Source organism: Streptomyces sp. NPDC042364 (genome assembly GCF_056437585.1).
On record NZ_JBWKAJ010000001.1, the window covers coordinates 57,672 to 519,044 of the forward strand.

At 71.4% G+C, this 461,373-nt stretch carries 388 protein-coding genes, 1 tRNA gene, 6 pseudogenes and 2 riboswitches (1 of these 397 cut by a window edge); of the genes and pseudogenes, 223 read left to right on the forward strand and 172 right to left on the reverse strand.

Features of this window, described 5'->3' with window-relative positions; translation table 11 throughout:
• Nucleotides 1-60 precede the first annotated feature (60 nt).
• Both pglW and pglX read left to right on the forward strand, forming a co-directional pair.
• Nucleotides 61-4,797, forward strand: coding sequence for a BREX system serine/threonine kinase PglW (gene pglW / locus AC067N_RS00245; RefSeq protein ID WP_478676614.1), 4,737 nt, complete (start codon nt 61-63; stop codon nt 4,795-4,797).
• Nucleotides 4,794-8,405 (forward strand): BREX-2 system adenine-specific DNA-methyltransferase PglX, encoded by a 3,612-nt coding sequence (gene pglX / locus AC067N_RS00250; RefSeq protein ID WP_478676615.1) that lies wholly within the window; start codon nt 4,794-4,796, stop codon nt 8,403-8,405. Before pglW ends, pglX begins: the two co-directional genes overlap by 4 nt.
• On the opposite strand, the gene AC067N_RS00255 is transcribed toward pglX, so the two are convergent.
• On the reverse strand, nt 8,332-8,922 hold the full coding sequence (locus AC067N_RS00255) for an ATP-binding protein (protein WP_478676616.1): 591 nt from the start codon (nt 8,920-8,922) through the stop codon (nt 8,332-8,334). The genes pglX and AC067N_RS00255 overlap by 74 nt on opposite strands.
• Nucleotides 8,923-9,083: 161 nt before the next feature.
• On the opposite strand from AC067N_RS00255, the gene AC067N_RS00260 reads away from it, so the two are divergent.
• Both AC067N_RS00260 and AC067N_RS00265 read left to right on the forward strand, forming a co-directional pair.
• Nucleotides 9,084-9,914 carry a helix-turn-helix domain-containing protein gene (locus AC067N_RS00260; RefSeq protein WP_478676617.1) on the forward strand — a complete coding sequence of 277 codons (831 nt, stop codon included), beginning with the start codon at nt 9,084-9,086 and terminating at the stop codon, nt 9,912-9,914.
• Nucleotides 9,911-10,114: a DUF397 domain-containing protein gene (locus AC067N_RS00265; protein WP_466803641.1), complete on the forward strand. Its 204-nt coding sequence runs from the start codon at nt 9,911-9,913 to the stop codon at nt 10,112-10,114. The genes AC067N_RS00260 and AC067N_RS00265 overlap by 4 nt, the downstream gene beginning before the upstream one ends.
• A gap of 196 nt (nt 10,115-10,310) precedes the next feature.
• Here the strand turns inward: AC067N_RS00265 and AC067N_RS00270 are convergent, their stop codons facing one another.
• Together AC067N_RS00270 and AC067N_RS00275 are read right to left on the reverse strand one after the other, a co-directional pair.
• Nucleotides 10,311-11,156, reverse strand: a complete 846-nt coding sequence (locus AC067N_RS00270) for a helix-turn-helix domain-containing protein (protein WP_272168096.1) — start codon at nt 11,154-11,156, stop codon at nt 10,311-10,313.
• A gap of 19 nt (nt 11,157-11,175) precedes the next feature.
• A complete protein-coding gene (locus AC067N_RS00275) occupies nt 11,176-11,931 on the reverse strand; it encodes a DUF6879 family protein (protein WP_478676618.1) in 756 nt (251 codons plus the stop codon).
• A 172-nt stretch (nt 11,932-12,103) separates the two neighbouring features.
• Between AC067N_RS00275 and AC067N_RS00280 the strand changes: the two genes are divergently transcribed.
• The 3 genes from AC067N_RS00280 (at nt 12,104) to AC067N_RS00290 (ending at nt 13,724) form a co-directional block, all read left to right on the forward strand.
• Nucleotides 12,104-12,310 (forward strand): hypothetical protein, encoded by a 207-nt coding sequence (locus AC067N_RS00280; RefSeq protein ID WP_159767023.1) that lies wholly within the window; start codon nt 12,104-12,106, stop codon nt 12,308-12,310.
• 187 nt (nt 12,311-12,497) lie between these two features.
• Complete coding sequence (locus tag AC067N_RS00285) at nt 12,498-12,998, forward strand: hypothetical protein (RefSeq protein WP_478676619.1); 501 nt, start codon at nt 12,498-12,500, stop codon at nt 12,996-12,998.
• 69 nt (nt 12,999-13,067) lie between these two features.
• On the forward strand, nt 13,068-13,724 hold the full coding sequence (locus tag AC067N_RS00290; RefSeq protein WP_478676620.1) for a class I SAM-dependent methyltransferase: 657 nt from the start codon (nt 13,068-13,070) through the stop codon (nt 13,722-13,724).
• 40 nt (nt 13,725-13,764) lie between these two features.
• On the opposite strand, the gene AC067N_RS00295 is transcribed toward AC067N_RS00290, so the two are convergent.
• The 3 genes from AC067N_RS00295 to AC067N_RS00305 form a co-directional block, all read right to left on the reverse strand.
• The gene (locus AC067N_RS00295) at nt 13,765-14,022 is read right to left on the reverse strand and encodes a Txe/YoeB family addiction module toxin (protein ID WP_478676621.1); all 258 of its coding nucleotides are present in this window, start codon (nt 14,020-14,022) and stop codon (nt 13,765-13,767) included.
• Nucleotides 14,019-14,291, reverse strand: a complete 273-nt coding sequence (locus tag AC067N_RS00300) for a type II toxin-antitoxin system Phd/YefM family antitoxin (protein ID WP_467338060.1) — start codon at nt 14,289-14,291, stop codon at nt 14,019-14,021. The genes AC067N_RS00295 and AC067N_RS00300 overlap by 4 nt, the downstream gene beginning before the upstream one ends.
• A 404-nt stretch (nt 14,292-14,695) precedes the next feature.
• Complete coding sequence (locus AC067N_RS00305; protein WP_478676622.1) at nt 14,696-16,048, reverse strand: endonuclease domain-containing protein; 1,353 nt, start codon at nt 16,046-16,048, stop codon at nt 14,696-14,698.
• Between the two features lie 290 nt (nt 16,049-16,338).
• On the opposite strand from AC067N_RS00305, the gene AC067N_RS00310 reads away from it, so the two are divergent.
• From AC067N_RS00310 to AC067N_RS00320, 3 genes are read left to right on the forward strand one after another with little or no spacing between them, the layout of a single operon-like run.
• Nucleotides 16,339-16,914, forward strand: a complete 576-nt coding sequence (locus AC067N_RS00310; protein WP_478676623.1) for an RNA polymerase sigma factor — start codon at nt 16,339-16,341, stop codon at nt 16,912-16,914.
• Entirely contained in the window at nt 16,911-17,999 is a 1,089-nt protein-coding gene (locus AC067N_RS00315) for a hypothetical protein (protein ID WP_478676624.1), read from the forward strand. Before AC067N_RS00310 ends, AC067N_RS00315 begins: the two co-directional genes overlap by 4 nt.
• Before the next feature lie 52 nt (nt 18,000-18,051).
• Nucleotides 18,052-18,408, forward strand: a complete 357-nt coding sequence (locus AC067N_RS00320; RefSeq protein ID WP_478676625.1) for a hypothetical protein — start codon at nt 18,052-18,054, stop codon at nt 18,406-18,408.
• 53 nt (nt 18,409-18,461) lie between these two features.
• Here AC067N_RS00320 and AC067N_RS00325 read toward each other — a convergent pair whose 3' ends face one another.
• Nucleotides 18,462-19,172, reverse strand: a complete 711-nt coding sequence (locus AC067N_RS00325) for a peptidase inhibitor family I36 protein (RefSeq protein ID WP_478676626.1) — start codon at nt 19,170-19,172, stop codon at nt 18,462-18,464.
• Nucleotides 19,173-19,658: 486 nt separating this feature from the next.
• On the opposite strand from AC067N_RS00325, the gene AC067N_RS00330 reads away from it, so the two are divergent.
• The gene (locus AC067N_RS00330) at nt 19,659-19,835 is read left to right on the forward strand and encodes a hypothetical protein (RefSeq protein ID WP_478676627.1); all 177 of its coding nucleotides are present in this window, start codon (nt 19,659-19,661) and stop codon (nt 19,833-19,835) included.
• A 264-nt stretch (nt 19,836-20,099) separates the two neighbouring features.
• On the opposite strand, the gene AC067N_RS00335 is transcribed toward AC067N_RS00330, so the two are convergent.
• The 6 genes from AC067N_RS00335 to AC067N_RS00360 form a co-directional block, all read right to left on the reverse strand.
• Entirely contained in the window at nt 20,100-20,537 is a 438-nt protein-coding gene (locus AC067N_RS00335) for a hypothetical protein (RefSeq protein ID WP_478676628.1), read from the reverse strand.
• Between the two features lie 15 nt (nt 20,538-20,552).
• A complete protein-coding gene (locus tag AC067N_RS00340) occupies nt 20,553-25,295 on the reverse strand; it encodes a putative T7SS-secreted protein (RefSeq protein WP_478676629.1) in 4,743 nt (1,580 codons plus the stop codon).
• The gene (locus AC067N_RS00345) at nt 25,295-25,975 is read right to left on the reverse strand and encodes a hypothetical protein (RefSeq protein WP_478676630.1); all 681 of its coding nucleotides are present in this window, start codon (nt 25,973-25,975) and stop codon (nt 25,295-25,297) included. Before AC067N_RS00345 ends, AC067N_RS00340 begins: the two co-directional genes overlap by 1 nt.
• On the reverse strand, nt 25,972-26,556 hold the full coding sequence (locus AC067N_RS00350) for a hypothetical protein (RefSeq protein ID WP_478676631.1): 585 nt from the start codon (nt 26,554-26,556) through the stop codon (nt 25,972-25,974). The genes AC067N_RS00345 and AC067N_RS00350 overlap by 4 nt, the downstream gene beginning before the upstream one ends.
• A gap of 464 nt (nt 26,557-27,020) precedes the next feature.
• The gene (locus AC067N_RS00355; RefSeq protein ID WP_478676632.1) at nt 27,021-27,419 is read right to left on the reverse strand and encodes a hypothetical protein; all 399 of its coding nucleotides are present in this window, start codon (nt 27,417-27,419) and stop codon (nt 27,021-27,023) included.
• Nucleotides 27,416-27,712 carry a hypothetical protein gene (locus AC067N_RS00360; protein WP_478676633.1) on the reverse strand — a complete coding sequence of 99 codons (297 nt, stop codon included), beginning with the start codon at nt 27,710-27,712 and terminating at the stop codon, nt 27,416-27,418. The genes AC067N_RS00355 and AC067N_RS00360 overlap by 4 nt, the downstream gene beginning before the upstream one ends.
• Before the next feature lie 109 nt (nt 27,713-27,821).
• On the opposite strand from AC067N_RS00360, the gene pglY reads away from it, so the two are divergent.
• The 8 genes from pglY to AC067N_RS00400 all read left to right on the forward strand — a co-directional run bounded on the left by pglY (nt 27,822) and on the right by AC067N_RS00400 (nt 42,227).
• Entirely contained in the window at nt 27,822-31,709 is a 3,888-nt protein-coding gene (gene pglY / locus AC067N_RS00365; RefSeq protein WP_478676634.1) for a BREX-2 system ATPase PglY, read from the forward strand.
• Nucleotides 31,706-34,627 carry a BREX-2 system phosphatase PglZ gene (gene pglZ, locus AC067N_RS00370; protein WP_478676635.1) on the forward strand — a complete coding sequence of 974 codons (2,922 nt, stop codon included), beginning with the start codon at nt 31,706-31,708 and terminating at the stop codon, nt 34,625-34,627. The genes pglY and pglZ overlap by 4 nt, the downstream gene beginning before the upstream one ends.
• 15 nt (nt 34,628-34,642) lie before the next feature.
• On the forward strand, nt 34,643-34,867 hold the full coding sequence (locus tag AC067N_RS00375) for a hypothetical protein (RefSeq protein ID WP_478677192.1): 225 nt from the start codon (nt 34,643-34,645) through the stop codon (nt 34,865-34,867).
• Nucleotides 34,864-36,222, forward strand: coding sequence for a BREX system ATP-binding protein BrxD (brxD, locus tag AC067N_RS00380; RefSeq protein ID WP_478676636.1), 1,359 nt, complete (start codon nt 34,864-34,866; stop codon nt 36,220-36,222). The genes AC067N_RS00375 and brxD overlap by 4 nt, the downstream gene beginning before the upstream one ends.
• Nucleotides 36,223-36,227: 5 nt before the next feature.
• Nucleotides 36,228-38,426, forward strand: a complete 2,199-nt coding sequence (locus AC067N_RS00385; RefSeq protein ID WP_478677162.1) for a DEAD/DEAH box helicase — start codon at nt 36,228-36,230, stop codon at nt 38,424-38,426.
• 184 nt (nt 38,427-38,610) lie between these two features.
• Entirely contained in the window at nt 38,611-39,708 is a 1,098-nt protein-coding gene (locus AC067N_RS00390; protein WP_478676637.1) for a DegT/DnrJ/EryC1/StrS family aminotransferase, read from the forward strand.
• Nucleotides 39,705-40,742: a Gfo/Idh/MocA family oxidoreductase gene (locus AC067N_RS00395; RefSeq protein ID WP_478676638.1), complete on the forward strand. Its 1,038-nt coding sequence runs from the start codon at nt 39,705-39,707 to the stop codon at nt 40,740-40,742. Before AC067N_RS00390 ends, AC067N_RS00395 begins: the two co-directional genes overlap by 4 nt.
• A 177-nt stretch (nt 40,743-40,919) precedes the next feature.
• Nucleotides 40,920-42,227 (forward strand): nucleotide sugar dehydrogenase, encoded by a 1,308-nt coding sequence (locus tag AC067N_RS00400; RefSeq protein WP_478676639.1) that lies wholly within the window; start codon nt 40,920-40,922, stop codon nt 42,225-42,227.
• On the opposite strand, the gene wecB is transcribed toward AC067N_RS00400, so the two are convergent.
• Nucleotides 42,215-43,324 carry a non-hydrolyzing UDP-N-acetylglucosamine 2-epimerase gene (wecB, locus tag AC067N_RS00405; protein ID WP_478676640.1) on the reverse strand — a complete coding sequence of 370 codons (1,110 nt, stop codon included), beginning with the start codon at nt 43,322-43,324 and terminating at the stop codon, nt 42,215-42,217. The two genes, AC067N_RS00400 and wecB, sit on opposite strands and share 13 nt — an antisense overlap.
• Nucleotides 43,321-43,935 (reverse strand): acyltransferase, encoded by a 615-nt coding sequence (locus AC067N_RS00410; RefSeq protein ID WP_478677163.1) that lies wholly within the window; start codon nt 43,933-43,935, stop codon nt 43,321-43,323. Before AC067N_RS00410 ends, wecB begins: the two co-directional genes overlap by 4 nt.
• A 367-nt stretch (nt 43,936-44,302) precedes the next feature.
• Here AC067N_RS00410 and AC067N_RS00415 point away from each other — a divergent pair, with 367 nt between their 5' ends.
• The 4 genes from AC067N_RS00415 to AC067N_RS00430 all read left to right on the forward strand — a co-directional run bounded on the left by AC067N_RS00415 (nt 44,303) and on the right by AC067N_RS00430 (nt 50,155).
• Nucleotides 44,303-46,102, forward strand: coding sequence for a DUF4012 domain-containing protein (locus AC067N_RS00415; protein WP_478676641.1), 1,800 nt, complete (start codon nt 44,303-44,305; stop codon nt 46,100-46,102).
• A 276-nt stretch (nt 46,103-46,378) separates the two neighbouring features.
• Nucleotides 46,379-48,286: an SDR family NAD(P)-dependent oxidoreductase gene (locus AC067N_RS00420; protein WP_478676642.1), complete on the forward strand. Its 1,908-nt coding sequence runs from the start codon at nt 46,379-46,381 to the stop codon at nt 48,284-48,286.
• On the forward strand, nt 48,283-49,002 hold the full coding sequence (locus AC067N_RS00425; protein WP_478676643.1) for a sugar transferase: 720 nt from the start codon (nt 48,283-48,285) through the stop codon (nt 49,000-49,002). The genes AC067N_RS00420 and AC067N_RS00425 overlap by 4 nt, the downstream gene beginning before the upstream one ends.
• Entirely contained in the window at nt 48,995-50,155 is a 1,161-nt protein-coding gene (locus AC067N_RS00430; protein ID WP_478676644.1) for a DegT/DnrJ/EryC1/StrS family aminotransferase, read from the forward strand. The genes AC067N_RS00425 and AC067N_RS00430 overlap by 8 nt, the downstream gene beginning before the upstream one ends.
• Nucleotides 50,156-50,386: 231 nt before the next feature.
• Here AC067N_RS00430 and AC067N_RS00435 read toward each other — a convergent pair whose 3' ends face one another.
• Both AC067N_RS00435 and AC067N_RS00440 read right to left on the reverse strand, forming a co-directional pair.
• Nucleotides 50,387-51,004 (reverse strand): acetyltransferase, encoded by a 618-nt coding sequence (locus tag AC067N_RS00435; protein WP_478676645.1) that lies wholly within the window; start codon nt 51,002-51,004, stop codon nt 50,387-50,389.
• Entirely contained in the window at nt 51,001-52,308 is a 1,308-nt protein-coding gene (locus AC067N_RS00440) for a glycosyltransferase family 4 protein (RefSeq protein WP_478676646.1), read from the reverse strand. The genes AC067N_RS00435 and AC067N_RS00440 overlap by 4 nt, the downstream gene beginning before the upstream one ends.
• A 353-nt stretch (nt 52,309-52,661) precedes the next feature.
• Here AC067N_RS00440 and AC067N_RS00445 point away from each other — a divergent pair, with 353 nt between their 5' ends.
• From AC067N_RS00445 to AC067N_RS00470, 6 genes are all read left to right on the forward strand, one after another.
• On the forward strand, nt 52,662-55,463 hold the full coding sequence (locus AC067N_RS00445) for an O-antigen ligase family protein (protein ID WP_478676647.1): 2,802 nt from the start codon (nt 52,662-52,664) through the stop codon (nt 55,461-55,463).
• Nucleotides 55,460-56,686 carry a glycosyltransferase family 4 protein gene (locus AC067N_RS00450; RefSeq protein ID WP_478676648.1) on the forward strand — a complete coding sequence of 409 codons (1,227 nt, stop codon included), beginning with the start codon at nt 55,460-55,462 and terminating at the stop codon, nt 56,684-56,686. The genes AC067N_RS00445 and AC067N_RS00450 overlap by 4 nt, the downstream gene beginning before the upstream one ends.
• Nucleotides 56,683-57,660 (forward strand): D-glucuronyl C5-epimerase family protein, encoded by a 978-nt coding sequence (locus AC067N_RS00455; RefSeq protein WP_478676649.1) that lies wholly within the window; start codon nt 56,683-56,685, stop codon nt 57,658-57,660. Before AC067N_RS00450 ends, AC067N_RS00455 begins: the two co-directional genes overlap by 4 nt.
• Nucleotides 57,647-58,852: a glycosyltransferase family 4 protein gene (locus AC067N_RS00460; RefSeq protein WP_478676650.1), complete on the forward strand. Its 1,206-nt coding sequence runs from the start codon at nt 57,647-57,649 to the stop codon at nt 58,850-58,852. The genes AC067N_RS00455 and AC067N_RS00460 overlap by 14 nt, the downstream gene beginning before the upstream one ends.
• 179 nt (nt 58,853-59,031) lie before the next feature.
• Nucleotides 59,032-60,504: a tyrosine-protein kinase domain-containing protein gene (locus AC067N_RS00465; protein WP_478676651.1), complete on the forward strand. Its 1,473-nt coding sequence runs from the start codon at nt 59,032-59,034 to the stop codon at nt 60,502-60,504.
• Nucleotides 60,501-61,082 carry an arsenate reductase/protein-tyrosine-phosphatase family protein gene (locus AC067N_RS00470; protein WP_478676652.1) on the forward strand — a complete coding sequence of 194 codons (582 nt, stop codon included), beginning with the start codon at nt 60,501-60,503 and terminating at the stop codon, nt 61,080-61,082. Before AC067N_RS00465 ends, AC067N_RS00470 begins: the two co-directional genes overlap by 4 nt.
• 130 nt (nt 61,083-61,212) lie before the next feature.
• On the opposite strand, the gene AC067N_RS00475 is transcribed toward AC067N_RS00470, so the two are convergent.
• Nucleotides 61,213-62,070, reverse strand: a complete 858-nt coding sequence (locus AC067N_RS00475; protein WP_478676653.1) for an LLM class F420-dependent oxidoreductase — start codon at nt 62,068-62,070, stop codon at nt 61,213-61,215.
• Between the two features lie 302 nt (nt 62,071-62,372).
• Between AC067N_RS00475 and AC067N_RS00480 the strand changes: the two genes are divergently transcribed.
• The gene (locus AC067N_RS00480) at nt 62,373-63,875 is read left to right on the forward strand and encodes a family 43 glycosylhydrolase (protein WP_478676654.1); all 1,503 of its coding nucleotides are present in this window, start codon (nt 62,373-62,375) and stop codon (nt 63,873-63,875) included.
• An 89-nt stretch (nt 63,876-63,964) separates the two neighbouring features.
• Complete coding sequence (locus AC067N_RS00485; RefSeq protein WP_478676655.1) at nt 63,965-65,413, forward strand: family 43 glycosylhydrolase; 1,449 nt, start codon at nt 63,965-63,967, stop codon at nt 65,411-65,413.
• Nucleotides 65,414-65,555: 142 nt separating this feature from the next.
• On the opposite strand, the gene AC067N_RS00490 is transcribed toward AC067N_RS00485, so the two are convergent.
• The 5 genes from AC067N_RS00490 to AC067N_RS00510 form a co-directional block, all read right to left on the reverse strand.
• Nucleotides 65,556-66,233 (reverse strand): response regulator transcription factor, encoded by a 678-nt coding sequence (locus tag AC067N_RS00490; RefSeq protein WP_478676656.1) that lies wholly within the window; start codon nt 66,231-66,233, stop codon nt 65,556-65,558.
• A complete protein-coding gene (locus AC067N_RS00495; protein WP_478676657.1) occupies nt 66,230-67,480 on the reverse strand; it encodes a sensor histidine kinase in 1,251 nt (416 codons plus the stop codon). Before AC067N_RS00495 ends, AC067N_RS00490 begins: the two co-directional genes overlap by 4 nt.
• 116 nt (nt 67,481-67,596) lie before the next feature.
• Nucleotides 67,597-69,804: an MMPL family transporter gene (locus AC067N_RS00500; RefSeq protein WP_478676658.1), complete on the reverse strand. Its 2,208-nt coding sequence runs from the start codon at nt 69,802-69,804 to the stop codon at nt 67,597-67,599.
• Nucleotides 69,805-70,216: 412 nt separating this feature from the next.
• Complete coding sequence (locus tag AC067N_RS00505; RefSeq protein ID WP_478676659.1) at nt 70,217-70,561, reverse strand: MazG-like family protein; 345 nt, start codon at nt 70,559-70,561, stop codon at nt 70,217-70,219.
• A gap of 36 nt (nt 70,562-70,597) precedes the next feature.
• Nucleotides 70,598-71,143, reverse strand: coding sequence for a DoxX family membrane protein (locus tag AC067N_RS00510; RefSeq protein WP_478676660.1), 546 nt, complete (start codon nt 71,141-71,143; stop codon nt 70,598-70,600).
• A gap of 212 nt (nt 71,144-71,355) precedes the next feature.
• Between AC067N_RS00510 and AC067N_RS00515 the strand changes: the two genes are divergently transcribed.
• Both AC067N_RS00515 and AC067N_RS00520 read left to right on the forward strand, forming a co-directional pair.
• Nucleotides 71,356-71,682, forward strand: coding sequence for a nuclear transport factor 2 family protein (locus AC067N_RS00515; protein WP_478676661.1), 327 nt, complete (start codon nt 71,356-71,358; stop codon nt 71,680-71,682).
• An 85-nt stretch (nt 71,683-71,767) separates the two neighbouring features.
• Nucleotides 71,768-72,769 carry an aldo/keto reductase gene (locus tag AC067N_RS00520; protein ID WP_478676662.1) on the forward strand — a complete coding sequence of 334 codons (1,002 nt, stop codon included), beginning with the start codon at nt 71,768-71,770 and terminating at the stop codon, nt 72,767-72,769.
• 332 nt (nt 72,770-73,101) lie between these two features.
• Here AC067N_RS00520 and AC067N_RS00525 read toward each other — a convergent pair.
• A pseudogene (locus AC067N_RS00525) lies at nt 73,102-73,544 on the reverse strand (3-oxoacyl-ACP reductase); the annotation flags it as partial.
• A 160-nt stretch (nt 73,545-73,704) separates the two neighbouring features.
• On the opposite strand from AC067N_RS00525, the gene AC067N_RS00530 reads away from it, so the two are divergent.
• On the forward strand, nt 73,705-75,366 hold the full coding sequence (locus tag AC067N_RS00530; RefSeq protein WP_478676663.1) for an alkaline phosphatase D family protein: 1,662 nt from the start codon (nt 73,705-73,707) through the stop codon (nt 75,364-75,366).
• Here the strand turns inward: AC067N_RS00530 and AC067N_RS00535 are convergent.
• On the reverse strand, nt 75,353-76,390 hold the full coding sequence (locus AC067N_RS00535; RefSeq protein ID WP_478676664.1) for a Gfo/Idh/MocA family protein: 1,038 nt from the start codon (nt 76,388-76,390) through the stop codon (nt 75,353-75,355). The two genes, AC067N_RS00530 and AC067N_RS00535, sit on opposite strands and share 14 nt — an antisense overlap.
• 98 nt (nt 76,391-76,488) lie before the next feature.
• Between AC067N_RS00535 and AC067N_RS00540 the strand changes: the two genes are divergently transcribed.
• The 3 genes from AC067N_RS00540 to AC067N_RS00550 all read left to right on the forward strand — a co-directional run bounded on the left by AC067N_RS00540 (nt 76,489) and on the right by AC067N_RS00550 (nt 80,970).
• On the forward strand, nt 76,489-78,126 hold the full coding sequence (locus tag AC067N_RS00540; RefSeq protein WP_478676665.1) for a multidrug effflux MFS transporter: 1,638 nt from the start codon (nt 76,489-76,491) through the stop codon (nt 78,124-78,126).
• On the forward strand, nt 78,039-79,256 hold the full coding sequence (locus AC067N_RS00545; RefSeq protein WP_478676666.1) for a serine hydrolase domain-containing protein: 1,218 nt from the start codon (nt 78,039-78,041) through the stop codon (nt 79,254-79,256). Before AC067N_RS00540 ends, AC067N_RS00545 begins: the two co-directional genes overlap by 88 nt.
• Nucleotides 79,257-79,878: 622 nt before the next feature.
• Nucleotides 79,879-80,970, forward strand: coding sequence for a small ribosomal subunit Rsm22 family protein (locus AC067N_RS00550; RefSeq protein ID WP_478676667.1), 1,092 nt, complete (start codon nt 79,879-79,881; stop codon nt 80,968-80,970).
• 26 nt (nt 80,971-80,996) lie between these two features.
• Here the strand turns inward: AC067N_RS00550 and AC067N_RS00555 are convergent, their stop codons facing one another.
• Nucleotides 80,997-81,593: a hypothetical protein gene (locus AC067N_RS00555; protein WP_478676668.1), complete on the reverse strand. Its 597-nt coding sequence runs from the start codon at nt 81,591-81,593 to the stop codon at nt 80,997-80,999.
• Nucleotides 81,594-81,934: 341 nt separating this feature from the next.
• Here AC067N_RS00555 and AC067N_RS00560 point away from each other — a divergent pair, with 341 nt between their 5' ends.
• On the forward strand, nt 81,935-82,423 hold the full coding sequence (locus AC067N_RS00560) for a GNAT family N-acetyltransferase (protein ID WP_478676669.1): 489 nt from the start codon (nt 81,935-81,937) through the stop codon (nt 82,421-82,423).
• 235 nt (nt 82,424-82,658) lie between these two features.
• Here the strand turns inward: AC067N_RS00560 and AC067N_RS00565 are convergent, their stop codons facing one another.
• Nucleotides 82,659-82,868 (reverse strand): DUF6243 family protein, encoded by a 210-nt coding sequence (locus AC067N_RS00565; RefSeq protein WP_478676670.1) that lies wholly within the window; start codon nt 82,866-82,868, stop codon nt 82,659-82,661.
• A 122-nt stretch (nt 82,869-82,990) separates the two neighbouring features.
• On the opposite strand from AC067N_RS00565, the gene AC067N_RS00570 reads away from it, so the two are divergent.
• Both AC067N_RS00570 and AC067N_RS00575 read left to right on the forward strand, forming a co-directional pair.
• Nucleotides 82,991-83,626: a TetR/AcrR family transcriptional regulator gene (locus AC067N_RS00570; RefSeq protein WP_478676671.1), complete on the forward strand. Its 636-nt coding sequence runs from the start codon at nt 82,991-82,993 to the stop codon at nt 83,624-83,626.
• Nucleotides 83,627-83,838: 212 nt separating this feature from the next.
• The gene (locus tag AC067N_RS00575; protein ID WP_478676672.1) at nt 83,839-84,582 is read left to right on the forward strand and encodes a bifunctional DNA primase/polymerase; all 744 of its coding nucleotides are present in this window, start codon (nt 83,839-83,841) and stop codon (nt 84,580-84,582) included.
• Between the two features lie 75 nt (nt 84,583-84,657).
• Here AC067N_RS00575 and AC067N_RS00580 read toward each other — a convergent pair whose 3' ends face one another.
• Genes AC067N_RS00580 through efeO form a run of 4 tightly spaced genes read right to left on the reverse strand, consistent with a single transcriptional unit; the run spans nt 84,658 to nt 89,107 of the window.
• A complete protein-coding gene (locus tag AC067N_RS00580) occupies nt 84,658-85,716 on the reverse strand; it encodes an SCO2278 family lipoprotein (RefSeq protein ID WP_478676673.1) in 1,059 nt (352 codons plus the stop codon).
• Nucleotides 85,673-86,548: an iron uptake transporter permease EfeU gene (efeU, locus tag AC067N_RS00585; RefSeq protein WP_478676674.1), complete on the reverse strand. Its 876-nt coding sequence runs from the start codon at nt 86,546-86,548 to the stop codon at nt 85,673-85,675. Before efeU ends, AC067N_RS00580 begins: the two co-directional genes overlap by 44 nt.
• A 4-nt stretch (nt 86,549-86,552) precedes the next feature.
• On the reverse strand, nt 86,553-87,923 hold the full coding sequence (efeB, locus tag AC067N_RS00590; protein ID WP_478676675.1) for an iron uptake transporter deferrochelatase/peroxidase subunit: 1,371 nt from the start codon (nt 87,921-87,923) through the stop codon (nt 86,553-86,555).
• A gap of 23 nt (nt 87,924-87,946) precedes the next feature.
• Complete coding sequence (gene efeO / locus AC067N_RS00595; RefSeq protein ID WP_478676676.1) at nt 87,947-89,107, reverse strand: iron uptake system protein EfeO; 1,161 nt, start codon at nt 89,105-89,107, stop codon at nt 87,947-87,949.
• 506 nt (nt 89,108-89,613) lie between these two features.
• Between efeO and AC067N_RS00600 the strand changes: the two genes are divergently transcribed.
• Nucleotides 89,614-90,297 carry a PhzF family phenazine biosynthesis protein gene (locus AC067N_RS00600; protein ID WP_478676677.1) on the forward strand — a complete coding sequence of 228 codons (684 nt, stop codon included), beginning with the start codon at nt 89,614-89,616 and terminating at the stop codon, nt 90,295-90,297.
• Between the two features lie 13 nt (nt 90,298-90,310).
• On the opposite strand, the gene AC067N_RS00605 is transcribed toward AC067N_RS00600, so the two are convergent.
• Nucleotides 90,311-90,979 (reverse strand): biliverdin-producing heme oxygenase, encoded by a 669-nt coding sequence (locus tag AC067N_RS00605; RefSeq protein WP_478676678.1) that lies wholly within the window; start codon nt 90,977-90,979, stop codon nt 90,311-90,313.
• 226 nt (nt 90,980-91,205) lie between these two features.
• Nucleotides 91,206-92,063: a type I methionyl aminopeptidase gene (gene map, locus AC067N_RS00610; protein ID WP_478676679.1), complete on the reverse strand. Its 858-nt coding sequence runs from the start codon at nt 92,061-92,063 to the stop codon at nt 91,206-91,208.
• Between the two features lie 67 nt (nt 92,064-92,130).
• Here map and AC067N_RS00615 point away from each other — a divergent pair, with 67 nt between their 5' ends.
• Together AC067N_RS00615 and AC067N_RS00620 are read left to right on the forward strand one after the other, a co-directional pair.
• The gene (locus tag AC067N_RS00615; RefSeq protein WP_478676680.1) at nt 92,131-92,361 is read left to right on the forward strand and encodes a hypothetical protein; all 231 of its coding nucleotides are present in this window, start codon (nt 92,131-92,133) and stop codon (nt 92,359-92,361) included.
• A gap of 125 nt (nt 92,362-92,486) precedes the next feature.
• Nucleotides 92,487-92,702, forward strand: a complete 216-nt coding sequence (locus tag AC067N_RS00620) for a hypothetical protein (protein ID WP_478676681.1) — start codon at nt 92,487-92,489, stop codon at nt 92,700-92,702.
• Between the two features lie 49 nt (nt 92,703-92,751).
• On the opposite strand, the pseudogene AC067N_RS00625 reads toward AC067N_RS00620, so the two are convergent.
• A pseudogene (locus AC067N_RS00625) lies at nt 92,752-93,319 on the reverse strand (hypothetical protein).
• A gap of 173 nt (nt 93,320-93,492) precedes the next feature.
• Between AC067N_RS00625 and AC067N_RS00630 the strand changes: the two are divergent.
• The 3 genes from AC067N_RS00630 (at nt 93,493) to AC067N_RS00640 (ending at nt 95,700) form a co-directional block, all read left to right on the forward strand.
• Nucleotides 93,493-94,635 carry a sialidase family protein gene (locus AC067N_RS00630; protein WP_478676682.1) on the forward strand — a complete coding sequence of 381 codons (1,143 nt, stop codon included), beginning with the start codon at nt 93,493-93,495 and terminating at the stop codon, nt 94,633-94,635.
• 51 nt (nt 94,636-94,686) lie between these two features.
• Nucleotides 94,687-95,433, forward strand: a complete 747-nt coding sequence (gene npdG, locus AC067N_RS00635; RefSeq protein ID WP_478676683.1) for an NADPH-dependent F420 reductase — start codon at nt 94,687-94,689, stop codon at nt 95,431-95,433.
• Nucleotides 95,434-95,517: 84 nt separating this feature from the next.
• Nucleotides 95,518-95,700, forward strand: coding sequence for a hypothetical protein (locus tag AC067N_RS00640; protein WP_478676684.1), 183 nt, complete (start codon nt 95,518-95,520; stop codon nt 95,698-95,700).
• An 8-nt stretch (nt 95,701-95,708) separates the two neighbouring features.
• Here AC067N_RS00640 and AC067N_RS00645 read toward each other — a convergent pair whose 3' ends face one another.
• Nucleotides 95,709-96,509: a site-2 protease family protein gene (locus tag AC067N_RS00645; protein ID WP_478676685.1), complete on the reverse strand. Its 801-nt coding sequence runs from the start codon at nt 96,507-96,509 to the stop codon at nt 95,709-95,711.
• A gap of 207 nt (nt 96,510-96,716) precedes the next feature.
• Here AC067N_RS00645 and AC067N_RS00650 point away from each other — a divergent pair, with 207 nt between their 5' ends.
• Nucleotides 96,717-100,418: an AfsR/SARP family transcriptional regulator gene (locus tag AC067N_RS00650; RefSeq protein ID WP_478676686.1), complete on the forward strand. Its 3,702-nt coding sequence runs from the start codon at nt 96,717-96,719 to the stop codon at nt 100,416-100,418.
• Between the two features lie 18 nt (nt 100,419-100,436).
• Here the strand turns inward: AC067N_RS00650 and AC067N_RS00655 are convergent, their stop codons facing one another.
• The 3 genes from AC067N_RS00655 to panB all read right to left on the reverse strand — a co-directional run bounded on the left by AC067N_RS00655 (nt 100,437) and on the right by panB (nt 103,586).
• Nucleotides 100,437-101,309, reverse strand: a complete 873-nt coding sequence (locus AC067N_RS00655; RefSeq protein ID WP_478676687.1) for an ABC transporter permease — start codon at nt 101,307-101,309, stop codon at nt 100,437-100,439.
• Entirely contained in the window at nt 101,306-102,331 is a 1,026-nt protein-coding gene (locus AC067N_RS00660; protein WP_478676688.1) for an ATP-binding cassette domain-containing protein, read from the reverse strand. Before AC067N_RS00660 ends, AC067N_RS00655 begins: the two co-directional genes overlap by 4 nt.
• A gap of 388 nt (nt 102,332-102,719) precedes the next feature.
• Nucleotides 102,720-103,586, reverse strand: a complete 867-nt coding sequence (gene panB, locus AC067N_RS00665; RefSeq protein ID WP_478676689.1) for a 3-methyl-2-oxobutanoate hydroxymethyltransferase — start codon at nt 103,584-103,586, stop codon at nt 102,720-102,722.
• A 190-nt stretch (nt 103,587-103,776) separates the two neighbouring features.
• On the opposite strand from panB, the gene AC067N_RS00670 reads away from it, so the two are divergent.
• The 5 genes from AC067N_RS00670 (at nt 103,777) to AC067N_RS00690 (ending at nt 109,359) form a co-directional block, all read left to right on the forward strand.
• Nucleotides 103,777-105,354 (forward strand): MFS transporter, encoded by a 1,578-nt coding sequence (locus AC067N_RS00670; RefSeq protein ID WP_478676690.1) that lies wholly within the window; start codon nt 103,777-103,779, stop codon nt 105,352-105,354.
• Nucleotides 105,355-105,444: 90 nt separating this feature from the next.
• Nucleotides 105,445-106,080 (forward strand): TetR/AcrR family transcriptional regulator, encoded by a 636-nt coding sequence (locus AC067N_RS00675; protein WP_478676691.1) that lies wholly within the window; start codon nt 105,445-105,447, stop codon nt 106,078-106,080.
• 372 nt (nt 106,081-106,452) lie between these two features.
• Complete coding sequence (locus AC067N_RS00680; protein WP_478677164.1) at nt 106,453-107,370, forward strand: endonuclease/exonuclease/phosphatase family protein; 918 nt, start codon at nt 106,453-106,455, stop codon at nt 107,368-107,370.
• A gap of 118 nt (nt 107,371-107,488) precedes the next feature.
• Nucleotides 107,489-108,724 (forward strand): MFS transporter, encoded by a 1,236-nt coding sequence (locus AC067N_RS00685; protein WP_478676692.1) that lies wholly within the window; start codon nt 107,489-107,491, stop codon nt 108,722-108,724.
• 188 nt (nt 108,725-108,912) lie between these two features.
• Nucleotides 108,913-109,359, forward strand: a complete 447-nt coding sequence (locus AC067N_RS00690) for a VOC family protein (RefSeq protein WP_478676693.1) — start codon at nt 108,913-108,915, stop codon at nt 109,357-109,359.
• Between the two features lie 58 nt (nt 109,360-109,417).
• Here the strand turns inward: AC067N_RS00690 and AC067N_RS00695 are convergent, their stop codons facing one another.
• The 3 genes from AC067N_RS00695 to AC067N_RS00705 all read right to left on the reverse strand — a co-directional run bounded on the left by AC067N_RS00695 (nt 109,418) and on the right by AC067N_RS00705 (nt 111,521).
• Nucleotides 109,418-110,074 carry an HAD family hydrolase gene (locus tag AC067N_RS00695; RefSeq protein ID WP_478676694.1) on the reverse strand — a complete coding sequence of 219 codons (657 nt, stop codon included), beginning with the start codon at nt 110,072-110,074 and terminating at the stop codon, nt 109,418-109,420.
• A 120-nt stretch (nt 110,075-110,194) separates the two neighbouring features.
• Nucleotides 110,195-110,818: a DUF305 domain-containing protein gene (locus tag AC067N_RS00700; RefSeq protein ID WP_478676695.1), complete on the reverse strand. Its 624-nt coding sequence runs from the start codon at nt 110,816-110,818 to the stop codon at nt 110,195-110,197.
• A gap of 34 nt (nt 110,819-110,852) precedes the next feature.
• The gene (locus AC067N_RS00705) at nt 110,853-111,521 is read right to left on the reverse strand and encodes a DUF3105 domain-containing protein (RefSeq protein WP_478676696.1); all 669 of its coding nucleotides are present in this window, start codon (nt 111,519-111,521) and stop codon (nt 110,853-110,855) included.
• Nucleotides 111,522-111,935: 414 nt separating this feature from the next.
• Here AC067N_RS00705 and glnA (AC067N_RS00710) point away from each other — a divergent pair, with 414 nt between their 5' ends.
• From glnA (AC067N_RS00710) to AC067N_RS00740, 7 genes and pseudogenes are all read left to right on the forward strand, one after another.
• On the forward strand, nt 111,936-113,297 hold the full coding sequence (glnA, locus tag AC067N_RS00710; protein WP_478676697.1) for a type I glutamate--ammonia ligase: 1,362 nt from the start codon (nt 111,936-111,938) through the stop codon (nt 113,295-113,297).
• A gap of 526 nt (nt 113,298-113,823) precedes the next feature.
• The gene (locus AC067N_RS00715) at nt 113,824-115,017 is read left to right on the forward strand and encodes a trans-sulfuration enzyme family protein (protein ID WP_478676698.1); all 1,194 of its coding nucleotides are present in this window, start codon (nt 113,824-113,826) and stop codon (nt 115,015-115,017) included.
• A 627-nt stretch (nt 115,018-115,644) separates the two neighbouring features.
• Nucleotides 115,645-116,863: pseudogene (locus tag AC067N_RS00720) on the forward strand (IS110 family RNA-guided transposase).
• A gap of 294 nt (nt 116,864-117,157) precedes the next feature.
• Nucleotides 117,158-118,618: a PIN-like domain-containing protein gene (locus AC067N_RS00725; RefSeq protein WP_478676699.1), complete on the forward strand. Its 1,461-nt coding sequence runs from the start codon at nt 117,158-117,160 to the stop codon at nt 118,616-118,618.
• Nucleotides 118,619-118,913: 295 nt separating this feature from the next.
• A pseudogene (locus AC067N_RS00730) lies at nt 118,914-119,000 on the forward strand (glutamine synthetase); the annotation flags it as partial.
• 139 nt (nt 119,001-119,139) lie between these two features.
• Nucleotides 119,140-119,550 carry a hypothetical protein gene (locus AC067N_RS00735; RefSeq protein WP_478676700.1) on the forward strand — a complete coding sequence of 137 codons (411 nt, stop codon included), beginning with the start codon at nt 119,140-119,142 and terminating at the stop codon, nt 119,548-119,550.
• A 290-nt stretch (nt 119,551-119,840) separates the two neighbouring features.
• On the forward strand, nt 119,841-122,843 hold the full coding sequence (locus AC067N_RS00740; RefSeq protein WP_478676701.1) for a bifunctional [glutamine synthetase] adenylyltransferase/[glutamine synthetase]-adenylyl-L-tyrosine phosphorylase: 3,003 nt from the start codon (nt 119,841-119,843) through the stop codon (nt 122,841-122,843).
• Between the two features lie 100 nt (nt 122,844-122,943).
• Here the strand turns inward: AC067N_RS00740 and AC067N_RS00745 are convergent, their stop codons facing one another.
• Complete coding sequence (locus tag AC067N_RS00745; RefSeq protein WP_478676702.1) at nt 122,944-123,807, reverse strand: phosphatase PAP2 family protein; 864 nt, start codon at nt 123,805-123,807, stop codon at nt 122,944-122,946.
• A 132-nt stretch (nt 123,808-123,939) separates the two neighbouring features.
• Nucleotides 123,940-124,974, reverse strand: a complete 1,035-nt coding sequence (locus tag AC067N_RS00750) for a LacI family DNA-binding transcriptional regulator (protein WP_478676703.1) — start codon at nt 124,972-124,974, stop codon at nt 123,940-123,942.
• 464 nt (nt 124,975-125,438) lie between these two features.
• Between AC067N_RS00750 and AC067N_RS00755 the strand changes: the two genes are divergently transcribed.
• The 4 genes from AC067N_RS00755 (at nt 125,439) to AC067N_RS00770 (ending at nt 130,622) form a co-directional block, all read left to right on the forward strand.
• A complete protein-coding gene (locus tag AC067N_RS00755) occupies nt 125,439-126,710 on the forward strand; it encodes an extracellular solute-binding protein (protein ID WP_478676704.1) in 1,272 nt (423 codons plus the stop codon).
• Nucleotides 126,711-126,867: 157 nt separating this feature from the next.
• Nucleotides 126,868-127,872 carry a carbohydrate ABC transporter permease gene (locus tag AC067N_RS00760; protein WP_478676705.1) on the forward strand — a complete coding sequence of 335 codons (1,005 nt, stop codon included), beginning with the start codon at nt 126,868-126,870 and terminating at the stop codon, nt 127,870-127,872.
• 13 nt (nt 127,873-127,885) lie between these two features.
• Nucleotides 127,886-128,797, forward strand: coding sequence for a sugar ABC transporter permease (locus AC067N_RS00765; RefSeq protein WP_478676706.1), 912 nt, complete (start codon nt 127,886-127,888; stop codon nt 128,795-128,797).
• 142 nt (nt 128,798-128,939) lie between these two features.
• Complete coding sequence (locus AC067N_RS00770; RefSeq protein WP_478676707.1) at nt 128,940-130,622, forward strand: glycoside hydrolase family 13 protein; 1,683 nt, start codon at nt 128,940-128,942, stop codon at nt 130,620-130,622.
• A gap of 70 nt (nt 130,623-130,692) precedes the next feature.
• On the opposite strand, the gene AC067N_RS00775 is transcribed toward AC067N_RS00770, so the two are convergent.
• Entirely contained in the window at nt 130,693-131,097 is a 405-nt protein-coding gene (locus tag AC067N_RS00775) for a hypothetical protein (protein ID WP_478676708.1), read from the reverse strand.
• Between the two features lie 331 nt (nt 131,098-131,428).
• On the opposite strand from AC067N_RS00775, the gene AC067N_RS00780 reads away from it, so the two are divergent.
• From AC067N_RS00780 to AC067N_RS00795, 4 genes are all read left to right on the forward strand, one after another.
• Nucleotides 131,429-132,811 (forward strand): alpha-amylase, encoded by a 1,383-nt coding sequence (locus AC067N_RS00780; RefSeq protein WP_478676709.1) that lies wholly within the window; start codon nt 131,429-131,431, stop codon nt 132,809-132,811.
• A gap of 158 nt (nt 132,812-132,969) precedes the next feature.
• Entirely contained in the window at nt 132,970-138,396 is a 5,427-nt protein-coding gene (gene pulA / locus AC067N_RS00785) for a pullulanase-type alpha-1,6-glucosidase (RefSeq protein WP_478676710.1), read from the forward strand.
• A 76-nt stretch (nt 138,397-138,472) separates the two neighbouring features.
• The gene (locus tag AC067N_RS00790) at nt 138,473-140,080 is read left to right on the forward strand and encodes a SpoIIE family protein phosphatase (protein ID WP_478677165.1); all 1,608 of its coding nucleotides are present in this window, start codon (nt 138,473-138,475) and stop codon (nt 140,078-140,080) included.
• A 45-nt stretch (nt 140,081-140,125) separates the two neighbouring features.
• Nucleotides 140,126-140,482: a 5-carboxymethyl-2-hydroxymuconate Delta-isomerase gene (locus AC067N_RS00795; RefSeq protein WP_478676711.1), complete on the forward strand. Its 357-nt coding sequence runs from the start codon at nt 140,126-140,128 to the stop codon at nt 140,480-140,482.
• A 31-nt stretch (nt 140,483-140,513) separates the two neighbouring features.
• On the opposite strand, the gene AC067N_RS00800 is transcribed toward AC067N_RS00795, so the two are convergent.
• Nucleotides 140,514-141,206, reverse strand: coding sequence for a TetR/AcrR family transcriptional regulator (locus AC067N_RS00800; RefSeq protein ID WP_478676712.1), 693 nt, complete (start codon nt 141,204-141,206; stop codon nt 140,514-140,516).
• A 140-nt stretch (nt 141,207-141,346) separates the two neighbouring features.
• The gene (locus AC067N_RS00805; protein WP_478676713.1) at nt 141,347-144,475 is read right to left on the reverse strand and encodes an alpha-N-acetylglucosaminidase; all 3,129 of its coding nucleotides are present in this window, start codon (nt 144,473-144,475) and stop codon (nt 141,347-141,349) included.
• 119 nt (nt 144,476-144,594) lie between these two features.
• Between AC067N_RS00805 and AC067N_RS00810 the strand changes: the two genes are divergently transcribed.
• Entirely contained in the window at nt 144,595-145,065 is a 471-nt protein-coding gene (locus tag AC067N_RS00810) for a hypothetical protein (RefSeq protein ID WP_478676714.1), read from the forward strand.
• A gap of 112 nt (nt 145,066-145,177) precedes the next feature.
• Here the strand turns inward: AC067N_RS00810 and AC067N_RS00815 are convergent, their stop codons facing one another.
• From AC067N_RS00815 to AC067N_RS00845, 7 genes are all read right to left on the reverse strand, one after another.
• Nucleotides 145,178-146,701 (reverse strand): DUF1996 domain-containing protein, encoded by a 1,524-nt coding sequence (locus AC067N_RS00815; protein WP_478676715.1) that lies wholly within the window; start codon nt 146,699-146,701, stop codon nt 145,178-145,180.
• Nucleotides 146,702-146,938: 237 nt separating this feature from the next.
• The gene (locus tag AC067N_RS00820) at nt 146,939-147,931 is read right to left on the reverse strand and encodes an NAD-dependent epimerase/dehydratase family protein (RefSeq protein ID WP_478677166.1); all 993 of its coding nucleotides are present in this window, start codon (nt 147,929-147,931) and stop codon (nt 146,939-146,941) included.
• 116 nt (nt 147,932-148,047) lie between these two features.
• Nucleotides 148,048-148,671 carry a winged helix-turn-helix domain-containing protein gene (locus tag AC067N_RS00825; RefSeq protein WP_478676716.1) on the reverse strand — a complete coding sequence of 208 codons (624 nt, stop codon included), beginning with the start codon at nt 148,669-148,671 and terminating at the stop codon, nt 148,048-148,050.
• Between the two features lie 333 nt (nt 148,672-149,004).
• Complete coding sequence (locus AC067N_RS00830; protein WP_478676717.1) at nt 149,005-149,964, reverse strand: DUF6891 domain-containing protein; 960 nt, start codon at nt 149,962-149,964, stop codon at nt 149,005-149,007.
• Nucleotides 149,965-150,058: 94 nt separating this feature from the next.
• Nucleotides 150,059-151,090, reverse strand: a complete 1,032-nt coding sequence (gene glnII / locus AC067N_RS00835; RefSeq protein ID WP_478676718.1) for a glutamine synthetase — start codon at nt 151,088-151,090, stop codon at nt 150,059-150,061.
• A 611-nt stretch (nt 151,091-151,701) separates the two neighbouring features.
• Nucleotides 151,702-152,415, reverse strand: coding sequence for an RlpA-like double-psi beta-barrel domain-containing protein (locus AC067N_RS00840; RefSeq protein WP_478676719.1), 714 nt, complete (start codon nt 152,413-152,415; stop codon nt 151,702-151,704).
• A 127-nt stretch (nt 152,416-152,542) separates the two neighbouring features.
• Nucleotides 152,543-152,902 (reverse strand): arsenate reductase family protein, encoded by a 360-nt coding sequence (locus AC067N_RS00845; protein ID WP_478676720.1) that lies wholly within the window; start codon nt 152,900-152,902, stop codon nt 152,543-152,545.
• A gap of 206 nt (nt 152,903-153,108) precedes the next feature.
• On the opposite strand from AC067N_RS00845, the gene AC067N_RS00850 reads away from it, so the two are divergent.
• Both AC067N_RS00850 and AC067N_RS00855 read left to right on the forward strand, forming a co-directional pair.
• Nucleotides 153,109-153,423 (forward strand): hypothetical protein, encoded by a 315-nt coding sequence (locus AC067N_RS00850; protein WP_468095788.1) that lies wholly within the window; start codon nt 153,109-153,111, stop codon nt 153,421-153,423.
• A gap of 252 nt (nt 153,424-153,675) precedes the next feature.
• The gene (locus AC067N_RS00855; protein WP_478676721.1) at nt 153,676-154,323 is read left to right on the forward strand and encodes a DUF4360 domain-containing protein; all 648 of its coding nucleotides are present in this window, start codon (nt 153,676-153,678) and stop codon (nt 154,321-154,323) included.
• A gap of 276 nt (nt 154,324-154,599) precedes the next feature.
• Here AC067N_RS00855 and AC067N_RS00860 read toward each other — a convergent pair whose 3' ends face one another.
• Nucleotides 154,600-155,793, reverse strand: coding sequence for a winged helix DNA-binding domain-containing protein (locus AC067N_RS00860; protein ID WP_478676722.1), 1,194 nt, complete (start codon nt 155,791-155,793; stop codon nt 154,600-154,602).
• A gap of 226 nt (nt 155,794-156,019) precedes the next feature.
• On the opposite strand from AC067N_RS00860, the gene AC067N_RS00865 reads away from it, so the two are divergent.
• Nucleotides 156,020-156,307, forward strand: coding sequence for a hypothetical protein (locus AC067N_RS00865; protein ID WP_478676723.1), 288 nt, complete (start codon nt 156,020-156,022; stop codon nt 156,305-156,307).
• A 49-nt stretch (nt 156,308-156,356) separates the two neighbouring features.
• On the opposite strand, the gene pspAB is transcribed toward AC067N_RS00865, so the two are convergent.
• The 3 genes from pspAB to AC067N_RS00880 form a co-directional block, all read right to left on the reverse strand.
• Complete coding sequence (pspAB, locus tag AC067N_RS00870) at nt 156,357-156,953, reverse strand: PspA-associated protein PspAB (protein ID WP_478676724.1); 597 nt, start codon at nt 156,951-156,953, stop codon at nt 156,357-156,359.
• 6 nt (nt 156,954-156,959) lie between these two features.
• Entirely contained in the window at nt 156,960-157,883 is a 924-nt protein-coding gene (gene htpX / locus AC067N_RS00875) for a zinc metalloprotease HtpX (protein WP_478676725.1), read from the reverse strand.
• A gap of 96 nt (nt 157,884-157,979) precedes the next feature.
• Nucleotides 157,980-158,237 carry an SCO2583/SCO2584 N-terminal domain-containing protein gene (locus AC067N_RS00880; protein ID WP_478676726.1) on the reverse strand — a complete coding sequence of 86 codons (258 nt, stop codon included), beginning with the start codon at nt 158,235-158,237 and terminating at the stop codon, nt 157,980-157,982.
• 156 nt (nt 158,238-158,393) lie between these two features.
• Here AC067N_RS00880 and AC067N_RS00885 point away from each other — a divergent pair, with 156 nt between their 5' ends.
• Complete coding sequence (locus AC067N_RS00885; RefSeq protein WP_478676727.1) at nt 158,394-158,579, forward strand: DUF1737 domain-containing protein; 186 nt, start codon at nt 158,394-158,396, stop codon at nt 158,577-158,579.
• Between the two features lie 141 nt (nt 158,580-158,720).
• On the opposite strand, the gene glnA (AC067N_RS00890) is transcribed toward AC067N_RS00885, so the two are convergent.
• On the reverse strand, nt 158,721-160,130 hold the full coding sequence (glnA, locus tag AC067N_RS00890; protein WP_478676728.1) for a type I glutamate--ammonia ligase: 1,410 nt from the start codon (nt 160,128-160,130) through the stop codon (nt 158,721-158,723).
• 197 nt (nt 160,131-160,327) lie between these two features.
• Between glnA (AC067N_RS00890) and AC067N_RS00895 the strand changes: the two genes are divergently transcribed.
• Nucleotides 160,328-160,795, forward strand: coding sequence for an RDD family protein (locus AC067N_RS00895; protein WP_478676729.1), 468 nt, complete (start codon nt 160,328-160,330; stop codon nt 160,793-160,795).
• A gap of 155 nt (nt 160,796-160,950) precedes the next feature.
• Here AC067N_RS00895 and AC067N_RS00900 read toward each other — a convergent pair whose 3' ends face one another.
• The 4 genes from AC067N_RS00900 to lipB all read right to left on the reverse strand — a co-directional run bounded on the left by AC067N_RS00900 (nt 160,951) and on the right by lipB (nt 164,444).
• A complete protein-coding gene (locus AC067N_RS00900) occupies nt 160,951-161,649 on the reverse strand; it encodes a DUF4191 domain-containing protein (protein ID WP_478676730.1) in 699 nt (232 codons plus the stop codon).
• A 236-nt stretch (nt 161,650-161,885) separates the two neighbouring features.
• A complete protein-coding gene (locus AC067N_RS00905) occupies nt 161,886-162,089 on the reverse strand; it encodes an SCO2195 family GlnR-regulated protein (protein ID WP_478676731.1) in 204 nt (67 codons plus the stop codon).
• A gap of 346 nt (nt 162,090-162,435) precedes the next feature.
• Nucleotides 162,436-163,401, reverse strand: a complete 966-nt coding sequence (gene lipA / locus AC067N_RS00910; RefSeq protein ID WP_478676732.1) for a lipoyl synthase — start codon at nt 163,399-163,401, stop codon at nt 162,436-162,438.
• 251 nt (nt 163,402-163,652) lie between these two features.
• Nucleotides 163,653-164,444: a lipoyl(octanoyl) transferase LipB gene (gene lipB / locus AC067N_RS00915; protein ID WP_478676733.1), complete on the reverse strand. Its 792-nt coding sequence runs from the start codon at nt 164,442-164,444 to the stop codon at nt 163,653-163,655.
• Between the two features lie 332 nt (nt 164,445-164,776).
• Between lipB and AC067N_RS00920 the strand changes: the two genes are divergently transcribed.
• Entirely contained in the window at nt 164,777-166,216 is a 1,440-nt protein-coding gene (locus tag AC067N_RS00920) for a regulator (RefSeq protein ID WP_478676734.1), read from the forward strand.
• Nucleotides 166,217-166,367: 151 nt separating this feature from the next.
• Here AC067N_RS00920 and AC067N_RS00925 read toward each other — a convergent pair whose 3' ends face one another.
• The gene (locus tag AC067N_RS00925; RefSeq protein WP_478676735.1) at nt 166,368-167,741 is read right to left on the reverse strand and encodes an NAD(P)/FAD-dependent oxidoreductase; all 1,374 of its coding nucleotides are present in this window, start codon (nt 167,739-167,741) and stop codon (nt 166,368-166,370) included.
• Nucleotides 167,742-167,963: 222 nt separating this feature from the next.
• Nucleotides 167,964-168,887 (reverse strand): TIGR01777 family oxidoreductase, encoded by a 924-nt coding sequence (locus tag AC067N_RS00930; protein WP_478676736.1) that lies wholly within the window; start codon nt 168,885-168,887, stop codon nt 167,964-167,966.
• A gap of 145 nt (nt 168,888-169,032) precedes the next feature.
• Between AC067N_RS00930 and AC067N_RS00935 the strand changes: the two genes are divergently transcribed.
• Nucleotides 169,033-169,521 (forward strand): N-acetyltransferase family protein, encoded by a 489-nt coding sequence (locus tag AC067N_RS00935; protein WP_478676737.1) that lies wholly within the window; start codon nt 169,033-169,035, stop codon nt 169,519-169,521.
• A 7-nt stretch (nt 169,522-169,528) separates the two neighbouring features.
• On the opposite strand, the gene AC067N_RS00940 is transcribed toward AC067N_RS00935, so the two are convergent.
• Nucleotides 169,529-170,713 (reverse strand): MarP family serine protease, encoded by a 1,185-nt coding sequence (locus AC067N_RS00940; protein WP_478676738.1) that lies wholly within the window; start codon nt 170,711-170,713, stop codon nt 169,529-169,531.
• A 235-nt stretch (nt 170,714-170,948) separates the two neighbouring features.
• On the opposite strand from AC067N_RS00940, the gene AC067N_RS00945 reads away from it, so the two are divergent.
• Together AC067N_RS00945 and AC067N_RS00950 are read left to right on the forward strand one after the other, a co-directional pair.
• On the forward strand, nt 170,949-171,890 hold the full coding sequence (locus tag AC067N_RS00945; RefSeq protein WP_478677167.1) for a peptidoglycan recognition protein family protein: 942 nt from the start codon (nt 170,949-170,951) through the stop codon (nt 171,888-171,890).
• A gap of 118 nt (nt 171,891-172,008) precedes the next feature.
• Nucleotides 172,009-172,314 (forward strand): hypothetical protein, encoded by a 306-nt coding sequence (locus AC067N_RS00950; RefSeq protein ID WP_478676739.1) that lies wholly within the window; start codon nt 172,009-172,011, stop codon nt 172,312-172,314.
• Here AC067N_RS00950 and AC067N_RS00955 read toward each other — a convergent pair.
• The 7 genes from AC067N_RS00955 to AC067N_RS00985 all read right to left on the reverse strand — a co-directional run bounded on the left by AC067N_RS00955 (nt 172,304) and on the right by AC067N_RS00985 (nt 183,395).
• Nucleotides 172,304-172,822: a DUF4240 domain-containing protein gene (locus tag AC067N_RS00955; protein ID WP_478677168.1), complete on the reverse strand. Its 519-nt coding sequence runs from the start codon at nt 172,820-172,822 to the stop codon at nt 172,304-172,306. The genes AC067N_RS00950 and AC067N_RS00955 overlap by 11 nt on opposite strands.
• Nucleotides 172,823-172,964: 142 nt before the next feature.
• Complete coding sequence (locus tag AC067N_RS00960; protein WP_478676740.1) at nt 172,965-174,032, reverse strand: helix-turn-helix transcriptional regulator; 1,068 nt, start codon at nt 174,030-174,032, stop codon at nt 172,965-172,967.
• A 268-nt stretch (nt 174,033-174,300) separates the two neighbouring features.
• Nucleotides 174,301-177,003: a pyruvate dehydrogenase (acetyl-transferring), homodimeric type gene (aceE, locus tag AC067N_RS00965; RefSeq protein ID WP_478676741.1), complete on the reverse strand. Its 2,703-nt coding sequence runs from the start codon at nt 177,001-177,003 to the stop codon at nt 174,301-174,303.
• 420 nt (nt 177,004-177,423) lie between these two features.
• Nucleotides 177,424-178,065 carry a GntR family transcriptional regulator gene (locus AC067N_RS00970; protein ID WP_055717344.1) on the reverse strand — a complete coding sequence of 214 codons (642 nt, stop codon included), beginning with the start codon at nt 178,063-178,065 and terminating at the stop codon, nt 177,424-177,426.
• A 256-nt stretch (nt 178,066-178,321) separates the two neighbouring features.
• Nucleotides 178,322-180,127 carry a 2-oxoglutarate dehydrogenase, E2 component, dihydrolipoamide succinyltransferase gene (gene sucB, locus AC067N_RS00975; protein ID WP_478676742.1) on the reverse strand — a complete coding sequence of 602 codons (1,806 nt, stop codon included), beginning with the start codon at nt 180,125-180,127 and terminating at the stop codon, nt 178,322-178,324.
• A 61-nt stretch (nt 180,128-180,188) separates the two neighbouring features.
• The gene (gene lpdA / locus AC067N_RS00980; RefSeq protein ID WP_478676743.1) at nt 180,189-181,577 is read right to left on the reverse strand and encodes a dihydrolipoyl dehydrogenase; all 1,389 of its coding nucleotides are present in this window, start codon (nt 181,575-181,577) and stop codon (nt 180,189-180,191) included.
• Between the two features lie 279 nt (nt 181,578-181,856).
• The gene (locus AC067N_RS00985; protein ID WP_478676744.1) at nt 181,857-183,395 is read right to left on the reverse strand and encodes a leucyl aminopeptidase; all 1,539 of its coding nucleotides are present in this window, start codon (nt 183,393-183,395) and stop codon (nt 181,857-181,859) included.
• Nucleotides 183,396-183,798: 403 nt separating this feature from the next.
• Here AC067N_RS00985 and AC067N_RS00990 point away from each other — a divergent pair, with 403 nt between their 5' ends.
• Nucleotides 183,799-184,608: an endo alpha-1,4 polygalactosaminidase gene (locus tag AC067N_RS00990; protein WP_478676745.1), complete on the forward strand. Its 810-nt coding sequence runs from the start codon at nt 183,799-183,801 to the stop codon at nt 184,606-184,608.
• A 25-nt stretch (nt 184,609-184,633) separates the two neighbouring features.
• Here AC067N_RS00990 and AC067N_RS00995 read toward each other — a convergent pair whose 3' ends face one another.
• Nucleotides 184,634-185,431 carry an adenosylcobinamide-GDP ribazoletransferase gene (locus tag AC067N_RS00995; RefSeq protein ID WP_478676746.1) on the reverse strand — a complete coding sequence of 266 codons (798 nt, stop codon included), beginning with the start codon at nt 185,429-185,431 and terminating at the stop codon, nt 184,634-184,636.
• A 136-nt stretch (nt 185,432-185,567) separates the two neighbouring features.
• Between AC067N_RS00995 and AC067N_RS01000 the strand changes: the two genes are divergently transcribed.
• Nucleotides 185,568-186,350: a hypothetical protein gene (locus tag AC067N_RS01000; protein WP_478676747.1), complete on the forward strand. Its 783-nt coding sequence runs from the start codon at nt 185,568-185,570 to the stop codon at nt 186,348-186,350.
• On the opposite strand, the gene AC067N_RS01005 is transcribed toward AC067N_RS01000, so the two are convergent.
• From AC067N_RS01005 to cobT, 3 genes are all read right to left on the reverse strand, one after another.
• Entirely contained in the window at nt 186,275-186,991 is a 717-nt protein-coding gene (locus AC067N_RS01005) for a hypothetical protein (RefSeq protein WP_478676748.1), read from the reverse strand. The two genes, AC067N_RS01000 and AC067N_RS01005, sit on opposite strands and share 76 nt — an antisense overlap.
• Before the next feature lie 117 nt (nt 186,992-187,108).
• A complete protein-coding gene (locus AC067N_RS01010; protein ID WP_478676749.1) occupies nt 187,109-188,875 on the reverse strand; it encodes a phosphatidylglycerol lysyltransferase domain-containing protein in 1,767 nt (588 codons plus the stop codon).
• Nucleotides 188,876-189,081: 206 nt separating this feature from the next.
• A complete protein-coding gene (gene cobT, locus AC067N_RS01015) occupies nt 189,082-190,203 on the reverse strand; it encodes a nicotinate-nucleotide--dimethylbenzimidazole phosphoribosyltransferase (RefSeq protein WP_478676750.1) in 1,122 nt (373 codons plus the stop codon).
• A 199-nt stretch (nt 190,204-190,402) separates the two neighbouring features.
• Between cobT and AC067N_RS01020 the strand changes: the two genes are divergently transcribed.
• Nucleotides 190,403-191,296, forward strand: a complete 894-nt coding sequence (locus AC067N_RS01020; RefSeq protein WP_478676751.1) for a class I SAM-dependent methyltransferase — start codon at nt 190,403-190,405, stop codon at nt 191,294-191,296.
• On the opposite strand, the gene AC067N_RS01025 is transcribed toward AC067N_RS01020, so the two are convergent.
• Complete coding sequence (locus AC067N_RS01025; RefSeq protein WP_478676752.1) at nt 191,285-192,490, reverse strand: bifunctional adenosylcobinamide kinase/adenosylcobinamide-phosphate guanylyltransferase; 1,206 nt, start codon at nt 192,488-192,490, stop codon at nt 191,285-191,287. The two genes, AC067N_RS01020 and AC067N_RS01025, sit on opposite strands and share 12 nt — an antisense overlap.
• Nucleotides 192,491-192,614: 124 nt before the next feature.
• Here AC067N_RS01025 and AC067N_RS01030 point away from each other — a divergent pair, with 124 nt between their 5' ends.
• Nucleotides 192,615-192,827: a hypothetical protein gene (locus AC067N_RS01030; protein ID WP_468075402.1), complete on the forward strand. Its 213-nt coding sequence runs from the start codon at nt 192,615-192,617 to the stop codon at nt 192,825-192,827.
• A 330-nt stretch (nt 192,828-193,157) separates the two neighbouring features.
• Here the strand turns inward: AC067N_RS01030 and AC067N_RS01035 are convergent, their stop codons facing one another.
• Both AC067N_RS01035 and AC067N_RS01040 read right to left on the reverse strand, forming a co-directional pair.
• Nucleotides 193,158-193,955, reverse strand: coding sequence for a class I SAM-dependent methyltransferase (locus tag AC067N_RS01035; RefSeq protein WP_478677169.1), 798 nt, complete (start codon nt 193,953-193,955; stop codon nt 193,158-193,160).
• Entirely contained in the window at nt 193,952-194,581 is a 630-nt protein-coding gene (locus tag AC067N_RS01040) for a DUF3043 domain-containing protein (RefSeq protein ID WP_478676753.1), read from the reverse strand. Before AC067N_RS01040 ends, AC067N_RS01035 begins: the two co-directional genes overlap by 4 nt.
• Nucleotides 194,582-194,926: 345 nt before the next feature.
• Here AC067N_RS01040 and AC067N_RS01045 point away from each other — a divergent pair, with 345 nt between their 5' ends.
• From AC067N_RS01045 to AC067N_RS01070, 6 genes are all read left to right on the forward strand, one after another.
• Nucleotides 194,927-195,697 (forward strand): PspA/IM30 family protein, encoded by a 771-nt coding sequence (locus AC067N_RS01045; protein ID WP_478676754.1) that lies wholly within the window; start codon nt 194,927-194,929, stop codon nt 195,695-195,697.
• 36 nt (nt 195,698-195,733) lie between these two features.
• Nucleotides 195,734-196,012: a PspA-associated protein PspAA gene (gene pspAA / locus AC067N_RS01050; protein WP_478676755.1), complete on the forward strand. Its 279-nt coding sequence runs from the start codon at nt 195,734-195,736 to the stop codon at nt 196,010-196,012.
• A 219-nt stretch (nt 196,013-196,231) separates the two neighbouring features.
• The gene (locus tag AC067N_RS01055) at nt 196,232-197,476 is read left to right on the forward strand and encodes a sensor histidine kinase (protein ID WP_478676756.1); all 1,245 of its coding nucleotides are present in this window, start codon (nt 196,232-196,234) and stop codon (nt 197,474-197,476) included.
• 23 nt (nt 197,477-197,499) lie between these two features.
• Nucleotides 197,500-198,189: a response regulator gene (locus tag AC067N_RS01060; RefSeq protein ID WP_478676757.1), complete on the forward strand. Its 690-nt coding sequence runs from the start codon at nt 197,500-197,502 to the stop codon at nt 198,187-198,189.
• A 155-nt stretch (nt 198,190-198,344) separates the two neighbouring features.
• Nucleotides 198,345-201,467: an efflux RND transporter permease subunit gene (locus tag AC067N_RS01065; protein ID WP_478676758.1), complete on the forward strand. Its 3,123-nt coding sequence runs from the start codon at nt 198,345-198,347 to the stop codon at nt 201,465-201,467.
• 151 nt (nt 201,468-201,618) lie between these two features.
• Nucleotides 201,619-203,817, forward strand: coding sequence for a protein kinase domain-containing protein (locus tag AC067N_RS01070; protein WP_478676759.1), 2,199 nt, complete (start codon nt 201,619-201,621; stop codon nt 203,815-203,817).
• Nucleotides 203,818-203,835: 18 nt separating this feature from the next.
• Here the strand turns inward: AC067N_RS01070 and nadA are convergent, their stop codons facing one another.
• Nucleotides 203,836-205,020 carry a quinolinate synthase NadA gene (nadA, locus tag AC067N_RS01075; protein WP_478676760.1) on the reverse strand — a complete coding sequence of 395 codons (1,185 nt, stop codon included), beginning with the start codon at nt 205,018-205,020 and terminating at the stop codon, nt 203,836-203,838.
• 314 nt (nt 205,021-205,334) lie between these two features.
• Here nadA and AC067N_RS01080 point away from each other — a divergent pair, with 314 nt between their 5' ends.
• Nucleotides 205,335-205,691, forward strand: coding sequence for a HesB/IscA family protein (locus tag AC067N_RS01080; RefSeq protein ID WP_055512670.1), 357 nt, complete (start codon nt 205,335-205,337; stop codon nt 205,689-205,691).
• 106 nt (nt 205,692-205,797) lie between these two features.
• On the opposite strand, the gene AC067N_RS01085 is transcribed toward AC067N_RS01080, so the two are convergent.
• Entirely contained in the window at nt 205,798-207,612 is a 1,815-nt protein-coding gene (locus AC067N_RS01085) for a hypothetical protein (RefSeq protein WP_478676761.1), read from the reverse strand.
• Nucleotides 207,613-207,726: 114 nt separating this feature from the next.
• On the reverse strand, nt 207,727-207,936 hold the full coding sequence (locus AC067N_RS01090; protein ID WP_257546333.1) for a hypothetical protein: 210 nt from the start codon (nt 207,934-207,936) through the stop codon (nt 207,727-207,729).
• 135 nt (nt 207,937-208,071) lie between these two features.
• Here AC067N_RS01090 and AC067N_RS01095 point away from each other — a divergent pair, with 135 nt between their 5' ends.
• Nucleotides 208,072-209,046: a carbohydrate kinase family protein gene (locus AC067N_RS01095; protein WP_478676762.1), complete on the forward strand. Its 975-nt coding sequence runs from the start codon at nt 208,072-208,074 to the stop codon at nt 209,044-209,046.
• A 4-nt stretch (nt 209,047-209,050) separates the two neighbouring features.
• Here AC067N_RS01095 and AC067N_RS01100 read toward each other — a convergent pair whose 3' ends face one another.
• A complete protein-coding gene (locus AC067N_RS01100) occupies nt 209,051-210,427 on the reverse strand; it encodes an aminotransferase class V-fold PLP-dependent enzyme (protein ID WP_478676763.1) in 1,377 nt (458 codons plus the stop codon).
• 305 nt (nt 210,428-210,732) lie between these two features.
• Between AC067N_RS01100 and ctaC the strand changes: the two genes are divergently transcribed.
• The 4 genes from ctaC (at nt 210,733) to AC067N_RS01120 (ending at nt 215,207) form a co-directional block, all read left to right on the forward strand.
• Nucleotides 210,733-211,692 (forward strand): aa3-type cytochrome oxidase subunit II, encoded by a 960-nt coding sequence (gene ctaC, locus AC067N_RS01105; protein ID WP_478676764.1) that lies wholly within the window; start codon nt 210,733-210,735, stop codon nt 211,690-211,692.
• Nucleotides 211,689-213,434 (forward strand): aa3-type cytochrome oxidase subunit I, encoded by a 1,746-nt coding sequence (ctaD, locus tag AC067N_RS01110; RefSeq protein ID WP_478676765.1) that lies wholly within the window; start codon nt 211,689-211,691, stop codon nt 213,432-213,434. Before ctaC ends, ctaD begins: the two co-directional genes overlap by 4 nt.
• Entirely contained in the window at nt 213,431-213,829 is a 399-nt protein-coding gene (locus AC067N_RS01115; protein ID WP_478676766.1) for a cytochrome c oxidase subunit 4, read from the forward strand. Before ctaD ends, AC067N_RS01115 begins: the two co-directional genes overlap by 4 nt.
• Before the next feature lie 130 nt (nt 213,830-213,959).
• Nucleotides 213,960-215,207, forward strand: coding sequence for a L,D-transpeptidase (locus AC067N_RS01120; protein WP_478676767.1), 1,248 nt, complete (start codon nt 213,960-213,962; stop codon nt 215,205-215,207).
• A gap of 60 nt (nt 215,208-215,267) precedes the next feature.
• Here AC067N_RS01120 and AC067N_RS01125 read toward each other — a convergent pair whose 3' ends face one another.
• Nucleotides 215,268-215,669, reverse strand: coding sequence for a response regulator (locus tag AC067N_RS01125; RefSeq protein WP_478676768.1), 402 nt, complete (start codon nt 215,667-215,669; stop codon nt 215,268-215,270).
• A gap of 154 nt (nt 215,670-215,823) precedes the next feature.
• Between AC067N_RS01125 and ctaE the strand changes: the two genes are divergently transcribed.
• The 6 genes from ctaE (at nt 215,824) to AC067N_RS01155 (ending at nt 223,181) form a co-directional block, all read left to right on the forward strand.
• A complete protein-coding gene (ctaE, locus tag AC067N_RS01130) occupies nt 215,824-216,444 on the forward strand; it encodes an aa3-type cytochrome oxidase subunit III (protein WP_055715524.1) in 621 nt (206 codons plus the stop codon).
• A gap of 98 nt (nt 216,445-216,542) precedes the next feature.
• The gene (qcrC, locus tag AC067N_RS01135; RefSeq protein ID WP_478676769.1) at nt 216,543-217,352 is read left to right on the forward strand and encodes a cytochrome bc1 complex diheme cytochrome c subunit; all 810 of its coding nucleotides are present in this window, start codon (nt 216,543-216,545) and stop codon (nt 217,350-217,352) included.
• Nucleotides 217,349-218,422, forward strand: a complete 1,074-nt coding sequence (gene qcrA / locus AC067N_RS01140) for a cytochrome bc1 complex Rieske iron-sulfur subunit (protein ID WP_478676770.1) — start codon at nt 217,349-217,351, stop codon at nt 218,420-218,422. Before qcrC ends, qcrA begins: the two co-directional genes overlap by 4 nt.
• On the forward strand, nt 218,419-220,059 hold the full coding sequence (gene qcrB / locus AC067N_RS01145; RefSeq protein WP_478676771.1) for a cytochrome bc1 complex cytochrome b subunit: 1,641 nt from the start codon (nt 218,419-218,421) through the stop codon (nt 220,057-220,059). The genes qcrA and qcrB overlap by 4 nt, the downstream gene beginning before the upstream one ends.
• Nucleotides 220,060-220,212: 153 nt before the next feature.
• The gene (gene trpD, locus AC067N_RS01150; RefSeq protein ID WP_478676772.1) at nt 220,213-221,277 is read left to right on the forward strand and encodes an anthranilate phosphoribosyltransferase; all 1,065 of its coding nucleotides are present in this window, start codon (nt 220,213-220,215) and stop codon (nt 221,275-221,277) included.
• Nucleotides 221,278-221,537: 260 nt separating this feature from the next.
• A riboswitch (SAM riboswitch) is annotated at nt 221,538-221,654 on the forward strand.
• Nucleotides 221,655-221,816: 162 nt separating this feature from the next.
• Nucleotides 221,817-223,181 carry an aminotransferase class V-fold PLP-dependent enzyme gene (locus AC067N_RS01155; RefSeq protein ID WP_478676773.1) on the forward strand — a complete coding sequence of 455 codons (1,365 nt, stop codon included), beginning with the start codon at nt 221,817-221,819 and terminating at the stop codon, nt 223,179-223,181.
• A gap of 129 nt (nt 223,182-223,310) precedes the next feature.
• On the opposite strand, the gene AC067N_RS01160 is transcribed toward AC067N_RS01155, so the two are convergent.
• The 6 genes from AC067N_RS01160 to AC067N_RS01185 all read right to left on the reverse strand — a co-directional run bounded on the left by AC067N_RS01160 (nt 223,311) and on the right by AC067N_RS01185 (nt 230,791).
• Complete coding sequence (locus tag AC067N_RS01160) at nt 223,311-224,669, reverse strand: cytochrome P450 (RefSeq protein ID WP_478676774.1); 1,359 nt, start codon at nt 224,667-224,669, stop codon at nt 223,311-223,313.
• 52 nt (nt 224,670-224,721) lie between these two features.
• Nucleotides 224,722-226,080, reverse strand: a complete 1,359-nt coding sequence (locus tag AC067N_RS01165; RefSeq protein ID WP_478676775.1) for a cytochrome P450 — start codon at nt 226,078-226,080, stop codon at nt 224,722-224,724.
• Between the two features lie 12 nt (nt 226,081-226,092).
• Nucleotides 226,093-227,010: a terpene synthase family protein gene (locus AC067N_RS01170; RefSeq protein WP_478676776.1), complete on the reverse strand. Its 918-nt coding sequence runs from the start codon at nt 227,008-227,010 to the stop codon at nt 226,093-226,095.
• The gene (locus tag AC067N_RS01175) at nt 227,007-228,074 is read right to left on the reverse strand and encodes a polyprenyl synthetase family protein (protein WP_478676777.1); all 1,068 of its coding nucleotides are present in this window, start codon (nt 228,072-228,074) and stop codon (nt 227,007-227,009) included. Before AC067N_RS01175 ends, AC067N_RS01170 begins: the two co-directional genes overlap by 4 nt.
• 1,662 nt (nt 228,075-229,736) lie before the next feature.
• Nucleotides 229,737-230,018, reverse strand: coding sequence for an Lrp/AsnC family transcriptional regulator (locus tag AC067N_RS01180; protein WP_478676778.1), 282 nt, complete (start codon nt 230,016-230,018; stop codon nt 229,737-229,739).
• The gene (locus tag AC067N_RS01185; RefSeq protein WP_478676779.1) at nt 230,015-230,791 is read right to left on the reverse strand and encodes a rhomboid family intramembrane serine protease; all 777 of its coding nucleotides are present in this window, start codon (nt 230,789-230,791) and stop codon (nt 230,015-230,017) included. The genes AC067N_RS01180 and AC067N_RS01185 overlap by 4 nt, the downstream gene beginning before the upstream one ends.
• Nucleotides 230,792-230,982: 191 nt before the next feature.
• Between AC067N_RS01185 and AC067N_RS01190 the strand changes: the two genes are divergently transcribed.
• The 5 genes from AC067N_RS01190 to AC067N_RS01210 all read left to right on the forward strand — a co-directional run bounded on the left by AC067N_RS01190 (nt 230,983) and on the right by AC067N_RS01210 (nt 236,552).
• Nucleotides 230,983-231,222, forward strand: coding sequence for a hypothetical protein (locus AC067N_RS01190; protein WP_055541554.1), 240 nt, complete (start codon nt 230,983-230,985; stop codon nt 231,220-231,222).
• A 32-nt stretch (nt 231,223-231,254) separates the two neighbouring features.
• Nucleotides 231,255-232,598, forward strand: coding sequence for an NYN domain-containing protein (locus AC067N_RS01195; protein ID WP_478676780.1), 1,344 nt, complete (start codon nt 231,255-231,257; stop codon nt 232,596-232,598).
• 260 nt (nt 232,599-232,858) lie between these two features.
• On the forward strand, nt 232,859-233,893 hold the full coding sequence (locus tag AC067N_RS01200; protein ID WP_478676781.1) for a C40 family peptidase: 1,035 nt from the start codon (nt 232,859-232,861) through the stop codon (nt 233,891-233,893).
• Between the two features lie 318 nt (nt 233,894-234,211).
• Nucleotides 234,212-235,246, forward strand: a complete 1,035-nt coding sequence (locus AC067N_RS01205; RefSeq protein ID WP_478676782.1) for a C40 family peptidase — start codon at nt 234,212-234,214, stop codon at nt 235,244-235,246.
• Nucleotides 235,247-235,331: 85 nt separating this feature from the next.
• Entirely contained in the window at nt 235,332-236,552 is a 1,221-nt protein-coding gene (locus AC067N_RS01210) for a hypothetical protein (RefSeq protein ID WP_478676783.1), read from the forward strand.
• 10 nt (nt 236,553-236,562) lie between these two features.
• Here AC067N_RS01210 and AC067N_RS01215 read toward each other — a convergent pair whose 3' ends face one another.
• Entirely contained in the window at nt 236,563-236,934 is a 372-nt protein-coding gene (locus AC067N_RS01215) for a winged helix-turn-helix transcriptional regulator (RefSeq protein WP_478676784.1), read from the reverse strand.
• 84 nt (nt 236,935-237,018) lie between these two features.
• On the opposite strand from AC067N_RS01215, the gene AC067N_RS01220 reads away from it, so the two are divergent.
• The gene (locus tag AC067N_RS01220) at nt 237,019-237,927 is read left to right on the forward strand and encodes an NAD(P)-dependent oxidoreductase (protein WP_478676785.1); all 909 of its coding nucleotides are present in this window, start codon (nt 237,019-237,021) and stop codon (nt 237,925-237,927) included.
• Between the two features lie 20 nt (nt 237,928-237,947).
• On the opposite strand, the gene AC067N_RS01225 is transcribed toward AC067N_RS01220, so the two are convergent.
• Entirely contained in the window at nt 237,948-239,189 is a 1,242-nt protein-coding gene (locus tag AC067N_RS01225; protein ID WP_478676786.1) for a glycosyltransferase 87 family protein, read from the reverse strand.
• A gap of 189 nt (nt 239,190-239,378) precedes the next feature.
• On the opposite strand from AC067N_RS01225, the gene AC067N_RS01230 reads away from it, so the two are divergent.
• Both AC067N_RS01230 and AC067N_RS01235 read left to right on the forward strand, forming a co-directional pair.
• On the forward strand, nt 239,379-240,521 hold the full coding sequence (locus AC067N_RS01230) for a glycosyltransferase family 4 protein (RefSeq protein ID WP_478676787.1): 1,143 nt from the start codon (nt 239,379-239,381) through the stop codon (nt 240,519-240,521).
• Nucleotides 240,522-240,581: 60 nt separating this feature from the next.
• Nucleotides 240,582-242,219 (forward strand): GMC oxidoreductase, encoded by a 1,638-nt coding sequence (locus AC067N_RS01235; protein ID WP_478676788.1) that lies wholly within the window; start codon nt 240,582-240,584, stop codon nt 242,217-242,219.
• Between the two features lie 18 nt (nt 242,220-242,237).
• Here AC067N_RS01235 and AC067N_RS01240 read toward each other — a convergent pair whose 3' ends face one another.
• Nucleotides 242,238-244,034, reverse strand: a complete 1,797-nt coding sequence (locus AC067N_RS01240) for an AMP-dependent synthetase/ligase (protein WP_478676789.1) — start codon at nt 244,032-244,034, stop codon at nt 242,238-242,240.
• A 307-nt stretch (nt 244,035-244,341) separates the two neighbouring features.
• Here AC067N_RS01240 and AC067N_RS01245 point away from each other — a divergent pair, with 307 nt between their 5' ends.
• From AC067N_RS01245 to AC067N_RS01270, 6 genes are all read left to right on the forward strand, one after another.
• Nucleotides 244,342-245,139, forward strand: coding sequence for a metallophosphoesterase family protein (locus AC067N_RS01245; protein ID WP_478676790.1), 798 nt, complete (start codon nt 244,342-244,344; stop codon nt 245,137-245,139).
• 83 nt (nt 245,140-245,222) lie between these two features.
• On the forward strand, nt 245,223-245,663 hold the full coding sequence (locus tag AC067N_RS01250; protein WP_478676791.1) for an SRPBCC family protein: 441 nt from the start codon (nt 245,223-245,225) through the stop codon (nt 245,661-245,663).
• A gap of 167 nt (nt 245,664-245,830) precedes the next feature.
• On the forward strand, nt 245,831-247,000 hold the full coding sequence (locus AC067N_RS01255) for an ArsA family ATPase (RefSeq protein WP_478676792.1): 1,170 nt from the start codon (nt 245,831-245,833) through the stop codon (nt 246,998-247,000).
• 57 nt (nt 247,001-247,057) lie between these two features.
• Nucleotides 247,058-247,564 carry a DUF5304 domain-containing protein gene (locus AC067N_RS01260; protein ID WP_478676793.1) on the forward strand — a complete coding sequence of 169 codons (507 nt, stop codon included), beginning with the start codon at nt 247,058-247,060 and terminating at the stop codon, nt 247,562-247,564.
• 95 nt (nt 247,565-247,659) lie between these two features.
• Entirely contained in the window at nt 247,660-248,613 is a 954-nt protein-coding gene (locus AC067N_RS01265) for an ROK family glucokinase (RefSeq protein WP_478676794.1), read from the forward strand.
• 146 nt (nt 248,614-248,759) lie between these two features.
• The gene (locus AC067N_RS01270; protein WP_478676795.1) at nt 248,760-249,518 is read left to right on the forward strand and encodes an endonuclease/exonuclease/phosphatase family protein; all 759 of its coding nucleotides are present in this window, start codon (nt 248,760-248,762) and stop codon (nt 249,516-249,518) included.
• Nucleotides 249,519-249,704: 186 nt separating this feature from the next.
• Here the strand turns inward: AC067N_RS01270 and AC067N_RS01275 are convergent, their stop codons facing one another.
• Together AC067N_RS01275 and AC067N_RS01280 are read right to left on the reverse strand one after the other, a co-directional pair.
• The gene (locus AC067N_RS01275) at nt 249,705-250,415 is read right to left on the reverse strand and encodes a hypothetical protein (protein WP_478676796.1); all 711 of its coding nucleotides are present in this window, start codon (nt 250,413-250,415) and stop codon (nt 249,705-249,707) included.
• Entirely contained in the window at nt 250,408-251,325 is a 918-nt protein-coding gene (locus AC067N_RS01280; RefSeq protein ID WP_478676797.1) for an alpha/beta hydrolase, read from the reverse strand. The genes AC067N_RS01275 and AC067N_RS01280 overlap by 8 nt, the downstream gene beginning before the upstream one ends.
• Before the next feature lie 196 nt (nt 251,326-251,521).
• On the opposite strand from AC067N_RS01280, the gene AC067N_RS01285 reads away from it, so the two are divergent.
• The 4 genes from AC067N_RS01285 (at nt 251,522) to AC067N_RS01300 (ending at nt 255,567) form a co-directional block, all read left to right on the forward strand.
• Nucleotides 251,522-252,313: a lysophospholipid acyltransferase family protein gene (locus AC067N_RS01285; RefSeq protein ID WP_478676798.1), complete on the forward strand. Its 792-nt coding sequence runs from the start codon at nt 251,522-251,524 to the stop codon at nt 252,311-252,313.
• A gap of 69 nt (nt 252,314-252,382) precedes the next feature.
• Nucleotides 252,383-253,627, forward strand: a complete 1,245-nt coding sequence (macS, locus tag AC067N_RS01290; protein ID WP_478676799.1) for a MacS family sensor histidine kinase — start codon at nt 252,383-252,385, stop codon at nt 253,625-253,627.
• A 77-nt stretch (nt 253,628-253,704) separates the two neighbouring features.
• The gene (locus AC067N_RS01295) at nt 253,705-254,352 is read left to right on the forward strand and encodes a response regulator (RefSeq protein WP_478677170.1); all 648 of its coding nucleotides are present in this window, start codon (nt 253,705-253,707) and stop codon (nt 254,350-254,352) included.
• Nucleotides 254,353-254,538: 186 nt separating this feature from the next.
• Nucleotides 254,539-255,567, forward strand: a complete 1,029-nt coding sequence (locus AC067N_RS01300) for a 6-phosphofructokinase (protein WP_478676800.1) — start codon at nt 254,539-254,541, stop codon at nt 255,565-255,567.
• 131 nt (nt 255,568-255,698) lie between these two features.
• Here the strand turns inward: AC067N_RS01300 and AC067N_RS01305 are convergent, their stop codons facing one another.
• Nucleotides 255,699-257,561, reverse strand: coding sequence for an anthranilate synthase family protein (locus AC067N_RS01305; protein ID WP_478676801.1), 1,863 nt, complete (start codon nt 257,559-257,561; stop codon nt 255,699-255,701).
• A gap of 122 nt (nt 257,562-257,683) precedes the next feature.
• A complete protein-coding gene (locus AC067N_RS01310; RefSeq protein WP_351867684.1) occupies nt 257,684-257,740 on the reverse strand; it encodes a trp operon leader peptide in 57 nt (18 codons plus the stop codon).
• A gap of 134 nt (nt 257,741-257,874) precedes the next feature.
• Here AC067N_RS01310 and AC067N_RS01315 point away from each other — a divergent pair, with 134 nt between their 5' ends.
• Together AC067N_RS01315 and AC067N_RS01320 are read left to right on the forward strand one after the other, a co-directional pair.
• Nucleotides 257,875-259,224: a class II 3-deoxy-7-phosphoheptulonate synthase gene (locus tag AC067N_RS01315; RefSeq protein WP_478676802.1), complete on the forward strand. Its 1,350-nt coding sequence runs from the start codon at nt 257,875-257,877 to the stop codon at nt 259,222-259,224.
• 164 nt (nt 259,225-259,388) lie between these two features.
• Nucleotides 259,389-259,631 carry a (2Fe-2S)-binding protein gene (locus AC067N_RS01320; RefSeq protein WP_478676803.1) on the forward strand — a complete coding sequence of 81 codons (243 nt, stop codon included), beginning with the start codon at nt 259,389-259,391 and terminating at the stop codon, nt 259,629-259,631.
• Between the two features lie 28 nt (nt 259,632-259,659).
• Here the strand turns inward: AC067N_RS01320 and bfr are convergent, their stop codons facing one another.
• Nucleotides 259,660-260,139 (reverse strand): bacterioferritin, encoded by a 480-nt coding sequence (gene bfr, locus AC067N_RS01325; RefSeq protein WP_478676804.1) that lies wholly within the window; start codon nt 260,137-260,139, stop codon nt 259,660-259,662.
• Nucleotides 260,140-260,313: 174 nt separating this feature from the next.
• Here bfr and AC067N_RS01330 point away from each other — a divergent pair, with 174 nt between their 5' ends.
• Nucleotides 260,314-260,961: a sulfite oxidase-like oxidoreductase gene (locus tag AC067N_RS01330; RefSeq protein WP_478676805.1), complete on the forward strand. Its 648-nt coding sequence runs from the start codon at nt 260,314-260,316 to the stop codon at nt 260,959-260,961.
• Nucleotides 260,962-261,027: 66 nt separating this feature from the next.
• Here the strand turns inward: AC067N_RS01330 and AC067N_RS01335 are convergent, their stop codons facing one another.
• From AC067N_RS01335 to thiO, 5 genes are all read right to left on the reverse strand, one after another.
• On the reverse strand, nt 261,028-261,957 hold the full coding sequence (locus AC067N_RS01335; protein ID WP_478676806.1) for a deoxyribonuclease IV: 930 nt from the start codon (nt 261,955-261,957) through the stop codon (nt 261,028-261,030).
• Between the two features lie 182 nt (nt 261,958-262,139).
• Nucleotides 262,140-264,053 (reverse strand): Stk1 family PASTA domain-containing Ser/Thr kinase, encoded by a 1,914-nt coding sequence (gene pknB, locus AC067N_RS01340; RefSeq protein ID WP_478676807.1) that lies wholly within the window; start codon nt 264,051-264,053, stop codon nt 262,140-262,142.
• Nucleotides 264,054-264,131: 78 nt separating this feature from the next.
• Nucleotides 264,132-264,926, reverse strand: a complete 795-nt coding sequence (locus AC067N_RS01345) for a thiazole synthase (RefSeq protein WP_478676808.1) — start codon at nt 264,924-264,926, stop codon at nt 264,132-264,134.
• A gap of 3 nt (nt 264,927-264,929) precedes the next feature.
• Complete coding sequence (gene thiS, locus AC067N_RS01350; protein WP_478677171.1) at nt 264,930-265,130, reverse strand: sulfur carrier protein ThiS; 201 nt, start codon at nt 265,128-265,130, stop codon at nt 264,930-264,932.
• A 23-nt stretch (nt 265,131-265,153) separates the two neighbouring features.
• A complete protein-coding gene (gene thiO / locus AC067N_RS01355; RefSeq protein ID WP_478676809.1) occupies nt 265,154-266,329 on the reverse strand; it encodes a glycine oxidase ThiO in 1,176 nt (391 codons plus the stop codon).
• A riboswitch (TPP riboswitch) is annotated at nt 266,327-266,438 on the reverse strand. (Overlaps the previous gene by 3 nt.)
• Before the next feature lie 52 nt (nt 266,439-266,490).
• On the opposite strand from thiO, the gene AC067N_RS01360 reads away from it, so the two are divergent.
• From AC067N_RS01360 to AC067N_RS01385, 6 genes are all read left to right on the forward strand, one after another.
• On the forward strand, nt 266,491-266,871 hold the full coding sequence (locus tag AC067N_RS01360; protein ID WP_478676810.1) for an avidin-fold protein: 381 nt from the start codon (nt 266,491-266,493) through the stop codon (nt 266,869-266,871).
• Between the two features lie 32 nt (nt 266,872-266,903).
• Nucleotides 266,904-268,133 (forward strand): NAD(P)/FAD-dependent oxidoreductase, encoded by a 1,230-nt coding sequence (locus AC067N_RS01365; protein ID WP_478676811.1) that lies wholly within the window; start codon nt 266,904-266,906, stop codon nt 268,131-268,133.
• A gap of 97 nt (nt 268,134-268,230) precedes the next feature.
• On the forward strand, nt 268,231-268,596 hold the full coding sequence (locus AC067N_RS01370) for an Rv2175c family DNA-binding protein (protein WP_478676812.1): 366 nt from the start codon (nt 268,231-268,233) through the stop codon (nt 268,594-268,596).
• A 146-nt stretch (nt 268,597-268,742) separates the two neighbouring features.
• A complete protein-coding gene (thiE, locus tag AC067N_RS01375; protein WP_478676813.1) occupies nt 268,743-269,405 on the forward strand; it encodes a thiamine phosphate synthase in 663 nt (220 codons plus the stop codon).
• Between the two features lie 117 nt (nt 269,406-269,522).
• Nucleotides 269,523-270,446, forward strand: a complete 924-nt coding sequence (gene metF / locus AC067N_RS01380) for a methylenetetrahydrofolate reductase [NAD(P)H] (RefSeq protein ID WP_478676814.1) — start codon at nt 269,523-269,525, stop codon at nt 270,444-270,446.
• 57 nt (nt 270,447-270,503) lie between these two features.
• Nucleotides 270,504-271,430 carry an SCO2102 family sporulation regulator gene (locus AC067N_RS01385; protein WP_478676815.1) on the forward strand — a complete coding sequence of 309 codons (927 nt, stop codon included), beginning with the start codon at nt 270,504-270,506 and terminating at the stop codon, nt 271,428-271,430.
• Nucleotides 271,431-271,462: 32 nt separating this feature from the next.
• Here AC067N_RS01385 and AC067N_RS01390 read toward each other — a convergent pair whose 3' ends face one another.
• From AC067N_RS01390 to AC067N_RS01405, 4 genes are all read right to left on the reverse strand, one after another.
• Nucleotides 271,463-272,977 carry a phytoene desaturase family protein gene (locus AC067N_RS01390; RefSeq protein WP_478676816.1) on the reverse strand — a complete coding sequence of 505 codons (1,515 nt, stop codon included), beginning with the start codon at nt 272,975-272,977 and terminating at the stop codon, nt 271,463-271,465.
• A 542-nt stretch (nt 272,978-273,519) separates the two neighbouring features.
• The gene (locus AC067N_RS01395) at nt 273,520-274,152 is read right to left on the reverse strand and encodes a TetR/AcrR family transcriptional regulator (RefSeq protein ID WP_478676817.1); all 633 of its coding nucleotides are present in this window, start codon (nt 274,150-274,152) and stop codon (nt 273,520-273,522) included.
• A gap of 35 nt (nt 274,153-274,187) precedes the next feature.
• Nucleotides 274,188-276,272: a YhgE/Pip family protein gene (locus AC067N_RS01400; RefSeq protein ID WP_478676818.1), complete on the reverse strand. Its 2,085-nt coding sequence runs from the start codon at nt 276,270-276,272 to the stop codon at nt 274,188-274,190.
• Nucleotides 276,244-277,131 carry an ATP-binding cassette domain-containing protein gene (locus AC067N_RS01405; protein ID WP_478676819.1) on the reverse strand — a complete coding sequence of 296 codons (888 nt, stop codon included), beginning with the start codon at nt 277,129-277,131 and terminating at the stop codon, nt 276,244-276,246. Before AC067N_RS01405 ends, AC067N_RS01400 begins: the two co-directional genes overlap by 29 nt.
• Before the next feature lie 175 nt (nt 277,132-277,306).
• On the opposite strand from AC067N_RS01405, the gene AC067N_RS01410 reads away from it, so the two are divergent.
• From AC067N_RS01410 to AC067N_RS01420, 3 genes are all read left to right on the forward strand, one after another.
• Nucleotides 277,307-277,873, forward strand: a complete 567-nt coding sequence (locus AC067N_RS01410) for an SAV_6107 family HEPN domain-containing protein (RefSeq protein WP_478676820.1) — start codon at nt 277,307-277,309, stop codon at nt 277,871-277,873.
• A gap of 108 nt (nt 277,874-277,981) precedes the next feature.
• Complete coding sequence (locus AC067N_RS01415) at nt 277,982-278,752, forward strand: methyltransferase (RefSeq protein ID WP_478676821.1); 771 nt, start codon at nt 277,982-277,984, stop codon at nt 278,750-278,752.
• A 277-nt stretch (nt 278,753-279,029) separates the two neighbouring features.
• Complete coding sequence (locus tag AC067N_RS01420) at nt 279,030-279,431, forward strand: DUF3040 domain-containing protein (protein WP_478676822.1); 402 nt, start codon at nt 279,030-279,032, stop codon at nt 279,429-279,431.
• Nucleotides 279,432-279,818: 387 nt separating this feature from the next.
• Here AC067N_RS01420 and AC067N_RS01425 read toward each other — a convergent pair whose 3' ends face one another.
• The 4 genes from AC067N_RS01425 to AC067N_RS01440 form a co-directional block, all read right to left on the reverse strand.
• Nucleotides 279,819-282,239 carry a transglutaminase TgpA family protein gene (locus AC067N_RS01425; protein ID WP_478676823.1) on the reverse strand — a complete coding sequence of 807 codons (2,421 nt, stop codon included), beginning with the start codon at nt 282,237-282,239 and terminating at the stop codon, nt 279,819-279,821.
• Entirely contained in the window at nt 282,236-283,600 is a 1,365-nt protein-coding gene (locus AC067N_RS01430; RefSeq protein WP_478676824.1) for a DUF58 domain-containing protein, read from the reverse strand. Before AC067N_RS01430 ends, AC067N_RS01425 begins: the two co-directional genes overlap by 4 nt.
• Nucleotides 283,597-284,637, reverse strand: coding sequence for an AAA family ATPase (locus AC067N_RS01435; protein ID WP_478676825.1), 1,041 nt, complete (start codon nt 284,635-284,637; stop codon nt 283,597-283,599). The genes AC067N_RS01430 and AC067N_RS01435 overlap by 4 nt, the downstream gene beginning before the upstream one ends.
• A gap of 286 nt (nt 284,638-284,923) precedes the next feature.
• Nucleotides 284,924-285,469: a beta-class carbonic anhydrase gene (locus tag AC067N_RS01440; protein WP_478676826.1), complete on the reverse strand. Its 546-nt coding sequence runs from the start codon at nt 285,467-285,469 to the stop codon at nt 284,924-284,926.
• A gap of 419 nt (nt 285,470-285,888) precedes the next feature.
• Here AC067N_RS01440 and rsmH point away from each other — a divergent pair, with 419 nt between their 5' ends.
• The 16 genes from rsmH to AC067N_RS01520 all read left to right on the forward strand — a co-directional run bounded on the left by rsmH (nt 285,889) and on the right by AC067N_RS01520 (nt 303,858).
• Nucleotides 285,889-286,845, forward strand: coding sequence for a 16S rRNA (cytosine(1402)-N(4))-methyltransferase RsmH (rsmH, locus tag AC067N_RS01445; protein ID WP_478676827.1), 957 nt, complete (start codon nt 285,889-285,891; stop codon nt 286,843-286,845).
• Between the two features lie 111 nt (nt 286,846-286,956).
• On the forward strand, nt 286,957-287,553 hold the full coding sequence (gene ftsL / locus AC067N_RS01450; protein ID WP_478676828.1) for a cell division protein FtsL: 597 nt from the start codon (nt 286,957-286,959) through the stop codon (nt 287,551-287,553).
• A complete protein-coding gene (locus AC067N_RS01455; RefSeq protein ID WP_478676829.1) occupies nt 287,550-289,526 on the forward strand; it encodes a peptidoglycan D,D-transpeptidase FtsI family protein in 1,977 nt (658 codons plus the stop codon). The genes ftsL and AC067N_RS01455 overlap by 4 nt, the downstream gene beginning before the upstream one ends.
• Nucleotides 289,527-289,607: 81 nt before the next feature.
• Nucleotides 289,608-291,293: a UDP-N-acetylmuramoyl-L-alanyl-D-glutamate--2,6-diaminopimelate ligase gene (locus AC067N_RS01460; protein ID WP_478676830.1), complete on the forward strand. Its 1,686-nt coding sequence runs from the start codon at nt 289,608-289,610 to the stop codon at nt 291,291-291,293.
• A gap of 4 nt (nt 291,294-291,297) precedes the next feature.
• Nucleotides 291,298-292,713 carry a UDP-N-acetylmuramoyl-tripeptide--D-alanyl-D-alanine ligase gene (locus tag AC067N_RS01465; RefSeq protein ID WP_478676831.1) on the forward strand — a complete coding sequence of 472 codons (1,416 nt, stop codon included), beginning with the start codon at nt 291,298-291,300 and terminating at the stop codon, nt 292,711-292,713.
• Entirely contained in the window at nt 292,710-293,783 is a 1,074-nt protein-coding gene (gene mraY / locus AC067N_RS01470; protein ID WP_478676832.1) for a phospho-N-acetylmuramoyl-pentapeptide-transferase, read from the forward strand. The genes AC067N_RS01465 and mraY overlap by 4 nt, the downstream gene beginning before the upstream one ends.
• Nucleotides 293,765-295,201, forward strand: a complete 1,437-nt coding sequence (gene murD, locus AC067N_RS01475; protein WP_478676833.1) for a UDP-N-acetylmuramoyl-L-alanine--D-glutamate ligase — start codon at nt 293,765-293,767, stop codon at nt 295,199-295,201. The genes mraY and murD overlap by 19 nt, the downstream gene beginning before the upstream one ends.
• 94 nt (nt 295,202-295,295) lie before the next feature.
• A complete protein-coding gene (gene ftsW / locus AC067N_RS01480) occupies nt 295,296-296,615 on the forward strand; it encodes a putative lipid II flippase FtsW (RefSeq protein WP_478676834.1) in 1,320 nt (439 codons plus the stop codon).
• Between the two features lie 33 nt (nt 296,616-296,648).
• On the forward strand, nt 296,649-297,737 hold the full coding sequence (gene murG / locus AC067N_RS01485; protein WP_468072813.1) for an undecaprenyldiphospho-muramoylpentapeptide beta-N-acetylglucosaminyltransferase: 1,089 nt from the start codon (nt 296,649-296,651) through the stop codon (nt 297,735-297,737).
• A 24-nt stretch (nt 297,738-297,761) separates the two neighbouring features.
• On the forward strand, nt 297,762-298,565 hold the full coding sequence (locus AC067N_RS01490) for a cell division protein FtsQ/DivIB (RefSeq protein ID WP_478676835.1): 804 nt from the start codon (nt 297,762-297,764) through the stop codon (nt 298,563-298,565).
• A gap of 279 nt (nt 298,566-298,844) precedes the next feature.
• Nucleotides 298,845-300,038: a cell division protein FtsZ gene (ftsZ, locus tag AC067N_RS01495; protein ID WP_478676836.1), complete on the forward strand. Its 1,194-nt coding sequence runs from the start codon at nt 298,845-298,847 to the stop codon at nt 300,036-300,038.
• A complete protein-coding gene (pgeF, locus tag AC067N_RS01500; protein ID WP_478676837.1) occupies nt 300,035-300,766 on the forward strand; it encodes a peptidoglycan editing factor PgeF in 732 nt (243 codons plus the stop codon). The genes ftsZ and pgeF overlap by 4 nt, the downstream gene beginning before the upstream one ends.
• 5 nt (nt 300,767-300,771) lie before the next feature.
• A complete protein-coding gene (locus AC067N_RS01505) occupies nt 300,772-301,491 on the forward strand; it encodes a YggS family pyridoxal phosphate-dependent enzyme (protein ID WP_478676838.1) in 720 nt (239 codons plus the stop codon).
• A 128-nt stretch (nt 301,492-301,619) separates the two neighbouring features.
• A complete protein-coding gene (locus tag AC067N_RS01510; protein WP_123544041.1) occupies nt 301,620-302,261 on the forward strand; it encodes a cell division protein SepF in 642 nt (213 codons plus the stop codon).
• A 60-nt stretch (nt 302,262-302,321) separates the two neighbouring features.
• Nucleotides 302,322-302,618: a YggT family protein gene (locus AC067N_RS01515; protein WP_099968917.1), complete on the forward strand. Its 297-nt coding sequence runs from the start codon at nt 302,322-302,324 to the stop codon at nt 302,616-302,618.
• A gap of 46 nt (nt 302,619-302,664) precedes the next feature.
• Nucleotides 302,665-303,858 (forward strand): DivIVA domain-containing protein, encoded by a 1,194-nt coding sequence (locus AC067N_RS01520; RefSeq protein WP_468095942.1) that lies wholly within the window; start codon nt 302,665-302,667, stop codon nt 303,856-303,858.
• 230 nt (nt 303,859-304,088) lie between these two features.
• On the opposite strand, the gene ileS is transcribed toward AC067N_RS01520, so the two are convergent.
• Nucleotides 304,089-307,232, reverse strand: a complete 3,144-nt coding sequence (gene ileS / locus AC067N_RS01525; RefSeq protein ID WP_478676839.1) for an isoleucine--tRNA ligase — start codon at nt 307,230-307,232, stop codon at nt 304,089-304,091.
• A 638-nt stretch (nt 307,233-307,870) separates the two neighbouring features.
• On the opposite strand from ileS, the gene AC067N_RS01530 reads away from it, so the two are divergent.
• From AC067N_RS01530 to AC067N_RS01550, 5 genes are all read left to right on the forward strand, one after another.
• On the forward strand, nt 307,871-309,016 hold the full coding sequence (locus AC067N_RS01530) for a TraR/DksA family transcriptional regulator (protein ID WP_478676840.1): 1,146 nt from the start codon (nt 307,871-307,873) through the stop codon (nt 309,014-309,016).
• Between the two features lie 77 nt (nt 309,017-309,093).
• The gene (gene lspA, locus AC067N_RS01535; protein ID WP_478676841.1) at nt 309,094-309,705 is read left to right on the forward strand and encodes a signal peptidase II; all 612 of its coding nucleotides are present in this window, start codon (nt 309,094-309,096) and stop codon (nt 309,703-309,705) included.
• Between the two features lie 83 nt (nt 309,706-309,788).
• A complete protein-coding gene (locus AC067N_RS01540) occupies nt 309,789-310,733 on the forward strand; it encodes an RluA family pseudouridine synthase (protein ID WP_478676842.1) in 945 nt (314 codons plus the stop codon).
• Complete coding sequence (locus tag AC067N_RS01545; protein ID WP_478676843.1) at nt 310,730-311,221, forward strand: GNAT family N-acetyltransferase; 492 nt, start codon at nt 310,730-310,732, stop codon at nt 311,219-311,221. Before AC067N_RS01540 ends, AC067N_RS01545 begins: the two co-directional genes overlap by 4 nt.
• 80 nt (nt 311,222-311,301) lie before the next feature.
• Entirely contained in the window at nt 311,302-312,888 is a 1,587-nt protein-coding gene (locus tag AC067N_RS01550; protein ID WP_478676844.1) for a Na+/H+ antiporter, read from the forward strand.
• Between the two features lie 345 nt (nt 312,889-313,233).
• Here the strand turns inward: AC067N_RS01550 and AC067N_RS01555 are convergent, their stop codons facing one another.
• Complete coding sequence (locus tag AC067N_RS01555; RefSeq protein ID WP_478676845.1) at nt 313,234-314,349, reverse strand: mechanosensitive ion channel family protein; 1,116 nt, start codon at nt 314,347-314,349, stop codon at nt 313,234-313,236.
• Between the two features lie 127 nt (nt 314,350-314,476).
• Here AC067N_RS01555 and AC067N_RS01560 point away from each other — a divergent pair, with 127 nt between their 5' ends.
• A complete protein-coding gene (locus AC067N_RS01560) occupies nt 314,477-315,046 on the forward strand; it encodes a dienelactone hydrolase family protein (protein ID WP_478676846.1) in 570 nt (189 codons plus the stop codon).
• Nucleotides 315,047-315,080: 34 nt separating this feature from the next.
• Here AC067N_RS01560 and AC067N_RS01565 read toward each other — a convergent pair whose 3' ends face one another.
• A complete protein-coding gene (locus tag AC067N_RS01565) occupies nt 315,081-316,730 on the reverse strand; it encodes an alkaline phosphatase D family protein (protein WP_478676847.1) in 1,650 nt (549 codons plus the stop codon).
• A gap of 206 nt (nt 316,731-316,936) precedes the next feature.
• Nucleotides 316,937-320,185, reverse strand: a complete 3,249-nt coding sequence (locus AC067N_RS01570; protein WP_478676848.1) for a helix-turn-helix transcriptional regulator — start codon at nt 320,183-320,185, stop codon at nt 316,937-316,939.
• A gap of 156 nt (nt 320,186-320,341) precedes the next feature.
• On the opposite strand from AC067N_RS01570, the gene AC067N_RS01575 reads away from it, so the two are divergent.
• The gene (locus AC067N_RS01575) at nt 320,342-321,031 is read left to right on the forward strand and encodes a hypothetical protein (RefSeq protein ID WP_478676849.1); all 690 of its coding nucleotides are present in this window, start codon (nt 320,342-320,344) and stop codon (nt 321,029-321,031) included.
• 142 nt (nt 321,032-321,173) lie between these two features.
• Here AC067N_RS01575 and AC067N_RS01580 read toward each other — a convergent pair whose 3' ends face one another.
• From AC067N_RS01580 to AC067N_RS01590, 3 genes are all read right to left on the reverse strand, one after another.
• The gene (locus AC067N_RS01580) at nt 321,174-321,974 is read right to left on the reverse strand and encodes a DsbA family protein (RefSeq protein ID WP_478676850.1); all 801 of its coding nucleotides are present in this window, start codon (nt 321,972-321,974) and stop codon (nt 321,174-321,176) included.
• A gap of 107 nt (nt 321,975-322,081) precedes the next feature.
• Nucleotides 322,082-322,768 carry a hypothetical protein gene (locus AC067N_RS01585; protein ID WP_478676851.1) on the reverse strand — a complete coding sequence of 229 codons (687 nt, stop codon included), beginning with the start codon at nt 322,766-322,768 and terminating at the stop codon, nt 322,082-322,084.
• 62 nt (nt 322,769-322,830) lie between these two features.
• Nucleotides 322,831-324,177: a DUF2252 domain-containing protein gene (locus tag AC067N_RS01590; RefSeq protein WP_478676852.1), complete on the reverse strand. Its 1,347-nt coding sequence runs from the start codon at nt 324,175-324,177 to the stop codon at nt 322,831-322,833.
• A gap of 227 nt (nt 324,178-324,404) precedes the next feature.
• Here AC067N_RS01590 and dnaE point away from each other — a divergent pair, with 227 nt between their 5' ends.
• Nucleotides 324,405-327,944 (forward strand): DNA polymerase III subunit alpha, encoded by a 3,540-nt coding sequence (gene dnaE, locus AC067N_RS01595; RefSeq protein WP_478676853.1) that lies wholly within the window; start codon nt 324,405-324,407, stop codon nt 327,942-327,944.
• A gap of 106 nt (nt 327,945-328,050) precedes the next feature.
• Here dnaE and AC067N_RS01600 read toward each other — a convergent pair whose 3' ends face one another.
• The gene (locus tag AC067N_RS01600; protein ID WP_478676854.1) at nt 328,051-328,212 is read right to left on the reverse strand and encodes a hypothetical protein; all 162 of its coding nucleotides are present in this window, start codon (nt 328,210-328,212) and stop codon (nt 328,051-328,053) included.
• Nucleotides 328,213-328,523: 311 nt separating this feature from the next.
• Here AC067N_RS01600 and AC067N_RS01605 point away from each other — a divergent pair, with 311 nt between their 5' ends.
• The 4 genes from AC067N_RS01605 to AC067N_RS01620 all read left to right on the forward strand — a co-directional run bounded on the left by AC067N_RS01605 (nt 328,524) and on the right by AC067N_RS01620 (nt 332,520).
• On the forward strand, nt 328,524-329,735 hold the full coding sequence (locus AC067N_RS01605; RefSeq protein ID WP_478676855.1) for an NYN domain-containing protein: 1,212 nt from the start codon (nt 328,524-328,526) through the stop codon (nt 329,733-329,735).
• A 178-nt stretch (nt 329,736-329,913) separates the two neighbouring features.
• Nucleotides 329,914-330,894 (forward strand): ABC transporter ATP-binding protein, encoded by a 981-nt coding sequence (locus tag AC067N_RS01610; protein ID WP_478677172.1) that lies wholly within the window; start codon nt 329,914-329,916, stop codon nt 330,892-330,894.
• Between the two features lie 110 nt (nt 330,895-331,004).
• On the forward strand, nt 331,005-331,829 hold the full coding sequence (locus AC067N_RS01615) for an ABC transporter permease (RefSeq protein WP_478676856.1): 825 nt from the start codon (nt 331,005-331,007) through the stop codon (nt 331,827-331,829).
• A gap of 34 nt (nt 331,830-331,863) precedes the next feature.
• The gene (locus AC067N_RS01620; protein WP_478676857.1) at nt 331,864-332,520 is read left to right on the forward strand and encodes a DUF2567 domain-containing protein; all 657 of its coding nucleotides are present in this window, start codon (nt 331,864-331,866) and stop codon (nt 332,518-332,520) included.
• 84 nt (nt 332,521-332,604) lie between these two features.
• Here the strand turns inward: AC067N_RS01620 and ybaK are convergent, their stop codons facing one another.
• The 4 genes from ybaK to AC067N_RS01640 all read right to left on the reverse strand — a co-directional run bounded on the left by ybaK (nt 332,605) and on the right by AC067N_RS01640 (nt 336,688).
• Nucleotides 332,605-333,105 (reverse strand): Cys-tRNA(Pro) deacylase, encoded by a 501-nt coding sequence (ybaK, locus tag AC067N_RS01625; RefSeq protein ID WP_478676858.1) that lies wholly within the window; start codon nt 333,103-333,105, stop codon nt 332,605-332,607.
• A gap of 38 nt (nt 333,106-333,143) precedes the next feature.
• Nucleotides 333,144-333,884 carry an LON peptidase substrate-binding domain-containing protein gene (locus AC067N_RS01630; RefSeq protein WP_478676859.1) on the reverse strand — a complete coding sequence of 247 codons (741 nt, stop codon included), beginning with the start codon at nt 333,882-333,884 and terminating at the stop codon, nt 333,144-333,146.
• Between the two features lie 11 nt (nt 333,885-333,895).
• Nucleotides 333,896-334,954 (reverse strand): hypothetical protein, encoded by a 1,059-nt coding sequence (locus tag AC067N_RS01635; RefSeq protein WP_478676860.1) that lies wholly within the window; start codon nt 334,952-334,954, stop codon nt 333,896-333,898.
• 150 nt (nt 334,955-335,104) lie between these two features.
• Nucleotides 335,105-336,688: an oxidoreductase gene (locus tag AC067N_RS01640; RefSeq protein ID WP_478676861.1), complete on the reverse strand. Its 1,584-nt coding sequence runs from the start codon at nt 336,686-336,688 to the stop codon at nt 335,105-335,107.
• Nucleotides 336,689-336,872: 184 nt separating this feature from the next.
• Here AC067N_RS01640 and hisD point away from each other — a divergent pair, with 184 nt between their 5' ends.
• Genes hisD through hisF form a run of 8 tightly spaced genes read left to right on the forward strand, consistent with a single transcriptional unit; the run spans nt 336,873 to nt 342,645 of the window.
• A complete protein-coding gene (gene hisD, locus AC067N_RS01645) occupies nt 336,873-338,195 on the forward strand; it encodes a histidinol dehydrogenase (RefSeq protein WP_478676862.1) in 1,323 nt (440 codons plus the stop codon).
• The gene (locus AC067N_RS01650; protein ID WP_478676863.1) at nt 338,192-339,331 is read left to right on the forward strand and encodes a histidinol-phosphate transaminase; all 1,140 of its coding nucleotides are present in this window, start codon (nt 338,192-338,194) and stop codon (nt 339,329-339,331) included. The genes hisD and AC067N_RS01650 overlap by 4 nt, the downstream gene beginning before the upstream one ends.
• The gene (gene hisB / locus AC067N_RS01655; RefSeq protein WP_055512118.1) at nt 339,328-339,921 is read left to right on the forward strand and encodes an imidazoleglycerol-phosphate dehydratase HisB; all 594 of its coding nucleotides are present in this window, start codon (nt 339,328-339,330) and stop codon (nt 339,919-339,921) included. Before AC067N_RS01650 ends, hisB begins: the two co-directional genes overlap by 4 nt.
• A complete protein-coding gene (locus tag AC067N_RS01660; protein WP_055711383.1) occupies nt 339,918-340,082 on the forward strand; it encodes a hypothetical protein in 165 nt (54 codons plus the stop codon). The genes hisB and AC067N_RS01660 overlap by 4 nt, the downstream gene beginning before the upstream one ends.
• A complete protein-coding gene (gene hisH, locus AC067N_RS01665) occupies nt 340,079-340,744 on the forward strand; it encodes an imidazole glycerol phosphate synthase subunit HisH (protein ID WP_478676864.1) in 666 nt (221 codons plus the stop codon). The genes AC067N_RS01660 and hisH overlap by 4 nt, the downstream gene beginning before the upstream one ends.
• 3 nt (nt 340,745-340,747) lie before the next feature.
• On the forward strand, nt 340,748-341,473 hold the full coding sequence (gene priA, locus AC067N_RS01670; RefSeq protein ID WP_478676865.1) for a bifunctional 1-(5-phosphoribosyl)-5-((5-phosphoribosylamino)methylideneamino)imidazole-4-carboxamide isomerase/phosphoribosylanthranilate isomerase PriA: 726 nt from the start codon (nt 340,748-340,750) through the stop codon (nt 341,471-341,473).
• Entirely contained in the window at nt 341,470-341,874 is a 405-nt protein-coding gene (locus AC067N_RS01675) for a RidA family protein (protein ID WP_478676866.1), read from the forward strand. The genes priA and AC067N_RS01675 overlap by 4 nt, the downstream gene beginning before the upstream one ends.
• Nucleotides 341,875-341,889: 15 nt before the next feature.
• On the forward strand, nt 341,890-342,645 hold the full coding sequence (gene hisF / locus AC067N_RS01680) for an imidazole glycerol phosphate synthase subunit HisF (RefSeq protein WP_478676867.1): 756 nt from the start codon (nt 341,890-341,892) through the stop codon (nt 342,643-342,645).
• Nucleotides 342,646-342,744: 99 nt separating this feature from the next.
• Here hisF and AC067N_RS01685 read toward each other — a convergent pair whose 3' ends face one another.
• A complete protein-coding gene (locus AC067N_RS01685) occupies nt 342,745-343,380 on the reverse strand; it encodes a TIGR03085 family metal-binding protein (RefSeq protein ID WP_478676868.1) in 636 nt (211 codons plus the stop codon).
• A gap of 193 nt (nt 343,381-343,573) precedes the next feature.
• Here AC067N_RS01685 and hisI point away from each other — a divergent pair, with 193 nt between their 5' ends.
• The 11 genes from hisI to lgt all read left to right on the forward strand — a co-directional run bounded on the left by hisI (nt 343,574) and on the right by lgt (nt 352,999).
• The gene (gene hisI, locus AC067N_RS01690) at nt 343,574-344,011 is read left to right on the forward strand and encodes a phosphoribosyl-AMP cyclohydrolase (protein WP_478676869.1); all 438 of its coding nucleotides are present in this window, start codon (nt 343,574-343,576) and stop codon (nt 344,009-344,011) included.
• 11 nt (nt 344,012-344,022) lie between these two features.
• A complete protein-coding gene (locus AC067N_RS01695) occupies nt 344,023-345,510 on the forward strand; it encodes an anthranilate synthase component I (RefSeq protein ID WP_478676870.1) in 1,488 nt (495 codons plus the stop codon).
• Nucleotides 345,511-345,562: 52 nt separating this feature from the next.
• A complete protein-coding gene (locus AC067N_RS01700) occupies nt 345,563-346,207 on the forward strand; it encodes a TIGR02234 family membrane protein (RefSeq protein ID WP_478677173.1) in 645 nt (214 codons plus the stop codon).
• Nucleotides 346,208-346,404: 197 nt separating this feature from the next.
• Nucleotides 346,405-346,677: an HGxxPAAW family protein gene (locus AC067N_RS01705; RefSeq protein ID WP_478676871.1), complete on the forward strand. Its 273-nt coding sequence runs from the start codon at nt 346,405-346,407 to the stop codon at nt 346,675-346,677.
• An 81-nt stretch (nt 346,678-346,758) separates the two neighbouring features.
• The gene (locus AC067N_RS01710) at nt 346,759-347,229 is read left to right on the forward strand and encodes a DUF2752 domain-containing protein (RefSeq protein WP_478676872.1); all 471 of its coding nucleotides are present in this window, start codon (nt 346,759-346,761) and stop codon (nt 347,227-347,229) included.
• Between the two features lie 172 nt (nt 347,230-347,401).
• Nucleotides 347,402-348,211: an indole-3-glycerol phosphate synthase TrpC gene (gene trpC / locus AC067N_RS01715; protein WP_478676873.1), complete on the forward strand. Its 810-nt coding sequence runs from the start codon at nt 347,402-347,404 to the stop codon at nt 348,209-348,211.
• A gap of 8 nt (nt 348,212-348,219) precedes the next feature.
• Nucleotides 348,220-348,561 (forward strand): tryptophan biosynthesis modulator TrpM, encoded by a 342-nt coding sequence (trpM, locus tag AC067N_RS01720; RefSeq protein WP_478676874.1) that lies wholly within the window; start codon nt 348,220-348,222, stop codon nt 348,559-348,561.
• Nucleotides 348,562-348,777: 216 nt separating this feature from the next.
• Complete coding sequence (gene trpB, locus AC067N_RS01725) at nt 348,778-350,067, forward strand: tryptophan synthase subunit beta (RefSeq protein WP_478676875.1); 1,290 nt, start codon at nt 348,778-348,780, stop codon at nt 350,065-350,067.
• Nucleotides 350,064-350,882 carry a tryptophan synthase subunit alpha gene (gene trpA, locus AC067N_RS01730; RefSeq protein ID WP_478676876.1) on the forward strand — a complete coding sequence of 273 codons (819 nt, stop codon included), beginning with the start codon at nt 350,064-350,066 and terminating at the stop codon, nt 350,880-350,882. Before trpB ends, trpA begins: the two co-directional genes overlap by 4 nt.
• Nucleotides 350,883-351,034: 152 nt before the next feature.
• Nucleotides 351,035-351,811, forward strand: coding sequence for a thioredoxin domain-containing protein (locus AC067N_RS01735; RefSeq protein ID WP_478676877.1), 777 nt, complete (start codon nt 351,035-351,037; stop codon nt 351,809-351,811).
• Nucleotides 351,812-351,937: 126 nt separating this feature from the next.
• Nucleotides 351,938-352,999, forward strand: a complete 1,062-nt coding sequence (lgt, locus tag AC067N_RS01740) for a prolipoprotein diacylglyceryl transferase (RefSeq protein ID WP_478676878.1) — start codon at nt 351,938-351,940, stop codon at nt 352,997-352,999.
• Nucleotides 353,000-353,120: 121 nt separating this feature from the next.
• Here lgt and AC067N_RS01745 read toward each other — a convergent pair whose 3' ends face one another.
• The 6 genes from AC067N_RS01745 to AC067N_RS01770 are packed head-to-tail and all read right to left on the reverse strand — an operon-like array spanning nt 353,121 to nt 360,350.
• Nucleotides 353,121-353,975 (reverse strand): HpcH/HpaI aldolase/citrate lyase family protein, encoded by an 855-nt coding sequence (locus AC067N_RS01745; protein ID WP_478676879.1) that lies wholly within the window; start codon nt 353,973-353,975, stop codon nt 353,121-353,123.
• A complete protein-coding gene (locus AC067N_RS01750) occupies nt 353,972-355,171 on the reverse strand; it encodes a CaiB/BaiF CoA transferase family protein (RefSeq protein ID WP_478676880.1) in 1,200 nt (399 codons plus the stop codon). The genes AC067N_RS01745 and AC067N_RS01750 overlap by 4 nt, the downstream gene beginning before the upstream one ends.
• Nucleotides 355,168-356,544: an ADP-ribosylglycohydrolase family protein gene (locus AC067N_RS01755; RefSeq protein ID WP_478676881.1), complete on the reverse strand. Its 1,377-nt coding sequence runs from the start codon at nt 356,542-356,544 to the stop codon at nt 355,168-355,170. The genes AC067N_RS01750 and AC067N_RS01755 overlap by 4 nt, the downstream gene beginning before the upstream one ends.
• On the reverse strand, nt 356,541-357,725 hold the full coding sequence (locus AC067N_RS01760) for an ADP-ribosylglycohydrolase family protein (protein WP_478676882.1): 1,185 nt from the start codon (nt 357,723-357,725) through the stop codon (nt 356,541-356,543). Before AC067N_RS01760 ends, AC067N_RS01755 begins: the two co-directional genes overlap by 4 nt.
• A gap of 7 nt (nt 357,726-357,732) precedes the next feature.
• Nucleotides 357,733-359,268: an ADP-ribosylglycohydrolase family protein gene (locus tag AC067N_RS01765; protein WP_478676883.1), complete on the reverse strand. Its 1,536-nt coding sequence runs from the start codon at nt 359,266-359,268 to the stop codon at nt 357,733-357,735.
• Nucleotides 359,265-360,350: an ADP-ribosylglycohydrolase family protein gene (locus tag AC067N_RS01770; protein ID WP_478676884.1), complete on the reverse strand. Its 1,086-nt coding sequence runs from the start codon at nt 360,348-360,350 to the stop codon at nt 359,265-359,267. The genes AC067N_RS01765 and AC067N_RS01770 overlap by 4 nt, the downstream gene beginning before the upstream one ends.
• A 486-nt stretch (nt 360,351-360,836) precedes the next feature.
• On the opposite strand from AC067N_RS01770, the gene AC067N_RS01775 reads away from it, so the two are divergent.
• From AC067N_RS01775 to AC067N_RS01785, 3 genes are all read left to right on the forward strand, one after another.
• Entirely contained in the window at nt 360,837-361,565 is a 729-nt protein-coding gene (locus AC067N_RS01775; RefSeq protein ID WP_478676885.1) for a VIT1/CCC1 transporter family protein, read from the forward strand.
• Nucleotides 361,566-361,969: 404 nt separating this feature from the next.
• On the forward strand, nt 361,970-366,565 hold the full coding sequence (gene gltB, locus AC067N_RS01780; RefSeq protein WP_478677174.1) for a glutamate synthase large subunit: 4,596 nt from the start codon (nt 361,970-361,972) through the stop codon (nt 366,563-366,565).
• On the forward strand, nt 366,558-368,018 hold the full coding sequence (locus AC067N_RS01785; RefSeq protein ID WP_478676886.1) for a glutamate synthase subunit beta: 1,461 nt from the start codon (nt 366,558-366,560) through the stop codon (nt 368,016-368,018). The genes gltB and AC067N_RS01785 overlap by 8 nt, the downstream gene beginning before the upstream one ends.
• Nucleotides 368,019-368,157: 139 nt before the next feature.
• On the opposite strand, the gene AC067N_RS01790 is transcribed toward AC067N_RS01785, so the two are convergent.
• The 3 genes from AC067N_RS01790 to AC067N_RS01800 all read right to left on the reverse strand — a co-directional run bounded on the left by AC067N_RS01790 (nt 368,158) and on the right by AC067N_RS01800 (nt 371,808).
• Complete coding sequence (locus AC067N_RS01790; RefSeq protein WP_478677175.1) at nt 368,158-369,063, reverse strand: rhomboid family intramembrane serine protease; 906 nt, start codon at nt 369,061-369,063, stop codon at nt 368,158-368,160.
• Between the two features lie 320 nt (nt 369,064-369,383).
• Entirely contained in the window at nt 369,384-370,355 is a 972-nt protein-coding gene (locus AC067N_RS01795; protein ID WP_478676887.1) for an acyl-CoA dehydrogenase family protein, read from the reverse strand.
• 310 nt (nt 370,356-370,665) lie between these two features.
• Entirely contained in the window at nt 370,666-371,808 is a 1,143-nt protein-coding gene (locus AC067N_RS01800; RefSeq protein ID WP_478676888.1) for an acyl-CoA dehydrogenase family protein, read from the reverse strand.
• A 68-nt stretch (nt 371,809-371,876) separates the two neighbouring features.
• Between AC067N_RS01800 and AC067N_RS01805 the strand changes: the two genes are divergently transcribed.
• Genes AC067N_RS01805 through AC067N_RS01815 form a run of 3 tightly spaced genes read left to right on the forward strand, consistent with a single transcriptional unit; the run spans nt 371,877 to nt 374,489 of the window.
• Complete coding sequence (locus AC067N_RS01805; protein WP_478676889.1) at nt 371,877-372,665, forward strand: SDR family oxidoreductase; 789 nt, start codon at nt 371,877-371,879, stop codon at nt 372,663-372,665.
• A gap of 14 nt (nt 372,666-372,679) precedes the next feature.
• Nucleotides 372,680-373,297, forward strand: a complete 618-nt coding sequence (locus tag AC067N_RS01810; RefSeq protein ID WP_478676890.1) for a TetR/AcrR family transcriptional regulator — start codon at nt 372,680-372,682, stop codon at nt 373,295-373,297.
• Between the two features lie 34 nt (nt 373,298-373,331).
• Entirely contained in the window at nt 373,332-374,489 is a 1,158-nt protein-coding gene (locus AC067N_RS01815; protein WP_478676891.1) for an acetyl-CoA C-acetyltransferase, read from the forward strand.
• Between the two features lie 42 nt (nt 374,490-374,531).
• Here the strand turns inward: AC067N_RS01815 and AC067N_RS01820 are convergent, their stop codons facing one another.
• Genes AC067N_RS01820 through AC067N_RS01835 form a run of 4 tightly spaced genes read right to left on the reverse strand, consistent with a single transcriptional unit; the run spans nt 374,532 to nt 377,959 of the window.
• Nucleotides 374,532-375,590 carry an NAD(P)H-dependent flavin oxidoreductase gene (locus AC067N_RS01820; RefSeq protein WP_478676892.1) on the reverse strand — a complete coding sequence of 353 codons (1,059 nt, stop codon included), beginning with the start codon at nt 375,588-375,590 and terminating at the stop codon, nt 374,532-374,534.
• Complete coding sequence (locus AC067N_RS01825) at nt 375,590-376,363, reverse strand: CoA-transferase subunit beta (RefSeq protein ID WP_478676893.1); 774 nt, start codon at nt 376,361-376,363, stop codon at nt 375,590-375,592. The genes AC067N_RS01820 and AC067N_RS01825 overlap by 1 nt, the downstream gene beginning before the upstream one ends.
• Nucleotides 376,360-377,208, reverse strand: a complete 849-nt coding sequence (locus tag AC067N_RS01830; protein WP_478676894.1) for a CoA transferase subunit A — start codon at nt 377,206-377,208, stop codon at nt 376,360-376,362. The genes AC067N_RS01825 and AC067N_RS01830 overlap by 4 nt, the downstream gene beginning before the upstream one ends.
• On the reverse strand, nt 377,201-377,959 hold the full coding sequence (locus AC067N_RS01835) for an enoyl-CoA hydratase family protein (RefSeq protein WP_478676895.1): 759 nt from the start codon (nt 377,957-377,959) through the stop codon (nt 377,201-377,203). The genes AC067N_RS01830 and AC067N_RS01835 overlap by 8 nt, the downstream gene beginning before the upstream one ends.
• Nucleotides 377,960-378,012: 53 nt before the next feature.
• Between AC067N_RS01835 and AC067N_RS01840 the strand changes: the two are divergent.
• The 5 genes and pseudogenes from AC067N_RS01840 to AC067N_RS01860 form a co-directional block, all read left to right on the forward strand.
• Nucleotides 378,013-378,750 (forward strand): annotated as a pseudogene (locus tag AC067N_RS01840) (SDR family oxidoreductase); the annotation flags it as partial.
• A 275-nt stretch (nt 378,751-379,025) separates the two neighbouring features.
• Nucleotides 379,026-379,940, forward strand: coding sequence for an SDR family oxidoreductase (locus AC067N_RS01845; protein ID WP_478676896.1), 915 nt, complete (start codon nt 379,026-379,028; stop codon nt 379,938-379,940).
• Between the two features lie 46 nt (nt 379,941-379,986).
• Nucleotides 379,987-380,385, forward strand: a complete 399-nt coding sequence (locus AC067N_RS01850) for a hypothetical protein (RefSeq protein WP_478676897.1) — start codon at nt 379,987-379,989, stop codon at nt 380,383-380,385.
• A 276-nt stretch (nt 380,386-380,661) separates the two neighbouring features.
• A complete protein-coding gene (locus AC067N_RS01855) occupies nt 380,662-382,578 on the forward strand; it encodes a stealth family protein (protein ID WP_478676898.1) in 1,917 nt (638 codons plus the stop codon).
• Entirely contained in the window at nt 382,497-383,486 is a 990-nt protein-coding gene (locus tag AC067N_RS01860) for an FkbM family methyltransferase (protein ID WP_478676899.1), read from the forward strand. The genes AC067N_RS01855 and AC067N_RS01860 overlap by 82 nt, the downstream gene beginning before the upstream one ends.
• Before the next feature lie 19 nt (nt 383,487-383,505).
• Here AC067N_RS01860 and AC067N_RS01865 read toward each other — a convergent pair whose 3' ends face one another.
• Nucleotides 383,506-384,132, reverse strand: a complete 627-nt coding sequence (locus AC067N_RS01865) for a chorismate mutase (RefSeq protein WP_478676900.1) — start codon at nt 384,130-384,132, stop codon at nt 383,506-383,508.
• Between the two features lie 97 nt (nt 384,133-384,229).
• Complete coding sequence (locus AC067N_RS01870) at nt 384,230-385,132, reverse strand: hypothetical protein (protein WP_478676901.1); 903 nt, start codon at nt 385,130-385,132, stop codon at nt 384,230-384,232.
• A 116-nt stretch (nt 385,133-385,248) separates the two neighbouring features.
• Between AC067N_RS01870 and AC067N_RS01875 the strand changes: the two genes are divergently transcribed.
• The 5 genes from AC067N_RS01875 (at nt 385,249) to AC067N_RS01895 (ending at nt 392,000) form a co-directional block, all read left to right on the forward strand.
• Complete coding sequence (locus tag AC067N_RS01875; RefSeq protein WP_478676902.1) at nt 385,249-385,656, forward strand: chorismate mutase; 408 nt, start codon at nt 385,249-385,251, stop codon at nt 385,654-385,656.
• A 140-nt stretch (nt 385,657-385,796) separates the two neighbouring features.
• Entirely contained in the window at nt 385,797-386,333 is a 537-nt protein-coding gene (locus tag AC067N_RS01880) for a response regulator (RefSeq protein WP_478676903.1), read from the forward strand.
• Nucleotides 386,334-386,423: 90 nt separating this feature from the next.
• A complete protein-coding gene (pepN, locus tag AC067N_RS01885; protein WP_478676904.1) occupies nt 386,424-388,961 on the forward strand; it encodes an aminopeptidase N in 2,538 nt (845 codons plus the stop codon).
• A 190-nt stretch (nt 388,962-389,151) separates the two neighbouring features.
• On the forward strand, nt 389,152-390,543 hold the full coding sequence (locus tag AC067N_RS01890) for a pyridoxal phosphate-dependent decarboxylase family protein (protein WP_478676905.1): 1,392 nt from the start codon (nt 389,152-389,154) through the stop codon (nt 390,541-390,543).
• Entirely contained in the window at nt 390,540-392,000 is a 1,461-nt protein-coding gene (locus tag AC067N_RS01895) for a lysine N(6)-hydroxylase/L-ornithine N(5)-oxygenase family protein (protein ID WP_478676906.1), read from the forward strand. Before AC067N_RS01890 ends, AC067N_RS01895 begins: the two co-directional genes overlap by 4 nt.
• Nucleotides 392,001-392,103: 103 nt before the next feature.
• Here the strand turns inward: AC067N_RS01895 and AC067N_RS01900 are convergent, their stop codons facing one another.
• Nucleotides 392,104-393,912, reverse strand: a complete 1,809-nt coding sequence (locus AC067N_RS01900; RefSeq protein ID WP_478676907.1) for a bifunctional metallophosphatase/5'-nucleotidase — start codon at nt 393,910-393,912, stop codon at nt 392,104-392,106.
• Between the two features lie 196 nt (nt 393,913-394,108).
• Here AC067N_RS01900 and AC067N_RS01905 point away from each other — a divergent pair, with 196 nt between their 5' ends.
• Together AC067N_RS01905 and pyk are read left to right on the forward strand one after the other, a co-directional pair.
• Entirely contained in the window at nt 394,109-394,816 is a 708-nt protein-coding gene (locus AC067N_RS01905) for an SIMPL domain-containing protein (protein ID WP_478676908.1), read from the forward strand.
• A gap of 130 nt (nt 394,817-394,946) precedes the next feature.
• Nucleotides 394,947-396,386 carry a pyruvate kinase gene (gene pyk, locus AC067N_RS01910; RefSeq protein ID WP_478676909.1) on the forward strand — a complete coding sequence of 480 codons (1,440 nt, stop codon included), beginning with the start codon at nt 394,947-394,949 and terminating at the stop codon, nt 396,384-396,386.
• A gap of 6 nt (nt 396,387-396,392) precedes the next feature.
• Here the strand turns inward: pyk and AC067N_RS01915 are convergent.
• Together AC067N_RS01915 and AC067N_RS01920 are read right to left on the reverse strand one after the other, a co-directional pair.
• Nucleotides 396,393-396,500, reverse strand: a pseudogene (locus AC067N_RS01915) (helix-turn-helix domain-containing protein); the annotation flags it as partial.
• Between the two features lie 25 nt (nt 396,501-396,525).
• Nucleotides 396,526-396,599, reverse strand: a tRNA-Leu gene (locus AC067N_RS01920).
• Nucleotides 396,600-396,700: 101 nt separating this feature from the next.
• Here AC067N_RS01920 and AC067N_RS01925 point away from each other — a divergent pair.
• The gene (locus AC067N_RS01925; protein WP_478676910.1) at nt 396,701-397,357 is read left to right on the forward strand and encodes an ANTAR domain-containing response regulator; all 657 of its coding nucleotides are present in this window, start codon (nt 396,701-396,703) and stop codon (nt 397,355-397,357) included.
• 79 nt (nt 397,358-397,436) lie between these two features.
• Here AC067N_RS01925 and AC067N_RS01930 read toward each other — a convergent pair whose 3' ends face one another.
• From AC067N_RS01930 to AC067N_RS01970, 9 genes are all read right to left on the reverse strand, one after another.
• Nucleotides 397,437-398,153, reverse strand: coding sequence for an ABC transporter ATP-binding protein (locus AC067N_RS01930; protein ID WP_478676911.1), 717 nt, complete (start codon nt 398,151-398,153; stop codon nt 397,437-397,439).
• A complete protein-coding gene (locus tag AC067N_RS01935) occupies nt 398,150-399,046 on the reverse strand; it encodes an ABC transporter ATP-binding protein (protein ID WP_478676912.1) in 897 nt (298 codons plus the stop codon). Before AC067N_RS01935 ends, AC067N_RS01930 begins: the two co-directional genes overlap by 4 nt.
• A gap of 3 nt (nt 399,047-399,049) precedes the next feature.
• Nucleotides 399,050-400,879 carry a branched-chain amino acid ABC transporter permease gene (locus tag AC067N_RS01940; protein WP_478676913.1) on the reverse strand — a complete coding sequence of 610 codons (1,830 nt, stop codon included), beginning with the start codon at nt 400,877-400,879 and terminating at the stop codon, nt 399,050-399,052.
• Nucleotides 400,880-400,884: 5 nt separating this feature from the next.
• Nucleotides 400,885-401,817 (reverse strand): branched-chain amino acid ABC transporter permease, encoded by a 933-nt coding sequence (locus tag AC067N_RS01945; protein ID WP_478676914.1) that lies wholly within the window; start codon nt 401,815-401,817, stop codon nt 400,885-400,887.
• Between the two features lie 112 nt (nt 401,818-401,929).
• Complete coding sequence (locus AC067N_RS01950) at nt 401,930-403,162, reverse strand: branched-chain amino acid ABC transporter substrate-binding protein (RefSeq protein WP_478676915.1); 1,233 nt, start codon at nt 403,160-403,162, stop codon at nt 401,930-401,932.
• A 208-nt stretch (nt 403,163-403,370) separates the two neighbouring features.
• Nucleotides 403,371-403,997: a Tat pathway signal sequence domain protein gene (locus AC067N_RS01955; RefSeq protein ID WP_478676916.1), complete on the reverse strand. Its 627-nt coding sequence runs from the start codon at nt 403,995-403,997 to the stop codon at nt 403,371-403,373.
• A 56-nt stretch (nt 403,998-404,053) separates the two neighbouring features.
• Complete coding sequence (locus AC067N_RS01960) at nt 404,054-404,458, reverse strand: hypothetical protein (protein ID WP_478676917.1); 405 nt, start codon at nt 404,456-404,458, stop codon at nt 404,054-404,056.
• A 65-nt stretch (nt 404,459-404,523) separates the two neighbouring features.
• Entirely contained in the window at nt 404,524-405,009 is a 486-nt protein-coding gene (locus AC067N_RS01965) for a hotdog fold thioesterase (RefSeq protein ID WP_478676918.1), read from the reverse strand.
• A 74-nt stretch (nt 405,010-405,083) separates the two neighbouring features.
• A complete protein-coding gene (locus AC067N_RS01970) occupies nt 405,084-407,363 on the reverse strand; it encodes an FdhF/YdeP family oxidoreductase (protein ID WP_478676919.1) in 2,280 nt (759 codons plus the stop codon).
• A gap of 196 nt (nt 407,364-407,559) precedes the next feature.
• Here AC067N_RS01970 and polA point away from each other — a divergent pair, with 196 nt between their 5' ends.
• A complete protein-coding gene (polA, locus tag AC067N_RS01975) occupies nt 407,560-410,286 on the forward strand; it encodes a DNA polymerase I (protein WP_478676920.1) in 2,727 nt (908 codons plus the stop codon).
• A gap of 498 nt (nt 410,287-410,784) precedes the next feature.
• On the opposite strand, the gene AC067N_RS01980 is transcribed toward polA, so the two are convergent.
• Complete coding sequence (locus tag AC067N_RS01980; protein WP_478676921.1) at nt 410,785-411,633, reverse strand: DUF4184 family protein; 849 nt, start codon at nt 411,631-411,633, stop codon at nt 410,785-410,787.
• Nucleotides 411,634-412,044: 411 nt separating this feature from the next.
• On the opposite strand from AC067N_RS01980, the gene AC067N_RS01985 reads away from it, so the two are divergent.
• The 3 genes from AC067N_RS01985 to pgfA all read left to right on the forward strand — a co-directional run bounded on the left by AC067N_RS01985 (nt 412,045) and on the right by pgfA (nt 415,160).
• Entirely contained in the window at nt 412,045-413,823 is a 1,779-nt protein-coding gene (locus tag AC067N_RS01985) for a lytic transglycosylase domain-containing protein (protein ID WP_478676922.1), read from the forward strand.
• A 156-nt stretch (nt 413,824-413,979) separates the two neighbouring features.
• The gene (locus AC067N_RS01990) at nt 413,980-414,114 is read left to right on the forward strand and encodes an SPW_0924 family protein (RefSeq protein WP_478676923.1); all 135 of its coding nucleotides are present in this window, start codon (nt 413,980-413,982) and stop codon (nt 414,112-414,114) included.
• A 53-nt stretch (nt 414,115-414,167) separates the two neighbouring features.
• On the forward strand, nt 414,168-415,160 hold the full coding sequence (gene pgfA, locus AC067N_RS01995) for a cell envelope lipid trafficking protein PgfA (RefSeq protein WP_478676924.1): 993 nt from the start codon (nt 414,168-414,170) through the stop codon (nt 415,158-415,160).
• Here pgfA and hrpB read toward each other — a convergent pair.
• Together hrpB and AC067N_RS02005 are read right to left on the reverse strand one after the other, a co-directional pair.
• Nucleotides 415,150-417,699 carry an ATP-dependent helicase HrpB gene (hrpB, locus tag AC067N_RS02000; protein ID WP_478676925.1) on the reverse strand — a complete coding sequence of 850 codons (2,550 nt, stop codon included), beginning with the start codon at nt 417,697-417,699 and terminating at the stop codon, nt 415,150-415,152. The genes pgfA and hrpB overlap by 11 nt on opposite strands.
• A 10-nt stretch (nt 417,700-417,709) precedes the next feature.
• Nucleotides 417,710-418,567, reverse strand: a complete 858-nt coding sequence (locus AC067N_RS02005; RefSeq protein WP_478677176.1) for a class I SAM-dependent methyltransferase — start codon at nt 418,565-418,567, stop codon at nt 417,710-417,712.
• Between the two features lie 377 nt (nt 418,568-418,944).
• Here AC067N_RS02005 and rpsA point away from each other — a divergent pair, with 377 nt between their 5' ends.
• The 4 genes from rpsA to AC067N_RS02025 all read left to right on the forward strand — a co-directional run bounded on the left by rpsA (nt 418,945) and on the right by AC067N_RS02025 (nt 422,742).
• The gene (rpsA, locus tag AC067N_RS02010; protein WP_031166273.1) at nt 418,945-420,441 is read left to right on the forward strand and encodes a 30S ribosomal protein S1; all 1,497 of its coding nucleotides are present in this window, start codon (nt 418,945-418,947) and stop codon (nt 420,439-420,441) included.
• Nucleotides 420,442-420,614: 173 nt separating this feature from the next.
• Nucleotides 420,615-421,553, forward strand: a complete 939-nt coding sequence (locus tag AC067N_RS02015; RefSeq protein WP_478676926.1) for a PAC2 family protein — start codon at nt 420,615-420,617, stop codon at nt 421,551-421,553.
• Between the two features lie 129 nt (nt 421,554-421,682).
• Complete coding sequence (gene coaE, locus AC067N_RS02020) at nt 421,683-422,312, forward strand: dephospho-CoA kinase (RefSeq protein ID WP_478676927.1); 630 nt, start codon at nt 421,683-421,685, stop codon at nt 422,310-422,312.
• Nucleotides 422,313-422,361: 49 nt separating this feature from the next.
• Nucleotides 422,362-422,742 carry a tetratricopeptide repeat protein gene (locus AC067N_RS02025; RefSeq protein WP_478676928.1) on the forward strand — a complete coding sequence of 127 codons (381 nt, stop codon included), beginning with the start codon at nt 422,362-422,364 and terminating at the stop codon, nt 422,740-422,742.
• 39 nt (nt 422,743-422,781) lie between these two features.
• On the opposite strand, the gene AC067N_RS02030 is transcribed toward AC067N_RS02025, so the two are convergent.
• Nucleotides 422,782-423,048 (reverse strand): DUF6343 family protein, encoded by a 267-nt coding sequence (locus tag AC067N_RS02030; RefSeq protein WP_478676929.1) that lies wholly within the window; start codon nt 423,046-423,048, stop codon nt 422,782-422,784.
• Between the two features lie 181 nt (nt 423,049-423,229).
• Here AC067N_RS02030 and AC067N_RS02035 point away from each other — a divergent pair, with 181 nt between their 5' ends.
• The 3 genes from AC067N_RS02035 (at nt 423,230) to AC067N_RS02045 (ending at nt 425,571) form a co-directional block, all read left to right on the forward strand.
• Nucleotides 423,230-424,240: an acyltransferase domain-containing protein gene (locus tag AC067N_RS02035; protein ID WP_478676930.1), complete on the forward strand. Its 1,011-nt coding sequence runs from the start codon at nt 423,230-423,232 to the stop codon at nt 424,238-424,240.
• Between the two features lie 49 nt (nt 424,241-424,289).
• On the forward strand, nt 424,290-424,970 hold the full coding sequence (locus AC067N_RS02040; RefSeq protein WP_478676931.1) for a class I SAM-dependent methyltransferase: 681 nt from the start codon (nt 424,290-424,292) through the stop codon (nt 424,968-424,970).
• Nucleotides 424,971-425,091: 121 nt separating this feature from the next.
• Nucleotides 425,092-425,571 carry a DoxX family protein gene (locus AC067N_RS02045; RefSeq protein ID WP_478676932.1) on the forward strand — a complete coding sequence of 160 codons (480 nt, stop codon included), beginning with the start codon at nt 425,092-425,094 and terminating at the stop codon, nt 425,569-425,571.
• A 92-nt stretch (nt 425,572-425,663) separates the two neighbouring features.
• Here the strand turns inward: AC067N_RS02045 and AC067N_RS02050 are convergent, their stop codons facing one another.
• Nucleotides 425,664-426,179: an RNA-binding S4 domain-containing protein gene (locus AC067N_RS02050; protein ID WP_478676933.1), complete on the reverse strand. Its 516-nt coding sequence runs from the start codon at nt 426,177-426,179 to the stop codon at nt 425,664-425,666.
• A 61-nt stretch (nt 426,180-426,240) separates the two neighbouring features.
• On the opposite strand from AC067N_RS02050, the gene AC067N_RS02055 reads away from it, so the two are divergent.
• On the forward strand, nt 426,241-426,984 hold the full coding sequence (locus AC067N_RS02055; RefSeq protein ID WP_478676934.1) for a uracil-DNA glycosylase: 744 nt from the start codon (nt 426,241-426,243) through the stop codon (nt 426,982-426,984).
• Between the two features lie 64 nt (nt 426,985-427,048).
• Nucleotides 427,049-428,011, forward strand: a complete 963-nt coding sequence (gene pip, locus AC067N_RS02060) for a prolyl aminopeptidase (RefSeq protein ID WP_478676935.1) — start codon at nt 427,049-427,051, stop codon at nt 428,009-428,011.
• Nucleotides 428,012-428,121: 110 nt separating this feature from the next.
• Here pip and AC067N_RS02065 read toward each other — a convergent pair whose 3' ends face one another.
• On the reverse strand, nt 428,122-428,526 hold the full coding sequence (locus AC067N_RS02065) for a RidA family protein (protein ID WP_478676936.1): 405 nt from the start codon (nt 428,524-428,526) through the stop codon (nt 428,122-428,124).
• A 426-nt stretch (nt 428,527-428,952) separates the two neighbouring features.
• On the opposite strand from AC067N_RS02065, the gene AC067N_RS02070 reads away from it, so the two are divergent.
• Both AC067N_RS02070 and AC067N_RS02075 read left to right on the forward strand, forming a co-directional pair.
• On the forward strand, nt 428,953-430,899 hold the full coding sequence (locus AC067N_RS02070; RefSeq protein ID WP_478677177.1) for an FUSC family protein: 1,947 nt from the start codon (nt 428,953-428,955) through the stop codon (nt 430,897-430,899).
• 359 nt (nt 430,900-431,258) lie between these two features.
• Nucleotides 431,259-431,444, forward strand: a complete 186-nt coding sequence (locus tag AC067N_RS02075) for a hypothetical protein (protein ID WP_478676937.1) — start codon at nt 431,259-431,261, stop codon at nt 431,442-431,444.
• Between the two features lie 2 nt (nt 431,445-431,446).
• Here the strand turns inward: AC067N_RS02075 and AC067N_RS02080 are convergent, their stop codons facing one another.
• The 3 genes from AC067N_RS02080 to AC067N_RS02090 form a co-directional block, all read right to left on the reverse strand.
• Nucleotides 431,447-433,324: an ABC transporter ATP-binding protein gene (locus tag AC067N_RS02080; protein WP_478677178.1), complete on the reverse strand. Its 1,878-nt coding sequence runs from the start codon at nt 433,322-433,324 to the stop codon at nt 431,447-431,449.
• Between the two features lie 265 nt (nt 433,325-433,589).
• The gene (locus AC067N_RS02085) at nt 433,590-434,054 is read right to left on the reverse strand and encodes a hypothetical protein (RefSeq protein ID WP_478676938.1); all 465 of its coding nucleotides are present in this window, start codon (nt 434,052-434,054) and stop codon (nt 433,590-433,592) included.
• The gene (locus AC067N_RS02090; RefSeq protein ID WP_478676939.1) at nt 434,045-434,689 is read right to left on the reverse strand and encodes an ATP-binding protein; all 645 of its coding nucleotides are present in this window, start codon (nt 434,687-434,689) and stop codon (nt 434,045-434,047) included. The genes AC067N_RS02085 and AC067N_RS02090 overlap by 10 nt, the downstream gene beginning before the upstream one ends.
• 278 nt (nt 434,690-434,967) lie before the next feature.
• Between AC067N_RS02090 and AC067N_RS02095 the strand changes: the two genes are divergently transcribed.
• The 3 genes from AC067N_RS02095 to AC067N_RS02105 all read left to right on the forward strand — a co-directional run bounded on the left by AC067N_RS02095 (nt 434,968) and on the right by AC067N_RS02105 (nt 437,009).
• A complete protein-coding gene (locus tag AC067N_RS02095; RefSeq protein ID WP_478676940.1) occupies nt 434,968-435,828 on the forward strand; it encodes a helix-turn-helix domain-containing protein in 861 nt (286 codons plus the stop codon).
• 9 nt (nt 435,829-435,837) lie between these two features.
• Complete coding sequence (locus tag AC067N_RS02100; protein ID WP_159766739.1) at nt 435,838-436,116, forward strand: DUF397 domain-containing protein; 279 nt, start codon at nt 435,838-435,840, stop codon at nt 436,114-436,116.
• Nucleotides 436,117-436,193: 77 nt separating this feature from the next.
• Complete coding sequence (locus tag AC067N_RS02105) at nt 436,194-437,009, forward strand: SAM-dependent methyltransferase (RefSeq protein ID WP_478676941.1); 816 nt, start codon at nt 436,194-436,196, stop codon at nt 437,007-437,009.
• 115 nt (nt 437,010-437,124) lie between these two features.
• Here the strand turns inward: AC067N_RS02105 and AC067N_RS02110 are convergent, their stop codons facing one another.
• From AC067N_RS02110 to AC067N_RS02125, 4 genes are all read right to left on the reverse strand, one after another.
• A complete protein-coding gene (locus tag AC067N_RS02110) occupies nt 437,125-437,865 on the reverse strand; it encodes a protein-tyrosine phosphatase family protein (protein WP_478676942.1) in 741 nt (246 codons plus the stop codon).
• 184 nt (nt 437,866-438,049) lie between these two features.
• Nucleotides 438,050-438,940: a hypothetical protein gene (locus tag AC067N_RS02115; protein WP_478676943.1), complete on the reverse strand. Its 891-nt coding sequence runs from the start codon at nt 438,938-438,940 to the stop codon at nt 438,050-438,052.
• Nucleotides 438,937-441,273 carry a PEP/pyruvate-binding domain-containing protein gene (locus AC067N_RS02120; RefSeq protein ID WP_478676944.1) on the reverse strand — a complete coding sequence of 779 codons (2,337 nt, stop codon included), beginning with the start codon at nt 441,271-441,273 and terminating at the stop codon, nt 438,937-438,939. Before AC067N_RS02120 ends, AC067N_RS02115 begins: the two co-directional genes overlap by 4 nt.
• 231 nt (nt 441,274-441,504) lie before the next feature.
• The gene (locus tag AC067N_RS02125; RefSeq protein WP_478676945.1) at nt 441,505-443,010 is read right to left on the reverse strand and encodes an aminotransferase-like domain-containing protein; all 1,506 of its coding nucleotides are present in this window, start codon (nt 443,008-443,010) and stop codon (nt 441,505-441,507) included.
• A gap of 41 nt (nt 443,011-443,051) precedes the next feature.
• Here AC067N_RS02125 and AC067N_RS02130 point away from each other — a divergent pair, with 41 nt between their 5' ends.
• On the forward strand, nt 443,052-443,639 hold the full coding sequence (locus tag AC067N_RS02130; protein WP_478676946.1) for a carboxymuconolactone decarboxylase family protein: 588 nt from the start codon (nt 443,052-443,054) through the stop codon (nt 443,637-443,639).
• 183 nt (nt 443,640-443,822) lie between these two features.
• On the opposite strand, the gene AC067N_RS02135 is transcribed toward AC067N_RS02130, so the two are convergent.
• The 3 genes from AC067N_RS02135 to AC067N_RS02145 form a co-directional block, all read right to left on the reverse strand.
• The gene (locus tag AC067N_RS02135; RefSeq protein ID WP_478676947.1) at nt 443,823-445,310 is read right to left on the reverse strand and encodes a glutamate synthase subunit beta; all 1,488 of its coding nucleotides are present in this window, start codon (nt 445,308-445,310) and stop codon (nt 443,823-443,825) included.
• Nucleotides 445,311-445,575: 265 nt separating this feature from the next.
• Nucleotides 445,576-446,055 (reverse strand): anthrone oxygenase family protein, encoded by a 480-nt coding sequence (locus AC067N_RS02140; protein WP_478676948.1) that lies wholly within the window; start codon nt 446,053-446,055, stop codon nt 445,576-445,578.
• A gap of 145 nt (nt 446,056-446,200) precedes the next feature.
• Nucleotides 446,201-446,884 carry a DUF2293 domain-containing protein gene (locus AC067N_RS02145; RefSeq protein ID WP_478676949.1) on the reverse strand — a complete coding sequence of 228 codons (684 nt, stop codon included), beginning with the start codon at nt 446,882-446,884 and terminating at the stop codon, nt 446,201-446,203.
• 92 nt (nt 446,885-446,976) lie between these two features.
• Here AC067N_RS02145 and AC067N_RS02150 point away from each other — a divergent pair, with 92 nt between their 5' ends.
• Nucleotides 446,977-447,618, forward strand: a complete 642-nt coding sequence (locus AC067N_RS02150; protein ID WP_478676950.1) for a nucleoside/nucleotide kinase family protein — start codon at nt 446,977-446,979, stop codon at nt 447,616-447,618.
• Nucleotides 447,619-447,829: 211 nt separating this feature from the next.
• On the forward strand, nt 447,830-448,258 hold the full coding sequence (locus AC067N_RS02155; protein WP_478676951.1) for a CBS domain-containing protein: 429 nt from the start codon (nt 447,830-447,832) through the stop codon (nt 448,256-448,258).
• Between the two features lie 49 nt (nt 448,259-448,307).
• Here the strand turns inward: AC067N_RS02155 and AC067N_RS02160 are convergent, their stop codons facing one another.
• Nucleotides 448,308-449,435, reverse strand: a complete 1,128-nt coding sequence (locus AC067N_RS02160) for a magnesium and cobalt transport protein CorA (protein ID WP_478676952.1) — start codon at nt 449,433-449,435, stop codon at nt 448,308-448,310.
• Between the two features lie 248 nt (nt 449,436-449,683).
• Here AC067N_RS02160 and AC067N_RS02165 point away from each other — a divergent pair, with 248 nt between their 5' ends.
• Nucleotides 449,684-450,481 (forward strand): methyltransferase domain-containing protein, encoded by a 798-nt coding sequence (locus AC067N_RS02165; protein WP_478676953.1) that lies wholly within the window; start codon nt 449,684-449,686, stop codon nt 450,479-450,481.
• A 172-nt stretch (nt 450,482-450,653) separates the two neighbouring features.
• Here AC067N_RS02165 and AC067N_RS02170 read toward each other — a convergent pair whose 3' ends face one another.
• Together AC067N_RS02170 and AC067N_RS02175 are read right to left on the reverse strand one after the other, a co-directional pair.
• Nucleotides 450,654-451,589, reverse strand: coding sequence for a carbohydrate kinase family protein (locus AC067N_RS02170; protein ID WP_478677179.1), 936 nt, complete (start codon nt 451,587-451,589; stop codon nt 450,654-450,656).
• Between the two features lie 37 nt (nt 451,590-451,626).
• Entirely contained in the window at nt 451,627-452,532 is a 906-nt protein-coding gene (locus AC067N_RS02175) for a pseudouridine-5'-phosphate glycosidase (RefSeq protein ID WP_478676954.1), read from the reverse strand.
• 98 nt (nt 452,533-452,630) lie between these two features.
• On the opposite strand from AC067N_RS02175, the gene AC067N_RS02180 reads away from it, so the two are divergent.
• Nucleotides 452,631-453,059: a VOC family protein gene (locus AC067N_RS02180; RefSeq protein ID WP_478676955.1), complete on the forward strand. Its 429-nt coding sequence runs from the start codon at nt 452,631-452,633 to the stop codon at nt 453,057-453,059.
• 30 nt (nt 453,060-453,089) lie between these two features.
• Here AC067N_RS02180 and AC067N_RS02185 read toward each other — a convergent pair whose 3' ends face one another.
• Together AC067N_RS02185 and AC067N_RS02190 are read right to left on the reverse strand one after the other, a co-directional pair.
• Nucleotides 453,090-453,644 carry a methylated-DNA--[protein]-cysteine S-methyltransferase gene (locus AC067N_RS02185; protein ID WP_478676956.1) on the reverse strand — a complete coding sequence of 185 codons (555 nt, stop codon included), beginning with the start codon at nt 453,642-453,644 and terminating at the stop codon, nt 453,090-453,092.
• 95 nt (nt 453,645-453,739) lie between these two features.
• Complete coding sequence (locus tag AC067N_RS02190) at nt 453,740-454,612, reverse strand: glycerophosphodiester phosphodiesterase (protein WP_478676957.1); 873 nt, start codon at nt 454,610-454,612, stop codon at nt 453,740-453,742.
• Between the two features lie 281 nt (nt 454,613-454,893).
• Between AC067N_RS02190 and AC067N_RS02195 the strand changes: the two genes are divergently transcribed.
• The 5 genes from AC067N_RS02195 to AC067N_RS02215 all read left to right on the forward strand — a co-directional run.
• On the forward strand, nt 454,894-455,784 hold the full coding sequence (locus AC067N_RS02195; protein ID WP_478676958.1) for an MHYT domain-containing protein: 891 nt from the start codon (nt 454,894-454,896) through the stop codon (nt 455,782-455,784).
• Between the two features lie 40 nt (nt 455,785-455,824).
• A complete protein-coding gene (gene uvrB, locus AC067N_RS02200; RefSeq protein ID WP_478676959.1) occupies nt 455,825-457,954 on the forward strand; it encodes an excinuclease ABC subunit UvrB in 2,130 nt (709 codons plus the stop codon).
• Between the two features lie 169 nt (nt 457,955-458,123).
• A complete protein-coding gene (locus AC067N_RS02205; RefSeq protein WP_478676960.1) occupies nt 458,124-458,702 on the forward strand; it encodes a TerD family protein in 579 nt (192 codons plus the stop codon).
• A 46-nt stretch (nt 458,703-458,748) separates the two neighbouring features.
• A complete protein-coding gene (locus AC067N_RS02210; RefSeq protein ID WP_478676961.1) occupies nt 458,749-460,728 on the forward strand; it encodes a TerD family protein in 1,980 nt (659 codons plus the stop codon).
• Nucleotides 460,729-461,020: 292 nt separating this feature from the next.
• On the forward strand, nt 461,021-461,373 hold the start of the coding sequence (locus AC067N_RS02215; protein ID WP_478676962.1) for a TerC family protein. The gene runs 649 nt beyond the window's last position; the window shows 353 of its 1,002 coding nt (coding positions 1-353); it begins with the start codon at nt 461,021-461,023; its stop codon lies off the right edge, out of view.

Genomic DNA, 461,373 nt, shown 5'->3' on the forward strand with positions numbered 1-461,373 from the left:
TCGAGGGTCTGACCACGGGGAACGGTCGCCCTCGCGGGACACGACGAGCGGGGAACAGGCATGCGGGAAGGCCGGTGGGTCACGGTCACCGAGTCCGAGTTCGATCATGAACGCCGCGGCCTGGAGGCGATCCGCGAGAAGCTCCCGGACTCCGACCCCTGGCGTGCCTGGTCGAACTTCACCTTCACCGCGAACACCGGCCACGTCCGCGAGGTCGACCTGCTCGTCGTCGCCCCCGGCGGCGTCTGCATGATCGAGCTGAAGGACTGGCACGGCTCGGTCACCTCCGAGAACGGCACCTGGGTGCAGACCACGCCCGGCGGACGCCGCCGCACGCACGGCAACCCGCTGCACCTGGTCAACCGCAAGGCCAAGGAACTGGCCGGCCTGCTCGCGCTGCCCGGCAACAGGCGGGTCTGGGTCGCCGAGGCCGTCTGCTTCACCGACAACGGCCTGCGCGTACGCCTGCCCGCCCATGACCAGAACGGCGTGTACACCGTCCACCAGCTGGTCGAGATGCTCAAGGCACCCCCGCGTGACGAGCGGCGCCGCGTCACGGCGATCGGCTCGCGCGAGATCGAGGCGGCCCTCAAGAACATCGGCATCCGCAAGAGCGACGCGCAGTACAAGGTCGGCCCGTACGAGCTGCAGCGGAAGTCCTTCGACTCCGGGCCCACCTGGGCGGACTACCTCGCCCGCCACAGCGACCTGCCCGAGGCCGCCCGCGTCCGCATCTACCTCAGCGAGCGCGGCTCCGACGCGTCCCTGCGCCAGTCCGTCGAGAACGCCGCCCGCCGCGAGGCCGCGGTGCTGGGCCGCTTCAAGCATCCGGGCGCCGTCCAGCTCAAGCAGTACTTCCCCTCCGGGCACGCCGCCGGTCCCGCGCTGATCTTCGACTACCACCCGGACACGTTGAAGCTGGACGAGTACCTGGTCCAGTACGGCGAGAAGCTGGACATCCTCGGCCGGATGGCACTGGTCCGCCAGCTCGCCGAGACGATGCGCTCCGCGCACGCCAGCCGCATCCACCACCGGGCGCTCGCCGCACGCTCCGTGCACGTCGTCCCCCGGCCGCGCGGCCGCAAGGGCCGGGCCGTCGGCGAGGAGGCCGCCTGGCTGACTCCGGACCTCCAGATCTCCGACTGGCAGATCGCCACCCAGCGCAGCGGCGACTCCTCCCAGGGCCAGGGCATGACCCGCTTCGCGCCGACCGCCCTGTCCGCGATGCACCTGGCCGACGACGCCGACGCCTATCTCGCCCCCGAGCTGACCGCCCTCAACCCCGACCCGGTCCACCTCGACGTGTACGGGCTCGGCGTCCTCACCTACCTCCTGGTCACCGGCAAGGCCCCGGCCGCCAGCCAGGCCGAGCTGCTCGCCCGCCTGGAAGCGGGCGAGGGCCTGCGCCCCAGCTCCCTCGTGGACGGCCTGTCGGAGGACGTGGACGAGCTGGTCCAGGCCGCCACCGCCTACCGCCCCGGCCAGCGCCTGTCCAGCGTGGACGAGTTCCTGGAGTTGCTGGAGGTCGTCGAGGATTCCCTGACCGCCCCGGCCTCGGCGGCCACCGGCACGGAGGCGCCCGGCGAGGAGGACGAGACCCCCGCCGACAAGGACCCGCTGGAGGCCGTCGCCGGTGACGTGCTGGCCGGCCGGTGGGAGATCCGCCGCCGCCTCGGCACCGGCTCCACCAGCCGCGCCTTCCTCGTCCGCGACCTCCAGGCCGAGGCCCGCAAGACCCGCCCGCTGGCCGTGCTCAAGGTCGCCCTCTCCGACAACCGGGGCGAGATCCTCGCCCGCGAGGCCGAGGCCATGGGCCGCCTGCGCCCCCACTCCGGCATCATCCGCCTCGTCGAACCCGAGCCCCTGCACATCGGCGGCCGTACTGTCCTGGCGCTGGAGTACGTCGGCGACGAACGCGACGACACCGGGCAGGGCGGCGAGGCCGGGTCCCGCCCGCGCCGCCGCGAGGAGACCGTCGCCCGCCAGCTCCGCGAGAACGGCCGCCTCCAGGTCGACCAGCTGGAGGCGTACGGCGACTACCTCTTCGGCGCCGTCGACTTCCTGGAGGGCGAGGGCGTCTGGCACCGCGACATCAAGCCGGACAACATCGCCATCCGCATCCGCCCCAACCGCACCCGCGAACTCGTCCTCATCGACTTCTCGCTCGCCGGCTACCCGGCGAAGAACACCGACGCGGGCACCGACGGCTACCTCGACCCCTTCGTCGACGCCATCACCCGCGGCTCCTACGACTCGCACGCCGAGCGGTACGCCGTCGCCGTCACCCTGCACCAGATGGCCTCCGGCGAGCTGCCCAAGTGGGGCGACGGCAGCGTCCTGCCGCGGATGACCGAGGCGAAGGACTGGCCGTACCCGACGATCGCGGCCGAAGCCTTCGACCCGGCCGTACGGGACGGCCTCGTCGCCTTCTTCCAGAAGGCCCTGCACCGCGATGCCGGCAAGCGGTACCCCGAGCTGAAGCCGATGCGGGACGCCTGGCGCAAGGTCTTCCTCGACGCGTCCCAGACGGTCCCGTCCAGCCACCGGGCCCGCGCGTCGGCCCCGGCGCCCACGACCGCAGGGGAGGGCCTGCCCGCCCAGGGCGCCGCCGCGGGGATCACGGACGCCGAACCCGAGAGCGCCGAGCAGCAGCGCGACCGGCTCGCCGCCGAGGTCACCCGGGACACCCCGCTGACCGTCTCCGGGCTCACGCTCGCCGCCCAGTCGTTCCTGTACGGCCTGGGCCTGACGACGGTCGGCGAACTCCTCGACTACAGCCGCCGCAAGCTCGTCAACGCCCCCGGACTGGGCGCCAAGACCCGCAACGAGGTCCAGCAGCGGCAGCGGGAGTGGGGCGAGCGGCTGCGCGAGATCCCCGTCTCGCCGCTCACACCGAAGGGCCGCGCGGAGGCCAAGGAGGAGCTGGAACAGCTCACGGCCGCCGAGTCGGCCCTGGTCGGCCACCTCGCGACGGGCGAGTCGGCGGGGACGCTGCCCGCCCGCACGCTGCGCTCGGTCAGCCTCGACACCCTCGCCACCGTCTTCGTGCCCGCCGTCAACAACAACGGCTCCAACCGCAACAAGGCCGAGATGGTGCGGCTGCTGCTGCGCCTGCCCGACGAGCACGGGGTCCTGCCCGACATCGGCGTCTGGCCGAAGCAGAAGGACGTCGCGGAGGCTCTCGGGCTGAGCCAGGGCCGTATCCCGCAGATACTCAAGGACGAGCGCAAGCGCTGGAAGGCGGAGCCCGCCGTCCAGGCACTGCGCGAGGAGATCATCGACCTGCTGGTCGGCATGGGGCGGGTCGCCTCGGCCGTGGAGATCGCGGACGCCCTGGCGGTCCGGCGCGGCACGCATCTCGCGGGGCGTGAGCAGCGGCGCGCGATGGCGCTGGCGGCCGTACGGGCCGTGGTCGAGGTGGAGCAACTGGTGCCGCAGGAGGCCGAGTTCCAGCACCAGCCGAACCGCAAGGCGACGGACGAGTCCCTGGGCGCCGGCCTGCTCGCCCTCGACGTACGGGAGGACGACGGCCCGGACACCCCGACGGCACCGGGCCTGCTGGAGTACGCGACCCGTCTCGGCCGTACGGCGGACCGGCTGGCCAAGCTGGACACGCTGCCGACGGCCGCGACGGTCCTTGCCGAGCTGGGCGCGCTGACGGTGCCGCCGGGCGCGGTCAACTGGGACGAGCGGCGCATGGTCGAGCTGGCGGCAGCGGCCTCCGTGAACGCCGCCGCCACGCCGCGCCTGGAGATCTACCCGCGCGACCTGCCGCTGGTCCGGGCCCTGCGGCTCACCCAGGCCGGGCTCGTCCGATGGATCTCGGGGCAGCCAGAGGGCCTGCAGCCTGGCCTGACCGGCGAGGCCGTGCACGAGCGGGTCCGTTCCCGTTTCCCCGAGATCGTCGTCCCGGACGGCCGGGGTGGCACGACCCATGAACTGCCGACCGGCGGCCCCCTCACCAAGGCGCTTCGCGACGCGGGCTTCGAACTGTCGCTGAGCACGCACGAGCGCGACGGAGTGCTCCGCTATCTGCCGCAGCGGGTCGAGGACGCGTCGAGCTACCTGACGACGGGCGCGTGGCGGCAGTCGACGCGTACGGGCGCGGTGACGCGGTACGCCGACGATCCGCAGCTCGCGGGCGCGGTCCGCGCGGAGGAACGGCTGCTCGCGTCGGCCCGCCGGGACGGGTACCGGGTGCTGACCGTACGGCAGCAGTTGGTACGCGACGCGGTGCGGGAGTTGGGCGCGGAGCGGCTGGGCGCGGGCGCGGTGTCGGTGACGGAGTTGTTCCTGGAGGCCCTGCACGCGCAGGTCACGCCGGGTACGAAGCCGACCTGGGAGACCTTGCTGAAGGCGGACGCGGCCGAGCCGGGGTCGAAGGGGGCCGTGAAGTTCGCGGAGTATGTGCGGACGGCGTGGGGTGCGGTGGAGCCCCGGGTGGCGGAGCTGCTGGGCGACGGTGGTGGCGGTGGTGGCGGGGCCGGTCCTGTCCGTCCTGCCGGTCCTGTGCTGCTGACGGAGGCCGGGGTGTTCGCGCGGTACGACGCGATGGGCGTCCTGGACCGGCTGGCGTCGGCGGCCCGGCGGGGCGGGCGGGGGCTGTGGCTCCTGGTCCCGCAGGCCGACCCGTCGCGTGAGCCCCGGCTCGGGCAGGTGGCCGTGCCGTACCAGGCCGGCCTGGGGGAGTGGATTCAGCTTCCGGACACGTGGGTGGGCAACGCCCATCGCGGGTCCGGCGAGGGCGAGGGCGCGGCGAGTGCCGGTGCCAGTGGTGTCGAGGGAGACGTCAAGTGATCGACCGCAAGGCTCTGTTGAACGACCTGAAGCAGCAGGTCAAGGCGGTCGAGACCGACCTCGGGCGCCAGGTGAAGGCGCTGGGGGACGTCGGCGCCCGTCTGAAGGCCGAGTACGACCAGGCACGCAAGCTCGGGCGTACGGCGGCGACGTGGACCTCGTGGCTGGACGAGCGGGTCACGCAGGTCGCGGTGGCGTGGGTGCTGGGGACGGTCTTCGTACGGTTCTGCGAGGACAACCGGCTGATCCCGGAGCCGTACCTGACGGGGCCGGACGGTGACCGGCGCGAGCTGGCGGAGTCTCGGTACGACGCGTACGTGGAGTCGGACGAGAACCCGACGTACCGGGGCTGGCTGGAGAAGGCGTTCGAGGAGCTGGGGCAGGGGCAGGCGGGTCGGCTGCTCTTCGACAAGCGGCACAACCCGCTGTACCAGGTTCCGCTTTCGCATGACGGTGCGCGGGAGCTGGTCGAGTTCTGGCGGGGGAGGGATGAGGCGGGCGTCCTCGTCCACGATTTCACCGACCCGCTGAACGAGGACGGTACGGAGGGGTGGGACACGCGGTTCCTCGGGGACCTGTACCAGGACCTGAGCGAGGCTGCGCGGAAGACGTACGCGCTGCTCCAGACGCCGGAGTTCGTGGAGGAGTTCATCCTCGACCGGACGATGAATCCGGCTGTGCGGGAGTTCGGGTACGAGGAACTGAAGATGATCGACCCCACGTGTGGGTCGGGGCACTTTGTGCTGGGGGCGTTTCGGCGGTTGGTGCGGCTGTGGGGGGAGGGGCAGCCGGGCATGGGTGTGCATGAGCGGGTGCGGGCTGCGCTGGACTCGGTGCACGGGGTGGACATCAACCCGTTCGCGGTGGCTATTGCGCGGTTCCGGTTGCTGGTTGCTGCTATGGCGGCGAGCGGCGTCCGTACGATGGCCGAGGTATCGAAATACGAGTGGCCCATCCATATGGCTGTGGGGGACTCGCTCATCAAGGCACGACAGTTGGGATTGTTCAGCGGCGTTGATGGTGATGACGAGCTGGCGGACTTCACATACTCAACGGAGGATCTGCACGAGCATCCTGGGATTTTGCAGCAGGGGCGTTACCACGTGGTGGTCGGAAACCCTCCCTACATCACTGTGAAAGACAAGAATCTAAGCGCTCTGTACCGAGAACTTTACGATTCGTGTGCCGGTAAGTATGCGCTCTCGGTACCGTTTGCTCAGCGATTCTTCGAGCTTGCAAAGCGGGGTAGTTTCGATGGGTATGGATATGGCCTGGTGGGTCAGATTACCGCGAATTCCTTCATGAAAAGAGAATTCGGCACTAAGTTGATCGAAAAATACTTCGCGCACGAGGTTGAGTTGACTGAGGTGATTGACACTTCAGGTGCCTACATCCCAGGGCACGGTACGCCCACGGTCATACTTATTGGTAAGCGTCGCGCCGGAAGCGTGCGTTCGGCGACGATTCGTACGGTGAGAAGTGTGCAAGGGGAACCTTCAGCGCCAGAGGATCCCGCAGAAGGGCTTGTTTGGAGAGCGATTGCCGATCAGATCGACAAGCCCGGTTCGACAAGTCCGTGGGTTTCTGTCGGAGATTTGGAACGTAGTCGCTACTTTAGCAAGCAGCCGTGGATTCTTGCAGATGGCGGACTTGAAATGGTCGAAAGAATCCATGGCGAGCGAAAACTGCGTGAAATCCTCGCGCTGGATATCGGCTTCGGGGGGATTACGGCGGAAGATGACGCGTTCTTCTACAATGACTTCTCGTCTGCTCGCCGTCGTCGTATTGAAAGAGCCATTCCGGCGGTGACAGGAGATGTCGTTCGAGACTACGGGATTAACCCAGCGGTTATCAGTGCCTGGCCCTATGATTCTAGGCTTGAAGTTGCTGATGAGGTGTCAGTTCCTAGTCTCATTCGTGCGATGTGGCCGAATCGGCGCGTGCTTCAACGCCGCAAGCGATTTGGTAGGTTCATCGAATCTCTACCCGGAATTAAGTGGTACGAGTATGGTGAATTTTATCGAGAGAAGTTGCGAACGCCGCTTTCAATCATCTTCGCATTTGTTGCCACACACAATCATTTCGTCTTGGATCGTGGTGGCAAGGTGTTTAATCGATCGGCGCCAGTAATTAAACTTCGGGAAGGGGTGAGTGAGGAAGATCACCTGGGGTTGCTCGGGCTGCTTAACAGCTCGACGGCCTGCTTCTGGCTTCAGCAGGTGTCCCATAACAAGGGCGAGGGTGGCGGCGCTCGCGTTGACGCCGGATACTCGGCCATGGGTAGCGAGGCATGGAAAAACTCGTTCGAGTTTACAGGTACGAAGCTCCAGGGTTTTCCGCTCCCCGCGAACTATCCTGCGGGGCTCAGTAGCGCCCTTGATTCCATTGCACAGCAGCTCGCTGCCACTTCCCCGTTGATGCTCGTCGAGAAGAAGACTCCTACCGTCTCCGTTCTCCGTGAGGCAAGGGCCCGCTGGTTGTCCCTCCGTGCCCGGATGATCGCTTTGCAGGAGGAGTTGGACTGGCAGGTCTACTCTCTGTACGCCCTGCATGACGAGGACCTCCGCGCCCCCGAGGACTCAGTTCCTGAACTTGCTCTCGGGGAAAGGGCGTTTGAAATCGTACTGGCTCGGGCTATGGAACGTGGCGAGGTAAGGACGGAGTGGTTCGAGCGTCACGGTTCTACCCCGATCACGGAGATCCCAGCTCAATGGGCTGAGTCTTACAAGGTAGCCGTACGCAAGCGAATCAATGCCATGGAGCAGTCCCGGGCGATCCGCACGTTGGAGCGGCCGGAATACAAGCGCCGTTGGAAGACGGACGGGTGGGATGTACTGCAGGAAAAGGCCTTGCGGTCCTGGCTGCTCGACCGTATGGAGGACCGCGACCACTGGTTCGACGAGAACGGTCAGCCCACCCTCCTCACCCTTGCCCGCCTCACCGACGCCCTCTCCCGTGACGAGGACTTCGTCTCCGTCGCCAAGCTCTACGCGCCCCGCAAGGAACTCGCGAAGGTCGTCGCCGAGTTGATCACCGACGAGCACGTGCCGTTCCTCTCCGCCCTGCGCTACAAGCCCTCCGGGCTGAAGAAGCGCGCCGACTGGGAAGAGGTGTGGGACCTCCAGCGCAAGGAGGACGCCGCGCCCGACGAGCCCGCCAAGCGGAAGATCCGGGACTCCATCCCCGTACCGCCGAAGTACACCTCGGCCGACTTCCTCCGCACCTCCTACTGGAGGGCACGCGGCAAGCTCGACGTGCCCAAGGAGCGGTTCATCTCCTACGGGCAGACCAACGCAGCCACCCCCGAGCTGTACGGGTGGGCCGGCTGGGACCACCGGGAGCAGGCGCAGGCCCTCGCCACGTACTTCACCAACACCGCGCTGTCCACCGAGGAGATCACGCCCTTCCTCGCCGGCCTGCTGGAACTCCAGCCGTGGCTGTCCCAGTGGCACAACGAGTTCGACATGAACTACAGCGGCTCCCCGGCGGACTTCTTCGCCGGTTACCGCCAGCAGAAGCAGGGCGAGCACGGACTCACCGACGACGACCTCCGTGCCTGGCGTCCTCCGGCCGCGACCCGAGGTCGTCGCGCAGCAGCGAAGCCGTAGTCAGGAGTAGTTCGACGTCGGTCGGTTTGGGGGCCACCCGGGGCGTGCGCGGGTGGCCCTCTTGCTGCACGCGCAGCTCCGCCCACACGGTTTTGCCCGGGGCGGCATGGCGAGGGGTGACGCCCCAGTCGTCCGAAAGGGCGGCGACGAGGAGCAGGCCCCGGCCCGACTCGGACAGCGAGTCGGACACCGCAGGGCTGGACGGAGGCTGCTTCTCGGCGCGGGTGTCGGTCACCTCGACCCGGACGATGCCCTCGCCCAGGACGAGGTGAAGGTGGAAGTCCCGGCCGGGGACATGCCCGTGGCGTACCGCGTTGGCGGCGAGTTCCGCCGTGATGAGGGTGAGCGTTTCGTTGACGGGGGTGGTGTAGGGGTGGCCCCAGTCGTCCAGGCGGTGCGAGACGAGTCGGCGGGCGAGACGGGCACCGCGCGGCGTTGAGGTGAAGCGCATGGTGAACTCGCGTTCGGGCGCGAGGCGTCGTGGCATATGCCCGTTCGGGGGAGTTGCTGACTTCATGGGGTAAACGGTCGCGGACTCTGCGTAGCTTTGACCAGGAGCGATGCGCTGACGAGTACGGGCTGTACACGCGGGCGGTGCGCTTGTACGTGGTGATGGGCGTGACCGGTTCCCGGGCCCCGAGTTGGCCGACCGGGCGGTTGTACGAGAGGAGCTGCGGCGTGGACGACGAGGTTCAGCAGCCGGAGTACGAGGTCGGGACGGGCATGCTGTGCGTGTTCGGGCGGCAGTTGAAGCTGTTCCGGGAGCGGGCGGGGATGGACCGTGCGGCGCTCGGGTCGCTGACCGGGTACTCGGCCTCGACCATCGCGTCGTTCGAGCAGGCGAGACGTATCCCTCCGCCGAAGTTCATCGACCGAGCGGATGAAGTGCTGGGCGCGGATGGGGTGTTGAGTGCGAGCAAGGAGGAGGTGGCTCGGGCTCAGTATCCGGCGTTCTTCCGGGACGCCGCCAAGTTGGAGGCCGAAGCGGTTGAGCTTCATGTGTACGACACTCAGTTGGTCAATGGTCTCTTGCAGACCGAGGAGTATGCGCGAGCGGTGTTTGCCATGTGGCAGCCACTTCTGGACGAGGCGCTGATCGAGCAGAGGGTGGCCGCGCGACTGGCTCGGCAGGAGATCTTCTCTCGACGTCCGGCGCCGCATCTGAGTTTTGTGATCGAGGAGGCTGTCCTGCTCCGGCCGCTCGGCGGGGAGGCTGTCTGGCGAGGCCAGTTGGAGCACCTCATGCTGACCGCGGAGAAGCGCAATGTGGTGATCCAGGTGATGCCGCTGTCCCGTCAGGAACATGCGGGGCTCGCTGGCCCGTTCACCTTGATGGAGACCAAGGATGGGCGCAGGATGGCGTACACGGAGGTTCAAGGCGACAGCCGTGTCCACACGGAGCGTCTGAAGGTGCGAGAACTTGAGCGCACGTACGGGATCCTTCGCGCGCAGGCCCACACTCCGACGGAATCGTTGGCATTGATCGAGAAGCTGCTGGGAGAGAGATGAGCGGGGACAAGGCCGGGCCGGACGCTGATGGCCTGGAATGGTTCAAGAGCAGCTACAGCGCCGGTGACGGCGGCCAGTGCGTTGAGGTTGCGGCCGGGATGGGTGCCGTCCACGTCCGCGACTCAAAGGACACAACCCGCGCCCCGCTGGCCGTAGACCCCACGACGTGGACCGCGTTCATCGAGTTCGCGGCACTCTGACAGGCACAGGGCCCTCGGCAGGTGTGCACGTGCTGAGGGCCCAGCGCTTCTCTCGACAGAGGCCAGCCCCTCCCGCGTTCGGCATCAGAGCTACGGGTCCTTGTCCGCTCTCGGGATGCGCGGCCCGCCGGGGAGGGGCTGGTGCGCGAGCTGACGAGAGTCGCTTCTCTGAAGCATGGCCTGCCGCCCGGTTCGGTCAGTGCAACGCCCGCCGCGCCGCACTGATGAGACGGTGCGCGTCAACGCCGTACACCGCGGACTCCCGGAGTGTCCTCCATGTACGCAGGTAGGTGTCCACGCTGGCCTCGTCGTCGATCCACAACTCCGCGTGCCAGTTCTCCACGATCACCTGGCGGTCGTCGTAGATCCAGAAGGCGGTGGCCGGGGGGATCTTGAGGGCGGCGGAGAGCGGGATGATCCCCAGTTCGACCGTGGTGAGGCCGATGACTCCCATGAGGCGGTCGAGCTGGGCGGCGAGCACCGACGGAGGGCAGATCTGGGCGTGCAGGGCGGCTTCCCACAGGATGAGGTGGAAACGCTTCGACGAGTCGTAGAGCGCTTCTTGCCGTTTCATCCGGGAGCGCACTGCCTGCTCGGTGTCGCGCGGCGATCTCTGTAGCTCCGCGTATCTCGTGAAGATCGACTGCGCGTAGTCCGGCGTCTGGAGGATCCCGAAAATCATGGACGACTCCCAGCCACGGAACACAGAGGCGTCGGCATGGGCGCGCAGGTGAGTGTCCTGGACCGCCTTGTGCCCAGAGGCCAGCTGTCGCCGCCATGACCGGATGTGCGACTCGAAGCCCCGCAGCCGCCCGAGCAGTTCGTCGTACGCCTCCGGTTGGCCGGTTGCCTCCGCCCACCTGCGCAGGCAGTCGGGCGTTGGTGTTGTCCGGCCGTTCTCCAGCTTGCTGACCTTCGACTTGTGCCATCCGCACCTGTCGGCGAGTTCGGTACCGGTGAGACGGCTACCGGGGGCTGACAGCCGAAGCTCCCGGAGACGTATCCCGAGAGCTTCGCGCGCCTTCTGGTAGTCCGTGCTCACCGGTACACACCTGTTTCTGTTACTCCTTCACGGCCAAGCCGGCCGTGAACTCCTCGAACGGGACGGCGTGGTGCATGGCCGCGTCGCGCACCATGGAGTACCGCACCACTTCGGCGGGCTCCGTGATCAGTTCGACCCCCACCAGGTTGTCGGCATCGTCGAACTTGAGCAACGCGACCATCCGTGAGTCGAAGATCCAGAAGTCTTCGGAGGGGAGGTTCAGCCGGTCGGCGTCGACGCGCCGGAGATTCATGATCCGCTCGCCGACAGCGCTGTTGCGGCGCGCGTTGTCGAGCAGGTACAGCTGTCCTGCCGTGGGCGGGTCGTCGACGATGCGCACCCGTCCGACTCGCTTGCCGAGCGCGGCTTGTGCGCGCCGGTTGGCACACCACTCCGAGTCCTGGTCGTCCCAGTCCACCGGCTCACCTCGGGTGAACTGGGCGTAGGTCTCGGTGATCTCGTCCGACGCGTAGCGACGCCGAGTTTCCAGCCGCCAGGCCGTGTGCTCGAACCGGGTGAAGAGCCGGTCGAACTCGTCGAGGTCGATGACCTTCGCTTTGCGGGTCACGTCCTTGGGCCCCCAATCCACGAGGAGTTCGCGTGGCACCACGACCGGCACCTCGCCCTCGCCCAGGTGCCGGAGTCGGGCGATGTCCTCGGGGTCGGTGAGTGGCGGGCCGTGCACGATGACCTCGCCAGTGTCGAGGTCCTCATGGAGAGACGGACACCCATTGACGCCGCTACCCGTCCCGTTGAAGCGCAGCCGTCGCACCATGAGCAGTTCCTTTCGCGGGGGAACGATGGGTCAAGCCTCCCCAAGGGCGGTGCCTCATGCGTGCTGTTCAGCCGGGCCATGTGAGGAACTTCGAGGAACTCCCCCGCGAAGTCAAGCAACATCGGGGAACTTCTCTGTCTCCCGGGCCCTGTCCTTCCCTAACGTCTCGTTCATGGTCACAGCGCAACAGGCTCAGGACACCGACCCTCTCGCGGCCGCAGAGGCCCTGAAGGCGGCACTTTCTCAGGCAGGCATCGTGCTGCCCTCGCTCGCAGTCGATGCCGGCTCGCCCGCTCTCGGGCTCGTGGAACTGGGCCGCGTACGCGCCGACGTGGCCATGCGACTCGCAGATGCGCTCCGGCAAGGCAGCGAGAAATGAGCAGCCCGGGAAGACCTGGCGGGGATGGCGGCCTGCCACCAACCCGGATGCCGTGGCGGCTCTCCACTCAGCCCTCGCTGGAGCGGGATGTGCAAGACGCCCGTGCCGCGCTTCCAGCCCACGAGGGGCCGACATGCGGAACGGGCCCGCATCAGTCCGGCACGACCTTTCTCCGAAGGAGTAGTCCATGACCGCGACCATCGACCGACCAACCAGCACCCGCACACGGGATCCCAAGGAACTCCTCGACGCCGTCCAGCCCCGCATCAAGCACCTGACGATCAACGTGCTGGACAGCGGCATGACCCTGTGGGACCGCGAGATCGCCCTGCTGCTGCGCGACCACACTATGGTCCGCGACATGGCCGAACGGATCCTCGGCAACGCCGTCATGTACACCATCGGCTGCATGGAGCACCCCGAGGTCCACCTGGGTGTCGGCAAGCTCGTCGACATCGGCGTCCACCAGCTCATCCTCGACACGCCCGTGTGGTGGGCACTTTGCGAGGCGTACAACGCGGGCCGCTACAAGCACCACGCCCCGTTCATCGAGCGCCGTCGTGACGGTCTGTGCCTGCGCACAGCGGACTTCCTGAAGTCCATCGGCTTCGACATCGACGAGGAGCTGTGGGCGATCGACGGCACGGACTGCTCGCCGTGCGACAACAAGGTCCCCGACAGTCACTGAACGGCCCTACCCTGGCCCCTGCCCTCGGTCCCCCGCAGGACAGGGGCCGCCCTGCGAAGAGGAATCGTCTTGCCCGCACAACACGACATTGCCGCCGAGACGGAGCTGTGGGACACCTTCGCCGCTTCCGCCTTCAAGGACGACGCGGAGCCGGGCTTCTGCTGGACCCAGTACGCCGGTCACGGCCCCGGCCCGGAGCTGCTGGGCGACCCGCGTTCCGTTCTGGAGATCGGCTGTGGCACGGGCCGCGCCCTGGCCCACCTCGCTGAGCACGGTATCGCCGCTCGCGGAGTGGACCTGTCTCCCGTCATGGTCGAGAAGACCACCGCGAAGTGGGCGGGTACCGGTGCGGAGTTCGTGTGCTCCGAGGTGCTGGAGTACCTGAGTGATCACGAGGACGCGTACGACGCCGTCTACTCGATCTTCGGAGCCGCCTGGTTCACCGATCCGGGCCGTCTCTTCCCCCTGGTCCGCCGAAGGCTCCGGCCCGGCGGCGTCTTCGCGTTCTCGCAGCCGCCGGCCATTCCGGGTGCGTACGGGCCACAGGGCATGTACAAGGGAGGCTTCGCCGGAAAAGCGATGTTCACCTACCGCTACAGCTACCGCCCGGCTGTCTGGGAGCGCCTGCTCACGCGGGCCGGGTTCGCCACGGCCGACGCGCGGGTCCTTGACGCGCCTCATCCCGGGCACATCGGGACGCTCCTCGTGCGAGCGGTCGCTCCGTGACGGACCCCGGTGGGGTATTCGGCGCGGGGGCGAGCCGGCCTCAGTAGTGGTAGCGGGCCTTGAGGATCTTGACCTCCTTCTCGTCCACCCGGTAGACGAGCCGGTGCTCGTCGTCGATCCGCCGTGACCAGTAGCCGGACAGGTCGCCCTTCAGGGGCTCCGGCTTGCCGATGCCGGTGAAGGGCGTGCGCTGGATCTCGGCGATCAGCCGGGTGATCCTGCGGGCCATGGCACGGTCCGAGCCGAGCCAGAACAGGAAGTCCTCCCATCCGGCCGGGTCGCAGTGGACGCTCCTCACCCGTCACCCGCCAGTTCGTCCAGCTCTGCCATGGTCCTGGTGACCACGGCCTCGCCGGCCCTGTCCCGTGCGACGGCTTCCATGAGGCTGCGCGCGTTGGCGGGGGAGCGCAGCAGGTAGACGGTCTCCTGCCAGGAGTCGTAGTCGTCGGCGGACATCAGCACCGCGTCGCCGCTCTTCGAGCTGATGCGCACGGGGGTGTGGTCGTCGTTGACGCGCTTGATGAGTGGGAAGAGGTCCTTGCGGGCCTCGCTGGCGCTTATCGTCATCTGCGGCACCCCTCTCTTGGTTGTACTGGAAGACGGTACCGCCATGGTACGACTTTCCGGTACGGGGAGCTTCCCTCTTGTAGGTGGACACCGACAGCTTCGGCGATGCGGCGGGCGAAGTCTTCGACGTCCCGTGAGGGTGAGCGTTGCGTTGGCGTGGGTGGTGTAGGGGTGGCCCCAGTCGTCCAGGCGGTGCGAGACGAGTCGGCGGGCGAGACGGGCACCGCGCGGGTTGAGGTGAATGAGCGGGGCGCTGTGGTGCGCTGCGAGCGCGGTGGGCGTGGCTGGTGGCTCGAACGGGCGGAGCCACCCGCGCCGAAGCCTGCGCCCGGGTGTGCTGGGTGGCCGTGTCGGGGGTCGGTGCCTGCGAAGTGGTGTCGGGGGGCAGGTCTCCCCGTGCCCGCTCAGAACAGTGCTGTGCCCTCGGCGTCGGTGTCCACGATGACTGGCCGGGACCTGGCGGGGAGGCCGTCCAGGCGGTCGGGGACGGCCGCGGCTGCCACGGCAGGAGCCGTCTCGGCCAACCAGATGCGAAACCGCTCGACCGCTTCGCGGTAGGGGACCCGGGCCAGGACACGGTGCTCGCCGGAGGGGCAGCAGTCGACGGCGACCGTGAGCAGGCAGGAGCGGGGCGCTTGGGGACTGCCCGTCCAGGAGACACGCAGGACACCGCAGGGCTTGCGCCCGCGAGAGGCGTGGTGGGTCGGGCGCAGTGATCGGCAGGCTATGTGGGCGGTCCATGCGGCGAGGTGCGGCAGGGGCAGCGTGGTGCGTACTCGGCAGCCGGGGCAGCGGTGCCAGTGGCGGAGCCAGTCGTCGGTGTCGGTGTCGAAGAGGCGTGTGTAGCGGTTCGCCACGCGGATGTCGTTGCTGTACAGGTGGTCGGGGCGTTCCAGTGTGTTGCAGGACTGGCAGACGGGGGCGCGGACGTAGCCGTGTTCGTGGCAGTGGTCGAGGACGGCGGCGGACGCGGTGCGGCAGACGGCGCATGCCCACTCGGCCACCCTGCGGGAGGTACCGGGCTTTCTGCTGAGCACCGAGTACAGCTGGCCTTCCAGCTCTCTGCCGTACGGGCGCGGGCGCGGTGAGGCGGTGGGGCCCTCGGGGCTCGTCGTCTGCCGACCGTCGGCGGCTGGGGCCCGCCCGGGGCGGGAGGGCGGCTCGGTCGCGGCCGCGCTTGTCCGGCGGGACCGCGTGGCTTGCGCCCACCGCGTTTCGGCGTGTTCGGCCGCGTCGAGCAGTCTGACCACGGCGCGCGGCAGCCACCACGTCCGCCGCGTCCCGTCGTGGATCCGCTCCACGAGCATCTGCCGCCAGTCGATCCCCGCCAGATGGTACGGCCGGCCGACTTCATGGCGTGCGGCCCGGGCAGGGCCGCCCGACTCCCGCTGCAACTCGGCCGTGATGCGCCGACGCCAACGCAGCGACGTTTCCTCGGTGCGCTCCTGCCCTGGCGCGCCTCGGAACGGGCCGACGCGGACCAGGTCCCGCCGATCCATCCCCGTCGCGTTCAGTTCCGCGGCCGCCCGGCGCACCTCGACCTCCAGAACCCTCCACTGGCCGCCGCTCGCCCTCACCGTCCCCACCGCACGGCCGCCGAGCAGGACGTACCCCACGCGGGCCTGGGCAGGGGAGCGGGTGAATGCCCCGGAAGCCGTCGGCACAGCGCTGTCGGCCGTCAGATCGACCCACAGGGCGTCCGCGGCGCCCAGGGTGATCAGGCCGTCCGTCCGACCGGGCATGGCGCGCTCTGACATACCGACAGGCTAACGGCCCCTCCCTCACGGGGCGTTGGTCTCCGCGTCGGCGAGGATGCGGCCGAGTTCGGCGGAGGCGGCGCGGCGGGCGTCCCTGCTGACCACGACCGACGGCGGTGGGCGGCAGACCGTCACGATCCGCCTCTACGACGCGGACGGCCAGACGGTGAGAGGGCATTTGATCTAGGCGAATTGCCCTCTCAGAACTCCGGTCCGTGAAAGAAATCGGTGCCCCACCATGTAATGCGCGGGCGACGGCGGACACAGACAGGTTGTAGGGACGTTGCCAGGTGAGTGAGCGTGAGCCGGGTGGGGATTTGGACGGGTGGGACGCTTTCGAGAAGGTCTATCGCGAGTCGTACAGACCCGTGCAGCGATTCCTGATGCGCCGGATGCGTCCGGAGGCCGCCGAGGACGCGGCGGCGGAGGTCTTCACCATCGCCTGGCGCCGCTGGAGCGACCGGCGCGGTGAGGCTCTTCCATGGCTGTACGGGATAGCCCGAAAAGTGGCCGCGAACCATAGGCGGGCCGACGCGCGCGCGGAGCAGCTGATTCTGCGGGTCGAAGAGGCCGCCGACCGTTCCGCGCACGCCCGGCACACCTCCGCCGAGGAAGCTGTCCTGGCCCGTGTGGATGCCCTTGCCGCCTTGAAGTCCCTCTCCGACAGCGATCGCGAAGCGTTGCTGCTTGTGTCGTGGGACGGGCTTGACGCGGCGGATGCGGCCCGCGTCATGGGCCGTGGCAGAGCGGCGTTCGCGGTGCAGCTCCACAGGGCCCGAAAGAAGGTGGAGCGTGCACTGTCGTCGAACGAGGTGGCGGTTCCGGTCCGTAAGCAGAGCATGGTCGTCAGGGAGATGATCCGGTGAAGCGAGACATAGCCGCTGTGAGAAGGCTCCTGCCGCGCGAACTGGACCCGGCCCTCGTCCTGGAGGAGACGGACGGGCTGTCGGCGCGCGCGGAACATGAACTCAAGACACTTCGAGCAGCGTCATCGGCTCAGTCGTCGGCTGATCCGTCGCCTCGGCAGGCCCCGCTGTTCGGACGCAGGCGCGTGCTCGGCCTGGCGACCGTGGCGGCTGCCGGTGTCGCGGTGGTCGTGGGGCGCGACCGGCTCGGATGGTGGCAGAACACGGCCCCGGTTGCCGTGGTGACACCGCCGGTTCTGACGCTGACGCCGCTGAAGGCAGATCCGGGCGGTTACCTGCGGAGTTTCGCCGAACGCGTGGCGCGGCTCCCGGAAGAGGCTCCGGTGAAGGCGTTCCAGTACTCGAAACAGTGGGGCTGGTGGCTGCACACCGCGGTCGATGTGCCCGGCGGGGCGGTCAACGCGGCGGTTCCGACGGTCACGGAGTCCTGGGTGGACCGTGACGGTGGAGGGAGGGAGCTGCGGACCACGGGAACGCCGATCTTCCCCAGGCCGGAACAGGAGGATCAGGCTCGTGAGCACGGGCTCGTGGCAGGCAGGAAGATGGAGGACGAGACACACCGGCCGGGCGGCTTCTTCTGGCAGTCCCCGTGGCGGGAGCTGAGGCCGTTCGCACACGAGCCGCACAGGCTGGCCCGGCAGCTCGACAAGGTGAACCTCGAAGGAGGCTTGATCGTCTACGGCATCGCGGATCTGCTGACCTACGAAGCTCTCTCCGGAAGCGTGTCACCGCGGCTGCGGGCTGCGGCGCTGGAGGTCCTGGCCGACACGCCTCGCATCAAGGTGTCGACCTCGCGGACCTGGCAGGGCAAGGACGTCGTCGTGGTGACGCAGGAGAAGCACACCCAGGGGAGCACCAGCCGCAACTCCGTATTCTTCGACCCCGACACAGGTCATGCGCTGGGCACGGAGGAAGCCATACTCGACGATCCCCTCAGCCTCAACGTCCGTGTACCGGCCACCCTCGCCGTGACGGAGCTGATCGAAAGGAGGGACGTTCCGACGACGGCACGCCGGGAAAGGTAGATCAGGGGCCCAGCCCGGCAGAGAACACAGCGATACCAACAGAGAGGCTGCAATGGACAAGGGCGACGCGATCGTTGGGCAATTGGCACAAGCCGCCGAATCGGCAGGGCTTGACTGGCAGTCGCATGAGCAGGGCGGCTACCGGACGGTGGTCGGTGACTTCACCTTCTCGATCCGGCAGGAGGACGCCGACGCCGAGGCCTACACCCTTCGCATCTCGAGCGGGAGCCAGAGCGAGGACATCAGCACACGGCAGAGCACCGGGGATTCAGGACCAGCACTCCTGGACAAGCAGATCAACGATGACCTCAAACTGTTGTACACGTTGGCACAGAAGTCGTACGGCGGCCGGTCCGCATTCCTGGACCGGGCCTCTGGAACTCTGCTTGACCTCCTGACGAAGCAATAGCCGGGAGCGGTCCGGGCCGAAGCCTTTTCCGCACCCGGCGATCGCCGTATGCGTCAGTTGGTCAGGAAGCAGTCGGCCGCGTTGTCCCAGTTGGCCGACGCGGAGCGCTCATGGGGATTCTCGCTCCACAGCGAGGAGTAGCAGGTGGTGTCCTGGCCGGCGTACCGACGCCCGTAGACCTTGATGGTCTTCGCGCCCTTGTTGGACCACGACGATGTTCTGTTCTCGAAGTCGAACTTCGAGAAGTAGACCAAGTCCTTGTGCGTCGCGTTCCACTGGAGCCTGCGCCCTTTGAAAGACTTGTACTGGTAGAAGCAGTACCAGTCGTTTCCGAACACCTCGGTCGGGCATTTGTCCGAGGCGGTGCCCGAGGCATAGGGCTCTCTCTCGGCCGCGCTCACCTCCTCGTCCGCAGGCGGGTCGTCGTCGGCGGACGCCACGACCGGGGCGTCCGACACCGCCGGCTCCCGCGTATCGACAGGGAGGCCTACGTACTGGGCCTGCAGCTTCTGCGCCACGGGGCTGCTCACCGGGGCCTGCTCCTCACCGGGAAGGGGGAAGGCCATGATCGCTTCCCCGCCGTTCCAGGCGATTTCGTAGCTGCTGATCTGAACGCCGCCCTCGGTATTCGCCAACACCTCGTTGATCTGCTGCTGCAGCGGATCGAGCTCCGCGGCACCGACGGGAGCGATACCCGCCATGGTTCCCATGGCGACGGTTGCCACCACGACCGCGATGGAACGCTTGGTTCTGCTGGACGACATTCGGCCTTCCCCCTTGTTTGTCGAGTCCCGGCAAGATCCTCGCAGTTTGACGGGGTCATGTCGCAGGCGTTATTCACATGCGGAACCATCCGCGCCGATGACGGGTGGCGTTTCCGCGTCGTCCGGGGTGGCCTTACGGCTCGCATCCCCGGGGGAGCTCGACGCGAAGAACTCGGTGCAGGCACATGCGGTACGCGCATCCCTGCTCCTGACCGGTGCGTACTCGGCCGCGCAGGCAGGCGACCGGGGCACGGCACTGGACCTGGCCGGGGCGGCCGAGGAGACCGTCGCCCGACTCGGCGCCGACCCCCGCGCCGAGCTGTACACGGTGGACGCCACCCCGGAGCAGGTGGCCCTCTACCGCGTCGGCATCCACAACGCCCTGGGCACACCGGACGAAGGCGTGCCGTACGCCCGCAGCATCTCACCTGGCCTGTTCCCCACACAGCCGAGCGGCAGGCCCGGTACTGGACGGACGTCGCGCGCATGTGGGCACAGACCGGCGACCACCGCCACACCTACGCGGCACTGCGCGCGGTCGACCGGGCCGCGCCCGAGGAGGCTCGCCGACCCTCCGTGCAGGCACTCACCGCCGACCTGCTGTATTCCACCACTAGCCTGCCCGGACTGCGAGAGTTCGCGGCCCGTACCGGCGCGCGGTGAACTCGGGGCCCTCGTTGAAGGGACTCGACCCGCCCGCACACCACGGCATTGCCGCCCGCCGACACGACAGAGAGGCGCTGAATACCCTCCGTCTTGGGCGGTGGGCGGGTCTTCGAATGTGGTGGGGGTTTTGGAGGGGGCGTGCGGGCCTGGACAGTCGACCACTTCGGTCGGCGCCTAGCGGCTCATATCCTCCAGTTCCTTGAGTGGCCCCCTTGGCTATCTCTCAGAAGGTAGGTGAGGTTCCTGTGGCGAATGCGTCATTTATCGCGGCTCAATCAAAGAGTCGGAGAAGGGGTCTCCCTCATGGCCCCACCTGAATTGGTAATCTCCGGACGATGTGTTGAATTCAGCGCCGACGTCGTTGAAGGGAATTTCGAACTCTTCGCGCAGCCAGAGGTTCATTGCCAATGCTGCAACTTCGGAGCGGTAGTCGCTCAACGGCGCTTCGATCGAGATGACTTGGATGGTGATTCCGTGAGGAAATCTCTTGGTCAATTCCGGTGCGTTGAGAGCGACGCCGAAGGACAGCCATGCGAGATCTTTCCAGTGCAGTCCACCGGGTGGCAGAGCCAGGCGTACGTTGCCGTGGATCTGCACGTCCGGGGGGTCTGAGTCGGTGGAAGGTCGTGCATGTGCTGTGAGGTTGGCAGTCAGTCCGCCGATGGGGCTCCGCAGGCGATACTTGACCGTTCTGGTCATGTCCCCTCTTCCGTGTCAGAACTTCAGTTTCGGGAACACATGGCGAGCGAAGTAGTGCTCGTCGCCCATCCCGGTGTGGCCTCGGATGTAATCGTAGTCGTGCGGAAGGCCGTCTCCGTATAGTCGACTGTGCGCGTCGACAAATGCTTCGGCCTGCTCTGGTGTCATGGAGACGATATCTGCCTTCTTCATGCCGGAGAAATCCTCTGCGGAAACCCGGAAGTTGAGAATATCGACCTCGCCGCCTCGGCTCCGGATCCGTTCTGCGTATCGGACCGCCTCTTCCAAGGAGCCCCACGAATAAACGCCTTCCCCATACTGGCCGCGGATGTCTTCGGTCGGCCACGGGTTGCCATCCCCACGGAGACGCTCGGCATTGGCCCGGTCCTGAACCGTGTGGAATTCGTGATACTCAGGTGCCAGGCCCAGCGGGTCGATCCAACTGTGTGGGTTGTGGACGTATGTGGCCGGGTTGGGTGCGGCGGTGAGGGCGAGAGGGTCCGGGGTCAGGTAGCGGGCCGTCTCGGGGTCGTAGTGCCGGAAGTAGTTGTAGTGAAGGCCCGTTTCGGGGTCGAAGTACTGACCGGGGAAGCGGAGAGGGGTGTAGGCGGTGCTGTCGGCCGCCCAGGCTGTTGTGCCCCACAGCGTGCTACGGGTCCGCCACGCGATCTCGCCTTCCTCGTCGACGAGTTCGTTTGGCGTGCCCACCAGGTCGGTGACGATGGCGAAGAAGCGGGAGTCGATCTCCTCCTGGGGAGCGTCTGCCGCCGTTATTCGTTCGGTCTGGGTGAGGGGGCGCAGGCCCTGGTGGTCCCAGGTGAGGGTGACGGGGTTGGGCAAGGTCGGAGACGTGGTGGTCTGTTCGCAGAGGGTGGTGCCGTCCCAGGTGAAGACGACGTGCTCGACCACCGTTTCGCCGTCGTCCGCCAGGCGGAGTTTGGCCGTACGGCGGCCCAGCGGGTCATACGTGTACCGCCAGCGCGTGCCGTCCGGGGTCGTCACGGACGTCAGGCGGTCCTCGGCATCCCACTCGTACCGCCAGGTGTCCGGTCTGCGGGACAGGCGGGTCTTCTGGCGCAGGGTGATGCGGCCCAACGCGTCGTGTTCGTAGCGGACGCCTCCCGCGCGGGTGATGCGGGTGCCCGTGTAGGCGCGGAGGCCGGTGGCCTCCTGACCGGGGTGGTCCGACGGCCAGGACGCCGAGGTCTGGTTGCCCGCCTCGTCGTAGGCGTATGTCTCCGTCCAGTTCGCGGCGTGGACCGCTGTCACGCGGCCTGCCGCGTCGAGGTCGAAGCGGCGGGTGCCGGAGAGTCGGTCGTCGATGCCGGTGAGGTTGCCGTCGGCCCGGTAGGTATACGCGCGGTGTTGGATCGGGCGGCCGGATGGGGCCGTCACCGACTGGGTGGTCAGGCGGCCCACGGGGTCGAATGTGTGCGCCAGGGTGACCGTCTCGCCGATCCGGCGGGTCAGTTCGCGGCCGGCCTCGTCGTAGGTGAAGTCGATGGTGTGGCCCGCGGCTGTCATCCCCGTGCGGCGGCCCGCCGCGTCGTACGTCCAGGTCGTCGTCACGCCGGTCGGCGTCGTGCGGCCTGTTCGGCGGCCCAGAGTGTCATATGTGTGCGTCAGTTCGCGGCCGTCGACCGTCTCCGAGCGCACCCGGCCGAAGCGGTCTCGCAGGATCGTCAGCGTCGTACCGTCCGGGCCCGTCGCCTGGGCGAGTTGGTCCGTCATGTCGTACGCGTACGTCGTGACGTCGCCCGCCGCGTTCTTGCGGAGCAGTTGGCCCAGGGCGTTGCGCTCGAACGACACCACCTGGCCGAGGGTGTTCGTGCGGGACGTCAGACGGCCCGCCGCGTCGTGTGCGTAGGTGAGCGTGCGGTCGTCGAAGTCCGTCTCGGCGATCAGTGAACCTGCCGGGTCGTACTCGTAACTCCAGGTCAGGCCCTGCGGGTTGGTCACCTTCGTCAGCCGCAGCTCCAGGTCGTACGCGAACTCGTGGCGCACCCCGTCCGGGCCCGTGCGGGCTGTGAGCAGGTCGAAGTGGGTGTACTCGAAGCGGGAGACGCCGCCCATCGGGTCGGTGTGGGTGGTGCAGTTGCCCTCGCCGTCGTACGTCCACGACTCCGTGGTGCCGTCGGCGGCCGTGCGGCGGGCGAGGCGGCCTTCCACCGTCCACTCCAGCCGGGTCACCGCTCCCGTCGGGTCCGTGATGGTGACGGGTCTGCCGAAGGGGTCACGTTCGTAGCGGGTGACCGCGCCGAGGGGGTCGGTGATCTCCAAGGGGAGACCGGCGGGGTCGCAGCGGACGGTCGTCGTGTGGCCGAGGGGGTCGGTGACGGCGGTCAGGCGGCCCGCGTCGTCGTAGGTGAAGCGGGTGGTGAGGCCGGTGGGGGCGGTCACCGAGGTGCGGTCGCCGCGTTCGTCGTACGTCTGGCGGATCACCGTGCCGTCCGGGTTCACCACCCGTGTCGGCAGGCCGAGGTCGTTGTACTCGGCTCTCGCCTCGCGGCCGTCCGGGCGTGTGACGACCGTGGGGTTGCCGGCCTCGTCGTAGCGGAACGTGGTCGTGTGGCCCAGGGGGTCCGTCAGGGACAGCAGGCGGTTGTAGCGGTCCCGTTCGTAGCGGGTGACCGCGCCCAAGGGGTCGATGTCGGCGACCACCTGCCACGCCTCGTTGATGAGGAAGCGGCGGGTGTGGCCCTCGCCGGTCGTGGTGGTCGTCACGCGCAGGCCCGTGTCGGGGTCCGTGTCGTCGTACGAGACGCGCAGGGTCATGTGGCCGTCCGTGCCGCCCTCGGCGACACAGCGGTCCTGGTCGTCGTACTCGTACGAGTAGGCGCAGCCGTTGGTGTCCGTCCAGGAGGTGACGCGGCCGGCCTCGTCGTAGGTGAAGCGGAGGGGGAGGCCGGAGGAGTTGACGACCTCGGTGAGGTTGCCGTCCGTGTAGCCGTAGCGCTTCAGTTCCTGACCGGTCGTGGCCAGGTGCAGGGCCGTGACCCGGCCGGCCTCCGTGGTGACGCGTACGTCGTATCCGGCGCTGGAGACGATGCCGAGCGGGGTGCCTTCGGTGTCGTACTCGAAGGTGAGCCAGTTGCCGTTGCGGTCGTCGATCTGGTCTAGGACGGCGAGATCGTCCCGGCGGTCGGTGAAGTGCCAGGTACGGCGCGTGGCGGGGTCGGTGACCGTGTAGCCGCCGTCCTCGCGGGCCAGGGGCCAGCGGGGGCCGTGGCTCGGGAGGGTCGGGGCGCCCGGCGCGGGGTGGGGGTAGGCGAGGAGCAGGCCGTCCTCGGTGATGAAGATGACGCCCTCGGAGTCGATCTCCAGGCGCTGGTCGACGGTGGACGACCAGGACGGGCCGAACCACTTGCCCAGGTGATAGCCCGACTCGACGCGGCGTCTGAACACCAGGGGCAGGGCGCCGGGCAGCGTCACGTCTGTTTGGGGGAGGTACATCCGGCCGGTGGCGAAGTCGATCGGGTCGGAGCCCCGCGACTCCACCGCGTCGGGCTGACGCGAGTCCCGGCCGGGAGCGTCGCTGACCCTCTCTCGCGCCGGCAAGTCCGGTTTCCTGCCCGCCTCGGCCGCGTCCTCAAGGCCGTGTTTGATCGCGCCTTTGATGCCGCCTGTCGCCACCCCGCGCGCTGCCCCCGCCCCCTTGGTTCCGAGGAGGTCGAGGACGACGCGGCCCCCGAATTCGGACGGGTCCTTCTTGGCGGACTGCCAGGCGTCCTTGAGGGCCCGGTCGGGGTGGGCGACCGTCGATGTGAGTCCCGCGAGCGTCATGTTGACGTTCTGGTAGTACTCGGCGGGGTGGGCGATGTTGTACGGGTCGACGGCGTTCATGCTGCGACCGAAGTTGATGATGCCCGCGCCACCCTTGACGACGCCTCCGACGACATGGGTGAGTTCCAGGGCCGATGCCGCACCCTGGTCGGCGAAGTTGGCGGCGAGTTTGAGGGCGGGGGGTAGTTCGGCGGGGGCGTGCTCCAGGGCTGCCCTGACCGAGGTGGTGGCGGTGCGGGCGGCCTCGTTGCGCTGGCGGCGGGCCTCCTTGAGGAGTTCGTGGGCGCGGGCGATGTCCGCCTTGCCGGGGTCGCTGAACTCGGCCGGCTTGGGGCCGGGATCCTCACCGGCCTTCACCTTCGCGTTGTAGGCGTCGACCTTGTCGTTGTACGCCTCCACGGCCGCCTTGGACGCCTTCACGCCCGCCTTGTAGGCGTCGATGGCGTCCTGGGCCTGGCCCTGGGCCCACTTGACCGTGTCCGCGTACGAGTCGAGCGCCTTCGCGGCCTCGTCGCAGGCGTCCGCCGCGTGCAGCCACTTCTTGGGATGCATGGCGAACTTCTCGCGGAAGGTGTCGGCGGCCTGGCCCTTCCAGTGGGAGGAGTCCAGCTTGCGCATCCCGTCGCCGACCTTGTCGAAGGCCGTGTGGAAGTCCTTGAGGTGCTTGGCGCTCTCCTGGATGCGGCCGACATTGCCGTGGATCAGTTCGTTGGCCTGCTCGGTCTCCCCGAGCTGCTGTTCGCCGGGGGTGGCGCCCAGGGCGGAAGCGGCGCTGTCACCCCAGTCCTCCACCTTGTCCGCCGCCTGGTGGAGACCCATCTCGTCCAGGCGCTTGCCGGCGTAGTCGGTGCCCTCGTCGATGGCCCTGCCGACGACCTCCTTGCCGTCGTCGTAGACCTCTTCGGCCTTGCCGACGACGGTGTTGGCGGCACCCTTGAGCTTGTCCTCCACACCGTCCGGGATCCAGCCACCCATCAGCTGCCGCCCCCGCTCTGCTGCTGTCCCTCGGCCTGGGCCGCCTGCTCGCGTTCCTCACGGGAGGGGCCGTACTGCCGGTCCAGCGAAGCCTCGTACTCCTGGTCGGTCATGCCCATCGCCTTCTGCGGGTCGAGGGGCCCGTTCTCGAGGAGGGGCGACGTCATCACATCGCGCTGGGCGTCGTTCCAGGCCCGGTCGGTGTTCTTCTGCGCCTCCTCCCAGGACTCCGCGCTCCAGTCGGAGGTGGCGAACATGTGGTTGTCGCCGATCTCGCCCCAGGACATCCGGGTGACCTGGTCCTCGCTGAGGTGAGGGTTGCCCATGACGGAGTTCGCCGCGATCTTGAAGGCGCCGTCGATGTACTGGTCGGTCTCGTAGAACGTCCCCGCCGCCAGACCCACGGCGTCCGCGAACCTGCTGCCCTCCAGGATCAGCGCGCGCACTCCCCACTCCCAGCGCTCGCAGAAGGTGTCGAGCGCCGACGTCAGTCCCTCGTGCCCCAACTCCAGGCCGGACAGTGCCAGATCGGCGAAACCGCGGCCCACGCCGGCCTCGCCGACCATGCCGAGTTCACGAAGCTCCGACATGGCCAGGTTGATGCCCTCGGTGATCAGGGCAAGGCCCTCCACCTGAAGGTCCCTGCCCTCACCGCCCCCGCCACCTCCGCCGTCGCTCATCGATTCAACTCCTCCCCGTTCGGGGCGATCCCGTTCACGTCGTTCGTGCCTGCGTCCGCGTCCAGCGCCGCCGCGTCCGGCACGATCCCCATGACCGGCGGGAACAGTGCGCCCTGACCCTCGGTGCCGACGTCCAGCGCCACCCCGTACGGCACCGGCATCGCCGGGATCGCCACGTCCAGCAGCCGGGCGCCCAGGACACGGTCGTACGTCCACTCCCGCGCCCCTTCGCCCCTTGCGAGGGCGAATCGGGCCAGGGAGGGCTCGTCCGAGAAGGCGTAGATCCAGCGGATACCGCCGAACTCCCCGGTGAGCGGGTCGCCGTCCGCCGACAGGGGCACCAGGACCGCCGTACGCCGGAACTCACCGAGCAGGGCGGCGGCTTCGCGCCGACGACGGCGGTGGTCGATGGCGGCCTGGTCCGTCACAGGCCGCTCAGGAGCGGCGTCCGGAACCCGTTCAGGCGGGGGCGGGGGAGTGGCTTCGACGGGCTCCGCCGGAGCGGTCGGCTCCAGGTAGTCGTAGATCCTGGACCGGCGCGTTCCCTCCGCCGCTCCACCGCCTCCCCCGTGATCGGACATGCGCGCGATCATCGCATCGGCGCACTACGAGCTGCAACGCCGAAGCCTTTGCCGCAGGGATGCGTCACCGGCAGCCGGTGCGGTCGGCGCCCTGCACGCCATGGTCATGATCAAAGGCGGCGGGATGCCCGACCGTCTGCTCGTCGACGGTGCGGACGCCGTGCGGCGGGAGGCTTCGTCGTCGCTGGTGGCGACGGTGTGCTCGCATGTGTGCAAGCGAGCGGCACGTTCGGGGCCACCGGTGACCTGGCGACCGGCCTCGGCGACGTCTCGGTGCAGCCCTCGCCGAGGCGGGCAGCCCGGTAGATCGGCACCGGCTACTCGCCACCACCAGGGCCATCGGCAGGTGCGCCCCTCACCGGCCACCCGTACGTCCGGATCCTCCCCTACGATCTGGACGAGTAGCTGGCCTCGGATCGGGGCGGCGGGGAAACGAAGCGAGAAGGGGGAAGGGCTTGCCCGGCTCAGAGCTTCACGACGCCCACGCGGTCGGCGCACAGCTTGCGCATGTCGTCCTCGTCCGAGGTGAACACGGTGACCGGGCCGGGCTGCCGCAGGGCGACGGCGGCGAGGGCCGCGTCGATGGCGTACTTGTGGCCGTGCAGACCCGTTTCCTTGAGGAGGCCGGTGGCCTCCTCGGCGATCTCCTCGGTCACCGGCTCGACACGGATCTTGGAGAGAGCCCAGTGCCACTTGGGGCGGGAGCGCGTGGGGTCGTAAGCCTCGATGAGCGTCATCGAGGTGGTGACGACCGGGACGCCGGCATCGTCGGCGTGCCTCAGGTGGGCGCCCATGCGACGCTCCCCGCGCACCCACCGCGAAAGTCCTTCGCTGCCGAGTACGTAGACCCGGTTTCCGGTCATGCGGCATCTCGCTTGTGCTTGTGCGGCTGCTCACGTACCTCGCGGGCACGGGTCCGCTCGGCGTGCAGCCGCTCCAGGTCGCGATGCTCGGCCTCGACCTCGGCCAGTTCCGCCTCGGTGATCTCCCCGTACTCGGACTCCCACCACTGCACGCCCTCGTGCAGCCGCTCCTGCTCCCGCCGTCGCTCTATGGCCTGCGTGACATAGCGGCTGAACCCGCCGGGACCGACCTCGGCCCGGATGGCCTCGGCGAGCTCCTCGGGAAGCGTCACGGTGTACTTCTTGGTTGCCATACCGTCGACCATGCCGAGAGCCTGATCGGGCAGCCAGCCAGCGACAGACATCCCACACGATCGAGAACAAGCGGTGGCGGAGGCCACCAGATGGAGAGCGTGACCGGTAATGGCCCAGCAGCCGCCCCTCCTCCGCGATGTCATCGACATCAAGGAGTCCATCTCCACCTCGGACTTCGTGCTGTCCCTCGCCGAGGCGACGACACCCGAGGGCGCCCGGCACGCGCTCACGGACTACGTCGTCACCGAGCGGCTGCTGGAGAACTTCGACGAGGCGCTGGCCCTCATCAAGTCCGCGCTGGACGGGCACCGCTCCAAGGCGGCCTACCTGCACGGCTCGTTCGGTTCCGGTAAGTCGCACTTCATGGCCGTGCTGTACGCACTGCTCAGCGGCGACCCGGCCGCCCGCTCCCGCACCGAGTTCGACCCGGTGCTGACCAAGCACGAGTGGCTGAGCACGGACGGCAAGAGGTTCCTGCTCGTGCCGTACCACATGCTCGGCGCGAAGGCCCTGGAACAGCGCGTCCTCGGCGGGTACGTGCACCACGTCAAGAAGCTGCACCCGGAGGCCCCGACCCCGCAGGTGTACCGGACCGACTCCCTCTTCGCGGACATCCGCGCCATGCGCGCCAACATGGGCGACGAGGCCGTCATCCGGGGGCTCGGCACCGGCGCGGACGACGATGACGAGGACGAGTGGGGCGAGGGCTTCGCCTGGACCCCGCAGCTCCTGGACACCGCGCTCGCCGCCGAGGAGAACCACGAGGCGGGCACCGCGCTCAACCTCACCAACCCCTCCACCCCGGCCGAGCTGCGGGCCAAGCTGGTCAACGACGCCGGCACCACCCTCCTCCCCGGCTTCACCAGGAACGCCGCCGAGGACGAGCACGGCTTCATCTCCCTGGACGCCGGTCTGTCCGTCATCGCCGAGCACGCCAAGTCGCTCGGCTACGACGGGCTCATCCTGTTCATGGACGAGCTGATCCTCTGGCTCGCCACCCTCATCCACGACCAGAAGTTCGTCGCCCGCGAGGCCAGCAAGATCACGAACTTCGTGGAGGGCGGCGACGCCCGCCGCGCCATCCCCGTGGTGTCGTTCATCGCCCGCCAGCGCGACCTGCGCGAGCTGGTCGGCGAGGAGGTGTCCGGCGCGGCGGAGTCATCCATCCAGGACACCCTGAACCTGGCCTCCGGCCGGTTCGACAAGATCACCCTGGAGGACCGCAACCTCCCGCAGATCGCCCACGCCCGCCTCCTCAAGCCCAAGAACGACGAGGCGGCCCAGCAGGTCGACGCGGCCTTCGAGCAGACCAAGCGGGTCGGACCGCAGGTCTGGGACACCCTGCTCGGCTCGGAGAAGGGCACCACCGGCGCGGACGCGGAGTCGTTCCGGCTGACGTACCCGTTCTCGCCGGCGTTCATGGACACCCTCGTCCACATCTCGTCCGCGCTGCAGCGCTCCCGCACCGGTCTGAAGCTGATGGGCCAGCTCCTCGCCGACCACCGCGACGAGCTCCGCCTCGGACAGCTCGTCCCCGTCGGCGACCTCTACCCGGTGATCGCGGAGGGCGGCGACAAGCCGTTCACCGACAGCCTGAAGGTCGTCTTCGAGGCCGCCGACAAGCTCTACAAGACCAAGCTGCGGCCCTACCTGCTCAGCTCGTACGACATCACCGAGGACGACGTCGAGCAGTACCGCAACCGGCCCGAGTCCATCACCGACCCGAAGCGGCTGGGCGGCTGCCGGATGTTCGTCGGCGACAACCGGCTCGTGTGCACGCTGCTGCTGTCCGCGCTCGCGCCCAGTGTGCCCGCGCTGTCCGAGCTGACCATCCGGCGGCTCGGCGCGCTCAACCACGGGTCGGTCCTCGCACCCATCCCGGGCGCCGAGGTCGGCATCATCAAGAACAAGGTCGCCGAATGGGCGGCCAGGTTCCCCGAGATCAAGGAGACCGGCACCGAGGCCAACCCCGGCGTACGGCTGGAGCTGTCCGGCGTCGACGTGGACTCCGTCATCGCCAACGCCCAGGTCAACGACAACCCCGGCAACCGGGTCGCGCTCGCCCGCCGCCTGCTGTCCGAGGAACTGGGCGTCGAACACGGCCAGTTGAGCGACCAGCTCAGCTTCACCTGGCGCGGCACCGCCCGCACGGCCGAGATCGTCTTCGGGAACGTCGCCGACGAGGACGAGCTGCCCGACCACGACCTGATGCCGCAGGAGGAGGGCCGCTGGCGCATCGCCATAGACCTCCCCTTCGACGAGGGCGAGTGGGGCCCGGTCGAGGACGTCAACCGCATCCGGCGGCTGCGTGAGCGGCAGCAGGGCGAGCGGTCCCGCATCGTCGCCTGGCTGCCCGCCCACCTGTCGGCGCAGCGCTTCGCCGACTTCCGGCGCCTCGTCGTCATCGACAAGGCCCTCGCCGACGAGCACCGCTTCGACACCCAGTACGCCGGCCACCTCAACGCCGACAACCGCAGCCGCGCCAAGGGACTCCTGGAGACCCAGCGCGAGGCACTGCTCAAGCAGGTCAAGGGCGCCTTCAAGCAGGCGTACGGCCTCGCCCAGAAGCAGGCCGCCGACGTCGTCCCCGACTTCGACGACCACCTCGTGGCCCTGCCCGACGTCGATGGCCTCACCCTGTCCTTCGGGCAGAGCCTGCACGACGGCATCCGGCATGTCGCGGGCAGGCTGCTCGCCCACCAGTACCCGGCCCACCCCGACCTCGATCCCGACGCCACCGGCACCGCCGTGAAGCCCGCCGACACCAAGAAGGTGTTCGCCCACGTCCGGGCCGCCGCCGAGGCGCGCGACGGGCGGGTGGAGGTCCCGGCCGCCGACCGCAGGCTCATGCAGCGGATCGCCGGGCCCCTGCGGCTCGGGCAGCAGAAGGAGGCGTACTTCGAGCTGTCCCGCTACTGGGCCGACCACTTCCGGCAGCTCGCCAGTTCCCAGGGCGTCACCGGGGACCTGTCCCTGATCACGCTCACCGACTGGACCGACAAGCCCGACCCGCGCGGCCTGCCCGACTTCCTCGCCCGGCTCGTCGTCGCCGCCTTCGCCGAGATGGACGACCGGGTGTGGGTACGCGTCGGAACCGTCCTCGACCCCGCGCCCGAGCTGTCCGCGATCAAGGACCATGACGCGCTGCGGAGCCAGCCGCTGCCCGCCGAGGCGGACTGGGACACGGCCCGGCAGCACTTCGAGACGATCTTCGGACAGAAGGCTCCCGCCCTGCGGCGCGGCCGGATGGTCAACCAGTTCGCCCGCCAGATCATCGAGGCCGCCCGCGCCCACCGGGACCACACGGCCGACCTGGTGCACCAGCTGGAGGCCCACGCCGCCTTCCTCGGTCTCGACCAGACCGCCGTCACCGGGCGGCTCCCGCTCGCCCGCCGCTCCCTGGAACTCCTGGACGCCCTCACGGCCGAGGCCGGCAAGGGCGCGGCCGGGGCGAAGAAGACCGTGGAGGCCCTCGCCTCCTTCGACCTGGGCGAGACCAGCGCCGACCGGTACGGCACCTCCATCAAGCAGGCCCGCAGCGTCGCGGAGGCCGTCGCCTCGGCGCCCTGGAGCACCCTCGAACTCGCGGCCGGACTCGGACCCGAGGGCGCGGCGCTGCTCGACTCGCTGCGCAACGTCGCCCGAGACGACCAGCGCACCGCGGACCTGCGTGACGCCCTGGCCCGTACGCAGCGCGAGGTCGTCGCCCTGGTGAAGCGCACCCAGGCCGCGGCCCAGCCGCCCGCACCCGTCGTACAGCCCCGGCCCACGGCGGGCGACCTGTCCCTGGACACGCCGACCAGCGACCCGCGCATCCCCTACGCCCCGCCGGAGAACCCCACACCGGCCCCCTCCGGCAGCGGCACCGCGCGCACGTCCGGTGGCCGCCGCACGACCGTGGCCCGGGCCGCCGCCGACCTTCAGGCGGAGCTGTCCGAACTGGTCGCCCGCCATCCCGACGCGACCATCGAGATCACCTGGAAGGTCGTCGAATGACGGACACCGCCACCGTCGCCCCGGGCGCCGTCCGGCTGAACACCGCGACCGTCACCCAGTACCTGTCCTCGCAGTCCTCCCTCACCACCTCCCTGACACGAGACGGCGGGGGCAGGCGCCGGGTCGTGCTGCTGCGGTCCGCGCCCCAGTGGGACGGTCCCGCCGAACCCGCCTGGGCGGAGGGACGGACGGCCGGTGTCGCGGTGGCGCCCTCACCGCTCGCCGTCCATGAACTCGTCCTCGACCACCTCGCGGGCCGTCGGCCCGGCCCCGCCGTGCTGGTCGTCCTCACCGACCGCGAGCAGCACGAACTCGACCCGGCCATCCTCGCCCGCGTCCACAAACTGCGCATCGACACCGTCGACAGCTGGGACGTCGTCCGGGAGGCGTTCGGCGCCCGGCAGATCGACCCGCGCCTCAAGGACGTCAACTGGGCCGCCGAAGCCCTGCTCGACGCCACACCGCCCGGCGGCTGGCCACCCGTACCCGGCGGCTGGCTGTCCCGCCAGTACGCCCTCACCGCGCTCACCCAGCGCCGCCTGCGCCTCGGCCGCTACGACACCGAGGGCGGCACACGACGCCCCGGTGACGACCGGCTCGACGCCCAGACGCTGTTGCACTGGTCGACCCGCCCCGGTGCCCCGGAGCGACTCCTCGGGCTGCGAGGACCGGAACGCGCCGGGCTGGCCGCCTTCCTCGGCGAGGAGGACCAGGCCGGCCTCGCCGGACGCGCCCTGCTCGCCCTCGCGGACGCCGAGCGGGGTGCGGACGCCGCCGCCTTCGGACTCGTCTGCGCGGCACTGTGGCAGCACGCCGAGCCCGCCCCCGAGACGTACCAGGCCCGGGGCCGCGCCGAACGCTACTTCGGCGACCAGCCCCCGGCGGTCGGCGAACAACTCGACGCCCTGGTGACCGTCTTCGGCCGGGCTGCCGAGGAGTACGTCACCACGCTGCTGACAGCCGGACACCGTACCGGTGGCGGCGAGGCGGACCAGGCCCGCGAGGCACGCCGGACGTCCGGCACCGTGCTCGACCGGGCGGCCACGCTGGCGCGCCAGTTCGGGGCGGAACAGGCCGTCGAGGCGAGCCCCGTCCTGCGCGGCGGACTCGAGGCCCGGTTCACGGCCGTCGGACGGGCGCTCGCAGCCGGTGACAGGGCCGTGGTGGCGGACGCCGTCCGGCGCCTGGCGGACCACCGGCTCGCCGCCGAGCCGGAGGAGTCCGCCCGTATCGAACGCGCCCGCATGGGCCAGCGCCTCGCCCGCTGGCTGCTGACCGACACGCCTGCCGAGAGCCCCACGGTGGCCGACGCCATACAGCGGCACGTCGCCGAGACCGGCTGGGCCGACCTCGCTCTGGAGCACATCGAGGCCGGCGGCGACCCGGACCCCGTCCTCAAGGCCGCCTACGACACCCTCGCCGCACGCGTCCGGGACCGGCGGCGGCAGATCGACACGTTCTTCGCACGCTCTCTGGCCGCCTGGACCCAGGCCGGCACCCAGCCCGGCAGCATGCTCACCGTCGAGACCTTCCTCGACCGGGTGGTCGGACCGGTCGTCCGGCGCGGAGAGGAACGGCGGGTGCTGCTGCTCGTGCTCGACGGCATGAGTGCGGCCATAGCGAACGAACTCGGCGAGGAACTGCGCCGCTCCTGGGCCGAGTTCGACCCCCTGCCCGAGGGCGCTCCACAGCGTCGGGCGATGGCCGCCGCACTTCCCACCCTGACGGCCGTGTCCCGCACCTCACTGTTCGCGGGCAGGCTGATGAAGGGCACCCAGGCCGACGAGAAGCGGCTCTTCCCCACGCTGAAGCTGTGGGGCGGCGCCCCGGCCGGCGTCTTCCACAAGGACGACCTGCGCGGCGAGACCGCGGGCGACACCTTCGGCCCGGTGCTCACGGAGGCGCTCGCCGACGGCCGGACGCATGTCGCCGTCGTCCTCAACGCCATCGACGACCGCCTCGCCAAGGAGCAGAAGCTCGGCGACGGCGCCTGGCGGGTCGACGACGTGCCCGGCCTGCGGGACCTGCTGCGGGTGGCCGCGGCCCAGGGCATGGCCGTCATCCTCACCAGCGACCACGGCCACGTCGTCGACCGGCACGGAAAGAAGGTCGACGCCGCCGTCGAGCCCGCGTCCGCCCGGCACCGCCTGCCCGCCGGCGGTCCCCTCGCCGACCGGGAGATCACCCTTACCGGACCGCGCGTGGTGTGGCCCGAGCCCGGCGCGTCCATCGTGGCGCTGTGGGACGCCGACTCCCGCTACACCGCCCTCAAGGCCGGCTACCACGGCGGGGCCTCGCTCGCCGAGTTCACCATCCCCGTGCTCGCCTTCCTGCCGTTCGGGGCGGAACCACCCAAGGAGTGGCGGGAGCTGGGGGACCAGCGGCCCCTGTGGTGGGCTCCGGAGGAGGTGGGGAAGGCGCCGCTGCCGAGTGAGGCCACCACTCAGCCGCTCGTCGGGGCGGCTCCCTCCGCGCCGAAGAAGCCGACGGGGAAGTCCCAGAAGAAGCAGGCGGAACTCGCGCGCACACACGAGGCGCTCTTCGACGTGGAGCTGACCACCGGGGGAGACGACTCCCTTCTCACCCCGACCCTCGTCTCCCGGACCGAGGCGCTGGTGACGGCCCTGCTGGACTCGGAGACGTACCAGGGACAGCTCGGGGGTCTGGCCCGCAAGCCGCAGCAGGAACAGGTCCACAAGGCGCTCGCCGCCCTGCTCGACGCGGGCGGCACCCTGCCCGTGACCGCGCTCGCCCAGCGCGCCGGCATGCCCGTCACCCGGGGCGACGGTTTCGCCGCCGTCCTGCGGCAACTCCTCAACTACGACGGCGTACAGGTACTGGAGACCCTGCCGGACGGCCGTACCCTGCGGCTCCACGAGGCACTGCTGCGCGAGCAGTTCGCCCTCGGAGGCGGCTGAGGACATGGCTCGGGGGTGCCTCGGACCCTGGCCCTGAGGCACACGAACCGGGCATCAGAGGGGCCGGAGGAGAGGAGCGAGCAGTGGTACTGGTGCGGGGTGCTCGGTGAGATGTACGGCGGCTCCACGGAGACGCGCTTCACCAAGGACGTCGAGCTGCGGGCGACGCGGGTGGACCGCTCGGGGGTGACTTCCTCGCGTCCCACGCTGCACGGGGAGATGGAACACTGGTCCTCGTGAGCACCACCGGATCCAAGCGCCCCGCCCAGGTCAGCGCCGCCCGCCGCCGTACCGTCCTTGACGCCCTGCGCCGTGGAGCCGTACCCGAGAGCGGGCTCGACCTGCTCGCAACCGGCCTCGACCGGTTCGAGACGGCCCTGGACGCCGAGCTGGACGCCGTGGCGTCCGGAGGTTCGGTGTTCAAGGCCGTGCGGGGTGAGTACGGGTCCGGCAAGACGTTCTTCACCCGCTGGCTCGGGGAGCGGGCCAAGCGCCGCAACTTCGCCGTGGCAGAGATCCAGATCTCGGAGAACGAGACACCGCTGCACAAGCTGGAGACGGTCTACCGGCGGCTCACCGAAAGGCTCACCACGTCCAGCTTCCCCCCCAGCGCCCTGCGGCCCGTGGTCGACGCCTGGTTCTACGCCCTGGAGGAAGACGCCCTCGCGGCCGGCGCGACCGAGGAGGAACTGCCCGGCGAGGTGGAGAAGCTGCTCGTGGCGCGGCTCGCCGAGGTGTCCCGGCACGCCCCGTCCTTCGCCACCGCGCTGCGCGGCTACCGGGCCGCCCTCGCGGACGGGGACGAGGCGACCGCCTCGGCCGTACTGGCGTGGCTCGGCGGCCAGCCGCATGTGGCGGCCGCCGCCCGCAGGTCCGCCGGGGTGCGCGGCGACCTCGACCACTTCGGTGCCCTCGGATTCCTGCAGGGGCTCCTCACCGTGCTGCGCGACTCCGGACACACCGGGCTGTTCGTCGTGCTCGACGAGGTGGAGACTCTCCAGCGGGTCCGGTCGGACGCCCGGGACAAGGCGCTCAACTCACTGCGGCAGCTCATCGACGAGGTGCACTCCGGCCGCTTCCCCGGCCTGTACCTCGTCATCACCGGCACACCCGCCTTCTACGACGGGCAGCAGGGCGTGCAGCGCCTGGCACCGCTGGCCCAGAGGCTCGCCACGGACTTCACCACCGACCCGCGCTTCGACAACCCCCGGGCCGTGCAGATCAGGCTCCCCGGGTTCAACCAGGAGTCCCTCATCGGCCTCGGCGCCACCATCCGGGACCTGTACGCGGAGGCCGCCGCCTCGCCCGAGCGTGTGCGTACGGTCGTCGACGACACCTACGTCGCGGACCTCGCGCGGGCCGTCGGCGGGGCGCTGGGCGGGAAGGTCGGGGTGGCTCCCCGTCTGTTCCTGAAGAAGCTGGTCGGTGACGTCCTCGACCGCGTGGACCAGTTCGACGACTTCGAGCCCCGGCGGCACTACCGCCTGACGGTCGCGAGCAGCGAACTCACCGACGTGGAGCGAAACCTGGCCGCCACGGTCTCCGGCGGCTCCGGGGGTTCCGCGTCGGCCGACGACATCGACCTGGAGCTGTGATGGCGATGGACGAGGGGAGCCCGGCCGGCACGGGCCCGGGCGGGGACGGAGCCGACGTGCTCGACCGGCTCGACCCCGTCGTCCTGCACCACATCGTCAACACCCTCGGCTGGCCCGATCTGCGCCCCCTGCAGCGGGCGGCGATCACACCACTCATGGACGGGCAGGACGCCGTGCTGCTGGCGCCGACGGCGGGCGGCAAGACCGAGGCGGCCTGCTTTCCGCTGCTGTCGGCGATGACCGAACAGAAGTGGACGGGCACCTCCGTCCTGTACCTGTGCCCGCTCAAGGCGCTCCTCAACAACCTGGTCGGCCGCGTCGACTCCTACGCCCAGTGGCTCGGGCGGCGCGCGGCGCTCTGGCACGGCGACACCAAGGAGTCGCAGCGGCAGCGCATCCGCACCGAGGCGCCGGATGTCCTGCTCACAACGCCCGAGTCCCTCGAAGCGATGCTGATCGGCGTCAAGACCGACCACGCGCGGCTGCTGGGGAGCGTGCGGGCCGTGGTCGTCGACGAGGTGCACGCCTTCGCCGGCGACGACCGGGGATGGCACCTGCTCGCCGTGCTCGAACGGCTGGAGAGGGTCACCGGGCGGCCCATCCAGCGCGTCGGGCTCTCCGCGACCGTCGGGAACCCCGCCCAACTGCTGCACTGGTTGCAGGGCGCCGGCGCCGGAAGCCGTACGGGGCAGGTCGTCGCCCCGGGGGGGCAGCCGCCTCCCGGCAACGGCGAAGTCGGCACGCACGACGAGACCGCCGCCGACCGACTCCCCAAACCCGCGGGCGAGGTGGAAGTCGACTACGTGGGCTCCCTGGAGAATGCCGCCAAACTCATCGCGGCCCTGCACAGGGGAGAAAAGAGGCTTGTCTTCTGCGACTCCCGACGCCAGGTCGAGGAGTTGGGCGCCGCGCTGCGAGCCCGCGAGGTCACCGTCTTCCTGTCTCACGCCTCCCTCTCCGTCGGCGAACGCGCCCGCTCCGAGCAAGCCTTCGCCGAGGCACGCGACTGTGTCATCGTCTCCACCTCGACCCTGGAACTGGGCATCGACGTGGGCGACCTGGACCGCGTCATCCAGATCGATTCGCCGGCCTCCGTCGCCTCGTTCCTGCAGCGCATCGGCCGCACGGGCAGGCGACCCGATACCGTGCGCAACTGCTTGTTCCTCACCACCCGCAAGGACACTCTGCTCCAGGCGGCGGGCCTGCTGCTGCTCTGGTCACGCGGCTGGGTGGAGCCGGTCGTCCCGCCGCCCGAGCCACGCCACCTGGTGGCCCAGCAGCTACTCGCTGTGACTCTGCAACAGCACAAGCTCGGCGACCGGTTGTGGGACCGCCAGTGGAACGGCCTGGCCCCCTTCGACAGATCCGCCGCCCCGATCCTGCGCTTCCTCACCGAGGAGGGCTTTCTCGACAGCGACGGCGGCCTGCTGTTCGTGGGACCCGAGGCGGAACGCCGTTTCGGCAAGCGGCACTTCATCGAACTCACCGCGTCCTTCACCGCGCCGCCGCAGTTCACCGTCCTGTCCGGGCGCACGGAGATCGGCCGTACCGATCCGAGCGTCCTCACCGAGGAGCGGCCCGGCCCGCGGCGGCTGCTGCTCGGGGGACGTAGCTGGCAGGTCACCTACATCGACTGGCTGCGCAGACGCGTCTTCGTCGAGCCCGCCGACGGCGGCGGCATCGCCAAGTGGATGAACGGAGGCGTTGCCGGACTGTCCTACGCCCTCACGCGCGCCATGCGCGAGGTGCTGCTGGGCACCGATCCGCCCGTATCCCTCACCAGGCGTGCGGAGACGTGCCTGGCCGAACAGCGCGAGACCGACGCACCTGGCACTGTCCACCCGGGCGGCACACTGATCACGCGCGTCGGCTCCGACGTCCGTTGGTGGACCTGGGCCGGTTACCGCGCCAACGCCACCCTGGCAGCCACTCTGCCGTCGGTCACCGACCCACTCCAACGACCCACCGACAGCTGGCTGCGCCTGCGTGAGAACCTCACCCCGGCCGACTGGCGTACGGCCAGGGAGGGCGTCGGCGAGAACCTCGTCCTGCCTGACGTGGACGGCCGGGCCGTACGTGGCCTGAAGTTCTCCGCCGCCCTCCCGGAACGCCTCGCCGTGGCCACGGTGGCGGCCCGCTTGGCCGACTTCGAAAGCGCACGTCTGGTGCTCGGCGAGCCGGCGCGCTTTCAGCGCGGCGAATGAAGGGGAGCAGCCGCCCGCGCCACACGCGCTCGCCCGCACCGTGAATGCCTGAAGCGGCGTAAGCGGCCCGCATCACCGCTACTCGTCCATAAGGGTGGATATGCGGCATACGGGAAAACCGGGCGCGACAAGTCGAAGTTGAGCGTAGGCCTACTCGCTTTCGCCCCTCGAACGGAAATGTCCAGTGACGCGCACCCTTCCCCCGATCCCGGCGGCCAGACCAGTGATCGGTGAAGCCGAGATCGCCGCGGTCGTCCGCGTGCTGCGCAGCGGCCGTGTCGTCCAGGGGCCGGAGGTGGCCGGGTTCGAGGAGGAGTTCTCCGAGCTGGTCGCCGGACGCGCCTGCGTGGCGGTCAACTCCGGAACCTCCGCACTGCAGCTGAGCCTCATGGCCCTCGGTATCGGGCCGGGGGACGAGGTGGTGGTGCCGTCCTTCTCGTTCGCGGCGACCGCCAACGCCGTACGCCTCGCAGGCGCCGAACCCGTCTTCGCCGACATCACCCCCGGCACCTACTGCCTCGACCCGCTCGCCGCGGCGGCGGTGATCGGCCCGCGCACCGCGGCCCTCATGCCGGTGCACCTGTACGGGCACCCCGCGCCCATGGACCGGCTGACGGAGCTCGCCGCACGCCATGGGCTCGCCGTGCTGGAGGACGCCTGCCAGGCCCACGGAGCCACCCTGCACGGACGCCCCGTCGGCAGCTTCGGTGCGGCGGGGTGCTTCAGCTTCTACCCGACGAAGAACATGCACGCGCTCGAGGGCGGCATGATCGCGACCGACGACCCGCAGCTGGCCCGCACCCTTCGGCTCCTGCGGAACCAGGGCATGGAGGAGCGGTACGCCAACGAGATCGTCGGCGCGAACATGCGGATGACCGACGTCGCCGCCGCGGTCGGCCGTGAGCAGCTCAAGCGGCTGCCCGCGTGGACGGAGCAGCGGAGGGCCAACGCCAAGGTGCTCGACTCCCTCATCGAAGGGCTGCCCGTTCCCCACGAGTCTGACGGCGCGCGACACGTCTACCACCAGTACACGATCCGCATTCCGGGCGGTCGCCGGGACGCCGTGCGGCAGGAGCTGGCGGGACAGGGCATCGGCAGCGCGGTGTACTACCCGACCCCCATCCACCGGCTCAGGCCCTACCAGGACCCCGGCCGGCCGGCCCTGCCCGAGACCGACCGGGCGGCGGCCGAGGTGCTGTCCCTGCCGGTTCACCCGACTCTCGGGCAGGCCGAACTGGAGCGGGTCGCCCAGGCCGTGAACTGCGCCGGAGCGGGACGGTGAGCCGGCGTACCCTGCGGGCCGGGCTCATCGGGCTCGGAGCCATGGGACGCAACCACGCCCGGGTCCTGGCCTCGCTCGACGGTGTCGAGCTGGTGGGCGTCATGGACCCGGTGGGGGACTCCACGGGGGCCGCCAGGAACGCCCTGGTCGTCGACACCCTGCCGGACCTGATCGCCCTCGGACTCGACTACGCGGTGGTCGCCTGTCCCACGGCCCTGCACGAGGAGACCGGCCTGACCCTGGCCGAGAACGGCGTGCCCGCCCTCATCGAGAAGCCGCTCGCCCACTCCGCGCAGGCCGCACAGCGACTGGTGGACGCCTTCGGCGGAGCCGGACTGCTCGCGGGGGTCGGACACATCGAGCGGTTCAACCCGGCTCTGCAGAGCCTGCGTTCCCGGCTCGAGTCGGGGGAACTGGGGGAGGTGTTCCAGGTGGTCACCCGCCGGCAGGGGCCCTTCCCGCACCGCATCGCCGACGTCGGGGTGGTCAAGGACCTGGCGACCCACGACATCGACCTGACCAGTTGGGTCACCGGCCACGACTACGCCTCGGTCTCGGCGCGCACGGTGTCCAAGAGCGGCCGCCCCCACGAGGACATGGTCAGCGTGGTCGGCGACCTCAGCGACGGCACCCTCGTCAGCCATCTCGTCAACTGGCTCAGCCCGCACAAGGAGCGCTTCACCGCGGTGACCGGCGAGCGCGGCTGTCTCATCGCGGACACCCTCACGGCGGACCTGACCTTCCACGCCAACGGAGCGGTGACCACCGAGTGGGAAGCCCTGCGCGCCTTCCGCGGGGTGGCCGAGGGCGACATGATCCGCTACGCCATCCCCAAGCGCGAGCCGCTCCTCGTCGAGCACGAGCGCTTCCGTGACGCCCTGGAGGGCGAAGCGGCGGACATCGTCACCCTCGACCAGGGGCTGAGGACGGTCGAGGTGGCGGAGGCGGTCCTCGACTCCGCGCGGCAGAAGACCTCCGTTGGCCTGCGAAGCCCGCGCACACCCACCCTGGCGATGGTCGCCCAGCGCTCGTGACGGCCTCCCGGCCGGCTGTCGGGCCGAGGGCGGCCCGAAGCACCGTGCGCCCCCCGGCAGCTTGAACACGCGAAGAAACGCCAAGAGAGGCTGCGCAGAGCGAAAGTGTCCGCGGGGGGCGTCTCGACTCCCTTCGGTCGCCTGGGCGGCTTCTCGACCCGACGGAGGGAAGTAGCCATGCAGATCTGTGTAGTGGCGCTCGGAAAGATCGGCCTGCCGCTTGCCGTCCAGTTCGCGGCGAAGGGCCACCACGTCATCGGCGCCGACGTGGACGAACGCGTCGTACGCCTCGTCACCCAGGGCGTTGAGCCGTTCCCCGGCGAGGCCGGACTCGCCGAGAAGCTGAAGAGCGTCGTCGCGGAGGGGCGGCTGCAGGCCACCGCCGACACGGCGGCGGCGGTCGCACGGGCCGAGGCGGTGGTCCTCGTCGTCCCGTTGTACGTCGACGCCGAAGGCACCCCCGACTTCGGCTGGCTGGACGCGGCGACCCGGGCCGTGGCCCACGGGCTGCGGCCCGGCACACTCGTGTCGTACGAGACCACCCTGCCCGTGGGCACCACGCGGGGGCGCTGGGCGCCGATGCTCGAGCAGGGCAGCGGACTGACCGCGGGCCGCGACTTCGCTCTCGTCTTCAGCCCCGAACGGGTCCTGACCGGCCGCGTCTTCGCCGACCTGCGCCGCTACCCCAAACTCGTCGGCGGCATCGACGCGGCGTCCGCGCGCCGGGGCGTCGAGTTCTACGAGTCCGTCCTCGACTTCGACGTACGAGGCGAGCTGCCCCGCCCCAACGGCGTCTGGAACCTCGGCTCGGCGGAGGCCGCGGAGTTCGCCAAGCTGGCCGAGACCACCTACCGCGATGTGAACATCGGGCTGGCGAACCAGTTCGCACGGTTCGCGGACCGCGTCGGCGTCGACATCGACCTGGTCATCGATGCCTGCAACTCGCAGCCGTACAGCCACATCCACCGGCCCGGCATCGCCGTCGGCGGTCACTGCATCCCCGTCTACCCGCGGATGTACCTGTGGAACGACCCCGAGGCGACGGTCGTACGAGAGGCACGGGCGGCCAATGCCTCGATGCCCGAGTACGCGGTACGCCGGCTCGCGGACGCGTACGGCGACCTGACCGGCGCGGCCGTCCTGGTACTCGGCGCGGCCTACCGGGGCGGCGTCAAGGAGACGGCGTTCTCCGGGGTGTTCCCCGTCGTCGAGGCGCTGCGGGCGCGGGGCGCCGCACCGTATGTGTCGGACCCGCTGTACGGGGCCGAGGAACTGCGCGCACTCGGCCTGCCGCCGTACGCCGGCGAGGAGGTCACGGCCGCCGTCATCCAGGCCGACCACGACGAGTACCGGGAATTCGGCTCCCACCAGTTCCCGCGGGTGCGCGTCGTGGTCGACGGGCGGCGGATCACTGATCCGGCCCGGTGGGCCGGAGCCGAGGTGATCGTGCTCGGTGCGCCGTCGACGACGGTTCAGCGGACGTGAGGTCCCCTCAGATGATCTTCCAGCGCCCGCACCACGCGGGCCGCTGCTCTGCCGTCGCCGTACGGCATGTCACGTGGGGCCTCGGGCACGGGGCGCAGGACGGTGTCGGACCAGGCCTGGGACCGGGACCCCGGATCACCCGGCTCCGGTACGAGGACGTTCCAACCGTCCCGGAGCGTTTCCGGCCACTCCGTCTCGGTACGCAGGGTCGTGCAGACCCGCTCCAGCAGGTACGCCTCCTTCTGGAGCCCTCCCGAGTCGGTGACCACGCCGCGCGAGCCGAGCACCGCGGCGACGAGTTCGGCGTAGGGAAGGGGACGGCTGACATGGAGGGAGCCACGGTCCAGCTTGATGCCGAAGCCCGCGGCGCGTGCGACCAGCCGCGGATGAGCGGCCAGGACGACGGGAACGGGCAGACCGGCCAGGGCGTCCACAAGGGCGGCCAGGCGGTCGGGGTGGTCGGTGTTCTCCGCCCGGTGCAACGTGGCGAAGAGGTAGGGCTCCCGGGCGTCGAGTGAGACCGGGAGCGCGGGGGCGTTGACCTCACCCCTCAGCACCTTGTCCCTGAGGCGCAGGCAGACGTCGACCATGACATCCCCGGTCAGCACCGCACGGTGGGCCAGGCCTTCGGCCGTCAGATGGCGTACCGCCTCCTGGGTGGGTACGAGCAGCAGATCGGCGGCGTGGTCGGTGAGGACGCGGTTGTGCTCCTCGGGCATCCGCCGGTTGAAGGAGCGCAGACCCGCTTCCAGGTGGGCGACGGGAACGTGCTGCTTGGCCGCGGAAAGGGCGGCCGCGAGAGTCGAGTTGGTGTCCCCGTACACCAGCACCCAGTCGGGGCGCGCGGCGGCGATGACGGGATCGAGGGCCGCCAGGACGGTGCCGGTCTGCACACCGTGCGTGCCCGAACCCACGCCCAGGTGCGCCTCGGGCTCAGGGATGGAGAGCCCGTGGAAGAACACGTCCGACAGATCGGCGTCGTAGTGCTGGCCGGTGTGGACGATCGTGTGACGGTGCTCCGTGCCGCCGAACGCGGCGGCGACGGCGGCGAGCTTGACGAACTGCGGGCGTGCCCCGACCACGCTCATCACCTTCATCGGCGCGACGTCCTACGGTGCTGAGCCGGCAGTTCGGTGAGAAGGCCGTCCCGCTCCGCGTAGCGGGCCCCGTCTCTCGGGCACTCCCAGAAGCCGACCCGATCCGGCAGCGCGCGCAGCCGCTCGCCGGCCCGCCCCACCCATCCGATCCGGCGGGCGGGAACACCGGCGACGAGGGCGAAATCCGGCACGTCCCGGGTGACGACGGCCCCCGCGGCGACCATCGCCCAGCGGCCGACGCTGACCGGAGCCACACACACCGAGCGTGCGCCGAGTGACGCGCCCTCAGCGACCTTGACGCCGACCGCCTCCCAGTCGCCGGCGCACTTACGGCGCCCGTCCGCGTCGACGGCGCGAGGATTGCGGTCGTTCGTGAGGACGACCGCGGGCCCGACGAAGACGCCGTCGGCCAGCTCCGCGGGCTCGTACACCAGCGCGTGGTTCTGAATCTTGACCCGGTGGCCGATCCTCACCCCGGGACCCACGTAGACCCCCCGGCCCACGACGCAGTCACAGCCGAGCAGCGCCCTCTCACGAATCTGGGCGAGTTCCCACACCGTGGTACCGGGGTTGAGCACGGCCGAAGCGTCGACCTGCGCACCGGGGGCGATGCGCACCCGGGAAAACGGTGCCTCCGCGCTTTCGTTCATGCGCTGAGCAACGAGCGCGGGCTCCTACGGGCACGGTTCCCGTGCGCCTTTGTCCGGCACCGCCCCGGGCCCAATCCCCGGGCGTTTCCGCGTACATGAGGAATTGGCCCATGGCGTCGGGCCCGGCGAGGATTGCCGTATCGGTATGCGACCGATGTCGGTGAGGTCATGACGTGCGGCCGGGACATTAGGCCGTTCGGACCGAATTTCCCGTCACCTCACGCGGTGCGGTTCGCAACGCGTTCTCATGGCTGCCATTACTGATCTAATCCACATGCTTGCCCCGGGTGCACTTCACGGGCAGGCGATGCAGGCAGGGAAGGACCCGATGCGCAGGCTGAAGGGCGTTGTGGAGAGTATGCGGGCACGCGCTGCTCAGTCGCTACGGAGGCGTCGCCGAACCGTCCTCTGGACCGCCGGAGCCATCGGCCTGCTGTCCGCGGCGTCGGCCGGATTCCTGGTGTGGGAGGTCCGCACGGTCCGGGACAACCTCACCGCGGCGCAGGTGGCGACCGACCGACTGCAGACGGAGATGGCCCACCGTCGCCGGCCCTCGGACGAACTCCTGGCCTCCATCCGGAAACACACGTCGGCCGCCCGGAGCGCGGCCCTCACACCGTTGTGGGGCATGGCCGAGGAACTCCCGCTGATGGGTCCGCCGCTTCGTTCCGCCCGGGGGCTGAGTGCCGCCGCCGACGAGATGGCCACCGGGGTGCTGCCGGAGGCGGTGCGGCTGCACCAGTTGTTCGCCTCGGGCCGGCTCGTGCAGAGCGGTCACGTCGACCTGCAGCGACTCTCGGCCGCCGCCGACCTGCTGGGAAACGTGGAGCGCCGGCTGACCGGAATCGAGACCGGCCTGAACGGGCTGCCCGGCTCGACCGTGGTCGGTCGCCTCGACACGGCACGGCAGGGGATGTCCGAGCGGGTGACCCGCCTGTCCGACGCGGTCTCCCAGGCGGAGGCGACGGCGAGGCTGCTGGTGCCCGTACTGGGTGCCTCGGGGCCGCGCTCCTACTTCCTGGCCTTCCAGAACAACGCCGAGGCCCGGGGCACCGGGGGCCTCGTGGGCACCTTCGGCATCCTGACCGCCGACCGGGGGCGCATCACCCTGCACGGCTTCGCGTCGGACGACAAACTGCCGCGCACGGCCACTCCCGTGGCGGACTTCGGGCCGGCGTTCGCCCGCCTGTACGGAGCAGCCGAGAGCACCCAGGAGCTGGCCAACTCCAATATGTCCGCCCATTTTCCCTATGCGGCGCGGATCTGGTTGGGCCTGTGGCAGCGGCATACGGGGCAGCGGCTCGACGGGGCCATCGCGACCGATCCCGTGGGACTCGCCCGTGTCCTCGAAGCCACGGGGCCGATCCGGCTTCCGGACGGAAAGCAGCTGACCGCGGGCAACACCGTGGAGTTCACCGAGAGCACCCTCTACGCGTCGTACAACAACATCGAACGCAAGCGATTCCTGGTCCAGGTCGCACAGTCGGTCGCTGCCGCCCTGCTGCATCACCACCACGACCCGGTGGCCCTCCTCCACGCGCTGCGGCAGAACGCGGAGGACGGCCGCCTGCGCGTCTGGAGCAAGGACGCCTCCACCGGGCCGGCGCTCAAGAAGAGCGGGCTCTCCGGGGAAGTGCCCAAGGAACCGGGGCCGTTCGCCTATCTCGTGGTCAACAACTCCGCGGGCAACAAGATGGACTACTACCTGCGCCGGTCGCTGACGTACGAACTCGGTCCCTGCAAGGGCGGTATCCGTTCCAGCAGGGTGCGTATCAGGCTGACGAACACGGCACCCGCCGCGGGTCTCCCTCCCCTCGTCACGCTGCGATCCGACGACCCCCACAACCCGCACCCGCCGGGATCCACGACCGTCTGGCTCTCCCTGTACGCCAGTTCGGGAGCACAGTTCACCGGCGGGACCCTGGACGGGCGGCGGCTCCTGGTGTCGCCGGACGAGGAGCGCGGTCACCCGGTACTCGGCACACAGGTGGAACTCCTCCCCGGCCAAACCCGGGAAGTGGATTTCCGTCTGCTGGAACCGGTTTCGAACCGCCGCCCGGTACTGCCCGTCCAGCCACTGGCAAAGCCGCAGACCACCAAGGTGAGAATCGCTCAATGTGCGAAGTGAACGGAGCGCGCGGGTGAATCGAGAAGAGTCCACGGCTGGTCGCTGAATGCCGGGAGGGTCTCATCCGGAAAGGTGAAGAAGTCGTATCCACAGCCATGGGAGTCTGCAAGATCAAGAGAAATATTATGACCACCCGAAAGGACGCGGCGGCGTCCGTGGACAAGTCGTGGGCATAGTGCCGAAATAGATCTTCGGTTACTGACATCCTGCTGATCGGGGTTCACCTTGCGTGGGGAATGCACGGGCAATGGCAAGCTGACAGCGGTTCATTCCGCGGTGCTGCACACCGCTCAGGAAAGCCGCGCCCGGCCGGGTGGCCGGTCCCGCGTTGCCGCCTGGCGTCGCCGGCCGGCGACGCAGGCCGCCATAGACGCCCTCGCCTGGACCTGCGGCCTGCTGATCGCCGGCCTGACCACCGGCAGCGCCGCCGGTCCGCTCGTCGGACCCGGCGATCTGTTCCTCGTCTGCGCCGTCACAGGGACGGCGGCGGTCCTCGCCGGGGCCGTGTGCGGGCTGTATTCCGGGCGCTATCAGGCGGAGAGCGGCGCGGAGCTGAGTGCGGTGCTGGTCTCGGCCGCGCTGACCGGGCTCTTTCTGGAAGCCATCTGCCAGGCGGGGCTTCCCCTGCTGGGTGGCAGACCGGCCGTGGCCGGCCTCGCCGCTCTCATCGGCGTACTGGTCATGATCATCGTGAGGGTCGCGGCCGCGGCCGTCCGGCGCAGGCCCCAGCGACCCGCGCCGACCGCCGTCAAGGTGATCGTCTTCGGTGCGGGCAGCGCCGGAACGCAACTGGTGCAGAGGCTGATCGGGCAGCCCGGCGCGCAGTACCGGCCGGTCGCCCTGCTGGACGACGACCCCGCCAAGCGCCGGCTGCGCATCTGCGGTATCCGCGTGCACGGAGGACGGGACCGGCTCGCGGAGGTCGCCGCGGAGACCGGGGCGACGGTCATGGTGATCGCGATCGCCGGCGGGTGCCGGGACGGCGGGGTGATCAGGGAGCTGATCACACTGGCCGAGGCGAGCGGTCTGGTCACCAAGGTGATTCCGCGCGTCGAGGAACTGGTCGCCGGGCCGGCGCGGATCGACGACGTCCGCGACCCGAGGATCACCCAGTTGCTGGGCCGTGATCCGGTCCGGCTGGACCTGGAGGCCGCTGCCGGTCAGTTCGCCGGACGCCGCATCCTCGTCACCGGCGCCGGCGGCTCGATCGGTTCGGAGCTGTGCCGCCAGCTGCACCGGCTGGGTCCCGCCTCGCTGGTGATGCTCGACCGGGACGAATCGGCTCTGCACGCGATCCAGCTCGCGCTGCACGGCCGTGCGCTGCTCGACTCCGACGAGGTCGTGCTCGCCGACATCACCGATGCCGCGCGTATGCGCGAGGTCTTCGAGCAGACACGCCCCGAGATCGTGTTCCACACGGCGGCGGTGAAGCACCTGCCGCTGCTCGAGCGGTATCCCGCCGAGGCGCTGAAGACGAACGTGACCGGCACGCTGAACGTGCTGCAGGCGGCCGCGGCCTGCGGTGTGCGGTCCTTCGTGAACGTCTCCACCGACAAGGCGGCCGACCCGGTGAGCGTCCTCGGCACCTCCAAGCGGATCACCGAGCGGCTCACCGCGCACATGGCCGGGGAGTTCCCCGGGACATGGGTGTCCGTACGGTTCGGCAACGTCCTCGGCAGCCGGGGCTCGCTGCTCGGTTCGCTGTCCGCGCAGATCGCCGCCGGCGGCCCGGTCACCGTGACCCACCCGGAGGTCGCCCGCTACTTCATGACAGCCACCGAGGCCGTCCAACTGGTGCTGCAGGCCGTGACCGTCGGGGAGAGCGGTGAGGTGCTCGTCCTCGACATGGGGGACCAGGTACGCATCGTCGACCTCGCCCGCCGTATGGCCGCGGGGGCGTCGCAGCGCGTCGAGATCGTCTTCACCGGCCTGCGGCCCGGGGAGAAGCTGACCGAGGACCTGCTGGGCGAGGGCGAGCCGGACCACCGGCCGAGGCATCCCCTGGTCAGACAGGTACCGGTGCCCGCACTCGACGCCGGTGAGATCACCGGTATCGGTCACCTCACCCGGCCCGACGAGGTGCGTGCCGCTCTGGCGCTCCTCGCCGGCGCCCCCGACTCCGAGCAGCAGGCCGACCAGCCCGTGCTGCCCGGCCAGCCCGGAAAGGCAGGGGTCAGCACATGACCGCCCCGCCCCTGCCCGGCCAGCACTCGGCGGACACGGCGATCCCGCAGGCACCCACCTCCGTATCCGGCGGCGCCCGGACCGGCGGCCAGGGGCCCGACCTCAGGTCGTACCGGGGGAAGAGACTGCTGGACCTGACCGTGGTCAGCCTGATCATCGTGCCGGCGGCGCTGCTCTGCCTGATCGCCGCGCTGGCGCACCTGGTGGCGCACGGCAGACCCGTCCTGTACCGGCAGGAGCGTGCCGGCCGGGGTGGCCGCCCCTTCGTGCTGCTGAAGCTGCGCACCATGCGCAACGGCCCGGACAGGCCGGGTGACGCGGACACCGCCCGGGTGACCGCGGTCGGCCGGGTACTGCGCCGTACCTCCCTCGACGAGCTGCCGCAGCTGGTCAATGTGCTGCGCGGGCAGATGAGCCTGGTCGGACCTCGGCCGACACTGCCCTACCAGGTGCACCGGTACACCGATCGCCAGCAGTTGCGCCTGCTGGCGACCCCCGGCCTGACCGGCCTGGCGCAGGTGCACGGGCGACAGCGGCTGAGCTGGCCGGAGCGCATCGAGTGGGATCTGCGGTACGTCCTGCGCCAGAGCTTCCGGCTCGACCTGGTGATCCTGGTCCTCACCGTCTGGACGGTCCTTGCCGGGCGCGGAGCCACCGCCAGCCACGACAAAGATCCGATCGCCCGCAGACCAGAAAGGATGCCCTCAGGTGTCTGACAGCAACATCCGGATCCGGCTCGCCAGTCCCGATCTCGGTGACGAGGAGGGGAAGGCGGTACTCAGGGTCCTGCGCAGCGGCGTTCTCACCAACGGCGCGGAGAACGAGGCGTTCGGGCAGGAGTTCGCCGACCGGCACCAGGCACGCTTCGGTGTGACGTTCTGCACCGGCACGGCCGCGCTGCAGGCGATGCTGCTCGCCGAGGGCATCGGGCCCGGCGACGAGGTGATCGTCCCGTCGATGACCTTCGTCTCCACCGCGACATCGGTGTGCCACGTCGGGGCCACCCCCGTCTTCGGCGACATCGACCCACGGACGTTCAACCTCGACCCGGCATCCGTGGCGGCCCGGATCACCAAGGCCACGCGGGCGGTCATGACGGTTCACTACGCCGGGCAGCCCGGTGACCTCGACGGGCTGGCGCGGGTGTGCGACGCGGCCGGGGTGCCGTTGCTGGAGGACGCCGCGCAGGCGGCCGGCGCCGAGTACCGGGGCAGGCCGGTCGGCACCTTCGGCCGGTCCGCCATGTTCAGCTTCACCCCCGCCAAGAACATCACCACCGGTGAGGGCGGAATCGTCCTGACCAACGACCCGGACATCGCGGAGCGGCTGAAGCTGCTCCGCAACCACGGTCAGACCGGCCTCTACCGGCATGAGAGCCTCGGCTACAACTGGCGGCTGACCGAGATGCAGGCCGCGATCGGCCGGGTCCAGCTGCGCAAGCTGGACGGCATCCTGCGGCGCAAACAGCTGATCGCGGAATCACTGAGCCGGCGGCTGGCCGGTCTGCCGGGCCTGACGACGCCGTATCAGCTACCCGATGCCCGGGGAACCCAGGCGCTGTACACCTGCCTGCTTCCCGGCATCCGCGACCAGGTGCTCGCCGACCTGCTGGACCGGGGCATCGAGGCGCGGATCTACTTCCCGCCGGTACACCGGCAGCCGCTCTTCACCCGGAGCGAGGGCGGCACGGAGGCGGCCGCGGCCCTTCCGGAGACCGAGGCCGTCGCCCGGGCGATGCTCTCGCTGCCGGTGCACCACCGGCTGACCGACGCCGAGGTGGCGGAGATCGCCGACGCGGTGACAGCCGCCGTCGGCCGGGCGACCGCGTCACCGAACGCCGCCCGGCCGACGCCGGTCGGGGCCGGGTGACCACGCGTCAGGTGCAGGCGGGGGGCCCTGGGCCGGAAGCGAGCCCAGGGCCTGACCGCACCGCCCCAGGGTACGCCTGACCGGAGCCCGCGATCCGGACGCACGGGGCGGCACGGCGATGCCCTGCTCGTCCGTGCCGCCGTTCCCGTACGGGTGGCTCGCGCTGGGTGGGGTGGCCTGGTGGGGGAGTGGGGCGGTGTCGGGTGTCAGGGGTGTGATCGGTTCGGCGGGTCAGGTTGTCCGTGTCCTGGCGGGGATGCCGACGACCAACTGGCCGACCGTGACATCGCGGGTCACCAGAGCGGCGGCGCCGACCATGACGGACGGTCCGATCCGCCGGCCCTGCAGCACGGCCGCGTTGGTGCCCACCGTCGACCCGGCGCCGATGGTCACGTTGCCGGCGATGTTGGCTCCCGGCAGGATCGTCACGAAATCCTCGAGCACCGTGTCGTGACCGATGCTGGCCTGATAGTTGACCTGGACGTGTGCGCCGATGACGGTGCCGGTGGAGATGAACGCCTGGCCCAGCACGACGCAGCCACGTCCGATCCCGGCGCCGGGGGAGACGACCGCGCGCGGGTCGATCACCGTGGCGGCTCGCAGGCCGCGATCCTCGAACTCCCGGGCCAGCCTGCGGCGCACGTCGGCGTCGGCGATCGCGACCACGAACTCGTCCCGGTGCCCGCCGGACGGGGCCAGCTGCCCCGGCGTCAGCACCGGGCAGCCGTCCACCGTCGCGGCTGCCGGGTGCTCGTCCACGAAGACCACGTCGGGTGCCGAGGCCGTCGCCCGTACCGCGTCCAGCGTCTCCCTGCCGAAGCCGCCCGCGCCCACGATGTGCAGTGTCACAGCCCCGCCTCCGCCACCGGGCCCTCGCGCCGTGCCGGTTCCGAGACCGCGGCGAGAAAAGCGCCCGCCAGGGCGGTCATGCCGTGGTGCCGGTAGACCCACTCGCGGCCGCGCTCACCCATGCGTGCCCGCTCCGTCTCGCTCATCGCGGCCAGGCCCGCCAGCGCGCCCGCCATGTCGACCGGTGACTCGGCGGGCACGCACACGCCGCCGCCGGACTCGCGGACCGGGCCGCCGGGCGCGTTGCTCGCGAACAGCACCGGCTTGCCGGACGCCAGGTAGTCGAACAGCTTGTTGCTGCTGAGGCCGTACTTGAAGACCGCGACATCGCGCAGGCAGAACAGCGTCACATCCAGTTCGGCCAGCACGGCGGGTACGGCCCGCTTCGGCACCGGCGACCAGAACAGCACGTTGTCGAGGCCTTGCAGGCGAGCGAGCCGTTGGCACGCGGCCTTCTCCTGGCCGTCACCGACCATCACCACGGCGACCCGAGGATGGCCGGCGGCCCGCAGTTCCGCCGCGGCCGCGACGATGGTCGCCACCCCGTTGGCCGGGCCGTGCGAGCCGATGTAGCCGGCGGTGAGGCAGCCGTCCTTGCGGAAGCGCCTGATCCGCTCGATCAGGTCGGCGACCTCGGTCCCGGGGCCTGCGACGTCCGAGCCGGCCGACCGACCCGGCTCGACCGGCCGGGGGAAGTCCGCGATCCCGTTCGGCACGTAATGGATCTTGTCGGTCGGGACGCCGCGACCCTTCAGATAGTCGGCGGCACCCGGCAGCAGGCAGATCACGGCGGACGCGCGCCGGCAGAAGAAGGACTCGGCCAGCCGGAGCAGCCGGGCCGGCAGCCCGTTCGCGCGCAGCGCACCCATGTCGATCAGTGTCTGCGGCCACAGATCCCGCACCTCGACGACGAAGCGGGTACGGCGGCCCACGGCCGCCAGCCAGGCGGCGAACACCGCACCCAGGTGCACCGACGAGCCGACGATCACATCCGGCCGGTCCAGTCCCCGCTGCGTCGAGAGCACCCGGACCGCGTAGTGGGCCATGTTCAGGACCCGGCGGTATCCGTTGCCGCGGTAGGGCGGCGTGCGGACCCAGTGGAAGCGGACGCCGTCGATCGTCCGGGCGGCCACCTTCTCGCCGGGTGCGAGCCGCTCCTCGCGCCGGCTGAAATGGCTGAAGCTGCTGGCGAAGACGGTGACGTCGTGGCCCTCCGCCGCCAGTACCCGGCCCAACTCGTAGTGCCGGGTGCCGGCGGCGCAGTCCGGCGGCGCCGCATAGTGGTTGAAGATCCAGATCCTCATGTCCTCACCTCCGCCGAGACCGCCCCGCCGTACCCGAGGGCGTGCCGAGCGGCGGGTTCGTCATGTGACCGTGGCGCCGGTACTCCGGTGACCCCTACGGGGCTGCAACGTCGCCCAGGGGTATCGGCGGCCGGCCGGCCGCGGGTGGCGCCACGCACCGACGGATCTCGGAGCCCGGGCCCGGCCCACCTACGAGAAACGCTACTACCTTGCGTGCCCAAATGGATACGTTCGGTTACCGGTGCCGCTACATTGTGCCTGCCTGCCGAGACGGTGAGAGGAGTCCGCCGCCCGACGCGGCACCACCGATCCCGTCCCGCGACCTCGGAGGCTGTTCCCGGGTGCAGTCGATCATGAAGAGTCTCCGTCTCCGGTTGCCGGGGGTGAGCCCTGCGGCGATCGGAGGCACCCTGGTCACGCGACTGCTGGCCACGGCCATGAGTTTCGCGGCGGGTGTCATCGTGGCGCGGGACCTCGGCGTCCAGGGCCGGGCCACGTTCGCGGTCATGATCTCGGTCCCCACGGTGCTGAGCATCGTCACGGTCCTGGGCATGGACAACGCCAACGCCCGGTTCGCGGGAACCTCGCACACCGCGTTCCGGCAGATCGTCCGGTGGAGCGTGGCGTTCTCCCTGGGCCCCGGTTCGGTGCTGGCGGGGCTGTGGCTGCTGCTCGGCCATCTCTGGCCGGTCGTACTCCTCGGTGTGCCGTTCAGGCTCGCGCTGATCGCGGCTCTCATGTGCCCGGTGACCCTGCTGACCTCACTGCTCGGCACGGCTGAGATCGGTCGGGGGCGGGTCAGGACGTACAACCTTGCGAGCGCCGTCCCCTCGGCCTTCCATCTCGTCGGGGTCTGCGGCCTGCTGGCCGCGGGATCACTGACTCCCACCAGTTGCTTCCTGTCGGCACTGGCCGGGCAACTGCTCTGCGCCGGACTGCTGTTGATCGCGTCCACCACTCGCGTCCACGACGACGGCGAACGGGTCTGCGTCCGGACCTTCGGAGGCTTCGCCATCAAGGCGTACCTCCCGAACCTGATCCACTACGGGATGCTGCGTCTCGACGTGCCGGTGATCCAGTTGCTCGCCGGTGCGACGGCCGTGGCCATGTACGCCGTCGCGCTGCCCCTGGCGGAGGCGATGTTCCTGCTCCCGACGGCGGTGGCGCTGGTGATGTTTCCCGCGGTGACGTCGGGGGTCGTCGACGCGCGAGCCGCGGCGAGGATCGCGCGGACCGTGCTCGTCGCAGCCGCCGTGACCGCCGCCGTCGCGGCGGCGGTCGTGCCCTTCCTGATCCCGGCGGTCTACGGGCGGCCGTACTCCGGTGCCGTGCACGTGATCTGGGCGATGCTTCCGGGGCTGGTGCTGTTCAGCACGGGCCGCGCACTCCAGGCGTATCTGGCCGCCACCGACCTGCTGCGACCGGTGATCACAGCCACCGCGGTCGGCGCGGTGGTCACCGTCGTGCTGCTCGTGACCCTCACACCCCATTACGGCGCGGTCGGTGCCGGCGCGGCCGATTCCGCCGGATATCTGGTCTTCGCGGCGCTGCTGGGCCGCGGGACGCGGCTGCGGGTCCGCGCCCGCCCGAGCGAGCCGGCCGCGCCCGGCACCGAGGAGGTACCCGTCGTGCCCGCTCGTCCGACGGCCGGACGGCTGTCGCTCAAGACGCTCAGAGACCGCTGGTGCGGTGCTCTCCCGAGGCCGGTGAGGTCCGTTTCGTCCGGAAGGGCACTCGTGGGCGCGGCGGGCCTCGTGACCGCGGCCGGGGTCGGCTACGCCGCCCTGGAGTACAGCCCCGCCATCAGCGCCCTCGGCGTCCTGAGCGTCGCCGGGCTCGGCGTCGTCGCGCTGGCCTGTGCCCTGATCCCGGACGCGCCCCTGTACGTGCTCGCGGCGGTCATCCCCTTCTCCCAGTCGGACGTCGGGATCTCGCTGATCAGCCCGAGACGACTGGTCGCCGTGATGCTCCTCTGCCTGCTGGGCCGCCTCCTCGCCGGCCGGGGGATCGCGTGGCCGAAGCTGGCCGGCGTCCTGGTCACCGCCGGCACGGTCGGGTACCTGGTCTCCGCCAGCGCCGTGATCCGCGACAGCGATCCGCTCAGTGCGGGCCACTGGCAGTACCTGCTGCTGGCGTGCGCGCCGCTCCTGCTGCTGCCCCTGGTCACCGAACCCGGACCGGCGCTCGACCGGGCACTTCTGGTGTTCTGCTGGGGCAGTGTGGTTCTGGCGGTGATCGAGATCGTCCAGGCGGGATCCGTCTTCGCCATGAAGGGCGACCTCACCGCTGCCGACACCGCCGTGCTCGCCATCACCCAGGAGGGCGCGGCCAACCACAACGCCGTGGGTGCCCTGTTCGTCATGGCGGCCGCCGTGATGCTCGTGCGCTACCCGGCCGTACGCAAGGGCCTGCCGCGGCTGGTGACCGCTGTGGGGATCGTCGTGCTCGCTCTGGGGGTCGCGTACTCGCTGAGCCGAGCGGCCTACCTCGCGGGGATCGCGGTGGTCGTGTGCTACGCCGCCCGCAGATCACTGCGCGGCGTCCTGACCCTCGGCGTCGGAGCGGCCTGCCTGGTGCCGCTGTTGCCCGCCGCGATCGGGGCCCGGTTCGACTCCATCCTCGGCAGCGCGCCGGACGCCAACTCCGCGGTACGGCTCGACCTGTGGAGCAGCGCACTGCGGATGTTCGAGGAATACCCGCTGTTCGGCGTCGGATATCTGAACTTCGCGGGCCAGTTGCCCGCCTACTACCAAGCGACCGGTGATTACGAGGTCATGTTCCTACAGCTCCCGCTCCTGGAATTCGCGCACAACACCTACCTGACAGTGCTCTCACAGACCGGCCTGGTGGGCGCGGCCGGGATCGGCGCGATCGTCGTGCTCGGCGCCCGCCGGGCATGGCGGGCGATCCGCTCCGGTGATCCGGCGGGCGAGGCGGCCCTGCTGGCCATGGTCGGGGCCGGCGTCTGCTCGGTGTTCGGCGAGGTGCTCCTGGTTCCTTCCCTGCTGGCCGGTCTGGTGCTGATCATCCTGCAGGCGAAGCCGGTCACGGCCGACGTACCACCACCGTCGCCACCGGCTCCGGCTCCGGCTCCGGCTCCGGCTGCGGCCTCGGGTCCCGTGCCGGCACCGGTACCCGCGGGGGTGGCGCGATGAGCACCGTCAGGGCCGACAAGCGCTCCCGGCCGTTGCGCATCCTGCAGATCACCTCGACCGCGGTCGGCGGAAGCTGGTTCCACGATCAGGTGCGGGGCCTCGCGGAACTGGGCAACGAGGTCTGCGCGGTGCTGCCCCGTGAGGGCCCGCTCGCCGACCGGTTGCGCGGGGTACCGGGCGTCCGGGTGGAGATCATCCCCTTCGGGCTGTCCCGCCGGATCAGGCAGTTGCCGGGACTGATGGCCGCCCAGTGGCGGCTGATGAAGTTCGTCAGGGCGTACAAGCCGGACGTCATCCATTCCCACCTGATCATCGCGATGCTTGCCGCCCGTGTCGCGTCGGCCGCCTGCCGGACGGCACTGGTCGTGTCACAGGTCCCCGGGCTGGTGCATCTACGGATCGCGCCCTTCCGGATCCTGGATCGGCTCACGCTCCGCCGGGACGATCTGGTCCTCGGATCGTGCCGGGCGATCGCGCGCCGCTACCAGGCCATGGGAGCGCGGTCCGTCGCGGTCAGCTACTACGGGTGCGACGTCCACAGGTTCGATCCGGCGGCCTCGCCGGACGCGTTCCGTCGCGAGTTCGGCCTCACCGACGACACCCCGGCCGTCGGCATGGTCGCCTACATGTACCCGAGCAAGCTGCGGGACTTCCGCCAGGTCGGAGTCAAAGGCCATGAGGTCTTCATCGACTCCGTCCCGCTGATCCTGCGTCAGCACCCCGAGGCCGTCTTCTTCGTGGTCGGCGACGAGCTGGTCGGCGACGGGAAGTACCGGCGCTCGCTCGAAGACCGCGCCGCCCGGCTCGGCGTCGCCGACCGGATCCGTTTCACCGGCTTCCGAACCGACATCAGCTCCGTCATGGCCGGGCTGGACGTCCTGGTGAACCCGTCCATGGACGAGTCCGCCTGCTACACCGTGGTGGAAGCGCTGCTCATGCGCAAGGGCGTGGTGGCGACCGACGTCGGCGGCCTGCCGGACACCGTCCGGCACGGCCGCACCGGCCTGTTGATCCCGCCCGCCGACCCCCCGGCGCTGGCCGATGCCGTCAGCGCACTGCTGGCGGATCCCGCGGCACGTCTGCACATGGCCGGCCAAGGACGTGACCTGGCGCTCCGCCAGTTCGACATCGCCGGGACGGTCGGCCAGGTGAACGGGCTGTACCACCAGGCACTGGCCACACGGGGGCGTCGCCGGCCGCTCGACACGGGGAGCCCGGAGTGAAGGACGACGGGACGCGGGCCGGCGGGACGCTCGCCGCTCTGGCGGGCAAAGCCGTACGCGATCTGCGGCGGCCGAGCTTCCCGGTCGAAGTGGCGAGACCGCCGGGGGAGATGACGACCGGCCGGCCGGGCCGGTACCCGCTCGACCTGCGGCCGATGACGGCTCGAAGCGTGCTCGACCACGACCGGGTGGTGGTGACCCGTGCCGCGACCGGCGAGGTCTACCGCAACCCGGTGTCGGTGAGCCTGTACGCGCTCGCGCAGCACACCGGCGCGCTCGCCGTCGGACGGCACCCGGCCACCGGAGGTGAACCGCCTCCGGGTGTCCGGGCGTTGCTGACCCAGGCCGGATGGCTGCGCGCCAGCCAGGACGGCAACGGCGGCTGGCGCTACCCGGTGCCGGTGCCCCGGTACGGGGTGCGCCCGGGCTGGTACTCGGCCATGGCCCAGGGACTGGCGGCGTCCGTGCTGCTGCGCGGATACGCCGCCACCGGTGAGCGGTCCTTCCTCGACGCGACCGAGGGCGCGGTGGAACTGATGCTCCGACCGCTGGACGCGGGCGGTTGCTCGCACTACGACCGGCTCGGGCGCGCCTTCCCCGAGGAGTGCCCGTCGGACCCGGTGAGCCACATCCTCAACGGCGCGGTCTTCGCCCTCTTCGGCCTGTGCGAGCTGAGCCGGCTTCAGGGGGACAGCCGCCACGAACCCGTGGCGGACCGGCTGCTCGACTCGCTGGCCGGGTTCGACCTGGGGTACTGGACCAGGTACGACCTCCGGTACCGGGCGCCCGCCAGTTTCGCCTACCACTGCCTGCACGTCGCGTTGCTGACCGCGGCCGGCAGAGTGCTCGGCGACCCGCGATGGCCGGCGACGGCGCTCAGGTGGGACCGCTACACGCGCAGCCCGGCCAGGCGGCTGCGGGCCGCGGTGGGGAAGGGCGTGTTCGTCCTCGGGGAGCGCCGTGCCCGATCATGACCGGATCCCGCCACGGCTCGCCGGACGCGAATCGCCGGCCCCGCCCCTGCGCATCGTCCTGCTCGCTCCGGCCGCATCGGCGCACACCCGGCGCTGGGCGGCGGATCTGGCCCTGAGAGGCCACGAGGTCACCGTGTGCAGTTGGCACGAGCCGAGCCTTCGTCCCGACGGCTGGCGAGCCGTGTCCGCACCCGCGGGAGGCAGTGTGCCGTTGCGGGTGATGCGCGCGGGGCGGTGGCTGCGCCGCGAGATCCGCCGGGCCCGGCCGGATGTCGTCCACGTCCATTCGCTCGGCGTGCACGGGGCGCTCTCCCTCCTGCTGCCGGCCCGTCCGGCGACCCCGCTCGTGATCACTCCCTGGGGTTCCGAACTGCGTGCGGCGGACGGGCATCCCGGCCGGGCCTCGGTCGCCCGGCTGGCGCTCCGGCGGGCCGCGCGCGTGGTGCCGACCTCCCGGGAGATGGCTGAACTGGTGGTCAGCCGGTACCGGGTGCCGCGCTCACGGATGACGGTCATCTCCTGGGGGGTACCGGACGTGCTGCTGGACGCCGGAGACGACGCCGGCCCCCGAGCGACGCGCGCGACGTACGGCATGCCGGCCGAAGCCACGGTCGTGCTGTCGGTCCGCAGCACCTCGGAGGTCTACCGGACCCATGAGATTCTCGCGGCGTTCACCCGCGCCGCACGGGTTCGGCCCGACCTGTTCCTCGTGCTGGTGGCGGGACACCGGCCGGCCCACGCCGCCGCCGGACGGGCCCAGCGGGAGTATCTCGCCCTCCTGCGCGCCCGGGCGCGGGACCTGGCCGGCCGGGTCGCCGTCATCGAGCAGCCACTCGGTCAGGCCGAGATGTTCGGCCTGATGCGGGCGAGCGATGTGGCGGTCTCCGTTCCCCGTGCCGACCAGCGAAGCTCATCGGTGCTCGAGGCCGCGGCCGCGGGGTGCCGGCTGCTGCTCTCCGACATCGCGCCCTATCGGGAACTGGTGGGCGAGGGCCTGCGCGCGGACCTGCTGCGCGAGCCGCTGGTCGGCTCGCTGGCCGACGCCCTCTCACACGCGCGGCCGCTCGACGACACCGATCGCCTGTCCAACCGGAGGCTGATCGGCCAGACGGAGCGCGGCTCCCTGAAGGTCGCGGAACTCGAAGGCCTGTACAGGGACGTGGCTCGCGCGGGGACTGCTTCGCGCCGGTGACCTGTGTATATGAGATGAAAGGACCATAGCGGCGGTGTGCGTCGCAAGGGTCGTTCGGTGGGCCGACACGGGGGGTGGCTCCCTCGCTCGAAGAGCCCGAGTGCCTATGGTCGACTGCGTCCATAGGGAACAGAAAGCCTCAATTCGGGTGGTTCCCTCAGTCCCGTGAGGGGTGCAGCTTGGATCTCCAAGGATTCCTGAAGGCTCTTGCCAGACGCTGGCCGACGGTCGTGGTCTGTCTGGTACTCGCGGTCGGGGCGGCGATCGCCGTGACAAGCGTGAGCACCCCCGTCTACGAGGCGAGGACCCAGCTCTTCGTCGCCACCCGCACCGGCGAGAACACCGTCGATCTGAACCAGGGACAGACGTTCTCGCAGGCGCGTGTGCAGTCGTACGCGGAGATCGTGACGACCCGTCAGGTCACCGCTCCGGTTGTGAAGCGGCTGGGGCTGCGCACCACCCCGGAGGAGCTGGCGTCCCGGATCACCGCCGTCGTTCCGGTCAAGACGGTGCTCATCGACATCACCGTCCGGGACACCGTGCCCCGGCGCGCGGCGCGCATCGCCAACACCGTGGCACAACGGTTCAGTTATGTCGTCGAGCAGTTGGAGACCCCGAAGCGGTCGGTCTCCGCGACGTCCGAGGAGGGCACAGAGGAGGAGGGCGCCGCCCCGGTCTCCCCGGTCTCCCTCGGCGTCACCCAGGAAGCCATCGCGCCCACCTCTCCCACGTCACCCCGCCCGTGGCTGAACCTGGCCGCGGGGATGGCCGGGGGCCTGCTGCTCGCTGCCGGGCTGGTCGCCCTGCGCGAGACGCTCGACACCACGTTCAAGACGAGTGAGGCCCTGGGCGAGTTCATCGCCCTGCCCGGCCTCGGCACCATCCCGTACGACAGGAGCGCCCCGAAGCAGCCGCTCGTCAGCGCCGACGGGAACTCCAGGCGCGCCGAGGCGTTCCGCAAGCTCCGCACCAACCTGCAGTTCGCGCAGGTCGACGATCCGCCGCGGATCATCGTGGTGACGAGTTCGCTGCCCGGCGAGGGCAAGACGAACACCGCGATCAACCTCGCCCTCTCGCTCGCCGAGGGCGGCGTCTCCACCTGCCTGGTGGACGGCGACCTGCGCCACCCGAACGTGGCGTCGGCCTTCGGCCTCGTCCAGGACGCGGGCCTGACCACGGTACTCATCGGGCAGGCCCGGGTGGCGGACGTGATGCAGCAGGTCGCCGGGGGGCTCTCGGTGCTCGCCAGCGGTGCCGTACCGCCGAACCCCGCGGAACTGCTCGCCTCGGCGCGCATGGAGGAGGTGCTGCGCGAACTCGCGGGGACGTACCAGGTCGTGATCGTCGACACCGCGCCGCTGCTGCCGGTCGCCGACACGCTGGGACTCGCCCCTCTGACCCAGGGGGCGCTGCTGGTCGTACGGGCCGCGAAGACCAACCGGGACCATGTGCGCACCGCCAGGGAATCGCTGGACCGCGTGGGAGTCCGCGTGCTCGGCACCGTCTTCAGCATGGCTCCGGTCCCCAAGGTCGGCCGTTACGGCACATACGGCGCCTACGGGCAGTGCGGCGAACTGCCCGCTCCCCGTACCTCGGCCACGGAGGAGGGGACGGCCGCCGGCGCGGTGACGCGTCCCACGGACGGCACATGACCCGGATCCTGTTCGTCTGCACGGGCAACGTGCACCGCTCGGTGCTCGCCGAGCGCCTGCTGGCGGCGAGGCTGCCACCGGGCTCGCCGCTGCGGCCGGAGAGCGCCGGCACGGGGGCGTGGCACCGGTCCCGCATGGAGGACACCACCCGGGCGGTCCTGGAAGAACTGGGCGGTGACGGTTCCGGATTCGCCTCCCGCCCGCTCACCGCACAGCTCATGGCGGGTGGCCCGCTGGTTCTCGGGCTCGCGCGTGAGCACCGTGAGGCGGCCGTGCGCCTCGCGCCGGCGGCGATGCGGCGCTGCTTCACCCTGAAGGAGTTCCTCCGGCTCGCGTACGGCGCGGGTGCCGGGGCCGGTGCCGTCGGGGGCGGATTCGAGGCCGCGGTGGCGGCGGCGGCCGCCCGTCGCGGTGCCGCGGCCCCGGTCCCGCCGGCCGACGACGACATCCCGGACCCCTGGGGCAGACCCCGTGAGGGGCTCTACGAGTGTGCCCTGGAGATCGACAGGGCGGTGAGGAGCCTGGTCCGGCTGTCCGGGGACAGGTCGTCGGCGCTCCCACAGGGGGGCATTCACTGAGCCGTCTCCTCCCCACGGGCGCACGCGGCGAGCGGTGAGGACGTGCGGCTCCGCGCGGCCGGTGCCGGCGGTCATCGCGCCGGGCGCGCACCGGCCGGACGCGGGGGCCGGGCACGGCCCCCGCACCCGGTCAGCCCAGCAGACCGGCCAGGCGCCGCCAGGCCTCGCGCGGCAGCGCGTCCGCAGCCCCCTCGTCGATCACCTGCAGCGCCACATGGTCCGCCCCCGCCGCGTGGAACTCGTCCACCCGCGCCCGGATCCGGTCGTCGTCGCCCCAGGCGTACACCGCGTCGATCAGGCGGTCGCTGCCGTCGGCCGCCAGGTCCTCCTCGGTGAAGCCGAGGCGGAGGAACATGTTCGTGTAGTTCGGCAGGCCGAGGTAGAAGGAGAGGTGGCCGCGGGCGATCGCGCGGGCGCGGTCCGGGTCGGCCTCCATGATCACCTTCAGCTCGGGGGCGAGGAGCGGTCCGTCCCTCAGGGTCTCGCGGGCCTGCGCGGTGTGTTCGGGCGTGACCAGGTACGGGTGTGAGCCGGCCGCCCGGTCGCGGGAGAGGCGGAGCATCTTCGGGCCGAGGGCGGCGAGCACCCGGCGCTCGGCGGGGACGCCTGCCGTGTCCAGGGCGTCCAGGTAGGCGACCATCGCCGAGTAGGGGCGCTGGTAGCGGTCGGCGAGCTTGGCGTGGCTCACACCGAGGCCGAGCAGGAAGCGGCCGGGCCGGGCGGCCTCCAGGGCGGCGTACTCCGCCGCCGTGTCGCCGGCCTCGTACTGCCAGATGCTCTGGATGCCGGTGGCCACGGTGAGCCGGGACGTCGCCTCGATCAGTGGTACCGCGTGGCGTACGGCGGAGCTGCCGCCCAGCCAGACCGCGCCGAAGCCCAGCTCCTCCAACTCGACTGCGGCTTCGGAGAGTTCACTGCGACGGGCAGGGTCCTCCGTCCGCAGGCCGATGCTCCAGATGCCATGGCGTCCTGTGTTCTGTTTCCCCATGCAGGTCGCCAACCGGCCGCGCCCGGTGATGTATTCCTTCGTGGGGCCGTCGGGCCGTCGAGGGTGATCGCGCAGTTCCCCGCGCCTCTCGATCCCGCCGCGCCCCTCGACCCCGTCCGCGCTGCTCAACCCGCGGTATCCCCTGCCCTCGTCACCCCGTCCCGGACCCCTCCGACACAAAATCGTGTCCGATCCATTGACGCCCCTCCCGCCTCACCCGTACCTTCTGGCCGAAGTTACGCACAGTGTTCGTAATTTCGAACATTCTCCCCCTCTGAGTCGCTCCCGGAAGGGACTTGCCAGTGTTCCGCATACAGGTCCGTCACTGGGTGACATGTGGGGCCGCGCTGCTGGCCCTCTTCGCGTCGCTCCTCGCCGTCCAGCCCGCCGGCACCGCCGTCGCGGCGGACGGCAAGCCGTTCACCAACCCGGTCAAGTCGCAGAAGGGCGCCGACCCCTGGCTGGAGTACTACAACGGCAACTACTACCTGGTGACCACCTCGTTCACCGGTGAGCTGACCATGCGGAAGTCGCCCACACTGGCCGGGCTGAACACCGCGCCCAGTGTGCAGGTGTGGTCGGACAGCACCTCCACCCGCAACTGGAACATGTGGGCCCCGGAGATCCACTTCTTCGACGGCAAGTGGTACCTCTACTACTCCGCCGGGCCGCGCGGCTCAGCCTGCTGCGACGACCAGCGCACCCACGTCCTGGAGAGCGCCGGCTCCGACCCGATGGGGCCGTACACCTACAAGAACCAGCTCGCCGGGTCCAACCTCAACCCGAACGGCTGGCTGATCGACGCCAGCGTGCTCAAGTACGCCAACAAGCTCTACCTGGTCGGCAGCGGCTCGGCCGGCGGCAGCAAGCAGAGCCTCGTCATCGCGCCGCTCAGCAACCCGTACACGCTCGCCGGCACCACCTTCACCGTGATCTCCAGCCCGACCCTGAGCTGGGAGACGCAGAGCGGTGAGGTGAACGAAGGGCCCGAGCCGCTCTACCGCAACGGGCGCACCTTCCTCATCTACTCCGCCAGCGCCTGCTGGGGCCCCGACTACAAGCTCGGGCAGCTGGAGCTGACCGGTTCCGACCCGCTGCTCGCCTCCTCGTGGACCAAGAAGCAGACCCCCGTGTTCCAGCGGAGCGACGCCAACGGCGTCTACGCGCCGGGCCACAACGGGTTCTTCACCTCGCCCGACGGCACCGAGAACTGGATCGTCTACCACGCCAACGACGCGGCGAGCGACGGCTGCGACAACGGCCGGACGACCCGCGCGCAGAAGTTCACCTGGAAAGCGGACGGCACGCCCGACTTCGGCACTCCGGTCGCCCTCGGGACCACCCTCGCAGGCCCCTCCGGTGAGACCGCGACGACCCCGAACGCTTACACCATCGTCAACCGCAACAGCGGCAAGTGCCTCGACGTCAACGGCGGCAACACGGCCGACGGCACCAACATCCTCCAGTGGACCTGCAACGGCGGGGCCAACCAGAAGTGGCGCGTCGAGGACCGCGCCGACGACACCAGCCGCCTCGTGAACGTCGCCACCGGCAAGGTCGCCGACGTCGCCGAGTGCGCGAGCACCGACGGCACCGACATCCGCCAGTGGTCCTGGCTGAACAACAACTGCCAGAAGTTCCGCATGGTCTACCTCGGCGGCGACTACGTCCGGATCGTCAACGCCTCCACCGGCAAGGTCATGGACGTCGCCGACTGCGGCACCGCCAACGGCACCGACGTACGCCAGTGGTCCTGGCTCGACAACAACTGCCAGCAGTGGCGGCTCGTCCCCACGACCGCCTGACCGGCGGACGGTTCCGGCGTCGGTGGACGCCGGAACCGTCCGCAGGTCCGATCCATCCGCGACACCCGAAATACGAAGGGCCGCACTACATGAGACGACTCGTCAGACGGATGGTGGTGGCCGCGGCGGCGGCGCTCGCCGTCCTCACCGGCGTGACCACCCCCGCCCAGGCCGCAGCGCCCGCGTCACCCGCCGTGACCTTCACCAACCCCATCGCGCTCCAGCGCGCCGACCCGCACATCTACAAACACACCGACGGCTACTACTACTTCACGGCCACCGTGCCCGCCTACGACAAGATCGTGATGCGCCGGGCCACCACCCTCCAGGGCCTCTCCACGGCCGCGGAGACGACCATCTGGACCAAGCACGCCAGCGGTGAGATGGGCGCCCACATCTGGGCCCCGGAGATCCACTTCATCGACGGCAAGTGGTACGTGTACTTCGCGGCCGGCGCCTCCAACGACATCTGGAAGATCCGCCCGTACGTCCTGGAGTCCAGCTCCGCCAACCCGCTCACCGGCACCTGGACCGAGAAGGGCCGGATCAGCCTGCCGCTGGACACCTTCTCGCTGGACGCCACGACCTTCACCCACAACGGCACCCGCTACCTCAGCTGGGCGCAGAACGACCCGGCCGTCGGCAGCGGCACCAACCTGTACCTGGCGCGGATGTCCAACCCCTGGACCATCAGCGGCAGCCCGGTGATGATCTCCAAGCCCGAGTACTCCTGGGAGACCGTCGGCCACCGCGTCAACGAGGGCCCGGCCGTCCTGCAGAAGAACGGCAAGGTCTTCATGGCCTACTCGGCCAGCGCCACCGACGCCAACTACTGCCTCGGCCTGCTGACCGCCGACGCCACCGCCGACCTGATGAACCCGGCCTCCTGGGCGAAGACCGCCACGCCGGTCTTCAAGAGCAACGACAGGACCGGCCAGTACGGGCCCGGCCACAACACGTTCACGGTCTCCGAGGACGGCAAGTCCGACATCCTCGTCTACCACGACCGCGACTACAAGAACATCAGCGGCGACCCGCTCAACGACCCCAACCGCCGCACCCGCTACCAGAAGCTGTACTGGAACGCCGACGGCACGCCCAACTTCGGCATCCCCGTCGCCGACGGCGCGACCCCGGTCCGCTTCTCCTCGTACAACTACCCGGACAGGTTCATCCGGCACTGGGAGTACCGCGCCAAGCTGGAGGGCAACGTCACCAACCTCGCCGACTCGCAGTTCCGGGTCGTCACCGGTCTGACGGGCAGCGGCACGGTCTCCCTGGAGTCGGCGAACTTCCCCGGCTACTACCTCCGCCACAAGAACAACGAGCTGTGGGTGGAGAAGGACGACGGCACGGCGCTCTTCGACGCCGACGCCTCGTTCCACCAGCGGGCCGGTCTCGCCGACTCCGCGGCGGGCGTCTCGTACGAGTCGTACAACTTCCCCGGCCGCTACATCCGCCACTACAACAACCTGCTCTACACCCAGCCGGTGAGCACCACCCTCGACCGGCAGGACGCCACCTTCTACAAGGAGTAGCCGCCCTCCCCACGCGCGGACACCGATCAGCGGGCCACCCGCACGTCACCCCACGGCGACGCGCGGGTGGCCCGCCGCCATGGGCGGACCGGCCGCACCCCAGGGCCGCCGCGCTCCGGGCCCGACTCACTCCGGGCCCGACTCACTCCGGCGGTGTCACCTGCACCAGACCCGACTGGTAGGCCATTACCACCAACTGGGCCCGGTCCCGGGCGCCCAGTTTCGTCATGGCGCGGTGGATGTGGGTGCGGACGGTCAGCGGGCTGACGTAGAGCTTCTCGGCGATCTCGTCGTTGGACAGGCCCTCCGCCGCGAGGGACATCACCTCGCGTTCGCGGGTGGTGAGGGTGGCGAGCCGCTCGGGGGCGGTCAGGCGGGTGCCGGGAGCGGGGGCGGTGAGGAAGCGGGTGATCAGGGTGCGGGTGGCGGTGGGGGAGAGCAGGGAGTCCCCGGCGGCGACCGTGCGGATGCCGTCGAGGAGGGCGTCGGCGGTGACGTCCTTGCCGAGGAAGCCGCTCGCGCCGGCGCGCAGCGCCTGGGCCACGTACTCGTCGATCTCGAAGGTGGTGAGGATCAGTACACGGGTGTCGGACAGCTCCTCGTCGGCGCAGATCACGGCCGTGGCGGTGAGTCCGTCGGTGCCGGGCATCCGGATGTCCATGAGGACCACGTCGGGGCGGTGGACGCGGACGAGGTCGACCGCCTCCCGGCCGTCGGTGGCCTCGCCGACGACCTCCAGGTCCGGGCAGGAGTCGATGAGGATGCGGAAGGTTGCCCGCAGGAGTGCCTGGTCGTCGGCGAGCAGGACGCGAATGGTCATGGGGTCTGTTCCACTTCGAGCCGTGGGGTGCGGGGGCGGGGGCGCAGCGGAAGATCGGTGGTCACCTCGAAGCCGCCCTCGGGCCGGTGACCGGCGCTCAGCGCGCCGCCGACCGACTGGGCGCGTTCACGCATGCCGATGAGGCCGAAGCCGCGGCAGTCGTCGAACACGACGGGCGGGGGAGCCGTGCCGCCGCCGTCGTCGGTGACCGTGATCGTCAGATGCGACTCCTCGTAGGCGAGGCGGATCCGCGCCGCGTCCGCCGCCGTGTGCTTGCTGACGTTGGTGAGGGCCTCCTGCACGATCCGGTACGCGGTCAGGTCCACGCCCGGGTCGAGCGGCCCCGGGGGGCCCTCCGTGGTGACGGTGACCGTGAGACCGGCTGACTCGCAGGCGGCGACCAGGTCGGGGAGCCGGTCCAGGCCGGGGGTGGGGGCGACGGGCGCCTCGGGGTCGTCGGGCTGGCGCAGCACGCCGACGGTGGCCTTCAGCTCCCGCAGCGCCGACGACGTGGTGGCGGTCAGGTCGGTGAGGATCCGGTGGGCCTGCGCGGGATCGGTGCGGGTGAGATGCGCGGCGGTGCCCGCCTGGGCGTTGGCGAGGGCCAGATGGTGGGCCACCACGTCGTGCAGGTCGCGGGCGATGCGCATCCGTTCCTCGGCGACCCGCAGGCGGGCCTCCTCCTCGCGGGTGCGCTCGGCGTGCTCGGCGCGGGCCTGCACGGACCTCAGATAGGCGCGCCGCACCTGGGTCGCCTTGCCCGTGGCGAGGGGCAGCAGCAGCCAGAAGACGGGGCCGATCGTCCTGATCAGCGGGGAGAGGTGGTCCATGGAGTCGGCGAACACCGCCGCGAGCGTCGTCGCCGCGATGGTGGTGAGGCCGTAGACGCGGGTGGTCTGCCGGTCGGTCTGGGTGGCCAGCCAGTAAAGGGCCCCCATGACCGGCGCCAGCAGCAGGGGGGTGACCAGATAGCCCAGCGTGACCGCGACGATCGTGCACAACGTGGTGATGACGAGGGCGACGCGCGGGTGAGTGCGGTGCTTCAGCACGGCGAGACAGGAGACGCCCATGAGGGCGACGCCGATGTTGTCCTGGTCCGGCGGGTCGGCGCCGGGCAGGGTGAGCGCGCTGCCGAGTGTCGCGCAGCCCATCAGCGTCGCCGCCAGCACCAGATCGATGAGGAAGCGGTGCCGGTCCGTGAACTCCTCCAGGCGGTCGGCATAGCGCCGGTCCAGGCTGATACTCATCGTGACTCCGGTCGGTGGGGCTGGGGACCATGGTGGTCGAGAGGGGGTGCGGACGCCCCGAGGGCCGTCCGTGGCCTTCGCCACGAACGGCCCCGGTGGGGGGTGGTGCGGTCGGATCAGGTACGGGCCCCCACGGGCTCGGCCCGTTCGGCCGGTCCGGGCTCCGGCTCGGGCCGGCGGCTCAGTGCCTCGCCCTCCACGTCGACGCGGGGCAGCGCGCGGTCCAGCCACTTCGGCAGCCACCAGGCCCTGTCACCGAGCAGCGTGAGCACGGCGGGCACGATCGCCATGCGGACGACGAACGCGTCGAACAGGACCGCCGAGGCCAGCCCGAACCCGATCATCTTGATCATGGAGTCGCTCTCGCCGATGAACCCGGCGAACACCGCGATCATGATCAGGGCGGCGGCCGCCACCACCCGGGCGCTGTGCCGGAAGCCGCTGGTGATCGCCTCGTCGGGCCGGTCGCCGTGGACGTACGCCTCCCGCATCCGGGAGACGAGGAACACCTCGTAGTCCATGGCGAGACCGAAGACGATGCCCACCAGGAAGATCGGCATCAGGCTCATGATCGGGCCGGTCTGCTCCACGCCCAGCAGCTCCGCGCCGTGGCCCTGCTGGAACACCAGGACGACCACGCCGAGCGAGGCGAGCACCGACAGCAGGAAGCCGAGCGCGGCCTTGAGCGGGACGAGCAGCGAGCGGAAGACGACGAGCAGCAGCAGGACGGCGAGGCCGACCACGACCAGCAGATAGGGGACCAGCGCGGACTGCACCTTGTCGGAGATGTCGATGTTCAGCGCGGTGGTCCCGGTGACCTCGTATGTCGCGCCCGTCTCGGACTCGATGCCGGGCCGCTCGTCCCGGATGACCGTCACCAGGTCCTTGGTCTTCTCGTCGGTCGGCGCGGTGGCGGGCACGGCGGAGAAGACGGCGGTGTCGCCGGCCTCGTTGAAGCGCGCGGGGGAGACGGACACGATGCCCTCGGTGGCGCCGATGTCCTTCGCGACCGTCTCGGCGGCCGCCTTGGCGTCGTCGGTGCCCCGGGCGTCGACGACGATCGTCAGCGGCCCGTTGAAGCCGGGCCCGAAGCCCTCGGCGAGCGCGTCGTAGGCCCGGCGCTCGGTGGTGGAGGTGGACTTGGCCTCGTCGCCGGGCATGCCCAGCTGGAGGTCGGTCATGGGTACGGCGAGCGCGCCGAGGCCTATGACACCGAGGAGCAGGACGGGCACGGGCCGGCGCAGCACGAACCGGGCCCAGCGGGTGCCGCCGTTGTCGCCGCTCTCCGCGAGTCGGCCGCTCCTGCGGGCCCTGCGTGCCAGCACGGCGTTCGGCCAGAGCCCGAGGACGGCCGGGACCAGGGTCAGCGCGATCAGTACGGCCACGACGACCGCCCCGGCGGCGGCCAGACCCATCTTCGTCAGCATCGGGATGCCGACCACGGACAGTCCGGCCAGCGCGATGACGACGGTGAGCCCGGCGAACACCACCGCCGATCCGGCGGTGCCGGTGGCGAGGGCGGTCGCCTCCTGGGGCGTACGGCCGTTGGCGCGTTCCTCGCGGTAGCGGGAGACGACGAACAGGGCGTAGTCGATGCCGACCGCGAGGCCCAGCATCATCGCGAGGGTGCCGGTCGTGGTGGACAGGCCGAGCGCGTCGGACAGGGCGAGGATGGCGGCCATGCTGACGCCGACGCCGACCAGCGCGGTCAGCAGCGGCAGTCCGGCCGCGGCGAGCGAGCCGAAGGTGACCAGCAGGACGACGGCGGCGATGGCGACGCCGATCACCTCGGCCGCACCGCCCGCGCCGCCCTGCCCGGCGACCGCGTCGCCGCCCGCCTCCACGGTCAGCCCGGCGTCCCGGGCCTGGTGGAGGGCGCTCTCCAGGTGGGCCCTGCCGGCGTCGGAGAGCTCGTTGGCGCTGACCTTGTAGGTGACGGTCGCATACGCCGTGGAGCCGTCCTCGCTGACGGCCCGCGCCTGGAACGGGTCGACGGCGTTCGCGACCTGCGAGCCGTCGGCCAGGTCGGCCACCGCCTCCTCGATGGCCTTCTTGTTCGCCGAGGCGGTGACCTTCTCACCTCCGGGCGCGACGAACACGACCCGGGCGGTGGCGCCGTCGGCGGTCAGGCCGGGGAAGCGCTCCTCCATCAGGTCGAACGCCTTCTGGGACTCGATGCCCGGCATGGAGAACTCCTCGTCGGAGGCTCCCGGGGCCTTGACGGCGCCGATACCGACGGCACCGAGGACCGCCACCCATATGAGGGTGACGTACCAGCGTTTGCGGAAGGCCAGCCGGCCCAGCCGATAGAGGAAGGTTGCCATGGGGCGCAGGTCTCCACGTCAGATGTCTGGGGTACCCGCACAGACTCCCGTTCCGGGGCCCTCCGGGTCGTCGTGCGGCTGCCGACAATCCCGGCTACTCAGAACGCAGTACGACGCGGCCGCCGGATCACCCCCGGGTATGACCGTACGGGGCCCATGGCACCCCTCACATGGCGTGCAGGGTGTCGCGCGACGACTTGATGAAGTCCGTCAGGGTCTGCCGGAACGGCCGGTAACAGGCGTCGAAGCGGGTGACCGCGTCCGCGTCGCCCTCGATCATCGCCTCGATCGCTTGCGGAACGGGTTCTGCGGCACCGCATGAATGCGTGCGGCCCGTGCCGTCCCGCGGCTCGTCACCCAGCTCGCGACCACGGCGGTGCCGGCGGTGAGTGCGGCGATCCAGAACGCGTTGTCAGCCTCGGGGTGCGCCCAGGGAGCGTTCTCCGACCCGGGCCAGATGGGCGGCGAAGACCTCGCGGGCCTCCGGGGTGAGGGTGCGCAGCACAATCAGCGCTGTGATGATCACATCGCACAGCTCGGCGCCCACGTCGTCCCAGGTGTGGGTGGTGCCCTTGCGCGGGTTGGACCCGGTGACGCCGATGACCGCCTGGGCGACCTCGCCGACCTCCTCCTGGAGCTTCAGCATCCGCAGCAACAACAGCTCGCGGCCGTCGTGCACACGGTTCGACTCCAGCCAGGAGTGGAGCAGTTCCACGGACTGCCAGAGGTCATCGGGGGAGTCGGTCCGCTCGTCCATGGGCGCAGCTTGTCACGCCCGTGCCGAGCAGGTGGGTCACTCCTCGAACAACGGCTCCTGCTCGCCCTCCTTCTCCCGGCGCACCCGCCTGGTCCGCGCGCCGATGACCAGCGCCGTGGTGGCGGCCGTGACGGCGAGCGCCGACGGCACCATCCAGCCCCGGTCGACGACATGGCGGAACGCGTGGTCGAGGGAGAGCCTGCCGGGTCCCGCGATCGCGAGCCCCGCCGCGGCCAGGCCCAGGGTCGCGGCGTACTCGTAGCCGCCGCTCGTGTTGAAGAAGCCGTTGGGAGTGTGCACTGCGGCCGCGCCGGCCATGGCACCGGCCGCGGCTGCCCCGGCGGCGGGGGTCGCGAGACCGAGGGCGAGGAGTGCGCCGCCGCCGGTCTCGGCCAGCCCGGCCGCCCTGGCGCTCGCCTTGCCCGGCGCGTACCCCACCGACTCCATGAAGGCGCCGGTCCCCTCGATGCCGTGCCCGCCGAACCAGCCGAACAGCTTCTGCGTCCCGTGCGCGGCGAGGACACCTCCCGTGCCCAGGCGGAGGAGCAGCAGGCCCAGATCACGTCGGTCGAATGTGGTCACGGTGACTCCCGGAACGGACGGCGATGCTCGGACGGTTCCCCTCCCGCGTATCCACCGTCGCACCGATGACACGCCTGGGGCGGCCCCGCGCGGCCGTTCGAGTGGCGCCGGGCTCGTCGGGGGTGGCCCAGGCGCGGGGTTCGGTGGCCGCCCCTCGCCCCGCCGCGCGCTCCCGGTGGCGGGTGGATTCCGACGGTGTGAGGCTGACCGGCATGACGATCGCACCCGCCAGACTCAGTGACCCGACCGTCCGCGCCTTCGTCAACGCCGTGAACGCGCACGACCGCGACGCCTTCATGGCCCTCCTCGCCGACGGCGCGACCATGTCGGACGACGGCACCGACCGGGACCTCGCGGACTGGACCGACCGGGAGATCTTCTCCTCCCACGGCCACATGGAGGTCAGGCGGGAGTCCGACGGCGGCCGCTCCCTGGTCGCCGACTACCGCAACGACACCTGGGGCGAGATGCGCACCGCCTGGCGTTTCACGGTGTCGGAGGACGGCAGGATCTCCCACTTCGAGACCGGCCAGGCCTGACACCACACCGGACACCCGGCTCCCTGAGCTCTTCCTCCGCAAGGGCTTGCCCTCGTGTGCGCTCCAACTCCTACCGTCCTCGGGCATGGAGACAGAGACGAACACGTACACGAGGCCCCTCGGCCGCAGCGGCATCCGGGTCAGCGCCCTCGGCTTCGGCTGCTGGGCCATCGGGGGCGAGTGGCAGTCCGCCGACGGGCAGCCGCTGGGCTGGGGCAGGGTCGACGACGAGGAGTCCGTACGGGCGGTGCGCCGCGCCCTCGACCTCGGTGTGACCTTCTTCGACACGGCCGACGTGTACGGCGCGGGCCACAGCGAACGCGTGCTCGGCCGCGCCCTCGGCAGGCGCCGAGCGGACGTCGTCGTGGCCACCAAATGGGGCAACCTCTTCGACGAGCGCACCCGCACCGCCGCCGGCCAGGACGACACCCCTGCCCACGCCCGCCGCGCGCTCACCGCCTCCCTCGACCGCCTCGGCACGGACCACGTCGACCTCTACCAGCTCCACATCTCCGACGCCGACCCCGAGCGGGCGGCCGAACTCCGGGACATCTGCGAGGAGTTCGTCCGCGAGGGACTGATACGGGCGTACGCGTGGAGCACCGACGACCCGGACCGGGCCGCCGTGTTCGCGAAGGGGGCGCACTGCGCGGCCGTCCAGCACCGGCTGAACGTCCTCCAGGACGCGCCCGAACTCCTCGCCCTCTGCGAGGAGTCGAACCTGGCGAGCGTCAACCGCAGCCCCCTCGCCATGGGTCTGCTCACCGGCAAGCACACCCCGGGGCGCCCCCTGGCGGCCGGTGACATCCGCAGTACCCCGCCCGCCTGGCTGCCGGGCTTCACCGCGGACACCGGCGCCGACCCCGAGTGGCTCGGCCGGGTCGAGGCGTTGCGGGAGATCCTCACCAGCGAGGGTCGTACCCTCGCGCAGGGCGCCCTCGCCTGGATCTGGGCCCGCAGCTCCCGGACCGTGCCCATACCGGGCTTCCGCTCGGTCGCCCAGGCCGAGGAGAACGCGGGCGCCCTCGCGAAGGGGCCGCTCTCCGCGGACCAGCTGGCCGAGGTCGACCGGGTCCTGGGGCGGTGAGCGGGCCGTCCCGCCGTTGAAGGCCCACTGCAGGGGGAACGGGGTGGGGCAACGCCCGGAGCGGAGCGGTATGGCGGGGCAGCCGTCCCGTACCCCGGTGCACACCTCGCGGTCCCACGCGAGGTCCGCCCCCACCCGGAGCGCGGGACGGCTGCCCCCTCCCCCCCTCGGTGTGGTGACGGAAGCCGTCTCCTCCAACTGTGAAGCCGAGATGTGAAGCTCCGGTGGAGGAGTGATGAGCATATGACTCCCACGTGCTCGGATGGCCCGGAGTGACATCTTCCGTTTGTGTAGGTTGAGTGCTGGACGAATGGCCCGGCAGGCTCAGCCGCGCCCACGTACGGCATCGTCACCGCCGTCACCGCCGCCATCGCCGTCGCGAACTGCACATTCGCCTTCAGTGGCGGCTCCGCCATGCGCCGCACGGTCCGGGCCGCATCGGCGACGTCCATCACGGGCTCGCATGAGCCGCCCGTTCGCCTGCGGGACCCCTTGGCTCATCCGTTCGGTCATGGCCGTCGCCGTGTCGCCGATGTCGGTCTGCCCGACCGCGATGCCGTACGGCCGGCCGTCGAGCGCGAGCGACGTGGTCAGGCCCGTCAGCGCGGCTTGATCGCCGTACCGTATCCCGCCAGGCCGCGTGGTCCGGCTCCTCCACCGGCACGCCGCCCGGCCCGCCACCGCCCCCGGTGCCCGGCAGTTCCAGGGCCACGGCGCGCCCGATACCGGAGCCCGCACCCGTCACGATCGCGATCTTCGTTCCCCCGGTCCTCATGGGCGTGCGGCGCAGGGGAGGGGGCGCGGCGCGCCGAGCCGGAAGAGGCGGGCCATGCGGAACTCATCCGTCCGCCATCTGGCTGTTGTGTACGGGACAGAAGGTCGTCGAACCTGGCCACTCCAATGCCAACGGACAACTACCGTCAGGGGAGGGGCAGATGACTCACACAGCCCAGAGGACGACCCGGCCACACTCGTCGCACTCGCCGGAACTGCGCGCTGCCGCACGTCACTTCGACCGCCGTCGCTTCCTCACCGTCACCGGCGCCGCCGCCGCGCTCGCCCTCGCCACCAACCTCCCGGCGGCGGGCGCCGCGGCCGCCGCCGAACTGGACCCGCGCCACCTCACCGAGAACCCCTTCACCCTCGGCGTGGCCTCCGGCGACCCGCTGCCCACCTCCCTGCTCCTGTGGACCCGGCTCGCCCCCAAGCCGTACGAGCCCGACGGCGGTCTGCCCGCCGAACGCGTCATCGTCCGCTGGGAGGTGGCCCGCGACGAGGACTTCCGACGCATCGTCAGACGGGGCGCCGCCATCGCCCACCCCGAGTTCCACCACACCGTCCACGTCGAGGTCCCCTACCTCGACCCGGGCCGCGAGTACTACTACCGCTTCCGCGTAGGCTCCTGGATCAGCGACAGCGGCCGCACCCGGACCGCCCCCGGACGCGGCCGTCTCGGCGGCTCCTCCGGGCTCTCCTTCGCGGCCGTCTCCTGCCAGCGGTACGACCAGGGCTACTACACCGCCTACCGGCACCTCGCGAACGAGGACATCGATGTCGTCCTCCACCTCGGGGACTACCTCTACGAGTACGCCGTGAACGCCGTGGGCGGCGCCCGCAACTACACCGACCGCGTGCTGCCCGCCCACTTCAACCGCGAGACCGTCACCCTGGAGGACTACCGGCTGCGCTACGCCCTCTACAAGACCGACCCCGACCTCCAGGCCGCCCACCGCGCGCACCCCTTCGTCGTCACCTGGGACGACCACGAGACCGAGAACAACTACGCGGGCGACGACGACGAGCACGACAGCCCGCCCGAGGAGTTCCTGCTGCGCCGCGCCGCCGCCTACCGCGCTTACTGGGAGAACCAGCCGCTGCGCCCGCGGCAGCGGCCCGACGGGCCCGACATGCGGCTCTACCGCCGCTTCACCTGGGGCCGCCTCGCCCAGTTCGACATACTCGACACCCGCCAGTACCGCGACAACCAGGCCCAGGGCGACGGCTGGCAGATCCCCGGCCCGGAGTCCGCCGACCCGGCGCGCTCCATCACGGGCGACGAGCAGGAACAGTGGCTGCTGGACGGCTGGGCCGAGTCCGACGCCATCTGGAACGTCGTCCCCCAGCAGGTCACCTTCTCCCAGCGCCGCAACGCCGTCGGCGAGAACTACAAGGTGTCGATGGACTCCTGGGACGGCTACCGGGCCTCCCGCGAACGCGTCCTCGCCGGCGCGGACGACGCCGGCATCGAGAACCTGATGGTCCTCACCGGCGACGTCCACGTGGGCTACGCCTTCGACATCAAGCGCGACTTCGACGACCGCTCCTCGCGCACGGTCGGCGCGGAACTCGTCGCCACCTCCGTCAGCAGCGGCGGCAACGGCTCCGACAAGCCCGCCAACTGGGACACCTACATGACCGCCAACCCGCACCTGCGGTTCTACAACGGCCGCCGCGGCTATCTGACGGTCTCCCTCGGCAGGACGCAGGCCCGCGCCGACTTCCACGCCCTGCCGTTCGTGACGACGCCGGACGCGGGCCTGACCACGGTCGCGTCGTTCGCGATGGAGGCGGGCAACCCGGGGCTCACGCCGGTGTAGCCACCAGATCGCCGTCCCGCCGGCCGTCCTCGCCGGGGTAGCGGACCCCGACGCGGTCCCTGATCGCGTCGAGCGTCCGCATCACGGCGAGGGTGCCGTCGAGCGGGACCAGCGGGGACTCGGTCTCGCCGGCGCGCAGGGCCCGCATCACCTCGGTGGCCTCGTGCCGGAAGCTGTTGCGGGGGCCGTCGGCCGGGTCCGCGGCGAAGGTCTGCGGCTCACGGCCGTCGCGGTGCAGCACGAAGTGGTCCGGGAAGAAGAAGCCGTTCGGGATGTCGATACGGCCCCGCGAGCCGGTGACCGACGCCGAGGTGGCCGTACCGCCGACGATGGAGCAGTGCACCGAAGCGATGGCACCGCTCTCCCAGGAGAGCAGTGCTCCGGTCTGGAGATCGACGCCCTCGTCCGAGAGCACCGCTCTCCCCGTGACGTCGGAGGGCTCCCCGAGCAGCAACTGCGCGAACGAGATCGGGTAGACCCCGAGGTCGAGCAGCGCGCCCCCGCCCTGTGCCGGGTCCCGCAGCCGGTGGGACGGAGGGAACGGCCCCGCCAGCCCGAAGTCCGCCTGCACGGTCCGCACGTCACCGATCACGCCGTCCCGCACCAGCTCCGCGAGCCGCCGGACCAGCGGATTGCAGTACATCCACATGGCCTCCATCAGGAACGCCCCGCGCCCCCGCGCCAGCGCGACCAGTTCCTCGGCCTCGCGCACGTTCAGCGTGAACGGCTTCTCGCACAGCACCCCCCGGCCGGCCTCCAGGCACATCCCGGCGGCCACCCGGTGCGCCGAGTGCGGCGTGGCGACGTACACCACGTCGACGTCCTCGTCCTCGGCGAGCGCGCGCCACTCGCTGTACGCCCGCGGTATCCCGAACCGTTCGGCGAACGCCTTCGCCGGGCCCTCGCTGCGCGACGCGACCGCCACGACCTCGGCGTCCGGCAGATCGACGAGATCGGCCGTGAAGCTCGCGGCGATCCCCCCGGTCGCCAGAATCCCCCACCGCACCCGTCCGTCGTGCGCCATCGCCACCCCTGTCCTCGGCCCAGGGCGCGGTGGTGACCCCGCCCACGTCGTACGAGCTGAGAGCATAGGTGGCGGAGCGAACGGACAGGGAGGGGCACATGCCCGAGGGGCACATACCCGGCTCGGCGGCGGCCGAGTCGCACACGGTGGCGGCGGCCGGGCACCCGGAGCCGGGCTCGGCGGCGGCGACCGGACCGACACAGGGGCCGCCCGAGGCGGAGGTGTCCGACTCCGGGCACCCGCCCTCGGGCGCCGGCCCGGCGGAGCGGCCGGCGGGGGCCCGGCCCGACCCGGCACCGGCTCAGCCGACCGCCGAACGGCCGCCGTCGGACCCCGCCCCCACGAAGCGGGCCGGCCGGGGCCGCCGGCCGGCGTCCCACCAGCCCGCGAGCCCCGCGAGCCCGGCGAGCCCCGCGAACCCCGTGGAGACGACGTCCGCGCCGCACCCCGGCCCGGCGAAGGCCACCACCGCCGGCCCGCGCCGCACCGGCCTCCTCGTCACCCTCATCCTCGGCGGGCTCACCGCGACGCCGCCCCTGGCGATGGACATGTACCTCCCCGCCCTGCCGGAGGTCACCAACTCCCTGCACGCCCCCGCCGCCACGGTCCAGCTCACCCTCACCGCCTGCCTCGCCGGAATGGCCCTCGGCCAGCTGCTGATCGGCCCGATGAGCGACCGCTGGGGCCGCAGGCGCCCGCTCCTGCTCGGCCTCGTCGTCTACATCCTGGCCACCGCGCTGTGCGCCCTCGCCCCCACCGTCGAGACCCTCATCGCGTTCCGCCTGGTGCAGGGCCTCGCGGGCTCCGCCGGGATCGTGATCGCCCGGGCCGTGGTACGCGACCTGTACGACGGGCACGCCATGGCCCGTTTCTTCTCCACCCTGATGCTGATCTCAGGGGTGGCCCCGATCGTCGCGCCCCTCGTCGGCGGCCAGATCCTCCGCGTCACCGACTGGCGGGGCGTGTTCGTCGTCCTCACCGTCATCGGCGCCGCCCTCCTCGCGGTCGTCTGGGCGAGGCTCCCCGAGACGCTCGCCCCCGCCGAACGCCACGGCGGCGGCGTCGGCGAGACCCTGCACGCCATGCGCGGCCTGCTCACCGACCGCGTCTTCATGGGCTACGTCCTCGCCGGCGGCTTCGCCTTCGCCGCCCTCTTCGCCTACATCAGCGCCTCCCCGTTCGTGATCCAGGAGATCTACGGCGCCTCCCCGCAGACCTTCAGCGTCCTCTTCGGCGTCAACTCGGTCGGCCTCGTCATCGTCGGCCAGGTCAACGGCAAGGTCCTCGTCGGCCGCGTGAGCCTCGACAAGGTGTTCGCGGTCGGCCTCGCCGTCATCACCCTCGCCGCGACCGCCCTGCTGCTGATGTCGCTGGGCGTCTTCGGCGAGGTCGGTCTGGTCCCGGTCGCCGCGGCCCTGTTCGTGCTGATGTCCGCCATGGGCGTCACCCTCCCCAACACCCAGGCCCTCGCCCTCATGCGGGTACGCCACGCGGCGGGTTCGGCGTCGGCGCTGCTGGGTACGTCGTCCTTCCTGATCGGCGCGATAGCGTCCCCCCTGGTCGGCGTCGCGGGCGAGGAAACCGCCGTCCCCATGGCGGTCGTCCAACTCACCGCGACACTGGTGGCCGCGACCTGCTTCGTGGCACTGTGCCGTCCTTGGAACAAGCGTACGAAGGCAGAGGGCGGGGGTGCCCCCGTCCCGAGCGGAGCCGAGAGGAAGGGGGAGGAGAGCTGAGCGCGCCGAGACTGCGCACGGACACCCCGGAACGGGCCGGACTCGACCCCGAGGAACTGCGCCATCTCGTACGCGAGGTGCGCGCGCTGACGGAAGGGGACCGGCCGCTGGCCCCCGCCGCCGTCGTCCTCGCCGGCCGCGGTCCGGTCATCGCCGTCGAGGAGGCGGCGGGTTGGGCGGTCCGCTACGAGGCCTACGACGAACACACCGGCACCGGGGTGGAACTGCCGCCTCGGTCCCGTGTTCCGGCGACCCCCGACACCCCCTTCGACCTGGCCTCCCTCACCAAGCTCTTCACCGCCGTGGCGGCGGTCCAGCAGCTGGAGCGCGGCACCCTCGGCATCGACGCGAAGGTCGCGGCGTACCTCCCCGACTTCACCGGCGCCGCCGCGCACGGCCTGACCGTCCGCCACCTCCTCACCCACACGTCCGGTCTGCGGCCCGAACTCCCGCTGTACGACTGCGGGTCCGCCGAGGCCCGGCGGGCGATGCTGCGGCGCGAGGAGCCGGTGACGGAGCCCGGGACGACGTACCTCTACTCCGACCTCAACCTCCTGCTCCTCCAGCACGTCCTCGAACGCCTCACGGGCCGGGGCCTGGACGACCTGATCCATGCCGGCATCACCCGCCCCCTCGGCATGACGGCCACGGCCTTCGGGCCCTGCCCCGGGGCGGCGGCGACGGAGGACCAGCGCCGGCCCTGGGGCAAGGCCGAGCGGGGCATGCTGCGGGGCGAGGTCCACGACGAGAACGCCTGGGCCCTCGGCGGGGTCGCGGGCCATGCGGGGCTCTTCTCGACGGCCCGCGACCTCGCGGTGTTCTGCCGGACCCTGCTCGCGGGCGGCTCCTACGGCCCCGCCCGCATCCTCGGCCCCGACTTCGTCGAGCTGATGCTGACGCCGCCGGGTCTCGGGTTCGCGCTCGACCAGCCGTGGTTCATGGGCGAGTTGGCGGGCCGTGGAGCCGCCGGCCACACCGGCTTCACCGGCACGTCCCTGGTCCTCGACCAGGCGACGGACACCTTCCTGATCCTCCTGACCAACGCGGTCCACCCCCGCCGCGGAGCCTCCTTGAACGCGGCCCGCGCGGCTGCGGGGACACGGGTGGCTCGGGCGGTGCGGGGGATGTGAGGGGTGGCGCGCCATCAACGTGCGCGACCCGGACGCCACCGACGACGCGGTCGATCACGGCACCATCCACCAGGCGTACCGCGACGGAAGGGAGGACCGGCTCGGCGGCTCGGCCTGGTCCTCAACGCCATCGTGCTCCGGACCCCGACCCCATCGCGGCCTCGACCGCCCGCCGACCCGCGCCGCGGCAAAACCCGCCTGCCTGTCGTCAACCACCGAGCTGGAGCCCCCAGCGCGCCGCACTCGACAAAGGGGCGGTCGTGCGGCGCGGCCAGGGGTACACCCTGCGCGTCACCGCGGTCCCGGCCGTGCACTGCCGGCTCCTCGCTCTCTGTCGACCGCTCGACGACGGCTCTGAGTGTGCTGAGTGTGCTGAGCGTGTGGCGGGCCGCCCCGACCGCCGTCACCGCGTTCCCGGCGGGACGACGGCCCGGACGGACGACGCCGGCAGCGCTCAACACCGCGCCTTGACGCTCGTCAGGGTTGACCGCCGCGCGCACCTGCGTTCCGCGTCACGGGAGGACCGCTCCGCGGGCCGCCGTCCGGATACGACGGGCTGTGGGCCGCCGAGGCTGCTCGGCGGGGCGGGCGGGTGGGACCGGGCGCCCCATAGAATCGGCACGTGAACGCCCCCTCGTCCCCAGCCGATACGCTCCGGACCGCCCTCGCCACCCTGCTCGACGGTCTGCCGCCGAGGGCGGCCGCGCAGGCGGTGGAGCGGCTGATCGTGAACTACCGGGGACGGACGCCCACCGACGCCCCGGTGCTGCGGGACCGGTCGGACGTGGTGGCGTACGCGGCGTACCGGATGCCGGCCACGTTCGAGGCGGTGTGCGCGGCGCTGGAGGCGTTCGCGGGGGCGGTGCCCGGCTGGGAGCCCGGCAGCCATGTGGACGTCGGCGGGGGGACGGGCGCGGCGACGTGGGCCGTGAACGCGACCTGGGCGGGCGGACGCCCGGTGACGGTGCTCGACTGGGCGGAACCGGCGCTCGCACTCGGCCGGGAGATCGCCGCGGCCAACCCTGATCTGAAGGCCGCCGACTGGCAGCGCTCTCGTATCGGATCGGCGCTCACCATCGAGAGCACCGATCTCGTCACCATCTCCTATGTCCTCGGCGAGCTCACCGACGCCGACCGCACCGCCGTCGTCGACGCCGCCGCGGCCGCCGCGCAGGCCGTCGTGGTCATCGAACCCGGCACCCCCGGCGGCTACGCCCGCGTCATCGACGCCCGCGACCGCCTCGTCGCCGCCGGGTTCCATATCGCCGCGCCCTGCCCGCACAGCGCCGCCTGCCCGATCGTCCCCGGCGAGGACTGGTGCCACTTCTCCGCCCGCGTCAGCCGCTCCTCCCTGCACCGGCAGGTCAAGGGCGGCTCCCTGGCGTACGAGGACGAGAAGTTCAGCTACGTCGCCGCGACCCGCTTCGCCCCGGCCCCGGCCGCCTCCCGCGTCGTCCGCAAGCCCCAGATCCGCAAGGGCCAGGTCCTCCTCGACCTCTGCGGAACCGAGTCCCCGACCGCTGCGGAGGCCCCGGCCGCCAGCGACGCCCCGGCCACCACCGCCGTCGCCGGGAGCGGGTCCGGTACCGGCCCCGTCCCCACCCTCGGCCGGACCACGGTCACCAAACGCCACGGCCTCCTCTACAAGGCCGCCCGCGACGCCGACTGGGGCGACGCCTGGCCCCCGCCGACCGGGGACGACGACCGGGCCTGAGCGCTTGGCCACCGCACAGGGGGCTGCTAGTACGACGACGGAGGCTGAGGCCCGCCCGGCGGGTACGGCTGGGCGGCGGGTGGTGTCGGCCAGGGATGTGAGGACTGCGGCAGGCCGGGCACCGCGGGGGCGGAGCCCTTCGCGCCGAAGAGAGTGATCACGGTCGCGGCGACGGCCAGCAGAGCGGCGAGGACCAGCAGATAGAAACCGAGGCCGAAGCTCATGGTCTGGGTGTCCGACTCCCACTGCGTGACGCTGACCGACTCCATCGCGACCGCCAGGGTCGTGCCGAACAGCACCGCCCCGCCCGCGACACCGAGCCCACGGCGCAGCGGTAGCCGTCGCCCGGGGCCCAGCAGCAGGAACACGGCCGCCACCAGGGCGGCGACGATCCCGACGAGCAGCGAGACCCCGTCGAACTGCACGGTGTCGACCACTCCGTCCGCCGCCAGGCCCTCGGCGAACTCGTTGCGGTGGGACCACGCCTTCGACACGCTCTCGACGGCCACCTCGTCCTTCTCCCTGTCGCGGTAGCTCACCGCCGAGTTCAGGGTGGTGAACGAACCGCCGATGGTGAGGGCCGCCCCGACGGCCAGCAGCGCGCCCGACAGCCGGTCGGACACCCCGCCTGTTCCTCCCGGCGGTCGCACCGGTGCGCTCGCGTAGGGATACGGGGCCGTCGGAGGGGGAGGGGCCGGCCAACCCTGTCCGGACGCCGGGGACGCCGGGGACGCCGGGGGTGCCGGGGGAGCAGGCGGCTGGGCAACCGGAGGTGGGGATGCCGGGGGCTGGGGCGGTGTGGCGGGCGGGTCCGTCGGCCGGCCGGATTGCGTCGGTTCCGTCATCTCATGATGATACTGAGGTCAGTTCGTGTACATAAGGTGAACTCGTCCTGTCAAAAGGCGAGTTGCGGCCGCCAAAACCGGTTGCGGCGCCCGTGCCGCCTCGGGCTAAGTCTTGGATCATGTCGACGACAGCGCTGTGCCTGGAAGAGCTGACCCCCGCCAACATCGAGACCGCGCTGGGCATTCGTGTCCGCCCGGACCAGGAGCACCTGGTGGAGCCGGTGGCGCACTCCCTCGCGGAGGCGTACGTCCGTCCCGGCGTCGCCTGGCCCCGCCTCATCAAGGACGGTGACCGGGCCGTCGGCTTCCTCATGGCCTTCCTCGACATCGACTGGAAGGGTGACGGCAGCGGCACGGACATCCGCTCCGGTCTGTGGCGTCTCAACATCGACGCCGGTGAACAGGGCCGCGGTTACGGCCGTTTCGCCGTCGAGGCCGTCGCCGCCGAGATACGCCGCCGTGGCGGCACCCGCCTCTACGTCACCTGGCATCCGGGCCCCGACGGCCCCGAGGCCTTCTATCTGCGCCTCGGCTTCCGCCTCACCGGCGAGACCAGCGGGGGCCAGACAGTGGGGGTGCTGGAACTGTCCGACCGGCCGTCCGGCTGACCCCCACCGCCGTCCGGATGATGCCGGCCCGCCCTCCGATGACACCGGACGGCCATCCGCCCGAGATCTGTGACCGTTGAACTTCCGCCCCGCCGCGGCCCGAGGCCCCGCCGCGGCCCGAGGCCCCGCCGCGGCCCGAGGCCCCGCCGCGGCCCGAGGCCCCGCCGCGGCCCGAGGCCCCGGCGGGGCGGACCCGCGCCTGTTCGTCACGGCTCGCGTCCTTGACGCCCCGCGCTCATGACGTCTCCTCGCTCGCCCCCGCCCTCCCGGCGCCTTCTTCCGCGCGTTTCTCCTGGAGCTTCCGCAGGAGCTCACGCTTCTGGGTCTGCGGGTCGACGCCGCCGCCGACCCGGCCGCCGCGCTCGCCGCCCCGCAGTGCCTTGCGGCCCAGGTTCCGGCGGGCGCCGCCCACTCCCAGCATGTTTCCTGCTCCACCACGGGTCATGTCGGTCTCCTCGTCCTCCGGTCGCCTCTCCGGCCTTAACGTGACGATACGGTTCGTCTCGCAACCGGTTGCTCCACTGTCCGGCGAGACGCACCGTCTTGTCAACCTGATAAATTCGACACATGGCCAACAAGACCGCCCCTGACTCCACTCGCCGCAGCGAGAAATCCCGCCGCGCCATCTACGACGCCGCCCTCGCCCTGGTCGGTGAGGTCGGCTACCAGAAGACGACCATCGAGGGCATCGCCGCCCGCGCCGGCGTCGGCAAGCAGACGATCTACCGCTGGTGGTCGTCCAAGGGGGACGTCCTGCTGGAGGCGTTCCTCGACCTGAGCGCCCAGGCGGCGGAGGCCGCGGCCCGGCCGGAGGTCCTCGGGGAGCGGGCCCAGTACGAGATCCCCGACACCGGCGACCTCGAAGCCGACCTCAAGGCCGTCCTGCGCGCCACCGTGGACGAGCTGCTCGACCCCAAGTTCGAGGTCCCCTCGCGCGCGCTCGCCGCCGAGGGTGTCGTCAACCGGCAACTCGGCACCGAGTTCGTCGCCAAACTTCTCGAACCCCAGCTCCAGCTGTATGTGAAGCGCCTGCGCGCGGCCCAGGAGCAGGGCGCCGTGCGCCCCGACGTCGACCCGCGCATCGCCCTGGAACTCTTCGTCTCGCCGCTCGCCCAGCGCTGGCTCCAGTACACGGGCCCCATCTCGTACGACTACACGGACGCCCTGGTCGAATACGCCCTGTACGGCCTCGCCCCCCGCTGACGCCGTCAACTCTCCGCCCAGGTGTGACCCAACCGACCGGGCGGAGCCTCGGGCCAGGAGGTAAATCCCGCCAAAGCGTGCAATAGCACGCCATCCCTGTCCGCGCTCCGGCTTCACCCCGCCTGCCCCGGACAGGGGCTCCGGCTCCCCACGGCGCACGATGGTGGGACGATGAGGCATGCTGGCGTTACGACAGCGAGGCGAGGGGATAGATGAGCGCGACGTTCGGCGGCCGGACCGGTCGGCGGGGCAGGATCTCCGAGTGGCTGCGGGGCCGACGCGCAGGCCGCCCGCTCGACGAGACCCCCGACGCCGCCGGCCGGGAGGCGATGCTGCTCGCAGCGGCCGCCGCCGGACTCCCGCTCGCGCCCGCCGCGTACCCCTCCGGCTACCGGTGCTCCTGCGACCGCGTCGGCTGTCCGACCCCCGCCCGGCATCCGGTGTCCTTCGCCTGGCAGACCCAGTCCACCACCGACCGCGCCCAGGTGGAGCGGTGGGCCCGGCACCAGCCGGAGGCCAATTTCATCACCGCGACCGGCATGGTCCACGACGTGCTCGACGTACCGCTCGCCGCCGGACGGCAGGCCCTGGAGCGGCTGCTCGCCGCCGGTGTCGAGGTGGGGCCCGTCGCGGAGTCGGAGTCCGAGTCGGACGACGGACGGCTCCTCTTCTTCACCCACACCCGGGGCACCCCCGAGGACGAGGACGAGTGGTGGCCCTGCGAGCTGGACTGCCACCCGGAGACCATGGACGAGCACCCCGGTCTGCGCTGGCACTGCCGGGGCTCCTACGTCCTCGTACCGCCCGCCAGGCTCCCCGGCGACGTCGCCGTCCGCTGGGTACGCGGCCCGGAGCACCCGCTGCCGGACCCGCTGAGCCTGCTGGAGATCCTCACCGACGAATGCGCCCGCCACGTGGGCGGGGACTCGGGCCCGGCCTGGCCCCACCGAGGCTGACCCCGGGGAGCGTCCCCCGCCCTCCGCGACGCCCCCGCCGAGCGCGTCCCCCGCCTCCAGGGCCGCCCCCGTCCGTCACTCGCCCTTCGCCGACGTGAGCCCGCCCACCTGGCCGAGGAATCTCACCTGTTCGTCCGAGGCCGTGCGCGCCGGGTCCAGGACCGCCTGGTTGGAGATGAACTCCAGTGTCAGCGACTGCCTCGGCTCGCCCGTCATCAGCGCCCTGACGGCCGCGTCGTCGACGGGGATGTCCACTCCCTGCGCGGCCGTCTGCTTCTCGTAGTGGCGGGTCGTGAAGAAGACCAGCGCCCCGCCGTCCGTGGTGCGCAGCCCGACCGGCGCGTAGTCGCCGTTCGTCAGGGCCTCGTCGACGTACTGCCGCACGATGCCCGGCCGTTCGGCGTTCTTCTGGCGCTTGGCGCGCTCCTCCGAGGTGTACGGGCCGTCGGCGAAGAGGGCGCTGTCCTCCTTCAGGTACGTCACGTACTTGTCGGGCAGCTCCGACGGGGCCACGGACAGCTGGGGGTCGTCGGCGGAGACGACCTGGGCGTAGCCGTCCTCGTCCTTCTCGAACTGCGGCACGTCCTCGGCCGGCAGGATCGTGAGGAAGGACACCTCCCACAGGTCGTTCAGACCGTCGCGGGTGAACACGAACAGCCAACGGTCGGTGTCCCGGCCCTTGTTGGCGGCCGCGTCGACGAGGAACCAGCGGGGCCAGGCCGCCTTCTCCGGGATCGTGTACTTCACGTCGCTCAGCTTCAGCGGCACATGGTCGGGGTTGCCGCTCGGGTTGATCTTCGCGCCCGAGCGGAGCTTGCCGCCGTCGATGTCGGCGAGGGCCCCGGTCACCCGAGAGGCGTCCCGGGACTGGTCGTACTCCTTGTCCGCCTCGTTGTACGCGGTGGTGAACTCCTCCAGCGCACGGGCGGCCTCGCCCTGCGTCGCCGTGCGGACGATCTCCAGGTCGCCGCGGACCACCACGCACCCGCTCGCCGTCAGCGACAGCACGGCCACCGCTGTGGTCAGCAGCGCTCCACGGCCGTACGACCGAAGCCGGCGCCGCCCCTCGCGCGTACGGACCGGACGAACCTCACGAAGCCTTCGTGTGCTCGGAACCCCGCGAACCCAGCTCATCAGGAACCTTCACCTTCCCCTTCCCGGAGGCGAACCCTACCGGGGCGAGGAACAGCGCGAGCGTCGGGACCAGATACAGGAGCCAGACCGTGACTTGGAGGACCGTCGGGTCGGGCTGGAAGTTGAACACGCCCTTCAGCAGGGTGCCGTACCAGCTGTCCGGCGGGATCGTGCCCGTGATGTCGAACGCCTTGTCCGTCAGACCGGGCAGGAAGTCCGCCTCCTGGAGGTCGTGGAAGCCGTACGCGAGGACACCTGCCGCGACCACGACCAGCATGCCGCCCGTCCACGTGAAGAACTTGGACAGGTTGATGCGCAGGGCACCCCGGTAGAACAGCCAGCCGAGGACGACCGCGCTCGCGAGGCCCAGCAGCACACCGATCAGCGGGCCCTCCGTGCCGTCGCTGGACGCCCGGACCGACGTCCATACGAACAGCGAGGTCTCCAGGCCCTCCCGGCCCACCGCCAGGAACGCGGTCGCCACCAGGGCGCCCGTGCCCAACCGGAGGGCCGCGTCGAGCTTTCCGTGCAGCTCGGACCGCAGGTGCCGGGCCGTGCGGCGCATCCAGAAGACCATCCACGTCACCAGGCCCACCGCGAGGATGGACAGCGAGCCGCCGAGTGCCTCCTTCGCCTCGAACGTCATCTCCTGCGAGCCGAATTCGAGGACGCAGCCGAAGGCCAGGGCGAGACCGACGGCGGCACCGACACCGATCCAGATGGGCTCGAGGGCGTCCCTGCGTTCCGTCCGCACCAGATAGGCGATGAGGATGCAGACGACGAGACTGGCCTCCAGGCCCTCGCGCAGTCCGATCAGATAGTTCGCGAACACGGCGTCAGCCCTCCGTCGTCGAGGAGAACAGCGCCCGTCCCCACCAGTCGTCCTCGTCCCGGACGCCCGGCGGGACGGCGAAGACCGCCGAACCCACGTGCTGGATGTACTCGTTGAGCGCGTCGGTGGCCAGGTTGCGCTGGATCGGGATGAACCCCTTGCGCACGTCCCGCTGGTACGCGAGGAAGAACAGCCCCGCGTCCAGCCGGCCGAGGCCGTCGGTGCCGTCGGTGAAGGAGTAGCCGCGGCGCAGGATCGTCGCCCCGTCGTTGGAGTCGGGGTGCGCGAGCCGTACGTGTGCGTCGGGCTTCATCGCCTTCAGGAACGGCTCGTCCCGCTCCTTCGCCTTGCCGACCGGCGCGCCCTCGCCCTTGTCGCGGCCGAAGATGTCCTCCTGCTCCTGCAGCGAGGTCCGGTCCCAGGGCTCGATGTGCATCCGGATGCGCCGGGCCACCAGGTACGAGCCGCCGGCCATCCAGGCGGGCCCGTCCTTCCCGTCCACCCACACGTGCTTCTTCAGGCGGGCGGTCTCCGTGCCCGCGATGTTGCGGGTGCCGTCCTTGAACCCCATGAGGTTGCGCGGGGTCTGCGCCTCCGGCGTGGTCGACGAGGTCTTGCCGAAGCCGAGCTGGGACCAGCGCACCGACACCTTGCCGAAGCCGATCCGGGCGAGGTTGCGGATGGCGTGCACCGCGACCTGCGGATCGTCCGCGCACGCCTGTACGCACAGGTCGCCGCCGCTGCGGGCCCGGTCCAGGTTGTCGCCGGCGAACCGCGGCAGGTCCACCAGCGCCTCGGGCCGCTGCGTCGCCAGCCCGAACCGCTCGAACAGCGAGGGCCCGAAGCCGATGGTGAGCGTCAGCCGGGACGGCTTCAGCCCCAGCGCCTCCCCGGTGTCGTCCGGCGGCGCCTCGGCGAGACCGCCGTACGCGCCGTCGCCGACCGCCTTCCCCGCGGTCATCCGGCGCGCGGCCTCCGTCCAGTCCTTCAGCATCGCCACGAACGCCTCGCGGTCGTCCGTCTCCACGTCGAACGCGGCGAAGTGCAGCCTGTCCTGCACCGGCGTCGCGATACCGGCCTGGTGGACGCCGTGGAAGGCGATGGGACCGCCGGCCGCGGCCGGGGTCCGCCCGGTGTCCTCGCCGGGCCGGGCCACGGCCACGGCGCCCCCGGCGACGGCGGCGCCCAGCGCGAGGCCGGCGCCGCCCCAGCCGATCAGCGCACGCCGCGACGGCGCACGCGAGCCGTCCCCGGCGGACGCGGCGGCCGCGCTCCCCGAGGCGCCGCCCGTGGTCGTCCCCGAGGCGCCGCCCGTGGTCTTCCCCGAGGTGCCGTCGGTGGTGTTCCCGGCGATGTTCCCGGTGGTGTCCGTCATGACTGCCGATCCTCTTCCGTCGCCTACTTCACGACCGCAGCGGCGAGCTGCGAGAGCGGCTCCGCCAGCGCGTTCACCGCGTCCGACAGCTTGTTGCGCTCGGCCTCGCCGACCTTGTCGTAGGAGACGAAGTCGTAACCCGTCTTGTCCTTGCGGTACTTGTCGAGCAGCGTGTTCAGCGCCGTGAACTGCTTGTCGAGTTCCTTCGCCAGCTCCGGGTCGTTCTCGGCGGCGACGGCCTTCAGCAGCCGGTACGACTCCTCGGCGCCCTCGACGTTCGCCTTGAAGTCGACCAGGTCGGTGTGCGAGTAACGCTCCTCCTCGCCGGTGACCTTGCCGGTGGAGACCTCGTCGAGGAGTTCCTTGGCGCCGTTGGCCATGGAGGTCGGGGTGATCTCCGCCTTGCCGACCCGCTTCTGCCAGTCCACCAGGTCCGTCACCAGCTGGTCGGCGAGCTCGGAGTCACGGTCGGTGAGCTTGCCGTCCTTCCACAGCGAGCGCTCCAGACGGTGCCAGCCGGTCCAGTCCTTCTCTGCGTCTTCATCGGCCCGGCCCTCCTCCAGACCGTCCTCGCGGACGTCGACCTTCGGGTCGATGTCACCGAAGGACTCGGCGACCGGCTCGGTGCGCTCCCAGCCGATGCGGGAGGGCGCGTACGCCTTCTTCGCCGCCTCGACGTCGCCGTCCTTGACGGCCTCGGCGAACACCTTCACCAGCGGGATCGTCTCGTCGGCCTGCGCCTGCGCGTACTTGCGGTACGAGGCCACGGCCTCGTCCAGCCGCGGGTCGCGCTTCGCGACCTTGCCGGTGCCGGTCGCGGTGACGTCCTGCCGTATGCCGTCGCCCTTCATGCCCGGCTTGCACGCGATCCGGTAGTCGCCCGCCTTCACCTCGGCGGTGACCTTCTGCTTGGTGCCGGGGCCGATGTTCTCCCGCTCGGTGACGACCCGGTCGTCCGGGAAGAGGAGGTAGACCTCGGTCACCTTCGAGCCCTTGTTCTCGATGTCCAGCTCGACGTGCCCGGCCGGGAACTCCTTCCTCGACACCTCGCACTCGGTGTCGGTCGCGGTCACCGCGATGACCCCGTCCGCGCCCGCGCTGCTCTTCTCGGTGCAGCCCGTGACGGCGGTCAGGGCCGCGACGGTCGTGGCGGCGGTGACGAAGGACAGTCTGAGGGGGCGCATTTCGGCTCCAAAGGAGGACACAGAGGACACACAGATAAGGTGAGGCTGCCCCAAGTTATCTGAGGCTTACCTCACCCAATGCCGTGCCTCCAGTGAAGCCCGCCCCTCTGGGGCCGTACGAGCACGGCCCGATCACGGTGACCAAAAACAGGAGCCATAGATCGGTCAAGGGCCGGTCAAGTTTCCCATTCCGTGGTCAAGAACCCCGTTTCGGTGTGATCAAGGCATCACCTCTCGGTCGGCGGCCCACCCGGGGGACGGCCGATCCGCGCCCGTCGCCGCCCGGGCGCGGTGGGGGTGCGACACCCCCCGGCCCCGTCGGGTCCGGCCTCACCGCCCTCCGTCGCCTTCTGTGGCCCTCCGTGGCTCAACCTGCTTGTCCGGTAAGGTCACTTGCTCTCCGCAACTCCATGGTTCGGGCCGCCCCCTCACCCTTGCTCGGGCGGTCTTACCCGCGGAGAGCTCCGGGGCGACCTGACGGCCCGCGGGATGCTTCAATTCCGCATGTGACCGACTTCGATGTGCTGCGGGTGTTCTGCGGGCCCGGCGGCGGATACGGCAACGAACTGGGCGTCGTCCGCGAGGGCTCCGTGATGCCCGAACGCGCCGACCGCCAGGCCTTCGCCGCCAAACTCGGCTTCAGCGAGACCGTGTTCGTGGACGACCCCGAGCGCGGTGTCATCGACATCTACACGCCCACGCTGCGCCTGCCGTTCGCCGGTCACCCCTGCGTCGGTACCGCCTGGCTCCTCGACGTGCCCGAGCTGGTCACCCCGGCCGGTCTGGTCGGCGCCCGGCTGGACGGCGAGTTCAGCTGGATCGAGGCCATGCCGGAGTGGGCCCCGCCCCGCACGCTGCGCCAGTACGGCACCGCCGCCGAGGTCGACGGCCTGACGGTCCCGCCGCCCGGCGAGCGAAGCGAGATGGGGGTGCCCCCGGACGGAGTCTGGGGGGGGATCTACGCCTGGGCCTGGGAGGACGAGGCCGCCGGCCGCGTCCGCGCCCGCGCCTTCCCGGGCCGGGACGACGGCATCGACGAGGACGAGGCCACCGGGGCCGCGGCCCTCCAGCTCACCGCGCAACTGGGCCGCGCCCTCAACATCACCCAGGGCGCGGGCTCCCAACTCCTGACCGCCCCGCAGCCGCACGGCTGGGTGGAGGTCGGGGGGAGGGTCTTCCTGGAGCGGTGAGGGCGTGGCTCCCTCACGCCGATAGGGGGAACTCCTCACCGAGCGCCCTGAACACCGCGGTGTTCAGGGCGAACGCCCGCTTGCACTCGCTCACGATCCGCTGCTTCTCCAGATCGTCCGCACGCACCCGGTCCAGCAGTTCGCGGTACCCCCGCTTGAACGCCGCCGGATTGGCGATGTCCTCGAACACGTAGAACCGGACGCCGTCGCCCTTGCGCTCGAAGCCCCAGGTCTTCTCGGCCCGGTCGCGGATGATCTGCCCGCCGGAGAGGTCGCCGAGATACCGCGTGTAGTGGTGGGCCACATAGCCGCCCGGCCAGCCGCGCGCGCACTCGGCGACCCGAGTCGCGTACTCCTCGGTCGCCGGCAGCGCCGAGAGCGTCGAGCGCCAGCGCGGGCCGCGCAGATGCCCCAGGTCCCGCTCCAGCGCGGCGAGCCGCATCAGCTCCGGCTGTATGAACGGCCCGGCTACCGGGTCGTCGGCCAGCGCCCGCGCGCCGCTCTCCAGCGCCTCGTACACGAACCACAGCTGTTCGGTGTAGCGCGTGTACGCCTCGACCCCGAGCCGGCCGCCGAGCATGTCGCCCATGAACGTCGTGGTCTCCGCCTCGGTGTGCTGCTCGTGCGACGCGGTGCGGATGAGCGTGGAGAACGCCGTGTCCGAGGTGACCGACGCGTTCATGAAGGCCTCCGATGCCTGGGGGAAGACGAGAAGCAGCGCTCAGTTTCGGTGGTTAGGCTTACCTAAGTCAACAGGTTCCCGACTCCCTGTCGGTAAAAACGGTACCCCGGATCGTCACGACTCCCACATGGAATGAGCGCGACCATGAAAAACCCGCCTCGCGGCCGGGAGAGGGCCTGGAGGCGGGTCCTTGCGGGGGACAGGGCCGCTACGGGAGGGTGAGGATCTACGGGAGGGTGAGGATCTCCGCCCCCGTCTCCGTCACGACCAGCGTGTGCTCGAACTGGGCGGTGCGCTTGCGGTCCTTGGTCACGACCGTCCAGCCGTCGTCCCACATGTCGTAGTCGTACGACCCGAGGGTGAGCATCGGCTCGATCGTGAACGTCATTCCCGGCTGCATCACGGTCGTCGCGTGCGGGGAGTCGTAGTGCGGGATGATCAGCCCGGAGTGGAACGACGAGTTGATCCCGTGCCCCGTGAAGTCGCGCACGACCCCGTACCCGAACCGCTTGGCGTACGACTCGATGACCCGCCCGATGATGTTGATCTGCCGCCCCGGCCTGACGGCCTTGACGGCGCGGGCGAGGGACTCCCGGGTCCGCTCGACGAGCAGCCTCGACTCCTCGTCGACGTCGCCCACGAGGTACGTGGCGTTGTTGTCGCCGTGGACGCCGCCGATGTACGCCGTCACGTCGAGGTTGACGATGTCACCGTCGCGCAGCACGGTCGAGTCGGGGATGCCGTGGCAGATGACCTCGTTGACGGAGGTGCACAGCGACTTGGGGAAGCCGCGGTAGCCGAGGGTGGAGGGGTAGGCCCCGTGGTCGCACATGTACTCGTGGGCGACGCGGTCCAGCTCGTCGGTGGTGACGCCGGGGGCGATGTGCTTGGCGGCCTCGGCCATCGCCCGGGCCGCGATCCGCCCGGCGATCCGCATCGCCTCGATCGTCTCGGGCGTCTGCACCTCCGGGCCGGTGTACGGGGTGGGGGCGGGCTTGCCCACGTACTCGGGGCGGCGGATGTGCCCCGGGACGGAGCGGACGGGGGACAGCTTCCCCGGTGCGAGCAGCGACTGGCCAGACATGCCAGCGAGTTTAACCAGCGGTGGTGGGGGACCATGTCGGTGACGACTGGTGAAGGGAACTCAGGTCATGCCCCTGTTCAAACGACGCGCGGTCGGCAAGCCCGGCGAGTGGTTCTACTGCCTGGAGCACAAGAAGGTGGAGGAGGGCCCGGACTGCCCCGGCAAGGACCGCATGGGCCCGTACGCCAGCCGCGAGGAGGCGACCCGCGCGATGGAGACGGCCCGCGACCGCAACGCGGAATGGGAGAACGACCCCCGCTGGCACGACGCCCCGGCCGGCGAAGGCCCCGACGCCTGAGCGACGCGCCGGCCGGGCCGCGGTGGGCGGCGCCGCTCCCCGCTGATGCCCCCACGGCTCCGGACGGGGACCTCGCCCGTCCGGGTGGGGGTGCGCTCGGCGCCCGTGTGGGCGAGGCTGACGGTATGGCTTCCGCGATGCCCGTGGTCGTGTACCCGCCCGACGAGGACGGCGGCCGCCGTGTGCGCGTGGACGGCGAGATCCTGGGCCGCGCGTACGGCCTCCAGGACATCGGCGAGTTCCTCCGCCGCGCGGGCATCGAGGACGCCGACGAAACGTATGTGGCCCAGTCCGCCCTGATCGAATGGCGAGGCGGAGGCCCCGACGTCTGGACCCCCTGACGAGGTGCGCCACCGCGCATGAGGCCGGCCGCCGGGTGGGCGGACCTCGTCACCACCGGGCCGGTGGCGGTGACGTCAGCCGGTCCGCCAGCCGCGAGAGACGGTCACGCAACCGGCCCCGCCCCCTCCACCGGGGCACCACGTTCTCCCCGGCCGCCGGGCTCACCAGGTTCTGCACGGTGTCGAGGTCGGCCTCCCGCTCGTCCGGGGCCGCCGGCGACTCGTGAGCCATCGCGTCCAGCTCCCGGTGGCCGGTGGCCGGTGGCCGGTGCGAGGACCGTCGCCCCGGCGCGGCGGGCGCCACCACGAGCAGTGTCTCGCCCCGGCGGGCCGCCGACAGCAGGCCCGTCCCGACCGCCGGATGCGCCGGATCGGAGGGGCGCGCGGCAGGCCGTACGAGCGCGGGGGACAGCTCCGGCGTACCGGACCGGGCGGCCTCGGCCACCAGGTGTGCCGCGAGGCGCCACGGCTTCGTACTCGGTGGTGCCGACGAGCGGCGGCTCACCCCCGTACGACACCACGGGCCGCCGCGGCGCCCCCGCGAACAGCCGTGTGGCCCCCGGCCACCCCGTCCCGGCGAGCACCTCGCGCGGCAACGCGATCCTTGTGCCGTCCATGCCCCGGCGTCCTGCCGCAACCGGCCACTCTTGACCCGGTGTTCACCGCGAATTCGCCCGAGCCGGGCACGCAGGCCGAGTCGGGCCCCGGCCGCCCGTGTCCCGCACCGACGACCGCGTCGGCCCGACGGCACCCCGTACCGCACCCGAGCCGCACACACCGAGGAGCCCCCATGCCCCCCACGGCCGAGACCGGTAACCCCGGGCACATCACCTCCGAGTCCACCACCCCCGAATCCAGCACCCCCTTCCGAGCCGGCCGCGAAGGCTACGCCAGCTTCCGTATCCCGGCGGTCGTGCGGACGGCGTCCGGCGCTCTGCTGGCCTTCTGCGAGGGGCGGGTCGGCGGGCGGGAGGACTTCGGGAACATCGACATCGTGGTGAAGCGGTCGACGGACGGCGGCCGCAGCTGGGGCCCGCTGCGGGTCGCCGCCGAGAACGGGGACGGCCTCGCGGGCAACCCCGCCCCCGTGGTGCTGGACACCGGCCGCATCCTGCTCGTCCACGTCAGGAACGCCGCGTCCGCCACCGAGGACGCCATCCGCCGGGGCACCGTGAGCGCCGCGGACGGGCGGCGGGTCTGGGTGCGGCACAGCGACGACGAGGGGGAGACCTGGTCGAACCCCCGGGAGATCACCGAGGACACCAAGAAGCGGGAGTGGCGCTGGTACGCCACCACCCCCGGGCACGCGATCCAGCTGAGCAGCGGCCGCGTCGTGGTCCCCGCCAACCACTCCCTCCCGCCGACGGGCACCGACAACGGCACGGAGGGCAAGTACAACGGCGGTCACTGCCTGCTCAGCGACGACCGCGGCGAGACCTGGCGGATCGGCTACGTCGACGACAACACCGACGGCTACGTCAACGTCAACGAGACCACCGCCGCCGAACTCCCCGACGGACGCGTCTACTTCAACACCCGCAACGACTCCCCGGCCCCCGGCACCCGCGCCGACGCGTACTCCGCCGACGGCGGCGAGAGCCTGATCAAGCCGTTCCGGCCGCAGGCAGGCCTCGCCGGCCCGGTCGTCGAGGGCAGCCTCCTCCAGCTGAGCGACCCCGACCTCGGCGACCCGGACCTGCTCCTCTACTCCGGCCCCGCCGACCCCGGCTTCCGCGCCCTGATGACCGTCCGGGCCAGCACGGACCACGGCACGACCTGGCGGGTCGCCCACACCGTCGACGGGCTGCCCGCCGCGTACTCGGACCTCGTCCGCGTCGACGAGCACACCGTCGGGCTCCTCTACGAGACGGGCGACTTCAGCGCGTACGAGACGATCACGTTCCGCAGGATCCCCGTCACCGCCCTCCGGTGACCGCCCGTGCCCGGCCCACCCCCGCCACGACCGCGCACGTAAAGTCAGCCCATGACCTCTACTGACAGTGCACAGACGACCCCCGGCACACCCGAGACCCCCGGCGCGGCCCCCGCCAAGGCCCCGGCCAAGGACCCCTGGGACCTCCCCGACGTCTCCGGGCTCGTCGTCGGCGTGCTCGGGGGCACCGGGCCGCAGGGCAAGGGCCTCGCGTACCGCTTCGCCAAGGCCGGCCAGAAGGTGATCATCGGCTCGCGGGCCGCCGACCGCGCGCAGGCCGCCGCCGAGGAACTCGGCCACGGCGTGGAGGGCGCCGACAACGCCGAGACCGCGCGCCGCAGCGACGTCGTGATCGTCGCGGTGCCGTGGGACGGGCACGCCAAGACCCTGGAGTCCCTGCGGGAGGAACTGGCCGGCAAGCTCGTCGTCGACTGCGTCAACCCGCTCGGCTTCGACAAGAAGGGCGCCTACGCGCTGAAGCCGGAGGAGGGCAGCGCCGCCGAGCAGGCCGCCGCCCTGCTGCCGGACTCCCGGGTCACCGCCGCCTTCCACCACCTGTCCGCCGTCCTCCTGGAGGACCCGGAGATCGAGGAGATCGACACCGACGTGATGGTGCTCGGCGAGGTCCGGGCCGACGCCGAGATCGTGCAGGCGCTGGCGAGCCGTATCCCCGGCATGCGCGGTATCTTCGCGGGCCGGCTGCGAGGCGCCCACCAGGTCGAGGCGCTGGTCGCCAACCTGATCTCCGTGAACCGCCGCTACAAGGCACACGCCGGGATCCGCCTGACCGACGTGTGAGGCGCCGCCGGGCATGGGGGACACTGGAGGCGTACGGCCCCGCCGTACCGCCTCGTCCGACCGCCCTGTCAGGAGCCGACCCCCATGCCCCGCCTCGCCCTGTACGCCCTCGTCGTCTGTCTGCTCGCGGTCACCGCGGCCGTGGTGTCCTTCGCCCGGGGCAGCTGGCTGGGTGTGGTGTGGGTGCTGATGGCCGGGCTGTCGTCCAACATGACCTGGTACTACGTGCGCCGCGCGAAGGCGGAGCGGGAGTCCGCCGCGAGCTGAGCCGACCGTCACAGAGCGGTCAGGCACACGTCACTGTCCTCGCGCCAGAAGCGGTACAGCCAGTAGCCGCAGTCGGAGAGCCGGTCCTCGATGCCGAGGCCCCGCATGAACGCGTCGATCACGTCCCAGAACACGCCGTTGACCGCCGGGATCCACAGCACCGCGAAGACGAGCAGCAGCCCGAACGGCGCGAGCGGCTCCACCTGCCGGCGGATCCTGTACGACAGCCAGGGCTCGATCACGCCGTAGCCGTCGAGGCCCGGCACCGGCAGGAAGTTCAGGATCGCCGCCGTGACCTGGAGCATCGCCAGGAAGGCGAGGGCGAACAGGAAGGCCTTCGGCACCCCGTCCGTCACCCCCAGCCAGAACGGCGCCGTGCAGACCGCGGCGAACAGCACGTTCGTCAGGGGGCCGGACGCCGAGATCAGGCTGTGCTTCCAGCGGCCCTGGATACGGTTCCGTTCGATGAAGACGGCGCCGCCGGGCAGACCGATACCGCCCATGATCACGAACACGACCGGCAGCACGATGCTGAGCAGGGCGTGCGTGTACTTCAGCGGGTTGAGCGTGAGATAGCCCTTCGCGCCGATGGAGATGTCGCCGCCGTGCAGGGCGGTGCGGGCGTGGGCGTACTCGTGCAGACACAGCGAGACGATCCACGCCGACGTCACGAACAGGAAGACGGCGAGGCCGGGCTGTTCGGCGAACCCGGTCCAGGTGGCCCAGCCCGTGACCGCCATGACGGCCACGATCCCCACGAAGACGGGGCTGATCCTCCGGTCGCTCCGGCGGGACGCGGCGGTGGTCATGGGGCTCCTAGGGCGCTCGTGACGTGTCGATCACTCGTACGGACTGCCCGACGGTACCGGGCACAAGGCGAAAACGTCTCGCGATCGCCTCCTGGTTCCTAGGAGGGTGGGGGACGTGCAGGCGTGGGGGGACGTACGGTCGACGGTCGAGGCCGCCCCGACCGCCCCCGCGAAGGACCGGCCACCGGCACCGATCCGACGGAGACAATGGACCCCGTGCGCTACCGCATCCTCGGCACCACCCAGGCATCGCACGCCGACGGCACCCCGGTCCCGGTCGGCGGCGCCCGGCTGCGCGCCCTGCTGACCGTGCTCGCGCTGCGCCCGGGCCGTACGGTCACCGCGTCCACGCTGGTCGACGAGGTGTGGGCCGGTGGTCCGCCCGCCGACGCGAGCGGTGCGCTCCAGGCGCTGGTGGGCCGGCTGCGCAGGGCGCTGGGCCCCGACGCGATCGCGTCGGCGCACGGCGGCTACCGCCTCACCGCCGCCCCCGACGACATCGACCTGCACCGTTTCGACCGCCTCGCGGCCGAGGGCGCCCGCGCGCTGGCCGACGGCGACCCCGCCAGGGCGGCCGGGGTCCTCGACGACGCGCTCGCCCTCTGGCAGGACCCGCCGCTCGCCGACCTCCCCGACCGCACCGCCGAGGCCGCCCGCTGGGAGACCCGCCGACTCGACGCGCAGCGCGCCCGCCTCACCGCCGCGCTCGCCCTCGGCCGCGCCGGGACCGCCCTCCCCGAACTCACCGCCCTCTGCGACACCCACCCCCTCGACGAACCCCTCCAGGGCCTGCGTCTGCGCGCCCTCCGTGACACGGGCCGCCCCGCGGAGGCACTCGCCGCCTACGACTCCGTACGCCGCCTCCTGGCCCACCGTCTGGGCACCGACCCGGGTCCCGAACTCCGGGCCCTGCACGAGGAGCTGCTGCACGCCGACGGCACGACGGCCGCACCCCGTCCGGTGCTCGGGCGCGGCTCGGCGCACCGCACGCACGCGGACGGCGGTCCGGCAGCCCCGCCCGCGCAAGCCCCTCCGGCGGGCGAGGGCGGGCCCACGGGGCGGCGGACCCCCCAGCCACCCGCCGCCGGCCGACCGGTGCGCCGACCCGTGGACGGCCGGCCCGTGCCGCCGCCCGCGGACCGCCGAGCCACCCCGCCGGGCCCGCCGGGACCGCGGCACCAGGAGGCGGGGCCGGGTACGGGAGTCCGGGGCGGGAACCCCGGCGGGCCGCCATCCGCCCCACAGCCCCGGCAGCCGCATCCGTCGCAGGCCCACCAACCTCAGCAGCCGCAGCCGCAGCCGCAGCCGCAGCCGCAGCCGCAGCCGTGGCCGCCGCTGACCCAGCCCCAGTCGCAGACCCAGCCGTGGCCGCCGCCGGCCTCCTCGCACCCCGACTCCACCCGCACCCGAGGCAACCTCCGGGCCCGTCTCACCTCCTTCGTGGGCCGGGACACCGACATCGACACCATCCGCACCGACCTGACCACCGCCCGTCTGGTCACCCTTCTCGGCCCCGGCGGTGCCGGGAAGACCCGCCTCTCCCAGGAGGCCGGAGAGGCGGTCGCGGCGTCCGCTCCCGACGGTGTCTGGCTCGCCGAACTCGCCCCCGTCGACGACCCCGCCGACGTCCCGGAGGCCGTCGTCACCGCCCTCGGCGCCCGCGAGACCGTCCTGCGCGGCGCCGGCGCCGAGGAGATGCGCGTGGTGTCCGACCGCCACGACGACCCCCTTAGCCGTCTCACCGAGCACTGCGCCAGACGCCGGATGCTGCTCATCCTCGACAACTGCGAACACGTCGTGGCCGCCGCCGCCCACCTCGTCGAGCACCTCCTCCAACACTGCCCGGGCCTGACCGTCCTCGCCACCAGCCGCGAACCCCTCGGCGTACCGGGGGAGTCGGTGCGCCCGGTGGAACCCCTGGCCCAGCCCCACGCCCTGCGGCTGCTCGCCGACCGGGGCGCCGCCGCCCGGCCCGGCTTCACCGTCGCCGACGACCCGGAGGCCGCCGCCGAGATCTGCCGCCGCCTCGACGGCCTCCCCCTCGCCATCGAACTCGCGGCGGCGCGCCTGCGGATGCTGACGCCGCGCCAGATCGCCGACCGGCTCGACGACCGCTTCCGGCTGCTCACCTCCGGCAGCCGCACCGTCCTGCCCCGTCAGCAGACCCTGCGCGCGGTCGTCGACTGGTCGTGGGAACTCCTCGACGAGGACGAGCGGGACGTCCTGCGGCGGCTGTCCGTCTTCGCCGGCGGCTGCGACCTCGCCGCCGCCGAGGCCGTCTGCGGCCCCGTCGCGCTGGAGGCCCTCGGCTCCCTGGTCGACAAGTCCCTCGTGGTCGCGGCCCCCACGGCGAACGGCGAGATGCGCTACCGGCTCCTGGAGACCGTCGCCGAGTACGCCGGCGCCCGCCCCGCCGAGGCCGGCACCCGCCCCGCCGCCGAACGCGCCCACCGCGCGTACTACCGCGAACTCGCCCGCACCACCGACCCGTTGCTGCGCGGCCCGGGGCAGCGCCGGGCGAACGAACTGCTGGAGCTGGAGTACGAGAACCTCCGCACCGCCCTGCGGCACGCCATCGCCGAACGCGACGAGCAGGAGGCGCTCTGTCTGACGCTGTCGCTGGCCTGGTACTGGCAGATGCGCGACCTGAAGACCGAGGCCCGCCACTGGGCCACCCAGGTCATGGCGCTCGGCCCCAACCCCTTCGCCCCACCGGCGCGCCCCGTCCCCGACATCCGCGAGGGCCTCGTCGACAGCCCGCCGCCGATGCGCCCGGAGGTGCTCGACGAGGCCCGCCGGGCGCTCCACCTCATCCACCTCGCCTGCATGGACATGGACATCTCCGACTGGGAGACCCCCGAAGGGCAGGAGAAGCTCCAGGTCATCCGGGACACCTACCGTCCGGGCCAGCCGCAGACCTGCCGTTTCCCGGGCTTCATGTGGTTCTACGCCGTGCTGCTCTCGGGCGACATGGAGCGTCTGCGGGCGATCCTCGACGCGACCATCGCCACCGCCCGCGACCTCGGCTACACCTGGGAGCTGGCCCAGGCCCTGCACATGCGGGCCAACATCCTCGCCAACCGCAGCGACTGGTCCGGCGACGCCACCCGCGACGCCGACGAGGCGCTGGAGCTGTGCGAACGGCTCGAAGACGCCTGGGGTGCCGCCGAGGCGCTCTCGGCGCGCGCCATGAGCCTGGAGCGCACGGGCCGGTTCGACCTCGCCGCGGCCGACTACCGGCGCGCCATCGCCCACGCCGAACGGATCGGCACGAACGCCCACTCGGGCGTCCTCGGCGTACGGCTCGGCAACGTGCTCTTCGAGTGCGGCCAGGCCGATGCCGAACTCGGCGAGAAGATGCTGCTGGACGTGCTGACACGGCACGACACCCCCAAGGAGGCGCTGCCCGCGGCCCGTCTCTACCTCGCCATCCGGTTCGGCCGCACCGGCCGCCTGGACGAGGCGTGGCAGCACATCACGTGGCTGCGCGAGGAGTTCGAGGCCGTCGACTTCGTGCTCTTCGCCGGCTTCGTCCTCGGTCTGGAGGCCTGGCTGATGACGCTGGCCGGACGCCACGCCGAGGCCAGGGAGCGCGTCCGGAAGGCGTTCGAGCAGGCCATGGACCCGCTGGCCCTGACGATCACACCCCAACTGCCCGCCTCCCACCTCGTCACCGCCGCCTGCGCCGTCTGCGGTGTGGACGGCGGTGTGCGCGCCCGCGACGCGGCCCGGCTCCTGGGCGCCTCCGACGCGCACCTCCCGCCCGGCCACCACCCCAGCCCGCTGGAGGCCGAGGGCCGCGCCCACACCGAGAGCGAGATAAGGGCGAGGCTGGACGACGAGGCGTACGAGACCGCGTACACCGAGGGCACCGGCCTCACCCTGGAGGAGGCCGGCGCCCTCATCTAGGGGTTGTCCCGTAGCGGGTCAGCTCTTGGTGCGGAACTTGTGGATCGCGATCGGCGCCATCACCGCCGTCAGCACCACGGACCAGCCGAGCGTCACCATCACGTCGTCGGCGACCGGCCCGCCCGTCATCAGCCCGCGCGCCGCGTCCGCCAGGGAGGACAGCGGGTTGTAGTCGGTGAAGCTCTGCAGCCAGCCCGGCATCGACTGCGGCGGAGCGAAGATCGACGAGCCGAACTGGAGCGGGAACAGCACCAGGAAGCCCATCGCCTGCACGGACTGCGCGTTCTTCAGGGTCACGCCCAGCACCAGGAAGATCCACATCAGGGACGAGCCGAAGACGACGGACAGGCCTACGGCGGCGAACAGGCCCGGCCAGCTGGTGATGTCGAAGCCGATGAGGACGGCGACGGTCAGCAGGATGGCCGTGGCGAGCAGCATCCGCAGCAGCTCGACCGCGATCTTCGCGAGCAGTACCGAGGAGCGGCCGATCGGCAGCGACCGGAAGCGGTCCATGATGCCTTTCTGGAAGTCCTCGTTGAAGCCCGTCCCGACGCCCATGGCGATGTTCATGCCGAGCATCGCCATCAGTCCCGGGATCACGTACTGCACATAGCGCTCCTGGCCGCCGCCCAGCGCCTGCCCGATGGAGCCGCCGAAGACGTACACGAACAGCAGCGCGAAGACGATCGGCATGAGGACCGCGTCGGCGACCGACTGCGGGTCGTTGCGGATCCACAGCAGATTGCGGCGCACCAGCGCGCCGGTGTGCCGGGCCTGGGCCCGCAGACCGATCCGGCCGTCGGAGTCGTCGGCGCGGGGCGGCAGGGTGCTCGTAGGGGCGGGGCTCGGCGCCCCGTCCAGGGTGGCGGTGGGCGACGGTCGGGAGCTCATACGGCGACCCCTTCGTAGGCGGGGGACAGGGCCGGGTCCTGCGGGGCACTGGCCTTGTGGCCGGTGAGGGACAGGAACACCTCGTCGAGGCTGGGCAGTTCGGTGCTGATCGAGCCGATGGTGACGCCGCGCGCACTGATCGCGCCGACGACGGCGGTGAGCTGCTCGTCGCTGAGGACCGGCACGAGCAGGGTGCCGTGCTCGGTGTCGACGGTGGTCGTGGCGAGCCCGGTGATCCCCAGGTCGTCCAGTTCCGTCGCGAGCGGCCGCAGCTGCGCGGGGTCGGCCGGGCGGACGCGCAGGGTGCGGCCGCCGACCTGTGCCTTCAGCTCCTCGATGCCGCCCCTGGCGATGACCTTGCCGCGGTCGATCACGGTCAGCTCGGAGGCCAGCTGCTCGGCCTCCTCCATGTACTGGGTGGTCAGCAGCACGGTCACCCCGTCGCCGACCATGCGCTTGACCTCGTTCCACACCTCGTTCCGGGTGCGCGGGTCCAGGCCGGTCGTCGGCTCGTCCAGGTAGAGCACGGCCGGGCGGCTCATCATCGACGCGGCGAGGTCGAGCCGCCGCCGCATACCGCCGGAGTACGTGGCCACCGGGCGCCCGGCCGCCTCGGTCAGCGAGAACCGCTCCAGCAGCCCGTTCGCCCGGCCCTTCGCGTCCCTGCGGGGCAGGTCGAGCAGCCGGCCGATCATGTAGAGGTTCTCGAAGCCGGAGAGTTTCTCGTCCACCGAGGCGTACTGGCCGGTGAGGCCGATCACCCGGCGCAGGGCACGCGGTTGGCGTACGACGTCGTAGCCGGCCACGGTCGCCTGCCCCGAGTCGGGCGTGACGAGCGTGGACAGGCACCGTACGAGCGTCGTCTTGCCGGCGCCGTTCGGGCCCAGCACCCCCATCACGGTGCCTTCGCGCACGTCCAGATCGACACCGTCCAGCGCCCTGGTCTCGCCGTAGTGCTTGACCAGCCCCCGTACGGTGACAGCGCGGGTCGCGCCGCTGGGTTCCTTGTCGATTCGTGTCATACGGACGACGGTGTCAGCGGGCGCCGACAAACGACCGACAGGTCACCGACAGGGGGCGGGCGCCTCATGGCTCGGGGGTGCGGGTTCGTCGGCGGGTGCGGGTGCGTCGTGGTTGTTCGCGCAGTTCCCCGCGCCCCTGGAAGGGAGGGCCTGCGGCCCCCCCTTCATCGAAAAGCACGGGGCGCAGCCCCGGCCGCTTTCAGGGGCGCGGGGCGCGGACACCCGCGGCATCCGCCGCGCGGGCGCGAACAACCCCCGCCCACCCGCGGACGCCGTACCCACCCGCAGCCCCGAGCCGCAAGCCCCCGAACGCCACAGCCCGCCGACCGGGGGAAGATCGGCGGGCTGCTCCGTACCGCAGTGGCTGTAGGGCCACCAGGCCGACGGCCTAGTGCACCGAGTGCTCCTCCAGCGGGAACGTCCCGCCGACCACGTCCTCCGCGAACGCCTTCGCCGCGTCGGTCATGACCCCCCGGAGGTCCGCGTACCGCTTCACGAACTTCGGCACCCGACCCCCGGTCAGCCCGAGCATGTCGGTCCACACCAGAACCTGCGCGTCGGTTTCCGCCCCGGCGCCGATCCCCACCGTGGGGATGTGCAGCACCCGTGTGACCTCAGCGGCCAGCTCCGCCGGAACCAGCTCCAGGACCACCGCGAACGCGCCCGCGTCCTGCACGGCCTTCGCGTCGCGCAGCAGCTGCGCCGCCGCCTCCTCGCCCCGGCCCTGTACGCGGTAGCCCATCGCGTTGACGGACTGCGGGGTGAGGCCGATGTGGGCCATCACGGGAATGCCGGACTCCACCAGCAGCCGGATCTGCTCGTGCGACCGCTCGCCGCCCTCCAGCTTCACGGCGCCCACCCCGGCCTCCTTGACCAGCCGGGTCGCCGAGCGCAGCGCCTGCACCGGGCCCTCCTGGTAGGAGCCGAAGGGCAGGTCGCCGACGATCAGGGCACGGCTGGTGCCCCGTACGACGGCCGCCGACAGCATGGCCATCTCGTCGAGGGTGACGGGCACGGTCGTGTCGTACCCCAGGTGACAGTTGCCCGCCGAGTCCCCGACGAGCATGACCGGGATGCCGGCCTCGTCGAAGACGGACGCGGTCATCGCGTCGTACGCGGTGAGCATCGGCCACTTCTCGCCTCGTTCCTTGGCGAGGGCGATGTCGCGGACGGTGATGCGGCGTGTGCCCTTGCCCCCGTACAGCGCCTTGCTGCCGTCGGAGGCCTTCGTCTGGGCAGCCGGAAGCTGCGTCATTGCCACGGCTCCTTCATGTCATCTCGAGGCGCCCTGACGGCGTCCCCGGACCGACTCCATGGTGGCACCTCCTTCCGGCGAGGGCCAGAGCAGGTGGGTGTGACCGTTCAGGCACGCCGCGCGTAAGACGTCGGCAAAAGAATTCCGATACGAGACGGTCCCGTATCGGAATGGGGTTACTCTCGAAGGCATGACTTCCGCAGCCCCTGCCTCCCGGGTGCCGGAGGCGGTGCACCGGCGCCGCTGGGCGATCCTCGGTGTGCTGATGTTGAGCCTGCTGATCGTGGTGCTCGACAACTCGATCCTCAACGTCGCCATCAAGACGATCTCCACCCCCGAACCGACCGGTCTCGGCGCCACGCAGAGCGAGCTGGAGTGGGCGATCAACGCCTACACGCTCGTCTTCGCGGGACTGCTGTTCACCGCGGGCCTGCTCGGCGACCGGCTCGGCCGCAAGAAGGTGCTGCTCGGCGGTCTGGTCGTCTTCGGTGTCGGCTCGGCTCTGGCCGCCGGGTCCGGCTCACCCGTGGAGCTCATCGCGTTCCGTGCGGTGATGGGCCTCGGTGCCGCCTTCGTGATGCCCGCCACCCTCGCCGTCCTGATGAACGTCTTCGAGCGCGAGGAGCAGCCGAAGGCCATCGGTGTCTGGGCGGGTGGCGTGGGCCTCGCCATCGCCATCGGCCCCATCACCGGCGGTGTCCTGCTGGACCACTTCTGGTGGGGTTCGGTCTTCCTGGTCAATGTGCCGATCGTCGTCCTCGCGCTCGGCCTGATGCTCTGGCTGGTCCCCGAATCCCGCGACCCGAACCCGGGCCGTGTGGACCCCGTCGGCGTACTGCTCTCCGTCGTGGGTCTCGTGCTGCTCGTCTACGGCATCATCCGGGGCGGCCAGCTCGCCGACTTCACCGACGTCACGGTCCTCGGCGCCGTCGCGGCCGGTCTCGCCGTCCTCGCCGCGTTCGTCGTGTTCGAGAAGCGCAGCGACCATCCGTCCATCGACATCTCGTTCTTCCGGAACAAGGTCTTCTCCGCCGCCATCGGCGTCATCGGCCTGGTCTTCTTCGCGCTGATGGGCGTGACCTTCTTCTCGGTCTTCTACACCCAGACCGTACGCGGCTACTCCCCGCTCCAGACCGGCCTGCTGTTGCTGCCGCTGGCCGTCGCCCAGCTCGTGTTCGCACCGCGCGCCCGCCTCGTCGTCGACCGCTTCGGCACCAGCGCGGTGTGCACGGCGGGCATGCTGCTGATCGCGGGGACGCTGGCCGCCTTCGCCGTCCTGGACGGGGACACGCCGATCTGGCTCCTGGAGGTCGTCTTCTTCCTCATGGGCGCGGGCATGGCCCACGTCATGACCCCCCTGAGCGTCGTCGTCATGCAGGCCCTGCCCCGTGAGAAGGCCGGCTCCGCGTCCGCGCTCAGCAACACCTTCCGCCAGGTCGGCGGCGCCCTCGGCATCGCCGTCCTCGGCTCGGTGCTGTCCACCGCGTACCGCTCCGGCATCGAGGACGAGCTGCCGGCCGGCGCCCCGCACGCCGCCGCCGAGTCCATCGAGGCCACCCTCGGCCTCGCCGCCCGCCTCGGCGACCGGGGCTCCGCCCTGGTCGGCCCGGCCCACGACGCCTTCCTGCACGCCATGCACGTGACCGCGCTGTGCGGAGCAGCCGTGGCCGTCCTCGGCGCGGTGGCCATGGCCGTCTTCCTGCCGGGCCGGCCGAAGACCGGCCAACCGGACGGGAAGGAGGCCGCGTTGGCGGCCCAGGACCACTGAGGTTCGGCCAACGGGGCGGAGCGGGGCGCCCTTCGGGGCCGTGGCCGGGGGAGAATCACCCCCGGTGCGACGACAGAGACGGAGTGGACCGTGAGCCTCGCCGGAAGCCGGGCCCAGGACGGGCGGGCCAGGGACGTGGGCCCCGTGCGGGGGCGACCCCGCAGCGAGGCCGTGGAACGCTCCATCATCGAGGGCGTGATGAAGCTCCTGGAGGACGGCGTGCCGCTCGCCGAACTGTCCATGGAGCGGGTGGCCCGTACCGCCGGTGTCGGCAAGGCCACCATCTACCGCCGGTGGCGCGGCAAGGAGGAGCTCTTCGTCGACGTCCTGCGCGCCGCCGAGCCGCCCGACCCGGTGCTGCCCGGCACCTCCCTGCGGGACGACCTGGTCGTCCTGCTGGAGGCCGTCCGCAGGCGGGGTCTCGTCAACCGCTCCTCGGCGATCCTGCACAACGTCTTCGCCCAGATGAAGTCCAGCCCCAAGATCTGGGACGCCTACCACGCGAACGTCGTCGCCCCGCGCCGCCGGACCCTCGCCGACGTCCTGCGGCGCGGACGGGACAACGGCGAACTCCGCGCCGACGTCGACCTCGACCTCGTCGGCGACCTCGTTCTCGGCCCCATGCTCGTGCGCACCGTCATGCGCCCCGACTCGCCGCTCCCCGAGGACCTCGCGGAGGTCATGGTCGACACGTTGCTCGAAGGGCTGCGTCCGCCTGCGAGCTGAGTCACAGTGAATGTTCGCATTCCGTTACAGAGCTCACCCGTTGACGGCGGGTTCGGAACTCCGAACAGCGGGTTGTTCGTCCTCGTGCCCGTACGGCCGCCACACGGCGGCAGGACGGACGGCGATCATCCCCTAGGGTCTAGGGGGTGCCTCGAAGTCCCGCACCACACCCCGGTGTCGCGGACTTCCCGGCACCCCCCGGGTGCGGGGGACGGTGTGCACGGCAGGTTGTGAGGCAACGGTATGGCGCAGGCGTACATGACGGAGACGGGCGGCGGCACGGGCGATGGCCGCGAAGGATCCCGGCTCCGGCGCCTGCTCGGCCGATGGTTCGGCAGTTGGAGAGGCGACCGCAGGATCTGGCGGCGCGGCATGGTCGTCGCGGCCCTCGCCCTGCTCGTCGCGCTCGTGATGGTGCTGCACGCCCAGGTCCCCAACAGCGTGGGCAACCTGGGCAGTCTGACCGAGACCTTCCTGCCCTGGCTGGGCGTCGCGATCCCGCTGCTGCTGGTCCTCGCGCTGGTCCGCAGGTCGGCGACCGCGCTGATCGCGGTCCTCGTCCCCTCGGTCGTCTGGCTGAACATCTTCGGCGGACTCGTCACCAGCAAGACCGGCGGCGGAGGCGACTTCACGGTCGTCACCCACAACGTCAACGCGGACAACGCCGATCCGTCCGGCACCGCCCGCGACGTCGCCGCCTCCGGCGCGGACGCCGTCGCCCTCGAGGAGCTGACGGAGAGCGCGGTGCCGGTCTACGAGAAGGCGCTCGCGGCGACGTACAAGTACCACGAGGTCGTCGGCACCGTCGGACTGTGGAGCAAGTACCCGATGAGCGACACCAGGGCCGTCGACATCAAGCTCGGCTGGAAGCGCGCCATGCGCTCCACCGTGACCACCCCCGAGGGCCGGGTGGCCGTGTACGTCGCCCATCTCCCCTCCGTGCGGGTGAAACTGGAGGCGGGGTTCACCGCCCGGCAGCGCGACAAGAGCGCCGACGCGCTGGGCGAGGCCATCGCCGACGAGCCCATCCGGCAGGTCGTCCTCCTCGGCGACCTCAACGGCACCATGAACGACCGCGCCCTGAACGCCGTCACCGCCCAGATGCGCTCCACCCAGGGCGCGGCCGGCAACGGCTTCGGCTTCAGCTGGCCGGCGGCGTTCCCGATGGCCCGGATCGACCAGATCATGGTCAGGGGGCTGGAGCCGATGGCGTCCTGGACCCTCCCGGAGACGGGCAGCGACCACCTGCCGGTGGCGGCACGGGTGACGATCACCACGTCCGACAGCTGAACCCGCAGGTCAGCGGGGTGGGAATGGAGATCCCGGAGAGTTTGTTCCGTCAGTGAACATATAGTGGGGAAGGCATCCCTCCTTCCCCCTGCCCTCCGTCTCCTCGAAAGGCTTTCCCATGCCCTTGGCCCTGCTCGCCCTCGCCGTAGGAGCCTTCGGCATCGGTACGACCGAGTTCGTCATGATGGGCCTGCTGCCCGACGTCGCGGCCGACCTCGGTGTCTCGATCCCCACCGCCGGCCATCTGGTCTCCGCGTACGCGCTCGGCGTCGTCGTGGGCGCCCCGCTGCTCGCGGCGGCCACGGCCCGTATACCCCGCCGCACGGTCCTGATCGGGCTGATGGCCCTGTTCGTGGCCGGCAACGCGCTCTCCGCGCTCGCCCCCGACGAGCACTGGCTCCTCGCCGCCCGGTTCCTCAGCGGTCTGCCGCACGGCGCCTTCTTCGGCGTCGGAGCGGTCGTCGCCACCGGGCTGGTCGCACCGGAGCGCAAGGCCCGCTCGGTCTCGCTGATGTTCCTCGGGCTGACGGTCGCGAACATCGCCGGTGTCCCCGTGGCGACGCTGGCGGGCCAGGAGTTCGGGTGGCGGGTCACCTTCCTCGGCGTCAGCGCGATCGGCCTCGCCGCGATCGGATCGCTGGCCGCGCTGCTCCCGCACGACAAGGAAGCGGCCCCGCGGACCGGTCTGCGCGGCGAGCTGGGCGCCCTGCGCTCCCTGCCCGTCTGGCTGGCCCTCGGCACGACCGTCGCCGGTTTCGCCGCGCTCTTCTCCGCCTACAGCTACATCACCCCGATGCTCACCGACTCCGCCGGGTACGCCGACAGCAGCGTCACCCTGCTGCTGGCCCTGTTCGGGGTGGGCGCCACCATCGGCAACCTGGCCGGCGGCCGTCTCGCCGACCACTCGATGCGGGGCACCCTCTTCGGCGGCCTGGCCTCCCTGGTCCTGGTCCTCGCGCTGTTCCCGGCGCTCATGTCCGACCGGTGGAGCGCGGCCCTGGCGGTCGTCCTCCTCGGCGTCGCCGCGTTCGTCACCGGCTCGCCCCTCCAGCTGATGGTCATGGAGAAGGCTGCCTCCGCACCCTCCCTCGCCTCCTCCGCCAACCAGGCCGCCTTCAACCTCGCGAACGCCGGCGGCGCCTGGATCGGCGGCCTCGCCCTCTCCCTGGGCCTCGGCACCACGTCCCCGGCGGCCGTCGGGGCGGGCCTCGCCGTCCTCGGCCTCGGGGTCGCCGCGGTGGCCTACGCGGTGGACAACCGCCGCGCGACGCCTGCCCGGTCCGCACAGCAGCCCGGGGGCCGCATGGTGGCGTCCCACGTACCGGGCCGGGAGTCGGAGACGGTGCGGGGCTGAGGCATCCTTCCCCCCGATCCCCGCGTCCCGCCGCGATTCGGTGGCGCGCGGCGCGGTTTTCGGCTTCGGTGGGGGAGGACCGTTCGGCCGGACGCGTCGGCGGTTCGAGTGACGCGCGCACGGAGGCGTGCGCCCCGTGACGGGTGACGCCTCCGCGATCCCGCCCCTCGGCGACTTGGAGGACCAGGATGGACTTCTCGCTCGAAGTGATTCCGCTGCCCGTGACCGACATCGACCGCGCCCGGGACTTCTACCGGGACAAGGTCGGCTTCCATGTCGACATCGACCAGGAGGTCATGCCCGGCATGCGCATCGTCCAGCTGACGCCGCCGGGATCCGGTTGTTCGATCGCGCTGGGCGACGCGATCTGGGACATGGCCCGGGGCCCCAAGCCGACCCCCGGCTCCTACCAGGGCCTCCAGCTCTGCGTCGCCGACATCAAGGCCGCCCGCGCCGAACTCGTCGAACGGGGTCTGGACGTCTCCGAGCCCGTTCAGTACGCCCCCGACGACGGCGCCACGTTCATGTACTTCACCGACCCCGACGGCAACGGCTGGGCCGTCCAGGAGTACCGCCGCCGCGCCACGGAGCCCCTGCACCAGGTACTGGCGGACCTGGCCGCGCGGGAGCGGTGAGGGCGCCGCTCGCGCGGCGTGGCCCGACAGGGAGTGACCGCGGTGGTCCGCCTCCCGGTCACTCCTCCTGGGAGGCGAACGCCAGTATCGCCGGCCCCGCCTCTCCCAGCGTCGGGAAATGACGGTGGGCGGCGGTCGTCGGAGCCGGGGCGTTGACCGTCCACACCGTCATGCCGGCCCTCAGGCCCGCCTCGACCCCCGAGGGGGCGTCCTCGATGACGAGGCAGTCCTCGGGGCGGGCGCCGAGGCGTTCGGCGGCGAGCAGGTAGGGCACGGGGGACGGCTTGCCCTCCGTCACCGCGGCGGCGTCCACCAGGACCCGCGGTACCGGCAGGCCCGTACGGGCGAACCGCCCGCGCACCCGGTGCTCGTAGTTCGAGGTCACCAGCGCCCACCCGTCCGGCGGCAGTGCCGCCAGCAGTTCCGCCGCGCCCTCGAAGCAGCCGTAGACGCCCGACCGGACGTCGTCGTCCTCCAGTTCGTGCAGGACGGCCAGGCAGGTCGCCGGGTCCTCGTGCGGGGCCACCTCCGCGAACGTCTCCGACGGCCGCGTCCGCAGCGCGACCCCGTGGACCTCGGCGGCGTCCAGCCCGTACCGCCCCGCCCAGGCCGCCCAGACGCGGCGCTGGTTGTCCACCGCGTCGATCAAGGTGCCGTCCACATCGAAGAGGACGGCCCTGCGGGGGCCGGGCCGAGCTGTCTCGTCGTCGGTCACGCCGTGATCATGCCAGGCCTGGGGCGTTCCGGAACACCGCGTGAGGTCACGCGGGGCGCCCCACCCGCGCAGCACCACCTCACCGGCGACACGGCTCCACGCACGTACTGGGGTGTCGCCCTACGGCCGGGGTGCCGCCCCCCGTGCCTTCAGCAGGTCCGTCATCAGCGCGATCTCGGACTCCTGGGCGTTGACCATGCCCTTGGCCAGCTTCTTCTCCACGCCGACCGTGCACTTGGCGACGCAGCCCTCCGCCATGTGGACGCCGCCCTTGTGGTGGTCGGTCATCAGCTGGAGGAAGAAGATCTCGGCCTGCTTGCCGTTGAGCTTGCCGAGCTTCGCCATCTCGGCGTCGGTCGCCATGCCGGGCATCAGGGAGCCGTCCTCGCCGGAGGCCATGTCGCCCATGCCCATCCAGGCCATCGGCTTCTGCGACGACACCTTCGGCAGGCCCCACAGGTCGAGCCAGCCGATCATCATGCCGCGCTGGTTGGCCTGGGTCTGCGCGATGTCGTAGGCGAGCCGCCGGATCTCCTCGTCGTCCGTGCGGTCGCGGACGATGTACGACATCTCGACGGCCTGCTGGTGGTGGACCGCCATGTCCCGGGCGAATCCCGCGTCCGCCGAGTCGGCGGCGGGTGCCTTCAGCCCGGAGTCGTCGCCGTCGGCGACCGCGTATGTGATCGCCCCGGCCGCGACGAGTACCGCCGCGGCCCCGGAGGCGATCCAGCCGATGTGCTTCATCTGTCCCACTGTGCCAGGTCGCGTTCGGCCGTCGTCAGGAAACGCCGTTGGTGCAGGCGGCACCCGGCTCGGGCGTCTGCTCGCCCTGGACGAACTTCTGGAAGAACTTGTCCACGTTCGGGTCGGTGGCGCCGGTGACCGTGCGCTGGTGGCCCCAGGCGCTCAGCATGATCGGGTCCTTCTGGTCCTCGACCGGGCTCATCAGCGTGTACGGGGTCTTCTTGACCTTCTCCGCGAGCGCCTTGACGTCGGCCTCGGATGCCTTGCCGTTGTACGTCACCCAGACCGCCCCGTGCTCCAGGGAGTGCACGGCGTTCTCGTTCTTGATCGCCTCGTCGTAGACGTCGCCGTTGCAGTTCTGCCAGACCGGGTTGTGGTCACCGCCGACCGGGGGCGTCATCGGGTACGTGACGGACTTGGTGACGTGGTTCTGGGTGAGCTTGGTGCTCCACGTCCTGACGCCGTCCGCGTCCGTCGTGAACTTGCTCCCGCCCTTGGAGTCGCTCGCCACGTTGTTGCTGCCGCCGTCGTCGTTCGACTGGGAGCGGATCAGGACCGTGCCGCCGACGGCGAGTCCGGCGACTATCACCACGCTGGCGCCGATCGCGAGGATCCGGTTCCGGCGCTCACGGGAGCGCTCGGCACGGCGCATCTCCTCGATGCGCGCCTTGCGCGCCGCGCTGCTGGTGTTCTTGGCGGCCATGGGTTGAGTCCTTAGTGGGGGATGAGGCGGATGGGACAGGAGGACCAGCTGATCGTAATTTGATGGGCTCCCTCTCGTAAACGAGGGATCCCGCCTCCATGGTCCCGCGCGGGGCGGGTGGGCCGCGCGGTAATGACCAGGGTGTTACGGACGGGTGCGGCCGAGGTCGTATACCGGACGGCACGGGCGTTACGGATGGGGGCGCGAGCAGGCAAGATGGGCGGCAGAGGGGTTGAGCGGCGCGGCGGGCGGTACATCTGCCGTACGTGCGGCGTTCAGCCCGTGGTCGGTCCGCCGATCAAGGTGCGCAACACGCGTGAAATGGTGTTGTGGTGGGATGCTCAGACGCCCGACCGCATCCCGTCGCTCGGGAGCAGAACGGCCTGACCAGCAAGGAATGGGTGGAAGCGGAAGATGGACAAGCAGCAGGAGTTCGTGCTCCGTACCTTGGAGGAGCGCGACATCCGTTTCGTACGCCTGTGGTTCACGGACGTGCTGGGCTTCCTGAAGTCCGTGGCCGTGGCCCCTGCCGAGCTGGAACAGGCGTTTGACGAGGGCATCGGCTTCGACGGCTCGGCCATCGAGGGCTTCGCCCGGGTGTACGAGTCCGACATGATCGCCAAGCCGGACCCGTCGACGTTCCAGGTCCTGCCGTGGCGCGCGGAGGCCCCGGGCACGGCCCGGATGTTCTGCGACATCCTCATGCCGGACGGCTCCCCGTCCTTCGCCGACCCGCGCTACGTCCTCAAGCGGGCCCTGGCCAAGGCCTCCGACCTGGGCTTCACCTTCTACACCCACCCCGAGATCGAGTTCTTCCTGCTGAAGGACAAGCCGGTCGACGGCTCCCGCCCCACCCCCGCCGACAACTCGGGCTACTTCGACCACACCCCCCAGAACGTCGGCATGGACTTCCGCCGCCAGGCGATCACCATGCTGGAGTCGATGGGCATCTCGGTGGAGTTCTCCCACCACGAGGGCGCGCCCGGCCAGCAGGAGATCGACCTGCGGTACGCCGACGCGCTCTCCACCGCGGACAACATCATGACGTTCCGCCTGGTCATGAAGCAGGTGGCGCTGGAGCAGGGCGTCCAGGCCACGTTCATGCCGAAGCCGTTCTCGGAGCACCCGGGCTCGGGCATGCACACGCACCTCTCCCTCTTCGAGGGCGACCGGAACGCGTTCTACGAGTCCGGCGCGGAGTACCAGCTGTCGAAGGTGGGCCGCTCCTTCATCGCGGGCCTGCTGAAGCACGCGGCCGAGATCTCCGCCGTGACGAACCAGTGGGTGAACTCCTACAAGCGCATCTGGGGCGGCACCGAGCGCACCGCGGGCGCCGGCGGCGAGGCCCCGTCGTACATCTGCTGGGGCCACAACAACCGCTCGGCCCTGGTCCGCGTCCCCATGTACAAGCCCGGCAAGACGGGCTCGGCACGCGTCGAGGTCCGCTCCCTGGACGCGGGCACGAACCCGTACCTGGCGTACGCCGTCCTGCTGGCCGCCGGCCTCAAGGGCATCGAGGAGGGCTACGAGCTCCCGCCGGGCGCCGAGGACGACGTCTGGGCCCTCTCCGACGCGGAGCGCCGCGCGATGGGCATCGAGCCGCTCCCCCAGAACCTCGGCGAGGGCCTGGCCCTCATGGAGCGCAGCGACCTGGTCGCGGAAACCCTCGGCGAGCACGTCTTCGACTTCTTCCTGCGCAACAAGAAGCAGGAGTGGGAGGAGTACCGCTCCGAGGTCACCGCCTTCGAGCTGAGGAAGAACCTGCCGGTGCTGTAGGCGCAGGTCGGAGCGGGTTTCCCGCTGATTCGGCGAGTGGGGCCGACGGTCACGGACCGTCGGCCCCACCGCGTCTCACTACTCATGGGCCGTCTCTGGGCCGTCCGAGCGAAGGGCAACGCGGTAACCATCCTTGGTGCTCGTCCCCTTCGTGGCGTCGCAAGGTGTATCGGTGAGCGGATTAACGGAATAGGCCGGAAGAAGGGTGCTGCTTCAACTTTCTGCTTGTGGACGGCGCCTCTCCGGCGACTGATTCTTGCGTCCGTGGCCATCCGCCGGCGACCAACTGTTGCCATCTCGTAGCTCGCGAGGTTGGGCCTTGTCCGAGTTGCCTCTCCCAACTCGTGGGCGCATCCTGGGAGTACGGAACGGTCGCACGTGAACGGGCCAGGCAGGGGGCAGGGGAGGCCGGCTACGAGTTCCGTAGTTCTAGGCTACGCCCGTGCAGTAGGAGGGCTGGCGGCTGCAAGCTGAAACTCTCGCTGCTGGCGACCAGAATGCAAGGTCTCTGCGGGGAGATGTAGACGTGACTAGCACCAATCCGGAACTTTTCCCTATTCCGACCCTTGCTGTACACGCAGGTCGTGAGGGTCTCGATGAAGAAGGTGTGGGCGTTCCTGCAATCGACTTGTCGACGGCTAATCCTGTGCGTGACGTTGAGCACGGGGGTGAATCGTACGATGTCCTCGCACAGGGTGAGCGAATATTTGAAGGAGGGTCACACGTCTATCGTCGACTCTCCAATCCAACAGTGAACCGCTTTGAGCGGGCTGTTGCCCAAATGGACCGGTGTGACGACTCTGTTGCATTCGCTTCAGGGATGGCTGCTCTTTCTGCTTTCCTGCTTGTATTGCGTGCAAAGGGTACGCCGAACGTTGTGGCTGTGCGTCCGGTTTATGGTGGTACGGATCATCTCCTTACCGAGAGCATCCTTGGCACCGTTGTGAATTGGGTGGCTTCGCGTGAAATTCACCAAGCAGTCACCAGTGACACAGGTGCGGTTCTCGTTGAAACTCCAGCAAACCCGACCGTTCAGCTAATAGACATCGCCGATGTGGTGAATCAGGCTGGAAGAACTCCCGTCATCGTGGATAACACATTCGCGACGTCGGTCATACAACAGCCTTCCCGTCATGGTGCCCAGTTGACCCTCCAGAGTTCCACCAAGTATGTGGGAGGTCATGGTGACCTCATGGGGGGCACGATCTCAACTAATGACGAATGGGCATCTGAGCTTCGCAAGATGCGTGCGATTACGGGAGGGCTCCTTTCTCCCTTCGAGGCGTACATGCTCCATCGTGGCCTCCAAACCCTTCCGGTAAGAGTTCGAGCTCAGGAAAAAGGTGCCCAGGTCATAGCCAACGCGCTGAAGGAGCATCCGAGCGTACGTGAGGTCTTTTATCCTGGCCTGCCAGAGTGTGACCCCACGCATCTAGTGGGGCGACAAATGGATGGGCCTGGCGGTATGCTTGCCTTCGCCGTGAATGGCGGGTCCGGAGTAGCAGCCAAAGTAGCGGAGAAAGTAAGAGTAATCGCGCATGCGGTGTCACTGGGCAGCGTGTGTTCCCTCATTCAGCATCCAGCTTCGATAACGCACCGACTAGTCGAAGCACCAGCTAGGCCCCTCCCGGATGTTCTGCGCCTGTCAGTCGGGGTTGAAGACCCGGAGAGCCTAGTCGCTGATCTCGTCCAAGCTATCGAAGCGGCTGACGGGGAATAGTCACAGCTTTGCTTGCCACATCGGCCTGGGAGCATGAATTCTAGGAGGCTTCGGAGGGGCTCGCATGCTGGTGTCTAGGAGCAGCCGTCGATGAGCGATGGCTGCTCCTAGCCTCGATCTTTCGCGAGGGTCCACCGACTCCGTCGGCGGACCCTCGCGAAAGATCGAGGTTAAGGCCCGCGCACGGGGCGGACGCGCGCCGCCCTCTGCGGCGCGGCCCCCTAATGGTGCCGTAAGCAGGTGGGCATGTGGTGATCCGTAGTCGCTCCTGAGGCCTGACCTCTCAAGACAGAGTCGGCCCCACGTGCCTGCCCGCTCTGTGAAGCAGCGCCGGGGGTGGTGGGGCCGGTCCGCGCTCCTGCCTTCGTCCCGCGCGGACCGGCCCCGCCACCCCCGCTCGCACACAAACAGCGGCATCGTTGGCTCTCGTGGTCCAAGCCGCCGCCAGGGAACACCTCTCACCGCTCGGCGAACACTCCCAGTTCCACTGCTGACCGAGGCCCCTGACGACCGCTGGGATTGCGAACGGCTAATCGGATGACGGGCCCCGAGCCCTGCCATTAGGGAGACGCGCAACCCCGCCACGGCAACGACCCTCACCACCGGCACCCACCCAAGGACACCACCATGACCAGCGTGTTCTGCGGCATCGACTGGGCCACCGACCACCACGACATCGCACTGCTCGACGAAGCCGGCACCCTCCTGGACAAGCTCCGCATCGACGACACCCCACAAGGCCTCAGCCAGCTCCTGGACCTGCTGGCCCAGCACGGCGACAGCCCAGAGAACCCGATCCCGGTCGCCATCGAGACCTCTCACGGACTCCTGGTCGCCTGCTTACGCGCCACCGGCAGACCCATCTACGTGATCAACCCGCTCACCGCCGCCCGCTACCGCGACCGCTACGCACTCAGCCGCAAGAAGTCCGACCACCTCGACGCCAAAGTCCTGGCCCACATCCTGCGCACCGACCCCGCAGAACACCGATTCCTGCCCGCAGACAGCCACCTCGCACAGGCCATCACCGTCCTGGCCCGAGCCCACCAGGACGCCGTCTGGGACCGCGTCCAAACCGGCAACCGCCTCCGCTCCCACCTGCGCGAATACTTCCCCGGCTTCCTCACCGTCTTCCGCCACTTCCGCGAAGGCCTCGCCTCACCCGTCACCCGCACCCTGCTCGCCGCAGCCCCCACCCCCACCCAAGCCGCCCAGCTCACCCGCCCTCAACTACGAGCGATCCTCAAGAAGGCCGGACGCCAACGGGAGATCACCGGAGAAGTCGAACGACTCCACACCCTGCTCCGCGAACCACAGATGCACCAGCCACCCATGATCGAGCAGGCCATGGGCACCAAAACCCTCGCTCTGCTACGGCAGTTCAACGCGGCCTGCACCAGCGCCGACGACCTGGAAGCAGCCACCACCGCCGCCTTCACCACCCACCAGGACGCCGAAATCATCACCAGCTTCCCCGGCCTCGGCGCTCTGACCGGCGCGCGCGTCCTGGCCGAACTCGGCGACGACCACACCCGCTTCACCAGCCCCCGCGCACTCAAGGCCTACGCCGGATCTGCCCCCATCACCCGATCCTCCGGACGCAAGACCACCGTCCTGGCCAGGCACATCAAGAACCAGCGTCTCGCCTCAGCCGGCTACATCTGGGCCTTCGCCGCCCTCACCGCATCCCCCGGAGCACGGGCCCACTATGACCGCCGCCGCGGCCGAGGACCGACATGTCGCAGCCCAGCGCAACCTCTTCAACCGCCTACTGGGCTGCCTGCACCACTGCCTCACCCACCGCATCCCCTACGACGAGCAGACCGCCTTCCCCAACGCCGCTTGACTGATCAACCGCATCGGATGTCTGTCTGCGCCCCGGCTGGCCACGCCCGGCGGCGCGCTGCGTGCATGCTGGCGAGGGCGGGACGCCATCCGCGGGCACAAGATGAGCCGGATCAAAGTCCCGCTGATGTCGGCGTGGCTCTGGCCACCGGAGGCAGCGTGGTAGCCGCAGCTACGAAGACCCATGCAGCCCTCGCTCTTGCTGCTCATCCTTCACCAAACAGCCCACCCTCAGCCTGATTCAGTGAAAGACTGAGCTTCGGAAAGCAAGGGGAGAGCAACAAAGAGGGATCAGATGGACGCATCGCAGCTTCCTGACGCAGGGGCGCAGGAAAGCGCTGAACGGCTTGGAATTTTTGATTGCGAGGAAGCGCATAAAACACCCACAAGCGTCGATTACAAGAACCTGTTCAACTCGGGCATGATAGTTCTCGACACGAATGTATTAATCAATTTGTACCGATCCAACGAGAGGACCCGCAGGGATACCTTTGCGGTGCTCTACCGCCTGCAAGAGCGATTGTGGATTCCCCATCAAGTGCTGTCCGAGTTCTGGCGGAACCGTGACCTACCTTCCGTCAAAGGTCACCATCGAGCGAAAGCCCGGACCGCCTGTGCTGCAGTTGACAAAGCGTTGCGATCATTGAGTGACGCTGCGGACCGCTGGCTGAAAGATGTGCACCTAGACACCGACGATGCGGCCAACCAGAGAATCAAAGGCTATAGGGATCAAATTGAAGGATCCCTTGAGGAGATGAAGAGATATATTGAAAGGCAAGCGGAAAGTGACGCCGTAGAGGGAACGGACTCTACGCATACTGACCCGATTCTAGTGCAACTGGACCCATTGCTGCTCGGCAGGATTGGTTCCCCCCTGCCTCCCGATGAATACGCAGAGGCTGTGGCGGAGGCGAAGCGTCGCGCAGACAGGGAAATACCGCCGGGTTACGCCGACTATGCCTCGAAGCCAGACGACCAGGCTGCCGGAGATTACATAATCTGGAAGCAGGTCATCGATGAAGCGGCGAAGGTCAGGGAAGACGTCTTGCTCATCACAGGGGACGTGAAAGAGGACTGGTGGACGCCACGGGCAGGACAACATCTCGCCCGCCCACGGATGGAACTGCGAAGCGAGATGCGTAGAGGAGCGGGGGTTGAGCTATTCATGATGACCCCGAGTCAGCTTCTAGCAGAGGCCTCCAGCGCCTTCAAGCTCAAGGTGGACGAACGCTCCGTCAGTGACCTAGCAAGTCGCGAAAGAAGTGTCGACTTCGATGCACTTCCAGCGCTTCTCCGAAATGCAATCCTCACGGCGATAGAAGCGGCCCATGCCCGTGCAACGACCGTCCATCAAGTGAGTGGCCTAAAGGCTAGGTCGCCGTATGGCTTTACGATGTCCGAGTTGGTCATGGAAGAACTGGCGGAACGAGTCGCGGACATTGGCGGTGACGCCCTGAATGTAGATGGAATGCAATGCCCGATCTTCGATGGTCTTCTGCTCATTCCCATGAGGACCTCTCCGGGGCGCGAATCTACACGGATGCTGTCTTCCCAGCGATTGAAGAGGATTGGCTCAGCCATCAACGCTTCACGCGATATGCTCAACTTCAACAATGTCCCGCTCGCTAACCTGACACCCATTGTCGTCTATTATGCCTCTAGCCCGGATTCTGGAGTTGAATTCGTTTACGCCGTCATGGGAGATTTTGACGCTAGAGGGAATTTTGATATCGAGCTTCGCTTTAGTTTGCTGTAATGCGTGAGCTGCCGCCTCGTGCTTCGCTACAGCAGCTCTGCATCTATAACTGACATCAACGGCGGCGGACGCGGGTACCACTGCTCGGCCCGGGGCGGTCGGCCTGACCGGGTAGCAGCGCCACTGGGTGGCGCTCGGATCGAACTCAACGGTCTGTCCCACTTCAAAGCCGGGCCGCCTGTGGGCCGTCGAAGGGCGGCCCAGGGCGACCAACAACGACCACCGACGGCCCCTCGGCGGGCAGCCAGCGCTGCACCGAGGCCGCTCGCCCGAGGTGGCTCCCATCCCTCACCACTTCCTGCGCAACAAGAAGCAGGAGTGGGAGGAGTACCGCTCCGAGGTCACCGCGTTCGAGCTGCGCAAGAACCTGCCGGTGCTGTAGGCGCAGGTCGGAGACCTCTGCCGCTGACGCGGCGGGTGGGGGGCGACGGTCATGGACTGTCGTCCCCCACTGCTGCGCCCGCCCCGGGTCAGGCATGATGTGCCCATGACTGCACCGTCCACCCCGCACCGAAAGGCCGATGCCGCGTAACCGGCCGGCCCGGACCAGCCTCGCCGTCCACCGGTTCGAGGCCCTGTCGAACGACTACCACGTCTTCCCCGGCGTCACCGACCGTGCCCTCCGGCGTTACCGGGCGTTTCTGACACCTCCTGGCCGGCGGACCCGCTACCCCTTCCTGGACGACTGCTCGTGCCGCGGCTGCTCCCTCCGCGACATCAGACACACCCGCGATGTCCTCGGCATCGTCCTGCGGAACCTGCCACGCCGGCCCCGCGCCGAGCTGGGCCGCCTGGTCGCCGCCCTCGACGCCGTCTACCTGGAGCGCACCCTCCCCGACCCGTTCGCCGACGTACGCCGGGAATGGCGCCCCCACGTCTGGTGGTACCGCCGTCTGGAAGGCTGCCGGTACGCCGCGACGGGGACCGTGTGACGCGCGGCCCGCGGCCGGCGCCGAGATGTTGGCGCTGAGATGCGTGGCCCGTGCCCTTTGCTGCCGGGGTCCGGCCGCTCTCGTCGCGCGCCGGTCAGGACGGGGCGGGTACGGCCCGGTGCGACGCGGCGTCGCATCGCGCACGGGAGGCAGGGGCCGGCTCCGCTCCTGGTGGCCGATCGACCCGCCCGGCCCGGCCGACCCCGTCCGGCCGACGCTTCCCCCAGGTACTCCGGTTAGGCTCAGCCCGTACGACCTTGATCGGGCTCGATCGACACGGGAGGCCGGAGATGACGGCGCCGGGGCGCAGGAGCAGCACGTTCTCGCGACTGCTGCGGCACGGATTCACGGACCCCTCGGCGGCCGAGCGGCTGCTGGAGAGCACGGAGCTGGCGGCCGTACGGAGTGATCCGGTGCTGCTGGACGCGCTGGGGGCCACCGCCGATCCCGATCTCGCGCTGGCGGGTCTCGTCCGGCTGCTGGAGGCGCAGCCGGACGACACGGACCGGCGCAAGGTGCTGGACACCCTGATAGCGGCGAAGCCGCTGCGGGACCGGCTGCTCGGGGTGCTCGGGGCGTCCGCCGCGCTGGGCGAGCATCTCGCCCGGCACTCGCACGACTGGCAGGCGCTCGTGACGTACGAGCCGCACGACCTGCATCCGGGGGTCGAGGAGTTCGAGCGCGGCCTCGCCGGGGCCACCGACCCCGTCTCCCTCCGGGTCGCCTACCGCCGCTGTCTGCTGTCCATCGCGGCCCGCGACGTGTGCGGCACCACCGACGTCGCCCAGGCGGCCGCCGAACTCGCCGACCTCGCCACCGCCACCCTCCGCGCGGCCCTCGCCATGGCGCGGGACGCCGCGCCCGAGGACGCGGCGCTGTGCCGGCTCGCGGTGATCGCGATGGGCAAGTGCGGGGGCCACGAACTGAACTACGTCTCCGACGTCGACGTCATCTTCGTCGGGGAGACCGCGGACGGGGCCGACGAGCAGAAGGCCGTTCGCGCCGCCACCCGGCTCGCCTCGCACATGATGCGGATCTGTTCCGAGACGACCGTCGAGGGCAGCATCTGGCCCGTCGACGCCAACCTGCGGCCCGAGGGCCGCAACGGCCCGCTCGTACGGACGCTCAGCAGCCATCTCGCGTACTACCAGCGGTGGGCGAAGACCTGGGAGTTCCAGGCACTGCTGAAGGCCCGGCCGGTGGCCGGGGACATGGAGCTGGGGGAGCAGTACATCGCCGCGCTCGAACCCCTGGTGTGGAAGGCCGCCGAGCGGGAGAACTTCGTCGCCGACGTGCAGCGCATGCGCCGCAGGGTCGTCGAGAACATCCCGGCCGCCGAGATCGACCGCCAGCTGAAGCTGGGGCCGGGCGGTCTGCGGGACGTCGAGTTCGCCGTGCAGCTGCTTCAGCTGGTCCACGGGCGCGCCGACACCTCGCTGCGCAGCGGCACCACCCTCGACGCGCTGGGCGCGCTGGCCGCCGGCGGGTACGTGGGACGCACCGACGCCGCCCAGCTCGACGCCGCCTACCGCTTCCTGCGCTTGATGGAACACCGCATCCAGCTCTACCGGCTGCGCCGCACCCATCTCGTCCCCGAGGGCGAGAACGACCTGCGGCGCATCGGCCGCTCGCTGGGGCTGCGCACCGAGCCGGTCGCCGAGCTGAACCGCGAGTGGCGGCGCCACGCGGCCGTCGTACGGCGACTGCACGAGAAGCTCTTCTACCGCCCGCTCCTCGACGCCGTCGCCCAGCTCGCGCCCGGGGAGGCGAGGCTGAGCGCCGACGCGGCCCGCGAACGCCTCGTCGCCCTCGGCTACGCCGACCCGGCCTCCGCCCTGCGCCACCTGGAGGCCCTGGCCTCCGGCGTCACCCGCAAGGCCGCCATCCAGCGCACCCTCCTGCCGGTCCTCCTGGGCTGGTTCGCCGACTCGGCCGACCCGGACGCCGGACTCCTGAACTTCCGCAAGGTCTCCGACGCCCTCGGCAAGACTCCCTGGTATCTGCGGCTGCTGCGCGACGAGGGCGCCGCCGCCGAGAACCTCGCCCGGGTCCTGTCCGCCGGGCGCCTCGCCCCCGACCTCCTCATGCGCGCCCCCGAGGCCGTCGCCCTCCTCGGCGACGGGGACGGCGGCGCCGGGGGCCTCGAACCCCGCGGACGCGCCCACCTGGAACAGGAGATCCTCGCCGCCGTCGGCCGCGCCGACGGCGCCGCCCAGGGCGTCACGGCCGCGCGCGGCGTACGGCGCCGCGAACTGTTCCGTACGGCCGCCGCGGACATCGTCGGCTCCTACGGCACCGAGGCGTTTCCGGCCACCGCCGACCAGGGCGCGCTGGTCGACCTGGTCGGCGGCGCGATCTCCGACATCACCGCGGCGACCCTCGCGGGCACCCTCCGCGCGGTTGTCCGCGAGGGCTGGGGCGACACCCTTCCCACCCGGTTCGCCGTCATCGGCATGGGCCGCTTCGGCGGCCACGAACTGGGCTACGGCTCCGACGCCGACGTCCTGTTCGTCCACGAGCCGTGGGAGGGGGCCGACGAGCAGGAGGCGGCCCGCGCGGCGAACGCGGTCGTGGCGGAGATGCGCCGCCTGCTCCAGCTCCCCAGCGCCGACCCGCCGCTCCTCATCGACGCCGACCTGCGGCCCGAGGGCAAGTCCGGTCCTCTGGTACGGACCCTCAAGTCCTACGAGGCGTACTACCGCCGGTGGTCGCTGGTCTGGGAGTCCCACGCCCTGCTGCGGGCCGAACCGGTCGCAGGCGACCCGGACCTCGGCCGTCGCTTCGTCGAACTCGTCGACCCGCTCCGCTATCCGGCGGACGGCCTCGGGGAGGACGCGGTCCGGGAGATCCGCCGGCTCAAGGCCCGTATGGAGTCGGAGCGGCTTCCGCGGGGCGCCGACCCGACGCTCCACACCAAGCTCGGCCGCGGCGGTCTCTCGGACGTCGAGTGGACCGTCCAGCTCCTCCAGCTCCGCCACGGCCGGCGCGAGCCGGCCCTGCGCACCACCCGCACCCGGGCCGCGCTCGACGCCGCCCGGGAGGCCGGCCTCGTCACGGACGAGGAGGCGGCGACCCTCGACGAGGCCTGGGTCCTCGCGACCCGGGTGCGCAACGCGGTCATGCTCGTCCGCGGCCGGGCCGGCGACACGTTCCCCTCCGACAGCCGTGAGGTGGCCGCGGTCGGTCGTTACCTGGGGTACGGCCCCGGGCACGTGGGCGACATGCTCGACGACTACCGCAGGACCACGCGGCGGGCGCGGGCGGTGGTGGAGGACTTGTTCTACGGCACGTGAGGGCTGGGCCCTTGCGACTCGGGGGCGCGGGTTCGTTCGGCGGGTGCGGTGGGTGGGGGTTGTCCGCGCAGTTCCCCGCGCCCCTGACAAGCGACCGGGACTATGCCTTCACCGGCGCCAACAGCCGGCCCCCGTCGCCCGCGGTCACCTCGCGCGGCAGCGCGTACGGCATCGATCCGTACCAGAGCCGCGCCACCCCGTAGCCGAAGGCCAGGCAGATCAAGCCGCCGACCGCGTCGAGCCAGAAGTGGTTGGCGGTGGCCACGATCACGACCAGCGTCAGCGTCGGGTAGAGGAGACCCAGCACCCGCACCCACGGCACCGAGGCCAGCGCGAAGATCGTCAGACCGCACCACAGGGACCAGCCGATGTGCATGGAGGGCATGGCCGCGTACTGGTTCGACATGTTCTTCAGGTCGCCGGAGGCCATGGAGCCCCAGGTCTGGTGCACCACGACCGTGTCGATGAAGTTCTCGCCGGTCATCAGACGGGGCGGGGCCAGGGGATAGAAGTAGTAGCCGACCAGGGCCACCGCCGTCGTCGCGAACAGCACCAGACGCGTCGCGGCGTAACGGCCGGGGTGGCTACGGTAGAGCCACACGAGGACACCGAGCGTGACGACGAAGTGCAGCGTCGCGTAGTAGTAGTTCATACCGACGATCAGCCATGTGACCGAGTTCACGGCATGGTTGACCGTCTGCTCCACGGCGATCCCGAGGTGGTGCTCCGCCTTCCAGATCCAGTCGGCGTTGGCGAGGGCCTTCTCCTTCTGCTCCGGGACCGCGTTGCGGATCAGTGAGTACGTCCAGTAGCTCACCGCGATCAGCAGGATCTCGAACCAGAGACGTGGGCGACGAGGGGCTCTCAGCCGGTGCAGAAGCCCCTGCTCCGGCGCGTCCGTGACGGACCGCGGAGCGGCCTGCTCCCGGCCTTCCTCCAGTGTCGTCACGGTCGTGTCACCCATGGGCACAGAGTCTGCCAGATAAGCCATCCCCCACCGATCATCCTCTGGTCGGGTTCTCTCCGCACGTTCTTCGGGGTAGCGCGGGGGCACCCCTCATACGCACGTAGGGCACCCGCCCCCGATTTCTCCGACTCAGGTACGACTACGGTCCCCAGGAGCCGAAGCCGTGGACCCCCGCACCACCAGCTCCGGCATGAACACGAACTCACTGTGCGGCGCCGGCGTCCCGCCGATCTCCTCCAGCAACGTGCGCACCGCAGCCTGCCCCATGGCGGGGACCGGCTTGCGGATCGTCGTCAGGGGCGGATCGGTGAAGGCGATCAAGGGGGAGTCGTCGAAGCCGACCACCGAGACGTCCCGGGGGACCTCCAGACCCCGCTGCCGGGCCGCCCGGATCGCGCCCAGCGCCATCATGTCGCTCGCGCACACCACCGCCGTGCAGTCCCGGTCCATGAGCGCCATCGCCGCCGCCTGACCGCCCTCCAGGGTGTAGAGGGAGTGCTGGACCAGCTCGGACTCGATGTCCATGCCATCCAGGCCCAACTGCTCCTGCATCGTGCGGACGAACCCCTCGATCTTGCGCTGTACCGGGACGAACCGCTTGGGCCCCAGGGCCAGACCTATCCGGGTGTGCCCCAGTGACACCAGGTGCGTCACCGCGAGGCTCATCGCCGCACGGTCGTCCGGTGAGATGAAAGGGGCCTGCACCTTGGGGGAGAAGCCGTCGACGAGCACGAAGGGCACGCCCTGCGCGCGCAGCTGCTCGTAGCGCTGCATGTCCGCGGAGGTGTCCGCGTGCAGACCGGAGACGAAGATGATGCCGGCGACACCGCGGTCGACGAGCATCTCGGTCAGCTCGTCCTCGGTCGATCCGCCGGGGGTCTGGGTGGCGAGCACCGGGGTGTAACCCTGCCGCGTCAGCGCCTGGCCGATGACCTGCGCCAACGCCGGGAATATGGGATTCTCCAGCTCCGGGGTGATGAGGCCCACCAGCCCCGCGCTGCGCTGCCGCAGCCGTACCGGCCGCTCGTAGCCCAGTACGTCGAGTGCGGCAAGGACGGACTGGCGAGTGGTCGCGGCGACGCCCGGCTTCCCGTTCAGGACGCGGCTGACAGTCGCCTCGCTGACCCCCGCCTGGGCTGCGATGTCGGCAAGCCGTGTGGTCACAGCACCGGACTGTACCGGCCGGGCATCCGCTTGCACACCGGCCCGTCGCCGGGTGCGGGCAGGGGTGCGGCCCACTGCGGGCTGCTGCGTCATCGCGGTCCCTCGTGATTCTGGTCGGTGTCCGTGGGGGCGCCCCTGCGTGAAAGAGATGGCTTTCGCAAGAGCTGACGGGCTGATGATTCCCGTACTCGCCCAGTTGTGGCAAGAGCTTGCAGAGTCTTTCACGGCCGCGCGAACCCCCCTTGATCGGCTCTGATGCGGGGTTGCGGGCCCATTGAGCGCAGGTCACGGCGGGGTAACCATCACCGCTTCTTGCATTTTTTTGCAGCAAGGTCTTTCGTCCGGCTTACATCGCTGTTACGTTCGGCCACGCCCGGCGGCGGCAACGGCGCGCCGGCACCTCGGCAGGAGCGGCGGACGGGGCCCTCCTCCCAGCACACGGGCTTAACCCTCAAGGAGATCTCATGCGGCGTGGCATAGCGGCCACCGCGCTGGTGGCGTCCCTCGCCCTCGCGGCGACGGCCTGCGGCGGAAGTGACAGCGGCGACTCGGCCGGCGGTCCGGTCACCATCACCTGGTGGGACACGTCCAACGCCACCAATGAGGCACCGACGTACAAGGCCTTGGTCAAGGAGTTCGAGGCCGCCAACAAGGACATCAAGGTCAAGTACGTCAACGTGCCCTTCGACCAGGCGCAGAACAAGTTCGACACCGCCGCCGGCTCCAAGGGCGCCCCGGACATCCTGCGCTCCGAGGTCGGCTGGACGCCCGCGTTCGCGAAGAAGGGCTTCTTCCTGCCGCTGGACGGCACGGAGGCCCTCGCGGACCAGGACAAGTTCCAGCCCAACCTGATCAAGCAGGCCCAGTACGACGGCAAGACCTACGGCGTGCCGTTCGTCACCGACACCCTCGCGCTGGTCTACAACAAGGAGCTCTTCGAGAAGGCCGGCATCAAGGAGGCCCCCAAGACCTGGGCCGACCTGAAGAAGGCCGCCGCCACCGTCAAGAGCAAGACCGGCGTCGACGGCTACTGGGGCTCCACCCAGGCGTACTACGCCCAGTCCTTCCTCTACGGCGAGGGCGCCGACACCGTCGACGTCGCAGCCAAGAAGATCACGGTCAAGTCCCCCGCGGCCGTGAAGGGCTACGAGACCTGGCTGGGCCTGTTCGACGGCAAGGGCCTGCACAAGGCGGACACCACCGCCGACGCCTACGCCCACATCCAGGACGCCTTCGTCAACGGCAAGGTCGCCTCGATCGTCCAGGGCCCGTGGGAGATCACCAACTTCTACAAGGGCTCCGCGTTCAAGGACAAGGCCAACCTCGGCATCGCCACCGTCCCGGCCGGCTCCACCGGCAAGCCGGGCGCCCCGACCGGCGGCCACAACCTCTCGGTCTACGCCGGCTCCGACAAGGCGCACCAGGAGGCCTCGCTGAAGTTCGTGAAGTTCATGACCTCGGCGAAGTCCCAGGAGACCATCGCCCTGAAGAACTCCACGCTGCCCACGCGGGACGACGCCTACACCACCGAGGTCAAGGCCGACCCGGGCATCGCCGGCTACCAGACGGTCCTCGCCGCCGCCCAGCCGCGTCCCGAGCTGCCCGAGTACAGCTCGCTGTGGGGCCCGCTCGACACCGAACTGCTCGCCATCGCCGGGGGCAAGAAGTCCCTGGACAAGGGCCTGAGCAGCGCGGAGACCTCGATCGCCAAGCTGGTCCCGGACTACAGCAAGTGACCCCGAGTGGCCGCCGCGTCCGACCGACCTGTCGAGGGACGGACGCGGCGGCCACCGGCCCGCGTACCAGCCGGCACCGGCCCGCGTACCAGCCGGCACCGGCCCGCGTACCAGCCCAGCCCCGATCTTCCAGTGATCTTCCAGAAGGTGTCGAACGATGACAGTCGCCATCGACCGAGCGACCGGCAAGCGCCGCGGTGAGCCGGGCGGGCGCCCGGGTCCGCTGTCGCGTCTGAAGCACTCCTACCAGCGCCACTGGTACGCCTACGCGATGATCGCCCCGGTCGTCGTCGTGCTCGGCGTCCTCGTGGTGTATCCGCTGGTCCGCGGCTTCTACCTCACGCTCACCAACGCCAACAGCCTCAACTCGGCGCGCACGATCGGCGTCAACCACATCGAGGCGACCTACGAGTTCATCGGCTTCGCCAACTACGCCGACATCCTGTGGGGCCCGACCGCGTACGACCGCTTCTGGTCGCACTTCATCTGGACGATCGTCTGGACGGCGCTCTGCGTCACCCTGCACTACGTCATCGGCCTCGGCCTGGCGCTGCTGCTCAACCAGAAGCTGCGCGGCCGCACCTTCTACCGGCTGATCCTGGTCCTGCCGTGGGCCGTGCCCACCTTCGTCACCGTGTTCGGCTGGCGGTTCATGCTCGCCGACGGCGGCGTCATCAACGCCGGCCTCGAAGCCCTGCACCTGCCGACCCCACTGTGGCTGGAGGACACTTTCTGGCAGCGGTTCGCCGCGATCATGGTGAACACCTGGTGCGGCGTGCCGTTCATGATGGTCTCGCTGCTCGGTGGCCTCCAGTCCATCGACTCCTCCCTCTACGAGGCCGCCGAGATGGACGGAGCGAGCGCCTGGCAGCGCTTCCGGTACGTCACCCTGCCGGGTCTGCGGTCCGTCAGCTCCACCGTCGTCCTGCTCGGGGTGATCTGGACCTTCAACCAGTTCGCCGTCATCTTCCTGCTGTTCGGCGACACCGCCCCCGAGGCACAGATCCTCGTGACCTGGGCGTACTACCTCGGCTTCGGTCAGCAGCCGCGTGACTTCGCGCAGTCGGCGGCCTACGGCATCCTGCTGCTGGCCATCCTGATCGTCTTCACCTCCGTCTACCGCCGCTGGCTGAACCGCGATGAGCAGCAGCTCGCGATCTGAGGCAGGAGCCCCCATGAGCACCACGACCGTCAAGACCCCGGCTCCGGCGGACCCCACGCCCACGCCGACCGCCGCCGCGCGCCGGTCGCGCGGGCGCGGTGAGCGCAGCCTCGCCGGTTCCCTCACCTCGCACGCCGTCCTCATCGTGGCGAGCCTGGTCGCGCTCTTCCCGATCGCCTGGCTGGTCTTCCTCTCCTTCGGCCCGGACAAGGACGACTATCTGCACCCCGGGCGCATCGTCGGCAAGATGACGCTCGACAACTACGCGTTCGTGCTGCAGAAGACGGCGTTCTTCGACTGGCTGGTCAGCACGCTCGTGGTGTCGCTCGGCACGACCGTCATCGGTGTGCTGATCTCCGCCACCACCGGTTACGCGGTCTCCCGCATGCGGTTCCCGGGCTACCGCAAGTTCATGTGGGTGCTCCTGGTCACCCAGATGTTCCCGGTCGCCGTACTGATGGTGCCGATGTACGAGATCCTGTCGGAACTCCAGCTCGTCGACAGCTACCTTGGTCTCATCCTCGTCTACTGCTCGACGGCCGTGCCGTACTGCGCCTGGCTGTTGAAGGGTTACTTCGACACGATCCCGTTCGAGATCGACGAGGCGGGACGCGTCGACGGGCTGACCCCCTTCGGCACGTTCGCGCGGCTGATCCTGCCGCTCGCCAAGCCCGGGCTGGCGGTGGCCGCGTTCTACAGCTTCATCACCGCGTTCGGGGAGGTCGCCTTTGCCTCGACGTTCATGCTGTCGGACACGAAGTACACCTTCGCGGTCGGCCTGCAGAGCTTCGTCAGTGAGCACGACGCCCAGCAGAACCTCATGTTCGCCACGGCGGTCCTGGTCGCGATCCCCGTCTCCGGGTTCTTCTACCTGGTGCAGAAGAACCTGGTGACGGGGCTGACCGCCGGCGGCACCAAGGGCTGAGCCCGCCACCCCGATGACTCCCGTACGCCTTGCCGTACGGGTGGCGGCCGCGGTGTCCATCCGACCCCGCTGTCACCGCGGCCGCCTCGTCAACCGACCCGAGACACCGATGCCCTCACCTCCGTTACGTACCAAGGACGTCATGAGCCAGCACTCCTCCACCGACCCGGCCGACAACTCCGCGCTCGCCACCGTCGCCCCCAGCCGCGACTGGTGGCGGGACGCGGTGATCTACCAGGTCTACCCGCGCAGCTTCGCCGACAGCAACGGCGACGGCATGGGCGACCTGGAGGGCGTACGCTCCCGCCTGCCGTACCTGCGCGACCTGGGCGTGGACGCCGTCTGGCTGTCCCCCTTCTACGCCTCCCCGCAGGCCGACGCCGGCTACGACGTCGCGGACTACCGTGCCGTCGACCCCATGTTCGGCAATCTGCTGGACGCCGACGCCCTCATCCGCGACGCCCATGGGCTGGGTCTGCGTGTCATCGTCGACCTCGTCCCCAACCACTCCTCCGACCAGCACGAATGGTTCAAGCGTGCGGTGGCGGAGGGCCCCGGCTCGCCGCTGCGCGACCGCTACCACTTCCGCCCCGGCAAGGGGAAGAACGGCGAGCTCCCCCCGAACGACTGGGAGTCGATCTTCGGCGGCCCGGCCTGGACCCGGGTGACGGAGCCCGACGGCACGCCGGGGGAGTGGTACCTGCACCTCTTCGCCCCCGAGCAGCCCGACTTCAACTGGGAGCACCCGGCCGTCGGCGACGAGTTCCGCTCCATCCTGCGCTTCTGGCTCGACATGGGCGTGGACGGCTTCCGCATCGACGTGGCGCACGGCCTGGTGAAGGCCGAGGGCCTCCCGGACCTCGGATCCCACGAGCAGCTCAAGCTGCTGGGCAACGATGTCATGCCGTTCTTCGACCAGGACGGTGTGCACGCCATCTACCGCGAGTGGCGGCTGGTGCTCGACGAGTACGCCGGGGAACGCATCTTCGTCGCCGAGGCGTGGACCCCCACCGTCGAGCGCACGGCGAACTACGTCCGCCCGGACGAGCTGCACCAGGCGTTCAACTTCCAGTACCTCGGCACCGACTGGGACGCGGCCGAGCTGAAGGTGGTCATCGACCGCACCCTCGACGCGATGCGCCCGGTGGGCGCCCCCGCCACCTGGGTGCTGTCCAACCACGACGTGACCCGCCACGCCACCCGCTTCGCCAACGAGCCGGGCCTCGGCACGCAGATCCGCCTCGCCGGCGACCGCGAGCTGGGCCTCAGGCGCGCCCGCGCGGCGACGCTGCTGATGCTGGCGCTGCCCGGCTCGGCGTACGTGTACCAGGGCGAGGAACTGGGCCTCCCGGACGTCGTGGACCTCCCCGACGAGGTCCGCCAGGACCCCGCCTACTTCCGGGGTGCGGGGCAGGACGGCTTCCGCGACGGCTGCCGCGTGCCGATCCCGTGGACCCGCACCGGCTCCTCGTACGGCTTCGGCGCGGGCGGCTCCTGGCTGCCGCAGCCCGCCGAGTGGGGCGACCTGAGCGTCGAGGCGCAGACGGGCGCCGAGGGCTCCACCCTGGAGCTGTACCGCACCGCGCTCGCCGTCCGCCGCGAGCAGCCCGCCCTCGGCGCGGGCGACTCCGTCGAGTGGCTGAAGGCGCCCGAGGGCGTCCTCGCCTTCCGCCGCGGCGACTTCGTGTGCGTCGCCAACACCACCGGGGAGTCGGTCACGATCCCCGCGTACGGCCGGGTGCTCGTCGCCAGCGGAGAACCGACCGTCGTCGGGGACGAGGCGAAGCTGCCGGCGGACACGACGGTGTGGTGGACGACCGTCTGACCGGCACGACCACCGAGGCCCGCCGCCCCGAGAGGGGCGGCGGGCCTCCTGCCGTCCGCGGGCCCGGCCGTCACGCCGTGACCCTGCCTCCGTCTCCCTGAGCGGCGGCGATCACCGCGCAGACGGTGGCGGTCGCGGCGAGGCTCCCCAGCATCACCAGGCCCACGCCTATGCCGTGGAGGCCGCTCGCGTCGTCCGACCAGTCGTAGAACGAGGCGACGGTCAGCCCGGCCGTGGTACCGGCCACCGCGCCCACGAAGTAGCGGTGCGACGCCGCCCAGTACACCGCCGCCAGCAGGGTCAGCACCAGCCCGATCACCTGCCACGCCTCGTACGGCCCGGTCGTCGAACCGTCCGGGTGCACATCCCGCCGCTGGTCCCAGCCCAGCCAGGCGGCCCACATCACCGATGACGCCGCGGCCGGCACGAGGACCGTCAACAGCCGGGCGGCGGGGTTGCTCTGTCGTCGAGTCATGCCCTCAGCGTTCCGGCCGCCCGGACCGCCCGGCAGAGCGCACATACTCAGATCCCCCCGAGTATCCGACCCGAGTGCGCGCCGCCCGGCCTTCGGGAACCGAGGGCTCCTTCCCAACCCCCTTGCCCGTGAAGACATTTCGCGTCGGTGAAGAACGTGTGTCAGGAGGGTTGACCGTTTGACGAACTGGCTCGTACCTTCTGGGCGGTTGAAAATTTTCAGCCATCTTGCAGCAAGAATCGGCAACGGATCTTGCGCACCTGCTTTCCGACCCGTTTCCGAACCCCCTTCGGAACTCCCCAGGACCCCCTTCAACGGAGAAGGACCCCACATGGCCAGCAGAACCCTCTCCGGCGCGCTCGCCCTCGCGGCGGGCGCGTCCCTCGCGCTCGCCGTCCCCACGGGCAGCGCGTACGCCTCCCCGCCCGGCACCAAGGACGTCACCGCCGTCCTCTTCGAATGGGACTTCGCCTCGGTCGCCAAGGAGTGCACCAACACCCTCGGCCCCAACGGCTACGGATACGTCCAGGTCTCCCCGCCCGCCGAGCACATACAGGGCTCGCAGTGGTGGACGTCGTACCAGCCGGTGAGCTACCGGATCGCGGGCCGGCTCGGTGACGCCACCGCGTTCAAGAACATGATCGACACGTGTCACGCCGCCGGGGTGAAGGTCGTCGTCGACACGGTGATCAACCACATGTCGGCGGGCAGCGGCACCGGCACCGGCGGCTCGTCGTACAGCAAGTACACCTACCCCGGTCTGTACTCCTCGTTCGACTTCGACAACTGCACCGCGCAGATCACCGACTACCAGGACCGCGGGAACGTCCAGAACTGCGAACTCGTGGGCCTCGCCGACCTCGACACCGGGGAGGACTACGTCCGCTCGGCCATCGCCGGGTACATGAACACCCTGCTCGGCCACGGTGTCGACGGCTTCCGCATCGACGCGGCCAAGCACATCCCGGCCGCCGACCTCGCCAACATCAAGTCGCGGCTGACCAACCCGTCGGTCTACTGGAAGCAGGAGGCCATCCACGGCTCCGGCGAGGCCGTCCAGCCCACCGAGTACACGGGCAACGGGGACGTCCAGGAGTTCCGCTACGCGTTCGACCTCAAGCGGGTCTTCAACAACGAGAACCTCGCCTACCTCAAGAACTACGGCGAGGGCTGGGGCTACATGAACAGCTCCGTCGCCGGTGTCTTCGTCGACAACCACGACACCGAGCGCAACGGCTCCACCCTCAGCTACAAGGACAACGCCACCTACACCCTCGCCAACGTCTTCATGCTGGCGTACCCGTACGGCGCCCCGGACATCAACTCCGGCTACGAGTTCTCCTCCACGGACGCCGGGCCGCCCAACAACGGTACCGTCAACGCCTGTTGGCAGGACGGCTGGAAGTGCCAGCACGCCTGGCCGGAGATCATGCGCATGGTGCCCTTCCGGAACGCCACACGCGGCGAGGCCGTCACCAACTGGTGGGACAACGGGGGCGACGCGATCGCCTTCGGACGCGGCAGCAAGGGCTACGTGGCCATCAACCACGAGTCGGGCAGCCTGACCCGGACGTACCAGACCTCGCTCCCGGCCGGGACGTACTGCAACGTCCAGAACAACACGACGGTGACCGTGAACGGCTCCGGCCAGTTCACCGCCACGCTCGGATCCAACACGGCGCTGGCGATCTATGCCGGTAAGTCCGGCTGTTGACCCACCCGGGCGGAACTGAAAGCACTTACCGGTGCTTTCAAGCCTCTTGCTGAAAACCTTTCGGCGGCGATACGGTCGCGCGGGGTCGGACCCACCCAGAGGGCGTTGTGCGGGACCTTCACAACGCCCCCAGAGCCGTCATCGCTAGGAGTCCCTCTGTGATACCGAGATGGCCGACGCCGTCGAGGCGCCGTACCGCCCGCGCCGAACGGGCCGCCGTGGTCAGTGCGGTCACCGTGACCGCACTGACCGCCGCGCTCGTCCAGCCGCTCGCGGCGGGGGCCGCCACACCGCCCCCGCCTCCGTCCGACGCGAAGCTGGCCGCCGAGCCCGCCCGCCACGACCTGACCCGCGAGCAGTTCTACTTCGTCCTGCCGGATCGTTTCGCCAATGGGGACAGGGCGAACGACAAGGGCGGACTGACCGGCTCCCGGCTCGCCACCGGGTACGACCCCACCGACAAGGGCTTCTACCAGGGCGGTGACCTCAAGGGCCTCACCAAGCGGCTCGACTACATCAAGGGCCTCGGCACCACCGCCATCTGGCTGGCCCCCATCTTCAAGAACCAGCCCGTCCAGGGCACCGGGGAGAACGCCTCCGCCGGCTACCACGGCTACTGGATCACCGACTTCACCAAGGTCGACCCGCACTTCGGCACCAACAAGGACCTGGAGACCCTCATCTCCAAGGCCCACGCCAAGGGCATGAAGGTCTTCTTCGACGTCATCACCAACCACACGGCGGACGTCGTCGACTACAAGGAGAAGTCCTACGACTACCTCTCCAAGGGCGCCTTCCCCTACCTGACCAAGGACGGCAGGCCCTTCGACGACGCCGACTACGCCGACGGCGCCAAGGCGTTCCCGAAGGTCGACCGGGACTCCTTCCCCCGGACGCCCGTCGTCCCGTCCTCGAAGAAGAACCTCAAGGTCCCGGCCTGGCTCAACGACCCCACGATGTACCACAACCGGGGTGACTCCACCTGGGCCGGCGAGTCCGCCACCTACGGCGACTTCGTCGGGCTCGACGACCTGTGGACCGAGCGTCCCGAGGTCGTCGAGGGCATGGAGAAGATCTACGAGAAGTGGGTCAGGGACTTCAGGATCGACGGCTTCCGCATCGACACCGTGAAGCACGTCAACACCGAGTTCTGGACCCGGTGGGCGACCGCGCTCGACGCCTACGCGGCGAAGAAGGGCCGGGACGACTTCTTCATGTTCGGCGAGGTCTACTCCGCCGACACCTCCGTGACCTCCCCGTACGTCACCCAGGGCCGCCTCGACTCCACGCTCGACTTCCCCTTCCAGGACGCGGCACGGTCGTACGCCTCCCAGGGCGGCAGCGCCAAGAAGCTCGCCGCCGTCTTCGGCGACGACTACAGGTACACGACCGACAAGGCCAACGCCTACGAGCAGGTCACCTTCCTCGGCAACCACGACATGGGCCGCATCGGGACGTTCCTCAAGCAGGACAACCCCAAGGCCGGCGACGCCGAACTGCTCGCCAAGGACCGGCTCGCCAACGAGCTGATGTTCCTCAGCCGCGGCAACCCTGTCGTCTACTACGGCGACGAGCAGGGCTTCACCGGCGCGGGCGGCGACAAGGACGCCCGCCAGACCCTGTTCGCCTCCAAGGTCGCCGACTACCTGGACGACGACCAGCTGGGCACCGACCGCACCCACGCCAAGGACGCCTACGACACGAAGGCGCCGCTCTACCGGCAGATCAGCGCGCTCGCGAAGCTCCGCAAGGCCAACCCGGCGCTCGCCGACGGCGTCCAGACCGAGCGCCACGCGGCCGACGGCGCGGGCGTCTACGCCTTCTCCCGCACCGACGCCCGGACCGGCGTCGAGTACGTCGTCGCCTTCAACAACGCGGACGACGCCAAGTCGGCGACGTTCGCGACCGGTTCGGCGGGCATGACCTTCAAGGGCATCTACGGGACGAAGAGCCAGGTCAAGAGCGACTCCGACCGCAAGGTCACCGTCACCGTCCCGGGCGGCTCGTCCATCGTCCTCAAGGCCGCCGGCAAGCTCGGCAAGCCCGCCGCCAAGCCGTCCGTCACCCTCAAGGCCCCGGCGGCCGGCGCCACCGGCACCGTCGAGATCAGTGCCGACGTCGACGGGGGGCAGCTCAACCGGGTCGTCTTCGCCGCGCAGGTCGGCAACGGCAAGTGGAAGACGCTGGGCTCCGCCGACCACGCCCCCTACAAGGTCACACACACCGTCGGCAAGGACGTCCCCGCCGGAACGGCCCTGCGCTACAAGGCCGTCGTGATCGACTCGGCCGGCCGCACCGCGAGCGCCACGGCGTCCTCCACCACGGGCACCCCGCCCGCCCCCGAGATCCCCACGGCCTCCTCCCGCGACTACGCGATCGTCCACTACAAGCGCGCCGACGGCGACTACACCGACTGGCGGCTGTACGCCTGGGGCGACATCGCCGAGGGCGAGGGCACGACCTGGCCGGAGGGGCACGACTTCGTCGGGCGGGACGCCTACGGTGCCTTCGCCTACGTCAAGCTGAAGCCCGGCGCCTCGAACGTCGGCTACCTCGTCATCGACAAGGACGGAAACAAGGACGTCTCCGCCGACCGCTCCATCGACGTCACCAGGACGGGCGAGATCTGGGTCGAGCAGGGCAAGGAGGCCGTCCGCACGGAGAGGCCGGCCGCCGAGTACCCCGAGCAGGACAAGTCCAAGGCGGTCCTGCACTACCACCGCGCCGACGGGAAGTACGACGGCTGGGGCCTGCACGTCTGGGCCGGCGCCGCCAACCCCACCGAGTGGTCCAAGCCCCTGGAGCCGGTGCGGACCGACGCGTACGGCGCCGTCTTCGAGGTGCCGCTCGCCGAGGGCGCCACCAGTCTCAGCTACATCCTCCACAAGGGCGACGAGAAGGACCTCCCCGCCGACCAGGCCCTCGACCTCAAGGCGAACGGGCACGAGGTGTGGCTGCTGAGCGGCCAGGAGAAGTACCTGCTCCCGCAGCCGGCCGGGTCCGCCGCCGCGCTCGACCCGACCACCTCCAAGGCGGTCTGGATCGACCGGAACACCCTCGCCTGGAACGGCAATGAGGCCGCCGCCTCCACCCAGCTGCTGTACTCCCGCACCGGCTCCATCGCGGTGAAGGAGGGCGCGCTCACCAGCACCGACGAGCGCCGGCTCCGCCTCACCAAGTCGTCCCTCACCGACGCCCAGAAGGCGAGGTTCCCGCACCTGAGGTCGTACACCGCCTGGACCGTCGACCCCCGTGACCGCGACCGGGTCCGCGAGGCCCTGCGCGGGCAGCTCGTCGCCTCCCAGCGGGCCGCGAACGGAGCCGTGCTCGCGGCGACCGGCGTCCAGATCGCCGGGGTCCTCGACGACCTCTACGACGGATCGGACGCCGACCTCGGCCCGACCTTCCGCAAGGGCCGCCCCACCCTCGCCGTCTGGGCCCCCACCGCCCAGCGGGTCTCCCTCGACCTGGACGGCAGGAGCGTGGCCATGAAGCGGGACGGCGCCTCCGGCGTCTGGTCCGTCACCGGCCCCACGTCCTGGAAGGGCAAGCCCTACCGGTACACCGTCAAGGTGTGGGCCCCGAGCGTCGGCAAGGTCGTCACCAACAAGGTCACCGACCCCTACTCCGTCGCCCTGACCGCCGATTCCGAGCGGAGCCTGGTCGTCGACCTCGCCGACCGGTCGCTCGCCCCGCGCGGCTGGACCTCGTACGACAAGCCCAGGGCCGTACCGCTGAAGGACGCCCAGATCCAGGAGCTGCACATCCGCGACTTCTCGATCGCCGACAAGACCGTCCCCGCCGAGGACAAGGGCACCTACCTCGCCTTCACCGACAAGGACAGCGCCGGCTCGAAGCACCTGCGGCAGCTGGCGAAGGCCGGCACCTCGTACGTGCACCTGCTGCCCGCCTTCGACATCGCCACCATCCCCGAGAGGAAGGCCGACCAGACGACCCCCGACTGCGACCTCGGCTCCTACGCCGCCGACTCCGACCAGCAGCAGGAGTGCGTGGCGAAGGCCGCCGCCAAGGACGCGTTCAACTGGGGCTACGACCCGTACCACTACACCGTCCCCGAGGGCTCGTACGCGACCGACCCGGACGGGACGCGGCGCACGGTCGAGTTCCGCAAGATGGTCAAGTCGCTCAACGACGACGGGCTGCGGGTCGTGATGGACGTGGTCTACAACCACACCACGGCCAGCGGCCAGGCGAAGACCAGCGTCCTCGACAAGGTCGTCCCCGGCTACTACCAGCGGCTCCTCGCCGACGGCTCCGTCGCGACCAGCACCTGCTGCGCCAACACCGCGCCCGAGAACACCATGATGGGCAAGCTCGTCGTCGACTCGATCGTCACCTGGGCCAAGGAGTACAAGGTCGACGGCTTCCGCTTCGACCTGATGGGCCACCACCCCAAGGCCAACATCCTCGCCGTCCGCAAGGCCCTGGACGGCCTGACCCTCGCCAGGGACGGCGTCGACGGCAAGAAGATCATCCTGTACGGGGAGGGCTGGAACTTCGGCGAGGTCGCCGACGACGCCCGCTTCACCCAGGCCACGCAGAAGAACATGGCCGGCACGGGCATCGCCACCTTCTCCGACCGCGCCCGTGACGCCGTCCGCGGCGGCGGCCCCTTCGACGAGGACCCGGGCGTCCAGGGCTTCGCCTCCGGCCTCTACACCGAGCCCAACTCCTCGGAGGGCAACGGCACCCCGGCCGAGCAGAAGTCCCGGCTGCTGCACTACCAGGACCTCGTCAAGGTCGGCCTGAGCGGCAACCTCGCGAACTACCGGTTCACCGACACCAGCGGCAAGGAGGTCAAGGGCTCCGAGGTCGACTACAACGGCAGCGCCGCCGGCTACGCGGCCGCCCCGGGCGACGCCCTCGCCTACGTCGACGCCCACGACAACGAGTCGCTGTTCGACGCGCTGGCCTTCAAGCTGCCGAAGTCGACGAGCGCCGCCGACCGGGCGCGTATGCAGGTCCTCGCCATGGCGACGGCCGCCCTCTCCCAGGGCCCCGCCCTCTCCCAGGCGGGCACCGACCTGCTGCGCTCCAAGTCCCTCGACCGCAACTCGTACGACAGCGGCGACTGGTTCAACGCGATCCACTGGGACTGCCGCGACGGCAACGGCTTCGGACGCGGTCTGCCCCCGGCAGCCGACAACAAGTCCAAGTGGCCCTACGGCAAGCCCCTGCTGACCTCGGTCGCGGTCGGCTGCGACCAGATCGAGGGCGCCTCGGCCGCGTACCGGGACCTGCTGCGCATCCGTTCGACGGAGGGCGACTTCTCCCTCGACACCACCGGACAGGTCCAGTCGAAGCTCTCCTTCCCGCTCTCGGGCAAGGACGAGACCCCCGGCGTGATCACCATGGAACTGGGCGACCTGGTCGTCGTCTTCAACGCCACCCCCGGAAAGGCGAAGCAGACGGTGACGGACCTGGCCGGAACGGCCTACGCCCTGCACCCGGTGCAGGCGGAGGGCGCGGACTCTACCGTCAAGTCCGCCTCCTACGAGGCGGAATCCGGCACGTTCGCCGTTCCGGGGCGGACCGTGGCCGTATTCGCACGCTCGAACCGGTAGGCCGCTAGCTTGGGTGGTGCAGGTGGAGAGGGCCTGCACCACCCCAGCCTCAGGGACGAGCAGCCGTATGAGTCTCATGGCCGACGAAGGACGCACCACCGTTCTGGTGGTCGACGACGCGGCCGCCGGCCGCTACGCCATGGGCGCGGTGCTGCGCAGAGCCGGACACAGCGTCGTCCCCGTGGCCAGCGCCGCGGAGGCCCTCACCGAACTCGACGCACGGCTCCGCTCGGGCGCACTGCCCGACGTGGCCCTCGTGGACGTGGGTCTCCCCGACATGAGCGGCTTCGAACTCTGCCGCCGGCTCAAGGCACGGCGCCCCACGGCGGCCCTGCCCGTGGTCCACTTCTCCGCCGCGGCCGTCGCCCCCGGCGACCGCTGCCGGGGCCTCGACGCCGGCGGCGAGGCCTATCTGACGGTGCCCGCCGAACCCGAGGAGATCCAGGCGGTCGTCCGCGCCGCCGTACGGGGCGCCCGGATGCGCAACGGCGCCGAGGCCCTCGTCCGCCGGCTCACCCTGCTCTCCGAGACCATCGTCGACGTCCAGGCCGCCCGCACCCTGGGGGAACTGGCCGCGGCCGCCGCCGAGGGCGCCGCCCGGCTCACCCGGTCACCGGCCGCCGTGTTCGTCCTCGGCGAGAACGGCGAACTCTACAGCGGCACCTCCCGAGGCCGGGCCCGCACCACCCTCCCCGACACCAGTGCCCACGACGCCGTGGCCCGGCTCATCCGCCGCGTCACCGCGGCCGACCCCGGTGCGCACGACACGGTGGTCCCCGCCCCGCTGTGGCCCGCCGGATTCTTCCGGCCGGGCGTCTGCGAGGACGCCCGACTGGTGCTGGCCCGCACGGAGGGCGGCGCCCCCGTGTGCGTCGCCGTGCCCCTGGACGGCACCGGCGGCACGTGCCCCGACACCACCGGCCTCGTCTCCCGGCTCGCCCAGGCCACCGCGTTCGCCGCGCAGCCGCTGCTCATGTACCAGGTCGAGCGGCATGTCGCCCTCACCCTCCAGCACAGCTTCCTGCCCAAGCAGGTACCCGAGTTCCCCGGTCTGGAAGTGGTCGTCCGCTATGTGCCGGCGTCCCGCCAGACCGAGATCGGCGGCGACTTCTACGTGGCCGTCTCCACCCGCGGCGGCATCCTCACCGCCGTCGGCGACGTCGTCGGGCACTCCCTGGAGGCCGCCACCGTGATGGTCGAGATCCGGCACGCCCTGCGTGCCTTCGCGGTGGAGGACGCCGACCCCGGTGCGCTGGCCGCCCGGCTCGACCAGATGCTCCAGCACCACCACCCCGACGTCACCGCCACGGTCTGCCTCACCCTGGTCGAACCCCGGAGTGGACGTGTGAGCGTCGCCAACGCCGGCCATATCCCGCCGCTGGTCGTCCACGAGGCCGGCGACGCCGAGTACGTGGACGCCTCCGGGCCGCTCCTCGGGCTCGGCCTCGAACGGCCCGAGCCCACGGAGACGACGCTCTGGCCCACGGACCGGCTCCTGATGGTCACCGACGGGCTCATCGAGACCCGCGGCATCGACCTCGCCGTGTCCATGGAGCACCTGCGGACCGCCGCGGCGGACGCCCCGCTCGGCACCGCCGCCCTCTGCGACACCCTGCTGCACTGCTTCGGGCGGGACCGGGACGACGACATCGCGATGCTGGCGCTCCGCCTCCGGCTAGGGTGAGCTGAGTTTTTCAGCCGCTGGAACACCTTGCCGAGGAGCGCACCCATGCCGCAGATCTCCGTGGACTACTCCGCCGTACTCTCCGGGGATTTCGACCGGCCCGGGTTCGCGAAGGCCCTGCACGAGGAGGTCGTACGGACCGCCGCGGCCAAGCCGGAGGCATGCAAGACGCAGTTCCGGCGGACCGAGGACACGACGGTGGGCCCCGACACCGAGGGGCACGCGGTCGTGCACGTCACGATGGGGCTGCTCGCGGGCCGCACCGACGAGACGAAGGCGACGCTGACGGAGAACGTGCTGGGCCTGCTCCGGGAGTACGTGAAGGTGGCGGACGGGCTGTCCTTCCACGCCTCGGCGGAAGTACGGGACCTCGACCCCTCCTACCGGAAGTTCGAGGCCTAGAGTCTGCCGGCGCGGAAGTCCCGCGCCTTCATCACGGCTGCGCCAGAGTCACCAGGCGACCCACCAGGCCACCGAACGGGCCGTCCTCCGGTTCGCCGGCGATCACCTGGCGCAGTATCGCCGCCATCTCCTCGTCGGACGCCGCGCTCACCGCCATGAGCGCGGCGAAGTCGTGCACGAGCTGGGTCTCCAGCTCCCTGCGGGGGATCTCACGGCCGTCCAGCCAGATGAGGGCGGTGGATTCGGCCAGGGAGATCCAGGAGCGGATCAGGAGTTCGAGGCGTGCGGGCGGGTCCTTGATGTCGAGGTGCGACAGGATCTGGACATACGCGGCCTGGCGAACACCGTCGATGAGGGCGTTCGTACGGGAGGAACCGACGGACGGGCCGCCGCCCATCAGGGCCGAGAAACCGGGTCCGTGCTCGTCGACGAAGTCGAAGAAGCGCCGCATCATCCGGAGGAGCCGGCCCCCGAGCGGGCCCTCGCGAGGCTCGACGAAACGATCCGCCAGATCCTCCGAAGCACGCTGCAACGCGGCCTCGTACAGGCTGAGTTTGCCGGGAAAGTAGTGGTACACGAGCGGCCGGGAGATACCGGCAGCCGTCGCTATCTCGTCGATGGAGACCTCTTCGGGCGAGCGCCGGCCGAAGAGGTCGAGGGCGATGCCGATCAACTGCTGTCGCCGCTCCTCCACACCCATCCTGCGGCGCACCCCGGTACTCATGCGAACACCTTACCGATTGATTCCGGCCTTCGACCGGCTGGATCGTTGGGATCAGGCGGACCGGCGGACCGGGTTTCTCGCGCACGAGCCCCCACCCACCCGCGCGTACGCACCAACGGCCGCCGGGTGCGAAGCAACCCCTACGTGAGTGACCAGCCGCTGAACTCGGCCAACCCCCGTGCCCCCGACCCCCCGTTCGTCGCACTCATGAACATCCCCACGTCCTGACCTCCACCCGAACTCCCGGGCACACTCACCGAGGCAACCCCCCGCCAACCGCCTCCCTCTTCGACCGAGAACTCCCCCGTGTACGCCCCCACCCCCGTGCGCACCACCCGCAACCACACCGGTGCCTTCACCCCCGTCACCCGCCGATACGTGTCGAGCGTCCCGTCCCCCGTGCTGTCGTAGGACAGCACCACCCCGTTGGCCGGAGTGACCGCCAGATTCAGGAACCCCGGGGCCCCTGCCGTACCGAGGGCGTTGCGCACCACGATGCCCGCCCGCGCCCAGTTGCCCGTCACCGCCTGCGCGTCGACGCGGAGGGTGGCGGCGACACCGTCCCCGAGCGCGCCACGCCGGTAGACCGTCCCGAACTCCGAGGTCCCCCGCCAGAGGTCCGCCCCGCCCCCGTCGATCGCGAACCGCTCGCCCCACTGCCCGAACACCGCCGCGTTGTTCGTGTACGTGACCCACCCGGAGTCCAGCGGCCCCGCCTCGAAGAGCGTCCCGTCGAACCGACCGCTCACCCGCTTCTCACCGCGCGGCCCGTACCGCGCCGTGATCGCGTACGGGAGGGGCCGCAGCGGCCGGTCCAGCGGCGTCCCCGGCCCGCTCGCCCGCCAGCGGACCGTCCCCGATCCCGCGGCCGGCACGCTCGCCAGGGACGTCGGCCCCTCCGGCTCGGCCCGGCCCGCGAAGCCGCCGAGTGCGAAGTCGACCCGTCCCGTCGCCCGCAGCCCGTTGACGTTGCGGAACGCCGCCGACAGCCGCGTGCTCCCGCCGGGCCGCAGGACGGGCGGCTCGGCGGTGACGGTCAGCGTCCCCTGGTACGGCGCCCGCGCCAGGACGTCCCGCACCCGCGTCGCGAGCCGGTAGGCGTCGCCCACCGGCCGCAGCGGATAGTCCTTCCGCTCCCGTGTCCACGGCTCCTCGAACGCGAACCAGTCCACGGCCGCCGGAGCGGTCCCGGTGGCGAGCGCGTCCTCCAGTGCGTCCAGCCACTTCTCCCAGCGCGGCAGGTAGAAGTCGGCCATGAGGCCGTTCCACTCCCGGTTGCCGTACTCGTGCAGGTCACCCGTGTCCGAGGTGGCGCGCCCGCCCCACACCGTGATCAGGACCTTCGCGGTCCGTTCGAACTCCGCCCGTTCGGCGTCGTCCGTGGCGAGCAGCCGGGCGTCGTTGATCCACGGGCCCAGCAGGAACGCGCGGTGCGCGCCCGTGACCTCGTCCGACAGCCGCATCAGCCGCAGCCACAGCGTGGACAGGGCGCGGAAGGTCGCGAGGTCCCCCCGCCGGTACGCCGCCCGCAGCTGTGGCAGGTACTGGCGTCCGCGGTGCGCCAGCGCCTGTCGTGCCACGTCCACCACGTCATGGGTGTACGCCGCGCTGCCCCGCCGCCCCTTCGCGACGCCGAGCAGCCCGGCGAGAGCCGCGTCGAAGCGGCCGGGGTCGTAGGTCAGCGTCCTCGGCGCGTACTCGGCGGCGCGGTCGGCGGCCAGGTCGGGGCGGGCGCAGAAGAGGGAGTCATGGGGGTCGCTGCGCTCGGCGGCCCCGTGCTGGTACGCGGTGTCGTGCAGGGCCCGCCACGCCGCTCGGGCGGAGGCGTCGCGACCGCCGTAGCGGAGATCGGCGTACGAGGAGAACCAGGCGGCCCGGTCGATCCGCTCCGGCGTCCACGCCAGTTCGGAGAAGAGCTCGAAGGCGGCCGGGTCGCGGTCGGTGGCCTCCGGCATGAACGCCGTGCCGGCGAGCGCGCTGCCCGTCTTGTCCCGCCAGGCGAAGAACTTCTCGTTCCAGATGTGGGCGCGCGCCCCGATCGTCGTACGGCCGCCGAAGTTGGGGATGGTGCCGAAGCAGTACGGGGTGCCGCCCCAGTCGCGTTCCCGGTCGGTGACGTTCCGGTACCGGTCCGAGACGCCGTCCACGATCAGCATCCTCGACCGGTCGATGGCGTCGAGGAGTTCGGGCAGGGGGTTCTCCTGCCAGCCGAGGATCACCCAGGTGGCGCCGGGGCGGGCCGTGTGGAGTGCGCGCTCGACACCCTGGGCGGCGGCCGGGACGGGGACGTCGCCCGCGGTCCCGCCCTCGTGGAGGAGGTCCATCTTGAAGTGGTCCGCCGCGCCGAACACATCCTCCAGATGGCCGTAGAAGGAGGCGGCGACCCGGGCGAAGGAGTCGGTCCGCGGGTCCAGCCAGTCGGGGCGTTCGAAGCCGTGCCAGACGCCCTGCGGGACGACGTGCGCGTCACCGCCGTTGCGCTCCGTGAACTCCTTGGGCACATGCCCGTAGTAGCCCGGCAGCACGGGCGCCATGCCCAGTTCGCGCAGCCGGTCGGCGATACGGCGGCCCAGCGCGGCCCGGCGGGCGATGAGCCCGGGGGAGAGGGGCCCGCCGTAGCCGGAGAGGTTCTGCAGCAGCCACCAGGGCTGGTGCGAGGGGGCGGGCAGCCAGGCGCGGGACTCCTCGTCCGAGTAGCCGAAGTCCTTCAGCAGCCGGTGGTAGACGGCCTCCATGCCCGCGATGACCAGCACCTCGTTGCAGCCGTGTGCCGCAAGCAGGTCGATCTGGCGCTCCCAGTACGGCCAGTCGGCGTACGGGGCGGTGTAGCCGTCGTTGGTGTCGTTGAGGGCGAAGCGGTGGGGGAGGGCCGTGGAACGCTCCAGCGGCCGGCGGGGCGCGGGCAGGCGTCCCGGCAGGTCCAGCTGGCTGCCGTTCCAGGCCAGGTGAGCTCCGCAGACGTATTTGAGATACCAGTGCACGCCCATGAGCAGGGTGGCCGGTGTGGTGGCCCGCACCTGGATGCGCCCGGTGGTGCCGGTGACCCGGAAGCGGTCGACCGTTCCGTCGCGGTCGAGGAGACTGAGCCGGAACTGCTCGGCGTGTCCGGGCAGCAGCCGATTGAGCGCCGAGCGCGCGGGAGCCGTATCGAAGACGGGGCCCCCGCCGGGGCTCTCCGCGGCGTGGGCCGGGGCCGACCATTCCAGGAAGGTTCCGAGGCCGATGGCACCGGCCGAGCCCAGCACCGTGCGTCGCGACGGACTGTTCATGTCTGTGTGCCCCCTGTGTCGACAGTGGCGGCACGCTAACGGGGCGACCGTCCGTGAACAACGGTGCGCACGGAGCCGGCGCGTTCACGTCGCCGGAACGGACCCGGAGGTACGTACGAATGAGTGTGACGAGGAAGAGGCTTGCGGGAAGCGCGATCGGCGCGGCCCTGGCCCTGCTGGCGCTGACCGGCTGCGGCTCGGCCGACGACGCGGGGGCGGCGGTTCCCAGGACGGCCACCGGGACCCTGGAGCACATCGCGGGTGAGGTGGGCTGCAAGCCGGACATGCAGACGGACGCCGACACCATCCGGCAGGCCCTCTGCACGAACAAGGACGGCGACTTCGACGGCAAGTTCGTCCTCGCGACCTTCGCCACCGACCGCGGCCAGGCGGAATGGCTCGCCGGCGCCAAGGACTACGGCGGCTACTACCTCGTCGGCCGCAAGTGGGTCGCCGTCGGCGAGAAGAAGACGGTCGCCGGGCTCCAGGGCACCCTCGGCGGTGACGTGCAGGAGGGCTCGGAGCACATGAACCCCGGCGGCAGCCACAACGACGGCGGCGAGCACACCGGCGGCGGCCACAGCGGATAGCCGGCGCCCCGCGTGTGTCGTACTCGGATGCGACCGCACGGCCCCCGGGCACACGAGAGCCGGCGGTGGGAGTTCCCACCGCCGGCTTCGGTCGTTCAGAACGGCTTCGGTACTACTTGCAGTTCTGGCCGTTGTTGATGCAGTTGACCATCTTGTTCATCGTGTTCTGGTTGAAGAAGTTGATGAAGTCGTTGTGGTCGGTGATCGGCTTGTGCAGGTTCTCCGGGAAGGAGTCGACCGCGTACGCGTTCTTCACCTGCCCGTTCTGGATCTGCGGGGCCGGGACGTTGTAGACCAGGCGGACCTGGAGCTGGGGGATGGCCTTGAAGCCGTTGGCGCAGCTGCCGTCAGCCTTGACGAAGCTCACGTGGGTGCGGTGGTTGGCGCTGTCGATGTTCTTGCCGTCCCAGCAGCTCTGGAAGAAGGACGTCCGCACCACGGAGCTGCCCTGCGGGCAGATCGGGTACTTGTCCGTCACCACACGGTTCTCGAAGCCCGTGCAGCTCCAGTTGGTGTTGGCGTTGTTCAGGCCGTTCACGAAGGCCTTCGCGTCACCGGTGATGATGCGCAGGGCCTGCGGCATCGCGACGACGGGGCCGCGCTTGTTGCCGACGAACTTCAGCTGGACCTGGTTCGGCTCGACGATCTTGCCGACGTTCTTGTCCTGGCCGCCACCGGGCTTGCCCTGGTCGATGTCCTGCGTGCCGTCCTGGATGCGGATGACCGGCCAGAAGTACGACGACTTGTCGCCCTGGTTCTGGCAGGAGGTCTGCGCGTTGGCCAGCTGCTGGTCGCTCGCGAAGGCGTTGTTGGACTGGTTGCCGACGTAGTCGTGCTGGTGCTGGGCACCGTTGCTGACGCCGGGAGCCACGATCACGTTGTCCGAGTTGCGGAGCTCGTTCTTGTTGTTTCCGCAGTTCGTGGTGAAGGAGCCTCGCGAACCACTGTTGCCGTTGGCGGCGAGACCGTTGCCGTTCACGCCCTTCGGGCCGCCGTTGGGCTGGACCTGGTTGATGTTGATGAAGTCCCCGGCCACCGGGCCGTTGCCACCCTGGCCCTGACCCTGGCCGTTGTTGCCCTGCTGGCCGCCCTGCTGCTGGCCGCCCTGCTGTTGGCCGCCCTGCTGTTGGCCGCCCTGCTGCTGACCGCCACCGGCGTTGGTCTGCGCCTGGTCGGTCTTGCTCTGGCAGGTGGCGAGCTGGGCCATGCCCTGCGGAACCTGACCGCCCACCCGCCGGATGTTGATGCCGATCCGGTCGATGGTGGCCGACCGCTTGGACTTCAGCGGGCCGAGAATGGCGTTGTTGACGAAGTTGGCGTCCCGGGACTGGGCCTGGCGGGTCTCCGCCAGACGCTTGTAGGCCTCGGTGATCTGCCGGTCCAGCAGCGCCAGCTCCTTGGCGACTCCCGCGCGCGCCTGGCGGGGAACGTTCGTCAGCTTCTGGCCGACGTCCGGGCAGGCGATGGTGGCCACCTGGGCAGAGGCCAGCGTGGCGTTCGGCTTGGACTTCGACTCGCCTGCTGAGGCGTAGAAGTTCGCCCAGACCAGACCGCCGCCCGCTACCGCGAGCGCCGCGGATGCGGCAATGGCCCGAACGGCCAGCGGCGAACGTCGTTTCCGTGTGTTGCGTCCCATGGAACTCCTCTGACTTCCTTGCGGGGCATCGAGGCGCCCGACAGGAGTGAAGCGGCTCCCTCAGATACGCGGTGAGTCCCAGGAGTGTTCAGCCGACTCACAAATTGATGAGAGATTCGTGTGGAGAACTGGTTTCAACGCCCCTGGCGCGACTGCGAGTTGCCGAACGCTCACGGCGTGTGGAGCACGGGACGGCCGGAGCGCGGCCCGCAGCCCCGGCCGCGCTCCCCACACCACCTACACCCCCAGCACTTTCGCCTCCACCTCCGGATCGAGACCCACCACGGGCCGGTCGGGCCGCTGCGGCGCGACTCCGCCGAGACTCAGCAACCACTCCCAGGTGTCCCGCACGGTCTCCTCGACGCCCCGGCACCGCAGCCCCTCCCGTACGGCCCGGGAGACGTCCGTCCCGTGCAGCGCCGCGTGGAGTTCGCTCCCCTCCGGCGCCCACACGGGCAACTGCGTCCACGGTTCGATCCCCGCCTCGATCACCGCCTCCGGTTCGGTCCACCGCAGTTCCGCCGGTCCGCCCGTCACCCGCGCACACGCGTCGAGCAGTTCCCCCATCGTGGTCGTGCCCGGCGGCCCGACGACGTTGTACGCCCCGCTCGCCCCCCGCTCCGCTGCGTCGAGGACCCAGCCCGCGAGATCGCGCACGTCGATGTACTGGAGGGAGAGGTCACGCGGCCCGGGCGCCAGCACCGGCCCGCCCCGGGCGACCCGGCCCAGCCACCACGGCAGGCGCCCGATGTTCTCGTACGGCCCGAGGATCAGGCCGGCCCGTACGAGGAGCGACCGGTCCGCGCCGAACCCCTCGACGGCGGCCAGCTCCCCGCCCCGCTTGTCGCGGGCGTACTCGGTCTGCCCCGCGTCCGCCGCCGCGCCCTCCACCAGGGGCGCGCTCTCGTCGGACCCGGCGGCCGGCGGCCACGCGTACACCGAGCAACTCGACACGTACACATACCGTCCGGCCGCGCCGGACAGCAGACGTGCCGTGTCCCGGACGGCTCGCGGCGCCGCCGACCAGGTGTCGACGACGACGTCCCACCCGCCCTCGCCGGCGGCGTCGGCGAGCGCCGCGAGCCCGTCCGGTGCGGTGCGGTCGCCCAGCAACGACCGCACCCCGGCCGGAGGTTCGTGCCGCCCCCGGTGGAAGACGGTCACCTCCCAGCCGCGGGCCGACGCCGACTCCACGACGGCGCGACCCACGAACTCCGTACCACCCAGCATCAGAAGTCTCATGCCGCCGACTCTGCCCGCCGGGCGGCCGGTACGGAACAGCGATCTGCTCTCAGAAGATCCGCCCGCCCGGTGTCACCCCCCGGCGCTCCCGAGCGGGGTCGAGGTCAACGGCCGAGCGGCGGCGCGTACTTGTAGCCCACCCGCCGCACCGTCTGGATCGTCTGACGGAACTCCGCGCCCAGCTTGCGGCGCAACCGGGCGATATGGACGTCGACGGTCCGTCCGTCGCCCACATGCCCGTAGCCCCACACCGTGGTGACCAACTGGTCGCGGGTGTGGACCCGGTGGGGATGCGCGACGAGGTGCGCGAGCAGTTCGAACTCCAGGTAGGTCAGGTCGAGCGGCCGCCCGTTCACCTCGGCGGTGCGCTGCGCGGTGTCGACGCGGACCAGTTCGTCACCGGACTCGGTGACCTCGACGCCCGCGCCGTCGGCCGGCGCGTCGTCCGCGACGGCGAACGGCAGCAGCGGCGGCTGCCGGTCGGCCGGTACCAGGACCAGATAGCCGATCATCGGCGGCCGGCCCGGCAGTGTGGGCAGGGTGTGCTGCGGTGCGGGCAGCCAGGTGGTGCCCGGCGGCAGGAAGCCGGAGATGTCGACCACCTCGTCCCGGCCCACGGCACGCAGTCGATGGCGCGGCGAACCGGTGGCGGAGGGAGCGGCGGCCGGGACGGTTCCCGGGCCGGCGGTCAGGGTGGCGGCGGTCGAGAGAGAACGAGAGTTCGCCATGAGAGGTCAGCTCTTTCGCGCGAGAAGTTCGTCTGGGGAACCTCGGCGACCGAGTTCGTGGTCGGGCTCGCCGAGGGACGTACGTCTTGTCGCGCCGGCCGAAGGCCGGGGTGTACGGCTTTAGAGGGCCGGCGCGTTCATCGCGCGGCAACACACCCGGTCGAAGTCGTGGTGCTGACGGGAAGGCCAGAAGGGCTCGAGGTCATGGCGACCCGTCGCGCGGTTGTCCTGGAAGCTGGCCATGGGTCCCATTGAAGCAGACACAGGCCCCCGAGAGGACCCTCCTCTCACCGCTCGGACGCTCCCCGAACGTCACACGGGTGTGTCACCACCTCATCCCACCAGGCGTTTGCGCCAGTTCAGGGGAGTGATGGTGATGGCCTTGGAGGGGTCGCCGTCCCACCGGGCGGACAGTCCCTCCGCGGCCAGAGCCGCCACGACCTCGTGTCCTATGGACGCCGTCGTGCCGGACGACCCGTCGAACCCGCCGTACAGCAGCATCAGTCCGTGTCCGGCGGCCGCGCCCTCGGTGCACTGCGCGTGGAAGAACACGAAGCCCCGCGCCCCCTCGCCGCTCTCGCCGGCTATCTCACCCACGCCGCAGGTGCGGCAGCAGGTGAAGTGCTCCCGGGCGGTGATGCCGTCGGCCTCAAGTGCCGTGAAGGCGCGGGTGATCCGCTCGGGATCGGTGGTGCCCTCCCAGGTCTCCTGCTCCGTGAGCCGCTCCGTCCACAGCCGGTCGACGAGCAGGCGGGCCTGCGCGCCGGAGACGGGACGGTCGTCGCCGTCGACCAGGTACTCCTCGGCTGCCTCAGTGAGCTGTGCCCGGTCGTCGTACCCGCAGCGCAGCAGCTCCCGCACCCGCTCCTCGACCGGCTCCCGTATCGCGTCCGGGAGTTCCGGCACGTCCTGGGGCGGGTCGTGGTCGAGCGGGGTCCAGTCGATGCCGCTGTCCCAGCCGTCCGTCCGCCGGGCCCAGCCGGTCATCGCCGCGGCGACCCGCTCCCGGTCGGCGAGGACCGTCCCGAAGAACCGGTCCCGCCCCTCCCGGTGCTCCAGCTGGTACTCCCCGCTGCCGCGCTCGTGCCATACCTGGATGAAGACGTCCGGCACGTCCGGGATCCGCTGCACGACCAGGAACCGGTCGTCCTCGCCGCCGATCCGGCCCACCAGCTCCCACAGCGCCTCGGCCGTGATCCGGGCGTGCTGCTGCCGGTTCTCCGTCTTCACCTTGATGGCCAGGCCGTCCGCGGCCCCGGTGCCCGCGGCCGTGCCGCCCCCGTCGATCTCCATGGCCCCACCCTCGCACGCTCCACCGACAACGCCGGAGGGCGCCCACCACGATCGGTGGACGCCCTCCGGGGAGCCTTGCGTGAGGCGGGGTGGATCAGACCTGGCCGGCCTTCTCCAGCGCCGAGCAGCAGGTGTCGACGAGGAGCCGCGTCACGACGTACGGGTCGACGTTGGCGTTGGGGCGGCGGTCCTCGATGTAGCCCTTGCCGTCCTTCTCGACCTGCCACGGGATACGGACCGAGGCGCCGCGGTTGGAGACACCGTAGGAGTACTCGTTCCACGGGGCGGTCTCGTGCAGACCGGTCAGACGGTCGTCGATGCCGGCGCCGTAGTTCTTGACGTGGTCGAGCGGCTTCGAGCCCTCACCGAGCGACTCGCACGCGGTGATGATCGCGTCGTAGCCCTCGCGCATCGCCTTGGTGGAGAAGTTGGTGTGCGCGCCCGCGCCGTTCCAGTCGCCCTTGACCGGCTTGGGGTCGAGGGTGGCGGCGACACCGAAGTCCTCGGCGGTGCGGTAGAGCAGCCAGCGGGCCACCCACAGCTGGTCCGAGACCTCCAGCGGGGCGAGCGGGCCGACCTGGAACTCCCACTGGCCGGGCATGACCTCGGCGTTGATGCCGGAGATGCCGAGACCGGCCTCCAGGCAGTTCTCCAGGTGCGCCTCGACGACCTCGCGGCCGAAGATCTCGTCGGCGCCGACACCGCAGTAGTAGCCGCCCTGGGGGGCCGGGAAGCCGCCCTTGGGGAAGCCGAGCGGGTAGCCGTCCTGGAAGAAGGTGTACTCCTGCTCGATGCCGAAGATCGGCTCCTGCGCGGCGAACTTCTCCGCGACCTCACGCAGCGCGGCACGGGTGTTGGACTCGTGCGGGGTGAAGTCGATGTTCAGGACCTCGCACAGGACGAGGATGTCGTCGCCGCCGCGGATCGGGTCGGGGCAGGTGAAGACCGGCTTGAGCACACGGTCCGAGGAGTGGCCCTCGGCCTGGTTCGTGGAGGACCCGTCGAAGCCCCAGATCGGCAGCGCGTCCAGACCGGCGGGCTCACCCGCGATGATCTTGGTCTTGGAACGGAGCTTGGCCGTCGGCTCGGTGCCGTCGATCCAGATGTACTCAGCCTTGAAGGTCACGGGACACATCCTTCGGGGTGGGTCACTAGGCGCATGTGCGGGTGCTGCGGCGCTGCGGCACTGAAACGCCGCGCTGATGCCGGGCAGCCTGCCAACCTGCGATTTCCCGATCATTGCTCGAATGTGAACCCCGTGTTACCGGGCGCCGCTGTGGTACGGCTCACGCCCCGAGAGGGTCCTCGGTGCTTTCTGAGGTTGTTCGCACCAGCTATGCGCCGACCGGGCTCCGCGCCGTATGCGATGGGGCCGAGGGGCGGCGAACGGCGCAGCCGTTCCCCTCGGCCGCTTCCAGCACCCCGGTCGGGAAGCCGCGTGCCACCGCCGGCTGCCGGCCGTGCGGTCCCCCGGCCGGCCCGCCGCGCCTCCGGCAGGGCGAGGAGGGCGCGTACGTCGGTGGGATGCATCCCGTTCCGGTTCGCGAACCCGACATGGCGCGGACCGAGTTCGACGGGACCGGCGTCCCGGCGCGGTTCGGCCCCGCCAGGCCGTCGAACTGGCGAGGCCGGCCACCCCCTCCGTGCGGTGGCCGACCCCATGACCCGGTTCGACGGGAATCCGGGCGGGCCGCCCCGCTGCCCCGCGGCCGGAACAGCGGGGCACCGGCGCCGGCCCTAGCTCACCTTCTCGATCAGCGCCCGGCGGATCAGGAACTTGCCGGGCTCCCGGACCTGCTCGAACGCGGAGTTGTTGAGCAGGACGCAGCTGCCGGAGACCGAGGTGACCTCCACGGTCGTGGACTTGTTGTTGTCCAGGTTGGTCACCTTCAGCTTCGTACCGGCCGGGAACTGGTTGCTGGACGCGGCCGGGGCGCCGCCCTCGCCGGAGAGCGTCACCGTGGACCCGTTGCAGACCTGCCGGCCGGCCCCGGCGTTCCCGTTGTCGCCCGCGTTCCCTGCGTTCCCGGCGTTCCCCGCGCCGCCCGCGTTCCCGGCGGCCTCGTCGCCCTGGGGGTCCTGAGCCGACCCCCCGGTCTCCGCGGCTCCGGGCTGCGCGGGCTGTGCGGGCTGTGCGGCCTGGGAGTCCTGAGCCGACTCCCCGACGACACAGCCGGACGCCTCCTGCTGCACCTTGATCTGCTTGATGACCGCCTCGCGGTTGGCGATCCGCGCCTCGGACTGCGCGTCCGGGGCGGCCCGTTGGCCGTCGATGAACTTCTGGTTGTTGCCGAGCGCGGTGGCGAGACCCTGACAGACGCTGGAATCCGCGGCTGTCTGCGCCGCGTTCGAGGTGGCCGCCATGGTGAAGGCCCCGCCTCCCGCCACGGCCGCCGCACCGACGAACAGCGCGATCTTCTTCTTCGTACTGAGAGTTCTCCTGCGCGACATTCGCGCCTCCTGAGAGGTAGGGGAGCGTACGTCGCTATGTACGAGATACCGAACGAGGTTACTCAACGGTTACGGCGGCCTTCGAAGTAACCTGCGTCACACATGAGTCGGGGCGAGCGCGGTGCCACTACCGCGACAGGGCGTCGCGTACGGCCTCCTCCGTGCGGGCGACCACCGCCGTTCCGTCGTCCGCCGTGATGATGGGGCGCTGGATCAGCTTGGGGTGCTCGGCGAGGGCCTTGATCCACCGGTCGCGCGCGTCGGCGTCCCGTGCCCACTCCTTGAGGCCGAGCTCCTTCGCGACGGCCTCCTGGGTGCGGGTGATGTCCCAGGGTTCGAGCCCGAGCCGGTCTAGCACCTCGCGGATCTCGTCCTCGCTCGGGACGTCCTCCAGATAGCGGCGGACGGTGTAGTCCGCGCCCTCCGCGTCGAGCAGTCCGACGGCGCTGCGGCACTTGGAACAGGCGGGGTTGATCCAGATCTCCATGGCCCCACCGTAGCCAACCGGTCGTGGCCGGCCGGACGGTCTCCCGTGGCCCCCGAAAACCCGTGTTCCACCCCCGTCACACAACCACTCAAAGCCCTTCTGGCCAGGGGCGATTGTCAGTGGTGGGTAGTAAAATAGAAGCAGTGTTCGAGGGTTGCCGACGGGGGGATTTCCGGCGGCGCCCAGACCGCGACAGGAGGATGTCCGTGCCCGCTGCCGCACTGAAGTCGAAGCCGCTGCCCACCCAGTCAACCGCCAAGCATCCCGTCCTGCTCGACCTGCCGTACGAGCCGGTGGTGAAGCACACGCTGCCGCCGGGCCGCCCGCGTGAGTGGTACATCACGCACAACCGGCGCCTGAAGGCGATGCGTCTCGCCATCGCCCTGCTGGACTCCGGTGTCTACATGCCGAACCAGGCGCGCAACGAGACGATCCGGACCACCGCCGAGGTGATCGGTGTGCACCCGCCGTCGGACACCACGTGCCACATGGTCCGGGCGTTGATGCGGTACTGCCGCTGACACCGGCCCGGTGACCGTGCCTTCCGGTGCCGTCCGCCCCTCGGGGCGGGCGGCGCCGGTGTGTCGGGGGTCGGTGCCGGCGGAAAAGGAACGATCTCCGGCTGTCAGGGTTGGCCGGAGATCGCTCTAGCCGTGCCCGTCCCGGGTCCATACGATGCGGTCGCTCCGTAGTCTTCACAGCTCTTTCACAGGCTGTCGGGGCCGTCGCGCATGTCTATTGACATGTGCATGCCTATGATGGGAGAACCCCCCATGGTTCGTGGTCTCCTCCTGAGCGGCGCCGTGGCCGCCCTCTTCGCCGGCGCGCTTCCCGCGCACGCGTCGGACCCGTTCGACAACCCGCCCCCGGACAAGATCATCATCAAGGTCGCCACGGTGAACGGGTCCGGCTGTCCCCAGGGCACGGCGGCGGTCGCCGTCTCCCCGGACAACACCGCGTTCACCGTGACCTACAGCGAGTACCTCGCCCAGGTCGGCGGCGGCGCGCCCTCCACGGCGTTCCGCAAGAACTGCCAGCTCAACCTGAGAGTTCATGTGCCGGGCGGCTTCACGTACGCCATCGCGAGCGTCGACTACCGAGGCTTCGCCTCACTCCAGCGCGGCGCCAACGCCACGCAGAAGGCCTCGTACTACTTCCAGGGCTCCCCGGACACGGCCGCCCGCACCCACGGCTTCAACGGCCCGTACGAGGACAACTGGCAGGCCACGGACGAGACCGACTGGGCCCAGCTGGTGTGGGCGCCGTGCGGTGTCGAACGCAACTTCAACATCAACACGGAGCTGCGGGTCAACCGGGGTACGTCGCCGGCGGGCAGCACGAGCTTCATGACGATGGACTCGACGGACGGGGACATCAGCACGATCTACCACTTGGCGTGGAAGGAGTGCCCCGCGAAGTGAGCCGGGGTGCCGGGTGCCCTCTTGTTTCCGGGCGCCCGGCACCGCTGTCGGTCACTGGGCGGGTGCCTCGGGTGCGGGTGGGCGGGGGCTGCTCGCGCCCACGCGGCGGAGCCGCATGCTGTCAGCGCCCCGCGCCCCTGAAAAGCGACCGGGGCTGTGCGCCGTGCTTTTCAGAATGAAGGCCGGGCCGCAGGTCCATGCCTTCAGGGGCGCGGGGAACTGCGCGAGAACCCCCCACCACCCGCACCCACCGAAACCACCCGCACCCCCGAGCTCTCAGGCGCCCTTCCCGCCCAACTCCTTCTCCAGCGGCGTCCGAAAGCGCGGCGTGACCCGTGTCCCGCCCACCCATGCCCGCAACCGCTCGGCCTCCTCGGCGATCGCCCCGCGAGCCTCCGTACCGATCCCCTCCGTCGTGAGCAGACGCCACACGATCTCGCCGTCCGCCCGCTGGGCCCAGCCGCCCACCACGCGGCCGTTCCACCACACCGTGGGACCCATGTTGCCGCTGCGGTCGAAAAGCGCGGGGAGCAGCTCGGGCGCCAGATACCAGCCGCGTTCCCGCCAGCCCATCGCGGTCGGATCGAGGGCCGGCAGCAGGGCGGCCCAGGGCTCGTCCGGCCCGGCGACCGGTTCCTCGTCCCCGGCGACCACGTAGCCCGTGCCCTCGTCCAGCGTCACGGTGCGCGCCCCGATCGCCGCCAGCGCCCGGCGGACCTCGGTGACCCGCCAGCCCGTCCACCACTTCAGATCCGCCTCGGTCGCCGGACCGCACGCCGCCAGCCACCGCCCGAGCAGCGACGCCTGGGCCTCCGCCACGTCCAGCTCGGGGTGCGCGGGCGCCACGGCCCAGCGGAACTGGCTCGACGTCCACGAACCGAGCGGCCGCCCACGCACCACCCTGCCCTCCACGCCCAGCACCCTCAACAGCCGTGTGGAGACGGTGTGCACCCCCTCATAGGGCTTCCCGGCCGCGTACACGAACCGCTCCCTCAACCGGGGCTCGTCCTCGGCCAGTTCCGCCGCCGTCGCCTGGCCGCGCCGGGCCACCGCGGCGAGCGCAGACTCCTCGACCTCCTTCAGCCAGGCCGCGTCCGGGGCACCGGCCGCCGCCATGTCCTTGAGCAGCGAGGCCCGTTCCCTCGCGGCGACCGAGATGCCGGTCGAGGCGTGCACCACCGCGGTCAGACCGGCGGGAAACACGAACACGGTGTGCCGCATGCCGTGCATCCGCACCAGGGTCCGGTCCGCGTACAGCGCCCGCTCGGTCTCGGCCACCGTCCGCCTCGGCTCGGCGAGCCGCGCGCCCACCGCCAGGTACACCGTCGCCGGGTCCGTGCCGTGCAGGGCGACCAGCGCGTCGGCGACCTCCTCAGGACCGGCCGCCCGCACGGATCCGGCCAACCGCTGCCGCTCCCCGAGCCGCGCCCGCCGCTCGTCCACCCCGACGTACCGCCCTGCTTCCCCCATGCCGCCGCCTCCACTAGACCGTCAGACGTCTCACTCGGCCATCCTCCCGGAAAGCACTGACAATCACCCCGACGAGTGCGTCCTGACGCCCCACCACCCCCGATATTCGGATGCGGGCCCACACGCCCGCCCAGCATCCTGGACGGGCGCAGTCGAGCGTCCGGCACCGGACCGTGCGGGACGGGCATCGCTGCCATCACCCACGCAGACCCCAAGGAGGCCCGCCATGGGCACCTTGATCCTTTCGGCGACCGCGGTCCTGGTCGTCCTCGGTTTCTCGAACGAACTGCTCTGGCTCGCCGCGGTCGGGCTGCTGTACCTGTACATCCGCCACGGCCGCACCGGCTCGTCGGCCGCGTCCTCGCCGGGTCCCCCGGCGGGCGGCGGCGGACAGCCCTCCTCCTACCGCGCCTACCGCGAGCGCCGTGACCAGCAGGCGAAGTGGGAGCGCCGCTACCGCCGCGAACGGCCCTTCGAGGCCCGTCGGCAGGAGCGGGAGAAGAGCGGCAGGTAATGGGCCGGGGCAGCGGGTCGCCCCGGGACGACCCGCTGCCCCGGGGTGGTCACAGCCCCGGGGCACCCCACAGGGGGAACCACCGGCCCAGCTCCGGCTCGATCCGCAGTTCCTCCGCGAGAACCGCCCTGACCCGCAGCTCCAGCGCGTTGTCCCGCCGTCCCGCGTCGCCCGGCAGCGGCGCGAACGGATAGAACGTGCCGCGCTTGTAGAGATAGACGAGCCCCAGCCGCACCCGGTCCGCGCCCTCGCCGCCCCGGAACCCCACCACCGAGCACAGCAGCTGCGGCCCGAACCCGCCGCCCTCCAGGGCGCTGTTGACCGCGTGCAGATCACCCACCAGCGCGGGCAGGTCCTCCGGCCGCCGCCGGGACACCAGCCACGAGTAGCCGTACTCGTCCCGCACGGCCTCGACGCCGGCCGCCGCGTCCCGCTCCGGGTCCGCGTCGAGCAGCGCCCGCACCTCCCGCCGCACGTCGTCGAAGGCCGCGCCCTCGACCGACGCGAAACACACAGCGCCGGTCCCCGTCGGGGTGAGGGAGGCCGCGGCCTCCAGCGTCACCGCGGCGGACGGCAGGGAGAACAGCCGGTCCAGGTCGGGCGGCACCGGCTTGGAGCGGCCGAGGATCACATCCAGCAACCCCATGGCCGCTCAGCCCGCCTTCCCCGAGCCCGGCGACGACGCGTCACCCAGCTCCACGGAGATCCTGCCCAGTTGTTCGAGCCGCTGCTCCAGGGGAGGGTGGGTGGCGAAGAAGCGGGCCAGATGCGGGCGGTCGCCCCGGGCTGGGGTGAAGTAGAAGGCGTTGAAGGCCTGCGACGTCCTCAGGTCCCGGGTCGGGATCCGCGCCATGTCCCCGGTGACCTTGGTCAGCGCGGAGGCGAGCACCGAGGGCCGCCCGGTGAGCAGCGCGCCCGCCCGGTCGGCGGCCAGCTCCCGGTACCGGGACAGCACACGGATCAGCAGGAAGCTCACCACGTACACGGCGGCCGCGACCCCCATCACCACGCTGAACATGACGGCGGTGTTCTGGTCCCGGCGCCCGCCGAACATGTGCGAGTAGAACGCGAACCGTACGACCAGGCCCGCCAGCACCCCCAGGAACGAGGCGATGGTCATCACGGCGGCATCCCGATGCGCCACATGCGACAGCTCGTGGGCGAGCACGCCCTCCAACTCGTCCGTCTCCAGCCTTCTGAGCAGCCCGGTCGTCACGCAGACCACCGCGTGATCGGCGTTCCGCCCGGTCGCGAACGCGTTCGGCATGTCCATCTCCGCCACGGCGATCCGAGGCTTCGGGACGTCCGCGACCGCGCACAGCCGGTCCACCACCCCGTGCAGCCGCGGATACTCCTCGGCCTCCACGATCCGCCCGCGCATGGCGTACAGGGCGACCCGGTCGGAGTACCGGTACTGCGCCCCCAGGAGCAGGGCCGCCACCACCACGACCAGCACCCAGGACTTCAGCAGCACGATCAACGCGGCCGCGAACACCACGTACAGCAGCCCGAGCAGGAACAACGTGATCGTCATCCGCGCGGTCAGCCGGGCATCGCTCCGGAACCGGCCAGACATCCGTACCACCCCGCACTCAGGCAGGCACCCGTCCCGCCTTCCATTGTGCGCTCGGGCGGCGGCGACGGCCCCCGGGGCCCGCGGCGCGGGGCGGGCTCAGTACGAGGACCGGTAGTTGAGGTAGCCGATCACCAGGATCAGTCCCGCCACACAGCTGAACACCACGAGCGTCGACACCCACGACGACCGGCGCGGTGCGCGCGGGCCGGGATCGGCGCGGAAGGGCTGCGGCGCGGGCGGGTTCTCCTTCCAGCGCGCGGCCAGCATCCGGGCCCGCGCGGAGGGCTCCTTGTGCTCCGCGTCGTCCGCCCATCTGAGGTCGAACTCCCGCTCGCTGTCGTCCTGTTCGGGCATCCCCGTGTCTCCCCGTTGTCCATCGAACAGTCGTACAGAAAACCATACGACGGTGCCCCCGCCCTGGAAAACCGGAACGGGGGACGCCGACCGGACGGTACGCGCTGAGGTATCTCGGTCACTCTGCCCACCGCCGCGCCTGACACCCTTCTCGGCATGAGCACACCACCGGACGGACTGCCCGTCTACCGACTCCTGACCGGCCCGGACGACGCCACGTTCTGCCACCGCGTGAGCGAGATGATCGCCCTCGGCTACGAACCGCACGGAGGTCCTGCCCTCACCCACGACGGCGAGAGAATCATCGCCGCCCAGGCACTGATCTGGCCGGCCCGACCGTAGGGATCGCGCGAGCGGCCGTGGTCGTTCGCGGCGCGCGCCCCGAAACAGGCCGTCGGCCGTGCCCTTCCCCGCGGGAAGCACACGGCCGACGGCCCACACACGGCCCAGGCGAGCGGAAATCCGCTCTGACCTGGGGCGATATCACACGTCGAAGTACAGCTCGAACTCGTGCGGGTGCGGACGCAGCTGGAGCGGCGCGATCTCGTTGGCGCGCTTGTAGTCGATCCACGTCTCGATCAGGTCCGGCGTGAAGACGTCGCCCTGGAGGAGGAACTCGTGGTCGCGCTCGAGGGAGTCGAGGACGGCCGGGAGGGAGGTCGGGACCTGCGGGACGCCCGCGTGCTCCTCGGGGGCCAGCTCGTAGAGGTCCTTGTCGATCGGCTCGGCCGGCTCGATCTTGTTCTTGATGCCGTCGAGGCCCGCGAGCAGCAGGGCCGAGAAGGCCAGGTACGGGTTGCCGGAGGAGTCGGGCGCGCGGAACTCGACACGCTTGGCCTTCGGGTTCGAACCCGTGATCGGGATACGCATGGCCGCGGAGCGGTTGCGCTGCGAGTACACCAGGTTGACCGGGGCCTCGAAGCCCGGCACCAGACGGTGGTACGAGTTCACCGTCGGGTTGGTGAAGGCCAGCAGCGACGGGGCGTGCTTGAGGATGCCGCCGATGTAGTAGCGGGCGGTGTCCGACAGGCCCGCGTAACCGGCCTCGTCGTAGAAGAGCGGCTGGCCGCCGGCCCACAGCGACTGGTGGACGTGCATGCCCGAGCCGTTGTCACCGAAGATCGGCTTCGGCATGAAGGTCGCCGTCTTGCCGTTCTTCCACGCCACGTTCTTCACGATGTACTTGAAGAGCTGGAGGTCGTCGGCGGCGGCGAGCAGCGTGTTGAACTTGTAGTTGATCTCGGCCTGGCCGGCGGTGCCCACCTCGTGGTGCTGGCGCTCGACCTCCAGGCCGGCCTTGGCCAGCTCCAGGGAGATCTCGGCACGCAGGTCGGCGAAGTGGTCGACCGGCGGAACCGGGAAGTAGCCGCCCTTGTAGCGGACCTTGTAACCGCGGTTGTCCTCCAGCGCACCGGTGTTCCAGGCGCCCGCCTCGGAGTCGATGTGGTAGAAGGACTCGTTCTCCGAGGTCTTGAAGCGCACGCTGTCGAAGACGTAGAACTCGGCCTCGGGACCGAAGTACGCGGTGTCGGCGATACCGGTGGACGCCAGGTACGCCTCGGCCTTCTTCGCCACGTTCCGCGGGTCACGGGAGTACTGCTCGCCCGTGATCGGGTCGTGGATGAAGAAGTTGATGTTGACCGTCTTGTCACGGCGGAACGGGTCGACACGCGCGGTGGACAGGTCGGCGCGCAGCGCCATGTCGGACTCGTGGATGGCCTGGAAGCCGCGGATCGAGGAGCCGTCGAAGGCCAGCTCCTCGGCCGGGTCGAAGGCCTCGGCCGGAATCGTGAAGTGCTGCATCACGCCCGGCAGGTCGCAGAAGCGGACGTCGACGAACTTGACGTCCTCGTCCGCGATGAACTTCTTGGCCTCGTCGGCGTTCTGGAACATCCAGCTCCTCCTACTCCCGACCGTCCCGCCGGGGTGGTAGTTCGTTCGTGCGGCCAGTGCGGTGGCACACGCTGCCCTCGACCCTAGGGACGGGTGATTTCTCGTACGTGACCCATTTGTTTCGCACAAGTTAACCGGACATCCCGTACCTGACCCCACCCGTCCGAATGGCAGAACGGTCGCAGTACGGTGGTCGGGTGGACAAGAGGCAAGCAATCGGATCGTGGCTCTCCGGCCCCCGCGCGGCCGCCGAGGACGCGGGTGTCGACTTCGGATACCCGGGCGAGCAGCTCGGTCTGCCGGAGGAAGGGCCGGGTTCCATCGCCCGCCCGGGCCGCCGCCTCGGTGCCCTGGCCGTCGACTGGGGACTGTGCCTCTTGATCGCATACGGCCTGATCACCGAAGGCTACGACCAGGCCACCAGCAACTGGGCCCTGCTCATCTTCCTCCTGCTCCACGTCCTCACCCTGGGCACGGTGGGCTTCACCCCCGGTAAGCGGCTCTTCGGCCTCCGGGTGATCGCCCAGGACACCGGCACGGTGAGTCCCTGGCGCGCCCTCGTCCGCAGCGTCCTCCTCTGCCTCGCCCTCCCCGCCCTGGTGTGGGACCGCGACGGCCGCGGCCTCCACGACCGGCTGGCCCGGACGGTCGAGGTACGGATCTAGGGCCGCAACAGGCCTGACGCATCTCAGGCGCGGGAGAGGCGAACCGAGCGCGAGCAGGCCGCCGCACACACCAGAAGGGGGCGCCCGGAGTTCTCCGGGCGCCCCCTTCGTCGTACGAGGAGAGTGGTGTCACAGGGGTGGGGTCGGCGGTGGGGTCAGCGCATCTTTCCGCCGCGCGGCATCCGCATGCCCTTGGGCATCGGGCCCTTGGGGAGCGGCATGTTGCTCATCAGGTCGCCCATGGCGCGGAGCCGGTCGTTGGTGGCGGTCACCTGGGGGCCGGACAGGACACGGGGCAGCTTCAGCATGGTCGTGCGGAGCTTCTTCAGCTCGACCTGGCCCTCGCCCGTGCCCACGATCAGGTCGTGCACCGGCACGTCCACCACGATCCGGGCCATCTTCTTCTTCTCGGCGGCCAGCAGGCCCTTCACCCGGTTCGGGTTGCCCTCGGCGACCAGGACGATGCCGGCCTTGCCGACGGCCCGGTGGACCACGTCCTGGTTGCGGTTCATCGCGACCGCCGGGGTGGTCGTCCAGCCTCGGCCCACGTTGTCCAGTACCGCCGCGGCGGCACCCGGCTGGCCCTCCATCTGCCCGAACGCGGCCCGCTCGGCCCGCCGTCCGAAGACGATCGCCGTCGCGAGGAAGGCGAGCAGGAGGCCCAGAATGCCGAGATAGATGGGGTGACCGATCAAGAAACCGATCGCGAGGAAGACACCGAAGGTGATGATTCCGACAGCCGCGAGTACAAGGCCGATCTTCTTGTCGGCCCTGCGGGTCATCTTGTACGTCAGAGCGATCTGCTTGAGTCGCCCGGTGTTCGCAGCGTCCGCTGCGGTTTCCTTCCTCGCCATGGCACGAAGTCTACGTGTCCGGGGGAGCGAGGACGACGGCGGTGCCGGTGGGGTCCGGTGACCGGCGACGACGCGGGGGGAGCGGCGCCGGGCGGCGGCGGTGCCTCGGTGGTGCGGGGGTCGTGCCCGAGCGGGCACGCCGGCGTGCCTGGGCGGCCGCGGTGCGGATCGCGGACGAGCTTTCGGGAGGGTCGGCTCGTACCTCGCTCACGGGGCCGTGGCGGCCGGGTGGTGCGTCAGGACGTGCGCGTGGTGACGGCGGCCTCGAGGACGCGCTCGGCCTCGACGCGGTCCTTGGCGCGGCGGCGGTCCTCCAGGACGGAGGTCCAGGCGTTGCGGCGGGCGGTGCGCTGGCCGCTGCTGAGGAGCAGCGACTCGACGGCACGGAGTGCATCGGTGAACGACGGGATCGCTGTGGCGCGAACGGGCGCGGCCTGCATGATGTGGTCCCCCCTAGGGATCGGGTGCGCGGACTGGGTTTGTACCGGGTGTGAAACCAGGGTCACTGATTGGTGTTACCAGGGCGTGACCGACCGGTCAAACGCCCATGAAGCCTCGATTGGCGGCGCTTAAACCCCGAAGCGGCCCTGACAGTGCCCCCATCTGGGAGAACGGTCAGGACCGCGGGCAATCGGCCATTACCGGCTGGTAGTTTCTTGTGCTCGGATTCACACGTTTGCCTGGCACTCCGTGCCACCCGATTGGCCGCACGGCGTGTCGTCGCGCTGCCGTCGGGGGACGGCCCGACCGGGGCCCGGAGCCGTGGCCGCGGGCGGCCGGGAGGGGTCAGACGGCCTGCGAGGCGACGTAGGTGCCGCGCTTCTCGACCGCCATCCGGTACAGCCGTCCGGCGCGGTACGAGGAGCGGACCAGGGGTCCGGACATCACCCCGGAGAAGCCGATCTCCTCGGCCTCCTCCTTCAGCTCCACGAACTCCTGCGGCTTGACCCAGCGCTCCACGGGGTGGTGCCGGACGCTCGGCCGCAGGTACTGGGTGATGGTCACCAGCTCGCAGCCCGCGTCGTGCAGCTGCTTGAGCGCCTCGCTGACCTCCTCGCGGGTCTCGCCCATGCCGAGGATCAGGTTCGACTTGGTGACCAGGCCGTGGTCGCGGGCCTCGGTGATGACCTTCAGGGAGCGCTCGTAGCGGAAGCCGGGGCGGATGCGCTTGAAGATGCGGGGGACGGTCTCGACGTTGTGCGCGAAGACCTCGGGGCGGGAGGCGAAGACCTCCTCCAGCAGCTCCGGTACGGCGTTGAAGTCCGGGGCGAGCAGCTCGACCTTGGTGTGGCCGCCCTCGCGGCCGGCGGTCTGCTGGTGGATCTGGCGGACCGTCTCGGCGTAGAGCCAGGCGCCGCCGTCGGGGAGGTCGTCGCGGGCGACGCCGGTGATGGTGGCGTAGTTCAGGTCCATGGTGACCACGGACTCGCCGACGCGGCGGGGTTCGTCGCGGTCGAGCGCCTCGGGCTTGCCGGTGTCGATCTGGCAGAAGTCGCAGCGGCGGGTGCACTGGTCGCCGCCGATGAGGAAGGTCGCCTCGCGGTCCTCCCAGCACTCGTAGATGTTGGGACAGCCGGCTTCCTGGCAGACCGTGTGCAGCCCCTCGCTCTTCACGAGCTTCTGCATCGCGGTGTACTCGGGACCCATTTTCGCCCGGGTCTTGATCCACTCGGGCTTGCGCTCGATGGGGGTCTGGCTGTTGCGGACCTCCAGGCGCAGCATCTTGCGTCCGTCGGGTGAGACTGCGGACACATCGGCTCCCTGTAGCTTCGATTCTTCGGCGCACCCCAGGGTACGCCCGTTCGGTTCTCGCTTCCCGAGGTGGGCAACCTTCGGCTCTCGGGCCGCATTCCCGGAGGGCTCGTGACTCGGGGTGCGGGTGCGTTCGGCGGGTGCGGGCGGTGTGTGGCCGTTCGCGCGGTTCCCCGCGCCCCCGAAGGGACGGGCCCGCGGCCCGCCCTCCACCGCTGCCCCCGCGCACCCGCGGCCGACCGCGAAGGCCGTCAGGCCGTCGCGCGCTCCACCACCCTCGGCCTGAGGTCGGCGTTCTCCAGCACGTCGCGCAGATGCCTCTCGGCGACGGGGAGGACCTCGGCGATGGTGATGTCGCGGCCCAGCTCGGTCGCGAGGGACGCGACGCCCGCGTCGCGGATCCCGCAGGGGATGATCCGGTCGAACCAGCGGTTGTCGGGGTTCACGTTGAGCGCGAAGCCGTGCATCGTGACGCCCTTGGCCACCCGGATCCCGATCGCCGCGATCTTGCGGTCCTCGCGCCGCTGCCCCGCGTTGGAGGGGGCGTACTCGGGGCCGTTGAGCCGCGGGTCGAACTCGTCGTCGTGCATCCGGGGGTCGAGGTCCAGGGAGAGGCCGCCGAGCCGCTGCTCGACGGGGTCGCCCAGCACCCACACTCCGCTGCGGCCCTCGACCCGCGTCGTCTCCACGCCGAACTCGGCGCACGTGCGGATCAGTGCCTCCTCCAGGCGGCGCACATGGGCGACGACGTCCACCGGGCGGGGCAGCTTCTGGATCGGGTACCCGACCAGCTGACCCGGCCCGTGCCAGGTGATCTTGCCGCCGCGGTCCACGTCGATGACGGGCGTGCCGTCCAGGGGGCGCTCGTCGTCGGCCGTGCGCCGGCCGGCCGTGTAGACCGGCGGGTGCTCCAGGAGCAGCACGGTGTCGGGGATCTCGTCGGCGAAGCGCGCAGCGTGCACGCGGCGCTGCTCGTCCCACGCCTCCTGGTACTCGACGGCCTCCGTGCCGAATCCCATGCGGACGAACCGCAACCCACTCACGGCAAGCGCCTCCCTCGGCGGTACGGCCGTGCGGCGGTACCGCGATAGCTCGGTCAGGCGCGTGACGCGCCCACGCCACTGTACGACCGTACGACCGGGAGATGTCCTACGGCCGTCCCGGCGGCGCGCGAGGGCGGCCGCCGGCGCACGCCGCACCCCCGGCCCGTCAGCCGTGCGGCCAATCCTCACACGATCGGATGAACCGATGCGGAAGTATGCGATCAGGCGCTTACTCTCCGCTACATTCACGCCGTTCACCAGGCCGCAAAGGCTTCTCACCAGGCAATCCGGGCACCGCGCCGACACCCGGAAGGCAGGAGACCGCACCGCAGATGACGGAACGACCCGCGCAGCGCACCCCCAACCGCCAGCTCGCCGCCCTCATCGCAGAAGCGGGGTTCTCCAACGCGGGACTAGCGCGTCGTGTGGACCAGCTCGGTCTCGAACACGGCCTCGATCTCAGATACGACAAGACATCGGTCACCCGCTGGCTGCGAGGCCAGCAGCCGAGGGGCACCACGCCCGCGCTCATCGCCGAGGTGTTCACCCGCCGCCTCGGCCGCAGGCTCACCGCCCAGGACCTCGGTCTCGACGCCTGCGCCCCCGTGTACGCGGGGCTGGAGTTCGCGGCGACCCCCGAGGAGGCCATCGACATCGTCAGCGGTCTGTGGCGCAAGGACTCCGGCAGCCACGCCGAACTGCGGAAGATCGCGTTCACCCCGGCCGGACTCGTCGTCCCCAGCCGGGACTGGCTGATCGGCCGCGCCGACGACCGGGTGGGCCGGGGCGACCCGGGCGCCGGCCGTGTCCCCCCGCAGGGCCGCCCGGCCGTGCCCCGGCAGCGCAGCCAGACCGAGCGCGGCCCCGGCCAGAAGGTCACCGCCGGGGACATCGCCGCCCTCCGCTCGGTCGGCGAGCTCTTCCGCGCCCTCGACAACGCCTACGGCGGCGGCCACGCCCGCCAGGCCCTCGTGCGCTACCTGGAACACGAGGCCGAGCCGATGCTGCGCGGCTCCTACGGCGAACAGACCGGCCGGCGGCTCTTCGCGGCCGCCGCCGACCTCACCCGGCTCGCCGGCTGGACCTCGTACGACATCGGCGCCCACGGGCTCGCCCAGCGGTACTTCGTGCAGGCGCTCCGCCTGGCGCAGGCGGCGGGCGACCGGGCGTACGGGGCTTACGTCCTCGTCACGATGAGCCGTCAGGCGGTCTATCTGGGGCACGGACGGGAGGCCGTGCAGCTCGCGCGCGTCGCCCAGCAGGGCGTCGGGTCCTCCGTGCCGCCGGCCGTGCAGTCGCTGCTGCACGCGGTCGAGGCGCGCGGGCACGCGGTCCTCGGTGAGGTGCGGGCCTCCACGGCCGCGCTGGTCCGCGCCGAGCGGGCCCTGGAGGCCGCCCGCCCCGGCGACGAGGTCCCCCACTGGGCGCGCTTCTTCGACGAGGCCCAGCTCGCCGACGAGTTCGGGCACAGCCACCGGGACCTCCAGCAGTACCGCGCCGCCGCCCAGCACGCCGAGCGGTCGCTGCAGCTGAGGGCGCCCGCCTTCGCCCGCAGCCGTCTCTTCTGCCGGGTCGTGCTCGCCTCCGCCCGCCTCGGGCTGGGCGAGCTGGACCAGGCCTGCCAGTTGGGCGCGGAGGCCGCCGGGCAGGCCGCCGAGATGCGGTCGGTGCGCGCCGTGGAGTACGTACGCGACTTCGAGCGCCGACTGGAGCCGTACCGGGACGCGGCTCCGGTGAGGGGCTACCGGGACAAGGTGGCGGCGCTGGGGTAGCAGACGGGACAGGAGATGGACCAGGAGATGGACCAGGAGACCGGTGACCGGTGACGGTGGTGGGCTCACGGCAGGTCCGGGTCCGCGCTGTCGCCCCACGGCTGGGGGGCGCCCGGTCATCGTCGTCGGGCGCCCCCTCGCCGTTCGCCGCTCACGCGGCCGTTTCGAGTGCCTCCTCCATGGGGGTCGGGTGGGCGTCCAGGTCCGTGAGGACGGCGTGGGCGGCCCGGCGGGCCGAGTGGAGGGCGCCCTGGACGGTGCTGGTGTCGCGGTGGTCGCCGCAGACGTACAGACCGGCCAGGAGCCGCACCGGGCGCCGCGGGTCGTGCGGCGCGGGCATCGCGGGCACGGCCTCCGGCTCGTGATGGACCGCCAGCAGTTCCCAGCGGGCCGTGGACGTGCGGTAGAGGCGGGCGAGTTGGGCGCGGACGGTGGCGTCCAGGTGGGCCGCGTCCGGGGGAGTGCCGAGCACCGTGGAGGTGATGAGCGCGCGGCCCGCCGGTGCCCGGCCGGGGTCGACCTGGCTGGTGACGGCCGTGTGTGAGACGGGCCCGCAGCGGTCCGCGTCGAGGAGCAGCGCCGCCTCGCTCAGTGGCGGCTCGTCGGTGGCGTGGTGCAGGACGGTCACCGGGTGGAAGTCCGGTACGCGCAGTCCGGGCAGCAGCTCGGCCGCGGACCGGGCGTCCGTGGCCACGACCACGGCACGGCACGGGAGTTCACCGTGGTCGGCCGTCGTCACCGAGGTCGTACTGATCGCGGTCGCCCTGACCCCGGTACGGACGGCGCCGGGCGGAAGCGCTGCGGCGAGCAGCTCAGGGAGGGTGTCGGCGCCGCCCTCCGGCAGGCACAGCCGCCCGGTCGCGAAGGCGTGCAGGGCCAGGTCGGCACTGCGGCTGGAGGTCCGCAGCGCCGGGTCGGAGAGCAGGGCGGCCAGCAGGGGGCGGACGAAACCGTCGATCGTGCGGTGCGGGAACCCCCGGGTCGCCAGGGCCTCGGCGATCGGGACCTCCGCGCGTGTGGCGAGCCGTTCCGGCGCGGTCGCGGCGAGCCGGGCCAGGGCCATGGCCAGCCGGGACTGGTCGGCCGGGGCGCCCAGCCGGCCCTGCGCGCGGCCCGCGTTCCGGGGCAGCCTGGGGGCGCTTGCGAGGGCGCGCGCGGCCGTGAGTGCGCCCCTTGCGCTCCGGAGGGTCGGGGTGGCGCCGGCCCGGTGGTGGTGGCCGTCGGCGTACAGCAGGACGCCCGGGGCGAACGGGCGCAGGGGCAGGGTGTCCAGGCCCGGAGTGCGGCGCAGCTCGGGGTAGGACGTGGAGAGCAACTGGGCGGTGCGGTCGAGGCGGAAGCCGTCGATCTTCTCCGTGGACATCCGGCCGCCGACGGCCGGTGCGGCCTCCAGGACGGTGGTCGTCAACCCCGCCCTGGTCAGATGTCCGGCCGCGGCGAGGCCGGCCACGCCGGCTCCGACGACGATGACGTCCACGGTCTCCGCGTCCGCTGGGTACGTCGATTGGTACACCGACTCAAGCACGTGCCCCTCCCGAGGTCGCGCGGCTGCTGGGGACGTCATGCCCTCAACGGCCTTCTGGAATACCTGAGTTCGGCACGAGGGTGCGGCTTTCCGGGTCGGCCGCGGAAGTCGCGCGTGCCCCTCGCACGGGGGCATGCCGAGGAGGTGCGTGCGCCCGGCGTCCAGGCGGTGCCGAGGAGGTGCGTGCGCCCGCGTCCGGGCGGTGCCGAGGCGGGGCCTGTCTCAGCTCGTCTCGGCCGCTCGGATCGCCGCTTCGATGTCCGGGTGGGTGAACGCGAAGCCGGACTCCAGCAGCCGGGTCGGCACCGCGCGCGTGCTGCCGAGGACGTCGGCGGAGACCCCGCCGAGGGCGAGGCGGAGGGCGGCCGCGGGAACGGTGAAGAGCGTGGGCCGGTGCAGGACCCTGCCCATCGCCTCCGTGATCTCCCCGTTGGTCAGCGGGTCGGGCGCCGTCAGGTTGAACGGCCCGGCGAGCGACGGCGTTCGCATGAGGTGGCGCAGTGCGGCGACCTCGTCATGGAGGGAGATGAAGCTCCAGTACTGCCGCCCGTCGCCCATCCGTCCGCCCACCCCGGCCTTGAACAGCGGGAACAACGGCCCCCACGCCCCTCCACCGCGCGCCACCACCAGCCCGGTCCGCGCGAACACCGTCCGCACCCCGGCGTCGCTCGCGGCCTTCGCCGCCCCCTCCCACTCCACGCACACCGACGGCAGGAACCCCGTCCCCGCCGGCGCCGACTCGTCCACCACCCGGTCGCCCGTGTCGCCGTAGAACCCGATCGCGCTGCCGTTGACGAAGACGCTCGGCGGCGTGTCCAGGGCGGCGACGGCCTCGGCGAGCACCGTCGTACCGAGCACCCGGCTGCGCCGGATCGTCTCCTTGTACGCGTCCGTCCAGCGGCGCGAGGCGACTCCCGCACCCGCGAGATTCACGACGGCCGCGCACCCCTCCAGCCCCGCCACGTCGACCTGCCGGGCGTCCGGGTCCCAGCGGACCTCGTCCGCCGCGCGCGGCGCACGCCGCACGAGCCGTCGCACCTCGTACCCGTCGGCCGTGAGGGACCGGGCCAACGCCGAACCGATCAGGCCGGACGCTCCGGCGATCACCACCCGGGAACCGGGCGCCATGGGCGCATCTGTGTCCATGCCTCCATCCTGCCTCTCCGCACGACGAATCAGCGGACCGGGGCCGACGACGCCCGGCGCGCCGCCGTACGACCGTGGGCACGTCGTCGGCCCCGGGGCCGTCACCACCCCGGCTACCGCGGCGTGCCCGCGTACAGTTGCCCGCATGCCGCTTCCGTACATACGGCTCGCGACCCATGACGACGAGGACGCGCTCGGACGACTCGACCGTGCCACCTGGTCGACGCTGCACTCGGTCCAGGAACGCCCCCGGCAGCCGTACAGGCCGTTCTTCGACGAGCGGTACGGCCCCCGGGACCATCTCGTCGCGGAACTCGGCGGTGCGGTCGTCGGCTACCTCCGGCTGGGCCGGCCCACCTCGCTCGCCTGCAACGCGCATGTCCGCCAGATCCAGGGGCTCGCCGTCGCGGACGAGGCACGCGGGGCCGGGGTGGCGCGGGCGTTGGTGCGGGCCGCGCGGGAGGAGGCGCGGCGCCGGGGCGCCCGGCGGCTCACCCTGCGGGTCCTCGGGCACAACACCCCCGCCAGGAAGCTGTACGAGTCCGAAGGGTTCGTGGTCGAGGGAGTGCTCCCCGAGGAGTTCCTGCTGGACGGGGCCTACGTGGACGACGTGCTGATGGGCCGTCGCCTGTGACGTCACGTCACGACGTCACGAGGTCCCCCGTGTCCACCGCCCTCGTCGCGTTCGCCGCGCTGTTCGCCTCGGAGGCGACCTCGTCGACCGTCAGGACGTACCCCGTCTCCGCGTCGGACGTGGAGCGGGCGAAGACGACGCCGTACACCTGGCCCCCGGTGGTGAGGAGTGGGCCGCCGGAGTTGCCCGGGCGGACGGTGGAGCGGATCGAGTAGATCTCGCGGGTGACCGCATCCGTGTTGTAGATGTTGCGGCCCGTCGCGTCGATGCGGCTGGCGACCGTGGCCGCCTGGAGGTCGAGCCCGCCGTCCTCCGGATAGCCGGCGACGACCGCGGCGTCCCCCCGGGAGGCGGTGTCGTCGAAGCGGAGCACCGGCGCCTTCAGACCCGGCACATAGAGCACCGCGACATCCTTCTCGGGGTCGAAGAGCACGACCCGTCCCTCGAACGCCCGGCCCACGCCGCCCACCCGCACGCTCGGGTCGTCGATGCCCGCCACCACATGGGCGTTGGTCATCACGTGCTCGCGCGCGTACACGAAGCCGCTGCCCTCCCTGCCCTGCGTCCCCGCGACGCCCTCGATCTTGACCGTGCTGCGCTTGGCGGCGTTCGTCGCCGCCGCCGTCACGTTGTCCCCGGAGGGCTTGGCGACCTCGGCCGTCGCCTCGTTCTCGAAGGGGTTGAAGACCTGCGGGAAGCCGGCCTCGGTGAGCGCGGAGGTGGCGTCGGAGAACCAGGCCGGAGTGGTGTCCGGCATGGTGTTCTGCACGGCGCCCAGCAGCGCGGAGTCGCGGATCGAGTTGGTCACCACCGGAGACGAGGACGCCCCGAGGACGCTCGCGGCCACCCACGCCACGATGAGCACGGCGACGGAGTTGGCCGCGGCACCGCCTATGCCGTCGGCCACGCGCAGCGGGCTGCGGTCTATCTCGCGGCGCAGCCGCAGCGCCAGCCTGCCCGCCAGCTCATGCCCGATCACACCCGGGACCAGCACGGTCAGCACCGCCGTGACCGTCGCCGCGGGGGTCCCCGGCTCCACCAGCCCCATCATCCACGGCAGCACCCAGACGCCCACCACCGCGCCGCCCACGAAACCGGCGAGGGACACACATCCCGCGACCAGGCCGCGACGGTAACCGGAGGCCGCATAGGCCAGGATCACCAGCATCAGCAGGTTGTCGAGCACGTCCACTCCAGCGCCTTTCCTCGGGGACCCTGTAGTACGCGCGGGGTGGGCGCAGTGATCAGCCGCCCCCGCTCGGCACGCCGGTGGCGTGCGGGAATCGGCCACCGGTACGCCCGTCCGCCTGGAATCGTGAAAACGTCCCGCACCGGGACGATGGTTCCAATACGTTCACCCGGGTGGCGTAGTCCACAGCGCGGTGGGGGCGCACCCGGGTGAGGCTCGGTGCATGCGTGTGTTCCGGATGTCACGGGGGGCGCCAGGCCGTAGGCCGCTCCGTGCGGGGCGGCGCCGAACACGGACTCCGCGCTGCCTCACCGTCGCGCGAATACGGGGTCCGCGCGGCGCCACCGCCGCGCGGACCGCACCCGCACCCGCACCCGCTCCCCGCCCCGCACGCCGTCGGCGCTCCTGGCGCGGCCGCCCGCGTCCGGCGCGCCCCGTCCTCCTCGCGCTGGCCTGCCTGCCCGGCGTCGCCGCCGTCCTCGCGCTGGTGCTGTGCGCGATCGGCGTGGACGGCACGGGCGGCGACCGTTCCTCCGGGCCCGTCGCGGCCCGGCCCTCCCAGCCGCACCAGGCCCCCCGACCGCCCATCGTGCCGAGGAGCCGCTGGCTCGCCGGGGAAGGCCGAAGCCAGCCGCCCGCACGCTACGACGACCGGGTCGCCGCCGTCTTCATCCACCACACGGACTCGCCGAACGGCTACGACTGCGCCGACGCGCCCCGCATCATCCGCCACCTCTACGCGGGCCAGACCGGCACCCGGGACTGGGACGACATCGGCTACAACTTCCTCGTCGACCGCTGCGGCACCATCTACGAGGGCCGCGCGGGCGGCGTCGACCGCCCCGTCACCGGCGCCCACACCCAGGGCTTCAACCACCGCACCGCCGGGATCGCCGCCCTCGGCACCTTCACCGCCGGCGTCGCCGTCCCCCGGGTCATGACCGACGCGATCGCCGCCCTCGTCGCCTGGAAGCTCGGCTTCTCCTTCAGCGACCCCCGCGGCAGTGTGCGCCTCACGTCGAGCAACAGCCGCAGCCGCTACGCCGCCGGGACCACGGTCCTGCTGCCCACCCTGGCGGGCCACACCGACGGCTATATGACCAGCTGCCCCGGCGCGGCCCTGGCCGAACGCCTGCCCGCCATCAGGGAACTGGCCGCCCGTCTCCAGGGCCGGTCGTGACCCGGGGCCGGCCGATCCGGATCCCATGAGGTTCACAGACAGCCCGCCGTGGTCTCACAGACACCTCCAAGATCCCCGCCCTAGCGTCGCGGTGTCACGTCGACCGGAGGTGGGGAAAATGATCGGCAGCCGTACGAGGAGCAACCGTACGAATAGCCCGGCGCGCGCCGCGCGGAGGACCTGGTCCGCCGCCCTGCGGAGCCCCTGGACGGTGGCCTGCGCGACCGCCGTCGTCGTGCTCGGCCCGTCCGCCGTCACCGCGTCCGCGCTGGAGCGCGCCAACTCGGCACCCCTGCACGGCGCGGCCGCCCCCGGACAACCGGCGGGCGGCCAGGAACGGGAGCGCCACGGGTTCCGGACGTACGCCGCCGGGTCACCGCACGCCTTTCTGCCGCGCGCGAACGGCCGAGGGGTCAGGCCCTGAAGCGTTCCCAGAGCTTCGGGTAGCGCTCGGCGAGCGCGGTGTCGTCCTCGAAGTCGACCGGGGTGCCCTCCGGTTCGCCGGGCGCGGGCGGAATGCCGAGGTCCGGCGCGACCAGGCCGGTGAGCTGCTCGTACGCCTCGTCGGCGGCGTATCCCAGCTCCTCGCCGTCCCCGTCGATCTCGTCGTCGAAGTCGTCCAGCAGATCGGCGAGCGCGTCCGGGTCGTGCACCGCGCCCTCGAAGACATCCCTACCCTGGCCGATCAGCCAGCACCGGAAGAAGTCGAACGCGTCGTCACTGGCGCCGTCGAGCAGCACCCAGGCGGCGCCCCACAGGTCCCAGGTGTAGGCGCGGTTGTAGCGGGACTCGAAGTGGCGTGCGAAGTCGAGCACCGCCTCCGGGTCCAGTCGGCCGAGCCGTTCCACGAGCAGGTCGGCCTGGTCCTCCGGGTCGCCCTCGGCGTCCTCCCGGGTCGTGTCCACCAGCTCCCAGAACTCCGTCTCGTCCATCACGGGTCAAGCATCGGGCCTCGGGGGGCGGGATGCACGTGGAGGGACGCGGATCGGCCGGACTCCTCGCGCGGATCGGCCGGACCCGTCGCACGCCGGCCGGACCCGTCAGCGCGCCACACGGCCCGTACGCCGCCGGGCGCTACGGCGTCTCCCGGTACAGCGCGGCGAGCCGTCGGGCCTCCGCCGCGAGACGGCTCCGCAGGCTCTCCGGCGCCAGCACCTCGACCTCGGCTCCGAGCGCCGTGAGCTGGGTGCGGGCCACCTCCTCCGATTCGACGCGGAGCGTGACGGTCGTCCAGCCGTCCGCGTCGCGGGTGGCGTCCGCACCGTCCGCGCCGTCCGCCGGTTCGTCCGTCGCCGTGAGGGCGTCCCGGGCCGACACCGGATCGACGACGTGCGGCAGCCTCCGTACGCCCTCCGGTGACAGCCGTACGACGACCTCGGCGTGCAGGATCGAGCGGGCGAAACGTTCCGCCTGATGGTCCCAGTAGGCCGGCAGGTCGAATTCCTCGTCACGGGTGAAACGGGTGTCGTCGGTCTCGACGGTGCTGAAGCGGTCGATGCGGTACGTGCGGAAGGGAGCGGGGCGGGTGTCGGCCTCGCCGCCGGCGCGGGCGTCGGAACCGCCCGGGGTGTCGCCGTCGGCGACGCGGGCGCACAGGTACCAGACACCGGCCTTGAGGACGAGCCCGTACGGCTCCAGCCGCCGTTCGACCTCGGTGTCGCCCCTGCGGTAGCGCGCGGTGATCCGGCGGTCGTCCCACACGGCGTCCGCGACGGCGGGGAGCAGTTCCGGGGTCTTCGGCTCCTTGAACCAGCTCGGCGCGTCGAGGTGGAACCGCTGGGCCGCCGTGCGCGAGGCGTCGCGGAGGGAGGGGAGGAGGGCCGCCGACACCTTCAGCCGGGCGGCCGAGGCGGCGTCCTCCAGGCCCATCTCGCGGAGGGCTCCCGGTACGCCGCTGAGGAACAGCGCCTCGGCCTCGCCGCGGGCGAGGCCGGTCAGCCGGGTGCGGTAACCGCCGATCAGGCGGTAGCCACCGGCCCGGCCGCGGTCCGCGTAGACCGGGACACCGGCCTCCGAGAGGGCCTGGGCGTCCCGGGTGACCGTGCGCTCGGACACCTCCAGCTCACGGGCCAGCTCGGCGGCGGTCATGGAGGGGCGGGACTGGAGGAGCAGCACCATCTTGATGAGCCGGGCAGCGCGCATGGGTTCATCATGCCGGGCGCGTCAGGGGGAGGGCCGTGGGGGTGCGTGGGCGGGTGCGGGTGGGTGGGTGGGGGGTGTTCGCGCAGTTCCCCGCGCCCCTGAAGGGAACGGGCCTGCGGCCCGCCCTTCACCATGAAAAGCACGGGGCGCAGCCCCGGTGGCTTTTCAGGGGCGCGGGAACTGCGCGAGGAACCACGAACCACGAACCACGAACCACCCGCACCCGCCGACGGACGGGCGCCCCCGAGTCAGAAGGCGCCCGGCACTCTCACAGCCCGTACTTCTCGCGGGCCTCCTTCACCGCCGTCACCTTCGTCTCACCACGCTTCGCCAGCTGCGCGAGCGCGGCCACGACGATCGACTGCGCGTCGACACCGAAGTGACGGCGGGCCGCCTCGCGGGTGTCGGAGAGACCGAAACCGTCGGCGCCGAGCGACGAGTAGTCCTGCTCGACCCACTGGGCGATCTGGTCGGGAACCTGGCGCATGTAGTCGGAGACGGCCAGGACCGGACCCTCGGCGCCCTGGAGCGCCTGGCGCACGTACGGGACGCGCTCCTCACCGCGCAGCAGCGCCGCGTCGGCCTCCAGGGCGTCCCTGCGGAGCTCGCTCCAGGACGTCGCCGACCAGACGTCGGCCGCCACGCCCCACTCCTCGGCGAGGAGTTTCTGCGCCTGAAGGGCCCAGTGGATCGCCGTGCCGGAACCCAGCAGCTGGATGCGCGGGGCGTTCGCCGGGACGGTCACGCCCGCGGACTCCGCTGTGTTGAAGCGGTACAGGCCCTTGACGATGCCCTCGTCGACACCGAGACCGGCCGGCTTCGCGGGCTGCGGGAGCGGCTCGTTGTAGACGGTCAGGTAGTAGAAGACGTTCGGGTCCTCACCGGGCGCGGCCTCGCCGTACATCCGGCGCAGACCGTCCTTCACGATCGTCGCGACCTCGTAGGCGAACGCCGGGTCGTAGGTGAGGGCGGCCGGGTTGGTGGCCGCGATGACCGGCGAGTGACCGTCCGCGTGCTGGAGGCCCTCGCCCGTCAGCGTCGTGCGGCCGGCTGTCGCGCCGACGAGGAAGCCGCGGCCGAGCTGGTCGCCGAGCTGCCACATCTGGTCGGCCGTGCGCTGCCAGCCGAACATCGAGTAGAAGATGTAGAACGGGATCATCGCTTCGCCGTGCGTGGCGTACGCGGTGGACGCGGCGATGAAGTCGGCCATCGAACCGGCCTCGGTGATCCCCTCGTTGAGGATCTGGCCGTTCTTGGCCTCCTTGTAGTACATCAGCTGGTCACGGTCGACCGGCTCGTACGTCTGGCCCTTCGGCGAGTAGATGCCGAGGGACGGGAAGAGGCTCTCCATACCGAAGGTGCGGGCCTCGTCCGGGACGATCGGCACCCAGCGCTTTCCCGTCTCCTTGTCGCGGACCAGGTCCTTGATCAGGCGGACGAAGGCCATGGTGGTGGCCACGTTCTGGGAGCCGGAGCCCTTGTCGAAGGAGGCGAAGGCCTTCTCGGCGGGGGCCGGCAGCGGCGCCACCGGGTGGACACGGCGGGCCGGGGCGGGGCCGCCGAGGGCGGCACGGCGCTCCTGGAGGTAGCGGACCTCCGCGGAGTCGGCGCCCGGGTGGCCGTAGGGCACGACGCCGTCGACGAAGTCGCTGTCCCTGATCGGCAGGTCGAGCAGGTCCCGCATCGCCTTGAACTCGTCCACCGAGAGCTTCTTCATCTGGTGGTTGGCGTTCTTCGACGCGAAGCCCTCGCCGAGGGTGAAGCCCTTGACGGTCTGGGCCAGGATCACGGTGGGCGCGCCCTTGAACTCGACGGCAGCCTTGTACGCGGCGTACACCTTGCGCGCCTCGTGACCACCGCGGGAGAGGTGGAAGCACTCCAGGATCTTGTCGTCGCTCAGCAGCTTCGCCATCTCGACGAGCGCCGGGTCCTTGCCGAAGAAGTCCTGGCGGATGTAGGCGGCGTCGCGGGTCTGGTACGTCTGGACCTGGGCGTCCGGCACCTCGCGCAGCCGGCGTACGAGCGCGCCGGTGGTGTCGAGGGCGAACAGCTCGTCCCAGGCGGTGCCCCACAGGGTCTTGACGACGTTCCAGCCGGCGCCGCGGAACTGGGCCTCCAGCTCCTGCACGATCTTGAAGTTGGCGCGGACCGGGCCGTCGAGACGCTGCAGGTTGCAGTTGATCACGAAGGTCAGGTTGTCGAGGCCCTCGCGGGAGGCGAGCGCCAGTGCCGCCGTCGACTCGGGCTCGTCCATCTCGCCGTCGCCGAGGAACGCCCAGACGTGGGAGGCCGAGACGTCCTTGATGCCGCGGTTGGTGAGATAGCGGTTGAAGCGCGCCTGGTAGATGGCGGAGAGGGGGCCGAGGCCCATGCTCACCGTCGGGAACTCCCACAGCCAGGGCAGGCGCCGCGGGTGCGGGTACGACGGGAGGCCGTTGCCGCCGGACTCGCGGCGGAAGTTGTCGAGGTGGGCCTCGTTCAGCCGGCCGTCGAGGAAGGCGCGGGCGTAGATGCCGGGGGAGGCGTGGCCCTGGATGTAGAGCTGGTCGCCGGAACCGTCGGCTTCCTTGCCCTTGAAGAAGTGGTTGAAGCCCGTCTCGTAGAGCCAGGCCGCGGAGGCGAAGGTGGCGATGTGGCCGCCGACGCCGTACTTGGAGCCGCGGGTCACCATCGCGGCCGCGTTCCAGCGGTTCCACGCGGTGATGCGGCGCTCCATCTCCTCGTCACCGGGCACGCCCGGCTCGGCGGCGGTGGGGATGGTGTTGACGTAGTCCGTCTCGAGCAGCTTGGGCAGCGCGATGCCGTTGCCCTCGGCGCGCTCCAGGGTGCGACGCATCAGGTACGCGGCACGGTGCGGACCGGCCGCCTTGGTGACGGCGTCCAGCGAGGCCTGCCATTCGGCGGTCTCCTCCGGGTCACGGTCGGGGAGCTGGTCGAGTGCGCTCGGCTGGATGGCGTTGGGGTCGGTCATTGCGCCGCCTTCCTCAGTCGAAGGGGGTTCCCTCATCGGTAAGGGTTCGGGGGTGCCCTTGGTCTTTGGCAGGACAGGGCTGGGGCCTCGGTGCGGTGTCGATATGCGACTTCGTCGCGTGGCCCGTCGGCGACTGTAACCCGCTGATCGATGATCGATCAAAGGGTTGCGGTGCAAAACTTCTTGATCACGAGAAAGTCGGCACGGGGTGCCTTCGACGGAGACACCGGGTGCCGTCGTGGGCCGGGGTTTTCCCAGGTGGGGCGGCGTTTGAGCGGGGGCGCGCCCAATAGATCGGGGGTGCGGGTTCGTTCGCGGGTGCGGGTGGGTGGGGGTTTCTCGCGCAGTTCCCCGCGTCCCTGAAGGGTTGGGCCTGCGGCCCGCCCTTCAGACGAAAAGCACGGCGCGGACCCCTGGGCGCTACGCCGGCTCGTCGTCCGTGTGCGGGGCGCAGCCCAGCACGTGGGCCTTGACCAGGTCCGCGATCCGCGGGTCGCGGCGGCGGAACGCGGCGACCAACTCCTCGTGCTCCTCGGCGTACGACTGCTGCACCGTGCCCAGCCAGCGGATGCTGAGCGCCGTGAAGACCTCGATACCCAGGCCCTCCCACGTGTGCAGCAGCACCGAGTTGCCCGCCGCCCGAACCAGCTCGCGGTGGAACGCCACCGTGTGCCGCACCTGGGACGTGCCGTCGGAGTTGCGGTCCGCCTCGTACAGCGCGGCGACGTGCGGCTCCAGGGCCGAGCAGTCCTCCGCCAGCCTCTCGGCCGCCAGCTCCGCCGCGATGGCCTCCAGACCGGCCCTGACCGGGTAACTCTCCTCCAGGTCGGCCGCGGTCAGGTTCCGCACCCGTACGCCCTTGTTCGGTGCCGACTCGATCAGCCGCAGCGACTCCAGCTCGCGCAGCGCCTCCCGCACCGGCGTCTGGCTGACCTCCAGCTCCGTCGCGATCCGCCGCTCCACGATCCGCTCACCCGGCTTCCAGCGCCCGCTCACGATCCCCTCCACGATGTGCTCGCGGATCTGTTCGCGCAGCGAGTGGACGACGGGCGCGGTGGTCATGCGGGCTCCTTCGGCGGGGGACTGAGCCCCAAGGGCGTTGACCCATAGACAATAAAGCCGCCACGCCGCCCGTGCGGAGCGCACGGGGGCGCTTTCTCGCAGGTGAGACGAGACTTACACGCTCCCATGGCGGCCCCTTCTGTGAAGACCCGTACCGGCCGAGCCGCGGAGTGGTCCCGCCCGTGGCACCCCTGGAACACGACGGTGCCCGCCCGGAAGCTCCGGACGGGCACCGTCGTACTGCGGTTGCGGACCCCTACAGGCCGAGCTCGACCTCGAACTCGCCCGCCTCCAGGATCGCCTTGACCGCCGTCAGGTAACGGGCCGCGTCGGCGCCGTCCACCAGGCGGTGGTCGTAGGAGAGGGTCAGGTAGGTCATGTCGCGGACGCCGATGACCGTGCCCTCCTCCGTCTCGATCACGGCGGGGCGCTTGACCGTGGCGCCGATGCCGAGGATCGCGACCTGGTTCGGCGGCACGATGATCGTGTCGAAGAGCGCGCCGCGCGAGCCGGTGTTGGAGATGGTGAAGGTCGCGCCGGACAGCTCGTCCGGAGTGATCTTGTTGGCCCGGACCTTGCCCGCCAGGTCGGCGGTGGCCTTGGCGATGCCGGCGATGTTCAGGTCGCCCGCGTTCTTGATGACCGGGGTCATCAGGCCCTTCTCGGAGTCCACCGCGATACCGACGTTCTCGGTGTCGAAGTAGGTGATCGTGCCCTCGGACTCGTTGATCCGGGCGTTGATGACCGGGTGGGCCTTCAGCGCCTGGGCCGCGGCCTTGACGAAGAACGGCATCGGGGAGAGCTTCACGCCCTCGCGGGCCGCGAAGGAGTCCTTCGCCTTCGCGCGCAGCTTCATCAGCCGTGTCACGTCGACCTCGACGACCGAGGACAGCTGCGCCTGCTCGTGCAGGGCCTTGACCATGTTGTCGCCGATGACCTTGCGGATGCGCGGCATCTTGATGGTCTGGCCGCGGAGGGGGGAGACCTCCAGGACCGGGGCCTTCTTGGACGCGGCGGCAGCGGGGGCCGCGGCGGCCGGGGCCGGGGCGGCGGCAGCGGCCTTCGCGGCCTCGGCGGCGGCGATGACGTCCTGCTTGCGGATACGACCGCCGACACCGGTGCCCTTGACGGACGCCAGGTCGACACCGTTCTCCGCGGCGAGCTTGCGGACCAGCGGGGTCACGTACGCACCCTCGTCGGTCGCCTGGGCGGCGGCCGGGGCGGCAGCGGCCGGAGCCGGGGTGACCGGGGCCGGCGCGGGGGCCGGAGCGGCCGGGGCAGCGGCGGCGGGCGCCGGGGCCGGGGCGGCGGGGGCGGCCGGCGCGGGGGCCGGAGCCGCGGGGGCGGCCGGGGCGGGCGCGGGAGCAGCCGGGGCCGGGGCAGCGGCGGCGGGCGCCGGGGCCGGGGCGGCCGGAGCCGGAGCGGCGGCCGGGGCGGCACCGGGGGCGCCGATGACGGCCAGCTTGGCGCCGACCTCGGCGGTCTCGTCCTCGCCGACCACGATCTCCAGCAGCACACCGGAGGTGGGCGCCGGGATCTCGGTGTCGACCTTGTCCGTGGAGACCTCGAGGAGCGGCTCGTCGGCCTCGACCGAGTCGCCGACCTCCTTGAGCCAGCGGGTGACGGTGCCCTCGGTGACCGACTCGCCGAGCGCGGGCAGGACCACGTCGGTGCCCTCGGCGGAGCCGGAGCCGGCTGCGGCCTCGGCGGTCGGGGCGGGCGCGGGGGCGGCCTGCTCGGTGGAGGGCGCGGCCGCGGCGGGCTCGGGCGCCGGGGCCGGAGCCTCCTCGGCGGCCGGGGCGGGGGCGGCGGCGGGCGCGCCCGTGCCGTCGTCGATCACGGCTAGCTCGGCGCCGACCTCGACCGTCTCGTCCTCGGCGACCTTGATGGACGCGAGGACACCGGCGGCGGGGGAGGGGATCTCGGTGTCGACCTTGTCGGTCGAGACCTCGAGCAGCGGCTCGTCGGCCTCGACACGCTCACCCTCGGCCTTCAGCCAGCGGGTGACGGTGCCCTCGGTGACGCTCTCGCCGAGCGCCGGAAGGGTTACGGAAACCGCCATGGTTTCTGTTGCTCCTTAACGAATTGCGGAAGTCTGGATCGTCGCTTCGTCGACCGAGGGGTCAGTCGTGCGAGTGCAGCGGCTTGCCCGCGAGGGCCAGGTGGGCCTCGCCGAGCGCCTCGTTCTGCGTCGGGTGGGCGTGGATGAGCTGGGCGACCTCGGCGGGGAGGGCCTCCCAGTTGTAGATCAGCTGGGCCTCGCCGACCTGCTCACCCATGCGGTCGCCGACCATGTGGACGCCGACCACGGCACCGTCCTTGACCTGGACGAGCTTGATCTCGCCCGCGGTCTGCAGGATCTTGCTCTTGCCGTTGCCCGCGAGGTTGTACTTCAGAGCGACGACCTTGTCCGCGCCGTAGATCTCCTTGGCCTTGGCCTCGGTGATGCCCACGGAGGCGACCTCCGGGTGGCAGTACGTCACACGGGGGACACCGTCGTAGTCGATCGGGACGGTCTTCAGACCGGCCAGACGCTCCGCCACCAGGATGCCCTCGGCGAAGCCGACGTGGGCGAGCTGGAGCGTCGGGACCAGGTCACCGACGGCGGAGATGGTCGGGACGTTCGTCCGCATGTACTCGTCGACGAGGACGTAGCCGCGGTCCATGGCGACCCCGGCCTCCTCGTAGCCGAGGCCCTGCGAGACCGGGCCGCGGCCGACGGCGACCAGCAGGATCTCGGCCTCGAACTCCTTGCCGTCGGCGAGGGTGACCTTGACACCGTCCTGGGTGTACTCGGCCTTCGAGAAGAAGGTGCCCAGGTTGAACTTGATGCCGCGCTTGCGGAACGCGCGCTCAAGAAGCTTGGAGGAGTTCTCGTCCTCGACGGGGACGAGGTGCTTCAGGCCCTCGATGACCGTGACGTCCGTGCCGAAGGACTTCCAGGCGGAGGCGAACTCGACGCCGATGACACCGCCGCCGAGGACGATCGCCGACTTCGGCACCCGGTCCAGGACGAGGGCGTGGTCCGAGGAGATGATGCGGTTGCCGTCGATCTCCAGGCCCGGCAGCGACTTCGGCACGGAGCCGGTCGCCAGCAGGACGTGGCGGCCCTGGACGCGCTGGCCGTTGACGTCGACGGAGGTGGGGGAGGACAGCCGGCCCTCACCCTCGATGTACGTGACCTTGCGGGAGGCGATCAGCCCCTGAAGGCCCTTGTACAGACCGGAGATGACGCCGTCCTTGTACTTGTGGACGGCCGGTACGTCGATGCCCTCGAAGGTGGCCTTAACACCGAACTGCTCGCTCTCGCGGGCCTGGTCGGCGATCTCGCCCGCGTGCAGCAGGGCCTTGGTGGGAATGCATCCCCGGTGCAGGCAGGTGCCGCCGACCTTGTCCTTCTCGATCAGGGCGACGTCCAGGCCCAGCTGCGCCCCGCGCAGGGCCGCGGCGTAACCACCGCTGCCACCGCCGAGGATCACTAGGTCGAAAACGGTGCTGGCGTCGTTCGCCACGTCACGTCCTCCATGCATGTGCGCCGTACGCCGGTCTCCAGTGACCGGGCGGCGGCTGGTGTCCGGCCGCTCTTCTTCGGCCCTGTGGTGGGGGCCCTGTCCTGCCGAGCCCCATCTTCGCACTTGTCGGGAGGGAACGAGACGCCGGGCCGGGGTGTGAGACACCACACGCTCACATGTGACGGCGCCGAACCGTGAAGGGGCGCGGGCGGCCGCGCGGCCGGCCACGGCCGGCCCGCGGTCGCCCGCGCCCCTCAGGTGTCGAGTCGGTGGCGGGCGTCAGCCCAGGTCACCCGCGGCGGCCCGCTCGGCCAGCCGCACCAGCGTCCGCACCGCGGACCCCGTGCCGCCCTTCGGCGTGTACCCGAACGGGCCGCCCTCGTTGAAGGCCGGCCCCGCGATGTCGAGGTGCGCCCAGGTGATGCCCTCGCCCACGAACTCCTTCAGGAACAGACCGGCGACGAGGCCGCCGCCGTACCGCTCGCCCATGTTCGCGATGTCGGCGGTCGGCGAGTCCATCCCCTTGCGCAGGTGGTCCGGCAGCGGCATCGGCCACGCCGCCTCGCCGACCTCCTCGGCCGCCTCGTGCACCGCGGAGCGGAACGCGTCGTCGTTCGCCATGATCCCGAACGTCCGGTTGCCCAGCGCCAGCATCATCGCCCCGGTCAGCGTCGCCACGTCGACGATCGCGTCCGGCGCGTCCTCCGACGCCTTGGCGAGCGCGTCGGCCAGCACCAGCCGGCCCTCGGCGTCGGTGTTCAGCACCTCCACGGTCTTGCCGCTGTACATGCGCAGCACGTCACCCGGCCGGGTGGCGGTGCCGGACGGCATGTTCTCGGCGAGGGCCAGCCAGCCGGTGACGTTGACCTCCAGGCCGAGGCGCGCGGCGGCGACGACCGCGGCGAACACGGCGGCGGCACCGCTCATGTCGCACTTCATCGTCTCGTTGTGCCCGGCGGGCTTGAGGGAGATGCCGCCCGAGTCGTAGGTGATGCCCTTGCCGACGAAGGCCAGGTGCTTCTCGGCCTTCGCGTGGGTGTACGACAGCTGCACCAGCCGGGGCGTGGCCGCGGAGCCCGCGCCGACGCCGAGGATGCCGCCGTAGCCGCCCTTGGCGAGCGCCTTCTCGTCGAGCACGGTCACCTTGATGCCGTGCTCCTTGGCCGCGGCCTGGGCGATCGCGGCGAACGCCGCCGGGTCGAGGTCGTTCGGCGGGGTGTTGATGAGGTCGCGGGCGCGGTTGAGCTCCTCGGAGACCGCGATCGCGCGCTCGGCGGCGGCCTTGTGGGCGCGGTCGCGGGGCTTGGCGCCGAGCAGGGCCACCTCGGCGAGCGGCGCCTTGCCGTTCTTCTTCCCGGCGGCGTCCTTGGCCTGGCGGCCGTTCTCCTTGTAGGTGTCGAACGAGTACGCGCCGAGCAGCGCGCCCTCGGCGACGGCGCCCACGGCGTCGGTGTCGGCGAGCGGCAGCGCGAACGCCGCCTTCTTCGAGCCGGCCAGGGCGCGGGCCGCGGCGCCGGCCGCCCGGCGCAGCGTCTCCGCGCCGAACGAGCCGTCCTTCTGGGGCTCCGCTCCCAGGCCCACCGCCACCACGAGCGGCGCCTTGAAGCCGGACGGCGCGGGCAGCTTCGTCACCTCGCCCTCGGCACCCGAGGCGCCGAGGGTCTCCAGGAGGCCGGCGAGCCTGCCGTCGTACGCCTTGTCCACGGTCTCGGCACCCGGGGCAACGACCGGGCCCTTGGCGCCCTTCGCGACACCGACCACGATCGCGTCGGCGCGGAGGCCGGACGCGGCGGCGGTGCTGAGAGTGAGAGCAGTCACGGTGGTGAAATCTCGCTTCCGATTGAGTTTTGGGTGGCCGAACGGATGGGGTCGACGTGCCGGGCACGAGCCTAGGCCCTTGTTCGGCCCGTCGGATCTGGGGCCGCGGGGGCCGGTTGAGCACCGGCCGCCCGGACGGCGTGCGCTGTCACCAGCCTCCCTGACTTTCCGCTCGGCCCATGCAGGGAGATCCCCATGACTTCGCCATAGGGGGAACCCTTGTCGCGCGGCGCCGGCTCCGGTCACTCCTACGGGTGTTCACCTCTCCGTGGCGTCATGATCACAACCCGCCCGCGCGCCGAGTGATCAGCTCCTCGGCCGGGGCGCCGCCGGGCCCCGCGCGGTGTCCGCCGTCGGCGATCATCCTTGGGGTACCTTGCCCCCCTCGCACTGGAGCCCTTGGATGAGACGCGCCCCCGCCCGCAGCGCCCTGCTGACCCTGCTCCTGCTGGCCGGGGGCTGCACCGCCGCCCCCGACGACAAGCCGGGCGCGGACCCGGGCCGGGAGAGGGGCGACCGCTGGCGGCCGAAGCCGGGCACGGACTGGCAGTGGCAGCTCAGCGGGCGCCTGGACACCTCCGTCGACGTCCCCGTGTACGACATCGACGGCTTCGAGCACTCCGCGGACACCGTCGCGGGCCTCCACGACGACGGCCGCAAGGTCATCTGCTACCTGTCCACCGGCGCCTGGGAGGACTGGCGCCCGGACGCCGACGAGTTCCCCGAGTCGGTCGTGGGCAAGGGCAACGGCTGGGAGGGGGAGCGCTGGCTCGACATCCGCCGGGTCGACGTCCTCGAACCGCTCATGGCCGCCCGTATCGACATGTGCGCGGAGAAGGGCTTCGACGCCGTCGAGCCGGACAACATGGACGGCTACCGCAACAGGACCGGCTTCCCCCTGAAGGCCGCCGACCAGCTCCGCTACAACCGTCTGGTCGCCCGCCTCGCCCACGAACGGGGCATGGCGGTGGGTCTGAAGAACGACCTCGACCAGATCCCCGCCCTCGTCGACGACTTCGACTTCGCGGTCAACGAGCAGTGCGCCCAGTACGAGGAGTGCGACGCGCTCACCCCCTTCATCGACGCCGGCAAGCCCGTCTTCCACGTCGAGTACGAGCTGAAGACCGGCGACTTCTGTCCCGAGGCCCGGCGGCTGGGTCTCAGCTCCCTGCTGAAGAAGTGGGACCTGGGGGTGTGGCGGAAGGCCTGCTGACGGCCGGGCCGGGCCGGCCCCGGGCTCACCCCAGGGTGAACACGACCAGCGCCGCGGTCGCCGCCGTCTCCGCGAGCCCCCCGAACACATCGCCGGTCACCCCGCCGAACCGCCGGGTGCAGTGCCGCAGCAGCGACTCGGCGGCGGCGCAGGCGACGACGACCGCGAGCACCGCACGGCAGAGGTCGTACGCTCCGAGGAGCGCGCCCGCGCCCGCCGCCGCGCACCCCACCGCGCCGGCCGTCAGCAGCGCGCCCCGCACCGGCACCGCCTCCGCCACCGCCGCCCCCAGCCCCTCCGGCCGGGCGGCCGGCACGCCCGTGCGGGCGGCCAGGGTCAGGGCCAGCCGGGCGGTGGTCGCCGCGACGACGGCCGCGACCGTGCCCAGGGCCCAGGACTCGCCGTACGCCTCGGTGAGCGCGGCGACCTGGGCCAGCAGGACGAGCACGAGGGCGATGACACCGAACGGCCCGATGTCCGACTGCTTCATGATCCGCAGCGCGTCCTCGGCGGGCTTGCCGCTGCCCAGCCCGTCGGCGGTGTCCGCGAGCCCGTCCAGATGCAGACCGCGGGTGAGCACCGCGGGTACGGCGACACCGGCCACGGCGGCGAGCAGCGGCCCCGCGCCCAGGAGCAGCAGCAGCCCGCCGAGCGCGGCGGAGGCGAGGCCGACCACCAGCCCGGCGGCGGGGGCGCACAGCATCCCGGCCCGCGCGGCCTGGCGGTCCCACCTGGTCACCCGCACCGGCAGCACGGTCAGGGTGCCGAAGGCGAAACGGAGGCCGTCGAAGAGGGTGGGCGCGGGCGCCGGGGTCGTGGACACCGGCGCAGGCTACCCGGCGGCCGGAACGGCCGGAACGGCGACCGTGGGCGACGCGATCGCCGGCCGGGGAACCGGGGGAGGCCCGAACGGCAGCTCTGCACAAGGCATAGCGGATGTATGCGAATAAAGTGCCCCTATGGGTGAATGGTGGGAACGCAACATCATCGAGCCGGGCAAGCTGCCGCTGCTCCTCGCCCTCACCGCGTTCGTCCTGACCTTCCTGATCACCCGGCTCATCACCCGGCTCATCCGGGCCGGCAAGGGGCCCTTCCGCAACATCAGCGGCAGCGGCGGCGTCCACATCCACCACGTCGTCCCCGGTGTCCTCCTCACCGTCGCCGGCGGTTTCGGCGCGGTGGCCTCCGACGGGCACGGCTTCGGCGCGCTGTTCTCCGCCGTGCTGTTCGGCATGGGCGCCGGGCTGGTGCTGGACGAGTTCGCGCTGATCCTGCACCTCGACGACGTGTACTGGTCGGAGGAGGGCCGCAAGAGCGTCGAGATGGTGGTGCTGACGGCGGCCCTGGTGGGCCTGGTCCTCAGCGGCTTCCTGCCCTTCGGCGTCAACGACCTCAGCGAGGAGGAACTCCAGGACCGGGGCGCCGCCGTGCTCACCATCGGCACGAACTTCCTCATCGCCCTGATCGCCCTCAGCAAGGGAAAGGCCCGGACGGCGATCTTCGGGGTGATCATCCCGTTCATCGCCGTCGTCGGAGCCGTCCGCCTGGCCCGTCCCACCTCCGCCTGGGCCCGCCGCTTCTACCGGCGCCGCCCGCGCGCCCGCGCCAGGGCCCTGCTGCGTTCCTACCGTCACGACCGCCGCTGGTCGGGCCCGAGCCGACGTCTTCAGGACTGGATCGGCGGCACCCCGGACGTGACCCCCGCGCCGGCGCGTGCTGCCGACCGGGCGGAACGCCGCTGACGCAAGTCCAGGAGCCCGCACAGCACCAGCACGGCCGCGATCGCCGCCAGGTGCTCCTTGCCCGCGAGGTTCTCCTTGACCAGCACCTCGACGACCATCGCCACGACGACGGCGCCCGCCGTGACGTACGCCCGGTATGCCCACCCGACGAACACGGCGAGTCCCACCACGGCCGCCGACGGCCCGGTGTCGACGACCTGGGCGTCCGAGGCGGGCAGCCCCAGCAGGGGGACGTCCGGACCGAGCGCGATGCCCGCGCGCGCGTACAGCGTGCCGGCCAGCGTCGCCAGATACGCGACGGCCAGCGTCCGCCTCTTCCCGAGACCGGTCTCCGCGATCCCGAACACGAGCAGGATCTGGGCGAGCGCCCCCCACACGGGCAGGTCCAGCGCCGGTACGAACAGGGAGAGCGGGGTGCGCAGCAGCGCCTGCCACAGCGGGTCCTCGGCCCGTACGGCGCCCGCGTCCTCGATGAGCCGGTAGCCCCAGGGCTGGTGGTGCACGAGGTGGGCGACGGCCGCCAGACAGACGGCGGTCACGGTCAGCGGGACCGCCCGCAGCCGCCGGCGTACCAGGACCGGGCGCACGGTGTCGTACAGCGGCCCCCACTCGGCGCGGGCCGCCCGGGCGACCCCGCTCATCCGCCGGCCTTCATCTCTGTGCGTCCTCGTCCCCATGTCCTGTGCGTCCGTTCGTACACCGGTTCCCGCACGCGGGGACCGGTGCGTCCGTCGCCGGACGTCCGTGGCCCTGTGTCGTCACCGGTGTGACTCCAGGTGGCTGCGGTGCAGCCACTTCGGCAGTCCCGGCGCCTCCAGGAAGCCCTCGGCGCGGGCCGCGGCGACGGCGATGCGCGGCAGGTCCGCGCTCTTCTCGAAGAGCAGGAACCGCGGCTCCCAGACGGGCCGGTACTTGGCGTTGGCCCGGTACAGCGACTCGATCTGCCACCAGCGCGAGAAGAAGCTGAGCAGCGACCGCCACAGCCGCAGGACCGGTCCCGCGCCGAGGCGCGCGCCACGTTCGAAGACCGAGCGGAACATCGCGAAGTTGAGTGAGACCCGCGTGATCCCGATCTCGTCGGCCCGCTGGAGGAGCTCGATGACCATGAACTCCACCAGCCCGTTGCCGGCGTCGCGGTCCCGGCGCATGAGGTCGAGCGAGAGCCCGTGCGGCCCCCACGGCACGAAGGAGAGCAGTGCCCTCGGCTCACCCCGCGCGTCCGCGCACTCGAGCATCACGCACTGCCCGTCCGCCGGGTCGCCGAGCCGCCCGAGGGCCATGCTGAACCCGCGCTCGGTGGCCCCGTCCCGCCAGTCGTCGGCCAGTTGGAGGAGATGGGCCATCTCGTCGTCCGGGATGTCCGCGTGCCGCCGGATCCGCACCGTGTACCCCGCCCGCTTGACCCGGTTGAACGCCTGCCGGACGCTTCGCATGGCCCGCCCGTCGAGGGTGAAGCCGGCGGTGTCGACGACGGCCTCGTCCCCGAGTTCCAGCGCGTCGAGCCCGTGCCGGGCGTACACGGTCCCGGCCTCTTCCCCCGCCCCCATCACCGCCGGGATCCATCCGTGCACCCGCGCCTCGACGAGCCACGGCCCGATGGCGCCGGACCAGGCCTCCGGGTCGCCGATCGGGTCACCGGAGGCCAGTGAGACACCGCCCAGCACCCGGTAGGCGATGCCCGCCTTGCCCGTCGGCGACCAGAGGACGCTCTTCTCCCGGCGCAGGGCGAAGTAGCCGAGGGAGTCCCGGTCGCCGTGCCGGTCCAGCAGCGTCCGCAGCCTGCGCTCGTCCTCCTCGGTGATCGGGTCGACGGCCCTGCGGGAGCGGAAGGCGGCGTAGAACACGGCGAGGACCAGCAGGGTGCTGAGCACGTTGATGGTGACGTCCACCCAGGTGGGGGCGGTGACCCCCGCGAAGGCGGAGTCGTCGGAGGCCACCGAGACCAGCCGCAGGGCGCCGTAGGCCCAGCGGTCCCAGAACGTCGACAGGTGCTCGTCGGGCGCCTCGTTGGTGACGGTGACGAGGATCGCCGCGAACAGCGAGCAGCCCAGCAGGCCGCCGAGCGCGACGGCCGCCGCGAGCCTGGGGTTCGACCGGTCGCCCTTGGCGTAGAACTCCCGCCGCCCCACCACCAGGGAGGCGACGAACGCCGCGGTCAGGGTGAGCGACACCCAGTTCTGCGGGTGCCGCCTGATCTCCTGGAAGGTCATCGCGAAGACGAACAGCAGCAGGAACAGGGTGCCCAGTACGGCGTTCAGGATCCACGCGGCCCGCTTCCGGCGCCGCATGGTGATCGCCAGGAACGTCGTGAACACGCCGGTCGCGAAACCCGCCGTCAGCAGATACGGCGTGAAGTGGCCATCCGTGTTGTGCCGCCGCACGTCCTGCCCCAGCGACACCCAGACGGCGCCGAGGAAGTTGACGAACGCGACGATGCGCAGATACCAGACCGCGAGCCGGGCGGCCCGTCGTGCGGCGGGGCCGCCCACGGGCTGCACGACGGTCGAAACCGGGGCATCAGCCATATTCGGGATCTTATGGCCGCTGCCGTGCCGAGCCACTCCGGCACCGCACCGGGACGCCACCCCTCACCGGCGCGGCCCGCGCCGGGCCCTCGGAGCGGCTGCCGTCCCGGCCCGTGGTCGCTCCGCCGAGGGGGTGGGCGCATCCGGCGGCGCGGCCCGCCGGTGCGGAACCGGCCGTACCGACGTCGGTGGCGCACCTGTCACGCCTACGTGGCGTCGTACTCCTCGGCGAGGTTCTTCTCCCCGGCGCCGCTGCCGTCGGCCGTCTTCTCCGCTTCCGCGGGCTCACGCTCCGGCAGCTCCGCGGCCAGCGCCGCCGCGGCCTGCACCAGCGGCAGCGCGAGCAGCGCCCCGGCGCCCTCCCCGACCTTCACCCCGTGGTCCAGCAGCGGCTCGATGGCCATCCGGTCCAGCGCCTTGGCCTGCGCCGGCTCCCCGCTGCTCTGCCCGGCGAGCCACCAGTCCGGCGCCCGGAAGGCCACCCGCTGGGCCACCAGCGCGCACGCGGCGGACACCACCCCGTCGAGGATCACCGGCATCTTCCGTACCGCGCTCTGCAACAGGAACCCGGTCATGGCCGCGAGATCGGCCCCGCCCACCGTCGCCAGCAGCTGCAACTGGTCCCCGAGCACCGGCCGGGCCCGCCGCAGGGCGTCCCGAACGGCCGCGCACTTGCGCATCCACGCCAGATCGTCGATCGCCCGGCCGCCCCGCCCGGTCACCACCGACGCGTCGGTCCCGCACAGCGCGGCGACGAGCACGGCCGCGGCCGTGGTCCCGCCGACGCTGATGTCCCCGAGCACGACCAGATCCGTCCCGGAGTCGGCCTCCTCGTCCGCGATGGCGACCCCCGCCCGGAAGGCGGCCTCCGCCTCCTCCGGGGTCAGCGCGTCCTCGACGTCGATGCGCCCGGAGCCGCGCCGCACCCGGTGCCGTACGACCTCCTCCGGCAGCGATCCGGGCTCGCAGTCCAGCGCCAGGTCGACCACCCGGACCGGCACGTCGAGCCGCCGGGCCAGCACCGCCACGGGGCTGCTTCCGTCGAGCACGCCCCGCACCAGCCGGTCCGCGGTGCCCGCGGCCCGCGCCGATACGCCCAGTTCGGCGATCCCGTGGTCGCCCGCGAACAGCACCACACGGGCCCGGCCGATCGGCCGTACCGGCACCGCCGACTGCGCCGCCGCCAGCCACTCACCGAGGTCGTCCAACCGGCCCAGCGCCCCGGGCGGCACGATCTGCCTCTCCCGCCGCGCCTCGGCGTCGCGGCGCACCCCGCCGTCGGGGCGCTCGATCAGATCGGTGAAGTCGTCGAGATTAAGCGAGCTCATTCGCCGAACAGTACCGGCAGCGATCGAACACGACCGCGCCACACCGGAACCCTCGGCGACAAACCCGCACCGCACCCGTCGCTCCGGCCCGTCGCCCGCCACGGGCACGTCATTGCGCCCCTGAGCACGATCGCCTACGTACCTTTTTGAGGCGAATATTCGCATATCCGCATACCCTCCACTGCCCTCAGGAGCGACCATGCCCCCCACCCCACGGCCGGACCCCGGCCAACTCGTCCCGGGCACCCACCCCTTCCACGAACCGCGCAGGGACGACTGCCCCTGGTGCGGCTCACGGAGCCTGCGGACGCGCGTGCGGGCGCCCGAGGATGCACGGCGCACCCCGGGCACGTTCGCGGTGGACGAGTGCCGGGACTGCTCCCATGCCTTCCAGAACCCCCGGCCCACCGCGGACGAGTTGCTCCTGCGCCACCACCGGCATCCCACCCAGGGACACATCCGCTCCGTCCTCGCCGGCCTGCTGCGCCGCCGGCACCACCGCACCGCCGCCCGCGCGATGCTGCCGTACCCCGAGCCGGAGAGCTGGCTCGACATCGGCACCGGGCACGGCTACTTCCCGGAGGTCGCACGCGAGGTGCATCCGTACACCGCGTTCGACGGCATGGACCCGACCCCGCGCGTCGAACGCGCACGGGCGGCCGGACGGATCGAGGAGGCGTACCAGGGGCTCCTCACCGACCCGGAGATCACCGCCCGGCTGCGCGCCCGCTACGACGTGGTCAGCATGTTCCACCACCTGGAGCACACCGCCGACCCCCGCGCCGAACTCCGCGCCGCCCGCACGGTCCTGCGCCCCGGCGGCCACCTCCTCGTCGAGGTGCCGGACCCGGCGCGCCCGTTCGGCACGCCGGCCTTCCCTCTCCGATGGCCGGGCAAGGCGTACGACCGGCCCCGCCCGCTCCACCTCATGCCCCTGCGCAACCTCCTCGCCGAACTGCGGTCGCTGGGCTACGAAGTGGTCGCCACCCGCTCCTGCGCCCCCTTCCCGCCCCGCGCACACCGGATCATCGCGCGCCGCACGGAGCTTCCACCCGCCCCCGTGACCCCGCCGCCCGCGCCCTCAGCCCCGTAGCGGCAGCGCCTGGCCCGCCACGACCAGCAGCACGTGCTCGCACTCCGCCGCGAACGCCGTGTTCAGCCGCCCGAGTTCGTCCCGGTACCGGCGCCCGGAGGCGGTGGCCGGCACGATCCCCGACCCGACCTCGTTGGAGACGGCGACGACGGTCCGGCGGGTCTGCCGCACGGCCTGAGCCAGCTCGGTCACGCGCGCCCTGAGCGCGCGCTCCCCGCCGCCCGCCCACTCCGCGTCGTCCCACGCCCCCACCTCGTCCATGGCGTCCGTCAGCCACAGCGACAGACAGTCGATCAGCAGCGGCGGTCCGTCCTCCTCCTTGAGCAGGGGGACGAGGTCGCAGGTCTCGACGGTGCGCCAGGAACCGGGCCGCCGCTCGCGGTGCGCGGTGACCCGCGCCGCCCACTCGCCGTCCCCGTTCCGCGTCCCGCCCGTCGCCACGTACAGCACGTCCGGGAACGCCTCCAGCCGCCGCTCCGCCTCCACCGACTTCCCGGACCGCGCGCCGCCCAGCACGAGCGTGCGGCGCGGTACGTCGGGCACGTCCTCGTAGGCGCCCACCGCCAGCGTCGTCCCGTCCGGCACGGCGCGCGCGCCCGCCGCCGCGAGCCGGCGCGGCAACTCGGCGCCCGGCGGCACGTCATGGTCCAGGTGCACGGCGACGACATCGGTCGTCGGCCCCACGGCGCCCGCCGCCCGAAGCCGCGCCAAGGCGTCCGGCCGCCCCAGGACGTCGACGAGCACCATGTCGTACGGCTCCGCCGACCCCTCCTCCAAACCGGCGGGCGCACCCCCCGGCGGCAGATACAGCAGCCGCTGCCCGCCCGGCCCGGTCACCGCGTACCCCGTGCCCGGCGAGTCCAGCGCCAGCGCCCGCACCCGGTGCCCGGTGAGCAGCGCCAGCTCCTGTCCGTCCGGCACCCGGGCCGGCTGCGGCAGCCCCGCCGGCACCTCCACGGCGGGCCCGGCGTGCGGGTGCGTCAGCAGCACCTGCCGTACGCCGGTCAATGAGCGCCCGGCGCGCGCGGCCGCGAGGGCGGCGCCGGGAGTGAGGTCGAGCAGCAGCGTGCCGTCCACGAGCAGCGCGGTCGCCCCGCGCGCGGCATCACCGAGCGCGGTCGCGCACGCCGCGCACGGACAGTCGGGGCGGGGAAGCCCCGCGGGGGCGCCGGTGCCGAGCAAAGTCAGTTCCACACCACCGATTTTCCCGCGTTCCGGGGAACACCCGCAGGTCTTGTGCGTCCGACTAGGCTCAGGGTGAACCGGATCTTGCTCGGTGCCGGTGAGCGGTGCCGGGCCGGTACTTACGGAGGCTCACATGGCGGCATGGACGTGGCGGTTCGAGAAGGCCGACGGGACGGAGGTCCAGCCCGCGGTCCAGCCCGAGGAGTTCACGACCCAGGGGGACGCCGAGTCATGGATCGGCGAGCAGTGGAAGGCCCTCCTCGACGGCGGAGCGGACCAGGTCCGCCTCTTCGAGGACACGACTGAGATCTACGGCCCGATGAGCCTCCACGCGCAGGAGGCCTGACAGGCATGGAACCCCCGCGCCCCTTGACAGGGGCGCGGGGACCGCGCGATCAACCCGACGATCCCGCACCCGCCCGGAAACGGACCCCCGAGCGACAGGCGCCAAGGGGGTCGAAGGGGCGCAGCCCTTCCGTACGGGGCGGGAGGGGCGGCGGGGGTGAGACTCTTAGAGCTCCGAACAAGAGTGGAGCCCGGCTCGCGACGCCTGGCACGCACGCTCGCCGCGTCGCCGAAAGCCACTGGTAGCCCCGCTACAAGGAGCTTCCGGCGCCTTGCGATCGCACGCACCAGACGCCGCGAGCCGATCGGACTCCACTCTTGTTCGGAGCTCTTAGCCCCGCACCCCGCACAGGTGCAGCAGGGCCGCGACCTGCCGATACGGATCGGTCCGCCCGGCCCGCTCCTCCGCCGCGAGCAACCCCTCCAGGGCCTCCCGGCTCTCCGGCACCACCGCGTCGTCGGCCGCCAGATCCGTGAACACCCGCACCCCGTACCACGCGTGCAGCGGCGCCCCGATCCCGCCGAGCGTGTCCGTCAGCGCGTCCCGCCGGTCCGCCCGCACATCGAGCCCCAGCCGGTTCCGGTACGCGGTCGTGTCGAACGCCGCGAGCGCCCCCGCCCAGTCCCCGGCCAGCCCCGCCCGCATCGCGAGCGCGTCACCGTTGCGCACGAGCAGCGACAGCAGTCCCCCGGGGGCGAGCATCCGGGCCAGCCCCGCCAGCAGGGCGTCCGGCTCCTCGACGTACATCAGCACGCCGTGGCAGAGCACCACGTCGAACCCGCCCGGCAGGAAGTGCACACCGGTGTCCCGGCCGTCCCCCTCGACGATGCGCATCCGGCCGCGGATGCCCTCGGGCTCCGCGGCCAGCGCCTGTCGCGCCACGGCGATCAGGCGCGGCTCACGCTCGATCCCGGTCACCTGGTGCCCGGCCCGCGCCAGCCGCAGCGCCTGCGTGCCCTGTCCCATCCCGACGTCGAGCACGCGCAGCCGCTGCCCCACGGGGAAGCGCGCGGCTATCTGCTCGTCGACCTGGCGGGCCACCAGCTCCTGTCGTACGACCTCACGCAGCGTCCCCAGCCGGTTGAGCCAGGCCTCGGCCGCGTCCCCGGAGAAAGCCGTCGTGCTCAGGGCCGCTCTCCGCGCTTGACCTGCGGCTTCGGCAACCTCAGGCGACGCATCTGGAGGGTGCGCATCAGGGCGTAGGCGACGACGCCCCTCTTGTTCTCGTCGGGGTAGCGGGTGTTCAGCTGCTTCTTCAGCCGGATCCCGAGACCGATCGAGTCGACCACGATCAGAATGATCACGAACAGCCACAGCAGCAGCGCGATGTTCTGCAGCGCCGGCACCCGCACCATGCTCAGCACGAGGATGATCACGGCCAGCGGCAGGAAGAACTCGGCGATGTGGAAACGCGAGTCCACGTAGTCACGGGCGAACCGGCGCACCGGACCCTTGTCCCGCGCGGGCAGATAGCGCTCGTCGCCGGTGGCAAGCGCCTGGCGCTGCTTCTCCAGCGCGGCGCGCCGCTCGTCGCGGGAACGCTTGGCTGCCTCCTTGCGCGTCGTCGGCGTACTGGCGACGCTGCGACGCTGGGACTGGGCCTCACTCCGCTTGGGGGTGGGCCGGCCCTTGGGGGCCTGCGGGTCACGGGTCTGCTTGGAGTCGGTCACCGACGCCTTCTCGGCGACCGCTTCCTTCTCGCTCTTGGCGCGGCTACGAAACACAAAACCCAAGGGTACGGGGTGCCGGGGCATGGACCCCAGCCCCGTGGGGAACGATCCGGCAACACCCTGCGTCTGTGCTGGGGACAGAACGGGACCGAAAGTGGACCGGGGAACCGGAGAAGACGGAAACGGGGGAGTGCGGTGAGGATTCGTCCGTGGGGGAGCTGAGGTATTCCGAGGGGCCGCCCGTACTTACCCGGGGGGACACCTACTCCCTACGCCGGATCGATGCCGCCCACAGTCGTCCTTGGGGAGGAGCCCATCCGTCCCCGAACAGTGCGGTAATGGATGTAGGGCCCGTACTGTGGGTTCTGTCGAGAGACCGGTGAGCTGGAGTCCGTCAGAAGGGGGCGCGCGAAGCCCATGAGCGGTGTCATGAAGCGTATGGGGATGATCTTCCGCGCGAAGGCGAACAAGGCCCTTGACCGGGCCGAGGACCCGCGCGAGACCCTCGATTACTCGTATCAGAAGCAGCTGGAGCTGCTCCAGAAGGTGCGGCGCGGTGTGGCCGACGTGGCCACGTCCCGCAAGCGCCTGGAGCTCCAGCTCAACCAGCTCCAGTCCCAGTCCTCGAAGCTGGAGGACCAGGGCCGCAAGGCACTCGCGCTGGGCCGTGAGGACCTGGCCCGCGAGGCGCTCTCCCGGCGCGCCGCGCTCCAGCAGCAGGTGACGGACCTGGAGACCCAGCACTCCACCCTCCAGGGCGAGGAGGAGAAGCTCACCCTCGCCGCCCAGCGGCTCCAGGCCAAGGTCGACGCCTTCCGCACGAAGAAGGAGACGATCAAGGCCACCTACACCGCCGCCCAGGCCCAGACCCGGATCGGGGAGGCCTTCTCCGGCATCTCCGAGGAGATGGGCGACGTCGGCCTCGCCATCCAGCGCGCCGAGGACAAGACGGCGCAGCTCCAGGCCCGCGCCGGCGCCATCGACGAACTGCTCGCCTCCGGTGCCCTCGACGACCCGTCCGGTATGCACAAGGACGACATCCAGGCCGAGCTGGACCGCCTCTCCGGCGGGACGGACGTCGAGCTGGAACTCCAGCGCATGAAGGCGGAGCTGGCGGGCGGCACGTCCGGGCAGCAGGCCATCGAGGGCGGTCAGGGCTCCGCCCAGCAGCAGGACACCCCCCGCTTCGACAAGCAGTAGTCATCCCGTGTGAGTCCCGTGCCTGAGGAGGGCGACATGATCGTACGGATCATGGGGGAGGGGCAGGTGGAGCTGGCCGACAGCCACTTCGCCGAGCTGAACAAGCTGGACGACGAACTACTGGCGGAGATGGAGAGCGGCGACGGCCCCGGCTTCCGCCGCACCCTCCACGCCCTCCTGTCCAAGGTCCGGGAACTGGGCACCCCCCTCCCGGACGCCGCCCTCGAACCCTCGGAACTGATCCTCCCGTCCCCCGACGCCACCCTGGAAGAAGTCAGGGAGATGCTGAGCGACAACGGCCTGATCCCGGGCTAGTGCCGGGGCCCCCGCCCCAGGGGCGCGGGGAACCGCGCGACAGGCTGCCACGGACCCGCGCCCGCCGTACCCACCCGCACCCCCCACCCCCTGGTAGCCGTAAGGCGCCGACGCGGGGTCGAAGGGGGGGGCAACCCCGGCCGGAGGGGACGGGTAGGGGCGGCGGGGGCGAACCCTGTGGGTACCGCGCCTCGCGAGCGCCCCGTACCGTAAACCCTCGTGAGCACCCTCCAGCGCACCAGGACCTGGCTGACCGCGCACCCCCTCGCGCTGGACGCGGCCCTCGCACTCGGCGTCCTCACCTGCATGCTCGCCGGCTCCTTCATAGACCCCCACGCCGAGCACCCCGACAAATGGGGGACCCGCACCCCCGACGCCGCCGGCATCACCCTCATGGTGCTCACCGCCGCGGCCCTCGTCGCCCGCCGCCGCGCACCCCTCCCCGTCCTGGCCGCGACCTCCGCCCTCGCCCTCGGTGAACTCGTCACCGGCGACCCCCGCGCCCCCGTCGCGATGTCCGCCGTCATCGCCCTCTACACCGTCGCCTCCACCACCGACCGCCCCACCACCTGGCGTGTCGGCCTCCTGACGATGACCGTCCTGACGGCCACGGCCATGCTCGTCGGCCCAGCCCCCTGGTACGACCAGGAGAACATCGGCATCTTCGCCTGGACCGGCATGGCCGCCACCGCCGGAGACGCGGTACGCAGCCGCCGGGCCTTCGTGGCGGCGATCAGGGAGCGCGCCGAACGGGCCGAACGCACCCGCGAGGAGGAGGCCCGCCGCCGGGTCGCCGAGGAACGCCTGCGGATCGCCCGCGACCTGCACGACGTCGTCGCCCACCACATCGCCCTGGTCAACGTCCAGGCCGGAGTCGCCGCGCACGTCATGGACAAGCGGCCCGACCAGGCCAAGGAGGCCCTCGCCCACGTCCGCGAGGCCAGCCGCTCCGCGCTCAACGAACTCCGCGCCACGGTGGGCCTGCTCCGCCAGTCCGGCGACCCCGAGGCCCCCACCGAACCCGCCCCCGGCCTGACCCGGCTCGACGAACTCGTCGGCACCTTCCACAGCGCGGGCCTCGCCGTCGACGTGGTCCGCGCAGACGAGGGCAGCACCCTGCCCGCCGCCGTCGACCTCGCCGCGTACCGCGTCATCCAGGAAGCCCTCACCAATGTGCAGAAGCACGCGGGGACGGAGGCGAAGGCCGAGGTCAGCGTCGTCCGCGTGGGCCCGAACGTGGAGATCACGGTCCTCGACACCGGCGCCCGGAGCACCGGCGCCCCGGACGCCGGCGGCGCCGGCGGCGCCGGCGGCGGCCACGGGCTCCTCGGCATGCGCGAACGCGTCACCGCCCTCGGCGGCACCCTCACCACCGGCCCCCGCTACGGAGGCGGCTTCCGCGTCCATGCGATCCTGCCGCTCACCAACCGCACGGCACGGGCGGAAGAGCCCGTGCGACCGTGACCACCGCACCGGGGGGACCCCGTATGACCATCCGCGTCCTGCTCGCCGACGACCAGGCCCTGCTGCGCAGCGCCTTCCGGGTGCTCGTGGACTCGGAGCCGGACATGGAGGTCGTGGGGGAGGCGTCGGACGGCGCGGAGGCGGTGCGGCTGGCCAGGGAGGAGCGGGCCCACGTCGTGCTGATGGACATCCGGATGCCCGGCACGGACGGCCTCGCCGCCACCCGGATGATCAGCGCCGATCCTGAGCTGGACCAGGTCAGGGTCGTCATCCTCACCACCTTCGAGGTCGACGACTACGTGGTGCAGTCCCTGCGGGCCGGCGCCTCCGGCTTCCTCGGCAAGGGCGCCGAACCGGAGGAGTTGCTCAACGCGATCCGGGTCGCCGCCGGCGGCGACGCGCTGCTGTCGCCGTCCGCGACCAAGGGCCTGATCGCCCGCTTCCTCGCCCAGTCGGACGACCCGGCGGGGGACGACGAGACCGGCACCGCCCGCTCCGAGCGGCTCGGCGCACTGACCGGTCGCGAGCGCGAGGTCCTCGTGCACGTCGCCGCAGGACTCTCCAACGACGAGATCGCCGACCGCCTGGAAGTGAGCCCGCTGACCGTGAAGACCCACGTCAACCGGGCCATGGCGAAGCTCGGCGCCCGCGACCGGGCCCAGCTGGTGGTCTTCGCCTACGAGTCGGGCCTGGTACGCCCAAGGGTGGAGTGACTTCCAGCCGCAGTACTGCGACCGGAGTATGCGCGGGATAAGGAAATGGCCCTGCGGAGCGACGGATCGGGGCCTTCCATGGTCCAGGGTGTGGGGTGAGCGCTCACATGGGCGTTCGTCCCGCTCATGCCACAAGAAGAGAGATCCGGTCACCCATGTCCTGGCTGTCTCGGTTCAGCCTCGCACAACGGGCCCTCGTCGGTCTGGTGTCGATCATCGCGCTCGCCTTCGGGGCGATCGCGATACCCCAGCTCAAACAGCAACTGCTGCCCACCATCGAACTGCCGGTGGTGTCCGTGTTCGCGCCGTACCAGGGCGCCTCCCCGGACGTGGTCGAGAAGCAGGTCGTCGAACCCATCGAGGACAGCCTCGAAGCCGTCGACGGCATCACGGGCGTCACGTCCACCGCCAGCGAGGGCAACGCCCTGGTGATGGTGTCCTTCGACTACGGCCCCGGCACCGACCAGCTCGTCGCCGATGTCCAGCAGGCCGTCAACCGGGTTCGCGCGCAGCTCCCGGACGACGTGGACCCGCAGGTGATCGCCGGCTCGACGGACGACATTCCGACCGTCGTCCTCGCCGTCACCTCCGACCAGGACCAGCAGGCCCTCGCCGACCGGATCGACCGCACGGTCGTCCCCACCCTGGAGGACATCGACGGCGTCGGCCGGGTCACCGTCGACGGCGTACGGGACGTCCAGGTCACCGTCACCCCCGACGACGCGAAGCTCGCCAAGGCGGGCCTGACCACGATGGCCCTGTCCCAGGCACTCCAGGCCGGCGGCGTCACCATGCCCGCGGGCTCCTTCGACGAGGACGGCGGCAACCGCACCGTCCAGGTCGGCGGCGGCTTCACCTCGCTCAAGCAGATCGAGGAGCTGAGGGTGCGGGGCGAGGGCGGCAGGAAGCCCGTCCGGCTCGCCGACGTCGCCACCGTCGATGAGGAGGAGGCCAAGGCCGACTCCCTCACCCGGACCAACGGGGAGCCCAGCCTCGCGGTCGTGGTCACCATGGACCGCGACGGCAGCGCGGTCGCCATCTCCGAGGCCGTGCAGGACAAGCTGGCGGACATGCGCCGGGACCTCGGCTCGGACGCCACCGTCACCGTGGTCAGCGACCAGGGCCCGGCGGTCTCCAAGTCCATCGACGGCCTGACCACCGAGGGCGCGCTCGGTCTGCTCTTCGCGGTCCTCGTCATCCTGGTCTTCCTCGCGTCGGTCCGCTCCACCCTCGTCACGGCCGTGTCCATCCCGCTGTCGGTGGTCCTCGCCCTGATCGTCCTGTGGACCCGCGACCTCTCCCTGAACATGCTCACGCTCGGCGCGCTGACCATCGCCATCGGCCGTGTCGTCGACGACTCGATCGTTGTCCTGGAGAACATCAAGCGCCACCTCGGCTACGGCGAGGAGCGCCAGGAGGCCATCCTCAAGGCGGTCCGCGAGGTCGCGGGCGCGGTCACCTCGTCCACCCTGACGACGGTCGCCGTGTTCCTCCCGGTCGGCCTCACCGGCGGCATGGTCGGCGAACTGTTCGGCAGCTTCTCCCTGACGGTGACGGCGGCCCTGCTGGCCTCCCTCCTCGTCTCGCTGACGGTCGTCCCCGTCCTGTCGTACTGGTTCCTGCGCGCCCCCAAGGGCACGCCCGAGGACGCCGACGAGGCGCGCCGCAAGGCCGAGGAGAAGGAGGCGAGGAGCCGCCTCCAGCGCTTCTACGTCCCCGTTCTGCGCTTCGCGACCCGGCGCCGGCTCACCAGCGTGGTCATCGCGGTGGTCGTCCTGCTCGGCACGTTCGGCATGGCCCCGCTGCTGAAGACCAACTTCTTCGACCCGGGCGACCAGGAAGTCCTCAGCATCAAGCAGGAGCTGAAGCCCGGCACCAGCCTCGCCGCGACCGACGAGCAGACCAAGAAGGTCGAGAAGCTGCTCGCCGGCACCAAGGGCGTCAAGGACTACCAGGTCACCATCGGCTCCTCCGGCTTCCTGGCGGCCTTCGGCGGCGGCACCGACTCCAACCAGGCCTCGTACAGCGTGATGCTGGAGGACTCGGCGAGCGCCGCGGACGTCCAGGAGCGCGTCGAGGACGGTCTGAAGGGCCTCTCCGGCGTCGGTACGACGACCATCGCGGCCGGTGACGCCTTCGGCAGCCAGGACCTGAGCGTGGTCGTGAAGGCCGCCGACGCCGACGTCCTGCGCAAGGCGTCCGAGCAGGTCCGGGAGGCGGTAGCGACGCTGGACAACGTCACCGACGTCACCAGCGACCTCTCCCAGAGCGTGCCCCGTATCTCGGTGAAGGCCACCGACAAGGCGGCCGCGGCCGGCTTCGACGACCAGACCCTCGGCGCCGCCGTCGCCCAGGCCGTCCGCGGCACGACCAGCGGCCGGGCCATCCTCGACGACACCGAGCGGGACATCGTCATCAAGTCGGCGAAGCCCGCCGACACGCTGGACGAGCTGAAGAAGCTGCGGCTCGGCCCGGTGAGGCTCGGCGACATCGCGGACGTCGAGCTGGTGGACGGCCCGGTCTCCATGACCCGGATCGACGGCCAGCGGGCCGCCACGATCACGGCGAAGCCGAAGGGCGACAACACGGGCGCGGTCAGCGCGGACCTCACCGCCAAGCTGAACGGACTGACGCTCCCCGCGGGCGCCACCGCCGACATCGGCGGTGTCTCCGAGGACCAGGACGAGGCCTTCGCCTCGCTGGGCCTCGCGATGCTCGCGGCGATCGCCATCGTCTTCATGCTGCTGGTGGCGACCTTCCGGTCCCTGGTCCAGCCGCTGATCCTGCTGGTCTCCATCCCGTTCGCCGCCACCGGCGCCATCGGACTGCTGGTCGCCACCGGCACCCCGATGGGTGTCCCGGCGATGATCGGCATGCTGATGCTCATCGGCATCGTCGTCACCAACGCGATCGTGCTGATCGACCTGATCAACCAGTACCGGCGACAGGGCTACGGCACCGTGGAGGCGGTCATCGAGGGCGGCCGCCACCGTCTCCGCCCGATCCTGATGACGGCCCTGGCGACGATCTTCGCCCTGCTGCCCATGGCCCTCGGCATCACCGGCGAGGGCGGCTTCATCGCCCAGCCGCTGGCCGTGGTGGTGATCGGCGGTCTGATCACCTCGACGCTGCTGACCCTGCTGCTGGTCCCGACCCTCTACACGATGGTCGAGATCCGCAAGGAACGGCGGGCGAAGAAGAAGGCCCTGAAGCGCGCGGGCGCCACGCCCGCCGCGACGGAGCCCCGCTCCGAGCAGTCGGAGGCCGCCGGGGTCTGACCCCCGCGACCGGCGCGGCCGGGCACCGGACCGACATGGTCCGGTGCCCGGCCTTCGCGTTCCCCGGGGTTACGTATCCTGGCGCTCGACTGCTTCACGGGCTTCACGGCCTTCATGGCCTGCACAGGCCGCACGGGGGAGGGATGCGGGCGTGCCGCTGCACAGCGACGACCCGAAATCGGTGGGCGGCTACCGGCTGGTCGACCGGCTCGGCACCGGAGGCATGGGCGTCGTCTACCGGGCGAGAACCCGGTCGGGCCGCGAGGTCGCGGTGAAGGTGGTGCACGCCCAGTACGCCGAGGACGCCGTCTTCCGCACCCGGTTCCGGCAGGAGATCGCGGCCGTCCGCAGGGTCAGCGGGGCCTTCACGGCATCGGTCGTGGACGCCGACCCGGAGGCCGTACGCCCCTGGATGGCGACCCAGTACGTGCCCGGCTGCTCGCTCGCCCAGCGCGTCCGGGACCGGGGCCCGCTGCGGGACGGCGAACTGCGCCGCCTGGCCCTGGGCCTGGTCGAGGCGCTCCGGGAGATCCACCGGGCCGGTGTCGTGCACCGGGACCTGAAGCCGGCCAATGTCCTGATGGCCCAGGACGGCCCCCGTGTCATCGACTTCGGCATCTCCCGCGCCGCCGAGAACCACCCCCTGACCGAGACGGGCCAGATGATCGGCACCCCGCCCTTCATGTCCCCGGAGCAGCTCACCGACGCCCGCACGGTCGGCCCCGCCTCGGACGTCTTCTCCCTCGGCGGCCTGCTGGTGTACACCCTCACCGGCCGGGGGCCCTTCGACGCCGACAGCCCCTATCTGACGGCGTATCAGGTGATCCACGACGAGCCCGCGCTGGACGGGGTGCCCCAGCCGCTGCGCGCTGTCCTGGAGCGCTGCCTCGTCAAGGAGGCCGCGGACCGTCCCGGTCTCGACGAGCTGGCGGAGGCGTTCGCGGCCGTCCTGCCGGAAGGCGAACCGGACGACCCGACGACCGTGACACCCGACGCGGAGGCCCACACGGTGACCCGGCCGGGCCGTCGGCTCCGGCGCCGCCCGGTGCTGGTCGCGACCGGTACCGTCGGCGCGCTGGTCCTCGGGCTGACGGCCTATCTGCTGGGGCCGGGCTGGGCGGAGAGCGGTGAGGCGAAGACCCCCGAACCGTCCCCGACCAGCCGCTGGGCGTCGCCGCCCGGCGGCTGGAAGCCCTGGCAGACGACCGTGTTCGAGACCGCGGCGTCCGGCGCCGAGAAGCCGCTGGCCGGGGACGGCGGGCTGACGGGCGGGGATCCCCAGTGCCGTGCGTGGGAGGACGCCGTCTACTGCGGGGGTGACGGAGTCCTGCCGGTACGTGTGGACGGCCGCACCGGGAGCACGGTGTGGCGTGCCGACATCGCACCGGCCGGTACGGAGCGAGGGTCGTACGCCTCGTCCGTCCTCGGCGTCGTGGACGGCACCGTGCTCGTACGGCAGACGGTGGTCACCGAGGCCCCCGTCGACGACCCGTCCCGACTGGTCGCCCTCGACGCCGAGACCGGTGACCGGCTGTGGACCAGTGAGGTCGTCAACCCCGACCTTCCCGTGGTGCAGGTCGGCGACCTGGTGCTCCTCGCCGAGGCGAACGGGCGGACGGCGACGGCCCGGGTGCCGCGCACCGGAGCCGAACTCTGGTCACTGGAGTTCCCCGCCGGTCACGACTGCCAGTTGACCAGGACGTCCGGAACGGCGTGGTACGTGTACTGCCTGCCCAACACCCCGGAGACGAGCGCGGCCGGCGAGACCGGCCTGCTCCTGGTGGTGGACACGAGCGACGGATCTGCCCGTCGGTGGAAGGTCCCGGTCGACGGCTCCCTGCTCGGGGTGCTCGACGGGCGGGTGGCCGTGACGCTCCGGGAGGAGGCCGAGCCCGGCTCCCGGCACCGCTACACGGGAGTCCTGCTGCTCGACCCGGACACCGGGAGCCGCACCACCACGAAGCTGTCGGAGCCGTACGACGGCCAGGTGACGTCGGCCGACGGCACGCTGGTGGTCACCGAGGCCAGCGGCCGGGTCACCGCCGTGTCGCCGCGCACGGGCGAGCCGCTGTGGCGGACCCGCACCAGCCTGGAGAGGCCGAGTGCCCCCCTGTACGACGGGCGTACCGAAACCCTGTACCTGGTGAGTTCCAGCGGCCGGGTCGCGGCCCTCGACGGTGCCCGGGGCACCCCGCTGTGGGAGACCCTGCCCCGAACCGGGCCGGCCACGGTCGGCCAGAACCGGCCGCAGGCTCTGCTGTACGGGGGCGCGCTGGTGGTGGCGATCCCGGACGGCACCCTCTGCTCACTGGACCCGGCCCACCCCGAGCGGAAGCCCGTCGCGGGGTGAGCGCGCGGTCCCGGTGCTCTACGGCAGCGCCAGCATCCGCTCCAGCGCCAGCTTTGCGAACGCCTCGGTCTCCTTGTCGACCTCGATCCGGTTGACGAGGTTGCCCTCCGCCAGCGACTCCAGCGCCCACACCAGGTGGGGCAGGTCGATGCGGTTCATGGTCGAGCAGAAGCAGACCGTCTTGTCGAGGAAGACGATCTCCTTGCCCTCGGACGCGAAACGGTTCGCCAGCCGCCGAACGAGGTTCAGCTCGGTGCCGATGGCCCACTTGGACCCGGCGGGGGCCGCCTCCAGCGTCTTGATGATGTACTCGGTCGACCCGACGTAGTCCGCCGCCGCCACGACCTCGTGCTTGCACTCGGGGTGGACGAGGACGTTGACCCCGGGGATACGGGCCCGCACGTCGTTCACGGAGTCCAGGCTGAAGCGGCCGTGCACCGAGCAGTGGCCCCGCCACAGGATCATCTTCGCGGCCCGCAGCTGCTCGGCCGTGACGCCGCCGCCCGGCTTGTGCGGGTTGTAGACGACGCAGTCCTCCAGCGACATGCCCATGTCCCGCACCGCGGTGTTGCGGCCCAGGTGCTGGTCGGGCAGGAACAGGACCTTCTCGCCCTGCTCGAAGGCCCAGTCCAGCGCCCGCTTGGCGTTGGACGAGGTGCAGATGAGACCGCCGTGCTTGCCGGTGAACGCCTTGATGTCGGCGGAGGAGTTCATGTACGACACGGGCACGACCTGCTCGGCTATCCCGGCCTCGGTCAGCACGTCCCAGCACTCCGCGACCTGCTCGGCGGTGGCCATGTCGGCCATCGAGCACCCGGCGGCGAGGTCGGGGAGGACCACCTTCTGGTCGTCGGAGGTCAGGATGTCCGCCGACTCCGCCATGAAGTGCACACCGCAGAAGACGATGTACTCGGCCTCGGGCCGCGCCGCCGCGTCCCGGGCCAGCTTGAAGGAGTCGCCCGTGACGTCCGCGAACTGGATGACCTCGTCGCGCTGGTAGTGGTGGCCGAGCACGAAGACCTTGTCGCCGAGCTTCGCCTTGGCCGCCCGGGCGCGCTCCACCAGGTCGGGGTCGGAGGGGGAGGGGAGGTCGCCGGGGCAGTCGACACCGCGCTCGCTCCTCGGGTCGGCCTCGCGGCCGAGCAGCAGCAGGGCGAGGGGCGTCGGCTGTACGTCGAGCTCCGGGGTCTGGGCGGTGGTCACGAGCACGCACCCTTTCTGTTCTGCGGCTCGCCGGCCCGAGGGGGTCGGCGGGACATGCGGGCTAGCCTTTTCGTCGAAATGACGCTATCTATCATAACCGCTTCACGTCACGTTGACGATGGCCATAGCGTCGATGTGACATGAATCCCGGTGGACGGACCGGACGGCCGTGCGGCGGCCGGTGCCCACCGCACGGGCCGTGTGCGAGCATGAAGGAAGACGCGGTGGAAATCCGCTCGCCCCGGAATGAATCCGGGACCCCGGCGGTTGCACTCGTCGGCAAGCAGTCTCCGTACAACCCGGGAGAGATGTAGATGTCCGTATCGGACGAGACCACCACCGTCACCGACGGCATCATCCTGACCGACGCCGCCGCGGCCAAGGTCAAGGCCCTGCTCGACCAGGAAGGCCGTGACGACCTGTCGCTGCGTGTCGCCGTCCAGCCCGGCGGCTGCTCCGGCCTGCGCTACCAGCTCTTCTTCGACGAGCGTTCGCTCGACGGCGACGTGGTCAAGGACTTCGACGGCGTGAAGGTCACCACCGACCGTATGAGCGCCCCCTACCTGGGCGGCGCCACCATCGACTTCGTCGACACCATCGAGAAGCAGGGCTTCACCATCGACAACCCGAACGCGACCGGCTCCTGCGCCTGCGGCGACTCCTTCAGCTGAGCCCACCCGCACGCCGTACGGCGCGACGCGCTGAGCACCACGAAGGCGGCGTCCCCCTCCGACGGGGACGCCGCCTTCGTCCGTCCGCGTGCCGCTCCGCCGGGCCCTACCGCGGCGCCGGCTCCGGGATCCCGCCCTTCGGGATCTCCTTGCCGTCCGGCCCGACAACCTCGCGGTCGCCCAGCGGCTCGTCCAGCCGCACGGTCCGCTCCATCGCCTTGGCGATCATGATGCAGACCCTGCCGGCGTGCGGAGTGCCGGTCACGGTGACGGTCACCTCGCCCGACTCCTCGGTCGCGGTGGCCGAGTAGTCGCTGCACACCCCGCCCCAGAAGCTGACCGTCAGCTCCCGGCCGTCGACCGTGTAGCCCTGCACCGTCACGTTCCGCGATCCGGGGTCCGCCGGCCGGTCACCGGGGACGTTCGGGTCCTCGGGCCCCTCGGTCGGCTCCTCCCGCGGCTCGGCAGCGGCCAGGTACTTCGGGTCCACGGCCGGATGCGTCACCGTGAAGCCGCTCTCGGCCTTCTGCGGCCGGACCTCGAACAGCCAGGACGGCACCAGCGCCGGCCGGCCGCCGACCTGGTGGGAGGCGAGTCCGAACACCGCGTGCACGACCGGCACCGGCTGCGACCGGGGCGTCGACGGTGACGGCGCGATGTCCTCGCCCGCGGGACCGGCGCCCTGCCCCGAGTCGTTCAGCAGCTCCAGCGCCCGCTCGGCGTCCACCACCGGATACGTGTCGCCCTTCACCGGTGCCTTGACGTTGCCGCTGCCACCGACCACGGTGCCGTCCGCACCCACCTGGAGGTTGGTCGCCCAGCCGTACGTGGGCAGGCCGCCCACCTCGGGATCGGCGTTCACCACACGGACGGCGCCCATGAGCCGGGAGACGTCGAGCTTGGCGTCGTCCTGGCCGACGGCCTTGAGGATCGGCGCCGCCGCCCTCCTCGCCGCCGCCTCGCTCACCGGATCGGTGCCGCCGGCCGGGGGCTCGGCGGCACAGACATCGGCCTTCTGGCAGTTGTCGGTGCCCGGGGTGAACCTGCTGAACGTCCACGCGCCCGGTGACTGCCTGCCGACGTGCAGCGTCGGGCTCGATCCGTCGCCCACGGTGCCGACCCGCCAGCTCTCGCCCTCTGCCCTCGGCTCGCCCTCCATGCCCAGCGCCTTCGCGAGCCGCGCCACCTCGGCGGCCGTCACCCGGCCCTCGGCCGTGTACACGGGAGCCGAGTCCGGGCCCTCGGGCAGCTTGCCGTCCGCCCGGTACGTCACCCCGCCGGGGTCGGGCTCACCGGGAGCGATGCCGTTCGAAGTGCCGCCGTACCCGTCGAGCGCCAGTGGCGGAGGAGCGCCGTCGGCCCCGGCCGAGCGCCCGGAGCCCCCGCCGGACCCACCGGACGTGGTCGCCGCGAGAAACACCCCGCCACCGCCGACGAGCAGCACCGCCGCGGCCACGGAGGCGACGATCGCGTGAGAACGCCGCCGCCCGGACCGCCCGGACCGCCCGGCGGCCTCGGTCCGGCCGACCTCCGCGACCCCGGACACGTCGGCCGTATCGGCCCCGGCCGGACTGGCCCGGGATCCCTCACCGTCGTCCACGAGCTCCGCCGTACCGGTCCGGTCCTCGCCCGGGTCGTCCACGAGCTCCGCCGTACCGGTCCGGTCCTCGCCCGGGTCGTCCGCGGCTCCCGCCGTACCGGTCCGGTCCTCGCCCGGGTCGTCCGAGGCCCCGGCCGGACGGGGCCGCGCCTCTTCGTCGGCCCCGGCCTCCGCGGGGCGAGTCCCCTCGTCCTCGCCTCCGGTCGTGGTGGTCTCACTGACCCCATCGGCCCGGTCCCCGCCGGCCCTGATCTCCTCGGTGGCGTCGGGCCGGGCGCCCTCGTCCGGGTTCTCGGGGTGGTCGGGTCGCTCGGCGTTCACCGCATCGCTCCTTCGGCTGGTCGTACACCGCCTCCCCCATACGGGGGACAGCGATGGGACGCGGCGGAGGAGCCGACGGTTCCCTGCCCGCGGCGCGGATGCGCGCCGGACCCCTCAGTCGCCGTAGTCGGACATCGCGTCCACCAGCCGCGCGGAGGTCGCCGGCACCGTCACCCCGTGGATGAGCGAAGGGGAGACCGGAGCCGTAATGACCTTCGCGGGAGCCGCCCAGTGCGGAGCCATACGGGCGCAGTCGCCACGGAGTGCCGCGAGGCCGCCGTCCGGGTCGAACGGAACGGTGCCGTGGATCTTGGGGTTCGTCATACCGGCACCGTATGCACCGGGAACCCCACGAAGAAAGCCCTACTATCGGGTAGTTTTGCCTGCTTCTGAGGGCTTCGGCGACCCGGTAGCGTGAACTGTCAATCCCCTCTCCCTTCGCAGGAGTGTGTCCTCGCCGTGCGTATCGCAGTCTCCGGCTCCATCGCCACCGACCATCTGATGACCTTCCCGGGCCGTTTCGCCGACCAGTTCGTCGCGGACCGGCTGCACACGGTCTCCCTCTCCTTCCTCGTCGACCAGCTCGACGTCCGCCGGGGAGGTGTCGGCGCGAACATCGCGTTCGGCATGGGACAACTCGGTACGAAGCCGATCCTGGTCGGCGCGGCCGGCTCCGACTTCGTCGAGTACCGGGCGTGGCTCGACCGGAACGGCGTGGACACGGCCTCCGTGCGCATCTCCGAGACGCTGCACACGGCCCGCTTCGTCTGCACCACCGACGCCGACCACAACCAGATCGGCTCCTTCTACACCGGTGCCATGAGCGAGGCCCGCCTCATCGAGCTCAAGACCGTCGCCGACCGCGTCGACGGCCTCGACCTGGTCCTCATCGGCGCCGACGACCCGGAGGCGATGCTCCGCCACACCGAGGAGTGCCGCTCGCGCGGCATCCCCTTCGCCGCCGACTTCTCCCAGCAGATCGCCCGCATGGAGGGCGAGGAGATCCGGATACTGCTGGACGGCGCGACCTACCTCTTCTCCAACGAGTACGAGAAGGGTCTCATCGAGTCCAAGACCGGCTGGTCGGACGCGGAGATCCTCGGCCGGGTCGGCCACCGGGTGACCACCCTCGGCGCACAGGGCGTCCGCATCGAGCGTGTGGGCCACGACCCGATCGAGGTCGGCTGCCCGGACGAGGAGCGCAAGGCCGACCCCACCGGCGTCGGCGACGCGTTCCGTGCCGGCTTCCTCTCCGGCCTCGCCTGGGGCGTTTCCCTGGAGCGCGCGGCCCAGGTCGGCTGCATGCTCGCCACGCTGGTCATCGAGACCGTGGGGACGCAGGAGTACCAGCTGCGCCGGGCGCACTTCATGGAGCGGTTCACCAAGGCGTACGGGGACGAGGCCGCCGGCGAGGTACGGGCCCACCTCGCCTGAGGGCTCAGCTCACCCTGCGCACCACATAGGCCGAGCCCCGCTCCGCGGCGTCCTCTCCGACGTACTCCTGGCCCCGCATCTCGCACCACGCCGGGATGTCCAGGCGGGCCGCCTCGTCGTCGGAGAGGACGCGGACCGTGCCGCCGAGCGGGACGTCCGCGATCACCTTCGCCAGCTCGATGACGGGGATCGGGCAGCGCTTGCCGAGGGCGTCCACGACGAGGGCGTCCTCGTGCGGCACGGCGGCCGGGGCCGGCGCGCCCAGCTTCTCCCGGACCGCCGCGACCGTCCGCGGCAGCACCGCCAGGAACCGCTCGACGTCCTCCTCCGGAGTGCCCGGCGGCAGCGACACCCGTACGTTCCCCTCGCTCAGCACCCCCATGGCACGCAGCACATGGCTGGGCGTCAGCGTGCTGCTCGTGCAGGAGGAGCCGGAGGACACGGAGAACCCCTCGCGGTCCAGCTCGTGCAGCAGTGTCTCCCCGTCGACATAGAGACAGGAGAAGGTGACGACACCCGGCAGCCTCCGCACCGGGTGACCGACCACCTCCACGTCCGGCACCAGCGACGGCACCCGCGTCCGGATCCGCTCCGTCAACTCCCGCAGCCGCACGGCCTCCGCGGCCGCCTCCGCCCGTACCGCCCGCAGCGAGGCGGCCGCCGCCACGATCGCCGGGATGTTCTCGAACCCGGCGGCCCGCCCCGACTCCCGCTCGTCCGCGGGACCTTGGGCCGCGAACCGCACCCCCTTGCGCACGACCAGCAGCCCGACCCCGGACGGACCGCCCCATTTATGGGCACTCCCGGTCAGGACCGACCAGTCACCGTCGACCCGGCCCCACCCCAGCGACTGCGCGGCGTCCACCAGCAGCGGCACCCCCGCCTCCCGGCACACCCCCGCGACCTCGGCGACCGGCTGCTCCGTCCCCACCTCATGGTTGGCCGACTGGAGGCAGACCAGCGCGGTGTCGTCCCGCAGGGCCTCGGCGCAGGCGTCGACGCCCACCGCGCCCGACCGGTCCACACCGACCCGGGTGACCGACCCGCCGCCGGCCTCGTGCGCCTCAGCCGCGTGCAGCACCGAAGAGTGTTCGACGGACGACACGATCAGGTGGCGTCCCACCCGCCGCCGTCCGGCCAGCACCCCGGCGACCCCGGAGTGCACCGCCCGCGTACCGGACGAGGTGAACACCAGCTCGTCGGCCCGGCACCCCACCGCCTCGGCGGCCGCCTCCCGGGCGGCGTCCAGCAGCATCCGGGCCCGCCGCCCCTCCCGGTAGAGGCGGGCGGGATCGGCCCACCCCTCGTCCAGGGAGGCCAGCAACGCCTGCCGTGCGACGGGATGGAGGGGAGCGGAGGAAGCGGAGTCGAAGTAGGCCACAGGCCAACGCTAAAGCCTCGGGGTGAGTGAAACGGGGCGCGGGGAACCGCGCGAACGGCGACAACGCGCGCGGACCCGCCAAACCGGCCGAACTGCCGAGCTATCAGGCGCACCCGGCACCCCCAGGTAACCGCTCCAAGTGACCCCCGGCGAGTTGGGCCCCCCTCCCCGCGCGACCCCAAATCGCGTCCAGTAGGGTTTGGTCCGCATAAACATCCAAACCCCTGCCCGTCGCAGGGCGGCGACCGACCAGCGAGAAGGCCGCAGCCTGACCTGCGCGGGCGAGACTCTCGGGAAGGCGCTACGTGAGTCCCAACGGCTCCGACCGCTCGCCGCGGCGCCCGATGCGGCGGAAGCTGCTGCAGGCACTGACTGCGGGCCTGGTCCTGGCGACCGCCACCGGTTGCACATACAAGGACTTCCCTCGCCTTGGTATGCCCACCCCCACCACGGAAGAGGCTCCGCGGATCCTCTCCCTGTGGCAGGGTTCCTGGGCGGCCGCGCTCGCCACGGGCGTACTGGTCTGGGGCCTGATCCTGTGGAGTGCTTTCTTCCACCGGCGCAGCCGCACCAAGGTCGAGGTTCCCCCACAGACCCGGTACAACATGCCCATCGAGGCGCTGTACACGGTCGTTCCGCTGATCATCGTCTCGGTGCTGTTCTACTTCACCGCCCGCGACGAGTCGAAGCTCCTCGACACGTCCAAGAAGCCCGACGTCACGGTCAACGTGGTCGGCTTCCAGTGGAGCTGGTGCTTCAACTACATCGAGAACGTCGACGGCTCCACCGGCGACGCGGCCAAGGACGAGAACCTGGCCGCGATCCCGGACCGGTACAAGAAGGAGTTCCCGGCGAACGCCGGCGGTGTCTACACCTGCGGTATCCCCGGTGACAGGAACCCGCAGACCGGCAACCCCGGCCCGACCCTCTGGCTCCCCAAGGGCAAGACGGTCCGCTTCGTCCTCACCTCGCGTGACGTCATCCACTCCTTCTGGGTGGTGCCGTTCCTGATGAAGCAGGACGTCATCCCGGGCCACACCAACGCCTTCCAGGTGACTCCCAACCAGGAGGGCACCTTCCTGGGCAAGTGCGCCGAGCTGTGCGGTGTGGACCACTCCCGGATGCTCTTCAACGTCAAGGTCGTCTCTCCCGAGCGCTACGAGCAGCACCTCAAGGAGCTCGCGGAGAAGGGCCAGACCGGTTACGTCCCGGCCGGCATTGAGCAGACGAGCCACGAGAAGAACCGGGAGACGAACCAACTGTGAGCATCCTCAACGAACCTCAGGGTGCCGCGGCGGCAGGGTCCCACTACGAGGACGAGCTGCCCGTCCGGCGCCAGCGCCGCGGCGAGGTCGTCGTCAAGTGGCTGACGACCACCGACCACAAGACGATCGGCACGCTCTACCTGGTCACGTCGTTCGTGTTCTTCTGCATCGGCGGCGTCATGGCACTCGTCATGCGTGCCGAGCTCGCCCGCCCGGGTACGCAGATCATGACGAACGAGCAGTTCAACCAGGCGTTCACGATGCACGGCACGATCATGCTGCTGATGTTCGCGACGCCGCTGTTCGCCGGATTCGCCAACTGGATCATGCCGCTGCAGATCGGCGCGCCCGACGTGGCGTTCCCGCGGCTGAACATGTTCGCGTACTGGCTGTACCTCTTCGGCTCGCTGATCGCGGTGGCCGGCTTCCTCACCCCGCAGGGTGCGGCCGACTTCGGCTGGTTCGCCTACTCCCCGCTGTCGGACGCGGTCCGCAGCCCGGGCATCGGCGCCGACATGTGGATCATGGGTCTGGCCTTCTCCGGCTTCGGCACGATCCTCGGCTCGGTCAACTTCATCACCACGATCATCTGCATGCGTGCCCCCGGCATGACCATGTTCCGCATGCCGATCTTCACCTGGAACGTGCTGCTGACCGGTGTCCTGGTCCTGCTCGCCTTCCCGGTCCTCGCGGCCGCGCTGTTCGCCCTGGAGGCGGACCGCAAGTTCGGCAGCCACATCTTCGACGCGTCCAACGGCGGCGCACTGCTCTGGCAGCACCTCTTCTGGTTCTTCGGCCACCCAGAGGTGTACATCATCGCCCTGCCGTTCTTCGGCATCATCTCCGAGGTCATCCCGGTCTTCTCCCGCAAGCCGATGTTCGGCTACATGGGTCTGATCGGCGCGACCATCGCGATCGCCGGCCTCTCGGTCACGGTGTGGGCGCACCACATGTACGTCACCGGTGGCGTGCTCCTCCCGTTCTTCTCCTTCATGACGTTCCTCATCGCCGTACCGACCGGCGTGAAGTTCTTCAACTGGATCGGAACGATGTGGAAGGGCTCGCTGTCCTTCGAGACCCCGATGCTCTGGGCGACCGGCTTCCTGATCACCTTCACCTTCGGTGGTCTGACCGGTGTCATCCTGGCCTCGCCCCCGATGGACTTCCACGTCTCCGACTCGTACTTCGTGGTGGCGCACTTCCACTACGTGGTGTTCGGCACCGTCGTCTTCGCGATGTTCTCCGGCTTCCACTTCTGGTGGCCGAAGTGGACGGGCAAGATGCTCGACGAGCGCCTCGGCAAGATCACGTTCTGGACGCTGTTCATCGGCTTCCACGGCACGTTCCTCGTCCAGCACTGGCTGGGCGCCGAGGGCATGCCGCGTCGTTACGCCGACTACCTGGCGGCCGACGGCTTCACCGCCCTGAACACGATCTCGACGATCAGCTCCTTCGTGCTCGGCCTGTCGATCCTGCCGTTCCTCTACAACGTGTGGAAGACGGCCAAGTACGGCAAGCCGGTCGGCGTCGACGACCCGTGGGGCTACGGCCGTTCCCTGGAGTGGGCTACCTCCTGCCCGCCGCCGCGGCACAACTTCCTCACCCTGCCGCGGATCCGCAGTGAATCCCCGGCGTTCGACCTGCACCACCCGGAGATCGCCGCGCTCGAGCAGCTCGCGCACGGCGCTCCCCGCGCCAACGAGCTCGCGGGCAGCGGCAGCGGCAAGGAGGCCGGCAAGTGAAGATCCAGGGCAAGATGTTCATCTGGCTGAGCGTCTTCGTCCTCGCCATGGCGATCGTCTATGGCGTGTGGTCGAAGGAGCCGGCCGGCACCACGGCGCTCTTCCTGGCCTTCGGCCTGTGCATCATGGTCGGCTACTACCTGGCCTTCACGGCCCGGCGGGTCGACGTGGGCGCGCAGGACGACAAGGAGGCCGACGTCGCGGACGACGCGGGCGAGCTGGGCTTCTTCAGCCCGCACAGCTGGCAGCCGCTCTCCCTCGGCATCGGCGGAGCGCTCGCCTTCATGGGCGTCGTCTTCGGATGGTGGCTGCTGTACTTCTCCCTGCCGATCATCCTGATCGGTCTGTGGGGCTGGGTCTTCGAGTACTACCGCGGAGAGAACCAGAACCAGTAACACGCGCCGAGCGCACGGAAGCCCGGACACTCCGACAGGAGGTCCGGGCTTCCCCCTTTTGCCGCACCGCGGGTCCCTCACTCGGCCCACCCGGCGCGCCGCGTCCGACGGCCGTTCCTACGTTGAAGCCATGAGCACTGCACCGCGAAACCGCACGGTCGTCAGCTTCACCCTGCTGGTGGTCTCCCTGGGAGCGGGCGTCACCGCCTGCGGTTCCGGCGGCCACCCGCTCTCGGGCAAGCCGTACGACGCGGCCGACCAGGTCTCCTTCAACACCCCCACGGGCGACGGCGAGAAGGCCGACCCCGACAAGCCACTGGAAGTCACCGCCGAGGACGACGGACGCATCACCGACGTCACCGCCGTGGACGCCGCAGGGCGTTATGTGGCGGGCGAACTCGCGGCCGACGGCAGCCGCTGGCACTCGACCTCACCACTCGCCGCCAACGCCCGCTACACGGTCAGGGTGAGCACCGAGTCCGACGACGGCGCCCCCGGCCGCGAGGAACGGACCTTCGACACCGGCCGTCCGCTCGCCAAGAAGCGCCTGACCGTCACCTTCGGGCCCAAGGGCGGCAAGTACGGCGTCGGCCAGCCCGTCACCGCGGAACTCAGCAGGGCGGTCAAGGACAAGGCGGCCAGGGCCGTCGTCGAACGTGCTCTCAAGGTCGAGTCCGTGCCCGCGGCGGAGGGCGCCTGGCACTGGGTGGACGACAAGAAGCTCCACTACCGGCCCAGGGAGTACTGGCCCGCCAATGCCACGATCGAGGTCCGCAGCACCCTGGAGGGCATAAAGATCGGTGACCGCCTCTGGGGCGGCAAGGCCAAGCCCCTGACGCTCACCACCGGCGACAAGATCGTGGCCGTCACGGACGTCGCGGCCCACCGGATGACCGTGTACAAGAACGACAAGGTCATCAAGGAGATACCGGTCACCACCGGGATGCCCGGCTACGACACCCGCAACGGCGTCAAGGTCGTCCTGGCCAAGGAAGGCACCGTCCGCATGACCAGCGCCAGCATAGGCGCGTCGGACTTCTACGACCTGATCGTCCACAACTCCGTCAGGGTCACCAACAGCGGCGAGTACGTCCACGCCGCCCCCTGGTCCACCGGCTCCCAGGGCTACGCCAACGTCAGCCACGGCTGCACCGGTATGAGCAACGCCAACGCCGAGTGGTTCTACGACACGATCAACGAGGGCGACATCGTCAAGGTCGTCAACTCCGCCGGCGACACCATGGCCCCCTTCGGCAACGGTTTCGGCGACTGGAACCTCGACTGGCAGAAGTGGCGCGAGGGCAGCGCCCTCACCGCCGGGACCCCGCAGGCCCCCCGCTCCGAGGTCCAGGCACGCCTGCGCCCCGAGTCGGTGTGAAGCCGCGGCCCGCGCTCCCTCGGGGCGCGGGCCACGCGGCTGCTGGTGCCTGTTGCGGCACTAGGCGCTCAGAGCCCGCTTCCCGCGCAGCAGGGAGGCCAGCGCCGACGCGAACTCCACCGGGTCCACCGGGTGCGTCACCGCCCCGTCCGCCCGGCTCCAGGTCGCCAGCCACGCGTCCTGCGGCCGGCCGATCAGCAGCAGCACCGGCGGGCACTCGAAGATCTCGTCCTTGATCTGGCGGCACAGTCCCATGCCCCCCATGGGCACGGCCTCACCGTCGAGGACACAGACATCGATACCGCCCCTGTCCAGCTCCTTCACGACGGCCGCGGGGGTCGCGCACTCGACGAACTCCACGACGGGGACGTCCGGAGCGGGTCGGCGGCCGGTCGCCAGCCGCACTTGTTCACGGGTGTTGGAGTCGTCGCTGTACACCAGCACCGTGGCGGTCGGGCGCATTGTTCCTCCGTTACGCAGAAGATTCAGACGTCGTACGGACAAGGACCGATGCGCGGATGCTACTCCCTTGAACACCACGTCAGCACCGGTACGGAAGGGAGCAACACTCCGAACGGCACCCCCCGGAGTGAGGGCGGGATAAGCGACCGACATAATGTCGGTCGTGGCGACAGCAACGACAGTAGATACCGGGCACGCGCACCCGTCGGTCAACCGGCCGAACCTCACCAGCGTCGGAACCATCATCTGGCTGAGTTCCGAGCTGATGTTCTTCGCGGCCCTCTTCGCGATGTACTTCACCCTGCGATCGGTGACCGGTCCGGAGTTCTGGTCGGAGAAGGCCGACACCCTGAACTTCCCGTTCTCGGCGACCAACACCACGATCCTGGTGCTCTCCTCCCTGACCTGCCAGCTCGGCGTGTTCGCCGCCGAGCGCGGGGACGTGAAGAAGCTCCGGATGTGGTTCATCGTCACGTTCGTGATGGGTGCGATCTTCATCGGCGGTCAGGTCTTCGAGTACACCGAGCTGGTCAAGCACGAGGGCCTGTCGCTCTCGTCCGACCCGTACGGCTCGGTCTTCTACCTGACCACCGGCTTCCACGGACTGCACGTGACGGGCGGCCTCATCGCCTTCCTGCTGGTCCTCGGGCGCACCTACGCGGCCAAGAGGTTCACCCACGAGCAGGCGACCGCGGCCATCGTCGTGTCCTACTACTGGCACTTCGTCGATGTCGTCTGGATCGGCCTCTTCGCCACGATCTACATGATCAAGTAATCGGGCGGACGAGCCGGGCGGACCGTACGCCCGCCTCGATCCCGAGAACGACCCTTCCAGAAGCACCGACGCAGAAGATCCTGACACCGGGGTAATCCGTGAAAAAGCTCTCCGCACGACGACGCCATCCGCTGGCGGCGGTCGTCGTCCTATTCATCGCGCTGGCGGCCTGCGCGGGGCTGTACACCGCCTTGGCGCCCGCGGACAAGGCGGTGGCCGAAGAAACCGCGCAGACCCTCACCATCGAGGAGGGCAAGAAGCTCTATGCCGTGGGCTGCGCGAGCTGCCACGGCACCGGCGGTCAGGGCACCACCGACGGGCCTTCCCTGGTGGGTGTGGGCGCGGCGGCCGTCGACTTCCAGGTCGGCACGGGCCGTATGCCGGCGCAGCAGCCCGGCGCGCAGGTCCCGAAGAAGAAGAACATCTACTCGCAGGCCGAGATCGACCAGCTCGCGGCGTACATCGCCTCGCTGGGCGCCGGTCCCGAGATCCCGACCGAGAACGTGTACAACCCCGAGGGCGCGGACATCGCCGAGGGCGGCGAACTGTTCCGGACGAACTGCGCTCAGTGCCACAACTTCACCGGCAAGGGCGGTGCGCTGTCCGAGGGCAAGTACGCGCCGAGCCTTGAGGGTGTCGACCCGAAGCACATCTACGAGGCCATGCAGACGGGCCCGCAGAACATGCCGTCCTTCCCCGACACCACGCTGTCGGAGGAGAACAAGAAGGACATCATCGCGTACCTCGAAGCGGTCAACAGCGATGACACCGTGGAGCCCGGTGGCCTCAGCCTCGGCGGACTCGGTCCGGTCAGCGAGGGCCTGTTCGGCTGGGTCTTCGGTCTCGGCACGCTGATCGCCGTCGCCGTGTGGGTCGCCGCTCGGACCGCAAAGGCCAAGAAGTCATGAGTAGCCAAGAGATTCCAGAAGAGAACGTGCGTGCCGAGCAGTCCGCGGGACTGCGCGAGCAGGAGCACGGCGCGGTGAAGGTCGCGGACGAGGAGAACCCCTTCTCGGACCCCGGCCTCCCGCCCCACGAGCACCGGATCCAGGACATCGACGAGCGGGCCGCCAAGCGGTCCGAGCGCACGGTCGCCCTGCTGTTCACGGTCTCGATGCTGTCCACCATCGCGTTCATCGCCTCGTATGTCGCGATCCCGGTCGACAAGGCGATCTACGTCTGGCCGATCGGGCACATCAGCGCGCTGAACTTCGCGCTGGGCTGCACGCTGGGCCTGGCCCTGTTCTGCATCGGCGCGGGCGCGGTCCACTGGGCCCGCACCCTGATGTCCGACGTGGAGGTCGCCGACGAGCGTCACCCGATCGAGGCCTCGCCCGAGGTCCGCGCGAAGGTCCACGCGGACTTCAAGCAGGGTGCCGCCGAGTCGGGGATCGGCCGTCGCAAGCTGGTGCGCAACACCATGCTCGGCGCGATGGCCATGGTCCCGCTCTCCGGTGTCGTCCTGCTGCGTGACCTCGGTCCGCTGCCCGGCACCAAGCTGCGGCACACCACGTGGGCCAAGGGCAAGAAGCTCGTCAACATGAACACGGGCGAGCCGCTGCGTCCCGCGGACGTCGCGGTCGGGTCGCTGACCTTCGCGATGCCGGCCGGCCTCGACGAGCACGACCACGACTTCCAGAAGAACATCGCCAAGGACGCCCTGATGATCGTCCGGATCCAGCCGGACAACATCAAGTCCAAGCAGTCACTGGAGTGGGGTCACGAGGGCATCCTGGCCTACTCCAAGATCTGCACCCACGTCGGTTGCCCGATCTCGCTGTACGAGCAGCAGACGCACCACGTGCTCTGCCCCTGCCACCAGTCCACCTTCGACCTCGCCGACGCCGGCCGGGTGATCTTCGGTCCCGCGGGTCACGCCCTGCCGCAGCTGCGGATCACCGTCGGCGAAGACGGTTACCTCGAAGCCCTGAGCGACTTCGAAGAGCCCGTCGGTCCTGCCTTCTGGGAGCGCGGATGAGCACTGCAACCACCACAGACGCGCGCGGCAAGCGCGGGAAGGCACCGGCCGGCGAGCGCGTCGCCGACTGGGCCGACGGCCGGCTCGGGATCTACTCCCTGGCCAAGGCCAACATGCGCAAGATCTTCCCCGACCACTGGTCGTTCATGTTGGGTGAGGTCTGCCTCTACAGCTTCATCATCATCATCCTCACGGGTGTGTACCTGACGTTGTTCTTCCACCCGTCGATGAACGAGGTGGAGTACCACGGCCCGTACGTCCCGCTGCAGGGCCAGCTGATGTCCGAGGCGTTCAACTCGACCCTGCACATCTCGTTCGAGGTGCGCGGTGGTCTGCTGATCCGGCAGATCCACCACTGGGCCGCGTTGGTCTTCCTCGCCGGCATGTTCGTGCACATGATGCGCGTGTTCTTCACCGGCGCGTTCCGCAAGCCGCGTGAGATCAACTGGCTGTTCGGCTTCCTGCTGTTCGTCCTGGGCATGTTCACCGGCTTCACCGGCTACTCGCTCCCGGACGACCTGCTCTCCGGCACCGGTGTCCGCTTCATGCAGGGTGTGCTGCTGTCCGTGCCGATCGTCGGCACGTACCTGTCGATGTTCCTCTTCGGCGGCGAGTTCCCGGGCGGCGACTTCGTGGCCCGCTTCTACTCGGTCCACATCCTGTTGCTGCCGGGCATCATGCTCGGCCTGGTGGTGGCGCACCTGATCCTGGTCTTCTACCACAAGCACACGCAGTACGCGGGCCCCGGAAAGACGAACAACAACGTCGTCGGCATGCCCCTGCTCCCGGTGTACATGGCCAAGGCCGGAGGCTTCTTCTTCCTGGTCTTCGGTGTCATCGCGATCATCTCGGCGGTCGCCACGATCAACCCGATCTGGGCCCTGGGCCCGTACCGTCCGGACCAGGTGTCCACCGGTGCCCAGCCGGACTGGTACATGGGCTTCGCCGAGGGCTTCGTCCGTGCGATGCCGGGCTGGGAGATCAACTTCGGGGGTTACACGCTCGTCCTGGGTGTGTTCATCCCGATCGTGCTCTTCCCGTTGGCCCTGGGCCTCATCGCGGTGTACCCGTTCGTCGAGTCCTGGGTCACCGGCGACAAGCGCGAGCACCACATCCTGGACCGCCCGCGCAACACCCCGACCCGCACCGGGTTCGGTGTCGCCTGGGTCACGATGTACATGATCGGCCTGATCGGTGGTGGAAACGACCTCTGGGCGACCCACTTCCACCTGTCGATCAACGCCATCACCTGGTTCGTCCGGATCGCGTTCTTCGTGGGCCCGGTCATCGCGTTCATCGTGACCAAGCGCATCTGCCTCGGCCTTCAGCGCCGCGACCGGGACAAGATCCTGCACGGTCGTGAGACCGGCATCATCAAGCGCCTGCCGCACGGTGAGTTCATCGAGGTCCACGAGCCGCTCAGCCAGGAGCAGCTGCACACGCTCACGGCGCACGAGCAGTACAAGCCGGCCGAGATCGGCCCCGAGGTCGACGAGAACGGCGTCGCCCGCAAGATCACGCGTCGCGAGAAGCTCCGGGCCAAGCTGAGCAAGGGCTACTACGGCGAGGACAACCAGATCCTCAAGCCCACCGTCGAGGAGTACAAGGAGATCACGAGCGGCCACGGCCACCACTGATCACCCGCTTCGCCACACACGGTCGAAGGGCCCCCGTCCGATCTTCGGACGGGGGCCCTTCGCCGTGCCCGGGGCTGGATAGGGTGGGAGCATCGATTGCCTTGCCTCCGCGGGCGGTGACCCTCCCGCGGCTACGACCACCAGGAGCGGCTGATGAGCGCTGTGACCCCCGCTGGAGGCGACACCGCGGCGGGCCGTTCCTGGCCCGAGGTGCTGAACGCGCTGCTGTCCGGGCAGGACCAGGACGCCGGCGCCACGTTCTGGGCGATGGACCAGATCATGCGCGGCGAGGCGACGGACGCGCAGATCGCCGGGTTCGTGGTGGCGCTGCGGGCCAAGGGCGAGACCGTCGAGGAGATCACCGGGCTGGTGCGGGCGCTGTACGAGCACGCCCATGTCATCGAGGTGTCGGGGCGCACCGTCGACATCGTCGGTACGGGCGGCGACGGTGCCAAGACGGTCAACATCTCCACGATGTCGTCGATCGTCGTCGCCGGTACGGGCGCCAAGGTCGTCAAGCACGGCAACCGGGCCGCGTCGTCGGCCTCGGGCGCGTCCGATGTGCTGGAGAAGCTCGGCGTCAATCTGGAGCTGACGCCGCGGCGGGTGGCGGAGGTCGCCGAGGAGGCGGGCATCACCTTCTGCTTCGCGGTGAAGTTCCACCCGGCGCTGCGTCATGTGGCCGCCGCGCGCGGGCAGTTGGGCATCCGTACGGTGTTCAACGCGCTCGGGCCGCTGGCGAATCCGGCGAAGGTGCGGGCCCAGGCGGTCGGTGTGGCCGATCCGCGGATGGCGCCCATCATGGCGGGCGTCTTCGCCGAGCGCGGCAACTCGTCGCTGGTGTTCCGCGGCGACGACGGGCTGGACGAGCTGACGACCACCGCGACCTCGCGGGTCTGGGTCGTGCGCGACGGCAAGGTGACGGAGGAAGCGTTCGACCCGCGGGACGTGGGGCTGGAGCTGGTGCCGGTGTCCGCGCTGCGGGGTGCCGACGCGTCCTACAACGCGGATGTCGCGCGACGGCTGCTGGCGGGGGAGACCGGGCCGGTGCGGGACGCGGTGCTGCTGAACTCGGCGGCGGCGCTGGTGGCGCTGGAACCGGGCACGGGGTCGCTGGCGGAGCAGCTGCGGGGCGGGATGGAGCGGGCCGCGGAGTCGATCGACTCGGGGGCGGCGCGGAGGGTTCTCGACGGCTGGATCGCGGCGACGAATCGGTAGCCGTCGCGGCACGTGGGGGGCGGCGTGGGCCTGCGGCCCGGCCTTCATCCTGAAAGGCACGGGGCGCAGCCCCGGTCGCTGTTCAGGGGCGCGGGGAACCGCGCGACCAGCCACACACCACCCGCACCCGCCGACGGACCGCGCCCGCCGACGGACCCGCACCCGCGGACGGACCCGCACCCCCGAGTGACCAGGCGCCCGATCCCGCTATCCGGACATGAGTTGCGGCGCGGCGATCACTTCGCGTACGTTCCTGATCAGGTCATGAGTGACAGCCACAAGGCCCCGGCCGGCTGTCCGGCAACCCTCCGTCCGTGGCGGGGTGCCCCGGGTGAAGACCGGGTCGTAGGCAGCGAGGTCTACGACAAGCGCGGACCCCTCGCACGCTTTTGAGAAGTGTGGGGCCAGGGGTCCTGGTCGTTCGAGGGAGCCTTCCGTGAGCAAGCGAATGCGATAGGGCCGCCGAGCCCCGCCTCCGCGCACCCTTCTTCCTTCCTCAGCGTGCCCTGCTTCGGCATGCCCTCTCACGGGAGTTCCCCATGTCCGTCTCCACCTTTGCCGCCGACCGGTCCGTTTGCACCCCGCTGCCCGTTCTCGGCCGGGATGTCACCGTCCCGCTCGTCACCGGCGGCGAGGTCACCTACGCCGCGCTCGACTACGCCGCCAGCGCCCCCGCGCTCCAGCGGGTCTGGGACGACGTGGCGGCTTACGCGCCCTACTACGGCAGCGTGCACCGGGGCGCCGGTTACCTGTCGCAGCTGTCGACCGACCTCTTCGAGAACGCCCGCCGTACCGTCGCCGAGTTCCTCGACTGCCGGGACGACGACCAGCTGGTCTTCACCCGGTCGACCACCGACTCGCTCAACCTCCTCGCCGCCGCACTGCCCGCCGGCTGCCGGGTCTTCGTCTTCGAGACCGAGCACCACGCCTCGCTGCTGCCGTGGCGGGACGCTCGGGTGACCTACCTGGACGCGCCCAGGACGCCCGCCGAGGCCGTCGCCGCGCTGGAGCGGGCCCTCGCCGACCGGGACCCCCACGGCCCTGCGCTGGTCTGCGTCACCGGTGCCTCCAACGTCACCGGGGAGATCTGGCCGGTACGTGAACTGGCCGCCGCAGCGCACGCGCACGGCGCGCGGATCGTGCTCGACGCCGCGCAGCTCGCGCCCCACCATCCCGTGTCCGTACAGGACCTGGACGTCGACTGGGTCGCCTTCTCCGGGCACAAGCTGTACGCGCCGTTCGGTTCCGGTGTCCTCGCCGGGCGCGCCGACTGGCTGCGGGAGGCGGACCCGTACCTCGCCGGCGGCGGTGCCTCCCGCAAGGTGACCCGGCGTACGGACGGGGGAGTGGACGTCGAGTGGCACGAGACCGCCGCGCGCCATGAGGCCGGCTCCCCGAACGTCATCGGCGCGTACGCCATCGCCTCCGCCTGCAAGGCCCTCACCGAGGCCGGGTTCGACACGCTCGTCGCCCGCGAGCAGTACCTGATCGACACCGTCCGCGCCGGGCTCGCCGAGGTCCCCCAGGTCCGGGTCCTCTCCCTCTTCGGGGACGACGCCCCGCGCGTCGGTGTCCTCTCCTTCGTCGTCGAGGGCTGGAACAGCTCCCACTTCGCCGCCGCCCTCTCCGCCGAGTACGGCATCGGCGTACGCGACGGCCTCTTCTGCGCCCACCCGCTGGTGCGCACCCTCCTCGGCAGCGATCCGCAGACCCAGGGCGAGTGCGGCGCCCCCGAGGCCGCACCCGGCGAGAAGTCCCTCAACGCCATCCGCGTCAGCTTCGGCGCGGGGACGCCCGACGAGCACGTGGAGCGGTTCGTGGCCGCCGTCAAGGAACTCGTCCGCGACGGGGCCCGGTGGACGTACCGTACGAAGGACGGGCGTTGTGCGCCCGCCGACCGGTGACCGGCCTCAGGGGGACGATCCGGCGTGTGACCCGGCGGGTGTCGGCAGTGCCGCCGCAGCGCCGAGCGCCGCCCGAGCCTCGCGCCGGACTCCGATCCCGGTGACCTCGCGCTCCGAACGGCGCCGGAGTCAGCGAGGTTCCGGCACCATCGGCAGCGGCCCGGGGGTCAGGCTCATCTCGGCCCGTGGTCGCACGACGTGCCCCGGCACGGAACGCAGTCGCCAACGCGAGGCGATGGCGGCAAGGGCGAGCGTCGCTTCCGTCATCCCGAAGACGTCGCCGATGCACTTGCGGCTTCCCGCGCCGAAGGGCAGGTAGGAGGTGCGTGTGACGTCCTTGGCCCGCTCGGGCAGCCACCGGTCGGGGTCGAACCTCTCCGGGTGCGCGAAGAGCCCGGGAATCCGGTGGATGACGTAGGGGCTGATCAGAATGTCCGTCCCGGCCGGGAGCCGGTGCCCGCCCAGCTCGGCGGTGTCGGTGGTCATCCGGGTGAACATCCAGGCCGGCGGATACAGCCGCAGCGTCTCGGTGAGGATCCGCTGCGTGTGGACGAGCATCGGCACGTCCGCGTACGTCGGTGCCCGGCCGCCCAGCACCTCGTCGACCTCGGCGTGCAACCGCGCCTCGGCCGCGGGATGGGCCGCGAGCAGATGCCAGGCCCAGGCCAGCGCGCTCGCGGTGGTCTCCACCCCCGCCAGCAGCAGGGTCATGACCTGGTCGTGGACCTCCTGGTCCGACATGGCACCGCCGCCGTCGTCGTCCCGGGCGGTCAGCAGGGCCGACAGCAGGTCGCCGCGGTCCTCCTCAGAGCGCCGGTACTCGCTCACGATGCGGTCGATCAGGGTGTGCAGTCGGACCAGCGCCGCGTCGAACTCACGGTTGCCGGCCAGCGGCAGCCTGGCCAGCAGCCCCGTGGGATCCACGGCCCGGCGATAGGCGCCGTGCACCGTGATGGGCAGGCTCCGCTGGACTTCCGCCACCGCGTGCGCGTCCATCTCGGTCGAGAAGAGCGCCCGGGCCGTCACCCGGGCGGTGAGGGCCTGCATCGTCTCACTGACGTCGATCGGCACTCCGGCCCGCCAGTCGTCCGTGTGCCTCGCGCACTCGTCCTGCATGACCTCGGCGTAGAGGGCGATACGAGGAGGGTGGAAGGCCGGCTGCACCATCCGTCGCTGTCTGCGGTGGTCGGCCCAGTCGGAGGTGATCAGTCCGTTCCCCAGGATGGGGCGGGCCTTCTCCTTCACCGGCCCGCCGGTGTCGTAGAGCCGTGCGTTCAGCAGCACCTGCTGCACCAGTTCGGGATGGCAGGGCAGGTAGGCGCGCCTGGCGCCGATGCGTAGTTCGACCAGGTCTCCCAGGTCGCACAGCGAGGTCAGGAAGGTCAGCGGGCGCCGGGCCATGGAGAGAGCGTGTCCCACCAGCGGCAGCCGGCCCGGTGCCTCGGCCAACCGCCAGCCATGCCTGGTCGCGCCGGAACGGGTTTTCATGCCTGTCGGAGTCCTCCGGTGACGGTACGGGCGGATGAGGTGGCGCGGGACGTCAGCGCCGCTCCAGAACCATGGGCAACGGGCCCGCCTCCAGGGTGGCCTTCGCTTCCAGGCGCAGCCGGGACCCGGGCGCCGGACGCAGCCGCCACCGCGACGCGACGGTTGCGACGATCAGCGCGGTCTCGGTGAGCGCGAGGACGTCGCCGATGCACTTGTGGCTGCCCGCGCCGAACGGCAGCAGCGCCCCTCGGGGCATCTGCGCGGCGCGATCGTCCTCCCAGCGCCCGGGGTCGAAGCGCTCCGGGTCCGGGAAGAGCTCGGGATCGTGGTGCAGGGCGTAGGCGCTGTAGAGGATCATCGTCCGGGCGGGGATGGTTCGGCCGCCCAGTTCGACGTCCTCCGCCGTGACCCGCATCGCCATCCAGGAGGGCGGATACAGACGCAGCGCCTCGGTGATGACTCGGCGGGTGTACGGCAGCAAGGGCAGGTCGTCGTAGACCGGCGTGCGGCCCTGGAGCGCCTCGTCCACCTCGGCGTGCACCCTCCTCTCCACCTCGGGCAGTGTGCCCAGCAGATGGAAGACGAAGGCCAGGGTGGACGCGGTGGTCTCGCTGCCGGCGACCAGGAAAGTGACCACCTGGTCCAGCACCTGACGGTCGGTCAACTTCTCGCCGGTCTCCGGGTGCTCGGCCTGCAGCAGCATCGCCAGCAGGTCCTCCTGCCCGGCGTCGGACCGATGTCGGCCGGCGATCATCTCCGTCACGATGTGCCGCAGCCTGGTGTTGGCCCGGTCGTAGGCGCGGTTGGCCGGGGTGGGGAGCCTCTCCAGCACACCGAGAGGAGCGACAGTGCGTTTGTAGATGCCGTGCGAGACGGTCCGCAGGCACTGCCGGGCCTCCTCGATCCGTTCCTCGTCGAGCCCGGTGGAGAACAGGGTGCGGGCAGCGACACGCATCAGCAGGGCGTGCATGGTGTCGCTGATGTCCCGTGTCTCTCCGGGCCGCCAGGCGTCGGTCGCCGACCGGGTGTCCGCGGCCACGGCTGTGGTGTAGGTGGCGATCTTCCTCGGGTGGAAGGCGGGCTGGATCAGGCGCCGCTGGAACCGGTGCTCCTCGCCCCGGGAGACCGACAGGCTGTTGCCGAGCAACTGCCGTGCCTTGTCGAAGACCCCGCCCTTGTCGAAGACCCGCGGGTGGAGCAGGACGTGGCGGACCAGCTCGGGGTGGGCGGCGAGGTAGGCACGGCTCGTCCCGAGCCGCAGTTCGACCAGATCGCCGTGGGCGGGCAGCGACGCCAGGAACTCCAGGGGACGACGCCACAGCGCGGGCACGTGCCCGAGCAGCGGCAGGGCGCCGGGGGCGGTGCCGACCCGCCAGGGCCGCCCGTCTTCCGGGTGCTCGGGCCTGGGCATACGGGCGGCTCCTTACTGGATGCGTGAGTTGACGTCGTTCACCGGTGCCTGGTAGCGGCGGTCACGCGTGGTCCACGTGAAGTTGCCGAGTATCAGGTCCAGCAGCACGTCGCGGGTGATGTCGTCGAAGGCCCGGATGCACTCCATGTCCTCGGCCATGTCGTCCAGGCGGGCCTGGAAGAAGGACCGGAAGTCCGTCTCGTCCGACACGTCGCACAACCGGAAGCAGTTGGTGATCTGCCCGAGAGCGGCTTCCCGGTCGTAGGAGTAGAAGTCGTTGACGATGGCCAGCCCGCGGGTGGTCATCCGGGCGGCGAGTCCAGTCTTGGAGTGCTCGGTGAGCTCCGGGTGGGCGTAGATCGGGTACGACATCTTCATCCAGAAGTCCACCCCCACGTCGGTGACGCGGAAGCGGAAGTACTGCTCGGGCGACGTGCCGCAGAGCACCTGCTTGATCCGGGAGTCGCGGAACATGTGGTCGCTGGTGACGAAGGCACGGGCCCCCTCGTAGGCGAACTCGGCGTCCTGCGGGGCGTAGTACCGATCGCAGACGGCACGCAGTTCGGGCAGGAAGAGGTCGAAGTCGTGCAGGGACGGGTCCATGTCGTCCCACACGAACGTGACGCAGTTGAGCACGCAGACGGCCTTGAACGCCTCCATGTCCCTGATGTGGCGGGCGCTCTGCGACCACCGCACCACGTCCATGTAGGAGATCCACCGACGGTCGGAGACCTCCTTGCCCAGCGGCGCCACGGCGTGGTTGCAGGCGTCGATGACCTCGCGCAGTTCGGCGTCGGTCATGGCCACCTTCTGTGCCTCGTATCCCACGTACCGCTCGAAGAGGGCGGCGAACCGGGCGGTGCACTCCTGCCAGTAGCGTGCGGTCCCCGTCGAGGGGGCGGTGGTGGGCGTGGTCAGGTCCGCGGTCATGAGGTCCTCCTGGTGGCCGTCACGGCCAGGTGCTTGAGTGCGGCGATCCCCTCGGCGGTGAAGGGAGCGGTGTCCAGGGCCCGCAGAGCCTGCTGGTAGCGATCGTCGATCATGCGCTCCACGGTGTCGCGGGCGCCGGTGGAGGCGAAGATGCCGCGGATCTCCTCGGCGTCGGTCTCGTCCAGTTCCGGACTGCCGAGCAGAGCCCGCAGCCGAGCGACCTGCGCGGCGTCGCCCGCGCGCAGGGCCAGCGCCACCAGGGTCGTGTTCTTGCCGTCACGCAGATCGTCCAGCCGCGACTTGCCGGTGTCCTGGACGTCGCCGTAGACGCCCAGCAGATCGTCGCGCAGCTGGAATGCCTCGCCGATGGGCAGGGCGTACTCCGTGCAGGCGGCCATGACCTGCCCGCCCGCGCCCGCCAGGGCGGCACCGATGTGCAGGGGGCGCTCGACGGTGTACTTGGCGGTCTTGTAGCGATTGACCGTCAAGGTCGCTTCCACGTCGTCCTTCAGCGTTCCGGTGGCCCGCAGATCGAGGTACTGGCCCAGCATCACCTCGGTGCGCATTTCCGTGATGAGCGGAAGCACCGCGGCAGACTGTTCCGGAGTAAGGCCGGCCGTGTGCAGCAGCTGATCCGACCAGGTGAATGCGAGGTCGCCGAGCAGCATCGCGGCGCCCATTCCGAACCGGTCCGTCCGGTGATCGCCGGATTCTCCGGCCAGGGCACGATGAAGGGTGGGACGTCCGCGGCGGATGTCGCTCTCGTCCATGATGTCGTCATGGATGAGAGCGAACGCGTGGAACATTTCAAGTGAGGCGGCCACGCGTGTGACGTCTTCTCCGCAGGCTCCTCCCGCTACCGCCTGCCAGCCCAGCATGGTCAGTATCGGGCGGACTCTCTTGCCGCCCTCCATGAATTCTGTGAGAAACGTGATCAGGCGGTTGATCTGGGTATGCTCAGAGGATTTCTGGCGGTTCTCCAGGAAATCCTCAAGCGCCTTGTCCACGGCTTTCTTCGCCGTACTCGTGTCGAGCATGTCTGGAAATATGGTCTGGATGCTCATCAGTATGTGCTCGATCCCCTCGTGGGCGCGTGGGACCAGCTTTGCGTGCACGTCGGCACGCCCCAGGCGCGGTCGCGCCGGACATGGCAACGACGGCCAGGCGCCGAGTGGTTTTTCGGCGTCAGACTGGTGATGGACCGGATGATGTGCGTGCGGCTATCAGGAGACGAGGTCCACGTGCGGTCTTCTGAGGCCCCGGATGTCGACCTGCGGACGCCGGACGACGTCTACGCGGGTGGCCCTGATGTCACGGTGGCGGCGCAGCGGTTCGGTGAAGACCGGACGGGCTCCCGTCTTCGCCGGGAGGGCGCCGATGAGGTGGTGCGGACCGCGCCGAACGACAACGGGTGTACGTCCCCGTGTCTCGGATCGGGCAGGTCGGGTTCCCGGTGGCGCAGCGGATCACGGTTCGCCGAGCAGAGAAGGATCATCGCCTTCGAGCCGGCTGGGATGATGGTGCGCTCAGGGTCGGTGTCGCCTGTGGTGATACGGGCGACGAGGTGGATCGGTGCGTCGTACCTCAGCCGTTCGTCCCCGCTGTCCTCGATGGGGGCGGGTTCGGCGTGCAGGTCCCATCCGCCCCGCGGGGCGGCCCACTCGGGGTCCTGCGGATATTCGCTGGTCGACTTGGGGCTCCGGATGAGCGAAGCCGCCGCACCGTATCCCGGAACGCCCCGGTGTCCGCAGGGAGCACGGTGCACCGGTTCCACGTCTCGCAGACGTTTGTAGCGCGGATAAGGATCGTCGCGTAATCGCGGATGCCGTGCGTTGTACATTCCGTCGCTCGTTCGCTCCATACAGGTTCCCCTATGAGATGTGACAAGCCGGACGGCGGGTTCGCCGGAGATCCGTTGATCGCATCGTAGGCACATGGCAACCGATGGTGACAAGCCCTTAATCGGTGGACGTGCCGAGGGTGACGTCATGTCATCGCATGGCCGGGCAAGGAGCGGCTTGGCGTCCTGGACAGAGTCGCCAGGCCCGTATTGGTTTCAGGTCGTTGGCGAACACACCGATCAGGTCTGCAGGGTCGCGTTGCGACGCACTGTCTTCCAGGATGGGCATGAAACATTCCGCTCGGTGGTACGGGGCTTAATCGAGACCGCGGTCACACCCGTCTATTCGGAATGGGAGGCGGCCGCCCGTACACCTGGGATTTCTATCGCAAAATGGGCAAGCTGGGAATTTCGCGTTCGGGGTTCGGTGTGCCCCAGGAGTTCGGTGGAGCGGGGGCCCCGAGGTCTCCTTGTTCCCGCCCGCACGGATTGTCCACATGCGCCAGTGCGCCGCGGCGCTCGGGCTGCGCCGGCGCCTCCGGGCCGTGGCACGGCGTCTCGGCGGATGACGCGGCCGACGGTGTCGTCGAGGTGATGAGACGGGTGGTGCGCGGCGGGTCGGCGCGCGATGCACGGTCGAAGGGACCAGGCGCAGCAGGTGTGCGATGCGGTCGGGGCGCCCGTCGGCGCGGGATCCCGATCGTGGTGATGCGCCGCTCGGTACGGGGCGGGGGCGGCGCGAGGGCGGGGCTGTTGTGCGGACGGCGTCCGCGGTCCGCCGCGGGTCCGGCCGGCGGGCACCCGGCACCGGGAGCGCGCCCGCGCCCCCGTCCGGTCAGGACCGCGACACCGGCCCGGCCTCGGGCCCGCCGGCGCGGTACGGCCGTCAGCCGTCCAGTCCGATGGCGAACGCGGCCTCCAGATCGTGCTGCGAGTACGTCCGGAACGCCACATGTGTGTCCGTGCCCAGCACCCCCGGGATCTTGCTGATGCGCCCGGGGATCACCTCGGCCAGGTCCTCATGGGCCCTGACCCGGACCATGGCGACCAGATCGTACGTACCGGTCACCGAGAACACCTCGGTCACCGAGTCGATCGCGGCGATCGACTCGGCGATCTCCGGGATCCGGTCCACGCTGGTCTTGATGAGCACGATCGCGGTGATCACGGCTGGTGTTCTCCCTCGGGCGCCGGAGCTGGAGCTTTCGGCTTCACTCTAGTCCTCCGGCCATAACGCCCCCACGCGTAGACGAACCCCAGGCCGAACCCCACGAGGTGCGCCAGATAGGCGACCCCCGGTCCCGACGTCTCCCGGCGCGCGGCCAGCCACTGCAGGGTCACCCAGAACGGCAGCGTCACCCACGCCGGGAAGCGCAGCGGGAGGAAGAAGAGAAAGGGGAACAGGCTCGTCACGCCCGCCCTGGGGAACAGGAGCAGGAACCCGCCGAGGACGGCGGAGATCGCTCCGGACGCGCCGACCAGCGACTGCTGTGAGCCGGCGTGCGCGCCCGCGTACGCCACCAGGGCGAGATACCCGCAGCCGACGTAGAAGAGGGCGAACTCGGCATGGCCCATGCGTTCCTCGACCATCGCCCCGAAGACGAAGAGGAACAGCATGTTGCCGAGGAGGTGCAGCCAGCTGCCGTGCACGAACAGGGCCGTGAGGGGAGTGAGGGCCGTGTCCGGCGCGCCGGTGAAGAGCTCGGCGGGCACGACACCCCAGCGGCGGAAATAGGCCCGCTGCGCGGCGAGCAACTCGTCGCCGGTGCCGTACACGGGGTTCAGGCCCGCCGCCGGACCGATCAGGAAGACCAGACAGCAGGCGGCGATCAGCCCGTACGTCACCGGCGCCGACTCGTTCCGTACGGTCCGGTCGAGCGGCTTCCGCGTCCCGGGTGCGGGCCGGGGCCCGAAGACATGTGCGCTCCACTTGCCGATCATGAGCAGAGCATGACGTAACGGGACCCACCCGCACAGACCGCCTCGCCGCCGAAGGGGTGCGCCGCCACCGCCCGAGCCACTCCCCGGGCGAACGGGCGGCGAGTACCGGTCAGGCCGTAGGGTTACGAGCCACACGCACCGGGTGTCCGGCGCGCGCATCACGGAGACTGGAAGAAGGAAGAGCAGCCACGATGACGGTTCCCCTGCCGACGGCCACGACCCGCTGGCGCTGCACGCTCTGCGGCAACCTCACGCGGTTCGACGTGACCCGCTCGTCCAAGGTCGTCGAGTACGTTCACCTGGACCTCGCCGGGGAGCCCAAGGTCGAGGAGCGCGAGGTGGTCAGTGAGACCATCGAGTCGGTCCGCTGCCGCTGGTGCAACGCCGTGGACCAGGTGGAACTCGTGGACAGGCCGGGCGCCGGCTCCTGACGGAGCCTGTCCCACGGACATTGGGGTGACGGATGGCGGAGACCGCAGGCGGGGGGCCGGGCGACGGCGCCGCTGAGGTGCTCGACCGTCCGCTGCCCGAAGGCGTGCGCCGACGCGTCGTACAGATCGTGTCGGACGGGTTCGGCGGCCTGACCGTCGGCGAACTGCCCCCGCAGCTCCGGCAGTACGCCCGGTTCGCCCCGAACCGCCGGCTGAAGTTCGCGGGCAACGCGATGGCGGCCGCGGTCGAGAGCGACACGCTTTTCAGACAGCGGATCGGGGAGCGGTTCAGAGAGGCCCACCCGGAGCTGGCCGATGCGCTGGACACCGGCGCCCCGCCGCCGGCCGCAGACCCGCTGGACGTGGCGGCCGCCGCGTACGTCCTGCGCCCCGCGGGCTGGGTGAAGCTGGTCGCCGCGGCCGGCGAGGAGGCCCAGCGGGCGGACGCCGAGCGGGCCGACGAGGAGAACCGCGCCGAGCTCGAACGGCTGCGCGCGCAGCTCGCCGAGGCCCGCGACCACACGAAGGCCGAGACGGAACGGCTGCGCCAGGAGCTGGAATCGGCCAAGAAGGACGCCGACTCCCTGCACCGCAAGCTCCGGGCGGCACTCAGCGACGTCAAGCGCGGCGAGGCCGCCCTGCGCAAGCTGAACGCCGAGATGGAGGCCCTGCGCGCCGAGGGGCACGCCCAGGTGTCCGCCGCCGAGAGCGAGACCCGGCGGCTGAAGGCCCGCCTCGGCGAGGCGGAGGCCGCCCTGGAGGCCACCCGGCGGGCGGCCCGCGAGGGACGCAGCGTCGAGGACATGCGCGTACGGCTGCTGCTGGACACCGTGCTGGACGCGGCCCAGGGCCTCAGACGGGAGCTGGCGCTGCCGCCGGTGTCCGTGCGGCCCGCCGAGACCGTGGACGCGGTCGAGCCGGGGCGGATGACCCCGAAGGACATCGCCGCCCGCGCGCTGTCCGAGAACGACCCGGCGATCCTGGACCAGTTGCTCGCGCTGCCGCAGGCGCATCTCGTCGTCGACGGCTACAACGTCACCAAGACCGGCTATCCGCAGATGCCCCTGGAGAAGCAGCGGCTGCGGCTCCTCGGCCAGCTGTCGCAACTCGCCGCGCAGACCGGCGCCGAGGTCACCTGTGTCTTCGACGGGGCCGAGCTGGCCGCGCCCGTGCTGCTGGCGCCGCCCCGCGGGGTGCGGGTGCTGTTCTCCAAGCCCGGCGTCACCGCCGACGAGTTGATCCGCCGGCTGGTGCGGGCCGAACCGCCGGGGCGGCCGGTCATCGTCGCCTCCACCGACCGCGAGGTGGCCGACGGCGTTGCGAAGTCGGGCGCCCGGCCGGTGGCTTCGGCGGTGCTCCTCAAACGGCTTTCCTGACTCTTCGATCACTTACGCGGCAAGCGCAACGTACAGCCGTTATGACCGAATTGACGGAACTGTTGCGCAACGTAGCGTCAAGCGAGCACTACTGCATGTGTGTTGCGTGTAAATAGTGCCCCGTGGGATGGGATTTTTCCTGCGGGGGATTTGAAGTGATCACCATGAGGTCACTAGGGTCTGGGCTCAAACCTCTGGACGGGTGATCGTTGCCGCCGGTCCCCCTCGGGCGATCGCTCACAAGAAGGAGTTCACCTACCGTGGCGTCCCACCGTCGACCGAAGCAGCCGAGCCGTGCGCGAGTGAGCGTGCTCACCACCGCCGCCGCCGCTGCCGTGGCACTGACCTCGCAGGCGGCCAACGCCGCCCCCAGCGACAAGCCGAGCAAGGAAGAGGTCAAGGCCAAGGTCGACGCTCTCTACGAAGATGCGGGCCGGGCCACCGACAAGTACAACGGTGCCAAGGAGAAGCAGGAGAAGCTCCAGAAGGAGATCTCCACCATCCAGGACAACGTCGCCCGCGGCCAGGAGGAGCTCAACAAGCTCCGGGAGGGCATAGGCCAGGCGGCCAGTGCCCAGTACCGCACGGGCGGCATCGACTCCTCGATCCAGCTCTTCCTCTCCGCCGACCCCGACGACTACCTGGACAAGGCCGCCACGCTGGACCAGTTGAGCAGCCAGCAGGTCGAGGCGCTCAAGAAGATCCAGGAGAAGCAGCGGGCGCTCGCCCAGCAGCGCCAGGAAGCGGCCGAGAAGCTCGAGGACCTCGCCGAGACCCGCGAGACCCTGGGCAAGAAGAAGAAGGAATACCAGAGCAAGCTCGCCGCGGCGCAGAAGCTGCTCAACACCCTGACCGCCCAGGAGCGGGCCGACCTCGCCGAGGACGAGCAGCGCGCCAGCCGCGATGCCGGCGAGCGCGTCCAGCTCGGCAACGAGGTGCCCGCCTCCGACCGCGCCGCCGCCGCCCTCGCCGCCGCCGACACCCAGCTCGGCAAGCCGTACGTCTCCGGAGGCAGCGGCCCCAACTCCTACGACTGCTCCGGCCTCACGCAGTGGGCGTACGCCCAGGTCGGTGTGTCGATCTCCCGGACCACGTACACCCAGCAGAACGACGGCACGAAGATCGGCCGCAGCCAGCTCATGCCGGGCGACCTGGTGTTCTTCAACAACCTGGGCCACGTCGGCCTCTACGCCGGCAACAACACGGTCATCCACGCCCCCTACCCGGGCAAGGTCGTCCGCTACGAGTCGATGGACACCATCGGTTCCTTCCAGTTCGGTGTCCGGGTCATCTGACACCGCCCCACGGCTCGAACGAGGCCGGTTGTTCACTGACAGTGACAACCGGCCTCTTTCTGTCTCAAGATCAGGACACCGGACCGCCCGAACGGGCGAATTCCCCCACCTCGTGCTGACCCCGTGCCCCGCCGGTGACCTGCGCCCCGGGCGGGACATCACGCTCTGTGTCCGCGGAGGTCTTTGGCTGTGACCGGGTGGCGCGGCTACTGTCGGCCGCGCCTTCCTCACCCGCTGTGAGAACACCCCGGAAAGGGTGTGCCGCGAAGCGGCGCCGGGGGAGGGTCCTGTCCGCCGTCGAAGGGAGTGCGGCTTCCCGTGGGGTCCCACAGTCGCCTTGTACCGTCCGGGTTCGACCGGGGCGCAGTCGCCGCCCTGGGCGTGCTGTCCGCCGCGGCCACCGCTCTCGGCGCCTTCCCCGTCCAGCAGGCCGCCGCCGAGCCGCACGACACCACCCGCGCCGAGGTGGACCGGCTGTACGAGCAGGCCGAACGGGCCACCGAGGCGTACAACAGGGCCGACGAGCGCGCCGACGAGCTGCGCGACCAGGTCGGTGCCGCCCAGGACGCCATCGCCCGCAAGCAGGACCGCGTCAACACCATGCGGGAGGCCCTCGGTGCTCTCGCCGGCGCGCAGTACCGTGCGGGCGCCGTCGACCCGTCGCTCGCCCTGCTGTTCTCCGCCGAACCGGACGAGTACCTCGCCAAGGCCTCCGCGCTCGACCGGATCAGCACCCATCAGGCCGGCGAACTCCACGAACTCCGGCAGGCCATGCGGGACCTCGCCCAGCAGCGCCAGGAGGCCACCGGCAAGCTCGCCGAGCTGGAGAAGAGCCGCAAGGCCGTCGCCGCGCACAAGCGGACCGTCGAGCAGAAGCTCGCCAGGGCCCGCGAACTCCTCAACTCCCTCCCCGCCGCGGAGCGTGCCGCGTACGACCGCGCCTCCCGCTCCGGCCGCACGGCGATGGAGCGGGAGACCCCCGGCCCCGCCGGCGCCGTCGCCCCCGACACCCGTGCCGCGGCCGCCCTCTCCGCGGCCCGCTCCGCCCTCGGCAAGCCCTACATCTGGGGCTCGGCCGGCCCCCACGGCTTCGACTGCTCGGGTCTGATGGTCTGGTCGTACGCCCAGGCCGGAGTCGCGCTCCCGCGCACCTCGCAGGCCCAGCGGTACGCGGGCACCCAGGTCCCGCTCTCCCAGGCCCGGCCCGGGGACCTGGTCACGTACCGCTCCGACGCCAGCCATGTCGGTATGTACGCGGGCAACGGCCAGGTCATTCACGCCCCCTACCCGGGCGCCCCCGTCCGCTACGACCCCGTCGGCATGATGCCGATCGCCTCGGTCACCCGCCCCTGACCGGCGCCGTCGCCCCGACCGCCGTACGGCGTCCGGGCCCGGCCGCCCTGCCACAGGGGGGCCGGGCCGCCGTACGATCGGGAACGTGGCTGGTCGAAGGCGTGCGCTCGCGGGAGGCGCGGGAGTCTGTCTGACCCTGACCCTGCTCGCCGGCTGCGGCGGCGCGGCACCGGACTCCGCGCGCGCCGACGTCGAGGCGATGCTCGACCGGCGGGCGACGGCGGTCCTGGAACGGGACGCGGCCGCGTACCGGGCCACCGAGCAGCCGGCCGAGCACAGGAGCGGCCAACGGGCCACGGGCGAAGCCGAGTTCGCCAACCTCCGCGATCTGCCGCTGGCCTCCTGGTCGTACGACCTCACCGGCTTCCGGCGCTCCGGCGACCGGGCCACCGCCGAGGCCGCCCTGCGCTACCGGATACGCGGCTACGACAAGGCGCCCGTCACCGCCGTACGGACGCTGGCCCTGACCCGGGACGCCGAAGGCCGCTGGCGGATCGCCTCCGACGAGCCGTCCGACAAGGGCACCGAACAGCTGTGGGAGCAGGGGCCGGTACGGGCCATTCGCGGTGAGCGGAGTCTGGTGCTGGGGGTGGGGCGGTCGGAGGCGAACCTGCGGGAGTACGCGCGGCTGGCGGACCGGGCCGTGCCCGCCGTGACCGAGGCGTGGGGCGAGGACTGGGCGCGGCGGGTCGTCGTCCTCGTACCGAGGTCGCTGGAGGAGATGGCGGGGCTGCTGGGGGCGCCCGCGTCCGGCTACCGGGGGATAGCCGCCGTCACCACGGGGGAGGCGGGAGGCTCCGCCAGGGCGCCCGCGGACCGCGTCATCGTCAATCCCGACGCCTACGCCGGGCTCGGCGCGTTCGGCAAGCAGGTCGTCCTCACCCATGAGACGACCCATGTCGCCACCCGGGCCCACACCGGCGCCGCCACGCCCCTGTGGCTCTCCGAGGGGTACGCCGACTGGGTCGGCTACCGGGCGACCGGCCGTACCGCGCCGGAGGTGGCCCCGGAACTGCGGCGGGCGGTGGCGCAGGGACGGGTCCCCGACGCGCTGCCCGTGGACGCCGACTTCGGGTTCACCGAGGACTCCGGCCGGCTCGCCCGCGCCTACGAGGGCGGCTGGCTGGCCTGCCGGCTGATCGCGGACCGCTGGGGCGAGGCGCGGCTCGACGAGTTCTACCGCGCCGTCGGCGCCCACGGAAAGCGCGCCGGAGCGGTGGAGGGTGCCCTGGAGGACGTCCTGGGCACCGACCTCGCCGCGTTCACGGCGCAGTGGCAGGACTACGTACGGGCGCAGCTCCGCTGAGGGACGGCGCCTATCCGCGTGGGATCCCGGCCGCGTCGACCGCCTCGGTGCCTTCGCGGCGCATCCGGTCCACGCCCCAGGCGCCGAGCGGTTCCAGCGCCCGGTTGAGTGTCCGCCCGTCGTCGGTCAGGGAGTACTCCACCCGAGGCGGCACCTCGGCGTAGACCTCCCGGTGCACGAGACCGTCCTCCTCCAGCTCACGCAGGTGCTGCGTCAGCATCTTCTCGCTCACGCCCGGCATCCCCCGACGGAGCTCGGCGAAGCGGCGTACGCCGTGGGTCTCCAGTTCCCAGAGGATGAAGCCCTTCCACTTGCCGCTCAGTACGTCGAACGCGGCGTCGATGCCGCAGATGTACGGCCCCCGTCTCGGCGCCCTCGCCATCACCGATCCCCCTTACGGAAAGGTAAGTACCGCAGAAATTAGTAGGTACTTCCGAGAGTAGTGGTGCTGTTCGAGCATGGAGGGGTGAACGCACACCAGAACCCCCCTGCCGGCAAGGACAGTTCGGTCACCGTGGTCGGGCTCGGCCCGATGGGGCAGGCCATGACCCGCGCCCTGCTCGCCGCCGGCCACCCGGTCACCGTCTGGAACCGCACGGCCTCCCGTGCCGAGGGCGTCGTCGCCGACGGCGCGACGCTCGCCGCGACGCCCGGCGAGGCGGTCGAGGCGAGTGACCTCGTGATCCTCAGCCTCACCGACTACCGCGCGATGTACGACATCCTCGACGGCGCCACCGCGTCCCTTTCCGGCCGGGCGCTGGTCAACCTCAGCTCCGACACCCCCGACCGCACACGCGAGGCGGCGGCGTGGGCCGCGGGCCACGGCGCCGCGTTCCTCACCGGAGGCGTCATGGTCCCCGCGCCGATGGTCGGCACGGAGGCATCCCAGGTCTACTACAGCGGTGACGGCCCGGTGTTCGAACGCCACCGTGGGGTGCTGACCCGGCTGGGGACACCGAGGTACCTGGGCGAGGACCCGGGCCTCGCCCAGCTGATGTACCAGGCCCAGCTCGCCGTGTTCCTCACCACCTTGTCCGGGCTGATGCACGCCACCGCGATGCTGGGTACGGCGGGGACACCGGCCAAGGACGCGCTGCCGGAGCTGCTCTCCTTCACCGACTCGATCGGCGCCATGCTGAGGGCCGGCGAGGAGCACCCCGGTGCCGCGCTCGACGCCGGGGAGCATCCGGGCGAGCTCAGCACGGTCACCATGATGGGCGCGACGGCCGACCACATCGTCGAGACCAGCACGTCGCTCGGCCTCGACCTCGCGCTTCCCCTGGCCGTGCAGGCCCACTACCGGCGCGCGATCGAGAACGGACACGGCGGCGACAACTGGACCCGCATCATCGACGGCATCCGGGGCCGCGGCTGACGCCGCCGCCCCGGGCGCGCTCAGGAGTTCAGCGGCTCCTTGGCGGGGGTGGTCCCTCCGGGGAGCACCGCCCGGCGCGGGCGCGGGACCGTGCCCCGCCACAGCTCCAGGGCGGCGACCAGGGTGGCCAGCACCAGCAAGCCGTTGCGGACGAAGAGGAGGGTGATGCCCAGCCAGTCGCTCATGACCACATGGGCGAACCAGAGGGGGAACTCCAGCACGGTCACGAAGGACGCCATCAGGACCAGGGCGGCGGGCCACAGCATGCGACCGGCCCGGAAGCAGAGGCAGACGGCCGCGAGACCCACCAGCCACACCATGTACTGCGGGCTGATCACCCTGCTGGTCGTCGTGAACATCAGCACCGCGGTGAACGCGGCGTCCGCGAGGGTGTGCGGGGCGAACCGCCGGGCCCGCACCCGCCACAGCAGAAGCCAGGCGAAGGCCACCCCGCTGAGCAGCAGGGCGGCGTTGCTCACGAGGTCGACATGGGCGCCGAGGAACTCCACGGAGCCGTAGTTGAGCATTACCTGGCCGTCCCAGCCGAAGTGCCGGGCGACGTGGAAGACGAGGGCGCCCAGCGACTCCACCTCGGTGCCCCGGTCGCGCTGGAAGGTCAGGAACGCGAAGGCGCCGGGCATGGCGGCGGCGAGGACGAGCGAGAGGCCCGCCGCCGTGGCCGCCGCGGAGAGCCATGCCGTGCGGCCGCGGGCCCCCAGGAGCAGCAGCACCGGCCACACCTTCAGCAGGGCCGCGAAGGCCGTGAGCGCACCCATCACCCGCGGACGGCGACTGCCGGCGAGGAGCGCGGCGACCGCCACCGCCGTCACCATCACGTCGTAACGGGCGTACACCGTCGGGCCGATCAGCGGCAGACCCACCGCCCACACCCAGGCGCCGCGCCGGGTCCGGCCCGGCCGGCCGCCGGTGTACAGGAGCAGGGCGAGCACCGCCAGGTCGGCGAGGAAGGCGAGGACGAAGAACGCGGAGGCGTACTCCAGGAAGGGCAGCAGCGCGGGGGAGAGGATCGCGAGGGCGGCGGCCGGCGGGTACTGCCACGTCACGTCGTCCAGGGGGTACGTTCCGGTGCGCAGGGTGCCGTACCAGCCCTGGTAGATGACCGACACGTCGGTGGTGACGTCCGGGCCGGGGAACACCCACACCTTGAAGACGAACAGCAGCAGGACCAGCCTGGTCGCGCCCCAGACCGCGATCAGGCCGAACGAGGGCCGTCGTGTGCCCGCCATGTCCACCTGAGCCATTCCGATGCCCCTGTCCGAAGTGCCGCGGCGCCCGGCGTGTCGTTTCCGCGCGGGGTCCCCCCCACGATTCTGCGGGGTGGGGCCACATGATCTCCCGTCGGGCTGTGAGACGACGGCGAAGCCCGGCCGGATCCCGTGAGAACCGCCTCGCGGCGGCGGCCCCGAGCCGGTTCGGTAGGGTCGGCGGCGATGCACAAGACCCTGATCGTGACCAACGACTTCCCGCCCCGGCCCGGCGGCATCCAGGCGTTCCTGCACAACATGGCGCTGCGGCTGGACCCCGAGAAGGTCGTCGTCTACGCCTCGACCTGGAAGCGGAGCCGGGAGGGCGTCGAGGCGACCGCCGCCTTCGACGCCGAGCAGCCCTTCACCGTCGTACGCGACCGCACCACGATGCTGCTGCCGACGCCCGGCGCCACGCGGACGGCCGTGCGGCTGCTGCGCGAGCACGGCTGCACCTCGGTGTGGTTCGGGGCGGCGGCCCCGCTCGGCCTGATGGCCCCGGCGCTGCGCAAAGCGGGCGCCCGCCGGCTGGTCGCCACCACGCACGGGCACGAGGCGGGCTGGGCGCAGCTGCCCGCCGCCCGGCAGCTGCTGCGGCGGATCGGCGAGGGCACGGACACGATCACCTACCTCGGCGAGTACACGCGCTCCCGGATCGCCACGGCGCTCACCCCCGAGGCCGCCGGACGTATGGTCCAGCTGCCGCCCGGTGTGGACGAGAAGACCTTCCACCCGGGCTCCGGCGGCGACGAGGTCCGCGCCCGGCTCGGGCTCACCGACCGGCCGGTGGTGGTGTGCGTCTCCCGGCTGGTGCCCCGCAAGGGCCAGGACACCCTGATCCGGGCGATGCCGGCCATCCTCGCCAAGGAGCCGGACGCGGTGCTGCTGATCGTCGGCGGCGGGCCGCACGAGAAGGAGCTGCGCCGGCTGGCCGAGGAGACCGGGGTCGCCGGGTCGGTCCGCTTCACCGGCGCCGTCCCCTGGTCCGAACTGCCCGCCCACTACGGCGCGGGCGACGTCTTCGCCATGCCGTGCCGCACGCGGCGGGGCGGACTGGACGTGGAGGGCCTCGGCATCGTCTATCTGGAGGCCTCCGCCACCGGCCTCCCCGTCGTCGCCGGTGACTCCGGCGGCGCCCCCGACGCCGTGCTCGACGGCGAGACCGGCTGGGTCGTCCGGGGCCGCCACCCGGAGGAGGTCGCGGACCGCGTCGTCACCCTGCTCGGCGACCCCGAGCTGCGTCGCCGTATGGGGGAGCGGGGACGGGAGTGGGTGGAGGAACGGTGGCGGTGGGACACGTTGGCCGAAAAGCTGGAGTTGTTGCTGTAGGGGCAAAAGGGGCATCCAGTATCTCTGGTGGGAATGGGGGCGTCCGCCGATCCTGTGTGCATGACAGAGAAACTGACGCAACATCACCTTTCTCGCCGCCGCCTCCTCGGACTGGCCGCCCTCCAGACGGCCGCCGCCCTCGGCCTCACCCGAGTCGGTCTCCAGTCGGCGCACGCCGCCGAACCCGACGCCGTCGACCACTCCCCGGCGATCGTGATCGGTTCGGGCTACGGCGCAGCCGTGGCCGCCCTGCGCCTCGGGCAGGCCGGCATCCGCACCGTCGTCCTGGAGATGGGCCGCCTGTGGAACACGGCCGGCCCGGACGGCAAGGTCTTCTGTTCGACCAGGGAACCGGACAGCAGGTCCATGTGGTTCAAGACCCGCACGGAGGCCCCGCTCTCCACGTTCCTCTGGCTGGACGTCGTCAACAGGGACATCAGCCCCTACCCCGGCGTCCTGGACCGGGTCCGCTACGCCGGCATGTCGGTCTTCCTGGGCCGCGGTGTCGGCGGCGGCTCCCTCGTCAACGGCAGCATGGCCGTCACCCCCCTCCAGTCGTACTTCGCCGAGCAGTTCCCCACCGTCGACACCGCCGAGATGTACGGCACGTACTTCCCGCGCGCCCGCGCCATGCTCGGCGTCAACACCGTCGACCCGGCGTGGTTCGAGTCCACCGAGTGGTACCGCTTCAGCCGGGTCTCCCGTGCCCACGCCCACAAGGCCGGGCTGCGGACCACCTTCGTGCCGAGCGTCTACGACTTCGGGTACATGCAGCGCGAGGCGGCCGGCACGGCGACGAAGTCGGCCCTCGCCGGGGAGGTCATCTACGGCAACAACCACGGCAAGAAGAGCCTCGACAAGACGTATCTCGCCGCCGCCCTCGGCACCGGCAACGTCACCGTCCACACCATGGAGCGGGCCAGGGGCATCCGCAGGGAGGGCGACGGGACGTACGTCGTCACCGTCGACCGCGTCGACGACACGGGCACGGTCGTCGAGACCAAGGAGTACGGCTGCACCTACCTCTTCCTCGGCGCGGGGAGCGTCGGCACCTCCGAACTCCTCGTCCGGGCACGGGCGAAGGGCACCCTGCCCGCGCTGAACGCGAGCGTCGGCTCCGGCTGGGGCACCAACGGCAACGTGATGCTCGGCCGCGCCAACCACCTCTGGGACACGGTCGGGGCGAACCAGTCGACCATGCCGGTGCTGGGCATCGACGACTGGGCCAACACAGCCAACCCCGTCTTCGCCGAGATAGCCCCGCTGCCCACCGGTCTTGAGCACTGGGTCAGCCTCTACCTCGCCCTCACCAAGAACCCCGAGCGCGCGTCGTTCACCTACGACGCCGCGAGCGACTCGGCGAAGCTCGGGTGGAGCGCCGCCCAGAGCGCGGTCTCCGTCTCCATGGCCAAGAAGCTCTTCGACCGGATCAACTCGGCCAACGGCACGATCTACCGGTACGACCTGTTCGGCTCGTCCAACAAGGTGTTCGCCGACGACTTCACCTACCACCCGCTGGGCGGTTGCGTGCTGGGGAAGGCGACGGACGACTACGGGAGGGTGAAGGGCTACTCGAAGCTCTACGTCACCGACGGCTCGCTGGTGCCCGGCTCGATCGGCGTCAACCCGTTCGTCACGATCACCGCGCTCGCCGAACGCACGATGGCGCGGGTCCTCACCGAGGACACCGCGCCATAGCCGCACATCCGGGGCGTCCTACTTCGCGTAGATCGCCTCGATCTCGTCCGCGAAGTCCTTCGCCACCACGTTTCGCTTGAGCTTCAGGGACGGCGTCAGGTGGCCCGAGTCCTCCGTGAACTGGGAGGAGAGAATGCGGAACTTCCGCACCGATTCCGCCTTCGACACCGCGGCGTTGCCGTCGTCGATCGCGGCCTGGATGGCCGCGTTCAGATCGGCGTCCGCGCTCAGCGACGCCGCGGTGGACCCCGCCGGCTTGCCGTGCTCGGCGGCCCAACGGCCCAGGAACTCCTCGTCGATGGTGACCAGCGCGCCCACGAACGGACGCCCGTCGCCGACCACCATGCACTCCGCGACCAGCGCGTGCGCCCGGATCCGGTCCTCGATCACGGCCGGGGCGACGTTCTTGCCGCCCGCGGTGACGATGATCTCCTTCTTGCGGCCGGTGATCCGGAGATAGCCGTCCTCGTCGAGGGTGCCGATGTCACCGGTGTGGAACCAGCCGTCGGCCAGCGCCTCCGCGGTCGCGCCCGGGTTGTTCCAGTACTCCTTGAACAGGTGGTCGCCGTGCAGCAGCACCTCCCCGTCGTCCGCGATGCGCACGACGGAACCCGGCAGCGGCTGCCCGACCGTACCGATCTTCTGCCGGTCCCAGGGGTTGAACGCCGTCGCCGCGCAGGACTCCGTCAGGCCGTACCCCTCCAGGACCGTGAAGCCGATGCCGCGGAAGAAGTGCCCGAGGCGCTCGCCCAGCGGGGCGCCGCCGGAGATCGCGTACTCGCCCTTGCCGCCGAGCACCGCCCGCAGCTTGCCGTAGACGAGCTTGTCGAACACCTTGTGCTTGATCTTCAGCCCGAGGGCCGGGCCCGACGGGGTGTCCAGCGCCTTGCTGTACGCGATCGCCGTGTCCGCCGCCCTGTCGAAGATCTTGCCCTTGCCGTCGGCCTGCGCCTTGGCCCGGGCGGAGTTGTAGACCTTCTCGAAGACCCGCGGCACACCGAGGATCAGCGTCGGCCGGAAGGAGGCCAGCTCGTCCGTGAGGTTCTTGATGTCCGGCACGGTGCCCAGCTTGATCGGCGCCATCATCGGCGCGATCTGCACCAGGCGGCCGAAGACATGCGCGAGCGGGAGGAAGAGCAGCACACTGCATTCGCCCGTGCGGAACAGGGGCCGCAGCCGCTCCACGACGTTGCCGCACTCGGCGAAGAAGCTGCGGTGGGTGAGGACGCAGCCCTTCGGGCGGCCCGTCGTGCCGGACGTGTAGACGATCGTCGCCGGGTCGTCCGCCTTCGCCAGCGAGCTGCGCTCCTCGACGGCCGCGTCGGTGACGTCCTGGCCGAGTCGCCCGAGCTCCTCGACGCCGCCGCCCTCGATCTGCCACACGTGCTTGAGCGCGGGCAGCCGGTGGCGCACCGACTCCACGGCGGCCGTGTGCGCGTCCAGCTCCACGATCATGGCGGTGGCGCCCGAGTCGGAGAGGATCCACTCCACCTGCTCCGGCGAACTGGTCTCGTACACCGGCACGGTGACCGCGCCGGCCGACCAGATGGCGAAGTCCAGCAGGGTCCACTCGTACCGCGTACGGGACATCAGGCCGACCCGGTCGCCCGGCTGCACTCCGGCGGCGATGAGCCCCTTCGCGGCCGCCCGTACCTCGGCGAGGAACCGGACCGCGTCGACGTCCTGCCAGACACCGTCCACCTTGCGGGCGATGACGGCGACATCGGGATGCTGCGCGGCGTTTCTGCGGACGATGTCGGTCAGGTTGCCGTCCGCAGGGACCTCGTACAAAGCCGGAAGGCTGAACTCGCGCAAGACTGCTGCTCCTCATAGGGCGCCGGCGCCACGACGTACGCGTGTGATGCGACGGTGCGGTCCAAGGCTGGGGCTAGTGCCCAGGTCCCACTTGGTTCCTCACTGGTTGAAAACCTGAGCACGACTGGACTGCCCGGACGTTACCCGCCGGTATGGCTTCTCCGCGAGGGGGGTGCGGGGAGATGTTTTCCGCGTCACACGTATGGGTTCTCCGGGAACAATAATCCCCACACTTACTGACTGGCCAGTAACCGCAGGTTCGATCGACTCTGTTCACCTATGCCGCACCCGCCTACGCTTGATCGTCATGGCACCCACACGAGGCGGCAACCGCGGGACGCGTATTCATGTGGTCAGTGACGTGCACGGCAACGCGCGCGACCTGGCCCGGGCCGGCGAGGGTGCCGACGCCCTGGTGTGCCTCGGCGACCTGGTCCTCTTCCTCGACTACGCCGACCACTCGCGCGGGATCTTCCCGGATCTCTTCGGCCCCGAGAACGCCACGCGGCTCGTCGAACTGCGCACCGCCCGGCGCTTCGAGGAGGCCCGCGAACTGGGCGCCCGGCTCTGGGCGGGCATCGGCCAGGACCGCTCCGCCGTGATCGAGAAGGCCGTGCGCAAGCAGTACGCCGAGCTGTTCGCGGCGTTCCCGGAACCGACGTACGCCACCTACGGCAATGTCGACATGCCGAGACTGTGGTCCGAGTACGCGGGCCGGGGCACGACCGTGCTGGACGGCGAGCGGGTGGAGATCGGGGGGTGGGTCTTCGGGTTCGTGGGCGGCGGACTGCGCACCCCCATGCGCACGCCGTACGAGATCGGCGACGAGGAGTACGCCGCGAAGATCGAGGCCGTGGGAGAGGTGGACGTGCTGTGCACCCACATCCCGCCCGAAGTGCCCGAGCTGGTGTACGACACGGTCGCGCGCAGGTTCGAGCGGGGGAGCCGGGCGCTGCTGGAGGCGATCCGCCGGACCCGGCCGCGGTATTCGCTGTTCGGGCACGTCCACCAGCCGCTGGCGCGGCGGATGCGGATCGGGGCGACCGAGTGCGTCAACGTGGGGCACTTCGCCGGGAGCGGTAAGCCATGGGCGTTGGAGTGGTGAGTCCGCACGCGCGGTAGCCTTCACGCTGCACATACGTGCGCACCCACCTCCCTCACCGGACCGTCTCTGGAGGAGCCACGGCGATGGCGGAATTCACCAGTTCGAGCATCACGATCGAGGCTGCGGCGGCCGATGTCATGGGAGTGATCGCCGACTTCGCCCGCTACCCGGACTGGACGGGTGAGGTGAAGGAGGCGGAGGTCCTGAAGACCGACGACCAGGGGCGCGCCGAGCAGGTGCGGCTCGTCATGGACGCCGGGGCGATCAAGGACGACCAGACACTGGCGTACACGTGGACCGGGGCGAACGAGGTGTCCTGGACGCTGGTCAGGTCGCAGATGCTGCGCTCGCTCGACGGGACGTACATCCTCAAGCCGGTGAGTGACTCGGTGACCGAGGTGACGTACCAGCTGACCGTGGACGTGAAGATCCCGATGCTCGGGATGATCAAGCGGAAGGCCGAGAAGGTCATCATCGACCGGGCGCTGGCCGGGCTGAAGAAGCGGGTGGAGTCGGGAGCCTGAGCCGCCTGGCCACCCGCCCGCCCCGCCACGGTGACAAGGGTGCCGTTCGAGCGCCCAACGGGGCGGCGGGGCGCGTGTGTTCGCGGTCGCGGGTGGGCGCGGTGGCACCCGGTTCGCGCGGTGAGCGGAATCCCCGCCCCCGCCCCGGTGGGTTACCGTTCAGCCCCATGCGCACCATCCTGATCACCGGGCAAGGCGGCAGTGGCCGTACGACGGTCGCCGCGGCCACGGCGGTGGCGGCGGCTCGGGAGGGCTGCCGCACGCTCGTGCTGAGCGCCGACCGGACGGACAGCCTCGGGGCGGTGCTGGGCACCCCCACCGGCGCGGAGCCCGTGCGGGTCGGCCCGGAGCTCACCGCGTGGCGGCCCGACGCCGCCGCCGGCTTCCGCGAGGACCTCGTCGCCTTCCAGGAGCGCGCCGCCTCCGTGCTGGACCTGCTGGGGGCGGGCCGGCTGGACGCCGAGGAACTCACCCCGCTGCCCGGCGCCGAGGAGCTGGCCCTCCTGCGCGCGCTCCGCGACGCCGCGCTGTCCGAGGCGTACGACCTGCTCGTCGTCGATCTGCCGCCTGCCCCGCAGGCGCTCGCGCTGCTCGCCCTGCCGGAGGAACTGCGCCGCTACCTGCGGCGGTTGCTGCCTGCCGAACGCCAGGCGGCCCGCGCCCTGCGACCGGTGCTCGGCCGGCTGGCCGGGGTGCCGATGCCCGCGGAGTGGCTGTACGAGACGGCCGGCCGCTGGGACGTCGAGCTGGCCGCCGTCGCCGCGGTCGTCGACGACCCGGACACGACCGTGCGACTGGTCGCCGAGCCCGGCCCGGCCGGCGACGACCACATCCGGGTCGCGAGCGTGGGCCTCGCCCTGCGCGGCCTCCCCGTGGACGCGCTGGTCGCCAACCGGGTCCTGCCCGAGGACACCTCGGACACCTGGCTCGCGGGCCTCGTCGCCCAGCAGGACAAGACGCTGTCGGAGTGGCGGGCCACCCACCCCGTGCGGGAGGTCGCCCACCTCGGCCGCGACCCGCGCGGCACCGACGACCTCACCGCCCTCGACGTACCCCCTGCGGGTGACAGGCCCGCCCCGGTCGAGTGGCCCGTCACCGACCGGCTCGCCGACGACGGCGTGCTCGTCTGGCACATCCCGCTGCCCGGCGCCACACGCGACGAACTGGACCTCATCCGACGCGGCGACGAGCTGGTCGTCACCGCCGGGCAGTTCCGGCGCATCGTGCCGCTGCCCTCGGCGCTGCGCCGCTGCACGGTCGACGGGGCCGCCCTGCGGGACGGCGAGCTGAGGATCCGCTTCGCACCGGACCCCCGCTTGTGGCCCCGGACCCGGTGAACCGCATACCCCCGTTCGGGTAACGTCGAAGGTACGAAACGTAGGCAGGAGTCCGCCATGAGCGAAGAGCGCCCCACGTCCGATGCCGCTCGTCAGGACGCGGCCGGCCAGGCCGGTGCGGACGAGTACGAGGTGCGGGCGACGGACGCCGACGCCTGGGCCACCGCGTGCGAGGAGGACCTCGCCGCGGAGAAGGCCCGCCGCCGCGCGCAGTACGGGCCGCCGCCGGGCTCGGCCGCCGAGGAGCTGCGCAAGCTGGTCGACACCGTCGCCGACAAGCTGTCCGGACTCCAGTCACCGCTGCTCGGCGCGGTGGCGGGGGGAGCGGCCCAGCAGATGGTGAGCCAGGTCGTCCGGCAGGCCAGGGCCGCCGTCGAACCCGTCATCGAACGCAACCCGGACGTCTTCGACCACCTCGCCGCCGCCGGCAACGAACTCCTCGCCGCGTACCGCTCCGCCGTCGAGGCCCAGGAACGCCGCTGGACCACCCGTGACACCGCCCACCGGGAACACCGCGACGAGGACGACGGCCCGGGCCCCGGGGAACGCATCGACCTGGACTGACGCAGGGCTGTCCGCCCGGCGGACGACGGGAGCCCCGGTGCTGGGCCCTCGGGTACGGTTGGCCGTAGCGGGGCTCGACCGAAACTGAGGGATTCATGGGACTCACCATCGGCGTCGACATCGGCGGTACCAAGATCGCGGCCGGTGTGGTCGACGAGGAAGGCAACATCCTCTCGACCCACAAGGTGCCGACCCCGGGTACGCCCGAGGCGATCGTGGACGCCATCGCCGCCGCCGTCGAGGGCGCGCGAGCCGGACACGAGATCGTCGGTGTCGGCATCGGCGCTGCCGGTTACGTCGACCGCCAGCGCTCCACGGTCTACTTCGCCCCCAACATCGACTGGCGCAACGAGCCGTTGAAGGAGAAGGTCGAGGCCCGCGTGGGCCTGCCCGTCGTCGTCGAGAACGACGCCAACGCGGCCGCGTGGGGCGAGTACAAGTTCGGCGCGGGCAAGGGCCACCGCAACGTCATCTGCATCACTCTCGGCACCGGCCTCGGCGGCGGCATCATCATCGGCAACAAGCTGCGCCGTGGGCACTACGGCGTGGCCGCCGAGTTCGGCCACATCCGGATGGTGCCCGACGGCCTGCTGTGCGGCTGCGGCAGCCAGGGCTGCTGGGAGCAGTACGCGTCGGGGCGTGCGCTGGTGAGATACGCCAAGCAGCGCGCCAACGCCACCCCCGAGAACGCCGAGATCCTTCTCGGCCTCGGCGACGGCAGCCCCGACGGCATCGAGGGCAAGCACATCTCCATGGCCGCCCGCCAGGGCGACCCCGTCGCCGTCGACTCCTACCGTGAGCTGGCCCGCTGGGCCGGCGCCGGTCTCGCCGACCTCGCCTCCCTCTTCGACCCGTCGGCGTTCATCGTGGGCGGCGGACTGTCCGACGAGGGCGAGCTGGTCCTCGACCCCATCCGCAAGTCGTACAAGCGCTGGCTGGTCGGCGGCAACTGGCGCCCGGTCGCCCAGGTCATCGCCGCCCGGCTGGGCAACGAGGCCGGGCTGGTGGGCGCGGCCGACCTGGCGAGAGAACCCGACCCGATCATGTGACACGCGGTCGGCGGCGGCCCCGCGCCCCGGAAGGGGCGCGGGGCCGTATCCATGTGCGGCTCCGCCGCGTGGGCGCGACGAGCCACGAACCACCCGCGGCCCCAAACGGACAAATACCCCCGAGTGCTCGGCGTATCTTGATCCCCATGGCGACGAACCCGCTGCCCAACTCCCGCACGAACCCCGACGGTTCGGCGACCGTCCGCGTCCTCAGCTACAACATCCGCTCCATGCGGGACGATACCGACGCCCTCGCCCGAGTGATCAGGGCCTGCGCCCCCGACCTGGTCCTCGTCCAGGAGGCCCCCCGCTTCTTCCGCTGGCGCAAGAAGCTCGCGCGGCTGGCCGCGGCCTGTGACCTCGTCACCCTCTCCGGCGGTGCCACCGCCTCGGGTCCTGCCCTGCTGTGCGGTCTGCGGGCCACCGTCGAACACACCGAGGACGTCCTGCTGCCCCTCACGCCCGGCCTGCACCGACGGGGCTTCGCCACGGCGGTGGTCCGCTTCGGCCGCGCCCGCCTCGGTGTCCTGTCCTGCCATCTCTCCCTGCAGAAGGACGAGCGGTACGAGCAGGGCGGCATGCTCCTCGACCGGCTGGCCGCCATGGGCGTCGAGCACGCCGTCGCGGGCGGCGACCTCAACGAACGCCCGGAGGGCCGCACCTTCCGGCGCCTGGCCGGCGCACTCCAGGACTGCTGGGCCACCGCGCCCTGGGGCGGCGAGTACACCTCCACCCCGGTCGATCCCCATCAGCGCATCGACGCCGTCCTGGCCACGCCCGGCATCGAGGTCCTCGGCTGCGGTGTGCCGGCCGGCCTGCCGGGGATCAGCCGGGACGACCTGAGGGCGGCGACGGACCACCTTCCGGTGCTTGCCGCCCTCACCGTACCCGCCGCGTCGTCCTGAGAGTCGTCCCGCGATCCCCGGCGGGCGCGCGACGCCGGGGATCGCGGGACGACCCTCAGCCGACGGCCACCGCCGGCGTCCCTTCCGGTCCGGGACACCCCGACGCCCGGCGGCAGCCCGAGCGCCGCGTACGCCGCCGGGCTCAGGAGAACGCTCCGAGGGCGGGCCCTCGTACGCCGGCGGGGCTCAGACGACCGCGCCCCGCCCCGGATCGTCGTCGTCCTCGCCGTCGGACTTCATCCGCATCACCAGCGTGGCGAAACCGCCGAGGAAGCCGCCGATGCCGAGGGTGGTCAGCCACCAGGTCATGTCCCAGCCGAGCAGCACGGCGAGCAGCAGCAGGACCGGGCCGCCGACCACGCCCAGCCAGGCGAACTTGGCGGTCGCGTCGGCCTCCGGCAGCGGCGGCGGCTCCGGCGGCACGAAGTGGCCCTCGTCGTCCTCGTCCTCGTCCCCGTCGTCGTCCTCGGCGGTGTCCTCACCCACCGGGTCGGACACCGTGTAGTCCCGTGGACCGGCGCCCACGCCGGGCGCGAACGCGACCGAGCTGCCCAGTGGCTTCGGGGCCGCCGGTCCGGCACTGTCGGCGGAGCCGCCGGCGGACGTGTCCGAGGGCTCCTCCGGGTCGGCCTCCAGCAGCGCCAGGTCCTCCACGGAACGGAACGGCTTGGCGCCCGGCGGGTCCGGCGGCTCCTCACCGAACCCGGCGACGATGGCCCGCCAGGCGGCGTCCTCGTCGAACGGCACCTGCTGCTCCTCGCCCGCCGGGTCACCGGACGCGGCACCCGAGCCGCCCGAACCCGATCCGCCCGAGCCCGATCCGCGCGAGTCACCGTGGCGCTCGCCGAGCGGCGCGCCCTTCTCCTCCGGCTCACGCTCGGAGTCGTGCTCAGCCACCAGTGGCCGTCCCTTCCCTCTGCTCCTCGGATCCCGCGCCGAACCGCTCCGCGGACCCCGACCCGGACTGCTGTACGGATTCCGTCCCGGACTCCTTCACCGGTTCCGTCCCGGAATCCCCGCCGGACTCCGCCCCGGTCCCCTCGGCGTCGTCCGGCGCTCCGCCCCCGACGACGCGGGTGACGAACGCCAGACTCTCCTCGAAAACGCGGTCCGCGTCGTGGTCCAACGTCGCGACGTGGTGGCTGTGTTCCAGCAGGATCTCGGTGACGTCCGTGGACGACACCCGGCCGAGCACGCGCGCGGAGTCGGCGGCGGGCACCACATGGTCCCGTGTACTGCGCAGCAGCAGCAACGGCTGGGTCACCTGGGGCAGTTCACCGTCGACCAGGCGCAGGAAGGTCCGCAGGGAGTGCGCCGCGTGCAGGGGCACCTTGTCGTACCCCAGCTCCGTGACGCCCTCCTTGGCGATGTCGTCGGTGATCCCCCTGGTGGCGGGGACGAGGTGCCGGAGCACGGGGAGAGCGCGGGCCGCCAGGCCGTGCACCTCGTTCGCCGGGTTGACGAGCACGACGCCGTCGACCGCGTCCCCGTGCTTCGCGGCCAGCCGCAGCGCCAGCGCGCCGCCCATGGACAGCCCGGCCACGAAGACCCGCGCACAGCGCTCGCGCAGGGCGCGCAGCTCGCGGTCCACCTCCGCGTACCAGTCCTGCCAGCCGGTGATCCGCAGGTCCTCCCAGCGGGTGCCATGCCCCGGCAGCAGGGGAAGGACGACGGTCAGGTCGTGCTCGGCGAGGTACTGGGCCCAGGGGCGCAGCGACTGCGGGGAACCGGTGAAGCCGTGACAGAGGAGGACTCCGACCTGCCCGCCCTCATGGCGGTAGGGCTCGGCTCCGGGGAGGACCGGCACGGTTCGGTCTCCTGTTCATGAGAAGGGTGTGAAACGAGTCCGGTGTGGTTCACCGTACGCGACCGCACTGACACCGACCAGGGGCTTCGGTCGGCCGGGAAGCCGTGGAGGGCGGGGCGCCGGGCTCCACGTCAGTCGTCCGGGTTAAGGTCTGATCCTCAGAACACAGAGAGGCACTCGGTTGTTGTACGGCGCGATGAAGGTCGCCATCGGGGGACCGCTCAAGGTCACCTTCCGGCCCTGGGTGGAGGGCCTGGAGAACATTCCGGCCGAGGGCGCGGCGATCCTGGCGAGCAACCACCTCTCGTTCTCCGACTCGTTCTTCCTGCCCGCGGTCCTCGACCGCAAGGTCACCTTCATCGCGAAGGCCGAGTACTTCACGACCCCCGGGGTGAAGGGCAAGCTCACGGCGGCCTTCTTCAAGGGCGTGGGCCAGCTGCCGGTGGACCGCTCCGGCGCGCGCGGCGCGGGCGAGGCCGCCATCAAGAGCGGCATCCAGGTCCTCGAACGCGGTGAGCTGTTCGGTATCTACCCCGAGGGCACCCGCTCGCCCGACGGCCGTCTCTACCGGGGCAAGCCCGGCGGCCTCGCCCGCGTGGCCCTCGCCACGGGGGCGCCCGTCATCCCCGTCGCGATGATCGACACCGAGAAGATCCAGCCGCCCGGCAAGGTCCTGCCGAAGGTGATGCGGCCCGGCATCCGGATCGGCAAGCCCCTCGACTTCAGCCGCTACCAGGGCATGGAGCACGACCGCTTCGTCCTGCGGGCGCTGACCGACGAGGTCATGTACGAGATCATGAAGCTCTCGGGCCAGGAGTACGTCGACATCTACGCGACCGCCGCCAAGCGGCAGATCGCGGAGGCGGCCAAGGCGGAGAAGGAGGCCGACAAGGCCGCCAAGGCCGCCCTCGCCAAGGCCGAGAAGGACCAGGCGGTCAAGGAGCAGGCCGAGAAGTCCGCCGCGGACCGGGACCGGCCGGCTTCGTAGCGGTCGCGTTCCCGGATACGGTCGCGTCCGGACGACGCGTCCGTCGTGGGTGGGGTGGGGGTCGGGCACATGCCGAAGCGCGAGAGAGTCATGAGGATGTCGGTCGAGCAGCCGCTGTGGCGCGCGCTCACCGGCTACCGGGTCCTGACCGTGATCTACGCGGTCGGCCTCTTCGTCAGCGCGTACGGCGAGTTCCAGCGGCCCTGGCTCGCGATCGCCTACTTCGTGGTGCTGGCCGGCTGGACCCTGGCGACCCTGCCCAAGGTCGCCGGCGCGGCCGGCTGCACCAAGCGGTTCCTCGCCGCCGACCTCACCGTCGCGGTCGTCGGCATCCTGCTCACCCGGCTCGCCGACTCACCGGCGCGGATCGAGGCCGGCGGTCCGACGCTGCCGTCGATCTGGACCGCGGGCGCCGTCCTGGCCTTCGCCATCAAGGGCGGCTGGCGGTGGGCGGCCTTCGCCTCCACCCTCGTCGCCGTCGCCAACCTGGTCCAGCGCGGCGCCCCCACCCGCGACACCGTCCACAACGTGCTGCTGGTGTGGGTCGCCTCCATCGCGATCGGCTACGTCGTCGAGGTCGCCCGCGCCTCCGAGCGCACCCTGGCCCGCGCGCTGGAGATCGAGGCCGCCACCCGGGAGCGGGAGCGCCTCGCCCGCGACATCCACGACAGCGTGCTCCAGGTCCTCGCCATGGTCCAGCGGCGCGGCACCGCCCTCGGCGGTGAGGCCGCGGAGCTGGGCCGGATGGCCGGCGAGCAGGAGGTCGCGCTGCGCACCCTGGTCTCCGGGGGCCTCGTACCGGTCTCACGGATCTCGGAGGACGCGGCCGAGGGAGCGCTCGTCCGGGCCGTGGACGAGCCGGACGCGACGGAGTCCGACGACGGCCCGGTGGACCTGCGCTCCCTCCTCGCCCCCTACGCCGGGGCGAGGATCACCCTGTCCGAGCCGGGCGGCCCGGTGGAGCTGCCCCCGCACTCCGCACGGGAGCTGGCCGCCGCGGTCGGCGCCGCCCTGGACAATGTGCGCCGGCACGCGGGCGCGGAGGCAAGGGCCTGGATCCTGGTCGAGGACTGGCCGGACGAGGTCGTCGTCACCGTACGGGACGACGGCCCCGGCATTCCCGAGGGGCGGCTCGCCCAGGCCGAGGGCGAGGGGCGGCTCGGGGTGGCCCTGTCCATCCGGGGGCGGCTGCGCGACATCGGCGGCACGGCCGAGCTGATCTCGGTGCCGGGACAGGGCACGGAAGTCGAACTGAAGGTACCCAGGGCCTCGGAAGCACCGAAGGACACACGGGGGAAGGCGGAGACACGGTGACGGAGCACAACGTGCTGGACGGGCAGGAGCGGCCGGGCGTCGACGGGCGGGAGCGGCCGGGCGACGCGATCAGGGTCATGGTGGTCGACGACCATCCCATGTGGCGCGACGCCGTCGCCCGCGACCTGACCGAGTCCGGCTTCGACGTGGTCGCCACGGCGGGCGACGGAGAGCAGGCGGTGCGCCGCGCCAAGGCGGCCGCGCCCGACGTCCTCGTACTCGACCTCAACCTGCCCGCGAAGCCCGGCGTCCAGGTCTGCAAGGAGCTGGTCGGCGCCAACCCGGCCCTGCGCGTGCTGGTGCTGTCGGCGAGCGGCGAACACGCGGACGTGCTGGAGGCGGTGAAGTCCGGTGCCACGGGCTATCTGCTGAAGTCCGCCTCGACCGAGGAACTGATCGACGCCGTACGCCGCACCGCCGTCGGCGACCCCGTCTTCACCCCCGGCCTCGCCGGTCTCGTCCTCGGCGAGTACCGCCGACTCGCCTCCGAGCCGGGCCCCGCCAAGGGCGCCGACGAGCCCAAGGCGCCGCAGCTCACCGACCGCGAGACCGAGGTGCTCCGCCTCGTCGCCAAGGGCCTGAGCTACAAGCAGATCGCCGAACGCCTCGTCATCTCGCACCGCACGGTCCAGAACCACGTCCAGAACACCCTCGGCAAGCTCCAGCTCCACAACCGGGTGGAGCTCGTCCGGTACGCCATCGAACGCGGCCTCGACGACGAGTAGACCGCCGTACCCGTCGCCGGTCTCACCCGAATGGATCGGCAAATGCGGCGATAAGCCAATCCGAGGAGTAAACCAACCACCCGACAATTCACCGGAATTGCCCTTACCCGGTCACACCGAAGTGACCTGCGTCACCACTACGGTGCTGCGGAAGGCTTACGGCAACCGCGGTGAAGGGACATTTCCATGCGGGTCGGAGTACTGACCGGAGGCGGCGACTGCCCCGGGCTCAACGCCGTCATCCGGGGCATCGTCCGCAAGGGCGTTCAGGAGTACGGCTACGACTTCGTCGGCTTCCGGGACGGCTGGCGGGGTCCGCTCGAGAACGACACCGTCCGCCTCGACATCCCCGCCGTGCGCGGCATCCTGCCCCGCGGCGGCACGATCCTCGGCTCCTCGCGCACCAACCCGCTCAAGGAGGACGGCGGCATCCGCCGCATCAAGGACAACCTCGCCAAGCAGGAGGTCGAGGCGCTCGTCGCCATCGGCGGCGAGGACACGCTGGGCGTGGCCGCGCGGCTGTCGGACGAGTACGGCGTGCCCTGCGTGGGCGTCCCGAAGACCATCGACAACGACCTGTCGGCCACGGACTACACCTTCGGTTTCGACACGGCCGTGGGGATCGCCACCGAGGCGATCGACCGGCTGCACACCACGGCCGAGTCCCATATGCGCGTCCTGGTAGTGGAGGTGATGGGCCGTCATGCCGGTTGGATCGCCATCCACTCCGGCCTGGCCGGCGGGGCCAACGTCATCCTGATCCCCGAGCGGCGCTTCGACATCGACCAGGTGTGCTCCTGGGTGACGTCCCGCTTCAAGGCCTCGTACGCCCCGATCGTGGTCGTGGCGGAGGGGGCGATGCCGAAGGACGGCCAGATGGTCCTGAAGGACGAGTCCCTGGACTCCTTCGGGCACGTGCGGCTGTCCGGGGTCGGCGAATGGCTGGCCAAGGAGATCGAGAAGCGCACGGGCAAGGAGGCCCGCACGACCGTCCTCGGCCATGTCCAGCGCGGCGGCACCCCCAGCGCCTTCGACCGCTGGCTCGCCACCCGTCTCGGGCTCCACGCCATCGACGCCGTCCGCGACGGCGACTTCGGCACGATGGTCGCCCTGCGCGGCACCGACATCGTGCGCGTCCCCATCGCCGACGCCACGGCCCGGCTGAAGACGGTGGATCCCGCGCTGTACGCGGAGGTGGGGGTCTTCTTCGGCTGAGCGGGCCAGAACCCGGGGGCTCGCGTGTCGTCGGCGGGTGCGGGTGGTGCGTGGTCTCCCGCACGGTTCCCCGCGCCCCTGAAGGGACGGGCCTGCGGCCCGCCCCAGCCCCCGCCCCCGGCCAACGACGCTTACCGCGCCCGAAGGGACCGCAGCCCCGCCACCAGTTCCCGGACCACGGCCACCCCGTCCAGCGTCAGCACCGACTCCGGATGGAACTGCACCCCCGCGAACCCGGGCCCCCGCAGCGCGTGCACCTCCCCGGTGCCGCCGCGGCTGACCTCCACCCCGTGCGCGGCCAGCTCCCCGGCCGTCCCGTCGTCGCAGCGCGCCACGAAGCTGTTGTAGAAGCCGACGACCTCCTCCCGCCCGAACAGGTCGATCGACGTCTGCGCCCCCTGGTACGGCACCTCCTTGCGCACGATCTCCAGCCCCAGCTCCGCCGCGATCAGCTCGTGGCCGAGACACACCCCGAGCACCCCGTACGGGTGGTCCCGGATCACCTCGGCGGTCAGCTCCCGCAGGAACCGCATCTTGGGGTCGTCCGCGTCCCCCGGATCGCCGGGCCCCGGGCCCAGCACGACCACCCCGGTGTGCCCGAGGACGGCCTCCCGCAGCCCCGGCTCGTCGTACCGCCGTACCGTCACCTCCAGCCCCGACGACCGCAGCAGATGCGCGAGCATCGCGGTGAACGTGTCCTCCGCGTCCACCACCAGCGCGTGCCCCGTCAGCTCGGCCGTGCGCTCCTGCATCCGCAGCCAGAACGGCGCCAGCGAGGCCCGCCGCCCGTCCAGCGCCGCCCGCACCCGGGGGTCCTCCGCGAGCCCCGGCCGCACCCGCTCCCGCTCCGGCCGCCCGGGCCGCACCCCCAGCGCCGCCAGCACCCCGGCCGCCTTGGCATGCGTCTCGGCGACCTCGCCGGCCGGATCGGACCCCCGCACCAGCGTCGCCCCGACCGGCACCCTCAGTCCGCCGTCGGCCGCGATGTCGGCGGTCCTGATGAGGATCGGCGAGTCCAGGGTCTGCGCCCCGCCCTCGTCCCGCCCCACCAGCGCCAGCGCCCCCGCGTAGTAGCCGCGCCCGCCCACCTCGTGCCGCTCGATGACGCGGCAGGCGTTCTGCACGGGTGATCCGGTGACCGTCGCCGCGAACATGGTCTCCCTCAGGACCTCCCGCACGTCCAGCGAGGAGCGCCCGCGCAGCTCGTACTCGGTGTGCGCGAGGTGCGCCATCTCCTTCAGCCGGGGCCCGACCACCACCCCGCCCATGTCACCGACCGTGCACATCATCTTGAGCTCCTCGTCGACGACCATCGACAGCTCCTCGATCTCCTTGCCGTCGGCGAGGAAGGCCAGCAGGTCCTCCGGCGTCGGCCCGCCGGCCGGATAGCGGTACGTGCCGCTGATCGGGTTCATCACGACCGTCCCGCCGGACATCCGGACATGCACCTCGGGGCTCGCCCCGACCAGGGTCCGGTCTCCGGTGTGCACGACGAACGTCCAGTACGCGCCCCGCTCGCCCTCCAGCAGCCGCCGGAACAGCGCCAGCGCGTCGGCGCGGCCGAAGCCGGGGACCGTGCCCTCGTACGTCCGCCGGATCACGAAGTTGGCGCCCTCGCCCCGCCCGATCTCCTCACGCAGCACCCGGCCGACGATCTGCGCGTACTCCTCGTCGCCGACGTCGAAGCCGCCTTCCTCGACCCGCACGTCGTGCGCGGGCAACTGGGCGAGGGCCCGCTCCAGCGGCAGCTCGTACGACTCCTCCGGTACCAGCACCGACAGGGGCGTGCCGTCGTCGCGGACGTCGAAGCCGCGTTCGCGGATCTGCCGGAACGGGACGAGGGCCAGCCCCTCGTCGGGGAGGTCCGCGAGCCGCTCGCAGGTGGTGACCGGGCCGATCAGCACCTCCACGGTGTCGTGGTCGTGGAGGCCGGGCGTGCGGCGGCGCAGCAGCGCGAACGGTCGGGGGTCGTGCAGGAGTCGAGCCAGGTCCATCGGGTTCTCCTCGTGGCTGATCGATGCGTGATCGGTGCGGTGATCGAGGAGGGACGGCCCGGCGGTGGAAACACGGAAGGCCGCCCCTCGGGCGGCCTTCGCGAAGTCGTGCCTACGCGCAGTCAGCGGGCCGCCGGATGAGCGGTCCACCACCAGTTCTGGTTCGAGTGCGCGAACATGCGCCGCACCCTACCGGAGCCGGTACGGTGGCGCCACGGGCCGCGCCCGCGGGCCCCGTCCCGATCGAGCGGGGTCCGTCTCACTTGATGAGCAGGGGGATGGACGCCCGACACGACCCCGTAATGTGGACGTCGTGACCGTGAACGCTAAGTCCAGCGCGAGCGCTGGCAACACCTGGCGAGACCTGCCCGCGGCGCAGCAGCCCGAGTACCCCGACCCCGAGGCTCTGCGCGCAGTCGTTGCGGAGCTCGAGTCGTATCCGCCGCTCGTCTTCGCGGGCGAGTGCGACCAGCTGCGCGCCCGGATGGCGTCCGTCGCCAAGGGAGAGGCGTTCCTCCTCCAGGGCGGCGACTGCGCCGAGGCATTCGACGCCGTCTCGGCGGACCACATCCGCAACAAGCTGAAGACGCTCCTCCAGATGGGCGCCGTCCTCACGTACGCGGCCTCCGTGCCGGTCGTGAAGGTGGGCCGCATCGCCGGCCAGTACTCCAAGCCGCGCTCCAAGCCGACCGAGACCCGCGACGGCGTGACGCTCCCCACCTACCGGGGCGACTCCGTCAACGGCTTCGACTTCACCGAGGCGGCCCGCATCCCGGACCCCGAGCGCCTGAAGCGGATGTACCACGCCTCCGCCTCCACGCTGAACCTGGTCCGCGCCTTCACCACCGGCGGCTACGCCGACCTGCGCCAGGTGCACGCCTGGAACCAGGACTTCGTGAGGTCGTCCCCGTCCGGCCAGCGTTACGAGCAGCTCGCCCGCGAGATCGACAACGCGCTGAACTTCATGCACGCCTGCGGGGCCGACCCCGAGGAGTTCCGCACCGTCGAGTTCTTCTCCTCGCACGAGGCGCTGCTGCTCGACTACGAGTCGGCGCTGACCCGCGTGGACTCGCGCACGGGGCAGCTGTACGACGTCTCCGCGCACATGGTGTGGATCGGTGAGCGCACCCGCCAGCCGGACCACGCGCACATCGAGTTCGCCTCGAAGATCCGCAACCCGATCGGGATCAAGCTCGGCCCCACGACCACGGCCGAGGACGCGCTGCAGTACATCGAGCGCCTCGACCCCGACCGCGAGCCCGGCCGGCTGACCTTCATCGTCCGCATGGGCGCGGACAAGGTCCGCGACAAGCTCCCCGAGCTGGTCGAGAAGGTCACGGCCTCCGGCGCGACCGTGGCCTGGGTGACCGACCCGATGCACGGCAACACCTTCGAGGCGGCCTCCGGCCACAAGACCCGCCGCTTCGACGACGTGCTCGACGAGGTCAAGGGCTTCTTCGAGGTCCACAAGTCCCTGGGCACCCACCCGGGCGGCATCCACGTGGAGCTCACGGGCGACGACGTGACCGAGTGCGTGGGCGGCGGCGACGAGATCTTCGTCGACGACCTCCACCAGCGCTACGAGACCGCCTGCGATCCCCGGCTCAACCGCAGCCAGTCGCTCGACCTGGCGTTCCTGGTCGCGGAGCTGTACCGGGACTAGTAGCAGATCAACAGTCGGTGTGCCTGTTACGCGGGCATGACGTGGGGCGCGGATCACATACGATCCGCGCCCCACTCCACTTTTCCGCTTCCCGGCCGCCGGGTAAGGTTAGGTTAGCCTCACCGATCAATCGGGACGGCGTTACGAATCGATCCCGGCGGGAGGTGGACCGCGTGTTCGTCTGCAGTTGCTTCGGCGTCACCGAGCAGCAGGTCAAGAAGCACGCGGCGGACGGCGCATGCACCCCCCGGCAGATCGCGTCGGCCTGCAAGGCGGGTACGGACTGCGGTTCGTGCGTCCGCCGTATCCAGGCGATCCTGGGCCGGGGCGCGTGCCCGCGCCGCGAGTCGGCCGACCAGGGGCAGCCGGCCTTCGCCGACGCGCGGGAACTCGAAGAGGCCGCTTAGCCCGTCCGGCGCGGTCCTCGGTGAGGGCTCAGCCCTCCGGCTGCTCGATCAGCTGCGCGATGTAGAGCGCCTCGCCGAGCTTCTCCAGCAGCTCCAGCTGGGTGTCCAGGTAGTCGATGTGGTGCTCCTCGTCGGCCAGGATCGACTCGAAGATGTTGGCGGACGTGATGTCGCCCTTGGCCCGCATCACCTCGATGCCGCGCTTGAGGCGGTCGATCGCCTCGACCTCGATCTGCCGGTCCGCCTCGAACATCTCCTTCACCGTCTGGCCGACGCGGACGTGGAACAGCCGCTGGTAGTTCGGCAGGCCGTCCAGGAACAGGATCCGGTCGGTGAGTACCTCCGCGTGCTTCATCTCGTCGAACGACTCGTGCCGCGTGTACTTCGCGAGCTTGGTCCAGCCGAAGTTCTCCTGCATCTTCGCGTGCAGGAAGTACTGGTTGATCGCGGTCAGCTCGGCGGTCAGCTGCTCGTTGAGGAATTCGATGACCTCGGGGTCGCCCTGCATCGCAGAGGCTCCTTCCAAGCGGGGAACTGGGAGGTTGCGTCGCGATGATCGCACCGGCGTTGCAGATCGTCCAGTAAGTGCAAGCTTAGTAAGTTAGCCCAGCCTTAGTCCGTTATGTCCGAGTCCGGTGGGGGCTGGTCATGTGCACCACTCGGGGTCTGTCAGGATGGAGTCATGGGTCAGCCGGTGGGACGCGAGTCGGGAGATCGCGCATCTGAGAACGCGGCACAGCCGCAGCTTCCGCCGGGACAGCGACTCCAGCGCGGCTGGCCGGTCACACACTACGGCCCCGTACCCAAGTTCCGCCCGGAGCGGTGGGACTTCCGGGTCTTCGGCGCCACCGCGGACCGCGAGAAGCGCAGCTGGACGCACGACGAGTTCACGGCACTGCCGTACGCCTCGGTCATGGCCGATCTGCACTGCGTGACGAAGTTCAGCATGGTCGGCGCGGAGTGGGGCGGCATCCCCGCCCGGACGATCCTGGAGATCGCGCCGCCGGCCGCCGAGGTCACCCATGTGATGGTGTGGGCCGAGTACGGCTTCAGCTCCAATCTCCGGCTCACCGACTTCGCCTCGGACCGCACGATCTTCGCCACCCACAAGGACGGGGAACTCCTCACGGCCGAGCACGGCTTCCCCCTCCGGCTCATCGTGCCCCACCTCTACGCCTGGAAGGGCCCCAAATGGGTCCGGGGCATCGAGTACATGACCGCCGACCGGCGGGGCTTCTGGGAAGAGCGCGGCTACCACAACATCGGCGACCCGTGGCGCGAGCAGCGCTACTCCTACCAGGAGGAGCCGGGGGAGGGCCCCGAACTCTGACCGGGCGGCCGGCTCTGCGGGCGGCTCCGGGTCCCGCCCGCGGCCGTGGTCCGGGCGGGCGGCGGGTCAGCCGTCGCGGAGCTTCTTCAGGCGTTCCACGTCCGCCGCGTGCCCCTCCCTGCCGCCCGGGGTCTCGATGATCAGGGGCACGCCCTCGGTGGCCGGGTGGGTCATCAGTGCGCGGAACGGGTCCTCGCCGATATGGCCGGAGCCGATGTTCTCGTGGCGGTCCTTGTGCGCCCCGACCACGTCCTTGGAGTCATTGGCGTGGATCAGTTTCAGCCGGCCCTCGCCGACGGTGTCCACCAGCAGGTCCAGCGTCCGGTGCATGCCGTCGGGCCCGGTCAGGTCGTGGCCCGCCGCGAAGACGTGACAGGTGTCCAGGCAGACGCCGAGCTTCGGATGGGCGTCGAGCGCCTCGAAGTACGGGCCGAAGTCCCAGGTCCGGGAGCACAGGGAGGCGCCCTGGCCGGCGGTCGACTCCAGCAGGAGAAACGGGTCGTCGTGGGTCAGCTCGTCCAGCAGCGGCAGCAGATACGCGCGCACCTGCTTCAGCGCGACCGAACGGTCCCGGCCACCGGTCGCGCTCCCGGTGTGCACGACCACACCCAGGGCGCCGATCTCCCGGCCCCGGCGCAACGAGTGCCGCAGCGACTCCACGGACTTCTCGACCGTCGCCTCGGTGTGCGAGCCGAAGTTGATCAGATACGGGGCGTGCACATACGCGGGGATCGACTCGGCCGCACAGGCCGCCCGGAACTCCTCGTCCTGCCGCGGGTTCCCCACGGGCGTCGCCCAGCCCCGCGGGTTCGCGACGAAGACCTGCACGGTCTCGGCCTTCAGCTCACGGGCATAGGCGAGCCCGACGGAGTTCAGCCCACCGGCTACGGGCACATGTCCGCCGACGGGGTTGCGCGAGGGGCCGGACAGGGGTGGGACGGGGCGCGGCGTCGGGGCGGAGGGGCCGGGAAGGCCGGGGGACTGCTCAGTGCTCACCGCACCAGGGTGTCATGCGCCAGGACGCGCCCGGACGGCGGATGCCGCGGGCGCCCCACGGCCTCCGGCGGACGCGGGGTGCCGAGGCTTCCCGCCGACGCACAGCGCCCGGGGGGACACCCGAGTCCCCGAGCCGTCGGCCGGCCCGAGCCTCCGACAGGCCCCGGCGGCGGGAGCCGCGGTCAGCCGATCTCGATCGTGATCGTCGAGCCCTTGGGCGCCGTCTCGCCGCCCTCCACCGACTGTCCCTTGACCTCGTCGCCGAACAGCCCGAGAAGCCCCCGGTCCTCGTCGACCTCGAAGCCCGCGTCCTCCAGCTTCCGTGTGGCGTCGTCGACGCTGTCGCCCACGACGTCCGGGACCTCGATCATCTCGGGACCCTTGGAGATCGTCAGGGTGACGGTGTCGCCCGTGCCGACCTGCTTGCCCTCACGCGGGGACGTCTCGGCGACCAGGCCCTCGTCGAACTCGGAGTTGACCCGCTCCGACGCGATCTCCACCTTCAGGCCCTCGTCCTCCAGGGCTGCGGTGGCCTCCTCCACCGAGGAGCCGGCCACATCCGGGACGTCCACCGGGGCTCCCCGGCTGACCACGAGCGCGACGGCCGAGCCCGACGACGCCTCGGTGCCGGCGCCGGGATCGGTGCGGATCACCTGGCCCCTGATGACCTCGTCGCTGAACTCCCGCGTCACCAGACCCGGTTCCAGCCCGTCGCTCTTCAGCCGGGCCTTCGCCTTGTCCAGCCGGTGTCCCTTGAGATCCGGCAGCGTCACGGTCTCGGGGCCCCTGGAGACCGTCAGCGTGACGGTCTCGTCGTCCCGGATGCGGTCACCCGGCTCCGGGTCGGTGCGTATCACCTCGCCCCGCTCGACCGTGTCGCTGAAGGCGCGCTCGACCTCGACGCGGAGCCCGGCACCCTCGATCCGCTTCTTCGCGGTGGCCTCCGACTGGGCGAGCACCGCCGGGACCTTCGTGAACTGGCCCGAGTTGATGTACCAGATGCCTCCGCCCACACCGAGGACGAGCAGCACGGCGGCGATGACCGCGAGCAGGCCGCGCCGGGGCGGGTTCTGGCCGCGGGTGCTGCTCCGGGGCGGCGGCGGGGGCGTCTCGAACCGGCTCGTACGGTTCATCCCGTCGAGCCCCGCCGAGCGGGACACGGTCAGCGACCGCGGCAGGACGCTGGTGCGGTCCTCCGCGTTGTCGTGCTCGGCGGTTCTCGCCTGCGGCGGCGCCGCGTCCAGCTGCTCGACGCTGAGCGCGGCCCGCGCCTGCCGCGTCTGCGCGAGCAGCGCCACCGCGTCGTACGGGCGCAGCTCCGGGCTTCGGGCGGTCGCCGAGGCGACCAGCTCGTCCAGCTCGTACGGCAGGCCGGGCACGGCGGCCGACGGCGGCGGCACGTCGTCGTTCAGCGCGTGGTAGAGCACCTGGGCGGGGGTGTCCCCGCCGTGGGGTTTGCCGCCGGTGAGCATCTCGTAGAGCATCACCCCGCACGCGTACACGTCCACGCGGGTGTCGGTCGTGCCGTGCTCCAGCTGCTCCGGGGCCAGGTAGGCGACGGTGCCGAGCACGGTGCCCGTGGTGCTGGTGACCGTGTCCACGGCGCGGACCAGCCCGAAGTCGGCGACCTTGACCCGGCCGTCGTCCCCGATCAGCACGTTCTCCGGCTTCATGTCCCGGTGCACGAAACCTGCGCGGTGGGCGGCGCCCAGGGCGGCGAGGATCGGCTCCAGGATGTCCAGCGCGGCCCGCGGCTGCAGGGCGCCGCGCTCGCGCAGCACGTCACGGAGGGTGCAGCCGGCGACGTACTCCATGGCGAGGTAGACGTACGACCCGTCGGTGCCCTGGTCGAAGACCCCCACCACGTTCGGATGGGAGAGCCGCGCGACCGATTTGGCCTCGCGGATGAACCGCTCCACGAACGAGCCGTCCGCGGCCAGGGTCGGATGCATCACCTTGAGCGCGAGCACCCGGTCCAGGCGGGTGTCCACGGCCCGGTAGACCGTGGCCATCCCGCCGACCGCGATCCGCGCCTCGACTCGATACCGGCCGTCGAGCACCTGGCCGACAAGCGGGTCCTGAAGGGTCGTGTCCACGCAGGTGAGTCTACGAGCCGTCACGGACACCCCCACCGGTTCCGGGGCGACCGGGACGGACTGCAGCAGACCTGTGACTCAGAACGCCGGGCGCTCCGGGTCCAGGTGGGCCAGGCCCTCGCCGGGGGACGACGCCTCCGCGAAGTGGCGCCGGGGGATGCGGCCCGCCCGGTAGGCGAGGCGGCCCGCCTCCACCGCGTTCCGCATGGCGGCGGCCATCAGCACCGGCTCCTGCGCCCGCGTCACCGCGGAGGCGAGCATCACGCCCGCGCACCCCAGCTCCATCGCGAGGGCCGCGTCCGACGCCGTACCGGCCCCCGCGTCCAGGATCACCGGTACGCGCGCGTGCTCCACGATCAGCTGGAAGTTGTGCGGGTTGCGGATCCCGAGCCCCGACCCGATCGGCGACCCGAGCGGCATGATCGCGGCGCAGCCGACGTCCTCCAGCTTTCGCGCGAGCACCGGGTCGTCGTTGGTGTACGGCAGCACGGTGAAACCGTCGTCGACCAGCGTCTCCGCGGCGTCCAGCAGCTCGATCGGGTCGGGCAGCAGGGTCCGCTCGTCCGCGATGACCTCCAGCTTCACCAGGTCCGTGCCGAGCGCCTCCCGAGCGAGCCGCGCGGTGAGCACGGCCTCCCCGGCCGTGAAGCAGCCGGCGGTGTTGGGCAGCACCCGGATGCCCAGCCTGTCGAGCACGGAGAGCACCGAACCCTGCACGGCGGCGTTCACCCGGCGCATCGCCACCGTCGTCAGCTCCGTGCCGGAGGCCGCCAGCGCGCGCTCCAGCACATCGAGGCTGGGGGCGCCGCCCGTACCCATGATCAGACGGGACGAGTAGGTCGTACCACCGAGGACGAAGGGGTCGTCTGCCACGGGTCAGCCTCCTTGGACGGCGGTCAGGACCTCGACGCGGTCCCCCGCGGAGAGGAGCGTCGACGGCCACTGCGCGCGCGGGACGACGGTCTCGTTGAGCGCCGCCGCGACCCCGGACGGGGACGGGGTGAGGGTCCGTACGAGCGTGTCGAGGGCGGTGCCGGGAGCGACCTGCCGGGGCTCGCCGTTGACGAGGACGGTCAGCACGTCCGTGAGGTCCGCGGCGCTCATACGGGCTGCTCCGAGAGTTCCCTGGGCGCGCCGGCACGGAACCGCAGCGGGGTGAAGTCCCGCGCCGTCTCCGGCAGTTCACCGCTGATCAGGACGTGCGCCAGCACGTCGCCGGTGACCGGGGTGAGGAGCACCCCGTTGCGGTGGTGGCCCGTCGCGAGGAGCAGGCCGTCGAGTTCGGTGGGACCGAGGAGCGGGGCGTTGTCGGGCGAGCCGGGGCGCAGTCCCGCGCGGGTCTCGGTGAGCGGCAGCTCGGTGATGCCGGGGACGAGTTCGTGGGCGTCCCGCAGCAGTTCGTACACGCCGCCCGCGGTGACCGTGGTGTCCCAGCCGAGCTCCTCGCTGGTCGCGCCGACGACGAGTTCGCCGTTCTCGCGCGGCACCAGGTAGACGTGGCTGCCGCGGACCACGGCCCGTACGGTCCGGGTCAGGAAGGGCGCGTACCGCTGCGGCACGGTCAGCCGCAGCACCTGTCCCTTCACGGGCCGCACCGGCGGCAGCACGTCGTCCGGGACCCCGGCGAGCCGCCCGCTGTCGCTCCCTCCGGCCAGCACCACCCGCCCGGCGGCCAGCTCGGCGCCGTCGTCGGCCCTTACCCCGGCCGCCCGCTCCCGCACCACGGAGAGCTGCTCGGCCCAGGCCCGGTGGAAGGCGACCCCGGCCCGCTCGCAGGCCGTGACGAGGGCCCTGGAGAGCCGCCTCGGGTCGATCTGGTGGTCCCCGTCGACCCGCAGTCCGCCGCGTACACCGGGTGCCAGCATCGGCTCCAGACGGCGGCACTCGCGCCCGTTCAGCCACTCCGACTCCAGGCCCGAACGGCGTTGCAGGGCGTGCAGTTCCCGCAAGTGGGCCCGGTCGTCGGCGTCGAGGGCGACGGCGAGTGTCCCGGAGCGGCGGTAGCCGAGGTCGAGGCCGGTCGCCTCGGTCAGCTCGGCCGCGAAGTCCGGGTAGCGGCGCGCGGACTCCAGGTTGAGCCCCAGCAGCGTCTGCTCCCCGTGGTGCAGTTCGGTCACCGCGGCGAGCATCCCCGCCGCGACCTGCGCCGCCCCGCCGCCGGGCTCGGGATCGACGACGGTGGTGGTGAACCCGCGCTGGGCGGCCCGCCAGGCCGTGACCAGCCCGATGATCCCGCCCCCCACGACGAGGACGTCTGACGTGTGCGTACGCGACATGGGCGTCCAGCCCCTCCCTTCGCCGGCATGACCCGGATCAGGTTCGTACGGTCGGAGGCCGCCAGCCTCCCTCTCAGCCCGGTGCGTCCGGGCTCCCGCGAGTGCTCTACGGTGGCCCACCCTAGCCCGTGCCGTATCGCTCAGTAAGGGAGCCTCCGCTCATGGCCCGCTCGCTCGACGGACTCGTCCTCGCCCCCGTGGCGGACCAGGCCCCAGGTCAGGTCGGCACCCGCACACGGTTCGCGTACCACGAGAAGGACGGCGAGATCTGGGCCGAATACCGGGGCGGCGACGTCGTACGCGGCCACCTCGTGGGTACCCGTGAGGGTGACCGGCTGGACTTCCGGTACGTCCAGCTGAGGACCGACGGGACGACCGCGTCCGGGCACTGCGTGTCCCGGGTGGTCGAGCTGCCCGACGGGCGAGTGCGGCTGGAGGAGACCTGGGAGTGGGAGTCGCGGCCCGGCAGCGGGACGAGCACGGTCGAGCAGATCGACGCGGCGGACGGCGCTGTGGAGCAGGTCACGGCACAGGACCGCTGACTGACGGGTCGTCAGTTGTCTATGGTGATCAGGTGAACGAGCAGACACGGGCAGCGGGACGGACGACGGCGCGCCGGGTCGTCGTCGTGGGCGCGGGCATGGCCGGGGTGCAGACCGCGGTCGCCCTGCGCGAACAGGGCTTCTCCGGCGACGTCACGCTCATCGGCGCCGAGCCCCACCAGCCGTACGACCGGCCGCCCCTGTCCAAGGCCGTGCTGCTCGGCAAGGCCGAGGACTCCGCCTTCGACGTCGACTTCGAGGCGCTCGGCATCGAACTCCGGCTGGGCCGGGAGGTCCTGGGCGTCCGTCCCGCCGATCACGAGCTGGACACCGCCGCCGGACCCGTCCCGTACGACGTGCTGGTCCTGGCCACCGGTGCCGAGCCGATCCGGCTGCCGGGGACGGAGGGCGTGCCCGGGGTGCATCTGCTGCGCACCCTGGACGACGCCGAGCGGCTGCGGCCCGTGCTGGCCGACCAGCACGACATCGTCGTCGTGGGCGCCGGGTGGATCGGCGCGGAGTTCGCGACCGCCGCGCGTGAGGCGGGCTGCGCGGTCACCGTCGTGGAGGCCGCCGACCGGCCGCTCGCCGGGGCGCTGCCGGCCGAGGTGGCCGCGCCGATGGCCGCCTGGTACGCCGACAGCGGCGCCGGCCTGCGGACCCACGCGCGCGTGGAGCGCGTCGAGCCCGGAACGGTGGTGCTGGACGACGGCTCCCGGATCCCGGCCGGGGCCGTGGTCGTCGGCATCGGAGCACGCCCGGCGACGGCCTGGCTGCGGGACTCCGGCATCGAACTGGGCGCGCACGGGGAGGTGCTCGCCGACGACCATCTGCGCACCTCCGCGCCCGACGTCTACGCGGTCGGCGACTGCGCCTCCTTCCCCTCGGGCCGGTACGGCGAGCGCCTCCTGGTCCACCACTGGGACAACGCCCTCCAGGGCCCCCGCACGGTCGCCGCGAACATCCTCGGCGAGACGCCCCGGCCCTACGATCCGGTCCCGTACTTCTGGTCGGAGCAGTTCGGCCGCTTCGTCCAGTACGCGGGGCACCATCCCGCCGCCGACATCATGGTCCGGCGCGGGGACCCCACGGGTGCCGCCTGGACGGTGTGCTGGCTGCGCGAGGACCGCCTGGTCGCCCTGCTCGCCGTCGGCCGGCCGAGGGACCTGGCGCAGGGCCGCCGTCTCATCGAGTCGGGCACCCCGATGGACCCCGGCCTGCTGGCGGACCCGGCGCGGCCCCTGAAGGCGGCGACGGCGTAGCACGGCCGCCCGGCTCCGTCCCCCGCCGCCGCGTCCGTCCCCCCGGAGGGCCCCTCTCGGCTACCCACTGTCAGTCCCAGATGGCAGTCTTGGTGACGTGACCGAGATTGACGCAAAGATCGATGCTCTCGTCCCCGCGTGGCTGACCCTCCCCGACATCGCCGAGATGCTCGGCGTCGAGGTGACCCGTGTGCGGCAGCTGGTCAAGGAGGGCCAGCTCATCGCCGTACGCCGTGGTGAGAACCGCGCGCTGCACGTCCCCGCCGCCTTCATCGACGGGGACAAGGTGGTCAAGGGCCTCTCCGGCACCCTGACGCTGCTGAAGGACGACGGCTTCACCGACGAAGAGATGCTGGAGTGGCTCTTCACCCCCGACCCGAGCCTGCCCGGCACACCGGCCCAGGCCCTCAGCGAGAATCGCGGCACGGAGGTGAAGCGCCGCGCGCAGGCGCTCGCCGTGTGATCGACAGAGGCTGACAAGCCGCACCACCGGCAGGACACGTAACACCGCACCAACCGGAACACCGTGCGGCGTACGGCAGCCATGGGCCGAAGCGGCCCGGTTCCGTACGCCGCACCGACACAGCACCGCCGACGGGGGACTCATCCATGACCGACGCCGCCGCCCAGCTCGCCGACGCCCGGCTCTACCTCTGCACGGACGCCCGCAGGCGCCAGGGCGACCTCCCGGAGTTCCTGGACGCGGTCCTCGGCGGCGGTGTGGACATCGTCCAGCTGCGCGACAAGGGCATGGAGGCGGCGGAGGAGCTTCAGCTCCTGGAGCTGTTCGCCGAGAAGTGCCGCCGGCACGGCAAGCTGCTCGCCGTGAACGACCGGGCCGACGTGGCGCACGCCTCCCGGGCCGCGCACACGGGCGGCGCCGACGTCCTGCACCTGGGCCAGGGCGACCTCCCGGTGCCCGCCGCACGCGCCATCCTCGGCGACGACGTCCTCGTCGGCCGCTCCACGCACTCCGAGGAGGAGGCCGCGGCGGCCGCCGTCCAGGCGGGCGTGGACTACTTCTGCACGGGCCCCTGCTGGCCCACCCCCACCAAGCCCGGCCGGCCCGCCCCCGGCCTCGACCTCGTGCGGTACACGGCCGCGCTGGACACCGACCGCCCCTGGTTCGCCATCGGGGGCATCGACCTCGGCAACCTCGACGAGGTCGTCGAAGCGGGCGCCCGCCGGGTCGTCGTCGTCCGCGCGATCACCGGGGCCGACGACCCCGGGGCCGCGGCGGCGGAGTTCGCCGAGCGCCTGCGCGCCCTGTGACACCGGACGGCGCCTCCTGACGCCCGCATGTCCAAGGTGTGGACACCCAGGCCGATAAAGCGGACAAAAGGGGGTGCTTTGGTTGGGGTGCGGCCCCGACCTGACTAACCTGCGTCTATGGCCCTAGGAACCGCCTCCACCAGGACTGATCGCGCACGGACCGTGCGTGACATGCTCGCCACGGGCAAGACCACGTACTCATTCGAGTTCTGGGCGCCCAAGACCGAGAAGGGCGAGCGGAACCTGTGGAACGCCCTCCGCAGGGTCGAGGCGGTGGCCCCCAGCTTCGTCTCCGTGACCTACGGAGCGGGCGGTTCCACGCGCGCGGGCACGGTCAGGGCGACCGAGCAGATCGCCGCCGACACCACGCTCACCCCGGTCGCCCACCTCACGGCCGTCAACCACTCCATCGCCGAACTGCGCAACATCATCGGCCAGTACGCGGACGCCGGTATCCGCAACATGCTCGCGGTCCGCGGCGACCCGCCGGGCGACCCCATGGGCGAGTGGGTCCCGCATCCGCAGGGCCTGACGTACGCCGCCGAACTCGTCCACCTCATCAAGGAGTCGGGTGACTTCTGCGTGGGCGTCGCCGCCTTCCCGGAGATGCACCCCCGGTCCGCCGACTGGGACAGCGACGTGGCCCACTTCGTGGACAAGTGCCGGGCGGGCGCCGACTACGCGATCACCCAGATGTTCTTCCACCCGGACTCGTACCTGCGGCTGAGGGACGCCGTCGCGAGGGCCGGCTGCGAGACCCCCGTCATCCCGGAGGTCATGCCGGTCACCAGCGTCAAGATGCTGGAAAGGCTTCCCCAACTCAGCAACGCGGCCATCCCGGACGTCCTGAAAGAGCGGATCGTCACAGCCAAAGACGATCCGGCCGCTGTACGCTCCATTGGCATCGAGTTCGCCACGGAGTTCTGCGCGAGGCTGCTGGACGAGGGAGTCCCCGGACTTCACTTCATCACCCTGAACAACTCCACCGCGACTCTGGAAATCTACGAGAACCTGGGCCTGCACCACCCACCGAGGGCCTAGACCGGTCGCACTCGCGTACGACACACTGCGTAAGCGGCCACAGGGAGAGGGGCGTACATGGGCTGGACGGTCCTCTACATCGCGTTCGGCGTCGTCGCGTTGTGGCTGCTGGGCGAGGTGCTGCTGCAGTACAAGGCGCGGCTGCGCTGGCGGTTGCTGGCCTTCGCCGGATTCCTCTGCGTCGTGCTCGGCGTCCTGATGCCCAATGTGATCGTCATCGGCGTCGGCGCGATCGCCTTCGCGGTCGGCCAGACGTATGTGACCTTGTCCTTCCGCCGTGGTTTCGAGGCGGGTTGGGCCGTCCGCCCGCGCTCCGGTGAGGGTGCGGAGGCCCCCGCGGGCAAGCCCGGCAAGAAGCGGCGCCGGGGCGGACCGGAGCGTCAGGACCCCACCCTGGAGGTCTCCGACCTGCAGCCCACGGCTGCCGGAACGTACCGGCAGGACGACGACCCGCTCGACCAGGACGACGACGTCTTCGTCCGCCCGAAGTCCACCCCCTCCGGCGCCGGGGCGGCCACGGTCTACTCGCCGGAGCCTCTGCCCGACGACACCAGCAGCTACGGCGTCTACCGCGAGGACAACGCCTACGCGGCCACCCCTGGCCAGTCCTACGCGACCGCCGACCAGGCCCAGGACGAGGCCTTCGCCTACTACGGCTACGACCAGCAGGGCTACGGCTACGACCAGTCCCAGCAGCAGTACGCCGCCTACTCCGACCCGTACATCGGCACCCAGACCTACGACGCCACCGGCTCCTACGACCCGTCCTACGGTCAGCAGGGGTACGGGCAGCAGGGCTACGGGCAGGACCAGTACGGCAACGGCGGGTACGCCGGCGAAACCCCGCCCGGCGGCGTCTGGGTCCCGCAACAGCGCACCACCGACGACCCGTTCGGCTCGGACCTGCCCACGGACCAGTCGTACCCGTACCAGGGCAACGGCAACGGCAACGGCAACGGGTACGACGAGCAGTACCGTTTCTGAGGGCCGGCCCTCAGCCGGCCCTCAGCCCGTCCTCACTGGGAACCGCGGAAGTCCGGTCCCTCCACGATCAGCCCGGCCACCAGGGCGCCCGACATGCCGGCGTGCGGAAGGCCGCCGCCGGGGTGCGACCAGCCGCCGACCGTGAACAGGTGCGGCAGCGCAGTGGTGTTGGAGGGGTGCAGCAGCCGGCCGTCGCCCGCGGCCAGCGCCGGTGCCGGGATCGCCCCGCCCGCCGCACCGGTCGTCCGCTCGATGTCCCGAGGCGTGCGCACCTCGTGCCAGAGGAGACGGTCGCGCAGGCCCGGCACGGCGCGCTCGGCCGCGGTGATCACAGACTGCGCGAGCCGCTCGAAGACCTCCGGCTCCGACCGACTCCACTCGGGTCGGGCCGGCACCACCGAGCTGAGGACGACCGCCTCGTACCCCGCGTCCGGCACCCACGCCGGATCGTCGGGACGCAGCACCGTCACCGTGGGCCGCGCGACGACCCCGGGCGAGGAGCCGAACAGCAGCTCCAGCTCGCTGTCGCGGTCCTCCGCGTGCACCACCGTCCGGTGCGCGGTGCCCTCCGGCCGGCCCCCGCGCAGCGCGAGCAGCACGGTCAGCCGGCTCGTCCGCACCTGCTGGGCCGGCACCTCGCCGTCACCCCGGACGACCGACTGCCGCACCGCCCGGCCCAGTGCCTCGGGCGCGACGCCGGCGACCACGAAGTCCGCCTCGGCCACCGTCCCGTCCGCCGACTCGACCCCGGCCGCCCGGCCGTCCTTCTCCACGATCCCGGTGATCTCCGTGCCGAAGACGAACTCGACCTTCCGGGCAAGGCACCGCTCGTGGACCGCCCGCGCCAGCTCCCGGATGCCGCCCCGGACGTACCAGGTGCCGAAGGCGTTCTCCATGTAGGGCAGGACCGACGCGCTCGCCGGGGTGGTGCGGGGGTCCAGCCCGTACGCCAGGGCGTGGCTCTCCAGCAGGGCCGCCAGCCGGGGGTCGCGCAGTTCCCAGGCGCCGACCTCGGCGAGGGTGGCGGCGCGGCGGGTGCGCAGCAGCCGCTTGTGGGGCACCGCCGGATAGGGCTCGCGCTCGGCGAGGACCTGCCAGTCGGGCCACAGCGGCTCCTCCAGGAGGGGCCGCCGGGTGCGGTCCCACGCCTCGCGGGCCCGGACCAGGAAGTCGCCCCAGCGGTCGCCCGCCCCCGAGCCGAGCGCCGTGTTCAGGGAGGCGACCACGCCGGCGCGTGAGGCGTTCGGCAGCAGCAGGTCCGTCCCGTCCGCGAAGACGTGCCGCGCGGCCGGGTCCACCTGGACCAGGTCGACGCACTTCTCCAGCGGCTCCCTGCCGGTCTTCAGGAACAGATCGCGGTAGACGGCGGGCAGCGGCAGCAGCGCCGGGCCCGTGTCGAACGCGAAACCGTCACGCTCGTACCGGCCCACCGCACCGCCGTAGGTCGTCGTGCGCTCGTACACCACCACCCGGTGGCCCGCGACGGCCAGCCGGGCGGCCGCCGCCATGGCGCCGAGACCGGCGCCGATCACCGCAATCCTTGCCATGTCTGCGACCTTAGCGGGCGTCGCGCCCGTCGGTTTCCGCGGGAGAAGGCGGGCGGGCCGCACGTCGGCAGGCGCGGGGTGGCCGTGCTTCGTCGCGCGGTCCGGCGCCCCTCGGGCCGCCCGGTGGAGGCCCCCGGCGAGTATCCGCGCGGACGCTCTACCGACCAGAGGGTCGCCGAGGGGACTGGGGTTGAGTGCGCAGGGCTGAGTACGCGTACCCAGTGGAGGAGATGAGTAGGTGCGCGGATGGGCTCCCGCCTGCGCGGACGGGAGAGTGGAGGCACGGGAAGGGGCGCGGCTCCGGAACCGCCGGCACGGGGCGGCGGAACGGGTCTCGCGCTCCGACCGCTCCTTCCGTCGACGGGGTCGAAGGGGATCGACGGGTCGGCGGGAGCGAGGCACGGGGGAGCGGGGGACGGGGGCAAGGGGGGACGAAGGGGGACGAGGGGGAACGGGGAAGCGCCGGTTCGAGGTGGCCCGCGGGGGACGCGGCCACTCCGGACCGGCGCTCGCGTTGGTGCGAGGGCGGGTGCCCGGTCCGCCTACCGGGTGCCGCTGACCCTGCCCTGGAGCAGCCGCGACAGCGCCGAGTGCACGTCGTCCAGCGAGCGCTCCGGCTGGAAGGCCTTCCAGTCCAGGGCTGCCACCAGGACCATGCCGACGAGGGCCGAGGCCGTGAGGCCGATGTCGATCTCGTCGCTCAGTTCGTCCGCCTCGACGCCCTCGCGGAGGACCTTCTCCACGACCGCGACCGCCTCCTGCCGGACGACCATGAGCGTCGACTGCCAGGCCCGGTTGGTGCGCCACAGCTCGGCCACGTACAACTGCGTGAACGACGGGTAGCGGTCGATGAAGACGAGCCCGGCCCGGATCATCGCGTCCAGTGCGTCGACCCTGCTGCCGCCGTCCTCGGCGGTGCGGTCGGCGGCCTCCCGCAGCGAGGCGGTGAGGAGCCCGACCCCGTGCCGCAGCAGTTCCTCGAAGAGGACCGACTTGCTGGCGAAGTTGTAGTAGACGGTGCCCTTGGCCACGCCGGCGCGCTCGGCGATCTCGTCGACCGTGGTGGCGGAGAACCCCTGCTCCGCGATGAGGGTGACGGCCGCCTCGTAGAGCTTCTGCCGGGTCGCCTCGCGGCGGCCCCCGCCTGCGCCGCCGGGGGCTTTGCTGCTTTCCATGGCCCTGATTCTCACAGGAACCGTGCCGTGCGCGGTCACAGAGTCAACTCCGGGTGCAGTCGGTCGAGGGTCCACACCTGCCGGCGGCGGGCCGACAGGGCGGTCAGGGCGAGCGCGCCCGCGGTGAAGGCCACCAGCACGGCGCACGCCTGCCAGACCGGGCCCAGTCCGCCGCCCGTGATCAGCCGCCGCAGGGCGTCCACGACATGGCTCATCGGCAGGAAGGGGTGGACCGCGTTGAAGAAGTCCGGGCTGGTCTGCACGGGGTACGTGCCGCCCGCGGACGTCAACTGGAGCATGAGGAAGGCGAGGACGAGGATCCGGCCCGCGGCCCCGAAGCGTGCGTTGAGCCACTGCACGATCGCCGCGAAGCACGCCGTGACCAGGAACAGGAAGCCCACGGTCCCGGCCGCCCGGGTCATCTCCAGGCCCACCGCCCAGTGGAGCACCGCCATGAGCGCCAACGTCTGGAGCACGCCGAGGGCTGCGACCGGGAGCCAGCCGGCCAGCGCGATCCGCCAGGCCGGGGAACCGGCCGCGAGGGCACGCCTGTTGAGCGGCGGGATCAGCATGTACGCCACCATCGCGCCCACCCACAGGGACAGCGGGATGAAGTACGGGGCGAACCCGGTGCCGTAGTTGGGCGCCTTGTGGAGGTCCTTGCTGGCCAGGCGGATCGGGTCGGCCATCACCTCGGTGCGCCGGTCGCGGTCCTTCTCGTCGTAGTCCGGGATCTGCCCGGCACCGTCGCGCAGTCCGCCCGCGAGCTTGCCGGAGCCGTCGGCCAGCTTGTACATGCCGCCCTTGAGGTCGTTCGCACCCGTCTTCAGGTCGCCGACGCCCGTGTCGAGATCCTCGGCCCCGGACTTGGCGGTGCCCAGACCGGTGTGCAGCGTCTTGGCGCCCTTGGCGACCTTCGTGGCACCCTTGTTGAGCGCGTTCACCTTGGTGACGGCGTCGTCCAGGTCCTCGGACAGGGTGGGCGCGGCCTCGGCCAGGGCCCTGGCCTGCCGCTCCAGGGTCTTCAGATCCTTCTTGAAGGCCTTCAGGTCGCCGTTGTAGTTCTCCACCACCGCGTTGACGTCCTCGGCGAGGCGCGCGGCCTCCGCCGCCGCCTCCTTCGCCTCCTTCAGGTCCGCGCAGGCCGCGTCGGGCAGCGCCGGGTCCTCGCAACGCCGCTTGTAGACGTCGTCGAGGGTGTCCGAGGCGGCCCGGGTGCCGGTCTCGGCGGCGGGGGCCGTGGTGACGAAGGCCGTGAGGTGGTTGCGGATCGTCCCCGCCGAGTCGGCGACCAGGGTGGCGGTGTCGGCGATCGTGTCGCCGTTCTCGTCGAGGAAGGGCCGGACCTGGTCGGCGGCTCCGTTGACCTTGTCGGCGAGGCTCTGGGTGCCGTTCGCGACCTGCTGGGCGCCGTCCTGGAGGTCGCCCGCGCCCTCGTCCAGGTCGCCGAGACCGCCGGACAGCTTGCCGCTGCCGTCCTTGGCGGCCTTCAGCCCGTCGGCGAGGTCCTTGGAGCCCTTCTCCGCCTTGTCGATACCGCCCTTGAGGTCCTCGGCGCCGTCCGCGGCCTTCTCGGTCTTCTCGTGGATGTCGGAGAACGAGATGAAGATCCGGTCCAGGAAGGACCGGGACGTCTTCGTCGACGCCGCCGTCCGCACCTCGGAGAACACCGTCCGGGAGATCTGCCCGACGATGTAGTTGTTCGCGTCGTTCGTGCGCACCTGGAGGGCGCCCGTCTCCGGTGCGTCACCGGAGCTGGAGGCGATCCGCTCACTGAAGTCCGAGGGCATGGTCAGCGACAGGTAGTAGGTGCCGTTCTCGACGCCCTCGCGGGCCTGCTCCGCGCTCACCTCGTGCCACTCGAAGGTGTCGCTGTCCCGCAGGCCCTCGGCGATGTCGTCGCCCGCCCGGATCTTCTGCTTGCCGGCCGACGCCCCCCGGTCGTCGTTCACCAGCGCCACCGGGATGCGGTCAAGACGGCCGTACGGGTCCCAGAAGGACCACAGGTACAGGGCGCCGTACAGCAGCGGCAGCAGCATGAGCGAGGCCAGCGCGGCGCGCGGGAGCTTCCCCCGTCCGAACCGCCTGAGCTCAAGCGAGGCGAGCTTCGGCGCGTGCATCGCACTTCTCCTTGTCGTCGTCGCTGTCGTCGTCGCTGCGGCCGGTCCCGGCCTCGGTGTCGGTCCGGGTCCCGGCCTCGTTCCCGGGCCCGGCCCCGTCTTCGGTCCCGGTTTCGGTCCCGGCCTCGCCCGGTACCGTCGTGGACACGACGAGCGCCCCCTCCGGGGCTTCGCTGCACACCGCCACGACCGTGGTCCCGGCCTCGGTGAGGGACCGCAACAACGCCCATATCCCGGTCCGTTCGGCCTCGGAGAGCTTCAGGTCGGTGTCGTCGACGCCGAGCAGGCGGGGCCGGCCGATGAGGGCCAGGGCGAGCGAGAGCCGCAGCGCCTCCATGCGGTCCAGGTCGCGCACCGCCGTCCGGTCGCCCTTGGGCAGCGACGCCCGGTCGAGCCCGGCGGCGGCCAGCGCGGCGTCGATCCGCCGCTCGGCCTCGGCCGCGCGCTCACGGCGGGGCCGGAGCAGCCCGCGCAGGGAACCGTCGAACCGCCGCTGCAGCAGCGCGCGTTCCCGCAGGTGCTCCCCGACGGTGAGCGCCGGGTCGAGGTCCGTGACACCGGGGACGTGGGCGAGGGCGCTGACCCGGCGTACGGCGGCCATCTGCTTCGGCAGCCGCAGGGCGCCCACCGTGGCGTGCCCCTCGCTCGGCTTCATGCGCCCGGTGAGAGCGAGCAGCAGACAGGTCCTGCCCGAACCCGAAGGGCCTTCGACGGCGATCAATGATCCGGGCTCGGCGTGGAACCCCACCTCTCGGAACACCCATCCGCGCGGGCCCCTGATCCCGAAGCCCTCGGCGCCGACGGCGACGCCGCCGCCCTCGTCGGCGGGTGTGGCGGCCGTCGTGGGCGGCTCTTCCATGTCCCCCAGACCCCCTCGTACGTTTTTGAACTGACTGGTCAGTGCAAAAGTACCCCGAACCGCCGATCGAAGCAAAAGCCCAGGTCGGAACGGATTGTCAGTGGCATACCTCACGATGGGTACATACGGCACCCCGTGTCAGGGCTGCCGTCACGCAGACGACAGGAGGTTCGTCATGGCCACCTACCACGCCGCCGCCGACCGGCGCCGCGCCACCGGCCCTGCCCCCTCACTGACCGGTCCGGCGAGCGACGTGCACCCCGTGCTGCGCCGGACGACGGCCCCGCCCGCCGCCCTCGACCTGCTCGCCCAGGCCCGCGCCGGCCTCGACGAGGCGTCCGCCCTCCAGGCCCCCAACGAGCGGTACGCGACGGCCCATCTGGCCGCGCTGCGCACCGCCGCCGCCGTGCTCGCCGCCCGAGGGCGCCCCGAGCCCACCCCGAAGCGCCGGGCGAAGATCCGGAGCGCCTGGGAGGTGCTCCCCGAGATCGCGCCCGAACTCGCCGAGTGGAGCGCCCTGTTCGCCTCGGGCGCCGCCCGCAGGGCGCGCGCCGAGGCCGGGATACGGGGCGCGGCGAGCGCGCGTGACGCCGACGACCTGATACGCGACGTGGCGATGTTCCTCCGCCTCGTCGAGCGGATGCTGGTGCTCCAGCCGGTCCTGCCGCAGCCCCGGCAGGACGGCGGCGGAGGGGTCCCGGCGGACGCGGGGCTGACCGACCGTCCCGGCGCCGCCCATTAGGGTTGGAGACACCCGTAGCCTCCGTCACGGCCCCCGGCCGCCGACGGAGCCCGCAAGCCCACCGCTCCGCCGCACACCAGGCGGTGCCGCGCCGAGGAGTCAACTGCCGTGTCGGACCCGTCGCGCCCCCGCGCCTCCCTCCGTACCGCCGTGGTCTGGGAGGTTCTCCAGGACGCCCTCGAGCGCCGTGTGAAGGCCACGGGGCGGGAGTCGCTCGACGTGCTCGACACCGGGGGCGGCAGCGGCAAGTTCGCGGTGCCCGTGGCCCGCCTCGGTCACCGCGTCACCGTCGTCGACCCCAGCCCCAACGCGCTGTTCGCGCTGGAGCGCCGGGCCGCCGAGGCCGGTGTCGCCGACCGGGTACAGGGCGTCCAGGGCGACGCGCACGGCCTCTTCGACGTCGTCGACCGCGGCGGCTACGACGCCGTGCTGTGCCACGGCGTCCTGGAGTACGTGGACGACCCCGCCGAGGGCATCGGCAACGCGGTCGCCGCGCTGCGCCCCGACGGCGTCCTCAGCCTGCTCGCCGCCGGACTGGGCGGCGCGGTGCTCGCCCGCGCCCTCGCCGGGCACTTCAAGGAGGCCAGGCAGGCACTCGACGACCCGAACGGACGCTGGGGCGAGGGTGATCCCGTGCCCCACCGTTTCACCGCCGAGCAGCTCACCGCGCTCGTCGAGGACGCGGGCCTCACCGTGGCCGCCGTACACGGCGTCCGGGTCTTCGCCGACCTCGTCCCCGGTGTGCTCGTCGACACCGAGCCGGGCGCCCTGGACGCCCTCCTGAAGCTGGAGGCCGCCGCCGCGGAACTGCCCGCGTTCCACTCCGTGGCCACCCAGCTGCACGTGCTCGGAGAGACCAGGGGGGCCGCCGGAGTCTGAGCGTCTCCGGTGAGGAGCCCGCTGATCAGGGACGCGGCGGCGGATGGAGTACGCCACAGGCCCCCCGATCGGGCGCCGGGAGCCGTATGATCGAGGGAGACCGTCCGGCATGACGAGCCGTTCGCTGGGGAATCCACACCTCAGCGAAGCGGGGTGCCATGGCGGGTTCCGGTTGGCGAATTGGCGTAGAGGGGCGGGTTTCAAGGGGGCGATTCCCTGCCTATCCTGAAGAGGACCCCCCGGGTCGCCCAGGCGACCGCACGATGAGGAGGACTCCGTGCCGCTCTCAGAGCACGAGCAGCGCATGCTCGAGCAGATGGAGCGAGCGCTGTACGCCGAAGATCCCAAGTTCGCGTCAGCGCTTGAGGGAAGCGGGCTGCGTACGTACACCCGGCGGCGGGTCTACCAGGCGGTCGCGGGCTTTCTTGTGGGTATCGCGCTCCTCATGGCCGGAATGGTCGCACAGCAGATCTGGGTCAGCGTGGTGGGATTCCTCGTCATGCTGGGCTGCGCCGTGCTCGCCGTCACCGGTTGGCGCAAGGCCCCCAAGCCGGGTGAACAGCCCGCCGCTCCCGCAGGCTCCGCCGGTGCCCGTCGTCAGACACGACAGCGCCGCTCCATGATGGATCGAATCGAACAGCGCTGGCAGCGCCGCCGTGACGAACAGGGCGGCCACTGAGCCCCGGAGTTCCCGGACCTACGCCAGACCTGAAGACGGACGAAGGGTGACCTCCCGAGCGGCGGTCACCCTTCAGTCACGCCCACAATCGAACACCGGTCGCCGGCGCGCCGGTCGCCCCGTGACACGGCCCGGCACCCGCTCCGGTCGTCCGGGGCGGCTCGCCCCCGTCGCGCGCTGCCCGAAACAGCCCTCGCATCCACCGCGCCGCCGCCCGGCCACAGCCCATCCGGCCCCTCCCGGACGCCCTCTTCACCAGCCTGGCGCAACAGTCGTCCCCCACGACCGCCCACCCCCTCGGCGCTGCGGCAAGCCCCGGACACACATCTGCCCCCACCGGGCGAACCCGGTGGGGGCAGACGCCTGGGCCTCGGCCGGGCAGGCGCCTCAGTTGTTCTGGCCGGTCGGGGCCGACGATCGGCGCAGCGTCGGGCGGTGGGCCGCCAGTTCGGCTGTCAGGGCCGACCAGCGGGCCGACGCCGCCCAGGCCACACGGACGGTCGAACGAGGCAGGAAGAGCGCCCGGAAGCGGGCCCGGCGGCCGACCTGGGACCGTAGCCCGGCCGCCACCTGGTGCGCGTCCTTGGCGAGACCCGCCGGCACCTGAGGCTGCGGAGCGTAGAGCACCTGCTCCACGGCCGCCGCCAGCCGGTGCACCGCCGCCTCCGCCGGTGGTTCGAGCCGCCCCAGCCGCACGATCCGCGCCGCGGCCTTGCGTGGCGTCTGCGATTCGTCCGGCGCGATCCCGTGGTCCCACGCCGTGTCGGTCACCTCCTGCCAGACCGCCAGGGCATGAGCCGCGGCCTCGGCGGGCGTACGCCCGTGCGCGCCCAGCCGGACGGAGCGCATCCGCATCCGCCACAGCATCGGCAGCAGCGGAACAGCGAGCAGCGCGAGCGCCCCGGGGATGATCAGCAGGGTCCAGGGGGAGAAGAACACCAGCCCCCACACACCGCGCTCCTCGTCGTCGGAGCCGGGCACGGCCGCCGCGGACTCGGACGAGCAACCGCCCTCCAGACGCACCTGCTGCGCCGCGCAGCTCTCGCTCGCCGACGGCTCCGCGGACGGCAGGGAGGACGCCGACTCCGAAGGCCGGGGCACATCGGGCAGGCCGTTGTCACCGGATGCCTCGGGCTGGGTGTAGTCGGGAGTCGTCCCCCGGTTCGGGGTCGGCTCGAAACGGGTCCAGCCCACGCCCTCGAAGTACAGCTCGGGCCAGGCGTGCGCGTCGCGCAGCCCCACCGACATCGCGCCGTTCGCCTCCGGGGTGCCGGGAGTGAAGCCCACCGCCACCCGGGCCGGAATGCCCAGGGTGCGGGCCATGGAGGCCATCGCGAAGGAGAAGTGGACGCAGAAGCCCTCCTTCTCCCGCAGGAACCGGGCGATGGCCCGCGAGCCGGTCCCGCTCTGCACCTCGGTGTCGTAGGTGAACTCGCCGCTGAACGCGAACCAGTCCTGGAGCTTCACGGCCCGCTCGTAGTCGTTCGCCGAGCCCTCGGTGACCTCGCGAGCGGTCCGCGCCACCACCGGCGGCAGCGACGGCGGAACCTCGGTGTACTCCCGCTTCAGGGCCGGCGGCGGCTCGGACGCCGCGGCCAGCTGCTTGGCGGTGGGCCGTACGACCAGGCTCCTGACCGTGTACTGCGCACCCTTGGTGTCCTGGCCGTGGTCGCCGACGAGAGTGCGCCCCACCGGCTCGTACCGCCAGTCGCCGTCGATGTCCACGGACGTCACCGGATACGGCATCGGCAGCCAGTCCTGCGCGTAGTCCTTCGCCGCGGCTATCCGGGTCTCGATCTCCTTCCGCTTGACGTCGGGGCCCAGGCCGTTCGGCGTGCCGAAGTCGTCCGGGACCCCGGTGATGGACCGCTCGGTCGGCTTCCAGGAAGTGCCGTCGAAGTCGTCCAGGGAGACGATCCGCAGATACATCTCCTGGAGGTTGTCGGTGTTCGTGCGGTACGAGAGGACCTGGCGGTCCTGGTCGACGTTCAGGCTCTCGCTCAGCTGGACCAACGGGTTCACCGCGGCGATCGTGCCGCCGCCCCCGGAACCCGCGCCGATCCCGGCGCCCGCGCCGCCCAGCAGCCCGCCGTCGAGGGCGGGCAGCCCGAGCGGCACCACCAGCGCGACGCCCAGCGCGACCGCGCCGATCCGCCGCCCGGTGCGGACCGGGGCGACGGCACCGCCCCCGGTCTCCATCCCGGGACCGTGCGAGGTGCCGCCGAAGACCCGGCCCCACTGCGAGAGCCGGTCGCGGCTCTCGGCCAGCAGCAGCATCAGATAGCCGACCGAGGCGATCAGGAAGAAGAGCCACGCGGCACCGTCGGACAGCCCCGCCGCCACCGAGTAGAGCGCCAGCAGCGGCAGACCGGCCGGGGCGGCGCTGCGGAGCGTCACCGCGACCGCGTCGACCATGAGGCCGATCACCAGGACCCCACCGATCACCATCAGCTGGATGCCGTCGGTCAGCGGCGCAGGGATGGCGTACCGGCCGACGTCGTCGGCACCGGCCCGCAGGAGCGACGCCAGGTGCTGGAACGCCTCCGGGCCCGGGAACAGCCCCGCCACCGCCTGCCGCCTGGCGAAGACCAGGGTCAGCATCATCAGGGTGACCAGGGCCTGTGCCGCCACCGTCAGCGCCCGGGCCAGCGGCACCCGCCGGGCGAGCGCTCCCACCCCGCTCTGCACGGCCAGCATGACGGCCGCCTGGAGGATCCAGGTCGCCGGTTCCACCAGCGGCAGCAGGGCGCATGCCGCCATGACCGTGGCGGCCCAGGCGCACAGCGCCAGCCTCGCCCGACCGCTCATGACCGTCCCTCCGTCCCGATCCCGGACCCCAGGCCGGTGCGCTGCCGGTCCGCCTGGCGCCACAGGTCCGTCAGCGAGGCGCCGCGCGGCACGCCCAGCGCCGTCCAGCCCGCCTCGTGCAGCAGCCGCAGCGACTCCTCGCCGGCGCTCTCGCCGCCCGCGCCGGGCACCCCGCCCGGCTCACGGGTCCATGTGTCGCTGTCCAGCAGGAAGGCGATCGCCCCGCCGCTGCGCCGGCGCATCCTGCCGATCAGCCCCGCCTGCTCCTCGTCGAGGTCGCCGAGGAAGGCGACCAGCAGCCCCTCGTTGCCACCGCGCAGCACGTCGTACGCGGGGGAGAGGCTCGTGCCGTCGGAGTGGTCGATCACCGCGAGCGTGTCCATCATCAGTCCGGCCGCGTCGGCGGACTCCTGGCTGGAGCCCGCGAACCCGTCGGCCCCCTCGCCCGGCACCGAACTGCCGGTGTCCGTCAGCAGCCGTACGGAAAAGCCCCGCTCGAGCATGTGCACCAGCAGGGACGCGGCGCCCGAGACGGCCCACTCGAAGGCCGAGTCCGGGCCCGCGCCCAGATAGGCCACGGCCCGGGTGTCCAGCAGGACGGTGCAGCGGGCCCGCTGCGGCTGCTCCTCGCGGCGCACCATCAGTTCGCCGTAGCGCGCGGTGGAGCGCCAGTGCACCCGGCGCAGGTCGTCGCCGCGCCGGTAGCCGCGCGGGATCACGTCGTCCTCGCCGGCCAGCGCCAGTGAGCGCTGCCGGCCGTCCCCGTACCCCCTCGCCTCACCCGTCAGCCGCACCGGCGGCAGCGCCTCCACGCGCGGGATGACCGTCAGCGTGTCGAACGTCGAGAAGGACCGGGTCAGCTCGCACATGCCGAACGGGTCGGTCAGCCGCAGCTGGAGCGGCCCGAGGGGATAGCGGCCGCGCAGATCGGAGCGGACGCGGTACGACACCTCGCGGCGGCCGCCCGCCTCCACCCGGTCCAGGACGAACCGGGGACGCGGACCGAGCACGTACGGCACCCGGTCCTGCAGCATCAGCAGCCCGGTGGGCAGCCGCGAGACGTTGTCCATCCGGAGATGGACGCGGGCCTCGCTGCCGGCGGGCACCCGCGCGGGGGAGAGACGCCGGCTGCCCGCGACCCGGTACCGGGTGCGGTACAGCACGGTCGCGCAGACCAGCGGCAGTACGGCGAGCAGCAGACCGACCCGGAGCAGATCGCTCTGCCCGAGGACGTACGCGCATATCGCGGCCGCCACTCCGGCGGCGAAGAAGGAGCGCCCGCGTGTGGTGAGCCCGGCGAGAGCCGTGCGCAGCCCGCCCTTGTCCTGCTCCGGTGCGGGCGCGGGCCCCGCGGTGGTCATCCAAGCCTCCGCGGCGGCTGCTGCGGATACGCGGGCGCCGAGCGGACCGCGCCGAAGCCACCCTGGGGCGGCGCGGCCTGCGGCACGGGCGTGCGCTGCAGGATCTCCTGGACGACCTGCTCGGGCGTCCGGCGGTTGAGCTGGGCCTGGGCGGTGGGCAGCAGCCGGTGGGCGAGGACCGCCACCGCGAGCGACTGGACGTCGTCCGGCAGCGCGTACTCCCGGCCGCTCAGGGCGGCGGTCGCCTTCGCCGCGCGCAGCAGATGCAGCGTGGCGCGCGGCGAGGCGCCGAGTCGGAGGTCGGGGTGGGTGCGGGTGGCGCCGACCAGGTCCACCGCGTAGCGCCGTACCGTTTCCGCGACGTGCACACCGCGGACGGCCTCGATCAGCTTCACGATGTCATGGGCGTGGGCCACCGGCTGCATGTCCTCCAGCGGTGAGACGCCGCCGTGGACGTCGAGCATCTGGAGCTCTGCCTCCGGGCTGGGGTAGCCGACGGAGACCCGGGCCATGAAGCGGTCCCGCTGGGCCTCGGGGAGCGGGTAGGTGCCCTCCATCTCGACGGGGTTCTGCGTGGCCACCACCATGAAGGGGTGCGGCAGCTCGTACGTCTGTCCGTCGATCGTGACCTGGCGCTCCTCCAGGGACTCCAGCAGCGCGGACTGCGTCTTCGGCGACGCGCGGTTGATCTCGTCGCCGATCACGATCTGCGAGAAGATCGCGCCCGGCTTGAACTCGAACTCCTTGCGCTGCTGGTCCCAGATGGACACACCCGTGATGTCCGACGGCAGCAGGTCCGGCGTGAACTGGATACGCCGTACCGAACAGTCGATGGACCGCGCCAGTGCCTTGGCCAGCATGGTCTTGCCGACGCCGGGGACATCCTCGATCAGAAGATGTCCCTCGGCGAGCAGCACTGTCAGCGAAAGCCGTACGACCTCAGGCTTGCCCTCGATCACCGCCTCGACCGAACTGCGGACTCGCTCCACAGTGCTGGTCAGATCAGTGAGGCTCGCTCGATCGTCATAGGTCGTCACCCGGCCCTCCTCGGCCCGTTCTTTCTCCGGGCCGACGCTCTGCGATGCGGACCGGCCCACCCCGAAACACGGGCACCACGCGCACACAGTTCCGCGTGTTGCCACACTTGCATTCTTGCTGCCGTTACCGATTCGTGTCACTCGCCTGTGGATAACGGTCCACTATTTGTCAGGCTTGTACCGTTCTGCACACCAAAATGCCAGGAGATTGACAGGAACCCGAGGCGCCGGAAGACCGTACGGGGAGGGTGGGAAGGCGCGTGCCGGGGGGCCGGTCCGGCGCTGCTCAGGCCGGGCTGATCTCGCGCAGCAGACCCGTCTTCACATCGAAGACGAAGCCGCGCACATCGTCGGTGTGCAGCAGGAACGGGTTGGTCCGCACCCGCTGCATGGACTGCCGTACGTCCTGGTCCACGTCCCGGAAGGACTCCACCGCCCAGGCCGGGCGCTGGCCGACCTCCGCCTCCAACTCGGTGCGGAAGTCCTCGGTGAGGGCCTCCAGGCCGCAGCCGGTGTGGTGGATGAGGACGATGCTGCGAGTGCCCAGCTTGCGCTGGCTGATGGTGAGGGAGCGGATCACGTCGTCGGTGACCACACCGCCCGCGTTGCGGATGGTATGGCAGTCGCCCAGCTCGAGGCCGAGGGCGGCGTGCAGGTCGAGGCGGGCGTCCATGCAGGCCACGACGGCGACGTGCAGGACGGGGCGGGCGTCCATCCCGGGGTCGGTGAACGCGGCGGCGTACCGCCCGTTCGCCTCGACCAGCCGGTCGGTGACCGTGCCGCCGGTTATGGCGCCTTCGTTTTCCGTGGGAACTGATGCGGAGGTCGTCATAACCATGACGGTACTGGTCACGGGCGCCGATGGCGCTCTGTGAGAGAGGACAAAGAACGTCATTGAGGGTTGTTGTGAGGTAACCCACAGGGGTGGCGGGATTGCACCACTCCGGGTGATTTCCCGGCTTTCCGGGCTACGCTCCGGGAGTGGCGTCGCGACGCGCAGGCCGGTTGATTGACCGCGAGGAGCCGTGGACTAAAGTGACGCGGAGCGGGAGGTGAGGACCCCCTGCTGGACTGACATACCGAGAGATCCGGTGACTGCCCGGTTGTCTCCCCGCGTGCGCGGCGCGTACGTACGGCTCGGCCTCCTCCCGCTCCCGGCCGGCCGGCACTTCCGGCGCCGGCCGACCTCCCCTTCCCGAGCGGGCGGGGACCCGGCGGTGCGTACGGGCCCGCCGGACTTGAGAGGGCCCCTTGACCGAGAGCCGACACGTTCCCGTCATGCTCCAGCGGTGCCTGGACATGCTGGCCCCGGCCCTCACGGAGCCCGGTGCCGTCGTGGTCGACTGCACCCTCGGGCTCGGCGGCCACAGCGAGGCGCTCCTCACCCGGTTCCCCGAGGCCCGGCTCGTCGCCCTCGACCGCGACAAGGAGGCGCTGCGTCTGTCCGGGGAACGGCTCGCCCCCTTCGGTGACCGCGCCACCCTGGTGCACGCCGTCTACGACGAACTCCCCGACGTCCTCGCCCGCCTGGACGTCCCGCACGTCCAGGGCGTCCTCTTCGACCTCGGCGTCTCCTCCATGCAACTCGACGAGGCCGACCGCGGCTTCGCCTACGCCCAGGACGCCCCGCTCGACATGCGCATGGACCAGACGACCGGCATCAGCGCCGCAGAGGTCCTCAACACCTACCCGGCCGGCGAACTCGTCCGGATCCTCCGGGCGTACGGCGAGGAGAAGCAGGCCAAGCGGATCGTCTCCGCGATCGTGCGCGAGCGCGATAAGGAGCCCTTCACCAACAGCGCGCGCCTGGTCGAACTGATCCGCGACGCGCTGCCGCAGGCCGCCAAGCGCACCGGCGGCAACCCCGCCAAGCGCACCTTCCAGGCGCTGCGCATCGAGGTCAACGGCGAACTCACCGTGCTGGAACGGGCGATCCCCGCCGCCGTCAAGGCCCTCGCGGTCGGCGGCCGGATCGCCGTGCTGTCGTACCACTCGCTCGAAGACCGCCTCGTCAAGCAGGTGCTCGCGGCGGGCGCCACCTCCACCGCGCCCCCCGGACTCCCCGTCGTCCCCGAGCGCTACCAGCCCCGGCTCAAGCTCCTCACCCGTGGTGCCGAACTTCCCACCGAGGAGGAGGTCGCCGAGAACCGGCGTGCCGCCCCCGCGCGGCTGCGCGGCGCCGAGCGCATCCGGGAGGACGTCGAGTGAGGCGTACGGGGCGGCCGGAACGCGGTGCGTGAAGGGGGCGGTGGTGAGTCCGGAGACCGAACTCGCCGGCACCAGGAGTGAGTCCGAGAAGCGAACAGGCAGGGAGGGTGTGTGAGCAGGAAACCCGAACTGAGGGGCCGCGCCGCACGTCTCGCGCGGCTCCTGCCCGCCGGCTCCGGCCGGGCCGCCCGCACCCCGTTCGTCCTGCTTGTCGTCGCTCTCCTGGGCGGCGGCCTCATCGGCCTCCTCGTACTGAACTCCGCGCTGAGCGAAGGGTCGTTCCAGCTCGACGACCTCCAGGACGACGTGAAGAGCTACACCGACGAGGAACAGGCGCTCCAGCGGGACGTGGACGCCTACTCCGCCCCCGAGGCACTCCAGCGCCGCGCCCGCGAGCTGGGCATGGTGCCCGGCGGTGACCCGGCCTTCCTGGACCCCGACGGCCGCGTCAAGGGCGTCCCGAGCCCCGCCGCGCCGCAGTCACCGGCGAGCATGCCCCTGGTCCTCGCTCCCGAGGCACTCGCCGACGCGCCCTCCGCGGGCCCCGCCCCCCACCCGACCTCGACCTCCACTCCCACGCCCCCCGCGTCCCTCACGCCGTCGGGCTCCCCGGCGGCGCGGCCGTCCGCTGTGCCCCCCGGAGCCGCGCCCGCCCCCACCGGCCCGCCCGTGCGGTCCACGCCGCTCTCGACGAACCCCGGCAGGTGACGGAAGTGGCCGATTCAGGCAGGCAGCCACCCCGCCGCCGGGTACCCGGCCCCGCCCGGCCCGTGCGACCGGGCGGCCCGCAGCGCCGCCCCGGCCCCGGCGCCCGCCCCGCGGGGCAGCGCCGGCCGAGCACTCCCCGGCGGCCGGCACCGCGCACCATCCGCCTGGGCAACCCGCGCCCCCGGCTTCGCCTGGTGAGCCTCGCACTCACCCTGGTGATGATCGCCTTCGTCGTGCGGCTGCTCCAGGTACAGGCCGTCGACGCCGGCGAGTACGCGGCCAAGGCCGAGCGGAACCGCTACGTCGGCCGGGTCCTCGCCGCCGAGCGGGGCGGGATCACCGACCGCAACGGCGTCGCCCTGGCGATCAGCGCGGACGCCAACGACATCACCGCCGACCCCACGATGTTCACGAGGAAACAGCTCAAGGTCGGCGACGGGCCCGAGCAGGCGGCCGCGCTCCTCGCGCCGATCCTCGGCGCCGAACAGGAGACGATCGCCAGGAAGCTGCGCACCAAGGACACGCGGTACGTCCTCCTCGCCCGCCGCCAGACCCCCCAGGTCTGGAACCAGATCAGCGACCTGAAGACCGCGCTCGTCAAGAAGGCCAAGGACGACCCGGGCACCGTCAACGTGCTGGCCGGCGTCTTCCAGGAGCCCAGCAGCAAGCGTGTGTACCCCAACGGCGACCTCGCCGCCGGGATACTGGGCTGGGTCAACGCCGAGGGCAAGGGCGGCGGCGGTATCGAGCAGCAGCTCGACAGCAAGCTGTCCGGCAAGGACGGCAAGATCCGCTACGCCCAGTCCGGCGGCCGCCTCGTGCCCACCGCGGGCTCCGCCGAGACCCCCGCCATCGCCGGCTCCGACGTCGAGCTGACCATCGACCGCGACATCCAGTGGGCCGCGCAGAGCGCCATCACCGAGCAGGTGAAGAAGTCCAAGGCGGACCGCGGCTACGTGATAGTGCAGGACACCCGCACCGGCGAGATCCTCGCCATGGCCAACTCGCCGGGCTTCGACCCCAACGACCTCACCAGGGCGAACCCGGACGCCCTGGGGAACGCCGCCCTCCAGGACGCCTACGAGCCCGGCTCCACCGCCAAGGTGATGTCGATGGCCGCCGTACTGGAGGAGAACGTCGCCACCCCCGGGACACACGTCACCGTGCCCAACCGGCTGCACCGCGGCGACCGCCTCTTCAAGGACGACATCGACCACCCGACCTGGTACCTCACGCTCAACGGCGTGCTCGCCAAGTCCAGCAACATCGGCACGATCCTCGCCACCGGCGAACTCGGCGGGAACCAGCGGGAGTCCAACCGGATCCTCTACTCCTACCTGCGCAAGTTCGGCATCGGCAGCTACACCGGGCTCGGCTTCCCCGGCGAGACCAAGGGCATCCTCGCCGCGCCCCGCGACTGGTCGACGTCGCAGCAGTACACGATCCCTTTCGGCCAGGGCGTCTCCATAAACGCCATGCAGGCGACCTCCGTCTACTCGACGATCGCCAACGGCGGCGTACGCGTGGAGCCCACCGTCGTCCGGGGCACCAGGGGACCGGACGGCCGCTTCACCCCCGCTCCGAAGCCGAAGAAGACGCGGGTCGTGAGCGAGAAGACGGCGAAGACCCTGGCCAGGATGCTGGAGTCCGTCGTGGACGACGAGGAGGGCACCGGCACCAAGGCGCGCATCCCCGGTTACCGGGTCGCGGGCAAGACGGGCACGGCGAACCGCGTGGATCCGGCCACCGGCAGGTACCGCGGCTACACCTCGTCGTTCGCCGGGTTCGCGCCCGCGGACAAGCCGCGGATCACCGTGTACTGCGCCATCCAGAACGCCACCAAGGGCAACTACTTCGGCGGCCAGATCTGCGGCCCCATCTACAAGGAGGTCATGGAGTTCGCCCTGAAGACACTCCAGGTCCCGCCGACCGGCGCCGGGCCCGCGAACCTGCCCGTCAGCTTCAAGCCCTGACCCGCCGCCCGGGCGGCCCCGTCCCTCCTGACCCCTCCCTGATCCACCCGCTGATCAGCGCAACCAGCCAGGAACGCACTCGTGACCATGATCACTCCCGACCCCGGGAACCACGCATCCGCACCTCCCTCGCACAAACCCTCGCTTCGCTCCGGCGGGGGTGCGCCCGGTACGCTCACCGCCGTGCCACACGCTGATCAGTCCCAAACCACCCAGAAGGGCGTTTCCGTGACATACCCCGGACCGCCCAGGCCGGCCCAGGTCTCCGCCACACCCCTCGCGGAACTCGCCGGACAGCTGGGTGCCGCACAGCCGGAGAACCCGGGAGGGCCGGACAGCGCCGCCGGGGTCACGGGCATCACCCATGACTCCCGCGCCGTCCGCCCCGGTGACCTGTACGCCGCCCTGCCGGGCGCCCGGCTGCACGGCGCCGACTTCGTGAACCAGGCGGCCGGCCTCGGCGCCGTCGCCGTCCTGACCGACCCGAGCGGGGCCGAGCGCGCCGCCGCCACCGGTCTCCCGGTCCTCGTGGTCGACGACCCGCGCGGACGGATGGGCGAACTGGCGGCCACCATCTACGGCCGACCCGGCCGCGACCTGCTCCAGATCGGCATCACCGGAACCTCCGGCAAGACCACCACCGCCTACCTGGTCGAGGGCGGCCTGAGGACGGTCCGCTCCACCGGGCTCATCGGCACGGTCGAGATGCGCATCGGCGACGAGCGCATCAAGTCCGAACGCACCACCCCCGAGGCCACGGACCTCCAGGCCCTCTTCGCCGTCATGCGAGAACGCGGCGTGGACGCGGTCGTCATGGAGGTGTCCAGCCACGCCCTGGTCCTCGGCCGGGTCGACGGCTGCGTCTTCGACGTGGCGGTGTTCAACAACCTCAGCCCGGAGCACATGGAGTTCCACTCCGGCATGGAGGACTACTTCCAGGCCAAGGCGAGCCTGTTCACGCCGGAGCGCAGCAGGCTCGGCGTCGTCAACCTCGACGACGAGTACGGTCGCCGGCTCACCAAGGAGGCGACCGTCCCGGTCGTCACGTTCTCCGCCGAGGGCCACCCCGACGCCGACTGGCGTGCCGTGGACGTCGAGGTCGGCCCGCTGGACTCGACGTTCACCGTGATCGGCCCCAAGGACGAGCGGATCACCGCCAGGTCGCCGCTGCCGGGGCCGTTCAACGTGGCCAACACCCTCGCCGCGATCGTCGCCCTGGCCGTCGCCGGGATCGACCCGCAGACCGCCGCCGACGGCGTCGCCGCCGTGCCGGGTGTGCCGGGCCGCCTGGAGCGCGTGGACGCCGGGCAGCCCTACCTCGCGGTCGTCGACTACGCCCACAAGACGGACGCGGTCGAGTCCGTGCTCAAGGCGCTGCGCAAGGTCACCGAGGGCAGGCTGCACGTGGTGCTCGGCTGCGGCGGAGACCGGGACCGGACCAAGCGCGCGCCGATGGGCGCCGCCGTCGCCCGGTTCGCCGACACGGCCGTACTGACCTCCGACAACCCCCGCTCCGAGGACCCCCTCGCGATCCTCGCCACCATGCTCGAGGGCGCGGCCTCCGTCCCGGTCCACGAGCGCGGCGAGGTCCTCCTCTTCGAGGACCGGGCCGCCGCGATCGCCGCGGCCGTCGCCCGCGCGAAACCCGGCGACACCGTGCTGGTCGCGGGCAAGGGCCACGAGCAGGGCCAGGACATCGCCGGTGTGGTACGTCCCTTCGACGACCGCCAGGTGCTCCGCGAAGCTATCCAGCAGACCCAGGGATGAACTTGTGATCGCCCTCTCTCTCGCCGAGATCGCAGAAGTCGTCGGCGGGCAGACGCACGACATACCGGATCCGTCGGTCAAGGTCACCGGACCCGTCGTCCGGGACTCCCGTGAGGTGGAGCCCGGCAGCCTCTTCGTCGCCTTCGCGGGCGAGCGCGTGGACGGCCACGACTTCGCGGCCGCCGTCGTCGAGGCGGGCGCGGCAGCGGTGCTGGCGTCCCGCCCCGTCGGCGTGCCCGCGATCGTCGTGGCCGACGTCCAGGCGGCGCTCGGCGCCCTCGCCCGCCATGTGGTGCGCGAACTCGGCACCACCCTCGTCGCCCTCACCGGATCCGCGGGCAAGACCAGCACCAAGGACCTGATCGCCCAGGTGCTCCGGCGCAAGGCGCCGACGGTGTTCACGCCCGGCTCGCTCAACAACGAGATCGGGCTGCCCCTCACCGCGCTCAGCGCCACCGAGGAGACCCGTTTCCTCGTCCTGGAGATGGGCGCCCGCGGCATCGGCCACATCCGCTACCTCACCGGTCTCACCCCGCCCAAGGTCGGCCTCGTGCTCAACGTCGGCACCGCCCACATCGGTGAGTTCGGCGGCCGGGAGCAGATCGCACAGGCCAAGGGCGAGCTGGTCGAGGCCCTGCCGCCGGCGAGCGAGGGCGGCGCGGCGATCCTCAACGCCGACGACCCCCTGGTCCGCGCCATGGCCTCCCGTACGAAGGCCAAGGTGCTGCTCTTCGGCGAGTCCGGCGAAGCGGACGTACGGGCGGAGAACGTACGGCTCACGGACGCGGGACAGCCCTCCTTCCGCCTTCACACACCCTCCGGTGCAAGTGATGTGACCATGCGCCTGTACGGTGAGCATCACGTGTCGAACGCGCTCGCCGCGGCCGCCGTCGCCCATGAGCTGGGCATGTCCGCGGAAGAGATCGCCACCGCGCTCTCCGAGGCGGGCTCCCTCTCCCGCTGGCGGATGGAGGTCACCGAGCGCCCGGACGGCGTGACGGTCGTCAACGACGCCTACAACGCGAACCCCGAGTCCATGCGGGCCGCTCTGCGCGCGCTGGCAGCGATGGGCAAGGGGCGGCGGACCTGGGCGGTGCTCGGCAAGATGGCCGAGCTCGGGGACGAATCGCTCGCCGAGCACGACGCGGTCGGACGGCTCGCCGTCCGGCTCAATGTCGGCAAGCTCGTCGCCGTCGGGGGCAGGGAGGCCTCCTGGCTGCAACTGGGCGCATACAACGAGGGTTCGTGGGGTGAGGAGTCGGTGCACGTGTCCGACGCACAGGCGGCGGTCGACCTGTTGCGCAGTCAGTTGCGCCCGGGGGACGTCGTACTCGTGAAGGCGTCCCGGTCGGTCGGGCTCGAGAGTGTGGCGCAGGCGCTGCTCGACGGCGGCAACGAGGGTGAGGTTGCCGCGCGATGATGAAGCAGATCCTGTTCGCAGGAGTCATCGGTCTCTTCCTGACCCTGGTCGGCACCCCGCTGCTGATCAAGCTGCTGGCCCGCAAGGGCTACGGCCAGTACATCCGGGACGACGGCCCGCGCGAGCACGCCAGCAAGCGCGGTACGCCGACCATGGGTGGTATCGCCTTCATCCTCGCGACGATCGCCGCGTACTTCCTGGCCAAGGTCATCACGGGTCAGCCGCCGACCTTCTCCGGTCTGCTGGTGCTCGGCCTGATGGGCGGCATGGGCCTCGTCGGCTTCCTCGACGACTACATCAAGATCGTCAAGCGGCGCTCGCTGGGTCTGCGCGCCAAGGCGAAGATGGCCGGCCAGCTGATCGTCGGCATCGCCTTCGCGGTGCTCGCGCTGCAGTTCCCGGACGCCCGCGACCAGACGCCGGCCTCCACCAAGCTCTCCTTCGTGCAGGACTTCGGCTGGTCCATCGGCCCGGTGCTGTTCGTGATCTGGGCGCTGTTCATGATCCTCGCGATGTCGAACGGCGTGAACCTCACCGACGGTCTCGACGGCCTCGCCACCGGCGCCTCGGTGCTCGTCTTCGGCGCGTACACCTTCATCGGCGTCTGGCAGTTCCAGGAGTCCTGCGCCAACACGCAGACCCTGACCAACCCGGAAGCCTGCTACGAGGTACGCGATCCCCTCGACCTCGCGATCGTCGCCTCCGCGCTGATGGGCGCCTGCCTCGGCTTCCTGTGGTGGAACACCTCGCCCGCGAAGATCTTCATGGGTGACACCGGTTCGCTGGCCCTCGGCGGCGCCCTCGCCGGTCTCGCGATCTGCTCCCGCACCGAGCTGCTCCTCGCGCTCCTCGGCGGTCTGTTCGTCCTCATCACCATGTCGGTCGTCATCCAGGTCGGCTCGTTCAAGCTGACCGGCAAGCGGGTCTTCCGCATGGCACCGCTGCAGCACCACTTCGAACTCAAGGGCTGGTCCGAGGTCCTCGTCGTGGTCCGCTTCTGGATCATCCAGGGCATCTGCGTGATCGTCGGACTGGGCCTCTTCTACGCGGGATGGGCGGCCGACAAGTGACCGACTGGCAGGGCAAGCACGTCACCGTCGCCGGGCTCGGCGTCTCAGGCATCCCGGCGGCCAAGGTCCTGCACGGCCTCGGCGCCGCCGTCACGGTCGTCAACGACGGCGACGACGAACGCGCCCGGGCCCAGGCCGCCGACCTGGAGGCGCTCGGCATCACCGTGCGCCTCGGTGACGGTGCCACCCTGCCGGAGGGCACCGACCTCGTCGTCACCGCGCCCGGCTGGAAGCCCGACAAGCCGCTGTTCGCCGCCGCCCGCGAGGCCGGCGTGGAGATCTGGGGCGACGTCGAGCTGGCCTGGCGCCTGCGCGGTCCCGACGCGGCGCCCTGGCTGGCCGTCACTGGCACCAACGGCAAGACCACGACCGTCCAGATGCTCGCCTCGATCCTGAAGGCCGCGGGGCTGCGGACGGCCGCCGTCGGCAACATCGGGGTCTCGCTGCTGGACGTCGTCCTCGGCGAGGAGCAGTACGACGTACTGGCCGTGGAGCTGTCCAGCTACCAGCTTCACTGGGCGCCCTCCCTGCGCGCCCACTCCGCCGCCGTCCTGAACCTCGCCCCCGACCACCTCGACTGGCACGGCTCCATGGAGGCGTACGCCAAGGACAAGGGCCGCGTCTACGAGGGCAACCGGGTCGCCTGCGTCTACAACGTGGATGCCACCGACAAACCGTCCACCGAGGACCTGGTGCGCGAGGCGGACGTCGAAGAGGGCTGCCGGGCCGTCGGGTTCACGCTCGGGACCCCGGGCCCGTCCCAACTCGGCGTCGTGGACGGCATCCTGGTCGACCGCGCCTTCGTCGAGAACCGGCAGAAGAACGCCCAGGAACTCGCCGAGGTCTCCGACATCGACCCGCCGGCCCCGCACAACATCGCCAACGCCCTCGCCGCGGCCGCCCTCGCCCGCGCCTTCGGCGTGCCCGCCGAGGCCGTACGGGACGGCCTGCGGGCCTTCACCCCGGACGCGCACCGCATCGCGCACGTGGCCGACGTGGACGGCGTCACGTACATCGACGACTCCAAGGCCACCAACACCCACGCCGCGCAGGCCTCCTTGGCGGCCTACGAGTCGATCGTGTGGATCGCGGGCGGACTCGCCAAGGGCGCCACCTTCGACGAACTCGTCGCCGGGGCGGCGAAGCGGCTCAGGGGTGCCGTACTGATCGGCGCGGACCGCGCGCTGATCCGCGAAGCGCTGGCGCGACACGCCCCGGAAGTGCCGGTCGTGGACCTCGACCGGACAGACACTGGGGCGATGCTCGCGGCGGTCCGCGAGGCACGGGCGCTCGCACAGGCGGGCGACACGGTGCTGCTGGCACCGGCCTGCGCGTCGATGGACATGTTCGTCAACTACAACAGGCGCGGGGACGCGTTCGCGGAGGCAGTGCGCGAACTCGCCGCCGCGGACGGCTGACCGGCCCGCCCGTGCCTGGCGGGTGAGCTGGGCGAACCTGGGAGGGAACACGTGACACGGATGTGTTCGGTGCGCCGCGGGGAGGGCGCGCCCGATGCCCGGTAGCCGCACCGGGCGCCCTCCCGTCCAGCGCCTCACCCGCCGGCCGCCCGTCCCCCGCCCGTCCCGCGAGAACCCCGTACGACGTCTCCACACACGGGCACGGCGGGCCTGGGACCGTCCGCTCACCGCGTACTACCTGATCCTCGGCGGCAGCCTGCTGATCACCGTGCTCGGCCTGGTGATGGTCTACTCGGCCTCGCAGATCACGGCGTTGCAGAAGTCGCTGCCGGGGACCTTCTTCTTCCGCAAGCAGTTCCTCGCGGCCTCGATCGGCGGCCTTCTGCTGCTCGCGGCCTCACGCATGCCCGTGAAGCTGCACCGGGCGCTCGCGTACCCGATCCTCGCCGGCTGTGTCTTCCTGATGGCCCTGGTGCAGGTGATAGGGCAGTCGATCAACGGCAACCAGAACTGGATCGCCGTCGGCGGCTCCTTCCAGATCCAGCCCAGCGAGTTCGGCAAGCTGGCGCTGGTGCTGTGGGGAGCCGATCTGCTCGCCCGCAAGGAGGACAAGCGGCTGCTGACCCAGTGGAAGCACATGCTGGTGCCGCTGGTGCCGGTGGCGTTCACGCTCCTCGGACTGATCATGCTCGGTGGCGACATGGGCACCGCGATCATCCTCACGGCCATCCTGTTCGGCCTGCTGTGGCTGGCCGGGGCGCCGACCAGGCTGTTCGTGGGCGTGCTGTCCGTGGCCGGGCTGATCGGTTTCGTCCTGATCAGGACCAGTGAGAACCGTATGGCCCGGCTCGCCTGCATCGGTGCCACGGAACCGGGGCAGGGGGACACCTGCTGGCAGGCCGTGCACGGCATCTACGCCCTCGCCTCGGGCGGGATCTTCGGCTCGGGGCTCGGTGCCAGTGTGGAAAAATGGGGCCAACTCCCGGAAGCGCACACCGACTTCATCTTCGCCGTCACCGGTGAGGAACTGGGCCTCGCGGGGACGCTGTCGGTGCTCGCCCTCTTCGCGGCTCTAGGCTATGCGGGTATCCGCGTGGCCGGACGCACGGAGGACCCCTTCGTCAGGTATGCCGCGGGAGGCGTGACCACCTGGATCACCGCTCAGGCGGTGATCAACATCGGTGCGGTGCTCGGTCTGCTGCCGATCGCCGGAGTCCCGCTCCCGCTGTTCTCCTACGGGGGTTCCGCCCTGCTGCCGACCATGTTCGCCATCGGGCTGCTGATCGCCTTCGCACGCGACGAGCCCGCTGCGCGGGCGGCGCTTGCGATGCGGCAACCCCGCTTTGGTAGAAAGCGGGGCGGCGGCCCTTCGGGGCGGCCCGGGAGATGGAACACGATGCGACGGCGTGCCTGAGCGGCACGTACGTCCGGAGAGCGGTGAATTTCGGTGCATGTCGTCCTCGCCGGTGGCGGAACCGCCGGTCACATCGAGCCCGCGCTCGCCCTCGCGGACGCCCTGCGCAGGCAGGACCCGACCGTGGGCATCACGGCCCTGGGCACGGAGCGCGGCCTTGAGACACGCCTCGTCCCCGAGCGCGGCTACGAACTCGCGCTGATCCCCGCCGTGCCCCTGCCACGCAAGCCCACCCCTGAGCTGATCACCGTGCCCGGCCGGCTGCGGGGCACGATCAAGGCGACCGAGCAGATCCTGGAGCGGACCAAGGCGGACTGCGTCGTCGGCTTCGGCGGCTACGTCGCCCTCCCCGGCTACCTGGCCGCCAAGCGCCTCGGGGTGCCGATCGTCGTCCACGAGGCCAACGCCCGCCCCGGCCTCGCCAACAAGATCGGCTCCCGGTACGCCGCCCAGGTGGCCGTCTCCACCCCGGACAGCAAGCTGCGCGACGCCCGGTACATCGGCATCCCGCTGCGCCGCTCCATCGCCACCCTCGACCGTGCCGCGGCGCGCCCCGAGGCCCGCGCTCTGTTCGGCCTCGACCCGAACCTGCCGACGCTGCTGGTCTCCGGCGGCTCGCAGGGCGCCCGCCGCCTCAACGAGGTCGTCCAGCAGGTCGCCCCCTACCTCCAGCAGGCCGGGATCCAGATCCTGCACGCGGTCGGCCCGAAGAACGAACTGCCGCAGGTGCACCAGATGCCGGGAATGCCCCCGTACATCCCGGTACCTTACGTGGACCGGATGGACCTCGCGTACGCCGCTGCCGACATGATGCTCTGCCGCGCGGGTGCCATGACCGTGGCCGAGCTCTCCGCCGTCGGGCTCCCCGCCGCCTACGTCCCGCTGCCGATCGGCAACGGCGAACAGCGACTGAACGCCCAGCCGGTGGTCAAGGCGGGCGGCGGACTGCTGGTCGACGACGCGGAGCTGACCCCCCAGTGGGTCCAGCAGAACGTCCTGCCCGTGCTCGCCGACCCGCACCGGCTGTACGAGATGTCCCGCGCCGCCAGCGAGTTCGGCCGCCGGGACGCCGACGACCTGCTCGTCGGAATGGTGTACGAGGCGATCGCGTCGCGCCGCTAGGGGCGCGACAGAAGGCAGGGGAGCGTGGCCGGACCGACCACCGCCGAACGCGGCGCGGACGACGATCGGGGATCCGGCCCGCTTCCACGGCGCCGACCGCGGCTGCCGGGGCCCCGGACGCTGATCGCCGTCGCGGTCGCCCTGGTGCTGCTCGGCGGCGCCTCGCTCTGGGCCCTGTACGGCTCGTCGTGGCTGCGGGCCGAGCGGGTGTCCGTGTCGGGCACCCGGGTGCTGACCGAGACGCAGGTGCGGGACGCCGCCGAGGTGCCCCTCGGGGATCCGCTGATTTCCGTGGACACCGGCGCGATCGAGTCGCGATTGCTGGATGAATTGCCCCGAATCGACTCGGTTGAGGTCATTCGTTCCTGGCCCCATGGAATCGGGCTGAAAGTCACCGAACGTACTCCGGTTTTGATTGTCGAAGCCGCCGGAAATTCGGGCAAGTACGTCGAAGTGGACGCGAAGGGCGTTCGCTTCGCCACCGTTTCGCGTGCTCCGAAGGGTGTTCCCGTCCTGGAATTGGAGTTGTCCGGCCCGGGGGCCTCGGCGGCCAGTCTGCGGCGATTCGGCGAGGACCGGCTCGTGCGCGAGGCGGTGCGGGTCGCGGGTGACATTCCGGCCGCGATCGCGCCCCGCACCCGGGTGGTCAGGGTGCGCTCCTACGACTCCATCTCGTTGGAGCTGAGCGGGGGCCGTACCGTCGCCTGGGGGAGCGCGGAGAAGGGGCGCGCGAAGGCCCGTGCGCTCAGTGCCCTGATGGAAGCCGCCCCCGGCGCGGGGTACTTCGACGTGAGTGTTCCCACGGCCCCTGCGTCAGCAGGGAGTTGACGCGCATCCGTGCAGGCCAGCACCCTGGTTGGGCACCGCTACGGCTGATCACATAGGGTGAAAAGAAAAACGGGAGGTTCGGCGTGTTCGTTGAACGGGCGCCACTTGTCGACTTAGTGTCCTGTTCGGAAGAGTCCAAGGAACAGACACACTGGTAACCCTAAACTTCAGCGTTAGGGTTCGGGTCGGCGTTCGGACCGTCCCACTTCGGCATCAGTCGTCGGATCGCGGGTACCCCGCGAGGCGGCGACACGTAACTCGAGGCGAGAGGCCTTCGACGTGGCAGCACCGCAGAACTACCTCGCAGTCATCAAAGTCATCGGTGTCGGCGGCGGTGGTGTCAATGCCATCAACCGGATGATCGAGGTCGGTCTCAAGGGCGTCGAGTTCATCGCCATCAACACCGACGCGCAAGCTCTGTTGATGAGCGACGCCGACGTCAAGCTCGACGTCGGCCGCGAACTCACCCGCGGACTCGGCGCCGGCGCCAACCCGGCGGTCGGCCGCAAGGCCGCCGAGGACCACCGTGAGGAGATCGAGGAGGTCCTCAAGGGGGCCGACATGGTCTTCGTGACGGCCGGCGAGGGCGGCGGCACCGGTACCGGCGGCGCGCCCGTCGTGGCCAACATCGCCCGCTCGCTGGGTGCCCTCACCATCGGCGTGGTCACCCGCCCCTTCACCTTCGAGGGCCGCCGCCGCGCCAACCAGGCCGAGGACGGCATCGCCGAGCTCCGTGAAGAGGTCGACACCCTCATCGTCATCCCGAACGACCGGCTGCTGTCCATCTCGGACCGCCAGGTCTCGGTGCTCGACGCCTTCAAGTCGGCCGACCAGGTCCTGCTCTCCGGTGTCCAGGGCATCACCGACCTCATCACCACGCCGGGTCTGATCAACCTCGACTTCGCGGACGTCAAGTCCGTCATGTCCGAGGCCGGCTCCGCCCTCATGGGCATCGGCTCGGCCCGCGGCGACGACCGCGCGGTGGCCGCCGCCGAGATGGCGATCTCCTCGCCGCTGCTGGAGGCCTCCATCGACGGGGCCCGCGGTGTGCTGCTCTCCATCTCCGGTGGCTCCGACCTCGGTCTCTTCGAGATCAACGAGGCCGCTCAGCTGGTCAGCGAGGCCGCCCACCCCGAGGCCAACATCATCTTCGGCGCGGTCATCGACGACGCCCTCGGCGACGAGGTCCGCGTCACGGTCATCGCGGCCGGTTTCGACGGCGGCCAGCCCCCGGCCAAGCGGGACAACATCCTCGGCTCGACGTCGGCCAAGCGTGACGAGCCCGCGCCGGTGCGGGCCCCCGAGACCCGTCCGTCCTTCGGCTCGCTCGGCAGCGTCAAGCCGAAGGAGGAGCCGGTGCCCGCCGCCCCGGAGCCGGTGAGCGAGGTGCCCGTCGCCCCGCCGGTCCCGCCGTCCCGGTCCTACACGGACAGCGCGGCGGAGGAGCTGGACGTACCGGACTTCCTCAAGTGATAGGACAGCGCGAGAGCGTGAGCGGCGCGCACTTCGCCTTCACCGACAGGTGGGGCGGGGTGAGCGCCGCTCCGTATGAGGAGCTCAACCTCGGCGGGGCGGTCGGCGACGACGCCGACGCCGTGACGACCAACCGGGAGCTGGCCGCGAAGTCGCTGGGCCTGGAGCCGGAGCGGGTCGTCTGGATGAACCAGGTGCACGGCGCGGACGTGGCGGTGGTCGACGGACCATGGGGCTCCGCCGCCGACATCCCCTCCGTCGACGCGATCGTCACCACCGGGCGCGGTCTCGCGCTCGCGGTGCTCACCGCCGACTGTGTGCCCGTGCTGCTGGCCGACCCCGTCGCCGGGGTCGCGGCCGCCGCCCACGCGGGTCGGCCCGGGATGGTCGCCGGTGTCGTCCCCGCCGCTGTCAAGGCCATGATCGAACTCGGCGCCGAGCCCGCACGGATCGTCGCCCGCACCGGCCCCACCGTCTGCGGCCGCTGCTACGAAGTGCGCGAAGCGATGCGCGCCGACGTGGCCGCCGTGGAGCCGACGGCGTACGCCGAGACCAGTTGGGGCACGCCCTCCGTGGATGTGAGCGCCGGAGTGCACTCCCAGCTGGAGCGACTGGGGGTGCACGACCGGGAGCAGTCGCCGGTGTGCACGCTGGAGTCGCGCGACCACTTCTCGTACCGACGCGACCGCACCACGGGGCGACTCGCGGGATATGTCTGGCTGGACTGAGGGGCATGACCGACCGTAAGGCACAACTCGCCGCGAACCTGGCGAAGGTGGAGGACCGCATCGCGGCGGCGTGCGCGGCCGCGGGGCGCAAGCGCGAAGAGGTGACCCTGATCGTGGTCACCAAGACGTATCCCGCGAGCGATGTGCGGATCCTGTCGGAACTCGGTGTGCGTCATGTCGCCGAGAACAAGGACCAGGACGCGGCGCCCAAGGCGGCCGAGTGCTCGGATCTGTCCCTTGTGTGGCACTTCGTTGGGCAACTGCAGACCAACAAGGTCCGTTCTGTGGTGCGTTATGCGGATCTCGTGCAGTCCGTCGACCGTTCCCGGCTCGTCACTTCGCTGTCGAGGGAAGCGGTCCGGGCCGGGCGCGAGGTGGGGTGCCTCATCCAGGTCGCCCTCGACGCGGACGAGAGCGGCCGGGGGTCGCGCGGTGGTGTCGGGCCGGACGGACTCGAAGACTTGGCCGACCTGGTGGCGGACTCCCCGGGCCTCCGGCTCGATGGTCTGATGACCGTAGCGCCGCTCACCGGGGACTACGCGGGGCGTCCGCGCGCGGCCTTCGAGCGGTTGATGGATTTGTCGACCGACCTGCGCCGCGCCCATCCGGCTGCGAACATGGTCTCCGCAGGGATGAGTGCGGACCTCGAGGAGGCCGTGGCGGCGGGGGCGACACATGTGCGCGTCGGCACTGCGGTACTCGGAGTCCGTCCCGCGCTCGGGTAACGTCGCCAAGAAGTCGGACCACAGCAGAAAATATGGTCATTCCGTCGAAGGGCGGCGCAACGACCTCGTGGATCGCGGGCACTTGGGAAGTCGTCAGTCGATCCACCACAGAGCGGAGGACTCAGAGCATGGCCGGCGCGATGCGCAAGATGGCGGTCTACCTCGGCCTCGTGGAGGACGATGGGTACGACGGCAGGGGATTCGACCCCGATGACGACTTCGAGCCCGAGCTCGACCCGGAGCCCGAGCGGGACCACCGGCGCCATGAGCCGGTGCATCAGTCACACCAGTCACATCAACCCCAAAGGGATGAATCGGTGCGAGTGGTGCAGCCCCCGGCGCAGCGTGAGCCGGTGGCGCACGCCACTTCGCTACCCGCGGAATCGGTGCGACCCGCCCGGATCGCGCCCGTGGCATCCATCACACAAGACCGTTCCAGTCTGGAGAAGAACGCACCGGTGATCATGCCCAAGGTCGTGTCCGAACGGGAGCCTTATCGGATCACGACGTTGCACCCGCGGACCTACAACGAGGCCCGTACCATCGGGGAACACTTCCGTGAGGGCACCCCGGTGATCATGAATCTGACTGAGATGGACGACACAGATGCGAAGCGACTTGTCGACTTTGCGGCCGGTTTGGTGTTTGGTCTTCACGGCAGCATCGAGCGGGTGACGCAGAAGGTGTTCCTGTTGTCGCCTGCTAACGTCGATGTCACGGCGGAGGACAAGGCCCGCATCGCAGAGGGCGGGTTCTTCAACCAGAGCTGAGACGCACCACCGGAAACAGCAGTACAGGCAGCACGGAATGGGGAGAGGGAAACACCGGACATGAGCGTGGTCTTGACGATCCTCTACATCGCGCTGACGGTGTTCTTCATCGTGCTGATCTTCCGGTTGGTCATGGACTACGTCTTCCAGTTCGCCCGCTCATGGCAACCCGGCAAGGCGATGGTGGTCGTTCTGGAGGCCACCTACACTGTCACTGATCCACCGCTCAAGCTTCTGCGGCGGTTCATTCCGCCGCTGCGTCTCGGGGGCGTGGCGCTCGACCTGTCCTTCTTCGTGCTGATGATCATCGTTTTTATCCTGCGCACGGTGGTGGCCGGCGGGATGGGAACGGTGTGAGAGATGCGGTCTTGCCGAATGCCGACGACTACGTTGAGGTGAAGAGATGCCGTTGACCCCCGAGGACGTGCGGAACAAGCAGTTCACGACCGTCCGCCTCCGAGAAGGCTATGACGAGGACGAGGTCGATGCCTTCCTCGATGAGGTCGAAGCCGAACTGACGCGCCTGCTTCGTGAGAACGAGGACCTGCGTGCCAAGCTCGCCGCGGCCACGCGCGCTGCTGCCCAGAATCAGCAGAACATGCGCAAGCCTCCCGAGCCGCAGGACCAGCAGCAGGGCGGTATGCAGCAGGGCGGTATGCAGCAGGGTGGCATGCAGCAGCAGGGCATGCGAGGTCCTGGTGCTCCCGTACCCGCTGGGATATCGGGCCCGCCGCAGCAGATGGGGGGCCCCATGGGTGGCCCGCCCCAGCTGCCGAGCGGTGCCCCGCAGCTGCCCGCCGGCCCTGGTGGCCAGGGGCAGCAGGGTCCCGGACCGATGGGTCAGGGGCCGATGGGCCAGGGCCCGATGGGTCAGGGTCCCATGGGTCAGCCCCAGATGGGGCAGGGCCCGATGGGCGGCCAGCCGCCCATGCAGCAGCAGATGGGTGGCCCGATGGGCGGACCCATGGGTGGTCCGATGGGCGGACCCGGTCAGGGCCCGGGCGGCGACAGCGCCGCGCGTGTGCTCTCGCTGGCCCAGCAGACCGCCGACCAGGCGATCGCCGAGGCCCGTTCCGAGGCCAACAAGATCGTCGGCGAGGCCCGTAGCCGCGCCGAGGGTCTGGAGCGGGACGCCCGTGCCAAGGCCGACGCCCTGGAGCGGGACGCGCAGGAGAAGCACCGCGTCGCGATGGGCTCCCTGGAGTCCGCCCGCGCCACGCTGGAGCGCAAGGTCGAGGACCTGCGCGGCTTCGAGCGCGAGTACCGCACGCGTCTGAAGTCCTACCTGGAGTCGCAGCTGCGTCAGCTGGAGACCCAGGCGGACGACTCGCTGGCCCCGCCGCGCACCCCGGCGACCGCGTCGCTGCCGCCGTCCCCGGCGCCGTCCATGGCCCCGGCCGGTGCGAGCGCGCCGTCGTACGGCGGGCAGGGCATGGGTGGCGCCCCGGCGCCGGCCGCGCCCTCCTACGGCGGCCAGCAGCAGATGTCCCCGGCCATGACCCAGCCGATGGCTCCGGTCCGGCCGCAGGGTCCGTCCCCGATGGGGCAGGCTCCCTCGCCGATGCGCGGGTTCCTCATCGACGAGGACGACAACTGAGAAACACCGGTACGCCGTAGGCGTCGGCAGCGTTCAGGGCGGGGCCCCGGATCTCTTCGGTCCGGGGCCCCGCCCTTGTGCTACGCGTGTTCGGGGTCTTCGGGGTCTTCGGATTCTTTCGGGTGGTTGTTCGGGTGTGGGGTGGATGTCCTACGGACACCACGCCGAAGGCCCGGCGCCACCGCACAAGCGGTGGCGCCGGGCCTTCGGCCTTGACGGGAGGGGCGGCGTCACGCCTTGCGGAGGCGGAACGTCAGGGTCAGGGCCTCGTCCGTGAACGGGGCGCCGTAGGTGTCGTCGGCCTCGCCGGAGGCGAAGTCCGTCGCGAGGACCTCGTCGGCGATCAGACCGGCGTGCTCGGTGAGCGCGGCGGTCACCGCCTCGTCGGTCGCCGTCCAGCGCAGCGCGATGCGGTCGGCGACGTCGAGGCCGCTGTTCTTGCGGGCCTCCTGGATCAGACGGATCGCGTCACGGGCCAGGCCCGCACGGCGGAGCTCCTCCGTGATCTCCAGGTCCAGGGCCACCGTCGCACCGGAGTCGGAGGCGACCGACCAGCCCTCGCGCGGGGTCTCCGTGATGATCACCTCGTCCGGCGCCAGGCTGATCGTCTCGCCGTCGACCTCCACCGACGCCGTGCCCTCGCGGAGGGCGAGGGAGAGCGCCGCGGCGTCCGCGTTCGCGACGGCCTTGGCCACGTCCTGGACGCGCTTGCCGAAGCGCTTGCCCAGGGCGCGGAAGTTCGCCTTGGCGGTGGTGTCGACCAGGCTGCCGCCGACCTCGCTCAGGGAGGCGAGCGAGCTCACGTTCAGCTCTTCCGTGATCTGGGTGTGCAGCTCGGGGTCGAGGGCGTCGAAGCCGGTGGCGGCCACCAGGGCGCGGGACAGCGGCTGGCGGGTCTTGACGCCCGACTCGGCGCGGGTGGCGCGGCCCAGCTCCACGAGACGGCGTACGAGCACCATCTGCTTCGACAGTTCCGGGTCGATGGCGGTGAGGTCCGCCTCCGGCCAGGACGCCAGGTGCACGGACTCCGGTGCGCCCGGGGACACCGGCACGATCAGGTCCTGCCAGACCCGCTCGGTGATGAACGGGGTCAGCGGGGCCATCAGCTTGGTGACCGTCTCGACGACCTCGTGCAGGGTGCGCAGCGCGGCCTTGTCGCCCTGCCAGAAGCGGCGGCGGGAGCGGCGGACGTACCAGTTCGACAGGTCGTCCACGAACGCCGAGAGCAGCTTGCCGGCGCGCTGGGTGTCGTACGCCTCCAGGGACTGCGTCACCTGGTCGACCAGTGCGTGCAGCTCGCTCAGCAGCCAGCGGTCGAGGACGGGGCGGTCGGCGGGGGCCGGGTCCGCCTCGGACGGCGCCCAGTTCGACGTACGGGCGTACAGGGCCTGGAAGGCGACCGTGTTCCAGTACGTGAGGAGGGTCTTGCGCACGACCTCCTGGATCGTGCCGTGACCGACGCGGCGGGCCGCCCAGGGGGAGCCGCCGGCCGCCATGAACCAGCGGACCGCGTCGGCGCCGTGCTGGTCCATGAGCGGGATCGGCTGGAGGATGTTGCCGAGGTGCTTGGACATCTTGCGGCCGTCCTCGGCGAGGATGTGGCCGAGGCAGACGACGTTCTCGTACGACGACTTGTCGAAGACCAGGGTTCCGACCGCCATCAGCGTGTAGAACCAGCCGCGGGTCTGGTCGATGGCCTCGCTGATGAACTGGGCCGGGTAGCGGCTCTCGAAGAGCTCCTTGTTCTTGTACGGGTAGCCCCACTGCGCGAACGGCATCGAGCCCGAGTCGTACCAGGCGTCGATGACCTCCGGGACGCGGGTGGCGGTGCTGCCGCAGCCGTCCTCGGGGCAGGTGAAGGTGACCGCGTCGATGAACGGGCGGTGCGGGTCCAGCTGGGACTGGTCGGTGCCGGAGAGCCGGGTCAGCTCCGCGCGGGAGCCCACGCAGGTGAGGTGGCCCTCCTCGCAGCGCCAGATCGGCAGCGGGGTGCCCCAGTAGCGGTTGCGGGACAGCGCCCAGTCGATGTTGTTGTTCAGCCAGTCGCCGAACCGGCCGTGCTTGACCGTGTCGGGGAACCAGTTGGTCTTCTCGTTCTCCTGGAGGAGCCGGTCCTTGACGGCGGTGGTGCGGATGTACCAGGACGGCTGCGCGTAGTAGAGGAGCGCGGTGTGGCAGCGCCAGCAGTGCGGGTAGCTGTGCTCGTACGGGATGTGCTTGAACAGCAGGCCCCGGTCCTGGAGGTCCTGGGTGAGCTTTTCGTCCGCCTTCTTGAAGAAGACGCCGCCGACCAGGGGGACGTCCTCCTCGAACGTGCCGTCCGGGCGGACCGGGTTGATCACCGGCAGGCCGTACGCGCGGCAGACCTTGAGGTCGTCCTCACCGAAGGCGGGGGACTGGTGGACCAGACCCGTACCGTCCTCGGTGGTCACGTACTCGGCGTTCACCACGAAGTGGGCGGGCTCGGGGAACTCCACGAGCTCGAACGGACGTTGGTAGGTCCAGCGCTCCATCTCGGCGCCGGTGAAGGACTGGCCGGTGGTCTCCCAGCCCTCGCCGAGGGCCTTGGCGACGAGCGGCTCGGCGACGACGAGCTTCTGCGTACCGTCCGTGGCGACCACGTAGGTGACCTCGGGGTGGGCGGCGACCGCGGTGTTGGACACCAGCGTCCACGGCGTGGTGGTCCACACCAGGAGAGCGGCCTCGCCCGCGAGCGGACCGGAGGTGAGCGGGAAACGGACGTACACCGAGGGGTCGACGACCGTCTCGTAGCCCTGCGCCAGCTCGTGGTCCGACAGACCGGTGCCGCAGCGGGGGCACCAGGGGGCCACGCGGTGGTCCTGGACCAGCAGGCCCTTCTTGAAGATCTCCTTCAGCGACCACCAGACGGACTCGATGTACTCGGGTTCCATGGTCACGTACGCGTCGTCGAGGTCGACCCAGTAGCCCATGCGGGTCGTCAGGTCGGAGAACGCGTCGGTGTGGCGGAGCACGGACTCACGGCACCTGGCGTTGAACTCGGCGATGCCGTACGCCTCGATGTCCTTCTTGCCGTTGAAGCCGAGTTCCTTCTCGACCGCCAGCTCCACCGGCAGACCGTGGCAGTCCCAGCCCGCCTTGCGGGCCACGTGGTAGCCGCGCATGGTGCGGAAACGAGGGAAGACGTCCTTGAAGACGCGGGCCTCGATGTGGTGGGCGCCCGGCATGCCGTTGGCGGTGGGCGGGCCCTCGTAGAACACCCATTCGGGGCGACCCTCGGACTGCTCCAGGCTCTTGGCGAAGATCTTCTGCTCGCGCCAGAAGTCGAGCACCGCGTGCTCGAGCGCGGGCAGGTCGACCTGGGCGGGCACCTGGCGGTACGTCGGCTCTGTCATGAGCGAGCTTCCTCCAACGGACTTGCTGCCTTCCGTCGGAGGGACGAGAGCCTTCGTTCTTCGTACGCCGTGTGCGGCGCGCTCCCGCGGTACCACCCTCCTTGGCCCGTCTGTGCGTCGTACGCCTCGACGAGCCCCCTCATTGAGGTCGCGATGCCGGGTCTACTCGCCGCGCCCCGGGGGGTTCGGCTTTCTTCCGGCGGCTCCGGGGTGATCTTCACGTCGCGCTCGCCCCCGGGCTTCCACCGTCCCCGGGTCGCTCTTGGCTGCGTACGGCGCTACTCGTCCCCATCCACGCTTTTCGCTGCGCCCAGTGTACGGCGCCGGGCGGACAGCGGCCGACCGGTTTTGTGCGGTCCGTGGAGGTCCGGCCGGGGGCCTCCGGAGGGCTCGGCGGCCGGGTGGCGCGGTGACCTGCGGGGTGACCCGAATGGAGCGGCTCGGACGTCCGGATCCCGGGACCTGCGGCGGGGCGGAATACCCGGCGGGGAGCTGGGCACAACGCTTGCAGGCTCGCCGCGCGACGGTCGCGGGGCGTCCGGAATGCGTGGTCTGCCCCGTTGCCGCGGGACTCGGGTCGATTTATCGTCCCAGCACGATTCGCGTGCAAGATCACAGTATGTGAAGGGGCCGCGGCCATGGTGGCGAAGGACGTGAGCGGCAGGAAGCGGGTCCCCGCGACCCCGGGAGCGAAGGCGGCCACCAAGAGGACGAGCGCCCGGAAGGCGGACGCCGGCGGGACCGCCGCGGAGAAGGGAGCCGCGAAGACCGCCGCGGTGGGGTCGGGGGCCGGGGCCGGGAAGGCCGGTACGCCGGGTGCCGGTGCCGTGAGGGTGACCAGGAAGAAGGCGGTCGGCACGAAGAGCACCAGGAGCACGAAGGGTACGAAGGCCACCGGGAGCACGGGGGCCGGGGCCGAGGCCAGGACCAGCGCGGCCGGAACCGGCGCCGCGAAGAGGACCGCGGCGAGGGAGACCGCGGCGAAGGGGACCGCGGCGAAGGGGACCGGGGTGGAGGAGACCGCGGCGAAGAAGAACGCGGTCAGGAAGACCGCGGCCGCCGGGAAGGCCGCGGTGAAGGACACCGCCGCGGCCCGGAAGGCCGCGGTGAAGGAGAGTGCCGCCGTCGGGACGGTGGCCGGGAAGAGGACGGCCACGAAAGCGGTCGCCAAGAAGGCCGCCGCGAGAACGGTGGCCACGAAGAGCACATCCAAGAAGAGCACCGCTGCGAGCACCTCTGCGACAAGCAAGGGCAAGAAGGCGGGCGCGGCCGAGGCCGCCGAGACGACGGGAGCCACGACGGTGGTTGCGAAGAACACTCCTGGTACGGCTACGGCGGCGAAGAAGCCCACCGCCGTCCCCAAGGCACGGCCCGCCGCGGCGGACCCCGGCGAGCTGGCGGTACGGCCCGGTGAGGACCCCTGGAGCCCGGAGGAGGTCGCCGAGGCCCGCACGGAACTGCAGTCCGAGGCGGCGCGCCTGCGCGCGGAGCTGGACGCCTCCGAGAAGTCGCTCACGGGCCTGATGCGGGACTCGGGTGACGGCGCCGGCGACGACCAGGCCGACACCGGCGCCAAGAACATCACGCGTGAGCACGAGATGGCGCTGGCCCACAACGCGCGCGAGATGCTCGACCAGACCGAGCGCGCCCTGGAACGGCTGGCCACGGGCACGTACGGCCTCTGTGAGACCTGCGGCAACCCGATCGGCAAGGCGCGCATGCAGGCCTTCCCGAGGGCCACGCTGTGCGTCGAGTGCAAGCAGAAGCAGGAACGCCGGTTGTGATCCTCGCCTGAGCCCTGGTCCACGTGGGTCGTGTCGTACCTTTGTCCTCAGTCAGGAACCTAGGTTGAGGGACTCACGTGGCAGAGGCGGAGCGCATCATCGGTACGCCGGACATCCCAGAGGCGGCGGGCACGGACCCGGAGCAGACCGACGGCGGGAACGGCGCGGACGCGGCGCGGGCCGACGCGCCCGCCCGTCCGCGCGGCAAGCGCCGCATCGCCGTGCTGTTCGGGGTCTCCGCGCTGGCGTACGCGCTCGACCTGGTCAGCAAGATGATCGTGGTCGCCAGGCTGGAGCACCACGAGCCGATCGAGATCATCGGGGACTGGCTGAAGTTCGAGGCGATCCGCAACGCGGGCGCGGCCTTCGGCTTCGGCGAGGCCTTCACGATCATCTTCACGATGATCGCGGCGATCGTGATCGTGGTGATCGCCCGGCTCGCCCGCAAGCTCTACAGCCTGCCCTGGGCGATCGCGCTCGGACTGCTCCTCGGCGGCGCGCTGGGCAACCTCACCGACCGCATCTTCCGTTCCCCGGGCGTCTTCGAGGGCGCGGTCGTGGACTTCATCGCGCCCAAGGGCTTCGCCGTGTTCAATCTGGCGGACTCGGCGATCGTGTGCGGCGGCATCCTGATCGTGCTGCTGTCCTTCCGGGGGCTCGACCCGGACGGCACCGTCCACAAGGACTGAGCGCTCCGGCGCACGGTCGGGGCGGGCGGGGGTTTTCCACAGGCGCGGTCGGGCGTGTCGTGGCGGTCCGGCATACTCGACGGGTGAGCACGATTCCCGAGATCCGTACCCTGCCCGTGCCCGACGGCCTGGAGGGCGAGCGCGTCGACGCCGCCATCTCCCGCATGTTCGGCTTCTCCCGTACCAAGGCCGCGGAGCTCGCCGCCGCGGGGAAGGTCACGGTCGACGGGTCGGTGGTCGGCAAGTCGGAGCGGGTGCGCGGCGGGGCCTGGCTGGAGGTCGAGATGCCGCAGGCGCCCGCGCCGGTGCAGGTGGTGGCCGAGCCGGTCGAGGGCATGGAGATCGTGCACGACGACGATGACGTGGTCGTGATCGTCAAGCCTGTCGGTGTGGCCGCGCACCCCAGCCCCGGCTGGTCCGGGCCGACCGTCATCGGCGGGCTCGCCGCCGCCGGGTACCGCATCTCGACGTCCGGCGCCGCCGAGCGCCAGGGCATCGTCCACCGGCTCGACGTGGGCACGTCGGGCCTGATGGTGGTCGCCAAGTCCGAGTACGCGTACACGTTCCTGAAGCGCCAGTTCAAGGAGCGGACCGTCGACAAGCGGTACCACGCGCTGGTCCAGGGCCATCCCGACCCGACGAGCGGCACCATCGACGCCCCCATCGGGCGGCACCCGAACCATGACTACAAGTGGGCGGTCATCGCCGAGGGCAAGCCGTCGGTCACGCACTACGACCTGGTGGAGGCGTTCCGCGCCGCCTCCCTGCTCGACATCAAGCTGGAGACCGGGCGCACGCACCAGATCCGCGTCCACATGTCCGCCCACCGGCACCCGTGCGTGGGCGACCTGACGTACGGCGCCGACCCGACGCTCGCCAAGCGCCTCGGCCTCACCCGGCAGTGGCTGCACGCGGTCCGGCTCGGCTTCGAGCACCCCGGGGACGGGAGCTGGGTCGAGTTCGCCAGCGACTACCCGGCCGATCTGCAGAAGGCCCTCGACCAGGTACGGGAGGAGACCTACGCGTGAGCGGCGTCGACCCCCGCCCGGAGCCGCCGGCGTACGCCGTGCGCGTCGCCGACGACCCCGCAGACCGTGAGGCCTGCTTCGCGGTGCGCAAGGAGGTCTTCGTCGTCGAGCAGGGCGTGCCGGAGGACCTTGAGTACGACGCCTACGACGAGACGGCCGTGCATGTGCTCGCCGTGCGGGACGACGGGGTGCCACTGGGGGCCGGGCGGCTGCTCCACGGGGAGGCCGCCGCCGGCAAGACCGGCGGCGAGCCGGGCGTCGGATCCCTGGGACGGCTGGCGGTCGTACGGTCGGCTCGCGGGCTGGGCGTCGGCGTCGCGCTGGTGCGGGCCGTCGAGGAGGCGGCCCGCGCGCGGGGCCTGACCGCGGTGGATCTGGGCGCGCAGACGCACGCGCTGGAGTTCTACGAGCGGTTGGGGTACGAGGCGTACGGGCCGGAGTTCCCGGAGGCGGGGATACCTCACCGGGCGATGCGGCGGTCGCTGTAGGGGACGGTGTGGGACGGGAGGGGCGTGGCACTCTGAGGGCTGTTGAGGCAATCGTCTAGACCTCGTCGGGGTGCTCGAGCGTGGATCAGTTGGCCCTGTTGTTCGTCCTGTTGCTGGGGGCCGTACTGAGCGTGCCGGTGGGGGAGCGGCTGGGGCTGCCGGCGCCGGTGCTGATGACGCTGCTCGGCATCTCCCTCGCCCTGCCGGGCTTCGTGCCCAACATCGACGTCCCGCCGGAGTTCATCCTGCCGCTGCTGCTGCCGCCGTTGCTGTACGCGGCGGTGCGGCGGACCTCCTGGCGGCAGTTCGCGGCCAACCGGCGGCCGATCTTCCTGCTGGCCGTGGCCCTGGTGTTCGTGACCACCGCCGCGGTGGCCGCCGTGGCCAGCGCGGTCGTGCCCGGACTGCCCCTCGCCGCCGCTGTGGCGCTGGGCGCCCTCGTCGCACCGCCCGACCCGGTGGCGGCGACGGCCGTGGCCGGCCAACTCGGGCTCCCACGGCGGCTGGTGTCGATCCTGGAGGGCGAGGGGCTCTTCAACGACGTGACCGCCATCGTGCTCTACCACGTGGCGATCGCTGCCGCCGTCAGCGGCTCCTTCTCCCTGCCCCGCGCCGCGCTGCAACTCGTGCTCTCCGGTGTCGTGGCCGTCGCCGTGGGACTCGCGCTCGGCTGGGCGGCCAACAAGCTGATGGACTTCCTCGACGACGCCACCCTGCAGATCGGGCTGACCCTCCTCGTGCCGTACGCGTCGTACGTGATGGCCGAGGAACTGCACGGGTCCGGGGTGCTCGCCGTGCTCACCACCGCGCTGTTCCTCGCGGAGTACGCGCTCGGCGCGGACGACGTCATGACACGGCTCGCCGGGCACACCGTCTGGGACGTCGTGGACACCCTGGTCACCGGGGTGGCGTTCGGGCTGATCGGGCTGGAGCTGCACAACGCGATCAGGACGGCGTCCGGGCGGTGGGCCGACATGCTCGGCTGGGCGGCGGCGGTCGTGGCCGTCGTCGTCCTCGTACGGCTGGTGTGGCTGCTGCCGGCCACGTGGCTCGCCCGGCGGCTGCACGCGCGGCGCGACTACGACGAGGAGATCCCGATGTCGTGGCGCGAGACCGTGGTGATGTGGTGGTCGGGGATGCGGGGGGTGGCGTCCGTGGCGTTGGCGCTGGCGATTCCGCTCGAGACGTCGGACGGGGGGCCTTTTCCCGACCGGGACGAGATCGTGTTCATCGCGTTCGGCGTGATCATCGCGACGTTGGTGCTGCAGGGGCTGACGCTGCCCTGGCTGGTACGGAGGTTGGGGGTGCGGGCGGACGAAGGGGCCGGGAAGGCGTTCGAGAAGGCGCTGGCCGTGCGGGCCGCGAAGGCGGCGAAGCGGCGGCTGAAGGAGATCGAGGACGAGGAGGAGCTGCCGGAGGAGATGGCCGAGCGGCTGTTGCGGCGGGCCTTCGAGATCGGGGTGCGGATCAGCCCCGAACTGGGGGAGGAGGAACGGCGCGAAGGACATGAGCAGCGGGTGCGGCGGCTGCGGAGGATGCGGCGGATCCAGGGGGAGATGCTGAGCGCGGCACGGCACGAGGTACTGGCGGCACGGAGTGAGCCTGGGGCGGACCCCGAGGTGGTGGACCGGGTGCTCCGGCATCTGGACGTGCGCAGCCTGCGCTGACCGTGGCGGGAGCCCGCCCGGGCACCGTCCGTTGCTCCTCGGCGGGGAAGTGCGGGCCCCTGCGCGGGATGAGCGCCGCCGGCGGCTGCCGGTTCGTGGCCCGCGTGTGAGAAGTGCGTGCCGTGTGTGCCGGGACCCGCGTGGACGGGGGGCGACTTTCCTGGAGTCGGGGCATGGCACGCAATGTGGTGATCAGTGGTGGCGGTACGGGGATCGGGCGCGCGGCGGGGCCACCGAGGGCGGTGGCCGAAGTCGTGCCATCCGCGACGGCGGGTGCCCGCGCTCTCGGCGCCGGCACCCGCCGTCATGGCTTCCCGTGAGGCCCCGGGGCCGTCACCTGCCTGCTCACCTCCCTGCCGACCGCGGTGGTTCGTGGACGCGGCTTCGGGTGGGGCGGGGGAGGAAGGCGTCGGGCCGGGGGTGGGTCGGCGGCAGGACCGCGTCGGCCGTGTTGACCCTCGGGAGGGCGTACGGGTGGGATTCCGTCAGCCAGCGGATCAGCTGCTCTCGGACCGCGACGCGGACCGTCCACAGGTCGTCCGGGTCCTTGGCGGTGACCAGGGCGCGGACCTCCATGGTGGACGGGGTCGAGTCGGTGACGGTCAGGTCGTAGTGGCGGCCGTCCCACGCGGGGCACTCCCGCAGGATGTCGCGGAGCTTGTCCCGCATCGCGGGCAGCGGAGCGGCGTGGTCGACGTGCAGGAAGACCGTGCCGGTCATCTGGGCGCCGCCGCGCGACCAGTTCTCGAAGGGCTTCGAGGTGAAGTACGACACGGGCATCGTGATCCGGCGTTCGTCCCAGGTCCGCACGGTCAGGAACGTGAGGGTGATCTCGTCGACCGTGCCCCACTCGCCCTCCACGACGACCACGTCACCGAGGCGGACCATGTCGCCGAAGGCGATCTGGAGCCCCGCGAAGAGGTTGCTCAGCGTGGACTGCGCGGCGATACCGGCGACGATGCCCAGGAGGCCGGCCGAGGCCAGCAGGGAGGCGCCCGCGGCCCGCATCGCAGGGAAGGTCAGCAGCATGGCGGCCACGGCGACCACACCGACGATCGCGGAGACCACCCGCATGATGAGGCTCACCTGCGTCCGCACCCGGCGTACCCGGGCCGGGTCGCGGTGGGCGCGGGCGTACCTGCTGTACGAGGTCTCCACCACGGCCGCCGCGATGCGGATCACCAGCCAGGCCGTCGCCCCGATCAGTACCAGGGTCAGGGCCCGGCCGATAGCGGTCCGGTGCTGCTCCAGCAGCTGAGCCTCGTCGTACGACGCTCTCAGGAAGGCCGCGCACAGGACCAGCTGGTAGGGGATGCGACCGCGACGCAGCAGGCCCCACAGAGGTGTCTCGTGGTGCCGCTGGTCGGCCTTGCGCAGCAGTAGGTCGGTGGTCCAGCCGATGACGAGCGTCAGGACGACCGAACCACCGACGACGATCAGTGGGCGGAGTAGGTTCTCCATGCCTTCGAACGTAACCGCCGTCGCGGGGTGATGAACATGTGACTTCGGCCGCGCCGTGGGTACGGGCCCCTCGCCCGCCCCCGGGCCGACGCCGGTCACCGTCGTTCGCGGCTGGCACCATGGCCTCATGAACATCATGCTCTTCCACTCGACCTACGGCCTCAGACCGGCGGTCCACCGGGCCGCGGACCGGCTGCGGGCGGCCGGACACGAGGTGTGGACCCCCGACCTGTTCGACGGGCGGACGTTCGACACGGTCGAGGAGGGCATGGCCTTCAACGAGGAGCTGGGCAAGGAGGAGCTGCTCAAGCGGGCGGTCCTGGCCGCCGCGCCCTACTCGGAGCGAGGGCTCGTCTACGCCGGGTTCTCCCTCGGTGCCGCCGCCGCGCAGACCCTGGCGCTGGGCGACGCCAAGGCCCGTGGGCTGCTGCTTCTGCACGGCACGTCGGACATCGCGGCCACCGCGTCCGTGGACGGCCTGCCCGTGCAGCTCCATGTGGCCGAGCCCGACGCGTTCGAGACGGACGACTGGCTGAGCGCCTGGTACCTCCAGATGCGCAAGGCCGGCGCCGACGTGGAGATCTACCGGTACGCCGGCGCGGGCCACCTCTACACCGACTCCGACCTGCCCGACTACGACGAGGAGGCCGCCGAGGCCACCTGGCGGGTGGCGCTCGGCTTCCTCGAGACCCTCTGACGGCCGGAGCGGGGCCTGCGCGGGTAAGGGCGGACTACACCGGGTCGTAGGTGCGCTCCACCTTCTGCGTCCCGCTCCGCGTCCGGTACGAGCGCGCCCACGACGACCTCGCGTCGGGCTTCGTCCGGTCGGACAGGACGTAGAAGTCCATCTGCGCCCGCGCGGCGGTGATGTCGAGGACGCCGTACCCGTGCCGGTCGGTGTCGACCCAGTGGACGTGCCGGTTGGCGGCGCGGATCAGCGGGGAGGCCACCGCGGAGACCGTGCCCTCGGGGACCTTGACGAGGTCGTCGAGGTTGTCCGAGGTCACCGAGGTGACGACGAACTCCGTGGCGGCGGACGCCGACAGCGGGTAGGTACCGGCGTTGACCGGCACGTCGTTGGCCCAGGCCATGTGGATGTCGCCGGTCAGGAAGACCGTGTTGCGGATGGCGTTCTCCCGCAGATGGGCGAGGAGTTCGCGGCGGTCGTCGGTGTAGCCGTCCCACTGGTCGGGGTTGAGGGCGAGGCCCTCCTTCGGGAGGCCGAGCAGTTCGGTCAGCGGTTCGATCAGGTCGGCGGTGAGGTTGCCGAGGGCGAACGGCGCGATCATCACCGCGTTGCCGACCAGCCGCCAGGTCGTGTCGGAGGACTTGAGGCCCGCCTTCAGCCAGTCGAGCTGGGCCCGGCCCGTCAGCGTACGGTCCGGGTCGTCGACCTCGCCGTTGCCGACGCCCACCTGCTGGGAGCGGTAGGAGCGCAGGTCGAGCAGCGAGAGATCGGCGAGCCTGCCGAAGCGCAGCCGCCGGTACGTGGTGCCCGCGATCGCCGGGCGCACCGGCATCCACTCGAAGTACGCCTGCTTGGCGGCCGACTGACGGGCCGCCCAGGCGCCTTCCGTGCCCTCGGTGTGGTTCTCGGCGCCGCCCGACCAGGCGTCGTTGGCGATCTCGTGGTCGTCCCAGATCGCGATGACCGGGGCGACCGCGTGCAGGGCCTGGAGGTCGGGGTCCGTCTTGTAACGGGCGTGCCGCACGCGGTAGTCGGCGAGGGAGACGATCTCGTGGGCCGGCGCGTGCGGTCGTACGACCTTGCCGCGGGTGGCGTACTCGCCGGTGCCGTACTCGTAGATGTAGTCGCCCAGGTGGATCCAGGCGTCCAGGTCGCCGCGCGCGGCCAGGTGGCGGTAGGCGGCGAAGTGGCCGCCCTCCCAGTTGGCGCAGGAGACCACGCCGAAGCGCAGCCCTGCCGGGGCGGCGTCGGCGGCGGGGGCCGTGCGGGTGCGGGCGGCCGGTGAGTCGGTGCCGCCGGCCGAGAAGCGGAACCAGTAGTCGGTGGCGGGGGAGAGGCCGCGGACGTCCGCCTTCACGGTGTGGTCGGAGGCGGCCGTCGCCGTGACCGAGCCCTTGGCCACGATGGTGGTGAACGCCTTGTCCAGGGCCACGGTCCAGCCGACCTCGACGTCCGGGCCCAGTCCGGAGCCGGGTATCGCCTCCGGGGTGGGCGTCACACGGGTCCACAGCAGGACGCCGTCGGGCAGCGGATCGCCGGAGGCGACACCGTGCAGGAACGCGGGGGCGTCGGCGGCGCTCGCGGGGAACGCGGCGGCCAGCGGGGCCGCGAGGACCGCGCCCGCGGCGGCCGCCTTGACGACCGTACGGCGGCGCGGTGCGGGGGACGAGAGGCCCGGCCGAGCGGGCGACATGCCTCTGGGGTCCGCGGGGACACCGGAGTTGGGGTGAGATCTGCGACTGGTCACGGCGGATGAGATTACTGATCAGTAGCGGTTTGGGTAAGGCGTATGACGTGAAATCCGCTCAATGTTCAGATCACGGTGCCCTGTTGGCCGATCAGGCGGGTCTTGTCGCTCGTGTCGGTGGGCGAGGGCGCCGGTGGTCGGGCCGCAGGGTGTCACCCCCCGTCGGCGTACCTCCGCGCCAGGGCGATGAGGGCGGCGCGGTCGCCGCAGCCCGTGCGGTGGCGAAGGCTCGCCAGGTGCTTCTCGACGGTGCGCGGCGAGAGGAAGAGATGCTCGGCCATCTCCTGGTTGCCGAAGCGCCGGCCGAGCAGCCGGAGCACCTCGTACTCCCGGGCGGTCACCCCCGTGCGCCGCAGTTCCGCCGGGATGGCGTCGTGGCCCTGGCGGCGCCGCGGCACGGCGGAACCCGCGTCGCGCAGCAGGGCCCGGCACGCCGCCGACACCCGGGTGGTGCCCCGGTCGTGGAAGAACTGCTCGGCGGAGCGCAGCCATTCGACGGGGCGGCCCCAGCCGTCCGCGAGGGCCGCCCCCGCCCCCAGGCGCAGACACAGATGGGCCGCGAGAGGGATGCTGTCGGTCCCCACCAGGGCCTCCTCCGCGGACTTCGCGGCCTCGGCGGACCGCCCCTCACGGCCCAGCAGCACGGCCCGGGACCAGCCGGCGAAGGGGCGGTCCCAGTGGGCCTGGGCGAGCCGGTCCGCGCCGGGGCCGTCCAGTTCCGCCCAGCCGACCGTGCCCCGCAGGGTGCGCAGCAGCAGATAGGGCCCCAGGAAGCCGCTGACGCCGCGCGTGCTGGGCAGGGCGCGCATCACATGGTCCGCCTCGGTGAACTCCGCCAGGGCCCGGTCGTGTTCCTCCCGCATCAGGGAGCAGATGCCCTGCGCCCAGCCCCAGACGGAGGTGTCGTAGCCCCAGACCGCCCCCGCGCTCCGTCCGGCCAGCGCGTCCCGCAGGGCGTCCAGGCTGGTCCGCAGGCGCTCGCGTTCCCCGAGAGCGGCGGCCATGATGCCGTCCACACCGACTCCGATCAGCTCCACCTCGCGCAGCCTGAGCCGCCGGGCCGTCTCCCGTAGCCGCCGGGCGGACTCCACCGCCCGGTCCTGCTCGTCGCGGAGCACATGGGCGAGGGTCAGATGCATGTCGGCCCAGGCCGTCATCAGGGTCGCGCCGGTCTCCTCGGCGGCCCTCCGCGCGGCCGTCAGACGGTCCGTGCCGGTGAACCGGAGCCGGTCGAGCACACCCAGCTCCAGCAGACCGCGGATGCGCCACACCGGCAGGGCGTTGGCCTCGGCCGTCGCCACCAGGCGGGCGAACGTCTCCTCCGCCTCGGCGAGGCTCCGGGGCCGCAGGCAGTAGCCGAGCATGTTCAGCGCCTTGCAGCTCACCTCCGGCAGTCCGACCGCCTCGGCGGTGGCAACGGCACCCTCGGCCAGGGCCCGGGCGGTCTCCAGCCGGTCCGGGCGCCGGGAGTTGAGGACCAGGTGCGCGGCGACCGCGTCCAGGGAGGCCCGCGACCCGGGGTCGGGGTCGTCGCCGAGCAGTTCTCCCGCCCGCCGCACGGTGGCCAGGCCCTCCTCCCACTGCTGTGCCGTGGCCGCGGCCCGGGCCCGGGTCACCAGGCCCGCCACCCGCCGGGTGGACGGCGCGCCCGACGCGGTCAGTACGTCGTCCAGCCGGTCCGCGAGCTCCGGTACGCGCCGGACGTCACCGGTGAGGACCAGGGCGCGGAGCAGTTCCTCCAGGAGTCCGGCCACGGCCTCGGGCGGGGTGTCCGGGGCGCCCGAGGTCAACTCCAGTCCGCGGTCCAGGAGTTCCACCGCCGTCAGCAGCGCGCCGCGTGCGACGGCCTGCCGGCCGGCCCGGGTGAGCAGCACGGCGGCCCGCGCCCGCCGACCACCGGCCACGCACAACTCGGCGGCCAGACGGTCGAGATCGTCGCCGGACTCCCCGCCGATGAGCCCGCCGGGCTCGTGGAGCCCGGCGCCACCGGCCGGGTACGCCGCTCGGGTCCCGCCGGGACCCTCACCCCCGGCCGCGCCCGTCGCCGGGACAGCGGCGCCGTCCTGCGGTGGGGTTCCGCCGGGACTGCCGCCCCCGGCCGCGCCTGCCGTCGGGACAGCGGTTGGTTCCGGTCCCGCACCGCCGGAGGACCACGACCCGGCGGTGCGCCCGTCCCGGGTGTCCTCGTCTCGCGTGTCATCGTCCCGCGAGTCCTCGGCCGCTGCCTGCGCCGGTCCCGGCCGCCGCACGGACTCGATCGCGTCGGCCGCGGCGAGGCACAGCACGGCACGTTCGGTGGGCAGCAGGCGGTGGGCGATGGCGTCGGCGGTCAGGGCGTGACGGAAGGAGTGCCAGCCGGGCTCTTCCGAGGGGGAGCCGCCGGAGACCAGGTCGGCGTGGGCCGCGTGGCGGAGGTGGGTGAGGGCCGTGGCGCGGTCGAGGCCGGCGACGCGGGCCGCGATGTCCACCGGGAACCGTCGGCCCAGGACGGCCGCCGCCTCCAGGAGGGCCACGCCGGGTGCGGCCAGCCGGTCCACCCGTTGCAGCACGGCGGCGGCGACGGTCGCGGGGACCCCGGCGTCGAGGGAACCGGTCACCGTCCAGCCGGAGTCGCCGTCCCGGACGAGGCTGCCGCCGTCGACCATGGCGCGCAGCAGTTCCTCCACCACGAACGGGACGCCCTCGGAGACGGCGTGCAGCCGTTCCAGTACGGCCGGAGGCACCTCGTCCGCGTCGCCGTGGCCCAGACAGCGGGCGGCCAGCTCGGCTGTGCCGGCGGGCCCGAGACGGGTGAGGCGCAGCGAGCGGGCGGTACGGCGGGACGCGGCGGCCTCGGCCAGGTCGAGGGCGGGACCGGGTTCGCCGCGCAGCGTGGCCAGCAGCACCGCCCGATGGCCGGTCAGGTTGTCGGCCAGATAGTCGACGACGGCGAGGGTGTCGGCGTCCGCGTCGTGCAGGTCCTCCAGCACCAGCACGCAGCCGCCGTCACGGCCCAGCACGGCCAGGAGCCGTAGCACCGCCTCGGCGTACCCGACGAGGGGCGCCCCGTCCTGCGGGGCCGGCCCGCACAGCCGGGACAGCAGTGGTTCGTACAGGCCGAGGTCACCGCCCGACGGCGCCCCCTCCCCGCGCAGTCCGGAGAACACGGCCTCCGCGAGCGGGCGCAGCGGCACGGCGCGCCCGGCCGACGCGGCACGCCCGCGCAGCACGCGTGCTCCGGCGCGCGCAGCGGCGGACGCGGTCTCCTCGACGAGCCGGGACTTGCCGATGCCGGGCTCGCCCAGCACGAACACCGCCGAACCCCGCCCCTCGCGGGCCGCCCGTGCGGCGGCGGCCAGCAGGTCCCGCTCCGCCTCCCTGCCGACCAGCGCGGGTGCCGACAGTGATGAGAACGACGACACCTCAAGGCTCCCTGCGCCGCGTCGAATACGCCTTCGAGGCGTACAGGTTAGTACCCGCCTTCACAGGGGCCGCACGACTATATGGGGGATCTTCCCCGATGGCCGGGGGCCCGGCGCCGGGGCACGCTTCCTTCCGGCAGGGCAGGGGGACAGGGCATGGCCTGGGGGGACATGCCCTGCCTGCCACTCTTCTCGTTCGGCTGGGAGGTCGTCATGCAGGGTGCCCGGATATGGGCCGTCGCCGGAGTGCTGGGCGTGGTCCTGTGCGGGTGTTCGTCACCCACCGGGTCCACCGGGAAGGGCAGCGGCGGCGGATCGTCGTCGGGCGGGGCCGCTGCCGGAACGCCCGAGGTGCCGTTGAGCACCCAGGATCTGGAGCGGGTCTGCAGCGACGGGCTGGGCTTCAAGGGGATGCCGGCCTACGACCGTGCGAAGAAGTCAGTGCACCCGGCGCAGCTCATGGAGAGCGACGGCGACGGCTGGACGAGCAGTGTGCCCTCCGACGGGGACTTCCCCAAGGGCTGGTTCCTCGACTACACGGACAAGCCGGAGAAGGCCGAGCTGGTCGTCTGCGTGGAGCGCACCAAGGCCACCGCGACCGGCAAGGTGTGCGACATGGAGGCCGACGGCAAGCCGCTGAAGATCAAGACGTACAACACCGCGTACCGGCTGCGGGTGGTCGAGGCGCGCACCGGCAAGGAGCAGTTCGCGCACACGGGCAAGGCCGAGTCGGACGAGTGCCCGTACTACATCCTCACCTCCAAGGGCGAGGACGCGGACAAGTACTACAACGAGGTGCGTCCCGAGGACTACCGCAAGCACGTCAAGCCGTACATCGCGCCGTAGCCGGGCCGGCGACCCCTGCCGGGCCCGGCGGCCACTCTGTCTCCGCCGGCCCCGTGCCGCGTGCGGGCCGTGCGGGCGGGTGTTCCTCGGCGGCCTCCGGGAACACCCGCCCGCCCCACGGCGAACGGCGCGAACGCGGGCGCTACTTGGTGACGCCCGCGTCCTTGAGGGACTTCTCCCAGTCGGCGACCGAGGACGGGTTGCTGATCGTCCTGTCGTTGATCTTGATCGTCGGGGTCGACTTGACGCCCTTGGACTCGTCGAAGGACTTGCTCATCCTCATCGCCCAGGCGTCGTAGGTGCCCTTCTCCACGGCGTCCTGGAACTTCTTGTTGTCCTTCAGCGCGTCCACCGTGTTCGCCACCTTGATCAGATAGCTGTCGTCGGCGAACTTGTCGGTCGACTCCTCCGGGTGGTACTTCGCGGAGTAGAGCGCGGCCTTGTAGTCGAGGAAGGCCTCGGGGCCGACGTTCAGGGCGGCGCCCAGCGCGCTCAGCGCGTTCTTCGATCCCTCGCCGCTGAGGTTGCCGTCGAGGAAGGTGCCCATGGTGAAGGCCAGCTTGTAGTCGCCGTCCTCCATGCCCTTGTCGACCGACTCACCGACGGTCTGCTCGAACTGGGCGCAGGCGGGGCAGCGCGGGTCCTCGTACAGGTGGACCACGTTGGCGGTCTTGGAGTCGCCGATCAGCACGGTGGTGCCGTTCTTGCCCGAGGTGTTGGCGGGCGCGACCACCCTGGCCTCGGCGGCGGCCTCCCACCGGGTGGGCTTGCTGTTCTGGACGACCGCGTAACCGATGCCGCCGGCCGCCGCGAGGACCGCCACGACCGATGCGGCCACGATCACCTGCCGCCTGGCCTTCGCGCGCTTGGCCTGACGCTCGCGCTCCAGCCGCAGCCGCTCACGGGCCGCCGACTTCGCCGCATTGCTGTTCCGCTTGCTCATGTGGGTGAACTCCCTGTGGGACGCGCACATGTCGTGCGCGGGATGGGTGTGGACTGCTCGTGCTCGTGAGCGCTCGGGAGCCGTGGCTCAGCGAACGCCCGGAGGGGTCACGCGAAGGTGACCGAACACGGCGGTCCGCGCCGTCCCAGGGAGTGGACGAAGAGAAGCGTGCGGGCGGTGACCCCGCGGTGCGCGGTGCGCGTCGGCCGCTGCTTCGCCGGAGCGCGCCGCGGCGTGACGGCGGTGACCGCGAGCAGCAACGGCCGGAAACCGGCGGCGACGGCCGCGCCGAGCAGCTGGGCCAGCGCCCGCTCGCCGCGCCGCAGCCAGGCGGCGGCCAGCAGACCCACACCGATGTGCGCGGCGAGCAGCAGCCAGGCGGCGGCCGGTCCGGTGCCCGGCAGAAGTGTGGCCGCCCGGTCGGTGTCGCCGGCGACCCGCGCCAGCGGGCCGCCGAGGCTGCCGCCGCACAGCACGTCCAGCCCGACCTGGCGCAGCGGGCCCGTGACCGGGCCGCCCGCCTCGCCGTAACAGGCGTGCTGGCCCGTGGTGAACACCGTGTCCGCCGCCAGCTCCAGCGGGATCAGCACGGCGGCGATCCGTCCGAACCCGCGCTCACGGCGGCCCGCCAGCGCGTACGCGACGACGAAGACGGCGGCGGTGATCGCGGCCACGGTGACCAGCGGCAGCGGCGCCCGGGACAGCAGGACGTGCGACGCGGTGCTGAGCGTCACGACGAGTGACGTGAACAGCGCCGCGCGCACGGCTCTGATGCGGGTCCCGGATATGTCCATACCGCTGGAGAGTGTCCCACGTACCCCTGTAAGGGAGTCCTAAAGGGTCCCCGTACGCCGTCCTACAGGCCCGGGATCCGGCCGTTGCGGAACAGGTCCACGAAGATCTGGTGGTCCGCACGCGCGCGTGCGCCGTAGGTGTGCGCGAAGTCCACCAGCAGGGGCGCGAAGCCCTCCTCGTCGGCGGCGATCGCCGCGTCGATGGCCCGCTCCGTGGAGAACGGCACCAGGGACTGGCCGGAGAGGTCGTCCGCCGCCGCGTGCATCGTGGCCGTGGCCCGGCCGAGGTCGGCGACGACCGCCGCGATCTCCTCCGGGTCGTCGATGTCCCCCCAGTCCAGGTCCACCGCGTACGGCGACACCTCGGCGACCAGCTGGCCCGCGCCGTCCAGTTCGGTCCAGCCGAGCCACGGGTCGGCGTGGGCCTGGAGGGCGCGCTGGGAGATCACCGTGCGGTGGCCCTCGTGCTGGAAGTAGTCCTGGATCCGCGGGTCGGTGATGTGGCGGGACACGGCCGGGGTCTGGGCCTGCTTGATGTAGATGACCACGTCGTTCTCCAGGGCGTCGGTGGCGCCCTCCAGCAGGATGTTGTACGACGGCAGCCCGGCCGAGCCGATGCCGATGCCCCGGCGCCCCACGACGTCCTTCACCCGGTACGAGTCGGGGCGGGCCAGGGAGGACTCCGGGAGCGTCTCCAGATAGCCGTCGAAGGCGGCCAGCACCTTGTAGCGGGTGGCCGCGTCCAGCTCGATGGAGCCGCCGCCCGGCGCGAAACGGCGCTCGAAGTCACGGATCTCGGTCATCGAGTCGAGCAGCCCGAAACGCGTCAGCGAGCGCGCGTCGCGCAGCGCGCCGAGCAGCGGGCCCTGCGCGGTGTCCAGGGTGAACGGCGGCACCTCGTCCCGCTTGGCGCCCGCCGCGACCGCGTGGATCCGTTCGCGGTAGGCGGCCGCGTACACGTTCACCAGTTCCGTGATCTGCTCGTCGCTGAGCGCCTTCGCGTACCCGACGAGCGCCACGGAGGCGGCGAAGCGCTTCAGGTCCCAGGTGAACGGGCCGACGTAGGCCTCGTCGAAGTCGTTCACGTTGAAGATCAGGCGGCCCGTGGAGTCCATGTACGTGCCGAAGTTCTCCGCGTGCAGGTCGCCGTGGATCCACACGCGCGAGGTGCGCTCGTCGAGGTAGGGGCCGTCCCCGTCCCCGCCGCCCCACCCGGAGGTCGCCTCGCTCAGATCGTGGTAGAAGAGGCACGCCGTGCCCCGGTAGAACGCGAAGGCCGAGGCCGCCATCTTCCGGAACTTCACGCGGAACGCGGCCGGGTCGGCGGCCAGGAGCCGTCCGAAGGCGGTGTCGAAGACGGCGAGGATCTCCTCGCCGCGTCGCTCGTCGTTGAGCTGCGGAACCGACATCGCTGGGTGCCTCCTGGTGCATGACGAATGGGACGGCTGGTCCGTCCCCTGGGCAACGTCCGGGGGTGCGCGGGAGTGCCCGCGACTCCTTGACGAAAGGTACGGGGGAGAGCCCTCGCCGTGTCAGTGCCGAGGCATAGACTTCGACGCTGTCCCCCAGACTGTCCGCAGCCCGTCGGGGACCGCCGTCGCCCTGTCGTCCGCAGTTCTCCCTGGAGGCCGAAGCCGTGTCAAAGCCGCCGTTCACGCACCTGCACGTCCACACCCAGTACTCGCTGCTGGACGGTGCCGCGCGGCTCAAGGACATGTTCAACGCGTGCAACGAGATGGGCATGACCCACATCGCGATGTCCGACCACGGCAACCTCCACGGGGCGTACGACTTCTTCCACTCCGCGCAGAAGGCCGGGATCACCCCGATCATCGGCATCGAGGCCTATGTCGCCCCCGAGTCCCGGCGGAACAAGCGGAAGATCCAGTGGGGCCAGCCGCACCAGAAGCGCGACGACGTCTCCGGTTCCGGTGGTTACACCCACAAGACGATGTGGGCGGTGAACGCGACGGGCCTGCACAACCTCTTCCGCCTCTCCTCGGACGCCTACGCCGAGGGCTGGCTGCAGAAGTGGCCCCGCATGGACAAGGAGACCATCGCCAAGTGGTCCGACGGGATCGTCGCCTCCACCGGCTGCCCCTCCGGTGAGCTGCAGACCCGGCTGCGCCTCGGCCAGTACGACGAGGCGCTGAAGGCGGCCGCCGAGTACCAGGACATCTTCGGCAAGGACAAGTACTTCCTGGAGCTGATGGACCACGGCATCGAGATCGAGCACCGGGTCCGCGACGGCCTGCTGGAGATCGGCAGGAAGCTCGGCATCCCCCCGCTGGTCACCAACGACTCGCACTACACCTACGCCCACGAGGCGGGCGCCCACGACGCCCTGCTGTGCATCCAGACCGGCAAGAACCTCTCCGACCCGGACCGCTTCAAGTTCGACGGCACCGGCTACTACCTGAAGTCCACCGACGAGATGTACGCCATCGACTCCTCGGACGCCTGGCAGGAGGGCTGCGCCAACACCCGGCTGATCGCCGAGATGGTCGACACCAAGGGCATGTTCGAAAAGCGCGACCTCATGCCCAAGTTCGACATCCCCGAGGGGTACACGGAGGTCAGCTGGTTCCGCGAGGAGACCATGCGCGGTATGCACCGCCGGTTCCCGGACGGCATCCCGGACGACCGCATGAAGCAGGTCGAGTACGAGATGGACACCATCATCTCGATGGGCTTCCCGGGCTACTTCCTCGTCGTCGCCGACTTCATCATGTGGGCCAAGAAGCAGGGCATCGCGGTCGGCCCCGGCCGAGGCTCCGCGGCCGGCTCGATCGTCGCCTATGCCCTCGGCATCACCGACCTCGACCCCATCCCGCACGGCCTGATCTTCGAGCGGTTCCTCAACCCCGAGCGCATCTCGATGCCCGATGTCGACATCGACTTCGACGAGCGCAGGCGTGTCGAGGTGATCCGGTACGTGACCGAGAAGTACGGCGCCGACAAGGTCGCCATGATCGGCACGTACGGCACCATCAAGGCGAAGAACGCCATCAAGGACTCCGCGCGCGTGCTGGGCTACCCCTACGCGATGGGCGACCGCATCACCAAGGCCATGCCCGCCGACGTCCTCGGCAAGGGCATCCCGCTCTCCGGCATCACCGACCCCAGCCACCCCCGCTACTCGGAGGCGGGCGAGGTCCGGTCGATGTACGAGAACGAACCCGATGTGAAGAAGGTCATCGACACCGCCCGCGGTGTGGAGGGCCTGGTCCGGCAGATGGGTGTGCACGCCGCCGGCGTGATCATGTCCAGCGAGACCATCACCGAGCACGTCCCCGTCTGGGTCAGGCACACCGACGGCGTGACCATCACCCAGTGGGACTACCCGAGCTGCGAGTCGCTCGGCCTGCTGAAGATGGACTTCCTCGGCCTGCGCAACCTGACGATCATGGACGACGCCGTCAAGATGGTGAAGTCCAACAAGGGCATCGACATCGACCTGCTGTCGCTGCCGCTGGACGACCCCACGACCTTCGAACTGCTCCAGCGCGGCGACACCCTGGGCGTCTTCCAGTTCGACGGCGGCCCCATGCGCTCCCTGCTGCGCCTGATGAAGCCCGACAACTTCGAAGACATCTCCGCCGTGTCGGCCCTGTACCGTCCGGGCCCGATGGGCATGAACTCCCACACGAACTACGCGCTGCGCAAGAACGGGCAGCAGGAGATCACGCCGATCCACCCCGAGCTGGAGGCGCCGCTCAAGGAGGTCCTGGACGTCACCTACGGCCTGATCGTCTACCAGGAGCAGGTGCAGAAGGCCGCCCAGATCATCGCCGGCTACTCGCTCGGCGAGGCCGACATCCTCCGCCGCGTCATGGGCAAGAAGAAGCCCGACGAGCTGGCGAAGAACTTCACCATCTTCCAGTCCGGCGCCCAGAAGAACGGCTACAGCGACGAGGCCATCCAGGCGCTGTGGGACGTGCTGGTCCCCTTCGCCGGCTACGCCTTCAACAAGGCGCACTCCGCCGCGTACGGACTGGTCTCCTACTGGACCGCCTACCTCAAGGCGAACCACCCGGCCGAGTACATGGCCGCGCTCCTCACCTCGGTCAAGGACGACAAGGACAAGTCCGCGATCTACCTGAACGAGTGCCGGCGCATGGGCATCAAGGTGCTCCCGCCGAACGTCAACGAGTCGGTGCACAACTTCGCCGCCCAGGGCGACGACGTGATCCTGTTCGGCCTGGAGGCCGTGCGCAACGTCGGCACCAACGTGGTCGACGCGATCATCCGGTCCCGCAAGGCGAAGGGGAAGTACGCCTCCTTCCCCGACTACCTGGACAAGGTCGAGGCCGCCGCCTGCAACAAGCGCACCACCGAGTCGCTGATCAAGGCCGGCGCCTTCGACACCCTCGGCCACACCCGCAAGGGCCTCACCGCCCAGTTCGAGCCCATGATCGACAACGTGGTGGCGGTCAAGCGCAAGGAGGCCGAAGGACAGTTCGACCTCTTCGGCGGGATGGGCGAGGAGCAGAGCAGCGAGCCCGGCTTCGGACTCGACGTGCAGTTCACCGACGACGAGTGGGACAAGGCCTACCTCCTCGCCCAGGAGCGGGAGATGCTCGGCCTCTACGTCTCCGACCACCCGCTGTTCGGCCTGGAGCACGTGCTGTCCGACAAGGCCGACGCGGGCATCGCCCAGCTCACCGGCGGGGAGCACGCGGACGGCGCGGTCGTCACCATCGGCGGCATCATCTCCGGCCTCCAGCGCAAGATGACCAAGCAGGGCAACGCCTGGGCCATCGCCACCGTCGAGGACCTCGCCGGCTCCATCGAATGCATGTTCTTCCCAGCGACGTACCAGCTCGTCTCGACCCAGCTCGTCGAGGACGCCGTCGTCTTCGTCAAGGGCCGTCTCGACAAGCGCGAGGACGTCCCCCGGCTCGTCGCGATGGAACTCCAGGTCCCCGACCTGTCGAACGCGGGCACCAACGCGCCCGTGATCCTCACCATCCCCGCCACCCGGGTGACCCCGCCGATGGTCAGCCGGCTCGGCGAGATCCTCACCCACCACAAGGGCGAGAGCGAGGTGCGCATCAGGCTCCAGGGGCCCACCAAGACCACGGTGCTGCGGCTCGACCGGCACCGGGTGAAGCCGGACCCGGCCCTCTTCGGCGATCTGAAGGTGCTGCTCGGCCCGTCCTGCCTGGCCGGCTGACGACGGACCCCGGCGGACCGGGGGCGTGATCGCGCGAGGGGCGCATCCGGAGTTCCGGATGCGCCCCTCGGTGCCATCGGGCTGCGATCGGCCCGTCACACGGATGTCAGTTGTGACCGAAGCGCTTGTGCCGGCCCTTGCGGGCCATGTCGCCGGGGGTCACCGCGGAGACGCTCTGGTCGGCGGTCGACTCCATGGAGGACTGCTGCACCTCCTGCTGACGACGCTCGGACGAGGGCTTACGGTCCTGCTTCTTGTTCTTGGCCATGGTGATCTGCCTCCTGTGGGGGATCTAGGGGCCAGGGCCGCGACCAGATTCACATAGCCCGACACGCCGCGCATGTCGGGGAATCACCGTCCGTGACCACCGTTGTCGCCACCCGCGGCGCGATGGACCGCGCGACCGGCGAACACGCCACGCCGATGATCCAGTTCCGGCCGTTAACCTCCGCGAGGTCGGGCAGACTCGAAGGAAGCCCCAAGGGGGCCTTTCACCATGAGCATCCGACCGGCCGCGCGACCCGGACGGGCATAGTGAAAGGACCCCCAAGCAAACCTCCCGGAAAGAGGGTGGATCGCGTGGACCGCTGCATCGTCCTGGTGGACGCCGGGTATCTGCTCGGCGCGGCCGCCAGCCTCCTCGCCGGGGAACCCTCCCGCTCCCGCATCACCGTCGACCACTCGGCCCTCATCCAGGGCCTGCGCGAACGCGCCGAGGCCGACACCGAGCGCCCCCTGCTGCGCATCTACTGGTTCGACGGCGCCCCCGACCGCGTACCGCAGCCCGAACACCGCAGGCTGCGCGTGATGCCCCGGGTGACGGTCCGGCTGGGCGCGCTGACCCGCAGCGACGGGCGCTGGGCGCAGAAGGGCGTGGACGCCGCCATGCACGCCGAGCTGACCGAGCTGGCCCGCAACCGGGCCTGCTCCGACGTGGTCCTCGTGACCGGTGACGGGGATCTGCTGCCGGGCATGATGGCGGCCAAGGAGCACGGAGTCGCCGTGCACCTGTGGGCCGTGCAGGCCGCCGACGGGGACTACAACCAGTCCGAGGACCTCGTCGCCGAGGCCGACGAACGGCGTGTGCTCGACCGGGCGTGGATCACCAAGGCCGTGCGGGCGAAGGAAGTCGGCGGGATCTGCGCGCCGCCTCCCGTGCCCCGCCCGGAGATCGCCGCGATCCTGTCGGCGCCGCTTCCCGAGTCGGCCCTCGGCGGCGCGGAGCGGACGGCCCCCGAGCCCGAACAGGCCCCCGTGGGGCGCAACGGGGCCGCGGAGCGGGTGCCGGCCGCGGCCAAGGGCGTACCGACGCCGAAGGACCTCGCCGCCCTGCGGGGGCCCGGCGCGCACGCCGCGCCGCCTCCGACGACCGCCACGCTGCGGTGGTCCTCCGACAAGGGGTGGGTGGACCGGCCCGGTGTCGCGGCGGAGTCGCCGGAGGCGGCGGCGATGCCGACGCTGGCGCAGCTGACGTCGGCGGAGCAGCGGTGGGCCGACCGCGAGGAGGACATCACCACGGTCGGCGGCGACCCCTACGAGGTGGGACAGGTGTTCGCCCGGCGGTGGATGTCGCGGCTGACCGACCAGTCCCATCTGCAGAAGCTGTCGGCGATGTATCCGCGGGTGCCGCACCGGGTGGACGGGGAGCTGCTCCGCTACGCGGCGCGGTTCGGGCTCCTTGCGCACAAGGACGACCAGATCGACGAGCACGACCGGTACGCGATCCGGGCCGGGTTCTGGCGGGAGATCGACGTGCGGACGGCCGCGGAGCACGCTCCGGCGGGGGAGTGAGCGCCTCACCGCTCGGGCCTGCCCGTTCACGGGCGGCCGCCGGCCCGCGGTGGCCGGTCGCGCGGTTCCCTGTGCCCCGGGAGGGGTGACCCGGAGACGATTCGGTGCCCGGGACCCCGTAGGCTCGTCCCTCGTGAGTACGCGTTCGGCACAGGCGGTTCGGCATGACGGGGACGTCGTGTGTGCCGTGCGGGGCCTCACCAAGACCTATCCGGCGACCCGGGGGCGGCGCGGGGCGCCGGGAACCCCCGAGGTACGGGCCAACGACGCGGTCGGTCTCGAGATCCGGCGCGGGGAGATCTTCGGACTGCTCGGGCCCAACGGGGCCGGCAAGACCACCCTCGTACGGCAGCTGACCGGGCTCATGCGGCCCGACGACGGCACCGTCGAGATCCTCGGACACGACATCGTCCGGCACCCGGAACGGGCCTCCCGCATCCTCGCCTACCTGGGCCAGGAGTCGACCGCGCTGGACGAGCTGACCGTGGCGCTGGCCGCCGAGACCACCGGACGGCTGCGCGGCCTCGACGTCCGGGGGGCGCGCGCCGAGCGGGACGCCGTCCTGGACGAACTCGGGCTCGGCCAACTCGCCTCACGGCCGCTGAAGAAGCTGTCCGGAGGACAGCGGCGGCTCGCCTGCTTCGCCACCGCCCTCGTCGGCGAGCGGCCGCTGCTGGTGCTGGACGAGCCGACCAGCGGCATGGACCCCGTCGCCCGCCGGTCCGTGTGGGCGGCCGTCGACCGGCGGCGCGCCGAGTCAGGCACCACCGTCCTGCTGGTCACCCACAACGTCATCGAGGCCGAGACCGTCCTCGACCGGGTCGCCGTTCTCGACCGGGGGCGGGTCATCGCCTGCGACACCCCGGCCGGACTCAAGGAGAAGGTCGCCGGCGAGGTCCGTGTCGAGCTGGTGTGGCGCGAGCGGGCCCCGCTGGAGGTGCCCGAGGTCGCCGCGCTGCTGCCCCGGGCGGTGGAGTCCGGGCGCCGCTGGACGCTGCGGCTCGCACCGGAGGAGGCGCGCGCGGTGGTGGCCACCGTCACCGGCGGCGCCGCCTTCGTCGCGCTCGACGACTTCACGCTGGCCACACCGAGCCTGGAGGACGTCTACCTGGCCCTCGGCGGCAGCGCGGGCCACGCACAGGGCCTGGTCAAGGCGTGACGGGCACGGGCATGGGCGGCCGGGCGGCGGCCGGTGCGGGTGTGAACGCCAGGGCTGCCGCAGCCGTACGAGAATGGGCGTTCAGCCGAAGCGCGAAGGAGCAGCCCGACGTGAGTGTCGTACCCGCCGAGGCCCTGCCGGGCAGTGCCCTGGCAGCCGGGGAGCGTGGGGAGCGGGAGGCCGCCGAGCTGGGGCCCCGCGCCCGGCTGTGGCCCTCCCTCGCCGCCGTGTACCGGGCGCAGCTCTCCCGGGCCCGGGTCGCGCGGATCCCGCTGCTGTTCGTCGCCACCTTCCAGTCGGTCGGGATCATGATCCTGATGCGTGGAGTGGTGGACGGCGGAGCCGAGGCACGGGCCGTCGTCGCCGGTTCGTCCGTGCTCGTCGTCGCGTTCGTGGCGCTGAACCTGCTGGCGCAGTACTTCGGGCAGCTGCGGTCGAGCGGCGGGCTCGACCACTACGCGACCCTGCCGGTGCCGCCCGCGGCCGTGGTGCTGGGCGCCGCGGGCGCGTACGCGTCGTTCACCGTGCCGGGGACCGCGGTCACCGCGGTGTTCGGGTGCGTGCTGTTCGGGCTGCCACTGGCCCATCTGTGGGTGCTCGCCGCGGTGATCCCGCTCGCCGGGGCCGCCCTCGCCGGGCTCGGCGCCGCGCTGGGCCTGCTCGCCCCGCGTCCCGAACTCGCCACCGTCCTCGGGCAGCTGGGCATGTCGGCGGCGCTGCTGCTGGGCGTGCTCCCGGCCGACCGGATGCCGGCCCTGATCCGGTTCGCCCGCGACCTGCTGCCCTCCACCTACGGTGTCGAGGCCTTCGCGCGGACCTTCGGGCCGAACCCCGACTGGGCGTTCGTCCTCGGTGATCTCGCCGTGTGCGCGGGGGTCGGTGTCGTCTCGCTCGCCGTCGCCACCTGGGCGTACCGCCGGGCCGCCGTCCGGTGACGCGCCGCACGGCCGCGCCTGGCACGATGTCAGAGTGACCGCACCGTTTTCCTCGCCTCCGCCGCAGCCGCACCACCACCAGCCGCCGACCGACCCCTGGGCCCCGCCGCCCACCGGCGGACAGGGCGTGGGACACGCGTGGCACGAGCCGGACGGGCCGTCCGGGCCCGGGCTGGGAAGGGAACTGCTGGAGGCCGCCGTCGTCACGGTGGTCATGACGCTGGTCGGCGGGGCGCTGCTCGGGGTGCTGTGGTGGTGGCTCGCCCCGCATGTGCCGCTGGTCTCCGACGGGTCGTCGGTCTACTTCGAGGACACCGAGGGAGAGCAGGCCGTCGGGGTCGACGGAACGTTCACGCTGCTCGCCGTGGGGATGGGCGTGCTGAGCGCGCTCGCCGTGTTCCTCGTGCGGCGGCGCGGGGGTGTGCCGCTGGTCGTGGCGCTCGCCGTGGGCGGGCTGCTGGGGGCCGTGGTGGCATGGCGGCTCGGCGTGTGGCTCGGGCCCGGCACGGACGTGGCGGCGCGGGCGAAGGAAGTCGGGCGGGGGGTGACCTTCTCCGCGCCGCTCAAGCTGGCGGCGAAGGGGGCGTTGCTGGCATGGCCGCTGGCGGGGTTGCTGGTGCACCTGGGGTTGACCGCGCTGTTCGGGCCACGGGATCCCGAGCCGTTCGAGGAGTACGAGGGCGCCAAATAGCTCGGGGTGCGGGGAACTGCGCGAGAAACCGCAATGAACCCGCACCCGCCCAAACCCACCCGCACTCCCGGGCTGTGTGGCGTCCTACGCGCGAGCGATAGGCGCCGACGTAGCCCCCGTCAACGCCAGCAGATCCCCCGGCGCAAGCTCGACCTCCAAGCCCCGGCGCCCCGCCGAGACGCAGATCGTGGCGTGGCCGGAGGCCGACGCGTCCAGGACGATGCGGAGCTTCCTGCGCTGGCCCAGCGGGGAGATGCCGCCCCGGACGTACCCCGTGGTGCGTTCGGCGAGCAGGGGGTCCGCCATCGCCGCGCGCTTGCCGCCGACCGCCGTCGCCAGCGCCTTCAGGTCCAGCTGGCCCGCGACCGGCACCACGGCGACGACCAGCGCGCCGTCGACGTCCGCGACAAGGGTCTTGAAGACGCGCTCGGGCGAGACGCCCATCGCCTCCGCCGCCTCCTCGCCGTAGGAGGGGTGGGACGGGTCGTGCTCATAGGCGTGGACGGTGAACCCCACGCCCGCCGCCGTCAGCGCCACCGTCGCCGGAGTGCCCCCCGCCTGCTGCTTCTTCGACTTCTTCGCCATCCCAGCCCGTTCCCGGTAGCCGTGTCCTGGAGCCGCCCTCAGTTGAGGCTCGTCGGACCCCGCGTCAGTTCCGACGCGGGCAACGACGGCAGACTACGGATGATGGCGCTCTCGGCGCGCAGGAGTTTCAACTCGTCGCGCAGCCGGGACGCCGTGTCGGGGGCCTGGAGGAGCCGCTGCTTGGCCGGGGTGTCGAGCATCATCGCCGCGGCGACCAGATACGACACCACGGCAGGCTCGTCGGGAAGGTCCGCGCCCGTCGACAGCGACCGCTCCCGCGCGCCGGCCAGACGCTTCTGGTACTGCCGGAAGGCCCGCAGCACGCCCTCCGCGAGCGCGCCCGCCTCGTCGCCGGGCGCCTCCGGGAGTTCCTCCAGATCCGCCACGAGGAACGGGCCGGTCGTGTCCAGGGAGAGCAGCCGTACCCGGTTCGTGCCGGTGGCGAGCACCTCGAACGTGCCGTTGTCGCGTTCCCGGATGGTGGCCGCGTCGGCGATGCAGCCCACGGAGTGGAAGGCCTTGGCGGGGTCGTCGCCGAATCCGGCCGTCGGGCCGCGCTCCGGGAGCGCCGTCGGGTCCGGCATGCCGGGTGCGCTCGGCGCGACCTCGTGGCCGTCGCGGATGGCGACGACGGCGAAGCGGCGTGGTTCGTCCTCGGGGGTCTTCAACAACTCGCGCATCATGGCGCGGTAGCGCTCCTCGAAGATGTTCAGAGGAAGCACGAGCCCCGGGTACAACACCGAGTTCAGGGGGAAGAGCGGCAGTCGGACGGTGGTCACGAGGCCAGAGCCTAGTCGGCGTCGGGGCGCGCGCGTTCGCTCGTACTCGTTTGTGACCTTGCCGCGGGTCTCCCGGCGCGCTTCCCGGACCTCGTCAGCAGCGGCATCGATGACGCCACCTCCAGCCGTACGCCGTCCCGGAGTTGGAGGAACTGGCCCAGCGGGTCGCCCGACACCCGGTCCCAGGGGAACGAGGTGGCGTACGGGCCGATCCTGCGCAGTTGTTCCAGGGCGTCCCGCCAGCGTTCGAGGCGCACCAGGACGTAGGTGAGGAGGTTGCGGACCTCGGCGGGCCACGGGTCGCCGGGCTCGTACTCGGCGGAGAGCGCGATCGCGCGGTCCGCCGCCTCGTCCAGCCGGGCGCGCCGCACCCCGGGGCCGCCGCCCTCGACGAGATGGGCGAAGGCCGCCCGCACGGGAAGGGCCTGGACGAGGGAGCCGGGCAGGGCGTCCTCGGCGGCCCGTTCGGCGAAGTCGAAACACTCGCGGTCCGAGCCGTACCAGGCGGCGGAGAGGTACTTCAGGGCCGATACATGACAGCCGTAGTGGTGCGGGGAGCGGCGCACCGCCTCCGCCCACAGCCGCTCGAAGCCGGTACGGGCGACGCCGGTGCCCCGGGCCTGGTCGAGGGCGATCCGCCACGGCACGGGGTCCCGCGGCTCGCGCTCGGCGGCCGCCATGATCAACGGACCCGCCTCGCGCAGCGGTTCCACCCTGGCGGGGGAGTGCCGGCCGCGGGCCACCGCCAGCTCGGCCCGGACCAGCAGGGCGTCCGGGTCGTGCGGGGCGGCGCGCCGCCAGTTCCGCAGCCACTCGTCACGCGCCCGGGCGAAGGCGGCGAGCCGCAGCACGTACCGGTCGCGGTTCTCCCACTCCGCCGCCTCACGCGTCATCGCGAGAAGCCCGGCCACGGGGGCGTACTCACCCCGGCCGGCCGCGACCAGCACGGGCGCGAGCCGCTCGTCGGGGGCGTCGAGCAGCACCTCGTCGTCGGCCGGCAGACCGTCGGCGAGCCCCGAGGTGTACCTCACCATCCGGGCCGTACGCACGAGCGCGCGCAGCAGGTCCATTGGCGCGCCCCCTCTGCGCCCGGCCGGTACCGCTCCGCGCGGACCGGTGCCCACCGTCCCCGGTACAGCGGTCGACGGCGGTGTCGTGGTCGATGGTCCGGTGGGAAGACGGCGGCGGAACGGCTCGGGTTGTGCCTCTTCACAACCTTTTCAGTTCCTGCTCAGCAGCCGCGTGGCACCCGCGGCGACCGTCGTCGCGAGGATCCAGCCCAGCAGGATCACCACCACGGCCAGCCACTGCCAGGCGCCGCGCAGCTGCCAGTAGCCGACCTGGCCGAGGTCGATCACCGGGAGCAGCAGATCCAGGGCGAACAGGGACGGGCTCCAGTGCGGATGCTCGCCGCTCTTGATCGGCGGATGGTCCGCGTGGGAGAAGGCGTACGAGGCGAGCGCCCACAGCAGCGCCATCCATACGACGGCCCGCCCCGGCCGGTACCCGTACGCCACCGTCCAGTCCTGCGCGTAGCCCCAGAGCTTCGCCGCGAGCGGCAGGTTCTCCCGCCGGTGGCGCTGCTTGGCGAGGAGCACCTCGCGGGCGCCCTCGTCGTCGCCGCTGGCCCGCAGCACGGTGGCGAGCCGCTCGTACGGCTCCGGCTGGTACTCGGGGGTCGCCGCCGCCACCCACTCCAGCCGTCCGGCGAGCGGGAACCGGTCGCGCGGTACGAGGTTCTCGTACTGGAAGCCGCCCATCTGGAGGTTGCCCGGTCCCGGCCAGCTGTCCGCCCGGTCGATGAGGACGCCGACGCGGGCGCCGGACAGCACGACCTTGCCGCGCTCCGGTCTCTCGCCGAGGAAACGCAGCTCGGGCACCTGGACCCGGCGCAGCGACAACTCCTGTTCATCCGTGAAGGTGAACCTGGCACGCTCCAGGTCGACGGCGTCCCCGAAGCGCCCGTCGTCCAGCCGGATCCCGCCCTGGCACTCGAACCGCTGGACGCGGGTGCCGCGCGCGGGCGTGCTGCCGCTGGTGAAAAGCGGATTGCCGACGCCGGCGGGGGTCAGATAGAGGGTGCGCTCGACGGTCAGCTGGGGCGCGTTCAGGGCGAGGCGGCCGTAGGGGTTGGCGAGCCGGCTGCCGCGCAGGCTGAGCGAGGCGCCCACGGTCGCGCCGCGCAGGCTCAGCTCGCCGTGCGACTCCAGCATCTCCGCCTGCACGTCCTGGGCGACGCTGAGGCCGTCGGCGGAGAGGGAGCGGCCGTGCCGGTCGCGGTAGACGATGGCCTGGTTGAGCAGCAGATCGGTGCCGATCTGCGCGTCGGCGAGCCGCACCCCGTTGTGGAAGCGGCAGCGCGGCAGATGCAGATCGCCCTCCGTGTGCAGCCGGGCCGCCTCCAGACGCGGCACCGAGCAGTCCACCAGCCGCACGGTGGTGAACCGGGCCTCCGGCACCAGGATCTCCTTCTCGAAGCGGCAGGCCCGCATCTCCACGTACGGCACCACCTGACCGCCGGCCAGCTCCAGGACGCCCTTGATCTGCACGCCGACCAGCTTGAGCGCGGACACCCGGCCGGCCAGCGCCGGCGGCCCGTCCAGCAGCAGCCAGGCCACGATCCGCGCCCGTACCGTCCGCTCCGGGCCCCAGGGGTGGCCGCCGTGCGGATCGTCCTCGGCGGTGTCGCCGCTGCGGAGGTCGTACACGCTGCCGTTGCGGAATGCCTGCCACATACCGGCCTCGGCGGCGGTGAGGTCGTCCGGGAGGTCTCCTTCGTCCCGGATGGCGGCACCCTCGCTCACGGCTCTTCCTTCCTGCGTCTCCGCCACTCCCGTGTATCGCACAACAGTTCATGCTGGTGATGCCCGCTGAGTGACGCCCCGAACGCTAGACGTGAAGAGGATCTTCCGGGTTTCTCACGCCGACGCGTATCAGCCATTGGAACGTGCGGACGGTCGCCCTCCGAGGTCTGAGAGAATTGGGCATGTGATCTCCCGAATCGATCTGCGCGGCGACGCCCTCCCGAAGGGACCCGCCCTGCGCGACCTGCTGCCCCGAGCCGACTTCGACGTCTCGGCCGCCCTGGAGAAGGTGCGTCCGATCTGCGAGGCCGTGCATCATCGCGGGGACGCGGCGCTGATCGACTTCGCCGAGAAGTTCGACGGCGTACGCCTCACCTCCGTGCGGGTCCCGGCCGAGGCCCTCACGGAGGCGCTGGACCGGCTCGACCCGGCCGTCCGCGCGGCCCTGGAGGAGTCCATCCGCCGCGCCCGCCTCGTCCACCGCGAGCAGCGCCGCACCACGCACACCACCGAGGTCGTGCCCGGCGGCACCGTCACCGAGAAGTGGGTGCCGGTCGAGCGCGTCGGCCTCTACGCCCCCGGCGGCCGCTCGGTCTACCCCTCCTCCGTGATCATGAACGTGGTCCCGGCGCAGGAGGCGGGCGTCCCCTCGATCGCGCTGGCCTCGCCCGCGCAGGCCGAGTTCGACGGACTGCCGCACCCCACGATCCTCGCCGCGTGCGCCCTGCTCGGCGTCGACGAGGTGTACGCGGCCGGCGGCGCCACCGCCGTCGCGATGTTCGCGTACGGCACCGAGTCCTGCCCGCCCGCCAACATGGTCACCGGCCCCGGCAACATCTGGGTGGCCGCCGCCAAGCGGTACTTCACCGGCGTCATCGGCATCGACTCCGAGGCCGGCCCCACCGAGATCGCGGTCCTCGCGGACGACACCGCCGACCCGGCGCACGTCGCCGCCGACCTGATCAGCCAGGCCGAGCACGACCCGCTCGCCGCCGCCGTCCTCGTCACCGACTCCGTCGCACTCGCCGAGGCCGTCGAGAAGGAGCTGGGCCCGCAGGTCGAGGCCACCAAGCACATCGAGGACCGGATCCGCCCCGCCCTCGCGGGCCGCCAGTCCGCGATCGTCCTGGTCGACGGCATCGACGAGGGCCTGCGGGTCGTCAACGCCTACGGCGCCGAACACCTGGAGATCCAGACGGCGAACGCCGCGGCGGTCGCCGAGCGCGTCGTCAACGCGGGCGCCATCTTCCTCGGACCGTGGGCGCCGGTCTCGCTGGGCGACTACGCGGCGGGCTCCAACCACGTGCTCCCGACCGGCGGCTGCGCCTGCCACTCCTCCGGTCTGTCCGTCCAGTCCTTCCTGCGCGGCATCCACATCGTCGACTACACGCAGGAGGCGCTGGCCGACGTCGCGCACCACGTGGTCACGCTGGCGGAGGCGGAGGACCTGCCCGCCCACGGCGCGGCGATCAAGGCGCGGTTCGACTGGAAGGTACCTGGACAGTGAGCTTCGGAATCGACGATCTGCCCGTCCGGGACGAGCTGCGCGGCAAGAGCCCCTACGGCGCGCCCCAGCTCGACGTCCCGGTACGGCTGAACACCAACGAGAACCCCTACCCCCTGCCCGAGCCGCTCGTCGAGCGGATCACCGAGCGGGTGCGCGAGGCGGCACGGAACCTCAACCGCTACCCCGACCGGGACGCGGTGGAACTGCGGACCCGCCTCGCCGAGTACCTGACGCGGACCTCCGGGTTCGCCGTGGACGTGAGGAACGTCTGGGCGGCCAACGGCTCCAACGAGGTGATCCAGCAGCTGCTGCAGACCTTCGGCGGACCCGGCCGCACGGCCATCGGCTTCGAGCCGTCGTACTCGATGCACTCCCTCATCGCGCGCGGCACCGGCACGGGCTGGATCTCCGGCCCCCGGGGCGACGACTTCACGATCGACCTCGCGGCGGCCGAGCGGGCCATCGCCGAGCACCGGCCCGACGTCGTCTTCGTCACCACCCCCAACAACCCCACGGGCAACGCGGTCCCCCAGGAGACGGTCCTCGCCCTGTACGAGGCCGCCCAGGCGGCGAAGCCGTCCATGGTCGTCGTCGACGAGGCCTACATCGAGTTCAGCCACGGCGACTCCCTGCTGCCGCTGCTCGAAGGACGGCCGAATCTCGTCGTCTCGCGCACCATGTCCAAGGCCTTCGGCGCCGCCGGACTGCGCCTCGGCTACCTCGCCGCGCACCCGGCGGTCGTGGACGCGGTCCAGCTCGTACGGCTGCCCTACCACCTCTCCGCCGTCACCCAGGCGACCGCCCTGGCCGCCCTGGAGCACACCGACACCCTCCTCGGCTATGTCGAGCAGCTGAAGGCGGAGCGGGACCGGCTGGTCGCCGAGCTGCGCGCCATCGGCTACGACGTCACCGAGTCCGACGCCAACTTCGTGCAGTTCGGGACATTCGACGACGCGCACAAGATGTGGCGGAAGATCCTCGACCGGGGCGTCCTGGTCCGGGACAACGGCGTACCGGGGTGGCTGCGGGTGACCGCCGGAACCCCGGCCGAGAACGACGCGTTCCTCGACGCGGTACGTGAACTATGGAGCTATGTGGGGGACACCCCCACACCCCCGGAGGAGCAGAGCGCATGAACCGCGTTGGACGCGTGGAGCGGGTCACCAAGGAGACGTCGGTCGTCGTCGAGATCAACCTCGACGGCACCGGCCGCACGGAGATCTCCACCGGGGTCGGCTTCTATGACCACATGCTCGACCAGCTCGGCCGCCACGGACTGTTCGACCTCACCGTGAAGACCGACGGCGACCTGCACATCGACTCCCACCACACCATCGAGGACACCGCCCTCGCGCTGGGCGCCGCATTCAAGCAGGCCCTCGGCGACAAGGTGGGCATCTACCGCTTCGGCAACTGCACGGTCCCGCTGGACGAGTCCCTCGCCCAGGTCACCGTCGACCTCTCCGGCCGCCCGTACCTCGTGCACACCGAGCCGGAGAAGATGGCGCCGATGATCGGCGAGTACGACACCACGATGACCCGGCACATCCTGGAGTCCTTCGTCGCCCAGGCCCAGATAGCGCTGCACGTCCACGTCCCGTACGGGCGCAACGCCCACCACATCGTCGAGTGCCAGTTCAAAGCGCTGGCCCGCGCTCTGCGCTACGCCTCCGAACGCGACCCCCGCGCGGCCGGGATCCTGCCCTCCACGAAGGGCGCCCTGTGAACAGCCTCTCGACCATCCTGATCGTCGTCGGTCTGTTCCTGGTCGGCGGGATCATCTCCTTCGTCAAGCAGCAGATGCCGAAAGGCCTCATCGTGCTGCTGTCCATCGCCGCCGCGATGTGCCTCGTCGCGGGCGTCATGAGGCTGGAGGTGTGGAATTGAGCACCGAGAACGCGGGGAGGACCACCTCCCCGAAGCGCGTGGTCGTCTTCGACTACGGCTTCGGCAATGTCCGCTCCGCCGAGCGCGCCCTCGCGCGCGTGGGAGCCGACGTCGAGATAACGCGTGACTTCGACAAGGCGATGAACGCGGACGGGCTGCTGGTGCCCGGCGTCGGCGCCTTCGCCGCCTGCATGAAGGGCCTGAAGGAGGCGCGCGGCGACTGGATCATCGACCGCAGGCTCGCCGGTGGACGCCCGGTCATGGGCATCTGCGTCGGCATGCAGATCCTCTTCGCGCGCGGCATCGAGCACGGCGTGGAGACCGAGGGCCTCGACGAGTGGCCCGGCGCGGTCGAGCCGCTCCAGGCCGAGATCGTGCCCCACATGGGCTGGAACACCGTCGACGCGCCGGCCGGCTCCGAGCTGTTCGCGGGCCTGGACGCCGACGCCCGCTTCTACTTCGTGCACTCCTACGCCGTCCACGACTGGGCCCTGGAGACGCACAACCCGACGATCACCGCGCCCAGGGTCACCTGGTCGACGCACGGCAAGCCCTTCGTGGCGGCCGTCGAGAACGGCGCCCTGTGGGCCACGCAGTTCCACCCCGAGAAGTCCGGCGACGCCGGAGCCCAGCTGCTGAACAACTGGATCGGAACCCTGTAGACCATGGCAAAGCTCGAACTCCTTCCCGCCGTCGACGTCCGTGACGGCCAGGCCGTCCGCCTCGTGCACGGCGAGTCCGGCACGGAGACCTCCTACGGCTCCCCGCTGGAGGCCGCCCTCTCCTGGCAGCGGGCGGGCGCCGAGTGGCTGCACCTGGTCGACCTGGACGCCGCGTTCGGCACCGGCGACAACCGCGAGCTGGTCGCCGAGGTCACGCGGGCGATGGACATCAAGGTCGAGCTGTCCGGAGGCATCCGGGACGACGCCTCCCTGGCGAAGGCCCTCGCCACCGGCTGCACCCGAGTGAACCTCGGCACCGCCGCCCTGGAGACCCCCGAGTGGGTCGCCAAGGTCATCGCCGAGCACGGCGACAAGATCGCGGTGGGCCTCGACGTCAAGGGCACGACCCTGCGCGGCCGCGGCTGGACCCGCGACGGCGGCGACCTCTACGAGACGCTGGAGCGCCTCGACAAGGAGGGCTGCGCCCGGTACGTCGTCACGGACATCGCCAAGGACGGCACCCTCCAGGGCCCCAACCTGGAGCTGCTGCGCAACGTCTGCGCGGTCACCGACCGCCCGGTCGTGGCGTCCGGCGGCGTGTCCTCCCTCGACGACCTCCGCGCCATCGCCGAGCTGGTACCCCTCGGTGTCGAGGGCTCCATCGTCGGGAAGGCCCTGTACGCGAAGGCGTTCACCCTGGAAGAGGCCCTGGAGGCTGTGTCGTCATGACGTCCGATGCCGTGCGGCGGGTACAGAGCGGGAGTCCCTGGGAGGAGTCCTTCGGCTCCGCGCGTGCCGTCGCGGCGGGCGACCGCGTGCTGGTGGCGGGCACCACGTCCTTCAGAGGCGATGTGCTCTACGGGGAGGGCGACCCGTACGAGCAGGCCAAGGTGGCCTTCACCAGCGCGATCGAGGCGCTCGGTGAGTTCGGACTCGGCGCCGAGTCCGTGATCCGGACGAGGATGTACCTCGCGCATCTGCGGGACGTCGACGCGGTCGGGCGGGCCCACAGGGAACTGTTCGAGCCCGTGCGTCCCGCCGCGACCCTGCTGGTCGTGGACGGTTTCTTCGACCCGCGCGTCCTCGTCGAAGTGGAAATCGAAGCATTCAAAGGCCAGAGGCCTTCCTGAAGGAGCCGTGGATTCATGACCCTGGCGGTCCGAGTCATCCCCTGCCTGGACGTGGACAACGGCCGGGTCGTCAAGGGAGTCAACTTCCAGAACCTGCGCGACGCGGGCGACCCCGTCGAGATGGCCAAGGTGTACGACGCCGAGGGCGCCGACGAGCTGACGTTCCTGGACATCACCGCGTCCTCCGGCAACCGCGAGACCACCTACGACGTGGTGCGCCGCACCGCCGAGCAGGTCTTCATCCCGCTGACGGTCGGCGGCGGCGTCCGCACCGCCGAGGACGTCGACAAGCTGCTGCGGGCGGGAGCGGACAAGGTCGGCGTGAACACCGCCGCGATCGCCCGCCCCGACCTGATCCGCGAGATCGCCGAGCGCTTCGGCCGGCAGGTCCTGGTCCTCTCGGTGGACGCCCGGCGCACGGAGTCCGGGTCCTTCGAGGTCACCACCCACGGCGGACGCAAGGGCACCGGCATCGACGCCGTCGAGTGGGCCCACCGGGCGGCCGAGCTGGGCGCCGGGGAGATCCTGCTCAACTCCATGGACGCGGACGGCACGAAGGACGGCTACGACCTGGAGATGATCGCCGCCGTCCGCAAGCACGTCACGGTCCCCGTCATCGCCTCCGGCGGTGCCGGCAGGCTCACCGACTTCCCCCCGGCCATCGCGGCCGGCGCCGACGCCGTCCTCGCCGCCTCGGTCTTCCACTTCGGGGACCTCCGCATCGGCGAGGTCAAGAACGCGCTGCGGGAGGCGGGCCACCCGGTGCGGTGACACCAGCCGGTCCCGAGGCGAGCCCCGGTCACCCGGTGACCGGGGCTCACCCGCGCCCGGGGGCGCGCGTACGGGCGGGGGAGCCGGAGCGGAAGCGGGTCAGATACCCAGTTGCTTCGTCTCGTGGAGCCTGGCGATCGCCTCCTTCTCGCCCTCCAGCTCCACGTCGGCGACCTGCTGGCGGCCGTAGAGGAACAGCAGCAGCTCCGAGGGCTCGCCGGTGACCGTGACGACCGGCGTCCCGCGGTGGGCGACCGCGGTCTGCCCGTCCGGGCGGCGCAGGACCAGGCCGGTGGGGGCGCCGCGGCCCATGAGCCGGGCGGTGCGCTCCAGCCGGGACCAGAGCGCGTCCTGGAAGACATGGTCGAGTTCGCGCGGCGACCAGTCGGCCTGGGCGCGGCGGATGTCCTCGGTGTGGACGTAGAACTCGATCGTGTTGGACGCCTCGTCGATCTGCTTCAGGGAGAAGGGCGAGAAACGCGGGGGGCCGGTACGGATGAGCTGGATCAGCTCCTCGAACGGCTTCGCGGCGAACTCCTCCATCACCCGGTCCAGGCGGGAGGCGAGCTGCTTGATGAGGATGCCCCCGGCGGCGTCGGGGCGGCGCTCGCGCACCACTACGTGCGCGGCCAGGTCCCGGGTCGTCCAGCCCTCGCACAGGGTGGGCGCATCAGGGCCCGAGGTCTCCAACAGGTCGGCGAAAAGGAGCCGTTCACGCTTGGCATGGGTCGACATGCCGCCAGCCTACGACCGGCGGCCCCGGCCGCCCAGCGCAGGTGCCGCAGACGCGCCAGGGCCGGGACGGCGCAGGGCGCGGTACCGGCTCGCGCGGGGCCGTCGTCCACACGGGAGTTGTTCGTACGACGATAGGGTCCGGCCTGTGGACAACGGGCGGGGCGGATCGCCGCGGCGCGGCACAATGGCACGCATGACCAGCACGCCGTCCCCCAGCAGCCCCAGCGGTCCCGGAGCCCCGAGCGGCCCCGGCGGGCTGGACCCCGAGATCGCCGCGCGCCTCAAGCGCAGCGCCGACGGGCTCCTGCCCGCCATCGCCCAGCAGTACGACACCGGCGAGGTGCTCATGCTCGGCTGGATGGACGACGAGGCCCTCCACCGCACCCTCACCACCGGACGCTGCACCTACTGGTCGCGCAGCCGCCGCGAGTACTGGGTCAAGGGCGATACTTCCGGCCATGTCCAGTGGGTGAAGTCGGTCGCCCTGGACTGCGACGCCGACACCGTCCTCGTCAAGGTCGACCAGATCGGCGCCGCGTGCCACACCGGCGCCCGCACCTGCTTCGACGAGGACGTCCTCAAGCCCGTCGAAAGCGGCGCCGATTCCGGCGTACCGCCACTGGATCAGTAAGGTCAGCCGCCATGGACCTCGAGACCTTCCGCAAGCTGGCCTCCGACCGCCGTGTCATCCCCGTCAGCCGCAAGCTCCTCGCCGACGGGGACACCCCGGTCGCGCTCTACCGCAAGCTCGCCGCCGAGCGCACCGGCACCTTCCTCCTGGAGTCGGCGGAGAACGGCCGCACCGCGTTCCAATGGTCTCGCTACTCCTTCGTGGGCGTCCGCAGCCACGCCACCCTCACCGCCCGGGACGGCCAGGCGCACTGGCTCGGCACCCCGCCGGTCGGGGTCCCGGTCGACGGCGACCCCCTCGCCGCCCTGCGCGCCACCATCGAGGCGCTCCACACCCCGCACCACGAGGGCATGCCCCCCTTCACCGGCGGCATGGTCGGCTACCTCGGCTACGACATCGTGCGCCGCCTGGAGAAGATCGGCACCGGCGAGCAGGACGACCTGCGGCTGCCCGAGCTGACCATGCTGCTGACGAGCGACCTGGCGGTCATGGACCACTGGGAGGGCTCGGTCCTGCTGATCGCCAACGCCATCAACCACAACGACCTGGACACCGGCGTCGACGAGGCATACGCCGACGCCGTCGCCCGCCTCGACGCCATGCAGGCCGACCTCGGCCGGCCCGTCGCCCAGCCCCCGGCGGCCCTCCCGCCCTCGGAGCTGCCCGAGTACACCGCGCGCTGGGGCGGCCCCGACTTCCAGGAGGCCGTCGAGGACATCAAGGAGCGCATCCGCGCGGGCGAGGCCTTCCAGGTCGTCCCCTCCCAGCGCTTCGAGACCCCGTGCACGGCGAGCGCGCTGGACGTCTACCGGGTCCTCAGGGCGACGAACCCCTCCCCGTACATGTACCTGTTCCGGTTCGACGGCTTCGACGTCGTCGGCTCCTCGCCCGAGGCCCTGGTCAAGGTCGAGGACGGACAGGCCATGGTCCACCCCATCGCCGGTACCCGGCACCGGGGCGCCACCCCGCAGGAGGACCAGGCCCTCGCCGACGAACTGCTCGCCGACCCCAAGGAGCGCGCCGAGCACCTCATGCTCGTGGACCTGGGGCGCAACGACCTGGGCCGGGTCTGCGAACCGGGCTCCGTCGAGGTCGTCGACTTCATGTCCATCGAGCGGTACTCCCATGTCATGCACATCGTCTCGACCGTCACCGGCCGGGTCGCCGCGGGGCGTACCGCGTTCGACGTGCTGACCGCCTGCTTCCCCGCCGGTACCCTCTCCGGCGCCCCCAAGCCGCGCGCGATGCAGATCATCGACGAGCTGGAGCCCTCCCGACGCGGCCTGTACGGCGGCTGCGTCGGCTATCTGGACTTCGCCGGCGACTCGGACACCGCCATCGCCATCCGCACGGCCCTGCTGCGCGACGGCACGGCATACGTCCAGGCCGGCGCCGGCATCGTCGCCGACTCCGACCCCGTCGCGGAGGACACCGAGTGCCGCAACAAGGCGGCGGCGGTGCTGCGCGCCGTGCACACGGCGAACCGGCTCGGACAATAGGGCGCTTCTCACGTCCGCCCCGGGTGCCGACCCACCCGTGGCGCAGGCGATAGTGGAGTACGTGACCGCAGTACCTCACCCCCGTTCCGAGTCCGCGTTCGTCCGCTCCGGCCGACGCAGCCTCGCCCTGGCGTTGCTGAGCGGCGCGCTCGGCGCCGCCGTCGCGCTGCTCGCCACCCGCCAGCGCTGGTCCGAGGGCACGGCGTCGGTGGCCGGCGGCGCCTTTCCACTGACCGCCAAGGGCAGCGACGTCACGGGCGTGCCCGCGGCCCTCGCCGTCGTGGGCCTCGCCGCGCTCGTCGCCGTCTTCGCCGTCCGCCGCTCCGGGCGCGTCCTGGTCGCCGTGCTGCTCGCCCTCTCCGGCGCGGGCACCATCGCCGCGGCGCTGTTCGGCGCCTACGACAGTTCGGCGCTCGACGACAAGGCCGCCGAGGCCTCCGGCGACGCCTCCGCCACCGTCGGCACGCTCAGCCACACCGGCTGGCCGTACGTCGCCGCGGTCGGCGGCGCCCTCATCCTGCTGGCCGGGCTGCTCGCCCTCCGGTACGGACGGCTGTGGCCCGCGATGTCCGGCCGCTACGAGCGTGACGGCAGGCCCCGGCAGCGCAAGGCCGAGCCGGTGGACCCCGACCGGCCCGAGGACATGTGGAAGGCCCTGGACCGGGGCGAGGACCCCACCGGCCGGGACCCGGCGTAGACCGCCGGAGCGCCGCCGGCAGAGCGGCACGGCGACCCGTCGCCGGGCCGGGCCGGGCGGGGAGGACCCCCGCTCAAGGCACCCGAGGGCGTACGGGACAATGGACGACGAGCGTCCGACTCACCACAGGCATCGAGCGACACGCATCGAGCACTCGCATTGAGCAACTGAGCAACTGAGCAACGAGGAGCAAAGTCATGGCGGGCAGCAGCCACGGCCACACCCCGGCCGCCTGGACCGGCGTCACCATCGCCTTCATCGGATTCTGCGTCTCGGGCGCCTACATGGTGATGGCCGAACCGCTGGGATTCTGGGCGGGCATGGTCATCGTCCTGCTCGGCGGTGTGGTCGGCCTGATCATGAAGTCGATGGGCCTCGGCCAGACGAAGTCGGCGCACGGCGACGACTGGTCCGGCGCGGCGACGGAGGCCAAGTCCATCACCGGCGAGCCCGCCACGGCCAAGAGCTGACGCAACCGCGCGGGGCGGTCCGGTGCGCCGCAGGGCGCCCCGACCGCCCTTCTCGCGCGCGCGTGGCGCGCGCCGGGCACAATGCGGTGTGTGAACGCCGAGCCCCGGCCAGCCGCGCCGTCCCCGCACGCCGAACAGGTCACCCCGGCCCCCGGCGGGGTGCTGCGGCGCCTCTGGGCGCCGACCGCCGCCCTCGCGGCCGTCGGCGGGGCCTTCGCGTATGTCGCCGCCGTTGACCCCAACGAACCCGGCCACTACCCCGTATGCCCGCTCTGGCGCTTCACCGGCCTGTACTGCCCCGGCTGCGGCGGGCTGCGCAGCGCCCACGCCTTCGCCCACGGGGACCTCGCCACCGCCCTCACGGACAACGCGCTCGCGGTGGCCGCCTTTCTGGCCTTCGCGGTGCTGTGGACCGCTTGGGCGGTGCGGGCGGCACGGGGACGCCCGATGCGGCTCGAACTCCGCCCTGTGGGGCTGTGGGTGCTCGGCGTGTCGGTGCTGGCCTTCACGGTTGTCCGGAACCTGCCGTTCGGGGGAGGGCTGCATCCTTGATCGCGCCGGGAGGGTCCAGGTGGTGGGACCGCCGTCAACCGGATGCGAGAGCTGTGCCCCGGTCCGGCTACCATCGCAGTGAACTGCCAGGACCCTGTGAAGCGCTCGACAGCCGGAAAACGACTGTCGGACGTTGTCACCGACCGCAACCGTCTGAAAGGGGGCCGCTCGCGTGAGTGTGCTCGACGAGATCATCGACGGAGTCCGTGCCGACCTTTCGGAGCGGCAGGCCCGCGTCAGCCTCGAAGAGCTCAAGGAGCGCGCGGCGAAGGCTCCGGCGGCCAAGGACGGAGCGGCCGCCCTGCGCGGTGACGGCGTCAAGGTGATCTGCGAGGTCAAGCGTTCCAGCCCCTCCAAGGGCGCGCTGGCCGCGATCGCCGACCCGGCCGGCCTCGCCGCCGACTACGAGGCGGGCGGCGCGGCGGTCATCTCCGTCCTCACCGAACAGCGCCGCTTCGGCGGTTCGCTGGCCGACCTGGAGGCCGTGCGGGCCCGCGTGGACATCCCCGTGCTGCGCAAGGACTTCATCGTCACCTCCTACCAGCTGTGGGAGGCGCGGGCGTACGGCGCCGATCTGGCCCTGCTGATCGTCGCGGCCCTCGACCAGCCCGCCCTCGAGTCCCTGATCGAGCGCGCCGAGTCCATCGGACTCACCCCGCTCGTCGAGGTCCACGACGAGGACGAGGTCGAGCGGGCCGTCGACGCGGGCGCCCGTGTGATCGGCGTCAACGCGCGCAACCTCAAGACCCTCGAGGTCGACCGCTCCACCTTCGAGCGGGTCGCCCCCGAGATCCCCGACCGCATCGTCAAGGTCGCCGAGTCGGGCGTCCGGGGCCCCCACGACCTCATCGCCTACGCCAACGCGGGCGCCGACGCGGTCCTCGTGGGCGAGTCCCTCGTCACCGGCAAGGACCCGAGGACGGCCGTCGCCGACCTCGTCGCAGCGGGCGAGCACCCGGCGCTGCGCCACGGGCGGAGCTGACCCCCGTCATGACCGACCGCACCTTCGCCGCCGACCGGCCGGGGCACGTCCCGGCCGGGTCCGCGAGGTGCGTACGGCCGGCCACGGCGGCCGCGCCCCCGGCCGGTGCGGCCGAGCCCGGCATCCCTCATACGGGTGAGGCCGGGCCGGTAGGCTGTGCCCCGATGTTCTCGCTCACCAAGACCGGCCGGGACCCCTACGCCCGTCTCGCGCGCGGGTGCCGTCCCCGTGGCTGCCGGGCGCCCGCCCGCCGGGTCCACGGGCGCCGGGTCCGCTATGTCATCGGTGACGAGCCGGGCCAGGTGAACGGCATGCGATGGCCCCGGACCGTGTCGCCCGCGGTGAGCTGAGCGGAGTACCGCTGCGCACGCCGGGCGACGCCCGTCCACCGGAAGACGAGTACGGCTCCGGCCGCTTCGGACTGCTCCGGCCGCTTCGGCCGCTTCGGTGTCGCCGCGCGAGCTGCCGCCGGCGGCTGCCCCGCGCCGCTCGTCACCGGTGACGTGCCCGTACGGGCCTCTCATCGTCCGATCGACATCGGGGCTGTGCCCCTGTGAGGTAGTCGCATGTCCAGCGAGTTCTTCATCCCCGACCCGGAGGGTCAGGTCCCCAGCGCCGAGGGGTATTTCGGCGCGTACGGCGGCAAGTTCATCCCGGAGGCGCTGGTCGCCGCCGTGGACGAGGTGGCCGTCGAGTACGACAAGGCGAAGGCCGACCCCGAGTTCGCGCGCGAGCTCGACGACCTGCTCGTCAACTACACGGGCCGGCCCAGTGCCCTGACCGAGGTGCCCCGGTTCGCCGAGCACGCCGGCGGCGCCCGGGTCTTCCTCAAGCGCGAGGACCTCAACCACACCGGGTCCCACAAGATCAACAACGTGCTGGGGCAGGCCCTGCTCACCAAGCGCATGGGCAAGACCCGGGTCATCGCCGAGACCGGCGCGGGCCAGCACGGCGTCGCCACCGCCACCGCCTGCGCGCTCTTCGGGCTCGACTGCACCATCTACATGGGCGAGATCGACACCCAGCGGCAGGCCCTCAACGTGGCCCGCATGCGCATGCTGGGTGCCGAGGTCGTCGCCGTGAAGTCGGGCTCCCGGACCCTCAAGGACGCCATCAACGAGGCGTTCCGCGACTGGGTGGCCAACGTCGACCGCACGCACTACCTCTTCGGGACCGTGGCCGGGCCGCACCCCTTCCCCGCCATGGTCCGCGACTTCCACCGGGTCATCGGCGTCGAGGCCCGGCGGCAGCTGCTGGAGCGCGCCGGGCGGCTGCCCGACGCCGCCGTCGCCTGCGTGGGCGGCGGCTCCAACGCCATCGGCCTCTTCCACGCCTTCATCCCGGACGCCTCCGTACGGCTCATCGGCTGCGAGCCCGCGGGCCACGGCGTCGAGACCGGCGAGCACGCCGCGACGCTGACCGCCGGCGAGCCGGGCATCCTGCACGGCTCGCGGTCGTACGTCCTCCAGGACGAGGAAGGGCAGATCACCGAGCCGTACTCGATCTCGGCCGGTCTGGACTACCCGGGCATCGGCCCCGAGCACGCCTACCTCAAGGACAGCGGCCGCGGCGAGTACCGCGCGGTAACCGACGACGCGGCCATGCGGGCGCTGCGGCTGCTGTCGCGCACCGAGGGCATCATCCCGGCGATCGAGAGCGCGCACGCCCTCGCCGGTGCCCTGGAGGTCGGCAGGGAACTGGGCAGGGACGGGCTGATCGTCGTCAACCTCTCCGGGCGCGGCGACAAGGACATGGACACGGCGGCCCGGTACTTCGGTCTCTACGACGAGGGGCCCGACGCCGAGGTCGCCGCCAACGCCGCCGACACCGCCGAGATCGAGGGGGACGCCAAGTGAGCGGGAACATCCAGCTGTTGAGTGACACCCTCGCCGCCGCCAAGGCGGAGGGGCGGTCCGCGCTCATCGCCTATCTGCCGGCCGGGTTCCCGACCGTCGACGGCGGTATCGCCGCGATCAAGGCGGTCTTCGAGGGCGGCGCCGACGTCGTCGAGATCGGTCTGCCGCACAGTGACCCGGTCCTCGACGGCCCGGTCATCCAGACCGCCGACGACATCGCCCTGCGCGGCGGCGTCAAGATCGCGGATGTGATGCGCACGGTGCGGGAGGCCTTCGCGGCCACCGGCAAGCCCGTCCTCGTCATGACGTACTGGAACCCCATCGACCGCTACGGCGTCGAGCGCTTCACCGCCGAGCTCGCGGAGGCCGGCGGAGCGGGCTGCATCCTGCCCGACCTGCCCGTGCAGGAGTCGGCGCTGTGGCGGGAGCACGCCGAGAAGCACGGCCTCGGCACGGTCTTCGTGGTGGCTCCCAGCAGCAAGGACGCCCGCCTCGCCGAGATCACCGCGGCGGGCAGCGGCTTCGTCTACGCCGCCTCGCTGATGGGCGTCACGGGCACCCGGGAGTCGGTCGGCGCCCAGGCCCAGGACCTGGTGCGGCGCACCCGGGCCACGGGCACCGGACTGCCGGTCTGCGTCGGCCTCGGTGTCTCCAACGCCGAGCAGGCCGCCGAGGTCGCCGGGTTCGCCGACGGGGTGATCGTCGGCTCCGCGTTCGTCAAGCGGATGCTGGACGCCCCCGACGAGGCGGCCGGTCTGGACGCCGTCCGGGAGCTGGCCGGTGACCTCGCCAAGGGCGTTCGCCGGAGTGTGTGACGGGCGGGTCCGCCCCGGCGGGTGAGGAGCGCGTGACGTACACCCGTTTGTCGTACGAGGCGGGCGGGGCCTAGCGGGTCGTCCGCTCACCCGAAGGGGTGGAAGTGGGACCGGGGAGGCGCGGTGCGCCTCCCCGGTTCGTTCTGCGGGATGTGAGCGAGAAGAACCGTGAGGCAAAGCGCACCGCCCGTCAGCGGCTGGCGGAGGAGCGCGAGAAGCAGAAGGCCGCCGAGAAGCGCCGTCGGACGTTGATCGTGGGAGCCGCGGTGGTGTGTGTCCTCGGGCTGGCCGCCGTGATCGGCGTCGTGGCGGCGAACGCGGGCAAGGACGACGGCGGCGACGCCTCGGGCCCGGTCGTGGCACCCTCCGGGGCGAACGGCGAGAACAGCCTCGTGCTCCCCGTGGGGGACGCCGGCGCGAGGTCCACTCTCACGGTCTGGGAGGACTTCCGCTGCCCGGCCTGCAAGTCCTTCGAGGACGCGTACCGCTCGACGATCCACGAACTGACCGAGTCCGGCCAACTGAAGGTCGAGTACCGCCTCGCCACCCTGATCGACGGGAACATGGGCGGCAGCGGCTCCCGCAAGGCCGCCAACGCCGCCGCGTGCGCGCAGACCGCCGGCAAGTTCCCCGCGTACCACGACGTGCTGTACCAGAACCAGCCGCCCGAGACCGACGACGCCTTCTCGCGGAACAGCACGCTGATCGACCTGGCGAAGAAGGTCGACGGCCTCGACACGGCCGCGTTCCGCACCTGTGTCGAGGACGGCACGCACGACGCCTGGGTCGCGAAGTCCAACGAGGCCTTCCAGAAGGGCCGCTTCGGCGGCACACCGAGCGTCTTCCTCAACGGCACCGACATCTACGCCGACCGGTCGATGACCCCGGCCAAGCTGAAGCAGATGGTGGAGAAGAACGCCCAGGGGTGAAATCCGCGGTGTGCCCGGGACCGCGGAATTCCCTGTGGCGGCCGGGAGTTCGTGGTACGGCGTTATGGACCCGTTGCCGGGCTGCCCGCCGTCGGCCGGGCCCGGCAGGGTAGCGTCGACCCTGCCATGGAACTTGCCTACATTCCCAGCCCGTCGCGCGGGGTGCTCTACCTCGGACCCGTCCCGCTGCGCGGCTACGCCTTCTGCATCATCATCGGTGTCTTCGTAGCCGTCTGGCTCGGCAACAAACGCTGGGTCGCCCGGGGCGGGCGCGCCGGCACCGTCGCCGACATCGCGGTCTGGGCCGTTCCCTTCGGCCTGATCGGCGGCCGGCTCTACCACGTGATCACGGACTACGAGCTGTACTTCAGCGAGGGCCGTGACTGGGTGGACGCCTTCAAGGTCTGGGAGGGCGGCCTCGGCATCTGGGGCGCGATCGCCCTCGGCGCCGTGGGCGCGTGGATCGGGTGCCGCCGCCGCGGCATCCCGCTGCCCGCCTACGCCGACGCCGTCGCGCCCGGTATCGCCCTCGCACAGGCGATCGGCCGATGGGGCAACTGGTTCAACCAGGAGCTGTACGGCAGGCCGACGGACCTGCCGTGGGCCCTGGAGATCACGTCCTCCACGGACGGGCGGATGCCGGGCACCTACCACCCGACCTTCCTGTACGAGTCCCTGTGGTGCATCGGGGTCGCGGTGCTGGTCATCTGGGCCGACCGGCGCTTCCGGCTGGGGCACGGGCGGGCGTTCGCGCTGTACGTCGCGGCGTACTGCGCGGGGCGGTTCTGGATCGAGTACATGCGGGTCGACGACGCCCACCACATCCTGGGGCTGCGGCTCAACAACTGGACCGCTCTGTTCGTGTTCGTCCTCGCCGTGATCTACATCGTGCTGTCGGCCCGTAAGCGGCCGGGGCGCGAGGAGATCGTCGAGCCCGGCGCCGGTGACGGTGACGGTGACGACGACTCCGCAGCCCTCGACAAGGAGGGGGACGCGGAATCGGAGGAGGCCGCCGGCAAGGGCTCGGAGAAGGCCGCCGGCACGAGTTCCGAGGAGACCGCCGACAAGGCGTCCGAGTCCGGGAAGTCCTCGGGGAAGGCCGCCGCGACGTCCGAGGAGAAGAAGGACGCGAAGGACGGGAAGAACGCCAAGGTCTCGGACGCGCCTCAGGCCGCCGAGAAGAGCTGAGGGCTCGCCCGCATCGCTGTGATCCGCCGCTTCGCGCCGGATGTTCCCCGCCCACCCGCCTCCTCAGGCGGGTGGGTTCTCGGGTTTCGGGGGCCCGCGTCGGGCCGGGGCCCGGTGCGGGTCAGGGTCTCGTGGGGCGGTGGGCGAGGGTCAGGGTGCGGCGGGCCTGGGCGAGGATCGCCGGGTCGATGAAGTGGCCCGTCGGGAGGGCCTGGGCACCGGGCGTCTCGGCGGCCGCCTCGACGATGTGCTCGGCGGATTCGATCTCCGCCGGGGTCGGGGCGTAGGCGCGTTCGATCACGGGGAGCTGACGGGGGTGGATCGCGGTACGGCCGAGGAAACCCAGGGCGCGGCCGTGCGCGCAGGAGCGGGCCAGGCCGTCGAGGTCCCTGGTGTCCGGGAAGACGGACTGCGCGGGGGAGGGAAGCCCCGCGGCGCGGGCGGCGACGATCACTCGGGAGCGGGGCCAGTCGAGCGCCCGGTCGTCGCGGACGGCCAGGTCGGCGCGGAGGTCCGCCTCACCCAGGGCGATGCCCTGCACCGACGGGTGGGCGGCGGCGATGTCGTACGCCCGTTCCACGGCCAGTGCCGACTCCAGGAGGGGGTGGAGGAGGGGCGCCCCTCCGTCCGCGGGAGCGGTGCGCTCCGCGACGCGGACCACGTCGGCGGGGGACGAGATCTTCGGGAGGCGGAGGGCGCCGAGGCCCGGGAGCGGGGCCAGCGTCTTGAGGTCGTCCTCGGCCCACGCGGTGTCCAGTGCGTTCACCCGGACGTGGAGGGGGACCGGCGGAGGTTCCGAGAGCAGCTCGGCGGTGGCGGACCGCGCGTAATCCTTGCGGTCCGGGGCGACCGCGTCCTCCAGGTCGACGATCACGACGTCCGCGCCGGCGGTCAGGGCCTTGGCCACCACCTCGGGACGGTCGCCGGGGACATAGAGCCAGGTCAGCGGGAAGGCGGTGGCGGGGCGGGCGGTCACAGGGCGCCCTCCTCTCGGAGGGCCGCGATGTCCGTCCCGGTCAGGCCCAGCTCGGTCAGGACCGAGTCCGTGTCCGCGCCGTGCGGGCGGCCCGCCCAGCGGACTGCGCCCGGTGTCGCGGAGAGGCGGAAGAGGACGTTCTGCATGCGCAGGGGGCCCAGGTCGGGGTCGTCGACGGTCGTGATGGTGTCAAGGGCCCGGTACTGGGGGTCGGTCATCACCTCCCGTACGTCCTGGATGGGGGCAACCGCCGCCTCCGCCTTCTCGAAGGACTCGATGACCTCCTCCCGGGTGTGGCGGGCGATCCACGCGCCGACCGCCTCGTCCAGGACGTCCGTGTGGCGGGCCCGCTCCGCGCCGGAGCCGAACCACGGTTCGTCGATCAGCTCCGGGCGCCCGACCAGGCGCATCACCCGCTCCGCGACGGACTGGGCGGAGGTGGACACGGCCACCCAGGAGCCGTCCGCCGTGCGGTAGGTGTTGCGGGGAGCGTTGTTGGCGGAGCGGTTGCCGGTGCGGGGCTGGACGTGGCCCAGTTGGTCGTACCAGAGGGGTTGGGGGCCGAGGACGGTGAGGATCGGCTCGATGATCGCCATGTCCACCGTCTGCCCCTCGCCCGTCCGGTCACGCGCGGCGAGCGCGGTCATCACCGCGTACGCCGTCGCCAGGCCCGCGATCGAGTCGGCGAGGCCGAAGGGCGGCAGTACCGGCGGGGCGTCCGGCTCCCCGGTGATCGCGGCGAAGCCGCTCATCGCCTCGGCGAGCGTGCCGAAGCCGGGGCGGTGCGCGTACGGGCCGAACTGGCCGAAGCCGGTGACGCGGGCGAGGACCAGGCGCGGGTTGGCGGCGGACAGCTCCGGCCAGCCCAGGCCCCACTTCTCCAGGGTGCCGGGGCGGAAGTTCTCGATGATCACGTCCGAGGTGGCGGCGAGACGGAGGAGGGTGTCCCGGCCGCCCGGCTTCGAGAGGTTCAGCGTCACGGTGCGCTTGTTGCGGCCGAGGAGCTTCCACCACAGGCCCACGCCGTGCTTCGAGGGGCCGTGGCCCCGGGACGGGTCGGGCTTCGTGGGGTGTTCGACCTTGATGACCTCCGCGCCGAAGTCGCCGAGCATCGTGGCGGCGAGGGGGCCGGCGAAGAGAGTGGCGAGGTCGAGGACGCGCAGATGGCTGAGCGGGGGGTCGTACGCCTGGGTCATGAGCGGCGGATCTCCCGGAGGGTGAGGTGGGCCAGGGCGTCGAAGCCGATGCCGTTGAAGTCGGCGACCGAGGTGGCCAGGCGGTTCTTGAGCGGGGCCGTCCACCGGTCGGGGAGCGCCTGCGGGGAGCCGGCCAGGAGGCCCGCGACGCTGCCCGCCGTCGCGCCGACGGAGTCGGTGTCCCAGCCGCCCGACACCGCACGGCACACCGAGGCGGTGAAGTCGCCGTCCGCGTGGGTGAGGGCGGCGGTCAGCAGGGCCGTGTTGGGGATGGCGTGGACCCAGTGGTGGTCGGCGTAGGCGGCGTGGAGTTCGTCGACGATCCGGTCGAAGTCCCGCTCCTCGGCGGCCAGTCGGAGGGCGTGGCGGATCGCTTCCGCCAGGCGGGAGTGCTCGGGGACCACGGCGAGGCCGGTCCGCAGACAGCGGTGGACGTCGTGGGCGCCGGTGGCGGCCTCGGCGATGACGGCCGCGACGAACATCGCCGCGTACACGCCGTTCGCGGTGTGGGTGAGGGTGGCGTCGCGATGGGCCTGTTCGGCCGCGGCCGCCGGGTCGCCGGGGTTGGTCCAGCCGTGCACGTCGGCGCGGATCAGGGCGCCGATCCACTCGCGGAACGGGTTGCGGTGGCGTGCGGTCCGGGGCGGTTCGATACCGGTGAGCAGATTGCGGTAGGCGACGCGTTCGGCCGTGAAGGTGCGGCCCGCCGGGAGTTCGTCGAGCCAGAGCCTCGCCACGTCGGTGGTGGTGAAGCCGGGACCGTGGCGTTCGAGCAGGAGGAGGTTGAGCAGGGGGTAGTTGAGGTCGTCGTCCTCGGGCATGCCGTCGATGTTCTCGGCGAGGGAGGTCTGCGCCGAGCGGCGGTTCCAGGGGTGGGCGCCCAGCAGGTCGTCGGGGACGCCGCGGGCGGTGAAGTACGCGCTCAGGGGCCAGTTCCCGGCCGCCTGGGCGAGGCGGCGGATGGCGGTGAGGGGGAGCTTCTCGACGGGTTTGCCGAGGAGGCAGCCGACGGCACGGCCCAGCCAGGCGGCCTCCAGGGCCGCAGGAAGTGCGTCCGCCTCGCCCGCGGCGCCCCGGCGTGCGCTGGGCCAGTCCGGGCACAGGGCCTTGATCCTGTCGAGGTCCGTCGGCTCCCGGTCCGCCGCTCCGCTGGGCAGGTCCGCCAGTTCGTCCAGCAGGTCCTCGGCCAGCAACCGCAGGTAGCGGGAGGCCGGTTGGGGGGAGGCTCCGGCGCGGAGGGGAGCCCGGGGACCGCCCGCGTTCTTCCAGCGGGTGGCGATGGCGGAGGGTTCGCGGCCGTCCTGGGCCGCCTGCTGGAGTTCGTGGCCGAGGAGGTCCTCGGGCTGGACCCAGGTGAGCCGGAGGGCGGTCACCGGGTGCCCGCCAGGGTGGCGAAGGCGGCCTCGTGGGCGCGGCGGCGGCGTACGTCCTGCTCGTGGATCCGGACGGCCACCTCCGTCAACGCGGTGGCGGGCGCGTGCAGATCCAGGCGGCTCGCCTCCGCGACCGTCTTCGCCCAGTCCGCCGGCACGTCCGAGCCCAGCGCTCCGGCCAGGGCACCCGCCATGGTGGCGATGGAGTCGCAGTCGCGGCCGTAGTTCACCGAACCCAGGACCGCGTGGCGGTAGTCGCCGCGGGCCACCAGCAACATGCCGAGCGCGACGGGGAGTTCCTCGATGGCGTGCAGACGGGAGGGGCGGCGGGCGCCCAGGGAGGGCGCACGGTAGTCGGGGCCGACGGTGTCGTAGGGGGCCACCGCCTCGCGCAGCGGCTTCAGCGCCGACTCGAACTCCGTGTGACGGGACGCCACCTCGCACACCGCCTCGATCGCGGCGCGTGTGCCGTCCTTCGCCAGCCGTACGCAGGTCTCGACCACGGACTGCGCGGTGGCGCCCGGTGCGCACGCCGCCGCGACGGCCGCCGCGAACACTCCCGCCGCCTCCCTGCCGTACGACGACTGGTGCGCGCCCGCGATGTCGAGGGCCTCGGCGTACGCGCCGCGCGGGTCGGCCGCGTTGACCAGGCCGACCGGCGCCATGTACATCGCGGCACCGCAGTTGACGATGTTGCCGGCACCGGCCTCGCGGGGGTCGACGTGGCCGTAGTGGAGACGCGCCACCAGCCACTTCTCGGCGAGGAAGACCCGCTGCAGGAGGAGGGCCTCCGCCTCCAGCTCCGGGATCCAGCGCGGGGTGGTCATCATGTCGGGGACCAGGTGCTCGGCGATCGCGTACGCGTCGAGGTGGTCGCGGACCCGCTCGTAGACCCGCACCAGCGCGTGGGTCATCAAGGTGTCGTCGGTGACGTGTCCGTCGCCCTTGTGGTACGGGGCGATCGGGCGGGCGGTGCGCCAGTCGTCGCCGTTCCAGGGGGCGACGACGCCGTGCACGCGGCCGCCGTGGCGTTCGAGGATCTGCTCCGGGGTGTAGCCCTCGACCGGGCCGCCGAGGGCGTCGCCGACGGCGGCTCCGACCAGGGCACCGGTGATGCGTTCCTCGAGGCTTGCGGCGGTATGCGGTACTGCGTGGCGATGGGCTTGCATAGGGGGCGTCATGCCCGAATCATGCCTCTGGGGCGGCGAGTTCCGTGGCTGCGAGAAGTTCGGCGAGGTGTACGAGATCCGTACCGGTGAGGCGGGGCAGCGCGCAGCCGGAGAGGGTGCGGCAGGCTGCCCGCCAGGCCTCCGGGACGGCGGTGGCGCCGCCGAGCGCGCCGGTCAGGGCACCGGCGAGGGCGGGGGCGGAGTCGGCGACCCGGGAGAGGCAGGCGGCGGCCGGGACGGCCTCGGCGATCCGGCCGCGGGCGGCGGTGGTGAGGGCGAGGGCGACGGGGACCGTCTCGGCGGCGGCGATGCCGTAGCTGTAGACGTGGTCGACGATCTGGTGCTCCAGCAGCGGTACGAGAGCGAATGTTCCTTCTCTTCCGTGGCGGTGCGCAAGCTCCAGGGCGTGGCGGGCGTTGCGGCCGATCTCCGTCTCCGCGGGGAGTTCGGCGAGGGCCGCCGCCGCGCACACGTCGACGTCCGCGCCGGCGAGCGCGAGCGCGAGGGCGGCGGCCATCGCGCGGGCGCCGTGCACGCCGTCGCCGTCCTGGGTGTAGCGGGCGTCGAACTCGGCGAGTTCGGCGGCGCCTCGGGGGTCGCCGGGGTGGGCCACCGCGAGCACGCAGGCGCGGACGCAGGCCGCGTCGTCGAAGTAGTGCGGGTTGTCGTGGCCGGTGGCGGGCGGGCGCAGGCCGGTGGCGAGGTTGCCGAGGCCGGCGCGTACGGAGATCCGGGCGCGCAGGGGGAGGACGGCGGACTCGACCTCGGGGGCGCGCTCCGCCGCGGCGGCGATCTCGCTGGCGACGGTGTTCCAGGAGAGGTCGATGGAGGCGCGGGTACGGCGCTCCAGGCTCAGGTCGCCGAGGGCGGCGGCGTCCCCGGCGCGCAGCAGGGCCTCGGCGGCGAAGGCCGCCCACTCCGCGTCGTCGGAGGGACCGAGGCGGAGGGGCTCGGGGGGCTGGTTGAGGGCGATGGGCACGGGGAGGGTGGTCGTCGCGTTCTGCTCCGCGAAGGTGTCGAGTTCGCGGGTGAGGCGGCGGGTCCACTCGGGCATGCGGGCGGCACGGTGGCGGGCGGCGGGCCAGCCGGCGGCGTCGCCCGCGGCGAGGCCGAGGAGGAGGCCCTCGATTCTGGAGCGGGCCTGGGCGCGAGTGATGCGGGGGGTGCGGGCGGGTGTGGGTGCCTGTGCCTGTGCCCGTGTGGGTGCGGGTTCGGGGGAGCCGTGCCCGTCCGGTCCAGCCGTCGCGCTTTCGGCGTCGGGCGCGGGTGGCCCCTGTGGGGGGATCTCGCCGTCGGCGGCCGCGGGTGGTCGCCGGGGACCGGCCGGACCGTCGGCGGTGGTCGGACGTGCTCGGGGGGCGGGCTCGCCGTTGGCGCCTGCAGGGGGTTCTTCGGCGGCGGGCCCGGTGTCGGCGGCCGGCGTGTGCTCCGGGGATGTCGGCTCGGCGGCGGCAGGCGGTGGCTCCGAGGGGTTCCCGGGCGGTGCCGGGGTGGGCGGTGCCAGGGTGAGGTGGGTTCCTGTCGGGCCCTCGTCCCAGGGGCTGGGCGGGTTCATGGGCGTGTCTCCTCGTCGGGGGCCAGGGCGTAGGCGGGCGGGCTGGGGCGGGTCGGGGGGAGGGGGCCGGTGATCCACTTGGCGCAGTCGTCCGGGGTGAGGAGTTCGGCCACGTCCAGGACGTGGTGTCCGGCCATGGACGGGAGGCAGCTGCCTCGTGCGGGGCCGATGAGGGCCGTCCACTCGGCGGGGATGGAGGAGGCGCCGCGGGTGGCGCCGGCCAGGGCGCCCGCGACCGCCGCGGTCGTGTCCGCGTCGCGCCCCATGTTGACCGCGGTGAGGACGGACTCGGCGAAGTCGCCGTCCGCCGCCGCGTACGCGCCGAAGGCGAGCGCGACCGCCTCGGGGGCCAGGTCGGTCCACGGGTAGCCGCCGACGACGACGGCCGAACGCACCGCGCGTTCGCCGCGGTGGGCGACGGCCACCGCACGGCGCAGCGAGCGCGCGGTCCAGGAGTCGTCCGGTACGACGGCCAGGGCACAGGCCACGACCGAGATGGTCGGAGCGCCGCCCATCGCCGCCGCCACGCCCGCCGCGACGGCCTGGCCGCCGTAGATGCCCTCGCCGTCGTGGCTGACCGAGCCGTCGATGGCGACCAGACGGGCGGCCTCCGCGGGGCGGCCCGCAGCGAACACGCCGAAGGGGGCGGCGCGCATCGCCAGACCGTCGCTCCAGGCGTGCCGGTGCTGGGCGGAGATCGGGGCGGCGAGCCCCCGGCGGAGGTTCTCCAGGGTGCCGCGCTCGCTGAAGCCGGCGCCCCGGAACGGCCCCTCGTCCAGGTCCGCGATCCACTGGTGCCAGGCCGTCTCCACATGGGTGACGGTCAGCGCCGAGCCGTGCCGGGCCAGCAGCAGCCCGGAGAAGATGGCGTACTCGGTGTCGTCCGTGCCCGCGGGGTTCTCGGCGACGTACCCCGTGATGCGGCCCCAGCGGGCACGGATCTCGGAGGGCTTCATGTTCTCCGCGGGCGCCCCCAGCGCGTCCCCGACGGCGAGCCCGAGCATGGCGCCGCGCGCCCGCTCGCGGAGACCGGTGGCGTCCCCCGGCAGCGGGGCCGGGGGGACGCAGGCGATGGAAGGCATAGGGCGCCTCTCTGGCCCGAGGGCCGGTCCAGCGGATCGTGTCCGAGAGGGAGCGGGGGTCGGGGGTCGGCGGTCGGTGCGCGACTGCCTGGCTTGCGACTGCTCGGTGGTGCGCGTGCGGCTGTGTGGTGGTGCCCGGGTCGGTGCGTGCGGCCGGGCGGTGGTGCGCCGGCCAGTCGGTGTGGCCGCCCCGTGGTGCCGGGTCCGGTGCTCGCGGCCGTCCGGCCGTGCCCGAGGCTCCGCGGTGCCCGGTGCGTACTCCGGCCGGTGGGCCCCGCAGCCCTGCGGGCAGATGATCCGTTCTGAGGATTTCTCTGTGAAGATCTCTGCCACGTCGTGTGCCCGACCGGCCCCCCGAACGCCCCGGTATCACCCGGTCGACATCTGTGCAGGGCCCTGTACGGATGAGCGAAGGTGACTCCCGAACGCAGGTAAGTACGGCCTTCCTTGCTGGCAGAAGCGAATTTCCGAGCGTACGTTCGACCTATGGCGATCATTGACACCGAAGCGGCGCTGCATGTGGCGCACCGCGACAATCACACCCACCGCGACGTGAACGGCGGTTGGCTGCGGCCGGCCGTGTTCGGCGCGATGGACGGGCTCGTGTCCAACCTGGCGCTGATGACCGGTGTCGCCGGCGGGACGGCCGGCCGGGAGGCGGTCGTCGTCGCCGGACTCGCGGGGCTCGCGGCCGGTGCCTTCTCGATGGCGGCCGGCGAGTACACGTCCGTGGCCTCGCAGCGTGAACTCGTCGAGGCGGAACTCGACGTCGAGCGGCGGGAGTTGCACAAGCACCCCAAGGACGAGGAGAAGGAGCTGGCCGCCCTCTACGAGGCCCGCGGCGTCGAGCCGAAGCTCGCCCGCGAGGTGGCGAGACAGCTCTCGCGCGATCCGGAGCAGGCTCTGGAGATCCACGCCCGCGAGGAACTGGGCATCGACCCCGGCGACCTCCCCTCGCCCACCGTCGCCGCCGTGTCGAGCTTCGGTTCCTTCGCGCTCGGCGCACTGCTGCCCGTGCTGCCGTATCTGTTCGGTGCGGGCGCGCTGTGGCCCGCCGTGCTGGTGGCGTTGCTGGGGCTCTTCGCCTGTGGTGCGCTGGTGGCGAAGGTGACGGCCAGGAGCTGGTGGTACAGCGGGCTGCGTCAGCTGGCCCTCGGGGGTGCCGCGGCCGGTGTGACGTACGCCCTGGGCACACTGTTCGGTGCGGCCGTATGATGAATCGGATGGCTACGTATGCGAGGGACCGCATAAGTAGTCGTTACTACGCGGTTTCGAATGCTTAACCGCTGGGCATGAGCCGTAAGCGCCGCCGGCAATGACGCCTGCACAGCACCCTTTCGCAGTGGGCGACGACGCTCCCTGCACTCCGAGTCGAAGGACATGGATCTGTCCGGCTGGCTCCCCTCGCTCCCGCCGTCGTGCGCCGTACCCGATCAGCGCCGCGGCGTCCGCATGCTGGAACGAACTATCCCGGTTCCCGAGAATCGCTCCATCATGTAACCTGCACGAAATTTTGCACTCCGCGCAGAGGGCCAACGTCGTCCCTCGGCAACTTGCTCCCCCAGAGCCTCAAGAGCCTGGGAGCGACTTTCAGCCACATGACGACGACGGGAGAGCCGATGCGTACGCCGCGCCAGCCGTCCCAGCACTCCACGAATGGCCAGAAGTGGTCCTTCATGGATGCTCGCCCTGCTGCGCAGGGTATGTACGACCCCCGCAACGAGCGCGACGCCTGTGGCGTCGGCTTCGTGGCCACCCTCACCGGCGAGGCGAGCCATGCGCTGGTCGAGCAGGCGCTCACCGTTCTGCGCAACCTGGAGCACCGCGGTGCCACCGGCTCGGAGCCGGACTCCGGCGACGGCGCCGGCATCCTCTCCCAGGTGCCCGACGGCTTCTTCCGTGAGGTGGCCGGATTCGAGCTGCCCGAGGCCGGCGCCTACGCGGTCGGTATCGCCTTCCTGCCCCAGGACGGCGCCGACGACGCGGCCGGCCGCATCGAGGCCATCGCCGCCGAGGAGGGCCTGACCGTCCTCGGCTGGCGCGAGGTGCCCGTCGCGCCCGAGCTGCTCGGTGCCACGGCCCGCTCGACGATGCCCGCCTTCCGCCAGATCTTCGTCACCGACGGCGTCTCCCGGGACATCGACCTCGACCGCAGGACGTTCGTGCTGCGCAAGCGCGCCGAGCGCGAGGTCGACGTCTACTTCCCCTCGCTGTCCGCGCGGACCATCGTCTACAAGGGCATGCTGACCACCGGCCAGCTGGAGCCCTTCTTCCCGGACCTGTCCGACCGCCGCTTCGCCTCCGCGATCGCGCTCGTGCACTCCCGGTTCTCCACCAACACGTTCCCGTCGTGGCCGCTCGCCCACCCGTACCGCTTCGTCGCGCACAACGGCGAGATCAACACGGTCAAGGGCAACCGCAACTGGATGGTCGCCCGCGAGTCCCAGCTCGCCTCCGACCTGTTCGGCCCGCAGGACAGGCTGGAGCGGATCTTCCCCATCTGCACGCCGGACGCCTCCGACTCGGCGTCCTTCGACGAGGTGCTGGAACTGCTCCACCTCGGTGGCCGTTCCCTCCCGCACTCCGTGCTGATGATGATCCCGGAGGCGTGGGAGAACCACGACTCCATGGACCCGGCCCGCCGCGCCTTCTACCAGTTCCACTCCACGATGATGGAGCCCTGGGACGGTCCGGCCTGTGTCACCTTCACCGACGGCCGTCAGGTCGGCGCGGTCCTCGACCGCAACGGACTGCGCCCCGGCCGCTACTGGGTCACCGACGACGGCCTCGTCGTCCTCGGCTCCGAGGTCGGCGTCCTCGACATCGACCCCGCCAAGGTCGTCCGCAAGGGCCGCCTGCAGCCGGGCCGGATGTTCCTCGTCGACACCGTCGAGCACCGCATCGTCGAGGACGACGAGATCAAGGCCGCCCTCGCCGCCGAGCACCCGTACGCGGAGTGGCTGGAGGCCGGCGAGATCGAGCTGTCCGACCTGCCCGAGCGTGAGCACATCGTGCACACCCACGCCTCGGTCACCCGCCGCCAGCAGACCTTCGGCTACACCGAGGAGGAGCTGCGCGTCATCCTCGCGCCGATGGCCAAGGCCGGCGCCGAGCCGATCGGCTCCATGGGCACCGACTCGCCGATCGCCGCGCTGTCCTCCCGCCCGCGGCTGCTGTTCGACTACTTCACCCAGCTGTTCGCACAGGTCACCAACCCGCCGCTGGACGCGATCCGCGAAGAGCTCGTCACCTCGCTGCGCTCCTCGCTGGGCCCGGAGGGCAACATCCTGGAGCCGACCGCCGCGTCGTGCCGGAGTGTCACCCTGCCCTTCCCGGTGATCGACAACGACGAGCTGGCCAAGCTCATCCACATCAACGCCGACGGCGACATGCCCGGGATGAAGGCCGCCACGCTGTCGGGCCTCTACCGGGTCTCCGGCGGCGGTGAGGCCCTCGCCGCGCGCATCGAGGAGATCTGCGCCGAGGCCGACGCCGCCATCGGCAACGGCGCCCGGCTGATCGTCCTGTCGGACCGCCACTCGGACGCCGAGCACGCGCCGATCCCGTCGCTGCTGCTCACCGCGGCCGTCCACCACCACCTCATCCGCACCAAGCAGCGCACCCAGGTGGGCCTGCTGGTCGAGGCCGGTGACGTCCGCGAGGTCCACCACGTCGCCCTGCTCATCGGCTACGGCGCCGCCGCCGTCAACCCGTACCTGGCGATGGAGTCCGTCGAGGACCTGGTCCGCGCCGGAACGTTCCTGTCCGACATCGAGCCCGAGCAGGCCATCCGCAACCTGATCTACGCCCTCGGCAAGGGCGTCCTGAAGGTCATGTCCAAGATGGGCATCTCCACGGTCGCCTCCTACCGCGGCGCCCAGGTCTTCGAGGCCGTCGGCCTCGCGGACGAGTTCGTCGAGAAGTACTTCAACGGCACGGCCACCAAGATCGGCGGCGTCGGCATCGACGTCATCGCCAAGGAGGTCGCCGCCCGCCACGCCAAGGCGTACCCCGCCTCCGGCATCGCCCCGGCGCACCGCGCCCTGGAGATCGGCGGCGAGTACCAGTGGCGCCGCGAGGGCGAGCCGCACCTGTTCGACCCGGAGACGGTCTTCCGCCTCCAGCACTCCACGCGCACGGACCGCTACGACATCTTCAAGAAGTACACCGAGCGGGTGAACGAGCAGTCCGAGCGGCTGATGACGCTGCGCGGCCTGTTCGGCTTCAAGTCGGACCGGCAGCCGATCCCCGTCGACGAGGTCGAGCCGGTCTCCGAGATCGTCAAGCGGTTCTCCACCGGCGCCATGTCGTACGGCTCCATCTCCAAGGAGGCGCACGAGACCCTCGCCATCGCCATGAACCAGCTGGGCGGCAAGTCCAACACCGGTGAAGGCGGCGAGGACCCCGAGCGCCTGTACGACCCGGCGCGCCGGTCGTCCATCAAGCAGGTCGCGTCCGGCCGCTTCGGTGTGACCTCCGAGTACCTGGTCAACGCGGACGACATCCAGATCAAGATGGCCCAGGGCGCCAAGCCCGGCGAGGGCGGCCAGCTGCCCGGCCACAAGGTGTACCCGTGGGTCGCGAAGACGCGTCACTCGACGCCGGGCGTCGGCCTGATCTCCCCGCCGCCGCACCACGACATCTACTCCATCGAGGACCTGGCGCAGCTGATCCACGACCTCAAGAACGCCAACCCGCAGGCCCGCATCCACGTGAAGCTGGTCTCCGAGGTCGGCGTCGGCACGGTCGCGGCCGGCGTGTCCAAGGCCCACGCCGACGTCGTGCTCATCTCCGGCCACGACGGCGGCACCGGTGCCTCCCCGCTCACCTCGCTGAAGCACGCCGGCGGCCCCTGGGAGCTCGGCCTCGCCGAGACCCAGCAGACGCTGCTGCTCAACGGCCTGCGCGACCGCATCGTCGTCCAGACCGACGGTCAGCTGAAGACCGGTCGTGACGTGGTCATCGCCGCGCTGCTCGGTGCCGAGGAGTTCGGCTTCGCGACCGCCCCGCTCGTCGTGTCCGGCTGCGTCATGATGCGCGTCTGCCACCTCGACACCTGCCCCGTCGGCATCGCCACCCAGAACCCGACGCTCCGCGACCGGTTCTCCGGCAAGGCCGAGTACGTCGTGAACTTCTTCCGGTTCATCGCCGAGGAGGTCCGCGAACTGCTCGCCGAGCTGGGCTTCCGCTCCATCGAGGAGGCCGTCGGCCACGCCGAGGTCCTCGACGTGGAGCGCGCCGTCGACCACTGGAAGGCGCAGGGACTGGACCTGGAGCCGCTGTTCCACGTGCCCGAGCTGCCCGAGGGGGCGGTGCGCCACCGGATCGTCGAGCAGGACCACGGCCTGGAGAAGGCGCTCGACAACGAGCTGATCAAGCTCGCCGCGGACGCCCTGGCCGCCTCCGACGCGACCGAGGCCCAGCCCGTGCGCGCCCAGGTCAAGGTCCGCAACATCAACCGCACGGTCGGCACCATGCTCGGCCACGAGGTGACCAAGAAGTTCGGCGGCGCGGGCCTGCCCGACGACACCATCGACATCACCTTCACCGGTTCCGCGGGCCAGTCCTTCGGCGCCTTCCTGCCGCGCGGTGTCACGCTGCGCCTGGAGGGCGACGCCAACGACTACGTCGGCAAGGGCCTCTCCGGCGGCCGCGTGATCGTCCGCCCGGACCGGGGCGCCGACCACCTCGCCGAGTACTCGACGATCGCGGGCAACACCATCGCCTACGGCGCGACCGGCGGCGAGCTGTTCCTGCGCGGCCGCACGGGCGAGCGGTTCTGCGTCCGCAACTCCGGCGCGCTGGTCGTCTCCGAGGGCGTGGGCGACCACGGCTGCGAGTACATGACCGGCGGTCACGCGGTCGTCCTCGGCGAGACGGGCCGCAACTTCGCGGCCGGTATGTCCGGCGGCGTCGCGTACGTCATCGACCTCGACCGCGACAACGTCAACGTCGGCAACGTGAACGCCGTCGAGGCGCTCGACGACACCGACAAGCAGTGGCTGCACGACGTGGTGCGCCGCCACGCCGAGGAGACCGGCTCCACGGTCGCCGAGAAGCTGCTCGCGGAGTGGGACGAGGCCGTGACCCGCTTCAGCAAGATCATCCCCAGCACGTACAAGGCAGTGCTCGCCGCCAAGGACGCCGCCGAGCGAGCCGGTCTCTCCGAGACCGAGATCACCGAGAAGATGATGGAGGCGGCGACCAATGGCTGATCCCAAGGGCTTTCTCAACCACGGCCGTGAGGTCGCCAAGTCCCGCCCCGTCGACGTCCGGCTGAAGGACTGGAACGAGGTCTACGTCCCTGGTTCGCTGCTCCCGATCATCTCGAAGCAGGCGTCCCGCTGCATGGACTGCGGCATCCCGTTCTGCCACAACGGCTGTCCGCTCGGGAACCTCATCCCCGAGTGGAACGACTACGCCTACCGCGAGGACTGGGCGGCCGCGTCGGAGCGCTTGCACGCCACGAACAACTTCCCGGAGTTCACGGGCCGTCTGTGCCCCGCTCCGTGCGAGTCGGCGTGTGTGCTCGGCATCAACCAGCCGGCCGTCACCATCAAGAACGTCGAGGTCTCGATCATCGACAAGGCGTGGGACAGCGGCGATGTCGCCCCCCAGGCCCCGGAGCGCCTCTCCGGCAAGACGGTCGCGGTCATCGGCTCCGGCCCGGCGGGCCTCGCGGCGGCGCAGCAGCTGACGCGGGCCGGTCACACGGTCGCGGTGTACGAGCGCGCCGACCGCGTCGGCGGTCTGCTCCGTTACGGCATCCCCGAGTTCAAGATGGAGAAGCGGCACATCAACCGGCGTATCGAGCAGATGCGCGCGGAGGGCACCCGCTTCCGTACGGGCGTCGAGATCGGCCGCGACCTCAAGGCGACCGACCTGAAGAAGCGGTACGACGCCGTCGTGATCGCCGCCGGTGCCACGACCGCGCGCGACCTGCCGGTCCCCGGCCGTGAACTGAACGGCATCCACCAGGCCATGGAGTACCTGCCGCTGGCCAACAAGGTGCAGGAGGGCGACTTCGTGGCGCCCCCCATCACGGCCGAGGGCAAGCACGTCGTCGTCATCGGCGGCGGTGACACCGGCGCGGACTGCGTGGGCACCGCCCACCGCCAGGGCGCGGCCTCCGTCACCCAGCTGGAGATCATGCCGAAGCCGGGCGAGGACCGGGCCCCCAACCAGCCGTGGCCGACCTTCCCGATGCTGTACAAGGTCACCTCGGCGCACGAGGAGGGCGGCGAGCGGGTCTACTCCGTCTCGACCACCCACTTCGAGGGCGACGAGGACGGCAACGTCCAGTGGCTGCACCTCGTCGAGGTCGAGTTCGTCGACGGCAAGCTGACCCAGAAGCCGGGCACCGAGCGGAAGATCCCCGCCCAGCTGGTCACCCTCGCCATGGGCTTCACCGGCACCGACCGGGAGAACGGCCTGGTAGAGCAGTTCGGCCTGGAGCTCGACGAGCGCGGCAACATCGCCCGCGACGCCGACTTCCAGACCAACGTGCCGGGCGTCTTCGTCGCCGGTGACGCGGGCCGCGGCCAGTCGCTCATCGTGTGGGCGATCGCGGAGGGCCGCTCGGCCGCCCGCGGCTGCGACCGCTTCCTGACCGGGGCGAGCGACCTGCCGGCGCCGATCCGCCCGACGGACCGCGCGCTGATGGTCTGATCCCTCGGCCCGGCCCCCCATATACGTCCCGTACAACGGCGTACGGAACACAGATGGCGCCTGCCCGCCAGTCCCCGACCGGACGACTGGGCAGGCGCTGTCGCATGTGCGGACGCGGTGGGGCGGCGAGCCCCCGCGCTCAGCCCGTCATCGCCGCGGCCTTCCCCACCGCCAGCACGAGCAGGAGGGCGAGGACCACCGCGCAGGCGCTCGCCTGGACCAGGACCCGGCGTCGGTCGCGAGGGGCGTAGGCGTAGGCGAGGGCGATGAGGCCACCGGTGAGGAGGCCGCCGAGGTGGCCCTGCCAGGAGGTGACGACCGCGGAGAGGACCAGCCAGACCAGCAGGCCCGCCATGAAGCGGTTGGTGCCGCCGGGGTCGGCGCCGAGGCGGCGGGCGAGGACGTAGTACGCGGTGCACACGCCGAAGATCGCGCCGGAGGCTCCCACCGTCACGGTGTCGGGGGCGAGGAGCAGGACGAGCACCGAGCCGCCGAGGGCGGACAGGAGGTAGAGGGCGAGATAGCGGGCGCGGCCCAGCTGTGCCTCCACGATCCGGCCGACGTTCCACAGCGTGACCATGTTCATCACGATGTGGAGGATGCCGAACGTGCCCTCGGTCGGCGGGAGATGGAGGAACGCTCCGGTCAGGAGGCGGTACCACTCGCCGTCGATGACGCCCTCGGGGTGGAAGCCGGGCGGGTGGACGCCCTGCCAGACGTAGTGGAGGCCGTCCGGTCCGGCGAGCCCTCTGCCCAGCATCGCGAAGTCGTCCGCCACCGAGGGGCGGACCAGTTCGGCGGCGTAGGCCAGGACGTTGAGGGCGATGAGGACGTACGTCACCAGGGGCACCGCCGAGATCCGGCCGCCGAAGGCCGTGCGGGCCTGACGGACCGTCCGGGCGCCCTCCTTCACGCACTCGGGGCACTGGTGGCCCACGGCCGCCTCGCGCATGCAGTCCGGGCAGATGAAGCGGTCGCAGCGGGTGCAGCGGACGTACGACTCCACCTTCGGGTGGCGGTAGCAGGTGGTGACCGCGGGCTCCAGAGCGGCCTCGGAGGCCGGGGATTCCGGGGAGTCCGACGGCCGGGGCGCGGGCCGGTGCGGCTGGGGGGACTCGGGCGCCCCGGGGACCTCGGGCGACTGGGCGGACTCGGGCGGCTGGGGTTCCACGGCCGGCTCCTTGCGGGATGCGGACTGATGACGAGCCGGTGAGGACGGCGGCGAACAAAATAGCGAACGGCGCCTTGGTCAGGTTCCCCCGACCCCCGTGCGCAAGGAGGGCCCGTTGTCCGCATCGGCGGGCCCCGGCCCGCCTCGGCGGAGGTGACGGCGTCCCGGCACCGGCCCGCGGGAGTACCGGCGGATCACCGGCGGCGACCACCGCCCATGAGCACCGCCTCGCGGCAGGTGTCCGGCGAACCCCATGCCCAGCGCAGCGCACGGGCCTTGGTCAGCCACAGGGACAGGTCGTACTCCGCCGTGTAGCCGATCGCGCCGTGCGACTGGAGCGCCGTGCGCGCGGCCCGGTACGCCGCCTCGCAGGCCGTGACCTTGGCGGCGGCCACGTCCGCCGGGTCCAGGGTGACCGCCGCCCCGAACACCAGCGGACGCGCGAACTCCAGGGCCACCTTGGCGTCCGCCAGCCGGTGCTTCACCGCCTGGAACGAGCCGACGGGCACCCCGAACTGGGTGCGCTGCCCGACGTACGCCACCGTCCGGTCCAGAAGGGCGAGTCCGACGCCGAGGGCCTGGGCCGCGACCGCCAGCCGGGCCCAGAGGACCGCTCGGGCGACGGGCGGGTCCGTGGCGAGGAGTTCACCACCGGGGGAGAGGGGTGTCAGACGGCGGGCCGGGTCCAGGGACGGGCGGACCGGGCCATGGCCGGGGGCCAGTCGCAGCTCGCCGCCGCTCAGGGACAGAAGGGCCGTCGCCGCGTCACCGTCCAGCGCGTACGGCGACCCCGGCGGCGCGACCGTGGCCATCGCCTCCCCGGACACCAGTGCCGGGAGCAGCCGCTTCGCCGGGCCCGGGTCGTCCAGGTCCGCGAGGAGCACCGTGGCCGCCACCGTCTCGACGAGCGGGCCCGGTACCGCGTGCCGCCCCAACTGCACGAAGGCGACGGCCAGTTCGACGGGCAGGGGGCCCACCCCGTCGTACGCCTCCGGCGCCGCCAGCGCGAACGTACCGGCCCGCGCGACCCGCGCCCACAGCGCCCGCCCGGCCGTGGGCTCCCCACGACCCCAGGCCCGCACGACCGTAGGGGTGTCGGCGGCCGTCAGCATCGCGTCCAGCGACGCGGCGAACGCCCGCTGCTCGGCGTCGAGGAGGAAACGCATCAGCGGCGCTCCTTCGGGATCGGGAGGGGTGCGGTGGCGGTCGGTCGTCCGGTGGCGGGAGAGGCGAGAGCGGCGGCCCGCCGCGTGCCACGGGGGCGTTCGCGTCCGGCGCTCCTGCGCTCCGAGCGCGGAGATGCACTGCGTCGCTCCTGTGCTCGGGGTGCGGGGGTGCGGGGGTGCGGGGGTGCGGGGGTGCGGGGGTGCGTGTGCGTCGCTCCTGTGCTTGGCGTGCGGGGGAGCCTGTGCGTCGCTCCCGCGCTTCGGGCGCGGGGATTCGCGCGCCCCGCTCCGGCGCATCGGGCGCGGGGATTCACGCGCGGCGTCCCCTCGGCAGGCCCAGCAGGCGTTCGGCGATGATGTCCCGCTGGATCTCGTTGGTGCCGGCGTAGATGGGGCCGGCGAGGGAGAAGACGTAACCCTCCGACCAGTCGCCGTCCGCGAACTCGCCCGCCTCACCCAGCAGTTCCAGCGCCGTCTCGTGCAGCGCGATGTCGTACTCCGACCAGAACACCTTGTTGAGGCTGGACTCGGGGCCGAGGGCCTCGCCGTCGAGGAAGCGGGACGCGCTCGCCCAGGTGAACAACTCGTAGGCGCGGGCCCCGATCAGCGCGTCGGCCACACGGTCGCGGGTGGCCGCCGGGCACCCCCGGGTCTCCCACAGGTCGCGCAGCCGCTCGGCGGAGGCGAGGAAGCGGCCGGGGGAGCGGAGCGTCAGCCCGCGTTCGCTGCCGGCCGTCGACATCGCGATCCACCAGCCCCGGCCGGGCTCGCCGATGACGTCCTCGTCGGGGACGAACACGTCGTCCAGGAACAGCTCCGCGAACGCCGGCTTGCCGTCCAGGCGGCCGATCGGGCGGACCGTCACACCGGGCGCCCGCAGGTCGAACATGAGGTACGTCAGCCCCTGGTGGGGCTTCGGGGTGCCCGGCTCGCTGCGGAACAGACCGAACGCGCGATCCGCGAAAGCCGCACGCGACGACCACGTCTTCTGGCCGCCGAGCAGCCAGCCCCCGTCCGTGCGCACCGCCCGGGAGGTCAGGGAGGCCAGGTCCGAACCGGCCTCCGGCTCCGACCACGCCTGCGCCCACACCACGTCGCCGGAGGCCATCGGCGGCAGCACCCGGGCCCGCTGCTCCTCCGTGCCGTGCTCGAACAGGGTCGGCGCGAGCAGGTTGACGCCGTTCTGGCCGACCCGGCCGGGGGCGCCCGCCGCGTAGTACTCCTCCTCGAAGATCAGCCAGCGCGCCAGGCTCGCGTCGCGGCCCCCGTACGCGACCGGCCAGTTCACCACCGACCAGCGGTCGGCGGCCAGTTCCGCCTCCCAGGCACGGTGGGCCGCGAAGCCCTCCTCCGTCTCCAGGGAGGGGAGCGGCTCGGGCGGGACATGGGCGCGCAGCCAGGCGCGGGCCTCGGCGCGGAACGCCTCGTCGGCGGGGGAGTGGGCGAGGTCCACGGGGTCACCTCTTTCCGGACGAGCACCCGACCTTCCCTAACAAGTGTTTGGTAGGTTAGCGTGCCCTCATGACGAACGTCGAGCCTCCGGCCTACGTCCCCGCCCACGGTCTCCTCCGGGGCCGTACCGCCGTCGTCACCGCGGCGGCGGGCACGGGCATCGGCGGGGCGACCGCGCGACGCTTCCTGGAAGAGGGCGCGCGGGTGCTGATCAGCGACGCGCACACCCGCCGCCTCAAGGAGCACGAGTCCCGGCTGGCCGGGGAGTTCGGCGCGGACGCGGTCACGGCGACGGCGTGCGACGTGACCGACGAGGACCAGGTGCGGGCCCTGTTCGACACGGCCGTCCGGCTGCACGGACGGCTCGACGTCGTCGTCAACAACGCGGGCCTCGGCGGCACCTCGGACCTCGTCGACATGACCGACGAGCAGTGGTCGACGGTGCTGGACGTGACCCTCAACGGCACGTTCCGCTGCACCCGGGCGGCCCTGCGGCACATGCGGGAGACCGGCGGCGGCGTGATCGTCAACAACGCCTCCGTCGTCGGCTGGCGCGCCCAGGCCGGACAGGCGCACTACGCGGCCGCGAAGGCGGGCGTGATGGCGCTGACCCGCTGCGCGGCCGTCGAGGCCGCCGACTACGGGGTGCGCGTCAACGCCGTGTCGCCCAGCCTCGCCATGCACCCGCACCTCGCGAAGGTGACCACCCCCGAACTGCTGGCGGAACTCACCGAACGCGAGGCCCTCGGGCGGTACGCCGAACCCTGGGAGGTGGCCAACGTGATCGTGTTCCTCGCGTCCGGCTACTCCTCGTACCTGACGGGCGAGGTCGTGTCCGTCAGCAGCCAGCACCCTTGAGGACAATGAACAGCGTGCCGACCAAGAAGAAGCCCCAGGTGACCACCGCCCCCGCCCGCCGTCGTGAACTCCTCGACAGGGCGGCCGAGGTCTTCGCCGAGCAGGGGTACAACGCCACCACCGTCCGCAGGATCGCGGACGACGCGGGCATGCTCGCGGGCAGCCTCTACTACTACTTCGACTCCAAGGACGCGATGCTCGAGGAGATCCTGCGGACCTTCCTCGACGAGCTCTGGGAGCAGTACGACGCGGTGCTGGCCGCCGGACTGGGGCCCAGCGAGACCTTCCGGTCCCTGGTCACCGAGTCGTTCCTGGCCATCGACCGGCACCGCGCGGCCGTCGAGATCTACCAGAACGAGGCGAAGCAGCTGATCGCGCAGGAACGCCGGTTCGGGTTCCTGGAGGTGTCGCAGCGCAAGTTCGAGGAGACCTGGCTGTCCACGCTGGAACGCGGGATCGCCGAGGGGGAGTTCCGGGCCGACCTGGACACGAGGGTCACCTACCGGTTCGTGCGCGACACCGTGTGGGTCGCCGCCTCCTGGTACCGGCCCGGCGGGCAGTACAGCCCGGAGCAGATCGCCCGGCAGTACCTGTCGATGGTGCTGGACGGGATCGCCGCCGCACGTACCTGACCACCAACTCAAGCCCAGAGTCCGGGGAGTCGCCATGGCCGAGGCCTACATCGTCGAAGCGGTCCGTACGCCCGTCGGGCGGCGCGCGGGAGGGCTCGGCGGGGTGCACCCGGCCGACCTCGGCGCGCACGTACTCAAGGCGCTCGTCGCGCGCGCGGGCGTGGACCCCGCGGCCGTGGAGGACGTCGTCTTCGGCTGCCTGGACACCGTGGGGCCGCAGGCCGGCGACATCGCCCGCACCAGCTGGCTGGCCGCCGGGCTGCCCGAGGAGGTGCCGGGCACCACCGTCGACCGGCAGTGCGGTTCCTCCCAGCAGGCCGTGCACTTCGCGGCCCAGGCCGTCCTGTCCGGCACCCAGGACCTCGTCGTCGCCGGCGGCGTCCAGAACATGACGATGGTCCCCATCGCCTTCGCCTCCCGCCAGGCCGCCGTGCCCCTCGGCCTCACCGAGGGCCCGTTCGCCGGCAGCGAGGGCTGGCGCGCCCGGTACGGGGACCGGCCCGTCAACCAGTTCGCCGGCGCCGAGATGATCGCCGCCAAGTGGGGCATCACCCGCCGCGACCAGGAGGAGTACGCGCTGCGGTCCCACCGGCGGGCGGTACGCGCCGTCGACGAGGGCCGCTTCGGCCGGGAGACCGTGCCCTACGGGGACGTGACCGTCGACGAGGGGCCGCGCCGGGACACCTCGCTGGAGAAGATGGCCGCGCTGAAGCCCGTCATCGACGGCGGCACGGTCACCGCCGCCTGCTCCTCCCAGGTCTCCGACGGCGCCGCCGCGCTGCTCCTCGCCTCCGACCGGGCCGTCGAGGAACACGGGCTCACCCCGCGCGCCCGCGTCCATCACCTCTCGGTACGCGGTGAGGACCCCATCCGGATGCTCACCGCGCCGATACCGGCGACCGCGTACGCCCTGAAGAAGGCCGGGCTCTCCCTCGACGCCATCGACCTCGTCGAGATCAACGAGGCGTTCGCCCCCGTCGTCCTCGCCTGGCTGAAGGAGACGGGAGCCGACCCGGAGAAGGTCAACGTCAACGGCGGCGCCATCGCCCTCGGCCATCCGCTGGGCGCGACGGGCGCCAGGCTCATGACGACCCTCCTGCACGAACTGGAGCGCACGGGCGGCCGCTACGGACTCCAGACCATGTGCGAGGGAGGCGGCCAGGCGAACGTGACGATCATCGAGCGCCTCTGAGGCCCACCGGGCCGACGGGTGGGCGGCCCGGAGCCGCCCCGGTCACCGGTCCGCGGCGAAGCGGCCCAAGGACGCCAGTACCTCCTCCGCCTCCTGCACGATCCGCTCCACCAGTTCCGCGCACGACGGCAGGTCGTCGATCACCCCCGCGACCTGCCCGGAGGCCATGACGCCGAGGTCCGTCCGGCCGTCGACCATCGCGGCCCTCAGCAGCATCGGGGTGTTGGCGGCGAGCAGGACCTGGCTCCAGGTGAGGTCCTTGCCGTGCCGCACCGCGAGCCCGTCGCGGATCATCCCGCGCCAGGTGAGCCCCGAGATCCGCCGGAACCCGGCCGCCCGGCGCACGGCATGCAGCAGGGCACGGGCCCGGCCGGACCTCTCCAGCGCGTCGACGAACTCCGTGCGGAGCATGCGGTGCGGCAGCCCGTCCACCGCCCTGGTGACGGTGACATCCTTGACCGTCGCCGCCAGATAGCGGGCCTTGACCGTGTCCGGCACCGTCGAGTCCGAGGTGAGCAAGAACCGCGTGCCCATCGCGACACCGGCCGCCCCGAACGCGAGCGCGGCGGCCAGTCCCCGTCCGTCGTGGAAGCCGCCCGCGCCGACGACGGGAATGCCGACGGCGTCCACCACCTGCGGCAGGAGTACGGTCGTCGCCACGTCACCGGTGTGCCCGCCGCCCTCCCCGCCCTGCACCACCACCGCGTCCGCACCCCACGCCGCCACCTTCTCGGCATGCCGCCGGGCCCCGACGGACGGGATGACGACCACACCCGCGTCCTTCAGCTCGGCGATCAGCTCCCTGGACGGCGCGAGCGCGAACGACGCCACCCGCACGCCCTCCTCCACGATGATCCGCACCCGCTCCCGGGCGTCCCCGGCGTCGGCCCGCAGATTCACCCCGAACGGCGCCTCCGTGCGGGACTTCACCTCCCGTACGGCGTCCCGGAGCCGGTCCGGGCTCATGGTCGCGGAGGCCAGGATGCCGAGGGCGCCCGCCTCGGCCGTGGCGGACACCAGACGGGGGCCGGCCACCCAGCCCATCCCCGTCTGCACGATCGGATGGCGGACGCCCACGAGCCGGGTGAGGGCGGTGTCCATCACCCCCGGACCTCCCGCGCTCGGGCGTTCTCCGGGTCGAGCACCTCACGGATCAGCCGCAGCTCCTCCGCCGACGGTTCCCGCGTGTACGGCACCTCGCCGGGTACGGCCAGCGCGAACCCGGTCGCCTCCGCCACCTGCTCGACCGTCACCCCCGGGTGCAGCGAGGCCAGCCGCATCGAGCGGTCCGGGGTCGCGAAGTCGAACACCCCGAGATCGGACACGACACGGGGGAGCCGGTGGAAGCGGGCGGTCGCCGGATGCCCGGCGGCGCGGTCGTACCCCACCCCGCACACCATGTCGACCTTCTCCACGAACACCCGCCGGGAATGCCGGGGCACCCAGTAACTGGTGTCGTTGTTCAGGGTGTTGACCGGCGCGCCCCGCACCCCGAGCAACTGGCGCCCGGGCCGGGCCCAGTCACCGACGCAGGAGATGTTCTGGTTGCCGTACCGGTCGATCTGGCTCGCGCCCATCATCACGTGGCGCCGCCCGCCGGTGACCAGGGCCAGGTGCTGCCGGTAGGGCAGCCACCCCTCGACGGTGCCGTCCAGACCCACCAGCAGCGCCTCACCGTCGGTGAGCAGCAGGTCCGGTGCGAACGTCCGCCTCGCGAGCCGTGCGCCCAGCGACGGGATCAGGCCCATCGGGCTCGCCAGGATCTCCCCGGCCCCGCGCCAGGCCTCGGCGCACGCGATCACGCAGTACTCCGCGCGGCTCGCTCCGCCCGTGCCTTCACCGGCCCCTTCTCCGCCCATGCCCCGTCCGGTCATGTCCCCTCCTTCTGCCAGGCGCGCACGGCCGCCTGGTAGGCGTGTTCGTCACCGGTGAGGAACCGCTCGGCGAACTCCGGCCACGCGGTGGCCGCGTACAGCTTCTGGAAGGCCTCGTCCCGCCCGTGGTCCGGCGCGCACGACGTGAAGTGCGCCCCGTTCGGCGCCTCCACCACACCCGTCACCACATGCCGCTTGACCAGCAGCGACTGGGGTGGCGCCGCCTTGGTCAGCTCCGCCGTGTCCACGATCCGCTCACACGAGACGTACGCGGTGTCGGCCGCCTCGCAGAACAGGTCGTCGAAGTACGGATCCGGGCCGAGGTACTGGCCGTTGCCGAGCCGGTCGGCCCGGTTGACGTGCACGAACGCCGCGTTCATACGCAGGGCGGGCATCGCGGCGAAGGTCTCCCCGTCGTCGTACGGCGAGGTGACGGTCCGTAGGGAGGGGTTGACCCGCATCACGTCCGAGCCGATGCCCGCGCGCACCGGCAGGAAGGGCAGCCGGTTCGCCGCGGCGCGCAGCCCCCACATGAACATCGCCTCGTCGACCTCCATCAGCTCGAACGCCCCCCGTTCACGTGCCGCCCGGAAATGCGGCTCCAGGGGGATCGAGTCGAGGGTGACGAACGCGGCCACCAGCTTCCGGATGCGTCCGGCGGCGGCGAGCATGCCCACGTCCGGACCGCCGTACGAGACGACGGTGAGATCGGTGATCTCCGTCCGGAGCAGTGCTCGCACCAGGGTCATCGGCTTGCGGCGTGATCCCCAGCCGCCGATGCCCAGGGTCATCCCGCTCTCCAGCCGCGCGACGGCCTCCTCGGCGGTCATGGTCTTGTCACTCATCCGCGCCCTCCTTCCCGGCCCTGCCGAATGTGCCGCGGACCTCGTCGGCGACCCCGCTGAGGTTCGCCTCGAAGGTGAAGCCCTGCTCGAAGCGGTAACTGCGCCGCACGTCGACGGGGTCGATGCCGTTGATGGCGGCCTTGGCCAGCCGGATCAGCCGCCCGTCCTTCGCGGCGATCTCCCGTGCCAGCTCCAGCGCGGCCGCGCGCAGCCCGGCCCGCGGCACCACCCGCCACACCGAGCCGTGCGCCCGCAGCTCGGCAGCGGTCGCCGTACGCGAGGTGTAGTACAGCGCCCGCATCAGATGCTGCGGCACCAGCCGCGCCAGATGCGTCGCCGCCCCGAGCGCCCCCCGGTCCAGCTCGGGCAGCCCGAACGTCGCGTCCTCGCTCGCCACGATCGCGTCCGCGTTGCCGACCAGCCCGATCCCGCCGCCCAGACAGAAGCCCTGCACCGCCGCCACCACCGGCACCTCGCACTCGTACACCGCCGCGAAGGCATCCGCGCAGCCCTGGTTGGCGCCGAGCAGCGCGCTCCGCCCCGCCGCCTGGATCTCCTTGATGTCGACGCCCGCGTTGAACCCGCGCCCCTCCGCCGCGAGCACCACACACCCGACCGCCGGATCACGACCCGCCGCACGCACCGCGTCGGCCAGCTCGAACCACCCCCGCACCGGCAGGGCGTTCACCGGCGGGAAATCGACCGTGACGAGAACCGTCCCCTTTTCCGGGGACGAGGTGGAGACACCCATGGGAGCATCAGCTACCTTCCACCTAACGTTTGTTTGGTGGAAGGTAGCAGCGGATGGAGCTCAACGGGAAGCTCGCCGTCGTCACCGGCGGCACACGCGGCGTCGGCGCCGGCATCGCCCGCGCCTTCGCCGAAGCGGGCGCCGACGTCGTGATCTGCGCCCGCCGCCCACCCGAAACCCCGCTCAAGGGCGCCGAGTTCCTGCCCGTGGACGTCCGTGACCCGGACGCCGTCCAGGCCCTCTTCGACGGCCTGCCCCGCCTCGACGTCCTCGTCAACAACGCGGGCGGCACGCCCCACCGCCCGCTCGCCGGCACCGACGCCCGCCGTCACGCCCGTGTCATCGACCTCAACCTCACGGCCCCGCTGACCGTCTCCCTCGCCGCTCACGCGCACCTGAAGCGTGCGCGGGGCTCGATCGTGATGATCGGCAGCGTCAGCGGCAGCCGCCCCTCGCCCGGCTCCGCCGCGTACGGCGCCGCCAAGGCCGGTCTGGAACACCTCGCGCGCTCGATGGCCGTGGAGTGGGCCCCCGACATCCGCGTCAACACGCTCGTCCTGGGCATGGTCCGCACGGAGCTCTCCCATCTCCACTACGGCGACGAGCACGGCGTCACGGCCGTCGCCCGCACGGTCCCCCTCGGCCGCCTCGCCGAACCCTCCGACGCCGGCGACGCGGCGGTCTTCCTCGCGTCCGACGCGGCGTCGTACATCACCGGGGCCTCCCTGCTGGTCCACGGCGGCGGCGAGCACCCCGCGTTCCTCGACGCGGCGACGACGGGTCGGGACACCGCGGACGATGCCGGCGGGGACACCGCGGACGACGCCGACCGGGGCACCACGGATGGCGCCGACGGGGGCACCGCGGACGGCGCCGACGGGGGCACCGCGGACGGCGCCGACCGGGGCGCCACGGACGGCGCCGACCGGGGCGCCACGGATGTCGCCGACCGGGGCACCGCGCATCCCACCGGCCGAGGCGGCGCCGACGACACCGGCCGGGACGCACGGGACGACACCGGCCGAGGCACCCCCGACAACGGCAACGGCACCCGAGGAGGCGGACGATGAGCGGACGGCGACTGTGCGAGGGGCGCGTCGTGATCGTGACCGGTGCTGGGCGCGGACTGGGCCGCGCACACGCCCTCGCGTACGCCGCGGAGGGCGCCCGGGTGGTCGTCAACGACCTCGGCGTGGGCCTGGACGGCGCTCCGGGCCCCGACGGCCCCGCCGCCCGGGTCGTCGACGAGATCCGCGCCGCCGGAGGGGAGGCGACCGCCCACGGCGGGGACGTCGCCACCACCGACGGGGCCGCGTCCCTGATCCGCACCGCACTCGACGCGTACGGCCGCCTCGACACCCTCGTCAACAACGCCGGCTTCCTGCGCGACCGCATGCTCGTCAACCTGGACGAGGACGACTGGGACGCCGTCCTGCGCGTCCACCTCAAGGGCCACTTCCTGCCCCTGAAGCACGCCGCCCTGCACTGGCGCGCCGAGGCCAAGGCGGGCCGCCCGCCCGTGGCGCGCGTCATCAACACGAGCAGCGGCGCCGGTCTCCTCGGCTCCGTCGGCCAGGGCAACTACAGCGCCGCCAAGGCCGGCGTCATCGGCCTCACCCTCGTCGCGGCGGCGGAACTGGGCCGCTACGGCGTCCTCGTCAACGCCATCGCCCCCGCGGCCCGCACCAGGATGACCGAGCGGGTCTTCGCCGAGACGATGACCGCCCCCGGCACCGGCTTCGACGCCATGGCCCCGGAGAACGTCTCCCCCCTCGTCGTCTGGCTGGGCTCGGCCGCCAGTGCCCCGGTCACCGGCCGCGTCTTCGAGACGGAGGGCGGCCGCATCACGGTCATGGAGGGCTGGCGGCCCGGCCCCACGGCCACCCGGCCCTCCCGCTGGACCCCGAGGGAGGCGGGCGAGGCGACCCTGAAACTCCTGGCGGAGGCGGAACGGCCGGGACGGGTGTACGGCGCCGGGTAGCCGTGCCGGGCCCCGGCAACGTGCCGCGACAGGCGATCATTGCCCCATGGAGCGAGTCATCGATCTTCACGAGGCCGTCGCCGCGGTCCTCGCCCGCCGGCCCGCCTGGCAGGCGGCAGGACTGGTCCTCGCGCCCCTGACCTGGCGCGACGCCGCAGCCCCTTGGCCGCGGCGGCTGGAGACGGACAGGTCCCGGGTGAAGGATCCCGACTCGATCGGCATCGACCTGCGCGGCGCGTCCGAGGCCGAACTGCACGTCGTCCTGTACCGCGGCGGGTGGGCTGACGTCGACTACATCGTGAGCCTCGACGACGCGGGTACGCTCCCGACCCCCGCGATGAAATCCGTCGAGGCGTTCGAGGCCCTGCTCGACACCTGGGTGGCTCACGTCTTCGGCTTCCGCGGCACGGTCGAGCAGGACACGGTCCCCGACGCCGTCCGCTGACCGCCAACCACGTCCGTCACTCGGCCTCGATCCACAGAGGGCGGGGTCCTTGGTCCCCCCGGGTGACCGGCGGGGCCCCGATCGAGCACGGCCCTGCGGAACGCCGGGGACTCGAACGGGGGGGCCGGGCCCCGGACGACCGCGTCTCCCGTACGCCGACCGGCCGGTGGCATCAGGCTGAGACAGTAGGGCAATCGGGCTGTTTTCGCTCATATCCGATATTCGCCCGGCGGGCAAGTGCATAGAAACCTGGACGACACAGACCAGGGGTGTGCCATGACCGTCAACGTCTCGGCGCAGGCCGATCCGATCCGCGCCGCGCAGCTCCAGACCGAGCCGCTGTCGCTGCTGCTCAGGACCTACCGCAGGCTGCTGCCCCTGCCGATGCGCAGGGCAGTGCGGGCACGGTTCGGTCCCGAGCGGTGGGAACTGCTGCGGCAGCGGCTGGACAGACCGGCCGCCCTGGCCCGCCAGGCACGGCACCGTCTGCTGTGCGCGCGCCTGAAGCGCCTCGGACTGCTGCGGGACGGCGAACGGGTGCCCGTACAGACCGCCGGAGGGACCCGTGTCGCCCTGCTCCGCGAAGGCGTGACACCCCTCCTGGCCCGGGAGCACAATCTGCGACTCGTGCTGAACACGCTGGAGCAGGCAGGCGTGGAGCACTTCGTCGTACGCAATGCCGCGAGCACCTCCTCCGCCGTGGGCATCAGCTCGGAGGACCGGGAGGCAGCCGAGAGCGCACTGATCGCCATGGGCGCGCACGTGCCGGCGTACCTCACGCGGACGGGCGGATCGGAGCGGGCCAGGGACCGGCGCGCCGAACCGGTCGGCTCCCGGCGTTCCTGGCAGCGGGCCGCCGGCCGACAGGTCATCCGCGTCTTCTGCTACCTGGCCGACGCGGCCGCCCCCGGCCTGGTGCTCGGCGCCGGCTACGGCTGCGACATCGAGGTCTGGCGGCCCTCCGACGAGGGCGCCGAACTCGTGGCGCCGCGCCCCAACCGCACCTGCGAGCGCGTCTGCCGGGAGGCACCCGCCGTCGAGGTCCCCGGCCGCCGCTTCACCCGGCTCGCGTCCGAGCACACCCGGCCGCAGCCCGTCACCGTACGCACCCGGCGCGAGTTCGCCGAGCCGGTGCCCGACGACATCCACTTCCCCGTCGACGCCGTGTACACCTGGGTCGACGGCTCCGATCCCGCATGGCAGCGGCGTCGCGCGACGGTCGTGGGGGAGCCGTACCACCCGCAGGCCGCCAACGCGGCCCGCTTCCTCAGCCGTGACGAACTGCGCTACTCGCTGCGCTCGCTGCACATGTACGCCCCCTGGATCCGGCATGTGTACCTCGTCACCGACCAGCAGGTACCCGCGTGGCTGGACACCGCGCATCCCGGGCTCACCGTCGTCGACCACCGGGAGATCTTCACGGACCCCACGGTGCTCCCCACGTTCAACTCCCACGCCATCGAGAGCCAGCTGCACCACATCGAGGGCCTCGCCGAACACTTCCTCTACTTCAACGACGACGTCTTCCTCGGACGCCCCACGGTGCCGCAGCACTTCTTCCTGGCCAACGGCATCAGCAAGTTCTTCCTCTCGAAGGCGTTGCTGCCGCCCGTGGGCGCCGCGAGCGCGGACGACGTACCCGTCTCCGCCGCGGGCCTCACCAACCGCCGGCTCCTGCGCGCCCGCTTCGGCAGCAGCATCATCCAGAAGATGAAGCACACGCCGTGCGCACTGCGGCGCAGTGTGCTCGCGGAGATCGAAGAGGTCTTCGCGGAGGACCACCGGCGCACCGCCGCCAACCCGTTCCGCGGCCCGGACGACATCTCGATCACCAACTCCCTGCACCACTACTACGCGTTCCACACCGGCCGGGCCGTACCCGGCAGCATCCGCTACGACTACGTCGACATCTCCCAGCCCGGCATCGCCCCCCGGCTGGGCCGTCTGCTGGCCTCCAGATCGAACGTCGCCTTCTGCCTCAACGACACGGTGACCCGCGACGGCGAGGGACCCACCAACGAGGCCCTCGTGCGGACCTTCCTGGACGGCTACTTCCCCACCCCCAGCCCCTTCGAGCACCAGCCCGACCACAAGGAAGCGCTCTTTCCGCCATGCCCCTTGCCATCAGGCTCCCTCACCATCCCGGCGTCATCGAGGCCCACGGCCCCTATCCACGCGCGCTCAACGTCCTGAGCCGCAAGCAGACCGCCGTACAGCGGCAACTGCGCCGATCCGGCCTCGCGGGATACGAACCCGTGACCCAGGCGACGCTGCTGGCCGTCGCGCAGCAGGCGCCGCCGGGCAGCGCGGTCTACGACGTCGGCGCGCACATCGGGCTCTACGCGGCGCTGATCGACGCGGTGTACGGCGACCGGCTCTCGGTGCACGCCTTCGAACCGACACCGGACACGGCACGCCTCTGCGCGGACATCCGCCGGTACAACGGCCTCGGATTCGAACTGATCACCTCGGCGGTCTCCGACACCCCGGGCACCGCCGAGCTCTGCCTGTCCCTGAAGGGGGAGTCCTCCAACTCCCTCAACGCCGCGCACCGCAGGCACACCGAGACCGTGAGCGTGCCGGTCACCACACTGGACGCCTTCACCGAGGAACGATCGGCCCGCCCCCATCTCATCAAGATCGATGTGGAGACACTGGAGGGCCAGGTCCTGGCGGGCGCCCTCGGGACGGTGCGCCGCCACCGGCCCTGGATCGTGCTGGAGATCCTGCCCGGCTCCGACCACGACAGCCTGGGCCGCGCCCTGGAGGCGTTCACCGGGCTGGGGTACGGACTGCATCTTCTCCAGCCGGAGAGCCCGTGGCCCCGCAGGGACCGCGGCGACTACCGCCGGCACGTGGGCAGCCAGTGCCGCGACTGGCTGCTCACCCCCGCCCCGCTCACCTACGACTTCCACCACGCCGTACGCACCTGGCTCAGGGCCATCCTGGCGTGCGACGAGCGCACCAACCTGATCGTCCCCGGCGGCACGCCCTTCCCCCACGGCTGGAACGCCCCCTATCCGGCCGCCCCGCCGGGCGAGGTCCAGGACCGCTCCCTGTGGAATCAGCCGGGGCCGGACCGGGTGCCGACGAGAGTCTGACCTGCCGGCCGGAACCCGGTCACGACCGTGCGCACACCGAGGGCAACGCCCGCTCCAGCCCCCTCAGATGCAGGACGTCCAGCCGATGGCCGTACGCCGACCAGGCGGCCGCGCCGTACAGCCGCGGCTCGCACGACGGCGAGCTGCGCACGCCCTCGGTCGCCACCAGCGCGTCGAGCAGCCCCGTAGTGATGCGGTCGAGCGCCGGCCGGACCTCCTTGTCGAGGTCCGGCCGCCGGGTGGGCCGCTCCTCGGGGTGCGCGTCCCAACGCGCGTACAGCCCGCGCTGCACCAGCTTGTTCGCCTCGATCTGGTCCCGGAAGACGGCGACCACCGAGTCAGGGTCCAGGCCGAGCCCGACGGCCCGTGCGGCGACGTCATCGAGGATCTTCCGCTCCCGCGCGGGGTCGTCGATCGGCCGGTCGGTGCCGTACTTGGCGGCGGCCACCTGGTCGGCTACCAGCAGCCGCTCGGCGAACAGGTCCGTCAGCGAGGTGAGTCCATGAGCGGCGGAAGGCGCCGACACCGGGGGCCGCGGCTGGGCGGCGGCGGGTACGGCGGCGGCACCGGAGAGCAGCAGCGCGGCGGATGCGGCGACCAACACGGACCGCGTTCGTCGGATTCGCACCGGGGGCGTCCTTTCCATGGGGGTGTGATCAACCTACAAGGGGGCACACGGGCACCCCCACGCCCTGACAAGGGAACGCGCCGCACCCGCCCCACACCCTCCGGGGACAGAACAACTAGGTGTCGCACTCCAGCACCGTCCGGCACAACCCGCAGCGGGCCCGCACCCGCCCCCGAACCGGCACCCGGATGCGCTGATGACACGTCGGACAGGGAAACGACACCCGCAACCCCCCACCCCGCGCCCCCTCCGGCGAGAAGGCGTACGGCACCCCCCGCTCAGCCCCGCCCTGCCGCGCGTCCCGCGCACGGCGCCGGTCCCGCGCGTACCGCCGCCGCCCCGCCCACCCCGCCGCGGACAACGGCGGCTGCTCCTCGTCCCGCCGCGCCCGCACCCGGCCCTCCGTGTACGCCGCGTACGCCTGCGCACTGGTGAACCACACCGAAGGGTCCTCCCCGAAGACCCGCGCCCGCTTGGCCAGCACGTACCCGAACTCCTCCGGCGTCAGATACCCCAGCTTCTGCGACGACGCCCCGTCCTCCCGGTACGCGTCCAGCAGCAGCCAGCCCGCCCCCAGATACGTCGCCGCCGTGTCCGTGAGGATCTCGTTCTCACGGACCCCGGGGAACGACAGCCCCAGACGGTGCAGACAGACATGCGCCACCTCATGCGCGAGGGCCGCGCCGATGTCCCGCCGATGCCTACGGAAGCGGTCGTTCAACTCGACGAAGTACTCCGGCCCGGCGGCCAGTTCGACGTTCGCCGCATGGGCCATCTCCCGGAAGCCGACGATCAGCCGGGCGTCCGGCAGCCGATAGTGCCGCACCAGCTCACGGGCGACCCGCTGGGCACCCAGATGCAGATCGTCGGTGTCGCCGAACGCCACGTCGACCGGGGCGACACTCGTGTCGAACGAGTGGACCGTGTCGTACGACAGCCGCTTGTAGAGCGCGGTGACCGACTCCCGCACGACCTCCAGGTGCGGGTAGCCGTGCTCGACCGGTCCGCCGTTCGCCACGTCCGCACCCCCAAAGACGCCTCGACACGTCCACTCTAATCCGCTGCGGCCCGGCGTCCGCCGGGCCGCCGGGAGCGGCGTGAGACGGCCGGCCGGGCCGACGTAGGGTGACGACCATGACCACCAGCGACACCAACGAGGCGAACAGCGGGGCGGCGGCCGGAGAGGTCGACGCCGAGGTGCGTGCGGAGCTCACCCGGCTGCGGGACAGCATCGACAACATCGACGCCGCCGTCGTCCACATGCTCGCCGAACGCTTCAAGTGCACCCAGCGGGTCGGCCACCTCAAGGCCGCGCACCAGCTGCCCCCCGCCGACCCGGCCCGCGAGGCCCAGCAGATCAACCGGCTGCGCGGACTCGCCGAGAGCGCCAAACTGGACCCGGCCTTCGCGGAGAAGCTCCTCAACTTCATCATCGCCGAGGTCATCCGGCACCACGAACGCATCGCGGACGACGCGCTGAACGGCACCACCGGCACGAGCAGCGCGAACGGCGCGAACGGCGCCGGCACGGGACAGCGGTGACCCCGGGGGAGTGACATCACGCCCCCCGGCGGGCATCCTGCGTGGGCACTCTTCGTCAGACACTGACAACACGCAGTGAGAAACTCGGATCAAGGCGCCGCCGACCGCGCGCCCCAGACCCGAGCGAGGGGACACGGGCCATGCCGCCGGAAGCCAAGATCCTCATCGTGGACGACCACGAGGACACGCTCTACGCCCTGGAGAGCGCCCTGGCCCCGCTGGGCTACCGCCTGACCCGCGCCACCAACGGCGACGCCGCGCTCAAGGAAGTCCTGCGCGGCCAGGTCGGCCTGCTCCTCCTCGACGTACGCATGCCCGGCGTCAGCGGCCTCGACGTAGTCCGCTACATGCGCGGCGTCGAACAGACCCAGCACATCCCCGTCATCCTCCTCACCGGTTTCGGCTCCGACGCCGAGCTCACCGCCGCCGCCTACCGCCTCGGCGTGGCCGACCTCGTCATGAAACCCATCGACCCCTGGGCGCTGCGCACCAAGGTCCGCTACCTGTTCGACGCCCACGAACGCTCCCACGCCCTGGAACGCGAGGTCCGCGAACTGCGCGCCCGCCTCAAGGACCACCAGGACCGAGACGACCGCAAGCACACCGACACCGGCCGCCTCCCCGCACCACGGGGACGCACGGACGACACGCGGGACAGCGCGAACGACCGGGCATAGGCCGCATACGACCGGGCGCGCGGCGCGTACGACCGGACATAGGTGGCGTACCCGGCCCGCCCCTGTCCCGTGCCCGGGGCATCAGGCAGCATGTCCCTCATGTCCGTACTGACGCGCGACGAAGCGCAAGCCCGTGCCCGGCTCCTCGACGTCCACCGCTACGAGATCACCCTCGACCTCACGCGCGGCGACGAGACCTTCGACTCCCGTACCGTCATCCGCTTCACGGTACGGGGAAAGAAAAAGGCCGCGCACACCTTCGTCGAGCTCAAGCCCGCCGACCTGCGCTCCGTCACCCTCGACGGCAAGCCCCTCGACCCAGGGGCCCTCGACGGCAACCGCCTGCAACTCACCGGGCTCGCCCCGGGCGAACACGAACTGCGGGTCGACGCCGCCATGCGCTACTCCCGCACCGGCGAGGGCATGCACCGCTTCACCGACCCCACCGACGGTGAGACCTACGTCTACACCCAGCTCTTCCTGGACGACGTCCAACGCGTCTTCGCCGCGTTCGACCAACCCGACCTCAAGGCCGTCTTCGACCTGACCGTCACCGCCCCCGAAGGCTGGACCGTCCTCGCCAACGGCATCACCGAACAGCAGGACGACGGCACCTGGCGCGCCGCCACCACTCCCCGCATCTCCACCTACCTCGTCGCCGTCGCCGCCGGCCCCTGGCACTCCGTCCGCACCGAACACCGCGGCCTGCCCTTCGGCATCCACTGCCGCCGCTCCCTCGCCCCCTACCTCGACACCGACGCCGACGAGATCCTCGACGTCACCCGCGCCTGCTTCGACCGCTACCACGAGAAGTTCGAGGAGCCGTACCCCTTCGACTCCTACGACCAGGCCTTCGTCCCCGAGTTCAACGCGGGCGCCATGGAGAACCCCGGACTCGTCACCTTCCGAGACGAGTTCGTCTACCGCTCCGCCGTCACCGACACCGAACGCCAGACCCGCGCCATGGTCATCGCCCACGAGATGGCCCACATGTGGTTCGGCGACCTCGTCACCCTCACCTGGTGGGACGACATCTGGCTCAACGAGTCCTTCGCCGAGTACATGGGCTACCAGACCCTCACCGAGGCCACCCTTGGGGGGTCCGGGGGGACTCCCCCCAGAAAGTGGGGCACCGACACCTGGGTCGACTTCGGCGTCGCCCGCAAGGCCTGGGGCTACGACGCCGACCAGCGCCCCTCCACCCACCCCGTCGCCCCCGAGAACGTCGACGACACCGCCGCCGCCCTCCTCAACTTCGACGGCATCTCCTACGCCAAGGGCGCCTCCGCCCTGCGCCAGCTCGTCGCCTGGCTCGGCGAGAAGGACTTCCTCGCCGGCATCAACGCCCACTTCACCCGCCACCGCTTCGGCAACGCCACCCTCGCCGACTTCATCGACAACCTCGCCGGCGCCACCGAACGCGACGTCCACGCCTGGGCCGACGCCTGGCTGCGCACCACCGGCGTCGACACCCTCACCCCCAAGGTCACCCGCGGCACCGACGGCACCTACACCCTCACCGTCGACCACACCGGCAGCCGGCCCCACCACATCACCGTCGGCATCTACGACCAGGACCTCGGCGACGACCAGGGCAACCTCACCCTCCGCGAGAGCCTCGCACTCGACATCCCGCAGAACGGCGAACAGCCCATCGGCAAACGCCCCGCCCTGCTCCTCCTCAACGACGCCGACCTCACCTACGCCAAGGTCCGCTTCGACCCCGACTCCTTCACCACCGTCACCGGCCACCTCAGCGGACTCCCCGACCCGCTCACCCGCGCCGTCGTCTGGAACGCCCTGCGCGACGCCGTACGCGACGCCGAACTCCCGCCCACCGCCTACCTGGACGCCGCCCGCACCCATCTGCCCCGGGAGAGCGACCTCGCCATCGTCCAGGGCGTCCTCACCTTCGCCACCACCCAGGTCGCCGACCGCTTCCTCACCCCCGAGCAGCGCCCCGCCGGCCTGTCCACCCTCGCCGCCCTGTGCCGCGACCTCATCCGCCGCACCGAGGACGGCGACAACCCCGGCCTGCGCCTGACCGCCGTACGCCACTTCATCGACGTCGCCGCCCACCCCGACACCATCGCCGCCTGGCTCGCCGAAGGCACGGTCCCCGGCGGCCCCGAACTCGACCCCGAACTGCGCTGGCGCGTCCTCGGCCGGCTCGCCGTCCTCGGCGCGGTCGACGCCCGGGCGATCGCCGAGGAACTGGAACGCGACCCCAGCGCCACCGGCCGGGAAGGCGCAGCCCGCTGCCGGGCCGCCCTCCCCGACCCGGACGCCAAGCAGGCCGCCTGGGAGGCGATGTTCACCACCGACGACCTCTCCAACTACCTCTTCACCGCGACCGCCCAGGGCTTCTGGCAGCCGGAACAGGCCGAACTCCTCCAGGAGTACGTCGACCGCTACTGGGACGACGCGGTCGCCCTGGCCGCCAGGCGCGGACCCGCCATCGCGGAGGCCGCCGGACGCTGGGCGTTCCCCGTGTACGCGGTGGAAGCGCAGACGCTCGGGCTGGGGGAGCGGTGCCTCGGCCAGGCCGACCCCATTCCGGCCCTGCGGCGCAAGCTGGTGGACCAACTCGACGACCTGCACCGCGCCCTGAAGGTGAGGGAGGTGTAGCCGGCCTCCGGGCCAAGCCGTCGGGGACGGGGCCGGCCGCGGTCCGCAGGTAGTGCGTGGCCGGCCGCGCGGTTCCCCGCACCCCTGACGTGCGCGGCCCTTACCCTCTTTCGAGTTGTCATTGTCGGTTTTTTCGGAAGTCGCACCTCATCCTCATACAAGATGGGATTCCCGCGCTCCGGAGGACCTCATGCCCACCCCGCCCCTCGCCTCGGGCCCCCAAGACCCCGACGCGCTGCGGCCGTTGATCGACACCGTGCTCGACGCGCTGCGGGACGGCGCCGAAGCGAGAGGCGGCCCACTGCCCGCCGGCGGACCCGAAGCGGTCGCCGCGGCAATGCGGGACGCGCTCGGCGACCCGCTGCCCGCCGAAGGAGACCCACAGGCGCTACGGCGGCTGGTCCACGCCCTCGCGGCCGGCACCGCGGACCCCGCCCACCCACTGTGCGCGGCCCATCTGCACACCCCGCCCCTGGCGGTCGCCACCGCCGCCGACCTCGCCGCCTCCGTACTGAACCCGTCGCTGGACTCCTGGGACCAGGCCCCGGCCGCCTCCGCCCTCGAAGCACTCGTCACCCGGGCCCTCGCCGCCGAGACCGGCGCGGCCGACGCCCTCGTCACCACCGGCGGCACCGAGTCCAACCAACTCGCCGTCCTCCTCGCCCGCGAAGCCCACACCGGAGTACGGCTCGTCTGCGGAGCCAACGCCCACCACTCCCTGCCCCGCGCCGCCTGGCTCCTCGGCCTGCCCGAGCCCGTCATCGTCCCCACCCCGGCGGGTACCCTCGACCCCGCCGCCCTCGACCACGCGCTCACCCGGCTCAAAGGGCCCCTCCTCGTCGCCGCGACCGCCGGCACCACCGACGCCGGACTCATCGACCCGCTGCCCGGCATCGCCGACCTGTGCACGGCCCACGGCGCCCGCCTCCACATCGACGCCGCCTACGGCGGAGGCCTCCTCTTCAGCACCCGCCACCGCCCCCGCCTCACCGCCCTGGACCGCGCCCACACCGTCACCCTCGACCTGCACAAACTCGGCTGGCAGCCGGTCGCCGCCGGACTCCTCACCGTCCGCGACGCGTCCGACCTCGCCGTACTCGGCCACCGCGCCGACTACCTCAACGCCGACGACGACACCGAAGCCGGCCTGCCCGACCTCCTCGGCCGCTCCCTGCGCACCACCCGCCGCCCCGACATCCTCAAGATCGCGGCCACCCTCGCCACCCTCGGCCGCACCGGGCTCGGCGCCCTCGTCGACCAGGTCTGCGACCTCGCGCACCAGTTCGCCGCACTCATCGACGCCCACCCCCGCTTCGAGCTGTACGACCGGCCCACCATCAGCACGGTCCTGTTCCGCCCCGCCCACGCACGTGACGACGACGTGGCCGCCGTACGGCGAAAACTCCTGCACGACGGCCGGGCGGTCCTCGGCCGCGCCGTCCTCGACGGCCGGCTCTGGCTCAAGACCACCCTGCTCAACCCCCACACCCGGCCCGGCGACCTCGCCACCCTCCTCGAACTCGTGGAACGCGCCGACCCCGCCGCAGCCGCGGACCTCCCCGAAGGACACACCCCGACATGAGCACGACCCCGTCCGCCCCGAACCCCGCCCCCGCCCCCGCCACCCCGAACCGCGAACCCGAAGCCCCCCGCGACGTCGTCGGCGTGGGCATCGGCCCCGCCAACCTCTCCCTCGCCGCCCTCGCCCACCCCCTCGCCGAACTCGACGCCGTCTTCTACGAACAACGCCCCGGCTTCCACTGGCACCCCGGCCTGCTCATCGAGGGCGCCACCCTCCAGGTCCCGTTCCTCGCCGACCTGGTGACCCTCGCCGACCCCGCCAGCCCCTGGTCGTTCCTCAACTACCTCAAGACCCGCGACCGGCTCTTCCCCTTCTACTTCGCCGAGCGCTTCCACATCCAGCGCGCCGAGTACGACGCCTACTGCCGCTGGGTCAGCGAGAACCTCCCCGGCCTCCACTTCGGCCACCAGGTCGACGCCGTACGCTGGAACCCCGAACGCGACCTGTTCGAAGTAGACTTCACCCGCCTCGACACCGACGGCCACGCCGCACACGGCCGCACCCACACCCGCAACGTCGTCCTCGGCGTCGGCACCGAACCCTTCGTGCCCGAGCCCCTCAGACCACTCGTCGAGGCCCCCGGTGTCCCCGTCATCCACGCCGCCGACTACCTGGACGCACGCGACCGCCTCCTCACCGCCGGACACATCACCGTCATCGGCACCGGACAGTCAGGGGCCGAGGTCTTCCTCGACCTGCTGCGCCACCGGCCCAACGGCCGCGAAGGGCTGCACTGGCTGGGCCGCACCGAGGCCTTCGCCCCCATGGAGTACTCCAAGCTCGGGCTGGAGCACTTCACCCCCGACTACACCCACTACTTCCACGCCCTCGCCGAATCCACCCGCGCCCGGCTCGTCACCACCCAGTGGCGCCTCCACAAGGGCATCGGCACCGACACCATCGCCGCCATCCACGACGAGCTCTACCGCCGCACCCTCGACGGAGGCTGGCCCGACACCGTCCTCACCCCCGGCGTCCACGTCCGCACCGCCGGTCGCCTCGCCGCCACCAAGGTCGAACTCCACCTCGAACACACCGAACAGGGCACCCGCTCCCGGCTCACCACCGACGCCGTCGTCCTCGCCACCGGCTACCGCGAACGCCCCCTCGACCATGTCCTCGCCGGCCTCGACCCCTACATCCGCCGGGACAGCCACGGACGCCCCCGAGTCGACGAACACTTCCGCATGATCCTCGACCCGTCGATCACGGCCACCGGCAGCCAGGTCCACATCCAGAACGCCGACCTCCACACCCACGGCGTCGGCGCCCCCGACCTGGGCCTCGCCGCCTGGCGCAGCGCCACCATCCTCAACACCCTCACCGGCAAGGAGACCTACCCCCTGCCGAGCCGCACCGCCTTCACCACCTTCGGCCTCGAACCCCGGCCCCACGTCCCCCGGGCCAGGAACGAGAAGGCCACCAGCCCGCCGAGCCCCCTGGCCGACGTGCGCTGACCCACCGGGAGCGGCCATGGCACACACGCCGAACGGCGCCGGCGCACCACCGGGCGCCGACGCCGTTCGACCTGTCACCCCCGCGAGGCGGAGAGCCGTTCTCCTAGAAGACCGGCGTACCGTTCCGCGTCAGCTTCCAGTCCACCGACGCGAACTGGGCCGGGTCGATCGCCCCCTTGGCCTTCACCCACGCGATCATCGTGTTACGGATCTCGTCCGAGTTCGACCACAGCATCGGCGCCGCCGCCACATGCGGGAAGTTGCCGCCGCCGTTGGCCCGGTAGTTGTTCACCGCGAACACGAACTTCTGGTCGTCCGCCAACGGCGCACCCTCGAACCGCACGTTCCTGATCCGCGAACCGGCCGGCTGCGCGATGTCGATCTCGTACGACAGACCGCTCACCGCGTCGTAGTTGTAGTCCGGCGTACCGTTCGCGTTCGTCAGCTTCGCCGGGTCCACCACCGCGTCCGGCGCCGTCTGCACGAAGTAGTTCGCCGAGAACTCCAGGTACGCCTTCATCTGCGCACCCGTCATCAGACGCGCCTCCAGCGTGTTCTCGAAGACATACAGACCGGCGACATCACGGATGGTGACGTTCCCCGCCGGGATCACCGCGCTGCGGGAGAACGCCGCCGCCTGCGACAGCACCGGCAGCGACGCGTACTCCGACGAGGCCAGCGCCTGCTTCACCGTGTCGGCCTGGATGTGGTTGATCAGGTCGATGATCGGGACGTCCTTGTACGGCGCCTCCACCGACGTCATCGTCGCGGTGTTCGTACCGATCACCTGGTTGACGTACGCCACGACCTTCTCGTGCTCGTCCGACAGCAGCTTCACGATCTTCGGGTCCTCCTCCACCGTGTTGGAGTTGAGAACCTGCGCACCGACCTTCTCGACCTTCCAGCAGCCCCGGCTCCACACCAGCTCGAAGTCGAACAGCGTCAGCCGCTGCCCCCACTTCAGCGGCTCCGACAGTACGACCTGCTTGCCGGTCTTCTTGTTGGTGACGAAGTACTCCGGGATCTCCGTGTGCGCGTGCCCCACCAGGATCGCGTCGATCCCCGGCACCTGCTCCGCCACCAGACCCGCCGCGTTCTCGATGTACGGCAACTGGTCACCGTACGACGACGTCCCCGACGAACCGCTGTGCGCCGACACGATGACGACGTCCGCGCCCATCGACCTGAGCTTCGGCACCCACTTCGCCGCCTGCTCCTCCAGACCCGGGAACGTCATCTTCCCCTGCACGTTCGCCTTGTCCCAGATCGCGATCCCCGGGTTCGTCAGACCCAGCACCGCCACCTTCACATCCCGCCCGAACGGCGTCCGCAGCCGGTGCATGCTGAACGGCGGGAACGCCGGGCGCAGCGTCTTCGCGTCCAGCGCGTTCGCACCCAGCAGCGGGAAACGGCACTGCTCCTGGAACTTCCGCAGCACCGGAATGCCGTAGTTGAACTCGTGGTTCCCGAGCGCCGCCGCGTCGTAGTCGATCGCGTTCATCGCCTGAGCCATCGGGTGGACGGGACCGCCCTTGGCCGTGATCGGGTCGACCTTCGCGTAGTAGTACGACAGCTGGGTGCCCTGGATGGTGTCACCGGCGTCGATGAGGAGCGTGTTGCCGCGCCCCTTCTCCTCGCGGATCCGGTTCACCAGGGTCGAGATCTTCGCGAGGCCGACGTCGTTGTGCGCCTTGTCGTCGAACTCCTTGTCCGTGAAGTAGTCCCAGTTGAAGACATTGCCGTGCAGGTCGGTCGTCCCCATCACGGTGAAGCGGTACCGCTTCGGGGTCTTCTCCTTGCCGCCGGTCGCTTCGGCCGCCTGCGCGGTCGGCGCCAGAGCCGAACCGGCGATGGCCACACCGGCACCGGTCACGGCTGACTTCTTCAGAAACTTCCGGCGGTTCAAGGCCATATCGGGCACTCCTCGGGAGGAACGGGATCTCAACGCGCGTAGACAAGAGGAACAAGAAAAAAGGCCACACGCGACAACGCGCGTAGATTCTGACCCGTACATTCCACACAGCGACAGACCCCGCAGGTTGCGATCTGGTGACCGGTCCCCGACGGGCCCCCACCGCAACCGGACCCGCGGTGACAGAGTGGGGCGTATGACCAGCAGCCCGGAGCAGCCGCACCCCACCGCCGTCCCCTACGGCACCCCCGAAGCACCCCGCATCGCCGTCCGCGGAGAGGCCCACCTCGAAGTCGACCCCGAGATCGCCCGCATCGGCATCACCGTCACCGCCCGCGGCAAGGACCGCCGCACCGCCCTCGACGACCTCACCCGCCGCAACAACACCGCCCTCCACCTCGTCAAAAGCTACGGCGACGCAGTCGAACGCCTGGAAACCGGCGCCTTCTCCCTCACCCCCCAGCTCAAGGAGAAGGGCCGCGGCGAACGCATCCACGCCTACCACGGCCGCGTCCACATCACCGCCGAACTCACCGACTTCACCGCTCTCGGCGAACTCACCACCCGACTCGCCGACCTCGACCTCACCCACGTCGACGGCCCCTGGTGGGCCCTCCGCCCCGACTCACCCGCCCACCGCGAAGCCCGCCGCCAAGCCGTCCGGGAAGCCGTCCAACGCGCCCGCGAATACGCCGAGGCGCTCGGCACCTCTCTCGCCGCCCTCGTCGAACTCGCCGACCTCGGCGCCGAAACCCCCGAACCCCTGCGCCCCGCCGCCTACGCCCGCACCATGGCCTACGCCACGGAAGACGCCGCACCCGCCTCCCTCGACCTCGAACCCGAGCGCCAGCACATCCACGCCCAGGTCAACGCCCGCTTCACCATGCTGCCGCCCGCACTCTGAACGCCCCCGCGATGCCCTGCGTACGGCTTCACCCTCTGATGACTACTTGTCAAATACCCTTCAAGCAGGGGACGTTGAGCAGTCAAGTGCCCCCAAGCCCCTACCGGCGGGTAAGTCATAGGCTCGATCCATGCGCCGAGCAAAGATCGTCTGCACCCTCGGGCCCGCCACCGACTCGTACGACCACATCAAGGCACTGGTCGACGCCGGAATGGACGTAGCCCGTCTCAACCTCAGCCACGGCGACCACGCCGAACACGAGCAGCGCTACCACCACGTCCGCAAGGCATCCGACGAAACCGGCCGCAGTGTCGGCCTCCTCGCGGACCTCCAAGGCCCGAAGATCCGCCTCGGCCGCTTCACCGAAGGCCCCGTACTCCTCGAACGCGGCGACACCTTCACCCTCACCGTCGAACCCGGCGTCGAGGGCGACCACGAGATCTGCGGCACCACCTACGCCGGCCTCGCCACGGATGTCACCACCGGCGAACGCATCCTTGTCGACGACGGCAGAGTCACCCTCGAAGTCACCGCCGTCGACGGCCCCCGCGTCCACACCGAGGTCATCGAGGGAGGCATCGTCTCCGACCACAAGGGCCTCAACCTCCCCGGAGCCGCGGTCTCCGCCCCCGCCCTCTCCGCCAAGGACGAGGACGACCTCCGCTGGGCCCTGCGCACCGGCTTCGACCTCATCGCGCTGTCGTTCGTGAGGTCGGGCAAGGACATCGAATCCGTCCACCGGATCATGGACCAGGAGGGCCGCCGGCTCCCCGTCATCGCCAAGGTGGAGAAACCCCAGGCGGTCGACGCCCTCGACGACATCGTCGCCGCGTTCGACGGAGTCATGGTCGCGCGCGGTGACCTGGGCGTCGAGATGCCCCTCGAACGTGTCCCCCTGGTCCAGAAACGCGCCATCACCCTCGCCAGGCGCAACGCCAAACCGGTCATCGTCGCCACCCAGATGCTCGACTCGATGATCCACAACTCCCGCCCCACCCGCGCCGAGGCCAGCGATGTCGCCAACGCCGTCCTCGACGGCGCGGACGCGGTGATGCTGTCCGCCGAGACCGGCGTCGGCAAGTACCCGGCCGAGACGGTCCGCACGATGAGCCGCATCGTCGCGGCGGCCGAGCAGGACATGCTGGCCGACGGCCTCCCACCCCTCACCGAGCACAACAAGCCCCGCACCCAGGGCGGCGCCGTGGCCCGCGCCGCCGCCGAGATCGGCGACTTCCTCGGCGCGAGGTTCCTCGTCGCCTTCAGCCAGTCCGGCGACACCGCCCGGCGACTCTCCCGCTACCGCTCCCCGATCCCCCTCCTCGCCTTCACCCCCGACCCGGCCACCCGCTCCCGGCTCAGCCTCACCTGGGGCGTGGAGACGTTCCTCGGGCCGCGGGTCGACTCCACCGACGCGATGGTCGAACAGGTCGACGAACTGCTGCTGCGGTACGGCCGCTGCGAGAAGGGCGACACGGTCGTCATCACCGCCGGCTCCCCGCCCGGCGTAACGGGCTCCACGAACATGGTCCGCGCCCACCACATCGGCGAGGACGACGGCCCGAAGGGGTAAGGGTCGGTGCCTGGGGCCGACGTGGGCGCCGAGGAGAGCGGCGGAGGCCCTTCGGGCGACAGAGATGTCGTACGGAGCGCCGTTGCGGGTGCGGTGCGTCCACTCGACACCGAGCGTGACCTTCGAATTGAAGGAAAAGTGCCCCGGGTGGGATTCGAACCCACACTGAATACCTTTTGAGGGTATCGTCTCTGCCGATTGGACTACCGGAGCTCCTGCGAATCAAAGGCCGGCTCTGACCCGCCGTGCCCCCACCTTACCGCAGCTAGGTACCCTCTTGTCAGCAGTACCCCTGCCCTGAACAAGGAGCCCACGTGACCGCCCCCGAGTCGCCCCAGCCCCTCGACGCGCCCGACGACGACAAGTCGCACGTGCCTCCGCTGACGACCCGTGTCGTCATCGCCGAGGACGAGGCGCTGATCCGCCTTGACCTCAAGGAGATGCTCGAAGAGGAGGGCTACTCCGTCGTGGGCGAGGCCGGTGACGGTGAGCAGGCCATCGAGCTGGCCCGGGAGCACCGCCCCGACCTGGTGATCCTGGACGTGAAGATGCCGAAGATGGACGGTATCTCCGCCGCCGAGAAGATCGCCGAGGAGAGTATCGCCCCGGTGCTGATGCTGACCGCGTTCTCGCAGCGCGACCTGGTGGAGCGGGCGCGGGACGCCGGTGCGATGGCGTACCTCGTCAAGCCGTTCAGCAAGAGTGACGTCGTGCCCGCGATCGAGATGGCGGTGTCCCGGTTCACGGAGCTGAAGGAGCTGGAGAAGGAGGTCGCCGACCTCACGCTCCGGCTGGAGACCCGGAAGCTGGTGGACCGGGCGAAGTCGATCCTCCAGACGGAGTACGGGTTGACGGAGCCGGCGGCGTTCCGGTGGATCCAGAAGACGTCGATGGACCGTCGGATGTCGATGCAGCAGGTCGCGGAGGCGGTCATTCAGGACGCCGAGGAGAAGAAGGCCGCGAAGGGCTGACGGCGGCCCCCGTACGTATGAGGAGGCCCGCACCCCCTGGGACAGGGGGTGCGGGCCTCCTCGTGTACGGGTCTGCGGGCTAGTCCTCGCCGAGGTACGCCTTGCGGACCGATTCGTCGTGCAGCAGGTCCCGGCCCGTGCCCGACAGGACGATGTTGCCGACCTCCATGACGTGGCCGTGGTCGGCCAGCGAGAGGGCGGCCTGGGCGTTCTGCTCGATGAGCAGGATGGTCATGCCCTGGGACTTCAGCTCGGCGATCGTCGCCATGATCTTCTGCATCATGATCGGCGAGAGGCCCATGGAGGGCTCGTCGAGCATGAGCAGCTTCGGCTGGGACATGAGCGCGCGGCCCATGGCCAGCATCTGCTGCTCGCCACCGGAGAGGGTGCCGGCGGCCTGCTTGCGACGTTCGCCCAGGATGGGGAAGAGGTCGTAGGCGCGCTGGATGTCCTTCTCGATGCCGGGCTTGTCGCTGCGCAGGAAGGCGCCGAGGTGGAGGTTGTCCTCGATGCTCATGCGCGGGAAGATGTGCCGCCCCTCGGGGGAGTGGGCGAGTCCCAGCGAGACGACGTCGTGCGCGGGGATCTTCTTCAGCGACTTGCCGTTGAACTTGATCTGGCCGCCGACCGGCTTGAGGAGGCCGGACAGGGTGCGCAGCGTCGTGGTCTTGCCGGCGCCGTTGGTGCCGATGAGGGTGACGACTTCGCCGGCGTTGACCTTGAAGGAGATGCCCTTGACGGCTTCGATCTTGCCGTAGGCGACCCGGAGGTCCTCGACTTCGAGCAGTGCGGTCATCGGTCGTTCTCCTTGCCGGGCGCGGCGTCGGTGTGGGCCTCGGCGTGTGCTTCGGCGGCCTCGACTTCCGCGACCTCCTCCTTGCCGGGGGCGTCTTCGAAGGGTTCGCCGAGGTAGGCGGCGACGACGCGTTCGTCTCCCTGGACGGTGGCGCTGTCGCCCTCGACGAGCTTCTCGCCCTGGACGAGGACGGCGACGCGGTCGCAGAGGTTGAAGATGAACCGCATGTCGTGCTCGATGACGAGCACGGCGATGCCCTTGTCGCGGATGGCGAAGACGAGTTCCTCGGTGGCTCGTGTCTCCTGGGGGTTCATGCCCGCGGTGGGCTCGTCCAGGAGGAGCAGGCCGGGTTCGCTGGCGAGTGCCCGGGCGATCTCCAGCTTGCGCTGTTCACCGTAGGGCAGGTTGCGGGCGAGGTGTTCGGCCTTGGCGTCGAGGCCGACGAACGCGAGGAGTTCCATGGCGCGTTCGCGGGAGGCGGCTTCGGCCTTGTGGAAGCCGGGGCCGCGCAGGAGGGCGGACCAGAGGCCTTCCTTGGTGCGGGTGTGGCGGCCGACGAGCACGTTCTCCAGGACCGTCATGTTGGCGAACAGACGGATGTTCTGGAAGGTGCGGGCGATGCCGGCGGCGGTGACCTTGAAGGACTTGGGCGGGAGGACCTGGCCCTTGTAGCGGACTTCGCCCTCGGTCGGGATGTAGAGGCCGGTGAGGCAGTTGAAGAAGGTCGTCTTGCCGGCGCCGTTGGGGCCGATGAGTCCGACGATCTCGCCGCTGTTGACCGTGAGGTTGACGTTGCGTACGGCGGTGAGTCCGCCGAAGCGCATGGTCACGCCGCGGGCGTCGAGGACGGTCTCCCCGGTTGCGGTGGCCTTGGTGGTGGTGTCGGTGGTCATGGGTCAGGCCCCTGCCTTGCTGAGGACTGTGGGCGCTTCGGCTTCCTCGTGGAATTCGAGCTGGCGGCGCCGGTTGGGGATGAGGCCTTCCGGACGGAAGCGCATCAGCAGCACGAGCGCGAGACCGAAGGCGAAGAGCTGGTAGTCGCCGAGGAACTGGAGCTTGGCGGGGATGAGGTAGAGCAGTGCGGCGCCGACGAGGGGGCCGCTGATGGTGCCCATGCCGCCGAGGACGACGGCTGCGAGGAGGAACGCCGAGTTGGGCGGGACCACGTGGGCGAACTGGTACTGCTCGGGGGTCACGGTGTAGGTGACGTGGGCCTGGACGGTGCCGGCGAGGCCGGCGAGGGCGGCGCCGAGTGCGAAGGCGATGAGCTTGACGCGGAAGCCGTTGATGCCCATGGCGAGTGCGGCCGTCTCGTCCTCGCGGATGGCGATCCAGGCGCGGCCGATGCGGGAGTCGCTGCTGCGTCGGAAGACGACGACCACGATCAGCGTGATGAGGAGCATCAGCAGGAAGTAGTTGGCGAAGCGGCCGACGGTGAAGCCGGCGAGGCTGTGTTCCTGCCCGAAGTCGAATCCGAGGATGTTGAGGTTCGGGACGGAGGAGATGCCGTTGGAGCCGTTGGTGATGTCGGGTCCGGAGGTGCCGTCCATGTTGAGGACGGTGATGCGGAAGATCTCACCGAAGCCGAGGGTCACGATGGCGAGGTAGTCGCCGCGCAGCCGCAGGGTCGGGGCGCCGATGATGACGCCGAAGACGAGGGCGACGGCGGCGCCGAGGAGGGCGGAGGCCCAGAACGGCAGCTGGATGTCGAACGGCGAGGAGGGGGAGCCGGAGACCATGGCCGCGGTGTAGGCGCCGACGCCGAGGAAGGCGACGTAACCGAGGTCGAGGAGGCCGGCGAGGCCGACGACGATGTTCAGACCCAGGGCGACGGTGGCGAAGATCAGGATGTAGACGCCGATCGTCGCGTACTGGTCGTCGGACTGGGTGAAGGGGAACGCGGCGGCGGCGACGAACGCGCCGATCATGGTGACGTTGCGGTGCTTGGCCGTGAGCGCCGAGATCCGGCCCACGAGACCGGCCTTGGCGGCGGCGGCGAAGCCGAAGCCCGCGGTGATCATGAAGCCGACGAAGAGCTCGTCGTACTCGGTGCCGATGCCGTAGGTGAAGACGGTCAGTCCGAGGGCGAGTGCCGCGACGATGACCAGGATCTCGGCGTAGGCGGGGAGCTGGCGCGCGGGGGCGGGGGTCTTCGTCGCGAGGGCGGACTTGAGGAGGGAGCCGACGTGGCGCATGCTCCGGCGGATCCGCTCCTGCGGGGTCTCGTCCTCCGGGTCGAAGAGTTCGTCCTCCGGCCGCTCGAACGGCAGCGAGAGCGCGCCGACGAGTGCGGCGAGGGTGGCGACGCCGGCGATCCAGCCGCCGGGCTCCAGGTTCACCAGGCCGCCGAGCTGGACGCCGATGGCGATGATGGTGAACCAGGTGGTGGCGAAGGTGCCGGCCGCCGCCAGGGTGATGGCGCTGTCCGCGCCCGCGGGCACCAGCCAGCGCAGGCCCTTGATGCCGTACGAGGCGAGGCCGAACAGGGCGGTGAGCGCGCCGCCGATGAGGACGAGGACCTGGAGGCCGCCGGGGTAGCCGTAGACGGTGAGGTCGCCGGGGAAGGCGGAGGTCCACGTCCAGGCGAGGAAGGTGGAGATCACGGCGAGGACACCGCCGCCGGTGGCGAGGGCGCGGCCGACGTTCTCCGGAAGGCCGATCAGACCCTTGGGGGCGTCGGCGGCGGGGGTGCTGGGGGTGTTCGGTGCGGAGGTCTGTGTGGTCATCGGTGTCACGCCCTGTCCGACACGCGCTCGCCGAGCAGACCCTGGGGCCTGAAGAGGAGCACGAGGATGAGGAGTACGAACGCCCAGACGTTGGCCCAGGACTGGCTGCCGAACTGCTCCATGCCGGGGATGTCGGAGATGAAGGCGGTGGACAGCGATTCGGCCACGCCGAGGACGAGGCCGCCGAGCATGGCGCCGTAGATGTTGCCGATGCCGCCGAGGACGGCCGCGGTGAACGCCTTGAGGCCGAGGATGAAGCCCATGCGGAACTGGACCTGGCCGTACTTGAGGCCGTAGGCGACGGCGCCGATGGCGGCGAAGGCGGCGCCGAGGGCGAACGCGATCACGATGATGCGGTCGGTGTTGATGCCCATGAGCTTGGCGGTGTCGGGGTCCTGCGCGGTGGCCTGCATGCCGCGGCCGGTGCGGGTCTTCATGACGAAGTAGGCGAGGACCGCCATGCTGATCGGTGCGGCGATGAGCAGGAAGATGTCACCGGTCTGGATGGTGACGCTGCCTATCTCGAAGGGGCCGCCCTCGATCTGCGGGAAGTTGATGGAGTCCTTGCCCTCGGGGTACCAGGCCCACACGGCCTGCTGGAGGGCGAGGGAGAGGCCGATGGCCGTGATGAGCGGCGCGAGGCGTGGTGCGCTGCGCAGGGGGCGGTAGGCGAATCGTTCCGCGCCGACCGCGACGAGCGTGGCGACGAGGATGCCGCCGACGAGCATCAGGGGCAGTGCCACCCACATGGACGTGCCGTCGGGCAGCACGTACAGGTACATGGTGAGGGCGCCGAATCCGCCCACCATGAAGATCTCACCGTGGGCGAAGTTGATGAGCTGGACGATGCCATAGACCATCGTGTAGCCGATGGCGACCAGCCCGTACATGGATCCCAGTAGCAGGCCGTTGACCAGCTGCTGCGGCAGTTCGTTCACCGCATGTCCTCCGAGACTTTCGGATAGTCGAGGGATGTGACCGGATGTGAGTCCGCGCGGGGCGCCAGTGGTGCAGCGCCCCGCGCGGCTCATGGTTGGGTGCGGGGTGGGGTCAGCCGGAGTAGGTGCCGGACTTGACGGCCTTCCACTCGCCGCCCTCGACGGAGTAGACGGTGAGCTGCTTGTTGGTGGCGTCGCCGTACTCGTCGAACGAGACCTTGCCGGTCACGCCGTCGAAGGAGACTCCCTGCATGGCCTCGGTGATCTTGGCGCGGGCGTCGCTCGGAAGCTTGCCGTCGTTGTCCTCGACGACCTTCTTCACGGCCTCGATGATCGCCCAGGCCGAGTCGTAGGAGTAGCCGCCGTAGGCCTCGTAGTCGTCCTTGTAACCGGCCGCCTTGTAGTTGGCGACGAAGTCCTTGGCGGAGGGAAGCTCCTCGACCGGGGCGCCGACGGAGGTGGCGAGGTCGCCGGTGCCGCTGTTGCCGGCCAGCTTGATGAACTCGGCGCTGTAGATGCCGTCACCGCCGACGAGCGGGACCTTGGCACCGGCGGCCTTGATCTGCTTGCTCAGCGGGCCGGCCTGCGGGTACTCACCGCCGTAGTAGACGACGTCGGCGCCGGAGGACTTGACCTTGGTGGCGACCGCGGAGAAGTCCTTGGTCTCGGGGTCGATGTGCTCGGTGCCGACGACCTTGCCGCCGAGCTTCTTGAACTCGTCGGAGAAGGTGGCGGCCAGACCGGCGCCGTAGGTCTTCTTGTCGTCGATGACGAAGACCTTCTTCTTCTTGGCGTCGTTGTAGACGTACTGCGCGGCGAACGGGCCCTGGATGGCGTCCGTGGTCGCGGTGCGGAAGTACGACTTGTACGGGCGGGTCTTGGTCTTCTGCCAGTCCGTGCCCTGGGTCAGGGCCGGGTTGGTGTTGGCCGGCGAGACCTGGACGAGCTTGGCGTCGTCGAAGACCTTCTGCATGGACTCGGCGACCGAGGAGTTCAGCGGGCCGACGACGCCGAGGACGTCCTTGTTCGCGACGAGCTTGGTGGCGTTCTGCTGACCCGAGGAGGGCTGCGCCTGGTCGTCGAGGGCCTCGACCTTGAAGGTCACGCCGTCGACGGTCTTCTCCTTGTTGGCCGTCTTGGCGGCGAGGTCTACGGAGTTCTTGATTCCGAGACCCAGCGCGGACAGGTCGCCGGTCAGCGGTGCGTCGACACCGATGACGACAGTGGTTCCGCCGCTGCCTTCGGAGTCCGAGCCGGCGCTGTCGTCGCGCGAGCCGCAGGCGGTGAGGGTGAGAGCTCCCGCCGCCAGCGCGGCGGTGATGGCGATGAGCGAGCGTTGACGCACGTTCAGTCCTTTCCGTGGCACGGCCCCTCCTGGTTGAGCGGGCCGAGTCGAGCGCTGGACGAAAATGACTTCGAATCCGATGGCGCGGTGACTGGGCGTGACTCTAAGCGTGTGATGGGAACGTGGAGGAGGGTCTGACCGAGGCTGTGACGCTCTTGTTATGACACGACGTAATGCAGAGCGGTACTCCGTGGGTGGATGCGAGGAATTAAGGCCGATTCGCCCAGTCCACATAGTGAGAAGCCGCAGGAAGTGCGTCGGCGTTTTCAGGAGTGTTCTTGACTTTTGGTAGTGACGTCAAGTCGTTGCTGCAGGCGACCTGAATCGCTTCGGAGAGGTCGCGGGCATAGCGTCGGCCGAGGATGAAACTGTGGTCTTCCATTGCACGGCTATTACGCAGAGTTACGTCCAGGAAAGGCAGTCCGGCGTTCCTCGGTACTTTCCCGCAGTCCGTCACCCGCATGGTGATCACGATCGTGCGGGTGCCGCCGGCCGGGCTGCGGAAGGGCGGGCGCGGCGCGGCCGAGACGGTGAGTCCGGCGTACGGCTGGGAGATCCGCGTCACGGTGACCGCCGGTCCGTCGCTCGCGGTGACCTCGATACCGAAGCCGAAGCTCCCCGCCGGGGCGTCCGCGGGCGGGGCCTCGGTCCCGAGGTAGGTGAAGTCCACCGCCTGCGACGGGTACGGAGGAGGGGGCGGGGGCGCGGGCCGGGGCCGGGTCACGTAGAGGACGCCGCCCGCGAGCAGGACGACGGCCGAACCGGTGATCAGGACGGCGCGGCGGTGCCGGGCGTACAGCCGGGCGAGGCGCCCGCGCCGCGGCGGGCCGTCCACCTCGGGATCGTCCCCTGCACGCGTCCCCTCGCCCGGTTCGACGGGCCCGACGCCGCTCAACTCCAAGGCCCCGTACTGGAGTTGCCATCCCGGTACAGCTTCGCGCAGCGCGTGCGCGCCTCCTCGCCGACGAGCCGCTCGGCGGCCTCCCGGCCGGCGCGCCTCCGCTCGGCCCGGGCGGCGTCGACGACCTCGCGCAGGATGTCGTACTGGGCGTTGGACAGCCCCATGGACTGGTAGTCGCCGTAGCCGTCGTCGTCCAGCGCCTTCCGCGACCAGTACGAGACGATCCGCGTGCACAGGTCCTCGGGCGGCGCGGCCGACGACGACGCCGGGCCGCCGGCCGTCGGCCCGGCCGATCCGTCGTCCGCTCCCGACGCCGCGCACCCGGTGACCAGGACGCCGATCAGCAGCGCCGGTCCCAGGGCGGCCCCCCACCCGCAGGGTCCTCCCGTTCGCATGCCCCGAAGCTAGAGCCTGTCCGCCGGACCCGCCAGCGTCCGGTGCGGGCGGGCGCCCCGACGGGTCAGTTCCCCGTCGCCCGCTGGGCGTCGGCCGGCGTCACATCGCGCAGCAGACAGGTCAGCCGGGCCGTGCACACCCGCTTGCCCGCCTCGTCGCTGATGACGATCTCGTACGTGGCCGTCGTGCGCCCCCGGTGCAGGGGCATGGCCACACCGGTGACCAGCCCGGACCGTACGCCGCGGTGGTGGGTGCAGTTCAGGTCCACGCCCACGGCGATCTTGGAGCTGCCCGCGTGCAGCATGGAGCCGACCGAGCCGAGGGTCTCCGCGAGGACGGCGGACGCGCCGCCGTGCAGCAGCCCGTACGGCTGGGTGTTGCCCTCCACCGGCATGGTGCCGACGACGCGGTCCGCGGACGCCTCCACGATCTGCACACCCATGCGGGTGCCCAGGTGCCCCGCGGAGAACATCGCGACCAGGTCGACGCCGAGTGCCGCGTACTCGTCGATGACCTCTTGCGGGAAGGTGACGTGGTGCTGCTCGCCCATGGGGCTCCGTTCGTCGTCGACCGCCGCGCGCCGTCGCGGCGGTCGTATACCGGCCTGACTGGCTGAGCAAACGCTCAGTCGGTGGCCGATTGTTCCAGACGGACCACGACCGACTTGCTGGCCGGGGTGTTGCTGGTGTCCGCGGTGGCGTCCAGCGGCACCAGGACGTTGGTCTCGGGGTAGTAGGCGGCGGCGCAGCCGCGGGCCGTCGGGTAGTGCACGACCCGGAATCCGGGCGCCCGGCGCTCGACGCCGTCCCTCCACTCGCTCACCAGGTCCACATAGGCGCCGTCGGCGACCTTCAGCTCGGCGGCGTCCTCGGGGTTGACCAGGACGACCCGGCGGCCGTCGGTGATGCCCCGGTAGCGGTCGTCCAGGCCGTAGATCGTGGTGTTGTACTGGTCGTGCGAGCGCAGGGTCTGCAGCAGCAGCCGGCCCTCGGGCAGCCGGGGGAACTCCACCGGCGCGGCGGTGAAGTTGGCCTTGCCGGTGGCGGTGGGGAAGCGGCGCTCGTCGCGCGGGGCGTGCGGCAGCGCGAAGCCGCCCGGGTCGGCGACGCGCGCGTTGAAGTCCTCGAAGCCGGGCACGACGCGGGCGATGCGGTCGCGGATCGTCGCGTAGTCCTTCTCGAACTCCTCCCACGGGGTGCGGCTGTCCTCCCCGAGGACCCGGCGGGCCAGCCGGCACACGATGGCCGGCTCGGACAGCAGATGCCTGCTCGCGGGTTCCAGACGGCCGCGTGAGGCATGGACCATGCCCATGGAGTCCTCGACGGTCACGAACTGCTCGCCGCCGGCCTGCAGATCACGTTCGGTGCGGCCCAGGGTGGGCAGGATCAGCGCCCGCGCGCCGGTGACCGCGTGCGAGCGGTTGAGCTTGGTCGACACGTGCACGGTCAGCCGTGCCCGGCGCATCGCGGCTTCCGTGACGTCCGTGTCGGGGGACGCCGACACGAAGTTGCCGCCCATCGCGAAGAACACCTTCGCCTTGTCGTCGCGCATGGCTCTGATGGCCCGTACGACGTCGTAGCCGTGCTCCCTGGGCGGCGCGAAGCCGAACTCCTTCTCCAGGGCGTCCAGGAACGCCGGGGCGGGCCGCTCGAAGATGCCCATCGTGCGGTCGCCCTGCACGTTCGAGTGGCCGCGCACCGGGCACACGCCCGCGCCGGGGCGGCCGATGTTGCCGCGCAGCAGCAGGAAGTTGACGACCTCGCGGATGGTGGGCACCGCGTGCTTGTGCTGGGTCAGGCCCATGGCCCAGCAGACGATCGTGCGCTTCGAGGCGAGGACCATGCGCAGTGCCTCGTCGATCCGCTCGCGGGGCAGACCGGTCGCGGTGAGCGTCTCCTCCCAGTCGGCGGCGCGGGCCGCCTCGGCGAACTCCTCGAAGCCGTGCGTGTGCTCGCGCACGAACTCCTCGTCGACCGCGCCCTCCGTCTCCAGGACCAGCTTGTTCAGGAGGCGGAACAGGGCCTGGTCGCCGCCGATGCGGATCTGGAGGAAGAGGTCGGTGAGGGCGGCGCCCTTGAGCATGCCCTGCGGGGTCTGCGGGTTCTTGAACCGCTCCATGCCCGCCTCGGGCAGCGGATTGACCGTGATGATCCTCGCGCCGCCCGCCTTCGCCTTCTCCAGGGCGGACAGCATGCGCGGGTGGTTCGTGCCCGGGTTCTGCCCGGCGACGATGATCAGGTCGGCCTTGTAGAGGTCCTCCAGCAGGACGCTGCCCTTGCCGATGCCGATCGTCTCGGACAGCGCCGAGCCCGAGGACTCGTGGCACATGTTGGAGCAGTCCGGCAGGTTGTTCGTGCCGAACTCGCGGGCGAAGAGCTGGTACAGGAACGCGGCCTCGTTGCTGGTGCGCCCGGAGGTGTAGAAGAGGGCCTCGTCGGGGGAGTCGAGGGCGTTCAGCTCCTCGGCGACGATGTCGAAGGCCCGCTCCCAGGACACCGGCTCGTACCGGTCGCCGCCTTCGGGGAGGTACACGGGGTGGGTGAGCCGGCCCTGCTGGCCCAGCCAGTAGCCGCTGCGGGTGGCCAGATCGGCCACGGTGTGCGCGGCGAAGAACTCCGGGGTGACCCGGCGCAGGGTGGCCTCCTCGGCGACCGCCTTCGCACCGTTCTCGCAGAACTCCGCCGTGTGCCGGTGCTCCGGCTCCGGCCAGGCGCAGCCGGGGCAGTCGAAGCCGTCCTTCTGATTGACCCGCAGCAGCGTCAGAGCGGTCCGCTTCACTCCCATCTGCCGCTGCGCCATCCGCAGGGTGTGCCCGATCGCGGGGAGCCCCGCCGCCGCGTGCTTCGGCTCCGCGACCTGCGGCGCGTCCTGCACCGGATCATTCTTGGGCGCCTTGCCGGCCATCGCTGCTCCCCATTCGCGTACGCGTGCTGTCGGGTGTGAGGTACGTCTCCGATCCTCGCACGTGTCACCGACGGCGATCGAGACGCGGGTCGCGACGACGATCCGCCGCGACCCGGGGCGGGGGAGGGCCCCGGGCGCGGGGGGACGGGCGGCGGGCGGGGCCGGAGTGTCAGTGGCACGTGGCAGGATCGGGTGCGTGGCAGAGACAGCATCGAAGAAGACCGACACGACCCCCGGCGGCAGCCGTCCCCGGCTCATGCTCATGGACGGGCATTCGCTGGCCTACCGCGCGTTCTTCGCGCTCCCCGCGGAGAACTTCACGACCGCGACGGGCCAGCCGACGAACGCGATCTACGGCTTCGCGTCGATGCTGGCGAACACGCTGCGCGACGAGGCGCCCACCCACTTCGCGGTGGCGTTCGACGTCTCCCGCAAGACCTGGCGCTCCGAGGAGTTCACGGAGTACAAGGCGAACCGCTCGAAGACCCCCGACGAGTTCAAGGGCCAGGTCGAGCTGATCGGCGAGCTGCTCGACGCCATGCACGCCGTCCGCTTCGCCGTCGACGGCTACGAGGCCGACGACATCATCGCCACGCTCGCCACCCAGGCCGAGGCGGAGGGCTTCGAGGTCCTCGTCGTCACCGGTGACCGAGACTCCTTCCAGCTGGTCTCCGAGCACACCACCGTGCTCTACCCGACCAAGGGCGTCTCGGAGCTGACCCGGTTCACCCCGGAGAAGGTGTTCGAGAAGTACGGCCTGACCCCCGCCCAGTACCCCGACTTCGCGGCCCTGCGCGGCGACCCGTCCGACAACCTCCCCGGCATCCCCGGCGTCGGCGAGAAGACCGCCGCGAAGTGGATCAACCAGTTCGGTTCGTTCGCGGAGCTGGTCGAGCGCGTCGAGGAGGTCAAGGGCAAGGCCGGCCAGAACCTCCGCGACCACCTGGAGGCCGTCAAGCTCAACCGCCGCCTCACCGAGATGGTGCGCACGGTCGAACTCCCCCGGACGGTCACCGACCTGGAGCGCGCCCCGTACGACCGCAAGGCCGTCGCGATGGTCCTGGACACCCTGGAGATCCGCAACCCCTCGCTGCGTGAGCGGCTGTTCGCCGTCGACCCGGGGGCGGAGGAGACCGACGCCGGGCAGCCGCCCGCCGCCGGTGTCGCGGTGGACGGCACGGTCCTCGGCTCCGGCGAGCTGACCGGCTGGCTCACCGAGCACGGCACACAGCCCCTCGGCGTCGCCACCGTCGACACCTGGGCGCTCGGTACCGGCTCCGTCACCGAGATCGCGCTCGCCGCCGCCGGGGGAGCGGCCGCCTGGTTCGACCCGACCCGGCTCGACGAGGCGGACGAGATCGCGTGGGCGGCCTGGCTCGCCGACCCCGCGAGGCCCAAGGTGTTCCACAACGCCAAGGGCGCGATGCGGGTCTTCGCCGAGCACGGCTGGACCATCGAGGGCGTCACCATGGACACCGCCCTCGCCGCCTACCTGGTCAAGCCGGGCCGCCGCTCCTTCGACCTGGACGCGCTGTCCCTGGAGTACCTCGGCCGTGAGCTGGCCCCGGCGGCCACCGCCGACGGGCAGCTGGCCTTCGGCGCGGACGACGGCGCCGAGGCCGAGGCCCTGATGGTGCAGGCCCGCGCCATCCTCGACCTGGGCGAGGCCTTCGGGCAGCGCCTGGAGGAGGTCGGCGCCGTCGAGCTGCTGCGCGACGTGGAGCTTCCCACGTCCGCGCTGCTGGCCCGGATGGAGCGCCACGGCATCGCCGCGGACCGCGCCCACCTCGAAGCCATGGAGCAGATGTTCGCGGGTGCCGTGCAGCAGGCGGTGAAGGAGGCGCACGCGGCGGCCGGGCACGAGTTCAACCTCGGCTCGCCCAAGCAGCTCCAGGAGGTCCTCTTCGGCGAACTGGCCCTGCCCAAGACCAAGCGCACGAAGACGGGGTACACCACCGATGCGGACGCCCTGGCCTGGCTCGCCACCCAGACGGACAACGAACTGCCGGTCATCATGCTCCGCCACCGAGAGCAGGCGAAGCTACGCGTCACCGTCGAGGGCCTGATCAAGACCATCGCGACGGACGGCCGCATCCACACCACCTTCAACCAGACCGTCGCCGCCACCGGCCGCCTCTCCTCGGTCGACCCGAACCTGCAGAACATCCCGGTCCGCACCGACGAGGGCCGGGCGATCCGCCGTGGCTTCGTCGTCGGCGAGGGCTTCGAGTCGCTGATGACGGCCGACTACAGCCAGATCGAGCTGCGGGTGATGGCCCACCTCTCCGAGGACGAGGGCCTCATCGAGGCGTTCACCTCAGGCGAGGACCTCCACACCACGGCCGCGGCCCAGGTGTTCGGGGTCGAGCCCGGTGCCGTCGACGCCGAGATGCGCCGCAAGATCAAGGCGATGTCGTACGGCCTGGCGTACGGCCTGTCGGCGTTCGGCCTCTCCCAGCAGCTGAACATCGACGCGGGGGAGGCCCGCGCCCTGATGGACGCCTACTTCGAGCGGTTCGGCGGGGTCCGGGACTATCTGCGCCGGGCGGTCGACGAGGCGCGCGCGACGGGCTACACGGCGACGCTCTTCGGCCGCCGCCGCTACCTGCCCGACCTCAACAGCGACAACCGCCAGCGCCGGGAGGCGGCCGAGCGGATGGCGCTGAACGCGCCCATCCAGGGCACCGCCGCGGACATCGTCAAGATCGCCATGCTGAATGTGGGCCGCGCCCTGGAGGACGCCGGTCTCACCTCCCGCATGCTCCTCCAGGTCCACGACGAAATCGTCCTCGAGATCGCCCCCGGCGAGCGCACCCGCGCCGAGGAACTCGTCCGCCACGAGATGTCCAACGCGGTCCACCTCCGCGCTCCCCTGGACGTCTCGGTGGGCCACGGCCCGGACTGGGAGTCGGCGGCCCACTGAGGGAGGGGCCCGGCCGCCACACCCCGGGCCTCTCCACCAGGGGCGACCACCCCGACCGCCTCCCCCGCCGAGGGAACACCCCCCTGTCGCCCGCCCACTCCGCCGCGACGGCGCTGCCGGCGGCGGCGTGGTTCGCCGGTGCCCGGCCGGACCGTATCCGCACCCGCGATCCTGGCCCGCGGCCCGTTCACGGTGTCACCCGCCTGGCCCCCGCCAAGGCGCCCGCCGCCGAGCCGCGGCGTCAGGATGCCCGCATGGGCATACGCACGCTCCGCCGCCGTACCGCGACAGCTGCCGGCCGCCTGCCACAGGTGCTCACCCGCCTTTCCCGGGCGCAGCCCCACCTCCGGTGGGCGCCCCGCCGCCGCTGGGCGCACACACTGCTCCCCTGGCGGCTCACCCATCCCCTGCCGGCGCTGCTCGGCCATGTCCCGTCGTACGCCCCGGGCGCGGTCAGACCCCGCATCCCGCGGGGCGCCCGCGCGCGCCGTCCGGTGCTCAGCGGCGGACCGAGCTGTCCGCCTCCGCGTCGGCTGCGATCACCGCGGCGGGAGCCGGGCGCCAGATCCTGACGCCCACGCCGTACAGCACCACGCCCAGCATCAGCCCGGCCCCGACCCCGAAGCACACCGTCGGGATCACCTCGTACGGCTTGGCGACCGAACCCCAGTAGGCCCACCAACGAGCCACCCGCTGCACCGCCGCGACCAGGGCGCACCCCCCGATCACGGCAGCGGCCACCCACCGGTCGGCCGCGGAGAGCACCGGCACACCCATGGGCTCGACCGCCGGCTGCCGGCGCAGCGCCAGCGCGAGGAACACGGCGATCACGACCGCGGCGACCGCCGAACCGCCGTACTGGAGGTACCAGTACAGCGGCGAGCCCGCGATCTCGTCGCCCAGCACCGGGAAGAGCCGCATCCCCCACCGGTCGAGATGAGTGAACGCGTCCCAGACGACATGGGTGAGCGCACCGAGCACCGCGGAGACGTACCACCACAGCACCAGTGACGGACCCATGCGGCGTACGCCCGCCCCGCACCGCACCAGGGAGGCCACCCGTGCCCGCCGCCCCCTCGGCAGCAGTGCGACGAGCGGCTCACGGAGCACCAGCCACACCCCCACCAGCGCCCAGGTGAACAGCACGTCGACGGTGAAGACCCCGGCGAAGGAGTGCGTGACGTCTCCGAACTCCATCGCCTCGGGCAGCACGCTCGCCGCGTAGTAGGTCAGATCGGGCGCGAACGAACCGGCGACGAGCACCGAGGGCACGAGTCGTCCGCGCCCGCTCCCGTCCCCGCGCAACGCGGGCAGCACGGCTGCCGCATGGCTCAGTGTGAAAGGCAATTCATCCCCCCGTAGCGGGTTTTACGGCGTTGTTCATGGTGCGTCCGCGTGGCGGACCTCCGCCCCTGATTCCGTGACCACCGGCCGTCGGTATGCGCGACGCGTACCGGGCCCGGCGCGCGCCCGCGTGACAGCGAACCGACGGGGGCGACCGGCGAAATCCGGTCGCGAACGGGTGCCCGGGCGGCGGAAGTTGTCGTAGGGTCGCCTGGGCCGCCGTGCCGGTGCTCGCGGGGGCCTCGGAATGACCGGACGAGGAAATGCCGGAACAGGGCAACCAAATCCGCAAGTCCGGAGTCGGTGTAGCAGAGCGGTGCGACTGATCCGGAAGAGAATTCCGGATAAGCCGTCCGAGACAGTATCAAAAGGGAAGAACGCCAAGGCGATCGACCACCGGGGAGGGTTCACTCAATGGCGGCGCAGTTCGGAATGAGGCTCCGCAAGGGGGCGGCCACCACCGCCCTGGCCGCGGCCACGGTAGCGGCACTGGCCGCCTCGCAGGCTCCGGGAGTGACCACCGACAGCGCCGGCAGACAGACCTCCGGGTCGCCCTCACCCGAGGCGACGACCTACTCCGAGGACACCGCGTCGGGCGACTCGCGCTACTACACGGACCTCCCGCCCCTCGACAGCCCCGACCCGTCGCCGGGTACGGGCGACGGCACGGGCACGGCCGGCGGCGAGCGCGGCATCCCCGCGACCGTCCTCGACGCCTACAAGAAGGCCGAGGCGTCCCTGCGCGACGCCAAGCCCGGCTGCAACCTCCCCTGGCAACTGCTCGCCGCCATCGGCAAGGTCGAGTCGGGCCAGGCCCGCGGCGGTCGCGTCGACGCGAGCGGCACGACGATCGGCAAGATCCTCGGCCCCCAGCTCAACGGCAACGGCTTCGCGAACATCAGCGACACCGACAACGGCGCGTACGACGGCGACGCCACGCACGACCGGGCGGTCGGCCCCATGCAGTTCATCCCCTCCACCTGGGAGTGGGCGGGCCGCGACGGCAACAGCGACGGCGCCAAGGACCCCAACAACATCTACGACGCCGCCCTCGCCGCCGGCCACTACCTGTGCCGGTTCAACTGGGACCTGGCCAACGACGCGAACCTGCGCAGCGCGATCCTCAGCTACAACAACTCGACGGCCTACTACAACACCGTCATGTCGTGGCTGGAGTACTACCGCAAGGGCACCCACGAGATCCCGGACGGCACCGGTTCGCTGCCCCGCACCCCGAGCGACAACGGCAACGGGAACAGCGGCAACGGCAACGGCAACAGCGGGAACGGCGGGAACAAGGGCGGCTCGGGCAACTCGAAGCCCAGTCCCGGCCCGACCCCGCCGAAGGACACGCCCGGCGGAGGCAAGCCCGGCGGCGGCTCCACACCCACGCCGCCGACCCCGCCCACCCCGCCGACCAAGCCGCCCACCGCCACCGACACGGTGCACCACCTGGAGGCCGCGGGCCCGGCGAAGCTCACCGCGACCGCCGGCGACACCTTCACCGACCGGTTCGCCGCCCGCACGGAGACCAAGGCGGGCAAGGCCGTGGCGAAGGTGCGCGTCCGCTTCACCGTCGTCGGCGACACGGACACCACCTTCGCCGGTGGCGAGAAGGTCGCCACCATCGTCACCGACAGCGCCGGCAAGGCCACCGCCCCCGCGCTCGTGGCGGGCGAGAAGACCGGCGCCGTCACCGTCCGCGCCACCGTCGTGGGCCGCACCGTGGCCGCCCTCGACTACACGGCGACCGTCACCGCCCGCCGGGCCGACGCCCTCGCGCGCACCACGACCACCGAGCTGACCTGCGTCCCCAACGGCGAGTTCGCCGAACAGGTCGCCCTCAAGGCCACCTACAAGGGAGCGGCCGCCGACAAGGTCGCGGTCAGGGCGACCCTCATCAAGTCCTCCCTCGACGTCTCCGAGAACGACAAGGGCCCCTACTTCAAGAACCCCGCCGACGGCAAGCCCGTCCGTACCCTGACCGCCCTGCGGACCGACGAGAACGGCCTGCTCACGCTGCCGAAGCTCTACTCGGACGACGCCACCGGCACCTTCCTGCTCCGCATCGAGACCGAGGGCGGCGCGACCCTCACCGTCGAACTGAAGGTGGAGGCCGCGCCCACGGAGGCGACCCCCACGGAGTCGGCCCCCGCGGCGACCGCCTCGCCGAGCCCCAGCGCCTCGCGGTAGCCGGCCGCGCGTACGGCCGACGGCGCCCTTCCTCCGGGAGGGGCGCCGTCGTCGTGTGCGCGACGTGTTCTCATCTCGCCCGGCCGTTGCTACGGTGCGGAACCTGACGCACTATCAGTTCCCGCTGTCGGCGGGCCGACCCGTCGGGAGGTCCGGATGCGCGCCCTGATCGCCGTCGCGAGCGGTCTCGCCCTGGCGTTCGCACTGGTCCTCGCGCTCACGGCGCTGGGCACACCGACGGGGGAGACGTCCCCCAAACCCCTGCTGACGACGGTGCCCCCGCATCCGTAGCCGGACGGCCGACGGCGGCCGCACATCCACAACCGCCCGGGAGGGAGGCCGAGATGCACCGCAGAGCCGGTCTGATCCTGCTCGCGCTCGCCGTGTTCTTCGCCGCGCTGTCCCCGCTGACGCGCTGGTACGCCTTCCCGCGCCTGGCCAAGATCCCCGCCGACCACTACCAGGACATGGTCCTCGTCGCGAAGGACGCCACCCTCCTCGACTACGGCACGATGACCGAACGCAAGGTCCCCCAGGTCACCATCGTCCAGACCCTCAGGGGCAACGTGGAGGCCTCCGAGAGGATCGAGAGGACCGAGGGCCGCGACGTGGTCGTCTGGGACGGCCTCTCGTACGTCCAGGGCCCCGACGGCGAGATGGTCTCCAAGATCCCCGAGCGCTACATCTTCGACGCCCACACCCAGGAGCCCGTCCACGCCACCGGCGAGATGGTCGACGGCGACCCCGTCCGCCGCGAGGGCCTGGAGTTCAAGTGGCCGTTCCTCACCGAACCGCGGGACTACGAGTACTTCGACGCCCAGGCGCGCATCACCGCCCCCATCCACTACAAGGGGACCCGGGACTTCCGCGGCGTGGAGGTCTACTACTTCGAGCAGACGATCCCCTGGACCGAGGTCCCCTTCCCCCGGATCATGCCCGTCGAGGGCATCACCCGTGAGACGGTCGCCGAGACCGGCACGACCCGCTGGTACACCACGGTCCGCAAGTTCTGGGTGGAGCCGGTCACCGGCGCCCCCGTGTACGGCGAGGAGATCCACAAGGAGGAGCTCCGCGGCGGCACCCTCCTCGGCGACCGCGAGAAGGTGACCGCGTTCGCCGGCCACGTGAAGATGCGCGAGGACTACATCGACCACACCGTCGACCTCGTCAGGTCCCAGCGCGTCCTCGTCCTCCTCATGACCTCCTACCTGCCCTGGGGCTTCCTGGGCCTGGGCGTCCTGCTCCTGGCCCTCGCCCTCCACGTCGAGGCCCGCGGCCGCGGGCCGGGCGGACCCGGGGCCGAGGAACCCGCCGCCTCCGAACCGGTCACCGCCTGAGGCGCGCGTTCGTGAACCGGGTCGGCTCGGCCGTCGCCGGGTCCTCCGGCCACGGATGCCGGGGATACCGGCCGCGCAACTCCGCCCGTACGGCCCGGTACCCGTCCTTCCAGAACGAGGCGAGGTCGGCGGTGACGGCGGCTGGCCGCCCGGCGGGGGACAGCAGATGCACGAGCACCGGCACCCCGGCGAGCACGGGCGACTCCTGGAGACCGAACATCTCCTGCAGCTTCACCGCCAGCACCGGCTGCTCGGGCCGCGTGTAGTCGACGCGTATGCGCGACCCGCTCGGCACCTCGATCCGCTCGGGCGCGAGCTCGTCCAGCCGTACGGCGTCCCCGGTGGCCCACGGCAGCAGCCGGCCCAGCGCCTCCCCGGCGTCGATCCGCCCGAGATCCGCCCGCCGCCGGGCACGGCTCACCTCGGGCTCCAGCCATTCGTCGACGCGCGCGTGGAGGGCGCCGTCGGAGACATCGGGCCAGGGCTCACCGAGATGCGCGTGCAGGAAGGCCAGCCGCTGCCGCAGCGACCCGGCACCCGGTGACCACCGCAGCAGCCCCAGCCCCTCACTCCGCAGCCCCTCCAGCAACGCCGCGCGCACGAGCTCGGGCCCGGGGTCCCGGAGCGGCCGCACCGCCAGCTCCACGGCCCCCAGCCGCTCCACCCGCCGTGCCACGACGTCCCCGTCGCTCCAGCGCACCTCCTCGCCCTCCCCGTACAGGGCGGCGGCGGCCGATCGCGCCACGTCCTCGTCGACGACGGCCCCGAGCCGCACGCGCGCGTGCCCGGCACCCACCGGCCGATCCGCCACGGCCACGGCGAGCCACGGGGCGCTCCGCAACCCCGACCCCTCCCCGAGCTGCGCCCGAGTCCCGTTGACCATCAGATGGGACCCCTGCGTCGCCCGCGCGACCCGCTCCGGAAAGGCCAGCGCCACCACGGTCCCCGCAAGACGCTCGTCCGAGCCGGTGGTCTCCGGGTGGCGGTCCTCAGGGGTCTGCGGGTCCACGGGACGGGACGCATCCCGCGGGCGCGGCGGGGCCGCCGCGGTCCGCAGGCGCCGTACCTCCGCACGCCAGCGGCCGGCGTAGGCGTCACCGCCGCGCCGGACCGTCCGCAGGACCGCCAGGAGATCGTCGCCGTACTCCCGGGGCGGCTCCTCGCTCAGCAAGGCCACGACCTCCGCGGCCCGCTCCGCCCCCACCAGGGGTGCCGCGTCCAGGAGCGCCCGCCCCAGCCGGGGGTGCAGGCCCAGCCGCGCCATGCGCGCACCACGGGACGTGGCCCGCCCGGCGGCGTCCACCGCGCCGATCGCCGACAGCACCCCGCGCGCCGCCGCCATCGCCCCGCCCGGCGGCGGGTCCAGCAGCGCGAGACCGGAGGCATCCGGATCGCCCCAGCAGGCCGCCTGGAGGGCGAACGCGGTGAGGTCGGCCACCTTGATCTCCGGTGCCGGGAACCGGGGCAGACGGCCGTCCTCGGCCTCCGCCCAGCACCGGTACACCGCGCCCGGGGCCTCGCGCCCGGCCCGCCCCGCCCGCTGCCGCCCGGCCGCCTGCGACGCCCGTACGGTCGTCAGGGCGCCGAGCCCGCGCGCATGGTCGACCCGCGGCTCCCGGGCCAGCCCGGAGTCGACGACCACCCGGACCCCGGGAACGGTCAGCGACGACTCCGCGACCGCCGTCGCCAGCACCACCCGGCGCCGCTCCCCGCCGGCCAGCACCGCGTCCTGCGCGGCCGCCGGCGCCCGACCGTGCACCTGGAGCACGTCGACGTGCCCGAGGTCGCCCAGCTGCCCGGCCACGCGCGCGATCTCGCCCACGCCCGGGAGGAAGCACAGCACGTCCCCCGGCCGCTCGGCGAGCGCCCGCCGCACCACCGAGGCCACATGCGCCAGCAGCGCCGGATCGACCCGCGTCCCGTGCGGCGGCCGCACGGGACGGGCCGGCGGCGCCCACACCACCTCGACGGGGTACGACACCCCCTCCGCCACCACGATCGGGGCGCCGCCCAGCAGCCGCGCCCAGCCCTCCGCGTCCGTGGTCGCCGACGCCGCCACCAGTCGCAGCCCGGGCCGCAGCGCCTCCCGCACGTCCAGCAGGAACGCCGCCGCCGTGTCCGCGTCCAGATGCCGCTCGTGGCACTCGTCGAGCACCACCACGTCGACCCCGGCGAGTTCCTGGTCGCGCTGCAAGCGCTGCACCAGCACACCGGTCGTGACGACCTCCACGCGCGTGTGCCGTCCGACGACCCGCTCGCCGCGCACCGTGCAGCCGACGCTCTCCCCGACCTTCTCGCCCAGCAGCCACGCCATCCGGCGCGCCGCCGCCCGCGCGGCGATCCGCCGGGGCTCGGCGACGACCACCCGCCGCGCCGGCCCGCCGTCCAGCAGCCCGGCCAGCGCGAGCGGCACCAGCGTCGTCTTGCCGGTGCCGGGCGGCGCTACGAGCACGGCGGTGCCGTGCCCCTCCAGGGCGTCCTTCAGACCGGGCAGGGCGCCGCGCACGGGCAGCGCGTCCAGAGCGTCGTAGCGGATCACGCCGTGTGCCTCAGTCCCGCGCGCACACGAAGATCGCGGTGCCCGGGATCAGGTTCCCGCGCAGCGGCGACCAGCCGCCCCACTCCGAGCTGTTCCAGGCGGGCCACTCCGGCTCCACCAGGTCGACCAGACGGAGGTCCGCCGCGACGATGTCCCGGACGCGGTCGCCGAGCGTCCTGTGGTGCTCCACGTACACGGCCCGCCCCTCCTCGTCCTGCTCGACGTACGGCGTGCGGTCGAAGTACGAGGCGGAGACGGACAGGCCCTCGGGGCCGGGCTCGTCCGGGAACGCCCAGCGGATCGGATGGGTCACCGAGAAGACGAAACGGCCCCCGGGCCGCAGGACGCGGCGGACCTCCCGCAGCACCCGCACGGGGTCCGCGACGAAGGGCAGCGCCCCGTACGCCGAGCACGCCAGGTCGAAGGAGGCGTCCGCGAAGGGGAGGTCGCCCGCGTCGGCGCACACCAGGGGGAACGATCCGCCGATCCGCAGGGCGTGCTGGAGCTGGCGGTGCGAGAGGTCCAGGGCGACGGGCCGGGCCCCCTGCGCGGCGAGCCAGCGGGAGCACTGCGCGGCCCCGGCGCCGATCTCCAGGACGTCCTTGCCCTTCAGCTCCTCCGGCGGCCCGAGCAGCTCCGCCTCTATCTCGTCGAGTCCCTCCGGGCCCCAGACGAAACGGTCGTCGCCGAGGAACGTGCCGTGCTCGGTCTGGTAGTCGTCCGCGTTCCGGTCCCACCAGCCCCGGTTGGCCCTGGAGCTCTCCGCGGCCCCGGCCGCGCGCCGGGTGGCCTCGGGCTCGTCGGCCTCGGGAGAGCCGGATGCCGCGGGGGCGGTGGAGGTTTCGTGGACATCGCGCTCTTGGATGATCGGCTCCCTCGTCGTACTCTTCCGTCACCCGAGTGGCGCGATGGCCTCAGAATCGCGTCACGGACGGTGTGTCCCAGGCCTGCGTGGCCTCCTGGGACAGGATTTGTGCCGGGTATGCGGCGTTCCGCCCCGGGTGGTGCGCCTTCGCGCATTGACCCTGCCCGGCTGCCCCCGTATGCTACAAGTTGCGCTGCGGGCCTGCGCACCTCAGACGTAGCAGGCTGCGCTCGCATCTGTTGTATGTCCCCTCGGTTGTCGAGGCGCCACCAGTGGTTTTGTGTGGCGCTTCCTTGGCTGTCCGGCTTCTTCAGAGCGATACGGGCTCCCGGCGTAGCAGTACCTACGACTTCAATGTCCGTACCGGAGCCCTTTCCCACATGACGAGCAGCACCGAGACCACCGCCACCACCCCGCAGGTAGCGGTCAACGACATCGGTAACGAGGAAGCATTCCTCGCCGCGATCGACGAGACGATCAAGTACTTCAACGACGGCGACATCGTCGACGGCGTCATCGTGAAGGTCGACCGGGACGAGGTCCTGCTCGACATCGGTTACAAGACCGAAGGTGTCATCCCGAGCCGAGAGCTCTCGATCAAGCACGACGTCGACCCCAACGAGGTCGTCGCCGTCGGTGACGAGATCGAGGCCCTGGTCCTCCAGAAGGAGGACAAGGAAGGCCGCCTGATCCTCTCGAAGAAGCGCGCCCAGTACGAGCGTGCCTGGGGCACCATCGAGAAGATCAAGGAAGAGGACGGCATCGTCACCGGTACCGTCATCGAGGTCGTCAAGGGTGGCCTCATCCTCGACATCGGCCTCCGCGGCTTCCTCCCGGCCTCCCTGGTCGAGATGCGCCGTGTCCGCGACCTCCAGCCCTACGTGGGCAAGGAGCTCGAGGCGAAGATCATCGAGCTGGACAAGAACCGCAACAACGTGGTCCTGTCCCGCCGTGCCTGGCTGGAGCAGACCCAGTCCGAGGTCCGCCAGACGTTCCTCACGACCCTGCAGAAGGGTCAGGTCCGCTCCGGTGTGGTCTCCTCGATCGTCAACTTCGGTGCCTTCGTGGACCTGGGTGGCGTCGACGGTCTGGTCCACGTCTCCGAGCTGTCCTGGAAGCACATCGACCACCCCTCCGAGGTCGTCGAGGTCGGCCAGGAGGTCACGGTCGAGGTCCTCGACGTCGACATGGACCGCGAGCGCGTCTCCCTGTCGCTGAAGGCGACCCAGGAAGACCCGTGGCAGCAGTTCGCCCGCACCCACCAGATCGGCCAGGTCGTGCCCGGCAAGGTCACGAAGCTGGTTCCGTTCGGTGCGTTCGTCCGCGTGGACGAGGGCATCGAGGGTCTGGTCCACATCTCCGAGCTGGCCGAGCGCCACGTGGAGATCCCGGAGCAGGTCGTCCAGGTCAACGACGAGATCTTCGTCAAGGTCATCGACATCGACCTCGAGCGCCGCCGCATCAGCCTCTCGCTGAAGCAGGCCAACGAGTCCTTCGGTGCCGACCCGGCCTCGGTCGAGTTCGACCCGACCCTGTACGGCATGGCCGCGTCCTACGACGACCAGGGCAACTACATCTACCCCGAGGGCTTCGACCCCGAGACCAACGACTGGCTCGAGGGCTACGAGAAGCAGCGCGAGGAGTGGGAGCGCCAGTACGCCGAGGCGCAGACCCGCTTCGAGCAGCACCAGCAGCAGGTCATCAAGAGCCGCGAGGCCGACGCCGCCGCTGCCGCCGAGGGTGGCGACGCCGCCGGTGCGGCTCCGGCCGCGGGTGGCGGTTCGTACTCCTCCGAGGGTGCGGACACCTCCGGTGCGCTGGCTTCGGACGAGGCGCTTGCCGCCCTGCGCGAGAAGCTGGCCGGCGGCCAGAGCTGACCGCTCACCGCTGAGGCACAGCCGATAACACGTCGGGCCCGCACCCCCTCCGGGGTGCGGGCCCGACGTGTTACGCGAGAACCGCACTCGACCCGCACTCGTCGAACGGGCTCCGGGAATGCCCGGCCCTCGTACCGCGTTGGGACGTACGAACACGAGGAGGAGCGGTCACAGTGCTTGATCCGCAGGGTTTGTACGCATGGGAGCCGAAGGGCCTGGCCGTCGTCGACATGGCGCTGGCACAGGAGTCGGCGGGACTTGTCATGCTCTACCACTTCGACGGATACATCGACGCGGGCGAGACCGGCGACCAGATCGTCGACCGGCTCCTCGGCTCGCTGCCCCACCAGGTCGTCGCCCGCTTCGACCACGACCGGCTCGTGGACTACCGGGCGCGGCGCCCGCTGCTGACGTTCAAGCGCGACCGCTGGACCGACTACGAGGAGCCGAGCCTGGACGTACGGCTCGTCCAGGACGCCACCGGGGCGCCCTTCCTGCTGCTGTCGGGCCCCGAGCCGGACGTGGAGTGGGAGCGCTTCGCGGCGGCCGTCCAGCAGATCGTGGAGCGGCTCGGCGTCCGCCTCTCGGTGAACTTCCACGGCATCCCCATGGGCGTGCCCCACACCCGCCCCGTCGGTCTCACCCCGCACGGCAACCGTGCCGAGCTGGTCCCCGGACACCGCAGCCCCTTCGAGGAGGCCCAGGTCCCCGGCAGCGCCGAGGCCCTCGTGGAGTACCGCCTCATGGAGGCCGGACACGACGTCCTGGGCGTCGCCGCGCACGTCCCGCACTACATCGCCCGCTCCCCGTACCCGGACGCCGCCCTGACCGTCCTGGAGGCCATCACCGCGGCCACCGGCCTGGTCCTGCCGAGTGTGGCGCACGCCCTGCGCACGGAGGCCCACCGCACGCAGACCGAGATCGACCGGCAGATCCGCGAGGGTGACGAGGAACTGGTCGCCCTGGTCCAGGGTCTTGAGCACCAGTACGACGCCGCCGCGGGTGCCGAGACCCGGGGCAACATGCTCGCCGAGCCCGTCGAGATCCCATCCGCCGACGAGATCGGCCTGGAGTTCGAGAAGTTCCTGGCGGAGCGGGAGGGCGAGGGCTGAGCCCTCCCGCGAGGGCGGACCACCTCTCTCCTCCGCAGCCGTGGGAGGCCCGTGAGGACCGGGCCTCCCACGGCTCTGTGCGGGACTTTCGTACACCCCCCACGCGGGACAACCCTTAAGCTGCCGGGCATGCTGAAAGTGGGTCTCACCGGCGGTATCGGCGCCGGCAAGAGCGAGGTGTCCCGGCTGCTCGTGGAGCACGGGGCCGTGCTGATCGACGCGGACCGGATCGCGCGCGAGGTCGTCGCACCCGGCACACCCGGGCTCGCGGCGGTCGTGGAGGCCTTCGGGGACGACGTGCTCGCGGCGGACGGCAGCCTGGACCGCCCGAAGCTGGGCTCCCTGGTGTTCGCGGACCCGGAGAAGCTCGCCACGCTGAACGCGATCGTGCACCCCCTGGTCGGCGCGCGCTCCCAGGAGCTGGAGCAGGCCGCCGCGCCGGACGCGGTCGTGGTCCACGACGTCCCGCTCCTCGCGGAGAACGGCCTCGCCCCGCTGTACGACATGGTGATCGTCGTGGACGTGGCCCCGGGGACACAGCTCGACCGCCTCGTCCGCCTGCGCGGCATGGCGGAGGAGGACGCCCGCGCGCGGATGGCCGCCCAGGCCACGCGGGAGAAGCGCCTGGAGATCGCCGACATCGTCATCGACAACGACGTCCCCCTGGAAGACCTGCGGCGCCGCGTCCGGGACGTCTGGTCCGACCTGCGGCGCAGAGCGCACCAGCCCCGGGAGCGGTCGGAACACGCCCAGGAATAGCGGCCCTCCGGGGGGCGTTGAACCGTCGCAGCAAGGGAAGGACTCAGCCGTGCCCGAGACCAGCGGTTCCACCGGACGTACCCCGGAGACGCACGTCATCGACTTCCGCGCGGCCGAGCAGCTCCTCACCGCGAACGACCCGCAGGGCGCGGTCAAGCTGCTCGACCGAGTCATCGCCGAACACCCCGAGAACACGGCGGCCCGTCTGCTGCGCGCCCGTGCCTTCTTCGCCGCCGCCCAACTGCGGCCGGCCGAACTGGAGTTCACGATCGTGCTGGAGCGGGAACCGGACAACGCCTACGCGCACTACGCGCTCGCCCGCACCTACCAGCGGCAGGCCCGCCCCGACCAGGCCAAACGCCACTTCCGGCTGGCCGCGGCGCTCGACCCGAACCCGCGGTACCTGGAAGCGGCGCGGTTCGACTCCTGACGGCCACCGACACACCACATCGTCAGGTCCCGCTCGACGCTACGGGTGGTGCGGGTCCGGCGGCTGGTACGGCGGGACGTCACGCCCCGGCTGGTAGTGCGCGCCCTGGTGCATATGGCGCACGATCACCGCCATGTCGACGGCCGCGATCACGAGGACCGCGCCGCAGACGGCCGCCCAGCCGGGGCGACCGAGGAGGGCGAACGCCACGGTGCCCGTGGCCGCCCAGATCACACCCCACGCGCTCAGCCAGAGCCGCATCCGCAGCGGACTGCGCGCCGTCATCGGTTCACTGCCCGTACGCATCGGAACCACCGCTTCCCACCGGGCGGGATCACCGCTCCCGCTCGCTCCCGCCGTCCCCTTCGCCCTTCTCGTCCTCCGGGGCGCCGCTCGCCCCGCCCGCGTTCATCGTCCTACTCGGAAACGTACTCCTCGCCCCAAGCGTTCTCCAGGAGACGGTGTGGAGTGACGGGGGAGGCCGAAGGTGCTGTGGGACGCGTTGCGGGCGGACGAGCGGCTCGCCGAATGGCTCAGGGGGCTGGAGGGCGACGAGGGGACGGCGAACGCGCCCGAGGTGTGGCTGCCGGACGCCGATGAGCTTCCCGAGGTCCTGCTGGACCTGGCCGTGCCGTACGAGGACGTGGGCGACCTGGTCGCGCTGCGCCGGACGCTGGTGGAGGACGAGGAGGCGACCGGGCTCCTCGGGCGGTGCGTACGGGGTCTGGTGCGGGACATGGGGAAGATCGGCAGAGGGCTGAGGCTTCGGCCGTTCCCCCCGGAGTCCGGTCCGCTGGGCCGCTACTTCCACGTGTACGTCCTCGTCGCCGCCCTGCCGTACGTGCGCGCGTACCACCGCGAGCGCGGCATCCCCGAGGACATCTCCCGGCGCACCCTCGCGGACCTGGGACGGGGCCTCGTGCTGCACCGACGGAGGTACGGGGTGGGCGGGCTCGTGGCGCCGAGCTGGTTCTCGCTGCACTTCCACGGGGAGCTGTTCCAGCTGGGGCGGCTGCAGTTCCAGCGGGCGCGGCTGGGCGGCCGGGAGGGTGTCGCGCTCGCGGCGGCGGGCCTGGAGCTGGAGCCCGGGGAACACTGCCTCGATCTGCACATACCCGACTACGCCGGTCCCCTGACGCCGGGGGCGTGCGACCGGTCGCTCGCGCTCGCCGCGGAGTTCTTCCCGAGGTACTTCCCGGCGGAGCGCTACACGGCGGCCTGCTGCCACTCGTGGCTGCTCGACCCGCAGCTGAAGCGGTATCTGCCGGCGGACTCCAACATCGTCCGCTTCCAGGAGCGCTTCCGCGTCACCTGCGGGAACAGCGAACCGGACGACGACCTGCCGGTCCGTTTCGTGTTCGGCGACCCGGACCTGCCGGTGGAGACACTGCCGCGCCGGACGCGGCTCGAACGGGCGGTCGGTGACCATCTGCGGGCCGGGGGCCACTGGTACAGCGGACACGGCTGGTTCAGCTTCACCCCATCGAGTGATGGATGAACGGAACGGTCCGCGTCTGCCCGGCCGTTGGACGGATATGAGCATGCGGATGCGTGAGGGATTCCAGGGGACCGGCCCGGGTGCGATCACTCCGGACGGCTGCGCGGTCGAGGTGTACGCACGGCTGCCGGTGGGGGACGAGCCGGAGGTGATCGCCGCCGCCGCGCCCGAGGGTGCCGGCATTCTCGAACTGGGCAGCGGCGTGGGACGTATGACGCACCCGCTGATCGAACGGGGCTTCACGGTCACGGCCGTGGACGAGTCGGCGGAGATGCTGGAGCGGGTGCGCGGGGCGCGCACGATATGCAGCCCGATCGAAGAGCTCGACCTGGGCGAGAAGTTCGACGTGGTGCTGCTCGCGTCGTTCCTCGTCCACACCGGGGACCCCGAGGTGCGGCGCGGGATGCTCGCCACATGTCTGCGGCACGTCGCGGACGACGGCATCGTGCTGATCCAACGCGAGGGGGAGGACTACCACACGGATGTGCCCAGGGAGCGGATCGACCCCCGTGGCTTCAGGGTGCGCATCGTGTCGAGCGAGCCGGTCGGGGACGGCGTCAGGTCGGTGCACGCGGAGTACCACTTCCCGGACGGCGAGTGGACCCAGACGTTCCGGGTGCGGCCGATGACGAGGGAACAGTTCGAGGAGGCGCTGGGAGAGGCGGGGTTGAAGGTGGACCGGTATCTGACCGAGGACCGGATATGGGTGCGGGCGGTGCCGGTGAGGTGAGAGCGGGCGACGGACTCGGTACTTCGGGGCGAATGTCCGGTGGGGGCCGATGAGTTCGAGGGTGTGCACCGGTCTGTCTCTGTGACAAGCACGACGGCACCGCTTCCCACAGGAGACCCTCATGTCCGAGACCAACCCTCCCGCTCCCCGAGCCGCCACCGCCACGGCCTCCGCTTCCGGCACCGGCACCGGCACCGGCACCAAGGGTGGCGTTCGCAGCCGGCGTGCCCGGATCTCGCTGGGCGCGCTGCAGATCGTGCTCGCGCTCTTCTTCGCGGTCGCGAGCGCACTGCCCAAGCTGATCGCGCATCCCTCGGCCACCGAGTCCTTCGAGACACTCGGCTGGGGCAGCGCGGGGATGTACACCATCGGCGTGCTCGAACTGGCCGGTGCGGCAGGGCTGGTGATCCCCGCGCTTGCCTCCGTCGCCGGGGTGTCGCTGAGCGCGCTGATGGTGGGGGCGTTCATCACCCAGCTCGCCGTCTTCGACGGGGAGTACGCGGCGACCCCGCTGATCCTGATGGTGCCGCTGCTCGTCATCGGCTGGGCGCGACGGGAGGACGTGGCCGGACTGAAGCGGCTGCCGCGACGGGCGGTGTGACCGCCAGGGGGCAGCACGCCCCGGAGGACAGGGCCGAGTGTGCGGGGTGGGGGTGCGTGGTGGGAGGAGTGGGCAGGCAGCCTCGCCCGCCCTCACTCCTCGGGGCCGCCGCGGCCGCCGCGGGCGGCGTTCGCCGAGTCGGTCAGGCCGCGGAGACGTTCGAGTTCCCGGCGGTCGCGCTTGGTGGGGCGACCGGCTCCCCGGTCGCGGATACCGGCGGGGGCGATCGCCTCGCGGGGCGGGGGCGGCGGCGAGTTGTCGACGTAGCACTCGGCGGCGACGGGAGCGCCGACCCGCTTACGGATCAGACGCTTGACCACGACGATCCGCTCATGCCCTCCGGCCTGGCGGAGCCGGACCTCGTCGCCGATGCGGACGGCGTACGCGGGCTTGACGCGCTCGCCGTTGACGCGGACGTGTCCGCCCCGGCAGGCCGTCGCGCCCATGGAGCGGGTCTTGACCAGGCGGACGGACCAGATCCAGCTGTCGATGCGCACGGTCTCGCCGTTCGTGGGCCGCGCGGCCTCGGCGGCGGCCGCCGAGGCCGCGGGATCCCGGTGCGTGGTGCCCGGACCGCCCGTCCGCTCGCCCGTACCTTCAGAAGCCATGCCTCGACCTTAGCTCCCCGGTGCGGGCCGGGGAGGAGATCACCGGCCGTACCGTGGAGACATGCGCAGCGGCGACGGCGGGGACGGCAGGCACACCGGGTCCGGCGGTGGGAGCGGTCTGGACGAGCTCGACGCCCGGATCACCGGGTGCCGTGCCTGCCCCCGGCTGGTCGCGTGGCGGGAGGAGGTGGCGCGGACCAAGCGGGCCGCGTTCGCCGACCAGGAGTACTGGGGCCGGCCGGTGCCCGGTTTCGGGCCGCCCGACGCGGCGCTGCTGATCGTCGGGCTCGCTCCCGCCGCGCACGGGGCGAACCGTACCGGGCGGATGTTCACCGGCGACCGCTCGGGCGATGTGCTGTACGCGGCGCTGCACGACGTCGGCCTCGCCTCGCGCGCCACCGCGGTCGGTGCCGACGACGGCCTGGAACTCCACGGCGTACGGATCACCTCACCCGTGCACTGCGCGCCGCCCGCCAACAAGCCGACCCCTGGGGAACGCGACACGTGCCGGCCGTGGCTGGTCGGTGAGCTGGAGCTGCTGCGGCCCTCGCTGAGGGCCGTGCTCGTCCTCGGCGCCTTCGGCTGGCAGGCCGCGCTGCCCGCGCTCGCCGAGGCCGGCTGGCGGGTGCCCCGGCCCCGGCCGGCCTTCGGCCACGGCACCCGCGTACCGCTCGACGGGCTGGAACTCTTCGGCTGCTTCCACGTCAGCCAGCGCAACACGTTCACCGGCCGGCTGACCCCCGCCATGCTCCGGGACGTCCTGCGCACGGCGGCCGGAGCGGCGGGGCTGAGCGTGACCTCGTAGAACCCGCCGGGCGCGACGGAAAAGCGGCTGCCGGTGCGGGTGTACGCCGTCTAGGGTCGGCGCAATGTCTCTCTACCCCGAAATCGAACCGCACGACCACGGCATGCTCGGTGTCGGTGACGGCAACCACGTGTACTGGGAGGTCTGCGGGAACCCGCGGGGCAAACCGGCGCTGGTGCTGCACGGCGGGCCCGGATCCCAGGCCGGCCCCTGGTTCCGGCGCCTGTTCGACCCCGACGCGTACCGGATCGTACTGTTGGACCAGCGAGGCTGCGGGCGTTCGACGCCGCCGGCGAGCGCGTACGAGACGGACATGACCCTCAACACGACGCCGCGTCTCCTCGCCGACCTGGAACTGCTGCGACAGCACCTCGGGATCGAGCGCTGGCTGGTGTGGGGCGTGTCATGGGGGTCGGTGCTCGGGCTGCGGTACGCGCAGACGCATCCGGGTGCCGTGTCGGAACTGGTGCTGACGGGGGTCGCCTCGGGTTCCGACGCCGAGGTCGCCCTGCTGACCCGGGGACTCGGACAGTTCTTCCCGGAGGCGTTCGAGCGGTTCCTGGCGGAGGTGCCCGAGGGCGAGCGGGAGGGCAATCTCGCCGCCGCGTACAACCGGCTGCTCGAATCACCCGACGCGGAGGTACGGGCGCGGGCGGCGAGGGCCTGGACCGACTGGGAGACGGCCATCGCGGCGCAGCCGCCCCGCTCCGTGCCGCGCTACGAGGACCCCGTCTTCCGCTACGGCTTCGCCCGCACCGTCACCCACTACTGGGGCAACGGCCACTTCCTCGGCGAGGGCGGCGACGCCGGTGTGGTCCTGCGCGACGCGGCTCTGCTCAAGGGCGTCCCCGGCACCCTCGTCCAGGGCAGCCTCGACCCGGGCAACCTCCTCGGCATCGTCTGGCGCCTCCACCACGCCTGGCCCGGCAGCGAGTTGGTCCTTGTCGACGACGTCGGCCACAACGCGGGCGCGCCGGACATGACTCAGGCGCTGGTGGAGGCGACGGACAGCTACGCCAAGGGGTGAGCCCGGACGGCCGGAGCGGGGGAGCGCCGTCCCGCTTCGGGCCCGCCCTTCGGCCGTGCCGCGGCACCGGGGGCCCTCGTCCTGACCATGCCGTCGCCTCCCCGGCACCGCTACGGCTCCGGTACCACCGCGGTGGCCGTGATCTCCACCAATTGGCCCGTGTAGCCGAGGCAGGCCACGCCGATGAGGGTCGACGAGTGGGGGCCGGTGCTGAGTCCGGACGCCTCGACGACGTCCCAGACCGAGGAGAGGACCCGGGGTTCGGCGCTGACCACGTAGACGTCGGTCGCCAGGACATGGGCGAAGTCGCTGCCCACCGCTCGCAGTTGCTCCCCGAGATTCGCCAGCACCTGCTGGGCCTGCCGGACCGGATCCCCCTCACCCACCAACTTCCCGTCGGCGTCCAGCGGAACGGAGCCGGCGAGGAACGCGAGCCTCGTCCCGGCTTCGACGACCGACGCGTGCGCATAGACGGGCGGCGGGAAGAGGCTGGGGACGGTCATGCGTTTGATCATGGACGGCTCCGGTGTGCGGTGGGAGGGCGGGGGCGACCTGTCGATGATGCGCAGTGCGGGACGCGACCGCACCCGAAATTCCGCCCGGCCGGACCTGTGGATGGTCGCTCGACACCTCGTCGCCCCGCACCCCATGCTCCGGCCAGGCCCGAATTCGCCACCGATCGCCGCAACGACCGGACGCGGGCGTCACCGGCCGGGCGAGTTCGTACGGCAGTTGCGTTCATAAAGAACAGGGCCTTCCAAGGATCGTCACATCGCGGTAATACGAGCGTTCCACAACCTCCTGATACGGGACCTACCGTGGATGCCACGCCGATCGGCACCACCCCACCGACCGGCCCCCACCGGCACCCCGCCCCCACCCGCGCCCCGGCCGCCGTCGCCCGAAGGCACACCTCCGCCTCCCCCGACGACAGGAGCCCCGTGTCCCGCCCCGTACCCCGCACCGCCCTGCCACCCTGGCTCGCTCATGCCCTGCGTGCGCAAAGGGGGCCGGTGCCCTGGAACGCGGTGGTGCGCGGAGCGCTGGCAGGCGGACCGCTGCTCAGCGTCGCCCTGATCGCCGGGCGACCGTCCCTCGGCGTGGTGGCCGCGCTCGGCGCCATGCTCGCCGGGATCAACGACCGGCCCGGCAGCCGCCGGGTCTCCGTCCACCGGCTCGGCGTACCCGCACTCGCCGGTGCCGTGGGACTGCTCGTGGGCACGTACGCCGGGCAGTTCGCGTCGGCGTTCGCGGGGCGGTACCCGCCGGGCGAAGCCGGACGGTACGCCGGCGCCGTGGCCCTCACCCTGCTGCTCACCTCGCTCGGGCTGCTCGGCGGCGGGATGAGCGCCGTCGGGCCGGTCGCCTCCGGGGCAGGGACACAACTGCTCGTCGCGGCCGCCATCGGGGCCGGAATGCCCCTGCCGGAAACGGGATGGGAGCGGGCGCTCGCCTATCTCGCCGGGGCCGGATGGCTGCTCGCCCTGCGCCTCGTCCTGCCCACCCCCACCGCGCTGACCGGCGGTGACTACCGGTTCGACGGGGAGCGGGACGCCGTCGCCGCCGTGTACGACGCGATCGCCGCGCTGCTCGACGCCGTCGGCACACCGGACGCGACCGCCCGCCGGGCCGCGCTCACCGCCGCCCTCGACCACGCCCAGGACGCGCTCGCCGGGCCCCGGCTGCGGCGGTACGCCAGTTCCTCGACCGAGCGGCGGCTGCACGCCCGGTACGCGGCCGCCCTGCCGCTCGCCGAGGCCGCGACCGCGCTGGCCTGGACCGGGGACGACGTCGGTCGCGCCTCGGCGGGGCCCCGGCGGCTCGCCGAGGCCGTACGCGGCAACACCGCCACCGGGCCACTGCCCGCGCCCCTGCGCCGCGCGCCCGCGCTGCGCGCCCTGGACGACGCGCTCCTGCACGCCGCGGAGGCCTTCGACCGGGGCGACGCGCGCGACCTCCACACCCGGCGGCGTTCCGTCGGATCGCTCCTGCGTCTCGCACTCGGCGACGGCGGCCGCGAGTACGGGCTCCGCGTCGCCCTCTCCTTCGGGGCCAGCGCGGCCGTGGCGCAGGCGCTGAGCCACGAGCACTGGTACTGGCTGCCCGCGACCGCCGTCTTCCTGGTCAAGCCCGACCTCGGGCCGCTCGTGTCCCGGGTGCTGTGCCGGGCCGCGGGGACCGTGCTGGGCGCCGTGCTCTTCGCCGGCTTCGCGGCCGTGCTGCCCCGGCCGGAGGGCCTCGTCGCGCTGGTCGTGGTCAGCGGCGCGCTCATCCCCGTCGCCACCCGGCACTTCGCCGCCCAGACCGCCGTGGTCACCGTGCTCGTCCTCGCCCTCGTCATGGTCGGCGGAGAGCCACAGGCCTCCTGGAGCCGGATCGGCGAGACCCTGCTGGCCTGCGCCATCGTCCTGATCGTCGGCCATCTGCCGATACCGAAGGGACAGCGCGGCGGAGGTGTGCGCGCCCGTCTCGACGAGGCGGCCGCCGCCGCCCACGCCTACCTCGCGCACGTCCTGGAGTCCGACGACCGTGCCGCCCGCTGGACCCTGCGCCGCGAGGCCTACCGCACCCTCGCCGGGGCGCGTACCGCCATCGCCCTCGCCGGGGCCGAACACCCCGCTCTCGCCCGGCACAGCGAGGGTGCCGACGAGATCGCCGCCGTCCTCGAACAACTCGTCGACACCACGACCGCCTGCGCCGTCCACCTCGACGACACCGGACGGCCCAGCCGCCACCACACCGAACAGCTCACCTCCCTCCTCGGCGAGTTCGCCCGCCGCCAGCGGCACAGCGGCATCAGCCTCCCGGACGCACCGGCCGTACCGGATGTACCGACCGCACCGGAAGCGGCGGGTGCGCCGAAGGGTGTGCCGGGGCTCAAGGTGTGAACCGCGCGCCGCCCGGACGCGCGCGAACCGCGCCGAGCCGCCGGCGTCTGCGGCTGCGCCGGCGTCTGCGGCTGCGTGAATCCTCCCCGGCGAGGCCGCATGAGGGGGGCCGTCTCCGGTACCCGGCTTACGGCGTCGACCATGAGTGACCCGCTGTCCACGCACGGTGAGAGGAGCCACCGTCACGGGGCGCGCGAGAGATGGCACGGAAAGTCACCGGAACGTGTGGTTTCTGCGAGGTATCTCACGCTCCGGCGTTGACCCCGTGTCAACTACGTCTCAGTAGCGTCACTGGAAGAGCCGTTCAGGCCATGGTTGGCGTTTAACTCTACGAGTACGGCGCTACATGGAGGTGCAGGGTGAACGGGCGAACGGTGCTGGGGCGCTTTCCCGCCGGTGGGCCGCGCGGCTCGTGGCCGGCGGAGGAGTTGGCGCACGCTGCCCGCCTGGAGGGGCAGCAGGCGGAAGTCGTGATGGACATAGCGACGGACATGTTCCTGGTCATCGTGCGCGGCGCCGACACCGCCGCACCCGCTCCCGCCTGACCTCACCCCGCCTTCGGAGCGGGCACCTGCGCAGCCGGGACCTCGACCGCGAACTGCTCCGCCTGGAGCGAGTACAGCTCCGCGTACACCCCGCCCCTGGCCAGCAACTCCTGCGGGGTGCCGGACTCCACGAGTCGGCCCTGGTCGAGGACGTGCACCAGGTCGGCGTGGCGGACGGACGCCAGCCGGTGGGTGATGAGCACGACGGTCTGCCCGGTCCCGGCCAGGGCGCGGATCTTCTCGAAGACCTCCAGCTCGGCACGCGCGTCCAGGGCGGCGGTCGGCTCGTCCACGATGAGGATCCGCCCGCGCCGGTACGCGGCCCGCGCGATCCCGAGGCGCTGCCACTGGCCGCCCGACAGCTCGTGCCCGCCGCTGAATCCGCGCCCCAGCAGTGTGTCGAGGCCGCGCGGCAGATCGTCCACCACGTCCTGCGCCCCGGCCTCGGCGACGGACGAGGCGAGCCGCTCCTCCGTGAGCGGTGCGGAGGGGCGACCGATCGCCATGTTGACGCGGGCGGTGAAGGGCCATCGCTTGAAGTCCTGAGCGACCATCGCGATGCGCTCGGCGAGCTGCTGCCGATCGGCGGTCGCCGTGTCCACGCCGTCCCACATGATCTTGCCCCGGTCGGGGGTGTACAGCCCGGCCAGCAGCTTGACCAGCGTCGTCTTGCCCGAGCCGTTCTCTCCGACGAGCGCCACGATCTTGCCCAGCGGCACGGTCAGCGTCACATCGTCCAGCGCGGGCCGGGTGGCCTTCCCCGGGTAGGTGAAGGTCACGTGCTCCACGCGGATCTCGTGCGGGTCCTCGGGCAGCGGGTCGCCACCCACCGGGATGGCGCGCCTGGCGGCCTCGACGTACAGGCGTTCCATGTCGCCGACGAAGAGGGCCTCCTCGTGCAGGGAGTTCACCTCCAGGACGAGCGTGTCGAGGCTGGCGGAGCCCGTGCGGATCGCGATGACCGCAGTGCCGGCCACGGACAGCGCCATGGCCCCGGCGAGGAGCAGCCCGCCCAGCGTCGCGTACGTCGCCACGGTGGCGAGGCCGGTCCAGACGGCGGCGTACAGCCCCGTACGGGCCGCGAGCCGGGCCAGACGGGCCTGCTCGGCCTCCGCGGTCTCCGACATGGAGCGGAAGTGGCGCAGCAGGAACGGACCGACCCCGTGCACCCGGATCTCCGGGGCGGCCTCCGGCTCGATCAGCAGGGAGCCGATCAGATAACCCGCGCGCGCGTGCTGCACCCACGCGTGGAAGGACTCGTAGCGGCGGCGGGCGATCGTCAGGGCGCTCCACGCGCTCGGCAGCGTCATCGTGACGAGCAGCGGCAACAGGGCCGGATGCAGCACCGTCAGCACGCCGGCCGCGGCGATCAGGGAGATCAGCGCGTTCACCACGCGCGCGGAGTAGCTGATCATGCGGCGGGCGGACTGGGCGCCGTACTTGGCGGTGTCGAGCAGTTTGTGGAAGCCGTCGTCCTCGATCGCGGACAGCTCCACGCCCGCCGCCCGCTCCAGGTACAGCTCGGTCGCGACCCGCTCCACCTTGGGCTCCAGGCGGCCCGTGGCGTAGGTCGAGGCGGCTCGCAGCAGTGTGGCCACCAGGGTCACGGCGGCGATGGTGATCAGCGCGGGAGCGGCTCCCCGCAACCGGTCCTCGATCGTGCCGTCCGCCATCAGTCGGGCCAGGATGGTGTTCACCGCGAGCAGGCTCACCGCCTGGGCCAGGCCGCGGCCCGTCTCGGCGGCCAGCACGGTACGGGCGGCCCGCCGGTCCGCCCGCCAGGCCAGGCGGAAGCTGGACGCCAGCAGCGAGGGCAGCCGGCGCACCATCCCGCGGAAGTTCAGCTCCAGGAACGCGTCCGCGTGCTGCGACCAGCCCATGTCGTACCGCAGCGGCCCCCCGAACAGCAGCTGCTCCGACTCCGACGTCTCCGGCTTCACCCTGTCCCGCGCCTTCCGCACCCGCGCCTCCCCCGAGTCGTCGCCGACGGCCACTATGGCCCCCCGCCCCGCCCCGAACCAGGGCGCACGGGAGCGACCCCTTGTCGACGCGGAGCACACAGGGCGCTCGGGGGCGGAAAGAAGATGCGCTGAAAGACGAGGGCCGAGGAACCCGGTTCGCGCCGGAACGGCGAACCGCCGGAACCTACGCCGTGACGCTCCGCGACCAGACGGGCGTGGTCCCCGTCACCCGGCACACCGCCAGGTACAGCGGTATCGGCGGGGTATAGGGAATCGGCCCCTCCGGCCGGTGGATGAGTGCGGCCGAACCGTCGGAGACCAACGCTCCGGTGGTGTAGCGCGCCGGCTCCGGCCAGTCCAGCGCGTAGTCGGAGTCGGCCGGAACGAGCAACCACCAGTGGGCCCGGTCGGCGTAGACACAGCCCACACGGGGCAGCCGGGGCAGGACCAGCGGGCCGATGCCCGCCGGGACCGCGACGGCGTCGCAGCCCATGGGCGTGATCATGCCCTCGGGCAGGGGGATGGGGCGGGGCGTCGCGGCGGGCCGCTGGGCGCGGCGCAGGCGGGTCAGGGTGTCGAGGCTCACCACGCGGGCCACTCTGCCCCCACCGAAGGCACCGGTGGGGCCGATCGACGCGCTCACACCCATTCGGCCCCCGTCCTGCCCTGTTCGGGCACCGAACGGGCCTCGGTCGGCGTGCCACCGCGATGGAAGGCGTCCGCCTCACCGCCGCGGTCGTCGTTCGGCGGCTTCTTCGCGCCCCAGCCCAGGTCGGACCGGGCCGCCGAGTCCGGCACGGCGCCACGGGGCACGTCGGCCCAGACCAGAAGCCCCAGACCGACCGGCTGGGCGCCCCAGGAGCGGCAGAGGGACTCTATGAGCAACAGTCCCCGGCCGTGTTCCTCCTCGGGCCGCTGCGGCGAGGGGTGCGGTTCGCCCGGAGCGCAGCCCTCGTCGCGTACCGCTATCCGCACCAGGTCGTCGCCGTCCTGCAGTTCGCAGACGATCTGGGCGCTCGCGGTGTGCACGATCGCGTTGGTCACCAGCTCGGACACGACCAGCGCGGCCGTGTCGCAGGTGTCCTCGCACAGGGCCCAGCCGGTGAGCTGGGTACGCGTCACGCGCCGGGCTTGCGCCACGGCACCCGGGTGCGCGGCCAGCTCGAATCGAAACCGGCGGTCGGCGATGGTCTCGGGGCGCGCCCCGGCGGCCGGACCGGGACCGAGGTGGTCACCGGCGGCGTCTGTTCCTAACGGCGCAGGGGGCGGAATCACGCTTGCCACTATCGCCGCGCCATGAACACTTGGCAAGTGTCACTCTGAAAATTGCAGAGTGCCGTGTGACTCTCTGAACGGTCATGGCACACTGCACGCAACAGCACGTGTAGCGGCGCCAGTTGGAAATCCCTCGCACAACGTTCACATGTACGCACAGTGTCCGTATGTATGCGGAAACGCATGTGAGCCGTGGACTTCCGTATGGCGCCGCCGGGCTGTGGGGACCAGGTGTACGGGTTGTACGGGTTCGTGTCGGGCTTTTCACGGTCGGATGGAGTTGCGAGATGAGCGAGCCGCGGTCCGCGCCGACGGTCGGCCAGGTGGTGCTCGGCCGGCGGCTGCTGGATCTGCGCGAGCGCGCGGGCATCCGGCGGGAGGAGGCCGCACGCATCCTGCACGTCGCCCCCGCGACGGTCCGCCGTATGGAGACCGCGGAGGTCGCCCTCAAGATCCCCTATCTCCAGCTCCTGCTGAAGGCGTACGGCGTCGGCGACGAGGAGGCGGAGACCTTCGTCCGGCTCGCGGAGGAGGCCAACAAACCCGGCTGGTGGCAGCGGTACCACGACATCCTGCCGAACTGGTTCTCCATGTACGTCAGCCTGGAGGGCGCGGCCGGGCTCATCCGCAGCTACGACCCGCACTTCGTCCCCGGACTGCTGCAGACCGAGGGCTACGCGCGCGCCGTGATGGTCTCGGGCGCCATCGGCCAGACCAGACCCGACGACATCGAACGGCATGTGGCCCTGCGCATGCAGCGGCAGGAACTGCTCACCCGCAAGGACGCCCCCCGGCTCTGGTTCGTCATGGACGAGACCGCCCTGCGCCGTCCCGTCGGCGGACCCGACGTCATGCGCGCCCAGCTCGACAGACTGCTGGAGGTCACGGAGCTGTCCCATGTGACCGTGCAGGTCACCACCTTCGACACAGGACCCCACCCCGGCACGTACGGGCCGTTCGTCCTGTTCCGTTTCGCCATGCCCGAACTCCCGGACATGGTCTACAGCGAGTACCTGACCGGCGCCGTCTACCTGGACGACCGCTCCGAGGTGGCGACCCACCTCGAGGTCATGGACCGCATGGCGGCGCAGGCCGCCACGGCACAACGCACGAAGGAGATCCTCCGGGATCTCCGCAAGGAGCTCTGAAGACACCGAATGGATCGCATCAAGCCGCAGTCGCGCACGCACACGCAGTCGCACAACCGCGTCTACAACGGGATGCCCGCCCGGGAGCTGGGCAGCGAAGGCTGGCACAAGCCCTGGAGCGGCGGCAACGGCGGCAACTGCCTGGAGGCGATGAAGCTCGCCGACGGCCGTATCGCCGTACGGCAGTCCACCGACCCCGACGGGCCGGCCCTCATCTACACGCCCGACGAGATGAACGCCTTCATCCAGGGGGCCAAGGCGGGGGTGGCCGACTTCCTGCTCTCCTGACTTGTTGCGCACTCCCTGTTGTTCAGTCAATCCCCCTATGTTGGCCCTCAATTGATCACTAACTGCTGCAGAACCCTATGGAGTTCGTCATGAGCGGGCGGCCCCCCGTCGAGATCGACACGAGCAAGCCCCATCCCGCGCGGATGTACGACTGGTACCTCGGCGGCAAGGACAACTACCCGGTGGACGAGGCGATGGGCAGGCAGATGCTCGCCCTCGACCCTCGCGTGCCGGTGATGGCACGCGTCAACCGTGCCTTCATGCACCGGTCCACGCGGTGGCTGGCACACAACGGCGTACGGCAGTTCCTCGACATCGGCACCGGCATCCCGACCGAGCCGAACCTCCACCAGATCGCCCAGGCGGTCGCCCCCGACGCGAGTGTCGTCTACTGCGACAACGACCCCATCGTGCTGGCCCACGCGGCGGCCCTGCTCCGCGGGACCCCCGAGGGGCGGACCGAGTACCTCCAGGCCGACGTACGGGACCCGGACGCCGTCATGGAGGGCGCCAGGAAGGTACTGGACTTCGGCCGGCCCGTCGCGCTCTCCCTGATCGCGCTGCTGCACTTCGTCTCCGACGAGGACGGCGCGCACGAGCTGGTCCGGCGGCTGACGGCCGAGCTGCCCTCCGGCAGCTACCTCGTCGTCACGCACGCGACCGCCGACTTCACTCCCGAGGAGTCGAAGGCGGCCACGGAGAAGCTCAAGGCCGCGGGCGTCACCCTGGCCCTGCGCTCCCGAGAGGAGTTCACCCGCTTCTTCGACGGCTTCGACCTGGTCGAGCCCGGCGTCGAGGTCCCGCACCAGTGGCACCCGGAGCTGGGCGAGCCGGTACCCGGCCAGGACGACGGCGTCATTCCCGGGTACGGGGCGGTGGCGCGCAAGCCCTGAGGGCGGGCGCGCGAGGCCGGGGACGGGGGCCAGGCCCTGGTCAGGCATGGGTGAGGGGCGGTCGCGTGGGCGACCGCCCCTCACCCATGCCTGACCAGGGGCCCTGAAGGCCGGGCTACAGATACGACCAGATGCGGCGCGGAGCGTCCACAAGCCGGCTCAGGGTGACCACCGACAGCGGCGGCTTCTCGGTCGCCCGCTCCCGCTCCAGGTTCAGGCCGTAGTAGATCTGCTCGATCGACGGCGGCCCGACCGAGACATTGCGCCAGACCGCGGCCCCGGCCCCCTCCTGCCCGGTCCGCACCAGGTATGCCGCGGCCATCGTCCCCGTACGGCCGACACCGGCACCGCAGTGCACGAACACCGGGCCGGAGCTGTCGGACACGATGGCGAGCAGTCGCTGCACCTGTTCCGGGCTGGGCGTCTGCCCGTCCCGCATCGGCAGCCGGACGACGTCCAGCCCCGCCTCACGCGGCTTGGCGAGCTGCGAGGCGGACAGCTTCTCGGCGCGCAGGTCGACGACCGTGGCGAAGCCGAGGTCGGAGAGTGCCCGGTAGCCGGTGGGGGAGGGCGCCGCCCCTCGCCACAGCTTGCCGGCCGTGCCGACGGGCTGGAAGTTGTGGATGCCCTGCACGGCCCGGGTGCCGGTGGGCGGCGCGGTCGACTCGCGCGCGACGTACGACACGGCCAGGATCCCGAGCGTGCCGGCGGCCCACAGGGCGAAATAGCCGAGCAGGACACCGACGAGGACGTGGACGACCCGGCGGCGCAGTGAGCGGGTGCGGGTGTCGGGACGAGCGGGTGCTGGGGAGGGCGGACCGGTGGGTACGGGTGAAGGCGCGAGGCTGACAGACATGGGTGACCCGAGGTGCTGGGGGGTGGAGGGCGCGGAAAGGGCCTCTGGCCGAGACCCGCTCGAAGCGTAACCCGGAACTATCGGGTGATCTGTCCTGATGTGCGCAAACTCACCATATTCATATACTTATGAATGATCTTGCGTAATTCGGGCTGCGAGGGCGCTGCGCCTCCGTCTCCGGGGCTCATCCCTCGTCCGTGTCGCCGATGCCCACCACCGTGAGACTCGCGCGGTCCACCTCGCTGTCCTCCAGGCAGCCGCGCAGCCGCAGACGGTCGTGGTCGGTCAGGGCGGGCCGGACGATGCCGGCGAACATGCCGTCGCCCAGCTCGCCGAGCGTGGTTCGGCGCAGGGGTACCGACGTCGAGTTCCGGCACCGCTCCCAGGCCTGTGACGCCGCCATGGACTGCCGCTCGGTCGTCACGGGCACTCCTCGCATGTCGACCCGGACCAGCACCGACGTCGCCTCGGACCCGTTCCGCTCCTGCCTCCTGGTCTGGGTCAGGTCCGCGAGCCCCACGACGAGCGAGGTCAGCAGGGCCGCGCCGACGACCCCCACCGTGAGCAGCCGCGCCGCCCGGCCCCGGCCGCCCTGCCCCGGCGGGCGCTCGTCCTCCAGATCGGTCTCCGGAGCCTGGTCGGGCGCGGTCAGCACGGACAGCTGCCCGGCCAGCACCCGGTCGGCGGCCGGCCGGGCCGTGGCCGACGCGATCCGCTGTACCAGCCAGGCGATCCCGGACAGCACCACACCGGTCACCATCAGCACCGGCACGAACACATACGTACGGCTCGCCGGGTCCTCCAGCCAGCGGAACCGGTCCCCCTGCTCCCTGGTCTGCGTCTGCCGGAGCCGTGCCAGCACGTCCTGCTGCCGCCGGTCGCTCTCCCGGATCCGCTCCTCGATCCGCGCCAGCCGCCCCCACAGCACGACCCCCAGCAGCAGCATCCCGACGATCAGCAGCACCACCCCGCACAGGATGGCCCGCTGCCACTGCCATCGATAGAGGTAGATCACGAAGTACCCGGCCGCCCCGGCCGCCGCGGCGCCCGCGAAGAGATAGGCCAGCCGCTTCATCGTGGCTCCTCCGCCCGTAGGTCGCCGGAGGTCCCGTCGACCGTCAGCCGCGTGCCCGGCGGGAAGCGCCGTACCGCGTCGGCGGCACCGACCACCGTCGGTACCCCGAACTCCCGTGCCAGCACGGCCAGATGGGACAACGGGCTGCCCGTCTGGGCGACCAGCCCGGCGAGACGCGGCAGCAGTGGCGCGAATGCCGGGTCGAGGGTGCGCACCACGAGCACCGCGTCCTCCGGCCCCGCCCCCTCGCCGTCCCATGCGGTGCCGACGGCCCGCCCCGCCGACACGCCCCTGCCTCCGACCGGGCCCCCGCCGTCACCGGAACGCCGGACGGTGCGCTCGGCGACGACCACACCGTCGTCGGTCAGCCGGAACGCGTCCGGCAGGGGCGCGGAGCCCGGCCGTGGCAGCCGCTCCCCGAGATCACGGGGCAGCGGTCCGCCCTCCAGAGCGGTGACGAGCTCCTTCCACCGCAGCAGGCCCACGCGCCGCGGCCCATCCGGCACGCCCAGCCGGTGGGCCGCTTCCCGCACCAGCCGCACCTGCAGCTCCTGCACCCACCGGATGCGCAGTCGGAGGGCCTCACGGGGCGGGAGCGCGCCCACGGAGGCGGAGGACGGGGACACCTCGGGGGCGCCGTCGGAGCCGCTCTCCGCGGGGGAACCCTGCCGGGGCCGGAGTGCGCCCTCGGGGCGCGGCAGGCGCGGGGGCTCCCGGAGGCTGGGCGGCGTCAGAGCCAGCAGGACGGGTTCGGCGGCGATCAGCCGGTCGTCCGGCAGCCCGTGGGTCCACGGCTCGGTGAGGATGGCGAGCGCGGAGCTCGCGGCCGTGACGCGGGGCGCCGGCAGGAGCGCACCCGACAGGGCCTCCTGTGCGTGCAGCGACACCAGGGCGGCGCGCGTCCAGCGCAGGGACGACACCAGTGCGGTCGCCCGCAGCTCCGAGGGCGCCGGGATCTCGGTGAGCCGCCGGTCGACGTCCGCCACCAGGTCCGTCGCCAGCCCCGGCAAGGCCGACGCCAGCTGCCCCACACGCCAGGCCGCGCCGAGCCGCCGGGCGCCCGTCGCGGGGTTCAGCAGCGCGAGCAATCGGTGCCTCGGGGGGACGGCGCCCAGCAGCCGCAGGTCGGCCGCCGCCCGACCGCCGACCGTCATGACCACCGGCAGCCTCCGCAGCAGCCGCCGGGGCGCGCTGCCGCCGAGGTCCAGCGCTGTGGCCAGTCCCCGGGCCATGGGCGCCAGCCACAGGTCCTCCTCCAGCGGCTCCAAACGGCCCGGCAGGGTCTCCGCCACCGGCCCCGGGCCGAGCAGCCGGGCCCCACGCGGTGGCCGCGCCGCCATCGCCGTGATCGGGCGGCTCTGGAACAGCCACAGCCTGCCGTCGTCGTCGAATCCGAACTCGATGTCCTGCGGGCCGCCGAAGACCCGCGCGGCGCGCCGCGCGAGCCGTGCGAGCCGACGCAGCTCGGACGGGGTGAGCAGGGGGGTGGTGGGGCGGGTCGTGGGGGTGGAGGAAGCGCGGAGGGTGACCGGGGTCGGGGCCGGGGCCGGGGTCGGCGGCGGGGTGGTGGACGGCCTCGGGCCAAAGGCGGCGGTGGCTGTGGCAGGGGGCGGGGCGGGTGTTCCGGGCGGTGGCTCCGGTGCCTCGGTGCGCAGCAGCCGTCCCCTTCTGTTCAACCAGTAGTCCGTGCCCTGCTGTTCACCGCCGACCAGGGTGTCCGGCCCGCCCCGCACCGCGCTGACCAGCATCCGGTCGGTCCGCCCCAGCACGGGGTCCGCGCCGAACAGCACGCCTCCCACCCGGGCCCTGAGCATCGGCTGGACGAGCACCGCCATGGGTACGCCGGTACCGTCGGGCAGCCGCGCCGAGTCCCGTACGGTCCGTACCGCCGCCCGGAACTCCTCCCACCCCCGCACATCGAGCACCGAGTCGAACCGGCCCGCCATGGACGACTCCTCCGTGTCCTCCTGCGGCGAGGAGGACCGTACGACTAGGGGACGCGTGCCGCGGCGGGACAGCTCCGCCCAGGCATGTGCGACGGCACGGGAGGCGCCGATGTCCTCCTGTGCGGGGCGGGGGCCGTGCCGGGTCCGCGGACCCGACGGTGCGTCGAAGCCTGGCGGGAGCACGAATCCCGGCAGCACCGGCAGCCCCGCTCGGGCCGCTTGTGCGAGGTGGGCGGCCTTGGAACCGGTGAGCGGGCGCAGCGAGGCCGTCGGCTGGGTCAGGGCGACGACATGCGGGCCGGATGCGGAAGCGCCGTCACTCGGCGTCGGTCGCCCGCCGCGCGCACCTTCCCCCCGCTCTCCCTGAAGTTCGTCGAGCGTCGTCATCAACACCCTCCAGGACCTGCCGCCAACAGGGGGGACGCGTGGGAGGGGCCCTACGCCTGACGACGGAACGAAGGATCGGGGCAGGTCACCGCCGAGTTGTCGTGCGGTGCCGGCAGCGGTGCCGTACCTCCTGAGCCAATGGTCCCACTGAGGTTGAATTATTGTCGAATGCGAGTTATACAGCCATGTTTGAGGCCGAGCGGAGGGGGAGGGCTCGCGGGCGGCGGCCGCTCACCCGGGCGGCAGCACGCCGCACAGGGCCTCCACCGCGGCGCCGTAGGAGTGCTCCGGGGGCGTCGCGTATCCCACGACCAACCCGTCCGGCGCGCCCGGCCCCGTCGCCCGGGGATGCCGGAACTCGGCCAGCCCGTCGAGCGCGATGCCCTGCCAGGTCGCCGCCCGCACCACGGACCGCTCGGTGCCCGGCGGCAGCCGGAGCACCGCGTGCAGCCCGGCCGCGATCCCGGTGACCTCGATGTGCGGCGCCTGCACGGCGAGGGCGGCCACCAGACGGTCCCGTCGCGCCCGGTACCGCTGACGCATCCGCCGCACATGACGGTCGTACGACCCCGAGACGATGAAGTCCGCCAGCGCCAGCTGGTCCGGGACGCTCGCCCACGCCTCCCGCTCGCCCTTCGCCTCCAGCACGGCGTCGACGTACCGCTCCGGCAGCACCATCCAGCCCAGCCGCAGTGCCGGTGACAGGCTCTTGCTGACCGAGCCGATGTGCACGACCCGCTCGGGGTCCAGCCCCTGTACGGCACCGACGGGCTTGCGGTCGTAGCGGAACTCCCCGTCGTAGTCGTCCTCCAGCACCACCGCGCCACGCGCGCGTGCCCAGTCGACGACGGCGGCCCTGCGGGACGGATGCAGCGGCCCGCCGGTGGGGAACTGGTGCGCCGGCGTGAGCAGCACGGCCCGCTCCCGGTCCAGCCCGTCGATCCGCGCCCCGTCCTCGTCCAGGGGCAGCGGAACGGTCCGTACGGATGCCGTGGCCAGCAGCTCGCGGTGGAAGCCGAGCCCGTACGACTCGACGGCCAGCGGGCCCCGCAGCACCCGGCCATGACGGTGACCGTGGGTGCCGCCGCGGCCGGGACCGTCACGGGGGCCGGTGCTGTGACCGGTGCCGTGGCCGGTGCCGTGGACGGGGCTGTGGAAGAGCAGTCGCAGGGCGTGGGCGAAGCCCGAACAGATCACGATCCGCGAGGGCTCGGTGCGGACCCCGCGCGCGCGTGCCAGGTATTCGGTGAGCGCCTCCCGCAGCTCGATCCGGCCCGCCGGATCACCGGGCCCGAACGCGTCGTGGGGCGCCCGCGCCAACGCCCTCCGGTACGACGCCGCCCAGGCCGCGCGTGGGAACGACGAGGCGTCCGGAGTGCCCTGCCGCAGATCGTGCCGGGGCCCACGCGAACGTGCGGGCACCTTCTTCGGGACGCGCGCGGACCCGTTCAGCGGTTCCGCCCGCTCCGCGACCCGCGTACCCGAGCCCTGCCGCGCCGTCAGCCAGCCTTCGGCGACGAGCTCCGCGTACGCGTCGGCGACCGTGTTGCGCGCGACCCCGAGATCCGCCGCCAGCGAGCGGTACGGAGGCAGCCGGGTACCGGGTGCCAGCCGGCCGCCGCGTATCGCGTCCCGCAGGGCCCGGATGAGCGCGGCGCGCCGTCCACCGCTGCCGGACAGCTCCAGATGCAGATCGGCCCCGATCCGCTCCGCGTAATTGACCCATGAATCCTCCATGGAAATGCACTCTACGGAAGGTCTTTCCGCCTCGTAGATTCATGGTCATGACGACGAACACGACCACGAACACGACGACGAACACGACGATCGACACGAAGAACGCGACCACGATCGGGGCGGCGGACACCACGCCCGGCGACGGGGGGAACGCCACCGCGACCGCGACCCGGCCCCGCCGCATCGACTTCGCCAAGTCCGTCCGTCCCGTCTTCCGCGCGCTCATCGGCTTCGACGCGGCGGCCCGCGCGGGCATCGACCCCGCCCTCGTCGAACTGATCCAGATCCGCGCCTCCCACCTCAACCACTGCGCGTACTGCCTGCACATGCACACCAACGACGCGCGCAAGGCCGGCGAGAGCGAGGACCGCCTCCACATGGTCGCGGTGTGGCGGGAGGCCCGGCACTTCTTCACCCCGCGCGAGCAGGCGGCTCTCGCCCTCACCGAAGCCGTCACGCTCGTCGCCGACCGCGGCGTCCCCGACGACGTCTACGCCGAGGCCGCCGCCCACTTCGACGACACCGAACTGGCTCACGTCCTGTCGCTGATCCTCACCATCAACACGTGGAACCGGATCGCCCTGGCCACGGGAAAGGTCGCGGGCACGGACGAGCGCCAGGCGCATTGAGCCGCATCGTCATCCACACGGCTGATCGGTGGCCGACCGCCGAGTGAGGTGTGGCAGTGCGGCCGACGGCCTGCCGCAGAGCCGACCACGAGCCCGCGGGCCGACCACGCGCCTGCGGGCCGACCACGAGCCCGCGGGCCGCCCTCGCGGGCAGCCGGCACTCCCATCGGCCGGGCACGGCGCCTACGCGGTCATCGGCCGGTCGTACGGGCCGATCGGCGCCGGCAGCCGCTCCGTGCCGGTCAGCCGGCGGTCCACCGCGGCGGCCACCGCCCGCCCCTCCGCGATCGCCCAGACGATGAGGGACTGCCCCCGGGCGGCGTCCCCGGCCGCGTACACGCCGGGCACATTGGTCTCGAAGCCCGGCCCGCGAGCGATCGTGCCCCGAGGTTCGACCGCCAGCCCCAGCTGGTCGATCAGCCCGTCATGGCGGTCGGGCCCGGAGAACCCGAGGGCGAGAAGGACGAGATCGGCGGGAAGCGACCGCCCGGTGCCCGGCTTCGGCCGCCGCCGCTCGTCCACCTCGACCAGGTGCAACGCGCGCACATGACCCGCCTCGTCCCCCGTGAAGCGGAGCGTGGACGCCGCGAAGAGCCGCGCGTCCGCGTCCGCCGCCGGCGCCGTCCGAAGGTCGCGCGCTTCTTCGTGCGCCGCCGAGAGCCGGTAGACCTTCGGATACGTCGGCCACGGCTCGATGTCCTCGTCCCGCGCCGCCTCAGGCAGCGGATAGATGTCCAACTGGGTCACCGACGCGGCGCCCTCCCGTACCGCCGTCCCCAGGCAGTCCGCCCCCGTGTCGCCACCCCCGACGATCACCACGTGCCTACCTGCCGCCGACAACGGCGATACCTCCAGATCCCCCTCGCACACCCGGTCGGCCAACGGCAGATACTCCATCGCCTGATGGATCCCGGCCAACTCCCGCCCGGGCACGTCCAGTTCCCGCCAGGCCGTGGCACCCGTCGCGATCACCACGGCGTCGTAGCGGGCCCGCAGTTCGGCGGCCCCGATGTCCTCCCCGACGGTCGTCGACGTACGGAACTTCGTGCCCTCCGACCGCATCTGTTCCAGGCGCCGGTCCAGATGCCGCTTCTCCATCTTGAACGCCGGTATCCCGTACCTCAGCAACCCCCCGAGACGGTCCGCCCGTTCATACACCGCGACCGTGTGTCCCGCCCGGGTCAGCTGCTGGGCGGCTGCCAGCCCGGTGGGCCCGGAACCGATGACGGCCACCGTCCTCCCGGTAAGCCGGTCGGGCGGGCGCGGCGGTGTGAACCCGGCCTCCCACGCCCGGTCGGCGATCGCCACCTCGACGTTCTTGATGGTCACCGCCGGCTGGTTGATCGCCAGCACACACCCCGCCTCGCACGGTGCGGGGCACAAGCGGCCGGTGAACTCCGGGAAGTTGTTCGTCGCGTGCAGCCGGTCGCTCGCCGCCCGCCAGTCCTCCCGCGACACCAGGTCGTTCCACTCCGGGATGAGGTTCCCCAGCGGACACGCGTCGTGGCAGAAGGGGATCCCGCAGTCCATGCAGCGGTCGGCCTGCTTGCTGATGATCGGCAGCAGCGCCCCCGGAACGTACACCTCGTTCCAGTCCCGCACCCGTTCCTGCACGGGCCGGCGGGGCCACTCCTCGCGCGGGGTGGTCATGAAACCCTTGGGATCGGCCATCGCCGTCTCCCTCATGTATCGCATGCGTGTACGGGCTCAGCCCTACATCGGCGGACTCAGTTTCGACGAACAGTGATCGACCAGTGATCGACCAGTGATCGACGACCAGTGATCGGCGACCAGCGATCGACCAGTGATCGGCGGAGGCAATCGGCGGCAGTGGCCCCGGCTCGACGGGCCGGGAACGGTCGGATCGGTGCGAGGCCGTCCGCAGGCGGGCGGCACTCGTCTCCCGCCACGATACGACGCGTCCGCCGCGTGCGCCTCAGGCCAGCGCCAGGAGATAACAGAGCGCCGCGCCGGCCGAGGCAACCGCCCTCACGTGGTTCCACATCGTCCACTCGTTCACATAGCGCCGCCAGTAGGTGGCCGCCTCCGGTGTGCCCGGGTCCAGCCTGGCCAGCGTGTCGTTGCGCGGCACGTTCGCCACCATCGTCACCCCGAAGCAGCCGAGGAGGTACAGCGCGCTGCCCAGCAGCAACGCGACCGTGCCCTCGTCCGGCCACAGCACGAACGTGACCACCGCCAGCACGGCGCACAGCACCGCCGTACCCACGAACACCAGCATGAACGCCGGTGTCACGGCACTGACGTTGATCGCCTGCATCGCGGCGGCCCCCTGCGCCGGCGGCAGCGAGGCCAGCGCCCTCATCACAAAGGTCGAGAACCCGCAGAACACGCCCGCCACGACCCCGGTCCCGAGCAGTCCCAGCACCGTCAACACGAAGTACGGCCCGTCGATCATGTCCGCTCCCACCTCGTTCCCCCGAATCCGAAGAGCCTGCCCGGCGCCCCCGCGCCACCACAAGTGAACGACCACACGAACACCGTCACCATGGCCGAGATCCGCCCCCCGAAAGCCGACATGCAGGGGAGGCCATAGGGGGCGCTCAGCCCGTCCCCCGCCACTCCCGCAGCCTCGCCTCGACCGTCCCCGCGATCCGGCGCCGGGCCTCGTGCCGTGCGACACCGCTCATCAGATACCGGTCGTACGGGGTGTCCACGTGTCGTACGGACGCGATGACCGCCGAGGTCACCGCCATCTCCGACAGCGCGCGTCCCGCGGCGCTGCGCCCGACGCGTCCGCTTCCGCGCACGGAGGCATGGGCGGCGATCTCCCGTGCCCGCTCGGCCGGACACCCGGGGAACAGCCGCCTTATCTCCGCCGCGAACGCATCCGTGAACCGCACGTCCTCCGCGGCCCGCCGCCGTGCGTCCCGTGCCCGGCGGCGCCGCCGGGCCTCGGCGTCGGCCAGACACCGCTCCTCGGCGCGGGCGAGCGCCGCCTCCTCGACCAGGACCCCCTGCCGCTCGTACCGGCTCTTCCTCCGGTTGAACCGCACGACCACCGCCGACAGCGAACTCTCCTCCCCGGCCCGCCTGGTGAGTGCGGTGTCGCCACGCGGCAGGAACACCAGATGTCCCAGGTCCGCGCAGTCGAGGCAACGCGGTGCCCCGTTCTCCGACATGAGCAGCGACACCGGGCCGCCCCGGCACTCGGCGCAGTGCTTCTTCCTGAGTGCCTGCACGACGACCAGGCCGTCACGCGGCGGGGGAGGAGCGAGCGGTGCCATACGCGGATCATTCCCCCTGGTGTCAGCATGGTCACGTGCCCGCTGTGGCGGTCCGGCGGCCGGCTCGGGTGGGGTGCGCCGCGCGCTGCATCATGGACCGTGTGCGATTCCAAGCGATCACCTGGGAACGGCTCGGCGATCTCCTCGCCGACCAGCTCCTGGACCTGAAGCCGGAGGACGATTCCCCCTGGCCGCGTATCGCCTTCGACGGTGCCCCGGCCGCCCGCCCCGGCGACCTCGCGGCACGGGTGTCGGACGCCCTGCGGGTACGCGGCCGGCCCTCGCTCGTCGTGAGCACCGAGGGTTTCCTCCGGCCGGCCTCGCTCCGCTTCGAGTACGGGCACCAGGACGTGGAGGCGTACTACAGCGGCTGGTTCGACACCGCTGCCCTGTGGCGGGAGGTCTTCGGCCCGCTCGAACCCGGTGGGACGGGCCGTGTCCTGCCCGACCTCTGGGATCCCGCCACGGACCGCGCGACCCGCAGCCCCTACGTTCAACTCCCCTCCGAAGCGATCCTGTTGATGCACGGTCCTCTCCTTCTGAAGAACTGGTTCCCCTTCGATCTGAGCGTCCACGTCCTCCTCTCCCCGGGCGCCCTGCGCCGCCGCACCCCGGAGAGCGAGCACTGGACCCTCCCCGCTTTCCAGCGCTACGGGAACGAGGCGGACCCGGCCGCCACGGCCGACGTCGTGGTGCGCGCCGACGACCCCCGGCATCCGGCATGGAGCGGCTGACGCGAGGACGGCCGCCCGGCGCGCGCGTCGGCCGCGCAGCCCTGGCCGAGGGCTCGCCCTCGGGAGTCCGGGGCCGGCTTCCTCCGGGTGCGCCGCCTGCCGGGCGCGGTGAGAATGAGCAACGCCGGGAACAGCGGCGCGCTCTGCGCCGTGCCGGGACCAGCGGCGCCTCCCGCGCCCGCGCCGGCCGCCCGGCGTCAGGAGGTACCACATGACCACCGCCGGAGACATCATGCACCGGGGCGCCCAGTGGATCCCCGCCCATGAGACCCTCGACCGCGCCGCCCAGCTGATGCGGCAGTTGAACGTCGGCGCCCTGCCCATCAGCGACGAGAACGAACGCCTCTGCGGCATCCTCACCGACCGCGACATCGTCGTGGGCTGTGTCGCCCTGGGGCACGACCCGTCCCGCGTCACGGCGGGCGACCTGGCCAAGGGCACACCGCGCTGGATCGATGCCGACGCCGACATCAGCGAGGTGCTCGAGGAGATGAAGGAACACCAGATCCGCCGGCTTCCGGTGATCCAGAACAAGCGCCTCGTCGGCATGATCAGCGAGGCGGACATCGCCAGGCATCTGCCGGAGGACCAGATCGCCGACTGGGCCGAGAGCGTCTACGCCCGGACCGCGACACACTGAGCCGGCCGACCGGTCCTTCCCCTTCCCCCTCCTCCTCACCGGTGCCGGGTCAGAGCCAGCCGTTGCGCTTGAAGCCGCGGTACAGGGTGACGCAGCCCGTGGCTATGACGGCCAGGACGAGGGGGTAGCCGAATTTCCAGGTCAGCTCCGGCATGTACGTGAAGTTCATGCCGTACACCCCGCAGACCATGGTCGGCACGGCGATCAGCGCCGCCCACGCGGTGATCTTCCGCATGTCCTCGTTCTGCGCGACGCTCACCTGGGCCAGGTGAGCCTGAAGGATCGAGTTGAGCAGTTCGTCGAACGCGGCGATCTGCTCGGTGGCCCTCAGCAGGTGGTCGGAGACGTCACGGAAGTAGGCCTGTATCTCCGGGTCCACCACCCGGATGGGCCGTGTGGTGAGCTCCAGCAGGGGCCGGGCGAGCGGGGCCACCGCCCGCTTCAGTTCCAGGAGTTCCCGCTTGAGCTGGTAGATCCGACCCGGGTCGACACGCGCTCCGTTCGCCGCGAACACATCCGTCTCCACCTGGTCGATGTCCGCCTGCACCGAGTCCGTGACCGTCAGATAGTCGTCCACCACATGGTCGGCGATCGCGTGCAGAACCGCGGCAGGGCCCTTGGTGAGCTGCTCGGGATTCGCCTCCAGTTCCTCGCGCAGCGGGCCGAGCGAGCCGTGCCGGCCGTGCCGCACCGTGATCACGAAGTCGGGCCCGACGAAGACCATGATCTCGCCGGTGTTCACCACCTCGCTCGTCGCGGTCAGTTCCGTGTGCTCGACGTAGCAGACGGTCTTGAACACCGCGAACAGCGTGTCGCCGTACCGCTCCAGCTTCGGGCGCTGATGGGCCTCGACCGCGTCCTCGACCGCCAGCGGGTGCAGGTCGAAGAGTTCGGCGATGCCGGCGAACTCCCGCTCCGTCGGCTCGTGCAGACCGAGCCAGACGAAGCCGTGGTCGGCCCTGCGCACCTGCCTGAGCGCCTCGGCGACCTCGCGGCCGCCGGGGGTGCGCACCCCCTTGTGGTACGTCACGCAGTTCACCACGGAGGTGCCCAGCGGGGAGCGGGCCGGGTGGCTGAGGTCGACGCGGGTGCGACGCCGTGCCAGCCGTGCCACCTTGCGCAGGCCGCCGACCTTGTCGAGGCCGGTGACCTTCCGCAGATTCCCTGCCATGGACATCTGGATCTCCTCGCGTGGATGCCCTCGCACCGCACTTCGTGCCTTGTCGCGCCAGTGTGCCAGGCGTCTTCGAGCCACAGGTAAGCCTGTGGGAACGGAACGCTCCACTTCGCTCGGCGCCTCGCACAGGGCCCCGCGCGGGGGTTCGGGACGGCGCCACGCTCCGTACCGGCCGCCGAGGGGCCGTCCTGAGGGGCCACTGGAGCGTCGCGAAGAGTGATAAGTAGTTCAAATGGGATGATCTCGGCATGATGCGAACCGACGGACATCTCCTCGACCACCGGCAGGGCGAGACGGGGCAGCGCTCCGACGCCTTCGCCACCGTCTTCGACCCCACGACGTTCCGGCACATGGAGGGCTTCGGCGTCGGTTCCGGCTGGCGCTGCTGGGAGGTCGGCGCGAGCGGAGCCTCGGTCGTCTCCTGGCTGGCCAAGAAGGTCGGACCCACGGGCAAGGTCATCGCCACCGGTGCCGACCTCTCGTGGGCCGTCCCCTCGGTCACCCGCCCACCGGTCGAGGTACTCGACCACCAGGTGGGCGTCGACCAGCCGCCGGGCGACGGATTCGACCTGGTCCATGCCAGGCTGGCCCTGGCTCACGCGGCGGACCGCGAGCGAGCCCTGGCGTCGATGGTCAAGGCCCTGCGTCCCGGCGGGCGCCTGCTGATCGAGGAGGCCGACCCCGCACTGCAGCCCCTGGCCTGCCTCGAAGAGACCGGCCCCGGCCAGCGGTCGGCCAACCGGCTCCGCCAGGCCGTCCAGGCGCTCCTCGACGAGCGCGGGGTGGACCCGGCGCGCGGCCGCGGGCTCCCGCGTCTGCTGCGTGACGCAGGACTGAGCGGTGTCGAGGCCGACGCGTACTTCCCCATCGCCTCGCCAGCCTGCGCCGCACTGGAGTCCACCGTGATCGAACGGCTCCGCACCGCCCTCGTGGCAGCCGGCCTCGCCACGGACGAGGAGATCGACCGCCATCTGGCCGAGCTGGCCTCCGGCACGATGGACATCGCCGCCACACCGCTCGTCTCGTCGTGGGGGAGGAAGCCGTAGGACGTGGAGCGCGGCAGGCAGCGCGAGGCCGGTGCCACGGTGAACCGGTACGGGGCGGCACCGGCGGCGGGACCGCGCTGACCATCGGGGCCGTCGACGGCCGTCGACGCCTCCCCCGGCGCCCGTTCAGCCCACCGTCGACGGCCGTCCCACCCAGTCACCACCCGCCCCCTCAGCCCACCGGAGGCCGCCCGCCCACCTTCCCCACGGCCAGCGCCCCCGCCCCGCAGCCCCGCGCCGCCGCCTCCTCGGGCTCCGCGCCCGCGAGCAGGGCGGCGAGGAACGCGCCGGTGAACGCGTCGCCCGCGCCGGTCGTGTCGCGGGGCACCACGGGGATCGCGGGAACCCGGGCGCACACGCCGCCCCCACGGGCGATCAAGGCGCCCTCGGCCCCCTGCTTGGCCACCACCAGCGGGACGAGGCGGCTCAACCGGGCCGCCGCGTCGGCCGGATCGGGCAGCCCCGTGAGCAGGCACGCCTCGTCCCTGCTGGGCAGCAGCACATCCACCCCTTCGACGAGTTCGAGGAAGCGGTCCGCGCCCAGCTCCGTCAGGAACCCCGACGAGGCCGGATCCACGCTCACCGGTACGCCACGCGTGCGTGCCGACTCCAGTGCCACCGAGACCAGCGCGCGGCTCGGCTCCGAGAAGAACAGGTAGCCCGACAGATGCAGCCGGGCCACCCCGTCGAGCAGGCCCGGCGACCAGTCGTCCGGTTCCAGCCGCAGTGAGGCACCGCTGTCCGTGAGAAACGTGCGTTCGGCCGCGTTACCGGTGTCCACCAGGCAGATCACCGTCCCCGTCGCCGCCTCCGGGTCGACGACGAGGTGGGGCCGCACCCCCGAGGCGCGCAGCTCCCGCTCGTGCCACACGGCCGCGTCCGTACCCACGCGCCCGAGCAGCCGCACGTCCGCACAGCCCTGATGCGCCGCCCAGCAGGCCACGTTGGCGCCCGCCCCACCCGGCAGCATCCGGATTCCGGAGGCCGTGTCGGTGCCCGGCGCGAGCGGCCCGCGATGCCGGGCGACGACATCCGTGACCACGTCACCCACGACGAGCAGTGCCGCCCCGTCCGTCTCCCCGGTGGCCCCGGTGCCCGACGGGGTCACCCCGCCGCCGGGCCCGTCCCCGCCCCGGCGCGCCACCTCACGCCCCGGCAAAGGCCGCCGCGATCCGCGCGGCGAGCCGGACGTTCCCCCGTACCGCCGCGAGATTGGCGCTCAGCGAGGCGCCGTCGGTGTGGCGCACGAGATGGCTCAGCAGGAACGGTGTGACCGCCTGCCCCGTGATCCCCTCCGCCTCGGCCGCCCGCAACGCCTCGGCGAGCACACGTGCGTGCAGATCGGGATCGAGCTGCTCCTCCTCGGGAACCGGGTTGGCGACGATCAGTGCCGACTCCGGTCCGTCGAGCGCGTCCTGGGCGCGCATGACCTCGGCGACCTCGCCGGGCGACCGGAGCGTCCACTCCACGGGGTGCCCCGAGTCCGAGAGATAGAAGCCGGGGAAGCGGTCCGTGCCGTACCCGGCGACCGCCACACCCAGCGTCTCCAGGCGCTGCAGGGTGGCCGGCACATCCAGGATCGACTTCACGCCCGCGCACACCACCGTGATCCGGGTGCGCGCCAGCAGCCCCAGGTCCGCGGACTCGTCCTGTGTCGCCGTCCACTCCCGGTGCACGCCTCCCAGCCCGCCCGTCGCGAACACCCGGACGCCCGCCAGGGACGCGAGCAGCGCGGTCGCCGACACGGTGGTCGCACCGCTCACCCCGGAGGCCACCGCGAGCGGCAGGTCCCGGTGGCCGAGCTTGCGGATGCCGTCCTCGTTCGCGACCCGCTCCAGCTGCCGCTTGTCGAGCCCGATGCGCGGCCGCCCGTCGAGCACGGCGATGGTCGCCGGTACCGCGCCCTCCTGCCGTACGACGTCCTCCAACTCCAGCGCCACCTGCAGGTTGCGCGGGCGGGGCAGGCCGTGCGCGATGATCGTGGACTCCAGCGCCACCACGGGTCGACGCGCGTCAACCGCTTCCCGCACCTCTTCCGACACCATCAGCACGCGCTTGCCTCCTGTCAGTGGTCCTCCCTCATCACTGGCGGCCGGCGCCCCCCGTCAAACCCTTGCGCCCTGTGGTGCGGGACACCAGGCTGAGGGGCATGACCGACAACACGACCCGGCTCGACCACGTCGTCCTCTGGGTCCGGGAGCCTGTCGCCGCGGCCGACTTCTACGAGAAGGCCGTGGGCCTGAGCCCCGTACGCGTCACCGAGTACTCCGCGGGGAAGGCGCCCTTCCCCTCCGCGCGCGTCAACGACGAGACCATCCTCGACCTCATGCCACTCGCCATGGCGGAGCGCATGAAGATGCTGCCCGGCGCCGCAGACAGCGCCGGCCACCCCGTCAACCACATATGCCTGGCCCTGGCCGGCGACCGCTTCGAGGAACTGCGGTCCCGGCTGGAGGACCGGGCGGTCCCCGTCTCCGACATCTCGTACGACTCCTTCGGCGCCCGGGGAGCGGCCCGGCGCAGCTTCTACTTCCGCGACCCGGACGGAAACGTCGTCGAAGCCCGGCACTACGCGTAGCGCGAAGGGCGCAGGACTGGCGCGGGCGGCTCAGAACAACGGCTCGGGCAGAACCCCTTCCAGCGCCAGCAGCTTCCGCTTGGTCTCCAGCCCGCCGCCGAACCCGCCGATGCCGCCGTCGCTCTCCACCACCCGGTGGCACGGCACCACCACCGGCAGCGGATTGGCCCCCATCGCCATGCCCACCGCCTGGGCCGCGCCCGGCTGCCCCACCCGGCGGGCCAGGTCGCCGTAGCCCACGACGGAGCCGTAGGGGACACCGGAGGCCAGCTCCCGCAGCACCCGGCGGTTGAAGCCGGAGATCAGCGACCAGTCCAGGGGCAGTTCGAACGCCTGCCGGTCACCCGCGAAGTACGCCTCGACCTGGCGTATCGCCTCGGACAGTTGCGGAGCGTCCGGGGCCTCGACGGGCTCGGCGCCGAGCCGGGAGGCCAGCCGGTCGAGCGCCTCGTCGCGCACCGCGTCCGAGGCGTGGAACACGACGTTCACCAGGCCGTCGTCGGTCGCGGCCAGCAGCAGCGGACCGATGTCCGTGCCGACGACGGCCCACACGACCCGGTGCCCGTACTCCCCGTGGCTGTTCATGCGACCACCGTACGGCCCGCCACCGACAACGCCCGGGGCGTGCGCCCGCCGCCGGACGCACGCCCCGTGTGCATCGTGTGAAGACCGACGCCCTCTCAGCCCCGTGTCGCCTCCTCGACCACGTCCGGCTTGTTCGTGATGATGCCGTCGACGCCGTAACCCGCCACCCTGCGCGCGTTCGACGCGTCGTCGACGGTCCACGTGAGCATCTCCAGCGGCTCGCCGTGCGGGCCCTCGAAGGAGTGGACCGTGGTGACGTAGGAGGGGGAGATGGTCCGGTGGGAAGAGTTGATCTGGTCGGCGAACGTCGCGTACTCGGGCAGATCGGCGACCTCCGGGGTGCCGAGGAAGCCGGTCTTCACACCCGGACTCAGCTCGTGCACCCGCCGCACCGTGTCCGGGCTGAAGCTCTGCACCACCAGCCGGTCGCGCAGGCGCCGAGGCGTCAGCCAGCCCTCGTCGGCCAGCACTTTCAGGGTCTGCTGTTCGATGCCGGGGTAGAGCCGGGGGTTCTTGATCTCCAGGACGAGCTTCTGGTGATTGCGGGACACCTGCCTGACGTACTGCTCCAGGGTCGGCACGCGCGCGCCCGCGTACCTGCGGTCGAACCAACTGCCCGCGTCCAGACGGGCGATCTCCCCGGCGGTGAAGTCGCGTACGTTCCACGGCGCGCGGCGCGGAAACACCTGCTCGACATCGGTCGTCCGGGCCAGCGTCGCGTCATGGACGACGACGAGCCTGCCGTCCTTGGTGCGCTGGACGTCGTTCTCCACCCAGTCGAAGCCCAGGTCGTCCGCCTTGTCGACGGCGGCCAAGGTGTTCTCGGGTGCGTACGCGGAAGCTCCGCGATGCGCCACGATCAACGGATGGTCGGTGCCGGAGGCCGCCTCGGCGGCCGAAGTGGGGAGCAGGAGGCCGGCGGCCCCCATGAACGCGGCGGCCACTGCGGCGACTGCGCGCACATGCATGCGTACTCCTCGCGTCGATCTGTCACGGTGTGCTCAAGAGTGACAGCAGGGAGTCAACGGGAGTGGGAGCGCAACATGGCCATGAACTGAATGGAGTTGCCCAAGTCCGCACACGGGCACCGCACAAGTGGGGCAAGGCCGTGTTTCTTTGCCGGAAAGTCGTTCGACCATTCCGGTGGGGGTCATACTCTCTGCGACAACCCTGACCGTTGTGACGGTCCCGGGGGCGGGGGCAGTACAGGGAATCCAGGGACGCGACAGGGCGGGAAAGGCAGCCGCGGATGCAGGGCACCGTCGACGGCTTCAGCTACGGACTCGTCACACCGGTGGCGGCCTACCTCATGGCCTGCCTCGGTGGCGCGCTCGGCCTGCGCTGCACCACCAGATCGATGCTGGTCGACGGCCGCCTGCGGATCGGCTGGCTGGCCCTGGGCTCGGCCGCCATCGGCTCCGGCATATGGACCATGCACTTCGTCGCCATGATGGGGTTCGAGGTCCTGCAGACCCCGGTCCACTACGACCCGCTGACCACGTTCGCGAGTCTCGCCGTCGCGATCGTGATGGTCGGCATCGGCATCTTCATGGTCGGCTCCAAAGGGGCGACCGGGGCCGCGCTCTTCACCGGCGGCACGATCACCGGCCTCGGCATCGCCTCCATGCACTACCTCGGCATGGCCGGAATGCGCCTCAACGGCACACTCGAATACAACACCACGACGGTGGCCGCCTCCGTCGTCATCGCCGTGGTGGCCGCGATCGCCGCGCTGTGGGCCGCCGGACAGGTCCGCGGCTTCCTGTGGAGCGTCGGCGCGAGCCTCGTGATGGGGGTCGCGGTCAGCGGCATGCACTACACCGGCATGGCCGCCCTCAGCGTCCATCTGCACAGCGCGGCCGGTGCCGCCCCGGCCGACGGCTCCTCGTCCGCGGTCCTCCTCGCCCCGCTGATGATCGGCCCGCTGGCCTTCCTGCTCCTGGCGGGCGTCGTGGTCATGTTCGACCCCTTCATGATCATGGACAGGTTCCACGGCAGCCCCGCCGAACGGCGGCCCGGAGTCCCCACCCACGCCTGCGCGCACACCGACCACCGACCGCTCGCCGGGGCCGGCCGGCTCCTCTCGCGGGCCGAGCACGAGCCCGGCGAACACCGCTACCGCACCCCGCAGAACCGCTGATCCGAGCCCGTTGTCAGTGCGGGGTCGTACGGTGGATTCCATGCGGCCCGTTTCCAAGATCGAACGCACGGTGGCGCCCTTCGAGGTCGTCAGCCCCTACCAGCCGAGCGGCGACCAGCCCGCGGCCATCGCCGAGCTGGCCCGGCGCATCGAAGCAGGTGAGAAGGACGTCGTCCTGCTCGGTGCGACCGGCACCGGCAAGTCCGCCACCACCGCGTGGATGATCGAGAAGCTCCAGCGCCCCACCCTGGTGATGGCGCCGAACAAGACGCTGGCCGCCCAGCTGGCCAACGAGTTCCGCGAGCTCCTGCCGAACAACGCGGTCGAATACTTCGTCTCGTACTACGACTACTACCAGCCCGAGGCCTACGTCCCGCAGTCGGACACCTACATCGAGAAGGACTCCTCGATCAACGAGGAGGTCGAGCGGCTGCGCCACTCCGCGACCAACTCGCTGCTCACCCGCCGCGACGTCGTCGTGGTCGCCTCCGTCTCCTGCATCTACGGCCTCGGAACGCCCCAGGAGTACGTGGACCGCATGGTCCCCCTGAAAGTGGGCGAGGAGATCGACCGGGACGAGCTGCTGCGCCGCTTCGTCGACATCCAGTACACCCGCAACGACCTGGCGTTCACCCGCGGCACCTTCCGCGTCCGCGGCGACACCATCGAGATCTTCCCGGTCTACGAGGAACTCGCGGTCCGCATCGAGATGTTCGGTGACGAGATCGAGGCCCTCTCCACCCTCCACCCCCTCACCGGCGAGATCATCAGCGACGACCAGCAGCTGTACGTCTTCCCCGCCTCCCACTACGTCGCCGGACCCGAACGCATGGAGCGGGCCGTCAACGACATCGAGAAGGAACTGGGGCAGCGCCTCGCGGAGCTGGAGAAACAGGGCAAGCTCCTGGAGGCCCAGCGCCTGCGCATGCGCACCACGTACGACATCGAGATGCTCCGCCAGATCGGCTCCTGCTCCGGCGTGGAGAACTACTCGATGCACTTCGACGGCCGCGAGCCCGGCTCCCCGCCGAACACCCTGCTCGACTACTTCCCGGACGACTTCCTCCTCGTCATCGACGAGTCCCATGTCACCGTCCCGCAGATCGGCGCGATGTACGAGGGCGACGCCTCCCGCAAGCGCACGCTCGTCGACCACGGTTTCCGGCTGCCGTCCGCCCTCGACAACCGACCGCTGAAGTGGGAGGAGTTCCAGGAGCGCATCGGCCAGACCGTCTACCTCTCGGCGACCCCCGGCCAGTACGAGCTGTCCCGCTCCGACGGCCAGGTCGAGCAGATCATCCGTCCCACGGGCCTCGTCGACCCCGAGGTGGTCGTCAAGCCCACCGAGGGGCAGATCGACGACCTGGTGCACGAGATCCGCAAGCGCACCGAGAAGGACGAGCGGGTCCTCGTCACCACGCTCACCAAGAAGATGGCCGAGGACCTCACCGACTACTTCCTGGAACTCGGCATCCAGGTCCGCTACCTGCACAGCGATGTCGACACCCTGCGCCGGGTCGAACTGCTGCGCGAGCTGCGCGCCGGCGAGTACGACGTCCTGGTCGGCATCAACCTCCTCCGGGAGGGCCTCGACCTGCCCGAGGTCTCGCTGGTCGCCATCCTCGACGCCGACAAGGAGGGTTTCCTGCGTTCGGGGACCTCGCTCATCCAGACCATCGGCCGCGCGGCGCGGAACGTGTCGGGCCAGGTCCACATGTACGCCGACAAGATCACCCCGGCGATGGCGAAGGCCATCGACGAGACCAACCGCCGCCGGGAGAAGCAGGTCGCGTACAACAAGGCCAACGGCATCGACCCGCAGCCGCTCCGCAAGAAGATCAACGACATCGTCGCGCAGATCGCCCGCGAGGACGTCGACACCGAGCAGTTGCTCGGCACGGGCTACCGCAAGGGCAAGGACGGCAAGGGCGCCAAGGCCCCCGTGCCGTCCCTCGGCGGCAAGGCGGCCACGTCCGGCAAGGGCAAGGCCAAGGAGACGGTCCCGACCGACCGCCCGGCGGCCGACCTCGCGCAGCAGATCGAGGAGATGACGGAGCGGATGCGCGCGGCAGCCGCCGACCTGCAGTTCGAGATCGCCGCCCGGCTGCGCGACGAGGTCTCGGAGATGAAGAAGGAACTCCGGCAGATGAAGGAGGCGGGCCTGGCCTGACGGGCCGGAGGGGCGCGGGGGGAGACAGTGCTCCCGGCGCTGCGCAGTGTGTTGCAAGACCGACACAAAGTGCGACACGGGCTGCGGCTATGTCGGTGCCGCTGCGTAAGGTGCTGCACATCCGCGGAGTCCGCGGCAACAGGGGACAGTTCGAGAGGGGAATCGGCGCGTGACCGTCAACATGACCAAGGGTCAGGCCATCAGTCTGCAGAAGAACGACGGAGGCAGCCTGACCGCGGTGCGCATGGGCCTCGGCTGGCAGGCTGCCCCCCGGCGCGGCCTGTTCGGGACCCGTACCCGTGAGATCGACCTCGACGCCTCCGCCGTGCTGTTCGCGGACAAGCAGCCCGTCGACGTCGTCTTCTTCCGTCACCTCGTGAGCGACGACGGCTCCGTCCGTCACACCGGCGACAACCTGGTCGGCGGTGTCGGCGCGGGCGGCGACGACGAGGCCATCCTCGTCGACCTGGCCCGGGTCCCGGTCCACATCGACCAGATCGTCTTCACCGTGAACTCGTTCACCGGCCAGACCTTCCAGGAGGTGCAGAACGCCTTCTGCCGGCTGGTGGACGAGACCAACGGCCAGGAGCTGGCCCGCTACACGCTCGCGGGCGGCGGCCAGTACACGGCCCAGATCATGGCCAAGGTGCATCGCGCGGGCGCCGGCTGGCAGATGACGGCCATCGGCTCGCCCGCCAACGGCCGTACCTTCCAGGACCTGATGCCGGCGATCCTGCCGGTCCTGTAGGCAGTCCGACGCACCACGCAGTAAGCGACACAGGGGGACGAAGTCGATGACGGCCGAGCTGGTCCGGGGGCAGAACCATCCGCTGCCCGGGGCCCGACTGGAGATCCGCGTCTCGGCCGGCACGCCGATCGTCGCCGGGGCCACCCTCGGCGACGAGCACGGCAAGGTGCCCGGCGTGGAGTGGGTGGCCCACCCGGGCGCACCCACCCTGCCCGGCCTTGAGGTGTCCAGGCAGGCGGCGGCCGACCACCGCCTCGCGGTGGACCTCGACGCCCTGCCGCCGTCAGTGCACCGGGTGACCGTCCTGCTCGCGCTGCCGACGGGGACCGGCGGCCCGGTCAGCTTCGGCGCGATCGCGGCACCCTTCGTCGCGGTCACCGCCCTCGACGGCACCGGGGTCGCCGGCTACACCATCGTCGGCCTGCGGACGGAGTCCGCCGTCGTCGCCCTGGAGCTGTACCGCAGGCAGGGTGCCTGGAAGGTCCGCGCGGTCGGCCAGGGGTACGCGGGCGGCCTCGCCGAGCTGCTCACCGACCAGGACCTGCCCGAGGCCCGGCAGCTCGCGGCAGGCATCCACGAGGCGGTCGCCCGGGGCCTGGCCCGCTCGGTGGCGGCACCCCCGCCCCGCGTACCGGACACCAACCGCCCGCGGCAGGCCACCGCTCCCGCACCGGGCCCGGACCCGACGCACGGCGGCTCCGGCACGGCATCCCAGGGGACCCCACCCCAGCCCGTCGGACAGCACGGCGGCACCGCCCCGCACGATCCGTCCGCGGACACACAGCCCACGGCCCCCACGGCCGGCGGGCCGGTGAACTACACCCACCCCGGCCGGCAGAACACCGCACCGCCCCCGCCCCCGCCGGCCGCGCCCCCGGCCCAGCCGGGTCAGCCGGCGCAGCCCGTCGCCGGGGACGCGACCGGCTGGTCCATGGACGAGCGGCTCTACAACCAGGTGTGGGGCATGTTCGAGGACCTGGCCCGCACCACGGCCGCGTACCGCAGCGCGGTCGACTTCGCCGAGTCGCGCATGGAGCAGGAGCTGGACAGGGTCCTCTCCGACCCGCGCAGCCGCATCAGCGGTCAGGGCGACGCCGCCCGCGAGGCCGCCCGCGCCAAGCACGCCCAGCTCGTCGACCAGGCCCGGGCCGCCCTGGACCGCGACCTGGCCCAGCTCCGCGCCGAGGCCGGCGTCGTCGAGCCCGCGCTGCCCGCCGCGTACGCGCGCTGGGACAACCCGGTGTGGCACGGCTACCGGGTGCCGATGGAGGTCCCGATGGCCCTGCGCCTGGGCGATCTGCATCTGCCGGAGAGCGACGGCCTGCGCATCCCCATGCTGGTGCGGCTGCCACTGGAGCGGGGCCTGTGGATCGACAGCGGCCGTTCCGGCTCCGGCGACTCGCTCACCGACTCCGACGCACTGCGCGGTCTCGCCCTGGACACCGCGGTGGCGCTGGCCGCACGGCTGCTCGCGGTGTACCCGCCGGGGGAGTTCAGCGTCCATGTCGTCGACCCGGCCGGTTCCGGTGCGTCCGCGCTCGCACCGCTGACCCAGCCGGGCGTCCTGGCCGCACCCCCCGCCGTCGGCGCCGCGGGCGTCTCGGACGTGCTGGGGCGGCTCACCCAGCGGGTCGACCTCGTCCAGATGGCGGTGCGCGGCGGAGCGGCCGACGCGCTGCCGCCCGGCTTCGACACGGCCGAGCAGCTCCTGATCGTCAACGACTTCCCGCACGGCTTCGACGACCGGGCCGTGACCCAGCTGCGCTATCTCGCGGACGAGGGCCCGGCCGTCGGCGTCCATCTGATGATGGTCGCCGACCGGCAGGACGCCGCCGCGTACGGGCCGTTGCTCGACCCGCTGTGGCGTTCGCTGCTGCGACTCACACCCACCCCGGACGACCACCTGGCCGATCCCTGGGTCGGCCACGCGTGGACGTACGAGCCGTCGCTCGTCCCGCCGGGCAGCCGGGTCCTCCACGAGGTGCTCACCCAGGTCGCGGACGCCCGCCGCTCTTGGAACAGGTGAGAACAGGCGCGGCTCCCGATCTGCCTCAAGACCTGGTAAAGCCGCATTGACCTGCGATTTTGGAACTTCCTTTGCCTGACCCTTTACCTGTTCTTGGTGAATGGGTATGCTCTGATGAGCGGAGGGGAGTACTCCCTGCTTGCTGCGGCGTCCCCGTCAATACGGATCAGACAGATCCCGGGGCGTCGGCCCGGCGGCACCAGGCGTTGTGGGACGCCCTGGAGGACCGGGTGGAAGAGACCTCCGGTAGCGATGACGCTGCAATTTGCCGTTACGTACTGCCGGAGGCGCAGTGGATGTTTCCACGACCCTGTGGGTCCTGACAGTGGTGGGCCTTGCCGCCCTCATCGCGGTCGACTTCTTCATCGGCCGCAAGCCCCATGACGTGTCCATCAAGGAAGCCGGGATCTGGACGGTCGTCTGGATCGTCCTGGCCGCTCTCTTCGGACTCGGACTGTTCGTCTTCGCCGGCGGCCAGCCGGCCGGAGAGTTCTTCGCCGGCTTCATCACCGAGAAGTCGCTGAGCGTCGACAACCTCTTCGTCTTCGTCCTGATCATGGCGAAGTTCGCGGTGCCCTCGCAGTACCAGCAGCGGGTGCTCCTGATCGGTGTGCTGATCGCCCTGGTGCTCCGCGCGATATTCAT

Excerpts from the sequence above, each read along its gene's own strand:
- pglW (WP_478676614.1), top strand. The coding sequence starts at position 61 with ATGCGGGAAGGCCGGTGGGTCACGGTCACCGAGTCCGAGTTCGATCAT.
- AC067N_RS00255 (WP_478676616.1), bottom strand. The coding sequence starts at position 8,922 with ATGAAGTCAGCAACTCCCCCGAACGGGCATATGCCACGACGCCTCGCG.
- AC067N_RS00265 (WP_466803641.1), top strand. The coding sequence starts at position 9,911 with ATGAGCGGGGACAAGGCCGGGCCGGACGCTGATGGCCTGGAATGGTTC.
- AC067N_RS00275 (WP_478676618.1), bottom strand. The coding sequence starts at position 11,931 with ATGGTGCGACGGCTGCGCTTCAACGGGACGGGTAGCGGCGTCAATGGG.
- AC067N_RS00280 (WP_159767023.1), top strand. The coding sequence starts at position 12,104 with ATGGTCACAGCGCAACAGGCTCAGGACACCGACCCTCTCGCGGCCGCA.
- AC067N_RS00285 (WP_478676619.1), top strand. The coding sequence starts at position 12,498 with ATGACCGCGACCATCGACCGACCAACCAGCACCCGCACACGGGATCCC.
- AC067N_RS00300 (WP_467338060.1), bottom strand. The coding sequence starts at position 14,291 with ATGACGATAAGCGCCAGCGAGGCCCGCAAGGACCTCTTCCCACTCATC.
- AC067N_RS00305 (WP_478676622.1), bottom strand. The coding sequence starts at position 16,048 with ATGTCAGAGCGCGCCATGCCCGGTCGGACGGACGGCCTGATCACCCTG.
- AC067N_RS00320 (WP_478676625.1), top strand. The coding sequence starts at position 18,052 with ATGGACAAGGGCGACGCGATCGTTGGGCAATTGGCACAAGCCGCCGAA.
- AC067N_RS00325 (WP_478676626.1), bottom strand. The coding sequence starts at position 19,172 with ATGTCGTCCAGCAGAACCAAGCGTTCCATCGCGGTCGTGGTGGCAACC.
- AC067N_RS00330 (WP_478676627.1), top strand. The coding sequence starts at position 19,659 with ATGTGGGCACAGACCGGCGACCACCGCCACACCTACGCGGCACTGCGC.
- AC067N_RS00335 (WP_478676628.1), bottom strand. The coding sequence starts at position 20,537 with ATGACCAGAACGGTCAAGTATCGCCTGCGGAGCCCCATCGGCGGACTG.
- AC067N_RS00340 (WP_478676629.1), bottom strand. The coding sequence starts at position 25,295 with ATGGGTGGCTGGATCCCGGACGGTGTGGAGGACAAGCTCAAGGGTGCC.
- AC067N_RS00345 (WP_478676630.1), bottom strand. The coding sequence starts at position 25,975 with ATGAGCGACGGCGGAGGTGGCGGGGGCGGTGAGGGCAGGGACCTTCAG.
- AC067N_RS00350 (WP_478676631.1), bottom strand. The coding sequence starts at position 26,556 with ATGTCCGATCACGGGGGAGGCGGTGGAGCGGCGGAGGGAACGCGCCGG.
- AC067N_RS00355 (WP_478676632.1), bottom strand. The coding sequence starts at position 27,419 with ATGACCGGAAACCGGGTCTACGTACTCGGCAGCGAAGGACTTTCGCGG.
- AC067N_RS00360 (WP_478676633.1), bottom strand. The coding sequence starts at position 27,712 with ATGGCAACCAAGAAGTACACCGTGACGCTTCCCGAGGAGCTCGCCGAG.
- pglY (WP_478676634.1), top strand. The coding sequence starts at position 27,822 with ATGGCCCAGCAGCCGCCCCTCCTCCGCGATGTCATCGACATCAAGGAG.
- pglZ (WP_478676635.1), top strand. The coding sequence starts at position 31,706 with ATGACGGACACCGCCACCGTCGCCCCGGGCGCCGTCCGGCTGAACACC.
- AC067N_RS00385 (WP_478677162.1), top strand. The coding sequence starts at position 36,228 with ATGGACGAGGGGAGCCCGGCCGGCACGGGCCCGGGCGGGGACGGAGCC.
- AC067N_RS00400 (WP_478676639.1), top strand. The coding sequence starts at position 40,920 with ATGCAGATCTGTGTAGTGGCGCTCGGAAAGATCGGCCTGCCGCTTGCC.
- wecB (WP_478676640.1), bottom strand. The coding sequence starts at position 43,324 with ATGAAGGTGATGAGCGTGGTCGGGGCACGCCCGCAGTTCGTCAAGCTC.
- AC067N_RS00415 (WP_478676641.1), top strand. The coding sequence starts at position 44,303 with ATGCGCAGGCTGAAGGGCGTTGTGGAGAGTATGCGGGCACGCGCTGCT.
- AC067N_RS00425 (WP_478676643.1), top strand. The coding sequence starts at position 48,283 with ATGACCGCCCCGCCCCTGCCCGGCCAGCACTCGGCGGACACGGCGATC.
- AC067N_RS00440 (WP_478676646.1), bottom strand. The coding sequence starts at position 52,308 with ATGAGGATCTGGATCTTCAACCACTATGCGGCGCCGCCGGACTGCGCC.
- AC067N_RS00445 (WP_478676647.1), top strand. The coding sequence starts at position 52,662 with ATGAAGAGTCTCCGTCTCCGGTTGCCGGGGGTGAGCCCTGCGGCGATC.
- AC067N_RS00450 (WP_478676648.1), top strand. The coding sequence starts at position 55,460 with ATGAGCACCGTCAGGGCCGACAAGCGCTCCCGGCCGTTGCGCATCCTG.
- AC067N_RS00470 (WP_478676652.1), top strand. The coding sequence starts at position 60,501 with ATGACCCGGATCCTGTTCGTCTGCACGGGCAACGTGCACCGCTCGGTG.
- AC067N_RS00475 (WP_478676653.1), bottom strand. The coding sequence starts at position 62,070 with ATGGGGAAACAGAACACAGGACGCCATGGCATCTGGAGCATCGGCCTG.
- AC067N_RS00485 (WP_478676655.1), top strand. The coding sequence starts at position 63,965 with ATGAGACGACTCGTCAGACGGATGGTGGTGGCCGCGGCGGCGGCGCTC.
- AC067N_RS00490 (WP_478676656.1), bottom strand. The coding sequence starts at position 66,233 with ATGACCATTCGCGTCCTGCTCGCCGACGACCAGGCACTCCTGCGGGCA.
- AC067N_RS00495 (WP_478676657.1), bottom strand. The coding sequence starts at position 67,480 with ATGAGTATCAGCCTGGACCGGCGCTATGCCGACCGCCTGGAGGAGTTC.
- AC067N_RS00500 (WP_478676658.1), bottom strand. The coding sequence starts at position 69,804 with ATGGCAACCTTCCTCTATCGGCTGGGCCGGCTGGCCTTCCGCAAACGC.
- AC067N_RS00505 (WP_478676659.1), bottom strand. The coding sequence starts at position 70,561 with ATGGACGAGCGGACCGACTCCCCCGATGACCTCTGGCAGTCCGTGGAA.
- AC067N_RS00515 (WP_478676661.1), top strand. The coding sequence starts at position 71,356 with ATGACGATCGCACCCGCCAGACTCAGTGACCCGACCGTCCGCGCCTTC.
- AC067N_RS00520 (WP_478676662.1), top strand. The coding sequence starts at position 71,768 with ATGGAGACAGAGACGAACACGTACACGAGGCCCCTCGGCCGCAGCGGC.
- AC067N_RS00530 (WP_478676663.1), top strand. The coding sequence starts at position 73,705 with ATGACTCACACAGCCCAGAGGACGACCCGGCCACACTCGTCGCACTCG.
- AC067N_RS00535 (WP_478676664.1), bottom strand. The coding sequence starts at position 76,390 with ATGGCGCACGACGGACGGGTGCGGTGGGGGATTCTGGCGACCGGGGGG.
- AC067N_RS00540 (WP_478676665.1), top strand. The coding sequence starts at position 76,489 with ATGCCCGAGGGGCACATACCCGGCTCGGCGGCGGCCGAGTCGCACACG.
- AC067N_RS00560 (WP_478676669.1), top strand. The coding sequence starts at position 81,935 with ATGTCGACGACAGCGCTGTGCCTGGAAGAGCTGACCCCCGCCAACATC.
- AC067N_RS00565 (WP_478676670.1), bottom strand. The coding sequence starts at position 82,868 with ATGACCCGTGGTGGAGCAGGAAACATGCTGGGAGTGGGCGGCGCCCGC.
- AC067N_RS00570 (WP_478676671.1), top strand. The coding sequence starts at position 82,991 with ATGGCCAACAAGACCGCCCCTGACTCCACTCGCCGCAGCGAGAAATCC.
- AC067N_RS00575 (WP_478676672.1), top strand. The coding sequence starts at position 83,839 with ATGAGCGCGACGTTCGGCGGCCGGACCGGTCGGCGGGGCAGGATCTCC.
- AC067N_RS00580 (WP_478676673.1), bottom strand. The coding sequence starts at position 85,716 with ATGAGCTGGGTTCGCGGGGTTCCGAGCACACGAAGGCTTCGTGAGGTT.
- efeB (WP_478676675.1), bottom strand. The coding sequence starts at position 87,923 with ATGACGGACACCACCGGGAACATCGCCGGGAACACCACCGACGGCACC.
- efeO (WP_478676676.1), bottom strand. The coding sequence starts at position 89,107 with ATGCGCCCCCTCAGACTGTCCTTCGTCACCGCCGCCACGACCGTCGCG.
- AC067N_RS00605 (WP_478676678.1), bottom strand. The coding sequence starts at position 90,979 with ATGAACGCGTCGGTCACCTCGGACACGGCGTTCTCCACGCTCATCCGC.
- map (WP_478676679.1), bottom strand. The coding sequence starts at position 92,063 with ATGTCTGGCCAGTCGCTGCTCGCACCGGGGAAGCTGTCCCCCGTCCGC.
- AC067N_RS00615 (WP_478676680.1), top strand. The coding sequence starts at position 92,131 with ATGCCCCTGTTCAAACGACGCGCGGTCGGCAAGCCCGGCGAGTGGTTC.
- AC067N_RS00620 (WP_478676681.1), top strand. The coding sequence starts at position 92,487 with ATGGCTTCCGCGATGCCCGTGGTCGTGTACCCGCCCGACGAGGACGGC.
- AC067N_RS00630 (WP_478676682.1), top strand. The coding sequence starts at position 93,493 with ATGCCCCCCACGGCCGAGACCGGTAACCCCGGGCACATCACCTCCGAG.
- npdG (WP_478676683.1), top strand. The coding sequence starts at position 94,687 with ATGACCTCTACTGACAGTGCACAGACGACCCCCGGCACACCCGAGACC.
- AC067N_RS00640 (WP_478676684.1), top strand. The coding sequence starts at position 95,518 with ATGCCCCGCCTCGCCCTGTACGCCCTCGTCGTCTGTCTGCTCGCGGTC.
- AC067N_RS00645 (WP_478676685.1), bottom strand. The coding sequence starts at position 96,509 with ATGACCACCGCCGCGTCCCGCCGGAGCGACCGGAGGATCAGCCCCGTC.
- AC067N_RS00650 (WP_478676686.1), top strand. The coding sequence starts at position 96,717 with ATGGACCCCGTGCGCTACCGCATCCTCGGCACCACCCAGGCATCGCAC.
- AC067N_RS00655 (WP_478676687.1), bottom strand. The coding sequence starts at position 101,309 with ATGAGCTCCCGACCGTCGCCCACCGCCACCCTGGACGGGGCGCCGAGC.
- AC067N_RS00660 (WP_478676688.1), bottom strand. The coding sequence starts at position 102,331 with ATGACACGAATCGACAAGGAACCCAGCGGCGCGACCCGCGCTGTCACC.
- panB (WP_478676689.1), bottom strand. The coding sequence starts at position 103,586 with ATGACGCAGCTTCCGGCTGCCCAGACGAAGGCCTCCGACGGCAGCAAG.
- AC067N_RS00670 (WP_478676690.1), top strand. The coding sequence starts at position 103,777 with ATGACTTCCGCAGCCCCTGCCTCCCGGGTGCCGGAGGCGGTGCACCGG.
- AC067N_RS00680 (WP_478677164.1), top strand. The coding sequence starts at position 106,453 with ATGGTCGTCGCGGCCCTCGCCCTGCTCGTCGCGCTCGTGATGGTGCTG.
- AC067N_RS00685 (WP_478676692.1), top strand. The coding sequence starts at position 107,489 with ATGCCCTTGGCCCTGCTCGCCCTCGCCGTAGGAGCCTTCGGCATCGGT.
- AC067N_RS00690 (WP_478676693.1), top strand. The coding sequence starts at position 108,913 with ATGGACTTCTCGCTCGAAGTGATTCCGCTGCCCGTGACCGACATCGAC.
- AC067N_RS00700 (WP_478676695.1), bottom strand. The coding sequence starts at position 110,818 with ATGAAGCACATCGGCTGGATCGCCTCCGGGGCCGCGGCGGTACTCGTC.
- AC067N_RS00705 (WP_478676696.1), bottom strand. The coding sequence starts at position 111,521 with ATGGCCGCCAAGAACACCAGCAGCGCGGCGCGCAAGGCGCGCATCGAG.
- glnA (WP_478676697.1), top strand. The coding sequence starts at position 111,936 with ATGGACAAGCAGCAGGAGTTCGTGCTCCGTACCTTGGAGGAGCGCGAC.
- AC067N_RS00725 (WP_478676699.1), top strand. The coding sequence starts at position 117,158 with ATGGACGCATCGCAGCTTCCTGACGCAGGGGCGCAGGAAAGCGCTGAA.
- AC067N_RS00735 (WP_478676700.1), top strand. The coding sequence starts at position 119,140 with ATGCCGCGTAACCGGCCGGCCCGGACCAGCCTCGCCGTCCACCGGTTC.
- AC067N_RS00740 (WP_478676701.1), top strand. The coding sequence starts at position 119,841 with ATGACGGCGCCGGGGCGCAGGAGCAGCACGTTCTCGCGACTGCTGCGG.
- AC067N_RS00745 (WP_478676702.1), bottom strand. The coding sequence starts at position 123,807 with ATGGGTGACACGACCGTGACGACACTGGAGGAAGGCCGGGAGCAGGCC.
- AC067N_RS00755 (WP_478676704.1), top strand. The coding sequence starts at position 125,439 with ATGCGGCGTGGCATAGCGGCCACCGCGCTGGTGGCGTCCCTCGCCCTC.
- AC067N_RS00760 (WP_478676705.1), top strand. The coding sequence starts at position 126,868 with ATGACAGTCGCCATCGACCGAGCGACCGGCAAGCGCCGCGGTGAGCCG.
- AC067N_RS00765 (WP_478676706.1), top strand. The coding sequence starts at position 127,886 with ATGAGCACCACGACCGTCAAGACCCCGGCTCCGGCGGACCCCACGCCC.
- AC067N_RS00770 (WP_478676707.1), top strand. The coding sequence starts at position 128,940 with ATGAGCCAGCACTCCTCCACCGACCCGGCCGACAACTCCGCGCTCGCC.
- AC067N_RS00775 (WP_478676708.1), bottom strand. The coding sequence starts at position 131,097 with ATGACTCGACGACAGAGCAACCCCGCCGCCCGGCTGTTGACGGTCCTC.
- AC067N_RS00780 (WP_478676709.1), top strand. The coding sequence starts at position 131,429 with ATGGCCAGCAGAACCCTCTCCGGCGCGCTCGCCCTCGCGGCGGGCGCG.
- AC067N_RS00790 (WP_478677165.1), top strand. The coding sequence starts at position 138,473 with ATGGCCGACGAAGGACGCACCACCGTTCTGGTGGTCGACGACGCGGCC.
- AC067N_RS00795 (WP_478676711.1), top strand. The coding sequence starts at position 140,126 with ATGCCGCAGATCTCCGTGGACTACTCCGCCGTACTCTCCGGGGATTTC.
- AC067N_RS00800 (WP_478676712.1), bottom strand. The coding sequence starts at position 141,206 with ATGAGTACCGGGGTGCGCCGCAGGATGGGTGTGGAGGAGCGGCGACAG.
- AC067N_RS00805 (WP_478676713.1), bottom strand. The coding sequence starts at position 144,475 with ATGAACAGTCCGTCGCGACGCACGGTGCTGGGCTCGGCCGGTGCCATC.
- AC067N_RS00810 (WP_478676714.1), top strand. The coding sequence starts at position 144,595 with ATGAGTGTGACGAGGAAGAGGCTTGCGGGAAGCGCGATCGGCGCGGCC.
- AC067N_RS00815 (WP_478676715.1), bottom strand. The coding sequence starts at position 146,701 with ATGGGACGCAACACACGGAAACGACGTTCGCCGCTGGCCGTTCGGGCC.
- AC067N_RS00820 (WP_478677166.1), bottom strand. The coding sequence starts at position 147,931 with ATGCTGGGTGGTACGGAGTTCGTGGGTCGCGCCGTCGTGGAGTCGGCG.
- AC067N_RS00825 (WP_478676716.1), bottom strand. The coding sequence starts at position 148,671 with ATGGCGAACTCTCGTTCTCTCTCGACCGCCGCCACCCTGACCGCCGGC.
- AC067N_RS00830 (WP_478676717.1), bottom strand. The coding sequence starts at position 149,964 with ATGGAGATCGACGGGGGCGGCACGGCCGCGGGCACCGGGGCCGCGGAC.
- AC067N_RS00840 (WP_478676719.1), bottom strand. The coding sequence starts at position 152,415 with ATGTCGCGCAGGAGAACTCTCAGTACGAAGAAGAAGATCGCGCTGTTC.
- AC067N_RS00845 (WP_478676720.1), bottom strand. The coding sequence starts at position 152,902 with ATGGAGATCTGGATCAACCCCGCCTGTTCCAAGTGCCGCAGCGCCGTC.
- AC067N_RS00855 (WP_478676721.1), top strand. The coding sequence starts at position 153,676 with ATGGTTCGTGGTCTCCTCCTGAGCGGCGCCGTGGCCGCCCTCTTCGCC.
- AC067N_RS00860 (WP_478676722.1), bottom strand. The coding sequence starts at position 155,793 with ATGGGGGAAGCAGGGCGGTACGTCGGGGTGGACGAGCGGCGGGCGCGG.
- AC067N_RS00865 (WP_478676723.1), top strand. The coding sequence starts at position 156,020 with ATGGGCACCTTGATCCTTTCGGCGACCGCGGTCCTGGTCGTCCTCGGT.
- pspAB (WP_478676724.1), bottom strand. The coding sequence starts at position 156,953 with ATGGGGTTGCTGGATGTGATCCTCGGCCGCTCCAAGCCGGTGCCGCCC.
- htpX (WP_478676725.1), bottom strand. The coding sequence starts at position 157,883 with ATGTCTGGCCGGTTCCGGAGCGATGCCCGGCTGACCGCGCGGATGACG.
- AC067N_RS00880 (WP_478676726.1), bottom strand. The coding sequence starts at position 158,237 with ATGCCCGAACAGGACGACAGCGAGCGGGAGTTCGACCTCAGATGGGCG.
- AC067N_RS00885 (WP_478676727.1), top strand. The coding sequence starts at position 158,394 with ATGAGCACACCACCGGACGGACTGCCCGTCTACCGACTCCTGACCGGC.
- glnA (WP_478676728.1), bottom strand. The coding sequence starts at position 160,130 with ATGTTCCAGAACGCCGACGAGGCCAAGAAGTTCATCGCGGACGAGGAC.
- AC067N_RS00900 (WP_478676730.1), bottom strand. The coding sequence starts at position 161,649 with ATGGCGAGGAAGGAAACCGCAGCGGACGCTGCGAACACCGGGCGACTC.
- AC067N_RS00905 (WP_478676731.1), bottom strand. The coding sequence starts at position 162,089 with ATGCAGGCCGCGCCCGTTCGCGCCACAGCGATCCCGTCGTTCACCGAT.
- AC067N_RS00920 (WP_478676734.1), top strand. The coding sequence starts at position 164,777 with ATGACGGAACGACCCGCGCAGCGCACCCCCAACCGCCAGCTCGCCGCC.
- AC067N_RS00930 (WP_478676736.1), bottom strand. The coding sequence starts at position 168,887 with ATGGACACAGATGCGCCCATGGCGCCCGGTTCCCGGGTGGTGATCGCC.
- AC067N_RS00935 (WP_478676737.1), top strand. The coding sequence starts at position 169,033 with ATGCCGCTTCCGTACATACGGCTCGCGACCCATGACGACGAGGACGCG.
- AC067N_RS00945 (WP_478677167.1), top strand. The coding sequence starts at position 170,949 with ATGTCACGGGGGGCGCCAGGCCGTAGGCCGCTCCGTGCGGGGCGGCGC.
- AC067N_RS00950 (WP_478676739.1), top strand. The coding sequence starts at position 172,009 with ATGATCGGCAGCCGTACGAGGAGCAACCGTACGAATAGCCCGGCGCGC.
- AC067N_RS00955 (WP_478677168.1), bottom strand. The coding sequence starts at position 172,822 with ATGGACGAGACGGAGTTCTGGGAGCTGGTGGACACGACCCGGGAGGAC.
- AC067N_RS00960 (WP_478676740.1), bottom strand. The coding sequence starts at position 174,032 with ATGCGCGCTGCCCGGCTCATCAAGATGGTGCTGCTCCTCCAGTCCCGC.
- aceE (WP_478676741.1), bottom strand. The coding sequence starts at position 177,003 with ATGACCGACCCCAACGCCATCCAGCCGAGCGCACTCGACCAGCTCCCC.
- AC067N_RS00970 (WP_055717344.1), bottom strand. The coding sequence starts at position 178,065 with ATGACCACCGCGCCCGTCGTCCACTCGCTGCGCGAACAGATCCGCGAG.
- sucB (WP_478676742.1), bottom strand. The coding sequence starts at position 180,127 with ATGGCGGTTTCCGTAACCCTTCCGGCGCTCGGCGAGAGCGTCACCGAG.
- AC067N_RS00990 (WP_478676745.1), top strand. The coding sequence starts at position 183,799 with ATGAGACGCGCCCCCGCCCGCAGCGCCCTGCTGACCCTGCTCCTGCTG.
- AC067N_RS01000 (WP_478676747.1), top strand. The coding sequence starts at position 185,568 with ATGGGTGAATGGTGGGAACGCAACATCATCGAGCCGGGCAAGCTGCCG.
- AC067N_RS01005 (WP_478676748.1), bottom strand. The coding sequence starts at position 186,991 with ATGAGCGGGGTCGCCCGGGCGGCCCGCGCCGAGTGGGGGCCGCTGTAC.
- AC067N_RS01010 (WP_478676749.1), bottom strand. The coding sequence starts at position 188,875 with ATGGCTGATGCCCCGGTTTCGACCGTCGTGCAGCCCGTGGGCGGCCCC.
- cobT (WP_478676750.1), bottom strand. The coding sequence starts at position 190,203 with ATGAGCTCGCTTAATCTCGACGACTTCACCGATCTGATCGAGCGCCCC.
- AC067N_RS01020 (WP_478676751.1), top strand. The coding sequence starts at position 190,403 with ATGCCCCCCACCCCACGGCCGGACCCCGGCCAACTCGTCCCGGGCACC.
- AC067N_RS01030 (WP_468075402.1), top strand. The coding sequence starts at position 192,615 with ATGGCGGCATGGACGTGGCGGTTCGAGAAGGCCGACGGGACGGAGGTC.
- AC067N_RS01040 (WP_478676753.1), bottom strand. The coding sequence starts at position 194,581 with ATGCCCCGGCACCCCGTACCCTTGGGTTTTGTGTTTCGTAGCCGCGCC.
- AC067N_RS01045 (WP_478676754.1), top strand. The coding sequence starts at position 194,927 with ATGAAGCGTATGGGGATGATCTTCCGCGCGAAGGCGAACAAGGCCCTT.
- pspAA (WP_478676755.1), top strand. The coding sequence starts at position 195,734 with ATGATCGTACGGATCATGGGGGAGGGGCAGGTGGAGCTGGCCGACAGC.
- AC067N_RS01060 (WP_478676757.1), top strand. The coding sequence starts at position 197,500 with ATGACCATCCGCGTCCTGCTCGCCGACGACCAGGCCCTGCTGCGCAGC.
- AC067N_RS01065 (WP_478676758.1), top strand. The coding sequence starts at position 198,345 with ATGTCCTGGCTGTCTCGGTTCAGCCTCGCACAACGGGCCCTCGTCGGT.
- AC067N_RS01080 (WP_055512670.1), top strand. The coding sequence starts at position 205,335 with ATGTCCGTATCGGACGAGACCACCACCGTCACCGACGGCATCATCCTG.
- AC067N_RS01090 (WP_257546333.1), bottom strand. The coding sequence starts at position 207,936 with ATGACGAACCCCAAGATCCACGGCACCGTTCCGTTCGACCCGGACGGC.
- AC067N_RS01120 (WP_478676767.1), top strand. The coding sequence starts at position 213,960 with ATGAGCACTGCACCGCGAAACCGCACGGTCGTCAGCTTCACCCTGCTG.
- AC067N_RS01125 (WP_478676768.1), bottom strand. The coding sequence starts at position 215,669 with ATGCGCCCGACCGCCACGGTGCTGGTGTACAGCGACGACTCCAACACC.
- ctaE (WP_055715524.1), top strand. The coding sequence starts at position 215,824 with ATGTCGGTCGTGGCGACAGCAACGACAGTAGATACCGGGCACGCGCAC.
- qcrA (WP_478676770.1), top strand. The coding sequence starts at position 217,349 with ATGAGTAGCCAAGAGATTCCAGAAGAGAACGTGCGTGCCGAGCAGTCC.
- qcrB (WP_478676771.1), top strand. The coding sequence starts at position 218,419 with ATGAGCACTGCAACCACCACAGACGCGCGCGGCAAGCGCGGGAAGGCA.
- trpD (WP_478676772.1), top strand. The coding sequence starts at position 220,213 with ATGAGCGCTGTGACCCCCGCTGGAGGCGACACCGCGGCGGGCCGTTCC.
- AC067N_RS01155 (WP_478676773.1), top strand. The coding sequence starts at position 221,817 with ATGTCCGTCTCCACCTTTGCCGCCGACCGGTCCGTTTGCACCCCGCTG.
- AC067N_RS01160 (WP_478676774.1), bottom strand. The coding sequence starts at position 224,669 with ATGAAAACCCGTTCCGGCGCGACCAGGCATGGCTGGCGGTTGGCCGAG.
- AC067N_RS01165 (WP_478676775.1), bottom strand. The coding sequence starts at position 226,080 with ATGCCCAGGCCCGAGCACCCGGAAGACGGGCGGCCCTGGCGGGTCGGC.
- AC067N_RS01170 (WP_478676776.1), bottom strand. The coding sequence starts at position 227,010 with ATGACCGCGGACCTGACCACGCCCACCACCGCCCCCTCGACGGGGACC.
- AC067N_RS01175 (WP_478676777.1), bottom strand. The coding sequence starts at position 228,074 with ATGAGCATCCAGACCATATTTCCAGACATGCTCGACACGAGTACGGCG.
- AC067N_RS01185 (WP_478676779.1), bottom strand. The coding sequence starts at position 230,791 with ATGATCGGCAAGTGGAGCGCACATGTCTTCGGGCCCCGGCCCGCACCC.
- AC067N_RS01190 (WP_055541554.1), top strand. The coding sequence starts at position 230,983 with ATGACGGTTCCCCTGCCGACGGCCACGACCCGCTGGCGCTGCACGCTC.
- AC067N_RS01195 (WP_478676780.1), top strand. The coding sequence starts at position 231,255 with ATGGCGGAGACCGCAGGCGGGGGGCCGGGCGACGGCGCCGCTGAGGTG.
- AC067N_RS01215 (WP_478676784.1), bottom strand. The coding sequence starts at position 236,934 with ATGGCGAGGGCGCCGAGACGGGGGCCGTACATCTGCGGCATCGACGCC.
- AC067N_RS01225 (WP_478676786.1), bottom strand. The coding sequence starts at position 239,189 with ATGGCTCAGGTGGACATGGCGGGCACACGACGGCCCTCGTTCGGCCTG.
- AC067N_RS01230 (WP_478676787.1), top strand. The coding sequence starts at position 239,379 with ATGCACAAGACCCTGATCGTGACCAACGACTTCCCGCCCCGGCCCGGC.
- AC067N_RS01235 (WP_478676788.1), top strand. The coding sequence starts at position 240,582 with ATGACAGAGAAACTGACGCAACATCACCTTTCTCGCCGCCGCCTCCTC.
- AC067N_RS01245 (WP_478676790.1), top strand. The coding sequence starts at position 244,342 with ATGGCACCCACACGAGGCGGCAACCGCGGGACGCGTATTCATGTGGTC.
- AC067N_RS01250 (WP_478676791.1), top strand. The coding sequence starts at position 245,223 with ATGGCGGAATTCACCAGTTCGAGCATCACGATCGAGGCTGCGGCGGCC.
- AC067N_RS01255 (WP_478676792.1), top strand. The coding sequence starts at position 245,831 with ATGCGCACCATCCTGATCACCGGGCAAGGCGGCAGTGGCCGTACGACG.
- AC067N_RS01260 (WP_478676793.1), top strand. The coding sequence starts at position 247,058 with ATGAGCGAAGAGCGCCCCACGTCCGATGCCGCTCGTCAGGACGCGGCC.
- AC067N_RS01265 (WP_478676794.1), top strand. The coding sequence starts at position 247,660 with ATGGGACTCACCATCGGCGTCGACATCGGCGGTACCAAGATCGCGGCC.
- AC067N_RS01270 (WP_478676795.1), top strand. The coding sequence starts at position 248,760 with ATGGCGACGAACCCGCTGCCCAACTCCCGCACGAACCCCGACGGTTCG.
- AC067N_RS01285 (WP_478676798.1), top strand. The coding sequence starts at position 251,522 with ATGAAGGTCGCCATCGGGGGACCGCTCAAGGTCACCTTCCGGCCCTGG.
- macS (WP_478676799.1), top strand. The coding sequence starts at position 252,383 with ATGCCGAAGCGCGAGAGAGTCATGAGGATGTCGGTCGAGCAGCCGCTG.
- AC067N_RS01295 (WP_478677170.1), top strand. The coding sequence starts at position 253,705 with ATGGTGGTCGACGACCATCCCATGTGGCGCGACGCCGTCGCCCGCGAC.
- AC067N_RS01300 (WP_478676800.1), top strand. The coding sequence starts at position 254,539 with ATGCGGGTCGGAGTACTGACCGGAGGCGGCGACTGCCCCGGGCTCAAC.
- AC067N_RS01305 (WP_478676801.1), bottom strand. The coding sequence starts at position 257,561 with ATGGACCTGGCTCGACTCCTGCACGACCCCCGACCGTTCGCGCTGCTG.
- bfr (WP_478676804.1), bottom strand. The coding sequence starts at position 260,139 with ATGCAGGGCGACCCCGAGGTCATCGAATTCCTCAACGAGCAGCTGACC.
- AC067N_RS01330 (WP_478676805.1), top strand. The coding sequence starts at position 260,314 with ATGGGTCAGCCGGTGGGACGCGAGTCGGGAGATCGCGCATCTGAGAAC.
- thiO (WP_478676809.1), bottom strand. The coding sequence starts at position 266,329 with ATGTCGCGTACGCACACGTCAGACGTCCTCGTCGTGGGGGGCGGGATC.
- AC067N_RS01360 (WP_478676810.1), top strand. The coding sequence starts at position 266,491 with ATGGCCCGCTCGCTCGACGGACTCGTCCTCGCCCCCGTGGCGGACCAG.
- thiE (WP_478676813.1), top strand. The coding sequence starts at position 268,743 with ATGACCGACGCCGCCGCCCAGCTCGCCGACGCCCGGCTCTACCTCTGC.
- metF (WP_478676814.1), top strand. The coding sequence starts at position 269,523 with ATGGCCCTAGGAACCGCCTCCACCAGGACTGATCGCGCACGGACCGTG.
- AC067N_RS01385 (WP_478676815.1), top strand. The coding sequence starts at position 270,504 with ATGGGCTGGACGGTCCTCTACATCGCGTTCGGCGTCGTCGCGTTGTGG.
- AC067N_RS01390 (WP_478676816.1), bottom strand. The coding sequence starts at position 272,977 with ATGGCAAGGATTGCGGTGATCGGCGCCGGTCTCGGCGCCATGGCGGCG.
- AC067N_RS01395 (WP_478676817.1), bottom strand. The coding sequence starts at position 274,152 with ATGGAAAGCAGCAAAGCCCCCGGCGGCGCAGGCGGGGGCCGCCGCGAG.
- AC067N_RS01400 (WP_478676818.1), bottom strand. The coding sequence starts at position 276,272 with ATGCACGCGCCGAAGCTCGCCTCGCTTGAGCTCAGGCGGTTCGGACGG.
- AC067N_RS01405 (WP_478676819.1), bottom strand. The coding sequence starts at position 277,131 with ATGGAAGAGCCGCCCACGACGGCCGCCACACCCGCCGACGAGGGCGGC.
- AC067N_RS01410 (WP_478676820.1), top strand. The coding sequence starts at position 277,307 with ATGGCCACCTACCACGCCGCCGCCGACCGGCGCCGCGCCACCGGCCCT.
- AC067N_RS01425 (WP_478676823.1), bottom strand. The coding sequence starts at position 282,239 with ATGAGCGGTCGGGCGAGGCTGGCGCTGTGCGCCTGGGCCGCCACGGTC.
- AC067N_RS01430 (WP_478676824.1), bottom strand. The coding sequence starts at position 283,600 with ATGACCACCGCGGGGCCCGCGCCCGCACCGGAGCAGGACAAGGGCGGG.
- AC067N_RS01440 (WP_478676826.1), bottom strand. The coding sequence starts at position 285,469 with ATGACGACCTCCGCATCAGTTCCCACGGAAAACGAAGGCGCCATAACC.
- mraY (WP_478676832.1), top strand. The coding sequence starts at position 292,710 with ATGATGAAGCAGATCCTGTTCGCAGGAGTCATCGGTCTCTTCCTGACC.
- murD (WP_478676833.1), top strand. The coding sequence starts at position 293,765 with ATGGGCGGCCGACAAGTGACCGACTGGCAGGGCAAGCACGTCACCGTC.
- ftsW (WP_478676834.1), top strand. The coding sequence starts at position 295,296 with ATGCCCGGTAGCCGCACCGGGCGCCCTCCCGTCCAGCGCCTCACCCGC.
- AC067N_RS01505 (WP_478676838.1), top strand. The coding sequence starts at position 300,772 with ATGACCGACCGTAAGGCACAACTCGCCGCGAACCTGGCGAAGGTGGAG.
- AC067N_RS01510 (WP_123544041.1), top strand. The coding sequence starts at position 301,620 with ATGGCCGGCGCGATGCGCAAGATGGCGGTCTACCTCGGCCTCGTGGAG.
- AC067N_RS01515 (WP_099968917.1), top strand. The coding sequence starts at position 302,322 with ATGAGCGTGGTCTTGACGATCCTCTACATCGCGCTGACGGTGTTCTTC.
- AC067N_RS01520 (WP_468095942.1), top strand. The coding sequence starts at position 302,665 with ATGCCGTTGACCCCCGAGGACGTGCGGAACAAGCAGTTCACGACCGTC.
- ileS (WP_478676839.1), bottom strand. The coding sequence starts at position 307,232 with ATGACAGAGCCGACGTACCGCCAGGTGCCCGCCCAGGTCGACCTGCCC.
- AC067N_RS01530 (WP_478676840.1), top strand. The coding sequence starts at position 307,871 with ATGGTGGCGAAGGACGTGAGCGGCAGGAAGCGGGTCCCCGCGACCCCG.
- AC067N_RS01555 (WP_478676845.1), bottom strand. The coding sequence starts at position 314,349 with ATGGAGAACCTACTCCGCCCACTGATCGTCGTCGGTGGTTCGGTCGTC.
- AC067N_RS01560 (WP_478676846.1), top strand. The coding sequence starts at position 314,477 with ATGAACATCATGCTCTTCCACTCGACCTACGGCCTCAGACCGGCGGTC.
- AC067N_RS01565 (WP_478676847.1), bottom strand. The coding sequence starts at position 316,730 with ATGTCGCCCGCTCGGCCGGGCCTCTCGTCCCCCGCACCGCGCCGCCGT.
- AC067N_RS01575 (WP_478676849.1), top strand. The coding sequence starts at position 320,342 with ATGGCCTGGGGGGACATGCCCTGCCTGCCACTCTTCTCGTTCGGCTGG.
- AC067N_RS01580 (WP_478676850.1), bottom strand. The coding sequence starts at position 321,974 with ATGAGCAAGCGGAACAGCAATGCGGCGAAGTCGGCGGCCCGTGAGCGG.
- AC067N_RS01585 (WP_478676851.1), bottom strand. The coding sequence starts at position 322,768 with ATGGACATATCCGGGACCCGCATCAGAGCCGTGCGCGCGGCGCTGTTC.
- AC067N_RS01590 (WP_478676852.1), bottom strand. The coding sequence starts at position 324,177 with ATGTCGGTTCCGCAGCTCAACGACGAGCGACGCGGCGAGGAGATCCTC.
- AC067N_RS01600 (WP_478676854.1), bottom strand. The coding sequence starts at position 328,212 with ATGGCCAAGAACAAGAAGCAGGACCGTAAGCCCTCGTCCGAGCGTCGT.
- ybaK (WP_478676858.1), bottom strand. The coding sequence starts at position 333,105 with ATGGCGAAGAAGTCGAAGAAGCAGCAGGCGGGGGGCACTCCGGCGACG.
- AC067N_RS01635 (WP_478676860.1), bottom strand. The coding sequence starts at position 334,954 with ATGGACCTGCTGCGCGCGCTCGTGCGTACGGCCCGGATGGTGAGGTAC.
- hisB (WP_055512118.1), top strand. The coding sequence starts at position 339,328 with ATGAACCGCGTTGGACGCGTGGAGCGGGTCACCAAGGAGACGTCGGTC.
- priA (WP_478676865.1), top strand. The coding sequence starts at position 340,748 with ATGGCAAAGCTCGAACTCCTTCCCGCCGTCGACGTCCGTGACGGCCAG.
- AC067N_RS01675 (WP_478676866.1), top strand. The coding sequence starts at position 341,470 with ATGACGTCCGATGCCGTGCGGCGGGTACAGAGCGGGAGTCCCTGGGAG.
- hisF (WP_478676867.1), top strand. The coding sequence starts at position 341,890 with ATGACCCTGGCGGTCCGAGTCATCCCCTGCCTGGACGTGGACAACGGC.
- AC067N_RS01685 (WP_478676868.1), bottom strand. The coding sequence starts at position 343,380 with ATGTCGACCCATGCCAAGCGTGAACGGCTCCTTTTCGCCGACCTGTTG.
- hisI (WP_478676869.1), top strand. The coding sequence starts at position 343,574 with ATGACCAGCACGCCGTCCCCCAGCAGCCCCAGCGGTCCCGGAGCCCCG.
- AC067N_RS01695 (WP_478676870.1), top strand. The coding sequence starts at position 344,023 with ATGGACCTCGAGACCTTCCGCAAGCTGGCCTCCGACCGCCGTGTCATC.
- AC067N_RS01705 (WP_478676871.1), top strand. The coding sequence starts at position 346,405 with ATGGCGGGCAGCAGCCACGGCCACACCCCGGCCGCCTGGACCGGCGTC.
- AC067N_RS01710 (WP_478676872.1), top strand. The coding sequence starts at position 346,759 with ATGCGGTGTGTGAACGCCGAGCCCCGGCCAGCCGCGCCGTCCCCGCAC.
- trpM (WP_478676874.1), top strand. The coding sequence starts at position 348,220 with ATGACCGACCGCACCTTCGCCGCCGACCGGCCGGGGCACGTCCCGGCC.
- trpB (WP_478676875.1), top strand. The coding sequence starts at position 348,778 with ATGTCCAGCGAGTTCTTCATCCCCGACCCGGAGGGTCAGGTCCCCAGC.
- lgt (WP_478676878.1), top strand. The coding sequence starts at position 351,938 with ATGGAACTTGCCTACATTCCCAGCCCGTCGCGCGGGGTGCTCTACCTC.
- AC067N_RS01750 (WP_478676880.1), bottom strand. The coding sequence starts at position 355,171 with ATGACCCAGGCGTACGACCCCCCGCTCAGCCATCTGCGCGTCCTCGAC.
- AC067N_RS01760 (WP_478676882.1), bottom strand. The coding sequence starts at position 357,725 with ATGACGCCCCCTATGCAAGCCCATCGCCACGCAGTACCGCATACCGCC.
- AC067N_RS01765 (WP_478676883.1), bottom strand. The coding sequence starts at position 359,268 with ATGAACCCGCCCAGCCCCTGGGACGAGGGCCCGACAGGAACCCACCTC.
- AC067N_RS01770 (WP_478676884.1), bottom strand. The coding sequence starts at position 360,350 with ATGCCTTCCATCGCCTGCGTCCCCCCGGCCCCGCTGCCGGGGGACGCC.
- AC067N_RS01775 (WP_478676885.1), top strand. The coding sequence starts at position 360,837 with ATGGCGATCATTGACACCGAAGCGGCGCTGCATGTGGCGCACCGCGAC.
- gltB (WP_478677174.1), top strand. The coding sequence starts at position 361,970 with ATGCGTACGCCGCGCCAGCCGTCCCAGCACTCCACGAATGGCCAGAAG.
- AC067N_RS01785 (WP_478676886.1), top strand. The coding sequence starts at position 366,558 with ATGGCTGATCCCAAGGGCTTTCTCAACCACGGCCGTGAGGTCGCCAAG.
- AC067N_RS01795 (WP_478676887.1), bottom strand. The coding sequence starts at position 370,355 with ATGCGTTTCCTCCTCGACGCCGAGCAGCGGGCGTTCGCCGCGTCGCTG.
- AC067N_RS01805 (WP_478676889.1), top strand. The coding sequence starts at position 371,877 with ATGACGAACGTCGAGCCTCCGGCCTACGTCCCCGCCCACGGTCTCCTC.
- AC067N_RS01815 (WP_478676891.1), top strand. The coding sequence starts at position 373,332 with ATGGCCGAGGCCTACATCGTCGAAGCGGTCCGTACGCCCGTCGGGCGG.
- AC067N_RS01820 (WP_478676892.1), bottom strand. The coding sequence starts at position 375,590 with ATGGACACCGCCCTCACCCGGCTCGTGGGCGTCCGCCATCCGATCGTG.
- AC067N_RS01825 (WP_478676893.1), bottom strand. The coding sequence starts at position 376,363 with ATGACCGGACGGGGCATGGGCGGAGAAGGGGCCGGTGAAGGCACGGGC.
- AC067N_RS01830 (WP_478676894.1), bottom strand. The coding sequence starts at position 377,208 with ATGAGTGACAAGACCATGACCGCCGAGGAGGCCGTCGCGCGGCTGGAG.
- AC067N_RS01835 (WP_478676895.1), bottom strand. The coding sequence starts at position 377,959 with ATGGGTGTCTCCACCTCGTCCCCGGAAAAGGGGACGGTTCTCGTCACG.
- AC067N_RS01845 (WP_478676896.1), top strand. The coding sequence starts at position 379,026 with ATGAGCGGACGGCGACTGTGCGAGGGGCGCGTCGTGATCGTGACCGGT.
- AC067N_RS01850 (WP_478676897.1), top strand. The coding sequence starts at position 379,987 with ATGGAGCGAGTCATCGATCTTCACGAGGCCGTCGCCGCGGTCCTCGCC.
- AC067N_RS01855 (WP_478676898.1), top strand. The coding sequence starts at position 380,662 with ATGACCGTCAACGTCTCGGCGCAGGCCGATCCGATCCGCGCCGCGCAG.
- AC067N_RS01860 (WP_478676899.1), top strand. The coding sequence starts at position 382,497 with ATGCCCCTTGCCATCAGGCTCCCTCACCATCCCGGCGTCATCGAGGCC.
- AC067N_RS01865 (WP_478676900.1), bottom strand. The coding sequence starts at position 384,132 with ATGGAAAGGACGCCCCCGGTGCGAATCCGACGAACGCGGTCCGTGTTG.
- AC067N_RS01875 (WP_478676902.1), top strand. The coding sequence starts at position 385,249 with ATGACCACCAGCGACACCAACGAGGCGAACAGCGGGGCGGCGGCCGGA.
- AC067N_RS01880 (WP_478676903.1), top strand. The coding sequence starts at position 385,797 with ATGCCGCCGGAAGCCAAGATCCTCATCGTGGACGACCACGAGGACACG.
- pepN (WP_478676904.1), top strand. The coding sequence starts at position 386,424 with ATGTCCCTCATGTCCGTACTGACGCGCGACGAAGCGCAAGCCCGTGCC.
- AC067N_RS01890 (WP_478676905.1), top strand. The coding sequence starts at position 389,152 with ATGCCCACCCCGCCCCTCGCCTCGGGCCCCCAAGACCCCGACGCGCTG.
- AC067N_RS01895 (WP_478676906.1), top strand. The coding sequence starts at position 390,540 with ATGAGCACGACCCCGTCCGCCCCGAACCCCGCCCCCGCCCCCGCCACC.
- AC067N_RS01900 (WP_478676907.1), bottom strand. The coding sequence starts at position 393,912 with ATGGCCTTGAACCGCCGGAAGTTTCTGAAGAAGTCAGCCGTGACCGGT.
- AC067N_RS01905 (WP_478676908.1), top strand. The coding sequence starts at position 394,109 with ATGACCAGCAGCCCGGAGCAGCCGCACCCCACCGCCGTCCCCTACGGC.
- pyk (WP_478676909.1), top strand. The coding sequence starts at position 394,947 with ATGCGCCGAGCAAAGATCGTCTGCACCCTCGGGCCCGCCACCGACTCG.
- AC067N_RS01930 (WP_478676911.1), bottom strand. The coding sequence starts at position 398,153 with ATGACCGCACTGCTCGAAGTCGAGGACCTCCGGGTCGCCTACGGCAAG.
- AC067N_RS01935 (WP_478676912.1), bottom strand. The coding sequence starts at position 399,046 with ATGACCACCGACACCACCACCAAGGCCACCGCAACCGGGGAGACCGTC.
- AC067N_RS01940 (WP_478676913.1), bottom strand. The coding sequence starts at position 400,879 with ATGACCACACAGACCTCCGCACCGAACACCCCCAGCACCCCCGCCGCC.
- AC067N_RS01960 (WP_478676917.1), bottom strand. The coding sequence starts at position 404,458 with ATGCGAACGGGAGGACCCTGCGGGTGGGGGGCCGCCCTGGGACCGGCG.
- AC067N_RS01965 (WP_478676918.1), bottom strand. The coding sequence starts at position 405,009 with ATGGGCGAGCAGCACCACGTCACCTTCCCGCAAGAGGTCATCGACGAG.
- AC067N_RS01970 (WP_478676919.1), bottom strand. The coding sequence starts at position 407,363 with ATGGCCGGCAAGGCGCCCAAGAATGATCCGGTGCAGGACGCGCCGCAG.
- AC067N_RS01985 (WP_478676922.1), top strand. The coding sequence starts at position 412,045 with ATGGCGGCGCAGTTCGGAATGAGGCTCCGCAAGGGGGCGGCCACCACC.
- AC067N_RS01990 (WP_478676923.1), top strand. The coding sequence starts at position 413,980 with ATGCGCGCCCTGATCGCCGTCGCGAGCGGTCTCGCCCTGGCGTTCGCA.
- pgfA (WP_478676924.1), top strand. The coding sequence starts at position 414,168 with ATGCACCGCAGAGCCGGTCTGATCCTGCTCGCGCTCGCCGTGTTCTTC.
- rpsA (WP_031166273.1), top strand. The coding sequence starts at position 418,945 with ATGACGAGCAGCACCGAGACCACCGCCACCACCCCGCAGGTAGCGGTC.
- coaE (WP_478676927.1), top strand. The coding sequence starts at position 421,683 with ATGCTGAAAGTGGGTCTCACCGGCGGTATCGGCGCCGGCAAGAGCGAG.
- AC067N_RS02030 (WP_478676929.1), bottom strand. The coding sequence starts at position 423,048 with ATGCGTACGGGCAGTGAACCGATGACGGCGCGCAGTCCGCTGCGGATG.
- AC067N_RS02040 (WP_478676931.1), top strand. The coding sequence starts at position 424,290 with ATGCGTGAGGGATTCCAGGGGACCGGCCCGGGTGCGATCACTCCGGAC.
- AC067N_RS02045 (WP_478676932.1), top strand. The coding sequence starts at position 425,092 with ATGTCCGAGACCAACCCTCCCGCTCCCCGAGCCGCCACCGCCACGGCC.
- AC067N_RS02050 (WP_478676933.1), bottom strand. The coding sequence starts at position 426,179 with ATGGCTTCTGAAGGTACGGGCGAGCGGACGGGCGGTCCGGGCACCACG.
- AC067N_RS02055 (WP_478676934.1), top strand. The coding sequence starts at position 426,241 with ATGCGCAGCGGCGACGGCGGGGACGGCAGGCACACCGGGTCCGGCGGT.
- pip (WP_478676935.1), top strand. The coding sequence starts at position 427,049 with ATGTCTCTCTACCCCGAAATCGAACCGCACGACCACGGCATGCTCGGT.
- AC067N_RS02065 (WP_478676936.1), bottom strand. The coding sequence starts at position 428,526 with ATGATCAAACGCATGACCGTCCCCAGCCTCTTCCCGCCGCCCGTCTAT.
- AC067N_RS02080 (WP_478677178.1), bottom strand. The coding sequence starts at position 433,324 with ATGGGCTGGTCGCAGCACGCGGACGCGTTCCTGGAGCTGAACTTCCGC.
- AC067N_RS02085 (WP_478676938.1), bottom strand. The coding sequence starts at position 434,054 with ATGGGTGTGAGCGCGTCGATCGGCCCCACCGGTGCCTTCGGTGGGGGC.
- AC067N_RS02095 (WP_478676940.1), top strand. The coding sequence starts at position 434,968 with ATGAGCGAGCCGCGGTCCGCGCCGACGGTCGGCCAGGTGGTGCTCGGC.
- AC067N_RS02100 (WP_159766739.1), top strand. The coding sequence starts at position 435,838 with ATGGATCGCATCAAGCCGCAGTCGCGCACGCACACGCAGTCGCACAAC.
- AC067N_RS02105 (WP_478676941.1), top strand. The coding sequence starts at position 436,194 with ATGGAGTTCGTCATGAGCGGGCGGCCCCCCGTCGAGATCGACACGAGC.
- AC067N_RS02110 (WP_478676942.1), bottom strand. The coding sequence starts at position 437,865 with ATGTCTGTCAGCCTCGCGCCTTCACCCGTACCCACCGGTCCGCCCTCC.
- AC067N_RS02115 (WP_478676943.1), bottom strand. The coding sequence starts at position 438,940 with ATGAAGCGGCTGGCCTATCTCTTCGCGGGCGCCGCGGCGGCCGGGGCG.
- AC067N_RS02120 (WP_478676944.1), bottom strand. The coding sequence starts at position 441,273 with ATGACGACGCTCGACGAACTTCAGGGAGAGCGGGGGGAAGGTGCGCGC.
- AC067N_RS02125 (WP_478676945.1), bottom strand. The coding sequence starts at position 443,010 with ATGGAGGATTCATGGGTCAATTACGCGGAGCGGATCGGGGCCGATCTG.
- AC067N_RS02130 (WP_478676946.1), top strand. The coding sequence starts at position 443,052 with ATGGTCATGACGACGAACACGACCACGAACACGACGACGAACACGACG.
- AC067N_RS02135 (WP_478676947.1), bottom strand. The coding sequence starts at position 445,310 with ATGGCCGATCCCAAGGGTTTCATGACCACCCCGCGCGAGGAGTGGCCC.
- AC067N_RS02140 (WP_478676948.1), bottom strand. The coding sequence starts at position 446,055 with ATGATCGACGGGCCGTACTTCGTGTTGACGGTGCTGGGACTGCTCGGG.
- AC067N_RS02145 (WP_478676949.1), bottom strand. The coding sequence starts at position 446,884 with ATGGCACCGCTCGCTCCTCCCCCGCCGCGTGACGGCCTGGTCGTCGTG.
- AC067N_RS02150 (WP_478676950.1), top strand. The coding sequence starts at position 446,977 with ATGGACCGTGTGCGATTCCAAGCGATCACCTGGGAACGGCTCGGCGAT.
- AC067N_RS02155 (WP_478676951.1), top strand. The coding sequence starts at position 447,830 with ATGACCACCGCCGGAGACATCATGCACCGGGGCGCCCAGTGGATCCCC.
- AC067N_RS02160 (WP_478676952.1), bottom strand. The coding sequence starts at position 449,435 with ATGTCCATGGCAGGGAATCTGCGGAAGGTCACCGGCCTCGACAAGGTC.
- AC067N_RS02165 (WP_478676953.1), top strand. The coding sequence starts at position 449,684 with ATGATGCGAACCGACGGACATCTCCTCGACCACCGGCAGGGCGAGACG.
- AC067N_RS02180 (WP_478676955.1), top strand. The coding sequence starts at position 452,631 with ATGACCGACAACACGACCCGGCTCGACCACGTCGTCCTCTGGGTCCGG.
- AC067N_RS02185 (WP_478676956.1), bottom strand. The coding sequence starts at position 453,644 with ATGAACAGCCACGGGGAGTACGGGCACCGGGTCGTGTGGGCCGTCGTC.
- AC067N_RS02190 (WP_478676957.1), bottom strand. The coding sequence starts at position 454,612 with ATGCATGTGCGCGCAGTCGCCGCAGTGGCCGCCGCGTTCATGGGGGCC.
- AC067N_RS02195 (WP_478676958.1), top strand. The coding sequence starts at position 454,894 with ATGCAGGGCACCGTCGACGGCTTCAGCTACGGACTCGTCACACCGGTG.
- uvrB (WP_478676959.1), top strand. The coding sequence starts at position 455,825 with ATGCGGCCCGTTTCCAAGATCGAACGCACGGTGGCGCCCTTCGAGGTC.
- AC067N_RS02210 (WP_478676961.1), top strand. The coding sequence starts at position 458,749 with ATGACGGCCGAGCTGGTCCGGGGGCAGAACCATCCGCTGCCCGGGGCC.